Genomic DNA, 455,937 nt, shown 5'->3' on the forward strand with positions numbered 1-455,937 from the left:
GAGCGTCGAACTGCCGCCCACCGCGGAGCGGCTGCCGATGCCGTTGGCCGAGCGCGCCGGCTGCCTGCGGGTCGCCCCCGGAACGGTGGTGCTGCCGCGGTCGGCCGAGGGGCTCAATGCCTCCGACACCATCAACGGTGGTCTGCTCGCTTTGGCCGCGGAGGAGGCGGTGCTCTCGCTGGCCCCCGGCGACAGCCTCGGTTTCCTCGGCCTGCGCTACGTGCTCGGCGCCCGGGTGGGCCCGGTGGTCGCCGACGCGCGGTTGCACGAGGGACTGGGCCGGGTCGAAGTGCGCGACACCGGCAACGACAATCGGCTCACCACGCTGGTAACCGCCCGCATTTTCGGCAGGTGAACGGCCTCAGCCCTGCGGTACCACGCCGCGAGGCAGGATGAGCGCCAAGTCGTTGTAGGTCACGATGCCCGGTGCGGCGGCGACAACGGCGGGAACGGCGTTGATGACCGGCATGGCGGTCATGATGTGCCCGAGGGTCATGAAATCGGCGATCGTCTCGGCCTGGAAATCCGGGGGCGGCAGAAAGCTGACGACGTTCCGCACCGTCGGACGGCCGTCGACGCGCAGCACCCACCCGTCCTGCTCGATCCGCCAATCGGGCTCGAGCGTCTGCCCCTTGCGCCAGCGGACGTTGATCTCGACGAGGGTCCGGTCGCCCGCTCGCCCTTTCCAGCTCGCGTAGACGCCGGCGACACAGCCCGCCGGAATGGTCCACGACCCCAGATCGAGATCGGCGGTGGTCTGCGCGTACTGCGCGTCACAGCGCACTTCGTCGAGTTCGACACCGAGAGCGTCGCCGATCAGTCGCACGGCCTCACCGAACACGCCGGTGCCGTGGGCGGTCATCGCGGGCAGGGCGGGATCGTCGATCGGCCTGCCGAACCCCACCGGCTTCTCGGTTTCCGGCGAGTCGTAGAACGTGGTGTCGGCGGCCTCGTCGATGGTCACCTTGTCGACCCGGTCGCAGATGCCCGCGGCCACCACTGCCAGCAGATTGATGTACCCCGGGCTGATGCCGGACCCGAACATGGTGGAACCGCCGCGGCGGCATGCCTCGGCGATCCGGTCGCGGCCGTCTCCCTGGTTGTGGCCGGTGATGAACGAAGCGGTCGCGACGACATCGACCCCCGCCGACAGGATGCGGACCAGTTCGTCCACGTCGATCCACATGGGGTTGTAGACCACGCAATCCGGCTTCAGCGCCAGCAGAGCCTCGATGTCGTCGGTGGCCGTGACCCCCAAGGGCTCGATACCGCACAACTCGCCGGCATCGCGCCCCACCTTGTCCGGCGACCAGGCGTAGCAGCCGACGAGTTCGAACAGCGGATTGGCCGCGATGGCCCGCACCGAACTCTTACCGACATTCCCCGTGGTCCATTGAACGACCCTGTACGCAGGTGTGTTTGACACGCGCTCAGCATAGAAGCCGACAGCACCATTTCGAAGTGGAATTCTCATTTTCGAGAACTTTGCTCTCATGCTGCGCTGGGCACCGGCCCCGTGGCGCGCTCAGGCCCGGGCGGGCACTCCCAGGACCGCCGGAGTCGCCACACCGACGCAGACCTGTACCCGGTCCTGATAGAAGGCGACGTGCCCGTGTAGGCGCGCCACTTGACGGATCGGGTCGTCGTAACCCCAGCACACGGCGGTGTCGCCGTCGCCGTCGAAACGCCAGTAGGTCGCCTGCCCTTTGAACGGGCATCGGCTGCTGCGCGCGTCGTCGCGCCGGAGCGCGACCCGCACGTCCTCGCGGGGGAAATAGAACACCAGACCGTGGTCCTGCTCGTCGACGAGCAGCGGCCGCGTCGTCTCGGCGACGAGCCGGTCGCCGAGCCGGGCCGTGACGAGGTTGCGGCGGCGGTGGATGTCGACGCGATAGTCGGGTCTGGCCGCGAAACCGGAGTGCTCGACCTCCGCGGCGGTCCGCTGTTCGTCCATTCGAGGATTCCTTTCCGAAGCCCGACCGGTCACAGCCGCGCGGCCGCCGGGATCGCGGCGTGTTCCCGGCGCAGCGGGCGGATCATCGCCTCCTGCGTGAACGAGGCGATCAAGCGACCGTCCTCGGTGTGCACCTGGCCGCGGACATACGACATGCCCCCGCCCACCTGCGTGCTCTCGTGGGAGTACAGCAGCCAGCCGTCCCACCCGGTCGGCTCGTGGAAACTCACCGTCACGGTCATGACCGCCGTCGAGATGGTGTGGTGCGCCTGGCTGGTGCCGACACCCGCGTGCGCGCGCATGGTCGCCGAGACCGAGAGGTGACCGGTGAAGTGGGCGAGCAGGGCCTTGGCGAGGTCGTCGCGGACCGGAATCGGTTCGTAGCGCAGCCAGGCGGACAACTCGGGCGGGCCGACCTCCGCGGGGTCGTTCACATCGGCGACGCCGACGATCCGCAGCTCGCGGCCCGCCATCGGCATCTCGGCCACGATCGCCTCCTCCGGCCCGGCGACTCGCGGGCGTGGCGCGTGATGCCGGATGACGTCGGCTGCCGGTGTGTCGGCCAGGACGGCGACCGATGCGCAGCGGCGACCGTTCTGCCGCACCGCCACCACCGCCGCGGCCATCGAACGTCCCTCGTGGGTCACGTCGACCACGAACTCGAGGGGCTCGTCCGGATCGACGACACGGGTGAAGATGGCGTGCGCCGACCGGATCGATCTGCCGGGCAACCGTTTCGCGACCGCGACGAGGGATTGCGCGAGGAGCTGGGTGCCGTCGACCACCTTGCGCGATCCGCCGTCACTGGCGCCGGTGAAGGTGTTCACGCCGACGGGAACGACATCGAAGATCTCGAGCATCCGCGTCACCGAGGACTCGCCGGGCGCGGCCGTGTCCTCGATGGCGTTGGGCGCGTCTTCCCCCGGGCCGCCCCCGGGCCGGTCATGGCTCACTTGGTTCCTTCTTCTCGGTGCCGGGTCCGCGGTGACCTGCTGCGGCGCGGCGGACCCGCGGTCACGCGGCGCAGCGCCTGCGCGTACTCCCCCGGGCCGGGATGAAAGCCTTCCAGCCACCAGGTCGCCCCCGCCGCCGCGATGGCTTCGACCGTGGCACAGGCCGCCTCAGGGCGGTCGGCGGGCGTCCGGCCGGTGATGACGACGTCGAACGCGGACCCGTCCGTGCGATGTTCGGCGACCGCGCCGACCAGTTCGGTGACGATCCGCGGCGTCGGTCCGAACGACCCGTCGGAACCGATGATCATCGGGGCGACACCGTCCCAGCGGGCGGCACGCCGCAGCGGAGAGCGATTGGGCCAGTTGCCGCCGATCCAGATCGGCGGGCGAGGTCGTTGCACCGGGGTCGGCAGAAACGTCACGCCATCGGCCGACAGGTGGGTGCCGTGGAAGTCGACCTCCACACCGGACCACAGCGCGGTGAGCAGAGCCAGCCCCTCGTCCAACCGCTCGGCGACCGCACGTGGCTCGGCCGGTTCGCCCCAGGTGCCGTACTCGGCCGCGAGAGTGAAGCCGAGTCCGGCGCCGAGTACCAGGCGGCCGCGGGAGAGCCGGTCCAGCGAGGCCGTCTGCCGTGCCAGCGTGCCGGGGCGGCGGCGCGCGACCGGCGTCACCAACGGGCCGAGACGGATGCGCTCGGTCGAACTCGCGATCAGCGTGAGCAGCACCCAGGGATCGGCGACTTCGACAGCGCCGTAGGGAAATACGACGTGGTCCCAGACGAAGAAGCCGTCCCACCCGGCCTCCTCCGCGCATCGAGCCAGGTCGGCGACCTGACGCGGTTCGGCGAAGTCGCCGAGGCAGGGCACACAGAGGCCGTACCGCAAACCGTTCTCACCCCCGGGCGTAGCCGTGCGACGCGCAGCCGCCTTTCACTTGAGCATGCTGCCCGCGTCGATCGGCAACGGAACACCGGTGACGAAACGAGACTCGTCCGAAGCGAGGTAGAGCACCGCGTTGCTGATGTCGACCGGCTCCACCCACGGGATCGGCAAAGTGTGGAACATCCGGCAGATCGGCTCGAGATCGGCGGGGCCCGGGTTCTCCAGATCGGGGCGGAACAGCTTGTAGGTGCCCTCGTTCATCACCATCGGCGTGTTCACGTGCGTCGGATGCACCGAGTTGACCCGGATCGAGTGGTGGCCGAGTTCCACGGCGAAGGTTCGCATGAGCCCGACGACGCCGTGCTTCGCGGCGACGTAGTGACCCACGTTCGGGTACGCCTTGAGGCCGCCCACGGAGCTGGTGAGCACGATCGAGCCGCCACGGCCGCCCGCGATCAGGTGCGGCGCACCGGCTTTCACGGTCTTCCACACGCCGCCCAGGTTGACGTCGATCATGTCGTCCCACAGGTTCTCGTCGAGGTCGAGCAGTTGCCCGCCCTCGTTGCCGATACCCGCGTTCGCCACGATGACGTCCAGCCGGCCGAGCTGCTCGACGCCGCTGTCGACGGCGGTCTTCAGCGCGGCGAAGTCGCGCACGTCCACCTCGGCGGTGAACACCCGCCTGCCTTCGGCTTTGACCAGATCGGCGGTGGTCGCCAGATCCTCGGCGGTGGACATCGGGAAGGGCACGTTGTCGAGCTGCTTGCACACGTCGACGGCGATGATGTCGGCGCCTTCCTGCGCCAGCCGCACCGCGTGGCTGCGGCCTTGGCCGCGCGCGGCACCGGTGATGAACGCGACCTTTCCTTCGACCCGTCCGGTCATGGTTACCTCTATTCGTTGTTCCGCCGAGAGGGCTGGTTCGTGAGATCGCCCGAAAGCGGGGAGTTACCCCTGCTCAGGAGTTGGGCGTGAAGGTGATGTGGAGGTCGGTGAGCCCGCGCAGGATGTAGGTGGGCTCGTAGCTGTAGCGCCGCTCCTCCGCGGGGCCATGGCGTTGCTCGTCGATGGTGATGTCCAGCATCCGGTCCAGGATGCGTTCGATCGACACGCGCCCTTCGACCCGAGCCAGCGGGCCGCCCGGGCAGGAGTGCACCCCACGCCCGAAGGCCATGTGTTCGCGGAAATTCGGCCGGTCCAAACGGAATTCGTGCGGACTCTCGAATCGCCGCGGGTCCCGGTTGGCCGCGCCGGGGCAGAACATCACCGTCGAACCCACCGGGATGTCGATATCGCCGATGGTCGTCGCGCGCTTCGCCAGGCGGAAACCGCTCTTGACCGGCGAATCCATCCGCAGCGACTCCTCGATGAACACCGGAATCAGGCTGCGATCCGCGCGCAGCCGCTCCTGCACCTCGGGATGATCGCCCAGCACCCGCAGTGACGCGCCCAGCAACTTCGCGGTGGTCTCCTGCCCGGCGGCGAACAAGAAGGTCGCCGAGCGCACCACGTCGATGACCTCGGGTGTGGAGCCGTCCGGGTACTTCGCCAGCGCCAGCGAGGTCAGGACGTCGTCGCGCGGCTCGCGCCGCCGATCGCTGATGTACGAACCGAATTTCTCGTCCAGCCACTCCAGCGGATTGCTCGACACGACCTCTTTGTCCAGCGCGCCGACCCGCGACCCCGGACGCTCGGCGCCCAAGGCGATGCGGAAGTCCTCGTGGTCCTCCTCCGGCACGCCCAGCATGTCGGCCACGACCAGCAACGAGAACGGCTTGGCGTATTCGGCGAGGAATTCACACCGCCCGCGCTCCAGGAATTCGTCGAGCTGGCGGTCGGCCAACCGCCACATGAAGTCCTCGTTCTCCTTCAGCCGCGCCGGCGTCAGCAACCGGTTCAGCAACGACCGCGCGTAGGTGTGCTGCGGCGGATCCATCGTCACCATGTGCTCGAACATCGGCAACTGGCTGCGGTGCTGTTCGAGCAACTCGGTGAGGTCGTCGCCCTGGACTTCGAACGGCAACGGCGGGAACGGACCTCCCACGGCGATCGCGGAGGAGAAGACCTCCGAGTTCTTCAGCACCTCCGTCGACTCCTCGTATCCGGTCACCGCGTACACCCCGTACCGCGATTCCCGCGTCACCGGGCACTTGGCCCGCAGGTGATCGAAGTACGGATGCGGATCCGGTACGACGGCCGGATCGGTGAAGTAGTCGACCGAATCGAAGTCAGTCATCGAGAGCACTCCTGGGTGATAGAAGCTACTTAGCGAAAGGATAACATTATTCTCTTCCAGAGCGAAGATCATTCTCCCATGGCCGCGGGGAGATTCGCTCGCGCGGTAGAGCGGGGATCAGGGCAGGTAGACCCGGCTCGCCAGCCAGCGGCCTCCGACGAGTTCCATGGTCATCTCGACCCGGCTGCGATCCACTCGCGGATCCGCCGAGGCGGAATTGGTCACCGTCTGATCGATGAACAGCAGGACTTCGACCTTCGTCTCCGTCGCCGACTTGACCGCGGCGTCGAGCACCGTTCCCTTACCGGTCGCCTTGTTCTCCAGCAGCAGCTGGCGCAACTGGCCGCTCGAGCGGGTGTACATATCCCGGAACTCGCCCGTCGCGCCGTCCAGTACGGCGGCGAAATCACGGTCGAGGGTGCCCGAGTCCACGCTGGTCAGCGTCATGGCGTACGAGCGGGCCGCGGAAAGCCCGGCCGCCGCCGCGGCGTCCACGTCGCGTTCCTTCTTCAGCTGCCAGCCCAGGACGGCCGCCGCCGCTATGGCGGCGACCGCGACGGCCGCGGTGACGGGCAGCAGGGCCCGCCGGATCAGCGGGGTCACGCGCGACAGCAGGCCCGGTCGCGCGGACGCGCTCGGCTGCCGTTCGGCGGCGTCGCCGTCGGCAGGCTGCTCGGCCGGGGCCGGATCCGTCACGGCGGCCGTCTCCTCGGGCGCCTCCTCGGCCGCCTCCTCGGCTTCGCCCGGGGCGGTCGACAGCTTCCGCTCGGTCGCTACCGAGGTCGCGGTATCACTGTGGCTCATGATGACTCCTCGCTTGTGGTGGGTGTGCACTGTCAGGCCGACCGTGGCCGCGGCCGGTCATCGCCGCGGCGCGGGTGGCGGGGGCGGCAGCGGCGGTCCCGCGAACGTGAGTGGAAGCGACAGCGGCCCGATCGGGGTGGGGGTGGCCTGCTGGTCGGCACGCACGCCCGGCGGCGGGCCGTCCGGGATCTCCTCTCCCGCCGGACGTGGCGCATTGCGCGCGCCGCGGATCAGCACCGAGGGATCGTGGTCGGGACACGACGTGTACAGATAGGGCTCCGGGAAGTCCGGCAAGGACGGCGGACGGCGCGGCAGGTCGTAATCACAACTGCGGCGCGGGTACAGATTCACCAATCCCCAGACGCCGCCGTCGTGGAACGCCACGCCTATCGCGTCCAGCGTGGAACCGGCGCGCTCGGTCGGGAAGAAGAACTCCTGGAGAGCGGGCACTCGCTTGGATGTCGTGTCCGCCACCACCGCCAGGTTCTCCAGCAGCGCGGCGCCCGCGCCCGAATTCTCCGCGAGGACCGCGTCGAGCGCACGCAGGGTTCCCGGTGCGGCGGCGAGCAATTCGGCGTAACCACCGGACTTCTTCTCGACACCGCTCAGCAAGGCGTTCGTGTTGCCCGCGAACTCGATCAGACCCGGACCGAAATCACGGACGGTCGCGAGCACCGACCGGCTGTCCCGCAACAGGCTCACCGTCTGCGGGAGCACCGAATCCAGGGTGGAGACCAGGAATACGCCGCCGTCGACGATATCGGCGAGCTTGCCCGGCCCCGCCGGGCTCACGCCGAGTTCGTCCACGATGGCCGCCAGCTGGGCGGGATCCACCTGGGCCAGTGCCGAATCCAATTCGGAGAGCGTCTTCCACAGCGGCGTCGGCGTCGTGGTCGCCTCGACGGCGATCTCCGCGCCGTCGGTGAGGTACGGCCCGTCGTCGCGGGTGGGGCGGAAGTCCAGGTATTGCTCGCCGGCCAGGGACAGGCTCGCCACGCGCACCTCCCCGTCGGCGGGCACCCGGATGTCCGCGTCGACGGCGGCGACCGCGACCAGTCCCGCGCCGGTCAGCTCCACCGATTCGACCCGGCCGATCGGTACTCCGCGCAAGGTCACCTGCCGACCGGCCAGCAGGCCGCCGGAATCGGCAAGGTGCACCCGCACCGTGATCGTCGCTGCCGCCGGATCCACGCCGAGCGCGCCGAACATCAGATAGCCGACGCCCACCACCAGGGTGAGCACCAGCGCGCCCGCGGAAAGGCCCGAGCGCCTGGCTCGTCCCGCGCGCACGACCGTCACCAGCACGCGCGCAGGCAGTTCCAGCGCCGCCGCGCGCGTGCTCATCGGCCGGTTCCCGTCACCCGTTGCTGGAGCTTCAGCAGTGTGTAGGTGAGGGTGCCCACGAACGCTTCCCAATCCCGCGCGTCCGGCAGGCGGCTGGCCGGATCACCGGGATGGTTCGGGTCCGGCAGGACGCCGAGCGCCAGATCCCGCATGTCGGCGTCGACGCTCGCCGAGGTGCTGCTGGTGACGGCGATGACCGGTCCGAGCATCGCGTTCATCGCCGCCACGCTCGCGTTCGGGTCGGTCGCGGCGGCATTGAGTTCCGCGGCGATCCGGTTGATGTCGGCGACCATGCCGGTGGTGGCGGCGCCGTTCAGCCCCGGCAACTTCGCCAGCCGGCCGCTGATCTGATCCACCCGCCGGACCAGTGCCAGCGCTTGCCGCGCGTTGTCCTGCAGCGTGGTCAGCGCGGGGCCCGCCGCGAAGACCACATCGTCGATGGTGCGACGCTGGGCGTGCACCTGCCGGGTGAGCTCGTCGATCTGGGCGAGGGTGGTGCGGATGTCCTCCGAGCGGGCGGCCAGTGCCCGCACCACTCGGGTGGACTGCTCGATCAAGGCGCCGACCCGTTCGCCACGGTCGCCGACCGCTTGCCCGAGTCCGTTGACGAGAGTGGTGAGATTGCGGATCGCGCCACCGTTCACCAGCAGCGCGGCGGTGGTCAGCAACTCCTCGATGGTCGCGGCGGCAGCCGTGGCATCCCGGGCGATGCTGTCCCCGTCACGCAGTGCGGGGGTCGCCGGTGTGGCGTCCGGCGGCGGCGTCAGCGAGACGAAGACATCGCCCAGCGGGGTGGCGGTGCGCAGTTCCGCGCGCGTCCCGAGCGGCAGGACCACGCCTCGGTCGATGCCCATCGTGACGACGGCGGTGAAGTCGCGCACCGCCATGCCGGTCACCTCGCCGACGTCTGCCCCGGAGAGCCGGACTTTCGCCTTGGCGGGCAGGTTCAGCGCGTTGGCGAAGTCGGCGTGGACGGTGTACTTCGCGCCGCCGACGCCGGGCGCGGGCAACGGGAGGTCCTCCAGCCCCACCGAGCACGCCGTCGTCGTCGCCAGCACCGCGCCGAGTGCCGCGGCGCGCATCCCGAGTCTCCAGTTCGTCATCGCGGCAACCTCGACATCGCGTCGAGCATGTCGGTGATCCCGAAGTCCGGACCGAAGTCCTGCAAAGTTCCGGTCGCACAGCCGAGTTGGCGCAAGCCCAGGATATTGCACACCTCTTTGACGAGCTGACCGTCGAAGAACACCTTGTCCAGCAGCGCGTGCACCCGCACTCCGCGATACGGGAAATCGACCGCGTTGTACGCGTTGTTCAGCAGCAGCGGCGTCACATCGATGAACTCGGCCAGTTCACGCCGGTAGTCGGCGAGCGCGCGCGTCACGGTGTTCGCGTCGGCCACCGTGGACCGGATGCTCTCCGCGTTGTGCGTGAGCAGATCGTTCGCTTGCAGCAGGATCTGGTTGATCTGCGCGCCCGTCTCCCCCGCGCCGATGTTCAGATCGGCCAGCGCATCGCCCAATTGCGCGGTGGCGCCGCCGAATTCACGGATCACACCTTCGTTGTCGGCGGCGGCGCGCGCCAGGACGGCCAGTTGGTCCACGATCCCGGTGATCGCGTCGCGGACCTGCGCGCCGCCGTCGTCGCCCAGGCGCATCGCGTCGGCCAGTTCGTCCATGGTCCGGCGCAGTTGCGGGCCGCTGCCGGTGGTGATCGCCGCGGACACGCCCAGCAGCTCGGCGATCGGACCGTCGCCGGGCCGTGCGCCCTGCAATCGGCCGCCCATTCGGTCGGCGGCACCCAGCAGGCGGTCGAACTCGACCGGCGTCCTGGTGCGATCGAGTCCGATCCGAGCGCCGTCGGCCAGGGTGGGACCGCCCTGGTAGGCCGGCGTGAACTCGACGTGGCGGTCGGTGAGGACCGAGGTCGACAACGTGACGGCCTTCGCGTCGGCCGGGATGTCGACGTCGGCGTCGATCCGCATGGTCACCTCGACGTGCGAGCCGTGCGGCCGCACCGCGGTGACCTCACCGACCGGCATGCCGAGTACGGCCACCGCGTTGCCGACGTACAGGCCGGCCCCGTTGTCGAACGCGGCGGTCACGGTCGTGCCGGTCTCGCCGACCGCGTCACCGGCACATCCGGCCGACGCGCCGACCAGCAGCACCGCGCCGAACCGGACCAAGACTGATAGCGCTCTCATCGGCAGTCCTCGAAATAGGGCGGGAGGTCGATTCCGGGGGCACGGCTGCTGATGGCGCACATCCAGGAATCGATCAGCGGGCCTGCCGGTGCGGTGAAGTCGACTTCGTTCGCGGTGCCGGAGGCGTTGGCGAAGTTGCGCACCGGGACGGGCAGGATTTCCAAGGTGCTCCGCAGCAGTTGGTCGTTGCGGGCCAAGCTGCCGAGCAGTCCGTTCAAGCCGGTGATCAGCTCCTCGAGCTTCGGCCGGTCGTCGACGACCAGCACGCGCAACTGGTCGGCCAGGCGGCGGGTGCCGTCCATCAGCCGCTCGATCGCGTCGCGGCGGGCGACGATCTCGCCGAGCAGGTCGCGGCCCTGCGCCGTGATCGCGGCCAGGTCGCCGCGCTGCTCGGTGACCACGGTGGTCAACCGCTGCGTCCCCGCCAGCAGCGCGCCCAGCTCGCCGCGGCGATCGCCGATGATCGTGGCAAGCGCGCGCATGTTCTCCAGCAGTCCGGGCAGCACCGCGGGCACCCCGTCCAACTGGGTGGCGAGACTGTCGAGCGACTTGCTGATCTGCTGCGCGTCGATCTGCTCGAAGGTGACCGTGGCGTTCTCCAGGGCCTGCTGCAGGTCGTAGGGGACGGCGGTGTGGCGCAGCGCTATCCGTCGTCCGGGCAGTACGCCCTGCCCGGCGGGCCGCAGTTCCACGTAACGGGCGCCGAGTAAGGTGGTCAGCTTGATCGCGGCGCTGGTCTCCGCCCCGAGCGCCACGTTCTCGTCGACCGCCACCGTGACCACCACGTGGTCGCCGGCCAGTCGTTGCGTCTCGACGGTCCCGACCGGTACACCGGCGATGGTGACCGAGTCGCCTGGGCGCAGGCCCGCCGCCTGGGCGAATTCCACCTCGTAGGAGACCCGGCCGACGCCGAGCGCGTTGAACCCCAGCGCGGCGGCCAGGACGGCCAGCAGCGCCGCGAGCGCCAGCACGCCGAGCACACTGCGCCGGTGTGACTCGATCGGTTGCCGTAACGTCCGAATGGTTTGTGCGGCGAATTCTTTCGATTTCATACTGTCACCTGCAGATCGGTGATTGCTGGGGCTGCCCGGTCGCGGACGCGAGCCCCACGATCGTGGGCACGAGCGTGGCGAGGCTCGGGATCAGGTCGACGCCGAAATTGCACAGATAGGTGTCGAGATAGGCGCCTTCTTGGCTCACCCTGGCGAGGCCCTTCATCAGGGCGGGCAGGTTGAAGCCCAGGTAGGCGAAGTTTTCCTTGTTGTCCATGAAGTGCCGGGTGAAACCCGGTTCGCGATACAGCATTTCGTCGAGTTCCGGTTGCACGCCCGCGACCACGCCCGCCATCCGGTCGGTCAGGGTCGCCGCGGTGCTCAGCGTGCCGAGCAGTTCCTCGCGGTGCAGTGCCAGGCCGTCGATGACCGCGCGCGATCGCGTGATGAGCGCGCTCACCTCACCGCTGTGCACCGCGAGATCACCCACCACCTGGTTCAGGTTGGTGATGACCGCGCCCAGTACCTGATCCGGTCCGGCGAGCGACCGGGCCAGTGTCGAGACCTGGTCGATCAGCAGCACCACCGACGTGTTGTCCCCCTGCAAAGCCCTGATCAGTGCACCGGTCACATTGTCGACCTGGGCGGGGTCGAGTCCGCCGAACAGCGGCTCGAATCCGTTGAGCAGCGCTGAGATGTCGAAGGAGGGTTCGGTGTGCTCGAGCCGGATCTCCCCGCCCGGCCGCAGCGGGGACGGGTCACCGAAATCGGCAGGCGAGAGGCCGAGGTACCGCTGGCCGATGACGTTCTGGTAGGTGATCGACGCCTTGGTGTTGCCGGACAGCCTCTGGGCGTCCTCGACGCGGAACCGCACCCGGGCTCGCGTACCGTCCAGCTCGATCTTGTCGACGCGACCGACCCTGACCCCGGCCATGCGGACGTCGTCGCCCACCCGTAAACCGCTGACGTCGCTGAACACCGCCGAGTACGGATTGGTCCGGCCGTCGATTCCGCGGTCCAACGTCACGAAGGTGACCCACAGCAGGGCGACGGCGGCGGCCACGAAGAGGCTGACGCCGATCAGGGAGCGGCGATAGCTCATCGGGCACCTCCGCCGGGGAAGGGACCGTCACCCAGCAACGGCGCGAGCAGTGATTCCGCGCCGTCGGCTTCTCCGCTCAGGACGCGGCGGATCAGCTCCTGGAGGTCCGGCGGCAGATCCGGCGGGGACGGGTAGGTGCGCGGATCCATGGCCGGTGGCAGTTCCTGGGTGGGCGCGGCGATGGGGGCGGTGCTGCAACTGGCTCCGGCCAGTTCGCCGTAGCGGGGGCAGTCGGCCCTGGTGTAGGGCGTGTGCGGGGTGAACCGGAACTGGAACTTGCCGCGTCCGCGCGGGCTGTCCTGGTTCCAGAACTCGGTGAACCACAGGTCGGACAGTTTCTTGATCCGGACCACGATCGGCCCGAAAGCCGGTGAGCCGTCGGCGAAGACGTCGAGCACCGGACCCATCTGATTCACCACGGTGACCATCTGATCGGTGCGCCGGTCCAGCGTGTCACCGACCGAGGACAGGGTCGTGCCACCGGCCGACAGCAGCCCGACGAGTTGCTGGTTCTGCTCGGCGAAGGTTCGCATGGGCAGGACGGCGTGGTGCAGCGCGTCCAGCAGATCGGGCGCGGAGGCGTTCAGGGCGCGCACGGCGCCGGCCAGCACGGTCAGCGTGGGCGGACCGCCGTCCGCGGTGAGCAGCGCGTCGAATTCCCTGGTGATGCGCTCGAGTTGCGCGCCGGCCGCGACGATGTCGGCGCCACGGCGGTCGGTCGCCGTCGCCACCGCGGCCAGCACGCCCACGGTGTTGCTCGCGCCGATCCGCGCCGCGCTCGCGATGATCTCGCGCAGTTTGGTGAGGGCGGTCTGCAACTGCACCGTCGACAGACCGCGATCCTGGCGGATTTCGGCATGCGGGGGCAGCGCGGAGCCGGGACCGTTGTCCACCAACTGGACCGACGACACGGCGAAGACATTGCTCGGGACCACCCGCGCGGTCACCGTTCGCGGGATCTCCGCCGCGGCAACGGGATCCAGGAGAAGCCGCACCCGGTTGGGACCGCCGGCGGCAGGCGCGACCTCGGCCACGGTGCCGACCAGCATGCCGCGGAACTTCACGTCCGACCGGGCGGGCAGCCCGTCGCCGAGTTGTTCCAGCAGGGCGGTCACTTCCACCTTGTCGTCGAAGCGGCCGGTGGATTTCATCAGCAGCACCGTCACGACCGCCACAGTGACCACGACGAGGATCAGCCCGCGCACGAGCAGCGAGATCACCGAGGGGCCGCGCCCGTCTTTCTCGAACAGGATCGACATGGTCATCCTCCGAGCCTCGCGCTGGCGCCGATGCCCCAGAGCGCAATCGTGAGCAGCAGATTGACGACGATCATCAGCGAGATCGCCGCGCGCATCGCCCGCCCGGCGGCGATGCCGACCCCTTGCGGGCCACCGGCGGCGTAGAAGCCGTAGTAGCACTGGACGGTCGAGGTGAGGATCACGAAGACGACCGCCTTGAGCAGCGAGTAGACGATGTCCGGTCCGTTGAGCACCAGTTGGAAGTAGTGCTCGTAGGTCCCCGCGGACAGCCCTCCGGACAGCCCGACCACCACGCGCACCGCGAGATAGTTCACCGCGAGGCACACCACATACAGCGGGATCATCGCGAGTACCGAGGCCAGGATCCGGGTGCTGACCAGATACGGGATCGAGCGAATGCCCATCGACTCCATCGCCTCGATCTCCTCGGCGATGCCCATGGCGCCCAACTGCGCGGTGAACCGGCAACCCGCCTGGGCCGCGAACGCCAGCGAGGCCATGATCGGAGCCAGTTCCCGCGTGGAGGCGGTCGAGGCGATCAACCCGACCGTCGGCTCCATTCCGAGCAGATGCAAGGCGTTGTAGCCTTCCAGGCCCACGATGGCCCCACCGGCGGCGCCCAGCACGATGATGACGCCTGCCGTGCCGCCACCGACGACGATCGAACCGTTGCCCCACGTGACATCGGAGAGGATGCGCACGAACTCGGTTCGGTAGTGGCGCAGCATGACCGGTATCGAGAACAGCGCCCGCAGGAAGAACGTCATCATGTGCCCGAGCCGCATGACAGCGGTACCCAGGCGAGCGAGCCCGCGCAGCGCGACGCGGGTCCCCGGCGGGCGGTACGGCGCGGCCATCACAACCCCTGCCGGGGCAGCAGGATCATCGACAGCTGGGTGACGCCGACGTTCACGGTCATCAACAGCAGGATCGAGGCCACCACGGTCGAGTTGACCGAGTTGGCCACGCCGGCGGGACCGCCCTTGGTGGACAGTCCCTTCTCGCACGCGACGACGGCCACGATGGCGCCGTAGACGACGGCTTTGAACAGTGTCAGCACCAGGTCGCTCACCGTCGCGAACGACGCGAAGGTGGCCACGAAACTGCCGGGCGCCCCGCTCTGGACGAAGACGTTGAACAGGTATCCGGCCAGGAAGCCGACGAAGCAGACGACACCGGTCAGCGAAACGCCGACGACCACCGCGGCGGCCAGGCGCGGTACGACCAGCCGCCGCACCACCGACACCCCCATCACCTCCATGGCGTCCAGTTCGTCCCGGATCTTCCGGGAGCCGAGATCCGCGCAGATCGCCGAGCCGACGGCGGCGGCCATGAGCAGCGCGGCCACCATCGGCGCCCCTTGCCGGATGACCGCCAGGCCGCTCGCCGCCCCCGCCAATGAGGTGGCGCCGACCTGCCCGGCCAGCAGGCCGAACTGGATCGAGAGCGTCACCCCGATCGGCAACGACACGAAGATCGTCGGCAGCACGGCCGCCGAGGCCATGAACGCCGCTTGCCGGACGAACTCGGCGAACGCGAACCGTCCGGTCGCGATGTCCACGCACAGGTATTGCAGTGCGCGCACGCCCAGCACGAACTGGCCGCCGACGGTTTCCAGGGCGGTGACGGGATGGCGGCGCAGATAGCCCCGGAACCACGCGGTGATCTCCCGGGTCGCCGACGAGGCGCCGCTGTCGGCGGCCGCACGCGTGTTCTCGCGCGCGTCGGTCTCGCGGGAAATCATCATCGATCTCGAAACTCTTCGGGCCGGCATCCGTGGACGAGCGCGCGAGAATGATCCGAAACAGGTTTATTCCACGCGAGCTCCCCGCACTGCGGTGCGAGGAATGGCCGGACATTCGAACGGTCCAGTGACTGCCACGCTTCCGGAGCGTCGAGAATATGTTCCCGGAATGCCGGCTCGGCTGTCCGGCTCGAATTTCGCCCCGAACTCACTCCGACGACGAAGCGTCACATCGCTATTGTGCGTGCCGTTACATCACGAGTCAATAGCGGGAGGAACGGACTGTAGCGATTCGATCGAGCACGAAAACCTATGAACGGCAGGATGATGAAAGCACAAATGGAGTGGCGGAGCGTCCCCACCACTCGAATCGGCGCAGTTTCGCGGAAACGGCAATTCGTTTCCGAAAACGTATTGTTTTACTCGAGCCGACGCGCGACGATATGCGCGCATGCCACGGAATCGGCGCCCCGATCGACCGCCGCTCACCGTGGCCCTGTTACGAGCCTCCTGACTACCCGCGTCCACTGTCTCGTACCACTCGGCATCAGGACACCGCATCGAATCGACCGGCGCGGATGCCCAGTGCCGAGCGGGTGCCCAGCACCCTGCTGTGCACATGCATAGCACGGAGGTGGACAATGCGTCAATAGAACCGGCGCCCGGTACTACGATACGAATTGATCCGATGACCGAATATTCCCGAAGGAGGCCGGTGGATGCCATCGTCCCGCAGGATCGGAGCACCCGACGCCAAGAATCGCGGCGTCCTGATCGACGCCGCCGAACAGCTGCTGCTGGAAGAGGGATGGGCGGCGGTGACCTCCCGCCGGGTGGCCGAGCGCGCCGGACTCAAACCGCAACTGGTGCACTACTACTTCCGATCCATGGACGAACTGCTGCTCGAAATCTTCCGGCGCCGCGCGGAGCAAGGACTCGAACTCCAGGCAGAGATGATGAAAACGGAAGAACCACTGCGCGCACTGTGGGATTTCAGCACCGACGCGACGGCGGTGCGCTTCACCATGGAATTCGTCGGACTGTCCAACCATCGGCCCGCGATACGAGAGGCGGTGGCCGGCTACGCGGAGCGATTCCGGAGCATCCAAACCGAGGTTTTGCAGCGAATTCTGAACGAATACGAATTCGATACCTCGCGCTTTCCGCCCGCGGCCATGGCGGTGCTGATGACGAGCGTTTCCCGCGTGGTCGTGCTGGAGCGGGCGCTCGGCATGTCCGGCGGCCACGCCGAAGCCTTCGAGCTGGTCGAACGCGAGATCGACAGGCTGGAGGGCAAACGCGGCGACGCCGGGCCGGGCATCGCCTGACCGGCGGCGACCGGCTGGGTTCAGCGTGCCGGAACCAGATCCACCTCGCAGCGGTATGCCGGCGGCCGGAGTTCACCGGTCCGGAACGCCTCGCTCGCGCCGACGTCCTCGGCGGGCAGTCCCGCCGCGCTGAGGGCGCACGACTTGAAAGCCCGTGCCGCCACACTCATCCGATGCTGCGCGTGATCGACCCGGTGCTCCAGTTCGGCGGGCAGGTCCACGCCCCACAAGGCGACTTCGGTGAGGCCGCGATCGAGGCAGTCGAGCACCCCGGCGCGCACCCGGTCGTCGGACCGGTAGGTCTGCGCGGCCACGGCGACGGCCGTCGGCCAGGTGTCGTGCACCGGCGTGGTCAGCGACTGTTCCAGGTCGAGCACCGTGGCGCCGAGAATCCGCAGCGGACGCACGTTCGCGTGGTCGGCGACCAGAACTGTCACCTCCCACCCGGCGGTGGTGCGGTCGAACAGCCAGCCGCCCGCGTGACGGATCACCTCGGTCGCACTCGGCGCGACGACCGCCAAGCGGTAGCGCAGCGGATGCCGCCGCGCATGGGCTCGCCAGCGTGCGACGGAGTGGAGTTCCCGAACACCTCGGTCGATGGAATCGACGGATCGTCTGACCATGGTTACCCATCCCGTAATCGAACGTGCAGTTCAGGGCAGGTCCGACCGCGAAACTTGGGTGAGCGCACGCGGTCTCGCCGACACCGGAATCGGCGAAGCCGTGCTCGGCGGCGCCCGCACGTCGAGCCGAACGGTCGAAGCCGGAGCGGACGGCACGCCAGGGCTGATGACGGAGCCCGTGCCGCTCCACCGGAAACCTACCGAACACACCGTAAATCGGTTCTTCCTGCTGTGATAATGACCTTCCAGATTTGCATTATGTGATTTACATCACATACATGCCGAAGCGGGCCCGCTCCCGCGCGTCACCCACCGGTGCACGACCTGAAATCACTTGACGCGATTCATCACTCGATCGGCAGCGCGCCAGTGCTCGTCGGCTACCCAGAGCCGGGCGAACTCCATGACAGCCTCCTCCACGGGGACACCGCCGATCACCCGTTTGATCGCAGCGGCAGGCTCGCTCGCCAGGGACCGGGCCACAGCCCGCCAGCCCTTGTCGAATTCGGCACGCGGCAGCACCTTGTCCACCAAGCCGACTCGCTCGGCGGACGCGGCGTCGAGAATGGCGCCCGAACCGGCGAGCAGCAGCGCCCGTCCCGGCCCGACCAGCCGGGTCAGTCGCTCGGCGCCACCCCACGCCGGCATGATCGCCAGCGACACCTGATTGAACCCGATCTTGATGTCGTCGGCCGCGATCCGGATGTCCGCGGCCACCGCCACCTCGGCGCCGCCCCCGAGCGCGTGCCCGTTGAGTGCGGCGATCACCGGGCCGGGGAACGCGGCCAGCCGGTCGCAGATGCCGCGCATCCGCCGGGCCATGGCCGCCGCCTGCTCTTCGGTGCGCAGCGCGGCGAGTTCCTTCAGATCCCCGCCGGAGACGAAAGCGCGATCCCCCGCCCCGGTGATGACCAGCGCGCGGGCATCGGCGGCGGCGTCGATCGCCTTCTCCAGTTCGTCCATCGTGCCGGGCGCGATGGCGTTGCGGGCGTGCGGGCGATTGATGGTGACGACCGCCAATCCCGCATCCAGCTCGAACTCGACCATAACTTGTTCTCCTACAGGGAAATATGATTCTCTTATCGAGAGAACTATAGGCATATCTCGCGCGGCGCTCCGCCCGAGACAGGAGTTCGACGATGCGCGAGATCCCCCTCGACCTGGTCCATCGCTACCAGGAGGAGGGTTGGTGGACCCCCGAGACGATCGGTGACCTCTTGGCAGGCGGACTGGCCGCCGCGCCCGGCACCGCGTTTCGCATCCACTCCGCGGTGCGGCCGTGGTCGGGGACGTTCGGCGATGTCGAACAGATCGCCCGCAGGCTGGCCGCCGGGTTGCGCCGCCGCAGCGTAGGTCCCGGCGACGTGGTCGCTTTCCAGCTGCCGAACTGGATGGAAGCGGCGGCGGTGTTCTGGGCGTCGGCCTTCCTCGGCACGACGGTGGTGCCGATCGTCCACTTCTACGGGCGCAAGGAAGTCGGCTACATCCTGGCGACGGTCCGGCCGAAGGTCTTCGTGACCACCGATCGGTTCGGCAACACCGAGTTCGCCCCAGGCCTGCGCGACGCGGTCCCGATCGTCGGCGTGGTGGGCGAGGATTTCGAGGAGCTGCTCGACCCGGCGCCGATGCCGGGGACCCTTCCGGCCGACCCCGCTGGGCCCGCGCTGATCGCGTTCACCTCCGGCACCACCCGCGCCCCGAAAGGCGTGGTGCACAGCCATCGGACGCTGGGCCACGAGACCAGGCAACTCGCCGGAATGTACCCCGCCGACCGTGGCGACCAGCTCACCGGCGCGCCGGTCGGCCACTTCATCGGCATGGTGAACGCCTTCCTCATCCCGGTGCTCGACCGGATGCCGATCAATCTGATCGACGTCTGGGATCCGGGCAGAGTGCTCGAGTTGATGCGCACCCAACACCTCACGGTGGGCGGCGGCGTGCCCTACTACGTCACCAGCCTGCTCGAGCATCCGGACTACACGCCCGAGCATCTGCCCCAGCTGCGCTACGCGGGGCTGGGCGGCGCGGCGGTGCCCGCCGCGATCACCACCCGTCTGGCGCGGACCGGTATCACCGTGTACCGCTCCTACGGCAGCACCGAACACCCCTCGATCACCGGATCGCACCCGACCGCCCCCGAGGCAAAACGGCTGTTCACCGACGGCGCCCCGCTGGCGGGCGCGGAGGTGCGACTGGCCGAGGACGGCGAAATCCTCAGCCGGGGACCGGATCTGTGCCTCGGCTACACCGATCCGGAGCTCACCGCGGCGGCCTTCGACGACGACGGCTGGTACCACACCGGTGACATCGGCGTGCTGGACGCGGACGGTTACCTGACGATCACCGACCGCAAGTCCGACATGATCATCCGCGGCGGCGAGAACATCAGCGCGCTCGAGGTCGAAGAGGTGCTGCTGACCCTGCCCGGCGTGACCGAGGCGGTGGCGGTAGCCGTGCCCGACGCCCGGCTCGGCGAGCGCACCGCCGCGGTGCTGCGCCTACAGCCCGGGCGGGCCGCGCCGCACCTGGACGAATTGCGTGCGCACTTCGGCGGCGCCGGGCTGGCCAAGCAGAAGTGGCCCGAGGAAGTGCACGTCGTCGACGACTTCCCCCGTACCGCGAGCGGAAAGATCCAGAAGTTCGTGGTCCGCGCGAACCTGGCGGCCGCGCGGATCGAGGGCGTTGCGGTACAACCCTGAAGAGAATAACATTCTCATTAAATGAAAAGGAGGATTCCATGACTGAAGTCGAGCTGCCCTACCAGCTCTTCGACGCCGACAACCACCTGTACGAGACCAAAGACGCCCTCACCAGGTACCTGCCCAAGGAGTACGAGGGCACCATCCAGTACGTCGAGATCAAGGGCCGCACCAAGATCGCGGTGCTCGGCCAGATCAGCGAGTACATCCCCAATCCCACCTTCGACGTCGTGGCCCGGCCCGGCGCCATGGAGGAGTACTTCAAGCACGGCAACCCCGAAGGCAAGAGCAGGCGCGAGATCTTCGGTGAGCCGATGCGCGCGATCGAGGCCTTCCGCGATCCGGTGGAGCGCCTGAAGGTCATGGACAACCTGCAGTTGCAGCGCGCGCTGATGTTCCCGACCCTGGCCAGCCTGGTCGAGGAGCGGATGCGCCACCATCCGGACCTGATCCACGCGGTGATCCACTCGCTGAACCAGTGGATGCTCGAAACCTGGGGCCAGGACGGCAATTACGTGCACTCCGGCCGCATCTTCACCGTCCCCGTGGTCAGCCTGCCGATCGTCGAGAAGGCGATCGCGGAACTGGACTGGGTCGTCGAGCACGGCGCCAAGGCGATCCTGGTGCGCCCGGCCCCGGTGCCCGGCCTGCGCGGCATGCGGTCGTTCGCGCTGCCCGAGTTCGACCCGTTCTGGAAGCGGGTCGTCGAGCACGACGTGCTGGTGACCATGCACTCCTCGGACAGCGGCTATTCGCGCTTCGACGCCGAGTGGGACGGCAACAGCCTGGAGATGCTGCCGTTCAAGACCAACACCTTCGCGATGACCAACCAGTGGCGGCCGGTCACCGACGCCGTCGCGTCCTGGGTCTGCCACGGCGCGCTGAACCGCTTCCCGGAACTGAAGGTCGCCGTCATCGAGAACGGCTCCTCGTGGCTGGAGCCGCTGCTGCAACAGCTGTCGGACGTCTACAAGAAGGCGCCGGAGGGCTTCGGCTTCCAGGATCCGGTGGAGACCCTCAAGCGCAGCCTCTATGTCAGCCCGTTCTGGGAGGAGGACCTGCAAAGGCTGTCGAACACGATCGGCGCCGATCACGTGCTCTTCGGCTCCGACTGGCCGCACCCGGAGGGCCTGGCCGAGCCGGCGCGCTACATCAACGAGATCAAGGACATGCCGCTGGAGGATCAGGCGAAGATCATGGGCGGCAACCTGGCGCGGCTGCTGAAGGTATGACCTGGCAGACACTCCCCGAGCTGGTCCTCGACGCGGCGGACCGCTTCGGCGACGCCGAAGCGGTCGTCGACGGGGACCTGCGGTGGAGCTTCACCGAACTCGCCGAGCGGGTGCGTCGAGCCGCGGGCGCCTTCGCCGCGGCGGGGATCGAGAAAGGCGACCGCGCGGCGATCTGGGCGCCGAACTCGGCGGAATGGATCGTCGCCGCGTTCGGCCTGCTCACCGCCGGCGGCGTCGTGGTGCCGGTGAGCACGCGTCTCAAGGCCGCGGAGGCGGGCGACATCATCCGCCGCAGCGGCGCCAAGGCGGTGCTGGTCCAGCAGGGGTTCCTCGGCGTCGACTACACCGGCGCCACCGATGTGCCCGTGATCGATGTGAAGTCGGATTTCCTGGAGGGGGGCGCGCCGTTCGAGCGGAACGTCGCCGGCACCGACATCGCCGACGTCGTCTACACCTCCGGCACCACCGGGCGTCCCAAGGGGGTGATGATGAATCACGCCCAGACGTTGCGCCTGTACGCGGAGTGGTGCGATCTCGCCGATCTGCGGGAAGGCGACCGTTATCTCATCGTCAACCCGTTCTTCCACACCTTCGGATACAAAGCGGGTCTGGTCGCTTCGCTCATCCGCGGCGCGACGATCCTTCCGGTGCCGGTGTTCGACGTCGATCGGGTGCTGGAATTGGTGGCCCGGGAGCGGATCACGATGCTGCCCGGGCCGCCGACCCTCTACCATTCCCTGCTGGAGGCCACGGGCGAGCATGATCTGTCCTCGCTGCGCGCGGCCGTCACCGGGGCGGCCGACATTCCGGTCGAACTCATCCGCCGGATGCGCGAGGAACTCCCGTTCCAGTCGATCATGACCGGATACGGGCTGACCGAGGCGGGCACCGCGACCGCCTCCCGGCCCGGGGACACCTTCGAGCAGATCGCGACGACGGTCGGGAAGCCCTGCGACGGCGTGCGGATCCGCATCGCCGAAGACGGCGAGATCCTCGTCCGCGGCTACAGCGTGATGCAGGGCTACCTGGACGATCCGGAGGCGACGGCCGAGGCGATCGACGCCGAGGGCTGGTTGCACACCGGCGATCTGGGCAGCCTCGACACCGACGGCAGGTTGCGCATCGTCGGCCGCAAGAAGGACATGTTCATCGTCGGTGGGTTCAACGCCTATCCCGCCGAGATCGAGGGATTCCTGCTGGAACATCCCGCGGTCGCGCAGGCCGCCGTCGTCGGCGTGCCGGACGAACGGCTCGGGCAGGTCGGCCGGGCCTTCGTGGTGACGAGAAACCCCGTCACCGAGGACGAGTTGATCACCTGGAGCCGGGACCGGATGGCGGGCTACAAGGTTCCGCGCTCGGTGCGTTTCCTGCGCGCCCTGCCGCTCAACGCGACCGGCAAGGTGATGAAGGACCAACTGCGGTAGCAGCCGACCCGGCGGCCCGCGCGCCGGATATCGTGCAGGCGCCGACCGCAGAGAGGATCCCGCATGACCGAGTTCCATGATTTCGACGCCCTGCGCGCAGCGGTGGGCTCCGTGCTCGGGCCCGGCGAGTGGCTCGAGATCGACCAGCGGCGCATCGACCTGTTCGCCGAGGCCACCGGCGACCACCAGTGGATTCACGTCGATCCCGGCCGCGCGGCGGACGGCCCGTACGGGGCAACCATCGCCCACGGGTTTCTCACCCTCGCGCTGCTCGCGCCGATCAGCCAGCAGTTGATGTCGGTGCGCTCGGCACGGATGGCGATCAACTACGGGCTGAACAAGGTGCGCTTCATCAGCCCGGTCCGGGTCGGCAGCCGGGTGCGCGGCACCGTCACGCTCACCGCCGTCACCGATGTGCCCGGCGGGGTGCAGGCCGAACGCACCGTGACGATCACCGCCGAGGGCGCGGACAAGCCGGCCTGCGTCGCCGAGCACCTGGTCCGGTACCTGGCCTGAGCGGCCCATGCTGATTCGCAACGCCACGCTGGCCGGCAGCCCGCACACCGACGTGCGCTGGCGCGGTGGGCGCATCGTCGAGTGCGGCAGCCGATTGCGGCCGCTGCCCGGCGAGGACGATCTGGACGCCCGCGGCGGCTGGTTGCTGCCCGGACTGCACGATCATCACCTCCATCTGCGGGCGCTCGCCGCGCAGGCCGGGTCGGTGCCGGTCGGCCCGCCGCACGTCCGGGATGCCGCCGCGTTCGCCGCGGCGCTGAGCCGGGCGGACGCCGAACTACCGGCGGGACAGTGGATTCGCGGCGTCGGCTACCACGACGGTGTCGCGGGGCCGCTCGACCGGACGGTGCTCGACCGCCTCGTTCCGGATCGGCCGGTGCGGATCCAGCACCGATCCGGCGCGCTGTGGGTGCTGAACTCCCGCGGCTGCCGGGAGACCGGGGCGCACGGCTGCGCGCTGCCGGGGGTGGAGCGCGACCGGAGGGGCGAGGCGAACGGACGCCTGTGGCGACTGGATTCCTGGCTCGGCGCGCGGGTCCCGCCCACCTCCGCCGATCCCGCGCTGATCAGCGCCCAGGCCGCGGCCGCGGGCATCACCGGTTATACCGATGCCACTCCGGGACTGTCGCAGGAGGACGTCACCGCCTTGGCCGAAGCGGTGGCGGCCGGAGCGATCCGGCAGCGGGTGCACTGCATGGCACCGCCCGGCGTGACCGATCCCGGGCAGCGGCGATTCTCGCTGGGACCCACCAAGATCCTGCTCGACGACACCGCACTCCCCTCGCTGCCGGAGTTCGTAACGCGCATCCAGGAGGCACACACGGCAGGCAGGCCCGTCGCGGTGCACTGCGTGACCCGAGTACAGCTGATCTTGACCATCGCCGCCCTCGATGAGGCTGGGCTGCTCGCCGGTGACCGGATCGAGCACGGCGCCATGGTGCCCGCCGATCTCATGGAATGGTTGCGCCGCAATCGCGTTCCGGTGGTGACACAACCACATTTCCCGGTCGAGCGCGCCGAGCAGTACGCCCGCGAGGTGGCGGCCGAGGACCGGTGCGACCTGTGGCGGCTGGGCTCCCTGCTGACCGCAGGTGTCCCGGTGGCGGCCGGAACCGACGCGCCGTTCGGTGACGCCGACCCGTGGCGGGTGGTGCGCGCGGCCGTCGAACGCGAACCCGCCGAGCGGATCTCGCTGCCCGCCGCGCTCGCCTTGTTCTGCGGGCATCCCGCGCGGCCCACCCTGCCGCGCGCCGTCGCCGCCGGGGAGGTCGCGGATCTGACCCTGCTGCGCGTGCCGCCGCGGGAGATCGGTGTGCCGGACCGGGAACTCGTAGCGGCAACCGTTGTGGACGGCACAGCGGTGTATGTGGCGATCGGTTAGTGCGCTCCAGCGGTACGGGATCACCGTACCGATGCCCGAGTGCCCTCCGATTCAAATGAAAACATAATTCTCCTTCATGGAGAAGGCAATCTCAGCGCACGTAGCCATAGATGGTCGATGAAACACCGGGGATGACGTCCCCATCCTGTCGACCCGGCCCGACCCGAGGTGTATCGTCTACTAGAACTACGAGAGTGACATTCTCTTCTAAGAAGATTTATCGTCTCGAACTGCCGGAGCGCAGCCCGGCGCAGCGCGCGAACAGCGAGGAGTCACGTGAACATCGACGACATGATCCTGGTGAGCATCGACGACCATGTGGTCGAGCCGCTCGAGATGTTCGACAACCACGTTCCGAAGAAGTGGGCCGAGTTCGCCCCGAAGGTCGTCGTGGACGAGAACGGCATCGACCGGTGGGTGTACCGGGACCGGCCCACCGGCGTGGCCGGTCTCAACGCCGTCGTCACCTGGCCCGCCGAGGAGTGGGGCAAGGACCCGGCCGGATACGCCGAGATGCGGCCCGCGGTCTACGACGTGCACGACCGTGTGCGCGACATGGACGCCAACGGCGTGCTCGCCTCCATGTGTTTCCCCACGTTCACCGGCTTCAGCGCGGGCCACCTCAGCCGCGGCGGACAGGACGAGATCACCGTCGCGATGATCTCGGCGTACAACGACTGGCACATCGAGGACTGGGCGGGCGCCTACCCGGGCCGGTTCATCCCGATCGGCATCCTGCCCATGTGGGATCCGGCCCTGGCGGTGGCCGAGATCGAGCGGCTGGCGGCGAGGGGCTGCCACTCGGTGACCATGCCGGAGCTGCCGCACATCGACGGCCTGCCCAGCTACCACGATCTCGACTACTGGGCGCCGGTGTTCCAGGCGCTGTCGGACAACGAGACGGTGATGAATCTGCACATCGGCCAAGGCTTCGGTGTGCTGCGGCTGGCGCAGGACGCCCCCATCGACAACCTGATGGTGCTGGCGCCGAGCATCTCGCTGATCGCCGCCCAGGATCTGTTGTGGGGCCCCGCCTTCCGCAGCTATCCGAAACTGAAGGTCGCGCTGTCCGAAGGCGGCGTCGGCTGGATCCCGTTCTTCCTGGACCGCTCCGACCGGCACTACACCAACCAGCGCTGGCTGCGCCGCGACTTCGGCGGCAAGCTGCCCAGCGAGGTGTTCCGGGAGCACGTGCTCGCCTGCTACGTGACCGACAAGACCGCGCTGAAGTTCCGCCACGACATCGGCATCGACAACATCGCCTGGGAATGCGACTACCCGCACTCGGACTCGATCTGGCCGGACGCGCCCGAGTTCGTGCTGGGTGAACTGCGGGCCGCGGGCGCCGACGACACCGACATCCACAAGATCACCTGGCAGAACGCCACCCGCCACTTCGACTGGGATCCGTTCGCGCACATCCCGAGGGAGCGGGCAACCGTGGGGGCGTTGCGGGCGAACGCGACCGACGTCGACACCTCGACCAGGTCGCGCAAGGAATACGCCGCGGCCTATGCCCAGCGCGCGAGCTGAGGCGGCGGAGTGCGGCTGCTGGTCTTCTCCACTCCGCGGGACGGAATGGACGCCGAATACAACGAGTGGTACGCCGGGACGCACATCCCCGAGATGCTCGCCGTCCCCGGCGTCCTCTCCTGCACGCGCCACCGCTTGATTCGTGGCGACGCCGGCGCGGCCCGCTACCTCGCGGTGTACGACATCGATGGCGATGTCCACACCGTGCTGGCCGAACTCGGCGAGCGCGCCGCCGACGGACGCATGGCGCTCACCCCGGCGGCCGACCCCGCCCGGACCACAATCACCGTCTGGGAACAGATCTGAGCGGGGACAGCCCCGGTGCGCGACGGTCGAGACCGTCCGCACCGGGGCTGTCCGCTGCCAGGGCCGGGCCTCAGCGCGGCCCCTCCAGGATCGTCACCGCCGACACCGCGGTGGGCCCGCCGAGGTTGTGCGCCAGACCGATTCGCGCGCCGTCCACCTGGTTGACGGCGGTGCCGCGCAATTGCTCGAACAGCTCCACGCACTGCGCGACGCCCGTCGCGCCGGGCGGGTGCCCCTTCGTCTTCAGTCCGCCACTGGGATTGACCGGCAGGACGCCGCCGACCGTCGTCGCTGCGGCCTCCACCAGCTTGTGCGCCTCGAACCGCTCGGCGAAACCGAGGTCCTCGTAGCTGATCAGCTCGATGCCGGTGAAGAAATCGTGCACCTCGGCCACGTCGATGTCGGCCGGGGCGAGCCCGGCCATCGCGAACGCGGCACGCGCCGCCCGCACCGTCGCGGGGAAGGTGGTCATGTCCCGCTTGTGCTGGTGCATCACCGAGTCGAGGCCGAGGCCGACGCCGCGAATCCACACCGGGCTGTCGGTGTAGCGGTCCACGACGTCCTCGGCGGCGAGCACCAGAGCCGCGGCGCCGTCGCTCTGCGGCACGCAGTCGTATACGCCGAATGGATCGGCCACGATCGGCGCGGTCAGCGCCTGCTCCAGCGTGATCTCGAACCGAAGGCGCGCCTTGGGGTTGCGCGCGCCGTGCCGATGGTTCTTCACCGCGACCATCGCCAAGTGCTCCCGGGTCGCGGAGGACTCGTACAGGTACCGGTTGACGTGCAACGCGAAACCCGCCGGCGCGAACAGGCCGAGCTGGTAGTCCCAGGCGTTGTCCCTGGTCATGTTCTCCCACTCGCGCAGCAGGTCCTTCTGCGCCGTCTCGCGCAGCTTGTCGGCGCCGATCACGAGCGCGACGTCGACTGCGCCGGAGGAGATGGCGAACAGCGCGTTGCGGACCGCGTCGTGACCGGTGGCGCAGGAGTTGTCGATGTGCGTCACGGGCAGGTCCGGCAGGTCCAGCGCGTCGGCCAGCACACCGGCGGGGAAGCCGCCGGTGGTGCCTATGGCGCCGAACCAGGCGGCCTGTAGATCCGTTGTGCGCAGGCCCTTGTCGACCGAGGCTGCGCAGTCGGCGAACGCCATGAGCAGCAGGTCTTGGATACCGAGCGCGAAATGTTCGGCGAAGGGCGTCATCCCCGCGCCGACGATGGCCACTTTCCTCATACCGCCTCCGGTTCCGGTTCGAACGCGTATCCGTAATCCGGCACGCCGGAGCGTACCGCCACCCGGCGTAGGACCATGCGCCCGCGATCACCGATGGACACCGTGCCCGGGTCGGCTCCGGTGACCTTGGCCAGCGCCCGGACGCCGACGTCGTCGAGTTCCACGATCACCAGCGAGTACGGGCTCTTCAGCCCGGGCACCGGGATCCGCACCGTCGTCTCGGCGTAGACGCTGCCGGTCCGCGGCAGCGGCACCAGGGTGTAGCCGGTACCGAGACTGCCGTCCCGGCCCACCCGGTAGCGGGGCGGGAAGTCCAGCTCCGCGCTGTCACCGTGCCTGCCCGCCTCCCAGCGGACCTTGGCCTCGAACGCGCGCTCGTAGGCGGCCAGCGACATCGGCAGGTCCGCGCCGGGCAGGGCGACGACCTCCGGAAGCGTCCGCGCGGGCGGTTCGTTGCGCCGCACTCGGGCAGCGCCCGGCACCACCATGACCCCGCTCAGGTTGGCCTGCTCCACGCCGACCAGCAAGCCTGCTGCGCCCCAGTCGGCCATCGCGGCGAGCGCGAACAGCCCGGCGCTTGCGCCCAGCGTCGGCAATCGCGGCGGTGCGGCCAGGCACAGTGCCGCCGCCTGCTTGTGATCGACGCCCGCCACCGCCACCGGCGTGTCCAGCCACGCCGCCGAAAGCGAGGCGACCAGACCCCTTTCGTGCAGCAGCCGGGGATCGCCGTAGTCGTGCACCGCGCCGAGGGCGTTGCGGGTACGCACCGGCAGGCTGCGCGTGACGCGCGCCGCGGTGCGCACCTGAAGGCCTTCGCGGTCGGACACCCAGGCCGCCACCGCGCCCGCCGGTTCCAGGTCGACGCCGATGATCAGGGTGCGCGGGCGCGCCGAACTCATGGCGTCCAGCGCCGCTGGGGCGCCGCCGAGCCGCTCGATGACCTCCAGTTCGGGATCCAATCCCAGACCGGCCAGCAGCACGGCGGCGTTGCTGCTCTCCACCAGCGGCAGATCCCGGCTGACCAGCACGACGCGTTCCACCGGCTCGCCGGACGCGACGGCGGATCGCCCGGCCTCCACCGCCAGGGTGACGGCGTCCTCGTCGTCGCCCGCGATCCGGCTGCGCTGGCTACCCCAGCAGGGCAGATACGTGCCCAGCGATGCGATGTACGGCATCGGTCCCTCTTTCCCGCGCCTAGGCCACCGCGCCGGCGGCCTTGAGCGCGATGATGCGATCCCAATCCAGGCCGAGTTCGAGCAGGATCTCCTCGGTCTGGGCGGCGAATTCGGGGCCGGGCCGCAGTTCCGGCGCGCCGACGTCGAACTGCACCGGACTGGACACCAGTTCCAACTCCCCTGCCGGAAGCAGATATTCGTTCGCCCTGATCTGCGCGTCCTGCGTCACCTGCCACGAGTCCTGCACCGGAGCCCATGGCCCTGCCAGGGTGGCGAAGCGCTCGCTCCATTCGGCCAGCGTGCGTTGCCCGATCACCTCGCGCAGGATCTGCACCGCCTCGGCGGTGTGCGCCGCGATCTGCGCCGCGTCGGCGAAGCGCGGGTCGTCGGCCAGTTCCGGGCGGTCGATATGCCTGCAGACGTCCGCCCAGAACTTGGCCGGTTGCAGCATGACGAACGACAGATAGCGATCGTCGGCGGTGGCGTAGAGCCCCGACAGCGGATTGGTCGGCGCGCCGTGGGCGCCGGGCACCGGCGCCACCAGCGGTTTGTCCTGGCTGGCCGATAACGCGACGGTGTGCCCCATCGCCCACAGTCCGCTGCCGAGCAGCGAGACGTCGACCACCGAAGGTTGCCCGGTCCGTTCGCGTTTCAGCAGGGCGGCGGCGATACCGCCGGCGAGATTGGTACCGGAGATGGTGTCGCCGAACGCCGGGCCGGGCGGTTGGATCATGCCCTCCGAGCCCGGCGGGGTGATGGTGGCCGCGATACCGCCCCGGCACCAGAACGCGGTCATGTCGTAGCCGCCGCGGCCGGATTCGACGCCGCGCGGGCCCAGCGCGCTGCCCCTTGCGTAGACGATATCCGGGTTCACCGCGCGGATGTCCGCCACGTCGATGCCGAACTTGGTGCGCGCCTGCGGCAGGAAGCTGGTCAGGAACACGTCCGCCCGCCGGGCCAGGTCGTAGATCACCTCCCGGCCCTCGGCCACCGACATGTCCACCCCGATGCTGCGCTTGCCCCGGTTGGCATGCTCCACATTGGGATTGGGGTCGCCCTCGATCTTGAACGTCCCCACCTGCCGCAGTCCGCGCTGCGGGTCACCGGTGACGGCGTGCTCGACCTTCACCACGTCGGCCCCCCAGTCGGCGAGCACCGCGCCCGCCGACGGGACGAAACCGTACATCGCGACCTCGAGCACGCGGATGCCTTCCAGCGGCTTGCTCACCGCGTCACCTCGCTCGGGCTCGCTCACGCGACCACCTCCGCGAGGGTCTTGCGCTCCAGGAACTCCTCCAGGCCGACGCGACCCATCTCCCGGCCGATGCCGGACTGCTTGTATCCGCCGAAGGGCGCGTCGGGATGGAAGTAGTTGCCGCCGTTGATGCTCAGCGTGCCGGTGCGGACGCGCCGCGCCACCGCCTTCGCCCGTTCGGCGTCGGCGCTGAACACCGCGCCGGACAGGCCGTAGATGGAATTGTTCGCGATCCGGATCGCGTCCTGGTCGTCGGTGTAGGGGATGAGGGTCAGCACCGGGCCGAACACCTCCTCCTGCGCGATCTCGCTGTCCGGGTCGACGTTCGCCAGCAGGGTGGGCTTGTAGAAGTAGCCCGGATTCAGTTTCTCGCCGCCGGTCACGAGCGTGGCGCCGCCCTCGACCGCCCGCTGCACCATGCCGTGCACCTTGTCCCGCTGGCGTTCGCTGATCAACGGGCCCATATAGGTTTTGGGATCACCGGGGTCGCCCCAGGTGACGTGGGCGAAATTGCCCGCGATCAGCTCGGCGACCTTGTCGTGGTCCTGGCGCGGCACCAGCACGCGCGTGGTCAGCGCGCAGCCCTGCCCCGCATGGGTGACCACGCTGAACGCCGCGAACAGCGCGGCTTTGGTGTAGTCGGCGTCGTCGAGCAGGATCATCGCCGATTTGCCGCCCAGCTCCAGGAACACCTTTTTCAGGGTGCCGCTGGCGGCGGCCATGATCTGGCGCCCCACCGGCGTGGACCCGGTGAAGGTGACGACGTCGACGTCCGGGTGGGTGGTCATCCGCTTGCCGACCTCGATACCGGAGGAGGCCAGGACGTTCACCACACCGGGCGGGATGTCGGTGTGCCGGGCGATGATCTCGCCCAGCGCCAAGGTGGCCAGCGGAGTATCGGGCGCGCCCTTGAGCACCACGGTGCATCCGGCGGCGAGGGAGGGCGCGAGCTTGGCCAGCGCCAGCTGATGCGGGTAGTTGTAGGCGGCGATAGCGGCCACCACGCCCGCGGCTTCCAGCTCGACCCAGCGCCGGTGCTGCTGACCGCGGATCTCGACCACGCCGAGATCCTCGCTCCAGGCGTAGTCCGCCAAGAGTCCGGCGTAGTAGCGCACGATCTCGAACGGGACCTCGAGCTGGTTGCCGTGGGTCAGCGTGCGCGTCGCCCCGACTTCGGCGATGGTCAGTTCCCGCAGCTCCTCCACGTTGTCGCGCAACGCCTGGTACAGCTGGTTCAGACAGTGCGCCCGGAACTCGTGGTTCGTCGCCCAGTCGGTGGTATCGAAGGCCCGCCGCGCCGCCGCGACGGCCGCGTCCACCTCGGCCACACCGGCTTCCGGCGCGTAGCCGTACACCGCGCCGGTCGCGGGATCGAGCGACGCGAGCGTGCGCCCGGTCTCGACCAGCTGCCCGTCGATCAGCAGCCGCCGCGCCACCGCTCTCGCCTGTTCCTGCGTTGACATCCTGTCTCCTCGCCGGGTGTGGAAATTCGATTCTCGATATTGGAGAATTTAACACTCGTGGTAGCGGAACGCAGCAACAATCACCAAGCTGCGCAAGCTCGGAAATCCCACCTCCGACCCGAGGAGGACGCGAGAGCACCAGCTGCGGCGCGACTCTTGCGTCCGAGAACTCAACGAGAGTACGGTTCTCGCAATCGGAAGGGAGATTCTTGTGGTGGACACGACAACACGGATCCCGGTCTCGACGCGGTCGCGCGCACGCCGGTCGCCGATCGGCGCGATCACCGGAGAGGGGTCGCGCGCGTGAAGACGGCCGTGGTCACCGGAGGGGCGTCCGGCATCGGGCTGGGCATCGCACAGCGGCTGCGCAGCACCGGATTCCACGTCGCGTCCCTCGACCTCAATCCGCCCGCCGACGACGACTTCGCCTACCGGGCCGACGTCACCGAACCGGAGCAGATCGCCGACGCGCTGACCGCCATCCGGGCGAAGCTGGGCCCGGTCACCGTGCTGGTGAACGCCGCGGGCATCGACGGCTTCAAGCGCTTCCAGAACATCTCGTTCGCCGAATGGCAGCGGGTGATCGACGTCAATCTCAACGGCGTCTTCCACTGCGTCCAAGCGGTGCTGCCGGACATGCTGGCGGCCGGGTGGGGGCGCATCGTCAATATCTCCTCCTCGAGCACGCATTCGGGCCAGCCGTTCATGACGCACTACGTCTCGGCCAAGTCGGCGGTCAACGGCCTGACCAAAGCGCTGGCGCTGGAGCTGGGCCCGTCCGGCATCACCGTGAACGCGGTGCCGCCGGGGTTCATCGACACCCCGATGCTGCGCAAGAACGAGGAGGCGCGCCGGCTCGGCGGCTCCGTCGAGGACCACATCCAGCGGACCCCGGTCCGCCGGGTCGGCACACCCGAGGACATCGCCGCCGCCTGCGCGTTCCTCATCTCCGAGGAGGCCGGTTACATCACCGGCCAGATCATCGGCGTCAACGGCGGACGCAATACCTGAGACCCGTTGCGCAGCAGGCGCATCGGGTCGGCACGACAAGCAAGAACGAAAGGATTGCCGTGGGACGCGTAGAGGGCAAGGTCGCCTTCGTCACCGGAGCCGCTCGTGGCCAAGGCCGCAGCCATGCGGTACGGCTGGCGCAGGAAGGTGCCGACATCATCGCGGTGGATATCTGCCGCGACATCGACACGATCGGGTACGCGCTGTCGCGCCAGGAGGATCTGGACGAGACCGCGCGGCTGGTCGAGAAGACCGGCCGCCGCATCGTCGCCGAACCGGCCGACGTGCGCGAGGCCGGCCAGCTGCGCGCCGTGCTGGAACGGGGGATCGCCGAGTTCGGCCGGCTGGACATCGTCATCGCCCAGGCGGGCATCGCGGGCATGAAGGGCACGCCGCAGTGGCAGGCCTGGTCCGACGTGATCGACACCAACCTGGTCGGCGTCATCAATACCATCCAGGTCGCGCTGCCCCATCTGGGCGCGGGCGGGTCGATCATCGCCACCGGCTCGGTGGCCGCGCTGATGGACGTGTCCAAAGTGGACCAGCCGGGCAAGGATCCCGGCGGGATCGCCTACGTGGTCGCCAAACGCGGCCTCGCGCAGTATGTTCACGCGCTCGCGTTGCACATCGCGCCGCAGAACATCCGCGCCAACGTCATCCACCCCACCAACTGCAACACCCCGATGCTGCAGAGCGAACCGATGTACCGGTCCTTCCGCCCCGACCTGGAGCATCCCACCCGCGCGGACGCCGAGCCCGCGTTCCATGTGCAGCAGGCCATGCCGACCCCGTATGTCGAGCCGGAGGACATCAGCGACGCGGTGCTGTTCCTGGCCTCCGACGAGGCGCGCTACATCACCGGCACGCAGTTGCGCGTCGACGCGGGCGGCTACCTGAAGTGGTACGACTACCACGTCTGAGAGGAAGACACACCGTGAAGGTCCGAGTCGATCAGCAGCGCTGCCAAGGGCACACGCTGTGCGCGATGATCGCCCCGCAATCGTTCGAACTCAGTGAGATCGACGGCCACTCCTCCCCGATCGGCGAATCGGTTCCCGCGGACCAGCTCGATCAGGTCCGCGAGGCGGTGCATTCCTGCCCCGAACGCGCGATCTCGATCGCCGAGTAGGAGCCGCGCCATGACCGTGGAGAACGTCACCGATACCGAACGCAAGCAACCCCGGTTCCATTTCGATCGCTACGCTCCCGAATACCGGGAGAACTTCCAGGCGATCACCGAGGCGATGCAGAGCGAGTGCCCGCTCGCTTGGACCGACACCTACGACGGTCACTGGGTGGCCGCGGGCAACAGGGAGGTGTTCGAACTCGCGCGCTGCCCGCACATTTCCAACGATCACGACCCGCAGGGCGTTCGCAAGGGCTACCGGGGAATCTCCATTCCGCCCGCGCCGCGCGCACGCGGCATCCGCGGCGGCATCCTGGAGATGGACGAGCCCGAGCACCGGGAACTGCGTTCGGCGCTCAACCCGTACCTCTCCCCCGCCGCGGTGCAACGCTGGGTGCCGTTCGTGGACGAGGTGGTGCGCGCGGCCATCGACGAGAAGATCGAAGGCGGCCGCATCGATTTCGTCGACGACCTGGCGAATGTCGTTCCCGCCGTGCTGACCCTCGGCATGCTGGGTGTTCCCCTGCGGAAGTGGACCATCTACAACGAACCAGTGCACGCCGCGGTCTACACGCCGCCGGACTCGCCGGACTATCCACGCGTCGCGGAGATGCACCGCACGATGGGGCTGGACCTGCTCACCAATCTCGCCGAGATCCGGGAGAATCCCCGGCCCGGGCTGATCCACGCGGTCGCCTCGGCGGAGGTCAACGGGGGTCCGCTGCCGGACATGGAGATCCTGGGCATGCTCAGCCTGCTCATCGGCGGCGGTTTCGACACCACCACCGCGCTCACCGCGCACGCTCTGGAATGGTTGTCGCAGAATCCGGGTGAACGCGAAACCCTCAGCCGGGAAAGGGATCTGCTGCTCGACTCGGCCACCGAGGAGTTCCTGCGCTACTACACCCCGGCTCCGGGCGACGCGCGCACCGTCGCGGAGGACTGCGAGGTGGCGGGAGCCTCCTTCCGAGAAGGTGATCGCCTCTGGTTGTCGTGGGCCATGGCCAACCGCGACCCGGCGGTGTTCGAGAATCCGGAGCAGCTGATCCTGGACCGGAAAGGCAACCGGCACTATAGCTTCGGTCTCGGCATCCACCGCTGCATCGGTTCCAATGTCGCCCGCACGGTGTTCAAGCGGATGCTGGTGGCCGTGCTGGACCGGATGCCGGACTTCCGGTGCATCCCGGAGCAGACCGTGCACTACGACACGATCGCGGTGATCCAGGGCATGCGCCACCTGCCCACCGAGTTCACCCCGGGACCACGGCTCGGTCCCGGGCTCGAGGAGACCCTGGCGAAGCTGCAACGCGTCTGCGACGAGCAGCGGCTCGCCGAGCCGGTGACCGTCCGCAGAGGCGCGGCACAGATCTGACCGCAACCGGACCGACCCCGCCGCGTGTGGCCGACCGGACACACGCGGCTACCGGCTGCGACGACTACGAGGAGGCGCTGTGGCAGACACGGAGCAGACCCCCGCGACGGCCGAGCCGTCGGGACGGCCACTGCCGCTGCTCGGCCTGGACACCAAGTTCTTCTGGACCTCGGGCGCCGACGGCACGCTGCGCATCCAGGAGTGCCGATCCTGCGCGGCGTTGATCCACCCGCCGCAGCCGGTGTGCCGCTATTGCCGCGGGCACGATCTCGGCGTGCGGGAAGTCTCCGGTGCGGCCACCCTGGCGAGCTTCACGGTGAACCACCGCTTCGCCGTGCCCGGCTTGCGGCCCCCGTACGTGGTGGCGCAGGTGGCGCTGGTGGAGGATCCGCGCGTCCGGTTGACCACCAACATCGTCGACGCCGATCCGGACGAGCTGACCCTCGGCATGCGGATGGAGGTGGTCTTCCAGCAGGACGCCGACGTGTGGCTGCCGCTGTTCCGGCCCGCCGCCGAGCAATCCGAGCCCGCGCCGCTGCCGGTGGACGAGATCGAGCCGGAGCGTTTCGCCGAACACGTGCGGCCGATGCTGCGGCAGGAGAAGTTCGAGGAGAAGGTCGCGCTCACCGGGATCGGGATGTCCCGGATCGGGCGCAGGCTCATGGTGCCGCCGCTGGCGCTGACGATCGAGGCGTGCGAACGCGCGGTCGCCGACGCGGGCCTGACGCTCGACGACATCGACGGCCTGGCGTCCTATCCGGGCGGCGGGAATCTCGGCGGCTTCGGCGAGGGCGGGGTCACCGCCCTGGAAGCCGCGCTCGGCCTGCGCCCGAGCTGGCACAACGGCGGTGTCGAGACCTTCGGGCCGGGCGGGTCGGTGATCGCGGCGATGACGGCGGTGGCCGCCGGGCTGGCCCGGCACGTGCTGTGCTTCCGCACCGTGTGGGAGTCGACCTTCAACGAGCTGACCAAGGCGGGCCGGATCCCGCCGTCCGGCGGCCGCACCACGAGCTGGCTGACGCCGTTCGGCGCGATCTCCGCCGCGCACACGCTGGCCCAGAACGCCCAGCGTCACTTCCACCGCTACGGCACCACCCGCGAGACGCTGGGCTGGATCGCGCTCAACCAGCGCGCCAACGCCGAACTCGAGCCGACGGCGGTCTACCGCGACCCGATGACCATGGACGACTACCTCTCCGCACGGCCGATCACCTCCCCGTTCGGGCTCTACGACTGCGACGTGCCCTGCGACGGCGCGGTCGCGGTGATCGTCTCGGCGCTCGACGCCGCACGCGATCTGCCCGGTCCGCCGGTGCTGGTGGAGGCGGTCGGCACCCAGATCGTCGAGCGCGTCGAGTGGGACCAGAGCACGCTCACCCACGAGCCCCAGGTGCTCGGCCCGGCCGCGCACCTGTGGACGCGCACCACGCTGCGTCCCGAGGACGTGGACGTCGCGGAACTCTACGACGGGTTCAGCTTCAACTGCCTGTCCTGGATCGAGGCGCTCGGTTTCTGCGGGATCGGCGAGGCCAAGGACTTCCTCGACGGGGGCAAGAACATCGCCCGCGACGGCATGATCCCGGTCAACACGCACGGCGGCCAGCTCTCCCACGGCCGCACGCACGGCATGGGCCTGCTGCACGAGGCGGTCGTGCAGCTGCGCGGCGCGGGCGGGCAGCGGCAGGTGGCGGGCGCCCGGGTCGCGGTCGTCTCCAGCGGCGGACTGACGCCCGGCGGCGCCATGCTGCTGCGCTCCGAGCCCTGATCGCGAGGGGCACGCCATGACACTCACCGAATCCCACCTCGGCCGCCTCGACGACACCGCGCCGCTGCCCGTGGTCGCCGACGTCGACGGCATCCCGGTGTCGGGGTTGCTGGCCGAGGCGCCCGCGCCACGCGCGGTAGTGGTCGCCCTGCACGGTGGCGCCACCACCTCGGCGTACTTCGACTGCCCCGGGCATCCGGAGCTTTCACTCCTGCGGCTCGGCCTGCGGCTGGGTTACACCGTGCTGGCGCTGGACCGGCCCGGATACGGCGCCTCTGGTCCGTTCGCCGACGAACTCCTCCCGCCGCAGCGCCGCGTCGATCTGATGTACGGGGCCGTCGAAGCGCAGCTCGCCGGCCGTCCACGGGGTGCGGGCGTCTTCCTGCTCGCGCACTCGGCGGGATGCGAACTGGCCCTGCGCATGGCCGGTGACGAACGCGGCCGCGAGCTGCTCGGCCTCGAGTTGGCGGGCACCGGCCGCACACACCATCCGGAAGCCCAGAAAGTGCTGTGGAGCCCGCGGCCGGAAGGCACCCGGCCCCCAGGACTCGGCGCGCTGCTGTGGCGGCCGCGGCGGTTGTATCCCCCCGACCTGAGCGGCGCCTCGATCGCCGTCCCCGGCCCGCGGCTGGAGGCCACCATCGTCACCGACTGGGCCGATCGGGACTTCCCGCGCTTGGCCGGGCAGGTGCGAGTCCCCGTGCGATTCACCGCGGGCGATCACGAAACGGTGTGGCGCAACGACATCGAGGAACTCACCGCCATCGCGGCGCTGTTCGGCGCGGCGCCGCGGGTGGTGCTCAATCAGCAACCCAACACCGGGCACAACACCAGCCTGGGCTACACGGCGGCGGCATACCACCTCAAGGCGCTCGCCTTCGCCGAAGAGTGCGTCGTCGCGGCCCGCACCGGCGAATTCACCGGTCCCGCAATTCAATTGGACGGCCGCGCGCACGCGCGACCAGAAAGGTGAGGCCATGGAGGTCACCGATGTCGCGCTGCTGCTGTTGCGGCTGGTGGTGGGAGTCACCATGATCGCGCACGGCGTCAATCACTGGATCGGCGGCGGCCGGATCGCCGGAACGGCGCGGTGGTTCAGCGGGCTGGGGCTGCGCAACGGCGTCCTACAGGCCTGGCTGAGTGTGGTCACCGAGATCGGCGCGGGCGCACTGCTCGTGCTCGGGCTGCTCACGCCGTTCGCCGCCGCGGCGATCATCTCGGTCATGCTCGTCGCCGGACTGCTGGCGCATCGCGCCAACGGATTCTTCGTCTTCGAGGAAGGCTACGAGTACGTCTTGGTGCTGGCCGTGGTCGCGCTGACGCTGGGCCTGCTCGGGCCCGGATGGCTGTCGCTGGACCACGCGACGGGCGTCGAGATCACCGGCTGGGCCGGTGGCGCCGTCGCACTCGGTGTGGCGGTGCTGGCGACGGCGGGACTGCTGACCGCCTTCTACCGGCCCGCTCCCGCGCCGGAGATCGGCACCGAGGAGGTGCGCTGATGCGTGTGGGGTTCATCGGACTGGGTAGTCAAGGCGCGCCGATGGCGCGCCGCATCATCGAAGGCGGCTACCCGACCACCTTGTGGGCGCGCCGCCCCGCCTCGCTGGAGCCGTTCGCGGGCACGGCGGCCGCGACGGCCGAATCCCCCGCCGCCCTGGCCGCGCGCAGCGATCTGGTCTGTCTGTGCGTGGTCGGCGACGCCGACGTGCGCGAGGTGGTCACCGGGCACGACGGCATCCTGGCAGGCCTCACGCCGGGGTCGATCATCGCCGTACACTCCACCGTGCACCCGGACACCTGCCGGGAGCTGGCCGATCTCGCTGCGCCGCAGCGGGTCACGGTGATCGACGCGCCGGTCAGCGGCGGAGGGCCCGCCGCGGCCGAGGGCAGGCTGCTGGTCATGGCAGGCGGCGCCACCGAGGCCGTCGAGCGCAGCCGCCCGGTGTTCGAGACCTATGCGAACCCGATCGTCCACCTGGGCGAGCTGGGCTCAGGCCAGGCCACCAAGCTGCTGAACAACCTGTTGTTCACCGCCAATCTCGCCACCGCCGCCAGCACGCTCGCGCTCGGCAGGGAACTCGGCATCAGCCCGGAGAAGCTGGGCGAAGTGATCACGCACGGCACCGCGAACAGTTTCGCGCTGGGCCGCATCGTCTCGGCGGGTGGCACGTTGGATCGGCTGGCCGCACATGCCGGCGATCTACTCCGCAAGGACGTCGGCTTGGTCGCCGGTCTGGCCGACGCGGCGGGAGTGGCTCCGGGGATCGTGCTCGGCGCCGCCGACGCGACCCTCGCGCTGATGGACCGGCAGCGCTGACGTGCGCATAGGTTTCGTGGGAGCCGGGCGGATGGGACGCCCGATGATCGGGCGGCTGGTGTCGGCCGGGCACACCGTCCGGGCGGTCGGGCGATCCGCCGAATCGCGCGCGGCCCTCGCCGAGATCGGGGCCGAGCCGGTCGCGACCGTCGCCGAGGCAGCCGACAAGGCGGGGGCCGTGGTGGTGTGCGTATTCACCGACGATCAGGTCCGCGAGGTATGTCTCGGCGGCAGCCTGCTGCATGAGCTGCCGCGAACGGCCGTGCTGATCGTGCACACGACCGGTAGTCCGGCGACGGTGACCGAAATCGCGGCGGCGGCCCCGGCTGTCGAGGTGGTGGACGCGCCGGTGAGCGGTGGACCGCACAACATCGCGACCGGTGAACTCACCGTCTTTCTGGGCGGTACCGACGAGGCGGTGCGCCGTGCGCGGCCCGTGGTGGCGGCTTACGCCGACCCGGTCCTGCACGTCGGGCCGCTCGGCGCGGGGCAGCGGGTGAAGCTGGTGAACAACGCGCTGTTCGCGGCGCAGATCGGGCTGGTCGCCGATGCGGTCCGGCTCGGCGGCCAACTCGGTGTGAACGAGGCCACCCTGCTCGCCGCCCTACCGCACGCCAGCAGCGGTGGCCGCGCCGTCAGCAGCGTCGCGGGGAGGGGCGCGGTCGAGGCATTCCGCGCCTCGGTGGGCGAGTTCCTCCGCAAGGATGTGGCAGTGGCCCGCGCGCTCGTCGCCGAATTAGGCGGTGCGCTGGGGATATTGGACGCCGCCATCGACGCGGGCATACCCGCGACCGACCGCAACTGATCAGCGAGCCGATACTCCCGCAGTGCGGTGCCGTGCCGAACAGGCCTCTTGGGCCGGGCAACTCGTCTCAGTCGCTGCGCGCCGCCGATACCTCAGGGTGCGGGATCCGCGCGCGCCACGCTCACTCGATGACGATCGCCTGTTCGGGACAGGCCCGCACCGCTTCGTGCACCTGCGCCTCGAGGTGCGCGGGTACGTCGGCGACGGTGGCTTCGGCGTAGCCGTCGTCGGTCAAGGAGAACACCTCCGGGCACAGGCCGAGGCACACGCCGTGCCCCCGGCAGCGATCCTCGTCGACGGTGACCTTCATCGGGTCCCGCCCTCCGCGACGTCGAACTCCAGATGCAGCGAGGTGAGCCCGCGCAGGATGAACGTCGGCAGATAGCGGTAGTCGCGCGCGCCCTCGGGGCCGTGCACGCTCTCGTCGATCCGGAAGCCGGTGGTGCGCTCGAGCAGCCGTTCGATGGCGACCCGCGCTTCGGCCCGCGCCAGCGGCGCACCGGGGCAGGTGTGCACGCCGCGCCCGAAAGCCAAGTGCGAGCGGGCATTGGAGCGTTCCGCCGCGAAGGTGGTGGGGTCGTCGAATCGGCGCGGGTCCCGGTTCGCGGCGCCGTTGACCACCATCAGGACCGTGCCCGCGGGCACCTCGGTCCCACCGACCGTCGTGGACACCTTGGCCAGCCGGAAATCACCCTTGACCGGGCTCTCCATCCGGAGGCACTCCTCGATGAAGTTCTGGATGCGGCTACGGTCCTCGCGCAGGTACTGCTGGATGTCGGGGCGCTCGGCCAGTATCTTCAGCGCCGAACTGAGCAGCCGGACGGTGGTCTCCTGTCCCGCCGAGAAGAGGTTCGCCGCCACCCGGACCACATCGAGCACCTCGGGCTCGCGCCCGTCCGGGAACGTCGCGGTGGCCATGCTGGTCAGCACGTCGTCGCGCGGGTTGGTCCTGCGGTCGGCGACGTAGTCGGAGAACTTGGCGTAGAGGAATTCGATGGGGTTGTGCGACATGTTCTCCCCCGCGGTGCTGCCGACGCTGGAGCCCTCGCGGTGCGGATCGCGTTGCAGCGCCTGCAGGAACGCCTCCTGATCGTCCTCGGGGACACCGAGCAGGTCGGCGATCACGTAGAGCGTGAAGGGGCCCGCGAATTCGCGCATGCAGTCCCCCTTGCCCTCGGCCAGGTACTGATCGAGCATCCGGTCGGCGATCGCCCACATCGCCTGCTCGTTCTCCTTCAAGCGTTTCGGGGTGATCAACCGCATCAGCAAGGCGCGGTGATCGGTATGCACCGGCGGGTCGAGGGTCGGCAACTGGTCGCTCATCGGCAGCGAGTCCCGATGCTCGGCGATGAGGGCGTCGACGTCGGTCGCGCCCTCCAGCGGTACCGGGAATCCGGGGAACGGACCGGTGACCGAGATGCAGGAGGAGAACCTTTCGACGTCGTTGTAGACCTCGAGCGCCTCCTCGTAACCGGTCACCATCATCACGTCGTGGTGCTTCTCGCGCGTCACCGGGCACTGCTCGCGCAGTGCGTCGAAGTACGGATACGGATCGGCGACCAGCTCCTGCCCGAGGAAGAAGTCCAGATCCTGGAAGTTTTTCACCACTCGACGATCCCTTCGACGCCCGGCCGGCATCGCCAACGGCGTGATTTGCCGGTCGACTTCCGTGATTGAGAATATGCCTCTCATCTGTGAGTATGAGATTTCCATATCCAGCGCTGCGCGTCAACCGAAGGACCGGCATCATGAGCCTCGAACCCGCCGCCGATCAGCGGTTTTTCCAGTCGACCACCCGTGATTTCCTCGCGAGCACCGTCCCGGCGGGTACCGTGCGAGCGCTCGGCGCGTCCGGAACGGGATTCGACCGGACGTGGTGGCGGCGCGGCGCGGAACTGGGATGGACGGCCATGCTGGTGCCCGAAGAATTCGGCGGCGGAACGATTTCCGGGCGGCCGATGACCGAACTCGCCTTGGTGGCCGGAGAACTGGGTCGCGCCTGCGCGCCCGGGCCGTTCGTCACGACCAACGCGGTCCTGGCCGGGCTCACCCCGGACGCGAGTCGTTTCGCCGCGGCACTCACCGCCATCGCCGCAGGCGAGACGATCGCCACGTGGGCGGTCTACGAACCGGGCCGAGGCTTCGACGCGCTCTCCCCCGGCTCCGGCGCCACCGACCGGGCCGCGCGCACCAGGGCCGAACCCGACGGCCGCGGTTACCGGCTCAACGGTGCGAAAGACCGTGTGGAGTCGGCCGACCAGGCGGACCTGTTCCTGGTAACCGCCGAGAGCGCCGACGGCCCGGTTCAGCTGCTGGTGCCCGCGGACACCCCGGGCGTGAGTGTCACACCGGCGTGGACCCTGGATCTCGTCCGCCGCACCGCGCGTGTGACCTTCGAGGACGTCGCGGTGCCCGCCGACGCCGTGCAGGTGGGCGCGGACGCCGCCGACGCGATCCGAGCGCAGGCACGCACGGCGGCCGCGCTCACCGCCGCCGAGATGGTCGGCGCCACCGACACCGCGCTGGCCGCGACGTCGACCTGGTTGTTCGACCGCTACACCTTCGGCAGGCAACTGGCCTCCTACCAGGCGCTCAAGCACCGGATGGCCGACAACAAGACGTGGCTGGAAGCGTGCCGGGCCACCGCGACCGCGGCCGCGGCGGCCTGGGACGACGACCCGGTGAGCGCGGAGGAGGCGATCAGCATCGCGAAGTCGTATGTGGGAGCGAAGGCCCCCGTGATCGCCCAGGACTGTGTGCAACTGCACGGCGGCATCGGCGTCACCTGGGAACACGACCTGCACCTGTATCTGCGCCGCATCACCCTGGGCCGCGCTCTCTACGGCACTCCTGAAGAGCACCGGCGCCACATCACCGATCTGCTCGACACGGCAGCCGCGTGAACCGAATCGAACTCCCTTGGAAGGCACCGACGCTATGACCACCGACCTGGAGCCCGTCGAAGACTTCCGCGCACGTGCGCGGACCTGGTTGCGCGACAACCTGCCCCCGGCTTCCGCCACGGAATACAAGTCCGACACCGAGGAGGCGTGGGACCGCGCCCGGCAACTGCAACGGATTCTGCACGACGGCGGCTACGCCGGGATCTGCTTCCCCGCGCAGTACGGCGGCCTCGGCCTCACCACCGCCCACCAGCGGGCGTTCACCGAGGAATCGCTTCCCTACGAGATGCCGCTGCTGCTGAACGTGCCGACGCTGGCCATCTGCGCGGCCAGCCTGCTCGATCTCGGCACCGAGGAGCAGAAGCGCGCACACCTGCCCGCCGTACTGCGCGGCGAGGAGATCCTGGCGCAGTTCCTGTCCGAGCCGCGCGGCGGGTCGGATCTGGCCGGGCTCACCACCCGCGCCGAGCGCGACGGCGATCGCTGGATCCTCAACGGATCCAAGATCTGGAGCTCCGGCGCCTACGCCGCCGACTACGGCCTGTGCCTGGCTCGAACCAACTGGGATGCCACCAAGCACCGCGGGCTCACCATGTTCCTGGTGCCGGTGCGCGCCGAAGGCGTGACGGTGCAGCGGATCAAACAGGTGACCGGCTCGACCGAGTTCTGCCAGGAGTTCTTCGACGACGTCGCGCTGCCCGAGGAGGCGGTGCTCGGCCAGGTGGACGGTGGCTGGGACGCCGCGTCCCGGCTGCTCTACCACGAGCGGGCCGCGCTGGGCGGCACCTCGCCGTACACCAGCGGCGCCCGCCCGCATCTGGGCGGCGAGGCCGACCGGTTACTCGAGCTCGCCCGCGCCACCGGTCAATGGAACGACCCGCGCACCAGGGAGGACATCGGCGAGGCGCGAGCCATGAACGTGGTACGCGACCAGCTCATCGCGCACATCTCGCGGGCGATCGCCTGCGGCGAGCTGCCACCCTCCGCCGGCGCCATCACCCGGCTGTTCACCGCCGAGAATGCCTGGTTGCAAACGGATCTCGCGGTACGCATCGCCGGGCCCGCCGCGGCCACCCACAGCCGAGGGGACGCGGCCGACACGACCGAGGTCGGCCTCGACTACCTGTTCCGCTCGGCGTGGAGTCTGGCGGGCGGCAGCACCGAGATGGCGCGCAACGTCATCAGCGAGCGCGTGCTCGGCATGCCCCGCGAGTTCGCCGCCGATCGCGACATCCCGTTCAACCAGGTCGAGCACGGCCGATGACCCGCGCGAAGCGATACCGGCGGGGTGCGACGGCGATGATCACCCCGACGGCGGGACTTCGCCGGTCTCGGTAACGCTGGCGCGCATCACGCACCACAACGAATGCCGAGCGAGGACCGAGGACTAGGGACGGATCGACCCCGGCGGGGTCAGGGCACGCAGGCAGAAGGCCGTGATGCGCTCGACGTCGCCGGCAGCCGGTTCACTGCGCTGCCGCAACCGCTCGGCCAGCGTGCCGATGGTGGCGTGGGCGATCAGCGCCGCGTCCGAATCCGGTGCGGCGCTGCCCAACTCCGCGAGCGTGTCACGCAACAAGACGGCCAGCGCGGCGTCCACCATGCCCGGCCCCGCCGCCGGCGCCAGCCCTGGCCCCGCGGCGTTCCAGAGGACGGCGAGCGTCGCGGCCGCGGTCTGTCCTTCGGCCTGCGCCAGGATCGCCCCGACCCAGCGCCGGACGCGCGCTCGCGGGTCGGCTTCCTTGCCCATCTGGTGCGCCACGTAGCGGGTCAGCCGCTCCGCTCCGTCTTCCAGCAGGGCGGCCACCAGCGCGTCCTTGGACGGGAAATGCCGATAGAACGCGTCGTTGGACAACCCCGCCGCGGCGACGATGTCGGCCACCCGCGGACGGCCCGCGGTTCCGGCCGCGCTGATCACCGCCAACGCCGCGTCCAGTAGCTTGCGGACCTCCACGGTGTAGTCGGCGCCGCGTTTGGCCAAAGTCCGCCGGGCGATCCGGGCGGCCACGTCCTCGGCCGCATCCTCGCTTGTCACAACCCATCTCCCTCCACATTTCCGAGCCGGTCGCGCGATTCGTTCGCCTCGCGCGGGCCGAGCCCTCGCTCGTCAAGAATTGCATTCTGAGTACGGAGAAGTATATTCTCCAGCTTGAGAGGAGTTGCCATGGCATGGGATTTCACCGAGCTCATGCGATCGGCCGCCGAGCTCGCCGAGACGAGCGAGTACCGGGGATGAGCGAGCGCGAGGAGTACCGGATCGAACGGCACGGCGCGGTCTCGCTCATCCGGCTGCACCGGCCCGAAGCGCGAAACGCGCTGACCACGCACATGATGCGCGGCATCGGTGCGGCGGTGCTGGCGGCCGAAGCCGATCCCACCGTCCGCGTCCTGCTGCTCACCGGCTCCGGTGATCGGGCGTTCTGCTCCGGCATGGACCTGCGCGCCTTCGCCGAGGGCGACGCGTTCGACGCCGAGGACCCCGCCACCGCCGCCTACGCCCGGCTCACCCGGGGCGAGATCGCCGTCCCCGTGGTCGGGGCGGCGAACGGCTCCGCCATCGGCGGTGGACTCGAACTGCTGCTCGGCAGCGATCTCGTCATCGCCGCCGAGTCCGCGCAGTTCACCTTTCCCGAGGTGCGGCGCGGCTTCTTCCCCGGCGGCGGTGGCACTTTCGTCGGTTCGCGGATCCCGATGAACATCGCACTCGAGCTGACCCTGACCGGCGAGCCGATCACCGCCGCCCGCGGATACGAACTCGGCTTGGTCAACGCGGTGGTCGCACCAGGTCAAGTGCTCCCGACGGCGCTGAGCTATGCCGAGCGGATCGCCGCCAACGCGCCGCTGGGCCTGGCCGCCTGCAAAGAGCTGGTGCGGCTGTCGGTCACCGACGCCACCCGCGCGGCCGCTCGGCTGAAGTACTGGCAGGAAACGGTATTCACCAGCGCCGACGCCAAGGAGGGCGCACAGGCGTTCCTGGCGAAACGGCCGCCGGTGTGGCGGGGGCGCTGAGGTGCGCGCGGTGGTCTGCCCGGCGTACGGGCCGCCGGAAGTGGTGCGACTACAGCAGGCGCCCTCGCCGCGACCTGCGGCCGGGCAAGTGCGGGTACGGGTCGCCGCCGCCGCGGTGAATTTCCCCGATGTGCTGCTGATCGCCGGCAAGTACCAGGTCCCCGCCGCGCCGCCGTTCGTGCCCGGCAGCGAATTCGCCGGAGTGGTGGTGGAACTCGGCGAAGGAGTGACCGATTTCGCGATCGGCGACCGGGTGACCGGCACGGGCTTGTTCGGCGCTTTCGCCGATGAGGTGGCCGTGGCCGACGCGACGCTGACCCGGGTACCGCAAGGCGTGGATCTGCGGAGCGCCGCCGCCTTCGGTGTCGCCTACCGCACCGCCTACCACACCCTCCGCTCGATGGCACGGGTCGGCGCGGGCGACCGGCTGATAGTGCTCGGCGCGGGTGGCGGAGTGGGACTTGCCGCCGTGCAATTGGCCGCGCGGCTGGGGACCGAGGTCACCGCGGTGGCCTCGTCATCGGCAAAGCTCGCCGCCGCGGAACGGTACGGCGCGCGGCGGCTCATCGATCACACCGCCGGGCCGTTACGCGCGGCACTGCGCGACGCGCTGCCCGAAGGCGCCGACGCCGTCATCGACCCGGTCGGCGGTGACGTCGCCGAACCCGCCTTGCGATCGCTGACCCGCCGCGGGCGTTTCGTCACGGTCGGCTACGCCTCCGGCGTCATCCCGCGCATCCCGCTGAATATTGTGCTGATCAAGGGCGTACAGCTGGTGGGTTTCCAGTTCCGAGATCTCGATCCCGTCGAATACCGCCGCAACGAGGAGGAACTCGCGGCGCTGCTGGCCGGTGGCCACATCCGTCCGCACATCGGCGCGGCATACCCGCTCGAACAGGCGGCGGCCGCGCTGCGGCATGTGGCCGACGGCCGCGCGATCGGCAAGGTGCTGGTCGACCTGTAGGACGGTCGGAGGGTGGACGCACGCCGCATCCGGTGGACCGGCCGTATTCGTTGCGCTGCGGTAGAAGTCGCGACGCGGCACGGATCATGCGTAATCGACTGTCACCGAGGGGGTCTGCGGAACGGACTGACAGGTGAGCACGTAACCATCGGCCACGTCCTCGTCGGTCAACGCGTCGTTCACCCGCATCTCGACGCGGCCCGCGACGAGCCGCGCCATACAGGTGCCGCAATTGCCCTCCTCGCAGGCGAACGGCGGGTTGAGCCCGGCTCGCTTCGCGGCTTCCAGCACCGTCTCGTCGGCGCGCACGTCGATGGTGGACTGCCCGCCGTCCAACAGGACGGTCGCCACGCAGGTGGCCGTCTCCGGCGACTCGGACAGTGGGGATACGGCCATGACGCACACTCCTGATCAATGGGGATCGCACAACGCCGATGTCGCCGGGGCGTAGATTGAGCACTCGCTCAGCATGCTGTGCACATGCGTAGCATGGTTCTTCCGGCTGGGTCAAGAGGAGGACCGGGTCAGCTGCCCGTCCAGCGCGGGATGCGCTTCTCGGCGAACGCGCGGGGACCCTCCTGCGCGTCCTCGCTCGTGTAGCAGCGCACCGAGGCGTGCCGGGCGGCTTGCAGCGCGGCCGAGCGGCCCATCTCGGTCGCGAGCATGACCGTCTCCCTGGCGGCCCGCACCGACAGCGGGGCACCCGCGAGGATCTCGGCGGCCAGCTCGAGTGCCGTGTCCAAGAGAACCTCGGGTTCGGCCAGCCGGTTCACCAGTCCGATCTCGTAGGCGCGCCGCGCATCGATCGGCTTTCCGGTCAGCAGCAGCTCCATCATGATCCGCTGCGGGATCATGTGGATCAGCGGCGCGGCCCACGGCGAACTGCGACCCACCTTGACCTCGGTGACCGCGAAGGTCGCCGTAGTGCTCGCGACACACAGATCGCATGCCTGGGCGATCATCCAGCCCCCGGCGAACGCCGCGCCGTTGACCGCCGCGATGGTGGGCTTGGACAGCTCGATGGTGTCGTACGGCAACGGGTACATCTCGCGCGGCGGCACCGTCATGCCAGTCGCCACCATCTCCTCGAGATCCCCTCCCGCGCAGAACGCTTTCGGTCCCGCGCCGGTCAGGATCGCGACGCGCAACGCGGGATCGCGCTCGAATCGGGCCCAGGCGTCGAACAGCCCCTCCCGCACGTCCAGCGCCAGGCAATTGCGCCGTTGCGGCCGATTCAGCGTGATGATCGCGATCCCGTCGGAGCGGGCATCGAAGACAACGGCGTCGGACATCAGAAACCTCTCCGCTGGACGACGCGCGCCGCCCGCTCCAGTTCGTCGCGAAAATCGGGATGCGCCACGGCGATCAGCCTGCGGGTGCGCTCGGCCAGTGTCCGCCCGGCGAGTTCGGCGGCGCCGAATTCGGTGACGATCACGTCCACGTCGCTGCGTGCGGTCGTGACCGGCCCGGACAGCGCCGCGGTGATCCGGCTGACCGTCCCGCCTTTGGCGGTGGAGGGCAGCGCGATAATCGCGTGACCCCCGGGCGAACGAGCGCCTGCCCGGACGAAGTCCACTTGACCTCCTGTGCCTCCGAGATAGGACGCACCGCTCTGTTCGGCGTTCACCTGTCCGGTCAGGTCGACCTCCATGGCGGAGTTGATGGTGACCAGCCGTTCCAGTCGCGCGAGCACGCCCGCGTCGTGGGTGTAATCGGTCGCGCACATCCGGATCGCCGCATTGCGGTCGGCGAACCGGTACAGGCGCTCGGTGCCGATGAGCGCGCCGGTGACCGATACCCCGCGATCGATGGCTTTGCGCGCGTTGGTGATCGCGCCCGACTCGACCAGATCGACCAATCCGTCGCCGATCATCCCCGAATGCACGCCGAGATCGGTGCGGTCGTGCAGCAGGCGCAGCACGGCGTCGGGTACGGCGCCGACCCCGATCTGCAGCACCGCGCCGTCCTCGATATAGGCCGCCGCGTGCGCGGCGATCGCTTCATCGACCGGGCCGATCCGGGCGGGCGGCACCTGAACCGGCGGCCGGGAAACGCGCACCGCGTAGTCGATTCGAGCGCCGGGCAGCCGCTCGCCCAGCGTGAAGGGCACTTGGTCGTTGACCTCGGCGACCACGACGCGCGCCGCCGCCACCGCCGCGCGCACATGGTCGCTGACCAGCCCGAAGCTGTGGTCGCCGTGTTCGTCGGCCGGACTCACCTGCACGAAAGCCACATCGCAGCCGAGGATTCCGGCTTCGATCATCGGCCCCACCCGGCTGACGTGGCAGGGGACGATGCCGAGCCGATGCTCCTCGGTCAGCGACCGCAGCGCGCCGATCGCGCCCATGCTGGACAAGGTGAAGGCTTCGGCCGCCGCCGGGGTGAACAGACCGGAGAAGCTCGTCGCGATGAACGCCGACACCCCGCCGATCGCACCGCCCTGTGCGATGAGCGCCTCGATCAAGGTGGCGGGCTCGCCGCACGCCTGCCCGACCACGATGCGGTCACCGGCCCGCAGGATCGTGCTGAGGTCCAGGTCGGCGGGCTCGAGCAGCGCGGTCACCGCTGGACCCGGCCGTTCGGGCGGTCGTCGGCGGCGTGGCGCAACCGGCCGAGCACCTCGGCGGTGTCGGCGCCGAGCCTGGGTGCCGGTCCCGCGATGCGGCCGGGAGTGCGGGAGAACCATGTTGGCGGACCAGGAAAACGGACCGATCCATATGGTGAATCCACGGTTTCGAAGAAGTCCGCGTCGGCGAGATGCGGGTTGTCGAACAGTTCGTCCAGCGACCGCACCGGTGCGGCCGGAATGTCCAGCGAGCGCAGCAGTTCCAGCCATTCGGCCGTGGTCCGCTCACCGAACGTTTCGGCGAGACGGGCGTAGACGATGTCGATCCTGGCCGCGCGCTGCTCCAGCGTGGCGAACTCCGGCCCTGCCCACGGCGGGCGCACCGCCTCGACGAAAGCCGTCCACTGCTTGTCGTTGTAGACCAGCGCGGACAGGTAACCGTCCGCGGTGCGATAGGGCTTGCGGTTCGGCGTCACCGCGCGCAGGTAGGCCGCGGAGCCCAGCGGGGGATCGAACATGGCCCCGTTGGCGTGCTCCACCAGCATGAACGCGGCCATCGTCTCGAACATCGCGACCTCGACTTCTTGCCCCTCGCCGGTGCGTTCCCGGTGGAACAGCGCCATCGTGGTCGCGTAGAGCGCGGTCATCCCGGCGATCTTGTCGGCCATGATGGTGCCGACGTACCCGGCGGCGCCGGTGAGCCGCTCCTGCACGAAGGGCAGTCCGCACTCGGCCTGAATCGTGTCGTCGTACGCGGTACGGCCGGCGTCCCGGCCACGGCGGCCGTAGCCGTAGCAATTGGTGTAGACGATCGAAGGATTGAGCGCGGCCACCTCGTCGTAAGCGAAGCCCAGCCGGGCGATGGCGGAGGCGCGCATCGAGTGGATGAATACGTCGGCCTGCGTGACGAGTTCGCGCAACGATCGCTTGCCGTCCTCGGATCGCAGGTCCAGCACCACGCTGCGCTTGCCCCGGTTGACGTTGACGAAGACGCCGCCCATCCCCCGCTCCGGGCCCACCGAGATGTAGCGGGTGTTGTCCCCGTCCGGCGGCTCGATCTTGATCACGTCCGCGCCCATATCGGCCATGATCTGCGTGCAGTAGGGGCCCATGACCATCGCCGTCAGATCGACGACCCGGACCCCCACCAGCGGACCACGATGTTCCATCGCCACGCCTCTTTCACCACCCTCCACCGCCGCACGGATCACCAACCGGTCGGCGGCCGTGAGCCTATCTGATGAATCTTTGCAAGGATAGTGATATCAAGGATGCTGTGGACGATTTCAACGCTGACGCCCCACCCCCTCGGCGTGCCCTCCGCCCGATCGCCGAGGTACTGGACGCCGCGCTCGGCTCCCACCCCGACGCCACGGCGGTGGAGGCCGCTTCCGGCGCGTGGACCTACGTCGAACTCGACGATCACGCCCACCGCGCGGCCGGCGCCCTCTGGGCGCTCGGCGTGCGCCCCGGCGATCGCGTCGCGGCCTGCCTCCCCAACGATCTGGACATCGTCGCCGCCTTCCACGGCGCGCAACGCATCGGTGCGGTATGGGCGGGCATCGGCGAGGCGCTGACCGCGACCGAACAGCAGCGCCTGCACGACCTGTGCGAACCGGCAGTCGTACTCGCCGGATCCCGCTGCCGGGTGGACTCGCCCGGTACGGTCGACCCCGATCATTGGGCGGCACTGCTGGATCGCGCGGCACCCGCGCCACGGGTGGAGCACGACATCGATGCTCCGGCCGCAATCGCCTTCACCAGCGGCACCTCCGGACAGCCGAAGGCCGTGGTGCACAGCCAGCGCAACCTCCTGCTGCCCGGCGCCGTGCTGACGGCCACTCGAGGCTGGGGGCCCGATCTGCGTAAGGGCGACAGCTTCCCGCTGACGATCCTCAATCTGATGGTCCTGTCCACCCTGCTCACCGCGCAGGCCCGCGGCTGCTCGGTCGTCATGGACCGCCGCGATGCCGACGGGGTGGCCGACTGGATCGCCGAGCATCGCGTCACGGTCTGGAACGGAGCACCCGCGCAGCTCTACGACCTCGCGCGCAGGCCGGGGCTCGATCTCGGCTCGTTGCGCGAAGTCTGGAGCGGCGGCAGCGATACGCCCGACTCGGTTCGCGCGGCGTTCGCCGACGCGCACGGGCCGGTGCCCCGCGCCACCTACGGTCTCACCGAGGCGCCGACGGTGGTCTCGATCGACCCACCCGGCGACGAATGGTTCCCCGGGGCCAGCGGCCGGGTGCTGCCGCACTACGACGTCGCCGCCTACGACGACGCGGGCCGCAGGCTACCGTCCGGTTCGCTCGGCGAGCTGCGGCTGGAGGCGGCCGCCACCGGCCCGTGGGCCCGATGCTGGACGCCGATGCTGGGCTACCGGGAGCGCGATGCGGTGCGACCGCCGCCACCCGGACCGCTCCCCACCGGCGATGTCGGCACCGTCGACGCCGAAGGCAGGCTGTCGGTCCTGGACCGCAAGAAGATGGTCATCATCCGGGGCGGGGCGAACGTCTACCCACAGGAGGTGGAGCGGGTCATCGCGACGCACCCCGGCGTGGCCAAGGTCGCGGTGTGCCCGGTGCCGGACGAGCGGCTCGGCCAGAGAGTCGCGGCGGTGATCGAAAGCGCGGATCCCGCAGTGGATCTCGACGCCCTGGCGCGATTGTGCCGACGCGAGCTGGCCGGATACAAGGTGCCGGAGTTCTGGACCCGGGTGGACGCACTGCCGGTGAACGCCATGGGCAAGATCGAGCGAACGCGGCTCACCGAACTGGCGAGCGCCGCGCGGCACACGACGCGGGAGCAGCCGTGACCGCGCGCGCCCCGCGTCTGTTCGACCTCGACGGCCGGGTGGCGATCGTGACCGGAGCGTCCTCCGGGCTCGGCGCCGCGGTCGCGGAAACGCTGGCCTCGCTCGGGGCCCGCGTCGCGGTCGCGGCCCGGCGCGCCGACCGGCTGACCGAGCTCGCCGGGCGCATCGACGGGCTCCCCGTGGTGTGCGACCTGACCGAGCCGCAGAGCATCGGCGCCGTGGTCACCACGGTGGCCGACGGGCTGGGACCGCCGGAGATCCTGGTCAACGCGGCGGGGAACCGGTTCACCACCGAGCGCGCCGAATCCGAGCCGCTCGATGCCGTGCACCGGACCCTGGAACTCAACCTCGCGGCGCCGTTCCTGCTCGCCCAAGCGGTGTTCCCGCACATGCGCACGGTGGGTCGCGGCTCGATCGTCAACGTCTCCTCCATCAGCGGCCGGGTCGGCGTGCCCGGCATCCCGCAAGCGTCCTACGCCGCGAGCAAGGCGGGGCTGTCCGGGCTCACCGCCGAACTCGCCGTGCAATGGGCGCGGCATTCGATCCGGGTGAACACCGTCGCGCCCGGCTTCTTCCGCAGCGAGATCACCGACACCCTCTATGACGACGAGCGCGGCGCCGCTTACCTGCGCCGCAACACCCCCCTGCCGACCGAGGCGCGGGCCGAGGACATCGTCGGGGCCGTCGTCTGGCTGGCCGGTGACGCCGCCCGGTACGTCACCGGACAGACCGTCGTCGTCGACGGCGGCTGGACCGCTCGATGAACGAGCGGTGATTCCACGTTGACACCCGATTCTCACGGTGAAAGCATGACAACGCCTATGAGAATCTAATTCTCCAAATCGAAAACGTACATACGCTCAAATTGCCAGCCCGTTCTAGGAAGGGAATTATCCCGCATGTTTGCCGCAGTTCTGATCGAGAAGGGCGAGACGGGACCGAAGGTCACGCTGACGAACGTGGACGCAGCGACGCTGCCGGAGGGGGATGTCACCGTCGAGGTCGCCTACTCCACCCTCAATTACAAAGACGCCCTGGCGATCACCGGAAAGTCTCCCGTCGTGCGGGCGTTCCCGATGGTGCCCGGCATCGACTTCGCCGGTGTCGTCACCGAGAGCAGCCACGCGGATTGGTCGGCGGGCGACGACGTGATCCTCAACGGCTGGGGCGTCGGAGAATCGCATTGGGGCGGCCTCGCGCAGCGGGCCCGCGTGAACGGCGACTGGCTGGTGCCCCGGCCCGCGGAGTTCACCGCGCGCCAAGCGATGGCGATCGGCACCGCCGGATACACCGCGAGCCTGTGCGTCGAAGCGCTGCTGCGCCACGGCGTTCGGCCCGACCGAGGCGAGATCCTGGTGACCGGCGCGACCGGCGGCGTGGGCAGCATCGCCATCGCGCTGCTGAGCAGAGCAGGGTTCGCCGTCGCGGCCGCCACCGGCAAGACCGCCGAGACCGCCTACCTCCAGCAACTGGGCGCGGGCACCGTGGTGGATCGCGCCGAGCTGGCCGAGCGCGGCAAGCCGCTGCAGAAGGAGCGCTGGGCAGGTGTGGTCGACACCGTCGGCAGTCACACGCTCGCCAATGTGTGCGCCCAGACCCGGTACGGCGGAGCGGTGGCCGCCTGCGGCCTGGCCCAGGGCATGGACTTCCCCGCCACGGTCGCCCCGTTCATCCTGCGCGGGGTCACGTTGTTCGGCATCGACAGCGTGATGGCGCCCAAGCAGCGGCGCCTCGACGCCTGGGCGCGGCTCGCCCGTGACCTGGACCCGGCCGCCCTGGACAGCATCGCCCAGGAGATCCCCCTCGGCGAGGCCGCCACCGCGGCCGGCCGGCTCGTCGACGGTGCCGTGCGCGGCCGGATCGTCGTCGATGTGAATCGTTGATCAGGAGCATCCCGTGACCAGGAAATCGATGAAATCGACTGTGGAACTCGATCTCTCCGACGTCGACCACCGGGTCGGCAAGCCGGTGGGCGGCGGCCAACTGTGGGACCCTTGCAGTTCTTCCGACATCCGCCGCTGGGTGATGGCGATGGATTATCCGAATCCGCTGCATTGGGACCAGGAATTCGCTCGCGAATCGCGATACGGCGGAATCGTGGCGCCCCAATCCATCGCGGTCGCATTGGATTACGGGCACGGCGCACAGCCCGCCTGCGTCGGCCACATCCCCGGCAGCCACCTGATCTTCGGCGGCGAGGAATGGTGGTTCTACGGCTGCCCGGTGCGCCCCGGCGACACCCTGTTCCAGGACCGGCGATTCCACGATTACAAGGTGGTGGAGACGAAGTTCGCCGGGCCGACGATGTTCTCCCGCGGCGACACCGTCCACCGCAATCAGCACGGCGTGCTGGTCGCCCGCGAAAGGTCCACCGCCATCCGCTATCTGGCGTCGGAGGCCAACAAGCGGGGCATGTACGACAGTCGGCTCGGCGCGGTGCGGGCCTGGACCGCCGCCGAACTGGCCGAGATCGAGTCGCTGCGGCACGAGTGGATCCTGACCAACCGCGCCGGGGTCTCGCCGCGCTTCGACGAAGTGAAGGTCGGGGACCGGCTGCCGCGCCGGGTGATCGGCCCGCACACCATCGCCGGCTTCACCACCGAGTACCGCGCCTTCTTGTTCAACATCTGGGGCACATTTCACTGGACCGCGCCGACGGGCATCGACGATCCCTGGGTCAACCAGGATCCGGGCTGGACCGAAGGGTTCGGCTTCGACGAAGAGGGCGCGCGCATCGACCCGCGCAAGCGCGACGGCCTGTACGTCGGCCCCTCCCGTGGGCACATCGACGCCGATAAGGCGGGCGAGGTCGGGATGGCGCGGGCCTATGGCTACGGCGCCACCATGGGCGCCTGGTGCACCGACTACCTCTCCTACTGGGCCGGGCACGACGGCATCCTCCGCCACAGCAAGGCGGACTTCCGCCTGCCCGCTTTCGAGGGCGACGTGACCTACTTCGACGCCGAGATCATCGGCAAGGAAGCGGATTCGGTCTGGGGCGTACCGCTCGTGCAGGTGAAACTGCGGCTGACCAATCAGGACTTCGGCGTGCTGGTGGACTGCACGGCCGAGGTCGAGCTTCCGTACTGACGGCCACCGGAAAGAAACGGGAGAGACGATGCCCACCGACACCGACGACGTCCTCGCGCCCGCCGTGGCCATCGCCACCGGGCCGCCGCTGTCCGAAGAGCCGGGTCTCGGACCGCTCACCCTGCCCGGCTTCCTGCGCGAAGTCACCCGCGGGTACGGCGACCGCGAGGCGCTCGTCGCGCACACCGGCACCGGCGTCGTCCGCTGGAGCTATGCCGAGTTGTGGGAGCGCGCCACCGAAGTGGCGCGCGCTCTGCGCGCCTGCGGGATCGGTAAGGACAGCCGGGTCGGCGTGCTGATGACCAACCGGCCGGAGTGGCTCTCCGCCGTGTTCGGCGTGTCGCTGGCCGGCGGGGTGGCCGTCGCCCTCAGCACCTTTTCCAGCCCCGCGGAACTCGACCACCTGCTACGGCTGTCCGGCGTCTCGATGCTGCTGTTCGAAAGGTCGGTGGCGAACAAGGATTTCGCCGAGGTGCTGACCGGACTGGAACCCGCCGTCGGCACCGCCGCGCCGGGCGCGCTGCGCTCGACGGCCTACCCGTTCCTCCGTCATCTCGCGATGGTCGGCGAACCGGTGCCCGATGCGGCGATCGACTCCTGGCACACGTTCCTTGCTCGCGGGCACTCCGAAGCACACGAACTGATCGAGGCGACGGCCGCTACGGTGCGACCCGCGGATACCGCTGTGCTGTTCTTCTCGTCGGGAACCACCAGCAAGCCGAAAGGCATCCGCAGCGCGCACCGCGGCGTCGCCATCCAGATGTGGCGGTTCCGGCGCATGTTCGGGTTCGGCCCGGACGACCACGTGCGCTGCTGGACCGCCAACGGTTTCTTCTGGTCCGGCAACTTCGGCCAAGCGCTCGGCGCCACCCTGGCCGCGGGCGGCAGCCTGGTGCTGCAATCGACCTTCGACGCCGCCGAGGCGCTGGAGTTGATGCGGGCCGAGCGAGTGAACTTCCCGGTCGCGTGGCCGCACCAGTGGGCGCAACTGGAAGGCGCGCCCAACTGGTCGACGACCGACCTGAGCAGCCTGCGATTCGTGGACGTGAAGACGCCCGCGGCACGGCACCCTCGCGTGTCGACCACCTGGACCGAGCCAGGGCACGCTTACGGCAACACCGAAACCTTCACCATCACCACCTGTTTTCCGGCCGACACACCCGAGGACGAGATCGCGGGCAGCAGCGGCAAGCCGTTGCCGGGCAACACCGTCAAGATCGTCGACCCGCTCACCGGCGCGGTCGCGGCGCGCGGCGAGCGCGGCGAGATCTGCGTCAAAGGGCCGACGCTCATGCTCGGCTATCTCGGCACCGCATTGGACGAGACGCTCGACGTCGACGGCTACTTCCACACCGGCGACGGCGGCTACCTCGATGACGCGGACCGGCTGTACTGGGAGGGGCGGTTGACCGACATCATCAAGACCGGCGGCGCGAATGTCTCCCCGCTGGAGGTCGACGAGGCGTTGGCCGGCTTCCCGGGTGTCAAGGTCGCACGCACCGTCGGCGTACCGCACGAGACGCTCGGCGAGGTCGTGGTGACGTGTGTGGTGCCGCACGCGCACGCGACCGTGGACGCCGACGCGGTCCGCGCGTTCCTGCGCGAGCGGCTGGCCAGCTACAAGGTGCCGCGACAGGTGCTGTTGTTCGCCGAGGAGGACATCGCGCTCACCGGCAGTGCGAAGATCAAGTCCAGCGACCTGCGGCAGCTGGCGGCGAAACGGCTGGCCGACAGCTAGCGCCACGGGCCCTGCCGACGCTTCGCCCGTCCAGTTCGTCCACTGCCGCGCCGACCGTCCCGAAGTCGCTCCGCCCGGCGACACCGGACACGGCGACACCGCACCCACCCGGGCTTCACACGACCAATCCCGGATGCTATACATTAGGGGAGGCTTACCTCGTTAGTCGAGGCTAACCTCATCGAAACGGTGACCCTGGCTGTGAGGCTTCATGTACGTGTGCATCTGTAACGCGCTGTCCGAAGGTGACGTGCACACCTGCGTCGCGGCCGGGGCCGACAGTGTCCGCCAAGTGAAGAACGCCTGCGGCTGGAAGCCCGGCTGCGGCAGTTGCACGGCGCGATTGGCCGAGGTCATCGGCCGCGCCCGCGCGACGACCGAAGCGCAGCCCTCGGCCGCCTGATCCGACACACCAGGCGGTCTGCCTGCCGCTGCGCACAATCTGTGCCACGATCGCAGCTATGGACGGCGACAAGGACATCGTGGCGTTGCTCAACGAGCAACTGACGGCCGAACTCACGGCGATCAACCAGTACTTCCTGCACGCCAAGATGCAGGAGAACTGGGGCTTTACCAAGCTGGCGCGGCACACTCGGCACGAGTCCATCGATGAGATGAAGCATGCCGAACTCCTCACCGACCGGATCCTCTTCCTGGACGGCCTGCCGAACTACCAGAAGCTCAATCCGTTGCGCATCGGGCAGAGCGTGCCGGAGCAATTGCGGGCCGACCTGCAGATCGAGCTGGAAGCGGTCGAGCGGCTTCGCCGGGGCATCGAGTTGATGCGGTCGCGCGGCGACGTGACCTCGGCTCGCATCTTCGAGCACATCCTCGAAGACGAGGAGCAGCACGTCGACTACCTGGAGACCGAACTCGATCTGGTGGAGAAGCTGGGCGAGCCGCTGTACCTCCAGCGCTTCACCGAGACCCCGGAGGACTGACCCGGTCTCCGGGCGCCTGCGCACGGCTGCCCGGCGCTACGCCGAGGCGTATCGCCGGGCCAGTCGTTTCCGATGCTCGGCGGGCGTACCGAAGAGGGAACGATCGAGCGTGGCCCGCTTCAGGTACGCGTGGATCCCGCTTTCCCAGGTGTAGCCCATGCCGCCGTGCAGTTGCATGGCCTTCCCCGCCACCCGCACCGCCGTCTCGGTGCTCAACGCCTTGGCCATCGACGCCACGTCGCCCGCGTCCTGCGCCGACGTCGCCTGGGCCCGGACGGCAGCCGCTACCACCTGCCGGGCCACCGTGACCTGCACCAGCATGTCCGCGCAGGCGTGTTTGACGGCCTGGAAGGAACCGATCGGACGGCCGAACTGCTCGCGCACCCCGGCATAGCCGACGGTGGCCTCGAGCATGGCTTCGCTCAGCCCGAGGCTGTCGCAGGCCATCGCGACCGCCGCCCGGTCGTACAACCGCCGCAGGGCGCGCTCTCCGTCGCCACGGAATCGCCACACCGCCGCCGGCGCCACCGCGACGTCGTCGGCGGTCACGCGCCCGAGGCTGCGGGTCGCGTCGACCACCGGTCGCGCGATGACGACCGACCCGGGCGCACCGGATTCGACTGCCGCGAGCACGATCTCGCCGCCGGGATCGCGGGCGGGAACGAGCAGCCGGTCCGCCCCGGGCGCGTCGAGCACGAAGTCGGCGCAACCGTGCAGACGCAGGCCGCCGGTACCGGTCACCAGCCGGAACGGCGATTCCACGAGCATGCGATCGGCGTGTGCGGAGACCGCACCTGACGACTCGGCGCCGGCCCGCCGCTCCCCCGCAAGCGCGACAATCGGGACCACCGCACCGGCGACGGTGCCGCGAAACAACTCGTCCCGTTGCGGATTCGGCTCGAGCAAGGCGAGCGCGCCCACGGCGAGCGCCGCCACCGACGGATAGGCACTACGGGCGACGGCTCGGCCCACTTCTCGGAGCACCACGGCGACCTCGGCGAAAGTCGCTCCGGCACCGTCGAATTCGGCGGGCGCCTCCAGACCGAGCCATCCGGATCGAGCGATCGGCGACCAGTCGACCGCCGATTCGGAATCGGCTTCGCCGAGCAGGTCGCGCGCCACCGCGCGCAGCTCGTCGTGGATCTCGGCGAATTCGTCGCTCATCATGTTCCCGTCGGTTCCCGGGGCAGGCCCAGGCCGCGCTCCGCGATGATGGTGCGCTGGATCTCGCTGGTGCCACCCGGAATAGTCCATTCCCAGGAGCCGACGAAGTCGAGCACCCAGGCGCCCGACTCCCAGCCGCTGGACATCGGTTTGCGCAGCGTCGTGTGCGCGGCCAGTCCCCCGACCTCCGTGCCGAAATCCGTCATCCGCTGCAACAATTCGCTGTAGTACAGCTTCACCACCGAAGCGTCGGCCGGGCCGGCGACGCCCGCCTCGTGCCGCTCCACCAAGTCGCGGCACAATGCGCGCAATCCGAAGATCTCGATCTCCAGCGCGGCCAGCCGATCGGCCACGACCGCGTCGTCGACCGCGCGCCGCCCACCGGGATCGACTCGCTCGCACGCTTCGACGAGCCACCGGAATCCGGCGTTGCCGAGCCGTTCGGCCAGCTCCAGCATGGTCAGGCCACGCTCGGCGCCCAGCGTCTGCTGCGCCACCTGCCAACCCTCGTGCTCCGCGCCGACCAGCCCGTCCGCCGGGATCCGCACCTCGTCCAGGAAGATCTCGCAGAAGTGCGATTCCCCGGTGGCCTGCCGGATCGGGCGTACCTGGATGCCGGGGCTGCGCATGTCCAGCAGGAAGTACGAGATGCCGCGCCGCTTCGGGGTGCCGGGGTCGGTACGGGCCAGCAGCAGGCACCAGTCCGCGTATTGCGCACCGCTGGCCCACACTTTCTGCCCGGTCACGACATAGCCGTCACCGTCTCGGCGGGCGCTGGTCCGCAATGCGGCCAGATCGGATCCGGCGCCGGGTTCGGAGAAGCCTTGTACCCAGATCTCGCCGTCCAGGATCGCGGGGAGATGCCGCCGCCGCTGCTCGTCGGTCCCCGCCGCCAGCAAGGTGGCGGCCGCGTGGTGAACGGCCACGAAGGCCAGCACCAGTCGCGGTGCGTCGTGGGCGGCGAGTTCCTGATACAGCACGATCTGTTCCGGGAGCGACATGCCGCCGCCGTATTCGCGCGGCCAATGCGGCACCACGTATCCCGCACGGCGCAGCTGCTGGAACCACTCGTGCTGGAAACGGACGAATTCCCCGTCCGTGGGGCCGGTCTGCGACCGCCGCCAATCGGCGGGCACGTGCGCGCGGCACCAGTCCCGGACCTCGTCGCGGAACCCGTCGAGGTCGTGCCCGGTCACCGCGCCCGCGCCCGCTGTCGCAACGCCCGCAGCCGGTCCCGGTGTTCCGGTGACCGCATGGTGACCACCTCGGCGGCGAAACCGGCTTGCAGCGGACCAGCGAGCGCCTGGGACAGGTACATGTTCACCACCCGTTTCGTGCTGCGCAGCGCCTCCGGCGGCAGGGCGGCCAACCGGACGGCCAGTTTCCTGGCCTCGTCGAGCAATTCGTCCGCGGCGACGACCCGCGACGCCAGTCCGACCTCGACGGCGGTGGCGGCATCGATCCGGTCGCCGGTGTACAGGAATTCCCGCGTCCGCAGGATCGGGGTCAGCAGCGGCCAGAACGCGGCGCCGCCGTCCCCGGCGACCAGCCCGACCGCCACGTGCGGGTCGGCCAGGTAGGCGCGATCCGACATCAGCACGACGTCGCACAGCACCGCCAGGCCGGCGCCGAGCCCCATCGCCGCGCCGTTCACCGCGGCGATCACCGGCAGCGGGAAGCGCAGCATCTCCTCGATGATCTGAGCGCCTTCGCGAATGCTCTCGTCCCGCGCGACCGGGTCGTCCGAGAAGGAGCTGATCCAGTCCAGGTCGCCACCCGCGCTGAAGGCCCGGCCGGAACCGGTGAGGATCACGACTGCGGCCTCCCGGTCCGCGGCCAGCTGCCGCCACACCCCGGCCAGCGCTCGGTGCAACTCGGCGTTCACCGCGTTGAGCTCGTCGGGACGGTCGATGACGACGATACGGACGGGCCCTTCGCAGGCCACGGTCAGCACATCGGGCAGGTCGTAGCGCATGGCGTCACCCTTCCCCTGGATCGGAGAACAAACCGGTCAGGCCGCGACGGCCGGCCAGCCGGGCCAGCAGATCCTCGGTGGCGACCGAGCCGAGCGGAAGTCGGCGCAACGGCAGGCTGTAACGCGACAGCCAGGACAGCGGCGACTCGTCGCAGAAGCCGAGGGCGCCGTGCAATTGGTGGGCGACGCGGAACACGGCCTCGGCCGCCTCGAGGGTCGCGGAACGCAGAGCCAGCGCGTCGATCAGCGCATCGCCGTGCTCGGCTTGAATGCTCCACAACGCGTAGCGGGCGAGCATGTCCACGCCGCGCCGTTCGACCTCGGCGTCGGTCAACTGGAACTGCACCGACTGGAACTCGGCCAGCGGTTTTCCGAACTGCTCCCGGACCAGCACGTGGGCACGGGTGAGTTCGACGGCGCGGTCGAGCATGCCGAGCAGGGTCCAGCACGGCAGCACCAGCGCCAACGCCAGGTCTGCGCCGCCCCCGGTGTCCACCGGCGACACCTCCAGCGCCGTCACGAACGCCGACTCACGCGCGGACGCACCCGGTGGTCGCACCACCACCGAGCCTCGGGAACCATCCAAGGTCACCGCCGCCCAGCGCAGGTCGAGATGCGCGACCGCCGCGGCGGGCTCGTCATCCGACACCACCACCAACCCGTCGACGTCCGAGTCGACGGGGCGGGCCAGCCGCTCCGCGACCGGATAGGGCGTGGCCCAGTAGCCGGTGCTGCGGCACAGCGCCGCGGCCGCTTCCAGTTCGACCGGATCGCGCCGCGGCTCCAGCTCCCACGCGCCGAGTTCGCCGAGCACCGTCGCGACGAGCGCGCGGCGCGCGGGCTCGCGCTCGGCCCACCGCACCAGCTCGTCGCCGCCTGCCGCGCGCAACGCGCGCACGGCCTGCTTGCCGTATTCCGTTGCCTCGGCGCACAGTTCGATGGTCATCGCCCGGCCGCCCGCCGGGAACGACGCGGCGGTCACGCGGCCTCCCCCGCCCGGCGCGGCCCGCTCAGCAACGAGCGCGCCAGCAGGATCTTCTGCATCTCGATACTGCCGGAGGCGACCGTGGCGGCATTCGCGTATCGCCAATGGTCGTCCACCGCGCGCCGGAATCGGTGCCCGCGCTCGTCTTCCGAGCCCGCGAACGCGGCGAGTTCGGCCAGAACACTCGCGCTTTCCTGGTCGAGCCGGGTCACCGCGATGCGGTAGGCCGCGGCGTCACCCGGTGCGACCCGCCCGGCGCTCTGCATCGCGACCACCTGATACGCCAGCAGCCGCGCCCGCCGTGCCCGGGTGAGCATGCGGGCCCAGCGACCGCGCAATTCGGCCGGAACCGTCTCCCACCGCGGGCCGAGAACATCGGGCGCGGCCTGCAACAGCCGCTCACAGCGCGCGTAGCGGGCGATGCCGACCCGTTCGAACGCGAGCACCTCCTGCACCACCGACCAACCCTCGTCGACCCGGCCGAGCACGTCGGCTTCCGTCACGCGCACCCCGTCGAAGAAGACCTCGTTGAGGTGGTGCGGGCCGAGCATGGACCGGATCGGCCGGACCTCGATCCCCGAATCGGACATCGGCACCAGGAAGACGGTGAGCCCTTGCTGTTTCCGCGCCCTGGTCGCGGTGCGCGCGAGCAGGAAACACCACTGCGCCATGGTGGCGTAGGAGGTCCAGATCTTCTGGCCGGAGATACGCCAGCCCTCGCCGTCGCGGCGAGCGGTGGTCCGCAAGGAGGCCAGGTCGGACCCGGAGTCCGGCTCGCTGAAGCCCTGGCACCAGATCGTCTCACCGCGCGCGATCGGCGGCAGGTGCTCGCGCTGCTGTTCGGCCGTGCCGTGCCGCATGATCGTCGGGCCCACCCAGTTGACGCCCATGTATTGCGCCCCGCGAGGTTCGTGGTGCGCCCACATCTCCTCGCGGACCACGGTCTGCTCCCACACCGAAGCGCCGCGGCCACCGAACTGCGCGGGCCAAGCCGCGCACAGCAGGCCCCGCTCGGCCAGCACCCGGCAGAAACGCTGTGCGACAGCCAGATCGGCCGGATCGTCGGTGAACGCGCCGAGGTAGTCGGCGGGGACCTCCTCGGCAATCAGCCGCCGTAGTTCACCCCGGAGGCGGGTGGCGGCCTCACCCATAGTGAAGTCCATGTGGCGCACAGTACTTCAATCCTCATAAGGATAGCAATATTTGTATGGTCATTGCGCGGTGACTACACTGCCGCCATGACGGAAAGGCGTGCCCGGTGAGGACCAACCAGAGGTGGACCGCATGACGGCCGCCAAACGCGGCCGGGTCCCGCAGCGTCGTATCGCGGAGACCGTCGCCGCGGAGCTGCGCACTCGAATCCTGGCCGGCGACGAGAACTATCGGCTTCCCACCCAGGATCAGCTGGTCCAGGACTTCGGGGTGAGCTATCCCTCGATCCGCGAGGCGCTGCGCATCCTGGAGACCGAGGGCCTCGTCACCGTCCGCCGGGGCAATGTGGGGGGCGCCGAAGTGCACCGGCCCGATGAGACGTCGGCGGCGTATCACCTCGGCCTGGCCCTGCAAGGTGCGCGCGTCACCCTCGGCGACCTCGCCGCTGGCCTGCGCACGCTGGAACCGCAGTGCGCGGCCGCCTGCGCCGAGCGGCCCGACCGCGCCGAGACCGTCGTCCCCGCGCTCACGGAGAACGTCGAGAAGTCGGCCGAGCTCATCGACGACGGCGTCGCCTTCACCCACACCGCTCGCGAATTCCACGACCTGATCGTCTCGTTCACCCCGAACCTGACCATTCGCTACGTCGTGAGCACGCTGGTCACGCTGTGGTCGGCACAGGAGGAGGCGTGGGCGGAGGCGCTGACCCGGCGCGGGGAATACCCCTCCGAGGCCGAGTCGACCGAAGCCGTGCGCACCCATCGCCGCATCACCCGCGAGATCGCGGAGGGACGGGCCGCCGAAGCCGAACGCCTGTACCGCACCCATCTCGCCGCCACCCAGACAATCGTGTTGCAGCGGTTCGACGACGGAGTGGTGAACGCTTCGTCCGCCGGTGCGCGGCTGGCGATCCAGTCGGGTCTGCGCTCGCAGATCTGAGTTCGCCGAGCCGCCGTCTCGCGCACCTCACCCCGCCTCCGCCCGGGCAAGAGCAAGTCGGTTGCGCATCACCTTACCCGCTGTACGATAATGGCGTTTTCACAGCGTGAAATCGGGTTGCAAGAACCCGGTAGGGCCAGGTAGCGCCCCCTCCGGTCGGCCGCAGAGCGTCCATCCGCCAGCCGACCCATCGCCGGGGCCTTCCGTCGAGCGGAAAATTATGACGCACAGCGCCTTCAGCCCTGACGTGGTCGTAGCGAGGCGCTCGGCGGCGACGCTCCGATGACGCTCGTCAACCCTTGATGCGAACCTACTCAGAGGCAGTCAACCAATCAAGTATTGCTATCCTTACGAGGATTGAAGTAGCGTGGCCCACGACACACGGCCCGCCCCACGTGGGTGCCGGATTCCCGTCGCCCGGACCGCCGGGCCGGGCTGTGTCAGTAGATATCGAACTTTCTCATCGCATGGGAGGCCCCGCCTTGACTCGAGGGGCGCGCTACAGCACCACCACACCGATAACCCTCGCCGAGGGGTGGAGCGTTCGACGACTCACCCCGCCGAGCCGACTGTTCGGTGCGAACGGCCTGCGGACGGGTGCCGACGGCCGGATCTACGTCGCCCAGGTGGCGGGCAGCCAGATCAGCGCACTCGACGTCGCCACCGGCGACCTCGAGACCATCAGCGCCAAGGGCAGCGACATCATCGCCCCCGACGACCTGGCCTTCGATCCCGAGGGCAATCTCATCGCCACCGAGTACATGGACGCGCGGGTCAGTATGCGCGGGACCGACGGCCGCACCCGCGTGATCCGCGACGATCTGCCGGGCGCCAACGGCATCACGGTGCACAACGGCCGATTGTTCGTCAACGAATGCCGGATCGGCGGTCGCCTCATGGAGCTGCCGCTGGACGGCGGCGCGCCGCGCATCCTGCAAGACAACCTGCCGATGCCCAATGCCATGGAGGTGGGCCCCGATGGTCTCCTCTACTACCCGGTCATGGGGACCAACGACATCTGGCGGATCGATCCCGACGGAGGTGCGCCCGAACGAGTCGCCGGCGACCTCGGCGTGCCCGACTCGGTCAAGTTCGACTCCGCGGGCTTCATCGTCTCCACCCAGGTGCAGACCGGCGAAGTGCTGCGAATCAACCCACGCACCGGGGACCGTCGAGTGCTGGCGAGCCTGGATCCCGGATTGGACAACTGCACGTTCGTCGGCGACCGCCTGTTCGTCTCGAACTTCTCCGGCGAGATCACCGAGATTCTCACCGGCGGCCGGACCCGGCCGGTCCTGGAAGGCGGCCTGCTGTGGCCGCTGGACCTGACCGTCGGCCACGACGGCAATCTCTACGTCGCCGACGGCACCTTCTTCTACGTGTTGCGTGACGGCGGATTGCGCACGGTCGCCTCCCTTTTCAGCGCGGGCAACCCCGGCTATGTACGCGGCGTCAGCGCCGTCGGATCGGGTGAGTTCCTGTGCGCCACTTCTACCGGGCAGATCGCGTACTACCGCCCGGGCACGGACGAGGAGCCCGAGATCGTCGCCGACGGGTTCGATCAGCTCTACGGGGTCACGGCATCCACGGACGGGATGATCGTGGCCGCGGAACTCGGCGCGGGCCGGGTGCTGTCGATCCGGTCCGGCCAGGTCGAGGTTCTGGCCTCCGGGCTCAACGCCCCGATGGGTGTCGCGTTCGGCCCCGACGGCACGCCCCTGATCTCCGAATCCGGAGCCGGGCGGATCGTCTCGATCAGCGGCGCCGGCGTCGACACCGTGGTGGACGGACTGGAGACGCCGCAGGGAATTCTGGTGCGCGGCAGACAATTACTGATCCTCGACGCCGGTTTGCAAGCGCTGGTCAGCGTCGATCTCGAGACCAAGGCGCGGCAGACGCTCGCCGCGAACCTTCCGGTCGGCGCGCCGCCCGGCGTCGTCGCCAAACCCTTGCGCGGCACTCCCCCGTTCTCCGGACCCATGGGCCCGTTCGCGGGGCTCGCCGCCGGACCGGACGGCACGATCTATCTCTCCGCCGACGCCGAGGGCAGCGTGCTGGCCCTGCGCGGGAAGGCGTGACCCGGCCATGACCGATAACGGCCGCACACACGACTTCTTCGGACTGACCGGGCGCGTCGTCATCGTCGCAGGCGCGGGCGGCGGCGGCATCGGCACCGCCGTCACGCGCCTGATCGCCGGCGCGGGCGCCACCGTGATCGGGGTGAGCCGCTCGAAGGAGAACCTCGCCACGCATGTCGAACCCCTTGCCGCGGAGGGCCTTTCCGTGCTGTCCGTCGCGGCCGACGTCGGCACCGATGAGGGTGTCGCGACCGTGCTCGAGCGTGCCCGCTCGGTGCCCGGCGACTTGCACGGACTGGTCAATGTGGCGGGCGGCGCCGCGGTGCGCACCTGGATGCCCGCCACCCGGGTGACCCGGGAAGACTGGCGGGCGTTGTTCGCCCAGAACCTGGAGACGATGTTCTTCATGAGCCAGGCGGTGGCCGCGGAGCTCAAGGCACAAGGCCGGCCCGGTTCGCTGGTATCGCTCTCCTCGATCAGCGGCATGAACACCGCACCGTTCCATATCGCCTACGGCACCGCGAAGGCGGCGCTTGTCGCGGCAACCCGGACCTTGGCGGTGGAGCTGGCCCAGGACGGCATCCGGGTGAACGCCATCGCGCCGGGCGTCACCGAGACACCGGCCTCCGGCACCTACGTCGACGACGATCCCGAGCGCGACCGCCGGGCCATCGCCATGGGCAGACGCGGGCGACCGGAGGAGCAGGCGGGCCCGATCCTGTTCCTGCTGTCGGATCTGTCGACCTACGTCACGGGCCAGACCCTGCTGGTGGACGGCGGCCTGAACCTCAAATGGACCCATCTCGGGGATGACCACACCTCGCTGTTCCTCGGGGACGAGAACTTCCGCGCATCCATCACCCGCTGACGCACCCGAGTCATCACCAGGAGCATGTCATGAGCGAAACGGCAAACGGGGCAACGACTTCCGCGACCGCCGAACCGTTGTCGACGCCGATGACGATCGGCGTCGAGGCGTACATCTCGGCGGAATACGCACGCGCCGAGGGCGACAAGCTCTGGGCCAAGGTGTGGCAGCAGGTCGAACGGGTCGAGGAGATTCCCCGGGTCGGCGACTTCCTCACCTACGAGATCCTCGACGATTCGATCATCGTCGTGCGCACCGCACCGGACACCATCCGGGCTTACCACAACGTGTGCGCGCACCGCGGCCGCACACTGATCGACACCCCGGATGGCGCGCACGACGCCCGCGGCAGTCGCAAACAGTTCGTGTGCGGTTTCCACGGGTGGCGTTACGACCTGGAGGGCCGCAACACCTTCGCGGCCGAGCGCGAGGATTGGTCCTGCGGTCTCACCGAGCGCAACGACGGGCTGAACCGGGTGCGGGTCGATACCTGGGGCGGTTGGATCTGGATCAACATGGACCCCGACGCGCAACCGCTGCGGGAGTACCTCGAGCCCGCGGCCGGTCTGCTCGAACACTTCGAACTGGAGAACATGCGCTACCGCTGGCGGCGGTGGCTGACCTTCGACTGCAACTGGAAGGTCGCCTTCGAGGCGTTCATGGAGACCTACCACGTGCCCTACACCCACCCGGAGTTCATGAACTTCGGCACTTTCCTCGGATGGTCGCGCGCGCAGGGCAAGCACAGCAATATCGGCTACGACGCTCCCAAGGGCATGGAGGAGAACCAGGCCAAGGTGCGCGTCGGCAGCGGTCCGGACGCGCGCGTCTCCACCGCCACGCTACAGAACTTCACCTGGGAGAACGCCAATACCAACACCACCCGCACGCTGGTCGACGTCGCCAATCGGCTGGTCGACGAACTACCCGAGGGCACCCCGGCAGGCGAAGTACTGCGCTACTGGCTCGACACCGCGCGGTCGGAGGACGAGGCACGCGGCGTGATCTGGCCGAAGGTCGACCCCGATATCGTCGCCGAGGCGGGCACCGCGTGGCAGATCTTCCCCAACTTCCAGATCGGCCACGCACTGAACAACATGCTGTGCTACCGGTTCCGGCCCTACGGCTACGACCCGGACAAGTGCATCTTCGAAGCCGCTGTGTTCGAACTCTTCCCGCCGGGCGAGGAGCCGCGAACCGAGTGGGAGTACACCCCCGTCGGCGACCCCGGCTGGCGGACCGTTCTACCGCAGGATTTCGCCAATATGGCCGCGGTCCAGCAGGGCATGAAGAGCCGCGGCTTCTCCGGGCCGAAACCCAACCCCTATCGCGAGCGCAGCGTGGTGAATCTGCACCACAACCTCGCCGAGTACATGGGTACCGGCGAACCGCGCGATCTGACCTGACGAGCGGGACCCGCCGGTTCGCCACCGATGACCGAGACAGAGACCCAGGAATCCGAATGCAAGAGTGCAAGCCCACGGTGACGCCCGATGTCGATCGGGATGTCCTCCGCGCGAAATATCTCGCCGAACGCGACAAGCGCCTGCGGCCCGAGGGACAGAAGCAATATCTGCTGACCGAGGGCGAATTCGCGGATTACTACGAAGAGGATCCGTATACGCCGGTCGAGCCGCGAGACGAGATCACCGACGAGATCGAGGTGGCGATTCTCGGTGGCGGTTTCGCGGGTCTCATCGCCGCGCACCGGTTGCGGCAGGCCGGTGTGGACGATTTCCGGATCATCGAATTGGGCGGTGACTTCGGCGGAGTCTGGTATTGGAATCGCTACCCCGGCATCCAGGTCGACTCGGACAGTTACTGCTATCTGCCGTTGCTCGAGGAGACCGGCTACATGCCGAAAGAGAAGTTCTCCTTCGGCGACGAGTGCTACGAACACGCCCAGCGCATCGGCAAGCACTTCGGCCTGTACGAGAAGGCGATCTTCCACACGCTGATCCGATCGCTGGAATGGGACGAGCAGATCGGACGGTGGCGCATCGCGACCAACCGGGGCGACGACATCCGCGCCCGGTTCATCGTGATGTGCCAGGGTCCGTACAACCGGCCGAAACTGCCCGGCATCCCCGGCATCACGCAGTTCCAGGGCCACACGTTCCACACCGCGCGTTGGGACTACGCGTACACCGGCGGCACGCTGAAGGGCGGCCTGGACAAGCTCGGCGACAAGAAGGTGGCCATCATCGGCACCGGCGCCAGTGGTATCGGGACGATCCCACATCTGGCCGAAGGCGCCGGACACCTGTACGTGTTCCAGCGGACGCCGTCCTACATCTTCGAGCGCGGCAACACCGCGACCGACCCCGAATGGGTGAACTCGCTGCGGCCGGGCTGGCGGGAGGAGCGGCAGCGCAACTTCCACAACGCCGCCTACGCGTTCTACTCCCCGGGCGAGCCGGACCTGATCTGCGACGGCTGGACCGAGGTCGCCCGCAATGTGGCCGCCCACCTGGACGCCACCGGCGGCTGGGCCGAACTGGCGACGAATCCGCTGAAGGTCATGGAGCTCAAGGAGGCCGAGGATTACCGCGCGATGGAGCGTGTGCGCCGCCGCGTGGAGGAGATCGTGACGGACGAGGCGACGGCCGGGGCGCTCAAGCCGTACTACCGGCACCTGTGCAAACGGCCGGGCTTCAGCGACAACTACCTGCCTGCGTTCAACCGCCCGAACGTCACGCTCATCGATGTCTCGGACACCAAAGGGGTGGAGCGCATCACGGCGAAGGGCATCGTCGCGCGCGGTGTCGAATACGAGGTCGATTGCATCGTCTTCGCCAGCGGCTTCGAGATCAGCAGCGACATCGACCGCAGGCTCGCCATCCAGCCGTTCGCCGGGCGCGGCGGCCGGTCGCTCTACGAGCACTGGAGCGCGGGATTCCGCACCCTGCACGGGATCATGTCGCACGGGTTCCCGAATCACTTCGCGACCGGGTTCGTCCAGGGCGGGGTGACCGCGTCCACCACGCGGATGTTCGAGCAGCAGGCCGATCACATCGCCTACATCATCTCCGAAGCCCTGGCGCGGGGGGCCAGCACGGTGGAGCCCAGCGCGGAGGCCGAGGAGGCGTGGATCGCGACCATCCGGGCCAATTCGTTCGACAACAGCAACTTCGTCCGGGAATGCACCCCGGGCTACTACAACAGCGAGGGCGAACCGAACGGGCGGTCGTTCCTCGGTGACCCCTTCTGGGGTGGCTTCTACGTGCTCGAGGACCTGCTGCGGGACTGGCGCGACACCGGCCGGTTGGAGGGTCTCGTCCTGGGCGAGTGACGAGCCCCCGCCATCACGAAGCACCTGTGAGAGGACCACCTTGCCAGAACTCAGATTCGACGATCGCGTGGCCGTGATCACCGGCGCCGGAAGGGGATTGGGCCGCGCTTATGCCCTGCTGCTCGCCTCCAAGGGCGCCAAGGTGGTGGTCAACGACCTCGGCAGCAGCGTGCGCGGCGACAGCGTCGAGGCGAACCCGGCCGCGGAGGTGGTCGCCGAGATCGAAGCGGCGGGCGGCACCGCCGCCGTCTGCACCGAGTCGGTGGCCACCCCCGAAGGCGGGCGCGCGATCATCGACACGGCGCTCGACCGGTACGGCCGCCTGGACATCCTCGTGCACAACGCGGGCAACGTCCGCTACGGTTCGCTGCGGCAACTGAGCTACGAGGATTTCGACGCGGTGCTCGACGTGCACCTGCGCGGTGCGTTCCACGTCGTCCGGCCCGCGTTCCCGGTCATGGCCGAGGCGGGTTACGGCCGCGTGGTGCTCACCTCGTCCATCGGCGGCCTGTACGGCAACAAGGGCGTGGCCAACTACGCCATGTCGAAGGCGGGCATGATCGGCCTGTCGAATGTGATCGCCCTGGAGGGAGCCGAATTCGGCATTCTCGGCAACGTCATCGTGCCCGCCGCGGTGACGCGACTGGCCGACGGACTCGACACCTCGTCCTATCCGCCCATGGGACCGGAACTGACGGCACCGGCCGTCGGCTGGCTCGCCCACGAGTCCTGCTCGATCACCGGCGAGATGCTGGTGTCGGTCGCCGGACGGGTGGCGAGGGCCTACATCGCCGAGACGCCCGGGGTGTACCGCCCCGCGTGGACGGTCGAAGAGATCGGCGAGCGGATCGACGCGATCCGCGATACGACCGGCTCCTGGATTCTGCCTGCCGTTCCCTCGGGGCACAGCGATCACATCAGGAAGAGTTTCGAGCTAGCCACGGAAGCAGGACAGCATGCCCGTTAAGGTCTACGAACGTATTCTTCAGCTCTTCGAAGCCGAGGGCATCAATACGATATTCGGTATTCCCGACCCGAATTTCGTGCACATGTTCCACCTCGCCGAGGAACGCGGCTGGAATGTCGTCGCGCCCCATCACGAGGAATCGGCCGGTTTCATGGCCGAGGCGGTCTCGCGGATGACCGGTAAGGCCGCGGTGTGCATCGGCACCCTCGGCCCGGGCGTCGCCAATCTGGCGGGCGCGATGATGTGCGCGAAGGTAGAGAATTCGCCGGTGATCTTCCTCGGCGGGCAGCGCGCCCGGATCACCGAGCAGCGGGTGCGGCGCGGGCGTATCCAATTCGTCAAGCAGGCCGAACTCTTCGCACCGTCGGTGAAGTACCACGCCAGCATCGAGTACGCCGACCAGACCGACGAGATCATCCGCGAGGGCTTGCGCCGGGCACTCACCGGAACACCAGGGCCGGTCTACATCGAGTGGCCCAAGCACATCATCCAAGAGGAACTCGATGTTCCAGAACCTCTGCCGCCCAGCCGGTATCGGCTCGTCGGCCAGACCGCGGGCCAAGATCGGATCGAGGAGGCGGCGCGGCTGATCCGCGCGGCGCGACAGCCGGTCCTGCTCGTCGGGCACGGCGTGCACACCACGCGCGCCGGGGACTCGGTGCGCGCGCTCGCCGAGCTGATGGCCTGCCCGGTCATCCAGACCTCCGGCGGTACCTCGTATATCGAGGGACTCGAGGACCGCACCTTCGCTTACGGCTTCTCGCCGTCGTCCATCGATGCGGTGGTCCGGTCGGATCTGTGCCTGGCCGTCGGCACCGAACTCGGTGAACCCGTCCACTACGGGGTGGGCCGGCACTGGGTGGCCAACGAGGCGAACCGGAAATGGATTCTGGTGGAACAGAATCCCGAGGCCATCGGGGTCAATCGCCCCATCGATGTTCCGCTCGTCGGTGACCTGCGCGCGATCGTCCCGCAGCTGGTCGAGGCGCTGGAGGACACGCCTCGCACGCCGTCGCCCGAGCTCGCGGGCTGGATCGAGCAGGACGCCGCCCGGCTCGCCGAACTGTCCGAAACGGCGCCGTCGGGCCGGTCCCCGGTACACCCCGCGCGACTCGTCGTCGAGGCGACCGGAGTGTTCCCCTCCGACGGCATCATGGTCCGCGACGGTGGCGCCACCACGATCTTCGGCTGGACCTATTCGCAGGCCAAGCCGCACGACGTGATCTGGAACCAGAACTTCGGTCACCTCGGCACCGGGTTGCCCTATGCCATCGGCGCCTCGGTGGCCGAGGGCGGGAAGCGGCCGGTCATGCTGGTCACCGGCGACTCGTCGTTCCTGTTCCACATCGGCGAACTGGAGACCGCGGCGCGGCTGCACCTTCCGCTGGTCTGCGTGGTGGCCGTGGACTACGCGTGGGGCCTCGAAGTCGGGGTCTACAAGGGGCTTTTCGGGCCCGGCTCGCTGGAGACCGGTACGCACTGGAGCACCGACACCCGCCTGGACAAGGTCGCCGAGGGCTTCGGCTGCTACGGCGAATTCGTCGACCACGACCAGGACATCGCCCCCGCCGTCAAACGGGCGTACGCCAGCGGCAAACCGGGCGTCATCCACGTGGCCGTCGATCCGAAGGCGAACTCCGAGGAGATGCCGAGTTACGACGAGTTCCGCACCTGGTACGCGGAAGGGACACAGTAGTCATGCGCGAGTATTCCCAGTTCTACATCGACGGCGCCTGGGTCGACCCGGCCGAGGCGCGGTCCTTCGAAGTCGTGAACCCGGCGACCGAAGCGGTGTGCGGCACGGTCGCCAACGGCTCGGCCGCGGACGTCGACCGCGCGGTCTCGGCCGCCCGCGCGGCGTTTCCCGCCTGGTCGGCATCCTCGGTGCCGGAGCGGATCGGGTTGCTGCGCGCCATCGGCGCGGAGTACGGCAAACGCGCGGGCGACCTCGCCGCTGCGCTGACCGAGGAGATGGGCGCACCGAGCGCGCTGGCCTGCGGATTCCAGGTCGACCTCGGGGCCGGGCACCTGTCGACCGCCATCGAAGTCCTGGAGAATTTCGCCTTCGAGCAGCGGCGCGGCGCCACCCTGGTGGTCAAGGAGCCCATCGGCGTGTGCGGCCTCATCACGCCCTGGAACTGGCCGATGAGCCTGATCGCCGTGAAGGTGTTCCCCGCCATCGCCACTGGGTGCACGACGGTGCTCAAGCCGTCGGAACGCTCGCCGTTCACCGGGCAGATCTTCGCCGAGATCCTCGATGCCGCAGACGTTCCCGCCGGCGTCTTCAATCTGGTCCAGGGCGACGGTCCCAGCGTCGGGGTGCCGCTGGCGGCGCATCCGGACGTGGATCTGATCTCCTTCACCGGCTCCACCCGCGCGGGCATCGAGATCGCGCGCCATGCCGCGCCCAGCGTCAAGCGGGTCACCCAGGAGCTGGGCGGCAAAAGCGCGAACATCGTGCTCGACGACGCGGACTTCAGCACCAATGTCGCCGCCGCGATCGGCCCGATGATGATGAACTCCGGCCAGACCTGCAGCGCGCTGTCACGCATGCTGGTCCCCCGCGCCCGCATGGACGAGGCCATCGACACCGCCCGCCGAGCCGCGGCCCAGCTCAGCGTGGGCGACCCCACCGGGGATGCGGCGCTGGGCCCCGTCGTCTCCGGTTCGCAATTCGACAAGATCCAGGCGTTCATTCAGAAGGGCATCGACGAGGGAGCCACGCTGGTGATTGGCGGCACCGGCCGCCCCGACGGACTCACCAAGGGCTACTACGTGCGGCCCACCGTGTTCGCGAACGTCACCAACGACATGACCATCGCCCGCGAGGAGATCTTCGGCCCGGTGCTGACCATCCTCGGCTACGACAGCGTCGACCACGCCGTCGAGATCGCCAACGACACCGAGTACGGACTGGCGGGCAATGTCGCGGGCGCCGATCTGGACCAGGCCCGCGCCATAGCCCGCCGCATCCGGTCGGGCTGGATCACCATCAACGACGCCTTCGACTTCCACGCCCCCTTCGGCGGTTACCGCAAGAGCGGAAACGGCCGCGAGTGGGGTGAATTCGGATTTCACGACTACCTGGAGATCAAGGGCATCCTCGGATACGCACCGGAGGAAGCCGGGTCATAGCGGAGCGAGACCAGATGATCCGTTCGCCCGTGCGGAAGGCCCCACCAGCCGCGGGCACACCAAGAGTCCGCAGGGTCTCCCTTACTCGCGACAGCGGATGCACACCGGGTCAGGGGTTCGGCCAGACGTCCTTCAGTCGCAGCGCCGCCTCGGCGGACTGGCGCACACCGGCCGCATGGGCGGGGGCCAGCGCGGCCGGGTCGAACACGTCGAGCCCGAACACAGTGATGGCGTCATCGTCGGGCACTATGGAAATTTCTGTGGCCGAACCCAATTCACGATCGCTGGTGATGCGCGGGAACATGTGCGCCAGGGGTTCGACGATCACCACGACGTCCGCGCCCGCGGCCAGGTCCGCGTTGACCGGGGAGCGCAACCCGCCGTCGATGTAGTGGCGGCCGTCGATCGGAATCGGCGGGAAGACGCCCGGCACCGCGGTGCTCGACGCCAGCGCGGCGGGCAACGACGCCGCGCCGTCCCTGGTCCACGCCCGCAACTCGCCGGTGGTGATATCGATCGCCGTGACGACCAGATCGCGCGCGGGCCACTGCGCCACACCGGCCAGCCCACCCATGCGCGCGATGTGCTCGTCCGGATCACCCACCTGCGCGGCCAGCGCCAGCTCACCCGCCCGGCGGCGCGCCTGGGCGGGATCCTGCCCGGGGGCGCGCAGGACGGCGAATATCTCCGCCATCCGCGCCGGATCCGCCTGTACCGGCGCCGATGTCGACGGCCGCAGCAAACGCGCCGGATCACCGCCGTCGGCCAGGACCGCGCCGACCACCGCACCGGCCGAGGTGCCGACGAACCGGTCGGCCAGGGACAAATCGATTCCACTGTCGCGCAGCCCGGTAGCCAATCCCGCCAACCATGCGAGGCCGACCGGACCACCTCCACCGAGCACGAGCGCGACCGAGGATCCGTTGGGTGACACCGTCTCCGACATACCGCCAGCCTATCCGTCCCTGTCGCGACAACCGCCTACGCTCGACCGGCCGCACTTCGCCACCAGGGGTGATAGGTCTCCACGTGGGCGTCGGTGACGACTTCGACGACGCGGCCCGCTCGCGCCATAGCCGGGAAGCCCGGATCATCGACACTGAGACCACGTCGAGCGACCCGCATCGCTATCGGCGCAGGCCTGGCCGTCGGCTGAGAACGCTCCCCGGCACCGGGCGGACTACGCCCAGATGCGCGACAGCGCCGAGCGGGAGTACGTCTGCTGGGGGGTGACCGTGATCAGGTCGCACACCTCGACGAGTTCGGCCGGTACCGCGTTGCCGAAGTGCTGCAGCCCGGGTGCGATGACCGCATCGACACCGAAGGTGCGGGCGGCTTCGACCAGGCGATCGACCGGTGCGTCGGTAGCGGCGCCGAAGGTCACGGTCTTGCACAGCTCGTAACCGAGCCGCTTCGCCAGACTCCGCATCTGCGCTTCGTCCCAATCCTGGGACACACCCGAGACGTCCTTGCGGAGATATCCCAGCGCGGGTGGTTTGCCCCTCATCGGTACTCCCTCGGCGCGGTCGTTGCTGAAGTGGTCGAAGCGCCTGCACTCCCACGGCTCGAGCGGCGTCGGCGCATCGAGCAACGGGCTGAGCAAGGTATTGACATCATATGTTGTCTACAGCAGCTGATGTCAACATGTGCGGGATGCGACAAGTGCAACTTTTTCCCGGGCCGGACACGGCCACCCGTCGAGCGTATCGCCGCCCCTCCGGCATTGCCGGGCTCGCGGACCGACGCCGAGATCCATTGGCTCGGTGGTAATCTCCCAGCAGCAAGACACCGCCCCTCGACTAGAACACGTTCTAGTCGAGGGGCGGTGTCGAAGCGCCCTGCGCCAACTTCCCGCTACCGGAGGCCCCCGCTCCACCGCCTTCCGTCATCCCGCGGGCGACTCGATCGGGCTGGGTCGGGCGCGCGCTATTCCAGAATCCCGGACTGCCTGCCCGCTCCGGGCGCTTGGGTCGCGGGCCGCCGAGCCAAGATCACTCCCAGGGCGATCATGCCGGCACCCAGCGCGAAGTGCAGCCAGTTGTCCGCCGTGTCGAGCGGCACGAAGTTGGCGTCGCTGTCGGGGTTCACGACGAGTCCGTACAGCCACAGGATCAGATAGACCACACCGCCGCCGATGAGGTACGCGCGCGCCGATGCGGCGGCGCGTGCGGCCAGCACTCCGGCAACCCCGAAAGCCAGATGGACCACGTTGTGCAGCACGGACACGCTGAACAAACCGAGCAACTGAGCCTGGGAGTGATGTCCCGCCCAGTCGAGTTCGCTGTAGTCGGTGGTGATCCCCGGAATGAATCCGAGGATGCCGACCAGGAGGAATACGGCTCCTACGGCCATGGCGGCGACCTGAAGAGGAGACCGCCGATCCGTTGTCGCGCCTGGTGGGGAAGTAGTAGACATCGCCGAGCCGACCCTTTCCGCTGGTAGTGGATACCTTCGCCCCCGTGCTACCCCAGCGGGAAGTGGGCAAACAGGCAGGCTGCACGCTTGTCGGCGCACGTGGTGGTCGACGTGGCGGACGGATGTGGCGGCGCCACGGTCGCCGAGCCGATGGTGGACATCCGCGCCGCACAGCGAACGGGTGCGCCGACGGGTGACCGAGACCCGGCCCACATACCAGGTCTCCAGTGGCACGCCGTGATCCTCGTCTCCCGCGCCGACCACACCGGAGCCATACCGCACAGAGGAACCGGCGTCCGCGCTGGTGCGAGGGGCCGGGCAGACGTCGATGGCGGCTTCGGTCGCGCCGTGCGGCGGCCACCGCCGACTCGCGTCGGCCTCTCGCTCGGGCGATACTGTGCACGACTCGAAAACAACTGTCCGCCTTGGTAAGCCAACGCAGTCTGTCAGCCGGATGGGTGATGCCCGGGAGGCATGGCAGTGTTGGTGTGGTGCGTTGTGGCGATGATCGTCGCCGTCCTGTTGGGCACAGCGGCAACGGCGATGGTGTGGGATCCGCGCGGCCGCCGCCGTGCGGCCGTCACCGCGCCGATTCCGGTGCAGGCGACCGCGGAGTCCGCGGTGCCGAGCGCGGGCGATTGGCCGCGCACGCGCTGAACGGAACACGGCGCTGATCCGGGACACCGGATCGGCGCCGTCCGCGAGTTCGGGCGATCAGGCGGCGAAGCGGTGTTCACGCGGCCGGGTCGCAACAGCAGAAAGCGGCCGAGGCGGTATCCCGCCTCGGCCGCCACCTCGGTCACTTGTCAGCTGACGGAGACGCTGCCACCCTTGGGCAGGTAGCCGATCTTCTCCACCGGCAGCTCGCCGACCACGGAGCCGGTGCAGTCCCGGCCGGAGTACAGCGTGACGGCACGATCGGTGCTGTTGACGACGGTGATCTGGAACGTGGTGTAGAAGGTGCCGTCGGTGTTCAAGCAGCCCACCGGATCCGCGTGCAGCTCACCGTTGATCGACAGCGTTCCGACCGCGGCCTGCGCCGTCCCCGCCGACAGCATGGCCGCGGCCCCCGCCAGGGCCAGCGCACCGACAAACCCAGCAGTACGAATCATTCGTGCCTCCAGTTCTTTTCGATGTCGACCAACCCCGAAGCCGACGTCTCGTGAAAATGCGCCTGTGATTCTGTCACGAGTTCCAGCGGGACGGAACCGTGCAGGTCGAGACGCAGGGAGGCACGGCATCGCCCGGCCGGGCGCAGGTAGCACCCGGCCGAGCGTTTCCGCGATCAGGCGGCGGCGTGCGCGGCGCCGATCGCCGCGGTGTCCTTACGAACCCCGAATGCCACGACGATCTCCATGATGCCGAGGATGATCAGCCACACCCCCGCCAGGACGGCCAGCGTGGCCACCGACCGCACCGGCCAGACGATCAGCACGACGCCGGCGGCCGCGGTCACGACACCGAAGAACACCTGCCACCAGCGCCCCGGCATCCCGGGTTCGGAGATCGCGGCTACCAGCAGCGCGATCCCGCGGAACAGCCAGCCGATGCCGATCCACAACCCGAGCAGCAGGATCGAGGCCAACTCGTCGCGGAAGCAGAAGACGCCGACCACGATGGACAGCACCCCGATGATGAACGACAGCACCCGCAGACCGGCCCCGCCGGGCGCTCCGAAGGCCGCGATCAGCTGCAGGAAACCGGTGACCACGAGGTACACGCCGAAAATGACGCCTGCCGCCAGCAGGGTGATGCCCGGCCAGACCAGGATCAGGATGCCGAGGATCACCGCCAGAATGCCGGTGAGCAGAATCGTTTGCCACGCACGGCGGGCAAGAGACTGCAGGGGACCCTCTACCACGCTGTTTGTCGTCATGCATTGATGCTATAGCTCACACCCTCGCGTTTTCTGACCATTTGCCCAGTGGGCCGCAACATCCTGGATCGGCCGGTACCGCGGCGTTGCCCGGAGTTCACGTTTCGCCGCCCACGCGGTCGGGTAGTCATCTCTGAGTGACTCTTCGTTGGCGCCCCCGGGGGTGAACGGGTGGGTCGGGGTTCGGTGAGACTCGGGTGGCTAGGAGAAGAGGGTGGCGGTTCTGCTCGTGTTGCAGGCGCGTGGGCTGGGTGACCTCCTCACCGCGGTCCCGGCTCTCCGCGCACTGCGCCGGGCCAAACCGCACGATCGCATCGTTTTGGCGGCCCCGCAGCGACTGAAGCCGATCGTCGATCTGATCGCCTCGGTCGACGCGCTGGCGCCCACTACCGATCCGGGCAACCTCCGCTGGGACGCGCCGCCCCCCGAGTTGGCGGTCAACCTGCACGGCGCGAGCGCCGAAGGCATCGTCGCGCTGTCCAAGACCCGGCCCGGACGCATCCTCTCCTTTCGCAACGCCGCGTTCCCCGAGCTGTCCGGCCCGGAATGGGAACCCGACATGCACGAGGTCGACCGCTGGTGTCATCTGCTGGAGTACGGCGGCATCGGAGCGGATCGCCGCAATCTCGGACTGGTTCCACCGGTGTCGACGACCAGCCGCCGCGACTGTGTGGTCGTGCACGTCGGCGCGGGCGCACCGGCCCGCCGCTGGCCGCCCGATCGTTTCGCCGCGGTGGTCCGGCACCTGTTGATGCTCGGGCGCGAAGTGGTCATCACCGGCGACGAATACGAACGCCAGCTCGCGCTGGGCATCGCCGCCCGGGCGGGGTTGCCCGTCGGCCGGGTGCTCGCCGGCGAGCAGAACCTCATCGACTTGGCCGCCACCGTCGCCGAGGCCGCCCTGGTGATCTGCGGGGACACCGGGGTCGTAGGCCTGGCCACGGCGTTCGGCACCCGCACCGTGCTGCTGTTCGGCCCCACCCCGCCCCGGCGGGCCGGTCCGCCCGCGCACCTGCTCGGCCGGCACGCGGTGCTGTGGACCGGCCACGTCGGCGACCCGGACGCCGACACCCCCGACCCGGGTCTGCTGCAGATCGGGGTCACCGAAGTGATCAATGCCGTCGACAAGCAGCTGAGCAAGCGCAACTGGCCCGGCACGGGCTCCGACCGCCGTAAGGCGGCGTATCGGCGCGTCGGCTGACCGCTGCCGCCCCGGCGCCATTCGGGGAGCCGATCGCGGCGCCCGGTTCCTCCGCGGTCAGGCTTCCGCCGTCGCGGCGGTTCTGAGCGCCGCGGAGTAGGAAGCGAGCGCACTCGGCCAGAACTGCTCCAGGTAGTCGCGGGCGTCGGCGAGACCGCGCGGGTCCAGCGAATACAGCCGCCGGTTGCCTTCCGGCCGCATCATGACCAACCGCGCATCGCGCAGCACACGCAGATGCTGGGAGACCGCCGAACTGGTCACACCGACTTCGTGCGCGAGTTCACCGACCGAGCGCGCGGCCTGCGGCAAGGCCTCGAAGATCGCGCGGCGGGTCGGGTCCGCGAGCGCGGTCAAGGCCTGAACTCCATTAGTCGCCACTCACACAGTGTGGGCGTCGGGCGTTTCACCGGTCAAATGCTGGGAAAGGCGGCATATTCCCAGCTCGCACGGGTCACACCCACATTTCGTTACCTCGCCGTGACCGTCGAGCTGGGCTTTTACCGCCGGTGATGGTTGCCACAAGATAGCGGACCGGTGCGGCAGCTACCGTACGTTCGACTCCATGCCCGTGACCTTTCCGTTACAGATCCGTCGCGGCGTGACCCGATTACGCCGCGACCGCACCGTCACCCGAGTGGTCGCCGCCGCCGCGGTCGTCACCGCCTCCTTCGGCATCATCGCCGCAGCACAGCAGGACCCGGACACCGACGCGTCCGCCCGGCTCGTCGCCGGGAAGATCGCGTCGGGCGAGATCCCCCCGGCCGAGGGCACAGCTCAGTTCGCCCTCTTCACCCCGCCCGACAACCCCGCGCCGGAGGCTGCGCCGGTGCCCTGGGATCCGAACCGCGCCGCGCAGGAGTTCATCCGCCCGAAGACCGTCCGCCCGGTGGCCGGTGTGCTCACCTCGAATTTCGGCGCTCGCTGGGGCGCGATGCACGCCGGCCTGGATTTCGGTGACCCGCTCGGCGCGCCGATCGCCACGGTGACCGACGGCGTCGTGATCGAGGCAGGCCCCGCTTCCGGCTTCGGCCTGTGGGTGCGCGTGCAACAGGACGACGGCACCGTCGGCGTCTACGGCCACGTCAACGACATCCTGGTCGACGTCGGCCAGCCGGTCCGCGCGGGCGACGTCATCGCGACGGTCGGCAACCGGGGCAACTCCACCGGCCCGCACCTGCACTACGAAGTCCATCTGCCCGACGGCGTGAAGATCGATCCGCAGCCCTGGCTGGCCGAGCGCGGCATCGACGTCGGGCATGCCCCCGAGGACTGATCCCGATCCTTCTCGCGGGACATGAGGGGCTCGCGAAATGAACTCGGCGACAATGCCGTCGCCCGCGACGGGCCGCGAACGCAACGACGCGTTCGCGGCCCGCTTCTTTTCCCCTCGCCCTCCAGACCCGCTGCGGCTTGGTTCGTCCGCCCCCGCAGTAGCGCCCGCGAGAGCGACCCGGTACCGAGGTACTAGACGCGAATAGCGCCGCGGCGGGACGCCGCACAGCGTGCGCGATTCCTACTTTCGGTGCATGTCCACAACACGTTTCGTCGCCGTGACCCAGGACGGGTCGTCAGCGCCGCGGTCGGTCCCGAGCACGAAGGCGGCGATGGGCGCGCGGCTGCATCGACCGCTGCTCGGCACGGTGGCCGCGATGGCCGCGCTCGTCTTGTTCTCCCTCGCGGCGATGGCGGTCGACAACCGCCAATTGCTCGGCGAGTCGGTCTGGCTCAAGCCGATGAAGTTCGGCCTCGCGTTCTTCCTCTACAGCCTCACCCTCGCATGGCTGCTGTCGTTGCCGCACAAGGGAAGCCGCGCCACCTGGTGGCTCGGCACGGTGTTCGCGGTGACCGGGTTCATCGATGTCGGTTTCATCGTATTGCAGGCGGCCCGTGGCACATTCAGCCACTTCAACACCGAGGACGACCCGGTGAACTCGATCGGTCAGGTCGTCTTCGCCTCCGGGGTGCCCGGCCTGTTCCTCGCGAACCTGCTCATCGTGCTGATCCTGGCCTGGCAGCGACTGGTGGACCGCCCGGTGGCACGGGCCATCCACGCAGGCCTGGCGCTGGCCGTCGCCGGCATGGCGCTGGGTTACCTGATGGGTTTCACCGGAAAGCAGCTCGTGCGCGACAGCGCCGGACGGATCGTCGAATTGGCCGCCGGGCACACCGTCGTCGCCGATCCGGGCGATCTCGCGCCGCGCGACGCCATGGGCGGTATGCCGATCACGCACTGGAGCACCGTCGGCGGTGACCTGCGCGTGGCGCACTTCGTCGGACTGCACGGCATCCAAGTGCTGCTGGTGGTGGCCGTCACCCTCGCCTGGCTCGCGCCGCGCTACCGCTGGCTGCGTACGGAACGCGCCCGCGCGGCCGTCGTGGGTGTGCTCGCGGCCGGGTACGCCGGTCTGCTGGCGCTGGTCTTCTGGCAGGCGATGCGCGCTCAGTCGCTGATCCACCCGGACCGGGCCACCTGGCTCGCGGCAAGCGGGCTCGTCGCGACCGTCGGAGCACTGCTCGGTGCGGTGTACCTCCGCCATCGCGACCCCGGAGCCGCGCACCGCCACACGGTCAGCGCAGACGTTCCGCGTCACGGGTGAGCGCGACCAGAGTCCGGCCGAGCGCGGCCAGTTCCTCGGGCGTCGCGCCCTCCCCGATGGCGGTGGCGACGTCCTCGGCGGCGCAGCGGGCCGCGAACCAGCGATCGGCCAGGTCGGCGGCCTCCTGGGCACTGAGTACAACCGCGTCGTCGGGAATCCCGGTTCCCTTCAAGCTGTTGCGGTGTTCGTAGGCGCGTTGGCGACAGGACTGGCGGCAGTACCGGCGACGGCGGCCGGCCTCCGATTCCACGATCTCCCGCCCACACCACTGGCAGGACAAGCGGCGCGACATGACGCAGAACACTAATCGCTCGCCACCCGCGTTCCGCTCAGCGACCCCCGGCGCGAATCACCCGGCATCGGGCGTGGCGAGGCCCGCGCGACGCGGGCACTACAATGGAACGGTTCACCGCGGCCGCGTCGGGAACTATCGGCGCAGGCCCGATCGTTGTACATAAGGTCCGGCGGGTGCCCCGCGCACTCGTGCGGACACGGTCGCAGCGCACGAAGACTCGAGCACACAGGGAGAGGCACACCATGGCAGATCGCGTACTCCGAGGCAGTCGGCTCGGAGCGGTGAGCTACGAGACCGATCGCGACCACGACCTGGCTCCGCGTCGGATCGCCCGGTACCGGACCGACAACGGCGAGGAATTCGACGTTCCCTTCGCCGACGACGCCGAGATCCCGCCGACCTGGCTGTGCCGCAACGGCCAGGAGGGCGTGCTGATCGAGGGCACCAGCCAGGAGACCAAGAAGGTCAAGCCGCCGCGCACGCACTGGGACATGCTGCTGGAGCGTCGCAGCAAGGAGGAGCTCGAGGAGTTGCTCAAGGAGCGCCTCGAACTGCTCAAGACCCGCCGCCGCGCCTGACGGTCCGCGCTTCACGGAAAACGGCCGCCGCATCGTCGGATGCGGCGGCCGTTCGTGTCTCGCACGCCGGTCAGCGACTGGCCACCTTGCGGTAGCGCAGCAGCGCCAGCGGCACGGCTACCACGAGGATCGCCACCGAGCAGGCCACCGCGTACTCGACGCAATGGTCGGCGGCCCAGCCGGTGGGCGGGACGAACGTGGGCGGCGAGTCGTTGTCGAACAACTTGCGTCCCGCCGCCGAGACCGCGGTGATCGGATTCCACTCGGCGATCGTGCGCAGCGGGCCGGGCAGCGTCTCGGCCGAGATGAACGCCGAGGAGATGAACGTCAGCGGGAACAGCCAGATCAGCCCGGCGCTCTGCGCCACCTCGACGGTCGGTGACAGCAAACCGGTCAGGGCGCCGATCCAGGACATCGCGAACGCGAACAGCAGGATCACCGCGAACGCCAGCACGGCATCGGTGACGCTGCCGTGGATGCGCCAGCCCACCACGTACCCGCATCCGACCATCACCGCCAGGCTCAGGATGTTCACCACGAGGTCCGACAGCGTGCGGCCCATCAGCACGGCCAGCCGCGACATCGGCAGCGCCCGCATCCGGTCGATGATGCCCTTCTGCAGGTCCCCGGCCAGTCCGACCGTGGTGAACGCGGCGTTGAACGCGACCGTCTGGGTGAAGATGCCCGCGAGCAGGAACTCCCGGTACTGGCCCCCGCCCAGTGAGGCGCCGAAGATGTAGGCGAACAGGAACACGAACATCAGCGGCTGGATCGTCGCGGTCACCAGCAGCGTGGGCACGCGCAGGATGGTCAGCAGATTGCGGTGGGCGACGATTGCGCTGTCCCGGAACAGCCGCAGGCGCGGGGCGGAATTCGGCTGCGCGGCGGCGTTTCTCGGCTCCGGCTCCGCCTTCGGGGTGGCCTCCCCCACCATTGCCGTGCTCACGACATGATCTCCTCTTGTACGTCGTCGGTCTCCGGTTCCGTGGCGGGCGCGCTGCCCGGTTTGCCGGTGAGGGAAAGGAATACGTCGTCGAGGCTCGGCCGGTGCACGTTCGCGTCGACCACGCAGACACCCGCGTCGTCGAGCCTGCGCAGTGCCTCCACCATGGTGCGCGAACCGTCGCCGACCACCACCGACACCTCGTCGGTGCCCGCCTCGTGACCGGGCTCGCCGACGCCGATCTGCGCCAGCACGACCAGCGCGGGCTCGGCGGCCTGCCCGGCGGCCAGGGTGACGGTGAGGCGGTCGCCACCGATCGAGGTCTTCAGCTCGTCGGCCGATCCGCGGGCGATGACCCGCCCGTGGTCGATGACGGTGATGCGGTCGGCCAGCAGGTCGGCCTCTTCGAGATACTGCGTGGTGAGCAGCACCGTGGTCCCGTCGTCGACGAGCTCGCCGATCACCCGCCACATGTCCAGCCTGCCGCGCGGGTCCAGACCGGTGGTCGGCTCGTCCAGCACCACCACGGCGGGCCGGGCGACCAGCGCACCGGCGAGGTCGAGCCGCCGGGCCATGCCACCGGAGTAGGTTCCGGCCCTGCGGTGCGCGGCGTAGTCGAGCCCGAGGACGCCGAGCAGTTCGGTGGCCCGCGCCGACGCCTGGCGCTGGGACATGCCGTACAGCCGGGCCACCATGCGCAGGTTCTCGTAGCCGGACAGGTTGCCGTCGACGGCGGCGTACTGGCCGGACAGGCCGATCCGTTTGCGCGCCGCCGCGGGATCGCGCAGCACGTCGATGCCCGCTACCCGCACCGACCCGGCGGACGGTTTCAGCAGCGTGGTGACGATCCGCACGGTCGTCGTCTTACCCGCGCCGTTCGGGCCGAGCAGGCCCATCACGGTGCCGGTGGGGATTCGTAGGTTGACCTCGTCCAGCACGCGGACCCGGCCGTAGTTCTTCACCAGGCCGGTTACCTCCACCGCGAAGCTCACCTGGGCGTCTCCTTCGTCTCCAGCCACCTCCGCAGCACCGGCCCGATCACCGCCAGCGCGTCCGGGGTGGTCATCGCGGAGTGCGCGCAGCGCAGCTCGTGGTCATGGACGGCACCGGTGACGTGCGGCTGCCAGGCGTCGGCGCGCCGGTCGGGGTCGTTCCGGTTGACCGGGTCGTCGCCCGCGGTGAAGAACAGCAAATCGCCGTCGAACGGCCGGGGCCGGAAGCTGTGCGCGAGCACGGTGCCGTTCTCGTAGCCCGCGTAGAGCCGCTCCAGATGCTCCACGGTCAGCGCCGCGAACGGCCCGGACCGGGCGCGCAGCAGTTCGGCCGCGTCCCGCAGGCTCATGTCCGGATCGATCTCGCCATCGAGGTCGTCGTTGCCGAATTCTCCGACGATCTCGGCGACGCTCGGGGTCGCGTGCGCGAGCAATTCGTCGGACAGCCGGTAGCTGTCCATCATCGACAGCAAGGCGACCTCCTCACCCGCCTCCTGCAGCTGCACCGCCATCTCGTGGGCGATCAGCCCGCCGAGCGACCAGCCGAGCAAGTGGTAGGGGCCCTCCGGTTGGATCTGCTTGATCGCGGCCACGTAGTGACCCGCGGCCTCGGCGATCGACTCGTAGCTGTCCTCCCCCGCGACGTGCGGAGCCTGCAAGCCGTATACCGGCCGGTCCGCGGGGAGGTGCGCGAGCAACCCCGAGTAGCACCATGCCAATCCGATCGCCGGATGCACGCAGAACAGCGGCGCCTGACTCGCCGCGGTGCTCGGCCGGATCGGCAGCACCGGCGCGAGCATCGCCGCCACCGCGCTGCCCGAGGACGCGTCCGCACCGTCCAGCCGCGCCGCGATCGCCGCGGGCGTCGCGTCGCCGAACATCAACTGCACCGGCAGATCGATGCCCGCCTCCCGCACGTGCGCGACCACTTTCGTGGCCAGCAGCGAGTTGCCGCCGAGTTCGAAGAAGCCGTCGTCGACGCCCACCGACTCCACACCGAGTACCTCGGCGAAGGCCGCGCACAGCGCCTCCTCCGCGGGGGTGGACGGTGCGCGGTAACCCTCGCCCGCGGTGAACACCGGCTCCGGCAGCTTCGCGCGATCCAGCTTGCCCACCGGGCTGAGCGGCACCTCGTCGAGCAACATGATCGACTGCGGGACCATGTAGTTCGGCATCAATCCGGTCAGGTGCCCGGTCAACTCGGCCGCGGTGAGCGTCACCCCGTCGCGCGCCTTCACATACGACACCAGCACGGTCGCGCCGGCCGGGGTGCGATGCCCGATGGTGGTCGAGAACGCCACCGCGCCGTGGCGGGCGAGCGCGGCGTCGACCTCGCCGAGTTCGATGCGGAAGCCGCGGATCTTGACCTGGTGGTCGGTGCGGCCGACGTACTCGATCTCCGGCGCGGCATCCCCCGCCGCCCCGTGGTCGCGCGACCCGGCCCACCAGCGCACCAGATCGCCGGTGCGGTACATCCGCTCCCCCGGCTTGCCGAACGGATTGGCGACGAACCGCTGTGCGGTCAATCCCGGACGGTTCAGGTAGCCGCGGGCCAGCGCGTCACCGGCCAGGTGCAGTTCACCGGTCACCCCGAGCGGAGCCGGATGCAGCCGCGCGTCCAGGATCGCCGCGTTCACGCCACGGATGGGTCCGCCGATGGTGATCGGCTCGCCGGGTGTCATCGGCTGGGAGATGACCGTGACGATGGTGGTCTCGGTGGGGCCGTAAACGTTGTACAGGCTGCGGCCGGGCGCCCACCTGGTCACCAGGTCCGGCGGCAGCGCTTCACCGCCGACCAGCACGTGCTGCAACTCGCGCAGCCCGGTGGGGTCGACCGTGCCGAGGGCGGAGGTGGTGATGAACGCGTGGGTGATCCGTTCCGCGGCGAACACCTGCCGCAGATCGTCGCCGCCGACCACGCCGCCGGGCGTGATCACCAGGGTCGCCGCCCCGCCGAGGGACAGCAGCAGATCGAGCATCGCGGCATCGAAGCTCGGGGTGGCGAAGTGCAGCACGCGGCATCCCGGCTGGACGTCGAACCGGTGGGCGGTCTCGGCGGCGAAGTTCGACAATCCGCCGTGCGTGACCATCACGCCCTTCGGTGTGCCGGTGGAGCCGGAGGTGTAGATCACGTACGCCGGGTTGTCGATTCGCAGTGGAGCGAGGCGCTCGGTGTCGGCGATCGGCGCGTCCGGCGCGTCGAGCACCCACGCGCGGAAGGCCGGATCGTCGAGCACGATCCATTCCGTGCCCCCGGGCAGCTCGCCGCGGTAACCCGCCAGCGTGATACCCAGCGCCGCACCGGAATCCGACAGCATGTGCGTGATGCGCTGCTGCGGGTACAACGGGTCGACCGGCACGAACGCCGCCCCGGCCTTGGCCACCGCGAGCACCGTCGCCACCGACTCGATCGATCGCGGGATACCGAGTGCCACCAGGGTTTCCGGGCCGACGCCACGGGCGATGAGCACCCGCGCCAGCCGGTTGGTCCAGCGATCCAGGGCGTCATAGGTGACCTCGGTGCCGTCGGAGACCAGGGCGACGGCGGCGCGGTCGACGCTCGCGGCCTGCTCGAACACCTCGGGGAAGGTGATCGGCCGGTCCGGTTTCCCTCCGCGTACCGGAGCCAGCCCCGACCATTCGGCGGCGTCGAGCAGCTCCAGATCGCCCACCGGGGTGGTCGGGTTCGCGGCGATCGCGGCGAGCAGCCGGGCGAGGCGCTTGCCGAGCCGCTGGGCGGTCGGCTCGTCGAACAGATCCCGCGCGTAGTTCACCGACACCGTGATGCCGGCCGGATCGCGGTGCGCGGTCTGCGTTTCGGTGAGGGTGAACTGGAGATCGAACTTCGCGATCCCGGTGTCGATGTCGGCGGCCTCGATGCGCATCCCCGGCAGGTCCAGCCCGCCGACCGGCTCGTTGCGGACCGAGAGCATCACCTGGAACATCGGATGGTGCGCCTGGGACCTGGCCGGATTGAGCACCTCCACCAGACGCTCGAACGGCAGGTCCGCGTGGGCGAAGGCGTCCAGGTCGGTTTCGCGCACCGCGTGCAGCAAGTCGGTGAACCGGGCGCCCGGGTCGATCCGCGTGCGCAGCACGAGCGTGTTGACGAACATGCCGACCAGCCGGTCCAGCGCGGGATGACCGCGGCCCGCGATCGGGGTGCCGACGGTGATGTCGTCGGTGGTGGTCATCCGGTGCAGCAGCACCGCGAGCGCGGCGTGCAGGACCATGAACAGGCTGACGTTGTTGCTGCCCGCGATCGTCTGCAGCTCGCGGTGGGTGACCCGGTCCACCGCGCAGTCGACGGTGCCGCCCCGGTAGGACGGAGCGGGCGGGCGCGGGCGGTCGGCGGGCACGGTCAGCAACTCGGGGATGCCGTCCAGGGCCTGCCGCCAGTAGGCCAGCTGCGCGCTCACCGCCGAGTCCGGGTCGTCCTCACTGCCGAGCACGTCCTGCTGCCAGAGGGTGTAGTCGGCGTACTGCACCTCCGGCTCCGGCAAGTCCGGTGCGCCGCCGCCGCAGGCCGCGCGGTAGGCCACCGCGACGTCGGCGGCCATCGGCTCGAGCGACCAGCCGTCCATCGCGATGTGGTGCACGACCACGACGAGCACATGCCGCGCCGGTTCGTCGGCGCCGGTCGGCACCGAGATCAGCGCCGCGCGGATCGGCACGGTGGTGGCCAGATCGAAGCCCGGCGCGACGAAACGCCGTACGGCGGTCTCGATCTCCTCCGGACGCGCGGTCATCCGCGCCAGCGGGATCGCCGCCTCGGCCGGGTCGAGCACGACCTGGGCGGGTGCGCCGTCGGTCTCCGGGAACACCGTGCGCAGGGTTTCGTGCCTGACCTGCACCGCACGCAGCGCCGAGACCAGCGCGCCGACATCCAGATCGCCGGTCATGCGCAGCACGAGCGGGATGTTGTAGGCGCCCGCCGACTGTCCCCCGCTCGACCCGCCAGCGTTGAACCGATTGAGGAACCACAGCCGCCGCTGCGCGGCCGACAGCGGTATGCGCTGCGGGCGCTCCCTGCGCACCAGCGCGGGGCGGTCCGCGTCGGACACGGCACCCGTGTCCAGCAGCTCGGCGAGTCCGGCGACCGTAGGCGTGGCGAACACGGCGCGCACGGCGAGCCGCACGTTCGTCGCGGCGGCCAGCCGCGCGACGAGCTGGGTCGCCAGCAACGAGTTGCCGCCGATGTCGAAGAAGTTGTCGTCGGCGTGCACGCCCTCGGCCCCGATCAACTCGCCCATCACGGCGGCGACCAAGCGCTCCGCGTCGGTCCGGGGCGCACGACCGGTGGAATCGCCGACGGACTGCGGTTCGGGCAGCGCGCTGACGTCCAGCTTCCCGACGGGGGTGAGCGGGATGGTATCCAGCACGGTGACACCGGAGGGCACCATGTGGGTGGGCAGCCTGCGCGCGACGAAGGCGCGCAGCGCTTCGGTGTCCACCCCGGCCGCGCGGTCGGCGGGCTGGACGAAGGCGATGATCCGGTCGGCGCCCGCGATGCGGCGCACCTCGGTGTGCGCGAATCGCACCGACGGGTGTTCGCCGAGCGCTGCCGTGATCTCGCCGAGCTCGACACGGAAACCGCGCAGCTTCACCTGGTGGTCGCTGCGCCCGAGGTAGACCAGCTCGCCCGAGGCGTTCCAGCGCACCACGTCACCCGTCCGGTACATCCTGGCGCCGGCGGGGCCGTGCGGATCGGCCACGAAACGTGTTGCGGTGAGGCCGAACCGGTCGAAGTACCCGCGCGCGACGCCATGCCCCGAGAGGTACAACTCGCCGGGGACGCCGACCGGTACCGGGCGCAGCCGCTCGTCGAGCACCGATGCCCGGGCGCCCCGCACCAGCGTGCCGATGGTGATCGGGTCGCCGACGCGCATCGGGCCGGAGATGGTGATGACCACCGTGGTCTCGGTGGGCCCGTACACATCGCACATCACCCGTCCCGGCGCCCACCGCGACACCAGGTCCGGCGCCACCGCCTCGCCGCCGACCATGAGCGCCCGCATATGCGGCAGCGGCCAGCGTTCGTGGTCGATCGTGGCCAGTGCGGCCGGGGTCATGAAGCCGTGCGAGACGCGCTCGCGTTCCATCAGCGCGGCCAGCTCGTCACCGCCGTAGATGTCGGTCGGGCAGATCACCATCGCCGCGCCCGCCCCCAGCGCGATCAGCAGGTCCAGGATCGCCGCGTCGAAACTCGGCGTCGCGAAGTGCAGTGTGCGGGAATGCTCGTCGACGCCGATGCGGTCGCGGATCTCCTCGGCCAGGTTGGCCAGACCGCTGTGGGTCACCGCGACGCCCTTCGGCGTTCCGGTCGAACCCGAGGTGTAGATCAGATAGGCCAGATCGGCCACCTGGATGACGCGCGAACGCTCGTGGTCGTGGATCGGCGCGTCGTCGTGGCCTTCGAGTTCGGCGGCGAACTCGGGACGGTCCAGCAGCAACCACTCGATGTCGCGACCCGCCGGGGCGCCCTCGCGCAGGTGCTCCACATGCGCGGTGATCGCGACGCCGATCGCGCAACCGGAGTCGGCGAGCATGTGCCGGATGCGGTCGGCGGGGTACTTCGGGTCCACCGGGACGAACGCCGCGCCGGACTTCGCCGCCGCCAGCATCGCCACCACCGAGTCGATCGAGCGGGTGAGCCCGAGCGCCACCCGCGTCCCCGGCCCGAGTCCGCGCGCGATCAGCGCGCGCGCCAGGCGATTCGAGCGCCGGTCGAGCTCGGCATAGGTGAGTGACGTCGTGCCCGCGCACAGCGCCGTGTGGTGTGGATACCGCTGCGCGGTCGCGGTGAAGTACTCGGCCAGCGTGCACGGCGGAGCCGCCTGGCCGCCCCGTGCGGGGGCGAGGGTACGGCGCTCGTGGTCGGTGCGCGCGTCGACGTCGCGGATCAGCACGCGCGGGTCGCCGGTGACGGCGGCGAGCACGCGCAAGAATCGGTCCGCCAGCGTCTCGATCGTCATCGCGTCGAAAAGCTCGGCGGCGTAGACGAATTCGAAAACGCTGTCCGCCTCGCCCGCGATGGACCCCGGTCGGCCGGTGTCGTTCGCGACGCGCAGCTCCAGATCGAACTTCGCGGACGCGATGTCCAGCGGCTCCGCGCGCAGTGCGAGACCGGGCAGTTCCAGCGTCGGCGCCGGACCTTCCTGCACGCTCAGTGCGACCTGGAACAGCGGGTGCCTGCCCGAGGAGCGGGCTTCGGCGCCGAATTCGTCCACGATGCGCTCGAACGGGATGTCGGCATGCGCCAGCGCGGCCAGCTCGGTGTCCCGATCCGCACGCAGCAGGTCGGTGAAGCTGCGATCCGGATCCACGTCGGAGCGCAGCACCAACGTGTTCACGAACATGCCGACCAATCGGTCGAGCTTGGTGTCGGTGCGCCCCGCCACGGGGGTGCCGATCACGATGTCGCGACCACCGGTGACGCAGCGCAACAGCACCGCGAACGCCGAACGCAGCACCATGAACTTGCTGACGCCGCGCTCGCGGGCCAGTGCGGCGAGTTCGCGCTGCACCTGTTCCGGCACCGTGAAACGCACCGTCCCGGCCTGCTGGGTCGGCTCAGCGGGCCGCGGCCGGTCATAGGGCAGCGGCAGCTGGTCGGGGAGGTCGGCCAGCGCGGTGCGCCAGTACTCCAGTTGGGTCGCCGCGGCGCTGTCCGGATCGCTCTCCTCACCGAGGCAGGCACGCTGCCAGAGTCCGAAATCGGCGTACTGCACCGGAAGCGGCGTCCACGACGGCGCCGCGCCCTCGTGCCGTGCCGCATAGGCGGCGGCCAGGTCACCGGTCAGCGGGCCGAGCGACCAGCCGTCGGCGGCGATGTGGTGCAGCACGACACCGAGCAGGTAGCGATCGGGCGAGGTGCGCAGCAGCGACAGTCGCAGGGGCGGCTCGCCGGTGAGGTCGAACCCGGTGTGCGCCAGCGCTTCCAGCGCGGCCTTCGCGCCGGAGTCGTCGATGTCGGTGACCGCCACCTCCGGCAGTGCGCGCTCGACCGGCAGGACCACCTGCTGGGCGCCTTCGGCGTCTTCCGGGAAGACGGTGCGCAGCACCTCGTGCCGCCGCAGCACATCGGCGAGCGCTTCGCGCAGTGCGGGCACGTCGAGATCACCGGCGACGCGGATCACGAAAGCGATGTTGTAGGCACTCGATTCGGGCGCGAATCGGTTGAGGAACCACAAACGCTGCTGCGGCAGCGACAATGGAATACGTCCCGGACGCGGTGTCCGCACCGCCAGCGCCGGCCGCTGCGTCCGGGGCGCTCGATCCAGTTGCCCGGCGATCCCGGCGACCGTGGGCGCCTCGAAGATCGACCGCACCGGCAGCTCCACACCGAACTCCGCGTGCACCGCGGCGGCGAGCCGGGTGGCCAGCAGCGAGTTGCCGCCCAGATCGAAGAAGCTGTCCTCGGCTCCGAGGACCGGGCGTCCGAGCACCCCGCCGAACACGCCTGCCACGCCCAGCTCCAGCGCGGTGCGCGGCGGGCGGGAGGTTCCCGCGGCCGCGAACACCGGGGCGGGCAACGCCTTTCGATCCAGCTTGCCCGCGGGCGTGACCGGGATCTCGTCGAGCACCGCCACCGAGGCGGGCACCATGTAGCCGGGCAGCTGCCTGCGCGCGGTCTCCAGCACGGCCCGCGTCTCGACCGGCCGGTCGGCCGTGACATACGACGCCAGCCGTACCTGACCGTGCTCGTCGGTGTGCACCACGGTGAGCGCGAACCGGATGCCCGGATGCAGGCGCAGCACGTTGTCGATCTCGCGCAGTTCGATGCGGAAGCCGCGGATCTTGATCTGGTCGTCCGCGCGTCCGAGGAACCGCAGCTGCCCCGTCCGCTCCACGACGACCAGATCGCCGGTGCGGTACATCCGCTCCCCGCGCCTGCCGTGCGGGTTGGCCACGAACCGCTGCGCGGTCAGGGCGAAACGTCCGTGGTAGCCGCGGGCCACGCCGGGACCCGACACGTACAGCTCGCCCGGCGTGCCGGGCGGCACCGGGTGCAAACGGTTGTCCAGCACGAACAGTCGCATGCCGCGGACGGGCGAACCGAGCGGCACCGGGCGGCCCGGCTCCATCGGCCGGCTCGCGGTCGCCGCGACGGTGGCCTCCGAGGGACCGTACATGTTGTGCATGCGATGCCCGGCGGTCCAGGTCTCGACGAGTTCCTCCGAGCAGGCGTCACCGCCGACGATGACCGTCTCCAGCTCGTCGAGCCCCTCGTTCGGCACGGTGGCCAGCGCGGCGGGAGTGACGAAGGCGTGGGTGACCCGCTCATCGCGCAGCAGTGTGGCCAGCTCGGCGCCGCCGTACATGCCCGAGGGGGCGATCACCATCGTGGCGCCCGCGGCGAAGCCGAGCAGCATCTCCAGCACCGAGGCGTCGAAACTGGGCGAGGAGAAATGCAGCGTACGCGCCGCGTCCGAGATGCCGAACAGGTAGTTCTGCTCCGCGGCGAGGGACGCGATGCCCGCGTGGGTCACCACGACCGCTTTCGGCATGCCGGTGGACCCGGAGGTGTAGATGAGGTAGGCCGGGTGGCTCACCCGCATCGGGTGGTGGCGCTCGTCGTCGGTGATCGGGTCCGCCGGGCGGCCCGACGACGCTGCGGTCAGTTCGCCGGAGCCCAGGACCAGCCAGTCGGCCCGACCCTTGCGGTGCTTGCCCCGCGAGGGCCAGGCGGGCAGGGCCGCCAGGCAATCGGAGTCGGTCAGGCCGAGCATCGCGCCGGAGTCACCGATCATGTGCGCGATGCGCTCGCTCGGGTAGTTCGGGTCGACGGGCACATAGGCCGCACCGGTTTTGGCGACGGCCCAGATCGCGGTGATCGCGTCGAGACCGCGCGGCAGCGCGATCGCGACGACCGTCTCGGGCCCGGCGCCGTGCTGGATGAGGGCGCGCGCCAGCGTGTTCGAGCGCTCGTCGAGTTCGCGGTAGGTGGTGTCGGCGCCGAGGTAGCGCACCGCCACCGCGTCCGGCAGCCGGCGCGCGGTGGCGGTGAGCAAGGTGGCCAAGGTGATCGGCGGCTCGGCCGGCGCGCCCGCGATGGGCACGAGGTTCTCGGTTTCCCTGCGGTCCAGGATCGGCAGGTCGCCCACCGGAAGCTCAGGGGCCGCCACGCCGCCCGCCAGCACCGCGATGAACCGGCGGGCGAACGACTGCACCGTGGATTGGTCGAAAAGGTCGGTGGTGTAACCGAATTCGGCCGACAGCGGGCCGTCGCCCGAGTCGTCGTGGACGACCAGCTGCAGATCGAACTTGGCGACGTCCGAAGCGATCGGCAGCACTTCGGCGCGCACCCCGGGCAGATCGATCCGCAGGTCCGGCGCGTGGTCGTAGGACAGCATCACCTGGAACAACGGGTGCCGCGACGGGGATCGCTCCGGGTTGACCACCTCGACAAGCCGCTCGAACGGCACGTCGGCGTTGGCGAAGGCGTTGAGATCGGTCTCGCGCACCACATCGAGCATGCGGTCGAATCCGACCGCCGGGTCGACCGCGGTGCGCAGGACGAGGGTGTTGACGAACATGCCGACCAGATCGTCGAGCGCCGGATCGGAGCGGCCCGCGATCGGGGTGCCGATCGCGATGTCATCGCTCGCGCACAGCCGCGACAGCAACGTCGCCAGCGCCGCGTGCAGCACCATGAACATGCTCACGCCCCGGCTGGCCGCGAGTTCGATCGCGCCCCGGCGGATCTCGGCCGGGATGGCGAACTCGACCCGGCCGCCGACGGTCGATCTGCGTAGCGGGCGCGGGCGATCCAGCGGCAGGTCGAGCTGCTCGGGCAGGCCGGCCAGCGCCGAGCGCCAGTGGGTGAGCTGCCTGCTGAGCGCGCTGCCCGGGTCCGACTCGTCGCCGAGCAGTTCGCGCTGCCAGAGCGCGAAATCGGCATACTGCACCGGCAGTTGCGTCCACTGCGGCGCGACACCGTTCGCGCGCGCGGCCACCGCCGTCATCAGGTCCTTGGCCAGCGGTGCGATGGACCACCCGTCACCGCAGATGTGATGCAACACGATGAGGAAGACGTGCCGCTGCGGACCGGTGCGGTAGAGCGCCACCCGGATCGGGGCCTGGCGGCGCAGATCGAACCCGTACCCGGCGAATTCGGTCGCCAGCTCCGCCACGTCGGATTCGGCCGCATCGATCGGGTCGAGCGTCAGCGGTATCGCCTCGGCCGGGTGGATCAGCTGGTAGGGCCCGTCCGGCGACTCCGGGAAGGTGGTGCGCAGGCTCTCGTGCCGTTCGATGACGTCCACCAGACCCGCCCGCAGCGCGGCCACATCCAGCGGTCCCTCCACCGCCACCGCCAGCGGCATGTTGTACGCGGCGGCATGCTCGGAGAACCGGTTCAGGATCCACAGCCGCTGCTGTGCCTGCGACAGCGGGATCCGCTCGGGTCGTTCGGCGGGCGCCAGCCGGGGCGAGGAGACGTCGGCGGTCTGCGTGGCGAAGCGACGGGTGAGCGCGTCGATCGTCGCGGCCTCGAACAGATCCCGGATGGTCAGGGCGGTGCCGAGCGCGGCGTTGATCCTGGACACCGCCCGCGCGGCGATGAGCGAGTTGCCGCCCAGATCGAAGAAGTTGTCCTCGACGCCGACCTCGGTGTCGAGCACCTCGGCGAAGATGCCCGCGAGGACCCGCTCCACCTCGGTGCGCGGCTCGGCGATCGGCCGGATCGACCGCACACTCGGCGCGGGAGCGGGCAGCGCTTTGCGATCGATCTTGCCGTTGGCGCTCAGCGGCAGCTCGTCGAGTTCCATCAGCGCGGAGGGCACCATGTACCCGGGCAGCGTGTGCCGCAGCGCGGTCAGCAGCGCCGCCGTGTCCAGCGGAGCGTCGTCGTCCTCGTGCTTCGCCGCGACCACGTAGGCGACCAGCTCGTCACCGGTGCGTCCGGTGTGCGCCACGCACACCGCGCGAGCCACCTTCGGGTCGTCGAGCAGTGCGGCCTCGATCTCGCCGAGCTCGATGCGCAGGCCACGGATCTTGACCTGGAAGTCGCTGCGGCCCAGGTATTCCAGCACACCGGGCTCGCCGCCGGAGCGGCCGATCTGCCAGCGCGCCAGGTCACCGGTGCGGTACATCCTGGCACCCGGGGTGAACGGATCCGCCACGAAACGGTCCGCGGTCAGCCACGGTTGCCTCAGGTAGCCGCGAGCCAGCTGGACTCCGGCGAGATACAGTTCGCCGACCACGCCGGGCGGGACGGGCTGCAACCGGTCGTCCAGCACATAGGTCTCGGTGTTCCACACCGGCGAACCGATCGGCACGACGCTCGCGTCGGGCGGGCACGCCCAGTAGGTGACGTCGACGGCGGCCTCGGTCGGGCCGTACAGATTGTGCAGTTCGGCGGCCGGTAAGGCCGCGTAGAACTCCCGCACGGTGGCGGCGGGCAGCGCCTCACCGCTGCAGAACACCCGGTGCAGGCAGGCGCAGCCGCTCAGATCGGCCTCGGTGACGAACACCGATAGCATGGACGGCACGAAATGCGCTGTCGTGATCCGTTTTTCGGAGATGATCCGGGCGAGGTAGGCCGGGTCGCGGTGCCCGTCCGGGGCGGCGATCACCAAACGAGCGCCGATCTGCAACGGCCAGAAGAACTCCCACACCGAGACGTCGAAGGTGGCCGGGGTCTTCTGTAGCACCGCGTCACCGGGGGTGAGCGGATACTCGTGCTGCATCCAGCGCAGCCGGTTGACGATCGCGGCATGAGTTACGCCGACGCCCTTGGGTTTTCCGGTCGAACCCGAGGTGAAGATGACGTAGGCGAGGTGATCGGGACGCAGTGTGGCCTTGCGGTCGGCGTCGGTGATCGGCGCGTCGTCGAATCCGGAGACCCGGGCGGTGTCGATCTCCAGCCGGGAGACGGTCGCGGGCAGTTCGACATCGTCGCGGGACGCCGTGAGCACGCACAGCGGTTCGGCCTGACGCACGATCTGCCCGATCCGCTCGGCCGGATGCTCGGTGTCCAGCGGCAGGTACGCCGCTCCCGCCTTGACGATGGCGTACATGCCGACCACCAGGTCGAGGCTGCGGCGCAGGCACAGACCGACCGTCGTATCGGGTCCGGCGCCGCGCGCGATCAGCAGCCTGGCCAGGCGGTTGGCGCGGGCGTCGAGTTCGGCGTAGGTCAGCGCCTCGGCACCGAACTCGAGCGCGACCGCGTCCGGGTCCGACGCGACGCGCTCGGCGAAGAGGCTCGCGAGCGTGCCGTCTTGCCGTGGCGCCGTGGTGGCGTTCCAGCCGTGCAGGACCTGTTCCCGCTCGGCGTGCGTGATCGCGCCGAGGGACTCGGCGGCCGACAGCGGATCGGCGGCCAGGAACCGGCCGAGGAAGTCCAGGTAGCGCGCATGGTGCACGCTCACTTCGGCCTCGCCGTAGAGGCGGGGGTTGGCTTCGAAGTCGACGTGCAGGCGGCCGCCCGCGCCGTTGTAGACGTTGACCGAGAGGTCCTCCACCGGGCCGGTGGCCAGCACGTGCATGGAACCGACCAGGCTGCCGAAACGCAGTTCGTCGTGGAACAGCATCAGGTTGACCATCGGGCCGAAGAATCCGCGCGCGTCCCGGGAGTAGCCGCTGTCGCGCCGGATGTCGTCGTGGCGGTAGCGCTGATGACGTAAGGCGCCGGTGATCTGCAACTCGGCCGCCTTCACCAGGTCGCCGATCGTGGTCGCCTCGTCGAATCGCAGCCGGATCGGCACGACGTTGGAGATCACGCCCGCCGAGCGGCGCAGCGACACCGTGGTGCGCGCCGAGACCGGCAGGCTCAGGACCACGTCCGAGTTGCCCGTCACCGACCGCACGTACGCGGCCAGCGCGGCGACGAACACCGCCGAGTCGGTGGTGTTCCACGCGCTGGTCGCCGCCTCGATCGCGGCGTGGTGATCGTCGTCCAGCACGGCGGTGGCCAGCCTGCGGCCCGCGTCATGGGTGGTGGTGCCGAGGCGGGCGCCGCCCAGGCTCACCGGCTCGCCCACGCCCGACAGTTGCCCGAGCCAGTACTCGCGATCGTTCTGGAACCGGCTGGAGTCGTGGTAGCGCGCCTCGTCGGCGTAGATCTCGGCCAGGGAGGTCGCCCGGGACGCGACCGGCTCGGTTCGATTCTCCAGCGCGGTGTAGATCTCCGCCGTGCGGGTGAGCGCGTTCATCGCGCCGTAGCCGTCGATGACGATGTGGTGGGCGAACGAGTACCAGAGGTAGTCGGAGTCTCCGATTCGCAGAACCGCGTTGGAGGTCAGCGGGTCGCGTTCCAGATCGATGGGCGAACTCGTGTGCTCGTGCATCCAGCGCAACGCCGCCGCGTACGGATCGGCCTCGCCACGCAGGTCGATGCGGACCCAGCCCGGCCGGTGCACCGGATCCACGATCTGATACGGAGTGCCATCTATCTCCACCATGCGAACTTGACCAACTTGGGTCTCCGCACCGAATCGCTCGATCGCGTACAGCAGCCGCCCCTCGTCCAAGTCGCCGTGTATCTCGACGTACTGGGAGATCGTCAACGGTACGTCGGGGCGAATGCGCTGCGCGTACCAGAGGGCAGTCTGTGCGGGTGACAGAGCAAACGGTTGTGCAGAGAATTCGCCGGATGAACATTGGTCGACGCGATCCGTGGCCAATGAACTCATCAATCACTCCGTTCTGCCGCTGTTGACGCAACTCCCCGAGCACCACCCCAGCAAGCGCGCGCGCCAGCTGTAGGACGTGATCCACGCCCTATGATTCGGAGCGTCGCATCAACCGGATTGCCGACGTTTTGGATTTGTGTCACATCCAACGTCCTTGGCAGAAGGCCACTTTGGTTGGTTACATTTCCGCAAACATTGCGACTCAACTAGGTCGATCCGAAGCAAAACGGGCCCTGACCAGACCGTTCGATGGTACCTCCGCGAGCGCCTCCGTTGTCTGGCGAACAGTGCGCAACTTAATTACGCACCTTCACTTCCGGGACAATGGGGGCAAGAACATACCGAATGTTCGGTTAACGTCCGGTCGGCGGGGAAAAATCTAGCGTTCGCCGACAAGACCGGGCGTCGGCCGGGCACTGCGCGCAGCTCGCCGCCGAGCGACCGCGGTCAGCGCGGCGGCAGCGGTCAGAATAACGAAAATCCGCTCCGGCGCAGGCCCTATTCGCGTTGCGAGAGTGGTGTCGTCGCGCAACGGAAGCTCCGCGACCAGAGCGGCGGGCACGAATAACGCGGTTTCCTGCCGAATAGCGCCGTCGGCGCTGATAATGGCGCTCACCCCCGAGGTGGCCGCGACGACCAGCGCTCGTCCGTGCTCGACGGCACGGATGCGAGACATGGCCAGTTGCTGATAAGTCATCTCGCTGTCGCCGAAGGTCGCGTTGTTCGTCGGCACGGTGAGCAACTGCGCACCTGCGCGCAGCGCGTCTTCGAACGACCGGTCGAAGGCCACTTCATAGCACGTCGCGACACCGATGTCGATACCCGCCGCGTGCACAACTCCGTCACCATTTCCCGGTACGAAATATCCGGCCCGATCGGCGTATTCGGAGAAAAGCCGGAAAAAATTCCGCATCGGCAGGTATTCCCCGAAGGGCTGGATGATCTTCTTGTCGTGGCGCTCACCCGGGCCGGCCGCGCCGTTCCACACCATCACGGAGTTGGTCGTCGTCCGATCCTGGTTGATCAGCACGGCACCGACCAGGATGGGCGCGCCGATCCGCTCGGAGGCCGCGGTGATCAGGGCGGCGGCGTCGGCATTGCGGAGTGGATCGATGTCGGAGGAGTTCTCCGGCCAGATCACCACATCGGGGCGCGGCGCGCGGCCTGCCGCCACATCGTCGGCCAGTTCTGCGGTGCGCCGGACGTGGTTGTCCAGCACGGCCCGCCGCTGCGCGTTGAAGTCCAGCCCCAGGCGCGGGACGCTGCCCTGGATCGCCGCGACCGTGACGGTTCGGACGCCGACGTCCGGATCGGGCAGCGCGGATCGCAGCAGCAAACCGGTGAGCGGCATGACGAGCAAAGTGAAGATCACCGCGGCGTATCCGAGTCGGGTCGCGGACCCGCGCACGGCGCCCGGTCCGAGCGGACCGGTCTCGTCACCGCCGGTTTCGCGCCTGTCTTCGGGGGTAAGCGAGGACTGGAGCAGCGTGACCAACGCCGCCGTAGCGGTACCGGTGAGCGCCACCGCGAACCCGACCAGCGGGGCGCCACCGACCGCTGCCAGCGACAGGAACCAACCGTCGGCCTGACCGAACGCCAAACGTCCCCACGGGAACCCGCCGAACGGGAAGCTGGATCTGCCCCATTCGGCGGCCGTCCATGCCGATGCCACCCACAGCGGCCAGCCGGGCAACGCACCGACGAGCCGGCCGAGCAGACCGAAGACGCCCAGGTACAGCGCGCAGGCGAGGGACAGCGCCAGCCACGGCAGCGGCCCGACGTAAATGCCGGTCCACGGTAGCAGCGGAACGAAAAACGCCAGTCCGGCCAGGAATCCGTAGCCGAAGCCCGCCCGCAGCCGACCGTCGCCGCGTACGGCGAGGGTGAGTATCGCGACCCCGAGCGGTGCGAGAAACCACCACGGCCTCGGCGGAAAACTGCCGAACAGCAGCAGTCCCGCGACGATCGCCGCCACCGAGCGCGCCGTCACCGGATGCCCGCGTAACACCGCGGACGCCTGCCTCCCCATCCCGAGCGCTCGCTCTCGCACCATCACTCGGCCACTGCCCGCCATCGGACCGGCGAGCGCCGGTCAGCCGCCGACCGCCGTTGGACCGACCGGCACGACGCCGCACGCACCCCACCGAAGGATCGCCGCTCGGCGACCCCCGACCGACGAGATGATGTGGCGTTCGTCACACGAAAAGTCAAGGCCGCCACAAGCAACCCGGCCGGGCAGCCCTCGGCGCACCGGTCGGACCGAGTCGGACCGGCGACGATCTCACGCCGCACGACCGGCTCGACCCGAGCGCGGCGCAGAACTACGCCAGCCACGACCGGGTAATCGGGCGTCCCCCTGAGAATCGTCACCCGCCACCGGATCGTTAACCGCCGCTGCCACGATGTCGGCTTCCTGATCGCACTCCCCGGGACAAACCGGCAATTTCCGGCCGGAACCAGCGACTCGGTGGCCCGAATTCGCGTCGGGTGAATCCGCCACTCGAACGCGTGAGGTCGCTGCCTCGCAGTTCCGGCGGCGCTCGCACCGCCGCCCTTCCAGGACCCCACCCTTCTGGCACTCAGTGCCATGCCCGTCATCGTGCCGGTGCGGTATCGCCTCGCGGCGAACATGTCGCGGTCCGCGTTCCGCCGGGTCATCGAACGTAGGCATTCCACTGCCTGGCGATCGCGCCTGAGAAACCCGGTTACCGCACTGCCGCGAACGCACTCCGCACGGCGGACTCCAGCTTCGGCGACTGTCCTCCACGCATGCTCCGGGCTGGGCCCCGGCTGCCCTGCGGTCGTCGGCTGGAGAAACGGCGTCCGCCGTTCGGCCGACCTGGGGCCGGTAGAGGAGAAGCGAGATGACAAGCTCCGGCCGAGCGCACGTTCCCGAAGGCCGACCACCGAATGGCCGGGAGCCGTGGCCGGCTCCGCGACCGCCCGCTCATCGCGCATAGATCGTCACTCCTCGGTGCACGGTACGCAGGCACGTGGGCAGCGGTGCGTCCGGTTCGAGCGCGGGTAGCCCCGGCACGCGCGACCGCGGGTCGGTGGACCAGCGCTGTACCGAATCGGCGGCCGCGGCGACGACGAGTTCACCGGTATCCCAGATCGCGTAGGAAGCGGGCGCGCCGGGTACCAGGGTGCCCGCCACCCCGTCGCGTACACCGCCCGCGCGCCAAGCGCCGCGAGTGGCCGCCGCGAACGCGGCGCGCGGGGACAGGCCGTGGCCAGGGGTGCGGTGAGCGGTCGCGGCACGCACCGCCGCCCACGGGTCGAGCGCGGTGACCGGGGCGTCGGAGCCGATCGCCAGGGCGACGCCCGCGGAGGCCATGGCGGCGAACGGATTCGACGCCGCCGCGCGCTCGGCGCCGAGCCGCGCGGCGTACATGCCCTCCGGCCCACCCCACGCGGCGTCGAATCCCGGTTGCACACTGGCGATCACACCCCAGCGCGCCAGGCGGGCGATGTGCTCGCCGTCGACCAGTTCGGCGTGTTCGACGCGATGCCCGAGCGCCGCGACCGCCGGGACGCCGAGTTCGGCGACCACCCGTTCGACACCGGCGAGGACGGCGTCCATGGCGGCGTCGCCGATCGCGTGGAATCCGGCCTGGATACCGGCGACGGTGCAGGCGCGGACGTGGGTGGCGATCGACTCGGCGTCGAGATAGCTTCGGCCACAGCCGGATTCGTCGGCATAAGGCGCACGCAGCCATGCGGTGTGTGAACCGAGGGACCCGTCGACGAAGAGGTCACCGCCGAGGGCGTGCACCCCGAGTTCGTCGATCAGGGCGCGGGCCTGCTCGGCGCTGCCCACCGCCTCGCCCCAATAGGCCCGGACCTGGACACCGTGTTCGAATTCGAGCAGTTCGCGCACGTCGGCGCGGCCCGCGATCTCCGGGCCCGCGCACTCGTGGACCGCAACGACCCCGCGCGCGGCGGCATGGTCGAGTGCCGCGGCGCGCGCTCGATCCCGTTGCGCCCTGGTGAGATTCGCGAGCGCGGCGGCGCGCACCGCGTGATGGGCGGCGGCTCGCACGGGCTCGCCACGGGTGAATCCGTCGGTCGCGGGCAGTTCGGGCAGCGCGTCCAGCAACGCCGAGGACGCCACCGCCGAGTGCGCGTCCACCCGCGAGAGGTAGACGTGCCTGCCCTCACCCGCCGCCGTATCGAGTTCCTCGGCGGTGGGCGGCCGTCGCTCCGGCCAGGCGGTCTCGTCCCAGCCGTCGCCCAGGATCGCGCCGTCGGGGTGCGCCTCGGCGAACTCGCGCAGCGACCGCAGGCAGTGCTCGAGCGACCGGGTGGCCGAGAGGTCGAGCCCGCTCTGTTTCAGGCCCAGCGCGGTGACGTGCACGTGCGGATCGACGAACGCGGGCGCGACGAAGGCGCCGTCGAGGTCGATGATCTCGGCCTCCGGGTGCAGCGCGCGACCCGGTTGCTCGGCGCCCAGCCAGACGACGGTGCCGTCGCTCACCGCCATCGCCGTGGCGTCGGGTGAACTGGCACTGTAGAAACGGCCGCCGATCAGCAACTGGGTACTCACGAGGCACCAGTCTGCCGTATGCCCGATCCGGCGGTTTCGGTCAGCCGTTCAGCAGGGGGTGGCGCGCCAGATCCTCCGGCTGCGCCAGCACCGCCATCACTTCCGCGTATTCCGGCGGCGCACCGCCGGTTGCCGGGGCCGCCGGGGGCAGGCAGCCCGCCTCCACGGCGATCAGCTCCAGCCGCAGCGCCGCGGCCGTGAATCCGGAAATCGACTGTCCCGCAGCGGCCGCCGCTCGTTTGACCGCGGCAGCCAGCTCCTCGCTCACCGTTACGGTGAGTTGCTCGGTGGCCATCGCGCCACGATAGCCCTTCGCGGCGCGACAGGGAACCGGGTACGCCGACTCCGGCGCTCAGGCCGAGGTGATCGCGCGGCGTGCGTTGCCCTGGCCGTCGTCGTACCACTGCCCCATGACGGCGCCGTCGACCACGTCGCCTCCGTCGACGACCACGCCGCCTCCGTCGACGATCACGCCGCGATAGGGCGCGGCCGCGACGAGCCTGCGGAAGCGGCGCGCGGCGAAGGCCAGCACGAGGGGGCGCACCAGGACTCGGGTGGGAGGCAGCAGCAGGAGCAGTCCGAACAGCGAGGTGACCAGGCCGGGCACGAACATCAGCACCCCGCCCGCCGCGACCAGGGCGCCGTCGGCCACGGCGGTCCCGGGCGCCACTTCCCCGCGCGCGGCCCGGCGGAACTGCTCGAACACCCGCCGCCCCTGGGAGCCGACCAGCAGCAGGCCCGCGGCCGATCCGGCGATCAGCACCAGGATGGTCGGCAGCACGCCGATCAGCTGACCGGCCGCGACCAGGGCGGCGACTTCGACGACGACGTACAGCACGAACAACAGGGCGGGCATGGCGATCCTTTCGGACGATCTACCCGGTCAACGTTCCGCACCCGGGTTTTTCTCCCCAATCCGCCTGATAAGGCGCTGAGATCCGCCTCGCATCAGCCGCCCGGCCGCACCAACCCCGTCTCGTAGGCCAGCACGACCGCCTGAACCCGGTCGCGCAGACCGAGTTTGGTGAGCACCCGGCCGACGTGTGTCTTGACCGTCGCCTCCGACAGATACAACTGTTCGGCGATCTCGGCGTTGGAGCGTCCGGCCGCGATCTGCTCGAGCACCTCGCGCTCGCGGGCGGTGAGCACGTCGAGCACGCCCGGGTCGCGGGTCCGTGCGGGGTTCTCCGCGATGAGCCGGTCCAGCAGGCGTTTGGTGACCTTGGGTGAGACCACGGCGTCACCGCCGGCGACGCTGCGGATCGCCGAGACCAGATCCTCCGGCGGGGTGTCTTTCAACAGGAATCCGCTGGCCCCGGCCCGAAGCGCGCCGAGCGCGTGCTCGTCGAGGTCGAAGGTCGTCATCACCAGCACCCGGCTGCCGTGTGCTGCCTCCACGATGCGGGTGGTGGCGACGACCCCGTCCACCACCGGCATCCGCACGTCCATCAGCACCACATCGGGGCGCAGTTCCGCCGCTGCGGCGACCGCCGCTGCGCCGTTGGCCGCCTCGCCGATCACTTCGATGTCGGGGTGCGCGCCGAGCACCATCTTCAATCCCATTCGCATGAGTTCCTGGTCATCGACGACGAGCACGGTGATCGGCACGTTGCCCAATGTAACGTGACCGCTTCGGCGCGCCGGGCGACCTGTGCCGTGACGGCTCACGCGCACCCGGCCGTGGGGACGAAACCCTGTGCGGCGCAGCGCCCTACACGTCGCGGAAGAATCCGGTGTCCCGGCTCACTCCGCTGCGACCGGTCGCAGCGGGATGCCGGCGTGCACGCGCCAGGCTCCGTCGGCGTCGCGGCCCGCTTCCAGGCTGCCGCCGAGCACCGCGACGCGTTCGCGCATCCCGACCAAGCCGAGCCCGCTGCCCTCGATGCGCGTGCCCGATTCGTGCAGCGGGACCCCGCCGGTGTCGGTGACGTCGATCAGCACGTCGGCGTCGGTGCGGCGGACCCGCACCCACGCCTTCGGGTGCGGCCCGGCATGCCGCAGCGTGTTGGTCAGCGATTCCTGCACGATGCGATGCACGCCGAGGCTGACCTCGGGGGCGATGTCGTCGAGTTCGCCGGTCAGCTCGAGTTCCACGGCCAGACCGGTGCCCCGCATCATCTCCACGACCTTGGCGATGCCCGCGGTGCCGTGCTGGGGCAACTGGTCGGGAGCGTGCTCGGTGCGCAGCAGAGCCACGGTTCTGCGCAGTTCGCGCAGTGCTTCACGGCCGGTTCCCGCGATGGTGGAGAGCGCCTGTTCGGCGGCGTCCGGGTCGCGGCGCAACGCGTATCTCGCGCCGTCGGCCTGCACGATGATCACGCTCACCGCGTGGGCCACCACGTCGTGCAGTTCCCGCGCGATGCGGGTGCGTTCGGCCGCGACGGCGTCGTGCGCGCGACGTTCCCGGTCGTAGTCGGCGACCGCGAGCCGGGCCGCCACCTCGGCGTCGTAGGCGTGCCGCGCGCCGATGAACTCCGCGAGCGTCCAGCACAAGGCGTAGAACATGATGGTGAACACGCTGTCGGAGCCGGAGGGTTTCCCGATCGCCACGATCGAGAGCCCGAGATCCACCGCCAGCCCGAGCCCGTACCACAGTCCGTCCCGCCGGCCGACGTAGGCGACCAGGGTGTAGAGCATGATGCCGTGCGACAGCATCGCGATGTGGTCGGCGTCGTCCTCGGACAGGAAGCCCACCAGCGTCGCGGTCAACGACAGTGCCAAGGTGGTGGCCGCCATGGCCCGGGGGTACACCCGGCGCAGGGTGAGCGGCAGCGGGAGCAGCACCCCGATGGCCAGGTAGGCCAGCTTGTTGTGCGCGTTACCCATGCCGATGATCTCGAGCAGCACGAATACCGCCGCGAGCACCGAATCGGCCACGACGGGCTTGCCCCGGAGCCACAGACTGAAACGACGCACGCGCTCAGCCTAGAGGCGCCCGGCTGGAAGGCAGGCGGCCCCGGCGGCGGGCTCCGTCACGGACGGTTGTCGGCCGCAGCGCTGCCGAGCCCCTGACCGGCACATTCGTCACGGGCCTCGGGGAAGTCGCGCGCGAGTTCGACGTTCCTGGTCGTCGGAACGGTGGAGCTGCGCGATTTCCGGCGCGCCACGGCCGTCGACTACTGGTCGAGGCGTCCGAGGGTTGCCCGCGCACGATATCGCGGCCGCACGCGCGCCGATGTCTCCCAGGACGACGGCATATCCGGTCAGCACTGGGAAACCGATGCAGGCGGAACACCCGGTCAGGCCGGGGTCTGGTTGTCTACCGGGGTGGAGATCGGAGACTGGGCGGTTCTGTTGACGGCGGCGACGGCCGCGGGCTGGGTGGACGCGGTGGTGGGTGGCGGCGGGCTGATCGTGCTGCCGACGTTGTTCGTGGTGGCCCCCGGCATCGCGCCGCAGACCGCGCTGGGCACCAACAAGCTCGCCGCGGTCGCCGGGACGAGCGCCTCGGTGCTGACCTTCGCGCGCAAGGTGCCGATGCGCTGGCGGGTGCTGCTGCCCGCGGCGGTGATCGCCGCGGCGGCGGCCGCGGTGGGCGCCGCGGCGGTCTCGCTGATCGACCGCGAACTGTTCGTCCCGATCGTGATGGTGGTGCTGGTCGGAGTCGCCGTGTTCGTGACGCTGCGTCCGTCGATCGGCGTCACCTTGGCCACTCATCCGCCCACCCGGCGCAAGATCGTGCTCACGGTGGCGCTGGCGGCGGGGTTGATCGGCTTCTACGACGGCCTGCTCGGTCCCGGCACCGGCACGTTCCTGATCATCACCTTCGCGACCATGCTCGGCACCGAGTTCGTGCGGGCCGCCGCCATGGCGAAGGTGATCAACTGCGGCTCCAACGCCGGAGCGCTGATCTTCTTCGGCGCGACGGGGCACATCCTGTGGGCGCTCGGCGCGGGAATGGCCGTGGCGAACGTTCTCGGTGCCGTGGTCGGCGCGCGCATGGCGCTGCGCAAGGGCGCCGAGTTCGTGCGCGTCGTGCTGCTGGTGGTGGTGATCGGGATGGTGATCCGCTTGGGTTGGCAGCAGTTCGGCTGATCAGCCCACCGGTTCGGCGCGCTGGGTGGCGAGCCAGGGTTGCAGCACCCGCGAGGTGGTTTCGTGAATCCTGCGCTGCAGGCGCTCGGCGTCCTCGACACCGGCCACCGGCTGCTGGAACAGCACGGTCAGCGCACCCGACACCGCGCCGACGACCGCGCCGACCAGAGCGGCGGCGCCGACCTCGTCGAGTTCGGCGGGAAACGCCTTGTGCAACTGTCTGGCGATCTCGCGCTGGGTGACCAACTGGGCGTGCGCGGCGCGGCCGCTCACCGCGGGCACGGTCCGTGACAGCTGGGCGCGCAGCGCGCCGATCCGGGCATAGAGGTCGTCGACGAGATGCTCGCCGGGATTGTCACCGGCGGCGCGCAAGGCGCGCAGCAAGACCTCCACCGGCCGTTCCCCCGGTCGCCGGCTCGCGATGGCCGCCACCGCGGCGCGCACGCGCTGGTCGGATTCCGGGAAGAGCAACTCTTCCTTGCTGGCGAAATAGTTGAAGAAGGTGCGGGTGCCGACGTCCGCCGCGGCGGCGATGTCGGCCACCGTGGTCTCCTCGTAGCCTCTGGTCTCGAACAGCTCGGCTGCGGCTTCCAGGATGGCTCGGCGGGTACGTTCGCGTTTGCGGTCACGAAGGGCGGATGGCGGCACGCGGGCACAGTACGGCATCCGGCGAGCAACACGCCGGAGGTACGAGTGTCGCGCGCGCCGTTCGCCCTGCGGCAGCGGCGTATTCCGCGCGAACCGGCACGCGATGCATTCTTGCACGGCGTGTGTTCACCGCGCCCGCACGCACTTGCGCCACCGGCTAGGTTGGTGCGGGTGAGCATCGCGACTTCCAGAGACGTGGACGCCGAGTTCCTCGATCTGCCGCTGGCCGTGCTCGCCGACGCCGCCTTGGCCGCGGCGACGGCAGCCGGCGCCGAACACGCCGACCTGCGGGTGCATCGCCTGGTCACCCAGTCGATCCGCTTGCGCGACGGCCGGGTCGAGGCGGTCACCGACAGTACCCGGCTCGGCTTGGCCGTGCGGGTGATCGTCGACGGCACCTGGGGTTTCGCCTCGCACGCCGCGCTGACACCCGACACCGCCGCCGAGGTGGCGCGTACCGCGGTCACCGTCGCGACCACGTTGCGGGCGCTCAACCGCGAACGCGTCGAGTTGGCCGACGAGCCGCGCTACGCCGACGCGCGCTGGGTGTCGGCCTACGACATCGACCCGTTCACCGTGCCGACCGGCGAGAAGCTGGCGCTGCTGCAGGAATATTCGGAGCGGCTGTCGCACGCCGACGGGGTGGACCACGTCACCGCGAGCTTGCTGCAGGTCAAGGAGCAGACCTTCTACGCCGACACCGCGGGCTCATCGATCACCCAGCAGCGGGTGCGGCTGCACCCGAGCCTCGAGGCGATCACGGTGGACACCTCGGCGGGAGTGTTCGAGACGATGCGCACGCTGGCCGCGCCGGTTGGCCGCGGATGGGAATACGTCACCGGCGCCGACGGCGTATGGGACTGGGACGGCGAACTCGCGCGTATCCCGGAGTGGCTGGCCGAGAAGGTGAAAGCGCCCGGCGTGCAGGCCGGGCCGACCGATCTGGTCATCGATCCGACCAACCTGTGGCTGACGATTCACGAATCGATCGGTCACGCCACCGAGTACGACCGGGCCATCGGCTACGAATCCGCCTACGCGGGCACCTCCTTCGCCACGCCCGACAAGCTCGGGTCGCTGCGCTACGGCACCCCGATCATGCACGTGACCGGCGACCGCACCGAATCGCACGGGCTGGCCAGCGTCGGCTACGACGACGAGGGCGTCGCGGGGCAGCGCTGGGACCTGGTCCGCGACGGCGTCCTGGTCGGTTATCAACTGGACCGGGTTTTCGCGCCGCGCCTGGGTCTGCGACGGTCCAACGGCTGCTCGTACGCGGACTCGGCGCATCACGTGCCGATCCAGCGGATGGCCAACGTCTCGCTGCAACCCGATCCGGACCGCGACACCAGCACCGAGGAGTTGATCTCGCGGGTGGACGACGGTCTCTACATCGTCGGAGACAAGTCGTGGTCGATCGATATGCAGCGCTACAACTTCCAGTTCACCGGCCAGCGGTTCTTCCGCATCCGCGGCGGGAAGCTGGACGGCCAGATGCGCGACGTCGCCTACCAGGCCACCACCACCGAGTTCTGGGGTGCGATGGAAGCCGTCGGCGGACAGTCCACCTGGCAGCTCGGGGGCGCGTTCAACTGTGGCAAAGCGCAGCCAGGCCAGGTCGCGGCGGTCAGCCACGGCTGCCCGTCGATCCTGGTGCGCGGCGTGAACATTCTCAACACCCGGACGGAGGCCGGCCAGTGAGCGACGATCTGTTCCCCGCGAGCGCGACCGTGGAGCGGGCGCTGGCGCTGTCGCGCGCCGACGAGGCGATCGTGATCGTCCGCGACGAGCACGAGGCGTCGCTGCGCTGGGCCGGGAACTCCATGACCACCAACGGGTCGTCGGTGTCGCGGCACTGGGCGGTGGTCTCGGTGTTCCGCGAGGGACCTACCCTCGCCCGGGTCGGCACGATCGCCTCGACCAGTGTCGATCCCGGCGATATCGAGGCCGTGGTGCGGGCGAGTGAGGCGGCGGCGCGCGACGCCGAGCCCGCGCGAGACGCGATGCCGCTGCTCGAGCCGGACGCCGCCGACGACGACTGGACCGCCCCGGCGGGTGGCACCGGCATCGAGGTGTTCACCGATCTGGCCGAGGGCCTGGCCCCCGGATTCGACGGCGCCGACCGGCTCTACGGCTTCGCCCACCATCAGATGCACACCACGTGGCTGGGCACTTCGACCGGCATCCGCCGCCGCTTCGTGCAGCCCACCGGTTCGGTGGAGATCAACGGAAAGCGCGGCGAAGGCGCGGATCTGGCCAGCGCGTGGGTAGGGGTCGGCACCGCGGACTTCACCGACGTCGACGTATCCGGCCTGCTCGCGGACCTGTCCCGCCGCCTGGACTGGGCCGAGCGCAAGGTCGAGTTGCCCGCGGGCCGCTACGAGACGTTGCTTCCGCCCTCCACCGTCGCCGACCTGATGATCTATCTGGCCTGGTCGATGGAGGGCCGGGGCGCGCAGGAGGGCCACACGGCGTTCGCGCGGGCGGGCGGCACCCGGGTCGGCGAGCGCCTGAGCGATATCCCGCTCACCCTCTACTCCGACCCGCACGCCCCCGGACTGGAATACCGTCCGTTCGTGGCGGCCACCGCGTCGTCGGAATCGATGTCGGTGTTCGACAACGGCTTGTCCGCCGAGCGCGTCGACTGGCTGCGCGACGGCGTGATCTCCGCGCTGATCTATCCGCGCGCCAGCGCCGCCGAATTCGACGCACCCGCCACGGTTCCCGGCGAGAATCTGCTGCTCACCGGCGGTTCGGAAGCCACGATCGATGACATGATCGCGCGCACCGAGCGCGGTCTGCTGCTGACCACGCTGTGGTACATCCGCGAGGTCGACCCGGCGACGCTGCTGCTCACCGGACTCACCCGGGACGGGGTGTACCTCGTCGAGAACGGCGAGGTCACCGCGGCGGTGAACAACTTCCGGTTCAACGAGAGCCCACTGGACCTGCTCCGGCGGGTGAGCGAGGCGGGCGCGACCGAACTCACGCTGCCACGCGAATGGAAGGACTGGTTCACCCGGACCGCCATGCCGCCCTTGCGGATTCCCGATTTCCACATGTCGTCGGTCAGCCAGGCGACCTGATCGGCGCGGGTCAGGCAGCGGGGGTGATCTCGATGCCGATGGTGCCGGACTTGCCGCGCCGCAGGTTGCTGCCGAGGATGACCAGCGGCCCGGTGAGCCAGTACTTGCGGCGCAGCAGTTTGCGCACCCGTTCGGTGCCCTCGGCGTCGAGCAGTCGCCCGGTCCCTTCGATCACCGCACCGCGCGGCTTGCCGGTGGCATTGCACGCTTGCAGGGTGACTGCCGGATTGCGGCGCAAGCGCTTGACCTTCCAGCTGTCGGTGACGGTCCAGACGTAGAGTTTGCCGTTGTCGCTCACCGCCCACACCGCGGTGCCGACGGGAGTTCCGTCCTTACGGAAGGTGGTCAGCAGCACGTAGTCGGCCTCGGCGACGGCGTCCAGCGAATTGGTCATGCCGGGCAGCGTATCCCGCATCCCGGCGCGGGGAGTTGGGCGGGAAAGGCGGCCTGCTCGCCGACGACCTATTCCGGCATCCGGTACTCCCCCGCTTCCAGGCGCGCCAGCACGCCCTCGGTCCACGCCGACAGGTTCGCGAACACGCCGCTCCACAGTTCCAGCAGATCGGTCGCGTGCGGCGCTTCGTATCGCCCGGGAAAGTCCGGGATCATGGCCAGCAGATCGGCGCGCACCGCCGCACTGCGGCGGCTCTGTTCGCGCAGCTTCGCGATGACGTGCGCTCTGGGCAGCGCGTCCATGAAGGCGATGGCCGCCCCGAGTTCCTCCATGTCGATGCTGACCAGTGCCTCGTCCATCAGCTTGCGGAATTCTGCCTCGCCCGTTTCGGTCAGCTCGAACAGCGTGCGCCCGGGACCCTGATCGCTGTTCTCGGTCGCGAACGCGCTCAGCTTCCCCTCCCGCGTGAGCTGTTTCAGCGCGTGATAGATCGAGCCGGGCTTGACATTCGTCCAGGTCTCGGCGCGCCAGGACAGCAGTTCCTGGCGCAGGGCGTACCCGTGTACGGGCTGACGCAGGCGCATCACCCCCAGCACCAGCAGGCGCACCACCGACATCGTGAACTCCTCTCGCCTCCGCAACCGCATGGTAGTCAAGTTTGACTTCCCGGCGGACAGGGGCCTACCCTCTGCTAGTCAAAATTGACTACCGCAGGCAATCGGGAGGGTTTCATGGCCGACACGGCGGTACCGCAGCTCTGGACCGACGACCTGTCCGGCACGCTGGATTTCTACAAAACACTGGGTTACACGGTGACGCACGAGCAGACCCGCCCCTACGTCTACGGCGCGATAGAGGACCACGACTGCGCCCTGCACTTCGTGCCCGCACCCAAGGACGGCGGCGTCCCCACCGAACGCGCGGGCTGTCTCGTCATGGTCGACGACGTGGCGAGCAGGCATCAGGCCTTCAGCACCGCGCTGCGCACGCGCTACGGCAAGGTTCCCGCGAAGGGGCTGCCCCGGATCACCCGCTTCCGGCCGGGCCAGTCCCGGTTCACCGTGGTCGATCCGGCGGGCAATCAGGTGATCTACATCCAGCGCGACGAACCCCCGGAAGTGGAATACGGCGGATCGAAGAAGCTGGACGGGCTGGCCAGAGTGCTGGACAACGCTCGCATCCTGCGTGATTTCAAGACCGACGACAAGGCCGCGTTCCGCGTGCTCGAGGTCGGCCTCGGCCGGTTCCGGGCCGAGGCGCCGCGGCTCGACGTGGCCCGGGCGCTGGCGGCGCTCGCCGAACTGGCCGTCGCGATCGGAGAACCGGGTCGCGCCGAGCAGTTCCGCGACGGGTTGCGCGCGATGGAGCTGTCCGCTGCGGAACGCGCGTCCATCGCCGGGGAACTGCGCGCCTCCGACGACCTGACGGCATGGCTCTCGGAGACATAGCCGCCGGTCGGCGCCCCTCACGCCGCGGTCAGCACCTCCGGTCCGTCCGGAGTGATCGCGATGGTGTGTTCGGAGTGGGCGGTCCGTGAGCCGTCCGCCGAGCGGATGGTCCAGCCATCGGGATCGGTGACGATGCGGTCGGTCGTGCGCGCGAACCACGGTTCGATCGCGATGGTGAGTCCGGGCCGCAGCCGATAGCCGCGCCCGGGCCTGCCGGCGTTCGGCACGTGCGGGTCCTCGTGCATGGTGCGGCCGAGGCCGTGCCCACCGAACTCGGTGTTCACCGGGTAGCCGTACGCCCGCGCCACGGCGGCGATCGCGGCGGAGATATCGCCGATGTGGTTGCCGGGCACCGCGGCCACGATCGCCGCGGACAGCGCCTCCTCGGTGGCCCGCACCAGCCGCACGTCCTCGTCCGCGGGGGAACCGGTCACCACCGTGGTCGCCGCGTCCGCGACCCAGCCATCGATCCCGACCGCGAGGTCCATACTCAGTACGTCGCCGTCGCGCAGCGTGTAGTCGAACGGAAGTCCGTGCAGCACAGCATCGTTCACCGACAAGCAGACGGTATTGCGGAACGGCCCGCGCCCGAACGAGGGCGCGTAGTCCCAGTAGCAGGACTGCGCGCCGCGTTCGCGAATGCGCTCGCGGACGTGGGCTTCCAGGTCGAGCAGATTCACCCCCACCCGCGCGCGCTCACACAGCTCGGCGAGCACGCCGGCGACGAAACGCCCTGCCACTCGCATTCGCGCGATCTCGGCGGGGCTCTTCAACTCGACCATCGATCCTCCGTATATCGGTATTTTAATACCACGATAGCCGTGCCGGTATTTTAATACCAATCGGGTCGCTTGCGGCGCTCACAGGCCGTCCGTAGCCTGAGCGCATGGTCCGGCTCCCGTTGACTCCCGCGCAGATCGAGGCAGGCCGCCGCCTCGGCACCGCCTTGCGCGCCGCTCGCGCGGACCGCGAACTCACCGAGGTCGCGCGGGCGGCCGGGATCTCCCCGGAGACGCTGCGCAAGATCGAGACCGGCCGACTGCCCTCTCCGGCCTTCGGCACCGTCGTCGCGTTGGGGCAGGCGCTCGCGGTCCCGCTCGACGATCTCGCGGACATCTGGCGCTCCGCGGGACTCGCCGAATCCGCCTAGGGCAGATCGTCCGCCGTCCTCGGATCGATCGCGATGCCGACGGACGCGTCCGCGCCGCGCAGCAGCTTGTGGCCGCGAATGGCGAGCCGGCCGATGAGGCCGTATTTACTCGCCACCAGGTCCCGGACCCGTTGCGTGCCGTCCGCGTCGAGGATGCGTGCGCGGCCCGGCAAGACCTCCTGTGCGGTCGGACGGCCGCGCCCGTCGCAGGCCTGTAGCGTGACGTCGGGATTGCGGCGGATCCGCTTGACCTTCCAGGTCTTCGGATTGGTCCAGACGACGATCCGGTGCCCCTCCGGAGCCACCCACACCGGTGTGCCGACCGGTGTCCCGTCCTTCTTGAAGGTGGTCAGCAGGACGGTCCTGCTCTGGCTCATCTCGTTCCACGTCATAGGGAAACGGTAGACCCGAACATCGGCGCAGACATCCGACCGGAGAACGGTTCGCCGTTACGCCTTCGCGCGTAGCTCTCCGACGGACGTGGGCGGCGACGCGCTCGCTCCGCCGCCCACTCGACCGCTACCCGCGATGCTTGCCGAAGAAGGCGCGGACGTCGGCCACGAACAGTTCCGGTTGCTCCGCCGCGGCGAAGTGCCCGCCCTCGCTGTATTCGGTGAAATGCTCGATGTGCCCCTCCGGATTCATCACTCGGCGCATCAACGGGTGCGTGCCGAACACCGCCCATCCCTGCGGCACCCCGGAGGGCATCACCCAGTCCATCCCGGAATGGGCGTTCTCCCAGAGGAATTGCGCCGCCGACGCGCCGCTGCGGGTGAACCAGTAGATGCTGACATTGGTCAGTAGCAGGTCACGCTCCACCGCCTCACCCACCGGCCGTGCCGGGTCGGTCCAGGCTTGGAACTTCTCCGCGATCCAGCCGAGCTGCGCGACGGGCGAATCGGTCAGGGCGGCCGCTATGGCGTTCGGCTGAGTGGTCTGCAGCGTCAGGTATCCCTTCTGCTGGGCCCACTTCTCCCGTTCGGCATCGATGGCGGCGAGCTCGTCGCCGGTGAGCCCATCCGGCATCGGCAGTTGCTCGCCCACCAGCCCGAGTGTGCCCGGGTCACTGTTGACATGCGTCGCGATCACCCGCTCCGGATGGGTGGCGGCCAGGCGTCCGGTGACGCCCGCGCCGATGTCTCCGCCCTGCGCCACGAACTTCTCGTAACCCAGCCTGCTCATCAGCTCCGCGAACGCCTCGGTCGTGCGCGCCAGCTCCCACCCCGTCGAGACCAGCGGCGTGGAGAACCCGAACCCGGGCAGCGAGGGGATCACCAGGTGGAAGGCATCCGCCGGGTCACCGCCGTGCGCCCGCGGATCGGTCAGCGGGCCGATCGACTCCAGGAATTCGACCACCGATCCCGGGTAGCCGTGGGTGATCAGGAGCGGAATCGCGTTCGGCTCGGGCGAGCGCACATGGAAGAAGTGGATGGTCTGGCCGTCGATCTCGGTGGTGAACTGGGGGTGGGCGTTCAACCGCGCCTCCTGCGCGCGCCAATCGAATTCGTCACGCCAGTACTGCGCCAGTTCGCGCAGGTAGTCCGGCGCGATCCCGCGGTCCCAGTCCCCCTCGGTGCCCGGCACCACGTACGGCGAGCGCGCCCGGGCGAGCCGCTCCCGCAAGTCGTCGAGGTCGGCCTGTGGGATGTCGATGCGGAAAGGCCGGATCTGCTTCGTGTTCGTCATGAGAGCCACTTTTGCGGCCATTGCGGAAGACTTGCTTCCGCAATGTGCCGACTTTGTCGCACCGGTTTCCGGTCGGGTGCCGGGGACGGTGTGCGGGTGCGGCGAAGAGCCGAGAATGGGTGTCATGATGGCGCGGCATCTCGAGGGCACAGCCGGCTCGGCGACACCGCGAGCGGCATCGGACGCGGATCGGCACCGCTCGCGCGGCGACCTGGTCTGGTACGCCGCCTACGGCTCCAATATGAGCCTGACCAGGCTGCGCACCTACCTTCGCGGCGGCAGGCCGGAGGGAGGAGCGCTCACCCTGCCCGGCTGCCGCGACCACGCCGACCCGCTCCGCTCGATCCCCCTCCTGCTCCCGGGCGTGCTGTATTTCGCCACCGAATCGCTGACCTGGACCGGCGGCCGCGCCTTCTACGACCCGGGCTGCCCCGGCGAGATGGCCGTGCGCGCCCACCTGCTCACCACCGCCCAGTTCTCCGACATCGTGGCGCAGGAGATGTATCGCGCGCCTGGCACGGAGCTGAGCTTGACCGAGGTGCTCGAGACGGGGACGACCACGCTGGGTCCCGGCCGGTACGAGACCCTGGTCTGCACGGGAACCCATACCGGACACCCGGTGCTCACCTTCACCGCACCGTGGCGTTGTCGCGACGTGCGGGGCAATCCGCCCGCCGCCGCCTACCTGCGGCACCTGGCCGCGGGCCTGCGTACCGCGCACGGCTGGTCCTGCCGGCCGACCGCGGGCTACCTCGCCACTCGTCCCGGCGCCGACCGGCGATGGACGCCCGAAGCGGTGCACGAACTGATCGGCGCGAAGGAGCCGCGGCGGCGAACCTACGAGGAGACCGCGGCCGCCCGGGTCCAATCCCCCACCGGCGACTCGTCCTCGTTGTCCCGGTAGCTGCGGGCGACCAACGCGGCGCGTAGGTACCAGACCCCGGAGGCCTGGGCTGGGTCGAATCCGGTGAGCTGACCGATGCGCTTGAGCCGGTAGTCCACGGTGTTGGTGTGGATGTGCAGCGAGCGCGCGGTGCGCTGGCGATTCAGGTTCGTGCCGATATGCCGTTTGAGCGTTTCGAGGAGTTCGGGGTGCTCGTCGAGCGGATCGAGCAGCGTCCGGAGGGTTTCCAAGCCGGGGCCCGGCCGGGTGAGCTGGTATTCCAGCGCCAGGTCGTCGAATCGGAACAGCCCGCGTCTCCAGCGCAGCCGCTGCACCATGTCGAGCAGCTCGTGGGCGCGGTCGGCGGCCGTCGGCACCTCGACCGGGGCCGCGACGATCACCGTCGCGACGATCGGCACCTGGGCCGCGCGGCCGAGCCCCTCCACCAGGTCGTCGAGGGCCTTGTCCTCGGTCGAGGCGGACGGCAGCAGGACGGTGCCGCCGTCCACGCTCAGCAGCGACAGCACCGTCTCCCCGCAGCGGGTCGCGAGTTCGGATTGCACCCTGCGCAGCTTCCGCCGCGCCACCACCGCACCGTCGAGTTGCGGATTGCGTTCGTCCGGATGGGGGGGAATCGCCAGCGCGAGAACCGAATACGAGTCGGCGATCTGGATGCCGCACTCACGGGCCATGGTGAAGGTGGGGTGTCCGCCGAGCAGGGCCGAGGCGAGGGTGTGCGCCGCCGTGTGATGCTCGCCGACCACCGCGCGCAACTCGGTCACGTACGCGCGCGAGACGGTCGAGGTGATGGTGTCCAGGATCTCCAGCAGACGGCGGCTGATGTCCTTGAGGCTGTCGAAGTCCGCGGCGGTCGCGTTCGCGACGATCAGGTCGAAGCCGAGCTTGAACCCTTCGTGCACGGCGTGGTGGATGGTGTCGATCGGGATGCCCTCACGCGCCCAGCCCGCCGCGGCGTTGCGCAGCAGCAGGGTCTTCTCCGGGATGTCGCTGCCGTCGAGCATGCTGACGGCCAGTTCCAGGCACAAGCGGGTGATGTTGGTGATGTCGCCGTTGAGCGCCTCGCCGGGGAGGGTCCGGCAGTGCGCGACGGTCTCGATGAAGTGGCCGACCATTTTGCGCGACAGATTCCGCACGTCCCGCAGGGAAGAACTGGCCGGGCGGCCCGAGAGGGTCAGATCCGGGCCTGCCGAATCGGTGATGGACATGTGACTCCTTCAGTCCCCGATCACGGAAAGTACTCCACGGTAACTTGACCGGGTCGGCGTGCCGAGGGTCGCGCCCCCGGTTGGGGACACCACCCGAACCACGCGGTGTGCGTCTGTGAAGCCTCACAAGTCGTATTCGCGCGGTCGAATTCTTTCGATCCCCGTCGTAACGTCGGTAGCAGCAGGGTCGCCGGGCGGAGGGAGGGCCATGAATATCGGCCCGCACGAGAAAGATCGGGACATCGCCGAGGTGTCCGCGAGATCCGATCGTGGCACCCGTCGCGGCGGCCCCGACGCGCTGATTCGAATGGGGCTGGAGCTGGCCCTCGTGCTGGTCGACGCGGCCGAGGCGGCCGGAAATCTCGCCTTGGGCCGGTTCGAGCACGCGGCCACCCGGTGCGCCCAGGCGGGCATCCCGATCGAAGCGGTGCACGCCGTTCTGCGCGACGGCGTCGACGCGGGCCTCGCCGGGCCCGTAGCCGGTTCGCCCGGGCGACGCACCCCGCGCGACCAGGTCGAACCCGGCGTTCTCAGCGACTTCCTCGAGGCGCTGAACTCGGTCGTGGCGCGCAGTTACGCCAACTGATCCGAACGGGTCACGGTCGGCTCACAGCGCGGCGACGAGCGCCGCGCTCTCCAGCGCGCATCCGTACCCGATGGTGATGCCGGAGCCGCCGTGGCCGTAGTTGTGGACGACGGGCGTGCCGGGCAGCACGGCGGTGTCGAGTTCCACGCGGACTTCCCGGCGACCGGGGCGCAGTCCCACCACGGTTTCCAGCACTTCGCTGCCAGCGAGAGCCGGAACCAGATCCCGGCAGCGCCGCAGAATCGATCGAGTGAGGTCGGGAGCAGGCGCCGTGTCCCACTCGCCGATGTCCAGGGACCCGCCCAGCACGCAGTCGTTCGCGCGCGGATGGACGTAGGCACGGCCGAGCGGATGCGCCTCGTCGCGGACCGAGACCGACAGTCCTGGATTCGCGACCCGCACGATCTGACCGCGGATCGGATACGCCTCCCGGTCGCCGACCAGCTCGGCGGCCCGCAGGCCCGCGCAGTTGATCACGACGTCCGGCGACAGGTCGGCGAGCTCGTCGAGCCGTCGCACAGTGCGCGGCACGCGGTGCGCGCCCGCCGCGTCCACTTGCGCGCTGAGGAAGGGCAAGTAGGTCGGCATCTCCACCAAGGGAACTTCGAAACGGAACCCGAATCGGTAGCCCGGCGGCAGTTCGGCGGGATCGGCCGACCGGAACGAGCGCACCGATCGCGACCACGCCGGTATCGGGGGTTCGTCGCGATACAGCGCCATCGACGAGCACATCCGCACACCCGGCGCGCCCGCGGCGGCCAACCCCGCCAAGTGCTCGAAAGTGATCTCGCCCCAGGCCCGCACACGATCGGCGGGGCCAGCGGCGGTCGGAAACCAGACCGCGGCGGCCAGGAAGGACGTCGTCGCCGTGATCGGCTCCGCGCTGACGACGATGACCTCGTGCCGGGCCCGGAGCAGTTCGGCCGCGGTGGACAGGCCCGTGATGCCCGAGCCGAGGACGACGATCCGCATGCGGGCGACATTATCGACCCTCGCCCGCAGGGGCTGTTGCCGCAGCACCGCCCGTGGGGAGCCGCGCGTTTCGGCTGACTAGCCGGGGCGACCCTGGGTATTGCCCGCACATGGACGATGGGCGCCTGACGGTCGGCGTAGAAGAAGAGTTCCTGCTTGTCGACCCCCGTACCGGCGAGCCGCTGGCACGCAATGTGGAAGTGGCGCGCACCGCCGAGGAGATCGGGGTCGACCTGCAACTCGAGCTGACGCGCTGTCAGGTGGAGACCAGCACGGCGGTCCACACCGATATCGGCGCACTGCACCGGCAGTTGCGGGAATTGCGCCGCGATATCGCCGCCTGCGCCGAGCGCAACGACGCACGCCTGCTCGCCGTCGGCATACCGCCCACCGTCCCGCACGACTTCCCCGTCACCGATACGCCGCGCTACCAGCGCATCGCCGAGAACTTCGGCATGCTCGCCCACGAGCAGGGACTGTCGGGCTGCCATGTGCACGTCGGCGTCCCCGACGCCGAAACCGCGGTCCAGGTCAGCAACCACCTGCGGCCGTGGCTGCCGCAACTGCTGGCGATGACCGCGAATTCGGCCATCTACCGCGGCACCGAGACCGGATTCGCCAGCTGGCGCAGCATCCTGTGGCGGCGCTGGCCCAGCGCGGGGCCACCGCCGTATTTCGAGTCCGCCCGTGACTACGAGGCGATGGTCGCGATGATGCTCAACAGCGGCAGCATCCTGGACAAGCAGATGGTCTACTGGGACGTTCGTCCGTCGGTCTCGTTCCCGACCGTCGAAGTGCGGGTGAGCGACATCCCCGCCACGGTCGAGGAGACCGCGCTCTTGGCGGCGCTGGTGCGCGCCATCGTCGTCACGGCACGGAAATCGTTGGCCGCGGGTCAGATCGCACCGCCGGTCCCCGCCGAGGTGCTGCGGGCGGCGTACTGGAAAGCCGCCCGTTCGGGATTGGACGGCGACGGTGTCGATCCCTATGACAGCAATGTGGCGCCGGTGCGCGACCTGCTGTTCCGGCTGATCGAGCACGTGGCCCCCGCGCTGGACGAGGCAGGCGACCGGCAGTTCGTCGACGAGGCGTTCGCACACCTGCTCGCACGCGGCAACGGCGCGCATCGGCAGGTCGCGGCGCTGCGGGCACGCGGCGAGATCGATGACGTCGTCGAGGAGGTCGCGCGCGCGACCCTCGAAGGGTGCGACTAGCCAGGGGCGTCCGGGCGCAGGCACCGGCGGCTCGAAGACGCTCAGCCCAGCGTGACGGCGGCGATCTGCGGCGAGGTCGGGCGCGGCGATCCGTTCGCTGGTTCGATCGTGACGGCGAGGATGTCCGTGGAATCGATTCCGGTCGCCACGCCCGCCCGCGACACGCCGGTCAACACGCCCGCCGAACGCGGCGTACCCGCGGACGACACGACCCAGAGCTGATACCCCCGCCCGGGTGGTGGCGCGGGCACCGCGTCGAAGGTGACCGCGACCGCGCCGAGCCGGTCGGAGATGCTCACTGTCAGCGTGCCGCCGACGGACAGTTCGATCACCCGCGAACGCGCGTCCGGTTGCCTCGAGACCTGGTCGGCCGTGACCGCCTCGGCATGCGGCCCCGCGATCCGCTCGGCCACCACCACGGCGCCAGCACCCGCCGCGACGACCACCGCGGCGGCCACCACCAACCTTGCGACGCGGCGGCGGGCGAGGATTTCGCGACGGCGCCGCGCGCCGGGACGCGAGTCGTCGATCGCCCCGAGGATCTTCGACTCCAGGGTCGGTGGAGGATTCACCGCGGCGCTCGCGCTCAGTGCCGCCAGGGTCTCCCGGATCCCGTACACCGCCGCCGTGAACGCCGCGGCCGTGCCGGAATCGGTCTTCGCAAGCCGGTTTTCGATGCGCCTGCGCTCGATCTCGGCGACCGCGTCCATCGCGTAGGGGTACGCCAGGTCGAGCAGATCCGCGCGCGAGGTCTCGGTACCGGTCATCGCCGGTCGCCTCCGGTCGGTAGCCGTGGGTGCGCTCCATCCACCGGTAGAGCGCTCGCCGCTACCTCCGCACGCGAACCGTCCCTGGACTCCGCAGGCGAACGACCGCGCGTGGTGGGACCCGCGCCGCGGTTTCGGCGCACCTGCCCTGTGCCAACCCGCATGCCTTGACTTCGCGGCGAACGGCCTCGCGGATTGGATTCTCGCCATATCCGGCACGAACACGGGTACGCTGCTCGTCCGCCGGAATCGTCCCTATCGTCTCGCTCAGCGCGTTGCCGGGCGCACCGAAGGCCGCGCGCTACGCCCCGGGGCACGTCCACGCTCGACGGCGCAACCCGACCGCTTTCCGACGCAGAGGAGAACACCGATGCTCACAGTGCTCCGCGATGAACGCGATGTCCCGCTCGAGCACGTCACCGTGGCGCTGGGCTGGGACCCCGCTACCCGTTCCCGCTTGTTCGGCCGGCGCAAGGAGATCGATCTCAACGTCGCGGCCCTGATCTTCGCCGCGGACCGGCTCGTCGACGTGGTGTATCACGAGCAGCTCACCTCGACGGACGGGGCCGTCCGCCTGCACGGCGACAGCCTCACCGGAGAAGGGGATGGTGACGACGAGGTCATCAGCGTGGACCTGTCCCGCCTCTCCCCACACGTCACCACCGTGCTGTTCCTCATCACCAGCTACACCGGCCGGACGCTCGATCGGATCGCGAACGCCTACTGCCGGGTGATCGACACCGCGGCGGGTACCCAGCTCGCTCGCCACGAGCTGACCGGCGGCGGCTCGCACACCAGCATGGTGCTCGGTCGAGTGCGTCGCGCCGGTGGCGGCTGGCACTTCGAGGGCATCGGCGCGGGCCTGCAGGCGCGGCACCCGGTCGAGGCCGTTTCGCAGATCGGCACCTACATCGAGTGACCTCCCGGCGATTTCGTTTGCACCGCAATCGCTTCGGAGACCACCGGCGCCCAGCGATCGCGGGTCGGCCCGCCCCGCGCGCCGGTTACCCGAGCCGCGTCCGACCGGCCCGATGTCCGATTGGAATCCGGTCGCGCGGGTAGTCGCGGTGGAGGAGGTGTGACATGCCGAAGGAGGTCTCATGACCGACACGACACAGATTCGGCCGCCCGCGAACGCTCGGTCGGTCACCGAACTGGTGGAGGACGCCACCGCACAGGTGTCCCGGCTCATCCGCGACGAACTACAGCTCGCTCGTGCCGAGATGCGGGAGAAGGGCAAGCGGTTCGGGCTCGGCGCCGGCTTGGCGGGGGTCGCGGCGCTGCTGGCGTTCTACGGCGGAGCGGCGTTGGTCGCCGCGGCGGTGCTCGGCCTCGCCGAGGTCCTGCCGGGCTGGGCGTCCGCGCTCATCGTCGCGGGCGCGCTGCTGGTGGTCGCGGCCGTCTTCGGGCTGTCCGGGAAGAAGAGCGTTGAGCACGCGGCGCCGCCGATACCGCAGGAAGCGGTCGAGGGTGTGCGCGAGGACATCGAGGTGATCAAGGACAGGAGGCGGGGATGAGCGACAGCCGACCCCGGGCCGGGCAGCCCACCGACGAGGTCGCGGCCTTGCGGCGCGACCGCGACGAGGCCAGAGCGGAATTGGGCAGGACGGTCGAAGAGCTGGGCCACAAGCTCGACGTGCCCGCGCGGAGCAAGGAGAAGGCGCACGAGGCTGTCGAGGCGACCCAGCATGTGGCGTCCGAGGCGGCGCTCGCCGTCGCGGACAAGGCGCAGCAGGCTCGGGCGGGCGCCGCGGATCTAGCCCACCGGGTGGCGGCTGCGGCGCCGGAGCCGGTCGCCGCGCGCGGCAGGCAGGCCGGTGGCGCGTTGCGCGCGCACCCGATCCCGGCGGCCCTCGGCGCGGCGGTGATCGCGGCGGTGGTGTGGCAGATCGTGCGGAGGCGGCGATGAAAACGCTCTACAAACCGCTCGGCCTGGTGATCAGCGTGCTCGGCGGCCTGGCGGCGAACGCGGTGTTCACCAAGGTGTGGACGCAGATCACCGGTGAGGACCAGGCCCCGTCCTCCACCGCACGAGACCATTCCTGGCGCGAGGTGCTGTTCGCCGCGGCCTTGCAGGGCGCGGTGTTCGGCCTGGTCAAGGCCGCGATCGATCGTGCGGGCGCGAGCGGTTACGAATCGCTCACCGGCACTTGGCCGGAATAGCGCCACCGTCCCGGAGCGGCAGTCCGCCGCCGCTCGAAACCGCTGCCGCCGCCGTGGGTTCGGACACTCTTCCAGGTGCCCGAACTCGCGGCGGCGGCATTCGTTGTGCACGGTGGCCGATTTCCGTCCCCGCGCGACAGCGTCCTCCAGCCCCGATACCGCCTGGTCTGAGGCGGGACGCGGCGCACAGGGTGATCGCACCGGAGCGCGATGGGGTAAGTTGGCCGCGGAATGCTCGCTCTCTGCGCCGTGTCCGACTGTGCAAGAGATGCGAACCTGAGCGGAGGTCGACGTGGCGTACTGCCGAGGACGCGTGGCCGGCACGGGAGGTGGATTGTGAGTTCCGAAAGCGCACCCCGGGCGTTGGAGGTCGAGGTGCGGTCGGCGGAGGGCACGGTGGTCGTCACCGTGCACGGCGAGATCGACATGGCCTCGGCGCCGCGCTTGCAATCGGCGCTCGACGAGGCGCTGCGCGACACACCGGCCGCGGTCGTGGTGGACATGTCGAACGTCGGGTTCCTCGGCTCCGCTGGGCTGAGCGTCCTGCTGGCGGCCTCGGAGGCCACCGGTTCCGGTGGCTTGCGTGTGGTCCCCAGCGACGCGGCGCGCAGGCCGATCGAGGTCACCGCGCTGGACCGTCTGCTCACGGTATGCGACTCCGTCGAGGCCGCGCTGGCAGTCGACGAGACCCAAGCCCCCAGCTGAGCCTCCGGCACCGCATCGGTGCCGCTCGGACCCCGCCACGGTTTCGACCCCGCGTCGCCGGGTATCTGCCCGGTCGTCGGCACCGTGCCGATCTGAGCGCACCGGGAGGAGGCCGTATGGCAGACAACCGCGAACACCGACTGGTGGGGGTGCCCGCGGTGGCGGCACTGGCGGATCTCGGATTCGCCTCGGTCGCCTCGGGGGTCATCGCGCGACGTCGGCCGGTCCTGGGCCTGCTCGAACGCACCGGGGCCGATTCGCGGGCGATCGAGCGCGTGCGGCAGCTGCGGCGGGAGTTCGGCGCTGGTCCGGTTGAGCTGGTGGTGCCGGGGCGCCGGATCGTGGTCGTTCTCGACCCGCAGGACGTCGGGCGGGTCCTGGCCGACGCGCCGACGCCGTTTCACCCGGCGAATCGCGAGAAGCGCGCCGCACTGCGCCAGTTCCAGCCGCACGGTGTCCTGCTGTCCGAAGGCCCGATCCGCGATCAGCGCCGGGCCGTGAACGAGGCGGCGCTGGAGTCCGCCGAGCCGCTGCACCGCCTGGCCGGGCCGTTCGCCGAGGCCATCGCGGAGGAGGCGCGCGAGATGATCGTGTCCGCCCTGCACCGCGGTCACCTGGACGCGCGGCAGTTCACCACGCGGTGGTGGCGGCTGGTGCGACGAATCGTGCTCGGTGAGCGGGGTCGCGACGACACCGTGCTCACCGACGAGCTGTCCCGGCTGCGCTCGGCGGGCAATTGGTCGTTCCTGGCGCCCGCGCATCGCAGGCAGCGCGATCAGTTCACCAATCGGCTCTACCGTCACGTCGAGTCCGCTCCCCCGGACAGCCTGGCCGGGGCACTGGCCGCGGTGCCCGCGGGCGGGGCGACCGATCCGGTCGGGCAGATACCGCATTGGTTGTTCGCCTTCGACGCGGCGGGCATCGCGCTGAGCCGGGCGCTGGCGGTGCTGAGCACCCATCCCGAGCACCACGCCCGCGCGCTGGCGGACGCCGTCGACCCGGACCGCGTCGACCTGCGCGGCTATCTGCGCGCCTGCGTGCTCGAGTCGGTACGGCTGTGGCCGACCACGCCCATGTTGCTGCGCGACATCACCGCCGACACCCAATGGCGCGATGGCGACGAGCGCTTCACCATCGCGGCGGGCGCGGCACTGATGATCGCGGTCGCGGCGTTCCACCGGGACGCCGAGCTGCTGCCGTTCGCCGACCAGTTCGTCCCGGAGATCTGGCTCGACGGCCGCGCGGAGCAGTACCCCCAGTTGGTGCCGTTCAGCGCGGGCCCCGCCGACTGCCCGGGCCGCAACCTGGTGCTGTTCGTCACCAGCGCGCTGCTCGCGCACCTGTTGACCTCCGCCGACTTCCGGCTGCGGTCGACGCCCCGGCCGAACCCGGACGCTCCGCTGCCGGTGACCTTGAACAATTTCGGGCTCGACTTCACCGTCGAGCCGTGCATGACGCAGGCCGGCTGATCGGCTATCGCGGAAGGCCCGCTTCCGTGACAGCTGCCATGATCGAGCCATGCTGGAAACCTCCGCACGCCTGTTGCGGCTGCTGTCGCTGTTGCAACTGCGGCGCGACTGGACCGGGCCCGCGCTGGCCGAACGGCTCGGCGTCTCCACCCGGACCGTGCGCACCGACATCGAGCGCCTGCGGACGCTCGGGTACCCCGTACATGCCACGCCGGGCGTCGCCGGGGGTTACCGGCTCGGGGCCGGATCGGCATTGCCCCCGCTGCTGCTGGACGACGAGGAAGCCGTGGCGGTGGCGGTCGGACTGGTCACCGCCGCCAACGGAGCGGTCACCGGCATCGAGGAGACGTCGGTGCGGGCGCTGACGAAACTGCGGCAAGTGTTGCCGTCCCGATTGCGGCACCGCGTCGACACGCTGACCGCGGCCACCGTGCACGTGTCCGGCGACGGACAATCCACCGTGGACGCGGCGGTGCTCACCGCGGTCGCGGACGCGATCCGGGCGAGCGAGCGATTGCGCTTCGACTACGAAAGCCATGGCGGCGCACCCTCCAGCCGGGATGTCGAGCCGCACCGGATGGTGCACTGGTGGGGTCGCTGGTATCTGGTCGCGTGGGATGTGGGGCGCGGCGACTGGCGTACCTTCCGCGTCGACCGGATCGCGCCGAAGGTTCCGTACGGGCCACGATTCACGCCCCGCGCCGTCTCCGAGGAGGAGATCGCCGAGCGAGTGCAGCGCGGCGTGGGCGCCGCCACGTGGCGCTACCGTGCCCGCGTCCGCATGGCCGCCCCGGCGGACGTGATCCGGGCCCGGCTGCCCGCGGCGGTGGAGGTGATACCGGACGGGCCGGAACACTGTGTGGCGCTGGTTGGTTCGGATTCCCCTCGAATGCTGACGTGGTATCTCGGCCTCGCCGATGTCGAATTCGAGGTGCTCGACTCCCCCGCGCTCGCCGAACACCTGGTCGCCACGGCCGACCGTTTCCGGCGGGCGGCCGGGCGGAAATGACGTGGGATCGCGAGCTTTTACGAAACGGCCGCGCTCGATGCCAGGGCACCGGGCGCGGCCGACAGCGCCCCGCGAATCAGTCCCGTACTACCGGCTGGCGCCCGCGGCGGCACCGATGAGGCCGCCGACCACGCAACCGGGGAAGACCCCCACGATGAAGAACACGAGACCGACCAGCGCCCCGATGGCACAGCCGATCGCCACCCCGCCCAATGTGGACCCCGCGTCACCGATGAACTGCGGCGCGCCCGGTTCCGGGACGGCGGCTCCGATGGGGCTCAGGGTCAATGTGGTCCCGGCCGCGTCGATGTCGGGCGCCACTTCGACCTGCTGGCCGAACATGGACACCATGGTCGTGGGCACCGTGGTCACGACCGACCCGTCGGGCCCCAGCACCGCGATACCCCCCGGCGTGCGGGCGAACGTACCGGAGTCGAGCGTGACCACAGCGCTCGTCCGGTCCGGCGCGACGGACGTGGTGTAGGAGACACCGCTCTCGTTCCCGCTCACCACGGGGTCGTAGATCTCGGCCTGCCCGTACGCCGTCGCCGCGGTCACGCCGGTGGCGGCAATGGTCAGCAGCGTGGTCGCAACCAATTCTCTGAACTTCATGAGCCTTCCCATCCTCAGCAGATTCGATCTGTCGTTACCTGGGTACAGCCGTGAAACACTAGCGATTATAGGCGTTGGGCATCACCATTTCCGGCACTTGAGAATGTCCGAAATGTCTTGCCCGCCAAGCGGTTCGGCGGTCATCCAGGAGAGGACGGGAAGGCGGCTGCCGCTACTCCAGCTCCCCTTCGGTCTCCAAGTAGACCTGCCGCAGTCGATCGAGCGTGTCCGGTTCGGGGTGTTCCCACAGTTTGCGCTCGGCCGCCTCCAGCAGCCGCTCGGCAATGCCGTGCAGCGCCCAAGGATTGGACTGCTCCATGAACTTCCGGTTCACCTCGTCGAAAACGTAGCTCTCCGAGAGCTTCTCGTACATCCAATCGGCTACCACGTTGGTGGTGGCGTCATAGCCGAACAGGTAGTCGACGGTCGCCGCCATTTCGAACGCGCCCTTGTAGCCGTGCCTGCGCATCGCCTCGAGCCACCGGGGGTTCACCACCCGGGCCCGGAACACCCGCGCAGTCTCCTCGGACAGCGTCCGGGTGCGCACCGCGTCCGGGCGGGTGCTGTCGCCGATGTAGGCCTCCGGGTTCTTGCCCGTCAGCGCGCGCACCGTCGCGACCATGCCGCCGTGGAACTGGAAATAGTCGTCGGAGTCGGCGATGTCGTGCTCGCGGGTGTCGGTGTTCTTGGCCGCCACGGCGATCCGCCGGTACGCGCCGCGCATGTCCTCGGCGGCGGGCGCGCCGTCGAGGTCGCGGCCGTAGGCGTAGCCGCCCCAGGTGGTGTACACCTGCGCGAGATCGTCGTCGGTGCGCCAGCTCTTCGAATCGATCAGTTGCAACAGGCCTGCCCCGTAGGTGCCGGGCTTGGAGCCGAAGATGCGGGTGGTGGCGCGCCGCCGGTCGCCGTGCTCGGCGAGATCGGCCTGGGCATGCGCCCGCACGTAGTTCGCCTCGCCCGGCTCGTCCAGGTCGGCGACCAAGCGGACCGCATCGTCGAGCAGAGCGAGCACGTGCGGGAACGCGTCGCGGAAGAAGCCGCTGATGCGCACCGTCACATCGATGCGGGGACGGCCGAGTTCAGCGAGCGAGATCACCTCGAGCGTGCTGACGCGGCGGCTCGCCTCGTCCCAGACCGGCCGGACACCCAGCAGCGCGAGGACTTCGGCGATGTCGTCGCCGGAGGTGCGCATGGCGGAGGTGCCCCAGATCGATAGGCCCACCGACCGCGGGTACTCGCCGTGATCGGCGCGGTAGCGCTCCAGCAGGGATTCCGCCATGGCCTGCCCGGTCTCCCAGGCCAGCCGGGACGGCACGGCCTTGGGATCGACCGAGTAGAAATTGCGTCCGGTCGGCAGGACGTTGATCAGGCCGCGCAGCGGCGAACCGCTCGGGCCCGCCGGGATGAACCCGCCGTCGAGCGCGTGCAGCACCCGCTCGATCTCCACGCCGGTCTGCCGCAGGCGCGGCACCACCTCGGTGGCCGCGAACCGCAGCACTCGGCGCACCTCGGTGTCGTCGGTGATGCCGTCCACCGCCTCGGGCGACCAGTCCGCCGCCTGCAACGCCGCGACCAACGCGCGGGCGCGGTCCTCCACGGCGTCCACGCGTTCGCGCGCCTCCCCGCCCGACTCGTCCAGGCCGAGGGCTTCGCGCAGACCGGGCACGGTGCGCTCGCCGCCCCACAGCTGGCGCGCGCGCAGCATGGCCAGCACCAGATCGAGTTCGCTCTCCCCCGCCGGGGCTTGTCCCAGGATGTGCAGGCCGTCGCGGATCTGCACGTCCTTGATCTCGCACAGCCAGCCGTCGACGTGCAGCAGCATGTCGTCGAAGGAGTCCTCGTCCGGGCGCTCGGTGAGGCCGAGGTCGTGGTCCATCTTCGCGGCGCGCATCAGCGTCCAGATCTGCTGGCGGATGGCGGGCAGCTTGGCCGGGTCCAGCGCGGAGATATTGGCGTGCTCGTCGAGCAACTGCTCCAGACGTGAGATGTCGCCGTAGCTTTCGGCCCGGGCCATCGGCGGGATCAAGTGATCCACCAGGGTGGCGTGCGCGCGCCGCTTGGCCTGGGTGCCCTCACCGGGGTCGTTCACCAGGAACGGATAGATCAGCGGCAAGTCGCCGAGGGCGGCATCGGTTCCACACGAGGCCGACATGCCGAGCGTTTTGCCCGGCAGCCACTCCAGGTTCCCGTGCTTACCCAGGTGCACCATCGCGTCCGCGCCGAAACCGTCGGGCGATCCGAGCCACCGGTAGGCCGCCAGGTAGTGGTGGCTGGGTGGCAGATCGGGGTCGTGGTAGATCGCGACGGGGTTCTCGCCGAAACCACGCGGCGGCTGCACCATGAGCGCGACATTGCCGAACCGCAGCGCGGCGATCACGATCTCCCCGCCCGGGTCGGACGAGCGGTCGACGTAGAGTTCGCCCGGCGGCGGGCCCCACGCTTCCACGACGGCCTCGCGCAGGTCGCCGGGCAGGGTGTCGAACCAGGCCGCGTAGGTGGCCGCGCCGATGCGGATCGGGTTGCCCTCGAGCTGTTCGGCCGTCAGCCAGTCGGGGTCCTGGCCACCCGCCGCGATCAGGGCGTGGATGAGGGCATCGCCGTCCCGCTCGTCCAGGCCGGGTACCTCGCCGGGTGCGCCGAGATCGTAACCGGCGGCACGCATTTCGGTGAGCAGGCGGATCGCGCTGGCCGGCGTGTCCAGGCCGACGGCGTTGCCGATGCGGGCGTGCTTGGTCGGGTAGGCCGACAACATGACCGCGATGCGCTTGCGCGCGGCGGGGATGTGGCGCAGCCGCGCGTAGCGCGTCGCGATGCCCGCGACCCGGGCGGCGCGCTCGGGATCGGGGACGTAGGTGGACAGGCCGTCGGCGTCGAATTCTTTGAACGAGAACGGGACCGTGATGATCCGTCCGTCGAATTCCGGCACCGCGACCTGGGTGGCGACGTCCAGCGGTGACAGCCCATCGTCGTTGGCCTCCCACTGCGCACGGCCGGTGGTCAGGCACAGCCCTTGCAGGATGGGCACGTCCAGGTCGGCGAGCGCGCCGACATCCCAAGCCTCGTCCTCGCCGCCCGCCGACGCGGTGGCGGGCTTGGTGCCTCCTGCGGCAAGCACCGTCACCACCAGCGCGTCGGCGCGGCGCAGGGTCGCGATCAACTCGGGTTCGGGGGTGCGCAGCGACGCGCAGTACAGCGGCAGCGCCCGCGCGCCCGCCTGTTCGATCGCGGTGCACAGCGCGTCGACGTAGGCGGTATTGCCCGCCAGATGCTGGGCGCGGTAGTAGATCACCGCCACCGTCGGCCCGTCGGCCTGCCCGGCGGCGACCCGGTCCAGTTCGCCCCAGCTGGGCAACTGGATCGGGGGTTCGAAACCGTGGCCGGTCAGCAGCACGGTGTCGGACAGGAAATTGTGCAGCTGGCGCAGGTTCTCCGGGCCGCCTGCGGCGAGGTAGTTGTGCGCGTCGGCCGCGACACCACCCGGCACGGTGGAGCATTCCATCAGTTCGGCGTCCGGGGCGATCTCGCCGCCGAGCGCGACGAGCGGGATCCCGCTCGCGCGCAGCGCCTCCAGCCCGTCCTCCCAGGCCCGCTTGCCACCGAGGATGCGCACGATGACCAGATCGGCGCCGTCGAGCAGGCCGGGCAGGTCGTCGACCAGCAGGCGAGCCGGATTCCCCCAGCGGTAGTCGGCGCCGCTGGCGCGGGCACTGAGCAGATCGGTGTCGGACGTGGACAACAACACAATCACGGGTGGCAGCCTTCCTCGGGTGACGCGCCCATCGGGGGGTTCGCTGCTCGCCGGGGAGGGTCTGGCTTTCTACAGTGGCGCGACCGCACCGGACTTCCACCGGTTTCCTCGTCGTCCGCCGAGCACGCCGATGCTACCTGCCGTTCGGGCCGGGCTCGTCCACGCGTCCGCCCCGCTGCACCGTCCGGCGTTCGCGGTCGCTCGACCGGGCGGCCAGGAAGTCGTCGACGAGCCGCGCGCATTCGGCCGGGGTGGTCGGCGCGAGTCCGACCAGCCTGGCGAAGACGATCGGGCCGACGAGTTGGGCCAGCGCCAGCGTCACGTCGAACTCGCCGAGTTGGGCGCGCACCTCCGGATCGCCGAACAACTGGTCGAACGGCTTGCGGTACTGCTCGATGAGCCGCTGGCGCAGCGAGGTGAACGCCGGACCCGCACCGGACGCGCCGCGCTCGCCGGTGGCCAGCCAGGCCAGCGTGGACATCTGCAACGGGGCCTCGTTGACGACCGCGGCCTGCCTGCTGAGCAATTCAGTGAGCCGTTGCCGCAGCGGACCATCCGGCGGCGCCTCGATGACCGGAGGGAGCAGCCGCTCCAGCGTGGCGGCGCGCAACTGCACGGCGTTGTCGAAATGCCGGTACAGCGTGGTGCGCGCGACCTTGGACATGGTCGTCACCGCTTCTACGGTGACCGCTTCCAGCCCACCGGATTTCAACAGCGCCGTCGCGGCGTCCAGCAGCCTGGCCCGGGAGCGCAGCTTGCGCGGATCGACCTCGTCACCGGGATCAGGGTGGTGCGGGGGCGGTTCTGCGGCACCGGTCATGGGTCGAACATTCCTCCTTCGCGACGCCTATCGCCACCCCGCCAACTTATGCTACTCATAGTAGCGTAGCGATACTGACAGTTCTGTTATGCCGGGAGGCGCCATGGAGTCCAGTACGAGACGTTTGTCAGCCGCTCAGCGCTGGATGTTGACGATTTCCTGTGCCACCGTGGCCCTGGTCGTCGCGTCGATGGCGGCTTTGTACACCGCACTGCCGGAGATCGCCGCCGCCACCGGAGCCAGTCAGCAGCAGCTCACCTGGGTCATCGATGGGTACACCCTGGCGCTGGCCTGCCTGGTTCTTCCGGCGGGCGCGCTCGGCGACCGGTACGGGCGGCGCGCCGTCCTGATCATCGGGCTGTTCGTGTTCGCGGCGGCCTCGGCGACGCCCGTCCTGCTCGACACGCCCGGCTGGTTGATCGCGGGCCGGACGGTGGCCGGTGTGGGGGCGGCTCTGGTCATGCCCTCGACGCTGTCGCTGATCACCGCCGGATTTCCCGAGTCACGGCGCAGCAATGCCGTCGGGCTGTGGGCGGGTGTGGCCGGCGCGGGTGCGGTGCTGGGCATCCTCGGGTCGGGCCTGCTGCTGGAGCAGTGGTCGTGGGCGTCGATCCTGCTCGCCATGTCCATCGCGGGCCTGCTCCTGATGATCGCGGGTTTCACGCTGCCGGAATCGGTCGACCGGGCACGTCCCGCGGTAGACCTGTGGGGCGCACTCACCTCGGCCGCGGCCGTCGGATCACTGGTGGTGGCCACGATCGCGGCGCCCGAGCGCGGCTGGCTGGATCCGCTGGTGATCGGCACGGCAGTCGTCGCGGCACTGGCGGCGGTGGCGTTCGTGGTGGTGGAGACACGGGTGGCGCACCCACTGCTGGATGTGCGGCTGTTCACCCATCGAGGCTTCGGTTCGGGGACCGCGGCGGTGACCCTCCAGTTCCTCGTGTGCTTCGGGACCTTCCTGCTGATGGTCCAGTTCCTGCAGCTGATCCTCGGGTACGGGCCCCTGATGTCGGCGCTGGCGATGGCGCCGATGGTCGCGCCGATGGTGGCGATCTCCGCGGTGGCGCCCCGGCTGGCCGAACGGACCGGACTGCGGCTACCGATGGCCGGCGGGCTGGTGATCATCGGGATCGCGCTCGTCGCGCTCTCCGGCCTCGACGTCGACAGCACCTACGTCGATCTGCTCTGGCCGTTCCTCATCATGAGCAGCGGTACCGGACTGTGCACCGCACCCGCGACGGCCGCGATCATCGCGGGCACCCCGGTGGAGAAACACAGCGTCGCCGCCGCGGTGAACGACGCGGCACGCGAGGTGGGCGCGGCGGTCGGCATCGCCGTCGCGGGCAGCATCCTGGCCGCCGGGTACAGCACCCGCATCGCGCCCGCCTTGCCGCAGGTGCCCGAACAGATTCGCGAACCGGTCGGCGACTCACTGGCCGCGGCGCTCCAGCTCACCGAGCGGGTGGGCCCGCAGGCCGCGCCCCTGGCCGAATTCGCCGAGTCCGCCTTCGTCTACGGCGCCCAGCAATCCGCGCTGGCGCTGGGCATTCTCACCCTCGTCGCCGCGATACCGATCGGTGTGTGGGCGCCGGGACGGTCGCGCGCGAAAGCGAGACCCGCTGCCGCGCGGCCGGAAACGCAACCCACCACGCCGCGATGACAGGTCGCGATGCCGCCGCCGCACGACCGCACAGCACGACACCGTCGCCGATGTGACAGCGGCACGCGAGACGATTGCGCGAAACCGATCCGGGTCGCCGAACGGTCCCGGCCGCACGGACCGGGCCTACACCAGGTCGGCGTTCCCGTCGATCACCTTGAGGTGGTAGTGGAATCGGTTGACCCGCCACCCGTCCGCCGTGCGTTCGACGCCGAGGGAGTAGCTGCCGACGAAGGTGCGGGTCTTGCCCTCCACCGCGGCGTTCTTGACGTGCACCGCGATGGCGTCCGCGTGCACGCGCGCCGTGTCACCGTCCAGATCGATGAGATGGTTGCCCGACTGGTGGTGCACCCCGTCGAGGTCGGTGAGCCCGGCGCGCCAATCCGCGATGATGTCGGCGGCGGCCCGCTCCCCGACCGGCCCGCCGAACCCCCCGTCGAAATCCACGCTCGGCGTGAAGACCTCGGCCGACAGGTCTTCCCAGCGCTTCTGATCGGTGTACACGAACATTTTGGTGATCACATCGATGATGGCGAGCCGGTCGGCGACCGTGGAGATTTCGGACATACGGCGACCTTAGTCGGCGCGTGCGTGCGAGGTCTTGCGGGCCATCCCGCCCAGCAGCACCAGCCCGGTGTCCGGAAGATCGTCGTCGAGCCACCGTTGCAGCGGAACGACACCGGGATCGATCATTTCGAAGCCCTGGAAGAACGACTCCACCACGGCGGGAGACCGATAGACCACCTGGGCCGAGGAGTTGGCGGTATCCGACGACGACTGCGTGATGAAATCCGGATCGCTGTCGGCGGAGCCGTGGGTGAACGCCAGGTGGCTTCCCGGCGCCATGGCCGCACCGAGGCGGGCGACGATCCCGGCCGGGTCCTCGTCGTCCATCACGAAGTGCAGGACCCCGACGAGCGTGATCGCCACCGGTTCACCGAAGTCGATCACCCCTTCGTTGCGCAGCCGATCGAGAATGTCGTCCGGCCTGCGCACGTCGCCCAGCATGGCCGTGACCCCCTCGGCCCCGGCGAGCAGCGCGCCGCAGTGCGCGTATACGACCGGGTCGAAATCGACGTACACGACCCGCGCCGATGGATCGACCTTGCGGGCGACCTCGTGCACGTTCGGTGAGGTCGGGATACCCGCGCCGAGATCGATGAACTGCCGGATCCCCGCCTCGGCGGCCAGCTCGACCGCCCGCACCAGAAACTTTCGACTGAACCAGGCCAACGTGCGGGTATCCGGTGCGATGGACAGCATCCGGTGCGCGACCACCCGGTCGACCTCGTAGTTGTCTTTGCCGCCCAGCAGATAGTCGTATACCCGGGCGGAATTCGGCAGATTCGGATCGACGCCCCGCGGTGCTCGCTCCATGCCGCACACCGTACCTCTTCGATCACTCCGGTCGGGTTCGTAACGAATGTCCCTTTCCGTCGCCGCCGTTCGCTCCGGCACAGCGAACATCTGCCGGTCGAAAACGCTGCGGGAGAGCGAATTACCGTTGCGTCCCGGAATCGGTCGCCGCCGCGAGCACCTCGGCCCTCGCCATGAGGACGTCCGCCACCGGGCGGGGGCGACGGCCCAGACCACACGCGCAGGCGACTCCGTCGACCGGGCGGCCCAGCGCATTCTCCAGAGTCCGCAACGTCTCCAACTGCTGTGCCTCGGTAGGAACATCGTGTACCAACCCGGCATAGAAATCGGTGCCCGCCGCCAAAGCCAGATCCGCCAGCGGCGCATAGAATTCCGGATCGGCCGAGGGCGGTATGTCGCCGGCGGCGACCGGGCCGTGCACGAATTGCAGGATGCGCCCCTGCGGCCAATGCCGGACGACGGAATTGGCCAAATCGACCAGCGGCCTGGCGTCACGCAACTTTCCCCGGGCTTTGTTGCGCAGGCTGCCGAGGCACAGGTGCACCCCGAAACGGGTCCCCTCGGGAGCGGCCGCGGCCAGCGCGGCGATCCCCTCGCCCAGTCCAAGCGCCCGATCGACCAGCCGGTGCGACGGCTGCGCCCTGGCCGTGAGCACCAGTTCCGCGGTGGCCTCCAACTGCACGACGACGTCGTCGCCGGCCAGCGCGCGAACAGCCGCGATCTCGCGCACGGTGGCGTCGAAGAAGGCGCGGCGATGGCGCCGCAGACCGGCGGCTCCCATGGCGACGAACGCAAGGGTGAAGTCGGTCGGCATGCCGATCTGGAGCGCGAGGCCGGGCAACTCGCGCACGCCACGCAGTTCGCGGAAGATCGGCAGCGCCTCCTCCGCCTCGCGCAGATATCCGAGATCCATCGAGTCCCCGCGCAATTCGGCGCCGCGAGCGACGCGATGAATCGTCCGGTCCCGGCTCGACCGCCACGTCCCCGGCTTCTTCACCGCCAGGACACCCTGGGTGACCAGGTCTTCGATGATCGGCTGGATGTAGAACTCGTAGCGCCGCGTCTCCCCGGTCGGCAGGGTTCGCAGCCGCGCCCCCGCGCTGTCCAGCATGGCCTTCATCGCGACGTCCGTGCTCTCGGCCGGAAAGCTTCCGACGAAGTGCACCGTTCGCGTCCCCGCTCCTTGTCCCGTCGGACCCATGTTCCCGCGCTCCTCGTTCACCGCGTCGTCCCGGACATCCGCGCTCCCGACGCGATATCGGGCGCGGCCGGGCGCACGCGTGCGGCATCAACTATGCGATAGCCACCGAACATTGTGTGCGGTATCGTCATTCGCCGATAGTCACCAGGCATGACCGTCTCCGGCTCGGAAGGCATTCGGCCATGAAGAAGCTCTACGCCCGCATGATGAAGGCCGCCTGCCCCATCGACCCGGAGACGATGGAGACGACGGTGCCGTTCCTGCAACACGAGATCGTCCCGCATGCCATGGCCGATCACGGCGCCCGGCAGATCTTCTTCTTCGTCGATCGGCAGGACGACACCGTCTTCTCGATCACGATCTACGACACTCGCGAAGACCTCGACAACGCGATGCGCGAAGCCGACAGTGAGTACCGGTTCGCCAGTCTCGCCGCGCTGGGTTGCACCGCCCTCGACGCCCGCTCGTTCGAGGTCGTCGCCGGAGCGGTCGACGACGGAGCCGCCGGAGTCGACTTCGCCACACGCGTTCCACCGGTGCGCGATTGACTGCCCGAGCCGCGAAATCCATGCCGCAACGGCTGTTGCCACACCTCCGGGTGAAGTCCGGGTCGTCGGCGACAGGTATTGCGCGCCATGACATTCGGGCATAGCCTGCGTCGCGTGCGAACCTCGCTACGGTCGGTCGTCGCGTCCGCGGCCGCCATGCTGCTCTGCCTGACACCCGGTACCGCCCACGCAGACGACACCGCGCCGGGCCGCTGCGAAGCGGTTTCCCTTCCCGTGCCGCTCGGGGAAATGGCCGGTTCCTTGTGCACTCCCGCCGCGGGCGCCACCGATACCGTCATGGTGCTGATCGCGGGCTCCAACTACAACCACACCTACTGGGATTTCCCCTACGCGCCGGAGACCTACAACTTCCGGCGCGCGATGAACGCCGCCGGCATCGCGACGCTGGTGGTCGACCGGCTCGGCAACGGTGCGAGCACCAGGCCGCCGAGCACGCAGGTCACGGCGACGGTTTCCGCTCGCGCCCTGCACGACATCGTGCAGGCGCTGCGCCGGGGACTCGCGGGCGCACCGCCCTTCGGGAAGGTCATCACCGGAGGCCATTCGCTCAGCTCGGGCATCGACGTCCTGGAGGCGACCACGTACCAGGACGTCGACGGCGTCCTGCTCACCGGCTTCTCCCACGCACTCAACGTGCCCGAAGTCCTCGGCGTGATCTCGACCTACCACCAAGCCGCCGAGGATCCGCGCTTCGCCGGGCGCGGCTTCGACCCCGGCTACCTGACCACTCGGCCCGGTACCCGCGCGGGCGACTTCTTCGCCCCCGAGACTGCCGATCCCGAAGTACTCGCCGTCGACGAAGCGACCAAGGAAGTCTTCTCGCCCACGGAGTATCCCGACGGTTTGACCTCCACCCTCCCGCCGATGACCAACTTCATCGACGTCCCGGTGCTGGTCGTCAACGGCAGTCTGGACCGGCTCTCCTGCGGCCCCGGCTACGCCGTCTGCGCGGATGCCGAGACCTTGCGCGCCACCGAGGCGCCGTTCTTCGGCCCGGCGGCACGACTGCGCACGTACGTCTTGCCCGGCAGCGGGCACTCGGTGAATCTCGCGCGCAACACCGCGGAGTATCGAGCCGCCGTCATCGACTGGGTACGTTCGATCGGCGGGTGACCGGCCGTTCGCTGTGCCGGGCTCGCGCGTCCGTAGGCTGGATGCGCTATGACACGACGTGCTCCTGACTCCTGCCCGGGCGTGCTGCGGCTGCACGAGGCCGCCGACGGGCCGCTGGCACGAATCCGCGTGCCCGGCGGTCGCCTGGATCCCGCCCAGGTGCAGGCGCTGGCCGAGGCCGCGCTCGACCTGGCGGACGGGAACATCGAGCTCACCTCCCGGGGCAACGTCCAATTACGCCGGGTGCGCGACGCCGGGACGCTGACCGACCGGCTCGCGGCCGCGGGCCTCCTGCCGAGCACCACGCACGAACGGGTGCGCAACATCATCGCCTCACCGCTGTCCGGCCGGATCGGCGGCCTCGCGGACGTGCACCCCCTGGTTCCCGCGCTGGACACCGGCCTGCTCGCGTCGCCGCGGCTGGCCGGCCTGCCCGGCCGGGTGCTGTTCACCCTCGACGACGGACGCGGAGATGTCAGTGGGCTCGGCCCCGACGTCGGGGTACACGCGACCGGGACCGACGAGTTCGCCCTGCTGCTGGCAGGCGGCGACAGCGGCCTGCGGCTGCGCGCCGCCGACGCGGTGGACGTCGCGCTCGCCGCGGCGCACGCGTTCCTGGACCTGCGCGGCGGCGACGCGGGCCGCTGGCGGCTGCACGAGATCGAACACGGCGCCGAACGCGTCGTCGATCGCCTCGGCTTGTCCCCGACCGCCGAACGACTCGAATTCTCCACCGAACAGCAGGTTCCGATCGGGTGGCTGGAGCAGGACAACGGATCGGTGGGGCTCGGCGCGGGCGTGCGCCTCGGCTCGCTGCCCGCCCGCACCGCCGAGTTCCTCGCCGCGGTGCAGCGACCGATCTTCGTCACGCCGTGGCGCAGCCTGGTGATCACCGACCTGGCGGAGTGGGCCGCCGAACAGGTGGTGCGGGTGCTGGCGCCGATGGGCTTGATCTTCGACGCCGACTCGCCGTGGCTGCTGGTCAGCGCCTGCGCCGGACAGCCCGGCTGCGCCAAGTCGCATACCGACGTCCGGGCCGATGCGGCCGACGCGGTCGACTCCGGACGGGTGCTGCCCGGGGCAGCCGACCCGCTCCACGGCGCGCGGCCGATGTCCGCGACCGACGTCACCGTGGCCGGGCGTCAGCACTGGTCGGGGTGCGACCGCCGCTGTGGCCGCCCGCAGGGCGAGGTCACCGACATCGTCGCGACCGACGAGGGTTATCGCGTCGATTGACTCTCCGGCGGCACCGGCCGGTCACCTGCCATGGATCTCGAGCGTGCAGCACTTGACCGAGCCGCCGGCCTTCAGCAACTCGGACATCTCGATCCCCACCGGACGGTAGCCCCGGGCGCGCAGGGCTTCGCTCAGGTCGGTGGCCGCGCTGCTGAGGAAGACGTGGAAACCGTCGCAGACTCCGTTCAACCCGAGCACCGCGGCGTCCGCGTCGGTGGCCACGATCGCATCGGGATAGAGCGCGGCGAGCACCGCGCGCGCCGCCGGGCTGAAGGCGGGCGGGTAGTAGGCGATGGTTTCGGCGTCCAGCGGAAGCAGCACCGTGTCCAGGTGGTAGAAGCGCGGATCGACCAGTTCCAGCGACACCACGGGCAGCCCGAAGTGGCGCGACACCTCCTCGTGCGCGGCGAGCGAGCTGCGGAAGCCCGTTCCGGCCAACAGGCGGTCACCGACCAGGAGGAAGTCGCCTTCGCCTTCGTTGCATTCCGCGGCGGCCACCAGATTCGGCAAGCCGTATCCGGCGAACCAGGCGTGGTAGGCCGGGCCTTCGGCGGCGCGCTCCGGGTGGGTGAAGCGGGCCGACATGGCCCGGTCACCGACGATCAGACCGCCGTTGGCGGCGAACACCATGTCGGGCAGGCCCGCCACGCCGGGCACCACCTCGACGGTGTGTCCGTGTTCGGCGTAGGTGGCGCGCAACGTCTCCCACTGCGTCAGCGCCAGCGCGCGGTCGACCGGCTCGGCGGGATTCATCCAGGGATTGATGGCGTAGGCGACCTCGAAATGATCGGGACGGCACATCACGAACCGGCGCGGCGACGAACGGCGGGCGGCGGACTCGACAGGGAGGGTGGCTACAGAGGTCAACGGAACTCCCGGAGTGAGCGTGGGTTTTCGGCTGATTCGACGGTAAAGGGCCTAGCATTGCGCCAGAAATGACGATTCGTTGCGCATATCAGCGCGAAAACAGCGAATCATTGCTTCCATAGCGAGAAGGTGTGATGTGGACGACCTCGATCGGCGGATTCTCGCGCAACTGCTGAAGAACGCTCGCGCTTCGTTCCAGGAGATCGGTGGCGCGGTCGGCTTGTCCGCGCCCGCGGTGAAACGGCGGGTCGACCGGCTGGTCGCGGCCAAGCAGATCACCGGGTTCACCGCGCTGGTCAATCCCGCGGCGCTGGGCTGGAAGACCGAGGCGTACGTCGAGGTGTACTACCGCGACAACATCTCCCCGGCCGAACTCAAACGCAGTCTGGAACCGATCCCGCAGGTGGTCGGTGTCTGGACGATCGCGGGCGAGGCCGACGCGCTGGTGCACGTGATGGCCACCGACATGGCCGAGATCGAGGTGACCGTGGAACGGATCCGGGAGAACGCCCGGGTGGGGCGTACCCGCAGCGCCATCGTCATGTCCCGGATTCTGGAGCGCCCGCGCACCTGATCCGGCGGCGCCCGCGCGCCGGTAGCCGGTCGCAGTCCCGGAATGCGCAGCGCCCGACCCGGACCGATCTGTCCGGACCCGCCCCCATAGGGTGGACCGCATGTCCGACGTACGTGCCAGCTATCTGACCGACGGGGCCGAGATCTACCGTCGCTCGTTCGCGACGATCCGCGCCGAGGCCGATCTCGGCGGTTTCCCGCCGGATGTGGCACAGGTGGTCGTACGGATGATCCACGGGTGCGGTCAGGTGGATCTCGCCGCGGATATCGCCTACACCCCCGGTGTAGTCGCCTCGGCGCGGGCGGCGCTGCGCGCGGGCGCGCCGATTCTCTGTGACGCGACCATGGTGGCCTCGGGTGTGACCAGGAAACGACTGCCCGCGGGCAACGAGGTCGTTTGCACCCTCGCCGATCCGCGCGTGCCGGAGCTGGCCGCGGCCAAGGGCACCACCCGCTCCGCCGCCGCGCTCGACCTGTGGCGCGACCGTCTCGACGGCGCCGTCGTCGCGATCGGCAACGCACCGACGGCGCTGTTCCATCTGCTCGACCTGCTCGACGCGGGAGCGCCCCGGCCCGCCGCCGTGCTCGGCATCCCGGTCGGATTCATCGGTGCGGCCGAATCCAAAGACGCGCTGATCGAATTCGGCGGCGTCGAATACCTCACGGTGCGCGGCAGGCGCGGCGGCAGCGCCATCACCGCGTCCGCGTTGAACGCGATTGCGAGCGAACAGGAATGACCACTCCGGGCAAGCTGTGGGGCGTCGGGCTCGGACCGGGCGATCCCGAACTGGTGACGGTCAAAGCGGCGAATGTGATCGGCGCGGCCGACGTCGTCGCGTTCCACAGCGCGCGCCACGGCCGCAGCATCTCCCGCCGCATCGCGGCGCCGTACATGCGCCCCGGCCAACTGGAGGAGCATCTCGTCTACCCGGTGACCACCGAGACCACCGATCATCCCGGCGGTTACCAGGGCGCGATCGACGAGTTCTACGAACAGGCCGCCGAGCGGCTGGCCGGGCACCTCGCCGCGGGCCGGTCGGTCGCGCTGCTCGCCGCGGGCGACCCGCTGTTCTACAGCTCGTACATGCACATGCACCGGCGGCTGGCCGACCGGTTCGACGCCGAGATCATCCCCGGCATCACCTCCGTGAGCGCGGCGTCGGCAGCGCTGGGGACCCCGCTGGTCGAGGGCGAGCAGGTGCTCACCGTGCTGCCCGGCACCATGCCGGTCGATGAACTCACCCGGCGGCTGCGCACGACCGACGCGGCCGCGATCATGAAACTGGGACGCACCTATCCCGGTGTGCGCCAGGCACTTTCGGATTCCGGACGGCTCGCCGGCGCGTACTACGTCGAGCGCGCGAGCACCACCCAGCAGCGCGTGCTGCACGCGGGGGCGGTCGACGACGCGGAGGTGCCCTACTTCGCCATCGCCCTCGTGCCGGGCCCCGAACCGACCACGCCGCTGCCGCGCCTCGAAGCGGAGACGGTCGCGGCTCAGCGGGTCGCCGACGCGGAGACGACCGAGGGCGCCGGTGAGGTCGTGGTGGTGGGACTCGGTCCCGGCGCGCCGGAGTGGACCACCGACGAGGTGCGCGCGGCGTTGGCGGACGCCACCGATCTGGTCGGCTACACCACCTACTTGAACCGGGTGCCCGAGCGCCCCGGGCAGCGCAGGCATGCCAGCGACAACCGGGTCGAGTCCGAGCGCGCGGCTATGGCCCTGGATCTGGCCAAGCGCGGCGCGCGGGTCGCGGTCGTCTCCTCGGGAGATCCCGGCGTGTTCGCGATGGCGGCGGCGGTGCTGGAGGAATCGGGCGATCCGCAGTGGAACGGTGTGCCGGTCCGGGTGCTGCCCGGCCTCACCGCGGCGAACGCGGTGGCCAGCCGGGTGGGCGCGCCGCTCGGGCACGACTACGCGATGATCTCGCTCTCCGACCGGCTCAAGCCGTGGGAGGTCGTGGCGCAGCGGCTTTCCGCCGTCGCGGCGGCCGATATGGCGATCGCGGTCTACAACCCGGCGTCCTCGCAGCGCACCTGGCAGGTCGGCGCGATGCGGGACCTGCTGCTGGAGCATCGCAAGCCGGACACACCCGTCGTCGTCGGGCGCGATGTGGGCGGACCCACCGAATCCGTCCGGGTGGTGTCGCTCGGTGACCTCGACCCCGACGAGGTGGACATGCGTACGCTGCTGATCATCGGCGCGTCCACCACCACGGCGCGCGAGACCGACGCGGGCACACGGGTCTACACCTCCCGCCGTTACGATCGCGCGCACGACGCGGCCGTCGGCGGCGCGTAAGATCGCCAGACGCACCGACGATCGGAGGGACCTTGGCCGCGACACTGCCGGAGCTGACGCTGCGCGCCCGCGCCTTGGAGGCCAGGGCCACCGCGAGCGAACAAGCGCTCGACGAGCAGGGCGAGGTCCTCAACGAACTCGCGGCACTGACCAGGAAGGCGCTCGACGGCATCGGCCGGATCGACCGGCGCGCGGAGACCGTCGGGGAAGCCGTCGGCGAGCTTCGCCGGGATGTCGGGAACCTGCGCGAGAATGTGGGTGAACTCAACCGCAGGGTCACCGTGCTCGAACAAGGACAGATCCGGCTGGAACAGGGCCAGACCGCGCTGGCCCACGGCCAGGCGCAGCTCGAACAGGGACAGGCGCGACTGGAGCAGGGCATGGCGCGGGTGCTCGCCCGGCTCGACAAGTTGACCGGCGACGCCTGATCCGACCCGTTCCGGTAACATTCCACTATGGAATGTTGAGAGCGAAGGGAGCAGTCGTTGACCAACACCGCGACCAAGCGCAAACCACTGAACTCGACGGCGGCGTCGTTGCTCGGATTTCTGCACGAAGGGCCCATGTCGGGATGGGATCTGGTGACCCAGGCCCAGGACCGGATCGGCGACTTCTGGACGATCACGCAGAGCCAGGTCTACCGGGAACTCGCCACGATGGACGCGGCGGGACTCGTCGAGAAGGGCGAGACCGGGGCCAGGGAACGCACGCCCTATCGCATCACCGACGCGGGGCGCGAAGCGTTTCTGGAGTGGGTCGCCCGCGATCCCGGCGGGGAGACCATCCGGGTGCCGTTGCTGCTGACGCTCTCCTTCGGTGAGCATCTCGATCGCGGCCGGCTCGACGGCATCGTCGCAGCCAATCGCGAGATCCATCAGGCGCGGCTCACGCGGTATCTCGCCGAAGATCCGGAGGGAAAGCCCACGTTCGCCCGCGCCACACTGGACTTCGGGATCCGCTACGAGCGGGCGGTGCTGGAGTGGTTCGACCATTTGCCGGAGCTGCTCGACAGCTGAGCGGTGCGAGACCGACTCACGAGCGCCGGGTTCGCCTGTCGCGCAACCAATTCAGTGCCTGTTCGGGTGATTCCACGACCGGCGCGCCCTCGGGCAGCGGCGGGCGGTCCACGACGACGACCGGAATTCCGGCCGCGCGAGCGGCGGCGAGTTTGGCTTCGGTCTGCTCGCCGCCGCTGTCCTTGGTGACGAGCACGTCGATCCGGCGCTGGGCGAGCAGCCGCGATTCGTCCTCCACCGCGAAGGGCCCACGGGCGAGGAGCACTTCGTGGCGCGGGGGCATCGCGCCTTCGGGCGGGTCGATGGCACGGATGAGGAACCATTGCCGGACCGATCCCGCGAACGCGTCGACACCCTGCCTGCCGATGGTCAGGAAGACTCGCTCGCCGAGAGCGGCCGCTTCCCTCGCCGCGGCGGGGAGATCGGGTACCCGCACCCACCGGTCCCCCGGTCGCTCCACCCAGCTGGGCCGCCGCAGGTGCACCAGCGGCACACCGGAGGCATGCGCGGCCGCCGCCGCGTTGGCGCTGATGACCGCCGCGAACGGATGGGTGGCGTCGACGATCGCGGCCGTCTCGTCGGCCGCGAGCCAGGCGCGCAGTCCCTCGGCGCCGCCGAAACCGCCGACGCGGACCGCGCCCTCCGGTAGCAAGGGTGCGCGCACACGACCGGCGAGCGAGGAGACGATGTCGAATCCTCGCTCGCCGGAAGCGAGATGGGCCAGCTCCCGCGCTTCCCGGGTGCCGCCCAGAATCAGAACTCTCAGGGCTGGCCGCTGAAGTAGGCGATACCCGCGTTCAGCAGCGACGGCCCGCCCGCGACGGCCAAGCCGATCAGCGCGCCGAGCACCGCGCCCGGCAGGATGCCGACACCGAAGAAGACGATGCCGATGGCGGCGCCGATCAGACCGCCGACCAGAGCGCCGAGCGAGGCGCGCTGCAGTTCGGCGAAGAACCACTCCTGCGCGCCGATGAACTCGGCGGCGACCGGGGCGTTCGCGGTCGGCGCGACCTGCGGGGTCAGCGTCAGCTGCCTGCCCTCGTCGGCGACGGCCGCCGCGATGTTCACCTCTTGGCCCTTGGCCGTCGCGGTGAGCGGAATGCTGGTGACGGTCTCGCCCGCGGAGTTCTTCAGAGTGACCGACCGGTTGTCGGTGTCGACGCTGAACGCGCCGCCGGTCACACTGGTGACGACCGACTTGCCCGCGTCGGCGAGCTGCAACGCGTAGCCGACGCCCTGGTCCGTGCCCGTGACGGTGGGCGCGGCCGCGGCTTGGTCCTGCGCCGCGGGCGGCGTGGGAGCGGCGTAGGAGGTACCGGCGGTGACCCCGGTGGCGGCGACGGCCAGCAATGCGGTAGCGGCGAACTTCTTGTATCTCATCTATCTCCCCAACAGGAATCGGATTTCCGGTCACGACCGGAACTCGGCCCCGACCCTACCGCGAGACCGGTAACGTGTTCACCCCTCTGCGGGGAACGCCGCCGCGGTTTTCACCACCGACCACTGCGTGACGGGAAGCTGCGGGCGCCAAGCGGTGAAAGACCCCAGGGGCTCCCCGCGATAGATCTGGAACTTCCGCAAGACACCGCCCTGGGCACTTGACCAGCTGAGCAGCAGTGATTCCGATTCGGCGGTCACCGCGTTCGCGACGAGCCTGCCGCGTGGGCGCAACTGCGCCCAGCATGTCTCGAGCAGGCCATCCTGAGTCAGGCCCCCACCCACGAAAATAGCGTCGGGAGCAATGATCTCGTTGTCGGCGGCGAGTTCGGCACACACCTCGCCGCGCACCAGGATGTGCGGCACGCCCAGAGCGTCGGCGTTGCCGGAGATCTGCCGCCGTCTGCGCTCGAGCCGTTCGAACGCGACGGCCCGGTTGTCCGGATGCGCCCGGCACCATTCGATGGCGATACTGCCCGACCCGCCGCCCACATCCCAGAGCAGTTCACCGGGTGCGGGCGCCAGCGCCGCCAGTGTCAGCGCACGAATCTCGTGCTTGGTGAGCTGCCCGTCGCCCCCGAACAATTCGTCCGGCAGCCCGGGCAGGCGCGTTGCACGCGGCTGGTCCGGGTCGGACGCGCAAGTGATCGCCACGATATTCAACGGGTCGCCCGGCGGGTGCTCCCACTGCTTCGCGATTCCGGCACGGTGCCGTTCGGCGGAACCGCCCAGTTGCTCGAGGACCGTCAGCTCGGAACCGCCGAAACCGTTCCGGCCGAGCAACTGCGCCAAGCGTTGCGGGGTGTGCTCGTCGGCGCTGAGCACCAGCAGCCGCCTGCGGTCGGCCAACTCGGGCAGCACCGTCGCGAGCGGACGCCCGACCACGCTGACCACCGGCGTTCCGGCCAGCGCCCACCCCAGCCTGGCGCAGGCCAGCGAAGCCGAAGACGGCTGGGGCAGCACCCGGAGCGCCTGCGGGCCCAGCAGCCGGGTCAAGGTGACGCCGATCCCGTAGAACATGGGATCGCCGCTGGCCAGGACGCACAATCGCGCGCCGGAATACCGTTCGAACAGGCCGGGCAGCGCGGGCAGCAGCGGCGACGGCCAGGTCATCCGCCGCGCCGCCACGATGGGTGGCACGAGTGCGAGCTGACGCGCGGAACCGAACAGGAATTCGGCGTCGCCGACCGCCTCCCGCGCGGCGCGACCGAGACCGTCCCAGCCGTCGGCGCCGATGCCGACGACCGCGATCGGCGCACCGGTCCACGACGCGGGCGTGGCGCTCACCGCGGCATCCGACGCCAGATCGGTTGCGGCAGTAGACGCATCGCGAAGAACACCGGTTGCAGGATCCGGGGTACCCAGACCCGGCTCGCGCCGCGGCGCAAACCCGCGACCACCGCGCCGGCGACCTGATCAGCGGTACTGGAGAACGGCGCCGGAGACATCCCCTCGGTCATCCGCCCGATGACGAACCCTGGCCGGACCAGCAGCAACCGAACCCCGCTGCCGTGCAGGGCATCCGCGAGACCGGAAGCGAATCCGTCGAGTCCCGCCTTGGCCGACCCGTAGACGTAGTTGGCACGCCGGACGCGCACGCCCGCGACCGAACCGAACACGACGAGCTGTCCCGCTCCCCGCGCGCGCATCAGGTTCGCCAGTGACGTGAGAACACTCGCCTGGGCGACGAAGTCGGTGTGCAGGATCGCCGCCGCGTGCGCGGGATCCCGCTCGGCGCGTTGCTGATCGCCGAGCACGCCGAAGGCGAGCACCGCGATGCCGATCGGCCCGTGCTCGGCGGCGATCTTCTCCAGCAGCGCCGGATGACTCGCCACGTCGTCGGCGTCGAATTCGACGGCGTGCACTTCGCTCGCGCCCGCCGCGGTGATCTGCGCCCGCTGCGCGTCCAGCTCGCCGCTACGCCGGGCCGCCAGAACCACCGCGCGCCCGGGCGCCAGCCGCCGCGCCACTTCGAGCCCGATCTCGCTGCGACCGCCCAGCAGCAGTACCGTGCCGTCGGCCAATCCACGCGTTCCCATGGGGTCAGTCTTTCATTACCATGGGCGCGGCCCTTCATCGCTCACCTGTCGCGGACCGGGCTGGTGCGGCGCCGGCGCGTACCGGCGGCTACGGTCGGGGGATGCCGACGAGTACTGCTGAGTTGTCGCTCGCCGCCCTCGAGTTCGTCGCCGAACGGCATCTCGCCACGCTGACGACATTGCGGGCGGACGGAACGCCCCATGTCGTGGCGGTGGGGTTCACCTGGGACCAGGACGCCGGGATCGCGCGCGTGATCACCAACGACGGGTCGGTGAAGGTACGCAACGTGCGCCGCTCCGGATACGCGGCGGTCAGTCAGGTCGACGGGATCCGGTGGATCACCTTGGAGGGCCCGGCCACCGTGCTCGACGCCCCGGACGACGTCGCCGAGGCGGTCGAGCGGTACGCGGGCCGCTATCGCGTGCCGCGGGAGAACCCGACCCGTGTGGTGATCGCCATCCAGGTCCGGCGCGTCCTGTCCAGCAGCACGCTCGTCGCACCGGCCGCCGACGGGAACGGCGCAGGCGCCTAGCAGCTTCGCCGCGACAGCTGGGCCTTCAGCCGTCGATCACAGGACCGTGAGGCCGTGCGGCCGCTTGTTCAGGGATTCGCCGCCCTCCTCGGTGACCACCACGATGTCCTCGATGCGCGCGCCCCACTCGCCGCGGAAGTAGATGCCGGGCTCGACGCTGAATGCCATGCCGGGCCGCAGGACGAGGTCGTTGCCCGCGACGATGTAGGGCTCCTCGTGCACCGACAGGCCGATGCCGTGGCCGGTGCGGTGCACGAAAGCGGGCCCGAAACCGGCTTCGGTCAACGGGTTTCGCGCCGCGGCGTCCACCGCGGCCGCGGTGACGCCGGGACGGACGGCCGCCATCGCCGCCGCTTGGGCGCTTTCCAGTTCGGCGTACCGCGCGGCCACCTCCGGATCGGGTTCGCCCAAGACGTAGGTGCGGGTGGAGTCGGAGTAGTAGCCGGGCTCGACCGGGCCACCGATGTCGACGACCACCACGTCCCCGGCCTCGATCCGGCGCTCGGACACGCCGTGATGGGGGTCCGCGCCGTGCGGACCGCTGCCCACGATGACGAACGCCGCCTCGGTATGCCCCTCGGCGAGGATCGCGGCTTCGATATCGCGGCCGACCTCTGCCTCGGTGCGCCCCACCTGCAAGAACTCCCCCATTCGCGCGTGCACCCGGTCGATCGCGGCTCCCGCTCGGCGCAGGGCGTCCACCTCGGCCGGGTCCTTGATCATGCGCAGTTCGCGCAGCACGGGGGTGGCCGATACCGGCAGACCGGTGAACGACTCGGCCAGCGGCAGCAGATGCAGCGCGGGCATCACATCGGCCACGGCCACCCGGGAGCCCACGTGCAGCGCGGACTTCACCAGGCCGTACGGGTTCGTGCCGTCGACCCAGTCCAGCACTTGCAGGCCCAGTTCACCCGCCGCCGAGCCCTCCAGCGACGCCAGCTCCAGTTTCGGGATCACGACCGACGGCGTGGCCCCGTCCGCCGGGATCACCAGGCAGGTCAGCCGCTCGAACGACTCGGCCGCCGAGCCGATCAGATAGCGCAGGTCCGGCCCGGGGGTGATCAGCAAAGCGTCGAGATGGGCGGCCCGCATCAGCTCCACTGCCCGCTCCAGCCGGGCACCGTAGACGTCCGCCGCGAACCTCGATTCCGTATGCGAGCTCATTCGTCCGACGTTACCTGCCGGGCGCGTGGGAGGAACGCCGAACTTCGCCAGGGCGCTGTCGGTGCGGGCGAGTAGCCTCAGCCCGTGACCTCTGCTGCCGGTGGGCCCCTGTTGCTGTTGGACGGCGCCAGTCTGTGGTTCCGCGCGTTCCACGCCATCCCCGACAAGATCACCGCCCCCGACGGGCGGTCGGTGAACGCGTTGCGCGGTTTCACCGACATGGTGGCGTCGCTGATCACCAAGTTCGCACCGAGCAGGCTGGTGGTGTGCCTGGATCTGGACTGGCGCCCGGCGTACCGGGTCGAGCTGGTGCCGTCCTACAAGGCACACCGGTTGGATACCTCACCGGATGCCGCACCCGGCGCCGAAACCGTTCCGGACACGCTCACCCCGCAGGTGGACATGATCCTGGAGGTGCTCGCGGCGGCGGGCATCGCGACCGGCGGCGCGGAGGGCTTGGAGGCCGACGACGTGTTGGGCACCTTGGCCACCCGGGAGCGCGCCGACGAGGTGATCGTGGTCAGCGGCGACCGCGACCTGTTGCAACTGGTACGAGACGAGCCGACGCCCCAGGTGCGGGTGCTCTACGCCGGACGGGGGCTGGTCAAGGCGGAACTCTTCGGCCCGGCCGAGGTATCGGCGAAGTACGGCGTACCGCTGCGGAACGCGGGCCCGGCCTATGCCGACATGGCCACGCTGCGCGGCGACGCCTCCGACGGCCTGCCGGGGGTGGCGGGCATCGGCGAGAAATCCGCCTCCACGCTGATCTCCCGTTTCGGTTCCCTGGAAGCACTGGTCGCGGCCGTCGATGACCCGGATGCCGACCTGTCCCAAAGCGTGCGCGCCCGGTTGCGCGCCGCCGAGGACTACCTGAAGGCCGCCGCGCCGGTGGTGCGAGTGGTATGCGACGCCGAGGTCACCCTGTCCCGCAGCGACGCTCTCCCCGCCGAACCCGCCGACCCGGACCGTCTGCGCGCTTTGGCCACCGCCTACAACGCCGAGAGCCCGGTCACGCGCTTGATCACCGCCCTCGCGGCCCGCTCCAGCTGAAATCCTGGAGACGCGGAAGCCCCGCCGCATTACGCACGACAACTCCGGCCCGACCGAGCGAAGCCCTGAGCAGCGCCATTCGCGGCTCAGCCCAGGGTCCGAGGGGCGGCTACCTCCGGCGCATCACACCGGCTCAACTACAGGTTTCGAGCGAAGCGAGACCGAGCATCCGCGGTTCGCGGCCCGGCTCACGTCTGAGTGGCCGCTGCGTAGGCGGCGAAGGAGCAAGCGACGGTCGCTCGGACGCGAGCCGAGAACGGGCCGCGAACACTCAGTACCGCAGGCGCTGCAAAACCCAACACAGCCCGACTCACAACCGAGTGGCCGCCGCGTACCCGACGAAGGAGCAAGCGGCGGTCGCTCGGACGCGAACCACCGGAGGGTCAGCGAACACCCAGCGCCGCAAGCGCTGGAAAACCGACACCCTAGCTGGGGCGACCGACCTCATAGGTGCCGTCGTCCTTGGTGATCTTGATGTTCACCTTCTTGGCCTCGCCGCTGACCTTCACGCTGCATTCGAAGGTAGCGTCGACCTTGACTTCCTGTCCGGAGGGGCAGGAGACGTCGCTGATGTCCTGGATGCCGTAGGAGTCCGACAGCACCTTCTTCACGCCGTCCTGCACCGCGGCCTGGTCCAGTTGATCCTTGGCGGTCAGCACGAGCACGAGCGCGACGATCGCGCCGACCACCGCGACGCCGAGCAGCGACAGACCGATGATCAGGCCTTTACCCTTGCCGCCCTGCTGCGGCGGCTGCTGGCCGGGAGCGCCCCACTGCGGCTGGGGCTGCTGCGCCTGCCCCCACTGCGGCTGCTGCCCCTGCTGGCCCCAGTCCTGCTGCGGCTGGCCCCATTGCGGCTGGCCCTGGGCGGGCTGCTGACCCCACTGCGGCTGCTGGGGCTGCTGGGGCTGCTGGCCCCACTGTTGCTGCTGCGGCTGGCCCCACTGCTGCTGCGGTTGCTGCTGCTCACCCCAGTGCTGGGTCGGCTGGGCGGAGGCCGGGGTCTGCGGCTGACCACCCCACTGCTGTGTGGGACCGGCTCCGCCCGGCGCCTGCTGTCCACTCCACTGCTGGGTGGGATCGTTGCGTCCCTCCCCGGGGTCGTTCGGTCCGTACGGGCCGCTCATCTGCTTGCCTCCACTCGCATCGTTGTACACACGGTAGCCCCCCGCGTGGGCCTCGTCGCATGACACGACTATTCCGCCACGGTCGGTACGCGAAAGAAATCAAATCACAATCGAATCCGCCGTGTTGTTATTGCCGCCGCCGCGCGCCCGACGCTCACGCCGCTCAGGCGGCGTCCACCGCCACGACGCCCCGGCGGATCGCCCGCACCGCCTTGGCCGCGGTGGCCGCGACCTCGGGATCGTCGGCGGTGCTGTGGATCTGGTCGAGCAGATCGATCACCTGCCTGCACCAGCGCACGAAATCACCGGCCGACAGCGGGGCGCCCTGGTCACCGCTGGCGAGCAACGATTCCGCCAATCCATCGCCCCGCGCCCATTTGTAGACGCCGTCGACGAAACCCAGATCGGGCTCCCTGGTCGGGGGCAGCTTGTGCCGCGCCTCGTCGGATCGCAGTTCGGACCAGACCCCGATGGTCGCGCCGACCGCCCGCCGGATCGGCGCCGTCGGACCGCTCGCGCCGAGATAACCACCCTCCTGGCGGGATTCGTAAACCAGGACCGACACAACGCCGGCGAGTTCGGCCGGGCCGAGGCCGCGCCACAGCCCCTTCCTGAGGCATTCGGCCACCAGCAGGTCGCTTTCGGCGTAGAGGCGAGCCAGCCTGCGTCCGTCCGGAGTCACCTCGCTCTCCTGCACGAATCCGCGTTCCTCCAGCAGGCCGAGGATGCGATCGAAGGTGCGCGCCAGCGAATTGGTGGTCGCGGCAACCTTCTGGCGCATCGCCTCCGTCTCGCGCAGCAGCCGGTTGTAGCGCTCACCCACCCGAGCCAGTTGCTCGCGATCGGGCCGCGAGTGGGCCGGATGCGCGCGCAGGCTGCGGCGCAGCGTGGCCAGTTCCCGGTCGTCGCCAGCGGCGGACTGCCTGCCGCGCCGCGGCCTGCCCGGCACCGAGATCCCCGTGCTGCGCAGCGCGGAGGCCAGATCGCGGCGGATGCGCGCGGTCCGGTGATCCACCCGGCGCGGCAGCCGCATGTGCCCGAGTGCCTCGGCGGGCACCGGGAAGTCGGCGACCGACACCCGGCCTGCCCACTTGTCCTCGGTGAGCACCAGCGGCCGCGGATCGCCGGGGGTCGCGTCCGGCTCCAGGATCACCGCGAGCCCGGCGCGGCGGCCGGAGGGAATCGCCACCACGTCGCCACGCCGCAGCGCGCCGAGCGCGTCCACCGCGGCACCTCGCCGGTCGGCGCGGCTCTGCTGGGTCAGCTGCCGCTCGCGCTGCTTGATCCGGTCGCGCAGCGACAGGTACTCCAGGAACCCGCCTTCCGCGCCGCCGATCTGGTCGCGCAGCTTGCGCAGCGCCGACTCGTTGCGCTCGATGCCGCGCACCAGCCCGACCACCGACCGGTCCGCCTGGAACTGGGCGAACGACCGCTCCAGCAGGGCGCGCGATTCGTCGGCGCCCATCCGGTCGATGAGGTTGATCGACATGTTGTAGCCCGGCCGGAACGAACTGCGCAGGGGGTAGGTGCGCGTCGAGGCGAGACCGGCGACCGCGCTGGTGTCCACCTCGGGCTGCCACAGCACCACCGCGTGGCCTTCGACGTCGATGCCGCGCCGCCCCGCGCGCCCGGTCAGCTGGGTGTACTCGCCGGGCGTGAGCTCGGCGTGCGATTCGCCGTTGAACTTGACCAGCCGCTCCAACACTACGGTGCGCGCGGGCATGTTGATGCCGAGGGCCAGCGTTTCGGTGGCGAAGACGGCACGCACCAGCCCGTTGACGAACAGTTCCTCGACGGTGTGCCGGAACGCGGGCAGCATCCCGGCGTGATGCGCGGCCAGGCCGCGGTGCAGCGCCTCGCGCCACTCCCAGTAACCGAGCACCTCGAGATCGGTCTTGGGCAGATCGCCGGTGTGCTTGTCGATGATCGCGTCGACCTCGTCGCGCTCCTCCGGACGGCTCAGGTCGAGCCGCGAACGCAGGCACTGCGCGAGCGCGCCGTCGCAACCCGCACGGCTGAAGATGAACGTGATCGCGGGCAGCAGGCCCTCTTCGTCCAGTTTGGCGAGCACCTCCGGCCGCGGCAGCGGACGGAAATCCCGGCGCGGGCCGCCGCGGCCGTTGCGCTGGGGGCCCCAACTGTTCATCCGGTCGGCGGCCTCGCGGTGGCGGATGAACCGCACCAGATCTTCGTCGACGAGCACCTTCTGTTCGGTGGATTTGGTGTCGAACAGGTCGAACATCCGCCGCCCCACCATGACGTGCTGCCACAGCGGCACGGGCCTGGTCTCGTCGACCACCACCGCGGTGTCGCCGCGCACGGTTTCCATCCAGGCGCCGAACTCCTCGGCATTGCTCACCGTGGCCGAAAGGCTGACCAGCCGCACGTCCGGAGGCAGGTGCAGGATGACCTCTTCCCACACGGCGCCGCGGAACCGGTCGGCGAGGTAGTGCACCTCGTCCATCACGACGTAGGACAGTCCGCGCAGCGCGTCCGAGGAGGCGTAGAGCATGTTGCGCAGCACCTCGGTGGTCATCACGACCACCGGAGCGCCCGGGTTGATCGATTGGTCGCCGGTCAGCAGTCCGACGCTGTCACGGCCGTAGCGCTCGGTGAGGTCGGCGAACTTCTGGTTCGACAGCGCCTTGATGGGCGTCGTGTAGAAGCACTTGCCACCGGCCGCCAGCGCCAAGTGGACGGCGAACTCGCCCACAACCGTCTTGCCCGCGCCCGTCGGCGCGCAGACCAAGACGCTGTGGCCTTCCTCGAGCGCCGCACAGGCAGCACGCTGAAAGGGATCCAGCCGGAACTTCAGCTCGGCGGAAAATACGGCCAACTCGCCCATCTGCGACCGGTCATCTGTCACTCGTCAGAGCGTATCGGAGTAGTCCGACACCGGTCGTGTGGATTTCTCCGCGGGGGTGGTGAGCGACTCGGCCGGATCGATCGGCTCCGGGGCGCCCAGATCGGAAGCCTCCTCGTCGGACAACGCACCAAGGCCCTCGCGATCCTTGCGCGCCCGGCGGCGATCGTTGATCCGGGAGAACTGGATCGCCACTTCGAACAACACCGTCAGGGCCAACGCCAGCGCCAGCATCGAGAAGGGATCCTGCGGCGTCACGATCGCCGCGAACACGAACAAGCCGAAAGTGATCCCGCGCCGCCACGCCTTGAGCCGCTGATAGGTCAGCACTCCCACCAGGTTCAACCCGACGATCAGCAACGGCGTCTCGAAACTGACCCCGAAGATGATCAGCAACTGCAGGATGAAACTGAAATACTGCGACCCGCTCAGCGCCGTGATCTGCACGTTGTCGCCGATGGTCAGCAGGAAGCTCAACGCGTGCGCGATCACCACATAGGCCAGCACCGCCCCCGCGGCGAACAAGACCGTGCCCGAGGAAACGAACCCGATCGCGTATTTGCGTTCCTTGGCATACAGCCCCGGGGTGATGAACGCCCACAGCTGGTACAGCCAGATCGGCGCCGCCAGCACGACGCCCGCGGTCATGCCGACCTTCAATCGCAACGTGAACTGCTCGAACGGCGCGGTCGCCAGCAGACGGCACTCCCCGTCCTGGCTCAACGTCGCGCGCGCCGAGGCGGGCAGCGAACAGTACGGCCCGCGCAGGATCTCACCCAGGCTCTCGACCCCCAGGAACCCGTGCCCGTACCACAGGAAACCCAGTACCGTCGTCGCGATCACCGCCGCGATCGACACCAGCAACCGGTAACGCAGCTCTTGCAGATGCTCGACCAACGACATCGTGCCGTCGGGATTCATCCTGCGCTTGCTACGCCGCGGATCGAACGGGATTCGCATGGTTGGTGATCGCCCCTGGGTTCACGTGCCTCGCTCAGCTCGGCAACAGCACTGAGTCCGGAGTGAGCTGTTCCTCACTCCGGCGCGAGCGGATCCGCTCAGACCGACTTCGGCTCGGTACGGGGCTCGGTGGCCTGCGGCGACTGCTGCGCGGCGGGCAGCTGCGGTGCGGGCTGCTGAGCCGGCGCGCCACCGTCGGACGCGTTGCTCTCGTGCTGCATCTGACTGACCTCGCTCTTGAAGATGCGCAACGACCGGCCCAGGCTGCGGGCCGCGTCGGGCATCCGCTTCGCGCCGAAGAACATCACGAAAACCACCGCAATGATCAGCCAGTGCCAGATGCTCAGACTGCCCATGATCTACCTCCCAAGACTGTGATGCCTCGATGCTACCGGACCGTGACGTGCGCGAACGCTGCCGTCACTGCTCGTTCGCCCCGCGTCCGGGCACGGCGCCCGCCGCGGCGGCCCGCAACTGGCCGAGCAATTCCCGGCCGGTCCACGCGCGCCCGCCGCCCTGTTCGGCGGCGACGATCAATTCGATCAGCCGCTGATTCACCGGTGTCGGCATTCCGACCATCGCGCCCAATCCCACGATTTCTCCGCACAGCCAGGAGATTTCGGTCTTACGGCCCAGTTCCAGGTCGTCCGCCATGGACGAACGCGCCATCGGATCGATGGCGAGCACCTGTCCGGCCACCCGCTGGAACAGGCCGTCGGGGACGGTCAGCAGCGTGGCCATCACCCGGGGCGGCAGCGGCGTCAGCCGGGCGGGGCGAATTCGCGCCTTGTTCATCACCGCGAGCGCTTCGCGCTGGGTCAGCGCGAGACAGCGACGGTAGTCCCGCTCGGCGAGTTCCTCCCGCAGCGGGCGCCCCGACAGCGCGTTGATCGGGTTGTTGAGATTGAGCAGGAGCTTCGCCCACTGCACCGGGCGCAGGTCGGCATACCGCCGCAGGCCGAGTCCCGCCCGCTCGAACACGTCCAGGTACGGCGCCAGCGCCGGGTCGTCCTGCACCGCGAGCCCGCCCTCGGTGCCGCGATGGAAACGGCCGCCCGGATGGTGCACGACATTGAACATCACCATGCCCGCCAGCACCACGCAATGCGGCAGGATCTCGCGGATCACCGAGTCGTTGCCGATACCGTTCTGCAGGCTGAGCACCACGGTGCCCGGCCTGATCTTGCCCGCGAGATCGCGCACCGCCGCCGCTGTCGCCGCCGATTTCACCGTGACCAGCACCAGATCGGCCGATCCGACGTCATCCGGTTCGGTGGCGCGGTGGAATCGGTCCGCGGGCAACGCCTCGTCACCGCCGTCGAGGTCGGTGAGCCGGAGCCCGGACGAGCCGAGTTCGTCGAGCACCCGTCTGCGGCCGACCAGGGTGACCTCCGCGCCCGCCACGCCGAGTTTGCCGCCGACGAAGTTGCCGATGCTGCCCGCGCCTACCACCAGCACACGACTGTTCATGCCGGTAGGGCCTCTTCGTCTCTCATCGAGCCCCCAGGAATCCGGCTTCCTCGTAGGCGGCCAGCGCGGCGTTGGACCGCTCGCGCACCGCCGCGACCAGCTCCGGTGGCCCGAGGACGGTGACGCCCGCACCGAAACCGAGCAGCAGGCGGGCCATCCAGTCCAGCGTGGCGAACCGCATGGTCGCCTCCAAGCTGCCGTCGGGATGCACCGCCAGCCGGTGCATCGGGTACTGATCGAGAACCCAGGCGTAGTCGGCATGGATTCGTAAATGCGCCAAGGGCACCGCCGGATCGTCCTGGAACAGGTCCAGGCCCGCCGTCGCCTCGGTGGCATGCTTCGGCGGCCGGGCGAGTTCGTCCAACTCGGTCGCGGCCTCGATCCGGTCGAAGCGGAACAGCCGCACTCCCTCGGCCTGCCTGCACCAGGCTTGCAGGTAGCTGTTGTCGTCCACGAGAACGATACGAATCGGGTCGACGATGCGTTCGGACACCACGTCGCGGCTGGCGGAGTAGTACACCAGCCGCAGCGCCCGGCCGAGCGCCAGCGCCGAGCGCACGGCCGCCACCGTGGGCGCCTCCTGCGGCGGCGTCGGGAATCGCCCGTCGGCGTCGGTGGACGCGCCGCCCGCGATCGCCGATTCGATCTTCGCGATGGCCGCGTGCGCCGCGGTGGGGTCCACCATGCCTGGCATGTCGACGATCGAGCGCAGCGCGACCAGCAGCGCGGTCGCTTCGGTGGAGGTCAGCCGCAACGGCCGGTCGATACCCGCGGAGAAGGTGACCTCGATGCTCTCCTCGGAGAACGACAGATCGATCAGGTCACCCGGACCGTAGCCGGGCAGCCCGCACATCCAGAGCTGGTTGAGGTCGCTCATCAGTTGCTTGGTGGTGACGCCCAGGTCGGCGGCGGCCTCGGCGGCGCTGATGCCGGGGTGGGCGATGAAGTACGGGATCATGTTCAGCAGCCGGGAAAGCCGCACCGAGAGCCGCGAGCTCATGCCCGCACCTCCGTCCGGTCGAACACCGAACGCAACCGCGCGATGACATCGGCGCGCAGCGACTCGGGAGCCAGCACCACCGCGTCCGGGCCGAGGCCGGTGATGAGCCGGGCCAGCCAGTCGCGCGATTGCACCGGCAGCTCCACCACCGAACCCGCGCGACCGCCCACGGTGCGCTCGCCGACGACCTGCCCGATCCTGCGCAGCTCACGTCCCCGGCCCTCGGCCACCCATACCGTGGCCGACCCGCTGACCGGCGAGGTGCTGGTGACCTGGTCGACGATGGCACGCAGATCCACGCCCGCGGGCTTGCGGACCACATTGCGCGCACCGTACGCGGTCACCTCGTCGCCGATGCGCGACAGCCGGAAGCTGCGCACCGCGTCCCGGTCACGGTCGTGCCCCACCAAGTACCAGCGGCCGCGATGGGTGACGACCCCCCAGGGCTCCACGTCGCGCATCAGATAGGGGGCGTTGATCGCGCCGCGGTGCTCGAACCGCACCGCCTGACCGGCATCGATCGCGGCCAAAAGCTTCCCGAGCACAGGTTCCGAGCCACGGGTGCGAGCGGGAACGGCGGGCACCGAGGCCACCGCGACGTCGGTCTCCACGTGAATGCCCGCGGCGCGCAGCTTGAGCAGTGCGCCCTCCGCGGCGGCGGCCAGCTCGGGCGATTCCCACATCTGCACGGCCACCGCGACCGCGGCGGCTTCCTGGTCGGTCAGGTCGATGTCGGGTAGCTCGTAGGCGTCGCGGTTGATCCGGTAGCCCTCGATCGTCGAGTACCGGCTCACCGGGCCGACTTCCAGCGGAATGCCCAGATCGCGCAGTTCGTTCTTGTCCCGCTCGAACATCCGGCTGAACGCTTCGTCACTGGCGGAGTCCTCATATCCGGCCACACTGTCCCGGATCCGCTCAGCGGTCAGGAACTGCCGGGTCGACAGCAGCGCGATGACCAGATTCATCAGCCGCTCGACCTTGGATATCGCCACCCGATAGAGGGTAATCTGCGCACCCGCGCCACCGCGCGGCGGCGCGCGATTCGGCGTGGTTTCGGCCGCGACGTCGACAATTCGCAGCGCCAGGGACAGGGGGCCCGGGCGAAACCGCTGTCAGCCCTCGGCCAGGTATCGCTCGACCTTCTCCACCTTTGCGGTGATCGCATCGGTCACGCCGGGCCGGATGTCGGCCTTCAGCACCAGGCTGCACCGTGGCGCTACGGCCAGGATGGCATCGGTCGCCTGTTTCACCACGGCCATCACCTCGTCCCACTCGCCCTCGACGGTGGTGAACATGGCATCGGTGTGGTTGGGCAGTCCGCTGGCGCGCACCACGCGGACCGCTTCGGCGACCGCGCGCCCGACGTCCACGCCGGTCCCGAGCGGTGTGACGGAGAAGGCGATGATCATGCCTCGATCATGCCCGCCCGGTCACATGGACGCGATCAGGCGATCGACGCGCTCGTCCACCGAGCGGAACGGGTCCTTGCACAGCACGGTGCGCTGCGCCTGGTCGTTCAGCTTGAGGTGCACCCAGTCGACGGTGAAGTCGCGGCCCGCCTCCTGCGCGGCGGTGATGAAGTCACCGCGCAATTTGGCCCTGGTGGTCTGCGGCGGAGTGTCCACCGCCGCGTCCACGGCCTCGTCCTCGGTGACGCGCTTGGCCAGACCCTTGCGCTGCAGCAGGTCGAAGACGCCGCGCCCGCGCTTGATGTCGTGGTAGGCCAGATCCAGCTGGGCGATCTTGGGATCGGACAGCTCCATGCCGTACCGGTCCTGGTAGCGCTGGAACAGCTTGCGCTTGATCACCCAATCGATCTCGGTGTCCACCTTCGCGAAGTCCTGCGCCTCGACCGCGTCCAGGGTGCGGCCCCACAGGTCGACCACCTGGTCGATCTGGGGATCGCGGTCCCGATTGCGCAGATGCTCCACGGCGCGGGCGTAGTACTCGCGCTGGATGTCCAAGGCGCTGGCCTGCCGTCCACCGGCCAGGCGCACCGGACGGCGACCGGTCAGGTCGTGGCTGACCTCGCGGATCGCACGAATCGGGTTGTCCAGGGCGAAGTCGCGGAACGAGACGCCCGCCTCGATCATCTCCAGCACCAGGGCGGCCGTGCCGACCTTGAGCATGGTGGTGGTCTCGGACATGTTGGAGTCGCCCACGATCACGTGCAGGCGGCGGTACTTCTCCGCGTCGGCATGCGGCTCGTCGCGGGTGTTGATGATCGGCCGCGAGCGGGTGGTCGCCGAGGAGACTCCCTCCCAGATGTGCTCGGCGCGCTGCGACAGGCAGAACGTGGCCGCCTTCGGCGTCTGCAGCACCTTGCCCGCGCCGCAGATCAGCTGGCGGGTGACCAGGAACGGCAGCAGCACGTCCGAGATCCGGGAGAACTCGCCCGCGCGAACCACCAGGAAGTTCTCGTGGCAGCCGTAGGAGTTGCCCGCGGAGTCGGTGTTGTTCTTGAACAAGTAGATGTCGCCGCCGATGCCTTCTTCGGCCAGACGCTGCTCGGCGTCGATCAGCAACTCTTCGAGGACCCGCTCGCCCGCACGGTCGTGGGTCACCAGTTGCGCCAGGTTGTCGCACTCCGCGGTCGCGTACTCCGGATGGGACCCGACATCGAGGTAGAGCCGAGCACCGTTGCGGAGGAACACGTTCGAGCTACGGCCCCAGGACACCACCCGGCGGAACAGATACCGGGCCACCTCGTCGGGGGACAGTCGACGGTGACCGTGGAAGGTGCATGTCACACCGAACTCGGTCTCGATCCCCATAATTCGTCGCTGCACACCATCGACATTACAGCCATGTGCGGGACTTGCGGGGTGCACCGAACAACCCGTATGCATACGTCTTCACAACGATTTGGCCCGCTTTGTCGGAATTTGCCCGGACGAAACGCCGCTTCGACCGAAGGATGCCCTCCTCGACACCGGCTGCGGACATGCCGACGCGGCCCGCGAACGAGGTGTCGTTCGCGGGCCGCCGAGCTCGTCGGCCCGGGCGGATCACTCCGCCGGCGGGGTGTCCTTCGCCGGGGGCTCCGCTTCCTTCTCGGACGTATCGGTCGCCTCCGCCGGGCTGAGCAGCCGCTCCAGGGCGGCATCCGCGACCCGCCGGAACGCCCGGCGCGGACGCGCCTGCTCCAGGGTCGCGACCTCGAGCGTGTTCACGCCCAGGACCCGCTTCTCCTTCTCCGTGCCCTCCGGCACGCCCGCCTGCAGCGCGCGCACCGCGACGCCGACCGCGGAGGCCAGGTCCAGATTCGGCTGGTAGGACGACTTCAAGGCGGTGACGATCGGCTCGGTCGTGCCGCCCATCACCACGAACTCCCGCTCGTCCACGATCGACCCGTCGAACGTGATCCGGTACAGCACCGACTGCGGCGCCTGCTCCGGATAACCCACCTCCGCCACACAGATCTCCACCTCGTAAGGCTTGAGCTGATCGGTGAAGATGGATCCGAGGGCCTGCGCGTAGGCGTTGGCCAGCGCACGACCGGTGACATCGCGGCGATCGTACTGATACCCGCGGATGTCGGCCTGCAGGATGCCGCCCCTGCGCAGATTCTCGAACTCGTTGTACTTGCCGACCGCGGCGAACCCGATGCGGTCGTACAGCTCACTCACCTTGTGCAGCGTCGTGGATGGATTCTCCGCGACGAACAGCACACCCTTCTCGTACGTCAGCACCACGACGCTGCGCCCCCGACCGATGCCCTTGCGGGCCAGTTCGGTCTTGTCGCGCATGATCTGCTCGGCCGACGCGTAGTACGGCAACGTCATGCTCAGGCGGTCCCTTCTTCGGCGGCCTCACGGTCGGCGACGATTCCGCGAGTGATCTCCGCGAGCCGCGACTCGGTCACCTCGACCGCACCCTCCTCATCGATCACGATCGCCGTCGGGAAGATGCCGCGCACCAGATCCGGGCCACCCGTCGCGGTGTCGTCGTCGGCCGCGTCGTACAACGACTCGACGGCGATGCGCAGCGCGCGATCCTGATCGATTCCCTTGGCGTACAACTTCTTCAGCGCGGACTTCGCGAACACCGAGCCGGAACCGACCGCGGCGTACCCGAAACGCTCCTCGCTGCGTCCACCCACCACATCGAACGACACGATGCGACCCGCCTTGTCCGGGTCGGTGGCGTCCAGGTCGTAACCGACCAGCATCGGCACCACCGCCAGACCCTGCAGGGCCGCGGGCAAATTCTCGCGCACCATCTTCGACAGCTTGTTGGCCTTGCCGTCGAAGGTCAGCGGCACGCCCTCGAGCTTCTCGTAGTGCTCCAGCTCCACCGCGAAGATCCGCACCATCTCCACCGCCATGCCCGCGGTGCCCGCGATGCCCGCGGCGGAATAGCTGTCGGTGATGTAGACCTTTTCGATGTCTCGGCTGGCCAGCAGATTCCCCTGCGTCGCTCGCCGGTCACCGGCGATCAGCACACCGCCGCGATAACTCACCGCGACGATGGTGGTGCCGTGCGGGGCTATCTCCTTCGCGGAAGTGCCGCCGGATATTCCGGCGGCACCCTGTCCGAACCTGGTGGCAGGCAACAGGTCCGGAGCATGCATACGGAGATAGTCGGAGAAGGAAGAGAGGGCGTACCCCAGGTGGAGACGCGAGGGGTCACCGACTGTCACTGGCCACCTTTCTGCACGTACGCGCGGACGAAGTCCTCGGCGTTCTCCTCGAGCACGTCATCGATCTCGTCGAGCAGGTCGTCGGTTTCCTCCGCCAGCTTCTCGCGGCGCTCCTGACCGGCGGCATCCACACCGTCCGGGCCCTCGTCCTCGTCGCCACCCCCGGCGCGCTTGGTCTGCTCTTGTGCCATGGCAGCCGACCTCCTCTGTCCTCACCATGACCGGGACCCATCGTGAGCACGATCCCGATCATGAGCATTGTCCGTGCTCGTTCCTCAACACTACCTACCAGCACCGACAGTGTGCCTATTTTGCTGTGTCATCGGCCGCGCGGGCGCGGCGTGTTCGCGGCCGGTATTCGTTTTGCAGCACCTGCGGCGCTGCGTGTTCGCGGCCCGGCGTACAGGCCGAGCACCTGTGTCTCGCAGCCCCTGCTGGTGCGCGGGCAACGCGTTCGCCGAAGATTCGCGAGCGGGCACCCAGTGGCGCGACCGCCGACGCGGGGTCCGCGGTCGAGTACGACGCCTCGGTCTACGCCCTCGGCAGCATCGCCGATATCCAGCGCGTCCCCGGCGTCGCCGAACACGCGTAGCCCGGCCGACCCGCCGGATGGCCGGGACACGCGCTGCCGAAGACTACGTCGTGAGCTGTTCGACCAGGTCGGCGGCGGTGGTCACGCCGTCGAGGAGCTTGCCGACGTGGGCCTTGGTGCCGCGGCGGGGTTCCAGGGTGGGGATGCGGACCAGGGAGTCGCCGCCCAGGTCGAAGATCACCGAGTCCCAGCTGGCCGCCGCGATGTCGGCGCCGAAGCGGCGCAGGCATTCGCCGCGGAAGTAGGCGCGGGTGTCGGTGGGCGGGTTGGTCATGGCGTCGAGGACCTGTTGCTCGTTGATCAGGCGCTTCATCGAGCCGCGGGCGACCAGACGGTTGTAGAGGCCCTTGTCCAGGCGCACATCGGAGTACTGCAGGTCCATCAGGTGCAGCTTGGGGGCCGCCCAGCCGAGACCTTCCCGGCTGCGCATGCCCTCGAGCAGGCGCAGCTTGGCGGGCCAGTCGAGCAGGTTGGCGCACTCCATCGGATCGCGTTCGAGCAGGTCGAGCACCATCGCCCAGTTCTCGATGATGTCGTGGACGCGCTTGTCGTCGTTGCCGGTGCGGTCGACGAATTTCACCACCCGATCCAAGTAGACGCGCTGCAACGCGAGACCGGTCAGCTCGCGGCCGTCGGCGAGCGCGACGGTCGCCCGCAGCGTGGGGTCGTGACTGATCGTGTGCACCGCGGTGACCGGGCGCGCGAGTTGCAGATCCGACAGGTCCTCGCCCGCCTCGATCAGGTCGAGAACCAGGGCCGTTGTGCCGACCTTGAGGTAGGTCGACATCTCGGCCAGGTTGGCGTCCCCGATGATGACGTGCAGCCTGCGGTACTTGTCGGCGTCGGCGTGCGGTTCGTCGCGGGTGTTGATGATGCCGCGCTTGAGCGTGGTCTCCAGGCCGACCTCGACCTCGATGTAGTCCGAACGCTGGGACAGCTGGAAGCCCGCGTGGTCGCCGGATTGGCCGATGCCCACCCGGCCGGAGCCGCACACCACCTGCCGGGACACGAAGAACGGCGTGAGCCCGACGATGATCTGGTTGAACGGGGTGTCCCGGCTCATCAGGTAGTTCTCGTGGGTGCCGTAGGAGGCGCCCTTGCCGTCGACGTTGTTCTTGTACAGCTGCAGCCGCGGGGCCCCCGGCACGCTCGAGGCGTGCCGCGCGGCGGCCTCCATCACCCGCTCGCCCGCCTTGTCCCAGATCACCGCGTCCAGCGGGTCGGTGACCTCGGGCGCGGAGTATTCCGGGTGGGCGTGGTCGACGTAGAGCCGGGCGCCGTTGGTGAGGATCATGTTGGCGGCACCCACCTCGTCGGCGTCGATCACCGGCGCGGGCCCGTTCATCCGGCTCAGGTCGAATCCGCGCGCGTCGCGCAGCGGCGACTCCACCTCGTAGTCCCAGCGGGTGCGCTTCGCGCGCGGCACGCCCTCCGCCGCCGCGTAGGCCAAGACCGCCTGGGTCGAGGTGAGGATCGGGTTGGCCGACGGCTCGGTCGGGGTCGAGATGCCGTATTCGACCTCTATTCCGATGATGCGCTGCATGCTGTCGAGCCTATGCGACGCACCCGGCGCAACCGGTCGCGACCGGCGGAGTCCAATGTCATACCGCAGGTGGTACTTCCGGAGGACTCGTCGCGGCGCAGGTCGGCGCGATAGTCGGGACATGTCCGAATCGATCGCCGACCGCAGCGCGGCGGCCACCGAACAGCGCCGATCGGCGCCCGCGCCGCCCGCGCGCACCCGGCTCGTCACATTGGACGTGCTACGCGGGATCGCGATTCTGGGCACCCTCGGCACCAACATCTGGATCATGACCAACCCGCAGGGGTTGCTCGGCTACCTGCACGACCTGGGCGAGCAGGCCGGCGGATGGACGTGGACCGAGCGGGTGCTCCAGCAGGCGGCGCAGGGCAAGTTCCTCGGTCTGCTCACCGTCATGTTCGGCATCGGCCTGGCCATCCAGCAGCGCTCCGCGACGACGGCCGGGCGCCGCTGGCCGGGCGAGTACCCCTGGCGCGCGGGACTCCTGCTGCTGGATGGTCTGCTCAATTTCGTCTTCGTCGCCGAGTTCGACGTCCTGATGGGTTACGCGGTGACCGGACTCGTCGTCGCGTTCGTGCTCGCCACCGGCGAGCGTGCGCAGCGGCGCTGGCTGGTCGGCGCGGCGGCCGTGCACGTGTCGCTGTTGACGCTGATCGCACTGGCTCTGGTGTTCGCACCGCGCCGGGATGCGGCCGCACCTCCCGCGCTGGACCCGAATCCGTACGCGGAGGGCTCGTTCTGGGATCTCGCGCTGTTCCGGCTCGGCCACGCCGGGCTGTTCCGGGTGGAGGCGGTCTTCGTCTTCGCGATGTCGGTCGCGCTGTTCCTGACCGGCGCCCGGCTGTTTCGGGCCGGGGTATTCGACCCGGAGGGCGGCCGGATCCGGAAGCGGCTGATGATCCTCGGGTTCGGCGTGGCGGCGCCGATCGACTCGGCCGTCGGCCTCATCGGCGGCGGCGATCTCATCCTGTTCACCCGTTACGGCAGCGCCCCGTTCGTCGGTCTCGGCATTCTGGCGGCGGTCGCCGAGTGGTACCTGCGGCATCCTGTGGCCGGGTTCGCCGGGCGGCGCCTCACCGAGATCGGCCGCACCGCGCTCAGCTGCTACATCCTGCAGAACCTGGTGGCATCGATGCTCTGCTACGGCTGGGGTTTCGGACTCGCCACCCGCGTCTCACCCGGCGACCGCGTCCCGTTCACCATCGGCGTCTACCTGCTGGTGGCGGTGATCATCGCGAGCGGAGCGCACCTGTGGTTACGCCGCTTCGAGCGAGGGCCGGTGGAGTGGTTCTGGAACGTGAGCTACCGGACGCTGGCCCGGGAACGCCCACGGGCCTGACCATGCCGAGCGGCTCGGCGCCGAACTCGGCTGCGCCGCTGGGCTTGTCGCACCGGGGCGCGGACGAAAGGGCCGGACGCGGTGCTCGGTTGCCGTTACCGTCTTACTGTGACGCTCGCCGATCGCTACCCCTTGCTGCACACCCCGGCCCACTGGGCATGGGGTGATCTGGATGTGCGGTTCTCCACCACGCTCCCGTCCGACGAGCTGGTCACCAACATCCACGTGGTCTGCTTCGTCGGCGACGAGATCGTCCTGTGCCGCGACGATCGCGACGTCTGGCTGATTCCCGGCGGCACCAGGGAACACGGCGAGTCGATCGACGCGTGTGTACGCCGCGAACTACTCGAGGAGGCGGGAGCGCGCCCGATCGGACCGATCGCATGGTTCGGCGCCCACCACGCCACGAGCAACAGCGCCGCGCCCTATCGCGAGTGGCAGCCCCATCCGCACAAGGCGTGGCTCTGGTGCACCGCCGACGTGGTGCTCGATTCCGCGCCGACCAATCCCGACGACGCCGAGCAGATCCTCGAGGTACGCACTTTTCCGGTCGCCGAGGCGATGCGGCGGGCCGAATCCGACGGCGAGCACATGAGCGAACTCGTGGCGCTGGCCGTCGAGCTGCACCGGCCCGCGTCGCGGCCCGATCGTCCCGTGTGACCGCCCGGCCTCGGCCCGGCCTGTTCGCCCCCGCACCACCCACGGAATCGGGGCAGAATCGAAGGATGGCAACGGCAACTTGGCACGGCCGCGTCCTGGCGACCAGCAACGACACCATCCTCATCGAGGGAAACCACTACTTCCCGCCGGACTCCATCCAGCCGGAGTTCTTCCAGCCCTCCGATACGCACACCTACTGCCCATGGAAGGGCACCGCCAGCTACTACACGGTGGTGGTCGACGGAGACTCCAATACCGATGCCGCCTGGTACTACGCGGAGCCGAAGACCAAGGCGGCGCAGATCAAGGACTATGTCGCGTTCTGGCGCGGCGTCGAGGTGACCGAGAACTGACCGGCGGACTTTCGCTGCGAGCAATCGAGTAGCGAACTCATGATCGATGCCGGAATCCGGTCGTGAGGCCGTCCGGGCGGTGATCGGCGGGCCGGGTCGGCGGCACCGCGGGCCCGATCCCCGGCGACGGGCGGTAATCGGAGGAATCGGGAATACCGCCCGCGCGAAACCGATACGCTCATCCCAGGATTCAGCGCGAGTGTCTCAGCCGGGAGCATCCCATGATGAAGGCTCTGGTCACCAACGGCTTCTCGATGTCGCCTGTGGGCGCAGCGGACGAACCATCGCAGGCGGGTGTCGCGCTGCTGCGGCCCGGGGTCCTGGCTTTCGCCGGATCGATCGGTCCGTCGGAGTTGCACGCGCACCACGCGGTGCAGATCGTCGCCGCGAGCACTCCGATCGTGGTGGTGGACGGCAGCGGCGTCCGCAGGCAGGGCACCCACGTCATCGTGCCGACCGACGCACCGCACCGCATCGACGTGGGCGCCGCGCACGGCACGGCCGTCTACCTCGATCCCGAGACCGCCGCCGGTGCGGCGGCGGACCGCAGGGCCCATCTCAACGGCTGGGCCGACAGCACCGACACCCTGGGCATCACGGCCGGTAGCGGCGATCTGACCGCTCAGGTCACCGCCGTCGTCGACGAACTGCTGCCGCAGGACGCAGCGTCCGGCGCGGGCGAGCGGCACGCGGTGATCACGGCGGCCCTGCAACTGCTGCCCGCTCTGGTGCGCACGGGCTCCGTGCGCGGCTCGGACGTCGCTCGTCAACTCGGCATTCCGGCGCCCCGGCTCTCCCATCTGTTCACCGAGCAGATGGGAATCCCGTTGCGCCGCTACATCGTCTGGCTGCGGCTGCACATCGCGCGGACCCGCGCACTCGCCGGGGACGACCTCACGACCGCCGCGCACGCGGCGGGTTTCTCCGACGGCGCGGACCTCACCCGCACCTGCCGCCGGACTTTCGGGCTGCCGCCCTCGGTACTGAGCCGCACCGACGAATCGACTGCGGACGCGTAACTCTTCCGTCCGGCGACCGGCTCGCGCTCGCCCGTACTCGCCGAGCGTTCTTCTCCGTCGCGTAGGCCGATGCGACGATCCGGCAGCCACCGCCTCGACACCGGCGCCCGACCAGCTGCCGCCGTCACCGGTGATGGGGCAGAGTCTCCCGCCCGTGCAGTGCCGCCGGCGTGGCGGTGCGAGCACGTGGCCGGGGCAACGGGCTCGCAATAGGAGGTGCCCGAGGTGGCCGGGCCGGTCGCGGGCAGGCCGCCGGTGAGTGGAGTCGGCGCGAACATCTGATCCAGGTCCTGGCAGATCACCGTCGAGCGTCTGACGAGAACCCGGATCGATCGAGGAACGGTATCGGTTGTGCGGCGGATCGGTGGAGATGCTGGGCGTCGGTATCCCTGGCGGCGCTCAGCTGTCGCATGCTGACGGACGGAGGTCGGCCCAGCACCCCGGAGAAGGGAGATAGACGGTGGCATTGGGACGTCGTCGGCTGCTGATCGGCTTCGCCGGTGCGGGTGGCCTCGCCTTGGCCGGATGGGGGTGGACGCGAGAACTCGCGCCACCTCCCGTACCCGCCACAATCCGGTTCGACCCCGCACCCGGCGCACACGATGTCGAAGCACGCAGTCCCGGCACGATCACCGTCACCGACGGGACGCTGCGATCGGTCGAATGGACCGATGAAACGGGCAGATCGCTGCCGGGCGTACCGGCACCCGATCATCGGTCCTGGACCACCGCCGAACCACTCGGCTACGGACACACCTACACCGCGAAGGCCGTCGCTCACGGTGAGACCGGCGACGTCACCGCGACCACAACCTGCACCACGGTGGCACCGCGACAGCTCATCGACGTCTCCCTACGCTCCGCCAATCTCGTCGATCTGACCGAAAACGACAGCTACGGAGTAGGTTTCGTGCTCGTCGCCCATTTCGACGAACCCGTGGACCGGGCCGCCGTGGAACGCCACCTGAAGGTCATCACCGAGCCTGCCGTCGCCGGTGCGTGGTACTGGCTCGACGATCAGAACGCGCACTGGCGCCCGGAGCACTATCACGCACCGGGCACCAGGATCACGATCGCGGCCGAATTCTTCGGCCGCGCGCTGGGCGATGGCCGCTACGGCGCGCGCGACCAACGGGTTTCGGTGAATATCGGGCCCGCGCACATCGCGATCGCCGACGACGAGACCAAACAGATCGAGGTCTTCGACAACGGAAACCTCGTGCGCACCATGCCCACGTCGATGGGCATGGGCGGCACCACGGTCGTCGGCGGCAGAGTCATGTCGTTCTGGACTCGCCCGGGCATCTACACCGTGCTGGACCAGAATGATCCGGTGATCATGGATTCCGCCAGCTACGGCCTGCCCACCGGCTCCGCGCTCGGCTACCGCACGAGCATCAACCACGCGGTCCGCATCAGCCACGACGGAATCTTCGTGCACGAATTAGCCGCGAGCATGTGGGCCCAGGGCAACACCAACGTCTCACACGGCTGCCTGAACATCTCCCCTGCCGACGCCGCGTGGTTCTACGACTTCGTCATCCCCGGCGATGTCGTCGAGGTCCGCAACACCGGCGGCGACCCCCTCGACATCTGGCACAACGGCGATTGGAGTATCCCGTGGGCCGACTGGCTTCGCGGTGGCGCCCCCGCCTGACGGCAGCCTTTCACCCCGCCGGACGGGACTCGACGTAATAGTCCGCCGAGATCGTCTTCAGCACCTGCCGGACCCCCACCGGCGCCCATGCCGCGGCAGGGTCGCGCCGCACCACCGGATCGGTCAGTTCGACGACGTGACCGCGGGTTTCCACCGCGAATGTGCCCGCCGCGCTGATGTTCTTGACCCAGTCGACATTCCGGCCGTAGGTCAGCGCGATCCGGTACGCGCCGTCCTGCTCGAAGACCATGACCGGAGTGCGATAGGACCGTCCCGATTTCCGGCCCTTGTGCAGCACGATGCCGAAGCCGGGGGCGCGGCCCGCGACCAGGCCCGCGGTCGGATTGGTGACATGCCGGTTGAAATTCGCCAGTGCGTGCGGAAGCACCATGGGCGGCGATCCTCTCTCCCTGTGGCGTGCGGTGTTCACGTTACTCTCGATCCATGTCCGCTCCGCATCGTGCGTCGCCCCACGCCGGAGATCCGAGGGCAGAGTCGATCGCGGTCTACGACCGGGCCGGTAACCCGGTCGGCGAGGCCGAGCGGGCCACGGTCTATCGCGAGGGATTGTGGCACGCCAGCGCCGGTGTGCTCCTGCGGTCCGGTGACGGCGAGCGCGTCTATGTGCACCGTCGCACCGACACCAAGCTCGTTTTCGCGGGTATGCACGATTGCCTGGCCGGTGGTGTGGTCGCGGCGGGCGAAGCGCCGCGCGAGACGGCCCTGCGGGAATTGGCCGAGGAATTGGGTGTGACGCCGGACCCCCCCGAGCTGCCCTCGGAGCCGCTGGCGCGGGTCTCCTGGGACGGCGAATGGGACGGCCGGCCGATGCGATGCCACCTGTACGCGTACGAACTGCGCTACGACGGTCCCGTCCGTCACCAACCCGACGAGATCGCCGATGGATGGTGGTGGACCGACGCCGAGTTGCGCGCTCGTCTGGCCGATCCGGACTGGCCGTTCGTCCCCGACACCCGCCTGCTGGTCGGGGACCTGCTGGTGAGCGCCGGGTAATGGCAGGACGACGCCGTGATCAGCTGGGCGAGGCGGCCGACCCGGCCCAGGCGGCGAACGCGCCGGGATTGCGTGTCTGCAGCAGCACCCGGCCGGGGCCGGTGAAGTCGAAGACGAAGCCCTCGCCGGACTTCAACGACTGGATCGATCGACCCGAAACCGCCCGCCGGATGGTGAAATTCATCGCCAGGTCGTAGGCGACCACATGCCCGGTGTCGATCGTGATCGGTTCGCCCGGCTGCAAGTCGATCACATCGATCGCACCGAACACACCCACCACGATCTCGCCTTCGCCGTGCGCGCGCAGGCCGAACCCGCCTTCGCCGCCGAACAGGTTGGCGAAACCGCCCCACTTGCTCTCCACCTGCACGCCGTGCGAGTTGGCGATCCAGCCCCCGCGGCTGATGAAGAACGGCCGGTCCGGGGCGATCTGCAGATTGAGCACGTCACCGGGAAGCGCGGGCGCCACGTCGACCCAGCCGCCCTGCGGCGGCGCGGTGAACGTCGAGACGAAGAACGATTCCCCGGCCAGCACCGACCGCTTCAACCCCGCCAGGATGCCGCCCTCGGCCTTGGCCTGCAGCGTGACTCCCGCCGAATGGGCCACCATGGCGCCGCTCTCGACCCGCATCGGCTCGCCACCCGCGAGGAAGCAGCGCGCGATGGCGGCGGCCGGGCTGTGGCGCAGTTGTACCTTCATGCCCGCCGACCCTACCGCTGCGGCCTGCCCCGCGGGCACGGCCGTCAGAGCAGGTCGCGCAGCGCGGCGTCGTCGCGAGCCACGGCCGCCCCGCCGTCGGCGGTCAGCACGATCGGTCGCTGGATCAGTGCCGGATGTTCCACCAGTGCCTCGATCCAGCGGTCGCGGTCGGCGGCGGTCCGCGCCCAGCTCGCCATGCCGAGATCCTTGGCGGTCTGCTCGCCGGTGCGGGTGATGTCCCATGGCTCGGCACCCAGCCGCCGCAGCACCTCGCGCAGCTCGGCGGCAGTCGGCGGCTGGTCCAGATACTTCCGCACGGTGTAGTCGACACCGGCCTCATCCAGGAACGCGGTGGCGTTGCGGCTCTTGCTGCACCGCGGGTTGTGCCAGATCTCTGTTTGCCCGGAAGTCATACACGGAGGGTACCCAGGGCTCCCGCCGCCGCCATCCGGTGCCCATTCGCGGATCTCGGACGTCGTCCCGCGAAGTGCGGCGCGTACTCCGATACTGAAAGCATGAGTGAGCACGCATCGTCCGAAAACCCTTACGGCACACCGACCACGGCCGGTCCCGAACCCATCCCGTCGTACCAGGTCCTGATGAATCGGGTCGTGCGGACGCTGCTGCGCGTGCCGGGCATATCCGGCATCGTCGGCAAACGGCTGATGGTCCTGCACGTCGTCGGACGCAAGTCCGGGAAGGTCTACGATGTGCCGCTGGCCTACACCCGGCACGGTGACAGCCTGCTGATCGGCACCGCCCTGCGTCCGTGGGTGAAGAACCTGCGGGCGGGTGATCCCGTGCGGGGCTCCTTCGGCGGCGAACCGCGCACCTTCGTCCCGGTCGTCCACACCGCCGAGGCCGACGTGCTGCGGCTCTACGAGATCGTCGCGCGGGACAACAAGCAGAACGCGAAATACAACGGAATCGGCTTCACCGCCGACGGTTCGCCCTCCAAGGCCGACATCTACCAGACCTGGCAGCAGGGCGGCGCGGTGGTGGAACTGACGCCGCACTGAGCGGGCGGGTCAGTTCCGGACGTAGCCGTCGGCGACGTCGAGCACTTCGTCGACGATCTCCAGGCCGGTGCGCAGTTCGTCGGCCGTCGTGGTGAGCGGCGGCGCGATCTGGAAACGGTTGCCCGCGTTGAACGGCCACAGCCCGCGCGCCTTGGCCGCGGCGGTGACCGTGAGCATCGGTTCGGCGTCCGCGCCCGTCGCCGCGAACGGGATCAGCGGTTCCCCGCTGCGCTGATCCCGAACCAGCTCGAGCGCCCAGAAGAACCCCAGTCCACGGACCTCGCCGACGCTCGGATGGCGAGCCGCCAACTCGCGCAGGCCTTTTCCGAGCACATCGGCGCCCACCGAACGCACGTGATCCAGAATTCCCTCACGCTCGAACACCGCGATCGAAGCGACGCCTGCCGCGCAGGCCAAGGGGTGCCCCGCGTAGGTGAGGCCGCCCGGATACACCACATGGTCGTAGCGCTGCGCGATGCGTTCGGCCATGAGTACGCCCCCGAGCGGGACATAGCCGGAGTTCACCCCTTTGGCGAAGGTGATGATGTCCGGCTCGATACCGAACGCCTGCACCGCGAACCATTCACCCACCCGGCCGAACCCGACCATCACCTCGTCGGCGATGTAGACGATGCCGAACTCGTCGCACAGCGCTCGCACGCCCGCGAGGTAACCGGGCGGCGGGACGAGCACACCGTTGGTGCCCACCACCGTCTCCAGGATCAGCCCGGCGATGTTCTGCGGACCCTCCAGCTCGATCACCTGCCGCAGGTGCGCCAGCGCGGCGGCCGTCTCCTCCTCCGGACCGGCCGTGCCCCAGGGCGATCGATACGGGTAGGGCCCGAAGAACCGCACCACGTCGACGTTGGTCGGCTCCGCGCCCCAGCGCCGCGGTTCCCCAGTGAGGCCGATCGCCACCCCCGTGCCGCCGTGGTAGGAGCGGTAGGCCGCGAGCATTTTCGTGCGCCCGGTGTAGCTTCGCGCCAGGCGCACCGCGTGTTCGACGGCCTCCGCGCCGCCCGTGGTGAACAGAATCCGGTTCAGCTCGCCCGGAGCCCGCTCGACGATCAGCCGGGCCAGTTCACTGCGTACGTCGTTGGCGACGGTCGGCGAGATGGTCGCCAACCGCTGCGCCTGGGCGACGATCGCGGCGACGATGTCCGGGTGCTGGTGACCGATGTTCACGTTGACCAGCTGTGAGGAGAAGTCCAGGTAGCGCTTGCCCGTGTCGTCCCAGAAGTAGGAGCCGAACGCCCCGGTGATGGGGGCCGGGTTCAGCTCGGCCTGGGCACTCCAGGGATAGAAGACGTGATCGACCACGCTAGTCGCTCCCTTCGGTGGACTGGGTAGCGGTCACGAGGGGAGCGAGACGAGGCAGCACCGATTCACCGTACGCCTGCAGGGTCGCGGTTTTCGCGTCGTGCTGGAGATAGACGGCGAATTGGTCCACGCCGAGTTCCGCGAGGCCGCGCAGCCGGGACAGCTGGTCGTCGGGCGTGCCCAGCAGGCAGAAGCGGTCCACGATGGCGTCGGGTACGAATTCGGCGTGCACGTTGTCCGCGCGTCCGTGCTGGTTGTAGTCGTAACCTCGCCTGCCTTCGACGTAGTCGGTGAGGGCGGCCGGAATATCGCCCGTCGTCCCGTATCTCGCGACGATCTCCGCCACGTGGTTGCCGACCATCGCGCCGAACCATCGGCACTGTCGGCGCGCGTGCGCCAGCGCCGCGTCCGTCCCGTCGGTGACGTAAGCCGGCGCGGCGACGCAGATCCGCACCGCCGCCGGGTCCCGGCCCGCGCGCTCGGCCGCCGCGCGCACCCGCGCGATGGTCCACGCGGTGATGTTCGGGTCGGCCAGCTGCAGGATGAAGCCGTCCGCGACCGCGCCGGTCAAGTCGAGAGCGCGTGGCCCGTAGCCCGCTACCCATACCTCCAGCCGCGAGTCGGCCGCCCACGGCAGCCGGACCACCGTGTCATCGATTCGCGCGCTGCGCCCGTTGCCCAGCTCCCGGATCACCTCCACCGCTTGCCGCAGCGTTGCCAGGGAGGCGGGTTTCTCGCCTTGCGTGCGCACCGCCGAGTCACCGCGGCCGATCCCGCACAGTGTGCGGTTGCCGAACATCTCGTTGAGCGTGGCGAAGGTCGACGCGGTCACCGTCCAATCCCGGGTGGACGGGTTGGTCACCATCGGACCGACCATCACCCTGCGGGTGGCGGCCAGGATCTGGCTGTAGATGACGTACGGCTCCTGCCAGAGCAGATGCGAGTCGAAGGTCCAGACGTGGGAGAACCCGTAAGTCTCCGCGAGCCTGGCCAGTTCGATCACCCGCGAGGCCGGGGGCGTGCATTGCAGCACCAGACCGATGTCCATGCGGCACTCTCCGTTCGAGGATCGAAAGGCGCGTCAGATCAGGTTCTGCGAGAGGTCACGCTTGACGAACCGGCCGTGTCCCGCGCGACCGAGATAGCCGCCGCCGTCCACGACCACCCGGCCCCGGGACAGCACCGTGTCGACGTGGCCGTCGATCTCGAATCCCTCGTAGGCCGAGTAGTCCATGTTCATGTGGTGGGTCTTGCCGAGACCGATGCTGGTGTGGCCGTCCGGGTCGTAGATGACGATGTCGGCGTCCGCCCCCGGGCTGATCACTCCTTTGCGCGGGTACATGCCGAACATCCGGGCCGGCGCGGTGCAGCAGACCTCGACCCAGCGTTCCAGCGAGATCCGCCCGCTCCGGACGCCCTGGAACATCAGGTCCATCCGATGCTCGACGCCGCCGATGCCGTTGGGGATCTTGCTGAAGTCGCCGAGACCCAGCTCCTTCTGGTCCTTCATGCAGAACGGGCAGTGGTCGGTGCCCACGGTCGTGACGTCACCGGTGCGCAGATAGCGCCACAGTTCGTCCTGATGCCCCTCGGCCTTCGATCGCAGCGGTGTCGAGCACACCCACTTCGCGCCTTCGAAACCCGCTGCGCCCAGCTGGTCTTCGAGCGAGAGGTACAGGTACTGCGGGCAGGTCTCGCCGAAGACGTTGCGTCCGGCGTCGCGGGCGGCGGCGATCTGGGCCAGCGCCTGCCGGGCCGACACATGCACCACATACAGCGGCGCGCCCGTCAGCTCGGCCAGCATGATCGCGCGGTGGGTGGCCTCCTCCTCCAGCTGCCACGGTCTGGTCGTGCCGTGGAAGTACGGCGCGGTCTGCCCGCGCGCGAGGGCCTGCTCGACCAGCACATCGATGGCGATCCCGTTCTCGGCGTGCATCATCAGCAGCGCACCCAGCTCGGCCGCGGACTGCATGGCGCGCAGTATCTGGCCGTCGGTGGAGTAGAAGACACCGGGGTAGGCCATGAAGAGTTTGAAACTGGTGACACCCTCGGCCACCAATTCGCTCATTCCCTTCAGGGACTCGTCGTCGACCTGACCGATGATCTGGTGGAAGCCGTAGTCGATCGCGCACTGTCCGGCGGCCTTCGCATGCCAGGCGGCCAGGGTGTCCTGCACCCGCTCCCCCGGCTTCTGCACGACGAAGTCGACGATGGTGGTGGTGCCGCCCCAGGCGGCGGCGCGGGTGCCGGTCTCGAAGGTGTCGGAGGCTCGGGTCCCGCCGAAGGGCATCTGCATGTGGGTGTGGCCGTCCACACCGCCGGGGATGACGTATCTGCCGGTCGCGTCGAGCACCCGATCGGCGGAGGCGGCGAGGTCCGCGCCCAGCGCGGCGGAGCCCGGCTGGAGGACGGCGACGATGGTCTCGCCCTCGACGAGCACGTCGAGCGGCTGCGATCCGGTGGCGGAGACGACCGTGCCGCCGTGGATGAGAGTGCGCGCCATGTCGTTCCCCGGTCTCAGGGGGCCACCAGCGGCCCGTAGGCGTCGGGGCGGCGGTCGCGGTAGAAGGCCCAGCGATCGCGCACCACCTTGATCAGGTCCATGTCCAGATCGCGGACGACCAGCTCGGGGTCGGTGTCGGAGGCGACGTCACCGACGAACTTGCCTTCCGGGTCGACGAAGTAGCTGGTTCCGTAGAAGTCGTCGTCGCCGTACTCCTCGACGCCGACGCGGTTGATGGCGCCGATGAAATACTCGTTGGCCACCGCTGCCGCCGGTTGTTCCAGTTTCCAGAGGTAGCCGGACAGACCCCGCGAGGTGGCCGACGGGTTGAACACGATCTCCGCCCCGGACAGGGCCAGCGCGCGCCAGCCTTCCGGGAAGTGCCGGTCGTAGCAGATGTACACGCCGACTCTGCCGACCGCGGTGTCGAACACCGGCCAGCCGAGGTTGCCCGGGCGGAAGTAGAACTTCTCCCAGAACCCGTGCACGTGCGGCAGGTGGTGTTTGCGGTACTTACCGAGATAGCTGCCGTCGGCGTCGAGCACCGCGGCCGTGTTGTACAGCAGGCCCGGCTGTTCCTGCTCGTACACCGGCAGAATCATCACCAGGCGCAATTCCTTCGCCAGCGCGGCGAATCGCTCCGTGGTCGGCCCTGGGACGGATTCGGCGTAGTCGTAGAACCCGGTGTCCTGCCGCTGGCAGAAATAAGGCCCGTAGAACAGCTCTTGGAAGCAGATCACCGCGGCCCCCTCCGCGGCGGCCCGGCGCGCGTACGCCTCGTGCGCCTTCAGCATCGACTCTTTGTCGCCGGTCCAGTTCGTTTGGACCAGCGCCGCTCGAACGATTCCCATGCTTTGTTATACGTCACCGGGAACAAATTCTGTTGTCCAACAAGTTGCCGGAAACATTTTGTGGCCGATCTGCGGCCATCGCAGGCCCTGGCTTCGGACCGCGCAGGCGGAAATCGAGCCGTACTCCCCCACCACTGCGGGGGAGATGGAATGATTCGCGCTGCATCGTCCGGTGCGCAACCCCGAGTGAAGGAGCTTTTCAGCGGTGAGCAGCGAAGTGCAAGCGCGAGAACTCGTCAACGGCCGGCGCGCGGGGCGCCGGAGCCTACCGTGGCGATCGCTGCGGATCCTCGGGGTACTCGCCGTGGGCGTGACGCTGGTGGCGTCCGCGACGGGTGTCGTCTCGGCGACCCCCGCGCCTGCTCGCGAGCAGGGCCCGGCCGGCTGCGGCGCGCCGGCCGCCGGTCAGCCGAACGGCAAGCAGTGGCCCGCCGAACCCGGCATGACCATCGACGCCAACGCCGGATACACCGCGACGCTGACCACCAGCTGTGGCACCGTGACCATCGCCCTCGACGCGGCCCGCGCGCCACGCACGGTCAACTCGTTCGTCTTCCTGGCCGGTGAGCAGTTCTTCGACCACACGAAGTGCCATCGGGTGACCACCGAAGGCATCTACGTCCTGCAGTGCGGCGACCCGACCGCCACCGGCATGGGCGGCCCCGGTTACTTCTTCCCCGACGAGAACCTGGCGGGCGCCACCTACCCGGCCGGTACGGTCGCCATGGCGAACGCCGGGCCCGGCACCAACGGCAGCCAGTTCTTCCTGGTCTACCGCGACGCGCCGCTGCCGCCGAGCTACACCCCGTTCGGACGGGTCACCGCGGGCATGGATGTTCTGTCGTCCATCGCCGCCGCGGGCGTCAAGGACGGCTCGTCCGACGGCGAGCCCGCCGTCGAGGTCGTGCTGAATTCCGTCGCCGCCGGACGGAACTGAATCCCGCCGCGGTGGCGGTGCGCTCCGGCGTCGCCACCGCGGGTTCAGCCCGCTGTCGGTCAGGACACGCCGGCACGCCGCCGCAGCACCAGCGCCATGACCGGCTCGACGAACCGGCTGGCGACCGGACCCAGAACCGCCATCAACAGCACGTAGGTGGTGGCCAGGGCGGCGAATTCGGCGGGAACCGCACCCGCGGCGACGGCGAGTCCCGCGATGACGATGGAGAACTCGCCGTGGGCGACCAGCGCGGTGCCCGCGCGCGCCCGGCCGAGGCGGCCCGCACCGGCCCGCTTGGCCGCCCACCAGCCGGTGGCGATCTTGCTGGCCGTGGTGACGAGCGCCAGCAGGCAAGCCCAGCCCAGCACCGGCGGGATGCTCGCCGGGTCGGTGCTCAGGCCGAACAGCACGAAGAACAGCGCGGCGAACAGATCGCGCAGAGGTTCGAGCAGTTTGGTCGCGTTGTGCGCGGTCGAGTCCGAGATCGCGATGCCCAGCAGGAAGGCGCCCACCGCCGCGGATACCTGGACCGCGGAGGCCGCGCCCGCCACCAGAAGCGCGGATCCGAGCAGCTTCAACAGGAAGATCTCGCGGTCGGCACTGTCGACGATCGCGGAGACGTAGCGGCCGTAGCGCAGCGCGACGATCAGCACGACGGTGACCGCCGCCAGGGCGATGCCCAGTGTCTTCAGTCCGGCGACGAAGCCCACACCGGCCAGTACCGCCGTCAGCACGGGCAGGTATCCGGCCATCACCAGGTCCTCGAACACCAGGATGGACAGGACCACCGGCGTTTCGCGGTTACCGAGCCTGCCCAGATCGTTGAGCACCTTCGCGACGATGCCCGAGGACGAGATGTAGGTCACGCCGGCCATGGCGATGGCGCCGGTGAACCCCCAGCCCAGCCCGAACGCGACGAGCACACCCGGCGTCGCGTTGAGCACGAGGTCCAGCACGCCCGCGGCCCACGATCGGCGCATGCCGGTGACCAGTTCCGGTGCGCTGTATTCCAGGCCGAGCAGCAACAGCAGCAGGACGACGCCGATCTCGCTGGCGAGGTGGATGAAGTCGTCCACCTGCCGCAACTCGACCAGGCCGCCGGTGCCGAACACCAGCCCGCCGATCAGGTACAGCGGGATGGGCGACATGCCGATGCGCGCGGCGATCCGCCCGAGCAGGCCGAGGCCGAAAAATACCGCGCCCAGCTGGATCAGCGCGAGCGCGGTCTCGTGTGCCACCATGCGCTCAGCCGTCTAACAGGATCTTGGCGGCGGCCTCCAGGCCCTCCGCGGTGCCGACGACGACCAGCACGTCCCCCGCGGTGAAGGTGAAGTCCGGTCCCGGGGAGGGAATGGGCTGCCCGCTGCGCACCACCGCGACGATGGACGCCTTGGTCCGGGTACGCATCTGGGTCTCGCCCAGCATGCGACCGTCGAAGCGGGACCGGTCCGGGATGGACAGCTGACGGGTGGTGAGGCCGGTGAACTCCCGGTGTTCCTCGCGCAGCTGCTCGACCAGTTGCGGCGCGCCGAGCAGGCTGGCCAGCACCGCCGCCTCCTTCGCCGTCAGCGGTACCTGTTCGGTCTCGTCGGGGTCGTCCGGCTTGCTCACGATGAGGTCCATCGTGCCGTCGCGATGGTTGATCACTCCTATCCGGCGTCGTGTATTGGTCAGCGGGAAATCCTTACGCACACCGATACCCGGCAGGGGTGTCACCTCAACGTTCACGACTCCACCCTAACGACCGGCCTCGGCCGGCCGATCTAGGGGTGCCCGAATTGTCCGGATTAAGCGGCTGTTTTCGCACGGTAGCCCGGCCCCGTGAGTTGGACCATGGTTCACCGCCCGTGGTAAGAGAGATGACGTGTCCCGTACATCGTCCCGTTGCCGAGCCGTCGCATTCCGTTGCCGCGGCGACCGCGCCGTGCGCGTCCGGTGACGGTCGCCCGAGCGGTGAACCGGCTCCTCCGGCCGGGTGCGATCGCCCCGGCGGGGCAGCAGGGGGGCGCCGGTGGATACCGGCACGATCTGGACGGGTTGCGCGGCGTGGCGATAGCGCTGGTCGTGGCGTTCCACATCTGGTTCGGGCGGGTCTCGGGCGGCGTGGACGTGTTCCTGGTGCTGTCCGGCTTCTTCTTCACCGGCTCGCTGGTGCGCGGGGCGGAATCCACCGGCACCGTCCGCGTCCTCCACACCGCGGGCAGGCTCGCCCGTAGATTGCTGCCCGCGCTGGTGACGCTTCTGGCAGCCGTGGTCGCGGCGACTGTGCTGCTGCGCCCGTTCACCCAGTGGGGCGAGATGGCGGCGCAGACGCTGGCGTCGCTGCTGTACTACCAGAACTGGTATCTGGCGCTGTCCTGGTCGGATTATCTGGCCGCCGATCCGTCGGTGAGCCCGCTCCAGCACCTGTGGTCGATGGCCGTGCAGATGCAGTTCTACCTGCTCGCCATCCTCGTCGTGGCGTCGGCGGCGGCCCTGTGCCTGCGTTTCGCCCGCCCCGGGGCGCTGCGCCCCATGCTGGCCGTCCTGCTCGTCGCGGGCACGGTGGCCTCGTTCGTCTACGCCGCGCACGGCACCGCGGTGCAGCAGGGCTGGAATTATTACGACAGCTTCGCCCGCGCCTGGGAGTTGTCGGCCGGCGGCCTGCTGGCGATCGTGGCGCCCTGGCTGAAACCGCCGCGCCCGGTGCGGGTCGCGGCGGCCGTCCTCGGTGCGGTCATGGTGCTCGCCTGCGGATGGCTGATCGACGGCGCCGACCGGTTTCCCGGTCCCGCCGCGCTGGTGCCGGTCGGCGCCACGCTGGCGCTGATCCTCGCGGGCGGCGGCCTGACCGCCGCCGAGCAACCGCTGCCCAACCGGCTGCTCGGCGCGGCGGCCGCGGTCCGTCTCGGCGAACTGTCCTATGCGCTGTACCTGTGGCATTGGCCGATCCTGATCTTCGTGCTGGCGCGGACCGGAGCCGCGACCGCCGGCCTCGGCGTCGGCCTGGGGGTGATCGGCGCGTCGCTGGTGCTCGCCTACCTGACGAACCGGTTCGTCGAGGAGCCGCTGCGGATGCGGTCCGGCCGCTCGGCGCGCGAGACACCCGTCCGCCCCCGCCACACCGGCCGGCTGGTCGCGGCGCTGGGCATCGCGGTGCTCGCGGTGTCGCTCGGGGAGCAGGTGGCGACCAGGGCCAATCCGCCGCGGGCGGTGACGGCGCTGGAACCGGTGCACTATCCCGGCGCGGAGGCGCTGGTCGGCGGCGCGAGCACGCCCGAGGCTCCGATGCGGCCGACCATGTACGAAGCTCCGGCGGACGCCGCCTACCCGTCTCGCGACGGCTGCATCGCGGACTGGGACACCCGCGACGTCATCACCTGCACCTACGGGGATGCCCACGCGGAGCGGACCCTCGCGGTGGTGGGCAGCTCGCACGCCGAGCACTGGGTGCCTGCCCTGGACCTGCTCGCTCGCGAGCACGCCTTCCGGGTCGAGGTGTATCTGAAGATGGGCTGCCCGCTGACGGTGGCGGCGGAGCCGATGTACAAGGGCGAAGCGAATCCGGATTGCCGCGACTGGTCGGTGGAGGTGATCGACCGCTTGGCCGTCGAACGCCCGGAGTGGGTCTTCACGACGGCGACCCGGCCGCGAGACGGCGACGGCGACGAGACCCCGGGCGACTACCTGGACGTCTGGGCCCGGCTGGCCGACCGTGGACTCAACGTGCTCGCCATTCGCGACACACCATGGCTGCGCCGCGACGGGGTGCGGTACCGGGCCATCGACTGCCTCGCCCAGCAGGGCGACCGGATCAGCTGCGGCATGCCGCGCGCGGCCGCGCTGAATGCCGTCAACCCGGCACTGGAGTTCGCCGCCTCGTTCCCCAACGTGTTCCCGGTGGATCTGTCCGACGCGCTGTGTGAACGCGACGTCTGCGCGGTCGCCGAGGGCAACATCCTCATCTACCACGACGAGCATCACCTCACCGCGAGCTATTCGCGCTCGCTCGCACCGGAACTCGGCAGGCGCTTGTCGCCGATCCTCGGCTGGTGGTGAAGCGGAATCAGTTCAGCCGCAACATGTCCGGCCAGGCCCGCGACCACGGCGCATGCGGTCGCGCGCAGCGCCAGAGGGTGACCGCGCGAGTAACGCCGGGAAATCCGAGCCGGGCGTCGACGTGCCCGATCGCGCTCACCTCCCCGCAGCGCGCCAGCACATCGGCCTCGGTGCCGCCCACCCACAGCACCGTGGTCGCCGTGTCCGGCGGGGCACCGAAGTATCCGAAACCGCGGTTCGGGCTGTACACGGCGGGCAAGCCGGATGCCGCGCGATCGACGTCCAGAGCGCTTGCCTGCCAATAGGAATCGGCGATCACCACCGTCACCGCCCGCTCCTGTTCGGGCAGCGCCCGGTACGCGGATGCCACACCCGTCGCGAGCTCCGGCCACCCGAATCGCCCGTATACCGCGATTTCCAGCCCCGCCTCGGCCTGGTCGGCGACCGGTTCGATGTCCGCCTCCGGACGCAGCGGCAGCGAGAACACCAGCAGTGCGGCGGAGATCGCCAGCACCGGGGTGGTGAGCAGCACCCGCGAGCGCCGCATATTCTCCGTCCAGCGCACCGCGCCCGCCGCGATCAGCACCCCATAGCAGCCCGCCGCGTAGTACGGACGTCCGTTGGTCGCGATGAAGACGACCACCAGCACCAGCGGCAACAGCCCGAGAAATCGGTAGGGCCGCCAGTTCTCCGCCCGCAACAGCGTCCACACGCCGTAGATCAGCAGTATGCCGCCGAGCAAGCCTGCCGAGGCGAGCGCCAGCGGCAGCCAGACAGCCCGGCCGCCGATCGTGGCCTGCTCGGCGGCGACCACACCACTCAGACGCAGCTGCGGCCAGCCGTGCGCCGCCTGCCACGCCAGGCTGGGTGCCGAGATCAGCGCGACGACCCCGCCGCCGTACCACAGCGCCGGGCGGCGCGGCAGCTCACGCGGCCCGTAGACCGCCACGCCGACCGCGAGCGCGATCCAGAAGAACGGGATCAACCACTTGACCTGCATATCCAGCGCGGTGACCAGCCCCGAGGCGAACAGCAGGCCGTCGCGGCGGGTGCGGACCCAGCGGACCACCAACCAGCTCACCACCACCCACAGCGCCGTGTCGATCGTGTTGGTGGCCAGCAGACTGCCCTGCACCAGTAGGAAGGGTGAGGTGGCGTAGGCGGCCGCGGTCAACATCTGCGCCGCGCGGCCGCCGCCGAACTCCCGGGCGATCTGCGCGGTCACCAGCACGGCCGCCACGGTGACCAGCACGGCCGGAAGACGCAGCGCCACCAGCGAACCGGGGGCGACCAGGTCCATCGTCCCAGCGATCGCGGGCAGCAGCGGCCCCTGGTCGGCGTAGCCGGCCGCGAGCCTGCGCCCGGCCGCGACGAAATACAGCTCGTCACCGAAGAATCCGTACTGCCCGATGGAGACGAGCAGCGCCAGCGCACCCAGCGCCGCCACCGCTCCCACGCCGCCGAGGGCGAACGGCGGTAGCGGTTCGCCGGAATCAGTCGGCCGCCGTGGAACATTCAGCACGTCGGTCATCTTCGCCTGCCTTCCGCGTCGCTGTGTCGAACAGCCCGCACAGATGCGCCGAGTAGGCGTCCATCGCGAAATCCGGCTCCCGCACGGCGCGCCCGGCCGCGCCGTCGATGGCGTCGCGGATCGACTTGGCCATCAGCAGCGGATCGAACTCGCCGAACTCCCCGGTGCGTTGTCCTTCGGTCATGATCTCGACCAAGGGGGCGATGATGTCACGCTCCCCGTCGGCGGAGGCGAATTTCGGTTTACCCTCCGCGTCCCGCAGATTCGTCACGACATCCACCAGCGCGGCCACGTAGGTGGTGTTCGCCGCGATGAAGCCGAGGTTCGATTCGAGGTAGGCCAGCAGGCTTGCGCGCGCCCCGGCCGCCGCGCCCACCCGCGGGGCGATGTACTCCGCGGCCGAGACGTACAGCTGGATGACCAGCTGCGTCATCAGGTCGTCCTTGCCCTCGAAGTGGTAGGAGATGACGCCTTTGGAGATTCCCGCACGCTCGGCGATGCGCGCCAGCGAGGCGTTGGTGTACCCGGCCTCGGAGATCACCTCCACCGCCGCGGCGATGATCTGCCTGCGCCGCGCCTCTTCGATGAACGACTTACGTTGGCCACCCGTATCAATTTCTGGTCGCATGGACAAATTTTAGCACGAGCGGCCTACCCTTCCGGACTAGCGCGCGGCGGCCCGGACCGCGTCGAACGGCGCCCGGTCGAAGATGATCCGGACATAGGTGATCCGTCCATCGACCACCGTGTGCCACTCCGCGCCAGGCGCGTTCGGCACCGGAACGGTCACGGTGTCGTACATCAGCAGCGTGGTGCGGTCATCGCCGAACGACGCGAGCAAGGTCGAGTCGGTGAGGATCCGGCTGAACGGTTCGAGGAAGTCGCGGAACGCCGCGGCGCCCGCGATCCGCCCGGCCGGTGCGTCACAGATGATGTCGTCGGCGACGTAGGTCATGGCGTTGCCGAAATCGTGTCCGGTCCAGGCGCGATAGAACGCCAGCGAGGTCCGCAGAGCGATGGGTTCCGACATTGTGTCTCCTTCCGGTGCGCATCGGCGCTTCGCCGTGCTGTAGGTAGTGACACCGGAAACCGGCCCGATGGAACGTCCGACGACGAACTGGCACCATCGACGGCGTGCAGCAGACGACCCTGGAGCGGGCATGCGCGGGCGACGAGTCGGCGTTTCGGATCCTCACCGACCCGTACCGGCGCGAACTGGAGCTGCACTGCTACCGCCTGCTCGGCTCGTTGACCGATGCCGAGGACATGGTGCAGGAGACCTTACTGGCGGCTTGGCGCGGCCTGCCGGGGTTCCAGCAGCGGTCATCGCTGCGCTCGTGGCTGTATCGCATCGCCACCAACCGGTGCCTCAACGCGCTGCGCGACGCCCGTCGCCGAATGCCGCCCGAGCCGGTGCCACCGTTCTCGCCGCCCGAAGCCACGCGCCGGGACGAGGTGCGCTGGTTGCAGCCATACCCCGACAGCAAGCTGGACATCGCCGACCCCGCGCCCGGTCCGGAGGCCCGCTACACGGCCACCGAAGCGGTCGAGCTGGCCTTCGTCATGGGGTTGCAGCGACTCTCGCCGCGCCAAGCCGCGACCCTGGTGCTGCGCGATGTTCTCGGTTTCCCCGTCGCCGAGGTGGCCGACCTCCTCGGCGTCACGCCTACCGTGGTCAAGGGACAGCTGCAACGCGCACGAGCGTCGCTCGACCGGCATCGGGGTCGAACAATCCCGCGCCCAGCCGCTCCCGACGAATACGATGTCGCACGCCGCTTCGCCTCGGCATACCTCTCGGGCGACGTCGACGGCGTGATCGCGCTGCTCACCGACGACGCGTGGCTTTCGATGCCGCCCGCGCCGCACGAGTATCACGGCCCGGCCGCTATCGCGGAATTCCTGTCCGCTTCCTTCGCCTACCGTGGTGAGCGCCGCATCCACCTGGTGCCGACGGGAGCCAACGGCCTGCCCGCGTTCGGCGCATACCTCGACGACGCACTGCGACCGGTCGCGACTCCGGCCGGCCTGATCGTGCTCACTCCCGCGGGCAACCGCATCGGCAGGATCACCCGTTTCCATCTCGACGCTCTCTATCCGCGGTTCGGCCTGCCCGACCGCTTGCCGGCCGGCCCGCCGCCCGAGTGACCGGCGCGATTGCGCTCCGGCACGAACGGCGAAAGGGCCGCGCCTCCGAGGAGACGCGGCCCTTCGCGGTCCGGCGAACCTCTACAGGTACTGACCGGTGTTCGACTCGGTGTCGATGGCGCGGCTGGCGCTGGCGTTCTTGCCGGTGACCAGCGTGCGGATGTAGACGATCCGCTCACCCTTCTTGCCCGAGATGCGGGCCCAGTCATCCGGATTCGTGGTGTTGGGCAGGTCCTCGTTCTCGGAGAACTCGTCCACGATCGAATCGTAGAGATGCTGGATGCGCAGGCCGGGGTTGCCGGTGTCGAGCACCGCCTTGATGGCGTACTTCTTGGAGCGGTCCACGATGTTCTGGATCATGGCGCCGGAGTTGAAGTCCTTGAAGTACAGGACCTCTTTGTCACCGTTGGCGTAGGTGACCTCCAGGAAGCGGTTGTCCTCGCTTTCGGCGTACATCCGGTCGACGACCCGTTCGATCATCGCGCGGATGCACAGGTTCTTGTCGCCGCCGAACTCGGCCAGGTCGTCGTCGTGCAGCGGCAGGTGCTCGGTGAGGTACTTCGAGAAGATGTCCTGCGCCGACTCCGCGTCGGGACGCTCGATCTTGATCTTCACGTCCAGGCGGCCCGGCCGCAGGATCGCCGGATCGATCATGTCCTCACGGTTGGAGGCGCCGATCACGATGACGTTCTCCAAGCCCTCGACACCATCGATCTCCGACAGCAGCTGGGGCACCACCGTGGTCTCGACGTCGGAGGAGACGCCCGAGCCGCGGGTGCGGAAGATCGAGTCCATCTCGTCGAAGAACACGATCACCGGCGTGCCCTCGGACGCCTTCTCGCGAGCCCGCTGGAAGATGATCCGGATGTGGCGCTCGGTCTCGCCCACGAACTTGTTCAGCAGCTCGGGGCCCTTGATGTTCAGGAAGTAGGACTTGGCCTCCTTGGCATCCTCACCGCGCGCCTCGGCGATCTTCTTGGCCAGCGAGTTGGCCACCGCCTTGGCGATGAGCGTCTTGCCGCAACCGGGGGGACCGTAGAGCAGCACGCCCTTCGGCGGACGCAGCGCGTACTCGCGGAAGAGGTCCTTGTGCAGGAAGGGCAGCTCCACCGCGTCGCGGATCTGCTCGATCTGCCTGCCGAGACCACCGATGTCGCCGTAGTCGACGTCGGGCACCTCCTCCAGCACGAGGTCCTCGACCTCGGCCTTGGGGATGCGCTCGAAGGCGAATCCGGCTTTGGTGTCCACCAGGAGCGAGTCGCCCGGCCGCAGCTTGCGAATGGGGGAATCGGGGTCGTCCAGGTCGTCCATCTCGGCGACCTTCGCCAGCGGGCCTGCCAGCCACACCACGCGCTCCTCGTCGGCATGGCCGACGACCAAGGCGCGACGTCCGTCGTCGAGGATCTCCCGGAGGGTGCCGATCTCGCCGACCGCGTCGTAGTGCCCGGCCTCGACGACCGTGAGCGCCTCGTTGAGGCGGACGGTCTGACCGTATTCGAGCGTCGAGGTCTCGATGTTCGGTGAACACGTCAACCGCATCTTGCGACCCGAAGTGAACACGTCGACCGTCTGATCGTCGTACACACCGATCAGAATGCCGTATCCGCTCGGCGGCTGACCCAGCCGATCGACCTCCTCGCGCAGCGCCACCAACTGCTGGCGCGCTTCCTTGAGGGTGTCCATCAGCTTCGTGTTGCGAATGGTCAGCGAATCGATGCGGGCTTCCAATTCCCGTGTGCGATCCGGCGAGTCGGCGAGTTGCCTTCGGAGTGCAGCCGCTTCGGCGCGTACCGCCTCGAGCTCTCTCCAGGCCGCCGAATCCGAATTCTCGATGGGGCTCATGTGCTGCTCCTCCCAGTCCCGGTCTATCAACGCTACCGGGCGCGACCCGTTCTCGCTTTCCGACATGGTTTCGTGGTGATCACATCTGGGCCGCGATCAGCGGCCGGACCACCATGTTAGCCTGCCCTAACCCGACCCAGGCGAGCCTGCTCGCCGCCCGAGCCGAAAGGTTGCCACCATGCTCCTTCCCGCGAGAACCCTGCGTGTTTCCCTTGCCACCGCCGCCGCGGCGCTGGCGATCTCCGGCGCGTTGGCGGCGTGCGGCTCCGACGACGACTCTTCCACCAGCGCGGCGACCTCCGCCACCATCAGCGCCGCCGCGTCGGGTACCCATGATCACGGCGACCATGCGGCCGGCGCGCCGACCGCCGAGACCTTGCAGGCGATGCTGGTCAGGCTCGCCGATCCGAACGTACCCACCGCGGAGAAGTCCAAGCTGATCGTCAACGGTGACAAGCGCACCGCGAACATCGACCAGATGAACGCGGGCCTGCAGGGCTACACGCTGACCTTCGCCGTCGCCGACCTCACCACCCAGGGCAACACCGCGAACGCGCAGGTGACCATCAGCTCGCCGCACGGCGCCGCCCCGGCCGTACCGCTGACCTGGGAAAACGTCGACGGCACCTGGAAGCTGTCGGACGCGAGCGGCTGTCTGCTGCTCGGCTTCGCGCAGGCGCCCTGCGTCCCGGTCTGAGTCCGGCACGCCGATCACCCCCGTCGCCCTGCCGCGCTCAACCCTTCGACGGCCTGCGCTGCGGCTTGGGCGTGACGGTGCCCTCGGCGAGCCTGCGGGCGCTGACCAGGAAGGCGGTGTGACCCTGCATGCGATGTTCGGGCCGCACGGCCAGGCCGACCACGTGCCACGGGCGCACCAGCGACTCCCAGGAGCGCGGCTCGGTCCAGCACTCCTGCTCGCGCAGCGCTTCGACCACCTTGGACAGCTGCGTCACGGTGGCCACGTAGACGATCAGCACGCCGCCGGGCACCAGCGCCTTCGACACCGCCGGTAGCGCGTCCCACGGCGCGAGCATGTCCAGCACGGCGCGGTCGACCGGCTCTCCGGTGTAGTCGGCCACGTCGCCGACGGTCAGCGACCAGTTCGCCGGGCGCTCGCCGAAGAACGTCTCCACGTTGCGGACCGCGTGCTCGGCGTGATCGGCGCGGATCTCGTAGGACACCACCTGTCCCTGCGGCCCGACCGCCCGCAGCAGCGAGCAGGTCAGCGCGCCGGACCCCGCGCCCGCCTCGAGCACGCGGGCGCCGGGGAACACGTCGCCCTCGTGCACGATCTGCGCGGCGTCCTTGGGGTAGATCACCGCGGCCCCGCGCGGCATGGACAGCACGTAGTCGATCAGCAGCGGACGCAGCGCGAGGTAGGGCGTGCCGTTGGTGGAGTGCACCACGCTGCCCTCGTCGGCGCCGATCAGGCTGTCGTGCTTGATCCCGCCGCGATGGGTGTGGAACTCCTTGCCCGGCTCCAAGACCACCGTGTACAGGCGCCCCTTGGCATCGGTCAGCTGCACCCGGTCACCGATGGTGAATGGCCCGGTCCGTCTGGCCGTCATGAATCTCCGTTCCGCTGGTTGGAATCCGTGCTGTCCGGCACCGGCGTGTCGGTACCGCCGGATAGCCTGCCAGGTATGTGCTCGCCCGTGTCCACGCCCCCTGCCGACGACGCGCGGACCTCCGAGCCCGACGCGACGGCGAGCCGCGCCCGGCCCGCGCTGTCGCCTTCCCGGGCAATGGATTTCAAGCAGTGTCCGCTGAAATACCGGTTCCGGGCGATCGATCGGATACCGGAGCAACCGTCGGTGCACGCGGTGCGCGGCACGGTGGTCCACGCCGTGCTGGAGGATCTCTACGGGCTGCCCGCGGCCGAGCGCGTGCCCGAGCGCGCCGAGGCCCTGGTCCCCGCGGCGTGGGCGCGGGTGCGTACCGAGCAGCCGGAGGTCGCGGAGCTGATCGCCGGCGAGCGGCTCGACGTCTTCCTCGGCGAGGTGCGCGCACTGGTGCGCCGCTACTACCGGCTGGAGGATCCGACGCGTTTCGACCCGGAATCGCGCGAGGCGCGGGTGGAGGTCGAACTCGCCGACGGCGCGCTGCTGCGCGGCTTCGTCGACCGGATCGACATCGCGCCGAGCGGCGCCCTGCGCGTCGTCGATTACAAGACCGGTCGCGTACCGGGGCCGACGCACGAGACCAAGGCGCTGTTCCAGCTGAAGTTCTACGCGCTGGTGGTCCTGCGCACCCGCGGCCTGGTGCCCGCCCAGCTACGGCTGATCTACCTGGCCGACGAGCAGATCCTCACCTACGCCCCCGACGAGGAGGAGCTGCTGCGCTTCGAGCGCACGCTCTGCGCGCTGTGGGCGGCCATCTTGGAGGCGGGCCGCACCGGAGACTTCCCGCCGAACACCGGCCGGATGTGCTCGTACTGCGACTACAAGCCGCTGTGCCCGGCGTTCGGCGGCACGCCACCCCCCTACCCCGGCTGGCCGAGCGGCGGCGCGGCCGAGTCTCCGGACGAGACCCTGGCCGACGCCGTCTCGGACTGATCCCGCGGCACGGGGCCGGGCACGCGGCGTGCGGCTCGGATCTCGGCCGCGAGTCGCCTCAGGCGGTGAAGTCGTGGAACAACAGCACCGAAAGCCCCAGCCCCACCGCGAGATTCACGACCGCCGCCGATCCGAACACCGCGACCGGCCGCCAGCCCGCTTCGCGCAGCCCGCGCAGCGAGAACTCCAAGCCGATCGAGACGAACGCGAAGATCAGGAACCAGGTGCGCAGATCGTTGACGATCGCGATGTGCGCAGCGCCCGACTTCTTGTCCGCCGATTGCAGGTACAGCGTGCCGATGATCGAGGCCGCGACGAAGCCGATTACGAACTTCGGGAACCGCTCCCAGAACTGGCGCGCGGAGGGCCGCACCGCGCCGGGCACGCGCTCGACGCGCAGCGTGAAGTACGCGGTCAGCGCGATCGCGACGACGCCGATCAGTGCGTTCTGCGTGGTCTTCACGATCGTGGCGATCTGCAGTGCCTGCTCCCCCGCGATCGCGCCCGAGGCCGCGACCGCCGCGGTGGTGTCGATATTGCCACCGATCCAGGCGCCCGCGACCGCGTCCGGCAACCCCAGCACCTCCGCCAGCCAGGGCAGCAGGAAGATCGAGGGCAGCGCGAAGACGATCACCAGCGACGCCGCGTAGGCGATCTGCTCGCGCCGCGCCTGCACCGCGCCCGCCGCGGCGATGGCCGCGCTGACACCACAGATCGACACCGCCGAGGACAGCAGCGCGCGCAGCTTGTCGTCCAGGCCGAGCCGCCCGCCCAGCCACCATGTGAACCCGAATACGGCCGTGATCAGCAGCAGCGCTTGCACGATCGACGGGCCCGCGGCGGTGACGAGGATCTTCAGGTTGATCGACGCGCCGAGCAGCACCACGCCGGTCTTGATGAAGAACTCGGTGCGGAAGCCCCCCGAAAGCCGATCGCGCAGGGCGAGTTTCGTCAATACGAGGTTGCCGATCAAGCCGAGCGCGATGGCGTACACCGGGTATTCGATCGACTTGGCGACCCGCTGGAACGGCGTGTCCACCGACCACCGCGGGACGTGCGTCTCGAAGTACCGGGTGAGGGCGCCGAGCACGATCACGACGACGATGCCGGCCGCGATGGCGGCGGCCGTCGGACGGGGGACCGCCTGCAGCGCTTCGGTTTCCGAGGATGGCACCTCGGCACGTCCCGCCGCGGGCCTGTTCTCGGTCAGGGCGTTCGGTTCGTTCGCCGCTCCGGCGCCGGTCTCGGCCATCACGGCACCAGCCAGTCCGGAATCGCGCCGAGCAGGACCAGCGCGATCAGCACCAGCCCGGCGATCGCCGCCAGCCAATCCTCGTTCCAGGTGAAGGTGCTGCCCGACTGCTCCTCGGGTGGTGACTGTGACACGGGGACTCCTTGCGTTTCCTCATCGAGAGGCCGCACGGTAGCAACACGCGGTCACAGCGCACACCGATTGCGCTCAGCCTGAGCGGATCAGGCGTATCGGACGAATCCGGCGTTCAGAATGCGCGGCAGGAGCGAATGTCGGTGGCCAGGATGGCTTTGGCGCCCAGATCGGCCAGCTGGTCCATCAGCTCGTTGCTCTGTTTGCGCGGAACGAGCGCACGCACGGCCATCCAGCCGGTATCGGCCAGCGGCGCGACGGTGGGCGACTCCAACCCGGGGGTGATGACGAACGCGTCGTCGAGCAGTTCCTTCGGGCAGTCGTAGTCCAGCATGACGTACTGCTGGGCGAAGACCACGCCCTGGATCCGGGCGACGAGCTGGTTGCGCGCCCGGTCGCCCTGGTCGGCGTCCTTGCGTTCGACCAGCACACCCTCCGAATCGCACAGCGATTCACCGAAGGCCACCAGATTGTGCTGGCGCAGCGTGCGCCCCGAGCCGACGACATCGGCGATCGCGTCGGCGACGCCGAGCTGGATGGAGATCTCCACCGCGCCGTCGAGGCGGATCACCTCGGCCTCGATGCCCCGGCGGCGCAGATCGCTCAGCACCAGGTTCGGGTAGGAGGTGGCGATCCGCTTGTCGTAGAGGTCCTCCACCTTCCACTCCCGCCCGGCGGGGGCGGCGTAGCGGAAGGTGGAGCGGCCGAACCCGAGCGCGAGTCGTTCCTGCACCGGCGCGCCGGAATCCAGCGCGAGATCACGTCCGGTGATCCCGAGATCGAGTTCTCCGGAGCCGACGTAGATGGCGATGTCCTTGGGCCGCAAGAAGAAGAACTCGACCTGGTTGGCCGGGTCGAGAACGGTCAGATCACGCGAATCGGTGCGCTTGCGATAGCCCGCTTCGGTAAGGATCGAGACGGCGGATTCGGACAGGGCGCCCTTGTTGGGAACTGCGACGCGCAGCATGGGAGGAGTCCTTTCGGGAGGAGAAACGGGGTGTCGGACGGCCGTCACAGATGTCGGTACACGTCCTCGAGCTTCAGCCCGCGGCCCACCATCAGCACCTGCACCCAATACAGCAGCTGGGAGATCTCCTCGGCGAGCGACTCGTCGCTCTCGTGTTCGGCGGCCAGCCACACCTCACCGGCCTCCTCGAGCACCTTCTTACCCTGGGTATGCACGCCGGCGTCCAGCGCGGCAACGGTTCCGGACCCCTCGGGGCGGTTGACCGCACGATCCTGCAGCTCGGCGAACAGGGATTCGAAGTTCTTCACGATGAGCCATTGTTTCAGACCCGGATGCGGGCCCGTTGCTCCGGCCCACTATGGCCGGGAACGGCGACCGCCCGGTTCCTCCGCCCCGGGCGGGGTGCGGAGGAACCGGGCGGAGGGCGCCTAGTTCGCGGCGAGCAACGCCTGCAGATCGGCGACCGCCGTACGGAGGTGGTCGGCGAAGGCGTACATCTGGTCGGCGACCGGCTTCGGGGTGGCCAGATAGAGATTCCAGCGGTCCGGCAGCAGGACGTAGGCGATGCCGATGCACCGGGAGCTGGTGGATCCGAAACCGAAGTAGCGGATGTTGACCGACGGCGCGGAGCTGGTGCTCAGGTAGTCGTCGCGCATGATCGTCCAGCCCGGGCTGTCGTAGAGCGGGATCGGGTCGGTGACGCCCAGCTCCGCGCCGCGACGGCGCTGGATCCACTGCAGCTCCCATAGGTGCTGCTCGGGGGCGGCCCCGGTCTGGCACTGCTTGGCCCGTTCCACGTGCGCGGCCGCCGCCGTCCGCGCCGCGGCGAGCCGGGCCTCGGCGCCCGCGTCCGGGTCCTGCATCGCGTCCACGAAGGCGATCATCTCCGGGGTGACCACCCGCATGGCCTCGGTGCGGCCGTTGCGGTACTGCCTGGTCGCGATGGACTCGTAGGTGGCGCCGGTGAGCCCTTTGCTGCGCCGATGGGCGAGCTGGTAGCTCAGTTGCGCGAACGCGTCCGGTGAGATGCCCAACGCCTTGGCCGCGGTGGTGCCGAAGTCCGGGAACGACAGCGTCTGGGTGGCGTTCTCCGCGGCGTACCGGGCGAAGGCGGCGCCCGCCGCCGCGATATCGCCGCGCTGCGCCTCGTCCAGCACGAACTCGATCGGCTCCACCGCGGGCAGGCCCTGGGCCTGCGCGCCGGAGCGCGTGGCGTGTTCCTGCACCGGGGTCTCCAGCAGGGCGTCCACGAACGAGAGGATCGTGGTGCCGTCGAGTCCGCAGTGTTCGACGTTGATGCCCGCCTGGCCGTCGTCGAAGACGATGAAGGATACCGATTTGTCGAACCACCGGTTCGCACTGTCACCGTGCAGCAGCTCGTCGCAGGCGTGCAGTTCGTCGCGCGGGGCGAAGTCCTCGAGGCAGACGGCGAACAGCGCGGTCTCGATGGTGTCCAGCGCCGCGGCGTTCGCCGGTTCGGCCAGCAGCCGCTGCCTGCTCTGCGCCCACTCCGCGCGGGCCTTGGTGGTGAGCTGACCGACGGCGGTGTCGGTGCGGGCCGGGCGGGCGCCCGCCTTCAGCACCGCGCGCAACCCGTCGGCGAGATCCTCCGGCGAGTACGGCGCTCCGTCCGGTCCGATCACGTCCATCCGGAACGGGCTGCCGTGGAAGAACACCACGATGTGCCGGGCCTGCGAGGGGCCCGGCCATTCCTCGCTGTAGGGGACCCGCACGGTGTCCTGCTCCACACCGGGGATCCTGGTCTCGGAGAACAGATACTTGTTCTGCCACATCGACAGCTGCTGTCCGCGCTGGGTCACCGGCGGGACGGTCTCCTGGTCCAGCGCCAGCTTGTAGTCCACGGCGGCGGAGATGATGCCCGCCGCGCGGTCCACCTGGGTGGCGGCCGTGGAGGCGGCCAAGGCGGTGTCGTCCCGGAACAGGAAGAAGAAGTTCGCGTTGAGAGCGATCCGGTCCCGCCTGCCCAGGTACCGCGACGGCCAGAACAGGTCCAGCCAGCTGCCGACACCGGGCGTCGCGTCGTACTCCGCGAGCGCCGCGTGCAGCGTGCGCCCCGGCCCGTCGGGTCGCAGCAGGTCGTCGACCGCCGCCCGGGTGGCGGCGAGTTCGTCGGCGGTCAGCAGCGGCTCGCACCACTGCAGGAACCGCCCACAGCTGTCCTCCAGCGTCGGCAGGGGCACCCGGGGCAGGTGGTCGTCGGCGGCGAAGGTGCGTTCGGTCAATGCGAGTCCTCGGTGTCGGCGTGATGTTTCGGCAGCGGCCTGGACACGTACAGGTTGGCATACAACCATCCCTGGTCTTCCCGGCCGGTCGTGTCGATTCCGTTGGCGGACAGGGTGTTCAGCACCTGCGCCTGCTCGGCCGGTGCGGCGAACCTGCGTTGCTCGTACAACCCCGGCGCCTGCTCGGTCCGGTAGCCGAGCGCGGCGAGTTCCGCCTCGATCGGTGCGAAGTCGAACATGCGCAATACGAAGTGTGCCATCCACGGCCGCCTGCGGGGGTGCGCGGTGGCCACGCGAGTCAAGGTCTTCTCGGTGACGTAGCCGATACAGCCGGTGGAGACGACCAGATCGGCGGTCGCCAGCAGGGCGCGCTGTTCGTCGGTCGGTTCGCCGGACTCCAGGTCGGCGTGCACCACGTCGTGCAGGAGCCCGGCCTCCCGCGCGTAGTCGAGGGCGGGGCGGGAGGCGTCCATGCCGAGGAAACGCACGTCGTCCGCCACGGCCCGCGCCGCGACGCGGGCCAGATCGCGCCGGATCAGACCGGCCCGATCGATGTCGGCCACGGCGTAGTGCTCGGCCAGTTCGCCGATCGTGGTGTCGAAACGCAACAGCGCCGCGTTCACGCCGTAGGAGCAGCCGATGTCGAGCACGGTCGGCACGGCGACCCGCGCGGAGGCGCGGAACTCCCGAATCTGCTGCTGGAAGAACGGTTTCGCCAGTTCCGGAATGCGGTAGTCCAGATCGGACATGCGCGCGTAGTACGCGCGCGGATCGGGGCGGTCGTAGATGTCGTCGAAAGACGCTTTCCCGGTCGTGTGTAACGGCACTGGCACTGTCGGTCCTCTCGGGTCGAGCTCGGTCAGTCGAGCCGTTCGGCTCAGTCGAGCAGTCGATCGCCCCGCACGGCGGCGGCCGCGGCGGCTAGGTGGTCGGGAAGCACGCGGCCGAACAACTGCCGGGTACGTTCCACCGTGCCGACCATTCCGGGACGATCGGTGTAGGCGAAAATGGCCGAATGGCGCTGGCGCGCACCGCGCACGGGTGACACGCGGTGCAACGAGAAGCGACCCTGGAACAGCTGCAGGTCGCCCGGGCGCAGTTCGAGCCGCTGGACGAAACGTTCGCCGTTGCCGGTCAGCACGGCGCGGACGTCGTCGAGGTTTTCCGCCTCGGGTGTGCGGATAGCGGGGCAGTACTCGAAGACGCCACCGTCCTCGGCGGGCTGGGTCAGCATCGAGACGGTGAATTCGTTCGTGTCGAAATGCCAGGGATGCGACATACCCGGCGCGACGACGTTGAGGCACAGTCCGGCGAGCGGATCGGCGAACTCGTGCAATTCGGCCAATCCGAAGCAGTCGGCGACGAACCGCTGGAACAGCTCGTCGGTGTAGAGCCGGTGGATCAGCGCGTCGGCCGGGATGCGGTCGCGCGGCACGAAGGCATTACCCCGCTCCAGCACGATCCGGCCCGGATGATTCTCCGGCAGTTCGGCGTCCAGGGGAATGTTGTAGGCGTTGACCCGCTCGACCTCGTAGTGCGCGTGCGGAGCCATCAGCTCACCCTGGGTCCGCAGGGTCTCGGTGAGTTCCGGGCGAACGAACCCGCGCAACACGGTGCAGCCGGTGTCGGCCAGTTCCGCACGGGCGCGCCGGACCGCTTCCCGCAGCGCGGGCCCGTCCGGATCCGCCAGGGGATACTGTGCGATATCTACGATCTCGTCGAGTACGCCCAACGCTGCCATGGCGTCATTTTGGTGGACCCGTCGCCGACACGCCCGGGATTCGGCGAGATTGCCGGTGATCACGGTCACACCTATTATCTGCGCGCACTCCCGTTGCGGCACAGTAACTCTCGGTTCACATCGGCGCGCAACGGCGCGCAGCGGCGCGGCGGGCGATTCGCCCGAACAGCTCAACGACGTACGCGCAGAGCGTGTTCGAGATCCGCGACGGTCAGCCCGATCAGTGAATCCCGGAACATCCGTCCCGGCGCGTGCGGCACCGGGATCTCGCACGGGACCACCATCAGCGCACAGCCCGCGGCCTGCGCCGCACGGGCGCCGGTGGGCGAGTCCTCCACCGCCACACAGTGTTCCGGATCCAGTCCGAGCAGTTCGGCGGCGCGCAGGTAGACATCCGGCTCCGGCTTGCCGTGCGCCACCTCGTCGCCGCAGACCGAGACGTCGAAGAAGTCGCGCCCCAGGGTGTCCAGACCGAATTCCGTGAGCGACCGCTTGGTATTGGTGACGAGCGCACTCGACAACCCCGCCGCGCGAACCATGGCCAGTGCGTCCTTCGCACCCGGCCGCCACGGGATCGGGCCGGTCATCAATTCGGTCACCCGCCGTTCCAGGAACTCCCCCGCCGCCCGCAGTGAGTCGGGCGTGGGCGCGATGCCGAGACCGGTGAACATGATCCGCAGAGCGTTCGGGCCCGACGCCCCGATCAGCGCGTGCCGGATCGCGTCGGTCATCTCGCGGCCGTGCTCGCGCGCCAGTTCGCGCACCGCGACGTCCCAGAGTTTCTCCGAGTCCAGCAGCGTGCCGTCCATGTCCCAGAGCACTCCGGCCAATCGCGCTGTCACGTTCGGTCCTTCTCCTAGATCTCGTCCATGTCATGGGCACAGCTCGGCGGGCGGTCCGCGCCCCACCGCGAAGTGCGCCCACGGAACCGTACCGCCGGGCGAAGCCCCGCTCACCCGTACAGCCGGATGGCCCGGGTGCTGCCCGGCGTTCGTCCATCGTGCCGCGTGAGGCGGAGGTAGCTACCCGAAGCGCACCGTCGGGTGCGCCCCCACGCCGAGCCCGAGCAAGGGCCGCGCCCGATCGGTGCGGTCACGGCGAAGTCGCCCACAGCAGGCGCCGACCGCGATGAGGAACCGGTCTAGGTGCCCGACGCGGCGATCTGCAGCTTGGCACTGTCCCCGACGACCTCGATCCATCGGTTCTCGGAGGTCGTCGTGCCGTTCTTCAGGGTATAGGTCAGCGCGACCACCGCCCGGTTCGCACCGTTCTGCGTGACCGAGCCCACGCTCACCGAGCGGATGGAGCCCCAGAAGTTCACGTAGGAGTCGTAACCGGTCTTCGACTGGTATCCAGGGGCGAGCTGTGTCCAGGCGCCGGAGACGTTGGCGGGCAGCATGCCGTAATAGCCCTGGATGAACGAGGCGATCCGGTCGGGCGTCGGCGGCCCGGACGGCGCGGTCGTCGCGGTGGCGGTGGGGCCGGTGGTGGTCGGGGCGGGGCCCGACGTGGTGGGCTGGGGGGTGGTGGCGGGCGGCGGGGTGGTGCTCGGTGCCGGATTCGTCGTCTGCGCGGGCGGGGCGGTTCCCGGTGGGGGCGGGGGCGGCGGCGCTCCTGCGGAAGTGGTCGCGGGCACGGGCACGGGAGCGGGCGCCGGGGAGGAGGACGCCTGAGCCGGGGGTTGGGCGGGAGCTTGGGCCGGGGCCGGTCGCGGCTGCGATCCGGCCGAGTCGGCCGTCGACGGCGCGTTCTCGGGCGCCCCGGCGGCCGGCGGCACCGCCGACGACGTCGCCGCGTCGCCGCCCTCGCTGTCGACGGTGGTGAGCGTCGCGATGATGGCGACCAGGATCAGCACCCCGACCACCGCGGCGACTTCCACGGCGATCAACCGGCCGCGCTGCCTGCCCCGCAGCACGCCCGGCAACGTCGCCGCTCGCCCGGGCCGCCTCGGCGCCGGCGGCGGCGTGACCGATTGCGGCGGGAACGGACTCGGCCCGGCGAAGGGCACGACAGCGGTGACCTCGTCGTCCACCGGCTGCTCCGGCGATACGGCGGCGGCTCGGCCGGGCAGGACGGTCGTCGCCGTGGCGGGGGCGGGAATCACCTTGGTCACCGCTACGGGCAATTGTGGATTCCGGCCCGCCGCAACGGCTTCGAGGACCGCTTTCGCCTCCCGCATGGTCGGGCGGTCGGCGACGGACGGAGCGAGCAGGTACATCAGCACCGGCCCCAGCGGGCCCGCGGCCTCGGGGGGCGGGATCTCCCCCCGCGCGACCGCGTGCAGCAGGGCGAGCGGGTTGTCGCCCTCGCCGAAGGGCGGGGTGCCCTGCACCGCCGCGTACAGCGTCGAACCGAGGGCGAAGACATCGGAAGCCGGTTCCGGATCCTCGCCGCGCGCCACCTCCGGCGACAGATAGGCCGGCGTCCCGGCGAGGAAGCCGGTGGCCGTGACCGTCACGTCGCCGACCGCGCGGGAGATGCCGAAATCGGTGATCTTGACCGTGCCGTCGTCGGCGACCAGCAGGTTCGCCGGCTTCACGTCCCGGTGCATGATCCCCGCGTCGTGCGCGGCGGCCAGGGCGCTCGCCGCTTGCGCGCCGATCTCGGCGACCTCGATCGGCGGCAGCGTCCGATTGCCCGACAGTTTGGTCGCCAGGCTCGGCGCGTCCATGTACTCCATGACCAACCAGGGCTGGCCGTCCTCCTCGGCCACGTCGAACACGGTGATGGCATTCGGATGGTGCAGCCGGGCGGCGATCCGCCCCTCCCGCATGGCACGTCGCTTCGCCTCCAGCGCCGCCGACCCGGACAGTCCGGGACCGAGCAACACCTGTTTGACCGCGACGGCGCGCTGCAACCGGACATCGGTCGCTCGCCAGACCACACCCATGGCGCCGGTGCCGATCGGATCCGTGAGCCGGTACCGTCCCGCGATCAATCGATCCGCCGTCATGGTGGTGTGCCTCTCCTACTCACGCGCCTAGCCGTTTCGCACTCCGCGCGTAAGTCCGCCAAGAACTCCGAAGGCGTACGCGCCGAGGTGCTTCGCACCACTGAGCAGGGAAGCGAACGCATCCGCCGACTGCTCCGGATGCAGTTACAACGCCTTCGACAATGGCACATCCACCCGACAGACATCCACCTCCCGGCGCTGGCCCGGGCGATCGCCCAGGTCAACACCGCGCGCCCGCGCGCCATGACGCGCCGACGCGCACCCGATTCGCGCGAGAACCGGCATCCGGCCAGGTAGCAAAGGCCCTTGGCACGAGAGCATTTCGCTATGGCTCGCGGCCCGCCGCACGCCTACGCGTTGAAGTACTTCGCCTCCGGATGCAGCAGCACGAAGGCGTCGGTGGACTGCTCCGGATGCAGCTGCAGCTCCTCCGACAACACCACGCCGATACGATCGGCCTCGAGCAGGTCGACCAGCTTGGCGCGGTCCTCCAGGTCGGGGCAGGCGCCATAGCCGAAGGAGTAACGCGCGCCGCGGTAACCGAGCTTGAAGTACTCCAGCACGTCCGCCGGGTCGGACTCGGCGACCGCGTGACCCTCGAGCACCAGTTCCTCGCGGATGCGCCGGTGCCAGTACTCGGCGAGCGCCTCGGTGAGCTGGACGCCGATGCCGTGCACCTCCAGGTAGTCGCGGTAGCTGTCGCCCGCGAACAGTTCGTTGGCGAAGTCGGCGATCGGCTGACCCATGGTGACCAGCTGGAACGGCAGGACGTCGACCTGACCGGTCGTGCGGGCGTAGTCCCGGGAACGGATGAAGTCGGCGATGCACAGGAAACGGTCGCGCTGCTGACGCGGGAAGGTGAACCGGTACCGTTCCGGCGCGTCGGGCTCCGGTTCGGTGAGCACGATGACCTCGTCGCCTTCGGACACCGCGGGGAAGTAGCCGTACACCACCGCGGCGTGCTGCAACACGCCTTCGGTGCTCAACCGGTCCAGCCAGGCGCGCAGGCGGGGCCTGCCCTCGGTTTCCACCAGTTCCTCGTAGCTCGGTCCGTCGCCGCCCCGCTGCCCGCGCAGGCCCCACTGGCCCAGGAACAGCGCCCGCTCGTCCAGCAGACCCGAGTACTCGTGCAGGGCAAGACCTTTCACCAGCCGCGTGCCCCAGAACGGCGGCACCGGCACCGGCAGATCGGCCGCGACGTCGGAGCGCTCGGGCACCACGACGGGCACCTCGGCCGCCCGGCGCTCCGCGGCGATCCGCTTGGAGCGCTCGTGGCGCGCTTTGCGCTCGGCCGCCCGCTCCCGCTCGGCGACGGCTTCCGGGCTGTCCGGGTCCGCTTCGCCGCCGCGCTTGCGGGTCATGATGTCGTCCATCAGCCGCAGGCCCTCGAACGCGTCGCGCGCGTAGTGCACGTCGCCCTCGTACACCGCGGTGAGATCGTTCTCCACGTACGACCGGGTGAGGGCCGCGCCGCCGAGCAGCACGGGGAACTGCTCGGCCACGCCCTTGGCGTTGAGTTCCTCGAGGTTCTCCTTCATCACCACCGTCGACTTCACCAGCAGGCCGGACATGCCGATGACATCGGCCTTCTTGTCCACCGCCGCGTCCAGGATGGTGGCGATCGGCTGCTTGATGCCGAGATTGACCACCTCGTAGCCGTTGTTCGACAGGATGATGTCCACCAGGTTCTTGCCGATGTCGTGCACGTCGCCCTTGACGGTGGCCAGCACGATGCGGCCCTTGCCGCTGTCGTCGGTGGCCTCCATATGCGGCTCCAGGTACGCGACGGCGGCCTTCATCACCTCGGCGGACTGCAACACGAACGGCAGCTGCATCTGACCGGAGCCGAACAGCTCACCGACCGTCTTCATCCCGGCGAGCAGGGTCTCGTTGATGATCTGCAGCGGTGGCACCTCGGTCATGGCCGCGTCGAGGTCGGCCTCCATCCCCGCTCGTTCACCGTCGACGATCCGTCGCTCCAGCCGCTCGAACAGCGGCAGCGCGGCCAGTTCCTCCGCACGCGACGCCTTCGACGAGGAGGTGGAGACGCCTTCGAACAGCGCCATCAGCTTCTGCAGCGGGTCGTAGTCCTCGGCGCGACGGTCGTACACCAGATCCAGCGCGGTTTCGCGCTGCTCGTCCGGGATCCGGCTGATCGGGAGGATCTTCGAGGCGTGCACGATCGCGGAGTCCAGACCGGCCTCGACGCATTCGTGCATGAAGACCGAGTTGAGCACCTGCCGGGCCGCCGGGTTGAGACCGAAGGAGATGTTGGACAGACCCAGGGTGGTCTGCACCCGGGGATGGCGGCGCTTGAGCTCGCGGATGGCCTCGATGGTCTCCAGCCCGTCGCGGCGCGACTCCTCCTGGCCGGTGCCGAGGGTGAAGGTGAGCGTGTCGATGATGATGTCGCTCTCCGACAGCCCCCAGTTGCCGGTGATGTCGGCGATCAACCGCTCGGCGATCTCCACCTTCTTCGCCGCGGTGCGGGCCTGGCCCTCCTCGTCGATGGTCAGCGCCACCACCGCGGCGCCGTGCTCGGCGACCAGCCGCATGGTCTGCTGGAAACGCGAATCGGGGCCTGCGCCGTCCTCGTAGTTCACCGAGTTGACCGCGCAACGCCCGCCGAGATGTTCCAGCCCGGCCTGCAACACCGGGGCCTCGGTGGAGTCGAGCATGATCGGCAGCGTCGAGGCGGTGGCCAGCCGGGCGGCCAGCTCCCTCATGTCGCGGGTGCCGTCCCGGCCGACGTAGTCGACGCACAGATCGAGCATGTGCGCGCCGTCGCGGGTCTGGTCCTTGGCGATGTCCAGGCACTTCTGCCAGTCCTCGGCCAGCATGGCGTCGCGGAAGGCCTTGGAGCCGTTGGCGTTCGTGCGCTCGCCGATCATCAGGACCGAGGCGTCCTGTTCGAACGGCACCGCGGTGTACATGCTGGACACGCTCGGCTCGTGCACCGGCGCGCGCCGCTCGGCGATCGGCGGCAGGGCCTGTTCGACCTCGCGCACCGCGGCGGTGACCTGACGGATGTGCTCGGGCGTTGTCCCGCAGCAGCCGCCGACCAGGGCCAGCCCGAACTCGCTGACGAACCCGCGCAGCGCGACCGCGAGCTCCTCGGGCGTGAGCGGATACTCCGCCCCGTGGGCGCCGAGCACCGGCAGCCCGGCGTTCGGCATCACCGAGACCGGCACCTGCGCGTGCCGGGACAGGTGGCGCAGGTGCTCGCTCATCTCGTCCGGGCCGGTCGCGCAGTTCAGGCCGATCATGTCGATGCCGAGCGGCTCCAGCGCCGTCAGCGCCGCGCCGATCTCGCTGCCCACCAGCATCGTGCCGGTGGTCTCCACCGTGACGTGGGTGATGATCGGGATCCGGCGGCCCAGCTTCGCCATCGCGCGCCTGCTGCCGGTCACCGCCGCCTTCACCTGGAGCAGGTCCTGGCAGGTCTCGATGAGGATGGCGTCGGCGCCGCCGTCCAGCATGCCGAGGGCGGCCTCGGTGTAGGCGTCGCGCAGCGCGGCGAACGGGGCGTGACCGAGCGTGGGCAGCTTGGTGCCCGGCCCCATCGAACCGAGCACGTACCGTGGCGTACCGTCGGCGGACGGACCCATCTCGTCGGCGACCTCGCGGGCCAGCCTGGTGCCGCGCTCGGACAGGTCGCGGATCCGGTCGGCGATGTCGTAGTCGGCGAGGTTGGGCAGATTGCAGCCGAAGGTGTTGGTCTCGACCGCGTCGGCGCCCGCTTCGAAATAGGCGCGGTGGATGTCGCGCAGGACGTCGGGGCGGGTGTCGTTGAGGATTTCGTTACAGCCCTCCAACCCGCGGAAATCGTCCAGGGTCAGATCAGCCGCTTGCAGCATGGTGCCCATCGCACCGTCGCCGATGACGACACGGCGGCGCAGCGTGTCGAGTAGCGTGGTGTCGAACTCGGCGGGGATGGACGCAGACATGCGTTCCAGCGTAGTGGGCAGGGGGGACGTTCCAGGCCACCGCGTCGAGGCTCGGTGGCCTGGACCACACACCCGGCGCGACGCCGCCGCATCCGCTCGCGGAAACACGCCACCCGGTCCGGCCGTCATACGACACGCCATATCGCCGCACGCCGTAGGCTGACCGAGTGAACGCCAGTGAAACTCCCGATCCGGAACTGCCGACGTTGCGGGATCCGGTGCTGGTCGCCGCCTTCGAGGGGTGGAACGACGCCGGTGACGCGGCCAGCGGCGCCGTCGAGCATCTGGAACTGATCTGGGACGCCGAACCGTTGGCCGAACTCGACTCCGAGGACTACTACGACTATCAGGTCAACCGGCCGACCGTGCGTCAGGTGGACGGGGTGACCAGGGAAATCCAGTGGCCGTCGACGATGCTGTCGGTCTGCTCGCCGCCCGGAAGCGACCGCGACGTGGTGCTGCTGCGCGGCATCGAACCGAACATGCGCTGGCGCAGCTTCTGCGGCGACCTGCTGGAGTTCATCGAGCAGCTCGGGGTGCAGACGGTGGTCATTCTCGGCGCCTTGCTGGCGGACACTCCGCATACCAGACCGGTGCCGGTGACCGGCTCGGCCTACAGCAAGGAGGCGGCCGAGCGGTTCAACCTGGAACAGACCCGCTACGAGGGCCCCACCGGGATCACCGGCGTGCTGCAGGACCAGTGCGTGAAGGCGGGCGTCCCGGCGGTGTCGTTCTGGGCCGCCGTCCCGCACTACGTCTCCCAGCCGCCCAATCCTAAGGCGACCATCGCGCTGCTGCACCGGGTGGAGGACGTGCTCGACATCGAAGTGCCGCTGGGTGAGCTGCCCAAGCAGGCGGAGGACTGGGAGACCGCGGTCAACGAGATGACCGTGGGCGACGAGGAGATCAGCGAGTACGTGCGCTCGCTGGAGGAGCGCGGGGACGCGGCGGTCGACGTGAACGAGGCGATGGCCAAGATCGACGGCGACGCCATCGCGGCGGAATTCGAGAAGTACCTGCGCAGACGAGGTCCGGGCAGCTTCGGTCTCTGATCGGCGGCGCGGCGGCGCGTTCGGGATGGACGACCGTTCACCGGAAGTTCGCCAGGGGCCACCTTCGGGCCGGGGAACGGCCGCCTCCTACACTTTCGCCGGTGACCGTCCATCCGATCGTCGAGCGTCTGCGCACCTTCGACGAACGGATCGCCGTCCGGTGCCCCGACCGTGCCGACGCGGACGGCGCCGCGCCCGAATCCGCGCGGCAGGTCACTTACGCTCGGCTTGCGGCGCTGGTCGAGGGTTACGCGGCCGAACTGGGCCCGGCCCGCCGCCTCGTCGCGCTCGCCGCGCGCAATGACCTCGCCTCGCTCGTCGCGTATCTCGGAGCGCTCAGCGCCGGCTGCGTCGTGTTGCTCACCGAGCAGATCACTGCGGAGTTGCGGGACGCCTACGATCCGGACGTCCTCATCGAAGGAGGCCGCGCCCGCGTGGTGCGGGAGCGCTCGGCGCATCGTCTGCATCCGGATCTCGCGCTGCTGCTGAGCACCTCGGGGTCCACCGGGTCGCCCAAGCTCGTCCGGCTCTCGGCGAGGAACCTGCGCGCCAACGCCGCGGCCATCGCCGAGTACCTGGCCATCGGCCCGGAGGACTGCGCGGCCACCACCCTGCCGATGTTCTACTGCTACGGCCTGTCGGTGGTGCACAGTCATCTGCTGCGCGGAGCGAGCCTCCTGCTCACCGACCGGTCGGTACTGGACACGGAATTCTGGCGCGCGTTCCGGGAATGTCGCGCAACGTCTTTCGCCGCGGTGCCCTACACCATCGATCTGCTCGACCGCATCGGTTTCGCTCGCATGAATCTGCCACACCTGCGCTACGTCACCCAGGCGGGCGGCAGGCTGGCGCCGCGGCGAGTGCGCGAATACGCCGAACTCGGGCGGGCGAACGGCTGGGACTTCGTCGTCATGTACGGCCAGACCGAGGCCACCGCCCGGATGGCGTACCTGCCCGCGCATCTGGCGAGCGCACATCCCGACTGCATCGGGATAGCGATCCCCGGTGGCGAATTCACCCTCGAGCCGATCGAGGAAGCCGACGAGGGGGACGAACCGCGCGAACTGGTCTATCACGGCGCCAATGTGATGATGGGCTACGCGAAGTCGGCCGCAGACCTCGCGCTCGGCCGCACGCTCGACGCGCTGCGCACCGGCGACCTGGCCCGGCGCACACCGGAGGGCTTGTATCAGGTGGTCGGCAGGCGCAGCCGCTTCGCCAAGATCTTCGGATTGCGCATCGATCTGGAGCGGCTCGAATCCGGGCTGGCGGCGGCCGGTTTCACGGCGTGTTGCGCCGACGACGACACCCACTTGGTCGTCGCGGTGGAGACTCCTCGGTCCGATCCGACCGAAATCGCCGCGCGCCTGTCCGGCCTGCCCGCCGCCGCCATCCGGATCCGGCCGGTCGAGCGAATGCCACGGCTACCGAATGGCAAACCCGACTATCCCGCGATCCGGCGGCTGGCCGGATCCGCGCCGCAGGTGCGTGACATCCGCACCCTCTACGCCACCACCCTGGGCATCGACCCCGCGCTGATCCGCGCGGACAGCACGTTCGTCGATCTCGGCGGGAATTCGCTGACCTACGTGACCACCGCGGCACGACTGGAGCGAACACTCGGCGACCTCCCAACCGACTGGCCGAACACCTCCGTGGCGGACCTGGAGCGGATACCGGAGGGTCGCAGCAGGTTCGGACGGGCCCTCGACACCGGAACGCTGCTGCGCGCGATCGGCATCGTGCTGATCGTGAGCGCGCACGCCGGAGTATTCGTGCGGTGGGGCGCGGCGCACGTGCTGCTCGGTGTGGCCGGATTCAATTTCGCACGGTTCGCCGTGACCGTGGCGCCACCCGCCGCGCGCTTGCGGCATACGCTGCGCGCCGCGGGCTCCATCGCGGCGCCCACGGCGCTGTGGGTCGCGCTGACGCTACCCTTCAGCGACTACTACGGGTGGCAGAATGTCCTGTTGCTGAACAAGATTCTCGGCCCGCACGACAGCGCCACCGCCGGGCACCTGTGGTTTCTCGAGGTGCTCGTGTACTTCACGCTGGCCGCCGCGCTGCTGATCCGGATCCCCGTGCTGGACCGATGGCAACGCGCCGAGCCGTTCTGGTTCGCGATGGCGCTGGTCGCGATATGTCTCGTGTTCCGATACCAGGCGTTCGGTCTGTATTCGCCGAAGGACATCCCGTTCTCCCCGCTGGTGGTGTGGCTCTTCGCGCTCGGCTGGGCGGCGGCGAAGGCGACGTCGGTGTGGCAGCGGATGACGGTGAGTGCCGTCGTACTGATCACGGTGCCCGGCTATTTCGGCGTTCCCGAGCGGGAGCGACTGATCATGGCGGGCTTGCTCGCACTGGTGTGGTTGTCCGCGGTCCGGGTTCCCGCCGTCGTCGCCGTCTGCGCGGCGGTGCTGGCCGACGGATCGCTGTTCGTCTATCTGCTGCACTGGCAGGTGTACCCGCTGTTCGAACAGCACCGGCTCGCGGGGCTGCTCGCTTCCCTGGCAGCGGGTGTACTGGCCAGCGGTACGGTTACCTGGCTGCGACGCTGGGGATCGGTGCGGTATCGGGCAATTCGGTCGCGGCGGTCAGCTCTCCACGGTCCACACCCGCGCCGCCGCCTCCTGGGCCAGTTTGGCGATCAGGATGTCGCGCGGAATCGTCTGACCGGCAAAGTGATCGAGTGAGGGAACCACAACATGATGCGCGTCCGCGCGCTTGAGTTCCGCCGTGAGTTCGACGAAAGCCGTCCCGTCGCCGCCGGTCGATTCATGGAACGTTGCGGCGAAGCACAGCCCTTCCTCGCGGGCGAGGCTGCTCATCGCGGCCTCGAGCTCCTTGCTATGGCCATCGGCCAGATCGTCACGCAAGTATCCATAGATCAACGCTTCCACCCGAACCTCCGTTGGATTGGGATCGCTGTTCTCTTATGTGGATCCACCCGTTTTACGGGGTATTTGCGCTTCGTGCAAGAGCAGATGTACTTGCAGTTGCTCTTGCAGGAGGGGCTGGCTAACTTCTGGCGCCATGACCAGCATGCACAATGCGGCGGCGCGAATGTAGCTGTCAACACACGGACATCTGCCTGCCCTCTTGGGGCCACCAAACGTTAACTGGTGCGATACTACAGACGTGGCCGCTACCGACGATCGACCCGTCTGGGCTGTCCGAATGCGCTCCGAGCGTGACGCGAGGGGGTGGTCGCAAGCCGACGCTGTTCGCGTGATGCGTGGAAAGTCTTCGCACAACCTGCCGACCGACAGTACTCTCCTACGTAATTGGCGCCGTTGGGAATCGGGCGAATCACGCCCCGACGACTTCTACGCGCCCATCATCGCCGCCACCTTCGACACGGTGCCCGCGGCGTTCTTCCCCAAGACCAGACCGAACCGGGACGACGAATTGCTCTCGGCGACGGGCATGGACACGCTCGAGTTCATCGGACGATTGCGCATGTCCGATGTGTCCTCGGTGACGCTGGAGGCCATCCGCATCACCGCCGAACGCCTGTGCTGCGAATACTCCTATGCCGACCCGCACGACCTGCACGCCGAGGGCACGGCGTGGCTGCGCAGGATCACCTCGTTGCTGGACGGTCGCCTGACCCTGGCCCAGCACCGCGAAATCCTCGTTCTCGCCGGATGGGTCGCGTTGCTGGTCGGCTGCGTGGACTACGACCTCGGCCGGCGCACCGCCGCCGAGGCGACCCGCCGCGCCGCCCAATCGCTGGCGCAGGAGGCGGAGAACGTCGAGATCGCCGCGTGGACGGCGGAAATGACCGCGTGGTTCGCGCTGACCCAGGGCAACTACCGCGGCGTCATCGAGGCCGTTCAGCCGACGCTGGAAGTAAGCCAGCACCTGCGCGTCGGCGTGCAGCTCGCCGCCCAGCGCGCCAAAGCCTGGGCCAGGCTCGGCAATACGCGCGAGGTGGAGACCGCGCTGGACGAAGGTCGAGCTATCTTGCAGCGACTCGAACATCCGGCGAATCTGGACAACCACTTCGTGATCGACGCGAACAAGTTCGATTTCTACGCGATGGACTGCTGCCGCGTCGCGGGCGAGGATCGGCTTGCCGAAAGCTACGCGCGCGAAGTGATTCGCAACGCCACCCGTCCCGACGGCACGGTGCGCAACCCGATGCGGGTCTCCGAGGCACACCTGACGCTGGCCGTGGTCGCGGTGCGCGACCGCGACCTGGAGCTGGCGGTGGCCGAGGGCATGCGCGCGTTCGCCGGCAGCAGGCGCTCCCTGCCCTCGCTGATGTGGATCGCGGGTGAGGTCGCGCGCGAGATCATCGAGCGTTTCCCCGGCGACCCGCGCACGCGCGCGTATCTGGACCAGATGCGTTCGATGTCCGTCGAATGACCCGGCCCGCGCCGCGACCGCGGCGAACGGTGCCGAACCGGACGCGGCCACGCCGGACACCGGAACGTCGTGCGGGCGGCGATCAGCCCGCTACTACCCTGTTCCCGGTGACCGACTCCGCTGACAGCTGTGCCGATACCCGGTGGGACGACCGGCTGCGGCTGTTCTCCTTCGCCACCGCCGAGCGGCGCGCCGACTACCTGCGGGTGCTGCGCGCGTTCGACAGTGCGCGTGCGGCGTACGTGGTGCTGCTGCATGCCGACGACGTCGCGGAGTGGATCGGACGCAACGGAAATTCCCTGCGCACGCCCGATCTGGTGGCTACGAACCAACCGGTCGCGATGGCCGGTGGAAAGGAGCATGCCGGGGAATCGCGAAGCTCCGCGGGCCCGCACGAAGGTGGCCGGCCGGAACCGGAGACCGACCCGCCGGACCGATTTCCGGAGACCAGCGGCCCGGCGGCGGCCCCACGCCTGACGGCCGCCGAGATCGGTCCGCTGCTCGACCAGCTGCACCAGTGGGGCGTGCTGGAGCGCAGTTACGACGGAACCCGCGCCGCGACGCTGGCCGAATACCGCAACCGGCACTACGTATATCAGTTCTCCCAGGCCGGATTCCAGGCATACCGGGCGGTCGCCGATGTGCTCAGCGCGCGCCTCGACGAGGCCTCGTTGTCGCGCTTGGTCCTGCCGGAATTGCTGGCCGATCTGCACACCTTGGCCGAAGCCAACCGGGCGGGCGACGCCGAACGCGTCTACCGCACGCTGCGCCGCCTCGACACCGCGCTGTCCGACCTGGCCGCTCGCGCGGCGCACTTCTATCTGGGGCTCGGCGACCTGGTGCGCACCACCGAGATCACCCCCGAATCGTTTCTCGCGCACAAGGACGCGCTGCTGGCGCACATGCGTGAGTTCAGCCTCGACCTGGCCCGGTTCACGCCGCGACTGGCGGCCGCCATCGCCGAGATCGAGGAGACCGGCGTCGAGGACCTGATCGACCGCGCGGCCCGTTGCGACGAACGAGTGCTGCTGGGCATCGAGGAACGCCGATCGGATTGGCAGGCCAGATGGGACGGACTGCGGACCTGGTTCGTCGCCTCCGGCGGCGGAGAGCCTGCGGGCACCACGGAGGCCGAGCGGCTGCGCGAGGCCACCATGAGCGCCATCGCCGCGGTGCTGTCGTTGCTGCGCCGGGTCACCGAGACGCGGCGCGGCGGAGTCAGCCGAGAGTCGGCGCTACGGCATCTGGCGGGCTGGTTCACCGCGGCGCCGAGCGCGGACAGCGCCCACGCGCTGTTCGACGCGGTGTTCGGGCTGGGCAAGCCGCGGCACCTGGCGATGGAACACCCCGACGCCGACGTGATCCCGGCGATCCGGTCCTGGTGGGACGCACCGCCGTTGGAGATCTCACGCACGCTCGCCGAGACCGGGCGCCCGCCCTCGGCTGGTGCGCCCGCCCGCCTCCACCGCAACGACGCCGGTATCCGGCGTCTGCGCGAGGCGCAATTGGACGCGCAACGGGCCCGCGCCGAGGCCGCCCGGTCACTGGCTTCCGGCGACGTGCACGAACGGGTGCTGGACGAACGGGAAACCGAAGTGCTGCTGCGGTTGCTGGACGCCGCGTCGACCGCGTGGGTTCCGGTGCGCGGCCGGGTGGCGGGCACCACCGGTTCCGACAGCGGCGTCAACCTGACGGTGTCCGAGCACGACGGCCCGACCGTCGTGCGCACCACCCGCGGGCTGCTGCGGTTGAACAACCGCGCGCTGAAGATCGAGCAGACGACCGGAGCGCGGTCGCGCGGGGAGCGCCGCTGATGCACGGACGCACCATCGATGCACTCGCGCTGGACAATTATCAACGCGCGGCCCGGGTCATCCTGGCCAACCACCTGGTGACCCGCACCTATCCGGACCGGATCGCGCTGCCGCTGATCCGGCGCTGGGCCACCGAGCTGCGCGAGGACCTGGCCGAATTGTTCGGCTATCGGCTCGAAGTCACCGAGACGACGGCACGCGTCTTCCCGGTACTCGACCACCTCGACGCGGGCAGGCCCGCGCGCACGCCCGCCGAGCGCGTCTTCGACCGCCGCCGCTACGCCTACCTCGCGCTCGCGCTCGCCGCGCTGGGGCGGGCCGGGGACCAGATCACGTTGTCGGAGCTGGCCGATCAGGTCGCGGCCTACGCCGGCCGGGTGGACGGCCTGGAGCTGGCCACCGACCGGGCCGCCGACCGCGACGCGTTCGTCGACGCGGTGGGCTGGCTGACCGCGCGCGGCGCGCTCGCCTTGGCCGACGGTGACGCGGGCGGGTGGGCCAGTGATCCGGATGCCGGTGAGGCGCTCTACGACATCGACCGGCCGGTGGTTTTCGCGTTGTTCCGGCCGCCGCGGGCATTGCAGCATCTGCACAGCGTGCGTGGGCTGCTCGGCGAGGAGGCAACGGGCACCACCGTTACCGCCGCCGGGACCACCGGCGCCGAGATCGCGCGCCGGGTGCGCAGGGCGCTGGTCGAACGACCGGTGGTGTACGCCGAGGACCTCGCGCCCGACGAGCGCCCCGCCCTCGCCCAGGAGCGGCTGGTAGCGGAGGTCGAGCTGTTCACCGGGCTGCGCGCCGAACGCCGTGCCGAGGGGGTCGCGTTGATCGACACCTCGGGGCGGCTGTCGGACGTCCGTTTCCCGGGGACCGGTACGCTCGCGCAGGTCGCTTTGCTGCTGGCCGGTGAGATCGCCGATCGGGTATTGGATATCGACCACCCGTTGCCGCGACGCCACCCCGTCGCGGAGCCGGATGCGGCCTTGGCCGACCAGCTCGATGAAGCCATCCCCGAATCCACGGTGTTCGCACCACTGGCCGAGACGCGTGCAGCGGCGGCGCCCGCCGACGATCTCGATCCCCCGGATGACTTCCAGGCGCAGGGGGACCGGCCAACGCCCGGCTATCCGCTGATCGAGCGGACCTGGCTGCGCGAGACGGTGCAGGCACTGGCCGACCGGTACGGCACGACCTTCGCCGCGCAGTGGCAGGCCGACGTCGCGCGCCTCACCACCGAGGTGGTGGCCCTGCTGGAACGACTACGGCTGGTCCGGACGATCGAGGAGGGACTGCTCGTGCTGCCTGCCCTGGCCCGCTACCGTGGCGCGGTTGTGACGGTCCGCACCAAGCGGGCCGCGGAACTGTTCGTCACCGCGGCCGACACCTACGGGCCCGGCGGTACCGGCACGGAAGGGAACTGAGGGATGTCGCTCATTCACGGCGGAGTGCGGTTCACCCCGACCCGCGCCGGGATCGTCAACCTGTGGGACTACCGCGACCAGGAGTTCTGTTTCGCCGACGGCAGATTGGTGCTGCGCGGGCCGAACGGGTCGGGCAAGACCAAAGCGCTGGAGGTGCTGTTCCCGTTCGTGCTGGACGGCCGGATCGAGCCGCGCAGGCTCAATCCGTTCGCCGGCGAGGAACGCACGATGAAGTCGAATCTGCTCTACCGCAAGCAGGACTCGGCCTATTCCTATGTCTGGATGGAATTCGCGCGCGGTCGCTGGGAGGACCCAGAGGCGGTCACCGTCGGCATCGGCATGCGCGCCACCCGTTCCTCGGACAAGGTGACCCGCTGGTATTTCGTCGCCGACGGACGGGTCGGCGTCGACTTCTCCCTGATCGGCCCGGACGACCGGCCGTTCACCCGTAAACAACTCGCCGAGCAGATCGGCACCGACTCGATCGTCGACCGGCCGGTGGACTATCGCAACGCCATCGACGCGCGCATGTTCGGACTCGGCACGCAGCGCTACGACCAGCTCATCAATCTGATCCTCACGCTCCGCCGCCCGCAGCTGGCCAAGAACCTGGACCCGCGCGGGCTGTCGCAGGCCCTCACCGACGGCCTGCGCCCGCTCGACGAGCAGCTGATCCTGGACGCCGCCCGGTCGTTCAGCGATATGGAGGAGGTCGGGCGCACTCTGGAGGGTTTGGTGTTCGCCGACACCGCGACACGGGCCTTCGTCGAGGTGTACCGCAAATACCTTGCCGTCCAAGCGAAGACCGACGTCGACCAGGTCCGCGTGCGGCTGGACGCGGTGACCCACGCCGGTACGGCGCTGTTCGCCGCCACGGCCCTGCGTGAGCGCAGGGACACCGAGCGCGCCGCCGCCGAGGCCCGCGCCGAGGACGCCGACCGCGCCTACGAACAGGCCCTCGCCGATCGGGAGAACCTCCAGCGCTCCAGCGCCTACGAGGGCAAACAGCAGCTCGACGACCTGGCCGACGCGGTGCGGCGCCTGGAGACCTCGGCGGGTGTGCACGCCGACAAGGCGCTCAAGGCCCGCCAGACCCTGGACCAGCGGACCGTGGAGGCCGAGCGCGCGCGAACCGCGGTGCGCACCGCCGCTGCCGCGCTCGCCCGCGGCGAGGACGACCTGCGCGGCGCCGCGCAGGAGGCGGGGATCGCGTGGGCGCCGCTGCCGGAATCGATCCGGGCCGAGCAGCTCACCGCGGCGGTGCGCGGGCACGCCGAGGAACGCGACGCCGACGTGCGCGCGGTCCGCAAGGCGGTGGGGGCGATGGAGACCGCCGCCGCCGAACGCACCAGGGCCGAGCGGCTGTCCGAGCGCGCGAACGAGCTGCGTGACGCGGCCGCGGCGGAGGTCGCGCACGCCGAAGCGAAGGTCGCGTTGACCCGCTCCGAGGCCGCGGCCGCGTTGCGCGCCTGGTGGGACGAGCACAACGATGTCTACACCCCGGTGCGCGCCGGTCTTTTCGAGGCGCTGAACTCGGCTCTGGCCGAGGCCGGTTCCGATGCGCCGACCATCGGCGAGGTCCTGACCGAGCGCACCGAGCCGCTGCTGGAGGAGATTCGCGGCCGCCGCCAGGAGGCACGCGCCCGCGTGGCCGCGGCGGCGGCGCGCGGCAGTGAGCTCAGCGCCGAACACGAACGCGTGACGGCCCGGCGAGACGACGCGCCACCGGCATTCGCGGGCCGCCGCGGCCGGACCGGCGACCGGCCCGGCGCCCCGCTGTGGCGGCTGGTGCGCTTCGCGGACGGCGTGACGCCCGAGTCCGCGGCGGGCATCGAGGCCGCACTGCACGCCGCGAATCTGCTGGACGCCTGGGTCTGTCCGGAGGGCGAGGTGCCGCCGGACTACGACTCCGATCAGTTCCTGGTACCGCTGCCCGCGCCGGAGCGCCCGAACGGTCGCACACTCGCCGACGTGCTGGTCATAGAAGACGATTCCGACACCATGACGGTGCCGCGGCAGGTCGTCGCCGACGTGCTCGCCTCCATCGCCCTGCACGAGGGTGCGGGCGAGCCGAGCGGACCGGTGACGATCGGAGCGGACGGCGCGTTCCGGCAAGGCGTGCAGATCGGCAGGCACCGCAAGACCGACGCCGAATTCATCGGCGCCACCGCGCGGGCCAGGCGCCGCGAGCTCCGCTCGGCCGAGTTGGCCTCGGCCGTGGCGGCCGCGGACGAGGACCGGCGCGCCGCCGAACAGCAGGAGGCCGCCGCCACCGCCGAACTCGCCCGAATCTCCGCCGCCACCAAGGCGCTTCCCCGCCCGGCCACGGTGACCACGGCCTTGCGCGCGGTATCCGAGGCCGCGGGCGTGCTGCGATCGCGGGCGGAGGCCGCCGCCCACGCCGAGCGCGATCTCGACCGAGCGGTCGCGGAACTGTCCGCCGCGGACAAGAAGCTGCGCGCCGCCGCCACCACCCACCGCACGCCGCGCACGGCACAGGAGATCGACGCCCTCGCCGCCGCCATCCGGCATTTCGAGAACACCGGCACGGGACTGCTGCGGCTGCGCGGCGACCACGAACGGGAACGGGAGCGCGAACGCGAGGCCGCCGACCGCTTGACCGAGGCCACCGACCTGGCCGAGGCGTTCACGGAAGAGGCCGAGGCCGCGCGCACCGGCTATCAGGAACAACTGCGCAAGCTGGAGACCCTGCGCGATGCCCTCGGCGCGGACGCGGCCGATATCGACCGCGAACTGGAACAGGCCCGGCAGCGGATCGAGGCGACCAAGTCCGAGCAGAAAGCCGCCCGTAAGGCCGCCAACCAGGCCATCGAGGCGGTCGGCGACGCCGAGGCCGCCTACCGGACCGCGCACGAGTCCCTCGCCACCGCGCTCACCGAGGTGCTGGCGGAGGTTCGCGCTCTCGCGCCCTACGCTCAGCCGGATCTGCTGAGGTTGCTCGGCGCGGCGCCCGAGGGCCGCTGGCCCAGCAGCGACGCGGCGTGGTCGACGCCCGAGCAACTGCTGTACCGGATCTCGACGGCGGGACCGGAGGCGGCACCGCGCGTCCTGCCCGACGAAGTCCACGCGCTGTTCGACAGCCTCACCGCGGCGACCGCGTCGGTGCGCGCGGGCGAGGCGACGCGCAAGTCCACGCGCACGGCGGTGACCGCGGCGTTGCAGGAATTCGACGCCGCGCTCGCCGGTTCGGGCCGCGATTACCGGCTGCAATGGGACGCCGCCGACGGCCTCACCGTCGTCCAGGTGCACGACGAGCACGGCGTCTCCGCGCTGGCCGACTTCGCCACCCGCATCGACGCCGCGCGCCGCGACCAGGAACTTCTGCTGACCGACGCCGAGCGCCGCATCCTGGAGGATGCGCTGCTGACCGGCCTGGCCCAGCAGATCCACGAACGCACGAGCGACGCACGCGATCTCATCGCCAGGATGGGCGCGGAGATGAAGCAGCGACGGATGTCCTCGGGCAACACCATCGGCGTGCACTGGGTGCTCGCCGACAGCCTGTCCGACGCGGCGCGGGCGATGTGCAAGTTGCTGGACCGGGATGCCTCGGCGCTGACAGCGGAGGACCTGGCGGCGATCCGGGCGCACTTCGCCGCCGAGATCCGGGCCGCACGGGCCGCGCACCCGGAACGCTCCTACCCCGAGATCCTGGCCGCGACGCTGGATTACCGCACCTGGCGGGTGTTCTCGTTCACGCTGATCTCCGCCGACGGCAGCGAGGACAAACTCACCGTGGCCAGGCACAGCGCGCTCTCGGGCGGGGAGCAGTCGGTGTCGTTGCACCTGCCGCTGTTCGCCGCGGCGCACGTCATGCTCGATTCGGCCGACCCGCAGGCCCCGCGCCTGCTGGCGCTGGACGAGGCGTTCGCGGGCGTCGACGACAACGGCCGCAGTGAATTGCTGGGGTTGAGCGTGCAATTCGACCTCGATCTCTTCATGACCGGCTACGACCTGTGGATCACCTATCCGCACGTCCCGGCGTGCGCGCACTACGACTTGGCGCACGCGGCGGCCGAGAACACCGTCAGCGCGACCTTGCTGGTGTGGGACAGCGGCGATCTGCTCGCCGAACACGACGGAACCGACCTCACCGCCGCGCTCGGCTCGCCCGATCGCCGCCGGGTGCCCACCACGATCGAAGGCGGCCTGGAACTCACGCCGGTGACTTAGCCGTCCCGGCTCACCGAGCGGCGGCGATCAGGCCGTCGTTTCGCGGCGGGCGGCGTCGAGCAAGGTGTCCAGCAGGCCGGGAAAGCGGGCGTCCAGGTCATCGCGCCGCAGGGACAGCAGCAGTTCCCGGCCGGAGGGCCGCTGCCAGATCACTCCGGCATCGCGCAGCACCCGCCAGTGGTGGGTCAGGTTCGACTTGGCGACGTCCGGCAGCACCGAGCCGCAGGTGTGCTCGCCGCCGTCGGCCAGTACCCGCACCACCCGCAGCCGCAGCGGGTTGCCCAGGGCGGTGAGCACATTCGTCAGCTGGATCTGCGCTCGCTCGGGATGTGCCGCGATCACGCGAACCAGGTTAGCGCGACAGTTGACATACAGTCGAACTGTACGTGAGTATTCGTACAATTAGATGATCTCTGGGAGGTTCTCATGGGCACCGGCATCGATCGCTTCGACGGCAAGATCGCCTTGATCACCGGTGGATCGAGCGGCATGGGCCTGGCCACCGCACGACGCCTGCTCACCGAAGGCGCGCACGTGGTCATCACCGGCCGCGACAAGGGCCGCCTCGACGCCGCGGCCGCGGAACTCGGTGGCGACGACCGCGTTCTCGCGGTGGCCGGTGACGCGGCCGACCTCGGCGATCTCGACACACTCGTCTCGGCTGTGGCGCAACGACACGGACGGCTGGACGTCGTCTTCGCGAACGCGGGCATCGCGGCGTTCCAGCCGACCGAGACCATCACCGAAGCCGAGTTCGACCGTGTGGTGGACACCAACTTCAAAGGGGTGTTCTTCACCATCCAGAAGACCCTCCCCCTGGTGGCGGAGCACGGGGCGATCGTCGTCAACGCCTCCTGGGCGCTGCATCGCGGGGTTCCGGGCGCGTCCCTCTACTCGGCGACCAAGGCGGCCGTGCACAATTTGGCGCGCAGCCTCGCCGCAGAGCTGGCGCCCCGAGGCATCCGGGTGAACTCCGTCAGTCCCGGTTACATCGCGACGCCGTCGTTCCGCGCGAACGTCTCCGCCGAGGCGCAGGCCGCGATCAGTGCCACGGTGGCGGCGGGGCGCGTCGGAACCGCCGAGAACGTGGCCGACGCCGTCGCCTTCCTCGCCTCCGGCGAGGCGTCGTATATCAACGGGCAGGACCTGCTCGTCGACGGAGGCCTGATCACCGCCGCCCCCGACCCGATGGTCTAGCGCGGCCGGCAGGCCGGGCGGTGTCGGCGCGCCCTCGCGTCCCGCGTCATCGGCAATCGGTCCGGCATGGTGGCCGACGTGAACCCGCCGTTCACCGCACGCTGGCGTCGGGCAGCATGGGCGGACACGGCGCGCCGGGCACCGTCTGCAACTCGAAGTGCCAATACTCGTTCTCGAACGTCCGGCACAGCCCCCATCGGTAGCCGTTCACCTCGAGCCACCGCGCGCCCTGCTGCGGACCGACATCGATCGCTTGCCCGGAGACGTGGGTGGACTCCTCCGGCGGGAGCACCCACCGGCGCGCGTCGTCCGGACCGTAGGTCGCCACACCGTCCTCCCACAGCGCCTGCTGCTCGGCGGGCGTCCGGTATCCGGACGTGATGGACAGGGGCACACCCTGCGCGTGCGCCTCGCGTTCGGCGAGGGTGTACGCGAGCGCCAGCGGGGGATCGAGCCCGTCGGTCCCGGCCGCCGACCCGACCGACCCCCGCTGCTCGATGACCGCGGCGTCGGCCTGCGCCTGCCCCGCCTGCGCACCGGTCGCGACCAGCGCGGGTAGCGCCACCGATAGACCGACCAGCATCCGACTCCGACCAGCGATCCCAAACACCATGCGCCGATGCTATCGCCCGCGGTTCCCTATGCCGGGTATGCCCCGATCGCGGGGACGCCTCGTGCGGCGCGGGCGAGGACCGCATCGAGCGCCGCGACTCGAAGGTGGGTCAGCGGGATTTCTCGCGGCGGGCAAGGACGTCTCTTCGCGGCGGTGGGCGTACGTCCGCGAGTACGCGGCCCGACGCGACGCGCGCGCACTCCCCCGCAAGTCCACTCCACAGGACGCGTCCACCGTGTGGACAACTCTCAGCGAATTCCACAGAAAACTCCACACCTTGGGATAATAGTGAGCTGATATGTCCGTTATGCGCCCAATTTCCCTCAGCGAGCAAACATTTCGCCTGGCTTGGAAGACGCACTGTCCACAATCTATTCCAGTGTTGTGGATCACATCTTCGCCAGCGGCGCTACCACACCCGAAATGCCGGAATCCGTGGGAGTTTCGAGTGATTTGTGCTGTCTCACGGTCGGCGGGTCGTCGAGTTCCGGCCGTTGAAAGGAACTTTCGCGAAGCGATGTGTCCCTTTCGGCCCGTATGTCGCGCCTCCCCCGGCGCCGAACTCGACCACGCGGCAACACACCCCGCGCGGTCGCCGACAGCCCGCGCGCGGCGAACGCCACTGCGCTGCAAACACAACGCGGGCGGCTGTCGACTCCTGTCGTCAGCCGCCCGCGAAGAGTGGATGATCCAGATGTAGGGAATTTCACATTCCATCCCCAGCTATGTGGAGACCGAGTGCCTCGGACAATCCGGCCGAACTACGCGTACGGCGGACTGTTCAGCGCGCTCGAACGCCACGGCGGCGCACCCATCCGCGCGCGTCCTCGGCGAATCGATTCCGCCGCTTGCTTGTTGCGCGCGATCCGTTCCAGGATCTCGACGTCGTGCGTCCGCGCGTACGCGAGCGCGAGCCTGATCTTCCCCGTGTTCAGGTTCGACTTCGCACTGAGCACGGCGATCCGGCGTTCGGCGGGGCCGCCCAATTCGCGCAGGCGCGCAACGACTTCCCAGATCTCCGGGCCCGCGGCGAGCGCGGCGCGGCGATCGTCGAGCGGACCGCGGAAGACGATCCCGGGGTGTTCGAGTTGGTCGACGCCCTCACGGATAAGCCGGTCGAGCAGTGCGGTACAGCTGGTTCCCTCTCGGGCAGCGCGATCGGCCAACCGGAGGGCGGCCGACTCGGTGATACACAACGCCGTCGGTACTGGTCTGGACGTGCTCATAGCTCTCCTCGACCTGCATCGGTGCCGGAATCAACGGTGTACTTCGCTAAGCGTGCCCGCTGCGGCGATGCCGAGAACCCGGTGATCGGTAGGACATCGGCGTGTCCGCGTCCAGCCGCATCCGGTTCGAGGGAGACCTCAGACGCGCTCTTTCGAGCGGGTACCCACGCGCAGCGCGATCGGCTTCTGCGTCTCGGCGAAGAAGTCGTTGCCCTTGTCGTCGACGACGATGAACGCCGGGAAGTCCTCGACCTCGATCTTCCAGACCGCTTCCATGCCCAGTTCGGGGTACTCGAGCACCTCGACCGACTTGATGCAGTCCAGTGCCAGCCGGGCGGCCGGTCCGCCGATCGAACCGAGGTAGAAGCCGCCGTGCTCCTTGCACGCCTTGGTGACCTGCGCGGACCGGTTGCCCTTGGCCAGCATGACGAACGAGCCGCCCGCGGCCTGGAACTGGTCGACGTAGGAGTCCATCCGGCCCGCGGTGGTCGGGCCGAAGGAACCGGACGCGTAGCCCTCCGGCGTCTTGGCCGGGCCCGCGTAGTAGACGGCCATGTCGCGCAGATAGTCCGGCATCCGCTCGCCCGCGTCGAGCCGCTCCTTGATCTTGGCATGCGCGATGTCGCGGGCGACGACCAGCGGACCACTCAGCGAAAGCCGGGTCTTGACCGGGTATTTGGACAATTCGGCGCGGATCTCGTCCATCGGCCGGTTCAGGTCGATGCGCACCACGTCGCCGCCCAGGATGGCATCGGTCTGTTCGGGCAGGTACTGCGCGGGCTCGCGCTCGAGCTGTTCCAGGAACACGCCATCGGCGGTGATCTTGGCCAGCGCCTGCCGGTCCGCCGAGCAGGACACCGCGATGGCGACCGGGCAGCTGGCGCCGTGCCGGGGCAGGCGAACGACGCGCACGTCGTGGCAGAAGTACTTGCCGCCGAACTGCGCGCCGATGCCGAAGGACTGGGTCAGCTTGAAGACCTCCTCCTCCAGTTCCAGATCGCGGAAGGCGTGCGCGGACAGCGACCCCTCGGTGGGCAGGCTGTCCAGGTAGTGCGCGGAGGCGTATTTCGCCGTCTTCAAGGCGAACTCGGCGCTGGTGCCGCCGATCACGACCGCGAGGTGGTACGGCGGGCAGGCCGCGGTGCCCAGCGAGCGGATCTTCTCGTCCAGGAACTCCAGCATCCGCGTGGGGTTCAGGATGGCCTTGGTCTCCTGGTATAGGAACGACTTGTTCGCCGACCCGCCGCCCTTGGCCATGAACAGGAACTTGTAGGAGGGGTTCGCCGGATCGCCTGCGGTGGAGTACAGCTCGACCTGCGCGGGCAGGTTGGAACCGGTGTTCTTCTCGTCCCACATGGTGATCGGCGCCAGCTGCGAGTAACGCAGATTCAGCTTGGTGTAGGCGTCGAACACGCCCCTGCTGATCCATTCCGCGTCGTCGGCGCCGGTCAGCACGCCCTCGGACTTCTTGCCCATCACGATCGCGGTGCCGGTGTCCTGACACATGGGCAGGATGCCGCCCGCGGAGATGTTGACGTTCTTGAGCAGATCGAGCGCGACGAAGCGGTCGTTGCCGCTCGACTCGGGATCGTCGATGATCTTGCGCAACTGACCCAGATGCGCCGGGCGCAGGAAGTGACTGATGTCGTGCATCGCGGTCTCGGTGAGCAGCCGCAGCGCCTCCGGTTCCACCTGCAGGAAGGTGCGCCCGTTGTGCTCGAACGTGCTGACGCCTTCGGTGGTGAGCAGCCGGTAGGGGGTGTCGTCCGCGCCGATGGGCAGCAGGTCTGAATAACGGAAGTCCGGCGCGGTCACCAGTCGCACTCCTTTGCATGGGCCCGGATGCCATGAACGGCCGGGCTGGTCACGAGCACAGCGAGCCTAGCCACCACCGCGCACCCCACTGCGGGTTAGGCAACCCTATCTCGGACAGTTGCCCGAAAAGGTTGCACGTTCAACCCCGGTGATGCTACCTCTCGTCTGGTGAGAAAGCGCCCGGGCGCCCGAGTCCGGACGCGCGCAGACCGTTCGCGCGCCGCACATATCGCGACGCGCCACGATCTGGGGACACAGCAGAGTTTGGAGCGCTATCGTGACCGATCCCCATTGGCTCGATGACGTCGAGATGCGCGCCTGGTTGGGTTTCGTGCGCACCCGCGACCTCATCGCCGCGGCGGTCGGGCGGGATTCCACCAAGGAGTCCGACCTCACCTACGTCGAGTACTCGGTACTGGCCTATCTGGCCGAGTCGCCGGACCATCGGCTCACCTTCGCCGACCTCGCGGCCGCACTCGAATGGTCGCAGAGCAGGCTCTCCCACCAGATCACCCGGATGGAGAAGCGGGAGCTGGTGGTGCGCGAGCCGATCCCCGACGACGCCCGCCGCACCGCCGCCAAACTCACTCCGCGCGGCGCCGAAGTGCTGACCGGCGCGGCGCCCGCGCACGTACAGAGCGTGCGCAGGCACATGATCGACATCCTCGACCGCCAGCAGCTGACCGCCTTGGCCGATATCTACGACACCTTGCTCGCGCATCACCGCCGATCGGCGGCAGAGAGCTGACCGCTCAGGCGGGTGTGCCCGCCGTCTCCGCGTGATCGGCCGGAGCGCTTGCCGCGGCGGTGGTTTCGGCCAGCCCGAGCGCGCGCTCGAAACCGGCGGGCACCACCACGTCCGAGCGATCCAGCTCGGTGACGCGCGTCTTGCGCAGACCCAGCAGCGCCGAATCGATGCCGCCGCGCAGGATGTCCAGCACGTTCTCCACACCGGCCTGCCCGTTGGCGGCCAGCCCCCACAGGTAGGCGCGCCCGATCAGCACCGCCCGCGCACCCAGCGCGACGGCCTTCACCACGTCGCTGCCCCGCCGGATGCCGCCGTCGAGCAGCACCTCGACCTGCGAGCCCACCGCGTCCGCCAGCACCGGCAGCGCGCGGATCGCGGCCGGGGTGCCGTCGAGATTGTTGCCGCCGTGGTTGGACACCGAGATCGCCGCCACACCCGCGTCGACCGCGCGCAGCGCGTCGTCGACCCGCATGACGCCCTTGAGCAGCACCGGGCCCTCCCACTGCTCGCAGATCCACCGCACGTCGGACCAATCCGGCGCGGGTGTGCCCATCCACTCGCCGTAGGCGCCGAAGAAGCCCGGCGCCGCGGCGCCACCGATGGCCATGTTCGGCGCGGTCAGGTCCGGAATGCTGCCCGACCGCGCATAGGTCGCCAGCCAGCGGGGACGCGCCAGGGTCTGCGGCGCGAACTTCAGCATCGTGCGCAGGTCCAGCTTCTCCGGGATGACCGGGCTGCCCCAGTCCCGCCCGTGCGAGAACGACCAGTCCAGCGTCAGGATCAACCCGACCGCCCCGGCCCGCTTCGCGCGGTCCATCCGCTGCAGGATCTCGTCCTTGCCGCCGCACCAGTACAGCTGGAAGAACGTGGCCGGATTGGCCGCGATCACCTCTTCGATCGGCTTGCTGGCGAACGAGCTCAAGCCCATCGCGATGCCGCGCGCCGCGGCCGCCCTCGCGACGGCGACCTCACCGTCGGGGTGCACCGCCTGCACGCCCGTCGGCGAGATCAGCACCGGCATCGAAATCTGCTGCCCCAGCACCGTCGTCGACTGATCGCGCTCGCCGATCGGCCCGGCCACGTGCGGCGCGAAACCCAGTTCGGCGAACGCCCGCTGATTGTCCTCGATGGTCTGGCCGCGCTCGGAGCCGGCGATCAACGCGCCGTACACCGACTTCGGCAGGCGCTTCTTCGCCCGCCGCTGCGCTTCGGCGACAGTCTCGAACCACGGATTCATGTTCCGGTCCTTTCCGGGGAGTTCTCCGGCCACCAGAGCCGGGTTCGGTCGAGCAGATCGGTGCTCAGGTGCTCGAGCAGGGCCGCGCCCTCGGCGGCGGTCGCACCCGCCGGGTCGCCGAGCACACCGTTGGCGCTCACCGCGCGCACTCCGCCGGTGCGCAGCAGCGGCAGCAGTTCGGTCAGCGGACGGGTGTCCCCCGCCGCCGCGCGGTCTTCGCGCACGCGCTCGGGCGCCAGGGCCAGTTGCAGCGCCGTCTCCGACCGGCCCGCGTGCGGGTCGCCGTCGAAGCGCGGCAGGTATACGCGCACGTCGCGGGACTCGGTGCGCAGTAGATCCTTCGCCCGGCGCAGCGGTTCGATGTTGCCGCCGTGCCAATTGACCAGCAGGATCCGGTCGAAGGTGTCGGTCGCCGAGCGGCACAGCTCGACGACCAGCAGTTCCAGTGCCGCCTGCCCGATCGACAGCGTGCCGGGAAAACCCGCGTGCTCGCCGCTGGCGCCGTACGGGATCGCCGGTCCCACGAGCACGTCGGTCCGCGCCGCGGCCAGCCGCGCGCACAACGCGGCGGCGACGTCGGTGTCGGTGGACAGCGGCAGATGCGGGCCGTGCTGCTCGGTCGCGCCGACCGCGACGGCCAGGATCGCACCCGCCGAGGCGCGCGCGCCCGCCTCGGGCCAGGTGAGATCCGCCAACATGCGGCGAGATTATCGTCAGTCACTGACATAATCAAGGGGCCGAGGCGGCCGAGCACAATCAGACGATGCTGGAGAACCGGGCCGCGCGCGGCCGCCCACGCGGCACCACCAAACGCGAACTCGAAGTGATCGCCATGCGGCTGTTCACCGAACAGGGCTTCGACGAGACCACCGTCGAACAGATCGCCGCCGCCGCGGGCATCAGCGGGCGCACCTTCTTCCGCTACTTCCCCAGCAAGGCGGAGGTGCTCTGGTGGCAGTTCGACGACGAGGTCGCCGCGCTGCGCGCCGCCTTCGCGACGGTGCCCGACGACGTTCCGATGATGACCGCCGTGCGCCGAGTCGTGGTGAGCGCCAACCAATATCGCGCCGAGGACGTCCCCGAGCTGCGCACCCGCATGCATCTGGCGGCCACCGTGCCCGCTCTGTCGGCCACCGCCGGAGCGCACTACGACACCTGGGAGCGCACCGTCAGCGCCTTCGCCGCTCGGCGACTGGGCGAACCGGAGGACGGGCTCATCCCGCTCGCCGTCGGACGCACCACACTCGCGGCGGCGCGCGCCGCCTTCGACGCGTGGCTCGCCCGCGCGGACGCCGACCTCACGGTGTATTTGGACGAGGCGCTCGCAGCGCTGGAACGCGGGTTCGCTACGGTGCCGTAAGGTCCGCCGCGCTCGAACATCAGGCGAACAACCGGCAGGTTTCGCGGGTGACTCGGGTGGGGTATGACTAGGCTCGGAATCGGCTAGCGCCGAACGCACGAACTTCCCGACTCAACCGTCGAAAGGGGCAGGAGTTTCCATGTCCGAGGTGTCCATGAGCCTTTCGGCGGATTCCCTGACCGCGGGACCGATCGACCAATTGCTGCCGCAGCTCGTCGAGCACCTGCGACAGAACCGCACCGCGCTGCGTGAAGAGTGGGCCCGCCGCATCGCCGACGCCCAGCTGCTCACCGCCATGACCCCGGAGGAGATCTTCTCCGAGGCGACATCGATCTACGACGGCTACGTCGACGTGCTCGAGACCGGTAGCGTGGAAGCGCTGCAGGCCTACGCGCGCGACCTGTCCGAACGCATCATCCCGAGAGGCGTCGAGACCGACGAGGTCATCGGCATCGTGCTGCTGCTGCGCGACGTGCTCGCACGCAGCCTGTTCGAGAAGTACCAGTCGGACTTCGAGCTGCTGAACAAGGTGCTCGACGCCTACGAACCGGCCGCCAACCGCATCGCCAACACCGTGACGGTGTCCTTCGTGCAGGAGCGCGAGCGCGTCATCCGGCAGCAGCAGGAAGCCATCCGCGAGCTGTCCACGCCGGTGCTGCAGGTGCGTGAGCAGCTGCTGATCCTTCCCATCATCGGCGTGCTGGACAGTCAGCGGGCCCGCCAGCTCACCGAGCAGCTGCTGCGCGCCATCCGCGCGAACCGGGCGAAAGTGGTCGTCATCGATATCACCGGTGTGCCCCAGATCGACTCCACCGTGGCCAACCACTTGGTGCAGACCGTCGACGCGTCCGGCCTGATGGGCGCGAACGTGATCATCACCGGTTTGTCCTCGGAGATCGCGCTCACCCTGGTCACCATCGGTCTGGACCTGTCGAAGATGAACGCGGTCGGCGACCTGCAGGGAGGCATCGAAGAAGCGGAACGGCTGCTGGGCTACGAGGTTTCCCGCGTCACCGAACGGGTTACCGAACGCGACGGCCGCTGATCAGGCGCCCCCATGCCGGTTCCGATTCTCAAACAGGGTACGTACCTCATCGCGTCGGTTCAGTCCGCACTCACCGATGCCGATACCGAGCGCCTGCAGGACGACCTGATGAAACAGGTCAGCAAATATCGGGCACACGGCATCATCGTCGACGTCACCGCCATCGACGTCATGGATTCGTTCGCCGCGAGATCGTTGCGTACCATCGCGCACATGACGCAGCTGCGCGGCGCCGAAACGGTGATCGTCGGTCTGCAACCCGAAGTCGCGTTCGCCATGGTGCAACTCGGCCTCACCTTCGAGGACATGCACACCGCCCTCGATCTGGAAGAGGGACTCGCCTGGTTGGACCGAAAGATCCCAGCCCGTCGCCAGCGAGACGGTCGTGACAGTGGCCGCTGAGAACGTGGTGATCGCGGTCAGGGTGTCCGGGGACATCGTGACCGCACGTCAAGCCGGACGCGAACTGGCAGCAAAGCTCGGATTCACCCTGACCGACCGCACGATGATCTCCACGGCGATCTCCGAGATCGCCCGCAACATCACCAGTTACGCGGGCAGCGGGGAGATCCGCCTGCTCGTCGACGACCGGGAGGGACGTCAAGCCCTGGTGGTGCAGGCCGAGGATCAGGGACCCGGAATCATCGACATCGCCCGGGCTCTGGAGGACGGCTACTCCACCGGACGCGGGCTCGGGCTCGGCCTTCCCGGCGCCCGGCGGTTGATGGACCGGCTGACCGTGGATTCGGCGCCGGGTCGCGGCACGCTGGTGGAAATGTGGAAGTGGGTACCGAACGGTGCGTGACGACGGGTTCATCGGCCGGATCGAGTGGGCGGTGGCCGGTCGCGCACTGCCCGGTCAACAGGTCTCCGGTGACCGCGGCGTCGTCCTCGACACCGGCGGCGGCACCGTCCTGTTCGCGGTCCTCGACGGACTCGGGCACGGCGCCGCCGCGGCGGACGCCGCCGATCGCGCCTCCCGCGTGCTGTCGGAGAACCGCGCCGAACCGTTGGACGTGCTGATAGTGCTGTGCCACCGAGCGATGGCCGACACTCGGGGCGCGGCGATCTCGCTGGCCCTGTTCGACGAGGGTGACAGGGTGCGCTGGCTCGGCGTCGGCAATGTCGAATCCCAGGTGCTGACCGCGGGTCCCGCGGGCCTGCGGGTGCACGCGACCGTCCTGCTGACCGCGGGCATCGTCGGCTATCGCCTTCCGGCGACCCTCCAGCCGCAGACCGTCGCCGTCCGCCCCGGCGACCTGCTGCTGATGTCCACCGACGGCATCGTCACCGAAGCCGCCGACATCGACCTTTCCAAATCCACCGCCGACATCACCGCCGACATGCTCGCCCGGCACGCCAAGGACACCGACGACGCGCTGGTGCTCGCGGCGCGGCACCGCGGTGCGGCAGGGGCGGCCAGATGAGCGCCCTGCTCGCCGAGTTCCTGGACGCCTACGCCGACGCGCTACGGCGGCATATGGATTCGCAAACCCAGGCCGGCCTCGCCGAGGGGTACGAGCTGGGCAGGCGCGCACTGGTCGAGGGCATCAGCCTGCTCGATCTCACCGAGAACCACTTCCGGGTGGTCCAGGACGTGGAGGAACAGCGGCAGAAGGACACGTCCGCCGAGGGGGGCGAATCCGGGGCCCGCCTGCCGGAGACCGCGCTGGAATTCCTCTTGCAGACCCTCGTTCCGCTGGATATCGCCACCCGCGGCTACCTCGACGGCACCCGCCGCTACGAGCAGCAGCGTTCTCGCGCCGACGATCTCGCCGGACGCGACGCGTTCCGTACCGCCTTGGTGGAATCGCTACAGGACGGCTTCTTCGTCGCCGACGCGCAGGGCACCATCATCGAGGTCAACACCGCTTTCGGCGCCTTGACCGGCTACGGCGCCGCCGGCGTGCCCTACGCGCTGCCGCATCCGTGGTCGAGCCCGGAGGGTCCGCGCTACCCCGACCTCGGTACCGAGGCGCAACGCTTCGTCATCCCGATCCGCCACCGCGACGGCCGGAATGTGTGGCTCGCGGTGAGCACCAGCGCGCTGATCAAGCCGGAGGACCACGAACGGATCTTCGTCGGCACGTTGCGCGACATCACCGCCGAACACGACGCGCAGGCGCGTGACCAGGCAGCATCCCGGCTCGCCACCGCCGTCGGCGCGGCCACCAGTGTGGTCGAGGTGCTCGCCGTCGGACTCGACGAGGTGCGCCGGACGGTGGGCGCGGAGACCGCCGTGGTGGCCGTGTGGCCGAGCCGCAACGCCGTACCGGAGGTGTACGTCTCCGGGGTCGGCGCCGACGGCGCGTCGCACGACGGCGCCGCGTCCCTCGACGACCGGTCGCGCGCACTGCTGGATCGGGCCAGGCGCAGGCCGCCGCGCAGCCTGCTGGCCATTCCGGAAGGGGCGGAGAGTTCCGAGGGCATCGTCGCGCCGCTGGGCGAGATCGGCGACGCGGCGATGTGGTTGCGCTTCGCCGCGCCCCGGGCGATCAGCGCCGCGGACTGGACGCTGTTCTCCCTGTTGATCGGCCATCTCAGTCTCGCGGTCCAGCGGGCGCGCAACTTCGACCAGGCCCGCGCCACCTCGCTGACCCTGCAGCGCGCCATGCTCGGCCCGATCGATCTGCCGCCGCGGTTCTCGGTGCACTACGAGCCCGCCCTGCCGCCGCTGGAGATCGGCGGCGACTGGTACGACGTGGTGCCGCTGCGCGACGGCACCATCGGTGTGGTGGTCGGCGACTGCGTCGGGCGTGGCCTGTCGGCCGCGGTCGTGATGGGCCAATTACGGACCGCTGCCCGTGCGCTGCTGCTGCGCGGCGCGGGACCGGCGCAGTTGCTCGCCGAACTCGACACCGTCGCCGCGCGCATCCCGGGCGCCATGTGCACCACCGTGTGCGCCGCCGTGCTGGACCCGGTGCGCGGACTGGTCCGCTACAGCAACGCCGGTCACATGCCACCGATCCTCGCCGACGTGGGCAAGACCGGCCGGATGCTGGAAGGCGGGCGCGCGGTGCCGCTGGCGACGTTCGATACGCCGCGCAGGCCGGAGGCCACCACGGCGCTGACGCCCGGTTCCACCTTGGTGTTGTTCACCGATGGCTTGGTCGAACAACGCGGCGTGGACATCGACGAGGGGTTCGCCAAGATCGCCGCTGTGCTCGCCGACACCTCGGGACGCCTACCCCGTGAGGTGGCCGACGCGGTGCTCTCTCGCCTGCGGCCCGCCGCGGGTTACGACGACGACGTCGCCATGGTGGTCTACCGCCAGCCGCCCGCGCCGCTGCGGCTGGACGTGCCCGCGCGCGCGGACGAACTCGCGGTGCTGCGGCGCACACTGAAGGGGTGGTTGGCCGCCGCGGCGGTGCCGCACGACCTGGCCGCCGACCTGGTCGCCGCGGCGAACGAGGCGTGCAGCAACAGCATCGAGCACGCCTATCGCAACAACGACGCCGGTCGGGTGCGGATGTCGGCCACCTGCGACATCGACACCGTCGTCATCGTGGTCGCCGACACCGGCAGTTGGAAGCCGCGGGCATCCGATCCCGGCTATCGTGGCCGCGGCATCGACATGATGCGCGCGCTCACCGAGGAACTCGATATCGACCATTCGGAATCGGGCACGACCGTGCGGATGTCGGTGACGCTACCCGCGATCACGTTCCCGGTGGCCAATCCGTTGCGCGGGACGAACCGCCGAGTCCCCGGCTGACGGTGCGCGCCGCGAATGGAATAGGAACGGCGGGCCGCACTCCGTAGATCCGGAATTGCATGCCCCGGTACGGGATACCGGATTCCGCCCATTCGCTCACGATCATGCCGAACGCACCGTCGAATCTGCTGTCCGGATGGACATAACATCCGTAGAGACGCGGCACGATATCCGGGCCGCCCGGCGCCCAGAAGGACCCTTTCACCGGACGATAGGTCAAGGCCGTGCGCCAGTTGTCCGTGATCCTCGCGGCGACCTTGACGAACGCGCCGTAGGCACCGGCGTCGAACCCGGACATCACCCAATTCCCCTGGATCCGCCGTAATCCGATCTCGCCGAGCTTTGTGCCGTCGGCCAGGATCCCGAAGCGCGGGTCGCCGCCCGGATCCCGGCCCCAGCCCCAGTCCTGCCCGTTCCAGCCCCATCCCTGCCAGGCCGCCGGGTCGATCAGCGCGGCATGGGTTTCGCGAACTCGCCACAACAGCATGTTCTTGTTCCGCGCGAGCCCACCGGTGGAGATGATGTAGACGTAGCCGTCGCCGCCGCGTTCCCAGGAGATCATGGTGCGTTTGCCGCCGTAGGCGCTGGTCGACCACCGGACGCCGGTATCGGTCCAGCTCTCCGCGTTGTCGTCGGAATAACGGATCTCGCACCATCGCTCGTTCGCCAATCCCTGGGTGACCATCACCCACAGATAGATTCGGCCGCCGATCGTTATCGCGTCGCAGGGCAGGATCGTGGAGTATTGCGAATTGTCGTGCACGTAATCCCAGAGTTGCCGGGCGTCCCGCGCCGCCGAGCGGAATTCGATCGGCCAGGACATATCGTGCGTGTCGCTGCGCAACAGCATCGGCGAACGCCAATTTGGGCCTCCTACTCTCGGTTCGGTGCCGGAGAAGGTGTCACCGAGGACGTATCCGATTTCGCCACTCGGCATGCGGAACGGGATGAAGAGATCCGAGCCGCCGATATCTGCCATCGGGAGCGGATTCAAATTCTTGATCTTGGGCATCGCGGATCCTGTCGATTCTCGGAGCCTCACTTACCAGATCGGCTCGTAGGAATCACCACGAGGTGTGGAAGGGCTACTACCTCAGTATCGGCCGTCGATGGCTGCGATGTTGCTGCCTCGGTGGGTTGAGGCCGAAAGGAAATGGGGAAACCGACTGCGCAGCTTGTGTTTCGGCAGTTCGCCACCTCATCCCGCCTGGTGCCTCCGGTGGGGAGAGATCCATTGCCGATCGCGGTATCGGCGATGCGCGGTGTTCGCCGGTAACGGATTCGCGGGACGTGTGGGTACCCGGCCGGCTCCCGCTTCCGATGAGGCCCCGGCCGCGAACACGCGATTCGGCGCCCATCGTCGTCCGGAGAACCCCTGGCGGCGGGCCGCGCGTACGGCCCGACTCCCCCGGCGATCGCCGAATCCGCCGCTCGACCGGCCGATAGCGCGAACTGCCTCGGTCTCGGCCGCGTTTGGCCGAGCGTGCAGCGGGTAAGCCGCGCTCTGCATCCCGGACCAGCTCACTCATCGATCGGACGGAAAGCATGTCCGAAAAAGACACTCCGGACGACGAGCGTCCGGCACGCGATACCGCCGACGCGGGCCACCGCGGCGACATCGCGCAACCCCACGGCGCCGGCGAAGTCGGTCCGATCGTCGCCGCCGAGGCCGAAGCCGCGCGGGCGCGCAGTGCGGAATTTCCCCTCGGCCGGCCCGGACGCCGGTTCGATCGGCGCTCGCCGTTCATGGTCGGGATGACCGGAGCCGCCGGTGTCGCGCTGACCTACGCCGCCATTCGCACCGTGCTCGCCGCCGGAGCGACGCTGATCCTGATCGTGGTGGCGTTGTTCCTGGCCATCGGAATGGAACCGCTGGTGTCGCGGCTGGTGCGGCCCCGGTTCCCGCGCTGGGCGGCGGTGACCACCGTCTACCTCGTCGGGCTCGGGCTGTTCGCCGGCTTCCTCGCCGCGGCGATACCACCGCTGATCACCCAAGGTGAGGCGCTCACCCACAATGCGCCGCACTACGTCACCCATCTCGCCGACCGCTATCCCCTCATCCGCACCCTCGACGAGCGATTCCACCTACAGCAGCGGTTGCAGCAGACGCTCGAATCGGACTCCTCCGGGTTGACCACCGGAGTACTGGACGCGGGGCGCGCGGTGTTCTCGATCGTCAGCAGCACGATCATCGTCGCCGTGCTCACCGCCTACTTCATGGCGAATTTCACGCAGGTGCGCGCTTCGGTCTACCGGCTCTTCCCGCGCTCCCGCCGTGCCCGCGCGATTCTGATCGGCGACGAGATCTTCGCCAAGGTCGGCGGCTACATCCTGGGCAACCTGGTGATCTCCCTGATCACCGCCGTCCTGACCGGCGTCTGGCTGCTGATCTTCGACGTGCCCTACCCGCTGCTGCTGGCGGTGCTGGTCGCCCTGCTCGACCTGATCCCCGTCGTGGGTTCCACCCTCGCCGGTGTGATCGTCGCGCTCGTCGCGTTGACCGTCTCCCTTCCGGTCGCGGTCGCGACCGTGGTGTTCTTCATCGCGTTGCGCCTGGTCGAGGACTACGTTCTGGTGCCGCGCATCATCGGCCGCGCGGTGCACGTGCCCGCGCTCGTCACCGTGGTGGCGGTGCTGCTCGGGGGCGCGCTCCTGGGCATCATCGGCGCCTTGCTGGCGATTCCCGTCGCCGCGGCCGTGTTGCTGATCATGCGCGAGACCGTCCTGCCCTCGCTGGACGAGCGCTGACCGGGCGCCGGGTCTCACCGCATCCGACGGAGCATGCGAATGACGGCGCTGTCGATGATCGCCCGCTGCGCATCGGCGCATTCGGCGCGGTCGGCGCGCCGCAGTGCCGCGGCGACTGTCGTGCCGTTCTCGAAGGCCGTCACCACCCGTGGATCGACATAGGACGCCTGGGCCACCGCGGGCGTGTTGCCGAGCGCGGCGGCCACCTCGTCCATGATCTCCCGTACCGCGCGTTTGCGAGCCCGGCCGCCGGCCGGAGGGTCGAGCGAACCGAACGCGGCCGCGGCCAGCACGGTGGCCTGCCAGGTGCGCAGGTCTTTGACGCTGCATTCGCACGCGGCGAGTTCCCGGAAACGCGCGTTGATGTCGTCGGCGCGTAATTCGCCGTAGTGGCCGCCCTCCCGGTACACCGACAGCCGGTCGGAGTCCGACCCGCTGCGCAGCAGCGACCGAACGGCTTTGGCGAGCAACGGATCCCGGACACTCACCCGTCGCCGGATGCCACCCTTGGCGACGTAATCGAAAAGCATCCGCTCTCCGGATACCCGGACCTGTTCACGCAGTAGCGTCGCGACTCCCCTGGTGCCGTTCTCCTCGGCGTACTCCTCGCCCCCGACCCGGAACACTCCGCGATCCACCAGATCGATGGCCACCGCCTCGACTCGCCGCCGGACCGTGCCACGCAGCGCGAGATCCTCCCCCACCTGTGCGCGGATCTCCGGCAACCGTCCGGCCAGCGCCAAGACCCGGTCGAACTTCTCCTCGTCGCGTTCTTTGCGCCACTGCTCGTGGTAGAGGTACTGGCGCCGGCCCGCCGCATCGACACCGACGGCCTGGATGTGCCCGTTCTCGCGCGGGCAGATCCACACCTTCCGCCAGGCCGGCGGGATCGCCAGCCCGCGAATGCGCTCCAGTGTCGCGTCGTCGACGGGTTCACCTTGCGCGGTGCGGTAGCCGAACCCGCGTCCGCGCCGGACACGTTCGACTCCGCCGTCATACGGTCGGCTACGGCGCAATCGCATTCAGTCACCGTGGTGCTCGGGGCCGGGGGTGACGCGTTGTGTGCTCATATCTCATAGCTGCCCGGTCTCCGAGCGGCGAAACAGCCCGAGGCGCCAGGTCCCGGCAGTCCGACCTGGCGCGGCACGATTTTCGAGGGTGCGTCCAGCCGGAGACCTACTTGGACGGGGGGACGAAGGGCTGGTTGACCGTGGTGAAGTACTGGACGAGGGCGGCGACGGCGACGGGCGCGGTGATGAACAGTTGTCCGGCGAGCGTGCCGAGGGCGCCGACTGCCAGGATGCCGCCCAGGCAGCCGACGGCGGCGGCCGGAATGAACGGACCGAACATGCCCACGATCGTCGCGGCCGCGACCGTGGCGCCCGCGATGCCACCGAGCACACATCCGACGAGGCCGCCGCCCAGGCCGCCGACGACGGTGCCGATCGCGGCACCTGTCGCGATGGTGTCCTTCAGCCGGGTGAAGGCCGCGACTTCGCGCTCGTACGGCGTCCTCCAGTGCGCCGAGTCCTCGAAGGGAAGGGCGACGGGCCGGTACTTCGCGTGCTCGACGTCGAACAGTGGGGTGAGCGTGGCGGTCCGGCCGCTGATGTCGGCCGCGATCGGGAAGACGAAATCGTCGACACGGAACTCCAGGGGCGTGCCCGCCAGTAGTGTGCCGTCGGTCGCCTCGATCGCGAAGACCCCGTTCTCGGCCTGCAAGGAGCCCGAGTCGATCTGGACGACCACGCCCTCGGCGGAGGTGGTGGCGGTGTAGTTCACGACATGCGAACCGGCATCCGGAGCCGCGGCGACGGCATGTCCGGCCGAGACGCTCGCAATCGCGACTGCGAGCGTCGATACCGTGGCGATCTTGCGCAAAACCATGTCTGGGGCTCCTCGTCTTTCGCTGTGCTGCCGTCAGTCCTGTTGCACGGTGCCGAGGACGGCCCCGCTGGTCGCGTCGATCGTCACCTCGTGCTCGATGCCGTCGGGCTTGCGGAGCTCGACTTCCCACACCGTCGTCGGCCCCTCGGCGTCGAGTTCGGCGGAGACCACGGTGCTACCGGGCACGGCTCGGAGCGCCTTGTCGACGGCTTGCTGCCTGCCGATCGCGGGAGCCGCGGTGAGTTCCCAATCGTGATCGGACAGATAGGCGGCGACGCGGTGCCCGCCGGGCGCCTGATCATCGGTGGCGGCGTACAGCGCCACCGGCCCACCGACGAGGACAGCGGCGACAACGGCGCCTGCGAGGAGCCCGCGCCGACCGGACAGTGCCCGGCGAACAGTGGCCTTCATCCTGAAACCTCCTATGCGAGTTGTGATCCGAAGATGCGGATCACCTTCGCAGGCAGCGGCTTAAGGCAGCCTGAAGTCACCTGAAATCCGTTTCAGGAACGGCGAATTGCGGTTTTTCCCGCCATTGCCGGACCGGCGGAGTTAAGGTCGGTCTCGGGTCGGGGTTTCCGGGGGTTTTCGCATTCGTCTCCGTCGGTCAGTCCCGGCGCAGCCCGCGTCGGCCGTGCCCGCTGCTCAGCCGACGCCGAGGCGCGAGGGTGGGTGCGCTCGATCCCCTCCGACTGCACCCACCTTCCCGAATCGCCTTCGCGCGAAGTACCGGGCGGCCGCACCATCGGGTGCCGCGTCCGTCTCGACCCTTACGGGCGCGCGTCAGGCTTTCCGGTCGTGCAAGGCTGCGACCAGATCGGCCACGTCCGCGGCGTTCGGCGCGTATCCCGGGAAATAGCAGCACACCTCCTCGATTCCGGCGCCGAAGCGGGTGCGGATCTGCGCGGCGCACTCCTCCGGTGTGCCCGCCACCCCGATCGTGCGCACCATCTCGTCGGTCACCAGCGCCCGCATCTCGGCGAAACCGCCGGTCTTGGACAGCGCGTTGAGCGTGGAGTGCGATTGTTCCCAGCCCTCGACCTCGAGCACGGGACGATAGGCGGGTGTGGACCCGTAGAACGCGATCAGGGAGCCCACCCCGCCCATCGCGGCGGTCAGCGCTTCCTCCGTGCGTCCGAGTGCGACCATCACCTGCGCGATCACCGGGAACCTCTCCGAGGTCCGGCCGGACCGGCGCAGGCCCTCGGCGACGGCGGGCAGGGTGCGCTCGGTGAAGTGGCGTTCGCTGTTGAACGGCATCACCAGCAGTCCGTCGGCGACCTCGGCGGCCTTGCGGGTCATCACCGGTCCGAGCGCGCCCATCAGCACCGGCGGAGGACCGAAGGGGTTCGGTCCGGGATCGAAGGTGGGCGGCAGCAAAGTGTGCGTGTAGTACTCGCCGCGGAAGTTCAACGGCGCCCGGCCTTCCCACGCGGCGAAGATGGCCCGTACCGCCGCCACGCTCTCCGCGGTACGTTCGGCGGGCGCGCCCCACGTGCTGCCGTAGCGCTTTTCGATGTGGGCGCGGATCTGTGAGCCCAACCCCAGCCGGAACCGTCCCTCGCTGTAGACCTGCAGGTCGTAGGCCGCGTGCGCCAGGTGCATCGGGCTGCGCGGTCCGGCGATCGCCACGTTCGTCATCAATTGCAGCGACGTCGCGCCTGCCGCGACGACGAGGGGGAAGAACACGTCGTGCGGGCCCTCGAAGGTGAACAGGCCGTCGGCCCCGGTCTCGGCCAGCTCCCGCGCTTCGGTCGCGACCTGCCGTGGCGTTCCGGTGACCTGTAGATGGACCTTCACTTCGACCTCCGTCGGTCATCGGCGCGCCACGCCTTCCGCGACACGACGACCCCATCGTATGGACAGCACTCCGTGCATGTGTCCAGTCCGACGGGAATCCGCCGCCGCGCGCCCGGACCGGGCTACGGACCGACCGGCGCCGGGTTCCCGGGATTCCCGTGCCGCGGAGTCCTCGCGAGTCCGGTATCCCGCGATGCCACGGCGGGTTCGAGCGCGGTCACAGACCGGGGAGCCGGTTCTCGCGCAGCGTGACCACGACCACGATGTCTCCATAGGGAGCCGCGCCCATGGCCAGTCTGTGCGCGAGGCGCGCCAAGCCGACCCGTCTTCCGTATTTGGTGTCCATGCCGGTCCGCACCTGGTCGACCAGCGGTCCGGTCCGCAGCAGTTCGGCCATACCTTGGTGCTGGCGCGACCCGAGAGCCGGCTCGCCGTGCCAGTCCCCCGCCTGCACGATGACCCGGCGGTCGCGTGCCAGGTGCCCGGCCTCGCTCGAATGCGAGGAGATCCGGAAGGCCAGACGTCCGTGTTCGACCGGTAACACCAAGTGCGGCACGGTATTCCAGTGTCCGGATGCCTCCGGTCGCGGGTAGGTCACCCGTACTGTGCTCGCATCCCACCAGAGCATTCCCGGCTGCCATTCGCTGGGACGGTCCGGTACGGCGAGAATGCGACGCGCCGCCGGGAACGGGTTGTCTCGACCTGGGGTGTATCCGTGGACTCTGCTGCCGAGCAAGGAGCCGCCGTGCGCTGGATAGGTCATGCGTGGGAACCTCCGGGATGGGTGCGGGTGGGGATTGCCGATCCGATCTCCGTACTGCGATCGGCGCCCATGGCGCCGTGGCGATGGCGTCCAGGCCCGACGCCTGGCCACCGGTTGCGATCGTTAGAAAATCTACCTAGGTAATCACAGATTTTGTGTACCACCGGCCTCATGGTGGGTGCAAGGACATGGTCGTGTCGCCGATCATCATGCTCCGCGCCGAACCGGGAAGGCGTCACGACCGTTCGGTTCGGAGCGGCGGGCCCGGATCGCGTTCACGGCCGCGAACAGCACTCCGATACCGATCAGGAGGCCACCCCGCAACCACACCTCACCGTCGATCCGGGTGAACAGGAACAGGCAGGAGGCCAGGCCGAGCCAAGGCACGACGACGGGCGCTCGAAAATGCTCCGTTTCGTCGCCCGCGCGCCGCAGGATCAGCACCGACACATTGACCGCCGCGAAAACGACGAGCAGCAACAACACCAGCGTCTCCGCGAGCGAGGCCACCTCCCCGGTCAGCGCGAGCAGCAACGACACCGCCGCCGTGACGCCGATCGCCACCCACGGCGTCCGGCGGCCCGGCAGGATCCGGCCCAGCGCCCGCGGAAGCAGGCCCTCGCGAGCCATACCATAGGCCAATCGCGAGGACATGATGCCGGTCAGCAGGGCGCCGTTCGCCACGGCCACCAAGGCGACCACCGCGAAGACCTTGTCCGGTACGCCTCCGGCCAGGCGCACCACCTCGAGCAGCGGACCGCTGGAGTCCGCCAGCCGGTCGGTGGGCACCGCGGCACCGGCCACCACCCCGATCAGCAAGTACACGCCACCGGCGGTGAGCAACGCGCCGAAGAGCGCGCGTGGATAGGACCTGCGCGGGTCGGCGACTTCCTCCGCCAGATTCACCGAGGTCTCGAACCCGACGAACGAGTAGAAGGCCAGGACGGCACCCGCGAGAGTCGCGCCGACAACACCCTGCTCCGCTGTCCCCACCTCGGTGAGCCGGCCCGGATCGGCGTCCCCCCGGACCATCACCCACGCGCCGAGCCCGATGACCAGCACGAGGCCGCCGAGTTCGACCAACGTAGCGGCGACGTTGGCGCCCAGCGACTCTTTGATCCCGGAGACGTTGAGCAGTGCCAAGGCGGTGAGGAACACCACCACGACGAGCGCGGTGGGCAGACTCACCAGGGCGCGCAGATAATCCGCCGCGAACGCCCTGCTCAGCGCCGCCACCGACACGACGCCCGCCGCGAGCATGCAGAACCCGACGAGCGACCCGGCCGCAGGCCCGAGCGCACGGCCCGCGTAATGGGCCGAGCCGCCCGCCTTCGGATACTTGGTCGCCAACTCGGCGTACGAACCGGCGGTGAGGCAGGCGAGACCGAGCGCCACCAGCAGCGGCAACCAGATCGCGCCGCCGGACTCCCGTGCGATGGCCCCGACCAGCACATAGACGCCCGCACCCAGGATGTCACCGAGGATGAAGAAGAACAGCAGGCGCGTGCTGACCGCCCGTCGCAGAGAATCCACCACAGAGCGGCGGATACCCGCGTTACCGGCGCTGAAGCTCCCGCTGACGGCGCCCTGTCGCGATGCTCCTCACACCGTTGTTGCGCCGGGGCAGATCGAACAGATCCCTCCCGCCGCGACACCGAGAGCGCCGTGGTGAGCGCAGGCGCATTCGAATCGGCACGGCTCCACGATGATTCCGCGACGAGCGTCACGCCGAATGCGCGTGATCGAGGCGCGAGTGTGGCTCGTGAGGCGGTTCACGCGCTGCCGTGCCGGTCGTGGCGCATACCTATTCCGCACCGGGGAAAACCGATTCGGTGACGAACAAAGCGCCATCGGGACCGGCGCCGACGGTCCCGATCTCGAAGAGAACGGGCAGTTTCCAATTCTGGTTCGCCGACCAACGCTGGACCTGGTCGGACGAAGTCGCGGCCCTACATGGTTACGCGCCGGGTGAGGTGACCCCGACCACGGAATTGCTCTTGGCCCACAAACATCCCGACGATCGAGCCGAGGTCGCCGACACCCTGGCGACGGCGGTGCAAACCGGGCTGCCGTTCAGCGGCCGCCACCGCATCATCGATACCGCGGGAATCGTGCACCACGTGCTGGTGGTGGGAGATCAGATGCGTGATTCCACCGCTGCGGTGGTCGGTACGGCCGGGTTCTATATCGATGTCACCGACACCGTCGACGAGGAACGCCAGGATGTCATCGACGGGGCCCTGCCGGAAATGGTGGCCGCTCGTGAAGTGATCGAGCAGGCCAAGGGCGCCCTGATGCTGGTCTACGGGATCTCGGCCGATCAGGCGTTCCGCGTGCTGACCTGGCGATCGCAGGAGACGAATACGAAATTGCGCGTGGTGGCCGAGCAGCTGGTTGCCGCGCTGATCGAATTCGGTGGCGCCGGGGTGCAGACGCGTACCCGCTTCGACCACGTGCTGCTCACCGCGCATGAACGCCCGATCGAAGACCTCCGCCGACATGATCGCGCCGGTCATAACCACCCCGCCCGATTGAAGTTGACCGGGGCGGGTAGATCGAAGCAACACGGAAAGGGGTTTGTCATGGCACGTGAGAAAGACAAGGACGACCAGAACAGCGGCGAGCCCAAAGGAGGCAGGCCGGGCCCGACCGACCAGAACCGCCACGGTGGAATGGCGACCCGGGAAGTAGCCCCCGAACTGACCACCGATGAGGCACAAGAACCGCCGGACTGATTTTTTTCGGACAGCGGTACCTGAGCAGGCCGTTGCGAAAGCGCGCGCAGGCCCGAATCGCCCGAAGCCCACATGAACCAACAGTCCGTGTCAACCAACAGTCCGTGTCAACCAACAGTCCGTGTCAACCAACAGTCCGTGTCAACCAACAGTCCGTGTCAACCAACAGTCCGTGTCAACCAACCGAGCCCCGCACCGGTCTGCATCGGTTCGGGGCTCGCTCGGGGGTATTCGTGCCTGTCCACCGATCGCTCGGTAGCTTGACCACACGAATGTACCGGGTAGCACGTGATATCGCCAAATCCGAGTCCCGCAGCGGCCGAATGGTTTAGCTGCCCGACCTCAGATGAGGTTCTTCTGCTTGCGGATGCGCCGTCGCAGGTCGACCATCAGCCCGTGCGATCCGCCGTGGCGGACGAAGCGTGGAATGAAGCGGTTGACGAAGGACACGAACACGAACAAGTTCTCGAAGCGCCGCTGGTCGGCGGCGGTCCATTCCACCCGCAGTTGTTCCCGGAAGATCGGGGCCAGGAATCCGATGGTGAGAAACCGGAGCAGGTTGCGGAAAGGCAGCCGTAGATACCAGTGGATCATGCGCAGCTCGAGCAAGTTCCCGAGGTAGTCCCGGACATAGTCGTCCAACACGACCTGCTCGCACGCGGTGTTCCAATATTCGTCGAATTCGGCTCTGGTGGCGGGCCACATGTCCTCCGTCACCTGCAGGGTGGTGCCCAGGGTCGAGGATGAGGCATAGAACGCTTCGGCCTGCTCGTCGTTCATTCTTCCGTGCAACAGCTGATAGGTGTCCTCGAAGCCGATGTAAAGACAAGCGGCCACCCACAATTGGAGGTTGCGGTCGAAGGCGTTGTACTTGACCGGCGCTCCCGGCGCCGATTGCACTTGCCGGTGCGCCACATTCACCGCTTCGCGATAGGCCTTACGCTCTTCCTCGGTGCCGAGGATGGCGACCGCGAGATATTGCGTCGTCGTACGCGCGCGTTTCCACGGATGCTTCATCAGCGATCCGGATTCCACTTTGCTCTCGGCCACCCCGTAACCCACACCCGGCCGGGCCATCTGCATGACGACGTTCGCCGCGGCGCCTGCGAAGGACCAGAAGTCCAGAGCGTCGGTGAGTGCGAGGGGCCGCTTGGTGAACGGTTGATGCGTGACGCTGATACCGATCCGGGTGCGGTCCTTGGTCAGCGGCACACCGTGGTCGCGATCGGATCGAGGAGCCACTGCGGTCATCGTGATGTCCTTCCATCTGCGTTCACACGTCGCGCGACCAGGTGAATCAGTCGCACCGACCCCAGTCGAACACCGGACCTAACATTTATGTTACTGATCATTCTACCGATTTAGCGGCAAGGATCAACAGAAAAGAACCAGGCTGTACAGCTATATATCCGAGGTCCTACGAATGAAAGTTGTTCAATGTTCTTGTTGTGGTCGGATCAGGCAACGGGCCGGTTCACCGCTGCGGTCACATCGCGAAGTCGGGTTCCACACGACCCCGGCTCCCGCGGTCAGGGCTGCGGCGGCAAGGCCAACGGCGAGTTGACCTTGTTCACCAACCACCGGTCACCGACCTTCTCCAGGCGCATCACCATCGAGAGCTGTCCCGGGGCGGGCTTGCCCTTGGTGCCGAGACTGGTGATGGTCTGGCCGATGATCACGATCGCTTCCGCGGAGTGCTCGTCACCGGCGCGGATCGCGCACTGCACGTCGCGCGTGGCCGAGGTGACCTGGCCTTGGCCGAGTACCTCACGCAGTTCGGCGCTGGTGGACTCGAACTGTTTCTTCCAGTCACCGGTGGCGCCGTCACCGACGGCGGCGAAGTAGGCGTCGAGGTTCTTCGAGTCGTAGTTGGCCAGGACGGGCGCGTAACGGCAGGCTGCGGCGCGCGCGTCCTCCTGCGCCGCCAGCAGGTCCTTGCTGTTGTCGTTCTGGATGTACCAGTAGCAGGCGCAGGCCACCGAAACGCCCACGAGGATCGCGGCAGCCGAGCGCAGCGCGATCGACCCCGGACGCCCTAGCGGCAGACGGCGCAGTCGATTCCAACGACCGGCGGATGCCGCGGCGCCCGTTCCGGATTCCGTGCCGCCGTCCACCCGCTCAGCGGTCGTGTCCTCGGAGCCGGCTTTCACCGGCTCGACAGCGCGATCTTCCGATCGGCTCGCGCTCGACTCGGCTTCGGCGGTCGGCTCGGCGTCTTCACTCTTCATCGGGATCTCCTAGTTGCCGGGGACGGGGCGCGACAGCTCGTCGCCGGTGACGCCGGGCGGTCGGGTCGACCCGTTGTCCGGGATGTCGGGACGTGGCGCATTCGCCGATCCGCGTACCTGCAGGGCGGGATCGCTGGTGACGCAGTAGTTGTAGAGCCGGATCCGGGTGTCGGTCATCTTGTCCGTGGGCACGACGGGGATGGTGTCGTACTCGCAGGTGGGGCGCGGCCAGATGTCGACCAGCGTGTAGAAGGCGTTGTCGTGGGCGGGAATGCCCAGCGCCTCCGAGCCGACCCGCAGCGCCGGGAACAGGGCCGAGATGGCCGGTGCGCGCAGCTTGGCGGCCTTGGTGATCGCGACGAAGTTCGTGACCAGGTCGGTGAGGGGGTCCTGGGTGCGGGAGACGAAACCGCCGAGGGTACGGAGCTGGACCGGCCCTTCGTCCAGGAGGTGACGCACCTCTTGATCGGCCGCGGTCAGCTGCTCGAACAGCACACCGCCCGTGCGAGTGAGTGTCGCGAGGTCCGGCTGCGCATGCGAGGTCGTCTCCGCGATCACCTCGAGGTTCTCGATCAACTGCCGTGTCTGCGGAAGCAGTTCGGTCAACCCGGCCATGGCACGGCTGATGCCCGACACCATGTTCCGCAACTGGTCGGGACCGCCCGCCAAGGCCTTATCGAGCTCGTCGACGATGATGGTCAGCCGGTCCGGGTTCATGCCGCCGATGAGGCCGCTGAGGTTGGTGAGCACCGACTGCACCGTCACCGGGACGGTGGTCTGGGAGCGTTCCACCAACGCCCCGTCGGTGAGGTAGGGACCGGTATCGGAGTCCGGGCGGAAGTCCAGGTACTGCTCGCCCGCCGCCGACAGCCGGCCGACGGCGACCGTGCCGCCCACCGGGATCTTCGCCGAGGAATCGATCTCGGCGACGGCCGCGACGCCGCTGCCCGCGACTTTCACCTCGCGCACCTTTCCCACCCTGGTGCCGCGGAAGGTGACGTCGTTGCCTGCCGCCAATCCGCCCGACGACTGGAGTTCCACCGTCACCGAGTAGTTGCTCGGCAGCGGATTGATCCGCAGGACTTCCGCACCGAGGTAGACCGCGCCGAGAACCAGCACCACGACCAATCCCAGGTTGGCGAGCGCGACGCGGTGCCGAACGAGCCACTGCCACAGAGGAGGATTCATCGTTCTCCCCCTTCCCGCGGCTGTTGCGGAGGACTGGTGACCCGTCCGATCACCTTCTCGATGACCTGCGCCAAACTGCCGATGAACGCGGGCACGTCGCCGATCTCGGGCAACCTGCTTCCGCTGGGATCGGTCAAGGCGCCGACACTGAGATAGGACACCGTCGCGGCGACGGCCAAGGCGGGGCCGTCCAGGCTCGCCATCAACGACGGGTACAGGGTGTGCAGGCCGTCCAAGGTTCCCCCCAGGTCGTCACCCATCTGGGTGAAGCCCGACATCAATCGCTGGATGCTGTCGAAGAGGCTGACGGCTTGGGGGCCGGTGGTCTCGGTGAAATCGCCGAGCGCGGTCATCGTCGTCGACACTTTGTCGAGCAGGTCGACGATGGACTGGTTGTTCTCGGCGAACAGCGCCAGCAACGCCGGAAACGTATCGGCGGCGGCGCCCAGTTCGGCTTTGCGTCCGGCCAATTCCCCGGTCAGCACGTTGAGGCCGGTCAGGGTGTTGTCGATGTCTCCGGTTCGCTGGTTCAGCGCGGCGATGACGGCGGTCATCTCGCTGATCAGATGCGCCAGCTGCGTGGCGCGACCGGCGAACATCGAATCCATCTCGGAGGTGATCTTCGCGGCCTGATTGATGCCGCCGCCGTTGATGAGCATCGAGACCGACATCATCAGCTGCTCGACGGACGCGGCAGCCGAGGTGTGCTCCGTGCCGATGATGTCACCGGCGCGCAGATTCGCACCATCCGCTGCGGCCGCGGGCAATGTCATCGCGACGAAGATGTCTCCGAGCGGCGTCGCCTGACGCAGTTCGGCGGTGGTGCCCCGCGGGAGCTCGATGTCCTCCCTGATCAGCATTTCCACCTCCGCGATGAAGTTGGTCGTACTGATCGCGGTGACGACTCCGATGTCGGTCCCACCGATCTTCACGTGCGCGTGATCGGGCAGGTTGAGCGCGTCACGGAATGCCGCGCGAATCGGGTAGCCCGGGGCGCCGATGCCGGGTTTGGGCATCGGCAGACTGGACACCGTCACGGTGCAGCCGGTCGCCGTGCTCACCGTCGCGACCAGCGCTGCCGCCATCGCGGTGCGTCGAAGCCCATGCGTACCGATCATTTCGTGATCCCCAGAAGTGCTGCGGTGAGGCCGAAGTCGGGCCCGAAGTCCTGGATCTTCCCGGTACGGCAGCCGTCGAGGCGCATCTGGATCCGTTCGCAGAACTGCGACACGACTTCGTTGTCGAGCAGGACCTTGTCGGTCAGCGCGTGCAGGCGCAGCGCTTGGTGCTCCCGGCTGACGGAGTTGGACAGGTTCTCGAACAGCAGCGGTCCGATGTCGACGATCTCGGTGAGTCCGCGGGCGTTGGCGCGCATCTGCTCGGTGATCGTCGTGAATCGCTCCAGCGCACCGGCGAGCTGATCGGAGTTCTCGCCCACCAGGCTGCCGGTGTTGGTGACGAATTGGTCCAGCTGTTGCAGTACCGCCTGCAGGCCGGGCGCCTGGTCACCCATCAGCTGCACCAGCTCGGTGAGGCGGCCGCTGAAATCGCGGACGATCTGGTCGTTCTGGGCGATGATCTGGGTGATCTCGTTGAGTTTGATGATGGTGTTCGAAATCTGGTCCTTGTTGGCGAAGGTCACCTCGAAGGCCGACGACAGTGCGTCCAATGTCTCGCGCAGGCGATCGCCGCTGCCGTCGAGGAGCGGGAACAGGACCCGGCTTGCCATGGGGCCGTTCTCGTTGTCGCCCTTCAGGGCCGCGCCGAGCTGGTCGAAGTTCTGCAGGATGCGGTCGAGCTCGACCGGTGTCCGAGTCCTGGCCAGCGGGATGTGCGCGCCGTCGGCCAGGATCGGTCCGTCGCCGCCGTAGGCGGGCGCCAGCTCGACATGGCGGTTGGTGATCAGCTGCGGCGACACCAGGGCGGCGATGGCATCGGCCGGGATCTGCGTTCCCTTCTCCAAGCTCATGGTGACCTGGACGTAGCTGCCCTTGGCCGTCACGGTGTCGACCCGGCCGACCGGAACGCCGAGCACCGCGACCTCGTTGCCCGCGTAGAGCCCGGCGACATTCTCGAAGTCGGCGCTGATGCGCACGTGCTCGCCGAGGTACTGCCTGGGCAGCGAGGTCAGGCTGTCCGGTACCAGCGCGCAACTCCCGGTGACCAGTGCGGCCACGATCAGCCCGCCGATCTGGGCGAATCGTCGTGTTCTCATCAGTTGCACCCCTGTACGGCTCGAGCGAAACACAGCCAGTTGTCCGGGAAGAACCATGGCGCCCACACGTCGCCGTACGGGCCGTTGCCGACGGCGTTGTTGAACTGCCGCAGGGCGATGGGCATGTTCTCGTAGAGGCGGTCCAGGTTGTCGCGGTTCTTCTCCAGGCCCTCCGACATGGTGTTCAGATCGTGGATCAGTGGCGCGAGCTGTCCGTTGTTCTCCAGGCCCATCTGCTGCAGCAATCTCGACAGGGCCGCGACGTTGTCGAGCAATTGCCTCAGCAGATCCTGCCGCTGCCGCACGGCGTTGCCGATCGCTTCTCCGCGGGTCAGCAACAGCAGCACGCTGTTCTGGTTGTCGGAGACGAGCTGGGACACCTGGTCCATGCTCTTCAGCAGCGAATCCACCTCGTCCCGGCGATCGGTGACGACCTTGGCGAGCGCACCGATACTGTCGAGCGCCTGCACTGCCAGCTGCGGGGAATCTCCCATCTGCTGGTCGACCAGATCCAGCGCCTGGCGAAGCTTCTGCGGATCGATGCGCTCGATGCGCTCGAACGAGTTCTTGTACTTCGGGTCCTGGATCACCTTGCTGAGGTTGTAGGGCACCGAGGTGTTCTCGATCCGGATGCGGTTGCCCGGGAGTCCTTTTCCATCGCCCGGCACCAGGTCCACGTGCAACCGGCCGAGGATCGTCGACATCTTGATGGCCGCGCGCGCATCCGGCCCCAAGCGAAGATCGCGGCGGACCTTCAGATCCACCAGGACCTTGGTGCCCTCGAGGCGAACGGAGTGCACCTGGCCGACCTCTATTCCGGATACGTCGACCGTCGCGCCGGGACGGAGACCGGCAGCCTGGGCGAATTCGGCGTGGATGGTCTTGTCTCCCAGCCGGGCCTGAGTCAAGACACTCGATCCGATCAGCAGCGCCGCCACCGTCGCCGCCGCGATCAGGCCGAGCCGCAGATATCGGTTTCGCAGGAATCCCGGCGCTGGAATGCTTTTGATCATCGGCACACCTCCGAATGCGAGTTGCCGCCCACCTGGGAGAACAGTCCGGGAGGCAACAGCACACCCCACAGGGACACGTCCAGGCTGCACAGGTAGGCGTTTCCGTAGGCGCCGTTGCTGGTGAAGCGGGCGACGCCGTTGAGGACAGCGGGCAGTTCGACCGCGGCGCGGTCCAGCGAGGCGCCGTTGAGCAGCAGCAACGCGACACCCGTCGTGGCGTCGTTCTGCGCCTTCGCCAGGCCGGGCTTGACCTGCATGATCAGCCCGGTCAGCGCGTCGGTCGTGCCGGCTACCCGGTCGACCGAGTGCTTCAGGCTCTCTCCTTGCGAGTAGAGGGCCTCCACCAGCGCCCTGGCCTGCGTGAGTAGGGTCTCGAGCTCGCCGCTGCGATGGGCGAGACCACCGATCACCGAGCTCAGATTGCCCAGGACCTCCCCCAGGATCTTGTCGCGCTGCCCGAAGGTGCCCGCGAGCTGGGATGCTTGCACGATCAGGTTGCCGAGGGACACCTGATTGCCCTGGAGGGCCTGGATCAACGTTTCGGACAGGGAGTTGACCTGGTCCGGTTGCAGCACGCTGAACAGCGGTTCGAATCCGGACAGGAGCGCGGACACGTCGAACGACGGCTCGGTTCGCTCCAGGGGAATCCGGGCCCCCGGGGCGACCACGGTGCCCGCTTCCTTGCCCGGCGCCAGGGCGATATAGCGCTGCCCGATCAGGTTCTGGTAGCGCACCAGCGCCTTGGTCGTGGTGGTGAGATGCTGGCGTTCATCGATCCGGAAATCGACCTGGGCGCGGTAGCCGTCGGTGAAATCGATCTTGTCCACGCGGCCGACCCGTACGCCTGCCATGCGGACGTCGTCGCCGACGCGCAGCCCCAGCACATCGGAGAAGATCGCCGAATAGCGATGGGTGTCGCCCTCGACCGACCGCTGCAAGGTGGACCAGATGGTGAAGGTGAGCGCGACGGCGACCACCGCGAACACACTGAATCCCGCGAGGGCCTTGGCTGATTTCATTTACCCGGCCCTTCGTCGTCGGCGGCTACGGTGACCGATCCGCCGGCCAGCACCGGACTCAGCAGCAGGTACTGCGCCACGGTCGGCCGCGTTCCGACGATCGCCGCCACGGCATCGGATCCGCGCAGCGCGATCGGCTTCGCGGTGGTGCCGGGATCCTGCGTGCCGGGCTCCGTCGGTGCTACGGCACTCGGCGTCGGCGAGAGACCGGGAATGGACGGCAGACCCGGAATGAAGGGAAGACCGGGAATCGCGGGCAGGCTCGGAAGCACCAGCCCCATGGCCCCCAGTGGTGCGGGCGCGGCCGGTACCGGTGCGGGCCCTGCCGCATCGAGCCACTTCGGTATCAATTGCGGCGGATAGTTCTGCTCCGGTGCCACCTCCGGGACGGAGGCTCCGCCGCAGCGGGGACCGTACTGATCGCCGTAGTGCGGACAGTCCTTCGCCGTGTACTGCTGGAAGGGCGTGAACGAGACATCCATCTTCCACACCATCTGTCTGGCCGGGCCGAAGTGGAACGTGGTGGCCAGCCGTTGCAGTGCCACGTTGAGGTTCGCGGCGGTGTAGGGAATGGCTTCCGGATCCTTGGCCAGACCACCGAACAGATCGTCCAGTCCCGAGACGAGGAACTTGCCCGCGTCGGGATTACGCGCGAACAGCGCGTTGACCGTTTCGACCGTCGCGTTTCCGGTGGCCAGCAGGTCGATGAGTTTCGCTCGCCGTTCGGCCAGCGTCCGCGCGGTGGTCACCGATTCCGACAGCACCCCGACCAGTTCGGGAGCCGACTGGCTCAACGCGATCGACGCCCGCCCGAGATCCCCGAACAGCGCGTCGACGCCAGGGGTCGCCCTGATCTCGGTCAGCCAGTTGTCCAGGCGCTCGATCGTCGAGCCGGGTACGCGCGCCGAGGGATCCAGCGCCGCCGAGAGGGTGGCCAGCACGCGGCCCAGCTTCTCGGGCTGGATGTTGTCGAGCACGTTGCGCAGCACGTTCAACGTGGTCTGCAACGCCACCGTCTCGCTGCCGGTGTCCTCCGGAATCGTCGCACCGGCGCGCAGTGTCTTCGGTTCCGGCCCGTTGTCGACGAGTTCGATCGCCGTGACGCCGAACAGATTGTTCGGAATCACCCGGGCGGTCACATTCACCGGAATGGTCTCGGCCACACCGGGCTTCAGATCCACGCTCGCCTGCTGCCTGGCGCCACGAGCCACCACGTCCACCGCGGCCACCCGGCCGACGACCATGCCGCGGAACTTGACGTCCGCCCGGCCCGGCAAGCCGTCGCCGGTACTGGTGAGCACGATGGTCACCGGCACCTTGTCCTCGAAGTAGCCGGTGTAGCGCAGCGCCAGCAGGTACAGCAGAACCGCGACCGTGGTCAGCACCGCCAGCCCGGCGAGGGTCAACTGCTTTGCGCTCGGTCCGCGGCCACTGGGGTCCAGAATCATTGTCGGCCTTACCCCGAGATCCGGAATCCGGGATCGATACCCCAGATGGTCAATGTCAGGAAAAGATTGGCGAACACCATCACGACGATCACCATTTTGATGGCACGCCCGGCCGCGACCCCGACACCTTCCGGGCCACCGGTGGCGACATAGCCGTAGTAGCACTGGATGAACGTCGACAGCAGCACGAACACCACCACTTTGAGCAGGGAGAAGAAGACGTCCGTGCCGATCAGGAACTGGAAGAAGTAGTGATCGTAGGTACCGGCCGCCGTTCCGCCCAGGAACAGCACCGTGATCTTGGTGGCCAGATAGGCGGTCGCCAGACCGATGCTGTACAGCGGGATGATGGTCAGGGTGGAGGCGATCATGCGCGTGCTGATCAGATAGGGAAGCGGGCGGATGGCGATGGACTCCAGCGCATCGATTTCCTCGGAGATCCGCATGGAGCCGAGTTGGGCGGTGAATCTGCATCCCGCTTGAATCGCGAAGGCCAAGGTCGCCAGAATCGGCGCGAGTTCCCTGGTGGTGGCGAATCCGGAGATCGCGCCGGTGAGCGGCGACATCGTGAGGAGGTTCAGCGCCGTGAACGACTCCATGCCGACGATGATCCCGCCGAACGCGCACAAGATGACGACGACGCCGATCGTGCCGCCGCCCACGATGAGCGAGCCGTTGCCCCAGCCGATATCGGCCGTCAGCCGCGTCACCTCACGGCGGTAGTGCCGCAGGACGAACGGGATGGCGGCCAGGGCCTGGAAGAATGTGATGGCCTGGTGCCCCAGGCGCTGATTGGCGTGCACCGGCGCCAGCGCGGCGCGTCCGACGGTGCGCAGCGGTTTCAGCGCCGGAGGTGTGTAGCTGCTCGCCACCCTCACACCACCTTCGCCGGGAACAGCGTGTTGTACAGCTGGGTGAGAATGATGTTGGTGGCGAACAGCATCAGCGCGGAACTGACCACCGCCGAATTCACCGCGTTGGCGACACCGCCTGGACCACCGTGCGCGTGCAGACCGATGTCACAGGCGATCACCGCGGTCAGCACCCCGAAGATCGCGGCCTTGACCAGGGCGATAATCAGGTCGTCGGCCACCGCGAAGGAGGCGAACGAGCTGATGAACGAACCCGGCGTGCCGGATTGGGCGTACACATTGAACATGTAGGCGGTCGCGAAGCCGACGAAGACGACGAACCCGCAGAGCAAGACGCTCACCAGTACCGCCGCGGCGAGCCGGGGCGCGACCAGGCGGCGTACCGGGTCGACCCCCATCACCATCATCGCGTCGATCTCTTCCCGGATGGTGCGCGATCCCAGATCGGCACAGATGGCCGAGCCGACCGCACCGGCGACCATCAACGCCGACACCAGTGGCGCGCCTTGGCGGATGATGCCGAGTCCCGCGACCGCGCCGATGAATGTCGTGGCGCCCACTTGATTCACCAGGGCGCCGACCTGGATGGAGACCACGACGGCGATCGGGATGGCCACGAACACCGTCGGCGCCGCCGACACCCCGGCCATGAACGCGCACTGCTTGATGAACTCCTGGTAGGGAAATCGTCCCCGGACCAGCGAAACGAACAGTTGGACAATCGCTTCCCGGCCCAGCGTGACTTGACGGCCCAGCGTTTCCAGCGAGCGTTGCGGGTGGCGTCGCCACAATCCCGAAGCGCCGGCGACCAACTTCTCGATCTCGCCCGGTTCCAGTGGCGGTTGCTTGTCGGCAGGCGATCGCAGCGAGGCAGTCACTGGTGGCCGTTCCTTTCGATTTCTCGTCCGCCGCACCAGCGGCCGCCCCTTCGATGGCGCGGAGCGTGTGCAGTGTTACACACCACACAGACGTCATACAAGGGATAAGTGATTGACTATTTCTTCCACGATCGACTACCGCCGCAGGACTCCGCCGGGCGGACGCTCAGACGAATGACACTGTCCCGAACTGGAGATATGCCTTATCTGTAGGCATGTGCCCACTTCATAGCGGGCCTCCACGAGACGGTAAGTAATCGGTCATTCCTCATTTCCACCGGATGGGCCGGGGACGCGCTACGCCAGGCCCTCCAACCACCGCTGCAGTAGCACCACCAGTGCGACGAGCACCGCACAGCCGGCCAGCAAGAGGCTGAGCACAGCCACCCACATCCCGGCGCGAAGGACGGGATTCACCTTCATCCGCCCACCGAGGATCTTCACCACGATCACGAGAACGTCGATGAGCCACACCACAGCCATCATCAGGTCATGCACACATTCGAGAAGGTGAGCACCGGCCAGCACACGATGGATCCCAGGAACGACATCACCAGGTCGATGCCGTGCATATCGCGGAGATGCCCGGTATGGGTGAGCGTCCAGATCACCCCCGCCACCCCGTAGGGAACGCCGATGATGATGAGGGTGCCGAGGAACTCGGAGACCTTCATCTCGTAACCGAGTATCCGGTCGAGTCTCTTGAGCATGCGTCGATGCATCCTTTCGCTTCGATCCGCAGCTATGTTAGTCACAATTCTCATTGGAACGGAAGACTTTCCAGCAATCAGGCGCTGAAGTGTCGAAGAAGAGCAGGAAGTAGGACCACGACGTCGACCGATCGCGCCCGTCATGTTGATGACGATTCTCCCTACTGATCGCGCGGGCCTCGCCTCGCGACAGGCGGCTGACACCATGGCGGCCGAGCCCGTCGGCATTGTTCACGCTGCCCGGCACCCGAGAGCGGCCGGTGGCACGCCGATCGGCACCCACGCCGACCCGCTCGCCTTCCGGCGCACCCACGCGAGCCGCTGAGGCCGTGGTAACCGTGCCGAGCGATCGAGGTCCCGTCGCGTGCGATCGCCGCTAGGCTGACGCCGACGAGAGCGCCGGAACACCGGTCGCGGTGTCGCGGACCGGCGCTCGTGGTCGGGCGCGGAAGCAGTGAGGTATACGGGATGCGGGACAGTCGGTGGCAGCGGGCGGTCGCGGCCGTCGTGTGCGGAGTCGGACTGGCGACGGGGTCGTCGGTGAGCGCTGCGGCGGACACCGCCGATGACGCCGGTGTCGTGTGGTTGTGCAGGCCGGATCGGGTGGACGATCCCTGCGCGGGGAGTGCGGCGACGACGGTGCGCCAGGCTGGGCGACCCGATGTGCGCGAGGACCCGGCGCCTGCCGAGGATCCGGGGGTGGATTGCTTCTACGTGTATCCGACGGTGTCATCGGAGCCGACGCCCAACTCCGATACCGTCGTGACGCCGGAGGTACGGGCCGTCGCCGAGCAGCAGGCGGCGCGATTCTCCCAGGTCTGTCAGGTATTCGCGCCGGTGTACCGGCAGCGGACCCTGACCGCGTTGGCGACGGAGCGGACCTACACCCCCGAGCAGCGCGCGCAGATGTCGCGGATCGCCTACGAAGACGTCCTGCGGGCATGGCGGCAGTTCCTCGCGGAGCGCGAGAGCGGACGGCCCGTCGTGCTGATCGGCCATTCGCAGGGCGCGCGCATGCTGCGCCAACTGATCCGCGAGGAGATCGAACCGCAGCAGGCGGTACGAGACCGGATCCTGTCGGCGATCCTGCTGGGTGGCAACGTGGTGGTGCCCGAGCACGGTGACGTGGGCGGCGACTTCCGGTATCTGCCGCTGTGCCGCAGCGAGCAGCAGACGCGATGCGTGCTCGCCTGGCAGACCTTCGGCGCGACCCCGCCGCCGGACAGCCGATTCGGCCGCAACCCGATGACCCCGGAGCCGCTGCCACGACCGTACGGCCCCGGCTACGAGGTCGCCTGCACCAATCCGGTCTCGTTGAGCCGCAACGAATCCCGCACCGCGGCGACCGTGCTCCGGAGCAATCCGGTGCCCAGCCCGCTCGGCGTCGAAGTGGCGCTTCGCCACGGGCCGTCCGCCGTCGTCGCGCCGACGCCGTGGCTGGTCCCCGCCGAGAAGTACCGGCTCCAGTGCGTGCACGGCGACGACGCGACGGCGCTGATGGCGACTCCCGAACCGGGCAGCCCCGAGCTGTATCCCGTCCCGGACGCGACCTGGGGTCTGCACCTCACCGACGTGGAGATCGCACTCGGCGATCTGGTTCGCATCGTGGCGTCCCAGAGCAGCGCCCATCGCGCCGGGCATCGCTGAACATACGAGCTGCGACCGCCGACGCACCTCGGAAGAACGCGAAAAGCGGGTGCGGGCCGGCGGAAAGCCGTTCTGACGCACACCGTCCGGGGCGACGCCGGTCGCCCACCGGCCCTGGTCACACCGGGTGCCGTCGGCCAAGTGCCACAGGCTCGTCGGCTCGCGGTCCGTCCTATTCGGGGATTGTCGCTATCGCGTCGATTTCGACGAGTGCGCCGGGGCGGGCGTGGCCTGCGGTGGAGACGACGGTGATGGCGGTGCGGTGATCGCCCCACACCGATCGCGACGCCGCGTATCCCACCTGGGCATCGACTCCGTCGACCAGGTAGATGGTGAGTTTGACGACGTGCTCGGGACCGGTGTTCGCGGCGGCGAGCACGGTCAGTACGTTGCGCATCGCCTGGACGGTTTGCGCTTCGATGCCGTCGAGCAGTTCTCCGGTGCTGTCGGTGCCGAGCTGGCCGCCGACATACAGCGTCCGGGCGGCGGGTGCGATCACGCCCTGCGTGAAGGCCGGGTTCCGGTGCAGTTCCTCGGGGTCGAGATGCGTCGTGGTCACGGGTCTCCTCATAGTGGCGGGTCCGGTGTGGGTGTAGAGGTCGCGCAGCAGGCAGACCTCGGACAGGTGGTGGATCAGCTCGCGGTGGATGTGCAGCACCAGATCGGCCATGGGCAACTCGGGAAAGGGTTCCTTCGCGCCGATCGGCTCCCGGAGGGCGGCCTGTCCGAGACCGCTCACCCCGGCCAGCCAGGTGTCGATCTGGGCCTCGAGCTGGTCGAGCGCGGTGGCCGCGTCGCCTGCGTACTCCCATGTCTCGTACGACGCCGCCTGCGCGCCGAAGTGGGCGGCGTTGCGCGCGGCGAGCACGCCGACGATGACGTGACCGAGTCGCCAGGCAATGGTGGTGAACGGTGCGGGAACCGGCTCGGGAAGGGCGAAGTCGATCGTGAAATCGCCCGCACCGGCCTGCACGGGCGCCGTCGAAGTGCCGCGCGGCCGCACGCTCCAGGCGTCCGGGACCGGCGACCAGAAATACTCGTCGTCGGTGAGGCCCTGGAGCCGGGGCCGGAGCTGCCGGGTCCAGTGGAACTCCCACTGTTCGCGCAACGTCTTGTTCCAGTCGAGTTCGTCTGCGTCCATGCCGCCAGCCTGACACGCCCAGCGGACAGAATCGGTCCGCTATTTCTGGCAGGCTGAGCGACATGGAGGCGGCGAGCGGCGAGCGGGGCACGACCGAGCGGGTGCTGACGCTGCTCGGATTGCTCCAGCAACGCGAGGTCTGGACCGGGCCCGAACTCGCCGACCGGCTCGGCGTCACAGCGCGCACGATCCGGCGCGATGTCGAGCGCTTGCGCACGCTCGGCTACCTGGTGCATGCCGACCAAGGTGTCGGCGGCGGTTACCGGCTCGGCCGGGGGCAGGACCTCCCGCCGCTGCTGCTCGACGACGAGGAAGCGATCGTCACGGCGGTGTCGCTGCTGGTCGGCGCGGGTGGCGCGGTCGCGGGCGCCGGCGCCGCCGCACTCCGAGCGCTGGCCAAGCTCGACCGGGTCCTGCCCACCCGGTTGCGGCACGAGGTGCGCGCGCTCTCCGGTGCGGTGGAGTCCTTCGGCGGAGGGCGCGCCCCGGTCGATCCCGGCGTGCTCATGACCCTGGCCAGAGCCTGTCGCGACGAGGTGGAGGCGGGCTTCGACTACCCCGCCGGGAGCGAGGTGCGACGGCGGCGGGTGGAGCCCTACCGCCTGGTCGCCTCCGACCGCCGCTGGTACCTGCTGGCCTTCGACCTCGATCGCGACGACTGGCGCAGCTTCCGCGTGGATCGGATGACCGATGTGTCCGCACGGACGTGGCGTTTCCGTCCCCGCACGGCGCCCGAGGCAGCGGCCTACGTGCAGGAAGGGGTGGCGAGCCGGGTCTATCCGCATCGCGCCCGCTTCCTGGTGCACGCCTGCGCCGACACGGTGCGCGCGCAGATCCCCGCGTCGGCGGCGGTGGTGCGACCACGCGGCAGCGAGCGCTGTGAAGTGCTCAGTGGCGCGGACGACAGTCTCGACATCGTGCTGGTGCACATGCTGTTGCTGGGGCACGACTTCGAGATCCTCGACCCTCCCGAACTCGCACGGCGCAGTCATGCGCTGGCGCAGCGGCTGCTCTCGGCCGGGGCGGCGATCGCACCGCCGGAGGTCGAGGAGTCGTGAACCGGATTCAGTCGGGTCGTTCGTGGACGGTCAGCAGCAGATGATCGAAGCGGGTGCGCTGCTGAACCGGCCCGCCGCCCTGCGCGACGACCGCGGCGACGAGTTTGGCCGCCAGATCGCGCAGTTTGGTGTTGGTCTCCTGGGAGCGCCACTGCAACACCCCGAACGCCTGCTCGGCGTTGATGCCGTAGATGAACATCAGGATGCCTTTGGCCTGCTCGATGACCTCCCGTGCGGCCACGACCTCCGGCAGCGTCTCCTTCAGCACTTCCTGCCGGTTCTCGTCCAGCCGACCGGTCAGATCCACGTAGTAGCCGGTGGTGCCCACGGTCGCGCCGGTCGAGTCGTGCAATCGATCCCCCACCACCAGCACGTGATGCACCCGGCCTGCCACATCGATGATGCGGTGCCTGCTGCAGAAAGGCTCACCGGTCCGCACCGCCGTGGCCAGCGTCTCCGCGACCGTGGCGCGGTCGTCCGGATGCTTGTGCGCCAGCAGCAGTTCCGTGGTCGGCTCCACCGTCCCCGGCGCGTACCCGTGCAACCTCGCGACCTGATCCGACCACTCCCAACGGTGGTCGGCGAACCAGAATCGGAAGCTTCCGATGGTCTCCAGTTCCTGCCGCTCGCCGTCGGCGGTCTCCGCCTGGCTTTCGCTGCCAGGATGCGCCGTCTTCGTCACCACTCGATCATTCCCTCCCGCGGGCACCGGGGATGAGAAATCTCGCGCGCCGGCAGGGCGAACGCTCGGGCACGTCTACCTCGCCCCAGCGTCCAGCACACGAACGGTGTCGCGGGCGGCGAGGGGTTCGTAATGGTCGGTGAAGAGTTTGGCGACGAGTTCGCCGCGGCTTGTGACGCCCACCTTCTCGAAGACGGCCTTCACGTGGTCGCGGACGGTGTGCGCGGAAAGGAAGAGCTGGGCGGCGATATCGCCGGTGGCCAGGCCACGGGCGATCAGTTCGGTGACCTCCAGTTCGCGTGGGGTCAACTCGTAGGCGGCGACCACCAGGGACATGACCTCGGAGGGTTTGGCCGGTGCGATTACCATCGCGGTCATCCCGGGACGCCCGTCGGCGTCGTGCAGGCAGGAGGCGTGGCAGACCAGCCAGCGGCCGGTGCTGGAGCGGATGCGGATGCGGGAGTTCTCACCGGTCGATCGGGCCCGGCCCGCGGTGCTGAGGATCCAGACCGGCAGCGGTAGCGCGATGCCGGTGGCGGTCGGCGTCGTCGGCCCGGGCGGCATCTGGGCGAGCAGGTGACGAGCCTCGTCGTTCAGTGACACCAGCCCGCCGGTCTGGTCGAAAAGTAGCATGCCGGGCGCGTCGGCGAGGTGCGCGGCCGACAGCTCCGACGACCGCGCGAAGCTGCGCAGCCGCCGGGCCATCGGTGTCGACAACGCGTTGACCACCTCGATATCGGTGGCCCGGAACGGCTTGCGGCCGCGCTCCCGGAACAGGCTCAGCTGCCCCCACGGCTGCCCGTCGACTCGCAGCACCGCGCGCAGTTCGTCCTCGAAACCGCGCGGGCACATGAAGCTTCGATACAGCGGGCTGAGGGTGGGCCGGTCGCCGGTCACCTCCCGCAACCCCGCCACCGGCACCGAGGCCAGCGCCAGATCGCGGAAGAGGTTCACGTGCTCGGCGAAAAGCTCTGATTCCCAATAGGTTCCGCAGCCGCCCTCGTGCAGGTTCTCCACCCGCACCGGCGCGGTGGTCAGCCCGTTGATCGGATCGGTGGCCACCCAGACAGCGGCATCGAACGGCGTGACCCGGCGCAACCGGTCGGAGGTCTCGGCGAACAGCGCGTGCGCGTCGGGCGCTTGCGCGATGCCGGTGCACAGCGCGTCGACGGCGCGTCGAGTCGGCGTGGTCATCTTCGTCATCCTGCTGTCGCGCCCGTTCACCCGCCATCCCGCATATGAGGGATAAGCCACAGGCCCGAGGCGAAATTCCCTCGATCGCGGGATGCCGGTACGGGCCGGGGCCGCCGAGGCTGGTCAGCGCACGGCAGCGGCGGAACGGAGAGGCCACGACCCCCCGCGGCCGTGCGCACTGCGCACCTCGACGAAAGAAGGCACAACCATGCGTATCGGCATCATCGGCGCGGGCGCCGCGGCGGTCGCGTTGCTCGACGCGCTCGCCGCCGCCGACCGGGCGCCCGGCAGCATCACCGTGTTCGACGGCTCCCCCGCCGTATGGCGCGGCCGCCCGTACCAGCCGGATCTGGAGGCAGTGCGGGTGAACGCCCCGCCCGCCCTGATGTCGGTACGCGCCGACGACCGCGCCCACTACGAGCGCTGGCTGCGCGACCGCGGCAACGGGGCAGGGTGCCTCGACGAGCGTCCCGGCGCGCCCCTCGTCGGGGAGGAGCCGCGCCGCGAACACCCGGAACGGACCGAGCGCACCGCCACCTCGGGGTTCGACCCGAACGAGGACACCGCGCGACACGTCGGTGACGGCCTGGTCCGGGCATCCGCTGCCCGCGTCGCCGAGCGGAGGTGGCGCGGTGACGATCTGGACCAGTACCTCGATGCAGGTCTGGGCGTTCCCCTCGTCCCGCGTGGTGTCTACGGCGCGTATCTGGAGCAGACCGCGCACGCCGCGATCTCGCGGTTGCGCGCCCGCGGCGGGCGAGTGAGCGTGGTGAACGCCCGGGTTACCGGCTTCGCCCGTGAGAGCGGCGCTGTGCTGCGCACCGACGACGGCGGCAGCCATCCGGTGGACCGCGCCGTCCTGTGTGTCGGAAGCGGCCGTCCCCGCGACCATTACGGATTGGCCGGCGCACCCGGATATGTGAATGAGCCCTACCCGCTGGCGACCACAACAGCCGATGTGGCGTCCAGCGCGCGCGTCGCGATCATCGGCAGCGGACTGACCGCGGTCGACATCGCCGCGGCACTGACGGCCCACGGCCATACCGGGCCGATCAGCTTCCTTTCCCGCAGCGGCGTGCTGCCGTACGTCCAGCAGCGGCCGTTGCCCTTGGCTCCGAAGCACCTCACGCCATCCCGGGCGCTGGAACTGGCCGGGCAGGGCACGGTCTCGGTCACCCGGCTGGTCGAACTCATGCGCGCCGAACTGGCGGAGCTGGGGCAGGATTTCGAATCCTTCGCCACCGAGATCCTGGAAACCGAGACCGAGGAACCGGCCACCCGGCTGCGCCGTCAATTGGACGCGGTCGATTCACCTCACCAGGGCCGCCGCCTGCTGACCATGGCGATCCGGACCATGGGTCCGATCCTCTGGCCCGTGCTCGCCGAGCACGACCGGACGATGCTGCGTGAGAAGTATTTCCGGACCATCAGCAGTCTCAGCTCCCCGATGGTGCCGCACAACGCGCGAATCATTCTGCGCCTGCTGGATTCCGGGCAGTTACGGCTGCGACCGGGTGTCACGAAGCTGACGGCCCGGCCCGGCGGTGGTTTCACGGTGTTCGACGGCACCGACCGGCCCGCCGACATCGTCTTCAACGCCGTCAACCCACCCGCCTACACCACACCGCAGGAGACCGAACCGCTCCTCGGCGAACTGATCGCCACCGGCGCAGCGGAACTCGCGCCGACCGGCGGTCTGCGCATCGAGGCCGGCACCCGCCGCCTCCTCGTCGGCGACCACCCCGACCCCACCTGGCACGCCCTCGGCAACCTGGCCGCGGACTCGATGTTCATCGCCACCAATCCCCCGGGCCTCGCCGCCGAAGCCGCGGTCCTCGCCAACCACCTGACGATTCCCTGCGTCAAGTGATCAGCCGCGCCCGCCTCGAATGCGGGACGAACTCTGGCGAACCGACTGCGGAGCGAGGCGCGTCTACACCGGGCTCGTGGAGTCGACCCAGAGCGGCCACCCCTGCCGGACTCCCAAGCGAAGGCGCAAGCCCTGGGAGTGAGTGCACTCTGGATCGGGCGCACCACGCCGGCCTCGATCGGACCCGAGTTCGGCGTCGGGGTCGTCCACCGCCGGGCACATCGACGGCCGCTCCAGCCGTGGTTCGGCCACCCGCACCGACATCCGGGCTTCGATGGCCGAAGCGGTCTTGCCGTTCACCGGTCTCATCCGCTCGCGCACGGCCATCGAGAGCCGCTGCGGGGCCGACTCCTGCTCGGGCGGGCCGGTCGGCCGACGGGGTATGGTTAGCTCTATGAACACTCAAAGGTTGCGAATCTGCCGCGATTTGTGTGTTGTGATGTTGTGACCAACACTTCCGGAGACGCGTATCCCCTCGCGGACACGATGACCACCACGGTCGCGGCGCACGACGGCGCGACGGTGCTGACGGTGGCCGGCGAGGTCGATCTGGCGACAGCCCCCGCGCTGGAGAACGCGATCGATGCCATTCTCAGCGGCAAGCCCGCGGCCCTGATCATCGACCTCACCTCGGTCAGCTTCCTCGCCTCGGCGGGCATGGCGACGCTCGTGGCAGCCCACCAGCGCGCGGGCTCGACCACCTCGATCGCGGTCGTCGCGGAGGGCCCGGCGACCAGCAGGCAGCTGAAGATGACCAGCCTGGATCAGGTGTTCGCGCTGCATTCGACGCTGGACGCCGCGCTGGCGGCGCTCCGCCAGAGATAACCCCGGCCACTGCCGCCGTCGAACCCGTCGACGGCGGCAGCGCCTTGTCTCAGACCAGTTCGCGCAACTGTTCGATCAGCTTGACGCGCTCGGCGGCGGTGGCCGCCATCGGCACCACGTTGAGGACCGTGACGCCCGCCTCCCTGAAGGCCGCGACCCGCTCCTTGACGTAGCCTGCCGGGCCGACCAGGGAGATGTCCCGGACCAGCTGGTCCGGCACCGCCTTGGTCGCGGCCTCCTTCTCCCCCGCCAGGTACAGCTCCTGGATGCGGTCGGCCTCGGCGCCGTAGCCGTATTTCGTGGCCAAGGTGTGGTAGAAGTTCTTGCCCTTGGCGCCCATGCCGCCGATGTAGAGCGCCAGATGCGGCTTCACGAACTCCAGCAGCGGGTCGACGTTGTCCCCGATGGCCAGCGCCGGGCCCGCGTAGACGTCCAGGTCACCGAGGACCGGATCGCGTTTGGCGAGACCGGCGGTGAGCGAGTCCGCCCACACCTCCTTGGCCTTCTCCGGCAGGAAGAAAATCGGCTGCCACCCCTCGGCGATCTCGGCGGCCAGTTCCACGTTCTTCGGGCCGAGCGCGGCCAGCAGCACCGGAATGCGCTCGCGCACCGGGTGGTTGATCAGCTTGAGCGGCTTACCGAGGCCGGTGCCCCGGTCGGCGGGGAGCGGGATCTGGTAGTACTTGCCCTGATATTCCAGGCGCTCACGCCGCCAGACCTTGCGGCAGATCTCCACCAGTTCGCGGGTGCGGCCGATCGGCGCGTCGTAGGGCACACCGTGGAAGCCCTCGATCACCTGCGGACCCGACGCGCCCAGCCCGAGCACGTAGCGTCCGTCGGAGACGAAGTCCAGGCCCGCCGCGGTCATGGCGGTCAGGCTCGGTGTGCGCGTGTAGAGCTGCAGGATGCCGGAGGCCAACTGCAGGGTCGTGGTCTTGGCGGCCAGGTAACCGAGCGCGCTCACCGCGTCGAACGAGTACGCCTCGGGCACGAACACGATGTCCAGGCCCGCCCGCTCGAGGTCGGCGACTTCGGCCGCCGCCTCTTTGAAGCCCCCCGAGTAGTTGATGCTCAATCCGATCCGCATAGCACTCAACATAACGGCGGGTACGTCCCGGCCGCGCACCGGCCGGGTGCGAGCCCGGCAAGGCGTGGTCACGCCCGAGGCGGCGGCGCCACGGGGTAGCGTCTACTCGTAGTCCTTCCTCGCCGTAGAACGAAAGGCAATACGCACGTGTCGCAGCCCAGCTCGTCGTCCACGGAAACTGCGCCGTCCTCCGGCGAGGTCACCCTCGCGCAGTACCTGGGCGATCTGGCCGCCAAGATTCCCGCACCGGGCGGCGGCGCGGTGGCGGCGTTGCACGCCGCGCAGGGCGCCGCGCTCGTCGCGATGGTCGCGCGCTACACCACTCGCGCCAAGGACGCCGAGAACCGGCCGGTGATCGACCGGATCATCGAAGCCGCCGACGCCGCCCGCGAGCGCGCGCTCGCGCTGGCCGCCGCCGACGCCGCCGCGTTCACAGCCGTCGGCGCCGCCTACAAGCTGCCCAAGGACACCCCGGAGGACCTCGCCGCACGCACCGCGGCGATCAATGCCGCGCTGATCGAGGCCGCCCGCGTGCCCGCCGAGGTCGTCGACGAGGCCGACGAGGTGCTGTCGCTGGCCGCGGAGCTGTTCCCGATCGGGAATCCGAACGTCGTCACCGATATCGGCGCCGCCGCCGACGCCTGCCGCGCCGCCGCGACCACCTCGCAGCTCAACATCGAGATCAACGTGGCATCGCTGCCCGCCGCCGAGGGCGACCGGTTCGCCGCGGTCCTGATGCGGATCGAGGAGCTGACCGCGCGGGCGGACGCCCTGCACGCCGACGTCGTGCACGCCGTCCGCCGGTAGCCGCGCGATCGCGCGGGGGCCGCCCGTTCAGGCGGGCGGATTCCAGGCGACCAGTACGACCTTGCCGCGCACCCGTCCCGACTCGCCGAGTTCGTGCGCCTTCGCGGCGTCCGAGAGCGGCAGCACCTGGTCGATCGTCGCACGGAGGTGACCGCGTTCGACCATCGTGGTGATCTCACGCAGTGATACCGCAGAGGGTTCGACATAGAACCGCTCGTAACGCGGGTCCGCTTCCGCGTCCGAACCCTGGGTGTCGATCAACCTGCCGTCGGGACGCAGCACCTCGAGGGATCGGGACCCGTACGCACCGCCGACCAGATCCAGCACGAAGTCGACGTCGCGCACCGCGGCGCCGAAATCGACCGCGGTGTAGTCGATCACCTCGTCGGCGCCGAGACCGCGCAGGTACTCGTGGTTGACCGCACGCGCGGTGCCGATCACGTGCGCTCCGCGATGCCTGGCGATCTGCACCGCCAGATGCCCGACGCCTCCCGCGGCCGCGTGCACCAGCACGCGCTCCCCGGCACCGAGCGCGGCCAGCGCCTGCCAGGCGGTCAGCGCCGCCGTCGGCAGTGCCGCCGCGTGTACCAGATCGATGTTCCTCGGCACCGCGGCCAGCGTGTGCGCCTGCGCCACCACGTATTCCGCGTTCGCTCCGCCGAACACCATGCCGTACACGCGAGCGCCGATCGCGAACCTGTCCACTCCGGCGCCGAGTTCCTCGACGACACCCGCCACGTCGAGTCCCAGCGTCAGCGGTGGATCGCCGAGCTTCCCGATCAGTCCGGCGCGCACCTTCCAATCGGCTGCGTTGACGCTGGTCGCGGCGACCCGTACCAGCACCTCCCCCGGGCCGGGCCGAGGCCGATCCACCTCGACCACCTCGAGGACTTCCGGGCCACCGAACGCGTACTGCGTGATTGCGAGCATGTACCGATTCTGTGGCCACCTGGTACCTTTCGGGAAGAAGGCACCTTCTTGATACCGAGGTTCCCCATGGATACCGGATGTGACCGGCCGGAGACCGGCAGCCTGGTCGAGAGCTACCTGCATCACTGCCCCGCGCGGGAAGTGCTGGCCGTTCTCGCCGACAAGTGGGTGATGCTGGTGCTGAGCGTCCTGCGCTCCCATGCCGGGCCGATCCGCTTCAACGAACTGCGCCGCCGCCTCGACGGCATCACGCAGAAGATGCTCACCCGAACCCTGCGCAACTTGGAGCGGGAGGGCCTCGTGCGCCGGGCGGTCTACCCCACGGTGCCGCCCCGGGTGGAGTATTCGCTCACCGAACTCGGCGCGAGCATCGGTGCGATCAGTCACGCCATGGGCGTCTGGGCCGTCGAACACCAGGACCGAATCCTCGCCGCGCGAGCGGAATTCGACACACGAGCCGCGGCCGAACCGGAACCGCTGCCGCGCGGACTCGCGCGCTGACCGCCTCGTCGGGCCCCTGCCGCAGAACTCGAGCGACTCACTGCCGTTTCGACCGCACCCGGCGGGGTACGCGGTCATTGGTGGGCCTACCCCAGCGCAACCGGACCGTGGACCGGTTCTATCCGTGGCCGAGTTGATCATGGGGGCCTAAAATGTTCCTTGCCTACCACACCAGCTCGAAGGGGTGGACGCCATGAGGAGCGCCATTCGGTACCTGTTCCTCGCGACCGTGATCGTGGCACTGGCCGCGTTCGGGTCGGGTGCGGCGGCCGCGACGATGATCGTGCGGCCGACGCCTCCGGTGGCAGCGATCGGACCCTCGAACGGCCAGGTGGTGGGCGTGGCTCATCCCGTGACCATTCGGTTCGCCGCACCTGTCACGGATCGCGCGAAGACGGAACAATCCATCGACATCAGAACGACCCGGCCGTTGCCGGGCACATTCGCGTGGACCGACGATCGCGAAGCCGTCTGGACGCCGAGCGGGTTCCTGCCCGCCGAGGCCACCGTCTTCGTCTCGGTCGGTGGCGCGCGCACGGAATTCCGCACCAACGCGGGCGTTTTCGGCGAGGCGAACATGTCGGCGCATACCTTCACGGTCACCGTCGGCGGCACCGTCGTCCGCACGATGCCGGCCTCGATGGGCAAGCCGGGGTACGAAACACCGGCCGGCACCTGGCCGGTGCTGGAGAAGTTCCGTTCCGTCGTGTTCGACTCCCGCACCATCGGCATCCCGCTGAGTTCGCCGGAGGGCTACGTCATCAACGGCGAATTCGCCGAGAGGCTCACGTGGGGAGGCGTTTTCATCCACTCGGCGCCATGGTCGGTGGACCAGCAGGGTTACGCGAACGTCAGCCACGGCTGCATCAACCTCTCCCGCGACGACGCCGAGTGGGTCTATCACACGATCGGCGTCGGCGATCCGGTCGTCACGCACTGGTGAACGGCGCCCTCCGCCGGGTAGCGTCTGGCGGCATACCCGAGGGGAGGGCCATCCTTGCGCGAGTTTCCGATCCCACCACCGCGTGACGCGAAGGAAGCCGAGTTCCAAGACCTCTGGGGCCCATGGGCTCTCGTCACCCCGCGCGATGTGGGCGAGATCCTCGGCGACATCGACGCCCCGTGGTGGATCGCGGGCGGGTGGGCGATCGACGCCTGGACCGGAACGCGGCGCGAGCACAGTGATGTCGACGCGTCGATGTTCCGTGCCGATCTGCCCGCTCTGCGCGCCGCGGCGCGAGGCCGCTTGCACATCTGGTCTGCGGGCCCGGACGGCATTCGCCCCGTGGATGACCGCTTCCCCGCCTTGCCCGACAGCGCCGACCAGGTCTGGCTGCGGGCGAACGCACGGTCTCCGTGGCTGATCGATCTCCTGCTGAATCCCGGGCAGCGAGGCGCCTGGGTCAACCGGCGCGATCGGACCGTGGTCGCGCCCCTCGACGAGGTGACCTGGATCGCGGACGACGGCATCCGCTACCTGAATCCCGAGTTCGTGCTGATCTTCAAGGTGAAACAGGCCCGGCCGAAAGACCGCGTCGACCTCGAACGGACCTGGCCGGAGTTGAGCACCGCCCAGCGCACCGTGGTGCGGACCTACGTGTCCGACCACTATCCCGAACACGAATGGCTGGCTCTGCTGAAGTGACACCCGCCCACCGGCCACCCCGAGGCCGGGTGGGAGACCCGCCGGTATCCTCCGGTAGGCGGACGGCTCAATTGTGAACGCGGCAGGGCGTTCCCGCGTCGTGGCGATGCGGTTAATCTGACGGGGACCTGATGAAGGGCGGGGCGATGGATCGACCGGAGATGAGCGCGCGACCCGGCTACGACCGGGGAAATCCGTATGGCACCGGGGTGCCCGGGCAGGCGCCGGCCGGCGAGGAGTACCGCGGCGAGTGGGCCACGTGGGTGGATCGGCCGCAGGACCAGGCGCAGCCCACCGAACCCGTGCACACGCAGGCGCCCGGTCCGGACGAGTACGAAGATCAGTTCGCGGGACTGATCGACCGCTCTCCCGCCCCGCGTAAGACACGACGGTGGGCGGTACCACTGCTCGGCACGCTCGGCGTCGCCGCGCTCGGCTTCGCGGCCTTCCTCCAGTTCGGGACCGGCGGCTCCGACCGGCAGGCCGCCGCACCGGTCCCGTCCGCGCAGGGCACCGCTCCGGCGGCGCCGGTCGCGCAGTGCCCCGCCGAGCGGGTCGGCAACCGGATCCAGGGCAATGGCGTAGGCGGCTTCGATTCCGGTCCCGCGGTGATCTTCGCCTTCCAGCACGCCTATTACGTGGACCGGTCCGGCGAGCAGGTTCGCGCCACCACCACCGCGGACGCCGCGGTACAGGCCGCCGACGCCATCCAGCGCGGCATCGACAGCATCCCCGCGGGCACCACCCACTGCGTGGCGATCACTCCCGGCGCGTTCGCGGGCCAGTACACCGTGGTGGTCACCGAACATCGCCCCGGGCAGCAGCCGGTCACCTACAACCCGCAGGTCGTCACCACCACCAAGGACGGCAGCCGCACGCTCATCAGCGCCATCGCCCGGGGGTGAGGCGGCTTCTCACGCAGAGCCGCTCGGCCGGTCTGATTCGGCGGCGGTGACGACGTGGCGCATCAGCAGGGCCGTGGTGACCGGGCCCACGCCACCGGGCACGGGGCTGAGCCCAGCCGCCTTGCCGCGCACCGACTCGGCGTCGACATCGCCGACGATCTTGCCGTCGGGAGCCTCGTTGGTGCCGACATCGATGACCACCGCGCCCTCCCGGACGTGCTCGCCGGAGATCAGGCCGATGCGGCCCGCCGCGGCGACGACGACGTCGGCGGTGGCGGTGACGGCGGCGAGGTCGGCGGTGCGGGAATGGCACACCGTGACGGTCGCATCTTTCGCCAGCAGCAACTGCGCCAGCGGCTTCCCGACGACGTTCGAGCGGCCGACGACCGCGACGTGCCGGCCGGTCAGCGGGATCTCGTGGTGTTCGAGCAGTTCGACAACGGCCTCGGAGGTGGCGGGGACGAAACCGTCCAGCCCGGCCGCGAGCAGGCCGAGCGACAGCGGGCTGACGCCGTCGACGTCCTTGGACGCGACGATCGCGGAACTCACGTCGTCGAGCGTGACACCCGCCGGGAGGGGCGTCTGCAGCATGATCGCGTCGGTCGCCGAGTCCGCACCGCGCGCGGTGAGCTCGGCGCGGATCTCCGCGGCGCTCGCCTCGGGACCGAGATCGACCGTGTCGCAGGCTATTCCGAGTCGCTCGGCCGCCTTGCGGAGCGAGTTCACATACCAGGTGCTCGCCGGGTCGTCGTTCGCCACCACCAGGGCGAGACGCGGGGCGGCGCCGCCGTCGGTGAGCGCGGCGGCGCGGGCCTTGGTGTCGGCGTTGATGGCGGCGGCGAGTTCCTTGCCGGACAGCGAAACGGTATCCACGTTGACACAGCCTAACGGGCGCGGCCGGACATGTTCCTCCCCCGCCCGCGTGCGGCGACGCAAACTCGAGGCAATCGCACGGCGAACCCGACTCGATCAGGCCGTGCGACCGCGACGAGGCCGAACGACGCACGCAGCCGGACGATAGCCGCCGACCACGGCACGCCGGCGGCACAGCCACACCGCCGACGACGCCAGTGAACAGCCGCCACGGCACTTCCCCAGTGCACGAATGTGATTCAAGTAGTTTCGAACGCCTTCGGATCCGAAAGAAGCCGCCGAGGTCCCGCCGCGAAAACGAACCAACGCCCCGGTTCCGCCCCCGGCCCGCACACCGGGAGCGACATCGCGTGAGCCCGTTCCCGAATTGCCGGTTGGACGAAGAGTTCGCCCGTATGGTATTTCGTGTTTGCCCCAGCTAACTGCTAGCACGTGCCAACCCGTTCCACAGCGGAAAGGTGACGACTGTAGTGATGATCTCGAGGCAGTGGAAACTTCTCGTCGCGGCGTCGTTCGCCGCGTTCTCGCTCACCGGCCTGGCCGGCGTCCCCGCGCACGCCGCGCCGGAGACCGACGCCCTGTACAACTCCGCCCAGCGCCACTTCACCAACGGCGACGACGCCGCGGGCCGGGCCGATCTGCGCAATCTGATCGGCGCCGACCCCGCCGACGCCGAAGCGCTCGCCCTGCAGGCGATCTGGTCCGACTACGCCGGTGACCTGCCCGCGTTCGTGGACGCCATGGCACGGCTGCACGTGGTCGATCCGGGCTTGGCACAGGGCACCGACAACGTGCTCGGCGCCGTGCGCGCCGCGGTGGGCACACTGCCGAACCCGCTGCCCGCGCTGGCGGGACCGCAAACCGGCATCGTCGTGCTCGGCTACGGCTTGTTGCCGGATGGTGCGCTGCGCCCCGAACTGGTGAACCGGCTCACCGCGGCGTGGTTGCAGTCCATCGCCGCTCCGCTGTCGCCGATCGTCGTCACCGGCGGGAATCCGCAGAACGGCATCACCGAGGCCGAGGCCATGCGCGACTGGCTGGTCGCCCACGGCGTGGCGCCCGCGCGCATCCACGTGGAGAGCCGCGCGGGCTCGACCGTGCAGAACGCGCTGTTCAGCACGAGGCTGCTGCGGGATATCGGTGCGACGAGCGCGATCGTGGTGACCTCGCCGAACCACATCCGCCGTGCCGTCGCCGATTTCGTCGTCGCGGGCACCCGGGTCGTCGGCGCGACGACCTCGCTGGAACAACTGGTCTCGCAGCTGCCGCCGCCCGGCAAGCCGGGCCAGCGCGGAATCTATCTCGACGCCACGCGTACCTTCCAGCTCAGCACGGCACGCTAGCTGTCGGCCGATCGGGGTTCGCGCCGAGCGCGCCGGTCCCGACCGCCGGGAAATTCATTGGCGGCGTCCCGCGTGGGCGCGGCAGGATGGCCCCGTGACGTCAGCCGGAAATTCCGATGTGGTCGCCCGGCTCCGGGCGGCGGGCTGCGTGTTCGCCGAGGACGAGGCGCGACTGCTCACGGCCGCCGCCGCGGAGAGCGGCGTCGCGCTGGAATCGCTCGTCGCCCAGCGCGTCGCCGGTAGCCCGCTGGAGCACCTGCTCGGCTGGGCGGAGTTCCACGGGCTGCGGGTGACGGTGTCTCCCGGCGTCTTCGTGCCCCGGCAGCGCACCGCGTTCCTCGTCGACCGCGCGGTCGAGCTGATCCACGCCCGGACGGGTCATCCGGTGGTGGTCGATCTGTGCTGCGGCTCGGGCGCGCTCGGGCTGGCGGCGGCTCGGACCGCCGCCGAGGAAGGTCGTCCGGTCACGCTGGCGGCCGCCGACATCGATCCGATCGCGGTCGAGTGCGCCCGCCGGAATCTCACCCCGCTCGGCGCACCGGTCTACGGAGGGGATCTCTTCGAGCCCTTGCCCGGGGAATTGCGCGGTTGCATCGACATCCTGCTCTGCAACACCCCGTACGTGCCCTCGGAGATGATCGCGCGGATGCCGCCGGAGGCCCGCGACCACGAACCACGCACCGCCCTCGACGGCGGCCCGGACGGTTTGGACGTCTTGCGCCGGGTCGCGGCCGAGGCCGCCGAGTGGCTGTCTCCTGGCGGGCATCTGCTCGTGGAGTCCAGCGAGGATCAAGCGCCGACCGCGCTCGCCGTGCTGGCGGAGAACGGTCTCGCGGGCCGGGTCGCGGCATCCGAAGCGCACTACGCGACCGTGGTCATCGGCACCCGTCCACGCTGACCACCGCCGGCCACCCGTCGAGGAAGCGCCGTCCACAATTCGAGCGGCGGCCTGGGAGTTCACCGCGCCGCTCGGTGGCCGTGACCGATATGCCCCGTACGCCCCGCTGTGGAGCCGCAGTGATCTCCGGACGCCGGGGCGAGCGCGCCGCGCTCTACTTCTCGCGACCGGTGAACTGGTCCATGGAGTGGTAGACGCCGACCGAGTCGAGGAACAGGTCACGCAGCTTGATCGGCAGCAGGCCGGAGATCGCCTTGTTCAGCCGCGAGGTCCACGGCAGCACGACCAGCGGGGTGCCGTTCTTCATCTCCCGCCACGACGTGTCGACCACCTTGTCCTGGTCCAGGATCGGGGTGAACAAGAAGCCCTTGGCGCCCTCGAACATTCCGGTGTTGATGTAGGTCGGGCAGACCGTGGTGATCTTCACGTGCTCGTGGCCGGCCTGTTCGAGTTCGATGCGCACCGAGTCCGACCAGCCCAGCGCCGCCCACTTGGAGGCGGCGTACACGCTCATGCGCGGGTTGGACACCAGGCCCGCCGAGGAGGCGATGGTCAGCACCCGCGCGTCGGTGGTTCCGGCGACCATGGCGGGCAGGAACTCGAGCGTGACGTACATCGGGGCGAGCGAGTTGATCGCCATGGTCTTGTCGATGTCGGCGCGGTTCGGCGTTTCCCAGAAGTAGCTGTTGCCGCGCACGATGCCGGCGTTGTTGACCAGGATGTCGATGCCGCCGACCTGCTCGCGCACGCCGGACGCCGCCTCGGTGATCGCCTCGGGCGAGGCCACGTCCACCACGAAGTGATGAACGGCGCTGCCGCGGCCGGTCAGCTCGGCGGCGGTGTCCTTCAGCGCGGCCTCGTCGATGTCCCACAGCACCACCGCCGCGGCGCCTTCGCGCACCGCCCGCTCGGCGAACAGCTTGCCAAGGCCCATCGCGGCCCCCGTGACCAGGACCCTCTTGCCCGCCACCGTGTCCAGTTTCATCCGTACCGCTTCCTGATCCGTGAGTCGTGCGAGTTACTTCTGCCGAAGCGCTTTCATGACGCCGAAATACAGCGTCATCGTTTTGGCCCAGAGCGCTTCGGACATGCCGGGCAGCGGAGCGATAGGCACTACCCGCTGCACCGCGATGGTCTGGGTGTCGATGTACTTGAGCAGGCCCTCGGGACCGTGCCTGCGTCCGGTGCCGGAGATGCCGAGCCCGCCGGACGGCGCGTCGGCGCTGCCCCATGCGGCGATGAAGCCCTCGTTGACGTTCACCGAGCCCGCCTCGATCCGCGCCGCCACCGCGCGACCGCGGGCGGTGTCCTTGGTCCAGACACTGGCGTTGAGGCCGTAGGCGGTGTCGTTGGCCTGTTCGACGGCTTCCTCGTCACTGCTCACGCGGTAGATCGAGACCACGGGGCCGAAGGTCTCCTCGCGGTGAACCGTCATGCCAGGCCGCACGCCGGCCAGCACGGTGGGCTCGTAGAAATACGGTCCGAGGTCCGGACGCGCGCGACCGCCCGCCAGCACCGTGGCGCCCTTGGCCACCGCGTCGTCGACATGCGCGACGACCGTGTCGAGCTGGCGCCGGAAGGTCAGCGAACCCATGTCGCTGTGGTAGTCCAGACCGCCGCCGAGCCGGATGGCCTCGACGTGCCCGACGAATTCGGTGACGAAGCGGTCGTAGACGCTGTCGTGCACGTAGATGCGTTCCATCGACTCGCACAGCTGTCCCGCCGAGGCGAAGCAGGCCCGGATGGCGATCTTGGCGGCGCGTGAGACGTCCGCGTCGGCGAGCACCAGCAGCGGGTTCTTGCCGCCGAGTTCGAGCGAGTAGCCGATCAGGCGCTCACCCGCCTGCCGGGCGATGGTCCGTCCGGTCGCGCTGGAGCCGGTGTAGTCGACGTAGTCGGCGCGGGCGATCACCTCACCGCCGATCACCGATCCCCGGCCGAGCACCGCCTGCCAGAGCCCGCGCGGCAATCCGGCGCGCACGGCGGCATCGATGGCCCACAGCGCGGTGAGCGCCGTCTGGTTATCCGGACGCGCCACCACCGCGTTGCCCGCGACGAGGGCGGGCAGCGCGTCGGAGGCGGCCAGCGCCAGCGGGTAGTTCCACGGCGAGATGACCGCGACCACTCCCTTGGGCCGATGCCGCACGTCGACCTGGGTGAGCACCGGAAGCACCCCGCGCGGTTTGCGCGTGGCCAGCAGCCGCGCCGCCACCGAGGCGTAGTACCTGGCGTTCACGGCCACGTCGCCGACCTCGTCGAAGGCGTGGGCCCGGGCCTTGCCGGTCTCGGTCTGCACGATGTCGAGGATGGCGTCCTGCTCGGCCAGCACGATGTCGTGGAATCGGCGCAGCACCGCGATCCGTTCCCGCACCGGACGTCGCGCCCACTGGCGCTGGGCTTCGCGAGCGGTGGCGAACGCGGTCTCGATGTCGTCGGCGGAGGACTGCGGCAGATCGACGATCTTCGCGCCGGTCGCGGGGGCGAAAACTTCGACGGCGGGCGCGCCTCCGGCGACGGCGTGCGCGAGCAACGGCTGCACCAGTGACGGGGACAGCGCGTCGGCGGTGGCCGGGTGGGAGGCGGTCGTCATGGTCTGCCCTCTCGGGGACGGTGGACCGCGCCGCGGACGCGCCCCATTAAATGAACAGTGGTGTTAGATTAATATCTATGTCACACCTCGTGTCAAGCTGTTCGTCGTGGCGCACAGGGATCCAGGGGGCCGCGTTGTGAGGCGGCACTATGCAGGCTGAGCCGACGGCCGCGCGGCGCGGCAGGCCACCGCAGACGCAGGAGCAGGCCGAGGAGGTCCGCGCCCGGATCGTGCTCGCGACGGCGGAGGTGTTCACCCGCACGGGTTCCCGTGGGCTGAGCGTCGCGCAGATCATCGAGCAGGCGGGACTGGCCAGGCCGACCTTCTACCGCTACTTCGGCAACGCGAACGAACCGCTGCTCGCGGTGCTCGACAGTTCCAACGAGGGGTTGGTCGGCGGCATCCGCGCGGCGCTGGCGGGCACCGACGAGCCGGTCGAGCTGGGTATCCGGCTGATCGACGCCTACCTGGACTGGGCGCGCGGGCACGGCCCCATGCTGCGGCCGCTGTTCGCCGAGCTGCACGATCCGGGCTCGCCGGTGTCGGCGTACCGCGAGCGCGCGCTCGACGACATCCGCGATCTGGTGCGCGAGACGTTCGCCGAGCTGGGCAGGCCGGTGCCGAGCCCGCTCGACCTGGACGCGGCGCTGCACCTGTGCGAGTACGTGGTCTACCGGATCTCCGCGGGCACCGCGCCCGGCGCCGAACCGGACGCGGACACCGTCGCGGCGGCGCGCCTGACGATGATCCGCGTGCTGCTCACGACGCTCGGCACGCGCGTCGACGTGGAGTACGCGCTGACGCTGCCCGCGATCTTTCCCGCCGCGCCGTAGTCCGGCCCGCGCGTCAGCGCGGTACCGGGGTGACGGGATGATCGACGTCCGTGACGCGCTGTTCGACCCGGTGGATCAGGTCGTGCACGCGCGGGTCCCGCGCCAGCCTGCTGTCCAGCACCACGTTGATCACGCCGCGGAACAACGCGTAGGGCTCCCACTGCGGCGGCGCGATGGTGCGCGCCGCGCGCCGGGCGATGCCGTCGGCGATGGACTCCGCCGCGTCGCGCACGGTGATGCGCAGGTTGAGCGGCCACGGCAGCAATGCGCCCAGGGCGGCGCCCAGCTCGTCCTCGTCCAGCGTGCCGTGCGTCATCGCGGTGTCGACGATGCCGAAGTACGCCACGCCCGCCGTCGCGCCCACCGCGGCGAGCTCGACCCGCAGCGCCCGCCCGAACTGCTCTACCGCGGCTTTGCTCACCATGTAGGGCGAACCGGCCATGCCGGGCGCGAACGCCGCGGCGGAGGAGACCACGACGACGTGCCCTTTCGCGGCGACGATGTCCTCCAGCGCGGGATGCACGGTGTTGAACACCCCGGTCACATTGATGCCGATGACCCGATCGAAGTCGCCGGGGTTCATCGTCCGGATCGTGGCGGGCTCCGGCACCACGCCCGCGTTGGCCACCACGACATCGATCCGGCCGAAACGCTCGCGAACCCGGGAGATGGCTTCGCGCATCCCGATTCGATCGGAAACGTCCGCGCGCACGACCAGCGCACGCTCACCCATCGAGCGCCCGACGGCAGCGGCGGCGGCCTGGTCGATGTCGATCAGCGCCACCGAAGCGCCCGAGGCATAGAGCTTTTCGGCGAGCGCGCGGCCGATTCCGGTGCCCGCACCGGTGATCACCACCACCCGATCGCGCACATCCAGCCGGTGCTCGGCAGGTGGGGACAGCAGCTGACGCAGCAGATCGACGACCACGACGCTCACCCGGCCCGCAACTGGTAGGACTCCGGATCGAAACGGCTTGTGCGCCGCCGATACTCGAAACTCCAGTTCGGGTACAGACCGGCGTTGCCGCCGTCGGCGGTCTGGTAGTAGCTGCGGCATCCGCCGGTCAGCCAGGCGGTGTCGCGACTGCGCTCGGTCACCTCGTCGAGGAAGGCTCGCTGCACCTCCTCGCGCACATCGATCCGCTGGATGTTCCGCGCACGCATGGTGGTCACGGCATCGACGATATAGCGCACCTGCGCCTCGATCATATAGATCGCGGACTGATTGCCCGCCGCCCCGAACGGCCCCAGCGTGCAGAAGAAGTTCGGGAAGCCCGCCATCGCCGCGCCGAGGTAGCTGCTCGGACGCTCCCGGTAGCGGTCCCCGATGGAGCGACCGCCGAGCCCGTGGATCCGGTCGAAAACCGCAGGGGGAACGCCGAATCCGGTGCCCCAGATGAGCGTGTCCACCGCGTGCTCCGCGCCGTCGGCGGTGACGATCGACCCGGCGCGGATCTCCCGGATGCCCTCGGTGACCACTTCGACGTTCGGCCGGGTCAGGGCCGGATAGTAGGCGTCGGAGAAGATCGCCCGCTTACAACCGATCACGTAATCGGGGGTGAGTTTGCGACGCAGCCGCGGATCGCGCACCTGGCGCAGCAGCTGGAGTCTGCCCAGCGCCTCGTACGGATGCCGGAACCGCTTGTCCACGAAGCCGACCAGACCGAAGCCTTCGATGCCGGTGTAGAAGAGACCGCGGATCGCTTTGCCGAGCGCGGGAACCCGGCGCAGCAGCGCGCGTTCGGCGGGCAGCGTGCGGCGATCCAGTCGCGAGACGATCCACGGCGCCGAACGCTGGAACACGGTCAGCTTGCCCACCAGGGGCTGGATCTCCGGGATGAACTGCACGGCCGACGCGCCCGTGCCGATCACCGCGACGCGCTCGCCGGTGAGATCGTGTTCGTGATCCCAGTGCAGCGAATGGAATTGCGTCCCTTCGAAGGTATCCGCGCCCGGCACCCGCGGGATCTGCGCCTCGCTGAACGGCCCGACGGCGGAAACCAGTACCGCCGCGGTCAGCTCGCCGCGACCGGTACGAAGCCGCCACAGCGTGGCCGCGTCGTCCCAGCGCGCCTCGAGCAACTCGACGCCGAACCGCATGTGCCGCACCACGTCGTGGCGCGTCGCGACCGACCGGAGGTAGGCGAGGATCTCCGGCTGCGTGCCGTAGGTGCGCGACCAGTCCGGATTGGGCGCGAAGGAGTACGAGTACAGCTGGGAGGGCACGTCGCAGGCGCAACCGGGATAGGTGTTCGCCCGCCAGGTGCCACCGAGGTCATTCGCGCGCTCGAGCAGCACGAAATCTTCGATGCCCGCTTCGCGCAGCGCGACCGCCAGACCGATCCCGGCAATCCCGGCCCCGATCACCGCGATCGGCACGTGTTCCGGATGCGCAGCCATGTCTTCCTTCCACACGCGGGCGCCTGGCCCGCCGAGCTCACAGATCCAGGTGGAGTTCGCCGTCGCGCGCCCGGGAGACGCAGGTCAGCATCGTCTCCGCGCGCTCGGATTCGAGCAGCGACCGGTCCCGGTGGTCCACCGCGCCCGCGAGCACCCGTGTCTTGCAGGTGCCGCAGAATCCCTGCTGACAGGAGTAGGCCACGCCGGGCAGCACACGGCGGATCGCGCTGAGCGCGGACTCGTCGGCCGCGACCTCCACGTCGAACCCGCTGCGATGCAACCTGATCCGGAACGGCTCGCCGTCGCGCACGGGCAGCGGCGAGAAGCGCTCGGTGTGCAGCGAGGCCGTCGGATCGTGCAGTGCGAGCACCGCACGCGCGGCCTCGGCCAGCGGCGGCGGCCCGCACACGTATACCGCAGCGCCGGGCGGGGTCTGCTCGAAGATCATCCGCGCGTCGGGCACGCCGTACTCGTCGTCCGGCCGCACCACCACGTCACCGCCGGTGTAACGGGCCAGGTCGTACAGGAACGGCATGCGCGAGCGGGACCGGCCGAGGTACATCAACCGCCAGGGCACCGCCGCGCGTTCGGCCGCGGCGACCATGGGCAGGATCGGCGTGATCCCGATGCCGCCGGCGACGAACAGATAGCACGGCGCCTCGACGAGCGGGAACGCGTTGCGCGGACCGCGCACGCACAGCCGGTCACCGACCCGCAGATCCCGGTGGATCTCCGCGGAACCGCCCTCGCCGTCGGCGATGAGGCGCACCGCGATGCGGTAGAACCCGCGGTCGGCGGGGTCGTTGGTGAGCGAATACTGCCGCTGCCTGCCGGAGGGCAAGAAGACGTCCAGATGCGCGCCCGGCGTCCACGCGGGCAGTGGGCCGCCGTCGGGGTGGCGCAGCCATAAGCTCACCACCCCGTCGGCCTCGTGCCCGATCCGGTCGACGACGACCTCGAATTCGTAGCCGGTGCGGCGGACCGGATCGGGACGCGAAAGCAATTGCGCGGCGTCGCTTTCGACGAACAGGCGCTTGTAGGCGTCGGCCGCCGAGCCGATCAGCCGCAGCGCGGCCCCGGGCTGGAATCGCTCCCCCACCGCGGTCATGCGTTCGCCGCCCGTGCCGCGGGCGACTGCGCGAGGTAACGCAGCGCGTTGTCCATCGGGCCGAGCTGCGACGGGTGGAAGCCCGGCCGCAGGTAACGCGGAATCTCGGTGAAGAACGTCGTGAAGCTGGGCACCACGCCGCGCACCGACGCGCCGGCCAGCTGGAGCGGCCAGAATCGTCCTTTGTGCCGCGAGGGGTCCTTGTGGAACAGGTAGCCCCCGGAGACGACGAACAGGACGAGCAATCCCGCGCTCGCGATGAGGGCCTGCCGCGCCTTGCGCGCGTATCCGCCGTCGACGTGCATGTACGCGTCGTAGACGACGCTGCGGTGCTCGACCTCCTCGGCGCCGTGCCAGCGGATCAGATCCAGCATCGCCGGGTGCATCCCCTTGGCTTCGAGGGTGTCGTTGGTGAGCAGCCACTCTCCGATGACCGCGGTGTAGTGCTCCATGCCCGCGAACAACGCCAGCCGCTCGCACAGCCACTCCCGCTTGGCCCGGCCGGTCAATCCGTGGTCGCCGAGGATGCGGTCGACCAGCCAGCTCACGCGATCGACCATCGGGCCGACGTCCAGCCCGAGTCGCTCCAATTGCTCGCGCGCCTTCTCGTGTGAACTGGCATGCATGGATTCCTGGCCGATGAAGCCGCGGACTTCCTCGCGTAACCGCTCGTCGTCGATCAGGGGTAACGCCTCGGCCAGCGCCTGCGCCATCGCGCGCTCACCCTCGGGGAGCACCAAGTGCATCACGTTGATGATGTGGGTGGCCATCGCCTCGCCGGGGATGTAATGCATCGGCACCGTGGCGAAGTCGAATTCCACCGCGCGCGCGTTGATGGCGTGTGTCTGGTCGGCGTATACGGCAGAACCCATCTCGCACCCCTCGTCATCGATCGGTGTCTTCGCAATGTATTGGTGACATCAGGTGCTGTCAACATCACATGATGTCAATTCGGCCCTATGAGAGGATGACGCTATGGACCAAGCCGACGGGTCGATTCCGGGCATGCGCCGCTGGCGCGGGCAATCGCCCGCCGATCGCGTCGCCGCGCGCCGGGAACAGCTGGTCGAGGCGTGCACGGAGCTGATGGCGACCGTGGGCGCGGCCGAGACGTCGATGCGCGGTGTGTGCAGGCAGGCCGGACTCACCGAGCGCTATTTCTACGAGAGCTTCCCGAACCTGGACGCGTTGCTGACCACCGTGCTGGACACCGTCGTCCTCGGCGCGCGCGACCGGCTGCTCGACGAGCTGCCCAACGCGCCCATCGAACGCGACGCGATGTTCCGCCACATGGTCGGCGTCTTCACCGACTATCTGCTGGCCGACCGCCGCCGCGGCCGGATCATGTTCATCGAATCGCAGGCCACCCCCGTGCTCATGCCGCGCGCCAACGAACTCATCGGCTTGTTCACCGCGCCGATCGCGTTGACCATCAGCGCGGGCGACTACAGCCAGCCGGTCCCCGACGAGCACGATTACGCGCTCAACGCCAGCGCCATCTTCGGCGCACTGGCCTACCTCTACCGGCCCTGGCTCGACGGCGAAATCCCCGTCTCCCGTGAACGTTTCGACGCACACGCCGCCGACGTCATCGAGCGGATCGCCACCGCGCGCTCCGCGTTGAGCAGCGAAGCCTGACCCCGCCTCGCGCCGGTCCCCGCGCCGACCGACTTCCCTTCTGCCACAACCTGTTCGGCGTGAAGTCAAATCGAGCGACCAGCGATCCGCACCGAAGGCTCGGCGCACAGTGAGGTCACTCACATCCCACGAGAGAGACCCCGTGCCGACGACTCACGAATCGCCACCATCCGGCAATAGCCGATCGATAGCCATTCCGGAAGCGGCGCCGTCGCGAGCGCCGCGCGACGCGCACAGCGTCGAACGCGAAATGCGGTGACAAACCGAATCAGCAGGTCGGATGGCAATACCGGCGAGCCATAGCCAGTCGGTCACCGGTTGGTGATACCTCACGAAACATATACTTCTGGTCGTGATTTCCGTCTCAGACGGCGGTGCGAAATAGCTGTGGTCATTCGTTGTTACCGTCGGGTAGTGTTCATCTCACCGACGATCAGAGTCGATCCGGAACCGTATATCTCCACGATTTCAGGAGCGCTCGTGTCTCCCCATTCTCGCTTCGAATCCATCGGCGCCTATCTGCCTTCCCGAGTTGTCACCACCGCGGAATTGCTTTCCGGGCTGAAAGAACCGCCTTCGTTCGATCTGGAGAAAATCACCGGCGTCCGCGAACGCCGGGTACGCGATACCAGGCCGGAAAGTCACGAGGACTCTTTCACGCTGGCCGTCAAGGCGGTAGAGGACTGTCTATCCAGGTCAAGGTACGCTCCAGAGGAGATCGACGTAGTCATCTCCGCTTCGATCACCCGAAGCAAGCACGCGACCCGGGTATACATGGAGCCGTCGTTCGCGGGTTCGATAAGTCGCCTTATCGGAGCCAAGAACGCCATTACATTCGACATCACGAATGCCTGCGCCGGAATGCTCACCGGCACCTACATCCTGGACCGCATGATTCGGTCCGGCGCCGTTCGGAACGGCCTTGTGGTCAGCGGCGAGGCCATTACTCCGATCGCCGAGACCGCCGTCGCTGAGATTTCCCAGAAATACGATCCGCAATTCGCTTCGCTGTCCGTCGGCGATTCCGGCTGTGCGATCGTGCTGGACCAGGCGGTCGACGAAAACGACATGATCCACTACATCGAGATGATGACCGCGGCGGAATACGCGCAGCTGTGTCTGGGCATGCCGAGCGGCAAGACGCAGGGCATCGCGATGTACACCGACAACCGCCGGATGCACAACGAGGACCGCTTCCTGCTCGGTACCAATACCCAGCGGAAATTCCTCGAGGCGCAGGGCAAGACCTTCGCCGACGAGAAGTTCGACTACGTGATCCACCACCAGTTCGGCGCCGCGGCCATTCCGTGGATGAACGCGATCGCCGAGCGCGAGTTCGGCAGCCCGATGCCGCCGGATCTGCGGGTCATCGAGAAGTACGGGAACACTTCCACCACCTCGCATTTCATCGTGCTGCACGATCAGCTCGGCGAGCAGAACATCCCCGCGGGATCGAAGTTGCTGCTGGTGCCCGCGGCCTCCGGCATCGTCACCGGGTTCCTGTCCACCACCATCTCGTCGCTGAAGGTCTGAGGTAGGTCATGAGCGTACGCATCAAGTCCACCGGCGTCAGCCGGGGCGGCGACACCAACAGCATCGTCGAGCACAGCGCCCGCGCGGCGAAGCGGAGTCTCGAGCGTGCCGGGATCCTTCCCGAACAGGTCGGGCTGCTGATCAACGCGGGCATCTTCCGGGATTCCAACACCGTCGAACCGGCGGTGTCGGCGCTGATCCAGAAGGCGGCGGGCATCGGGCTCGAATACGCCAAGGACGACCCGCGCACCTTCTCGTTCGACCTGATGAACGGGGCGGTCAGCGTGCTCAACGCGGTCCAGGTGGCCACCTCCGTCCTGGAGACCGGCAGTGCCGAGCACGTGCTGATCGTCTCGGGCGACACCCACCCGTCGCTGCTCCGCTCGGTCGGCGACGAACGGTTCCCGTACGCCACCTGCGGCGCGGCGCTACTGCTCGAGCGCACCGACGAGCCGACCGGCTTCGGCCGGGTGCACACCGTCGCCGGGGAAGGCACGCCCGCCGTTGAGGCCTACGTCGACGTCTCGACCATGGGCAACACCGGTCGCGGCGCCATGACCGTGGAACGGGAGCCCGGCTTCGAGGACCGCCTGCTCGAGGTGGCCGTCGACGCCGCGCGGCAAGCGCTCGCCGAATCCGGGCACGCCTCGCTCGAGCGGATCGCGTTGATCGCGTCGACGCCGAGCCCGGAGTTCCCGAAGCGGCTGGCCGCCGCCATCGGCATCGATCAGCGCGCGGTGCGCACTCCCGACCTGCGCGACGGCGACCCGCACACCGCGGCACTCACCGCGGCCTACGACATGGCGGTCGCGGACGACGCCTTCGCCGAGCACAGCCAAGTGCTGTTCGTCGCGGCGGGGGCCGGTCCTTCGGCCGCGGCGGTGCTCTACCGGTTGCCCGTCTTCGCCGGGGCGCCTGCGTGACGACGGGAACCTACTGGCAGGCCATCGATCGGTTCCGTGCGGTCGTCCGCACCGACCCCACCCGGGTGGCGGTGCGCTACGCGGACGGGGTCGGCCCCGATGGCCTGCCGGCCTACCGGCACCTGACCTATCGCGAACTGGACGCGTGGTCGGACACGATCGCCCAGCGGCTCGCGGCGTCGGGTGTCGGCACCGGGACACGCACCATCGTGCTGGTGCTGCCGAGCCCGGAGCTGTACGCGATCATGTTCGGGCTGCTCAAGATCGGCGCGGTGGCCGTGGTGATCGACCCGGGGATGGGCGTGCGAAAGATGTTGCGCTGCCTGCGCGCCGTGGACGCCGAGGCGTTCATCGGCATCCCGCAGGCGCACGCGCTGCGCGTGCTGTTCCGGCGCGGCTTCCGCGGCGTCCACACCGTCGTCACCGTCGGCAGACGGTGGTTCTGGCGCGGCGAGTCGCTGCGGGACTGGGGCCGCACGCCCACCGGCCCGGTCACCGCGGGCCGACCGGCCACCGAGGACGACCTGCTGTTCATCGCGTTCACCACCGGCAGCACCGGACCAGCCAAGGCTGTGCAGCTCACGCACGGCAATCTTGCCGCGATGGTAGAGCAGGTGCACGTGGCGCGCGGCGAGGTGGCGCCGGAGGCCTCGCTGATCACTCTCCCGCTGGTGGGTGTGCTGGATCTGCTCCTGGGTTCGCGCTGCGTATTGCCGCCGTTGATTCCGAGCAAGGTCGGCGCGACCGATCCCGCACATGTCGTCGACGCGATCCAGAAGTTCGGCGTGCGGACCATGTTCGCCTCCCCGGCGGTGCTGATCCCGCTGCTGGAACACCTGCGCACCCGGCCGGCCGAGTTGGACACGCTCGACAGCATCTATTCCGGCGGCGCGCCGGTGCCGGACTGGTGCATCGCCGGACTGCGCGCGGTGCTCGGCGAGGACGCGAAGGTCGTCGCCGGATACGGGTCCACCGAGGCACTGCCGATGTCCACCATCGAGTCCAGGGAACTGCTGGACGGGTTGGTCGAACGGGCGCACCGCGGGGCGGGAACATGCCTCGGCAGGCCCTCCCACCAGGTGCAGGCGCGCATCGTCGCCATCACCGACGACGCCATCCCGACGTGGAGCCGGGCCGAAGAGCTCGCGGGCGGGCTCGAGGACACCGGCGGGATCGGTGAACTCGTGGTCGCCGGGCCGAATGTCAGCGCCCGGTACTACTGGCCGGAACAGGCGAACACGCTGGGCAAGATCGTCGACGGCGACCGGATCTGGCACCGCACCGGCGATCTCGCGTGGATCGACGATCAAGGACGGATCTGGTTCTGCGGACGCAAGAGTCAGCGGGTGGTCACGGCGCACGGTCCGATGTTCACCGTCCAGGTCGAACAAGTCTTCAACACCGTGGCGGGCGTGGCCCGCACGGCGCTGGTCGGGGTCGGGGCGCGCGGAGCGCAGCGACCGGTGCTCTGTGTGGAGCCGAAGCCGAGCGCGGACGCGCGGGTCGTCGAGGCCGCGCTGCGGGCCCACGGGGCGCGATTCGACCTCACCAGGACCGTCGACGACTTCCTGATTCACCCGTCGTTCCCGGTGGACATCCGGCACAACGCGAAGATCGGGCGCGAACAACTCACGATCTGGGCGGCCGAGCGGCTCGGAACGGACAACCGACGATGAAAACGATGGCATTGCGGGCGGTTCCCGTCCTGGGGTGGCTGTATCTGGCCTGCGGCGCCCTCGCCGCCGCGACCGGCCGGGTCCCGGACGGCCGGATCCTGCGCGCCGCCTGGTGGATCGACGCGTTCCTGAGCGTCGTCGTGCACGCGGCGCAGATCCCGGTGGCCCTGCGCGCCGCCGACGGTTCCGGACGCGGCCGGTTCGAGACGGCGGTCCTGACGCAGATCTTCGGCTTGACCTGGTGGCGAACCCAGCCCGGCAAGGAGGAACGGCAATGAGCAAAGTTCTGGTGACCGGTGCGTCCGGATTCCTGGGCGGCGCGTTGGTACGCAGGCTGGTGCGCGACGGCGAGCACCACGTGTCGATCCTGGTGCGGCGCACCAGCGATCTGACCGACCTCGGCGCCGACGTCGACAAGATCCAGCTGGTCTACGGCGACCTGACCGATCCCGCCTCGCTCGAACGAGCGACCCGTGGGGTGGACATCGTGTTCCACAGCGCGGCCCGGGTGGACGAGCGCGGTACCCGGGAACAATTCTGGAACGAGAACGTCCGGGCCACCGAGCGATTGCTCGAAGCGGCCCGGCGCGGCGGGGCGGGGCGATTCGTGTTCATCTCGAGCCCGAGCGCGCTGATGGACTACCACGGCGGCGACCAGATCGACGTCGACGAATCGGTGCCCTATCCCCGGCGCTACCTGAACCTGTACTCGGAGACCAAAGCCGCGGCCGAGCGGGCGGTGCTGGCCGCCGACACCGAAGGGTTCCGCACCTGCGCGCTGCGCCCCCGCGCGATCTGGGGAGCCGGCGACCGGTCCGGTCCCATCGTGCGGCTGCTCGGCCGGGCCGGTGCGGGAACGCTGCCGGACCTGTCCTTCGGCCGCACCGTCTACGCCTCGCTGTGTCACGTCGACAACATCGTCGACGCGTGTGTGAAGGCGGCCGGATCGGACGCGGTCGGCGGCAAGGCGTATTTCGTCGCCGACGCCGAGCGGACCGACGTGTGGGGATTCCTCGGCGAGGTCGCCGTTCGGCTGGGGTACCAGCCGCCGACCAGGAAGCCCCATCCGAGGGTCATCGAAGCGGCGGTGCGCGTCATCGAGACGATCTGGCGCATCCCGGCCGTCGCGACACGCTGGTCGCCGCCGCTCTCGCGCTACGCCGTCGCCCTGATGACCCGCAGCGCCACCTACGACACCACCGCCGCCGCACGCGATTTCGGCTACCGGCCGGTGGTGGACCGCGACAGCGGACTGGCCGCGTTCCTCGCCTGGCTGCCCGCCCAGGGCGGAGCGGTCGAACTCACCCGCAATCTGCGCTGAGCGCCACCTCGGTACCGGAGATCAGCATGAGCAACGCCCCCGTCTTCCGCAGGAAGATCACCCCCACCGAACGCCTCTACTTCGCCACGCGGCGGGTGACTCCGCCGTTCGTCATGCATATCGCCGTACACGGTGACGGCAGCCTCGACCCGGCCGCCCTGCAACGGGCCGTCGACGTGGCCTCGGCGGCCGACCCCGGCGCCCGCCTGGTCCGCGACGGCGGCGACTGGGTGGACAGCGGTCTGGCCGCCACGGTGCGCGTCGTGCCGGGATGGTCGCTGAACTACGACGCGCTCGAACACGACGCGGTACTCGACAGCCCGATCGGTCCCACGCCGGAGCGGACCACCGAGGTGCTGCTGCTGACCGGTGACCGGACCACCGTCGTGTTCCGCGCCTTTCACGGCGTGATGGACGGCATGGGCCTGCGGATGTGGGTGGACGACGTCTTCCGCGCACTGCGCGGCCTGCCGCCCGTCGGCGCTGCCGACCCGGTCGCCGACGCCGAACTGGTGGCGCGGGTGGGCGCGCCGGGCAAACCGACCCGGGTGCTGCCCACGTTCCGGGCGCCGACCGGCCACGGCCGCCAGGATCCGGCGGCCCCGCGCTGGCTGCTGCGCCACCGCACGATCGAGGTGACCGGCAAGGGCATCGTCGCACGGGTGGCGGCGGTCCTGGTCGCGGAGTCGAGGGCCCGGTCGCGTTTCATGATTCCGGTCGACCTGCGCAGGCACGATCCCGAGCTGCGCTCGACCGGGAACCTGGCATTGCCCCTGTTTCTCGACGTGACGCCCGGCGAGGACTGGGCGACGATCAGCGGCCGGATGCGCGCCGGGTTGCGGGAGAGAAGCGAACTGAACCAGTTGGACAACGGCAAGCTGTCGAAGTTCCCGGCCCCCGTCCTCCGCGGCGTGCTGCGCGGCAGCAACTGGCTCGGGGCACGGCTGAACCGGAATATGGTGTCGGCCACCATCTCCCACATGGGCAGCGTCGATCTCGACGAGATGGCCGTGCCCGGCTGGACGCCGACGACCATGCGGTTGCTGCCCCAGCACAGCGGCGCGATGCCGCTGCTGTTCGCCATGGTCGAGTCGCGCGGAAAGCTGGAGCTGACCGTGTCCTGCCGCAACGGCGCGGGCATCGAGCCCCGGTTGGAGGCGCTGCTGGACAAGATCGCGGCGCGGTTGGAAGCCGAGTCGGCCCCGCACGCGGCGGCCGTGAGATGACCGCCCTCGCCCGGCTCGTGCTCGCCCGGCCGCGGTGGGTGCTCGCGGTCGTGACCGGGGTGATGCTGCTGGCCGGTCTGCTCGGCATCGGAGCGTCCGAGAAGGTGACGGCGGCCGGGTTCATCGATCCCGGCAGCGAGTCCGCGCACGTGGACCGGCTCGTGAGCGAGCACTTCGGACCGCAGAATCCGGACGTGGTGGTGCGGTACACCGCGCCGCAGGGCCAGACGCTCGACGACATCGGCCCCCGGGTACGGGAATCGCTGGCGCGGATCGACCCGGCGCTGCTGCAACGGCCGATCGAAACCTATTGGAACGCCGGAATCGCGCGCAAGCAGTTCCTGCGCTCCGCGGACGACCGGCACGCACTGGCCGTCGTATATCTCGCCGGTGACGCCAACCAGCGCGTCAGCGTGTATCCGGACATCGAACCGCAACTGCGTGTCCCGGGTGTCGCGACCGATCTGTCCGGCTACAGCGCGATCTCCACGGAGATCAACGCGCAGTCCCAGCACGATCTGCTGCGGGCGGAATCGATCTCGCTGCCGCTGACGCTGCTCATCCTGGTGCTGGTGTTCGGCGGACTGGTCGCCGCGTCCTTCCCGGTCGTGGTCGGTGGCCTGACCGTGCTGGGCGCGATGGGCGCCATCCGCGTGCTCGCCGAACTCACCGAGGTGAGCACGTTCGCGATCAACATCGCCTCGCTGCTGGGGCTCGGGATGGCCATCGACTACGGGCTGTTCCTGGTCACCCGGTTCCGCGAGGAGGTCGCGGCCGGGCACGGCGTGCCCGCCGCGATCACCCGCACCTACACGACCGCCGGGCGCACGATCGCGTTCTCGGCGCTGCTGCTGGTCTGCGCGTTCGCGGGGACTTTCGTCTTCCCGCAGGCGGTACTGCGGTCGCTTGGCGTCGGCGCGATCACGGCGGTGGCGCTGGCCGCCGGGCTCTCGCTCACCGTGCTGCCCGCACTGCTGGCCCTGTTCGGCGCGCGCATCGGCGCCGGGCGAGCGATCGATCGCGGCGACCGGTTCTGGGGCGGCCTGGTCGATCGCGTGCTGCGGCGGCCCGCCCTGGTGACCATGGCCGTCGGCGCCGTCCTTCTGGTCTTCGCGGCGCCGCTGGCCGGGCTGCGACTGGGCGACATCGACCATCACGCGCTGCCCGCGGACAACCCCATGCGCGTCACCGTCGAGGAACTCACCGCGCAGTTTCCCGCGGCGGGCAGCGGGGCCACCGCCGTGCTGCACGGCACGGACGGGCCGCCGCAGTCCGCCGCCGTCGACACGGTCGCGGCGGCGCTGAGCGGGATCGACGGTGTGCGGCAGGTCGTCCAGGTGGGTCGCGCCGAGGACTTCGTCGTCTTCCACGCCTTCCTGCGCGACACCGACCGCACCGAAGCGGCGAGTGCCTCGGTCCGCGCGCTGCGCGCGGTGACTCCCCCGGACGGCACCGTGCTGTGGATCGGCGGCGACACCGCGGCCACCGTGGACAGCGTGCGCTCCATCGTCGCCGCGATGCCGTGGATGATCCTCGTCATGGTCGGCGCGACGATGGTGCTGCTGTCGGCCGCGTTCCGCTCGATCGTGCTGCCGCTCAAGGCGGTCGTCCTGGCGTTCCTGAGCCTCGCCGCCACCTTCGGCGTGCTCACCTGGATCTTCTGCGGCGGGCATCTGTCCGGCGTGCTCGGCGTGAGCACCGGCCCGATCACCGCGGGCATGCTGGTGCTGATCATCGCGGTCGTCTTCGGGCTCTCCACCGACTACGAGGTGTTCCTGCTGTCGCGCATGGTCGAAGCGCACGACGCGGGCGCCGATACCGCCGCGTCGGTGCGGGCGGGCACGGTCAAGACCGCTCGCGTGATCACCGCCGCCGCGACCCTGCTGGTGATCGTCACCGGAGCGTTCACCCTGTCCCCCCTGACCCCCATGCGCTTCCTGGGTCTCGGCATGATCATCGCCCTGGTCGTGGACGCCACCCTCGTCCGCATGCTCCTGGTACCCGCCTTGGTCCAGCTGATGGGGCCCGCCAACTGGTGGTCGCCCCGCCGCGTCGTAACGGCCACCGTCGCCCGCAGTCCGGAACGCACGTCGGCCACGAGATGACTCGGTGCTGATCGGGTCTCGCCGAACGGCACGACGCATACGTCACGCGGCCCGCGAAGAGGCACAGCACCCCACCGCTGTGGGCGCGCGGCTCGGTGCGCGCACCCCCACCCTCCTGGGAGGTTGCTGCGATTTGCAACGAAAAGCGTTACACTGCCGCGTTATTGGCTAGTTTCCAGGCATGAATCTCCGTAACCTCGCCGTACCGGCGGCCTTAGCGGCCGCGCTCTCGATAGCAGGCGCCGGGCTCGCGGGCGCGACCCCGGCACAGACCGTGGACGACGACACCGTGTACTTCAGCTACGCCAGCTCGAACTGCGCGATTCATTCGAATGGTGACGTCGGGTGCGACATCCCCTACGGCACCAATCTGTACGGGATCACCGTGTACGACCTGGCGATCGACCTGCCCTTCTTGCCCGCCCACCCGACCTTCGGACTCACCGGATCGCACGGTGTCGCGGGCAGTCCGCCGATCGCGGGCACCCTCACCAACGGCGGCGCCAGCTGCACCGGGGGTGGACGAGGCGCCCTGTCCTGCTCCTCCAAGGGCCACAGTTTCAGCTTCGGTTGGTCGGGCACCCAGATCAGCTGACATCTCGAGCCGCCCCGCTCGCGCGCACTGCGAGCAGGGCGGCTCCTCATTTCTCTTCGGCCGCGCCTCGACAGGTTGCTAGGCAACAAGTTCCAGAAGGCCGCGGGGATCCCATGGCATCGGGCCGGTCGGGAAGCCGAGGCGGACCAGGCGGTGGGGCGCGGCCGCGTCGAAATGCGCCACCGCGGGTGGCAGGAATCCGGCGAGCACCTTCTCCAGCATCATGTTCAGTCCGGACAATCGCGGCCGCAGCCGGACCTGCCAGCAGTCGATGCGCCCGGCCGGTACCTCGACGACGGTGCGCTGCTCCACTTTGGCGCCGAGCGGGAAGTGCACCGAGAACGCCAGCCAGAGATCCACGCACTCCTCGGCGCCCTCGGCGAAGTCCAGGCCGCGCAGCAGGGTAAGGCCACCGGCGAGCGGCATCACATTGGGAGGAAAGGGCGCGATCCCGCCGCCGAACTGCAGATGGACGGTGTCGAGGAAGTTGGCCTCCTCGCGACTGACTATGATTGTGCCCGAGCGTGTTTCGGCGCGGTAGCGCTCGGCCCGGAGCCGATCTCCCGAGCACAGAAACCGCTGCTCGATGGTCATCGCGAAATTCCCGTTACCCAGGCCCGCCTCGACGATCGAGCGGTAGCCGTCGCCGTCGTGGGCGACCACGCTGACCAGGTCGAGCTTCGGAGCCCGGTCGGCGATGGTGGCGATGTAGACGGACTTCTCTCCGTCGGGAATTCCGGGATCACGAAAAGCGCTGTGCACCTGTTCTCCTCACAGTGTGTCCTCGGCCGCCGCGGCGAACACGCGCCGAAGGGTGGCGACGTAGCGTTCGACGGAGCCGTGCGCCACCGGGGTGTCCGGGTAGATGACGCTCAGCGTGGTCTCCGACGCGAACCGGTTGATCCAGATCAGCACTTGTTCGGAGGCGGCACGATTGGCGTACAGCCCACACGAGCCCAGGTCGAACAACTCGTTGCCGAGCAGCTCCCGGGTGTCCACATACGAGATCATCGGCGTGGACCAGCCCGGTTTCAGGTCCAGGTCGGAGTCGGCGGGCAGCAGTTCCACCACGCGCTGGAACGAGGTGGGGGCCAGGCGCAGACCGTTCTCGTAGGCGTGCTGCGCGATGGTCGCGGCGCGCGCGAAGGTGGTGGCGGCGCCGATCGGGAAGGCCACCGGCAGCAGCGTCACGTACCAGCCGACCGACGCGCGTTCGGCGGCGCTGCTGCGGGTACTGACCGGCGTCATGCCGAAGTAATAGTCGCTGTCGATGAGTTCGCGCTCGGCCAGCGCCGCCGCGGCAAAGATGCCACCGACGAATTCCGCGCCGTTGGCGCGGCAGACCCGCTCGAACCGCAGCGCGGTGTGCTCGTCGAACAGGGTGATCGTGCGGTGCGCGCTGCGGTTGTACACATCGGTGCGCTTGCCCAGATCCAAGGGGAAGGACGGCAGTTCGCCGTCGTTGCCGCGGATGAGCTCCAGCCACTTGCGCACGCCGGGCGAGGCGAGCGTCATCCGGCTCGTGTATTCCCGCTCGGCGGTGCAGTAGTCGAGGTAGCTGGCCGCGGGGGCCAGCATGCCCACGTCTTCCCACACTTCGCGCACATACAGCAGCGCGAGGTCGAATCCGGACAGGTACTGGCCGAATCCGTCGGTGTGCAGATGATCGACCGCCAGGTAGACCGTGGTCGATTCCTCGCGTTCGATCGCGCCGAAGGTGAAGCAGTCCCAGTCGAAGGGTCCCGGCGTCGTCTTCTGGACGTGATCGCGGATGGCGCGGGCCTCGTCGACGCGGCCGTAGTCGATCGGTACGAACTCGACGTCCTCCGCGGGCACGAGGTGACGCTCGATCGTGCCGGCGGAGTCGATCCGGAACCAGGTCCGAAAGGTGTCGTGGCGCAACAGGAACGCGTTGACCGCCCGCGTCATCGCGGCCGGGTCGAGGCCGCCTGCCGGGATCTCCGCCGTCACCAGGCACAGGCCGGAGTACCGGAACTCCGCATGGGCGTGCCGATCGGCGAGCCGAAGATACTGCTCCTGCTGGTGCGAGGGCGGGGCCGGGTGCACCGGCGCCCGCCGGGCGCGCGCCACCGAGTCCGGCGACGCCACCCAGCTGACCAGCCTGCCGGGCCCCGGCTCCCATTCGTCGATCAGCCCGAAACCGACCACGATGCCACCTCGTTTCGACGACGGTCGGTCACGGCCTGGCCTCGGCCCCCGCCAACGCAGGCACCGGTTCGGCCGCGGCGCCGTTGGACGGCGCCGGTCCCGCCATCGACGGAACGAGGTCGGCGACCGGCTGCGCCTGACCCGAATCCGCGGCCAGGATCAGCTCCGCCACCTTCGGGCCCGCCTGCTCCAGGCTGAACGATCGGCCCATCTGCAGCGACATCAAGTCGATGCCGAGGGTCTTGGTGACGCGCGCGCCGAGTTCCACCGCCATCAGCGAATCCAGCCCGAGTTCGGGCACCGGAACGGTCATGTCGATGGACTCGACCGGCACACCCATGACGACGGCGAGTTCCTCGGCCATCTTGCGGGCGACGAAGGCCCCGCGTTTGTTCTCCTCGATCGCGGCCACCTCGGCCCGCAACCGGGCCAGTTCGGAGGTGTCCTTGGCGGAGGCCTGGGCCAGCGCGATCGTGCGGCCCGTCCGGGTCAGCTGCGGGAAGGTACCGGTCAGCTTGGCCCAGTCGGTCGGGATGATCGCCGCGCGAGCGTCGCCCAGGCGCAGCGTCTGCTCCAGATAGGCGGTCGCGTCGGCCATGTCGATCGGATCGAAGCCGACCAGATCGAGATACTTGAGGGCCGTCTCGTCGGCGGCCATGCCGCCCGTCGCACCCGACAGGTGACCCCAGCCGACGCACAGCGCCCGCTCGCCCGCCCTGGACCATTCCTCGGCCAGCGACTCCACCGCCACGTTGGCCGCGCAGTAGTTGTACTGGCCGTAGATGCCGTACATCGAACCGCCCGAGGAGCACAGCACGAACATGTCCAACCGGATCCCGGCATCGGCCACGGCTCGATGCAGCACCCGGGCGCCGTGCACCTTGGGGCGGTACACCTTGGCCAGCTCCTCGAATCGCATCGCCGCCAAACGGTTGTCGGCGACGGCTCCTGCGGCGTGGAAGACTCCGCGCAGCGGATGCTCGACGCTGTGGGCCCGTGCAACGATCGTGGCGACAGCCTCCGGGTCGGTCACGTCGGCGCGCTCCTCGACCACGCCGACGCCGACGGTGCGCCACGCCTCGAGCTGCCTGCGTGCTTCCTCGGTGCTCGCGCCGCCGCGGCCGAGCAGCACCAGCCGCCGCGCCCCGCGCAGCACCAGCCAGCGCCCGATGGCCATCCCGAATCCACCGAATCCGCCGGTGACGAGATAGGTCGCGGTGCTGTCGATCTCGATTTCGGGCAGGTAGGGCCGCACCGGCGGGGTGGGTGAATCCATGCGCAACGCGATCCGGGCCAGGCCGCTCGAGCGAATGGTCTCCTCGAAGGCCTTGCCCACCTCGTCAGTTTCCAGCAGCTTGTACGGCAGCGGCTGGTAGGTGCCCGCGAGTACCTTCTCGTAGACCCGCTGTAGCAGCCGGGTCAGCCGCTGCGCGTCGACGGCGACCAGGCGGTCCAGATCCATCGAGAAGTACGCCACGTTCTTGTCGAAGTTGGCCATCTCGAGCAGTCCGCCGGTGTAGATGTCGGCCTTGCCGACCTCGACGATGCGCCCGAATTCCGCGACGGCGTTGAAGTTCTGGCGCAGGATCTCCCCCGGCGCGCTGCTGAGCACGACCTCGACGCCTTTGCCGCCGGTCAGCTCCAGGACGTCGTCGACGAAGTTCAGCGAGCGCGAGTCGATCGCGTGATCGGCGCCGAGGGCGAGCACGTGGGCGCGGCGTTCGTCGGTGCTCGCGGTGCCGATGATGCGTGCCCCGCGGTCCTTGGCCACCTGGATCGCGGCCGTGCCGACACCGCCCGCGGCGCCGTGGATCAGCACCGTCTCGCCCGGCTCCAGCCGGGCCAGATCCAGCAGCGCGTACTCGGCCGTGCCGAAGGCGATGGTGCTGGTGCAGTACCCGGGATCGGCGTCGGGCGGCAGCGGAATGGTCAGCTGCCGGTCGACGACGACGTAGCGCCGCATCATGCCCTTGGCCGCGATCGCGACCAGCTCGCCTACGGCGAGATCGGTGATCCCGTCGCCGACGCGCACCACCTCGCCGACGCCTTCCATGCCGGGCACGGTGCCGAAATAGGTTGGCGCGAGTTCGCGCTCGCCGAGCAGGCCGATGACCTTGAGCGGATCTTTGTAGTTCAGACCGATGATCTTCATCCGGACCTCGACCTGGCCCGGCCCCGGCTCGGGCCGCGGGCACTGCCGCCAGGCCAACGCCGACAGCATCCGGGTCCGCGGCAGCTCCAGCGCGAAGTTGGCCTCCGGATCGGTCAGCGGTTCGGCGGTGTCGAGGGTGTCGAGGCGCTCCTGCAGCGGCTTGGTCACCAACGGAGCCCAGCGCTCGCCCGCGCGCAGGACGACCTCGTCGAGGTTGTCGTTCCAGAACGCGCCCGGGACGGCCAGTTCCCCGATCAGATCGGTGATGTCGGTGTCGGGTTCCACGTCGATCAGCCGCCAGCGCAGCGCCGACTGCTCGTTGAGCAGCACCCGGCGAGCGCCGGCCAGCGCGGCATGATTCGAATTCGGCGGGATCGGGCTGCCGGGCAGCGCGAACGCCCGTTCGGTCACCAGGGTGGCGTGACACCATCCCTCACCGAAGACGCTCTTGGGCCCCTCGTCGGCGATCTCGGGGTGGACGAACTCGTCGAGGGCCACCGCGATCCGCTCCAGGGTCCACAGATCGGCGACATCGTCCTCGACGGCCCCCGCGACCACGCAGACGTGCAGCCGGTCGGCGCCCTCCGCCTTGGCGGCCGCCAACGTCGCGGCCAGGTCGGCGGCGAGTTCGCGGCCGGCGACGCCCGCCACGTAGAGCCGGGAGCCGGGGAGGGCGGCGGCCACTTGCCCCGCACGGCGGCAATTTCCGCCCAGCCCGACGATCACGGTGGTCACCGAGTCCTTCGGCAGCGCATCGGGATCGAGCGGATCGCGTCGTTCCAGCGTCTCGGCGTAGTAGAAGTCGACCATCCGATGCAGCGGATCCTGGCCCGGCGCGAGCGCACCGATCTGCAAGCCGCTCAATCGCATCACGAGGTTGTGTTCTTCGTCGAGCAGATCCACGTCGGCGCGCAGCCTGGCCCGCGGATCGCGGCGCGCGACCACGGTGATCCGCTCGGGTAGCGGTGCGACCAGCCGCACCGCCGCGACACCGACCGGAACCAGCGTGCCTTCATCGATCCTGGCGTCCGCGAACAGCAGGGCCGCGGACTGCATCGCGGCGTCGACCACCGCGGGGTGGGCGAGGTGTCCGGAGTCCGCCGCGATGGTGCCGTCGACCGTCGCGACCACCGCGTCCGCGCCGACGCGCGCGGAGGTGACCCGGCGGAAGGCCGGACCGTACTGCAGCCCCGCCGCGGCCAGGCCGGTGTAGAACATCCGCGGGTCGACGTCGAGACCGACGTCCAGGGTGGGAACCGTGACCTTCGTGGGCTTGTGGCTGCCGGTCAGTGTGCGGCCGAAGGCGTGCACCGTCCAGGCCGTCCCCGTCGCCGAACGCGATCGAATCAGGAAGCGGCCGCTGGCCTCCTCGACGGTCAGCGCCACCAGCGGCACGTCCGGCGCGCCCATGATGAGCGGGGCCACGAACCGGACCTGTTCCAGCGCCACGCGTTCGACACCGAGACGAGAGGCGGTGGCGCTCAGCGCGGCGTCCAGGTACGCCGCGCCCGGCATGATCTTGACGCCGTTGACGACGTGGTCGGCCAGCCACGGCAACAGCTCGGTGCCGACCTGCAGCAGCCAGTCCGGCCTGCCCTCGACGTCAGGGTCGCCGAGCATGGCGTAGGTGCCGGGGCTGCCGAGGCGCGCCTGCTCGAACAGCGGTAGCGCCGAATGCAACCGGGTCCGCTGCCAGGGATAACGCGGCAGTGGCACGTGCGGTGTCGCGGACTCCCGCGCGGGGAACAGCGCGTCGAGGTCGAGCACGCCCGCGGCGTAGAGACCGATGAGGGTGCGGCGCAGGCTCTCCGAATCCGGCTGCTTGCGATCCAGTGTCGGCACCGTCGTGCCGTTGACGTCCGCGCCCAGCAGAGTCTCGCGGATGTTGCCCGACAGCACCGGGTGCGGGCCGACCTCCAGGAAGACCCGGCTGTCCGCCCCGATCAGCTCGGTGACCGCGTCGGCGAACCGGACGGGCTCGCGCACGTTCGCGCACCAGTACTCGGCGTTCCAGTCGGGGCCGGTCACCCGTTCGCCGGTGACCGAGGAGTACAGCGGCACGGTCGGCGCCTTCGGCTCCAGCCCGGCCAGCGCCGCGCGCAGCTCGTCGAGGATGGGGTCCATCAACCGGCTGTGGTACGGCACCTCGACGCGCAGACGGCGAGCGAAAATACCTTCTTCGGTGAGTTTTTCGGCGATCTCGTCCAAGCGGTCGATTTCGCCGGACAAGGTCAGTGAGCTCGCGCTGTTGATCGCGGCGATGTCCACCCGCGGGTCGTCGCCGACGAGTCCGCGTGCCTGCTCGGGCGACATTCCGACCGCGAGCATCCCACCCGAGCCCGCGGTGGTCGCCTGCAACCGGGCGCGGTGATAGGCCACCAGGACCGCGTCGCGCAGCGACAGCGTGCCGCTCACATAGGCCGCCGACACCTCACCGACGCTGTGCCCCACCACGGCCGCGGGACGGATGCCGTACTCCGCCAGCTCCCGCACCAGCGCCACCTGCACGAGGAAGTTGGCCGGTTGCGCCACTTCGGTCCTGGCGACCCGGGACTCTTCCTCGGGTCGCAGCAGTTCCTCGATGATCGACCAGCCGGCGATCTTGCGGAACTCCGTATCGATCGCCGCGGCGGTATCGGCGAAAACGCTCTCACCGTTCAGTAATTCGCGGGCCATTCCCCACCACTGCGGACCCATGCCGGAGAACACGAACACCGGTTCCGTGGTCCGCGCCGCGATCGTCCGCGCGGCATCGCGCCCCTCTCCGGCGGCGAACAGGTGCAGATCCCGGACCAGGTCGCCGGTCGCACCGACGAGCATGCCCGTGCGGTACTGATGGTGCGCCATGCGGGTCCAGGCGGCCTCGGCCAACCGGCCGGGATCGGCGCCCGCGGTGATCAGATCGGCGAACCGGCCTGCCAGCGCACGTGCCGCGCCGGTGCTGCGTGCCGAGATCGGCAGTACACCGAGATGCCGTGCGGGCGTGATGGTCGCGCTGGGTTCCCGGCGGAACTCCCGCAGGATGGTGTGGGCGTTGGTGCCGCCGTAGCCGAAGCCGTTGACCGCGATCGTCATCGGCTCGGCGTCGTCGGGCAGCGCCTCCGCTTCCAGCTGGACGTGCAGTCCGAGCTCGTCGAACGGGATGTCGGGATTGGGTTTGTCGAGCCAGCCCTGCGGCGGGATGGTGCGATGGTGGATGGCCAGCGCCGCTTTGATCACGCTCGCGACACCGGCCGCGGCCTCGGTGTGACCGAGTGTCGACTTCACCGAGCCGACGCCCAGCGAGCGCGTGCGCCCGGCGGGCGCGCCGAACACCCGCCCGAGCGCGCGCAACTCGACCGGATCGCCCACCAACGTGCCGGTGCCGTGCGCCTCGACGTAGGTGATCTCGTTCGGCGCCAGTCCCGCGCGCAGGCACACCGAACGGGCCAGGTTCTCCTGGGATTCGGCGTTGGGCACGGTGATCGCCGTGGTGCGGCCGTCCTGATTGGAGCCGGTCGCCTTGACCACCGCGTAGATCCGGTCGCCGTCGCGGACCGCGTCGTCGAGTTTCTTCAGCGCCACCATGCCCGCGCCCTCGCCGCGTCCGTAGCCGTCGGCCGAGGCGTCGAAGGATTTGCAGCGGCCGTCCGCGGCCAGGAAGCCACCCTTGCACATCAGGACGAAGGTCTCCGGCTGCAGCATGACGTTCACGCCACCCGCGAGCGCCACCTCGCAGTCGCCGTTCTCCAGCGCCTGGCAGGCGAGATGAAAAGCGACCAGTGACGACGAGCACGCGGTGTCGACCGTCAGCGCGGGACCGACCAGATCGAGGGCGTAGGCGATCCGGTTGGACAGCATCGTGTAGGACGCACTGGCCGGGGTGTGCATGTCGGTGTGGAACAGGGCGGGGCCCACCACGCCGATCACCGACTGGTCCACCACGAACCCGCCGACGTAGACGCCGATCGATCGGCCCGCCGCGTGCCGCGCGATCCCGGCGTCGTCGAGCGCCTCCCAGGTCACCTCGAGCATCAGCCGCTGCTGCGGATCCAGCACGGTCGCCTCGCGAGCGGAGATGCCGAAGAACTCCGGATCGAACTCCCACGGGTCGATCGTCATGAATGCCGCGCGCTTGGTGTAACTGCGTCCCGGCGTACGTGGCTCCGGGTCGTAGTAGCGACGGTAATCCCAGCGATCGGCCGGCATCTCGACCACACCGTCGCGTTTGTCCAGGACGAATTCCCAAAAGGTGTCGGGCGAGTCGATTCCGCCTGCAAACCTGCAGCCGATGCCGACGATTGCGATATCCGACATGCATATCCTCCGGGTCGGATCAAGTTGACCGCCATTTTCTTCGGCGATTCACGAATTAGCGTGTGCGCAGCTGGCGACGGCCTCAGCGTAACGGCCACCACACCCACCGTCGCGGACTCAGGGACAGTTCACAATTCATCCGCCGACCCATTTGTGGCATCTCGAAACTATGGCTTCCGCGCTGGCGAAAAACATTGATATTGCTAGGTTTTCACCGTTCGAACCCGCGTCGAAATGCGATGTCATCGAATAGGAGGCGGCATTGTTCGCCGAGTTCACGCGCTGGACCGATACGCTCGTCCGGCGGCGATTCACGGTCATCGGGGTCATGGTCGCCGGACTGCTCGCCCTGGGCGTGTACGGCCTCGGCCTCGGCGATCACCTCAGCGTCAGCGGGTGGGACGATCCGACCTCGGAATCGGCGCGCGCGGCTCGGCTCAAAGACGAGGCATTCGGCCACGACCACATCGCCGACGTGCTCTTGCTGTTCCACGCCCCGGCGGGCAAGACGATCGATGATCCCGCCTTCGCCGCGACGGTCGTCGGCCACTTGAACAGCCTGCCGCAACGCTTTCCGGACCAGATCACGAAGATCAACGCCAGTTACTGGCCCACCGACACCGGACTCGACCTACCGGATGTCTTCGGCTCCCCCGACCGCGACTACGCCTTCGCTTCCGTCGCCATTCGCGGCGGCAACGACACGCTGGTGATGCGCAACTATCGGACGGTGGCCGACGAATTCCCGATACCGGGCATCGACATGGAGGTCGCCGGCGGGCAGCCGGTCGCTGCCGCTCTCAACGACACCATGGCCCACGATCAGCGCCGGATGGAGCTGTTCGCCGTTCCCGCCGTGGCGGTGCTGTTGTTCTTCCTGTTCGGCGGCGTCGTGGCGGCCGCGCTCCCGCTCGTCGTCGGTGGGCTGACGGTGCTGGGGGCGTGGGGGATCATTCGCGCCATGACCACCGTGACCGAGGTGAACTCCTTCGTCTCGCCGGTGGTCTCGATGATCGGTCTCGGCCTGGCCATCGACTACGGGCTGTTCATCGTGAGCCGGTTCCGCGAGGAACTGGCCGACGGTCACGAGGTGCCCGAGGCGGTACAGCGCACGGTCGCGGCCGCCGGACGAACCGTCGTGTTCTCCGCGATCATCGTGGTCGTCGCGGCGGGCGCCATTCTGCTGTTCCCGCAGGGCTTCCTGCGCTCGTTCGCCTTCGGCGCGATGGTGACGGTCACCTTGGCGGCGCTGATCTCGATCACGGTGCTGCCCGCCATGCTGGCCGTGCTCGGCACGCGCGTGGATCGGCTGGGCTTCAACCGCTTCCACGCGCGCCGGGCCAGCGACCGCGAGCGGGACAATCCGTGGGGCCGGGTCGCCGGGTGGGTCATGCGCAGGCCGCTGGCGGTGGCGGTTCCGCTGGCGGCCGTCCTGGTGGTGCTCATCGCCCCGGTGCGCGACGTGGCCTTCGGCGGCATCTCCGAGCGCTTCCTGCCGCCGCAGCATCCGGCTCGCACGGCGCAGCACCACTTCGATCAGGTCTTCCCGCTGCGTCAGATGAACCCCGTCGACCTGGTACTGATCACCCACGACACCACCGACGTCGACGGGGTGGTGGCTCAGGCGGGCCGGGCCCCTGGCCTCATCGCGCCGTTCCCGCGCGCGGTGCAGGGACCGGGGCACCCGAACGTCTTCACCACCTCGACGGTGCTGCGTGACGCGCACGACGCGAACGCGACCATCGACTATCTGCGCTCCATGCCGTTGCCGAAGGGCACGACAGTGCTGATCGGCGGGCAGCCCGCGAAACAGCGCGACAGCGTCGACGCGCTGCTGCGCCGGATGCCGCTGATGATCGCGCTCGTCTTCCTGGTCACCACCGTGCTGATGGTGCTGGCCTTCGGCTCGGTGGTGCTGCCGCTCAAAGCCGCGGTGCTGAATCTGCTCGGGCTCGGCTCCACGCTCGGCATACTCACCTGGATCTTCGTCGACGGCCACGGCGCGGGCCTGCTCGACTTCACCCCGCAGCCGATCATGGCGCTGGTGCTGGTGCTGATCGTCGCGGTGATCTACGGCTTGTCGACCGACTACGAGGTCTTCCTGCTCGCCCGCATCGTGGAGGCGCGGGCGGCGGGCGCGACCACCACGGAGGCGGTACGCGCGGGCATCGCCCGCACGGGCTGGATCATCACCGCCGCCGCCCTGATCCTGCTGGTGGTGACCGGAGCCTTCGCGCTGTCGGATCTGGTCATGATGCAGTACATCGCCTTCGGCATGGTCGCGGCGCTGTTCATCGACGCGACGATCTTGCGCATGCTGCTGGTGCCCGCGATCATGCGCCTGCTCGGCGACGCCTGCTGGTGGGCTCCGTCCTGGCTGCGACGCGGCGTGCTGCGCGGGGATGCGCTCAGTTCGCGGTCGACCAGCTCCACGGACTCGCGTCCGCCCGCGCGCGGTCCGGCAGCGCCAGCGTGAGCGCGGCCAGGCCGAGGGCCGCGGCGGCGATGGCCGAGAGCATGATCATGCTGCCCGACAGCGTATGCGCGCGGAAGAACAGCGCGCTGAGCACCGCCAGTCCGACCGAATTACCGATCTGTTCGATGGTGGGAAGCAGACCCGATGCCTCACCCATGGCGCGATCGTCCAGATCCGCCAGCATCAGCGGCTGTAGCGGCACCCCGAACACCCCGACCCCGAAGCCGGCGAGGAATACCGGTCCGGCCACCAGCGGCAAATTCACCACCCCTGATTCCACGTACAGGTAGCCCACCCCCACCAGGACGCACCCGCCGAAGACGGCGATTCCGGCGGCCGGCGCCCGAATCCCCCAGCGATTCACCGATATCGGCGACAGCACCGCGCCCGCGCCCGCGCCGAGGGCGAACGGTGTCATCGCCAGACCGGTTCGCAGCGCGGAGAACCGCAGCACGTCCTGCAGCAGGATCGAGACGGTGAACACGAACGCGGTGAACAGGCCGAAGAAGATCATCACCAGCGCCGATCCGACCGCGAAGCCCCGGTCGGCGAACAGGTCCAGCCGTACCAGCGCGCGGCCGCCGCGGCGGCGCGTCGCGCGCTCGTGGGCCACGAACACCGCGGCGAGCACCACCGCGCCCGCGATGTACATCCCGTGCGACGGACGCCAGCCCGCCTGTTGACTGTCCGACAGCGCGAACAGCAGCAGGAACAGCGCCGCGGTGGCCACCACCGTCCCGCGCAGATCCAGCGGGTCCCGGTCCGTCGCCGGGCCCAACCGCAGGTACCCCGCGGCCAGCGCCATCGCCAGCACGCCCAGCGGCAGATTCATCAGGAAGATCGCGTGCCAGCCGAGCCCGAACGGATTCAGCGTGATCAGCGCGCCGCCCAGGATCGGGCCGAGCATGCCGGCGAAACCGGCTGTCGCGCCGTACACCGCGAAGGCGTACTGATGGTGCTCGCGCCGGAAGCTCGCGGTGATGATGGCGATGGTCTGGGCCGCCATTCCCGCGCCCGCCACGCCTTGGACGATCCGGGCGATCACCAGTTCCGTGGCGCTGGAGGACATCCCGCACCACACCGAGGCCGCCGTGAAGGCCGCCGCCGACCACAGGAACATCCGGCGGCGCCCGGCGATCGCACCGACGCGCGCGGCGGTGAGCAACACGCAGGCGAACGCCAGCGAGTAACCGGCCACTACCCACAGTTGTTCGGACCGCGTCGCCCCCAGCTCCGCGGTGACGACCGGAAGGGCGGTGTTGACGATCGTCACATCGATCATCTGCATGAAGACCGAGATCAGGCACGCCCCGAACGAGCCGAGCGCCACCGCTGCCTCTTTGCGGGTCATCGGATCGCCGCTTCGATCGTCGGCCACGAATTGTGCAGGTCCTGTTGCCAGTAACCCCAGGAGTGCGTGCCGTTCGGCCGGAAATCGAAGGTCGCCGCGACACCCAGCCTGCGCAGCCGGTCCTGCAACTGATGCGTGCACAGATTCGCCACCGCCTCCAGCGGTGCCCCGAACAACAGCTGATAGAGCAGGTGCGAGATGTCGCCGTGCACGCCGTCGAGAGTGTCCATCGACCCGGGTTGCCCGGTTCCCGTGGCGACGTAGATGGCGAGGCCGCGCAGCCGGTCCGCGTGCAGGTATGGATCATTCGCGCGCCACGCGGGATCGCTCGGCGGCCCCCACATGTTGACCACGTTGCCGCGCTGCTGGGTGACCACCGCTTGGACCATCGCCTGCCCCGCGGGATCGCTGGTGCGTACGCAGCCGCTGTAGGAACCGATCGCGCGGTACAGACCCGGTGCGGCCATGGCCAATTGGAACACCGATGTCCCGCCCATCGAGATGCCGGCGATGGCGTTCGCTCCGGAGCCGTTGAACGTGGCGTCGACGAGCGGCGGCAGCTCCTTGGTCAGGAAGGTGGACCAGCGCTGCCTCCCCAGGACCGGGTCGTCGCTGCGCCAGTCGGTGAAGTAGCTGCCCGCGCCGCCGAAGGGGATGACGACATTCACCTGCTTGTCGCGAAAGAAATCGACGAGATCCGTGCCCTCGAGCCAATTCTTGTCCGCGCCTCCGTCGGCGCCGTTGAGGAGATAGAACGTCGGCGCGGGCTCATCCGGATCGGCCGCGCGCAGCAGACGAATCCGCGTGGTGCTGTTCATCGCGGCCGAATACACCTCGAGTTCCGATTGCCGGTCGGATTCGAAACGCGTTTCCACTATTCGCGAGGCGTCTGCCGCCACGACGTCCTGCGGCGGGTCGGCGCGGACCGGCCGCGCGCCCGCGATCAACGCACCGGCCAAAGTGAGGACCGCGGCGAGTGCCGCGCCTGTTCGCTGCAAATATTCGGGCATGTCGGACTCCTGGCCCCGAGTGGGAGGGCTCGAATTCGCAGTCAATAACATCGCCCGGCCGGGCCGCCAGATGTTCGAGCGATCCTGTGTCTCTTACCAATTCCGCTCGGCGGCCATTTCCGAATAGTCCCAAATTCGGGCATGCGGCCATCGCCGTCCCGCGCTACCACCCTCATCCAGACGGGTGCAGTGCTTTCCACGCGGCGTATCGCTCGGGGAGGCAAACGGCGCAGGGGCGATAACCCGCGGCCAGCGCGTCGAGTTCGGTGGCGAAGAAGACGCGGTGCCGCCGGTAGCCCCCGCGACCGAGGGCCCGCAGGGCGGACGGGCAGTCGAGGCGACCGTAGATCCGGCTGCGGCGATGACCGCCGTACCGTCCCGGCACTGCGCTGGGATACGCCAGGCCGTCGTCGCCGAGCAACATGTACACCGGCGGCTACTGCGCGTCGTGCAGCACGAGGCCCAATGTGTGCCGCAGGCCGCCGCGCACGCGGCTGACGCCGTGGCGCATCGGGGCGCGGGACCACCCTCGGCTGGATCGCGTCGGCCGATCACGAGTGGTGAAGATCAGCGCGTACCCCTGTTCCAGCACGGAGACGCTCGCTTTCGACTGTGCGCGCGGCCGCTGTTCCACGAGCACGAATTCCCCACCGCTGTAGTCGATCCCGGGCCGATCCAAGCCGATGACGACCTGCAGCGGGAAGACCAGTTCGCCGTACAGATCCCGGTGCAAGGCGTTCCAGTCACCGCGGCGGTAGCGCAACAGGATCGGGGTCGGCTTCGTCTGGCCCGCGGCGTGGCAGGTGTCGAGCCAGTCCGCGAAGTCGTCCGGCCACGGAGCCGGGTCGCCGAACCGCTCGGCCCAGGATCGCGCCGACGGCAGCAGTCTTCGGTAGAAGGCCGCTCGCAGGGCCGTGATCGGCTCGGGCACCGGATTCGCGAAGTACCGGTAGGTGCCTTCGCCGAATCGGTAGCGTGCCATGTCGACGGTGGAGCGGAAGCGGGCCAGGTCGTCCCACATGGCGGTGAACTCGGCGCACTCTGCCGGGGTGAGGATCGGTCCGGTCGCCGCGCAGCCGTGGGCGTCGATTTGCTCGAGCAGCGCCCGCCACGGCTGGGCCTCGACGCGCTCGGCCGGGGAAGCGCCGGATTCCGCGAGCTCTGCGGGCGGTGTCAGGTCCGCGGGATGATGACCATCCCGGTTCACGCCGCTGCTGAACGCGCTCATGCCGCCTCCATGCTCAGCAGCGCGTGCTTGGCGGTGATGCCGCCGACGTACTGGCCGATGGTCCCGTCGCCGCGCACCACCCGGTGGCACGGGATCACCACCGGCAGCGGATTGCGGGCGCAGGCGGAGCCGACCGCGCGCACCGCACGCGGGTTGCCGACCGCGGCGGCCACCGCGCCGTAGCTCGCGCGCTGTCCGTAGCCGATGGCGGGCAGGTGCTCGATCACCTGACGGCGAAATCCCGCGGCCAGCCGCAGATCCAGCGGCAGGTCGAAATGCGTTCGGCTGCCCGCGAAGTACTCCTCGATCTGCCGCGCCGCCGCGTCCAGCCGGGCGGGCGCCGCGAGAATCCGGGGGCTGATCCGGGCGGCCAGCGTGGCGAGCACCGTGTCGTGGTCTTCGGTGGGGTAGGCGACGCGGACGAGTCCGGCGGGCGTCGCGGCCAGCAGCAACGTCCCGACGGGGGTGTCCAGCAGGCGGTAGGCGACATCGAGCAGGCCCGCCGCTTCGGCGTCGGCGGTCAGTCGCGCGTGCAGGGTGGCGAGCAGGTCGGCGTCGGGGGTCAGGGCGCGCGACAACCCGTCGCCGCGGTCGAGGGTGGCCATCATGCTTCATCCTTCGGGTAGAGCTTGCGCAGGGTCTTCAGGCCGTCCGCGGCGGCGCGGCGGGCGGCGTCGGGCGAGTTGCCGAGCAGTTCGGCGATCTCCGCGTGCGGAAGCCCGGCCAGGTAGTGGTAGGCGACCGCCTGGCGCTGCTTGGTGGGCAGCGCGCGCAGGGCGGCCCAGAGGTCGGGGTCGTAGTCGGCGGGTCCCGGGGCGGTGGCGGGACGTTCCGGCAAGGACTCGGCCGGGACGGGCGCACGGGTGAGCGCTCGCCCGACGTCGATCGCGCGGCGATGCGCGATGGTCACCAGCCATGCCTCGATGTTCGTCTCCGAGGGGAGACCGGGAAACGCGCGCAGCGCCGAGAGAAACGTTTCCGACCAGGCGTCGGCCGCGTCGGACGGGCCGAGCACCGCCCGGCAGACGCGCAACACCATGGGGCCGTACTCGGCCACTATTTCCTCGAACGGGGGCAGGCTCACACCGGGTAGACGCCGCGGGCGCCGGGAACGTGAGATTCCGTCATCGGGGCCCGGATTCCGCCTCCCGGCGCGACAGCCCGCTGGCGCGCAGCACCCGCCGCGCGATACCCGCGCGGATGGACTCGTCGGTGCCGATGATCCGGACGTGCCGTCGCGCCCTGGTGATCGCGGTGTAGAGCAATTCCCGGGTCAGCAAGGTCGATTCGGGCTCCGGCAGGACGACGGACACGGTGTCGTACTGGCTGCCCTGACTGCGGTGGATCGTCATGGCGAATACGGTGACCACCGCGGGGAACTGCGTGGGATGCACCAGATACGGTTCGCTGCCGCGTTGCAGCGCCGCACGCAGCGAACCGTCGGGCATGCGCACGACCACGCCGGTGTCGCCGTTGTAGATCCGCGCCTCGTGGTCGTTCGCGGTGACCAGCAGCGGTTGTCCGGGGTACCACGGCGCCTGGTGGGCATCGGGGCCCGCTCCCCCGGCGGCGGCCCACTCCGCGGCCATCCGGTCCCAGCGCTCGACGCCGAACGGCCCCTGCCGGTGCGCGCACAACACGCGATGCGATTCGAGCGCGCTCAACGCGCCCGCCGCGTCGCCGTCGAGTGCGGCGGCGGTGACCGCGCCCGCGGCGCGCACCACGTCGGCGCGCACCGCGGTCAGTTCGTCGGGCGCGCCGAGCGACAATTCGTCGCCGCCCGCCCGCAACAGCTCGAGCGCGGTGTCCGCGTCCCCCGCGCGCACCGCCACCGCCAGGTCGGCGATCCGGCCGCCGAACCTGCGGCCCCTGGTCAGCCGGACGATGCCGCCGCGCAGGCGGGTGCGCTCGAGCGTGGTCAACGCCTCGGCGTGATCGGCGGTCGGCTCCGGTCCGAGGATCTCGTCGAGGACGGGGTTCGGGGTGGCGGCGACCGGTCCGGCGACCAGGTCGGCCAATACCGCGCCCGCGTCGACCGAGGCGAGCTGGTCCGGATCGCCCACCAGGATCAGGCGGGTGTCCGGGCGCAGCGCGGCGAGCAACCTGCTCATCATGGTCAGGGAGACCATCGAGGTCTCGTCGACCACGATCACGTCGTAGGGCAGCCGGTTGAACTCGTGGTGCTTGAACCGGGTGCTGCGTCCCCGCTGCCAGCCGAGCAGCCGGTGCAGGGTGGCGGCGGTGAGTTCGGGCAGTCCGAGCGAGACGGCTTGCTCGCGCACGGCTTCCTGGAGGCGCGCGGCCGCTTTGCCGGTCGGTGCGGCCAGCGCGATGCGCAGGGCGGGCAGTTTCGGCTCGGCGGCGCGGTGCGCGGACAGCAAGGCGATGATCCGCGCGATGGTGTGGGTCTTGCCGGTGCCCGGCCCGCCGGCCACCACGGTGGTCCAGTGCGTCGCGGCGAGCGCGGCGGCCAGCCGCTGGCGGTCCGGCGCGGTACCGGCCTGCGCGTCGAACAACCGGTCCAGCTCGCGTCGCACGATATGCGGATCGACCACCGGATGGTGCGCGGAGCGCTCGGTGAGCACCCGCCGGATCGTCTGCTCCTGCCGGTAGTACCGGTCGAGGTAGAGCAGCGGGCCGGAATCGCCCGCCCCCTGGGATTCGACCAGCCGCAGCGGCCGCAACGGGCCCGCTGGCCCGCCGAGCACCAGTGGGCTCACCCGCAGCGCGGCGACCACCGCCGGGATGTCCGGCCACGGCAGCGTCGCCGGATCGACGCCCGCGTCCCAGGTCTCGTCGGCGTCGACGCCGATCTCCCGCATCCGGTGCAATTCCAGGCACACCGAGCCGGAACGCACCGCGCGCACGGCCAGCGCGGCGGCGAACAGCACCGGCTCCGACGATTCCCCGCCCAGCCTGCCCAACCGCAGCGCCACGTGCACATCGGCCGCCGACAGCACGCCCGCCTCGTTGAACGTGCGCAGCAGCCCGGTGCCCCGCTGCGCCACCTGGATCGAGGTCACTGCGTCGCCTCCCCGGCCAGCAGCGCCGACAGCGCGACGACGAGGGCGGCGGGTGGGTGCCAGTCGAAGACACCGCACCCGGCGGGGGTCTGCGGTCCGAGCATGCCGCGCACGAACAGGTACCGAACCCCGCCGAGGTGCCGGGCGGGGTCGTAGCCGGGCAACCGCCAGCGCAGATACCGGTGCAACGCCACCGAATACAGCAGCGCTTGCAGCGGATAGTGGGAACGCAGCATCTCGGCGGCCATGCGGTCGCGGGTGTAGTGCGCGACGGTGAGATCACCGGTGCCCAGCCGGTTGGTCTTGTAGTCGACGACGACGAAGCGCGGCTGCGCGCCGCTCGCGACGCGTAGCACGGCGTCGATGCTGCCGGTCAGGTAGCCGCGCAGCGGGATGTCCTCCAGCGCCGCCGCCAGGTCGGCGTACGGGAGCATGTCGTCGTCCGCCGGGAGATGCTCCCGCAGCAGGCCCGCGATATGCCGCAGCGTCGCCGAGCCCGCGCCGACGCGATCCCCGCCCGCCAGCGGCAATTCGAACTCGAGTTCGCTGAGGCGGTCGCGGGGGGCGATGTCGGCCAGGCAGCCGCCCTCGAGTGGGGTGCGCAGCACCGCCAGCAGTGCGGTGGCCAGCACCTCCGGATCCAACTCGGCCATCAGCTCGCCCACCGCCTCGCGGCATCGGTCGCGCACCTCGGCAGCCAGATCCGGGCGGCCGGTGTCGATCCGCTCCAGGACGCCGTGCACCAACGTGCCGAACTCCGCGCCGTAGGGCAGCGCGTTCATCAGCGACGCCGCGCCCGCCGGTTCCGGCTCCGCGCCGAGCGGGGAGGTACCCGCGGGCTCGTCGCCCGGCCCGCGCGGATCCTCCGGTTCACTGTCGGGTTCCACCGCCGCGGGCCCGTGCGCGGACGCGGTCAACGCCGAGTACGAGGTGCGCCGCCACTGCTGGTCCAGCACCCGGTCGAAGCGCGCGGCGGCCAATGCGCCCTGCCCTGGTGCGGTGCGCGCCCGCCGGATCTCGACGTCGCCGGTCCCGGCGACCGCCGTCACCGAGATCGCCGCTCCCGCGGTCTGCGCCCATGCCGAAAGAGACTGCGCGGCAACGGCGTCCGCGGGCACCGCGGAGCGGTTGGCGACGACGGCGTCCCGATCGGCGCGCCCGAAGACCATCCGGTGCAGCGGCGACGCCGCGGTGGAGATCGCGGGCGCCCACCACGCGACGATCTGGCACATGGCCCGCGTCAGGGCGACGTACAGCAGCCGCAGTTCCTCTCCGGCCTCCTCGGCCTCGCTGCGCGCCTTGCGTTCGGCGTATCCCGGGGCGTCCGGACCGCCGACGTCCAGCACGCGGGTGCCGTCGTCGGCGTGGAACAGCAACGTCGCCGGATAGGGATTCTTGGCGCTGTCCCAGGCGAACGGCAGGTAGACGACGGGGAATTCGAGCCCCTTGCTAGCGTGCACGGTGGCGATCTGGACGACGGCGGCGTCCCGGTCGAGCCTGCGGCTGCGGTCGGCGACGGCGCCGGAGGCGGGATCGCGCACCCGGTCGGCCAGCCACCGCGTCAGCGCGGTCAGCCCGAGGCCATCGGTGAGCGCGACCTGATCGAGCAGTTGCGCGATATGCCGCAGGTCGGTGAGCTGCCGCTCCCCGTTCTCGACGGCCAGCAACCGCTGCGCGAGGCCCGCTTCGGTGGAGATCTTCTCGAACACGGCCGCGAATCCCGCGCGGGTGAACAAGCGCGCCGCCTCGCGCAACTGGGCACTCACCCGGCCGACCAGATCGGCTCCGCCGCTATCGATCTCGGCCGCCGTCACGCCGAACAACGGCGTGCACGCGGCCAGCCGCACCCGGTCGCCGCGATGCGGCTGTTCCAGCGCCCGCAGCACCCACAGCCAGTCGGTGGCGCTGCTGGTGGCGAACACGCTGATGCCGCCGGCCAGCACGGAGGCGACGCCCGCGCGGTCCAGCGCGGCGCGCACCACGTCGATCTGCGAGCGGGTGCGCACCAGCACCGCGATGTCGCCGGGTCCGATCGGCCTGCGCGCCGTCTGCCCGGCAGCGGCCGACTCTTCGCCGGGCGAGCCGATTTCCGCTTTGGCGTCCAGGAATACGCCGGATTCGAGCAGACGGACGATATCCGCGGCGAGATCGGCGGCGACCTCGGCGCGCATCCGCCCGACGGCCGGGAAGCCGGATTTGTTCAGCGGTCCGGCGCCGGTGCGCGGCAGGCACCGCACGCGCATCGGCGTGGTGAGTTCGCCGGGTCCGGATAGCCGCGACCACCCCCTGGTCGGGGCGACCGGATATACGCGGATCTCCTCGTGCCCCAGCGCCGCACCGCCGTGCAGATGGTCCAGGGCGGCGAGCAGTCCCGCGTCGCTGCGCCAGTTCGTGGTGAGCTCACGGCGGGTGTCGGCGTGCGCTACCGCGTCCAGGTAGCTGAGCACCTCCGCGCCGCGGAAGGCGTAGATCGCCTGTTTGGGATCGCCGACCAGCACCAGGGTGGCGTGCCCGTGGAACGACCTGCGCAGAATGTCCCATTGCAGGGGGTCGGTGTCCTGGAACTCGTCGACCAGGGCGACCCGGTAGCGCGCGCGGATCCGGCGGCACGCGCGCGGACCGTGCTCCGGATCGGCGAGCACCTCGTGCAGCAGCACCAGCAGGTCGTCGAAGTCGCGCAGCCCGGCCAGTCGCTTGCGGCGCTCGGTCTCGGCGCGCACGGCCCGCGCGAACGCCACGCGCTCACCGGCCGCGTCGTCGGGCACCAGCGCGGCGTGCCGGTCGCGCACCGCGGCCAGCGCCAGCGTGCGCCCTTCCTTGACCGAGAACGGCGGTTCTGCGCGGGCATAGCGGTGCAGATACAGATCGTCGACGACGGTGCCGACGAGGTCGTCGACGGTCTCCACCAGTCTGGTAGCCGGGTCGTGCTCGCCCGCGAGCCCGAGTTCGTCGAGCATGCGCTGGCAGAAGCTGTGGGTGGTGGCGATGGTGCCGGCGTCGAAATCCGAAAGGGCGGTCAGCAACCGCCGCTGCCGCAGCCGGACCTCGTCTTCCCCGGCATGCGCGAGATGGCGGACCAGTTCGTCGGCGTGCGCGCGGGCCGCTGCCGGGTCGGCCAATCCGGCGGCCACCGCGACGAATCGGTCGCGCGTGCGTTCCCGCAGCTCCTGGGTCGCCGCACGGCTGAATGTCACCAGCAGCAACTGGGATATGCCGATCCCGGCCTCGGCGACGTAGCGCACCGCCAGACCGACGATGGCGTGCGTCTTGCCGGTGCCCGCGCTGGCCTCCAGCACGGTCGTCCCGGTGGGCAGCGGCCCGTACGGCTCGAACGCGTCGGCGTCGAAAGCGGCCGCGTCGAAGGAGGTTTCCTGCACGGTCATGCGTGCCTCCCTCCTGCTCGGCCGGTGGTCACGCGGTCCGCGGCCGTCGCGCTCGCCCCGGTGGCCCGCCGCGCCGCACGGCCCCGAAGCGATTGTCCGAGCTGACATTCTGCCGCGCGCCCGGGCGTCCACCGGCGACCGACACGCGCCGGGGCGGTGTATTCCGGCGTCCGGCACCGCAGGGCGCCCAACCGTCGCGGGCGCCCGGCCGCCGCGTGTCCGATCACGGCTGGCCCTGGTTTTCCGCGGCCAGCAGCGGTGCCCACATCCGCCGGGCCAGCGCACCGAAGCGGGTGCTCTCCCCCGGCTCGCCCGCCGCGGCGGGCGCGGCCATGAGGTCCTCGAGCCGGGGCGCCGGACCCCAGACGTAGCGCAGGTGACGGTCGGTGTGATCGCCGAACGGTCCCGGGCCGTTGGGGCCGCCGTTGAATTCGCGCTCCGCGGCGGCGAGCGCGTCGTCGGTGCTCGCGCCACGCAGACGGCGCTCGGCGTAGACCGCGGACGCGGCGGGTGCGACCGGCAGCGGTTCGGTCAGGCCCGCGTCGCGCAGCGCGACGAGCTGACGCAAGATCTCCCCGGCCGCGGGCACGTCGGGCGCGGTGAGCTCGCAGCGCCAGGCAGGGCGGCCGAACTGGCCGCGGCCGGTGCTCACGGCCCGCCAGGACCGATCCTCCGTGACGGTCAGCGCGAGCAGCGAAACCCACGCCGCGATCCGGTGTTTGGGAGCCAAGCGGGAGAAGGTGGTGCGGACCAGGGTGTCGCCGCGCACTTCGGGCACGGTGCCGGTGAGCCGTCGTCCGTTGCCCAGGTCGACCGCGATGTCCACCGCGCGCGCCTGGCCCGCGTAGTCCGCCTGCGCGGCGCGCACCAGCCGGTCCACGGTGTGTTCGACCTCGTCGAGCACGGCGGCGCCGAATCCGAAGGGCGGCAGTGTGCCGCGCCGCCACTCCGCCGCCCGCAACCCCGCCGGGTCCGCGCCGGTCAGGCGCGCCGCGAGCAGGCGTTCGCCCAGTTCCCACTTGGCCAGGCCGTCGAGTTCGATGGGCAGCCGGTCGGCGATGTCCTCGTCGTGCTCGGGCACCCGCAAGCCGAGACGCTGCCACAGGAAGGCACGCACCGGGTGTTCGGCGAACGAGATCAGGTCGGCCAGCGCGACATCCGACGCGTCCGCGGCGGGCAGCGGCGCGGGCAGGAATGCGGGCCGCGGTTGTGCGGGTCCGTCGGCCGCGCACGCCCCGGCCAAGGCCGCGGCGTCGAAGCTGAACGGCTGATCGGCCCGGAAATTCCGGCGATCGAAGGACTGCAGCGGATGCCGCGTCACCACCCTCGGCATCGCCGCGGCGCCGGCATGAGCGCGCAACGCGTCCAGCAACTCGGCGACCGGAATGGCGGGCGGGCGGTGCGCCCCGCTGACCGGATCGGCGCCGGTGTGGAAGACCAGCAGTGCGTCCCGGGCCGCGAGGATCGCGTCCAGCAGCATCTGCCGGTCCTCGCTGCGCGGATCCCGTTCGCCGAGTAGCGGTTCGCGGGCCAGCACGTCGTCACCGTCCGCCGCGCTCGCGCGGGGGAACATCTCGTCGTCGAGGCCGAGCAGCACCACCACCCGGTGCGGCACCGACCGCATCGGCACCATCGTGCAGACGGTCAGCTCACCGGTGCGGAAATTGGCCCTGGTGGGACGCGCGGCCAGCCGCGAACGCAGCAGCACACCGACATCGGCCAGCCGCAACGACACCTCGCCCGCGTGGTCGGTGGCGGCGGCGAGTTCCTGCCTGGCCTCGGTGCGCACCCATGCCTGCGCGTCCGGTACGTCGGTCAGCAGATCCAGCGCGCGCCCCAGCACCGCCGCCCATTCGTGCGCGGGCCGGGGGCCGCGCAGGTCACGCAGGCACACCGCGAGCCGGTCGATGAACTCCGCGAAGCGCCCGGCCAGGTCGACGTCGTTGCTGTCCACGTCGTCCAAGGGCAGTGCGAGATCCAGCCAATCGTCCGAGGTCTCGCCCGCGGTGACGCCGAGCAGGATTCGGTCCACCGCGCTGTTGAGCGTGTTCTGCGCGAAATCGGCGAGACCGAACGCTTGGCGCTGCCGCTGCCCGATGCCCCACCGCGCCCCGGATTCGGCCGCCCACTCGCGCAGTCGTTCGATGTCGTCGTCGTCGAATCCGCAACGGCGCCGGACGGTCTCGGCGGCTGCGAGGTCGAGCACCTGGGTCACCGTCACCCGGCCGTCGGCCAGTTCGAGCAGCGCTGCGATCACCGCGAGCAGCGGATTGGTCACACCGCGTCCCCGGTCGGCCAGGCGTACCCGCAGCCGGTGCGCCGGATGTTCCGAGTCGGCCTGCGCCTCCGGCGTCCCCGAGGTGCGCTGCCCGAACGCCGCGCGCACCAGCGGCGCGTACGCCTCCACCTCCGGGCACATGATCAGCACGTCCCGCGGCTCCAGTGTCTCGTCGGCCGCGAACAGCCCGAGCAGGCATTCCCGCAGCACCTCGACCTGCCGCGCGGGGCCGTGACAGGCGTGCACCTGCACGGTGCCGTCGGCGGCGGCCTTCCCCGGCACCGGCGGCCACCGGTCGTCCCGGATGCCCCGTTGCAGCGCACGCAGCAGTGTCGCGGGCGAATCCTGCTCCGCGACACCGTCTTCGGATCGGGCAGAGACGCTCGGGTAATAGGTGTCGGAGCCGGTGGCGGCCGGTACGGCCAGCCGCTGCTGCAACTCCCGAACGTCGCGGGCCAGTCCGGCCAGCAGCGGGTGGGCGACCGCCGTGACGCTGCGGTCCTCGGCCCGGGTGCGGGCGGTCGGCAGCTCGCTCAGCGCCGACCAGAGGACCGGGCTGGGATGCACGAGCCACAGGTGGACATCGCGGCCCGCGGCCAGCGCCGACAGGACGGCGAGCTGGTCGCTGGGCAACCGGGTCACGCCGAACAACGACAGCCGCGGCGGCAGCGCGACCAGATCCGGCCGGGCGCGCAACCGCGCGCAGGCGGTTTCGAGCCGCTCGGCCGGACTCGGCGTCCCGATCGCGGCACGCAGCCCGCGCCACAGCATCGGCTGCCAGAGCAGGTCGTCGGGCATCGGGGCGCCCGTCCCGTCGGTGTCCGAGCCCGCCGCCCACTCGGTGATCAACGCGGGCCGCTGGGCGGCATAGCTGTCGAACAGCGCGGCGATCCGGGCCGCGGTCGCATAGCGCCGACCGGCCCGGTGCTCACCGCCCGCGGTGCCGCGTGCGCCGAGGTGCCTGGCCAGAACCGCGCACCACGGCTCGGACAGCGACGCATCGATCACCCGCAGCAGTGACCACACCGCCCGCTCCTGCGCCCACGGATCCTCCGCGGGCGCGACCTCGCTCGCCGCGGCCAGCACTTCGGCGACCAGCGCCGCGGGCGAGGGAAACGCGACGTTCGCGCACACGCCGTCGCCCGAGCCGCCCGCGCCGAGCACCCCGGAGAGCGTCTGCGTCAGCCAGCGCTCCACGCCTTTCGCGGGTACCGCGACCACCTCTGCGGCGAAGGGATCCGCCTGCGGCGAGGCCAGCACCTCCGCGAGCACCCGGGCGAGCACGTCGGCGCGCTCGGCACGGTGGATGTGCAGCGGCATCTGCGCCCTCTCGATCGATGGGGTCCGGCTGCGCTGGCCTCGGACTTCGTGCACGTTTATACGCCCAGCGACTCACGCGCAACTGCACCGCCCCATCGGGACGCCAGTGAAATAGACCACACGAGAACGGATTACTCCGCCGTGTCACAGCGGGACCGCCATGGCGATGTGCGACAGTGCTGCACCGGGGAGGTAAGAGTTTGCACCGGGGCGGAACGAGAGAGCTGCACCGAAAGGCTGGTTCGCGTTCATGGATGCGATGGTGATTCCCCTGGTCCCGAGAGGCGGATTCACGGTCCGCCGGATCGGAGACCGCTGGGAGCTCGTCAACTCCCGCCACTACGGGCGCACGGTCGTCCTACACTCCTGGCCCCGGGATCGGCACACCGAGGCGTTCGAACACTGCTACCGGCTCAACGGACGCACCGTCGAAGAACTGCGCGCCGCCTTCCGCTGACGTGCCCTGGCCAGCGGTGATGGGCGAATCACGCTGCGGCGCAAGCACCCGGACCGGGTGATAGCACACCCTGCACCCCAGCTCAAGACGTGCGTCCGGACTCGCGATGTGCGATCGTGGTCCCTCGTGCGTTACCCGTCCCCCGCCACCCGAACCGTTCCCCGCGTGGCCGCCTCCGCCTGTCTCCTCGCCGCCGCGGCGATCATCGCCCCGAGCCTGCCCGCCGCGCTCCCGATCGCGGGCGCGACGCCGCTCGCGCACACGCAGGGCTGCCTGCCCGGCTTCGACTGCGATCTGAGCAGCCGCATCGCCAAAGCCGACGCCTACCTCAACAGCAGGCCCGGTGTCACCGGCTATGTCCTGCGCGATCGTGTCTCCGGCGGCGTCTACGCCAACGCCAACGCCGAGAATGCGGTCTGGACCGCCTCCACCATCAAGCTCGCGATCGCCGCCGACCTGCTCAACCGGGCGCGCGTCGGCGCCATCAACCTGACCCCCGAGGATCGCGGGCTGATGGAAGGAATGCTCGCCACCTCCAACGACGGCGCCGCCGACATGCTCTGGACCAAGTACGCGGGGATCGACCGGATGGCGTTCAACAACGCCTTCCGCGCCAACGGGATGAACTCGCTGGTGCCGCAGCCCACCAACACCGCGCTGTTCCCGGACTGGTCGTTCCAGAAGTGCACCGCCGCCGACCTCGACCGGCTGATGGACCACATCCTCAACCACATGCACCCCGACGACCGCAACTACCTGATCGACCGGATGCGCGCGGTGGACTCCAACCAGCACTGGGGCGTATGGGGCGCGGGCGCGAGCATGCGTCCCGGCCTCAAGAACGGCTGGTCGGCCGAACAAGGCGGCTGGGTGGTCAACTCGGTCGGCTTCGCGGGACCGGGCGAGCGCTACACGCTGGCCATCATGAGCTCGCTGGGTGACGCGGGCGGCTACACCGAGGGCGCCGAGACCGACACCAAGCTCGCGGAGATCCTGCTCGCAGGCCGCTGACCCGGCCGGGCCGGTCGCTCACGCGGCCGCGCGCCTGCGCAACGTCATCGGCGCACCGTCCCTGGGGAAGGGAATCGTGGTGAATCCCCAGGGCATGCGGTATTCGTCGGGGATCCGCCACTCGTATTCGCGCACCAGGGCGGCGGTCACCGTCTTCACCTCGAAGGTGCCGAAGTGCATCCCGATGCACTTGTGCGCGCCCGCGCCGAACGGCATCCAGGCCAGGCGGTGCGACTTGTCCTCGCGCCGCTGTTCGCCGAACCGCTCCGGATCGAAGCGCTCGGGACGGGTCCACAGTTCGGGCAGCAGGTGATTCACCTGGTAGGCGAGGTCGACGGGGGCGCCCGCCGGGATGTAGTGACCCGCGATCTCGGTGTCGCGCACGGCGCAGCGCGACAATCCGGGAACCGGCGGCATCAGCCGCAGGCTCTCGCGGACCACCAGATCCAGGTCGCGCAGCGCCTCCAGGTCGGCGATGGCGGGCGCCGCGTCGCCGAGGCGCGCGTCCATGTCCAGCACTTCGGCGCGCACCCGCTGCTGCCAGTCGGGGTGCTTGCCCAGGTAGTAGGCCACGGCGGTGGCGGTCGTCGTGGTGGTGTCGTGCGCCGCCATGATCAAGAAGATCATGTGGTTGACCACGTCCGCGTCACCGAAGACGCCGCCGTCTTCGCTGCGGGCGTGGCACAGGCCCGAGAAGAAGTCCGCCGATTCCGCGCGGCGCTTCTGCGGCAGCATCGCGGTGAAGTAGTCCTCGAGCACTCTCCTGCCGCGCAATCCGGCCCGCCAGTGGCCGCCGGGTACCGAGTGCCGGATGATGGACAGTCCCGCGTGGGTGCAGTCGACGAATGCGTCGATCAACTGCCTGCGCTGCGGCCCGACGTCGGCGGCCATGAAGCTCTCGCCCGCGATGTCGAGGGTCAGCTCCTTGATCGTCGGATACAGCCGCACCGTGCGTTCGGCGTCGCGCTCGCGCGGCACCCAGCGCGCGATGCTCGCCCGCACCACCGGGGTCAGCGCGGCCAGGTGCGCCTCGAGCCGGTCCCTGGTGAACGCCTGCTGCATGATCCGGCGGTGGAATTTGTGCTCGTCGAATTCCAGCAGCAGCAGGCCCCGGCGGAAGAACGGGCCGATGAAGTAGTCCCAGCCCTGGCCGAAGTCACGGCGGCGGTGGCCGAGCACTTCGTCCAGCGCGTCGGGTCCCGCGACCAGCACCCGGTCCACGCCGAGCGAGCTGTTCAGCGACACGGGGCCGTACCGGCGGTAGCGCTCCATCATCTCGGCCGGACCCCAGCGCATGTAGTGCAATGCCCGGCCCAGGTAGGGCAGTCCGGCATCGCCGCGCACCGGCCGGGCGTCGCTGCCCCGCGGCGGGGTGGCCAGCACCTGGCGGCGTTCCGGCAGCAGTCCGAGCGCCCGGTCGATCAGATGGCCGTGCGGGACCTCGATCAGCGCGATGTTCTCCGAATCGGCCTGCACGCTGCGCTTTCGGCCGACCGCACGGTCACCGGCGACCATGGCAATCCTCCCTGGACGACAGTTACCATCGTAGGCTCTCGACCTCGTCCGCTCGGCCGATTCGCCGCGCGTCGATCCTCCCCGCCCCGGCCCGGCGGCGGGGAGCAACACGCCAGGAACGGGGATCTCGCCGTGACGCTGCCCGGCGCGGCGGCTACGGTTTAGCTGTCAGGAATCGCCGCCGGGGACGAGCCCCAAGGTCCATCGAGGAGCAGGACGATGAGCACTCAGACTGTCGAGAACGGCCGGCACCGGGTGGTGGTGATCGGCTCGGGCTTCGGCGGCCTGTTCGGCACCAAGCACCTCAAGCGCGCCGACGTCGACATCACGCTGATCTCGAAGACCTCGACCCACCTGTTCCAGCCCCTGCTCTACCAGGTCGCCACCGGCATCCTCTCGGTCGGCGAGATCGCGCCCGCCACCCGGCTGGTGCTGCGCAAGCAGAAGAACGCGCAGGTGCTCCTCGGCGAGGTCACCGATATCGACCTGACCCACAACACGGTGACCTCGCGCCTGCTCGACCAGGACACGGTCACCCCGTTCGACAGCTTGATCGTCGCGACCGGCGCCCAGCAGTCCTACTTCGGCAACGACCGGTTCGCCACCTACGCGCCGGGCATGAAGACCATCGACGACGCGCTGGAGCTACGCGGCCGGATCCTCGGCGCGTTCGAACAGGCCGAGCTCGCGACCACCCAGGAGGAGCGCGACCGGCTGCTGACCTTCGTCATCGTCGGCGCCGGACCGACCGGCGTCGAGCTGGCCGGGCAGATCGCCGAGCTGTCCGACCGCACTCTGGAGGGCACCTTCCACAACATCGATCCACGCGACGCCCGGGTCGTGCTCATCGAGGGCGCCGGCGCGGTACTCGGGCCGATGGGGCCGAAGCTAGGCGGCAAGGCCGAACGGCGACTGGAGAAGATGGGCGTCGAGATCCAGCTCAACGCCATGGTGATCGATGTCGACGCGTTCGGCGTCACGGTGAAGGACTCCGACGGCACGATCCGCCGCATCGAGTCGGCGTGCAAGGTCTGGTCGGCGGGTGTGCAGGCCAGCCCGCTGGGCAAGATGATCGCCGACCAGTCCGACGGCACGGAGGTCGACCGGGCGGGCCGCGTCGTGGTCGAACCGGATCTGACCGTCAAAGGCCACCCGAACGTCTTCGTGGTCGGCGATCTGATGTCGGTGCCGAATGTCCCCGGCCAGGCGCAGGGCGCCATCCAGGGCGCGACCTACGCCGCCAAACAGATCAAAGCGGGGCTGAAGGGCCAGACGACGCAGGAGCGCAAGCCGTTCAAGTACTTCAACAAGGGCAGCATGGCCACCATCTCGCGGTTCAGCGCCGTCTGCCAGGTGGGCAAGCTCGAGTTCGGCGGGTTCATCGCGTGGCTGGCCTGGCTGGCGCTGCACCTGTACTACCTGGTCGGCTACCGCAGCAGGATCATCACCGTCATCCAGTGGTTCGTCACCTTCCTCGGCCGCAGTCGCGGTCAGATGGCGGCCACCGAACAGTGGGTCTTCGCCCGGCTGGCCTTGGAGGCGATCAGCAACGGCGACGACGAGGACGCCGAACAGTTGGCCGCCGCCCTCGGCACCTCCACCAACAGCCGGGTCGCCGTGGACAAGGCGCACACCGACGCCAAGGCCGGCTGACCGGTGCAGTAGCGCGCTCGACCAATCCAGGTCGCCGACAGATCCGAATGTGAGGCGTCGACGTCTCCTTCGGATGAAAGGTGATCTATGGGCACAGGTAAGCACCGAGCACTCGCACCGCATCGGCCGAAGCTCGGCTCCATCGTCGCCGCGGGGACGGTTCCGCTCGTTCTCGCGCTGGTGGGAACCGGTACGGCGAACGCAGAGCCCGATCACCCCGCTCCGGTGACCAGAACGGATTCCGCCGAGCAGGCCCAGTGGCCCGCGGCCGAGGCGCCGAACGTGCGCCCGTACGAGGGTCTGCGCATCCCGGACGACGTCCTGAGTTCGTTGCAGTGGGCACGTCCGTTGCCGGATCACCTGTACCTGGCTCCGGTGGAAGGGCTGCACGCTCCCGTTCCGGTCGCCCCCGTGCCGCCGATCGCACCGCCTTCGGGCAAATTGCGCTTCGGTGACGTGCAGGTCGACGCACCGGAGTGGCTCTACCGGGAGCAGGCGATCCAGATCAACGACAGCTCCGCGATGGCCGAGGCCAATATGGCGACGTTCCTCGATTCGATCGGGATGGAGCGCACGAGGTCCGACCGCGTCGCCGGGCAGACCATGGGTGCCGCCGCGATCGGCGCGGCGGCGGGCTTCGTGTTCGCCAGCCCGTTCGCGTTGTTCGGGGCGGCCATGGGCGGGGGTCTCGGCCTGGCCATCGGTCTGCCGTTCGCGCCGATCGGCCTCGCCGCGGGGCCGGTGGGCGCCGCTTATGGTGCGGCCCTGATGGCCGCCCCGCTGTCCGCCATCGGCGCGGGCATCGGCGCGGGTTTGGGGGCGGTACACGCACTCAGCGCGCCTCCGCGGGCGCTCAGCGCGCCGGCGCCGGGGGCGGAGGCCACGGAGCCTGCTCCGGAGGTCGCCGAGCCGGCTTCGGAGACCGCGGATACGGCCAACGGCTGATCGGATGACAGTTCCGAGGAGCGAGCCGAAAGGGTGGGAACCCGACGACGCTGTCGGGCTCCCACCCTTTCTTTCTCCATGTCTCGGATGGACTACACGTGTCCGAGACGAAATCGACAGACTGCACGGTCTGTTCATCAGACGTTCAGTAGCGCCCCGGTACGGGTGAACAAGCTGCCACCCGCCGCCAGCGGCAGCCGGGTCTGCGTCAAACCGGTCGTCGCCGCGGCGCGTTCGTCCGGATAGACGAGTTCGCTCTCCAGAGCCCGAGGCGCGGACAGTGCGTCGTCGGCCGGTGTGCCCGCGCCCAGCGCCAGCCGGTGGCGCAGTAGCGGCACGTCGTCCACGTCGGCGATCAGGTCTCCCTGCCACTCGCCACCGTCCTCGCCCGCGCGGCCGACCTGGACACGTTCGCGCATGCGCAGCCGGGTGCCGGCGGCCAGCCGAATCGTGGTCACCGTGTGGTGCCGAGCGCCACCGGCGACGATCATCGGCTCGGGATCGAAATCCAGCGCTCCCCCGCTACCCACCTCCAGGTGCCAGCGTCCGGACGACAAGGGCGTCGCCGCACCCGGTAGCGCGAGAGTCGCCGCGACGGAGCGCACCACCAGTTCGGCGCCGGGCGCGACCACGATCGCGATGTCGAGTTCGTCCCCGCCCAGCGGTGTGGCGGCGGTGCCGATCAGATGGACCGTTCGCGGGCCCGTGCGGCGGGCCGACAACCCGCCGCTCGCATGGATCTCCGGAAGGGCCGCCGGGTGGGCGACTATTCGTAATTCGGTGCGCACCAGCGGCGCTCAGTGCGCGGCGGCGGATTCGTCCGCGCGGTCCCGCTCGGCGACCGCGCGCAGCTGCTCGCGCACCCAGGCCAGCACCGGTGTCGCCGCGGGATCCTCGGTGAGCGAGACGAGCACCGTCGGCCGGTCCGCGCGCACCCGCGCGGCGTCGCGCTCCATCACGCCGAGGTCCGCGCCGACCAGCGGGGCCAGATCGGTCTTGTTGACCACCAGCAGGTCCGAGAAGGTCACGCCGGGGCCGCCTTTGCGCGGGACCTTGTCGCCGCCCGCCACGTCCACCACGAAGATCTGCACGTCGATCAGGCCGGAGGAGAAGGTCGCGGTCAGGTTGTCGCCGCCGGATTCGACCAGGATCAGATCCAGCGGCGGGTTGGCGGCGACCAGGTCCTCGATCGCGTCGAGGTTGGCGGTGATGTCGTCGCGAATGGCGGTGTGCGGGCAACCGCCGGTCTGCACGGCGGTGATCCGCTCGTCCGGCAGGACCGCGTGCCTGCGCAGGAAATCGGCGTCCTCGGTGGTGTAGATGTCATTGGTCAGCACCGCCAGCGACAGTTCGTCGCGCAACTGCCTGCACAGCGCGGCCACCAGCGCGGTCTTGCCCGAACCGACCGGGCCGCCGATGCCGATGCGCAGCGCCTCTCCCGGCGTGCGGGTCCGTTTCGGCCGATCGTGACCGTGGGCGTGCGGCTCACCGTCGATCAGATGCGGGGGCATGGCGCGGTCTCCTTCTTCTTGGGCTTCAGCTCGCGAACAGGGGCATATCGCGTTGCCGATGGCGCTCGGCGAGCACGTCCTGCAGCGGATCGGACATCGCGGCGAGACCGGTCACGGCCTCGGCGGCCACGCGGTCGCACAGGCCTGCCAGCCGGATCGTGCACGCGGCGATCGCGGCGGGATCCAACGCCAGCAGACGCTGAGCGGCGGTGGCGGCGCCGGTCAGGGTCGTGTAGACGACCACGCCCGCGATCTCCCGGGGCGGCACCGAGGCGGCCGCGCCCGCCATGCCGAAGACCGTGGACAGATGCGGCGTGGCGCCCAGCGGCGACCAATCGTGCCGGGGCCAGAGCTGTTTCGCCAGGCGCAACAGGCCACGGCCCTGCGCGCGCGACGCGGCCCGCGCAGCGGGGGCCGGTGTGCGCGCGTCGGCTTCCGCCTCGGCGCGCGCCGGATCCAGTTCGCCCGCGCACACCGCCGCGGCGAGCGAAGCGGCCACCAGTCCTGCCGTCCGGATCCGGCGGCGCAGATACAGCTCCACCGTCGCGGCGTCACGGACCGAGCCGGACGCGACGGCTTCTTCCACGCCGCCGGAGTGCACGTGACCGCCGATCGGCAGCCGAGAGTCGGCGAGCGCGAGCACCATAGTCAGGCCGGACGCGGCCGGACCGGTCGCAGTGGATGCACGCACCGGTCGATCCTATGTCCCGGCGGGCCGAGCGGACGTCCCGGTCGTCGCGGGTCAGCGACGGAAGGCGCGTTCCATGAGGCGCTGGGCGCGGCCGCGGGTCAGGTCGGTCCACGCCTGCACCGGGGCCGACCACCACGGGGCGATCTCCCGCGGCTTGGCGGTCACCGCGTGGCAGACCAGGTCGGCGGCCTCGTCCACGGTCAGCCCGGGGACGCGGCTGAAGTCGGTGGGCGCACTCATTCTGGTGTGCACGAGCGGCAGGTAGATCGAGGTGGTGGTGACACCGTCGCGGGCCACCTCGGCCGCGACACTGCGCAACCAGACGTCGAAGGCGGATTTCGACGCGCCGTAGGCCGCCCAGCGCGGCGCGGGCGGCATGCGCACGCCCCAGGTGGACACATTGACGATATGGCCCGCTCCGCAGGCGCGCATGGCGGGCAGCAGCGTGAGCAGCAGGCGCACCGGGCCGAGGTAGTTCACATCGATGGTGCGGGTGAAGTCGTGGAAACGGTCGTAGGACTCCGCGATCGGGCGGCGGATCGACTTGCCCGCGTTGTTGATCACCACGTCGAGGCGGCCGTGCTCGTCGAGGAGCCTGCGACCGAGCCGTTCGACGGCGTCCATGTCCGTCAGATCGGTGGGGTAGGTGTGCGCGACACCGCCCGCGGCGGTGATCTGCGCGGCCAGCCGGTCGAGTTCGTCACCGGAGCGGGCCACGAGCAGGACGATCGCGCCCGCCGCGGCCAGCTTGCGCGCACTGGCCTTGCCTATGCCGTGCGAGGAACCGGTGACCAGCACGATCTTGCCGCCCACCGCGGCGCGCAACGCCTGCTCGCGCGGACGCGACGTGGGATACAACAGCCGCGTCGCCACCCGTTCGGCGATCGGCCGGCCGTTTCCGGAGGCCTGGGCGTGGTTCACGAACTCGACTGTAGGCGTCGATCAGGACACCCACCCTGGGTTCGTGTGATCAGTGCGCGCGGGAGACGTCCCGCACGAGTTGTGGCATGTCCTGGCGGGTGAGGTAGCCGGCGATGCTCAACTCCCCCTCGCTGCGCCGGACCAGGAAGTCGCTGTAGAGGTCGAGGGCGGGTCCGTGATCGAGGGTCATCGTCCAGTGCGCCGAAGTGAGCCAGTAGTGCCCGCCGAGTTCGATGGTGGACTGGGCGGCGAGCAGCGCGTGCCCACCGGCGAGCCCGCGAGCACGGGCGCGGGCGGCGGCGATGAATTCCTCGCGGGTGACGCAGCGGCTCGTCGTGGGCGTGACGACCAGGATCTGCGGATCGAAAAAGGTTGGCAGCGTGTCGAAGTCGGACGCTGAGACACTGTCGTCGTAGCGGCGGAGAAACGTCTGGACCGCATCGATGCCGGACCTGGAAGCGCCGTCGGCGTGCGCGGGGACATGTGAAAACATGACATTTGATAATAACACGAACGGCGTTCGACTCCTGGGAGGCGCGCCGATACACGACTCGAGCATTTCTACTCACGCGTGCGACAGCGGCGATGTGCTCGAATGTAGGTTCTACGGAGACTCTTTCGCCGGGCTACGTCCCGGCACACCAGCCGAGGGGGAAAACACCGTGTCTACGCCGGACACGCAGGTCTCGATCGCCCAATGGATGGCGCGCGGGCTCGCGATCGTGGTGCTGGTCCCGATCCGCCTGCTATGGGAGGGCATTATCCTGCTCGGCCGCGTCACCGGCGCGGCCCTCGTGTTCGTCACGCGGCATCTGCTGGTTCCGGTAGCCGAACTGATCTGGCATTGGATGCTGCGGCCCGCGTGGATCTTCGCGAAGGACTTCCTGTGGGGCTGGGTGCTCCAGCATCTGCTGTGGGGCTTGGTGCTCACGCCGTTGGTCTCCCTCCTGCTGGAGTACCTGCTGCGACCGCTGCGGCGAGCGGTGGAGATCTTCTTGTGGCGCAGGGTGATTCGACCGGCTGGGGCTTGGCTGCTGCGGTGGGTGGTGGCCCCGATCGTCTACGCCGTCGCCTGGGTGTGCCGCTACACCGTCGAATGGCTGATCGTCTGGCCCCTGTCTCGATTGTGGCGTTGGGTGCTCCGCCCGCTGTGGAACCTGGTGCGCGCGACCGCGCGGTACGCGTGGCGGGTGGCCGCTCGCATCGTGGGCGTGCTCGTGGTGCTGCCGTGCCGGGCGGTGTACCGCTTTGTGCTGCGCCCGGTGTTCGCCGCCTTCGCTGTCGTCTGGCACGCGCTGGTGGTGCGTCCGGTCCGCTGGGTGCACGGCACGATCGTCCGGCCGATGAATCGCTGGGCGGCCGAGGTCGTGGCGACGGTGTTCGGCCGCTGATCGCGCGGCTCAGCGCGGTCCGGGCGAGGCGAACCGGGCGATCAGCGCCATCGCGGTGAGCGCCGTCGCACCGACGGCCACCGCGACGTGCATGCCGTCGACGAAGGAGCCGCGCGCCGCCTCCACCAGCGCCGCGTCACCGGCGGCCCGCTGGATGGTCTCGCCGAGCGTCCCCGCGTAGTCGCCCCCGGACCGGAAGATCAGCGCCGCGAGCGACCCGAGCAGTGCCAAGCCCAGCGCGTTGCCCAGCTCGAAACTCGTCTCCGAGATGCCGACCGCCGACCCGGCCCGCTCCGGCGGCACCGAGGACACCGACACCTCGGACACCAAGGTGAACGCCAGACCGTAGCCGACTCCGGCGATCGTGGACCCGGCCAGATACCACCCCAGCCCGTCGTGCGCGCCGACACCGAGCAGCATCAGGTTGCCCGCCGCGGAGGCCAGCAAGGCGAACACGAAGGTGGCACGGGCGCCGAAGCGATGCCCGACCCGGGCGCCGCCCACCGAGCAGACGAAAACGGCGATCGCCATCGGAATGCCGAGCACCGCCGCGGCCAGCGGCGTGCGCCCGGTGACCGACTGCAGGTAGACGCTGGTCAGATAGCTCAGCCCGGCCAGCGACATCATTCCGGTCAGACTGGCGCCGATGGCCACCGAGAACTGGGGCCGGGCGAACAATCGCAGGTCGAGCAGCGGTTCGTCGAGCCGGCGCTGCCTGCGCACGAACACCGTCAGGATCACCACGCCGACCAGCGCGACGACGATCGCCTGCGCGTCGATGCCTTCGGTCGCGGCGTGTTTGATGCCGTACACCACCGGCAGGATGCCGCCGATCGACAGGGCGACGCTCGGTAGGTCCAGCGGGCCCCGCACGCCCGCCCGGTGTTCGGGCAGGACGAACGGACCGAAGGCGAGCAGCACCAGCAGCACCGGGATGTTGATGAGGAACACCGAACCCCACCAGAAGTGGTGCAGCAGTACGCCGCCGATGATCGGCCCGACGGCAGAGCCTCCGGCGAAGAACGCCGTCCACACGCCGATCGCGGCGGCTCGCTCCCGCGCATCCGGGAACAGGCTCGAGATCAGCGCCAGGCTGGATGGCAGCAGCGTCGCGCCGCCGATGCCCATCAGCGCTCGCGCGGCGATCAGCACGCCCGCGCTGGGCGCGAACGCGGCGATCACCGACGCGATGCCGAAGACCGCGGCGCCCACCAGCAAGATGTTGCGCCGCCCGATCCGGTCACCGAGATTGCCCATGGTGATGAGCAGTCCCGCGATCAGGAAGCCGTAGATGTCCAGGATCCACAGCTGCTGGTCCGCCGACGGGTCCAGGTCGAGCGTCAGGGTCGGCATCGCGAGGAACAGCACCGAGATGTCCATCGACACCAGCAGCACCGGCAGCAGCAGGACCGCGAGGCCCAGCCAGGCGCGGCGCGAGCCGGTTGTGGACGGCGCGGTCCGCACCGGCTGCACGTCTGTCATCGCCGAACATCCTCTCGATGGCGCGTACGTCGTACGCATGAGTCCGGGTACAGTGTACGCATGTTGCACCGCGCCGCCATAGTCGCTACCGCGATCGAGCTCGCCGACGCCGAAGGCTTGGACGCGCTGTCCATGCGGCGCATCGCCGACCGGCTCGGGGTCGGCGCCATGTCGCTGTATCGCCATGTCGCGAACAAAGACGAACTGCTCGCGCTGATGACCGACGAAGTGGCCCGGCGCAATCCGTACCCCTCCCCCGAAGGACAGCGGTGGACCTGGCGCGACCGGGTTCGCATCGCCGCCGAGATCGACTGGGCCCTGTACCGGCGGCATCCATGGGTACTGCTCACCTTCGCCACTCCGCGCTACAGCTTCGGACCGCAGAGTCTGGCCTGCCTGGCCTGGTTGGTGGACGGCTTCCTGGAACTCGGCGTGTCCACCCGCGAGGCGACCGGCATGTCCTTCTCGGTGTGGAATCACATCTCCGGCGCGACGCTGCCGGAGATCAGCGCGGATTTGATGGCACGCAAAGGCATGGACCCCGGCGGAGACAACGGGCTGCGGACGCTGTTGAACGGCACGGCGCAGGATTCGATCCCTTCCGTCCTGAGCGATCTGGCCGGCAGCGGTGTACGCGACCTGACGCAGGAGGAACTGCTCTACGACGGACTCGACGCGCTCTGCGACGGTTTCGAGGCCAGGGCCGCGCGCCGCGATCGGTTGACCTCGACCTGAGTTGATGTTGCAGGCTGGCCGGCGACCGCCTCACGACCAAGGAGTCACCGTGCACGCCATTCGCCTCCATGCCTTCGGCCCGGCCGAGAACCTGCGCTACGAACCCGTACCCGACCCCGTGCCGGGCCCCGGCCAGGTCCGCATCGCGGTGGCCGCCGCCGGTGTGCATCTGGTCGATACGACGCTGCGCAGAGGCGAGGCCGGGCCGTTTCCCGCGCCCGAGCTGCCGACCATCCCCGGGCGCGAAGTCGCGGGCACGGTGGACCGCGCGGGCGTGGCCGCTGGCCTGCTGGGCGCGCGGGTGGTGGCCCATCTCGGCGCGGTGCCCGGCGGATACGCCGAACTTGCCGTCACCGACGCCGCCCGGCTGCACGAGATCCCGGCGAACCTGGACGCGGCGGAAGCGGTGGCGATGATCGGCACCGGCCGGACCACCATGGGAATCCTGCAGTTCACCGAACTGAAGCCCGGCAGCGTCGTGCTGGTGACGGCCGCGGCGGGCGGCATCGGCACCCTGCTCGTGCAGTACGCGAAGAACGCCGGAGCCACGGTGATCGGCTTGGCCGGTGGCCCCGTGAAAGTGGATCAGGTGCGGCGCAACGGCGCCGACCTGGCGGTGGACTATCTGGCGCCGGACTGGCCCGGGCGGGTCCGTGCGCGCGTCGGCGACCACGGGACGAACGTGCTGTTCGATTCCGTGGGCGGCGACGTCGCCCGCACCGGCATCGATCTACTCGCACCGGGCGGGCAGCATCTGGTCTACGGCTGGTCGGGCAAGTCGGCCGCCGACGGGCCGGTGCGGCTTTCCGCCGCGGAACTGGCCGAACGCGGCATCACCTCGGAGATGGTGATCGGCCCGCCGATGTCGGCGCGCGCGGGCGGCGATCTGCGCGTGCTCGAGGACCGCGCCATGGCCGAGGCGGCCGCGGGCCGGCTGCGCCCCGCGATCCATCGCTTCGCGCTCGCCGACGCGGCCGCCGCGCACCGCGCGCTGGAGACTCGCGCGACGACCGGCAAGGTGGTGCTGGAGCCCTAGCCGAGCGGGGTCACTCGGCGCTGTCGCCGTTCACCACGGCGTAGGCGAAGCCGTCCCAGCCCTTGCCGCCGACGGTCTGGACCACGGTCGCGTCCAGGCTCGGTTCGGCGGAGAGCAACTCCACCAGCTCGCGACTGGCCTGTGCGTTCGGATCCTCGGAATGCTCCTCGGCGATCGCGCCGCCGCGCACGACGTTGTCGACGATGATCACCGAACCGGGCCGGGTCAGCCGCAGCGCCCACAGCACGTAATTCGAGTTGTTCACCTTGTCCGCGTCGATGAACACCAGGTCGAACGGGTCCGGGTCCTCCTCCGCGAGCACGGGCAGGCTGTCCAGCGCGGCGCCGACCCGGATCTCCACCCGGTCGCCCACACCCGCCCGCTCCAGATTCGCCCGCGCCACATCGGCGTGCTCGGCCGCGAACTCCAGCGTGACAACCCGGCCCTTGGGCCCGACCGCGCGAGCGAGCCAGATCGTGCTGTATCCGCCGAGCGTGCCGATCTCCAGCACCCGCCGTGCCCCCACCGTCCTGGCCAGCAGATGCAGGAATTTCCCCTGCGGCGGTGACACGTCGATCGGGGGCAGGCCGGCCGCCTTGTTCGCCGCCAGCGCCGCGTCGGAATCGGGATCCGCCACCAGCGTCTCCACGAGATAGCGGTCCACGTCGGCCCATCCAGGTGTCGTCATACCTGGAAGTCTGCCACCCGATTCCGCCCGCGTGCCCACCTCGCCGGGTAGCGTTCGGCACAGAGACGTACATGTCCCGGGAGCGCGCCGACGAACGGACGGACAGGATCCGACATGACGAATCTTGCGCGGGCCGTCGCGGTCATCGCCTGCTCGATCGCCTTCGGCGCCACCGGCTCCGTCGAGGCCGCCCCCCTCGGCGGCGGGGCGGAGTACGTCGCCCTGGGCGATTCCGGGGCGGCCACCACGGGCGTGCGGAATTTCGACATCACCGCCCCGCCGCGCTGCCTCCGCTCGACCGCGAACACACCGAAGCTCATCGCCCGGGAGCTCGATCTGCGCCTCGACGACCGCACCTGCAACTCCGCGCGCATCCCGGATCTAGCCGCCGCGCAGCAGCCGGGCATTCCACCGCAGTTCGAGGCCCTCGGTCCCGGCACCAGGTTGGTCACGGTGCACATCGGCGCCAACGACGCCTTGATGGCCGAGCACATCGTCGCCTGCCATGTCTACGGCCTCTCCGGCGCAGGTGGGTGCGCCGGTCCGGACTGGGATGCCGCCATCGACGCGATCGCCGCGCCCTACGCGGCCGCGTTGCAACAGGTTTCGGATCTGGCGCCGCAGGCGATGATCGTCGTCGACGGCTGGCCGACCTATGTGCGCGACGGCGGCTGTCCGGAGTTGGTCGGTCTCCGACCGTCCGACGCCGCGTCCATCCAAGCGGCCTTCGATCGTCTCGACACCGTGGTCGCCCGCGTCGCCACCGCGCACGGCGCGATCTACGTCGACACCCGCGCCGCCTCGGCGGGCCGCGACGCGTGCGCACCCGTCGGTGTCCGCTGGATCGACCCGGTCATCGCCACGGAAACACTTATCCCCTACCACCTCACCCCGCAGGGCATGCGTGGCGTCGCCGACGTCATCCTTCCCGCGCTCCGTGCCACCGGCCTGCCCCGCTGACGATTCGGCCGCACCGACACGACCGCCCCGGACTCGAGGGAGTCCGGGGCGGCTCGGGTGGTGTTATTTCGAGAAGTTCTCCGGCGGCTGCCAAGGACGGCCGTGCGGGTCGTCCGGGCGCTGGGCCGGCGGCTGCGGCTGCTGCTGCTGCTGCTGTTGTTGCGGCGGCTGCTGGGGCGGGAAAGCCTCCTGCGGCGGGATGACCGGCTGGTGCGGCGACGGTTCGAAACTCTGCGGAGGCGGTGTCGGGGTCGGTGTCAGCCCCTCGACCGGAGTCCGCGCCGTCGCCTCGGCGGCCCGGACGGCTCGCTCGATGGTCGGGTCGGGTGCGGTGTCGAACCAGTCCGCGACATCGGAGTCGTCCTCCGGCTTGGCTTCCGCGCCGTCCGAGGCGGGCGGTTCGTACCGGAACACACCGTCCTCTCCTTGGGTGCCGAAGCTCTTGGCGAACCCTTCCAGCGCTTTACCGAAATCGCTGGGCACCAGCCACACCTTGTTGGCGTCACCGCGCGCGACCATGGGCAGCGTCTGCAGGTACTGGTAGGCAAGCAGTTCCGGCGTCGGCTTGCCGGATTTGATGGCGGCGAAGACCTTTTCGATGGCCTTGGCCTGGCCTTGCGCCTGCAGGAAGGCGGCGGCGCGCTCACCCTGCGCCCGCAGGATACGGCTCTGCCGCTCGCCTTCGGCGGCCAGGATCGACGACTGCTTGGCGCCCTCGGCGGACAGGATCTGCGCCTGCTTCGAGCCCTCGGCCGTCTTGATCTGCGATTCGCGCTGGCCCTCCGCGGTGAGGATCATGGCGCGCTTCTCCCGGTCGGCCTTCATCTGCTTCTCCATCGACTCCTGGATCGACGGAGGCGGATCGATGCTCTTCAGCTCGACCCGCGCGACGCGAAGCCCCCAGCGGCCGGTGGCCTCGTCCAGCACGCCGCGCAGCTGGCCGTTGATCGAATCGCGGGAGGTGAGAGTCTGCTCGAGCGTCATACCACCGACGACGTTGCGCAGCGTGGTGACGGTCAGCTGCTCGACGGCGGCGATGTAGTTGCTGATCTCGTAGACCGCCGCCTGCGGGCTGGTCACCTGGAAATAGACCACGGTGTCGATGTGCAGGGTCAGGTTGTCCTCGGTGATCACCGGCTGCGGCGGGAACGACACCACCCGCTCCCGCAGATCCACCTTGGCGCGCACCCGGTCGGCGAACGGCACCAGGAAGGTGAGCTGGCCGGACACGGTACGCGAATACCGGCCCAGTCGCTCGATCACCGCGGCCTCGGCCTGCGGCACCAGCGCGATCGACTTGAAGACCACCACAACGACCAGCAACACGAGGACGGCGGCAACGATCAGTACAGGCATCAAGGCCCTTTCCAGACGACGGCGGTCGCGCCGTCGATCTTCATGACATACACGGTCGTACCCGGTTCGTAGACTTCGGTCGTGTCCATCGGCCGCGCGGTCCACACTTCACCGCCCAGTTTCACCTGGCCGGAGTGCGCGGCGACCTGTTCGAGCACCAGGGCGGTCTTGCCCGGCAGCGCGTCGACGTTCGTCGGCGTGGGCGGCGGAGTTCCGAAGCGACGCCGGATGATCGGCCGCACGCCGAGGAACAGCACCGCCGAGACCACCGCGAAGACGATGGCATCCACCACGAGCGAGGTGTCCGCCGCCGCGCTGACACCCGCCGTGCCCAGCGCGGCGACGCCGAGCATCAACAGGGTGAAATCGCCGGTGAGCATCTCCGCCGCCGCGAGCAGAACACCCGCGACCAGCCAAAAAATTGCGGCCACACGACCACTGTAGTGCGCCGATCATGATATCGGGCGCGACCTTCGCGAGTACTCCCGATGAATTCCGGCCGCCAACGCGCGGTGACCCGGGTGCGTCGAAAGCCGCAGCGGCGGTGCTAGCTTCAAGCGGGTGAGCGGGCGTGACAGGTACGGCGACATCTACTCCGGACATCCTCGATCGAAGAAGAGGGTGGTGCCGACGGTCACCGCGGATCGCGACCTGGTCGTCGAGGACGCCGCCACCGGATTCTGCGGCGCGGTGGTCGGATTCGATCGCAGCTACGACGGCGAGTTCGTCAAGCTGGAGGACGCGCGCGGCGCGGTACGCCTGTTCGCGCTGCGCGAGGCCGCGTTCCTCATCGACGGAGAGCCCGTGACGCTGGTGCGGCCGACGGCCTCCCCGCCGAAGACGCCGAGCCGTTCCGCCTCCGGCTCCACCAGGGTCGATGGTCTGCGCGCCCGGATCGCCCGCGGCAGCCGGATCTGGGTGGAGGGCGTCCACGACGCCGCCCTCGTCGAGCGGGTGTGGGGCCACGACCTGCGCGTCGAGGGCGTAGTCGTGGAGCAGCTGGAAGGCCTGGACAATCTGGCCGCCCGCCTGGCCGAATTCCGGCCGGGCCCGGGCAGGCGGGTCGGCGTGCTGGTCGACCACTTGGTGACCGGATCGAAAGAGACCCAGCTGACCACCGGACTCGGGCCGCACGTCTTGGTGACCGGTCACCCGTTCGTCGACGTCTGGCAGGCGGTGCGCCCTTCCACCCTCGGGATCGCGCAGTGGCCCCGGGTGCCGCGCGACGAGGACTGGAAGACCGGCGTCTGCGAACGGCTGCGCTGGGGCACTCCGCAGGACGGCTGGCGGCGGGTGTACGACGCGGTGAGCTCCTTCCGGGATCTGGAGGCGCCGCTCATCGGCGCGGTCGAGCGCCTCATCGATTTCGTCACCGAACCGGACTAGCGCGTTCCGGAGCAGGCCCGAGCCCGATGCCGGGCGGTATCCGCGCGGACCCGCTCGTCGCGGGCAGCGCGGATACCCCGGTTTCCGCGCTGCTCACGAATGCCCTCGCGCATGGATGCCCACTGGTAGCGCCCACCCTTTATGCTCGATAATTATGTGCTCTCCAAGTGCGACGCTGACGGTGTGGGCGAGCTCCTGGCTGGCCGGCCGCAGCGCGCCCGACGACGTTTTGGCCGCCTTGCACGCGTGGGCGCCGAAGCACACGATCGCGGCGGGCGACCCGCTCACCGGCGGCCGCACCGATCTACCCTGGTCCGCCCACGGCAACCTGCCGGGAAGCGGAGTCATGGCGCTGCTCAAGGTGATTCGCGAGACGATGGCCCAGTCCGGGGCGCAACTGCGCCTGGTGCTGCCCGTCCCGGGGGACGTGCGCGGAGTCCCCACCGGCACGGCGTTCGCCGCCGACGCCGTCGAGGCCGAGGAGGGCATCCTGATCGGCGTACCGGGCGCCGAAGGCACCGGCCTCATCCCGCAGTGGTCCGACGACGACACGCTGCAGTGGACCGTCTACAGCACCCCCATCCCCGCCGCTCCGGGCCCCGACATGTCACTCGGTGAGGCCGAATACGCGATGCGCGAAGCGGTCCGCGACGCCGCGGACGCGCTGATGAAACTGCATACCACCTCGCTCGGCACGGTCGACTCCGATCCGCGCGAACTCATCGAAGCCGAACTCGCCGACTACTCACGCCACGACTACCCGGAGTCGATCCCGCTGCGTGCCAGGCGCATTCTCGACACCGCCGATCATGTGGCGGCCATCCTCACGGTGGCGCAGCGGGAGCCCGCTTCCGCGCCCACGTCCGCCAGCGCGATCGGCGCGCAGGAATCGCTGCTGCGACCGCTGTGGGACGCGATCCGCGCCGCGCGCCTGGTCGCGGTGCACGCCTCCGCGCGCGAGAGCCGCTGACATCATGACGCGGGCGGTGTGACATGCGAGTTTCCCGCCGTGGCCGCACCGCCGCCCTCACCGTGCTGATCGGTCTCGCGCTACACGCCCCGGCTGCGGCGATCGTCGGCGGCACCGATGCGACGACGGCGGAGTACCCGTGGCTGGCCGCCATCGGTACGCCCTTGTTCCTCACCCGCGCTTCCGGCCAGTTCTGCGGCGGCGCACTCATCGCTCCGGACGAGGTGATCACCACGGCGCACTGCGTGGCTCTGACCCGTCCGCTCGCGCAGACGCTCACCGTCACCTTCGGCCGCGACGACCTGCGCGAGCAGACCGGGAACACGGTGCACGTGAAGGATATTCGCATTCATCCGGACTTCCGTGCCACCGTTCTCGACTCGACGACCGCCTATCAGAACGATGTGGCGATCCTGACCCTGGACGAGCCGCAGTCCGGTCCGACGATCAGCGTCGCCGCACCCGCTCCCGGCAGCACCGCAACCATCCTGGGCTGGGGCGCGACCTTCGAAACCGATGAGGCCAACACCCGGTTGCACGCCGCGAACGTTCCGCTGTCCATCGACGCGGAGTGCGCCACCGCCTACGGTCCGGCCTTCGACCCGCGCACCATGCTCTGCGCGGGCAGCCCGACCGCCGACACCGCACAGTACGACAGCGGTGGACCGATTGTCGTCGACGGGCGTCTCGCCGGTCTCACCTCCTGGGGCACCGGCGCGGCCCGCCCCGGTTTCCCCACCGTCTACACCCGCCTGGCCGCCCCGAACTTCTGATCGTTCGAGTCGGGGATGCTCACCGTTGCGGCGGCTGGTACGGCTGCTGGGGCGGATAGGGCTGCTGCTGCGGGTACTGCTGATACTGCTGTTGCGGTTGCGGCGGATAGGGCTGCTGGTACTGCTGCGGCGGCGCGTACTGCTGTTGCCCCTGGAATTCCTGCGGAGGATACGGCTGCTGGTACTGCTGCCCCTGCGGATACTGCTGTTGGGGGAACTGCTGCTGTTGCGGGTACTGCTGCTGGGACTGGTTCGCTTTGCCTCGCTTGCTCAGCCAGACGATGAGTCCGATGACCACGGCGACGACCCCGATGCACAGCAGCAGACCACCGATGGAGAAACCACCACCGCCACTACTGCGGCCGCGGCGCCTGGCCTCCGTGGCGTCGAGCGCCACCGTCCACACGTTCGCATCGGACCAGGCGTGCGGATCGAGCAGCGCGGCGTTGGTCAGCACGTCGGCATAGGTCATCGAGAGATACCCCCAGGAAGTCGGATTCGGCGATCGGTCGCTGGCGATGCTATCGCGCCCGCGACGTCTCAATTCCCAGTCGTGGGACGGCGCGCAACCGCGCAACAGCCGACGGCACACGGTTCGCCGTCGCGTGTGCAGCCGTAGCCCGGGACCGACCCGAGCCGCCGGGGTTGGATGCCACGCAACTGCTCGGAGACCAGCTCGACGATCAGCTTCGCGAAGCGCGGGTCGGTTCCCGGCGTCGCGGCCCTGGCGAAGCCCATACCCAGCTCGGCGGCTTTCCGCGCGGCCTCGTTGTCCAGGTCCCAGATGACTTCGAGATGATCGGAGACGAAGCCCACCGGGCAGACGACCACGGCCTCGACCCCCTTGGCCGCGAGATCGTCCAGGTGGTCGACGACATCCGGATCCAGCCAGGGCACCTGCGGCGGACCGGAACGAGACTGCCAGACGACGTCGTAGTCGGTGAAACCCGTTGCCGCGGCGCACAACCGGGCCGCGTCGGCGACCTGACGACTGTAGAGCCGCCCACCGTCGGCCGGCGGCCCCGCGGCGGCATCGGCCGATATCGGGATCGAGTGCGCGGTGAACACCAGCCGCGCCGCGGCGCGCTGCCCGGCCGCGAGCTGATCGCGCGCCGCGCGGATGGCGTCGGCGAACGCCTCGATCAACAGCGGGTGATCGAAGTACTGGCGCAGCTTCAGCAGTTCCGGCGCGCCCGCGCCGAATGCCGCACGCGCACGGACGATGTCCTCGTGATACTGCAGGCAGCCGGAGTAGCCGCCCCAGGCCGAAGTCGGGAAGACCAGCGCGGAGCCGACGCCGTCGGCGGCCATCCGGGCCACGGTGTCCTCCACCATGGGGTGCCAGTTCCGGTTACCGAAGTACACCGGCAGCTCCAGGCCTGCGGCGGACAGCTCGGCCTCGACCGCCGCGATGATGTCGCGATTGAGCGCGTTGATCGGCGAGACACCGCCGAAGTGCAGGTAGTGCTCGGCAACCGCCTCGAGGCGCTCACGTGGCACTCCCCTGCCCCGGGTGACGTTCTCCAGGAACGGCATCACGTCTTCGGGACGCTCCGGACCGCCGAAGGACAGCAGCAGCAGCGCGTCGGCGGTTCGAACCACGGTGTCTCCCCTCGAATCCGGCTCAGTTGGTGGACATGTCCTCGGGGAACCAGGTGTTGTGGCTGGCTCCGCCGTCGACGTAGATGATCGAGCCGGTGGTACCCGGCAGCCAGTCCGACAGCAGCGCCACGATCGACTTCGCCACCACCGTGGGGTCGTCGACGTCCCAGCCGATCGGCGACGCGCCGTCCCAGTAGGTGTTGAGCTGGTTGAGCTTGGCCGCGTCGTCGGTCGCGGTGCCCGCGATCGCCTTGGCGGCCAGCGTCTTGATCGGACCGGCGGCGATGAGGTTGGAGCGGATCTTCTTGGCGGCGCCCACCTCCCGCGCGACGTACCGGTTCACCGACTCCAGCGCCGCCTTCGCCACACCCATCCAGTTGTAGAAGGGCATCGCCGTGCGCGGATCGAAGTCCATGCCGACGATCGAGCCGCCCTCGTTCATCACCGGCAGCACCGCGCGCGACAGCGAGGCGTAGCTCCACGCCGAGATCTCGAACGCCTTGGCGGCGTCCGGACCGGGACCCTCCAGGAACGGCCGCGCCTCCGGCCCCATCAGGGTGCGGGGCGCGAACGCGATCGAGTGCAGCACTCCGTCGATGCCCTGCGGAGCCAGTTCACGCAGCTTGTCGGCCAGGCCTGCGAGATCCTCTTCGCTGGTGACGTCGAGCCCGATGGCCGGCGGGACCTCCTGGGGCAGGCGCTTGGCGATCCGGTCGATCAGCCGCAGCCGCTCCGGGATGCCGGTGATGACCACCTTCGCGCCCTGCTCCTGCGCGACAGCCGCCGCGTGGAACGCGATCGACGAATCGGTGATGATGCCCGTGACCAGGATGGTCTTGCCTTCGAGCAGTCCGCCCATGAGTTCTCGGTTCTCCTGAAATTCGTATGTGGGATTGGCTGCGGGCGGCCGCGCTCGGCCGCGCTACGCGTTCGGTGTGGTCAGTGACCCATGCCCATGCCGCCGTCGACGGGAATCACCGCGCCGGAGACGTAGGCGGAATCCTCGGAAGCCAGGAAGCTGACGACGGCCGCGATGTCCTCGGGCTGGCCGAGCCGCTGCAGGGGGATGAACTTCTTGGCCATGTCGCGCATGTCTTCGGGAAGGTCGGCGGTCATGTCGGTCTCGATGAAGCCCGGGGCGACGACATTCGCGGTGATCGACCGCGAGCCGAGTTCGCGGGTGATCGAGCGGGCCAGGCCGATCACGCCCGCCTTGGACGAGGCGTAGTTGATCTGTCCTGCTTGGCCGCTCATGCCGACCACCGAGCCGAGGAAGATCATCCGGCCCCAGCGCCCGCGCAACATCGCACGGTTCGCCCGCTTGGCGCACCGGAACGCACCGGTCAGATTGGCGTCGAGCACGCGGGTGAACTGCTCCTCGTTCATCCGCATCAGCAGCGTGTCGTCGGTGATACCCGCGTTGGCCACGAGCACCTCGACCGGCCCTTGGTGCGCCTCCACCTCGGTGAAGGCGCGGTCCACCGACTCGCTGTCGGTCACATCGCATTTCACACCGAACAGGCCGTCGGGCACCCCTGACCCACGATGCGTGACGGCCACCTTGTGACCGTCGGCAAGCAGACGCTGCGCGACCGCGAGTCCGATGCCGCGGTTACCGCCGGTCACCAGGACCGAACGTGACGTTGTGTTCGACATGGGCTAAACCTACCTGGTCGAGGTGATCACGCATGAGCGGGCACCGATGCTCGAGGCGATGACACATGCTCCGGCATCGGCGCTCGTGCGATGTCACCCGTTCGAGACGCCGACCGACGGCACATCCGCGCCCGGCGCTGGTCGGGCCCCGATCCGATCCTCCGATGTCGTCGCGCTTCGCCGCGGGTTCCGCACACGAAAATCGGGCCGTGTGCGCGCGGAACGCACGCACACGGCCCGATCGTGGCCTCGGTCGATCACCGAATCAGCACTGCCTGCACCAGTGCACCGAATACGCGTCGAATCCGAGATCGGAAAACGACGTGGCGCCGTTCGTGTGGCGGCCGTTGCAGTTCGAACTTTCCCAGAAGGTCAGCGACTGACCGCTGCGATTCACCACCGAACGGGCGGCGCCGCCCTTCGGGTAGGTCAATACACACGAGGTCGAGTCGACCACCGGAATCCACTCGAGCATCCTGCCGGTGTAATTCGCCCCCGTCCACATACAGACGCTCCCGTTCGGACACGACGGCGCGGCGGCCGCTTCGGGTGCCCCCACGAGAAACATCGCAGTGAAAATGGCTGCGGCAGACGCGATTACAGTACGCATCGAAACTCCCTCCCCAGACTGATACGAGCCTGAGCGTACCGAAGCTTCGCCTGGCGGACAACGTCTTTCCGCCGCTCCGATTACGGAAGCCGTTGCCGGTACAGCAGACCTGTGATAACTCCCGTCGCGATGAGCAAGAGGCCGAGCAACAGCCAGGGCCTGCTCGCGTCGCCCCGAGTCAGCTCGAATCCGATCTGCTCCTCGAGCGTGTTGTACACCTTCGTCAACTCGTCCAAGGAAGCCGCCGTGTAGAACTCTCCACCACTCAAACGCGCGATCTCCCGCATCGCGTCGTCGTCCACCTTGACTTCCACGCGATCGCGCGAACCGTCCTCGCGCGGAATCTCGACGACACCCCAGGCGGTGCCGAAGGAAATGGTGGAGATCGGAATGTTCTTGCTCTTGGCGAGCCGGGCCGCGACGTACTCGTGCCGCGGATTGTCGAAGTCGGTGAAATTGGGAACGGTTTGTTTGCCGTCCGACATGAGCACGATCCGGGCGGGTGGCGGCTGCTGCCCGCCGCCGAGCACCGTGGCGAGCGTCTGGATCGCCTGCAGCGCGGTATGGATTCCTTCGCCGGTGGCGGTGCGTTCGGCGAGGCGGACATTGTCGATCGCGGCCTTGACCGATTCGTGGTTGGTCGTCGGCGAGACCATCACCGAGGCGGTGCCCGCGAAGGTGACGAAGCCGATGTTCACGCCTTCGGGCAACCCGTCGACGAATTCCTTGCCCGCCTGCTTGGCGACCTGGATGCGGCTGGGGGCGACGTCGGTCGCCTCCATCGACAGCGACACGTCCATCACGAGCATGACGGTTGCGCGGTTGCGCGGCACCTTCTTGACCGCGGTCGGTCCCGCGGCGGCGACGGTGAGGAACACCAGGCCGACGAGCAACAGCGCCACGGCCACGTGGCGGAACGGGCTCGGCCGCGAGGGAGCGACCTTCTCCAGCAGCTCCATGTTGGTGAACTTCAACATGTGCTTGCGCCGGGTGCGCTGCACCAGGATGTAGCCCAGCGCGATCAGCGCGATGACGGCGAGAAATCCGAGCCAGATCTGTGCGGTGAAATGCGAAATACTCACTGACGTGGCACCCGCCCGGTCGGGGCGCCGAAGCTGTGGCGCCGGGTGGACACGAACCGGACCACATCGGCGATCCAGTCCCGGTCGGTTCGCAGGGTGAGCACCGGGGCGCCACAGCTGCGCAGCGCCTGTTCGACCTGCTCACGGTGGCGCTGCGCGGCAGCCGCGAAATCGGCGCGCAGCGTGGAGGTCACGCTGAACTCGCGGGTGCGCCCGGTCTCCGGGTCGTGCAGCACGACGTCGCCCATATCGGGCAGCGACAGATCGCGCGGGTCGAGCACCTCGACCGCGAGCAGATCGTGTCTGGCCGAGATCGCGCGCAGCGAGCGCTGCCAGTCGATGTCGCCCAGGAAATCGCTGATGATCACCGCGAGCCCGCGCTTGCGCTGCGGGCGGCGCAGCGATTCGATGCCGCCGCGCAGGTCGCCACGCACACCGTCGCGCGCGTGCGGGGTGGTCGCGATGCTGCGCAGCAGTGACTGGGCGTGCACCCGCCCGCCGCGCGCCGGGATGCGGGTCAATCGTTCGCCGGTGGCGACGACCGCGCCGATCCGGTTGCCGCCACCACTGGTCAGATGGGTGATCGCGGCCGCGGCGGCGATGGCGAGGTCCCGCTTCTGGCAGGCGGCGGTGCCGAAGTCGAGGCTGGCCGACAGATCGACCACCATCCAGGTCTCCAGCTCCCGGTCGGCGATCATCTGCCGCACGTGCGGATGGGTGGTGCGGGCGGTGACCGACCAATCCATCTGGCGCACGTCGTCACCGGGCTGATAGGCGCGCGCCTCGCCCGGCTCGGAGCCGGGTCCGGGGATCAGACCGAGGTGATCGCCGTGCAGCACGCCGTCGAGCCTGCGGCGCACGGTGAGCTCGAGGGTCTTGAGCGCGACCGTGAGCCTCGGGTCGGTCAGTTCGCCCGAATGGAAGGACGGCGGTGCATGGGACGGCGACATCGGCACTGGCGCAACCGGATCCGATGCCGAGGTCACTTCGGCGGGAGGGTGCCCGCGGGCTGCGACTGCTGCCCGTTAGGCGGCTGGGGAACGGCCTGCTGCGGCTGCGGAATCTGCTGCTGCGGGGCACCCTGCGCCGGGGCCGCCGGCGCGCCCGGCGCGACGGCCTGCGGGGCGACCTGCGGCAGGCCGACCGTCTGCAGGACGCGCTTGATGACGTCCTCCGGGCTGATCTCGTCGGCGAGCGCGTCGTAGGACAGCACCAGGCGATGGCGCAGCACGTCCGGGATCACCTCGACCACGTCCTGCGGCACCACGTAGTCGCGGCCGCGGATCAGCGCCACCGCACGCGCGGCGGCGATGATGCCGAGGCTGGCGCGCGGGGAGGCGCCGTAGGAGATCCAGCTGGCCACGTCCTGCATGCCGAATTCGGCCGGTTTGCGGGTCGCCGCGATCACCCGGACCACGTAGTCGACCAGAGCGTGGTGCACGAAGGTATTGGCCGCGACCTTCTGCAGGCGGATCAGGTCCTCCGGCGCCAGGATGCGGCTCGCCTCCGGCGGGGTGACGCCCATCCGGTAGATGATCTCGCGCTCCTCTTCCACCGAGGGGTAGTCGACGACGACCTTGAACAGGAAGCGGTCGCGCTGCGCCTCGGGCAGCGGGTACACGCCCTCGCTCTCGATCGGGTTCTGCGTCGCCATGACCAGGAACGGGTCCGGCATCGGGTAGGTCTTGCCGCCGATCGATACATGCCGCTCGGCCATCACCTCGAGCAGCGCCGACTGCACCTTGGCGGGCGCGCGGTTGATCTCGTCGGCGAGCACGAAGTTCGCGACGACCGGGCCGAGTTCGGTGTCGAACTGCTCGCGGCCCTGCCGGTAGATGCGGGTACCGATGAGATCGGTGGGCACCAGGTCGGGCGTGAACTGCACCCGGGCGAACGAACCGCCGACCACCTTGGCGAAGGTCTCCACGGCGAGGGTCTTCGCGATACCGGGAACGCCTTCGAGCAGGACGTGACCGCGCGCGAGCACACCGACGAGCAGTCGTTCGACCAGGCGGTCCTGGCCCACGATCACCCGCTTGACCTCGTAGATCGCCTTTTCCAGGGTCTGGACGTCACGCTCGAGGGTGCTGGGCGTGGAAGCCGGCGTGTCCTTCGCCGAGTTCACTCCGCTCACACCGTCCGTCGAAGTCACCAACATCCCCGCTTTCGCCTTGGTCCTGTGCGTGCTGCCACAACTATTCCAGGTAATCACCGCCTGTGCCGCAACCGGACCCGACAGAATGGGAATTCGGCGGCCCCGCGGCCACGCACAGTACCCGGAATGTCCGATATCAGGAGGCTATGCGCACCGCGAACGGCATGATGCCGCCCTCCCGGACCGGGGACACCTTGACCACGTCGCCGGATTCCGGCGCCTCCACCATCTTCCCGTCGCCCAGATACAGCGCCACGTGCTGACTGCCGTTCGGCCCCCAGAACAGCATGTCGCCGCGTTCGCGGTCATCGACCGGCACCCGGGTGCCCGCGTTGTACTGGTAGCCGCTGTAGTGCGGCAGCGAGACCCCGATGCCGGCGAACGCGTAGACCATCAAGCCGGAGCAGTCGAAGCCCACCTTGCCGTAGTCACCATGACGGTCGGCCACACCGCCGTCGCGGATGCCGAGCGTGGGCCCGTCCTCGTCGCCGCCGCCCCAGGCATAGGTGACGCCCAGCTGGGACATGGCCCGATCGACCACGATCTCGATCGCCGACGAACCCCCGACCGACGGCGTGTCCGGCCGGGGCGCGCTGCGCCGCGCCGGTGGCGAATCCTCCAACTGGGTGTGCGGGCGCTTGCCCGCGCCCAGTTCGGCGGCGCGATCCTGGGCGGCTCGGTCGGCGGCCGCGCGGGCGGCGGCCGCCGCCGCGGCGGCGCGGACCGCGGCCTCCTCCGCTTTGCGCAGTGCGTCCCAGGCCAGGTACGCCTCGCGCTGGTCCTGTAGCCCCGCGACATTGTGCCGCGCCTGATCCAGCCGGCCCTGGGCGTCTTGGCGCTGCCGCAGCAGGTCGTCGCGCTGGGCGGTCTGGCGGTCCAGTTCGGCCTTGGCCGCGGCGACCGCGTGCTCGGCGTCGGTCTTGCGCGCCGCGGCGACGGCGGCGGCCGCGTCGGCGTCCGACTTCGCCCGCCGTGCGATGGAGTTCTTGTTGCCGTGATCGATTTGCGCGCGGTGCAGGCCGTCGAGCACCTGCCTGCGGTTCTTGGAGACGAGGTCGAGGAGTTGGGCCCGGTCCAGCGCGACCGCGGGCGTGGCCGCCGTGAGATAGGTGATCATCGAGTCGGAGCCCGGCCGGGTATAGACCTGGGTGGCGAACTGGTCGAAGTTGCGTCGCGCCTGGCCGACCCTGGCCCCGGCGTCGGCCAAGGCGACTTGGGTGTCCACTACCTCGACGGCGGCCGCGTCGGCGGCGTCGCGCGCGTCCTGCAGGTCCACCAGCGCCTTGTTGACATCTTCGCGGCGCCGTGCGACGGCGTCGTCGAGCTGCCCCAGCTGGTGATCGACGACGGCGACCTGGTTGACCAGGGTGCCGACCTCGGCGACTCCCGCGTCGACCTGTGCGCCCGCCTGCGCGATCTGGCCGTCGCTGGGATTTGGCGGAGGAGGCGGCACAGCGACGACCGGCCCGGCCGTGACCACTACAACGACCGAGATCAGCAACCCCGCAGCGATCATTAATCGGCGCCGGTAGGTCAGCGCGCCGTTGTTGCGCATCACACCTCCAAGGACCGGATTCCGGTAATCCTCGAGGGCATCAGGCGGACCATGACGCACTGTGGTCGACGGATGGCCTCTGGGAACACTTATTCCCCATCAGGGACCATTCGAACCGTAAGACACTTCCGTCACCGACGAAACAACATTCACGCAACTATGCGGTTCGGTTTCTTAATTGCTAGAAGTTTGCTACATGCGATTGACGGTTCATCCAGACGGAACGAACCAACTGTTCGGAAAATTAGCTGAATGGAAACTGGCGGCGCTGGTTATCCCCCTGGACCCACCTGCGACAGCCTTCGCATCCAGCGAAGAATCAGGCGAGGGAGACCGCGGCAACGGCGACTTCCGCAGCCGAAACGGGCGAGCCTCGCGCTACTCGCCCTCCGGGGGCCGCCGATCGCTCGCCACTCGCACCGGCTCGGCGTCGTTCGCCGCGCGCCGGACCTTGAGCCAGTACAGCCCCGCGATGGCCGCCGCCGTCCCCACCAGCAGCGTCCCGGTCATCGCGGTCCAGGACATCGACTCCGGCGCCTCCAGGCGGGCGACGAAGATGCTCGCGGCCTCCCCGCTCTTGCCCTGGGTGCCCTTCGCGGCGTCCTCGGCCCATTCCAGCCGCACCCGGCTGATCGCGTCGCTGTAGGTGCCGATCCAGTCGTCGCTGAAAACGACGACCGTGCCGTGCTGCGTCTTGCCCACCTCGGTGGCCAGGTCCCGTAGGCTCGAGTCGTGTCCTGGATTGCCGGGGACGACCACGATGCTCAGCGGGATTCCCTGCGACCGCGCCTCCGCGGCGATGGTGGCCAGTTCCGCCTTGTCCTTTCCGGTCAGCGTCGCGACGTGATCGTCGGCCAGATCGGCGTTGAGCGAGCGCACGGTGTCGGTGGTGACATTCGGCGGCAATTCGGCGGCCATAGGGGTGAAAACCGAGTTGTGCGGGGCGGTCATCTTCCATCCGGTCTGTCGAGCCGCATCGGCAACCGAAGCGACGGGCATCCAACACTGCAGGTCGAGCAAGATCCCCCTTGCTGGCTCGAAAGCACAGTACGCGACGGAGTGTCGCATTCCACGCGCACGGCACGCGGAACCGCCCCCTGGTGTTTCACAGGACAAGCGTACTGTTAAGGTCGTAGGCGCGAGGAACCGGCGCTTCAGCGGCACCGGAGCACCTCCGAAGACTCGGCCGCCGGCACAGCCCCGTCGGCGGCCGCCCTCACAGACGAGTGGAGCTGACGTGACGACAAGTATCGATACTTTCGGCGCCAAGGGCACCCTCGAGGTGGGAAGCAACTCCTACGAGATCTTCCGCCTCTCCGCCGTGCCCGGCACCGAGAAACTCCCCTACGCACTCAAGGTCCTCGCGGAGAACCTCCTCCGCACCGAAGACGGCGCCAACATCACCGCCGATCACATTCGCGCCATCGCGAGCTGGGATCCGTCGGCGCAGCCGAACACCGAGATCCAGTTCACGCCCGCCCGCGTGATCATGCAGGACTTCACCGGCGTGCCCTGCATCGTCGACCTGGCCACCATGCGCGAGGCCGTGGCCACCCTCGGCGGCGACCCGGACAAGGTGAACCCGCTCGCCCCCGCCGAGATGGTCATCGACCACTCCGTCATCATCGACGTCTTCGGCCGCGCCGACGCCTTCGAGCGCAACGTCGACATCGAGTACCAGCGCAACGGTGAGCGCTACCAGTTCCTGCGCTGGGGCCAGACCGCCTTCGACGACTTCAAGGTCGTCCCGCCCAGCACCGGCATCGTGCACCAGGTCAACATCGAGCACCTGGCCCGCGTCGTCATGGTCCGCAACGGCCAGGCCTACCCCGACACCTGCGTCGGCACCGACTCGCACACCACCATGGTCAACGGCCTCGGCGTGCTCGGCTGGGGCGTCGGCGGCATCGAGGCCGAGGCGGCCATGCTCGGCCAGCCCGTCTCGATGCTGATCCCGCGCGTCGTCGGCTTCAAGCTGACCGGCGAGATCAAGCCCGGCGTGACCGCGACCGACGTCGTGCTCACCGTCACCGACATGCTGCGCAAGCACGGCGTGGTCGGCAAGTTCGTCGAGTTCTACGGCAAGGGTGTGGCCGAGGTGCCGCTGGCCAACCGCGCCACCCTCGGCAACATGAGCCCCGAATTCGGTTCCACCGCAGCGATCTTCCCGATCGACGAGGTGACCGTCGAGTACCTGCGCCTGACCGGACGCTCCGACGAGCAGGTCGCGCTGGTCGAGGCGTACGCCAAGGAGCAGGGCCTCTGGCACGATCCCGACACCGAGCCCGCCTACTCCGAGTACCTCGAACTGGATCTGAGCACCGTGGTGCCGTCCATCGCGGGCCCGAAGCGGCCGCAGGACCGGATCCTGTTGTCGGAGTCGAAGATCGCGTTCCGCAAGGACATCCACAACTACACCAACGACGCGGAGAGCGGCCCCGCCGCCGACACCCCGCACAGCAAGCTGGACGAGGCCGTCGAGGAGTCCTTCCCCGCGAGCGACCCAGCGGTGCTGTCCTTCGCCGACGACGGCGCCGAGTCGCTGGCGTCGGCCGCCAACGGCGCCGAGGGCCGTCCGTCCAAGCCGGTGACGGTGCGCAGCGAGGAGTACGGCGACTTCGTGCTCGACCACGGCGCGGTCGTGGTCGCCTCGATCACCTCCTGCACCAACACCTCCAACCCGTCGGTCATGATCGGGGCGGCCCTGCTGGCCCGCAACGCGGTCGAGAAGGGCTTGGCCCGCAAGCCGTGGGTGAAGACCTCCATGGCGCCGGGTTCGCAGGTCGTCAACGGCTACTACGAGAAGGCCGGCCTGTGGCCGTACCTGGACAAGCTGGGCTTCAACCTGGTCGCCTTCGGTTGCGCCACCTGCATCGGCAACACCGGCCCGCTGCCGGAGGAGATCTCCAAGGCGGTCAACGACAACGACCTCACCGTCACCGCGGTGCTGTCGGGTAACCGCAACTTCGAAGGCCGCATCTCCCCCGACGTGAAGATGAACTACCTGGCCTCCCCGCCGCTGGTCATCGCCTACGCGCTCGCGGGAACAATGGACTTCGACTTCGAGAACGACCCGCTGGGCAAGGACACCGAGGGCAACGACGTCTTCCTGAAGGACATCTGGCCCTCGCCGCAGGAGATCCAGGACACCATCGACCGGGTCATCAGCCGCGACATGTTCCTCGAGGACTACAAGGACGTGTTCCGGGGCGACGAGCGCTGGCGCGGCCTGCCCACGCCGGAGGGCAAGACCTTCGAGTGGGACGCCGAGTCGACCTACGTGCGCAAGCCTCCGTACTTCGAGGGCATGCCGCAGACCCCGCAGCCGGTCACCGACATCAAGGGCGCCCGGGTGCTCGCGCTGCTCGGCGACTCGGTCACCACCGACCACATCTCCCCGGCGGGCAACATCAAGCCCGGTACCCCGGCCGCCCAGTACCTGGAGGCCAACGGCGTCGAGCGCAAGGATTACAACTCCTACGGCTCGCGCCGCGGTAACCACGAGGTGATGATCCGCGGCACCTTCGCCAACATCCGGCTGCGCAACCAGCTGCTCGACGACGTCTCGGGCGGTTACACCCGCGACTTCACCCAGGACGGCGGCCCGCAGGCGTTCATCTACGACGCGTCGCAGAACTACCAGGCCGCGGGCATTCCGCTGGTCGTGCTCGGCGGCAAGGAGTACGGTTCGGGCTCCTCGCGTGACTGGGCCGCCAAGGGCACCAGCCTGCTGGGCGTGAAGGCCGTCATCACCGAGTCGTTCGAGCGCATCCACCGCTCCAACCTGATCGGCATGGGCGTCATCCCGCTGCAGTTCCCCGCGGGCGAGTCGGCCGCGTCGCTGAAGCTGGACGGCACCGAGACCTTCGACATCGAGGGCATCACGCAGCTGAACGAGGGTGTCACCCCGAAGACCCTGAAGGTCACCGCCACCAAGGAGAACGGTGACAAGATCACCTTCGACGCGGTGGTGCGGATCGACACCCCGGGTGAGGCGGACTACTACCGCAACGGTGGCATCCTGCAGTATGTGCTGCGCAACATGATCAAGGCCTGATCGCGCTCTCGAAGTCTCGTGTTCGCGCGCCGGAGACCCGCGCCCGCGGCGCTTCCGCTTCCGGCACGCGAACACGAGACGGGCGCGAACGTCGCTCGTAGCACTCACTCCTTGCGGAGTCGCCATTGCGCGAGCGGCGGCCGATCGATGAGCACCCAGGTTGCCGAGCCAGTGCTCCGGACACCGCCCTCACGGCCGTTCGGATCACTACTCGCATCGCTCGTACTGTGCGAACCCCCGCGTCGGTGCACCGCCGACGCGGGGTTCCGTGTATCCCCCGCTGGAGGATCCCATGCCCAAGGTCAGTGACGATCACCTCGCCGCCCGGCGCGGCCAGATTCTCGACGGAGCACGCCGCTGCTTCGCCGAATACGGCTACGACGGCGCCACCGTGCGCCGCCTCGAAGAGGAGATCGGGCTATCCAGGGGCGCCATCTTCCACCACTTCCGCGACAAGGACGCGCTGTTTCTCGCCCTCGCCCAAGAGGACGCCGAACGCATGGCCGACGTCGCGGCCAACCAGGGCATCGTGCAGGTGATGCGCGACATGCTCGCCCATCCCGAGCAGTTCAACTGGCTCGGAACGCGGTTGGAGATCGCGCGGCGGCTGCGCACCGATCCCGAATTCCGCGCGGGCTGGACCCAGCGTTCGGCCGAGCTCACCGCCGCCACCCTGGCTCGCCTGGAACGCCGCAAGGCGGCGGGCGCACTGCGCGACGACGTGCCCACCGACGTCCTGCTCGGCTACCTCGATCTGGTCCTCGACGGGCTGATCGCCCGGATCGCCTCCGGGCACACCAACGAGAACCTCTCGGCCGTCCTGGATCTCGTCGAGGCGTCGGTCCGCTCCCCCGCCTCTCCGGGTCTTTAGGCCGAATACGAACTCTCGGGCGCGGGCTGCGACGACGAGCGCGGACAGATGGGACCGTCCGCGCTCGCGACAAGGGCTCAGTACGTCGTATTGATGTACTCGGCGGCGTGCGTGGTCCACGGGACGTTCGTCCCGGGCATGTGCTGGTTGTTGTAGAGGACGTGCTGGCCGTAGGGCCACGGGGTGAGGTAGCCGACGACGCCGCGGACCGCCGCGGTGTAGCGGTCGAGGTTGCCGATCGGGTCGTGCAGCAGGATCTCGAGAAGTTCGGCGAAGATCAGCGGTGCGACGTCGCCGATGCGGGCGCCCTCCACGAAGGAGAACGGCGAGATGCCCACGTCGATGACGCGCAACGGCGAATTGCCCGGTGACGCGGTGATGATGTCGCCGGGGTTGGCGTACTCGCGCACCGCGACGGAGGCGGGCCACGCGCCACGCTGCCCGTGCAGGCCGAAGGTGTTCGCGGGGCAGAGATTCCCGACCGACTGCCCGGCACGGCGCAGCGGGTTGGCGATGTTCACCACGAAAGCGATCTCCAGCGGCGTGCCGTTCGTGTTCTCGTACTTCCCCGCGTGCACGCCCTCCAGTATCCGGCTGGCGCAGATACCGCCGAGCGAATAACTCAGCAGGCCGCAGACATTCGGCGAGTCCTGGATCGCCTTCACCCCGGCGGCGACGCCGAGCCGCACCGACGTCTCCAACGAAGGGCCCCACGCCTCGGGCACCGGCCCCACCGACGCGGGCCAATCCGGTTCGAAGCAGCTGAACTTCCTGGTGTCGAGTAGTTTCGCGACGTCGTGCAGCATGCCCGCGGGCGTTCCGTCGGAGTTGCGCGGCTCGCCGGTGCCGCGGAGAGTGATGATGTCGATCATCGTGTCCTCCTTGCACAACCGCACCGACCCCTTCGGTACGGAATCTCAAGGTAGACCCACGGCACGCCGCGCACACGAGTATCGGGCTACCTCATCGCAGCCCGAGTTCTCCCATGTAGAGCGCGATTCGGCAGATCGAGGGGTGCGCGAGCTACCGCGACTACGCGTCCGGTTCCATACTGGTCAGCAGGATTCGCGCGATTCGGTCCAGTTCTGTCCGTTCCCCCGCGGTGAGTACCGACAGCATCCTGGTCTCGTTCGCGGTGTGCTCGGTGACCACGGTGTCGACCAGTTCCCGCCCCGCCGCGGTGAGGCCGACGCGCACTGCCCTGCGGTCCTGGGCGTCGGCGACGCGCCGTACCAGTCCCGCCGATTCCAGCCGGTCCAGCCGTCCGGTCATACCCGCACGGGACAGCATCAGCGTATCGGCCAGCACCGACGGGTTGAGTTCGAACGGCTCGCCCGAACGACGCAGCGCGGCAAGCACATCGAACTCGCCGCGCTGCAGTCCGTGCTTGCCGAACACCGCCTCGATCTCCCGCTGGGCCACCACCAGCAGCCTGCCCAGGCGCCCCACCACGCCCATCGCCTCGAGATCGAGGTCCGGCCGTTCGCGCTCCCACTGCGCCACGATGGCGTCCACGGCGTCCGCTCTTTGCTCGGTCATGGACAGGATCTTATTCGGCAGGTTATAGTTCGGTATCGAATTATCAATCACCGAACTAGTTGGAGGCTCCGATGACCATCCCCGCTCCCCGCAAGGACGTCGCGATCCGGCAGCCGCAGGACGCGGAAGTCCTGCGCACCACGTCGGTCACTTTGCGCCTGCTGATCGACGCCGAGGAGGCCGGCGGCGGGCTGAGCACGCTCGAGGTGAACATGGATCGCGGCGCGGACGGCGCGGCGCCGCACTATCACACGCGTTCCGACGAGCTGTTCTATGTCGCCGAGGGCGAACTGCAACTGCTGGCCGGCGACCGCATCGTCACCGTCGGCGCGGGCGGTTCCATCGTGGTCCCGAAATTCATGCCGCACGCCTTCGGCGCCACCCCGGACAGCACGGCGCGGATCCTGATCGCGCTCACCCCCGGCGTGCAGCGTTTCGAGTACTTCCGGCTACTGGAACGGATCGCCGCGGGCGAGTCCACGATGACCGATCTCGCTGCCGCCCAAGACGAGTTCGATAACCACTTCATCGACGCACCCGCCTGGTGGGCGGAGCGCAACGCGAATCGAAACCGATAGCGGGCCGGACCCCCGGATCCGACTGCGCGCGAGCGGATTCGCGTGAATCGCTCCGGAAGCGGTCGCACCCGGCGGCCCAGGGGCGCGAAAGTACAGATGCACAGCCGCCACCATCGGGCTATGGACACCGGCCGTGCGGCACAGGAGAACAGCTCCATGATTGCGCTGTAAGTATTTCCAGCCTACCGGAAAACTTTCGGCACTCAGCCGTTATGGATCGGAATTCGGTTTGTCACAGGCCGGGAAATCTCGCGATACGAGCCGATGGCGCCCCCCATCGCGATATGATCGCTCACACGCTTGGGGGTCGTGGCAAATCGTGAGCAGATCGGAGAACCGGCTATGACCGACGCAATCCACCTTCCCGGGACGACGCCGAAGGATGACCGTGTTCCTCCGCTCCAGGGTTTGCTGGTCGCGGAATCGGACCGGCAGATCAGCGTGCGCGTCGCCGAGGGAACGTGGACGTTCAGTCGGTCCGATGTCCTGCGCGTGGTCGATTCCGCGGCACCCCGGACCGATCAGGACGGCCGTCCGGTACTGGTCGACATCCGCGCGGGCGCCACCGCCGATTTCACCCGCAGGCTGCGCATCGACCTGGTCGATCGGCCGATGACCATCCCGGAGTCGCCGTCGGAGGCGCTCGGTGACGAGCAGCTGCGTCAGCTCACCGAAACCTGGGCCGACCGGCTGCAACTCGTGGACTGCCCGGGCTCGGGCGGTGCGACGTTCACCTACTGCCAGACCAAATCGATCAACGGCAGCGACGACGGCATCAACTGCGACAGTCTCGACTGAGCGGCAGGCGGATGGCCGCACGCCGGCGCGGTTCGGTCCTGATCGTGTCCGAATCCGATGATCTACACGCCACCGCGATGGCGGCGACGCTGCGAGACCACTACGGGCTCGGCCCGATCCAGCTCGACCTGCGTGATTTCCCCCGCGAGTCCGGCAGCTTCCGGCTGGACCGGCTCGGCACCGCACGCTCGCTGTCGCACGTCATCGGCCTCGACGACGTCCGGTCGGTGTGGTGGCGGCGCCCGCACCCCGCGCGGGTGCCCGCGGGTGTCCGCGCCTCGGACAACGATTTTCGCCAGGCCGAGTGCGACGGGTTCATCCAGGGACTGCTCTGGTCCATCCCCGCCTACTGGGTCAACGACCCGGGTGCCGACCGGACCGCGGGACGCAAGATCGTGCAACTGGAAACGGCGCTGCGGGCCGGGTTCGCGGTGCCGGAAACGCTGATCACCAACGATCCGGACGAGGCGCGCAGTTTCGTCGAATCCCGGCCCGGCCCGGTCGTTTACAAACGCACCGGCACCAGCCGGGCGGAGTTCGCCGAGACCAGGATCATCTCCGAGGACGATTTCGCCAGGCTGGACGCGATCCGGTCGGCGCCGACCACCTTTCAGGACTACATCGACGCCACCTGCGATCTGCGGGTGGTCTGGGTGGACGGCGTCGAATGGACGGTGCGCATCGACTCGCAGGCGGGCGTCGGCAAGGTCGACTCCCGGCTGGACACGTCGGTCGATTTCGTGCCCGAGCACCTGCCCGCTTCGGTGAGCAAGTCACTGGCCACGCTGATGGGCGCGCTCGGATTGTCCTTCGGTGTGCTCGACATTCGGCTCGGCCGCGACGGCGAGTACTACTTCCTCGAGGTCAACCCGCAGGGCCAGTTCGCCTACCTGGAGATCAAGACCGGTCTGCCGATCTTCCGCAGCCTGGCCAACCTGCTGGTGGACGGCGACGGCATGGTGGCAGGCTACTGAGTTCGCCCTCCGCGCCGGACGCGGGCACTCGCACAGGTCCGCGCCGGTCCAGCGGGGAGCCAGCCATGGCGGGCCGGTACTACGACACCGGCTCGACCAGCACCATCGCGACGCCGGATTGTGTTGCGCCTGCTACCGATATCGGCCGAAAGCCGTCACCTCGCGAACCGACGATCGGGGTATCGACGCCGCCGCACAGCTCGGCGAGACAAGCATCCGGTTCGGTGGCGTCGACGTCGATCCGGTCGTGTGCTCCGAGCGCGTCCGATCGGTGGCCGGGCAAGCCGACCAGGCTCCGCGGCAGCAGGGTTCCGCACCGCGCGGTTGCTTCCGTCGGCAACGTGTCCCCACGTGCGGACGGCCCTCGCGGCGCGACTCCCTCGCGCCGTTACGGCGCTATTGGCCCTTGCGGCGATTGGCTCCGCCCCGGCTGCGGAGCTGCACATGCGACTCCACCAGCACATTGTGGATGAAGCCGTAGGAGCGGCCGGTGGACCGCGCCAGTGACCGGATGCTCGCACCCGCCTCGTATTGTTTCTTCAGCTGGGTTTGTAGGCGATCGCGGGACTTCCCGGTGACGCGTGTGCCCTTACCCAATGTGGCCTTGCTTTGTGGCCTGTCGCTCATGGCTTCCTCCGAGTCGCCGAGCAGCGTCTTTCCAGGCTAAGCACTCAGGAGGCCATGATCAACGGGTTCCTGTGATGAAACTCACGCGAGCTGAATAAGTTCCAGATATTCGGCCGACCAATGGTCTTCTGTCCCGTCCGGGAGCAGGATCACGCGTTCCGGAGACAACGCCTCCGCTGCGCCCGGGTCGTGGGTCACCAGCACCACAGCGCCCGCGTAGGTGCGCAGGGCGTCGAGCACCTGCTCGCGCGACACCGGGTCGAGGTTGTTCGTCGGCTCGTCCAGCAGCAGCACGTTCGCCGCCGAGGAGACCAGACCGGCCAGCGCGAGACGGGTCTTCTCACCGCCCGAGAGGGTGCCCGCGGGCTGGTCGAGCTGCGGACCGGAGAACATGAACGCGCCGAGCAGGCCACGCAGATCCTGCTCGCCCGCGTCGGGGGCGGCGTGGCGGATGTTCTCCCACACGGTGGCGTTGTCGTCCAGGGTGTCGTGCTCCTGGGCGAAATACCCGATCTTCAGCCCGTGCCCGGGCACCAAACCGCCCGCCGTGGGCTGCTCGACTCCGGCCAGCAGGCGCAGCAGCGTCGTCTTACCCGCGCCGTTGAGCCCGAGGACCACCACCCGGCTGCCGCGGTCGATCGCCAGGTCGACGCCGGTGAAGATCTCCAGCGAGCCGTAGACCTTGGTCAGGTTCTCGGCCATCAACGGCGTCTTACCGCAAGCCGCGGGCTCGGGGAACTTGATCCGGGCGACCTTGTCGGCGACGCGTACGTCGTCGAGTTCGGCCAGCAGGCGATCGGCGCGCTTGGCCATGTTCTGCGCCGCAGTCGCTTTCGTGGCCTTGGCGCCGAGCTTGGCCGCCTGGGCGCGCAGCGCGCTCGCCTTCTTCTCGGCGTTCGCCCGTTCGCGGCGCCTGCGCTGCTCGTCGGTGGCGCGTGCGTCCAGGTACTTCTTCCAGCTCATGTTGTAGACGTCGGCCTCGCCGCGCACCGCGTCCAGGAACCACACCTTGTTCACCACGTCGGCCAGCAGTTCCACGTCGTGACTGATGACGATCAGGCCACCGTCGTGATTCTGCAGGAAGCCACGCAGCCAGGTGATCGAGTCGGCGTCGAGGTGGTTGGTCGGCTCGTCCAGCAGCAGGATGGTGTCCGAGCGCCCGCCGCTGCCGTCGGAGGCGGCGAACAGGATGCGCGCCAATTCGATTCGACGCCGCTGACCACCGGACAGGGTGCGCAACGACTGACCGAGCACCCGGTCGGGCAGACCGAGGCTGTGGCAGATGCGCGCCGCCTCGCTCTCGGCGACGTAGCCGCCGAGCGCCGAGAAGCGTTCCTCGAGCCGCCCGTACTTGCGGACCGCCTTCTCGCGCTCCTTGTCGTCGGCGACCTCGGCCATCAGCGCCTGCTGCTTCTCCATCTCACGGATCAGCGTGTCCAGGCCGCGCGCGGACAGCACCCGGTCGCGGGCCAGCACGTCCAGGTTGCCCTCACGCGGGTCCTGCGGCAGGTAACCGATGTCGCTGGAGCGAAGAATCTTCCCGGCGTACGGCTCGCCCTCGCCGGCCAGGATGCGCAGCGTGGTGGTCTTGCCCGCGCCGTTGCGTCCGACCAGCCCGATCCGGTCGCCCGCCTGTACCCGTAGCGCCGGTCCGGGAGCGGACAGCAGGGTGCGGACTCCGGCCCGGACCTCCAGGTCGGTCGCGGTGATCACAAACTTCTCCTTGCGGATCGTGGGGCTGAGCGCTGGTCGATTGTGCGACCCGACGCGCACAAGAACCACCGATTTTACCCGGGCCGCGGGGTGCTCCCCCATACCAGCACCCCGCATGTGACGGCGGTAACGGCTCGTGCGATCGGCTGCGCTACCGTGCGATGCCATGAGTACCGATCTGTTGGGCAAGAGCGCTCTGGTCACGGGGGCCAGCCGGGGCATCGGCAAGGCGGTCGCGGCGGAGCTGCTCGGCCGCGGAGCGAACGTGCTGATCACCGCGCGGAAGAAGGAGCCGCTGGAGGAGGCCGCCGCGGAGCTGCGCGAGCTGGGCCACCAGGGTCAGGTTGTGGCCTTGGCGGGCAACTCGGGCGTCGCCGAGGATCGGGCGGCCGCGGTCGAGCGCGCGGTCACGGAGTTCGGTTCGCTGGACGTCCTGATCAACAACACCGGCATCAACCCGGTCTACGGCTCCCTGATGGAGGCCGACCTGGACGCCGTGCGCAAGATCTTCGACGTGAACGTGGTCGCGGCGCTCGGCTACATCCAGGAGGCGTACCGGGCGTGGATGCGCGATCACGGCGGCGCCGTGGTCAACGTGGCCAGTGTCGCGGGCATCCGCTCGACCGGGGTGATCGCCGCCTACGGTGCGTCCAAGTCCGCGCTGATCCATCTCACCGGGGAACTCGCCTGGCAGCTCGGGCCGAAGATCCGGGTGAACGCGGTCGCGCCGGGCGTGATCAAGACGAAGTTCGCCGACGCGCTGTACTCGTCGGACGAAGAGCGCGCCGCGAGCGTGTACCCGATGAAGCGCCTGGGCAGTCCGGAGGACGTGGCGCGCTTGATCGGCTTCCTGGTCTCCGACGAGGCGGCCTGGATCACCGGCGAGACGGTGCGCGTGGACGGCGGACTGCTCTCCACCGGCGGGATCTGACCCGAGGCGGGACGGCCCGTCCACATCGGGCCGACCTGCGCTATCGGAAGGCTAGTGCGCCGATCGTGTCGGCGTGCCGGTAGCGCAGGTACTTCTCGACGGTCGCGGGGTCGACCGCGGCGGTGGCCGTCGCCAGCGTCACCACCACGAACTCCTTCTCGCTGCCGTCCTTCCACTTGCCGGTGGCGTAGCCCTTGATGTAGGTGCCGGGACGCAGCGTCAGGTCCGCGTCGGTGAACCGATCTTTCGCCGCGGCGGCCCGGCTCCGGTCGGCCATGCCGAGCACGAACTGGGTGAGCATGAGCGCGCCGCCTTCGGCGCGGTACACCAGCTCCGCCGCGTAGCCGCAGCCGAGGCTCGTGAGCTTGCCCGCCACCTCGATGGGGTGGCAATCGGCGTGGTCACGGCCGTCGACCCAGTCGGCGTGCAACTCGACGCGATCGAACCGGAAGTCCCAGTCCTTCGCGAATTCGGTGTAGCTCAGCCTGCCCGGCGAAGGGTGCGTACCGCCCGGCGCGGGAGGCGCGGGCCGCGTGCTGGTGACGCCACCCGCGCGGGTGGCCGCCGCGGCGGACGCGGCGGCCTGCGCGTGCCCCTGCACGCGTGAATTCGCCGATACGGCGATACCGACCGCCACCAGCACGGCGACCACGCCGACCGCCAGCGCGACGAGCACGCCGGTCCGGCGCTCGGGCGCGGGCGGCTGCGGCGGCGTCTCCCACGCCTGCATCGGGTACGCGCTCGGCGGGGACATGCTTCCCCAGTCCGGCGCTTGCCGCGCCTGGTCCGATTTCCCGTAGTCCCCTTGGCCGCCGAATCCGGACGGGTAGGTCATCGGATCGCCCTCCACACTCCCGGCAGCCGTCCCACCCGGTGTGGGCCTCCCCGGCGCTGCCGGAGAGACCCTACCCCGATCGGGCTCCTACGGTCGCCGTGGCTCAGAGCCGCGCGGGCTGGAGCCAGTCCTCCCGTCCCGCGACCGCCGCAGCGGCAGGCCCCTCTTCGATGCCGAACCGCCGGTGCAGTTTGCCCAGCGGGCCGGGCGCGTACCAGTTCCAGTGGCCGAGCAGTTCCATCGCGGCGGGCAGCAGGAAGCCGCGCACCAGGGTCGCGTCCACCAGGACGGCCAGCGGAAGGCCGATGCCGAACGCCTTCATGAAGGTGATGTCGGAGGCGAGGAAACCGAGGAAGACCAGCGAGATCAGCACCGCGGCAGCGGTGACGATCCGGCCGATCCGCTCCAGTCCGGAAGTGACGGCCAGCGCGTTGGACCTGGTGCGCTGGTACTCCTCCCGGATGCGCGCCAGCAGGAACACCTGGTAGTCCATGGCGAGGCCGAACGCCACGCCGAACAGCATGACCGGAACCGTGGGCGGCAGATCGCCGGTGACGGTGAATCCGAGCAGACCCGACAGGTGCCCGTCCTGGAAGATCCAGACCAGCGCACCGAAGGTGGCCGTCAGGCTCAGGAAGCTGAGCACCACCGCCAGCAGCGGCAGCACGACGCTTCCGGTCAGCAGGAACAGCACCACCACCATGATCAGCACGACGAAGGCCAGCGCGTACGGCAGCGCCGAGACCACCGCGCCGATCGCGTCCGCGTTGGCCGCGGCAACGCCGCCGACCAGCACCTCCGAGGCGGCGGGCGTCGCGCGCACGTCGTCGGCGATCCGGTCGAGCACCGTGGGGTCGGTGGTGTCCGGGATCACCGCGAGATAGGCGGCGTTCTCGGCGCGGAAACCCTCGTGGGCGGCGGTGGGCGCGGCGAGCAGACCGCCGTGGCTGTAGCTACCGGTGGCGGTGTCGACCCGGCGGACGTTCTCGATCTCCGACAGCTCCCGGGCGTAAGCGTCCAATCCGGCGGCGCTGTAGGCGCTTTCGGGCAGCACCGCGAACAGCCCGTTCTGTTCGGTGGCCGCGAAGTCCCGCTGGATGATCTCGGTGACCTGGCGGTTGTTCATCGACTCCGGCAGGGAGCGTTCGTCGGGGAAGCCGAGCTGCACACCGAGGAACGGCGCGCCCAGCACGAGCAGCAGAGCGGTCACCGCGAGCCCGATGGGCACGGGTCGCATCATCACGAACCGCGCCAAGCGGTGCCAGGCGCCCTCGCCGGGCGCGGGACGGGCGGCGCGCAGGAACCACCACAACTGGCCGCTGTCGATCTTGGCGCCGAGCAGGAACAGGATCGCGGGCAGCACGGTCAGCGACACCGTCGCGGCGATCACCGCGACGGCCAGACCCGCGTAACCCATCGACCGCACGGCCAGCAACGGGAAGAACAGCAGGCCCGACAGGGCGACGGCCACGGTGACGGCCGAGAACAAGACGGTCCGGCCGGCCGAGCGCATGGTCGCGGCCACCGCGGCACCGGGCTGCTGACCGGCCACCAGTTCGTCGCGATAGCGGCTGATCATCAGCAGGCTGTAGTCGATCGCCAGACCGAGCCCGAGCAGCGTGGCGACGTTGGTCGCGGTCGCCGCGAGGTCGGTGACGCTCGCGATCAGCCACAGCGCGCCCATGGTGATCATCACCGTGATCATCGCGACCACCAGCGGCAGGCTGGCCGCGACCAGACCACCGAACACCAGCAGCAGTGCGATCAGCGTGATCGGAAAAGCGATCGATTCGCCGAGCACGACGTCTTTCTCACTCTGCTGCACCGTCTCGTGCAGCAGCATCGCGTAACCGCCGACCCGCACCTCGAGCGGGCCGTGGGCGCCGCCGAACCGGTCGGCGAGATCACCCACCCGCTGGTCGACCTCGGCTTCCTCGCCGAGGATGCTGGCCACGATCAGCCCTTTGGTGCCGTCGGTGCTGCGCAGCGCGGGCGATTTGTCGGTCCAGTACGACGTGACGCCCGCGACGCCGGACACCGACTTCAGCTCGGTGACCAGGTTGTTCGCCGCGGTGGCCGCGGCGTCGTCGTCCACCGACCGGCGAGTCTGCACCAGCAGCACGAAATTCGGGGTGGCCTGGCCGAACGTATCGCGCAGCACCGCGGTCGCGCGGCTCGACTCGCTGCCGGGGTCGATGTACCCGCCGCCCTGGACCTTGTCGAACAGCGTCGCGCTCAGCGTGCCCATCGCCAGTGCGAGCACCACGAACACGGCGAGGATCCACCGGCTGCGCCGCCTGGTCAGTTCGAACACTGCGTCTACCCCTAACTCGTTCCGGTCGAACCGCTTTCGCTCCGCGAGCTCCAGCGGTCGCCGGTCGGCAACCTGCCTGCGCGCCATCCGCGGCGCACCGGTGCGCCGACACCGCGCACTCGGCACCGGGGCCGGGTGCGTGCGCCAGCGCCCCGGCATCCTAGCAACGTGCGACAAACTACGGTGAGCGCGAACACATTCCGTCGGCGCGAGTCGCTGCTGTGCGCTGCGCCGCCTCCGCTCGGCTCCCGCGACCGGAAAGGCCGTCGAACTCGCCGGTACCCGTGCCCACACCTCGGCTGGTGATTCTCGCTCAGCCGCCACCACGTTTCGGCGGGCGATCCGGGCCGGTCACGGTTCCACACGCGGCACGCGGCCGGATCGCCGCGACGGTGTACGCGAAGAATTCCGCCTCGCGAGATCCCGACTCACGGCCGACGCGGTGGTCGCGCCCTTGACGAGCGAACGGATGAGAGGCTCGGACCATGCATCGCATCGCAGCCCCGCGAATCCGAACGGCCGGGAAGTGAGGCCCGACTTGGTCGTGTGCGGCCTCGGCCCCGCCGGCCGTGCCCTCGCACACCGCGCCGTAGCACGCGGGCTCACGGTCACCGTGCTGGATCCCGCGCCGGAGCGCACGTGGACCGCCACGTACGCGGCGTGGGCCGACGAACTGCCGGATTGGCTGGCGCCGGAGGTCGTCGCGGCGACGGTGTCCCAGCCGCTGGCCTGGGGAACGCGCGCGCACCGGCTGGACCGCCCGTACGTCGTGCTGGACACCGCGCGATTGCAGACCTCGCTGCACCTGTCCGACGCACACGTCGTCGCCGACCGCGTGGTCGACATCGCTCCCGAACGCGTCACCACGGCCTCCGGCGCGACGATCACCGGCGGCAGAGTGATCGACGCGCGCGGACTCGCCCGCTCCCCCGCCCGAGCCGAGCAGACCGCCTACGGCGTCATCGTGGACACGGCACGCTGCGCTGGTCTCGACCCGCTGTTCATGGACTGGCGGCCGGACAACGGTGCCGCCCCCGGCGCGCCGCCTTCGTTCCTCTACGCCGTCCCGCTGGACGACGAGCGGATGCTGCTCGAGGAGACCTGCCTGGCAGGCCGCCCCGCGTCGACGGGCGCGCAACTGCGCGCGCGCTTGCGCCACCGGCTCGGCGCGCGGGGCATCCGGCTCACCGGTGACGAGCCCGTGGAGCACGTCCGGTTTCCCGTCCAGGGAGGCCGTCCTGGGCCGCGCGGATTCGGGGCGGCGGGTGGCTTCCTGCACCCGGCGACCGGTTACAGCGTCGGCGCCACGCTGGCCGCGGCCGACGCGATGGCGGCGGGGCATAACGTGTGGCCGGCCACGGCGCGCGTCGTCCACCGGTTGCGCAGCGCCGGTCTGCGGGCGCTGCTCGCTCTGCCGCCGGAGGACCTCCCGCTGTTCTTCGACACGTTCTTCACGCTGCCCCCGGCCGCACAGCGCGCGTATCTGTCCGGCCGCACGGACCTGGCGGGCACGGTCACGGCGATGAGTTCGCTCTTCGCGGCTCTGCCGGGACGGCTACGTCGGCGTGTCGCGGTTGCGACACTCGGTTTCCGGTTCGCTCGCGAGGTCGAAGGGCTTCGGCCATGATGGGACCATGAGATCGATCTGGAAGGGCTCGATCGCATTCGGGCTGGTGAATGTTCCGGTGAAGGTGTACACCGCCACCGAGGACCACGACATCCGATTCCATCAGGTGCACGCCAAGGATGGAGGCCGGATCAAATACGACCGCGTCTGCACCGTGTGCGGCCAATCCGTCCAGTACACCGAGATCGACAAGGCCTACGAGTCCCCGGACGGCGACAAGGTCGTCCTGAGCGACGAGGACTTCGCGAAACTGCCCGTGGCGGAGAAGCACGAGATCCCGGTGCTGCAGTTCGTGCCGTCCGAGCAGATCGACCCGATCCTGTTCGAGAAGAGTTATTACCTGGAACCGGACTCCAGCACGCCGAAGGCCTATGTCCTGCTGGCGCGGACGCTGGAGAAGGTCGAACGCACCGCCCTGGTGAACTTCACGCTGCGGCAGAAGACCAGGCTGGCCGCGCTGCGCGTGCGCGACGGCATTCTGGTGCTGCAGACGCTGCTGTGGCCCGATGAGGTCCGCTCCGTCGACTTCGAATCCCTCGACGGGGTCGCCGACCCGCGCCCGCAGGAGATCAAGATGGCCGAGACACTCGTCGAGGCGATGTCCGACGACTTCGATCAAGAGCAGTTCACCGACGAGTATCAGATCGAACTCAAGCGCCTGCTCGACGAGGCGATCGCCAGCGGCACCGGCAAGGTGCCCGAGCAGCCGGAGCTCGCGCCGGCCGGGATGGACGCCGAGGTGGTCGATCTGGTCGCCGCGCTGCAGCGCAGCCTGGAGGCCAGTGGACGCCGGACGGCCGGCGGCGACGGGGCAGACGCCGAGCCGAAGAAGACCGCGAAGAAGGCCGCGGCCAAGAGCGCCGGAGCCAAGACCAGCGCGGGCAAGAGCAGCGCGGGCAAGAGCACGGCCTCCAAGAGCGCGGCGAAGAAGACGCCCGCGAAGAAGGCGGCCAAGAAGGCTCCGGCTCGTAAAGGCGCCTGAGTCTCGGAGCGAGACAGCGACCGAGGGTCCGAGTCAGTCCCGCGCCGCGCGCCGCCGACCTTCTTCGAAGAACTCCAGCAGTGCCGCGACGGTGTTCACCGCGCCGCGTGGCCTGAGTGCGCCGAACGGCGCGTTCCAGAAATCGCCGGTACGCGGGGTCCACGGTCCGATGTAGGCGTACGGGCCGGGATGGGCGTCGTCTCCCGGCGAGATCCCGTAGTTCACCTCATCGATGGTGCCGGCCAGGTCGAAATGCTCCGGCCACAGCACCGGTGTCGCATCGGGCGCCAGACAGCGCAACGCCTTGTCACCCAGCGCCAGCCAGTCTTCGATCAGCCCGGCTGCCGAGGGATCCACCTCGATCGCCGCATCGGGATCGACGCCCGCGGTGGCCGCGTACACCCCTTCCGGCGGCCCGGGTTCGAAACCCGCGGCGCTGGCAATCTCCCGAAGGGTCCCAGCCAGCCGGGCACGTCCTTCCGGCCACACCAGCTCGTCCCCGACCACGGATACCGGCCACCGCACTCCCCCGAAGCCTCCCCGCACGACCCCCAACCGGATGGTGCCGAACTCTCGGAACTGCGGCCCGGCGATCAACGACTCCGCGACCGCGTGCAACCCGACTCGCGATCGCCGGTATGTCACCTCGTCCACCTCCGAATCATCTCTGCTGTGCGCGGTCTCGCGCACGCGTTTGATCCGAGCAACTCGGACGGGCGGGCAGGGCTGGAAGCCCAGGCGTGACAGCGGAGCCACGTTCGGACGCCTCCTGCTGCTCACGAAGGCCCGGCGATGCCCTCACTGCTGCCGAAGCTCGCTTCCTCGTGGCTGACCAGTCCGAGCAAGGCGAGGGGCCGCGGTGTCACCGCGATGGTCAGGTAGGAGACCGTGATCGCCCAGCGGTTGACCGCTCTCGGCACGGCGAAGGTGTGATAGGCGCGGGTCACCGCCTTCGCGGGCAAACCGGACAGGCGCAGGCCCATCGGGTTCGCGACCGCGAAGCGCGGCCCGAGGTCGACGACAAGTCCCAGGTCGCGGTGCTTGTAGTCGGCTGCCGTGCCGATACCCAGGCTGGCGGCGACGTTCCTGGCGAGTGCCTTGCCCTGCCGCGTGGCGTGCTGGGCCGTGGGCGGGGTGATCCGGCCCGGTTTGGTCAGATCCGGCACCGCGGCGGCGTCACCGCCCGCGAACACGTCCGGATGGCCGGGCACGCCCAGCTTCGCGTCGACGACCAAGCGGCCCTTCTCCAGCGGCAGGCCGAGCGTGCCGAGCACCGGCGCGCCGGTCACACCCGTCACCCAGGCGACCGTGTGGGTGGGGACGACCGTTCCGTCGGTGAGCACGACCGAGTTCTCGTCGAGTTTCGACAGGGAGGTCTCCAGCCGGATCTCGATGCCTCGTTTCCGCAGTACTTGCAGCACCTTGTCGCTGAGCCGCTCGCCGACCTCCGGCATCACCCTGGGAGCCGTGTCGAGCAGAAGGAAACGTACTTCGGCGGGGTCGAAGCCGCGGCGCGCGGCGTAGGCGTCGGCGAGGGCGCGCAACTGCGCGATCAGTTCGGTGCCCGCGTAGGACGCCCCCACCACGACCACGGTGCGGCGTGCCCGCCGCACCTCGGGGTCCTCTTCGTCGTCGGCGAGCTCGAGCTGGCGCAGCAACTGCTCGCGCAGGTACAGCGCTTCGGCGACGGTCTTGAGCCCGCGCGCGTGCTCCGCCAGGCCCGGGATGTCGAACAGGCGGGTGACCGACCCGGGCGTGAGCACCAGCCGATCCCAGGACAGCTGCTGGGGCGGATGATGCTCGCCTGCCACCGTGATCGTCTTGTTCTGGAGATCGACCGACCGAGCCTTCGCGACCACCAGCCGGACCCGTGGCAGCGAATCGGCCAGTGAGATCGCGACGAACCGGGGATCGATCAGTCCACCCGCCACATCCGGTAGCAAGGGCGTATAGAGCAGGTAGTCATTGGGTGTGACGAGGACGATTTCGACGTCCCGTTTCGCTTTCGCCATTATGCGGCAAAGCTTTTGGGCGCAGGTGAACCCCGCGAACCCGCTTCCGACGATCACGACCCGCTGCGGGCCCGCTGTGTTCCCATCCGGCACGAAGACCTCCTCGGCGTCAGCTCCCCGACGCGATTCCCGCCCGGAGTGATCCGAAACCGCCAGATCCGGCCCTCGGCCCGCGAAGGACGGCTCCTGCCGGCCGTTGGCACGGTTCGTCCGTCGCTTTCGGGCGCTCCACCGGCGGGGTATGGACGCAGCGGAACCGGGTAGGCGACCGGTGTAGGAAATGAGCCCCTGAGCGAAGGCTTCGAGGGACGAAACGGCTGGTCGGCTCGCTACAACGGCGGTCGTCCGGCCCGACGGTCAGAAGGAGGAACGCTGTGGACGCATTGACATTCCTGCGCACCGACCACGAAGGCGTACTCGGAATTCTCGAGTCTCTCGAACGTGGGCGAGGCAGCGGCGAGGCGGAAGTTCGCGCTCGCGGTGATCTGGTGACCACTCTGGTGATCGCGGAATCACAGCACGAGGCGATCGAGGAGCAGTTCTTCTGGCCGGAAGTCCGGAGGACGGTACCGGACGGCGACGAGCTCGCCGATCGGGCGATCGGCCAAGAGGACGGGGCCAAGAAGCTGCTTCAGCAGTTGAAGAATTCGCACGCGGGCAGCTCCGAATTCGAGGAAGCGCTCACCCGGTTCATTCCCGCGGCCCGCGCCCACATCGAGTTCGAGCAGTCCGAGGTCTGGCCCGCTTTCGCGGACGCGATACCACCCGAGACGTCGAACGAATTGGGGCGGAAGATGGCCGCGGCCAAAACCATGGCGCCGACCAGGCCGCATCCCAGCACGCCCTCGCGGCCGGGCTATCTGAAGACCGTGGGCATGGTGTCGGCGGTCGTGGACAAGATCCGCGACCGGATCACCGGTAGGCGCTCCCACTACCCGCCGACTGCGCCCCCGGCCTGACCGCTGCGCGGCCGAGCCGAGACGCAGCCGTATGCCCCGGCGACGTGACGCGCCTTCGGCGGCCTCGGCCTCTCGACCCCGGTCCCCGGTTATCGAATGGACGGACACGGCTTCGCGCCGTCACTCGGGCCGAAAAAGTTTGCGCCGGTTAGCTATCCGGCCGTCGACGTACAAGCGGTCAATCGGACGCTCGCGGGCCGGGGAATCGCGCTGCCGAGACTCGGGAAGGGCGGAGCGCTGGGACCGAGGACCTCGATGGCCCGGCGTTCGGCTTCGGCGCGGGTGGGACCCCATGCCCATCCGTGCTTCCCGTCGGCGCCGCGCACGACCGACCCGCAGGCGTTCCAGAACTGCACGACCGTCTGGCAGTCGGTCACACCGCATTGAGCGCGGGCCGCGGTGTCGGCGGCGGCGGCGCTCGCGTAGTCCACCGCCGAAACGACGGCACCGGTGCTGGGCGAAAGCGCCAGCGCCCCATAGTAGGTCGCCGCGCGCGCTTCACCCGCCGGTGCGCCGACGACGGCGCAGGTGGCGGCCGATACCGCCGCGAGCCCGATGGCAGCCTTGTGCGGCAGCGACATGTGATGATCCTCCCCGTTTCGGACGACTCAGCGCTCAGATCATCGTCGGGCACAGGTGGTTTGTCGAAGTGCGGACTTCCCAGCCTGGGCGGGTGTGCGGCACCGACGCCCAGCGCATCGGACGGCTTCCCGACCCGGCGTACGTCTCCACCGCGATAACGGACCACCGGTCGATTCGACCGGGTGCGCCAAGGGCTGACAATGCGCCGGGAACGCCGACGGACACAGCCGACGCCCGAGCGGCGGATACGACTCAGCCGCCGGAGCACCCTGTCGGGGCGCTGCTCGGCGGCTGCTAGCAGTCCTGGCGATTACACCGTGAACCCGAGGGCGCGCAGCTGCTCGCGGCCGTCCTCGGTGATCTTGTCCGGACCCCACGGCGGCATCCAGACCCAGTTGATCTTCAGGTCTTCCACCAGGCCGCTGCGCACCAGCGCGTTGCGGGACTGGTCTTCGATGACGTCGGTCAGCGGGCAGGCCGCCGAGGTCAGCGTCATGTCGAGGACCGCGATGTTGTCCTCTTCCACGCGCAAACCGTAGACCAGGCCGAGATCGACTACGTTGATGCCCAGTTCCGGGTCGACGACGTCACGCATCGCCTCTTCGATGTCCTCGAGCAACTTGATGTCCTCCGCGGACAGCTCGGACAGCTCGGACAGTTCGGCGGCAGGCGCGGCCTGCTCGGTCGTGTCGGTAACCGGTGTGTCAGTCATGACGCTTCCCCGTTTCGCATCGGACGGTCAGTTCTCTTCCGCGGCGCCGGCGGGCTGCTCGGGGCCGATCCTGAGGACGGCGTCCTTGAACGCCATCCACCCGAGCAGCGCGCACTTCACCCGCGCGGGGTACTTCGAGACTCCCGCCAAGGCGATGCCGTCGCCGATCACGTCCTCGTCGCCCTCGATGGTGCCGCGGCTGGAGATCATCTCACTGTAGGAGTCGACCACCTTCAGCGCCTGTTGCACCGGCAGCCCGATGACCTGGTCGGTGAGGATCGAGGTGGCGGCCTGGCTGATCGAGCAGCCCTGGCCGTCGTAGGAGACGTCGGCGATGTCACCGTCGTCGCCGAGCCGCACGCGCAGCGTCACCTCGTCGCCGCAGGTCGGGTTCACGTGGTGTACCTCGGCCCCGAACGGCTCGCGCAGCCCCCGGTGGTGCGGGTGCTTGTAGTGGTCCAGGATCACTTCCTGGTACATCTGCTCCATGCGCATGTCTTATGCAACTCCGAAGAAGCTCTGGGCCTTCCGCACGGCGGCGACCAGCGCGTCCACCTCGGCGACGGTGTTGTAGACCGCGAACGAGGCGCGCGCCGTGGCGGCGACGCCGAAACGCCGGTGCAGTGGCCACGCGCAATGGTGGCCCACCCGGATCGCGACGCCCTCGTCGTCCAGGATCTGCCCGACGTCGTGCGCGTGGATGCCGTCCACGACGAACGCCACGGCGCCGCCGCGGTCGACGTTCTCGGTGGGTCCGATGACACGCACGCCGTCGATCTCGGCCAGCCCTTCCAGCGCCGCGCCGACGAGCGTGTGCTCGTGCGCCGCGACGGCGTCCATGCCGATGCGTTCGAGATATCGCACGGCCGCGCCCAATCCGACCACCTGCGAGGTCATCGGCACCCCGGCCTCGAAGCGCTGCGGCGGCGGAGCATAGGTGCTGTGGTCCATGAAGACCGTCTCGATCATGGACCCACCGGTGATGAACGGCGGCATCTCCTCGAGCAGCGCGCGGCGGCCGAAGAGCACGCCGACGCCGGAGGGACCGAGCATCTTGTGCCCGGAGAACGCGGCGAAATCCACGCCCAGTGTGCGGAAGTCCACCGGCATGTGCGGCACCGACTGGCAGGCGTCGAGCACCACCAGCGCGCCCACCGCCTTCGCACGGCGCACCAGCTCCTCGACCGGTGCCACCGCGCCGGTGACGTTGGACTGGTGGGTGAACGCGACCACCTTGGTGGCGGGCGACAGTTCCAGCGAGTCCAGGTCGATCCGGCCGTCCTCGGTCACGCCGTACCACTTCAGCGTGGCGCCGGTGCGGCGGGCCAGTTCCTGCCAGGGCACCAGATTCGCGTGGTGTTCCAGCTCGGTGATGACGATCTCGTCGCCGGGACCCACGTGGTGCGGGAACCGGTCGTCGGCGAGTGCGTAGGTCACCAGGTTCAGCGACTCGGTGGCGTTCTTGGTGAAGACGATCTCGCCCACGTCCACGCCGACGAACCGCGCGATGTCGGCCCGCGCGCCCTCGTAGGCGTCGGTCGCCTCCTCGGCCAGCTGGTGCGCCCCGCGGTGCACCGCGGAGTTGCTGGTGACCAGGAACTCGCGTTCGGCTTCGAGCACCTCGATCGGCCGCTGCGCGGTCGCGCCGGAGTCCAGGTACACCAACGGTTTCCCGTCCCGGACCGTGCGGTTCAGGATCGGGAAGTCGGCCCGGATGCGGGCGACGTCGAGGGTGCGGACCGTAGCGGTCATGTCAGGCTCCAGCGGTCGCAGTCTGAGTGAAACGAACGTAGCCGTTGGCGTCGAGTTCCTCGGCGAGTTCGGCGCCGCCCTCGGCGACGATGCGGCCGCCGACGAACACGTGCACGAACTCCGGCTGGATGTAGCGCAGGATGCGGGTGTAGTGCGTGATCAGCAGGACACCGCCGTTCTCGCGCTCCTTGTAGCGGTTGACGCCCTCGGAGACGATGCGCAGCGCGTCGACGTCCAGGCCGGAGTCGGTCTCGTCCAGGATGGCGATCTTCGGCTTGAGCAGGCCGAGCTGGAGGATCTCGTGGCGCTTCTTCTCACCGCCGGAGAAGCCCTCGTTCACGCTGCGCTCGGCGAAGGCGGCGTCGATCTCCAGTTCGCTCATCGACTCCTTCACCTCCTTGACCCAGTGCCGCAGCTTCGGCGCCTCGCCGCGCACGGCGGTGGCGGCGGTGCGCAGGAAGTTCGACATCGAGACGCCGGGAACCTCGACCGGGTACTGCATGGCGAGGAACAGGCCCGCACGCGCGCGCTCGTCCACCGACATCGCCAGCACGTCCTCGCCGTCGAGGGTGATCGAGCCGGAGGTCACGGTGTACTTCGGGTGACCGGCGATCGCGTAGGACAGCGTGGACTTGCCGGAGCCGTTCGGGCCCATGATGGCGTGTGTCTCACCGGACTTCACCGTGAGGTTCACGCCCTTGAGGATCTTGATGGGCTCGCCGGACTCGTCGGGGTTGGCGACCTCGACGTGCAGGTCCTTGATTTCCAGGGTGGTCATCGAATTCGAATTCCTTTGCCGAATATGGGGTCGTCGTTGATCAGGCGCCGATGGCGGCGAGTTCGGCCTCGATGGCCGCCTCCAGCCGGTCTCGGATTTCGGGCACCGCGATCTTCTGGATGATCTCGTGGAAGAACCCGCGCACCACCAAGCGGCGGGCGGCGTCCTCCGGGATGCCGCGGGCGCGCAGGTAGAACAGCTGCTCGTCGTCGAACCTGCCGGTCGCGGACGCGTGTCCGGCGCCGACGATCTCGCCGGTCTCGATCTCCAGGTTCGGCACCGAGTCCGCGCGGGCGCCGTCGGTGAGCACCAGGTTGCGGTTCACCTCGAAGGTGTCGGTGCCCTCGGCGGCGGCGCGGATGAGCACGTCGCCCACCCACACGGTGCGTGCGTCGCCCTTCGGGGAGTTCGGATCGCCTTGCAGCGCACCCTTGTACAGCACGTTCGACTTGCAGTTCGGCACCGCGTGGTCGACCAGCAGGCGCTGCTCGAAATGCTGGCCCGCGTCGGCGAAGTAGAGGCCGAGCAGTTCGGCGTCGCCGCCGGGGCCGTCGTAGCGGACGTTGCCGGTCAGGCGCACCAGGTCGCCGCCGAGGGTGACCGAGATGTGCCGCAGGGTGGCGTCGCGGCCGATCTCGGCGTGGTGCGCGGTGGCGTGCACCGCGTCGTCGGCCCAATCCTGCACGGCCACGACGGTCAGCTTGGCCGAATCGCCGAGCACGAATTCCACGTTCTCCGCGTAGGTTCCGCTGCCGCGCTGGTCGATGACCACCGTGACCTTGGCGAAGGCGTCCAGCCGGATCTGCAAGTGGCCGTAAGCGGTCTTGCCCTCGCCGGGACCGGTGATGGTGACGACCACCGGCTCGGCGACCTCGATCTCCTCGCCGACCGACACGACAGTGGCCTGCTCGAAGCCCGAGTATGCCTGCGCGGCAACACGGTCCGAGGGCACACCGGCCTCGCCGAGCCTGCTGTCGGTCCGGTCGACCGTCTCCACGGTCACGCCATCGGCCGCCGCGACCTCGACAGTCGCGTGGCCGTCGCGAACCGCGGTACCGTCCTGCAATCCGCGCAAGCGGCGCAGCGGCGTGAACCGCCACGCCTCGTCCTTGGCGGAAGGCACCTCGAAGGCGTCGACGTCGAACGAGGTGAAGACTTCGCCCTTGTTGACCGCGGGGGTGCGAGCTTCGGCGGCTTCGGCAATGTTCTCCACGGCCATCAGCCGACGGCTCCTTCCATTTGCAGTTCGATCAGGCGGTTCAGTTCGAGCGCGTACTCCATCGGCAGTTCCTTGGCGATCGGCTCGACGAAGCCGCGCACCACCATCGCCATCGCCTCGTCCTCGGTGAGGCCGCGGCTCATCAGGTAGAACAACTGATCCTCGGAGACCTTCGAGACGGTCGCCTCGTGACCCATGGTCACGTCGTCCTCACGGATGTCGACGTAGGGGTAGGTGTCCGAGCGGCTGATCGTGTCGACCAGCAGCGCGTCACACTTCACCGTCGACTTCGAGCCGTGCGCGCCCTTGTTCACCTGGACAAGGCCACGGTAGGAGGCCCGGCCGCCGCCGCGCGCCACCGACTTCGACACGATGGTCGAGGAGGTGTGCGGCGCGAGGTGGAGCATCTTCGCACCGGTGTCCTGGTGCTGGCCCTCGCCGGCGAACGCTACCGAGAGCACCTCGCCCTTGGCGTACTCGCCGGTCATCCAGACCGCCGGGTACTTCATGGTGACCTTGGAACCGATGTTGCCGTCGATCCACTCCATGGTCGCGCCCGCCTCGGCCTTGGCCCGCTTGGTGACCAGGTTGTAGACGTTGTTCGACCAGTTCTGGATGGTGGTGTAGCGGCAGCGGCCGCCCTTCTTCACGATGATCTCCACCACGGCGGAGTGCAGCGAGTCGGACTTGTAGATCGGCGCGGTGCAACCCTCGACGTAGTGCACGTAGGCGCCCTCGTCGACGATGATCAGGGTCCGCTCGAACTGGCCCATGTTCTCGGTGTTGATCCGGAAGTAGGCCTGCAGCGGGATGTCGACGTGCACGCCCGGCGGCACGTAGATGAACGACCCACCCGACCACACGGCGGTGTTCAGCGCGGAGAACTTGTTGTCGCCCGCGGGGATCACCGTGCCGAAGTACTGCCGGAAGATCTCCGGGTGCTCCTTCAACGCCGTGTCGGTGTCGAGGAAGATGACGCCCTGCTGCTCCAGGTCCTCACGGATCTGGTGGTAGACGACCTCGGACTCGTACTGCGCGGCGACACCGGAGACCAGCCGCTGCTTCTCCGCCTCGGGGATGCCCAGCTTGTCGTAGGTGTTCTTGATGTCCTCGGGCAGCTCGTCCCAGGACGCGGCCTGCTTCTCGGTGGAGCGCACGAAGTACTTGATGTTGTCGAAGTCGATGCCATCGAGGTTGGAGCCCCACAGCGGCATCGGCTTGCGATCGAAGATGCGCAGCGCCTTGAGTCGCAGTTCGAGCATCCAGTCCGGCTCGTTCTTCTTCGCCGAGATGTCGCGGACAACCGCCTCGGACAGACCTCGTTGCGCGCTGGCGCCGGCCACATCCGAATCGGCCCAGCCGTAACCGTATTTGCCCAGCGAGGCGATGGCCTCTTCCTGGGTGAGCGGTTGCACCTGGTCGGTGGTCGTCGTCATTCGGCACTCCTTCCGGAGTCGTTCGTTCGTACCGCTGCGGGCTGTGCAGCGGTTGGTACTGAAGTTCCGGTCCGGTCGGCGGGCAGGACCAGCAGCGGCACGTGCGTGGTGCACGCGCAGTCGCCGTTGGCGATCGTGGCCAGCCGCTGCACGTGCGTGCCGAGCAGCTCCCGGAACGCCTCGAGCTCCGCCGCGCACAGCTGAGGGAACTCCTCGGCGACGTGTGCCACGGGGCAGTGGTGCTGGCAGATCTGCACGCCCGCGCCCACCTTGCGGGTGGTGGCGGCGAACCCGGCGTCGGTGAACGCCTCGGCGATCTCCTCGGCCTTGGCCTCGGTTTGTTCGGTGGTGTGCTCACCGACCGGTTCGATCCCGGCCACGATAGTGCGTGCTCGTTTGCGGGCGAACTCGGTGATGGCCTGTTCGCCGCCGATCTCCCCGAGCTGCCGGATCGCGGCCCCCGCCAAATCGTCGTAGGCGTGGCCGAGGTCGCCTCGTCCGGCCGCGGTGAGCTGGTACTGCTTGGCCGGGCGGCCCCGGCCCTTCTGCTGCCAGGGCGCCGATCGAGTGGCTCGCGCTCGGCCGGAGTCGATCAAGGCGTCCAGATGCCTGCGCACGCCCGCCGGGGCGAGGCCGAGCCTGTTCCCGATGGCGGTGGCGGTGATCGGTCCTTCCTCCAGCAGCAGCTGGACGATGGCCGCTCGGGTATGCCCTTCGCCGCCGACCGCCGCGGGCGCAGCAACCGACCCGGCACCGGTCCGGCGACCAGTCCCTTCGTCGTTCCTCCGCAAACCCACGGTTTTCACAACATCAGTGTGGCGGAATTCGTTCCGGAAATCTAATAAGGGTGCCCTGAGTCAGCGGCGCGATCGACCTGCGGGGATTCCGGTCCGGCGGTGGTTAACGCCCCGATCATCCGGACAGGTGTCCACCGGCGCGGCGCTGGGCCCGAAGCCCGTCTTTCCCGTCTGACCTGCGCAGAGAAAACGCTGATCGAACCGGCCGGGGCGAGTTCGCGCGAACTCGGAACCGCCGCGACCGCCTCCGCCGCGTGATCGTCGCCACCGGACACCGGGTCGCGACGGTCCGCAGTGCGATTCGTCACAGCCGTTCAGCGCACGGCCACCAGTTTCATCGGCGTCTCCAGCAGCGCCTCCATCGAGTCCTCCCACGGGACCGTCGTGGTGGTGACCAGTGACGGATCGAAGCGACCGGCCGCCACGAGATCGAGGACCTCGGGAATGACCGGGCGCACGTGCGCGCGGCCGGTGTGGAAGGTGCAGCAGCGGGTGTACATGCCGAAGAGCGGCAGCGCGACGTCCTGCGCTTGGACGCTGACGCTCGTGCACCAGCCGTCGTACGCCGTCGCGTCGATCGCCCCGCGCAACGCTTTCGCCCCGCCCGCCGCCTCCACGACGATCGGGAACCGCCCCACCCGCGCGGCCCGGGGCCCTTCGATCGCCTCCGCGCCGAGCGACTTCGCGATGTCCAGTCGCCGACCGGAATCGTCGAGATAGACCACCCGGGCGGAGCCGAGGGCGACGGCGAGCCCGGCGGCGTACAGACCGATCGACGGAGCGGCGGGGCCGCCGATGACCAGCACTTCGGCGGCCGGATCGTCGGCCAGCCGCGGGCCCACCGAGCGATAGGCGTCCGGGATGTTGTCGCTCGCGCTGGCCACCGCGGCCGGGTCGACGCCGGAGGGCAGCCGCACCAGCATGGCGTCCGCGTGCGGCACCAGCGCCAGGTCGGCCCACAGCCCGCCCCAGTCCAGCCCGCCCATGGCGCCGAGGCCGAACGACGACAGCCGCGGATGGCTCACACAGTTCCCGGTCCGCCCGCGTGCGCACGCCCGGCACGCGCCGCAGGAGATCTGGAACGGCACCACGACCAGGTCGCCGACGGCGACGCCGCGCACCTCCGGCCCGATCTCGACGACTTCTGCCACTCCCTCGTGCCCGAACGGATACGGACCGAGCAGCGGGAAGGCTCCGCGCAGAACGGCCGGGTCGATGTCACAGGTGGCCAGCGCGACGGGCCGCACCAGCGCTTGACCGGGCCCGCTCAGCACGGGTTCGGGATGTTCTTCCCAGCGCATCGCGCCAGGGCCGGTCAGCATCAGACGCTTCATCGTCCGAGTGTCGCTAGAACGTTCTTTCTAGTCAAGCGTTCGATGCGGTATCGCCTTGCCGGGCAGGAGTGTCCGGAAATTTTCCGGGACGCGTGGCGGCGCCGGACTCGCCGGTGGCCGCCGCTCGGCGCGGCGCGGGCTCTGGACCGCCGATCCCCGCCGCCGCGAAGGTCGACCGGATCAACCGCTCCATCGACTTCGCGACCGTGCGCAGCGGGGCGTCCGTCTGCCGGATCCGGGCCAGGATCGTGGCGCCCTCATAGGCGGCGACCACCGTCGTGGCCAGCTCTGTCGCCTCCTCGCCGCCGAGCCCCAGTTCGGCGAGCAGTCCGGCGAAGGCCTGCTCCATCGCCTCGAAGGCGTGCACACAGGCCGAGCGCACCGCTTCGACGTCACTGCCACCGTCCAGCGCGGGCGTCCCGACCGGGCATCCGTCCGTCCACTCAGAGTCCGCGAGCTTGCCGACCATGAATTCGAACAGCGTGGCCAAGGTGGCGAACACATCGGTGGGCGCCTGCCGGATCATCCGGCCGGTCAGCACGCCGGTCCCGGTGATCGCCGCGACCGCGATCTCCTCCTTACCTCCCGGAAAGTGGTGGTAGATCGAGCCATACGGCAGTTCGGCCGCCTCGCTCAACGCCTTCAGACCGAACCCGTGATACCCGTGCCGCGCCAGCAGCCCGGACGCGGCCACCTCGATCCGCCGCCTGGACTCCGAAACCATCTGTCGATTGTGCCCCGCGAGCGGGGCAGGTCCGGTCGGAACGACCAGGGTCCGTTCGCGGCGCGGGATCGTCGCTCGAACCAGGCCGGGGGAATCCGGAACTCCCCGCGGTGCCGCGCATTCGGCAGGTGCCGACAACGCCTTGTCCCGAGGAGTGCCATTGATCGCGTGCGGTCCAGGCCTGGGGTAGGTCGTGCTCAGCAAGCGGTGGCCGCCGACAGAATCGAACTCACCGGTATGGCGGGGCGCTGGAGGAGGCTTTCGAGGTGGCCGGCGGTCGTGGCGAACTCCCCGCGGCGGGCGGCCCGGAACATGCCGAGGAGCATGGCGGCCCGCTCCTCGGGGACTCCGTGAGCGACCAGGGAAGCGGCCCATTCGGAGTCCTCGGCGACGACGCGGCGGATCGTTCGTCCGCTCTGTTCGGTGAGGATGGCGGCGATGTCGGCGAGGTCGAGGGCCTCCGGTGCGGTCAGCGGCGGGGTCGGTCCGTCGAACCGGCCCTCGTCGGCGAGGATGATCGCCGCCGCTTCGGCGAGGTCGGCATGGGCGGTCCAAGAGACGGGGCCATCGGCCGGTGCGATCAGTTCACCGGTGTCCAGCGCCGAGCCGAGCAAGAGCGGGACCGTGCCGGCGTAGAACCCGTTGCGCAGTGCGGTGAACGGTATGCCCGTCGCCGCCAGGTAGCGCTCGGTCGCGGCGTGATCCGGCATGGGCTCGAACACCGAATCCTCGGCGGCGGCCTGATGGCTGGTGTAGACGATGCGCCCGGCCCCGGCCGCTCGTGCGGCGTCGATCGCCGCGACGTGCGCGGCGACGGCCGCCTCCCCGGTCAGGTTCGCCGAGACGATCAGCACTTGGTTCGCGCCTTCGAATGCCTCGGCCAGGGACGACGGGTCGGTGAAGTCGCCGCGCCGCACCCGCACACCGCGGGCGGCCAACTCGCCCGCCCGGTCGATATCGCGGACGCTGACGCCGACCCGAGCGGCTGGTACCCGTTCCAGCAGCCGATCGACGATCTGAGAGCCGAGCAGTCCCGTGCCTCCGGTGACGATGATCATTCCGCGCTCCTTAACATTGATAATATCATTGTTAGCAACGCCGATATTAGCACCGATTAGGATGGCCGCATGGCAGAGTCGAGGTCGAGCAGCGCGAGCAGGCACGAGACCAGGGAGCGCATCGTCGAGGTGGCTGGGCGGCTGTTACGCGAACAGGGCCCGCACGCTGTCACCACCCGCGCGGTCGCGCACGCGGCGGGCATGCAGGCACCGACCATCTACCGGTTCTTCGACGACAAGGACGCGTTGCTCGATGCCGTCGCCGAGCACGTCTTCGCGACCTACGTGGCGGGCAAGGCCCGCGCAGACGAGCAGGGCGACCCGGTGGCCGATCTTCGCGCCGGATGGGACATGCACATCGACTTCGCCCTGACCAATCCGGCGGTCTTCTCGATGCTCACCGATCCGCACCGCGGGACCGCCTCACCCGCCGCGGCCGCCGGGCTGCGGGTGTTGCGCGCCCGGGTGCATCGCGTCGCGGCGGCAGGCCGGCTCCGGGTAGGCGAACGCCGCGCCGTCGAACTCGTCCACGCCGCCGGGACCGGGGCCGCCCTGGCCCTGTTGTCCGTCCCACCGCAAGACCGTGACCTCGGGCTTGCCGAGGCGATGTACGAGGCGGTGACCCACGCGATCCTGACCGACGTCCCACCACTTTCCGCGCGCGACGCCACCGCGGCCGCGCTACGAGCCGCCGCACCGGAACTGCCGATGCTCTCCGACGCCGAACGCGCCCTGCTGTCGGAATGGCTGGGACGAACCGATGAGAACCCCACCGGCGACACTCCCCGTCCCCGCTGACATCGGCCCGACAGACCGGGATGCGCGCACCAACTAGGCTGCGTTGCGTGGCGGTACTGGACGGCGCGCGGCGCAGGACACTGGCGGTCGGGCGCCGGGCACTCGGACTCGACGTGCCCGCCGCCGATCACACCATCGCGGTGCTGCACAGCGACGAGTCGGAGGTGCCCGGTCTCGACCGCAAGGAGCTGGCGCAGCTCGACCGGATCCGCCTGATGGGCGCGACGGGCACGGTGCTGATGGCGATCAGCGCGCTCGGCATCGGCGCGCAGCCGGTGCACCAGAACCCGACCTCCGGCGTCCGCGTGCTGGGCATCTTCGCCCGCGCCCATACCGGCTCGCTGGCCATGTGCATGACCGGCACCGTCGTGGTCGTGCTGGCCTGGCTGCTGCTGGGCCGATTCGCGATCGGCGGCATCGGCGGCTCCCCGATCCACCGGCTGACCCGCTCGCAGCTGGACCGCACGCTGTTGCTGTGGCTGATCCCGCTCAGCGTCGCTCCCCCGCTGTTCAGCAACGATGTCTACTCCTATCTGGCACAGAGCGAGATCGCCGCGCGCGGCATCGACCCGTATCAGGAAGGCCCGGTCGCGGGACTCGGGATCGACAACGTCCTCACCAACAACGTGCCGACCATCTGGCGCGACACCCCCGCGCCCTACGGTCCGCTGTTCCTCTGGATCGGCCGTGGCATCGCCGAACTCACCGGTGACAACATCATCGCGGGCGTGTGGGTGCACCGGATCCTCGCGCTCGGCGGCGTCGCGCTGATCGTCTGGGCGCTGCCCCGGCTCTCGGTGCGCTGCGGCGTCGCGCCGGTGAGCGCCCTGTGGCTCGGCGCGGCCAACCCGCTGGTGCTGTTCCATCTGGTCGGCGGCGTGCACAACGACGCGCTGATGCTCGGACTGATGCTGGCGGGCCTGGAATTCTGCCTGCGAGCCATCGAGGACACCCACCCGTTCGACGGGCGGGCCTACGCGTGGCTGATCAGCGGGGCGATCATCATCACGCTGTCGTCCACGATCAAGTTCACCTCGATCATCGTGCTCGGGTTCGTCGGGATGGCGCTGGCACGGCGCTGGGGCGCCTCGCTGCGCACCGTCGCCATCGCGGCGGCCATGCTCGGCGCGATCGCCATCGGCACAACGCTTTTCATCAGTTCGGTGAGCGGGCTCGGATTCGGCTGGATCTACACGCTGAACACCGCGAACGCGGTGCGCAGCTGGATGTCGCTGCCGACCGCACTCGGCATCATCACCGGATTCGGCGGTGTGCTGCTGGGACTCGGCGATCACACCACCGCACTGCTGAGCATCACCCGCCCGATCGCGGCGGTGGTCGCGGGCTTCTTCACCGTCCGGATGCTGGTCGCCACCGGGACCGGGCGGCTGCATGCGGTCGGCGCGCTGGGCGTGGCGCTCGGCGCGATCGTGCTGCTGTTCCCGGTGGTGCAGCCCTGGTATCTGCTGTGGGCGATCGTGCCGATGGCGGCCTGGGCGACCCGCCCGGTGTTCCGGGTTCCGGCGGTGGGGTTCTCGGCGATCGTGAGCGTCATCCTGATGCCGCGCGGCGCCGATCTGGAGGTGTTCCAGATCGTGGGCGCCGCGATCGCCACCGTGATCGTCGGGGTCCTGTTCATCGTGATCACGCGCAATTCGCTGCCCTGGCGTGGGCAGACGGGGGTGTCGGCTCCGTCACAGGTGCCCACCTCCTACGGTGTGACATCGTGACCGAGCGTGGCGAGGGAGCCATCTACACAGCATCACCGGGTGCGCCGAAACCGAGCGCCCGCGAGGCTGAGTCGTGACCACGACTTCCGGACCGGCCGTCAGCGTCGACGCCGTCGTCAAGCGGTACGGCGAGACCACGGCCGTGGACGGACTGACGTTCGAAGTCGAACCGGCACGGGTGCTGGCGCTGCTCGGCCCGAACGGCGCGGGCAAGACCACGACGGTGGAGATGTGCGAGGGATTCGCCACGCCGGACGCGGGCACGGTGCGCGTGCTCGGCCTCGACCCCGTCGCCGATTCCGAACGGCTGCGCCCCCGGATCGGCGTCATGCTGCAAGGCGGCGGCGCGTATCCCGGTGCGCGAGCGGGGGAAATGCTCGACTTGGTGGCCGCCTACTCCGCGGACCCGCTCGACCCGGATTGGCTGCTGCGCACGCTCGGCCTCCAGGACAACCGCCGCACCCCCTATCGCCGCCTCTCCGGCGGTCAGCAGCAGCGGCTCGCCCTCGCCTGCGCGCTGGTGGGCAAACCGGAGATCGTGTTCCTGGACGAACCGACCGCGGGCCTGGACGCCCAGGCCCGGCTGATCGTCTGGGAGTTGATCGACGCCCTGCGCCGCGACGGGGTGACCGTCGTGCTGACCACACACATGATGGACGAGGCCGAGCAACTCGCCGACCAGCTGGTGATCATCGACCACGGCCGCATCGTCGCCTCCGGCACCCCCGCCGAGGTCACCGCGCACGGAGCGGCGGGGCAGCTGCGGTTCAGCGCGCCGCCCAAACTGGACCTGGAACTGCTGGCGAACGCCCTGCCCGAAGGGTTCGCGCCCCGGGAGACCACCCCCGGCACCTATCTGGTGGAGGGCGAGATCAATCCGCAGGTGCTCGCGACCGTCACCGCGTGGTGCGCGCGAATGAACGTGCTGGCCACCGACATCCGGATCGATCAGCGCCGCCTCGAAGACGTTTTCCTCGAACTGACCGGACGGGACCTGCGCGGATGAGCGAGCACGACGCGACCGCCAACCGATTCACGCCGGGCACCTTCGCACCCGGCCCGCGCCCGAGCAGCCGCTCCGCGATGCTGCTGGCGCAGACCAGGCTCGAGCTGATCCTGTTGCTGCGCAACGGCGAACAACTCCTGCTGACCATGTTCATTCCGATCACCCTGCTGGTCGGCCTGAGCCTGCTGCCGTTCGGCGATCTCGGCGCGCACCGGGTGGACAAGATCGTGCCCGCGGTGATGATGGTGGCCGTCATGTCGACCGCGTTCACCGGTCAGGCCATCGCGGTCGGCTTCGACCGCCGCTACGGCGCGCTCAAGCGGCTCGGGGCGACGGCGCTGCCGCGCTGGGGCGTCATCGCGGGCAAGAGCGCGGCGGTGCTCATCGTGGTCGTGCTGCAAGCCGTCCTGCTCGGCCTCATCGGCTTCGCACTGGGCTGGCGACCGCAACCCGTCGGGCTGCTGCTGGGCGCGGCGGTGATCGCGCTCGGCACCGCGACCTTCGCGGCGATGGGCCTGCTGCTGGGCGGCACCCTGAAGGCCGAGGTCGTGCTCGCGCTGGCCAACATCCTGTGGTTCGTCATGCTCGGCGTCGCCAGCATCGTGTTCGCCGCCGACGACCTGCCCGCCGCGGTGAGCGTGCTCGCCCGGCTGGTGCCGTCCGGCGCGCTGGCCGAAGCGCTGGAAACCGCGATGGACACCGGTGTCGACTGGTTCGGGATCACCGTTCTCGCGGTATGGGGCGCGGTGTCGGGCGTTGCGGCCACCCGCCTGTTCCGCTTCCACTGAGTCTCAACGACGAAATGTAGTAGACCGGGTGAAGCCGCCGGATCCGGCCCGGCTACCATTTTCGACGTGCTGTATCGCGCGTTCTTGCGACTCGTCGACAAGCTGCCACTGCCCTCGCTGCGAGCGCAGCGCCTGATCGCGCTCGCGGTCGTCCTCTCGCAAGCGGGCATCTCGGTGACCGGCGCCGTCGTGCGGGTCACCGCGTCCGGTCTGGGCTGCCCGACCTGGCCGCAGTGCTTCCCCGGCAGCTTCACCCCCGTCGCGGTGTCGGAGGTTCCCGCGATCCATCAGGCGGTCGAGTTCTCCAACCGGCTGCTCACCTTCCTGGTCACGCTGTGCGCCGCGGCGGTCGTGCTGGCGGTGACCAGGGCGCGCCGCCGCCGCGAGGTGCTGGTGTACGCGTGGCTGATGCCCGGCGGCACCGTCGTGCAGGCGATCATCGGCGGCATCACCGTGCGCACCGGATTGCTGTGGTGGACGGTGGCGACCCACCTGCTCGCGTCCATGGTGATGGTGTGGCTCGCGATGGTGCTGTACGCGAAGATCGGAGAGCCCGACGACGGCATCGAGGCCGTGCGCGCGCCCGCGCCGCTGCGCTGGCTCACCGCGCTCGCCGGGGTCGCGCTCAGCGCCGTCCTGGTGGCGGGCACCCTGGTGACCGCCGCGGGTCCGCACGCGGGCGACAAGAGCATCGAGCGTCAGGTGGAGCGGTTGCAGGTCGAGATCGTCACCCTCGTGCATCTGCACTCGCAGCTGCTCGTCGGGTATCTCGCGCTGCTGGTCGGCCTGACGTTCGGCCTGTTCGCGGTCGGCATCGCACCGGCCGTGCGCACCCGGCTGTTCGTGCTGCTCGCCCTGGTGTGCTCGCAGGCGCTGGTCGGCGTCGTGCAGTACTTCACCGATGTCCCCGCGGCGCTGGTCGTCGTGCACGTGGGCGGGGCCGCGGCGTGCACCGCGGCCACCGCCGCACTGTGGGCCTCGTTGCGTACGCGCGAGCGGGTCACCGCCCCGAAGCCGGACCCCGCGACCCAGGCCGCCTGAGCGAGCCCCGCGCTTACGGCGGTCGTCCGGACCGCCGCCGGCGAACGAGCCGATAGGCAGGCGGTGAGCGGTGATTTCGCGACGCCGGGCGGTGATCCACGCTCGGCGGTAGCGTGATCGGTCGTGTCCACGCCTGAGCCGCGATTTGATACGCCGCAGCCCTTTCCCGATATCGAGCCCTATGCCCACGGGCTGCTCGACGTCGGAAACGGCCAGCGGATCTACTGGGAGACCAGCGGTAACCCGAATGGCAAACCCGCGCTGGTGGTGCACGGCGGCCCGGGCGGCGGTGGACGGCGGGGAGCGCGCAAGAGCTTCGACCCGGCGGCCTACCGGATCGTCCTGTTCGATCAACGCGGCTGCGGGGAGAGTCTGCCGCACGCCTCCGACCCCGCGGTCGACCTCGCGCACAACACCACGCATCACCTGATCGCGGACATGGAACGGCTGCGCGAGCACCTCGGGATCGACCAGTGGCTGCTCTACGGCGGGTCCTGGGGGGCGACGCTGATCCTCGCCTACGCGCAGCGCTTTCCCGAGCGAGTCGGCGGGATCGTGCTGGCCGGCGTCACCATGACCCGCCAAGAGGAGATCGACTGGCTCTACCGCGACGTCGCGCGGCTGCTGCCCGAGCAGTGGGAGACCTTCCGCACCGGCGTCCCGCTCGGCGACCGCTACGGCGATCTCGTCGAGGCCTACCGGCGGCTGGTGGAGAGTCCCGACGCCGCCACCCGCGAGTCGGCGGCGCGGCGGTGGTGCGCATGGGAGGACGCCGTGATCGCGCACGAAAACCTCGGCAGCTCCGGGCAGTACAGCGCGAAGCCGGACGCCGCGCGTATGGCTTTCGTCCGGATCTGCACGCATTACTTCGCCAACGCGGCCTGGTTGGAGGACGGGCAGTTGCTGCGCGACGTGCACCGGCTGACGGGCATTCCCGGCGTGCTGATCCACGGCCGACTCGACCTGAGTGCCCCGCTGTACACCGCCTGGCAGCTGGCCCAGGCATGGCCCGAGGCGGAATTGCGGGTCATCGACGACTCCGGGCACACCGGTAGCCCGGCCATGGGTGCGGCGATCCGGCGGGCGATCGCCCGGTTCGCGCGGTAGCCCCCGCGGGCAAGACCACGAGGTCCGTACCTTCGGCGAAGGTCTTAGGTCCTCTCCATCGGGGGCCACCGCCCCCGGCGCGGACGGTCGGCGGGCTGGGAATGTAAGAGTCGAACCCGCCGGAACCGTGATCGGAGCACAGATGCGCACACCAGTCGACCGACACTCGATCGTCGTCGGAATCGATGGCAGCCCCGCCGCCGTAGGCGCAGCGCGCTGGGCGGGAGCCATCGCGAATCGGCAGCATGCCCCGCTGGTGCTGCTCGGTGTCGTTCCCGCGCTCGACTTCCCCCTGACCACCTCGGTCTTGGCCGAGGTCGACCTGCGTCCCGAGCTGCGAGCGGCGGCGAAGAACAAGGTCCGAGAGGCATTCGAGGCCGTACGCGCCGAGCAGCCGGAGCTGGAGATCCGCCAGATCGTCGAAGAAGGCACGCCCGCACGCGAGCTGATCGAGCACAGCGCGGGCGCACGCATGGTCGTCGTCGCGGCGAAAGCGCAAGACCGGCTCTCCACGCTGCTGCTCGGATCCACCGCGCTCACGGTCGCCAACAAGGCGAACTGCCCGGTGACGGTGTGGCGCGGCCGGCTCGACCAGCCGCTGCCGGACGAGCGACCGGTTCTCGTCGGCGTCGACGGGAGCCCCGGTGGCGCCGCCGCGATCGGCGAGGCATATGAGCTGGCCTCCGCACTGGGCGTCGAAGTGGTCGCCTTACACGCGTGGAACGACCCGGACCTGCTGCAATGGACTCCGGTGCCCGACACATGGATCGCGCTGGCCCAGCAAGAGAAGGAACTACTGTCCGAGCGTTTAGCCGGATGGAGCGACAAATTCCCCGACGTCGCGGTCACCCAAGTGGTCGAGAAGGCCACGCCCGCACAGGCCCTGCTCGAACACGCCGAGAAAGCGCAGCTGGTGCTGACCGGCAGCCGCGGGCACAACCGTCTCACCGGACTCCTGCTCGGATCGACGAGTCAGAATCTGCTGCACAACGCGGCGAGCCCGGTGGTGATCTGCCGTGAGCGGTAGGACAGTGCGCAGCGACGGTCGCGTGTCCGCCCGGTTGCCTTCCGGCTCCCCTACCGACTTGGCGCCCCTCGGACCGGTCGCGGAGGTCTCGGGCTTGGCGATGGTGGTCGCCGCGCTCGCCGCCATGACGAGGATTCCGGCCTGGACAGCGGACTACGGCGTCTTGGTGGTCGCGGCCGCGATCCTCTATCTCGCCATAGCAGCCGGGCTGGTGCACTGGGGCGTCGAACATCAGGGCGAGTGTTCCCGCGATACCTGAGCGCGCCTCGTGCGCGACCGTGCTGGGCGTGTGCGTGGGTCAGCGCACGCCCGCCGCCGGTCGCCGGACCACCCGCTGAAGCGCGCGCAGGTCCGCGTCGAGCGTCCGGTACAGCCAATACACGGCGACGAAAGCCAGTCCGCCGACCGCGCACAAGCCCAGGACGGAATCGCGCACCAGTGGAAGTTCCTCGGGTTCGAGCAGGCTGAATCCGGCCAGCACCCCGACCAGCGGCACGGAGGCCGTGACCGCGAGATACACCGTGGTTCTGCGCCGCAGCGTGCGAATGTCACCGGAGTCGAGTGCGGTCGCGCGGCTGTAGCGCAGATAGACCGGATAGACGCAGCGGACGATGTAGAACGTCGACAGGAAGAACGTATAGGCGACGGAGATGATGCCCGCCATGAAAACGGTCATCGCCGCGTGGATCACCAGCCGCGCGGGAAGATCGGTGAGCCACAGGCACAGGAAGACTCCCGTCACGGTGGCCGAAACCCCGGTCTGGAAGGTGTTCAGCGCGCACATGTCACCCCAGAACAGCGTTCGCGACCGCACTCGCGCGAGCAGCGCGTCGTCGTAGCGTCTGCCATTGCGCAAGCCGCGGGGAACCGCGACCAGATCACGCGACATATACGCGTAGATGACGATCGACAGCGTCCCCGCGATGAGAACGAAAACGTAGACGCCCATGTTGAGCTGCGCATTGGTGGCATCGGACAGGCGCTCCCTGATCAGTTCTTGAACGTGCACCGCCATATAGACCGTGGCCAGTCCGACGCCGACCAGCGAGGACAGCCACAAGATCGGGGTGGGCCTGCGGGAAAGTCGTGCGCGCCAGCTGTCCGGGGGCGGATAGACCAGATCGCGTGCCCGCTGCTCCAGGCACAAGTCGAGCTGCTGAGCCAGTTCCGAACCGGACGAGTAGCGGTCCGCGCGGTCGGGCGACAGACAGGTCAGCAGGACCCGGCGCAGCGCCATGGGGCAATCCGGCGGCAGCTCCGACAGGAACGCAGGCTCCACGGGGCTGCGCCGCAGTTCGATCATGCGGGCCAGCGACGTCTGCGAATCACCCGCGGACGTTTCGTCCGCGAAGGGGCGGCGCCCGGTGAGCAGCTCCCACAGCATGACGGCCAGCGCGAAGATGTCACTGCGCGTGTCCAGTTCCCCCGCGGTCGCCGGGAGGCCGGGATGGCAGGCTTCGAGCTGTTCGGGCGACATGTACGCCAGCGATCCGCCGAAGTACGCCAGCGGACTGGTGCCCTTGACGCGTTTGCTGAAGCTGACGTTGAAGTCGGCCAGCTTCGGGCTTCCCTCGGCGCTCAGCAGCACGTTCGCGGGTTTGATGTCGCGATGCAGCACCCCTCGTTCGGACGCGTGCTGTAGGGCGTCCGCGAGTCGGCGGCCCAGCCAGGCGACGGTCTCCGGCCAGGTCAACGCGGCGATCCGCGCCCGAACGGCGGATTCGGTCGGCCGGACCTCGCCCTTGTCGGCGAGCACCTCGTCGATGGCGTCGAGCAGCAATTGCCCACCACGCTGCTGCGGCGGCGTCGCGCGCGCCAGGCGCAGCACGTCGAGCAGCGTCCCGCCGGGGAGGTACTGCATGTAGAGCAGCTTCAGCTCGTCGTCGGCGATGAGCCGCTGATCGAAGATGCGCACGATGTATTCGTGGTCCAGCTGGGCGAGGGTTTGCGGCTCGTTGCCGTGGTTGTGCGAGATCTTGACCGCGACCAGTCGCTGCATCGATTGCTGGCGAGCGAGATACACCTGGGCGAACGCGCCCACCCCGATCCGCATGAGGAGGTCGAAATCGTCGACTTGGTCGCCGACGTCGATGGCGTCGAGCGCGACCTGGGCACTCGGGCGAGCGATCATCGTGCTGCGGTAGTCGCTGGTGAGCCGGTCGAGTTCCGCGGCGGTGGCGGTGGCGGTCAGGTCGGTGGTGTCGCCGCCCCGCTCGCCGCGGCGCATGGCGTGGTATTCCTCGTAGACCAGATCGGCCGGGAAAGGACCATTGCGCAGTTCGGGGAACTCCGCGCGGTAGTCGATGAGCCGCTTGGGAAAGTGGTAGCGCAGCCAGCGGTACTCGAGGTCGACCTTGATCAGTTCGATCAAGATCGTGCGCCGCTCGGCTTGCTCGGCGGGTAGGTAAGCGGACAGGTCGGGCGGGGAGCCGGCCGCCCAGGCCTCCGAGAACTGCGCCACGACGGCGGCGAGCGCCGCGCGGGTTCGTTCGGCTGAATCGACCAGGTCGATCGGCTCACGCATCGGTAGCTCGGAATCAGCCAGGGTCATTCATACGGCGGCTACGCACGGTGCGTCCTGCCTCGTAGGTCTCCCACATCAGCTCCTCGAGTTGAAGGGCCCTGTTCAAGGGTATCGCCCAGCAAGGGCTGGGCGCTGCGTCTGCGCGAGATGCGGCGAACAGGTCATATTGCCGCCGATTCGCTCGCTTCAGATATCTCGCCCACCGCCACAGTTTCCCGATCAGGGCACCGGACGCTTCCGTAAGTCGGCAGCCCGGAAACCTCGGCGCTGTCCATCGCGCTCCCACGGACGGCGAACGATTCAGCCGACGGAGGCGTTCGGCCCGATCCATTGCTCGAACAACCGGTCCACCGCGCCGGTCGCGAGCCGGGTCGCCAGGTAGGCGTCCACCAGCGCCGCGAGGACCGGATCGTTCTTGCGCACCAGCAGCACCTTCCCGAACATGTCGAACGGCGCTTCGGGATGCAGCACTTGCAGGTCCGGGTGCTGACGCACGCGGTAGCGGCCCTCGACCGAATCGGTGACGAACACGTCGGCACGGCCCTGTTCGACTTCGCCGAAGATCGTCAGATTGTCCGGCCACAAGGTGAGCTGCGCCTCGGGGAAGTTCTTGCGCGCGAATTCCTCGTTCGTCCCACCGCGATTGGCGATCACGCGCACACGGGGACGGTTGATCTCCGCGATGGTCGAGTAGGCCGCGCCGTTCGCTCGTTGGGTGATCGGGGCCTTGCCGTCGGTCCCGTAGGGGATCGAGAAGTCGGCGAACGCGCGGCGCGACGGCAGGTCGGAGATGCCCCCGACCGCGAGATCGCAGTTCCGTTCGGCGAAGTCCGTCTTCAGGGTCGCCCAGGTCACGGGCACGAACTCGAGCGGGCGGCCGAGCAGTGCGGCGAACTCCCGTGCGAGGTCGACGTCCACACCCCGGTAACCGCCCGCGTCATCTCTGATCGAGTAGGGCGGGTAGTCGCCGGGCGTGCAGGCACGCAGCGCGTTCGAAGTCTCCGACGGCTGCGCGGCCGCCGGAATCGCCGCTGCGACAAGAGCTGTCCAACCGGCGACGAGCACCGTCCCGATGCGGCCGGGCAGCGTCACTCGACTACGCACCGATCACTTCTCGTTGCGCGCCTTGGGAAAGCGAGACTGCTTGGCGACCCAGCCCGCCATCTTGGCCCAGTGGCCCTTGCGGGGGGTGACGATCGAGCTGAGTTCGCGGTCCCATTCGTCCGCCTCGGTGAGGCCGTCGATGGTCTCGATCACTGCCTTGGCGGTGTCCAGATCCGGGACGACCCGGTCGCCGAGGACGCCGTCGGCGCCGACCAAGGTGACGCGCACGCCCGCGCGACCGATGGGCTGGAGCACGGCCGTGGCCGATCCGCCGTGGTCGGCGACGAACCCTTTGACGGACTCCACGAGGGCGCCCGGCAGCTTCGCCGGCACCGTGGCGGTTTCAGTACTCATGGCAGGCAGTTTACCGACCGGTAGGCCCCACGCCCGCCGCGCGGGTGTAGAACTAAAACACATGCGCGCCATTCAGGTTTCCGAACACGGTGGTCCCGAGGTCCTGAAGTACGTCGAGGTGCCCGATCCGCGGATCGGACCGGATCAGCTGCTGGTCGAGACGCGGGCGATCGGCGTCAACTTCATCGACACCTATATTCGCACCGGACGCTACCCCCAGGACGTTCCGTACATCCCGGGCGCGGAGGGCACCGGCGTCGTCGCCGAGGTCGGCTCGGACGTCACCGAGTTCGCGGTCGGCGACCGGGTGGCGTGGTCGGCCGCTCCGGGCAGCTACGCGCCCGAGGTCGCGGTGCCCGCGGCCGTCGCCATCCCGGTGCCCGACGGTGTCGACGCGCCGGTGGCCGCGTCGGCGCTGTTGCAGGGCATGACCGCGCACTATCTCATCGAGTCGATCTACCGGCCAGAGCCCGGCGAGACGGTGCTGGTGCACGCGGGCGCGGGCGGCGTCGGCCTGATCCTCACCCAACTGCTCACGGCACGCGGTGTGCGGGTGATCACGACGGTGTCCACCGACGAGAAGGAGACGCTCTCGCGCGCGGCGGGTGCCGCTGAGGTGCTGCGCTACGGCGACGACCTCGCCGAGCGGGTGCGCGCGCTCACCGACGGCGTGGGGGTGGCGGCGGCCTACGACGGCGTCGGTGCTGCCACCTTCGAGGCGAGCCTCGCCGCGTTGCGCGTGCGCGGCACGCTCGCCCTGTTCGGCGGCGCGAGCGGCCCGGTGCCACCGTTCGACCTGCAACGGCTCAGCACGGCCGGTTCCCTGTTCGTCACCCGGCCCACGCTGGCGCATTACACCCGCGACCGCGCCGAGCTCACCTGGCGCGCGGGGGACATCCTCGACGCCATCGCCAAGGGCACGCTGAACATCCGGATCGGCGCCACCTACCCGCTCGCCGACGCCGAACGAGCACACCGCGACCTGGAAGGCCGCAAGACCACCGGTTCCATCGTCCTGCTGCCGTGAGCCGCCGACGGTGGGCGACCCGACGAGTCGCCCACCGTCGCATCAGTAGTCGCGGCCGGTGAGACCTCGATAGATGAAGCGGGTCAGGCCTTCCACGGCCTGCTCGTCGGTCAGTTCGACGTTTCCTTCCTCGACCGCCGCCAGCAGGCTCTGGGTGAGTAGGAACATCATCGCCAGGCTGGCATCGGCGGTGCTCGGCAGCCGCAATCCCTGGTCGGCGAAGCCCGCAACGTGATCGGCGATGTCCGCGCGCTGCTGGATGCCGAAGCGCGCGACCATCCGCGCGAATTCCTCGTTGACCAGGGCGGCCTGATTCACCGCGCGCAGCACGGGCGCGTGCTCCCGCGCGAAGGTCCAGTACCCGGCGACGTGATAGCGCACCGCCTCCGGATCGCTGAAATCCGGGTTGTGATCCGGCCCCTCCGCGCGCTCGTCCCCCGCCGCGGCCAAGTCGTTCAACAGGGCCTGAAGCAGTTCTTCCTTGCTCGCGAAGTGGTTGTAGAACGACCCGGCCGCCCGCCCCGCGGTGGCCGTGATGTCGGTGATCTTGGTGTTCAGGTAGCCGCGCTCGGCGAACAAGCGCAACGCCGCGGCCTTCAACGCCTGCTCGGTTTCGGCCGACTTCTCCTTGCGACTCAGCGACACCCACCTCACCTCCTTGACAAGGCAACGTACCAAGAGTCAAACTGAATTCGCATTCAGTGAATTTTAATTCATCAGGAGTAGCTCATGGCACAGCTCGTTCTCGTCGCCGGCGCCGGACCCACCGGCCTCACCCTCGCCCTCGATCTCGCTCGCCGCGGCATCCCGGTTCGCATCGTCGACAAGGCGGCCACCTTCTTCGCGGGCTCGCGCGGCGACGGCATCCAGCCCCGCACGCTGGAAGTCTTCGACGATCTGGGGGTACTGGACGCCGTGCACGCGGCCGGGATGCCGACACCGGTGATGCGGGTGCACCTCGGCGGCGAGTTCGTCACCGAGCGCAGGATGAGCGAGCCGGTCGAGCCCACCCCGGCTGTCCCCTACCCCAACCCGTGGGTGCTCGGCCAATCGCAGACCGAGGCGATCCTGCGCGATCGGCTCGCCGAATTCGGCGTGCGCGTGGAACTGGGCACCGCACTGGCCGCCTTCGACCAGGACGACAGCGGCGTCACGGCGACGCTGGAACGCGACGGCGGGGGTGAGACCGTGCGCGCCGCGTACCTGGTGGGCGCCGACGGCGGCAAGAGCACCGTCCGCAAGGCGCTGGGTATCGCGTTCGAGGGCGAGACCGACGAGTCGCTGCGAATGCTGCTCGGCGACGTGCGCGCCGACGCGCTCGACCACGAATTCGGCTACTGGTTCGCCGCCGCCGACCAGCCGATGCAGGGCATCGCGTTGTCCCCGCTGCCCGGTGGGCGGCACTTCCAGTTCGCGGCGCCGCTCACCGCGGACGAGCAGCCGAGCCTGGAACTGCTGCAACGGTACGCCGACCGCTACTGCGGGCGCGACGACGTCACGCTGACCGACCTGACCTGGGCGACGGTCTGGCGGCCCAATGTCCGTCTCGCGCAACGATTCCGGGACGGCCGAGTCTTCCTCGCCGGGGACGCAGCGCACGCGCATCCGCCCACCGGCGGCCAAGGATTGAACACCGGCGTCCAGGACGCCTACAACCTCGGGTGGAAGCTGGCCGCGGCCTTGGCCGGTGACGACACCCTCCTGGACAGCTACGAGACCGAGCGCAGGACGGTCGCCGCCAGGGTGCTCGGACTGAGCTCCGAACTGCTGGACAAGCTGATCGACGGCGACGAGGACGCGATGCGGCGGGGGCCGGAGACCCAGCAGCTGGACATCAGCTACCGCGACCCGGCCGTGCGAGACCAGCTGGCGACCGGCGACCGGGCGCCGGACGCGCCGGTGAAGGACGACGCGGGGCGGCCGGTCCGGTTGTTCGACCTGTTCCGCGGGCCGCACGCGACGGTGCTGTCCTTCGGCACGCCACCTGCGGCCGAACCGGACGCCTATGCGGTGGTTCGCCCGGGGACACCGGTAGCCGGGCCGCACGTGGTGGATGTCGACGGGCACGCTTTCACGGCCTATGCCGCGGTCGAGGGCACCCGGGTGCTCGTCCGTCCGGACGGCTACATCGGCGCGATCAGCTGAAGAAGCTGCCGATGGTGTCCCAGCCGAGCACCGAGTCCACCGCGAGGCCGCAGAACACCACGGCCAGGTAATTGTTCGACTGGAGGAACAGCCGCAGCGGCTTCACCGATTCGCCGCGCCGCACGCCCGCGTACAGCTGGTGCGCCATGAGCAGGAACCACGCTCCGGCCACCAGCGCCACGGCCGTGTAGATCACGCCGGTGGCGGGCGCCAAGGCGAGGGTGGTGAGCACGGTCAGCCAGGTGTAGACGACGATCTGCTTGGTGACCGTCCGCTCGGTGGCGACCACCGGCAGCATGGGCACGCCCGCCGCGCGGTAGTCCTCCTTGTAACGCATGGCCAGCGCCCAGGTGTGCGGCGGCGTCCAGAAGAAGATGACGCCGAACAGCGCGAGGGCGGGCCAGCCGATGCCGCCGGTCACCGCCGACCAGCCCACGAGCGCGGGCATGCAGCCTGCCGCGCCGCCCCACACCACGTTCTGCGAGGTGCGGCGCTTGAGGCCCAGTGTGTAGACGAAGACGTAGAACAGGATCGTCGCGACGACGAGCAGGCCGCTGAGCAGGTTGGCCTGCCACCACAGCCAGGCGAAGGAGCCGAGGCCGAGCACGACGCCGAAGACGAAGGCGTTGCGGGTGGGCACCGCGTCCCTGGCCAGCGGCCGCTTGGCGGTGCGCTTCATGACCTTGTCGATGTCGGCGTCGGCGACACAGTTGAGCGTGTTCGCGCTCGCCGCGCCCATCCAGCCGCCGAACAGCGTCGCGAGGATCAGGCGGATGTCGACGGTGCCGCGATCGGCGAGCAGCATGGTCGGGATCGTGGCGACCAGCAGCAGCTCGATCACCCTTGGCTTGGTCAGCGCGATGTAGGCCAGCGCCCGTCGCATCAGCCGGGACGGTAGGCCGGAACCCGTGAACCGGTCGGCCAGCGCCGTCGCGGAGGAGCCGTGCGCACCATCGCCACCCGGCCGTTGCCCAATCCGCACTGTCTCTCCTCGCACGCTGTGCATCGCATCCGGCATGGACCAGCAGTGCGCTGGTTCCGGTGGTACGGACGAGCCCGCGCCGGACTTCCGTCCGCCCCGGCGCCCCTGCCGACCGGTGCGGCGCGACTACTACTACAAAGGATGGTAGACCCACGCCGCCCCCGCCCCTTTCCTCGCCCCCGCGCAACGGCGCCGGTGTGTGACGCGCCCTACCGCCGGTCCCGTACCGCACGGAGGGTCTTCGCCAGGGGCGGCGACCCGCCGGTAGGGCTCTTGTCCGAGGCTCCGGCCGCCCGGTCCTCGCGTCAGGTCCGCGTCGCTCGTGGTGCGGCCCGAATACCGTTCCCCGGCGCGGAAGAATTTCCGCACCCGGGGCAGGCGCGAGCGAACACACAGCGCGACAGCGGCCGCGAAACCAAGACAGGGTTAATGGTGTGCCGGTCACCGGGCACATCTAGGGTAGTTGGGTATACCCGGTGAGCATGCCGTAGCTGCCGCGCGATCATCGCCGTCAGAACCCACCCGCCGTCGACGAACCAATGTCAGGAGAACCTCGGTCGTGTCGATCACAGACGACATCCGCGCCCTCACTCAGCCGAACCACCCGGACGACTGGACGGATCTGGACACCAAGGCTGTCGACACCATCCGGGTCCTGGCCGCCGAGGCGGTGCAGAACGCCGGAAACGGCCATCCCGGCACCGCGATGAGCCTGGCGCCGCTGGCGTACACGCTCTACCAGCGCACCATGCGCATCGACCCGAGCGACCCGAGCTGGGTCGGCCGGGACCGGTTCGTGCTGTCCTGCGGTCATTCCAGCCTCACCCAGTACATCCAGCTCTACCTGGCGGGTTACGGCCTGGAGCTGGACGACCTGAAGAACCTGCGCAAGTGGGGCTCGCTCACCCCGGGCCACCCCGAGTTCCGGCACACCGACGGCGTCGAGATCACCACCGGCCCGCTCGGCCAGGGCCTGGCCTCGGCGGTCGGCATGGCGATGGCGGCCCGGCGCGAGCGCGGCCTGTTCGACCCGGACGCCGCGCCCGGCGCGAGCCCGTTCGATCACTTCGTCTACGTCGTCGCCTCCGACGGCGACCTGGAGGAGGGCGTCACCTCCGAGGCGTCGTCGCTGGCGGGCACCCAGCAGCTGGGCAACCTCGTCGTGGTCTACGACGACAACAAGATCTCCATCGAGGACGACACCACCATCGCCTTCACCGAGGACGTCGCGAAGCGTTACGAGGCCTACGGCTGGCACGTGCAGGTGGTCGAGGGCGGCGAGGACGTCGTCGCGATCGAGGCCGCCCTGGAGGCCGCCAAGGCCGAGACGGGCAAGCCCTCGATCATCGTGCTGCGCACCATCATCGGCTACCCCGCCCCCAGCAAGATGAACACCGGTACCGCGCACGGCGCGGCGCTGGGCGCCGACGAGGTGGCCGCCACCAAGAAGATCCTCGGTTTCGACCCGGACAAGAGCTTCGACGTGGATCCCGCGGTCATCGAGCACACCCGCAAGGTCGTCGAACGCGGGCGCGCGGCGCACGCGGAGTGGCAGAAGTCCTTCGACGCGTGGGCCGCGGCCAACCCGGAGAACAAGGCGCTGTTCGACCGCCTGATCGAGCGGCGGCTGCCGGACAACTGGATCGCGAATCTGCCCAGCTACGAACCGGATCCGAAGGGCATGGCCACCCGCAAGGCGTCCGGCAAGGTGCTCGCCGCGCTGGCGCCGGTGCTGCCCGAGCTGTGGGGCGGCTCGGCCGACCTGGCCGAGTCCAACAACACCACCATGCCCGACCAGCCCAGCTTCGGGCCGGAGTCGATCTCCACCGGCATGTGGAAGGCCGACCCGTACGGCCGGACCCTGCACTTCGGCGTCCGTGAGCACGCGATGGGCGCGATCCTCAACGGCATCGCGCTGCACGGCCCGACCCGTCCGTACGGCGGCACCTTCCTGGTGTTCAGCGACTACATGCGTCCGGCCGTCCGCCTGGCGGCGGTGATGCGGGTGCCCGCGATCTATGTCTGGACCCACGACTCCATCGGCCTCGGCGAGGACGGCCCGACGCACCAGCCGATCGAGCATCTCGCCGCGCTGCGCGCCATCCCGGGCCTGAACGTGGTCCGTCCGGGCGACGCCAACGAGACCACCTACGCCTGGCGCACCATCCTCGAACGCGACAGCAGCGAGCACCGGTCGCACTTCTCGGTGTCCGAGCCGCCGCACCAGGACGGCCCGTCCGGGCTGGCACTGACCCGCCAGGATCTGCCGATCCTGGAGGGCACCAGTTTCGAGGGTGTGTCGAAGGGCGGTTACGTGCTGGCCGAGGCGTCCACGGGCACACCGCAAGTGATCCTGATCGCCACCGGCTCGGAGCTGCAGCTCGCGGTCGCCGCCCGCACTACGCTGGAGGAGCAGGGCATCGCCACCCGCGTGGTGTCGATGCCGTGCGTGGAGTGGTTCGACGCGCAGGACAAGGCTTACCGGGACGAGGTGCTCCCGCCCGCGGTCGCCGCTCGCGTCGTCGTCGAAGCCGGTATCGCGATGCCGTGGCACCGGTTCGCCGGTGACGCGGGCGAGATCGTGTCGATCGAGCACTTCGGCGCCTCCGCCGACTACAAGACCCTGTTCCGCGAATTCGGCTTCACTCCGGAAGCCGTCGTTGCCGCCGCGCAGCGCACGCTCGAGAACGTGAAGGGATAAGCGCTCATGGCTCAGAACGAGAATCTCGCCGCTTTGTCGGCGGCGGGAGTGTCCGTATGGCTCGATGATCTGTCCAGGGACCGCATCCGGTCCGGCAACCTCGCCGAACTGATCGAGACCCGCTCGGTCGTCGGGGTCACCACCAACCCGACGATCTTCCAGGGTGCGCTCAGCCAGGGTCACGCCTACGACGGCCAGCTGAAAGAGCTTGCCGCGCAAGGCGCGGACGCCGACGCCGCGATCCGCACCATCACCACCGATGACGTCCGCGCGGCCTGCGACGTGTTCGCTCCGGTCTTCGAGGCCTCCGGTGGCGTGGACGGCCGGGTCTCCATCGAGGTCGACCCGCGCCTGGCGTTCGACGCCGACCGGACCGTCGCGCAGGCGGTCGAACTGTGGAAGATCGTCGACCGGCCCAACCTGTTCATCAAGATCCCCGCCACCGAGGAGGGCCTGCCCGCCATCACCGCGGTGATCGCGGAGGGCATCAGCGTGAACGTCACGCTGATCTTCTCGGTCCAGCGCTACCGCGCGGTGATGGGCGCCTACCTCGAGGGCGTGAAGAAGGCCAAGGTCGCCGGCCACGATCCGGCCAAGATCCATTCCGTCGCCTCGTTCTTCGTCTCCCGCGTGGACACCGAGATCGACAAGCGGCTGGAGGCGCTCGGCACCGAGGAGGCGCTCGCGCTGCGCGGCAAGGCGGGAATCGCCAACGCCGTCCTGGCCTACGCCGAGTACCAGGACGTCTTCGACGGTGGCAAGCACACCTCGACCTTCCTGACCCTGGCCGCCGCGGGCGCGAATCGGCAGCGTCCCCTGTGGGCCTCGACCGGCGTGAAGAACCCGGACTACCCCGACACGATGTACGTCACCGAGCTGGTGGCCTCGAACACGGTGAACACGCTGCCGGAGAAGACACTGCAGGCGGTCGCCGATCACGGCGTGATCAGCGGCGACACCGTGTCGGGCAAGGCGGAGGAGGCCAAGGGGGTCTTCGATCGGCTCGCCGCGGTCGGCGTCGATCTCGACGACGTGTTCGCGGTGCTCGAGCGCGAGGGCGTGGACAAGTTCGAGAAATCCTGGGAGGAGCTGCTTTCCGCCACCGCCGACGAGCTGAAGTCGGCGTCGACCGGGAACGGCTGATCGATGGCCGGGGCAGCGCCGACGGATCGGCCCGAGGCCGCCGAATGGCAGAACCCGCTGCGTGACAAACGGGACAAACGGCTGCCGCGCATCGCCGGACCGTGCAGCATGGTCATCTTCGGTGTCACGGGTGACCTGTCTCGGAAGAAGCTGATGCCGGCCATCTACGACCTGGCGAACCGGGGGCTGCTGCCCCCGGCCTTCGGCCTGGTCGGCTTCGCGCGTCGCGACTACGCCGACGAGGATTTCGCCCAGGTGGTTCTGGAGGCGGTGAAGGCGCACGCGCGCACCCCCTTCCGCCAGGAGGTCTGGGATCAGCTTTCGGAGGGCATCCGGTTCGTCCAGGGCAGCTTCGACGACAACGCGGCGTTCGACCGGCTCGCCGACACCTTGACCACGCTGGACAAGGAACGCGGCACCGGCGGCAATCACGCGTTCTACCTGTCCATCCCGCCGAACATGTTCCCGGTCGTGCTCGATCAGCTCTGCGCGCACGGCCTGGCGCAGACGACCGGGCCGGACGCGGCGCGCAAACCCTGGCGACGGGTGGTGATCGAGAAGCCGTTCGGGCACGACCTGCACAGCGCGCAGGAGCTCAACGCACTGGTCAACGGGGTTTTCCCCGAGGAGCGGGTGTTCCGCATCGACCATTACCTGGGCAAGGAGACGGTGCAGAACATCCTGGCACTGCGCTTCGCCAACCAGCTCTACGAGCCGATCTGGAACGCCAACTTCGTCGACCACGTGCAGATCACGATGGCCGAGGACATCGGCCTCGGCGGTCGCGCGGGCTACTACGACGGCATCGGCGCCGCGCGGGACGTGATCCAGAACCACCTGCTGCAATTGCTGGCGCTCACCGCCATGGAGGAGCCGATCAGCTTCGAGCCCAAGCAGTTGCAGGCCGAGAAGATCAAGGTGCTCTCCGCGACCAAGCTCGTCGAACCACTGGACGAGACCACCGCGCGCGGCCAGTACACCGAGGGGTGGCAGGGCAGCGAGCACGTGGTCGGCCTGGCGGAGGAGGAGGGCTTCGATCCGAATTCGAAGACCGAGACCTACGCCGCGATCAGGCTGCAGATCGACACCCGCCGCTGGGCGGGTGTCCCGTTCTTCCTGCGCACCGGAAAACGCCTCGGCCGCAGGGTCACCGAGATCGCGGTGATCTTCAAGCGGGCGCCGCACCTGCCGTTCGACCAGACCATGACCGAGGAACTCGGGCAGAACGCGCTGGTCATCCGGGTACAGCCGGACGAGGGCATCACCACCCGGTTCGGCTCGAAGGTGCCCGGCTCCAGCATGGAGGTGCGCGACGTCAACATGGACTTCACCTACGGCGAGGCGTTCACCGAATCCTCTCCCGAGGCCTACGAACGCCTGATCCTCGACGTGCTGCTCGGGGTGCCGTCGCTGTTCCCGGTGAACGCGGAGGTCGAATTGTCCTGGCGGATCCTGGATCCGGTGCTCGAGCACTGGGCCGCCGAAGGCAGGCCGGAGCCGTACGAGGCGGGCACCTGGGGTCCGCCCTCGGCCGACGAGATGATCGCCCGCACCGGGCGGGAATGGCGGCGCCCGTGATCGTCGACATGCCCGAGACCAAGACCGGCGAGGTCACCAAGCGCATCGTGCAATTGCGCGAGAGCAACGGCGTGATCACCGTGGGCCGCGTGCTCACCCTGGTGGTGTGCACGCTCGACAGCTCCGAGGCCGAGGACGCGATCGACGCGGCGAACGAGGCCAGCCGTGAGCATCCCTGTCGCGTCGTGGTGCTGGCGCGCGGTGACCGCGAGGCCGCAACCCGGCTGGACGCGCAGATCCGGGTGGGCGGCGACGCGGGCGCGGCCGAGGTCATCGTGCTGCGGCTGCAAGGCGAACTGGTCAACCACGAGAGCAGCGTCGTCACCCCGTTCCTGCTGCCGGACACGCCGGTGGTCGCCTGGTGGCCACGCGGAGCGCCGGAGTTCCCGTCCAAGGACTCGGTGGGCCGCCTGGCCGGCCGCCGCATCACCGACGCCACGTTCGCGCCCGATCCGCAGGCGGCGATCAAGAAGCGGCTGCAGTCCTACGCCAGCGGCGATACCGACCTGGCCTGGAGCCGGATCACCTACTGGCGTGCCCTGCTTGCCGCGGCCATGGACGAGCCGCCGTTCGAAACGGTGGATTCGGTGACGGTCTCCGGGCTGCGCGACGAACCCGCCCTGGACATCCTGGCCGGCTGGCTGGCCGCCCGGCTGGACTGCCCCGTGCGCCGCCGCACCGGCCCGCTGCAGGTGGAATTGCACCGCCCCACCGTCTCCATCGCGATCGAACGCCCGCAAACCGGCCGCACCGCGACGCTGACCCGCACCGGTGAGCCGGTGCAACGGATCGCCCTGGCGCGCAGGGAGACGCGCGACTGCCTCGCCGAAGACCTACGCAGGCTGGACGCCGACGAGACCTATGCGGAAGCGCTGGCCGGAATCGAGAAGGTGATCTATGAGTGAGCACACCGATTCGCCGTTCCCCAGCGACACCGTCGAGGTGCACCTCGACACCGAGTCGCTGGTGGCCGCCGCCGCGGCCCGCTTCGTCTCGGTCGTCGTCGCGGCACAGGCCGAGCGGGGTTCCGCGTCGGTCGTCCTGACCGGCGGCGGAACCGGCATCGCCCTGCTGGAGCTGGTGCGCAAGTCACCCGGCGACATCGACTGGTCCCGGGTCGAGGTGTTCTGGGGTGACGAGCGTTTCGTGCCGGCGAACGACGCGGAGCGCAACGACCTGCAAGCCCGGCAGGCGCTGCTCGACCACGTGCCGGTCGACCCGGCGCGGGTACATCCGGTGGCCGTCTCCGACGGCGAGTACCCCGACCCGGTGGAGGCGGCGGCCGAGTACTCCGCGACGGTGCACGCCTATCTCGCCGAACACGGCGCGTTCGATCTGCACCTGCTCGGCATGGGCGGCGAGGGCCACGTCAATTCGCTGTTCCCGCACACCGACGCGGTGCGGGAACAGCACGAGCTCGTCGTCGCCGTGACGAATTCGCCGAAGCCGCCGCCGGTGCGGGTGACGCTCACCCTGCCCGCGATCCGCCGCAGCCGCCACGTCGTGCTGGTAATCGGCGGCGCTGCCAAGGCGGAGGCGGTCGCCGCGGCCATCGGTGGCGCGGAACCGGTGGAGGTGCCCGCGGCAGGCGCGATCGGTCTGGACTCCACCACCTGGTTGCTCGATCAAGAGGCCGCGTCCGCACTGCGCTGAGCAGGCCACACCCCGGCCGTCGGCGTGGCCGCGTCCGCGCGGGCTGCCTCGCCCCGGAAGCCGGAGGGCCGTGGTTTGCTCCGGCCTTGCGGGGCGAGCGGTGTCACTGCTGCCGAGCCCGGCAGACCTCGTAAATTTGTCTGCCACTATGCCCATCAGCGGAAAGAACACCGCCTGATAACGCAGCCGAACGGCGAAGTTTACGAGATGATCGGTCGGTGACCGAGCAGGCAGTGGATCTGGACGAGCGGTGGCGCACCGCCGTCGCCGCACTCCGCCCGCGACCCGGCCGTCCGGCGGATCAGCCGGTCGCACCCGGCGTCGCGGTCACGGGCGCGGCGTGCCTGGAGTTGTTCGACGCGCAAGCGACGAGCAGGCATCTCGATCTCGCGGCCCGCCGCCTCGGCAGCGCCCGGCGCGGTTTCTACAGCATCGGATCGTCCGGTCACGAGGGCAACGCCGCCCTGGCCGCCGCTGCGCGGATCACCGACCCCGCCCTGCTGCACTACCGCTCGGGAGCGTTCTTCGTGCACCGGGCCCGGCGCGTGCCCGGGCTCGACCCGATCCGGGACGTGCTGCTCGGCGTGGTCGCCGCGGCGGCGGACCCGATTTCCGGTGGGCGGCACAAGGTATTCGGCAGCGCTGCCGCCCACGTCATCCCCCAGACCTCGACCATCGCGTCACATCTGCCCCGCGCGGTAGGTCTGGCGTTCGCGATCGATCGCGCGGCACGGCTCGGCGTCGCCGGTCCCTGGGCCGCCGACGCGGTGGTGCTGTGCAGTTTCGGCGACGCGTCGGCCAACCACTCCACCGCGGCCGGAGCGATCAATGCCGCGATTCATACGGCCGGGCAAGGGATTGCGATGCCGATCCTGTTCGTCTGTGAGGACAACGGCATCGGGATCAGCGTCCCCACTCCCCCGGATTGGGTCGAGCAGGCATACGGCCACCGCCCGGGTCTGGCCTACTTCCACGCGGACGGCTGCGCCGCACTCGACGCGCTGACCACCGCCGACGCTGCCGTCCGGTGGGTGCGGGCCGGCCGCGCGCCCGCGTTCTTGCATCTGCGGACGGTGCGGCTGCTCGGCCACGCCGGCTCGGACGTCGAAACCGCCTACCGCCGTCCCGCCGACATCGCCGCCGATCTCGCTCGCGATCCGGTCCTGGCGACCGCACGGCTGCTGGTCGAGTCCGGCGTCGCCACCCCCACCGACCTGCTCGACCGATACGCCGACCTGGGCCGCCGCGTCGCCGCGACCGCCGAGCTCGTCTCCACGGAACCGAAACTCGCCTCGGCGGCGGCCGTGACCGCCCCGATCGGCCCCTACCGTCCGGCACTCGTGCGCGCCGACGCACTCCGGCGCGACAGCCGCGGAAATGCGGAGTCCGGCCACGCGATCGCCGACATCGATACGCCGCATCGTCGCAACGGCGCCGCGCAGGGTGATCCGGTGACCCTGGCGCAGGCGATCAACGACACGCTCGCGAGCCTGCTGGCGCGCGACCGCGACGTGCTCGTCTTCGGGGAGGACGTCGGCCGCAAGGGTGGCGTATACGGCGTGACCAAGGGTTTGCGGCGGAGGTTCGGCGCCCGCCGCGTGTTCGACACCCTGCTGGACGAGCAGAGCGTCCTCGGGACCGCGCTGGGCTCGGCGCTGGCCGGATTCGTGCCGATCCCGGAGATCCAGTACCTGGCCTACCTGCACAACGCCGCCGATCAGATCCGCGGCGAAGCGGCCACGCTGTCCTTCTTCTCCGACGGCCGCTACCGGAATCCGATGGTGGTGCGGATCGCCGGATACGCCTACCAGAAGGGCTTCGGCGGCCATTTCCACAACGACAACTCGGTGGCCGCGCTGCGCGACATCCCCGGCGTCGTGCTCGCCTCCCCGTCCCGCGCAGACGACGCCGCGGCGATGCTGCGCACGTGCGTGTCTGCGGCCCGGGTGGACGGCAGAGTGTGCCTGTACCTCGAGCCCATCGCGCTGTATCACACCCGCGACCTGCACCAACCGGGCGATGACGGCTGGCTGGCCCGCCCGTCTCCTGACGAACACGTCGAGATCGGCCGCGCGCGGGTCTACGGCGACGGGGCCGACCTGACCCTGGTCGGCTTCGCCAACAGCGTGCCGATGAGCCTGCGCGCGGCACAGCGCTTGGCCCGGCTCGGGATCCGCGCACGCGTGCTCGATCTGCGCTGGCTCGCTCCCCTGCCGGTGCACGATCTGCTGCGGCACGCGCGCGCGACCGGGCGGGTCCTCGTCGCGGACGAGACGCGGCGCAGCGGCGGTGTGTCGGAGGCGGTGTGCGCCGCGCTGATCGACGCCGGTTTCATCGGCAGGCTCGCGCGCGTGACCAGCGAGGACAGTTTCGTGCCGCTGGGGCCGGCCGCCGCCACGGTGCTGCTCGACGAGGACCGCATCGAAGCCGCCGCCCTCCGGGTTCTCCGCGACGCGACCGGCGTGCAACCGCGGCACGCCGGGGCCCGGCATTCCCCGGAATTCGATTCGACCGGGGAATAGTGGAAATACAGTGAGGTGACGGTGACCAGCAGCGGAAAGGACTCGCGATGACCACGATGTCCATGCTCGGCGAGGTGCGGCCGGAGCACGAGCACACGACCGACGGCGATCTGGTGCTCCTGCACTACCTGCGGTCGTTCCACAAGCCCGTACTGGACGTGTGGTCGGCGGCCACCGAGCGCGGCCAGCTCGCCCGCTGGCTCGGGGCCGTCTCCGGCGGCAACGGCAACCTCACCATCGAGTTGTTCGACGGTCCGGTCCCCGGCCCGGTCGCGGTGCGGGTCGATCACTGCCAGGCGCCGCACGAATTGGTCGTGCACATCGACGGCTGCCTGCTCGAAGTCCGGATGACCCAGGTCGGCGTGGTCACCACCGTGGAACTGACCCGCCGCCACGTGTGTCCCGCCGACGCGGGCGCGATCGGCCCGCGCTGGCAGTACCTGCTCGACCGTCTCACCGCCTACCTCGATTTCCAACCGTTGCCCCGGTGGTCGGACTACCCGAAGCTGGCGGAGGAATACCGCTAGGTCACCGCGCCTCCCGGCGGGCAGTGTGCCTCCCGCCGGGCAGTGTTCAGTAGAAGAACCCGGCGATGCCCCAGCCGGGACGCGCCTGCGCCTCCCGGATCCACTCGACACAGGACTCGATCGCCGCGAGGACCTCGTGGTCGACCTCCTCACGCTGTGGCGGCGTGGTCGACTCCCACTGCACGAGCGCTTCGGCGCACTGCTCGGGCGTCCATTCGCCGTAGCCGGGCAATTCATCCGGCTGCGGCAGCGAAGGCGGCAGCGAGTGGTACATGAACGCGCGGACGCTCACCGCTTTGATGCCGAGTGTGGCCAGGCCGTCGTCGATGTGGTCGAGCCAGCGACCCCGGAACGCCGAGAAGTAGCGGTTGTCCACGAAGCGACCGTAGAACTGGCAGATCGTCTGGTAGGCGTAGCCGTACTGGAAACCGTAGGCCGGGTCGAACGGACCGCCGTCCACGACGGCGCGCACCGCCTCGTAACGGGTGGGCGCGCCGGCCGCGATCTCGTCGGCGAACCAGTCGTCGTCGTGGGTCAGCTGGGCTTTGAACCGGCCGCCGATCATCCGCCGGAGCTTGTCGTCCCGGGACCCGATGGCGCCCTTGACCCTGTCCAGTTCGACGACGTAGATGCTCAGGCTATAACTCATTCACCGAACATTAGCGGTGCCCACCGACAACGAACATCGCTGAGCCCGAAGGCGTTTCACCTCAGGCCGGAAGCCGGGCCGGATGCGCGGCCAAGTGGGCGAGATGAGCGGTGAGCAACGCGTTCACCTGCTCGGTCCGCTCCAGCTGTACGAGGTGGCCCGCGTCCCTGATCTCGGTGACCGCCCGCAGGTCGGCGACGTGCGCACGCAGCGTGGCCAGCGGGTCGCGGCCGCTGAAGCCTTCCATGTCGGGATCGCGGTCGCCGTACAGGAAGTAGGCGGGCACAGCGACTTTCGCGTCCGCGTACCCGGCGGTGAGTTCCCAGTTGCGGTCCAGGCTGCGATACCAGTTCAATCCGCCGGTGAACCCGGTGCGTTCGAAATCTCGGGCGAGCACGTCCAGCTCGTCCGCGCCGAGCCAGCTCCACGGCAGCGCGGGCGCCTCCGGCAGCACATCGAGATAGCCGGTGCCCTCGGCCGGGAAGCGCCAGGTGTCCAGGTAGTGGTAGTCGGCGCTGAGCGCGTAGTAGACGCGGGCCAGGAACTCCCGCGGACGCGCGCCGAGTTCCGCATCCGCTACGCCGGGAGTCTGGAAGTAGTGCAGGTGCAGGAAGTGCCGAGCCGCGGCCTTCGCCCACAGCTGTGACGGAGCACGCGGCGGACGCGGCGCGAACGGATTGTTCAAGACGATCACGCCGCGCACCCGCTCCGGCGCGCGCAATGCCAGTTCCCACACCAGCGCCGCACCGAAGTCCAAGCCGACGAACACCGCCTGCTCCGTGCCGATGTCGTCGAGCAGAGCGAGCAGATCACCGCAGACCGCGCGATTGGTGTACGCCTCCGGGTCGGCCGGGACGTCGGTACGACCGTAGCCGCGCAGGTCCGGCGCGAGAGCTCGATACCCGGCGGCGGCGACCGCGGGAAGCTGGCGGTGCCAGATGTACCAGGTGTGCGGAAAGCCGTGGCAGAAGACCACCGGCTGCCCGGTTCCCTGCTCGGCGACGTGCATACGAACCCCGTCGGTCGTCACGAACCGATGCGTCAGCTCCACTCGGGCCTCCAAAACCTAGAACACGTTATCGTTTCACGGTAATGTTCCGGTTTCGTGAGCGGAATACCCGAGAGGCTCGAAGGCAAGATCGCGGTGGTCACCGGCGCCAGCCGCGGCATCGGCAAAGGCATCGCGCTGGAACTCGGTGCGGCGGGTGCCACGGTGTTCGTCACCGGACGCTCGGCGGCGCAGGGACGACTACCCGGCACCGTACACGCCACGGCCGCGGAAATCGATGCCGCGGGCGGGGTCGGCATCCCATTCGTGTGCGACCACCGCGACGACGACGCGGTGGAGCGGCTGTTCGAGCTGATCCGCACCGAGCACGGCAGGCTGGACGTGCTGGTGAACAACGTCTACAACTCCCCCGCCGCGGCCCGATGGCTGGGCAAGCCGTTCTGGGAGGTGCCGCCCGCGGCGTGGGACGAGTCGTTCGATGTCGGCGTCCGGTCGCATTACGTGGCCAGCTATTTCGCCGCGCCGCTGCTGATCGAATCGGGCGGGCTGATCGCCAACATCTCCTCGCCGGGGGCGCGCAGGTACATGCACAACGCGGTGTACGGCGTCGCGAAATCCGCGCTGGACCGGCTCACCGCCGACATGGCGCACAACCTCGCGGGCACCGAGGTCACCGTGGTCTCGCTCTGGCCGGGCATCGTCGACACCGAACTGCTGCAACTGGTTCCGGCCGGCGCCGACGGCCGCAGGCTGGTCACGCTGCCCGGTGAGGGCACCTTCGACCTCGGCGATGCGCAGACGCCGCGCTTCACCGGCCGCGCCGTCGTCGCGCTCGCCACCGACGCGGGGCGTCGCTCCCGCACCGGGTTGCCCTGGCCGGTAGCCGATCTCGCCGAGTACTACGGGTTCACCGACATCGACGGGCGCATCCCGCGCGTCGACTGACGCCGTTCACAGCGCGCCGAGGAAACGCTGCACCGAGCGCGGCGGGACCGGCCTGGCCCGCCACGCCACGTACACGTACGAGGGCGGGGCGTCGGGGATGTCCCGATAGACGACGCCGGGATGTGGCGCCCTGGTGCGCGCGAGATCGGGTACGACACCGATACCGCGATCGGCCGCGACCAATTCGATCCATTCGTCGAAGTTCGTGCAGGTGATGACGGCGCGGTCCGAGTCGACCGGCTGCCAGGACGCCGCATCGGTGGTGCCGGACACGGTGTTGACCACCAGGGGCCGATCGGCCAGATCGGACCAGGACAGCTGGGGCGTGCTCGCCAGCGGCGAATGGGTGGACACCGCGAGCACCCGCCGTTCCGTCGCGATGATCCGCGACGCCAGGTGGCGCGGCAGCCGAGTCTCCTTGCGGTAGATGGCGATGTCGACCGTGCGCTCGCCGAGTGCGGCGAGCGGATCGTCCACGCGCCGCAGGGTGATCCGGCCACCGTCTTCTTCGTAACGGCGGCGGGTCGCGGCGAACCACGCGTCGGGCAGCAGCCACGAGAAGCCGATCTCCAGCGTGGCGCGCGAGCGCAGTTCCGCGGCGACGCCGTCGACATCGGCCAGGATGCGGCGGGCGTGGGCCAGGAGTTCGGCGCCCTCCGCGGTGAGCGCGAATCGCCGTGACGTGCGCTCCACCAACCGGCAGTCGACCAACCGCTCCAACTGCTGGATCGTCCTGGTCAACGCGGGTTGGCTCAGGTGCAGCCGGGTCGCGGCGCGGGTGTAGTTCGCCTCCTCGCACAACGCCAGGTACGCCCGCAGGTGCCGCAGCTCGATATCCATGCGTCGAGCGTATACATCGTGCGTGGAAAGCATTTCCCGCCCGCTGCCCCGGTCTCGTACGGTCGAGCGGTGACCACTGTTGTCCTCGCCGGGCCCCCGCGCCGCGGTCTCGCACCCGCGGTGGCGGCGGCATCCGGCCTGGCCGCCGCGATGGGCGTCGGACGCTTCGTCTACACCCCGTTGCTGCCGCTCATGGTCGACGCGCAGCGCATCACCGCGCACGACGGCGCCCTGATCGCGACCGCGAACTACGCCGGTTATCTGCTCGGCGCGCTGCTGCTGACCTGGCGGCCCGAACTCGGCCGCCGCACGACCTTCCTGGCGTCGGCAGGACTGTTGATCGCGAGCGAAGCGCTCATGGCGGCGCCGGGGCCGATCCTGCTGCTCGCTCTCGTGCGCTTGGTCGCGGGCGTCGCCAGTGCGGTGATCTTCGTTGCCTGCGCGAGTTTCGCGAGCCGACCCGGCAGCGGCAGGCAATCGGCGGGAATCGTCTTCGGGGGTATCGGATTCGGCATCGCGTGGACCGGCCTGCTGGTGCTGGCGTTGCGGCCGGTGGTCTCGTGGCAGGCTCTCTGGCTGATCTCCGCGGCGCTCACCGCGGCCCTTCTGATTCCCGTCCGGCGCCTCGACATCCGTCCGGGGCGGCGCGTGCCACGCGGAGCGGCACGGGTCCTGCGCGCTTGGCGTGCGCTGTTCGTCGCCTACTTCCTCGAAGGCCTCGGGTACATCGTGATCGGCACCTTCCTGGTGGCGGCGGTGAGCGCGGAGCGCGGGCCGGTGACCGGCTCGGCGATGTGGATCGTCGTCGGCGCGGCGGCGGCGGTCTCGACCGTGCTCTGGGCCGGGGCCGCGCGGCGCCGGCCTCCGGCGCTCCTCTTACCCGTCGCGCTGGGGGCGCAGTGTGTCTCGGCGATGCTCCCCGCCGTATCCGGTGCGATCTGGGCCGCGGTGACGGCCGCGGCGCTGTTCGGGGGGACGTTCGTCGGAATCGTCATGCTCGCGATGCGAGTCGGCGCCGAGTTGACCGACGGGGCCGCGGCGGCGCCGCTGACCGCGGGGTACGGGGCGGGACAGATCCTAGGGCCGGTGGCAGTGGCCCCGGTGCTCGGGACGTCCTATCCCGCCGCGTTCGTCATCGCCGCGTTCGTGCTCGGCGCGGCGACGCTCACGGCGGGCTCGGTGGCCGCCGGGATCAGGCGAACTTGATCTCGAGGCCGATGCCGAGAATGGCGATCAACCAGATGACGCCGGTGAAGATCGTGACGCGGTCGAGGTTCTTCTCCACGACGGTGGACCCGGACAGGCTGGACTGCACGCCGCCGCCGAACAAGCTGGACAGACCTCCACCCTTGGCGCGGTGCAGCAGCACCAGCAGCACCAGCAGCACGCTGGTGATGATCAGGAGGATATCCAGGAACATCCGCATGCCGGACAGTGTATGCGGTCGGGGCGACCGCACCGAATCAGGCACTCGGCAGCCGCGCGCAGGGCACCGCCCTAGCGCCGGTCGACCGCCACGAGGTGGGTGACCTGCTCCCCCTCGACGGCGCCGAACTTCGCGACTGCCTCTTCCCGCAGCTGATCCTGCGCGGTGAGCCGGACCTGATGCTGGTGCATGTGCTCGGCCCAGGACCGCACGACGAACGCCTCGACATAGCGGTCGATCACCCCGACGTCGCGATACAGGCGCCATTCCATCGCGCCGGTGCGCTGCCGGGACCGGCCGACGAAGGCCATGGCGGCGAGGAATTCCTCGACGTCTTCCGGCGGCACGTCGTAGCTGCGCAGGATCAGCACCGGACCGTCGTCGGGATCGGGTTCCACCGCCAGTTGCGGCTCCGGCCAGAACGCCGAGGGCGTCAGGTCGAGCACCTCGGGATCGTTCCGGATGGGCAGCCACACCGTGCTCACCGCGCAGAACGCGAGCAGCGCCGTGGCCCACAGCAGCGCGGGCACCGAGCCGATCGCACCGGCGACCAGCCCCCAGACCAGCGAGCCGATCGCCTGGCCGCCCATGAACACCAGCAGATACACCGATAATCCGCGCGCACGCACCCAGGCGGGCAGCAGCAGCTGCATGGTCGAGTTCATCGTGGACATCGCCAGCAGCCAAGCCAGTCCCGCGAAGACCAGCAGCACCAATACCACCGGCACCACGCGCAGCAGCGCGGTGCCCGCCGTCGCCGACCCGAACAGGATCGCGGCGATGGTGAGCCGCTGCGTCGGGGTGAGCCATGCCCGCAACCGGGACAGCATCGCCGCGCCGAGCACCGCGCCGACGCCGAGCGCCCCGAGCATCAGGCCGTACCCGGACGACGACAGCGCGAGCCGGTCGCGCGCGATCACCGGCAGCAGCGCCCAGACCGCGCTCGCGGGTGCGATGAACAGGATCGACCGCAGCAGTACCCGGCGGATCGCGGGCGCCGCGCGGATGAACCGGGTGCCCGCCTGCAACGCCGCCAGCGGGCGCTCGGTGGGCAGGCGACGATCGATCGCCGGCCTGCGCCAGACCGTCAGGACGGCGACGATCCCGACGAACGACACGGCGTTCAGCGCGAACACCAGCGTCGGCCCGGACAACGAGACCAGCGCGCCGGCCAGCGCGGGACCGACCGCCCTGCCGATGTTGATGTTCATGCTGCCCAGCGCGGAGGCCGCCGGAATCTGCTCGCGCGAGACCAGTTCGGGCTGGATCGCCTGCCAGGCCGGCGCGGTCAGCGCCTGCCCGCAACCGAGCAGGAACAACAAGGTGAGCAGCACGCCGGGGGTGGTGTGACCCGTCGCCGTCGACACGGCGAGCAGCGCGGCCAGCGCCGCCATCGCGGACTGGGCGCCGAGCAGCAGCCTGCGCCGGTCCACGAGGTCGGCGATCACCCCGGACGGGATGGCCAGCAGCATCACCGGCAGCGTGATGGCGGTCTGCACGAACGACACCAGCGCCGCCGCGTTGGGCTGGTCGACCATGATCCACTGCGCGCCGACGGTCTGCATCCAGGTGCCGAGATTCGACACCAGCTGCGCCACCCACAGCGCGCGGTACACCGGTGAACGCAGCGGCGCCCAAGTGGAAATCGGGGTCGTCGCGGCTGTCGTCACTCGCCGAAGCTTAGTCGCGGCGGTGCCCCCGCTCCGATGCCGCGTCCGGCCCCCGGACCGCAGGACGCGCCGCTGTCGCGGCCAGCAGCAACGCCACGATCAGCAGCGCGGCTCCCGCCAGGCCCGCCGCCGTGAGGCGTTCGCCGAGGATCACCGCCGCAAGCGCCGCTCCCGTGAGCGGTTCCAGCAGGGCCAGTACCGCGGCGATACCCGGACCGGCGTCCGAGAGGCCGCGGAAGTACAACGTGTAGGCGACCGCGGTGGGCGCGAGCCCCAGCACCAGGACCAGCGCGATGCTGCCGGGCGTCGGGACGAACGCCAGCCCGCTCGTGGCCGCGAGTGGCGCCAGCAGCAGCGCACCTCCGGTGAACCCGAGGCCGGTGGTGGTCATCGCGTCGAGCCCGGGCACCGGCACGGCGTTGAGGACGGTGACCGTCGCGAACGCCGCGGCGGCCACCGCCGCGAACGCCGCGCCCACCAGCAACCCGCGCGCGTCGCCGGCACCGCCCGGCACCCCGACCAGCAAGACCAGTCCGCCCACCGCGATGCCGATCGTCGCCGCGCGGCGGCGGTCCACCGCGCGTCGTCCGGTGACATGCTCCAACCCGGCGACGACCACCGGCGACATACCGATCGTGATCAGCGTCGCGAGGCTGACCGAGGATGCGGCGACCGCGCCGAAGTAGGCCGCCTGGAAGGCCGCCGCGAGCACGGCGACCGCGCCGATCCGGCGCCAAGCCCGCGGGTCTCGCGGCCACGGCCGCCGCGTGCCGGCGAGCAGAGCCACCAGGAGCACCCCGCCGACGGCGAGCCGGCAGGTGGCCACCGAGACGGGCGACAATCCGGTGGCCCGGTGCACCAACGTGCCGAGCAGACCGCCGGTGCCCCACAGGAGGCCGGCGCCGACGAGGTAGACCAGCCCGGGACGGGCGGCAGTGGACACAGTGGAAGACATGAGAGATCGCGCTCCTGCGACAAGAGGGATGGGGTCGCGGAAGCGAGGTGCGCAGTGCTGCCGAAAGAAGCGCGACCACCCGTTGGGCGGCGCGCTGGATGCCTACACCTCGCTCAGGGAGCGGGCGGCGGAGTGATCGGGAAGCACCGGTGCACCGCACAGATACTAATACGGGGCCGAGTGAGTCATCCCATGAGTCTTGGTTACGGCGCCCGGCGAGTTCACCGGCAGGCCGTGCCGACCGACGCGACCTCGGTGGCGCGGCCGGTCGTCGGTAACATCGCCGCATGGCGGCACTCTTCGCGCGATCAGGACCGCTCGTCTTGCTCGCCCTCTGCACGGTGGCGGCGTGTTCGAGCGGTGAGCCCGGCCGCGGCGCCGACGAGCCGACGCCGGTGGGCCGCACATTTCTTTCCACCGGTGTCGAAGGCACCCCGATTCCCGGCGGCGGGCCGCTGACCATCAGCTTCACCGAGGGCCGGGTAGCGGCCGACGCGGGATGCAACAAGTTCACCGGCGCGGCCACCCTGGACGATCAGGTGCTGCACGTCTCCGGTCTGGCCACCACCCTGATGGCCTGCGAGGATGATCGGCGCGGCGCCGACGAGTGGCTCAGCGGCCTGCTGAACTCGCAGCCCACCTGGCGGCTGGACGACTCGCGGCTCACCCTGCGCAGCCCCGACCGCACGGTGAGCCTGATCGACAAGAAGGTCGCCCAGCCGGACAAACCGATCGTGGGCACGCCTTGGCTGGTCACCGCGCTCATCACGGATAACAGCCAGATCCGCTCGCGTGCCCTCGACGAGGCGCAGCCGACGCTCACCATCGCCGCGGACGACAGCGTCTCCGGCGGCGCCGGGTGCAATCGCATGACCGGCAGCGCCCAGGTGTCCGGCACCCGGATCACCTTCCGGATCGCCACCACGAAGATGCTGTGCTCGCCGGAGGTGATGGAGGTCGAGCAAGCCGTGTTGAGAACCCTGGACGGCACGGCGACCGCCACGGTGGACGCCGACACGCTGACCCTGCGCAACGACAACGGCGCGGGTCTGGTCCTGCACGCGCAGTGACGCTCGCTACTTCTGCCGGGTGAGCACGACGCGGTCGGCGACCAGCTCCGCCGCTCCGGGCGGCGTGAAGTAGATCTCCATGAGCACCCGGTCGGCCGACTCCAGCCGGATCACCGTGCGCATCGGGATCGTCTTGCCCGCGAACTGCGCGCCGAGCACCCCCGGATCGGTGAATTCACCGGCCATCACGATGTCGGGGTCACCGCCGCTCCCCTTGGCGCCCTTGTAGCTCATGGTCATCGGCGTGACACTGTCGACGGTCGTCCATTCGTAGCGATTGTCGGTCGGTCCGAATCCGAGGAGCCCGAGCCGGTAGTACGCGCCGCTGCCGTGGACGTCCTCGGCTTCCTCCCGCAGGAAGTTGCTGCCGGTCTCGGTGATCCATTCCCAGCGCGAGACGATCTCCCGCCGCACCGGGTTGTCCGCCGTGCCACCCGCGACGAAGGTAGATTTGTCGCCCTTCCACGTCCCGACGAGCTGGTTCAGTCTGCGATGCCCCGCGTCCTGCCGCTCTGGATCGACCGCCGCCGCAACGGTGCTCGATGCCGCGTCGTGTCCGGCGTGTTCGTGGGACGAGTCGTCGGAACAACCGGCAAGAGCTGCCAGCGCGAGCAGCGCGACCGGAAGGGCGGTGTACATCTTGCGGAGAGTCACGAAAATCCTTGCGGTGCTGGGGGATCGAGCTGCGACATCATCGCACGATTCCCGCTCGCGCGGCATCCGTGATCGCTCTCGGCGTATACGGCACAGCCCGGTATCGCGGGAAGCGATACCGGGCTGTCGCGCGTCGGACCCGGGTCAGGGCAGGGGGCCGCCCGCGGCGATCGCGGAGAGGGTGGCGAATTCGTCACCCTTGAGCGAAGCGCCGCCCACCAATGCGCCGTCGATGTCGCTCTGCGCGACCAGTTCTCCGACGTTCTTGGCGTTCACCGATCCGCCGTAGAGCACGCGCACCTCTGCCGCGACTTCCGGCGAGGCGAGCTTCTCCAGCTCCCCGCGAATCGCGCCGCAGACCTCTTGCGCGTCGGCGGGGGTGGCGACCTTGCCGGTGCCGATCGCCCACACCGGCTCGTAGGCGATGACGATCTTCGAGATCTCCTCCGCCGACAGGCCTTTCAGCGATCCGCGCAGTTGCTCGAGGTTGTACTCGACGTGCGTTCCCGCCTCGCGGACGTTCAAGCCTTCGCCGATGCACACGATCGGGGTGATCCCGTGCTTCAACGCCTGCTTGGCCTTGGCCAGCACGGTGGCGTCGTCCTCGTTGTGGTACTGCCGCCGCTCGGAGTGCCCGACCACGACGAAGGTGCAGCCCAGCTTGGCGAGCATGCTCGCGCTGATCTCACCGGTGTAGGCGCCCGCCTCGTGCACCGAGACGTCCTGGCCGCCGTAGGTGAGCAGGAGTTTGTCGCCTTCGACCAGCGTCTGCACGCTGCGCAGGTCGACGAACGGCGGGATCACCGCGACGTCCACCTTGTCGAAGTACTTCTCCGGCAGTGCGAACGCGATCTTCTGCACCAGGGCGATGGCCTCGAGGTGATTGAGGTTCATCTTCCAGTTGCCCGCGATGAGCGGTTTGCGTGCCATGCTCAGTCCTCCAACACCGCGATGCCGGGGAGCTCTTTGCCCTCCAGGTACTCCAGCGACGCGCCGCCACCGGTGGAGATGTGCGAGAAGCCGTCCTCCGGCAGGCCGAGCGCCCGCACGGCCGCGGCCGAATCGCCGCCGCCGACCACGGTGAACGCGCCCTTGCCGGTGGCGGTCACGATCGCCTCGGCGACCCCGCGGGTGCCCGCGGCGAACTTCTCGAACTCGAACACGCCCATCGGCCCGTTCCAGAAGACGGTCCGCGCCTCGGTCAGCAGGACCGCGAAGCGGTGCACCGAGTCCGGGCCCACGTCCAGGCCCAGCCAGCCGTCCGGGATCTCGTGCGCCGGTACCACCTTCGACTCCGCGTCGGCGGCGAACTTGTCGGCCACCACGATGTCGCGCGGCAGGTGGATGACGTCGGCGTACTGCTCGAGCAGCTGCTTGCAGGTGTCCACCATCTCCTCCTGCAGCAGCGAGTCGCCCACCGAAAGGCCCTGTGCGGCAAGGAAGGTGAAGCACATGCCGCCGCCGATCACCAGGGTGTCGACCTTCGGCGCGAGCGCCTCGATGACCGCCAGCTTGTCGGAGACCTTGGAACCGCCGAGCACCACCGCGTACGGCCGGTCCGGGTTCTCGGTCAGCTTGGCCAGCACCTCGACCTCGGCCGCGACCAGCGTGCCCGCGTAGTGCGGCAGCAGTTCGGCGACGTCGTACACCGACGCCTGCTTGCGGTGCACCACGCCGAAACCGTCGGAGACGAACGCGCCGTCGTCGCCGACCAGCTCGACCAGCGCCGCGGCCAGCTTGGCCCGGTCGGCGTCGTCCTTGCTGGTCTCGCGCGCGTCGAACCGGATGTTCTCCAGCAGCAGCACGTCGCCGTCGGTGAGGCCCTCCGACCGCGCGAGCGCGTCCTGGCCCACCACGTCACCGGCGAGCTGGACATTGCGGCCCAATTCCTCGGCGAGGCGGGCGGCCACCGGCGCCAGCGAGAGCTTCGGGTCCGGTTCGCCCTTCGGGCGGCCGAGGTGCGCGGTGACGACGACCTTGGCGCCCGCCTCGGCGAGTGCCTTGATGGTCGGCGCCGAGGCGATGATGCGGCCGGGGTCGGTGATCTGTCCCTGGTCGTCGAGGGGGACGTTCAGGTCGGAGCGCACCAGCACGCCCCGGCCCTCGACGCCCTCGCCGAGCAGATCCGCGAGTGTCTTGACAGCCATGCGCGTCAGAGCGACTTACCGACGAGGCCGATGAGATCGGCGAGACGGTTCGAGTAGCCCCACTCGTTGTCGTACCAGGACACGACCTTGACCTGGTTGTCGATCACCTTGGTCAGCGGCGCGTCGTAGATCGACGAGGCCGGGTCGGTGACGATGTCGCTGGAGACGATCGGGTCGGTGTTGTACTTCAGGATGCCCTTCAGCGGGCCTTCCGCGGCGGCCTTGTAGGCGGCGTTGATCTCCTCGATCGAGGCCGACTTGCGCAGCGTCGCGGTCAGGTCGGTGACCGAGCCCGTCGGGACCGGTACGCGCAGCGCGTAGCCGTCCAGCTTGCCCTGCAGCTCGGGCAGCACCAGGCCGATGGCCTTCGCGGCGCCGGTGCCGGTGGGCACGATGTTCAGCGCGGCGGCGCGGGCGCGACGCAGGTCGCTGTGCGGGCCGTCCTGCAGGTTCTGGTCCTGGGTGTAGGCATGGATGGTGGTCATCAGGCCGTGCTCGATGCCGAACTCGTCGTTGAGCACCTTGGCCAGCGGGCCCAGGCAGTTGGTGGTGCAGGACGCGTTGGAGATGATGTTCTGGCTGCCGTCGTACTTGTCGTCGTTGACGCCCATGACGATGGTGATGTCCTCGCCCTTGGCCGGGGCGGAGATGATGACCTTCTTGGCACCCGCGGCGAGGTGGCCCTTGGCCTTGGTGGCATCGGTGAAGATGCCGGTGGACTCGACCACCACGTCGACACCCAGGTCACCCCAGGGCAGCGCGGCGGGGCCTTCCTTGATCGCCAGCGCCTTGATCCGCTGGTCGCCCACCACGATGGTGTCGTCGCCGTCGAGCGAGACGTCCTGGGGCAGACGGCCCAGGATCGAGTCGTACTTGAGCAGGGTCGCGAGGGTCGCGTTGTCGGTGAGGTCGTTGACCGCGACGATCTCGATGTCGGTGGTGCCGAGCGCCTTCTGCGCCTCCACCGCCCGGAAGAAGTTACGTCCGATACGACCGAAGCCGTTGATGCCTACCCGGACAGTCACGTTATCGCTCCTCAACTTTCCAGCGGATCATTCCGATGCCCACTCACACTAACGTCCTGCGGCGACCTCGCCGACACGCACCTGGCATTCGCCAGGACGGGATGCCTGGTCAGACGCCCGACCAACACGGTTTCCGCAGTCGAAACGCCGCGATCCCCGCGACCGGCCCGGTCGCGGGGATCGCGTCGAACGTCCGGAGCGCGGGCTCAGGCTTCGTCGAGCAGTTCGGCCGTGACGGCCGATTCGGTGTCCGGAACGCCCAGTTCCTTGGCGCGCCGGTCGGCCATCGACAGCAGCCGCCGGATGCGGCCCGCGACAGCGTCTTTCGTCATCGGCGGGTCGGCGAGCTGGCCGAGTTCCTCCAGTGACGCCTGCCGGTGCTGCACGCGCAGCCGGCCCGCGGCGGCGAGATGGTCGGGCACGTCGTCACTGAGGATCTCCAGCGCGCGCTCCACCCGCGCCGCCGCGGCGACCGCGGCGCGCGCCGAGCGGCGCAGATTGGCGTCGTCGAAATTGGCCAGGCGATTCGCGGTCGCGCGCACTTCGCGGCGCAGCCTGCGTTCCTCCCAGACCATCCGGGTGCCGTGCGCGCCCATCCTGGTCAGCAGCGCGCCGATCGCCTCACCGTCGCGCACCACCACGCGGTCGGTGCCGCGCACTTCGCGGGCCTTGGCCGTGATGCCGAGCCGCCGGGCCGCGCCGACCAGCGCCAGCGCCGCCTCGGGTCCGGGGCAGCTGACCTCGAGCGCCGAGGAGCGGCCGGGTTCGGTGAGCGAGCCGTGCGCGAGAAACGCGCCGCGCCAAGCGGCTTCGGCATCGGCGATGCTGCCGCCGACCACCTGCGCGGGCAGGCCGCGCACCGGACGGCCGCGCACGTCGAGCAGACCGGTCTGCCGAGCCAGCGCCTCGCCCTCCTTGGAGACGCGCACCACGTACCGGGAGGTTTTGCGCAGTCCGCCCGCACCGAGCACGTGCACGTCGGAGCCGTAACCGTAGAGTTCGAAGATCTCCCGGCGCAGCCTGCGCGCGATGGACCCCATGTCCACCTCGGCCTCGACGATCACCCGGCCGGCGACGATGTGCAGGCCGCCCGCGAAACGCAGCAGAGCGGACAGCTCCGCCTTGCGGGAACTCACCTGCGACACCGTGAGCCTGCTCAGCTCGTCTTTCACATCGGCTGTCATCGCCACGGGACGCGCTCCTTTCCACCCAACCCGGAACGCACATCCTGGCCCATGTGCCGTCCCTCGACTCGAAGCCCTGCCATTTGCGGCCGAGGTTGCCGGATCAGTTGATCCAGTGCGGCGGCAAGCTTTCCGGGGTGATGCCGGTCCGTTCCCGCTTCGGCGACATCGGAGAACGTTACTCGTGCCCGCAACTGTTCGGCAGCCCTGGCCACATGTTCCCGTTCACGACCCTCCGGCACCGACCCGGAGTCGACCAGCACCTCATCGACGACGAATTCCGGTGCGTGCTGGGACAATACATGCAAATGCCGCTCCGCGGAGAACCCGGCGGTCTCCCCCGGCTCCGCGGCGAGATTGAGCACGAGGACTTTCCGGGCCCTGGTGTACACCAGGGCTTCCCGTAGCTCCGGAACGAGGACGTGCGGAATCACGCTGGTGAACCACGATCCGGGCCCGAGCACCACGACATCCGCGTGTTCGATCGCCGAGGTCGCCTCCGGACTGGCCGGTGGGTCGGACGGAATCAGCCGCACCCGCCGCACCTTACCCGGCGTGGTCGCGATGGCAACTTGGCCGCGAATGCAACGGCTCACCCGTGGATCCGCCTCCAGCCCAGACACATCCGCCTCGATGTCCAGCGCGATCGGCGACATGGGCAGCACTCGGCCGGTGATGCGCAACATGCGGGCGACTTCATCGAGCGCGGCGACCGGATCGCCGAGTACCTCGGTGAGCCCGGCCAGGATCAGATTGCCCACGGAATGCCCGGCCAGCGCGCCGGTGCCGCCGAAACGATGCTGGACGGTCTGCGTCCAGACGCCGTCGGCGTCCGCGGCCAGGGCCGCGAGCGCCATCCGGAGATCTCCCGGCGGCAGCACACCCAGCTCGGCGCGTAGCCGGCCCGAGGAGCCGCCGTCGTCGGCGACGGTGACCACCGCGCAGATCTTCCTGGTCAGCCGCCGCACCGCGGTCAGTGTCGCGTACAGCCCATGTCCACCACCCAGCGCGACGATGCTGGGATTGGATTCCCAACCGGTCATTCGCGCCCCAGGTCTCGATGGACGACCCGGACCACGTCGGCGGACTCCTCCGGCCCACCGGTGACCTCACTCATCAACTCGCCCAGTGCCTCGGCAATCGCGACGCTCCGGTGCTTGCCTCCGGTGCAGCCCACTGCGACCGTCATGTATCGCTTCCCCTCTTGGCGGTAACCGTTCGTGGTCAGCTCGACCAGGTGGTGGCAGGTACGCAGATAATCGTCCGCGCCGGGACGCGACAACACGTACTCGCTGACCACCGTCTCCTGACCGGTGTGTTCCCGCAACTCCGGTATCCAATGCGGATTGGGTAGAAAACGCACATCCAACACCATGTCGGCGTCCAGCGGAACCCCGTACTTGAAGCCGAACGACTGCACGGTGAGTTGCAACGCGCTGGGCGCGCCGCCGCCGTAGGCCTCCTCCATCTTGCGGTGCAACTGATGGATGGACAGCTCGGTGGTGTCGATCACCAGGTCGGCGGCGGCCTTCACGGCGGACAGCCGCACCCGCTCGGCGGCGATACCCGCCGACAACGTGCCGTCCTTGCTCTCGCTCTGTAGCGGATGCCTGCGCCGGGCGAAGCCGAAGCGGCGGATCAGCACGTCGTCGGAGGCCTCGAGGAACAGGACCCTGGTGCGCACCCCGAGGATCCGCAGCTGCTCGGTGACCACCGAGAGATCACCGGTGAAGAACCGGCTGCGCACGTCCATGACCAGCGCGAGACGGCGGATCGGCGGCTTCGCGGACGCACCGAGCTCCACCATCCGCCCGAACAGCTCGGGTGGCAGGTTGTCGGCCACGTACCAGCCGAGGTCCTCGAGTACGCGGGCGGCCGTGCCGCGGCCCGCGCCCGAGAGCCCGGTCACGATCACGACCTCGACCTGCGGATTCGCTCCGCCGACGGCGCCGGACGAAGCCACTCGTCCCGCACTCGTCGGCGGACTGCCCGCACTGCTGTTCGATTCGACGCGTGTCATGTCCTACCGGATCCGTGTCTGGGGTGCCTTCCGATCATCGCGCACCGGTTTCGGTATCGGCCGCAGACACACAACGTACGCGATACCGAAATTTCCGGTGCACTGTCGACTGTCTATTCGGACTCGAGCGCCGCAAGGACCGCTTTCGCGGTCGCCACCCCGATTCCGGGCACCTCGGTGATCTCCTCGACCGTGGCCTGCTTCAGCTTGGCGACCGATCCGAAATGAGTGACCAGCGCGGTCCGGCGCGCCGCGCCGAGCCCCGGCACCGAGTCCAGGGCCGAGGCGGTCATCCGGCGTGAGCGCTTGCTGCGATGGAAGGTGATGGCGAAGCGGTGCGCCTCGTCGCGCACCCGTTGCAGCAGGTAGAGCGCCTCGCTGTTGCGCGGCAGGATCACCGGGTCGCTCTCGCCGGGCACCCACACCTCCTCGAGCCGTTTGGCCAGGCCGATCACCGCGACATCGGTGATGCCCAGTTCGTCGAGCACCTCGGCGGCCGCGGCGACCTGGGGCGCGCCGCCGTCGACGACGAACAGGTTGGGCGGATAGGAGAACTTGCGCGGGCGCCCCGTGCGCGGATCGATACCCGGACGGGAGGTGAGGTCGAGCGCGTCGTCGTCGGTTCCGGTCGCGGCGAGATCGTCCTGCTCCATCATGTCGCGCTCACGGCGCAGCTTGAGGAACCGGCGTCGGGTCACCTCGGCGATGCTGCCGACGTCATCGGAACGGCCGTCGCCCGCCGCTTCCCGGATCGTGTAGTGGCGGTATTCGGACTTGCGGGCCAGACCGTCCTCGAAGACCACCAGCGAGGCGACCACGTCGGTCCCCTGCACGTGACTGACGTCGACGCACTCGATCCGCAGCGGCGCAGTGTCGAGTTCCAAGGCGTCCTGGATCTCTTGCAGCGCTTGCGATCTCGAGGTCAGATCGCCCGCCCGCTTGAGCTTGTGCTGGGCCAGCGCCTCCATCGCGTTGCGCTGCACGGTCTCGGCGAGCGCCTTCTTGTCCCCGCGCTGGGGCACCCGCACCTTCACCGCCGAGCCGCGCAGGCCGGACAGCCACTGCTGGACCTGCTCGATATCGGCGGGCAGTTCGGGCACGAGCACTTCGCGCGGCACCACGGTGGCGAGCAACTCGTCGGCGGACTGCTCGGCCACCGTGACCTGCTCGCCGTAGAACTGGGTGAGGAACTGCTCGACCAGCGCGGCGAGTTCACCGCCCGCCTCCGGGACGTCGACCGCGTCCCCCGACTTGTCGACCACCCACCCGCGCTGGCCGCGCACCCGGCCGTCCCGCACATGGAAGACCTGCACCGCCACCTCCAGCTCGTCGGCGGCGAAGGCGATGACGTCGGCGTCGGTGCCCGTGCCGAGCACCACCGCCTGCTTCTCCAGCGCGCGGCGCAGCGCTTGCACGTCGTCGCGCAGCCGGGCGGCGGCCTCGAAATCCAGGTCTTCCGCGGCGTCGTGCATGCGGCGCTCCAGTTCGCGGACCAACCGATCGGTGCGGCCTGCGAGGAAGTCGCAGAAGTCCTCGACGATGGCGCGGTGCTCCTCGGCGCTCACCCGCCCGACGCACGGCGCCGAGCATTTGTCGATATAGCCGAGCAGGCAGGGACGCCCGATCTGGTGGTGCCGCCGGAAGACCCCGTTGGAGCAGGTGCGCGCGGGAAACACCCGCAGCAGCAGATCGAGCGTCTCGCGGATGGCCCAGGCGTGCGCGAACGGACCGAAGTAGCGCACCCCTTTGCGGCGCGCGCCGCGGTAGACGAACAGCCGCGGGTAATCTTCGTTCAAGGTGACCGCGAGCACCGGGTAGGACTTGTCGTCGCGGTAGCGGACGTTGAAGCGGGGATCGAATTCCTTGATCCAGTTGTATTCCAGCTGCAGGGCCTCCACCTCGGTGGAGACGACCGTCCATTCGACGCTCGCCGCCGTGGTGACCATCTGCCTGGTGCGCGGATGCAGTCCGGCGACGTCGGCGAAATACGAGTTCAGTCTGCTGCGCAGGCTCTTTGCCTTGCCGACGTAGATGACCTGCCGATGGGCGTCCCGGAATTTGTAGACACCTGGTTCGACGGGAATCGTGCCCGGCGCGGGCCGGTACGTCGCTGGATCTGCCACCCATCCAGCGTATCGACCGCGACCGACAGCCCGTCCGACGGCGGCCGCGCGTGACTATCCGGACCCAGGGACCCCGAACCACGCCTTGGCTTCCGGGCGGCACAGCAGGTACACCACGGCAGCCGAGGTGGCGAGCGAATACGCCGCCGCGACGATGGCGACGACGGGCGGGACGGTCGCCGAGTCCCTGATCGCCCAGCATCCGACGACCGCCTGCAGGAGCGCCAGCCCGATCGTCAGTTTGCGCACGGCGGGCGCGCCCTCCGCGAATCCGAGCACGAGCAGACCCAGTGCCCAGGCCACGCAGAACTGGGTGGACGCCGTGGCGGCCGCGTCGCCACCGCGCGTCAGATTCATCAGCACGGGATAGGCGAGTCCGAATCCCGCCATCCCGGCGACCGCTTCCCGCACATCCCGAACCGCCTCCGGCATGGCGGTTTCCACGCCGACGGCCGACTCCTCACCGGAGAACGCCGAGCTCACAGCCGTACCTCCGTTGGTACCGAACCTTCCGGCACATCCTGCGAATATGCCGGAATCGCACGGTAACACGGTGACATCCCGCGCAACTCGGAGTTCGGCAAATGAACCAGGCGGTCGCGGCGCGGACCGACCGCGAGGCTCAGTCCACGAGACCGTGCCGCCGCAGCGCGGCCAGCAGCGCGTCCGGGCGCTCCCCGGTGGGCAGGGCCTCCACCAGAGCGAATCGGCTGCCCAGCGCCTCGGCGCCGCCGTCGGCCTCGGCGCTGTCACCGATCATCAGCGCCGCCTCGGCGGGCACGCCCAGATCGCGTAGCGCGGAACGGAAGATCTCCGGGTCGGGCTTCATGGCGCCGACCTCGAAGGAGAGGGTGAACGCGGCGACCAGCCGATCCCAGCCGCGCGCCGCGAACGACGGTCGGATGTCGAACGGGATGTTGCTCACCACCGCGACCGGAACGCCCTGTGCGGCCAACAGATCGAGGACGGCCTCGCTGTCCGGGTACGGCGTCCACTCCAACGGGTCGAGCAACCGGGCGTACAGCCGTTCGGCGTCCTCGTCGGTGGGCACGCCCGACGTGCGCAGCACCTTCATCATCACCTTGCGATGCAGTGCCGGGTCCAGGTCACGGTGGTCCCACGCGTATTGCGTCTCTTCGTCGAATTCGGCGATGTGGTCGACCGGCGCCGTCATTCGCCGCATGATCTCGGCCTTCTCGCCCACATCGAACGCCCGTCCGTCCGGCCGGGTCAGATCCGCGTACCAGGATTCGTCGGCCTCCAGGCGGAACAAGGTCCCGGAGAAGTCGAACAGCACCGCCTCGATCGCCACCCGGCCAGCCTACCGACCGCTCGCATCGCGCAGCCGGTTCCCGCGGGACCGTCCGCACCGGCCCGACCTCGACACACGCTGCGGCCACGGCGATTTCGTCCCTGGGAAGGAAACCGGCGCGGCTATCGGTGCCTGGGGTTAGAGTCCGGGCATGGGGCACAAGCGAGGAAGTTGGGTCGCCGCCGCGGCGGCGTTCGCACTCACCGTCGGAATGGCCACCGCGTGTTCGTCCGGCGAGAGCCAGGCGGGCGGGGTGTGCGAGACGGTTCCGAACGGCACGCCGGTGACGGCCACCGCGACGGGACCGGCGGGCGGTGGCACCAAGGATCTCAGCACCAACCCGGAAATAGCGAGCGGCTATCGCACGAACATGACGCCGGTGCGCACGCAGACCTTCGCGGTGTCGACGGCGAATCCGGTGTCGACCAAGGCCGCCTGCGAGGTCCTCCGCGACGGCGGCACCGCGGCGGACGCGCTGATCGCGGCACAGACGGTGCTCGGTCTGGTCGAACCGCAGGCCTCCGGTATCGGTGGCGGCGCCTTCCTGCTCTACTACGACGCGAACACCAGGACCGTGGACGCCTACGACGGTCGCGAGGTGGCCCCCGCGGCGGCCACCGAGAACTATCTGCGCTGGATCAGCGACACCGACCGCACCGAGCCCAAACCGAACGCGCGCGCCAGTGGCCGATCCATCGGCGTCCCCGGTGTGCTGCGGATGCTCGAGCTGGCGCACCGCGACCACGGTAAGACCGCGTGGCGCGAGCTGTTCGACCCGGCTATCGGACTGGCCGATCAGGGGTTCCCGATCAGTCCCCGCCTCGCGGGGCAGATCGCGGAATCGGCCAAGGACCTCGCCGCCGACGAGGACGCCAAGGCGTATTTCCTCGAGCCGGGCGGCAGCCCGAAGACCGCGGGCACCGTCCTCAATAACCCCGCCATGGCGAAGACGCTCGGCGCCGTCGCCACCGAGGGCGCGCAGGCCTTTTATACGGGCGCGATCGCCCGGGACATCGCCGCGGCCGCGGGCCGATCCTCCGGCGGCCGCACCCCCGGCCTGATCACGACCGAGGACTTGGCCGGTTACCAGGCGAAGAAGCGCACCGCGCTGTGCACGGGCTATCGCGAGCACGAGATCTGCGGCATGCCCAGTCCTTCGTCGGGCGGCATCGCCGTCGCCGCGACCCTGGGCATCCTGGAGAACTTCGACCTGGCCACCATGCGGCCGGACAACATCGACCGCAACGGCGGCAAGCCGAACCCGCAGGCCGTGCACCTCATCTCCGAGGCCGAACGCCTCGCCTACGCCGATCGCAACAAGTACGTGGCCGACACGGATTTCGTGCCGCTGCCCGGCAATTCGGCGCAAACCCTGCTGAATCGCGACTATCTGCGGCAGCGCGCCGGGCTCATCGACCCGAACCGCAGCATGGGCACCGCGCAGCCGGGTGACTTCGGCCCCGTGCCGCTCGGTGTGGGCCCGCAACCGCCCGAGCACGGCACCAGCCACATCTCGGTCGTCGACAAGTACGGCAACGCCGCGGCGATGACCACCACCGTGGAGTCCGCGTTCGGTTCGTTCCATCTGGTCGACGGCTTCGTGCTGAACAATCAGCTCACCGACTTCAACGCCGATCCGCTGGGCGCCGACGGCGTGCCGATGGCCAACCGGGTGCAGCCGGGCAAGCGCCCGCGCAGCTCGATGAGCCCGACGCTGATCTTCGGCAAGGCCCCCGACGGCTCGCGCGGCGAGCTGACCCATGTCGCGGGCTCGCCGGGCGGCTCGGTGATCATCCAGTTCGTGGTGAAGACGCTGGTCAACATGTTCGACTGGGGCCTGGATCCGCAGCAGGCGGTCTCCGCGGTCGCGTTCGGCGCCGGGAACGGCCCGGCCACCGGTGTCGGCGGGGAGCATCCGGCGATCAACGCCACCGACAACGGCGACCACGATCCGCTCGTGGTGCGGCTGCGGGAGCTGGGCCATCAGGTCTCGGTCGCACCGCAGACCAGCGGCCTGAGCGCCCTCAAACGCAACGGCGCGGACGGCTGGATCGGCGGTGCGGACCCGCGCCGCGAAGGCGCGGTCCTCGGCGACACCCACTGAATCGGCCCGGTCCCGGGCTCGCTGGGGAGAGTTCCAGCGAGCCCGGACGGCTCACGGCTCACGGCTCACGGCTCACGGCTCACGGCTCACGGCTCACGGCTCACGGCTCACGGCTCACGGCTCACGGCTCACGGCTCACGGCTCACGAGGATCGACATACCCGCCGGAATAGGGCGGTTACTTCCTCCGGATCATCGGATACACCACCGGACCCCGACCGATCGGCAGCTCACCCTGCGGCTCGAAACCGAATCGCGCATAGAAGGGCACCGTGCCGCGGGTATTCGAGATGAGGAAGCCGTCCTGCCCGGCCGCCGACAGCCGTCGCTCGAGCAACGCGCTCGCCAATCCCCTGCCCCGCGCTCCGGGCAGTGTCCCGATGGCGGCCAGGTACAGATGCGGCGTGGCCGGGCGAGCGCGCTCCATCCGCCGCCCGCCGCCCGGCGGCCAGCGCCCGCGCCGCGCTCGGCCCCAAGGCTCGCAGCAAGGTCACCGGCTTCGCCGTCGGCGCCACCACGTCCGCCGGTTCCCACAGCGCCACACAGGCGAGATTGCCCTCCGCGTCGTGCGCTAGATCGACCAGGCCGTCCTTCCGGCGCGACGCGATGCGCGAATCCCAGAACAGCGGCAGGGCTTTGCGCCGCCGCGGCGACCTCGGCCAGAAATAGGTCATCAGCGGATCGTCGGCGAAAGCCGCCGCGAGGACGAACGCACCCGGCTCCATACCGGCGAGGCTAGACCAGCTTCCGACCCCGTGCGAGCGCTGAATGCCGCACCCGCTCACTTGCTCCCGGAATACTTCGCGCCGAGTTCACGCAGCCGAGCCATGGCTCGGGCCGCGTGCTCCTTGTCGTTCGAGCGGATCGCCAGCATCGGGACGTAGTCGTCGTCGACCAATTCCAGGCGCGCCCAGGCCTTCCGGTCCGGGAACGACACGCCGCGGATGTAGTCCCAGGGGAAATCGTTGTCGCCCAAGATGTTCCGCACCGACACGCCGCGAGCGCCGACGCGAACCCGCGGCCTTGTCAACAGCAGTACCGCGGCGGCGCCGAGTACGCCGATCCCGATCATCGCGATCTGATCGGCCACCCGGAAGTTGACACCGGTCGACCCGCTGCGCAGCCAGACGCCGCCCACGGTGAAAGTGGCCGCGATCAGCACCGCCGCGATCCAGGCCGTCCGCACCGCACGGCGGGGACGCACCTCGAACTCCCACTCGGCCCCGTCGCCGGCCGCCGCGGCCGAGCCCGCGTTCCTGCGGAAGATACGGACGACCGGCATCGTCACGCGGACTGTCGCAGGGCGCGCAGGGTCAGCGCGGCGTCCAGCGCCGCGGCAGCCGCCTGCTCGCCCTTGTTCTCTTGGGATTCCGGCAGCCCGGCCCGGTCCAGGGCCTGCCGCTCGTTGTTCGTGGTGAGGACCCCGTTCGCGACCGGCGTGCCCTCGTCCAGCGAAACCCGGGTGAGCCCAGCGGTCACCGCGTCGCAGACGTACTCGAAATGCGGTGTGTCACCGCGGATCACCACACCGAGCGCCACCACCGCGTCGTGCGACCTGGCCAGCTCCTGAGCCACCACCGGCAGCTCCATCGCGCCGGCGCAGCGCACCACCGTGATCTGCTGGACTCCCGCCTCCTTGGCCACCCGCTCGGCGTTCGCCACCAGGGTGTCGCAGATCTGGGTGTGCCAGCGCGAGGCGACGATACCCAAGGAGAGCTCCTTGGCATCCGCCAGCGCGAAGGTGGGTACCCCGGTACCGCTCATCGATGTCCGCCTTTCCGGTCCGCTCGCAGTTCAGTGCGCCGTCTCGCCGAGATCGAGTTCATCGAGGCCGATCAGGTCATGCCCCATCCGGTCCCGCTTGGTGCGCAGGTAGCGCAGGTTTTCCGCGTTCGCGCGCAACGGCATCGGCACCCGATCGGTGATCCGCAGGCCATAGCCGTCCAAGCCGACCCGCTTGGCCGGGTTGTTGGTGAGCAATCGCATCGAGCGAAGGCCCAGATCCACCAGGATCTGCGCGCCGGTGCCGTAATCGCGCGCGTCCGCGGGCAGCCCCAGCTCCAGATTCGCGTCGACCGTGTCGTGGCCGGAATCCTGCAACTGGTAGGCCTGCAACTTGTGCATCAGGCCGATGCCGCGCCCTTCGTGACCGCGCATGTACAGCACCACGCCGCGCCCCTCGGCCGCGACCATCTCCAACGCGGCATCCAGTTGCGGACCGCAGTCGCAGCGCAACGACCCGAACACGTCGCCGGTCAGGCACTCCGAGTGCACCCGCACCAGGACGTCCTCACCGTCGCTGATGTCGCCGCGCACCAGCGCGACGTGCTCGACCTCGTCGTAGATGCTCTGATAGCCGACGGCCATGAACTCGCCGTGCGCGGTGGGGATGCGCGCCTCGGCGACGCGCACCACGTGCTTCTCGTGCCTGCGCCGCCACGCGATCATGTCGGCGATCGAGATCAGCGCCAGCTCGTGCTCGTCGGCGAAGACGCGCAACTCCTCGGTGCGGGCCATGTGGCCCTCGTCCTTCTGGCTGACGATCTCGCAGATCACACCCGCGGGACGCAAACCGGCCATGCGCGCCAGATCCACGGCCGCCTCGGTGTGGCCGGGCCTGCGCAGTACGCCACCGTCCTTGGCGCGCAACGGCACCACGTGGCCGGGGCGGGTGAAATCGTCGGCCTTGGCGTCGGCGTCGGCCAGCAGCCGCATGGTGGTGGCGCGGTCGGCGCCGGAGATACCGGTCGTGACGCCCTCGCGCGCGTCCACCGAGACAGTGTAGGCGGTGCCGTGCTTGTCCTGGTTCATCGCGTACATCGGCGGCAGGCCCAGCCGATCGCAATCGTCACCCGTGAGCGGCACACAGATGTAACCGGAGGTGTAGCGGATCATGAAGGCGACCAGCTCCGGGGTGGCCTTCTCCGCCGCGAAGATGAGGTCGCCCTCGTTCTCGCGGTCCTCGTCGTCGACGACGACGACCGCCTTACCGGCGGCGATATCGGCGACTGCGCGCTCGATGCTGTCGAACCTGGTCACGTCTGTTGTGCTCCATCTCGAAATAGGTGCCTCACCACAGTACTGTGCTTGATTTGCCGCGACTGCGTCGCGGCGTGTTCGCGGCCCCTTTGTGGCTCGCGTCTGCGCGACCGCCGCTGGCGACTTCGTCGCGGACGCGGCGGCCGCGCAAACGCGAGCCGGGCCGCGAACGGCGCATGCTCGGTCTCGCTTCGCTCGAAAGCCGGAGTGTGGTCGAGCCGGTTACTCGATGCCGTTATCACCGGGCCCGCATGTTCGCCGCATTCCGGTGCCTCGCCGGCGGAGGACGGGGGCGGGCCGACGGTACCGAGTAGGCGGTACGACGGCTCCTCGGCCGCGAGCTCGGCCGACTTACTTCGCGCGGGGACCGGAGTGAGATCCGCCTGGTCACTCGACGCCGTAATCACTTGACCCGCGCACCTGGCGCATTCCGGCGCTCCGTGGGTCGGCGACCGGCGCGGGCTCACAGTACTGGGTAGGCAGCACGGCGACTGCTCGGCCGCGAGCTGGGCCGACTTGCTTCGCGCGGGAACCGGAGTGAGATCCACCTGGTTGCGCGAAGTCGCTTTCACCTGACCCGCAGGTTCGCCGCATTCCGGCGCTTCGTGGGGCGGCGAGCGGCGGAGGCTATTACTACGGGGTGGGGGTTCGGGCTTCTCGGGTGTGGGCCGATCCGCGTCTCCGTTGGGTCCGTGCGCACCGAGAACTGGGGGCCAGTCGCGGCTATCTGGGCGCGGACGTGGGAATCGTTCGGATGCGGGCTGAGGCGCGGACCATGCCCGCTCGGTCTCGGTGCCCGCGGCGACCGGGATGGAGCAGGCCCGACCTCGCCGGACAGTGCTCACCGCTCCCGCGCGCACAGCGCTCCCCGGCAGCCGACGCCGGAGGAGCGCGCTCGCCGTCGCGCGCCCTCGTCCGGCGTGGGCGGCGACGAGCGGGGCGGTCACGGTCAGCCGCGCTGCTGGAGGCGTTCGACGTACTTGGCGATCACGTCGACCTCCAAGTTCACGGTGGTGCCGACGGTGGCGAAGCCCAGGTTGGTCAGCGAAAGGGTGGTGGGGATGAGGGAGACCTCGAACCAGTCCCGGCTGCCGGTTTCTGCGGGACCGTCGGAGACGCCGAGTCCGGAGACGGTGAGCGAGATGCCGTCAACGGTGATCGAACCCTTCTGCACGACGTAGCGGGCGATGTTCTCGGGCAGCGAGATCCGCACCACGTCCCAGTTCTCCGAGGGAGTGCGCGAGAGCACGGTGCCGGTGCCGTCGACATGGCCTTGGACCAGATGCCCACCGAGCCTGCTGTTCAACGCCGCGGCGCGCTCGAGATTCACCTTGGCACCGACGTCCAGTTTGCCGATGCTCGAGCGGTTGAGCGTCTCGGCCATGACGTCGACGGTGAACGAGTCGCCGCCGATCACCTCTACGACGGTCAGGCACACCCCGTTCACGGCGATCGAATCACCGTGCCCGGCATCGGAGGTCACCAGCTTGCCCTTGATCGTCAGCCGCGCGGCGTCGGTCAGCTGCTCGCTGGCGACGATCTCGCCGAGTTCCTCGACGATGCCTGTGAACATGTGCCCTGACTCCCTGTCGCGTCGTTGTCGTCCGGTTGCGGAACAGCGCGGGGCCCGGCCGATATTCCCGCGCCCACTCAGCCTAATGACGCGGGGGCGGCCGCAGACAGCGGCGCTCCGGAGCGGAACGGCGCACCGCCGATCGCACCGTAAGCAGACCGGTGGGCGGGCCGAGGCGCGCGGAACCGGCCGGTCCCATCGAATTTGGAACGAAATATGTCCACATAGGCCGCGAAACACCGCGGAGCGCGGGATCCGATGATTATTCGGTGGCAACAGGCATACCGCGCGTACTTATTGACCCCAGGGGGTTGCCGATTCTTACTCGATACCCGAAAGAAACACGCTTATAACGCAGATTTCGCGCTCCGACGAGGGCGGAAGCGATATCGTTACGCGGCCGACTTCTCGCGTTCAACTATTCCGCCCAAGCAGTTCGATGGGATGCTCTACCAGGTCATACGGCGGACGACCGGGAAGCCTGTCGCACGATGTCCACTCCTCGAGAAAGCCGGAGAACACAGTGGAACAAATTGGGTCGGACACAGCCGGGGGCGCGGTGTGACCACATTTCTCGATTCGACGCCGGAAGTTCGCTGCTCACGGTATCGGCGCGAATTCCAGTTGCCCGCATCGATGGATCCCGGTTCGCATCGCATTCTCCTGCACATCGGCGTCGACTACGGTGCCGTCACCATGCCCGCCGAACTCGGCGAGCGGGTACTGCGACAACTCGTCCAGGACGGAATCGCGGGCCCGGTCGTCGACCATCCGCGGGCCAGGCACTGGACCTTCCTCACCGGACCCGCCGGGCCCGACGCGATCAGCCCTGCGGTCTCGGCCGAACTGTTCCGCCTGTACGCGGCGGTGGCCTGCGCGGGCAGCCAGGTTGTGCTGCCCTCACCGGAGGACGAGCGCACCGGCTACCGCGTGTGGATCCGGTCGCCCGAGGCCGGGCCGCGCCGCCCGTCGATCAGCGCGATGATCGAGACCATCCGCGCGGTCGCCGCACGGCGGACCCGGGCCGGATAGACCCGATCAGCGCGCCCACGCCGAGGCCGCCTGATCGCGCAACTTCTGCACGGTGGCCGCGGGGTCGGCGGTGCTGTACACCGCGGAACCGGCGACGAAGCAGTCCACTCCCGCCTCCGCGGCCGCCTCGATGGTGTCGGCGTTGATGCCGCCATCGATCTCCACCAGCAGCCGCAGCGCACCGGAGTCGACCAGGTTCCGCACGATGCGTGCCTTCTGCAACACCTCCGGGATGAACGACTGCCCGCCGAAGCCCGGTTCCACGCTCATCACCAGCAGGGTGTCGAAATCGCGCAGGATCTCCAGGTACGGCTCGATCGGTGTGCCGGGCTTCACCGAGAGCCCCGCCTTGGCGCCCGCGGCGCGGATGTCGCGCGCCACCGCGATCGGATCGTCGGTCGCCTCGGCGTGGAAGGTCACATTGTGCGCGCCCGCCTCGGCGTACGGCGGCGCCCAGCGGCCCGGATCCTCGATCATCAGATGGCAGTCCAGCGGGATCTCGGTCGCCTTCAGCAGGCTCTCCACCACCGGAAGGCCGAGGGTGAGATTCGGCACGAAGTGCGCGTCCATCACATCCACGTGCAGCCAGTCGGCGCCTGCGACGGCCTTCGCTTCGTCCGCGAGATGCGCGAAGTCGGCGGACAGAATGGACGGGGCGATCATCGGAACGGCCGGACGCGGGTAAGTCGGGTTGGACACAACGCCGGAGTCTAACGGTCGCCGGGGTTGCCCAGCGCGGGAGTGGGTAGCCTGCATAGGGTGATCAATATTTCGGCGGAACAGGGGCTCTACAGCACCCCGGTGGAGATTCGGGTGGCGGCGTCGGTGACACAACTGCCCATCGTGCGTGGGCTCGCCGAAACCCTCGTCCTACTCAGCGAATTCACGCTGGACGAGGTGGCCGACATCCGGCTGGCCGTCGACGAGGTCTGCTCGACGCTGATCGCGGTCGCGGCCCCGGAAACGAGCCTGAACTGCCGGTTCACCGTCGGTGACACCGAGTTGCTCGTCCGGGTCGAGGGCATCGCGGAGAAGCCGGGACTGCCCGACCAGCGCAGCTTCGGCTGGCATGTGCTGCGCACCCTCACCGACGCGGTGGACGCGACCCAGGATTCGTACGACGCGGCGATCTCCGGATATCCGACAGCGGTCGAGTTCCGTCGGGTCCGGGGGAAGGCGTAGTGGCGGACGAAGAAACCGTGTTCGATGCACAGCGCGACGAGGACGCAGACACGCTGACCACCGAGGACGCCGTCGACGCCGAGGAAACCCTGGAAGCGGCGGGAACGGTCCCCGGCTATGACGACGTCGGATTGCTCTTCGAGCAGCTCGCGGCCAGCGAGAACGGGACGGCACGGCACGCCGCGCTCCGCGCGGAGCTGATCAGCCGCTGCATTCCGCTCGCCGACCACATCGCCCGCAAGTTCAGCGGGCGCGGTGAGCCGTTCGATGATCTGACCCAGGTGGCGCGGGTCGGCTTGGTGCACGCGGTGGATCGTTTCGACGTGGAGCGCGGCTCGAATTTCCTGTCTTTCGCGGTGCCGACCATCATGGGCGAGGTCCGGCGGTATTTCCGCGACAACACCTGGGCGATGCGAGTGCCGAGACGGGTCAAGGAAACTCACCTACGCATCGGCGCGGCGATCGACAGTCTCTCCCAGACCCTCGGCCGCTCCCCGACGGCGAAGGAGATCGCCGCCGAGCTGGACGTCGATCCGGACGAGGTGACCCAGGCGGTCATCGCGGGCAACGCCTACCAGCCGAGTTCGATCGACGCGGCCACCCTCGGCCGTGACACCGACGCCTCGCTGCTGGACACCCTCGGTGAGGAGGAGTCCCAGTTCGACCGGGTCGAGGAGTACGTCGCGATCCGGCCGCTGCTGGCCGGGCTGCCCGAGCGGGAACGGCGCATCCTGACGATGCGGTTCTTCGAATCTATGACCCAGACCCAGATCGCGCAGCAGATGGGCATCTCTCAGATGCACGTGTCGCGCATCCTGGCGAAAACCCTTGCCCGTCTGCGAGAACAATCCAGCCGGGAATGAGCGCGTTCAGCGGCTCTCGGGTTCGCGCACCTTCGCCGGAGCGGTGCGGAGCCACGCGTCGTCGGCAGTTCTCGCAATCGGCCGGGCGCGACGCCGGCGAAGTCGATCACGCCACCCCCGGAGTTCGGCAGCCATGGCCACCAGGTCATCGTCACGGTCCGAGTGCGCGGCCAGGTTCCGCGCGTCCGGCGCGGACGAATGGCATGCCGCTCAGCGCGGCTTGCGCAGCGCGGCCAGGAACATGGCGTCGGTGCCGTGCCGGTGTGGCCACAGCTGCGCCCCCGGTCCGTCCCCGACATCGGTGACGCCGGGCAGCAGCGCGCGGGTGTCGAGTTGCTCGGCGCCGAGGCGGCGCACCGCGTCGGCGACGATCGACACCGTCTCCGGCAGATGCGGCGAGCACGTCGAATACACCACGACACCACCCGGGCGCAGCAAATCCCATGCGGCGGAAAGTAATTCGCGCTGCAGGACGACCAGTTCGCGGACGTCGGCGGGGGTGCGCCGCCAGCGCGCCTCCGGCCTGCGGCGCAGCGCGCCGAGTCCGGTGCACGGGGCGTCCACCAGGATGCGGTCATAGCCCGGGGTGAGTCCGCTGGCGCGGCCGTCGGCGACGTGGATGTCCACCGGCAGGTCGCGCACGGCCTTGCGCACCAGTTCGGCACGGTGCGCGGCGGGCTCGACCGCGTCCACCCGGAAGCCGTCGATCGCGGCGATCGCACCGAGTAGCGCGGCCTTGCCGCCAGGTCCGGCACACAGGTCCAGCCAGCGACCGGTGTCCCGTCCGTCGAGTTCGGCCCTGGTCAGCGCCAGCGCCACCAGCTGGCTGCCTTCGTCCTGTACGGCCGCCATGCCCTCGCGCACCGGCTCGAGCTTGCCCGGATCACCGCCGTCCAGGTAGACCGCATACGGCGACCAGCGGCCCTCCTCGCCGCCGGTCACCAGCGCGAGTTCCTCCGCCGTGATGTCGCCCGGGCGGGCCACGAGATGCACCAGTGGCCGAGCGTCGTCGGCGGCGAGCACCTCGCGCAACTCCCCCGCTCGCGCTCCCAGCGCGTCGGCGAACGCCTGCGCGATCCAGGCCGGGTGCGCGTACTCGAAGGCCAGCCGGCCGACCGGATCGGCGGGCGCGAGCGCCTCCACCCACTGTTCAGGGGTCTTCTCCCCCGCCCGCCGGAGCACGGCGTTGACGAATCCGGCCTTGCCCGCGCCGAATTCGGAGCGCGCCAATGCCACCGAGGTGTCCACCGCGGCGTGCGCACCGATCCTGGTGCGCAGCAGCTGGTAGACGCCGAGCCGGAGCACGTCCAGCAGCGGTCCGTCGATCTCCTCGATCGGCCGGCCCGCCCCCTCGGCGATCACCGCGTCGAGCAGGCCCAGCGACCGGCACGCGCCGTAGGCGAGTTCGGTCGCCAACGCCGCGTCCCGGCCCGACAACCCCAGGTCCCGCAGCAGCGCAGGCAGAACGAGGTTGGCGTAGGCGTCGCGCTCCCGCACCGCTCGCAGCACATCCCTCGCGGCCGTCCGCGGCGGATCGGTGGGCTCTTTACGCTGCGGTCGCCTGCCTGCGGCGGCTTTGGACCCCGCGGACGGACGCCCGGCGGTGGAACGATCCGACCGGCCCGTCGCCGCGCGTTGTCCCGCGGCGCCGCGCCGTTCGTCGCGGTCGCGACCGCGCGCCTCGGCTCGCCCGCTGCCTGCCCGCGGATCGGCCGCGCGCGACCGTCCCGCGCCGGTGCGATCCTGCCGCGGGCCACCCTGTGCACGAGGCCGACCGGCCTCACCGGAACGGTTCGGCGCGGGCTCACGGTCGTCGCGCCGCCGGTCGCGGGCGTTGTCGTCACCGGGCCGATTGCCGCGCGGCGTCATTCGACCACCGCGCCGGGCTGCAGGCGGGCGCCGCGCGCCCAGTCGAGCGCGGCCATCATGCGCTTGCCTTGCGGCTGCACCTGATCCAGCCGCACCGCGGTGGTGGCGGTGCCGACGAACACGCCGGACTTGCGCACCTCGATGACGCGTTCCGGCAATTCCTCCTCGACCAGCTCGACCGGTCCCAGCTTCAGCCGCGTGCCGCCCACCTCGGTCCAGGCGCCGGGAGCCGGGGTGACCGCGCGAATCCGCCTGCTGATGGCCAGGGCGGGTTGGTCCCAACGCACATGCCCGGCCTCGACACCGACCTTGGGCGCGTACGAGACGCCGTCGGTGGACTGCGGGACGGGCTGCAAGGTCCCGTCCTCCACGCCGTCGAGCGTCGCTTCCAGCAGGCGGGAGCCGCTGTCGGCCAATCGCTGCAGCAGCGCGCCCGCGGTATCGGTGACGGCGATCTTCTCGGTCACCATGCCGAAGACGGGGCCGGTGTCCAACCCGGCCTCGATCTGGAAGGTGGAGGCGCCGGTGATCTCGTCGCCCGCGTCGATCGCCGCCTGTACCGGCGCCGCGCCCCGCCAAGCCGGCAGCAGCGAGAAATGCAGGTTGATCCAGCCGAAGCGCGGGATGTCGAGCACCGGCTCGGGCAGCAGCGCGCCGTAGGCGACGACGGGACAGCAGTCCGGCGCCAAGTCGGTGAGCTGCGCCAGGAATTCCGGCTCCGACGGACGACGGGGAGTTAGCACCGGGATGCCGTGCCGGTCGGCCAGTTGACCGACCGGCGACCTGGTCACCTTCCGGCCGCGCCCCGCGACGGCGTCCGGCCGCGTCACCACGGCAACCACCTCGTGACGCGCCGATTCCAGCAGACGCTGCAGCGACGGAACCGCCGGTTCCGGGGTGCCCGCGAAGACGACGCGCATCAGCGGCCGGCCCCGAACGGGTTGGGCCGGCCCGAGCCGCTCATCGAGCGCGCGGGACGCACCGTCGATCCCGCGGTGAACCAATCGGATTCGCGGATCACCCGCATCGCCTCCTTGCGCTGGGCCGGGTCGAGACGGTCGATGAACAGCACCCCGTCGAGATGATCGGTCTCGTGCTGCACGCACCGCGCGAGCAGGCCTTCCGCCTCGAAAGCGACGGGCGCGCCGTCGACGTCCACACCGGACGCTCGCACACGCAAGGCCCGGCGCGTGTCGTAGCGCACGCCGGGGATCGACAGGCAGCCTTCCGGCCCGACCTGCTCTTCGTCGCCGACGACCTCCCACTGCGGGTTCACCAGATGCCCCGAAGCGTCGCCGGTGTCGTAGACGAACACGCGCAGCCCGACCCCGATCTGCGGCGCGGCCATCCCGACCCCGCCGTCGTCGTGCATGGTCTCGGTCAGGTCGGTGACCAGCTGCCGCAGATCGCGGTCGAACGCGGTGACCTCCGCGGCGCGGGCACGCAGAATGGGATCGCCGAACAGGCGAACGGGCTGGATGGTCACGGCTGGCTCCCGGAAGCGGACGAATACGGTCGCCCCATTCTAGTGAGACACCCGCAAATCCCCGATTCACCGGCCGGAAGCTGGTAGAACTCCTATGCGGTCCGGGCGGGGTGTCGATCCCTCCGCCCGGCCGCCCGGAAACGGGCTGGTCAGCGGGCTGCCGGTGACACCTGACCTGCTTCTCACCTGCAGCCACAGTGACGGTAGGGCAGCTCACGTATGTGTGCTCGCCGCGATAGACGGCGCCAGCTCCAGCACCAAGAGTGCTGCGGCAACGTGTGTGGGATTGTCTTCCACCTTGACGACAGAGAGCTCGTTGGCGCGTGATACCCGGCGCTCGACAGTGTTGCGGTGGGCGTACAGGTCGGCTGCTGCCCGTGTGGTGTTGAAGCCGCACTGCACATAGGTCAGGAGTGCCTGCCGCAACGCTTCGTCGGCTTCCGCCAACGCACCGAGCGTCTTGCTGACAAACCGTTGTGCACTCGCGCGGTCCTTCGTGATGCTGTCGATCAGCTCGACGTCGGCATACGCCGTGAATCGGCGGTCGGATCCCAGCCGGACGACCAGTGCCTGGGCCGCAAGAGCGTCTTGATGGCTCGACCGGAACCCCTCGAGTCCGTGCCCCTGCCTGCCGACGGCCGCCCGAACCTTCGCCGACTTCGTCGCGACCTTCTCGACATGACGCAGGTCCGGGATCTCGGACCCGGACAGCCAGATCCACCGCGAAGTCGCACTTGCCCGAGCCACGAGGGCGCTTCTCTCACCAACGGCGGAGCGCACAGCCGTGACGGCGCCGTCCAATGCACCACTCTCCTGCGGATCGTCGGTCCACAGCACAAGTCCCACGTGCAAGCGCGACATCCGGTATCGCAGCCGTCCTTCTGCGAAATCCTCGGTCACCGGGGCACCACTGGCAATCATCTGGATCAGCGCAATTGCGTCGGCGTCCGCATTGCCCATCGCCGCGGCCAGGCTTGCCTCGCGCAAGTACGCGACCGAGTCGAGGGCGTACTGCACCATCGACTTCGCCGACACGTCGAGGATTTCGACGAGCAGGGCCGAATCCGTGCAGTCGGCCACGCATTCTTCGAGCCATCGGCGCCAGGCGATACCGAGTGCGGCCCGCCATCCCCCGGCGAAATCAGGAGCGATGCCGCGGGAAACGAGGTCGCGGATGTACGCCGTAATCCTCGGGCCGATGTAGGGCTCGACTCTTTGTCCAGGATTTTGAATGTTCGACGTGAGCCACTGGACGAGATCGGAGCGATTGAGGTGGCGGTCCTCCTCGACCAGCGATACGTCCGGAAGCAGCTCAGGACCGTATTGCACGGGCAAAGCGGCCCCCGCTATGACTTCGGCGAACGCATCGGTGTCCGTCAAGATCCGCTGGCACACTGCCCGGAGCGCCTCAGCGGCTTCCGGGGCGGGCAGTGGCCACAGCTCCTCCACGTCGACATTCTCCCCTGATTTCCGCGGGACAGGGGTTACATCAACGACTTTTTCTCGATGCCGACCAGCTGCGCGACCCGCTCGGCGGCACGCAGACCGGTCAATACTGCCCCGTTCATACAACCGGCCCATTCGCCGGCGGTTTCGGTGCCGGCCCAGTGGATGCGCCCGTGCGGCTCGGTGAGGGCGCTGGCATAGCTGCCGGACGCGAACGGAGCCACAGCGGGATTCGGGCCGCCGGGGGCGAACGAGTCGGTGCCCCAGCAATGGTCGATGTAGTCGATGGGCTTGCTCGCCTGGTTGCCGTACAAATCCACCAGCTGCGCGATGACGCGGCTACGTCGAGTCTCGATGTCGAAGCCATCGAACGTGCGGGGGTCGCAGAAGGCCATCAAAATGCCTGGTCCACCGTCGCCGGGCGACACGTCGAAGGTGATGAAGACGGTCCCGGTGTCCGTCACCGCCTCGCCGGAAAGGCCGTTGGGCCGCCAGAACGGGCGCTCATAGGCGACGAACGCCTTGCTCAGCGCGCCCATGCGCCAGGTCTTCGTCAGTCCCTCGGCCTTTGCGGGCAGTACGGGGTCGAACTCGATATCGCCGCGATGCGCGGGCGCGGTCGCGACGATGGCGTACTCGGCATGGATCTCCCGCGAATCGGTGCAGACCACGACGCCGTTGTCGTCTTGCCGGATGTGGCGAACGGGAGCACCCACCACGACGCTGTCGCCGAGTTTCTCGGCAACCCGCTTGGCGATCTCCTGCGTGGTTTCGACGAACCGGTCCTGCTGCTGCCCGCCTTCGACGTCCAGCATGTGGTCGATCCCGCCCGCGGCGCGGATGTAGCGCAACGCGTGCAACAGCGAGACATCACCCGGGCTCGCGCCCCACTGCACCTTGCTGACGATGGCCATCAGCGAACGTGTAGCCGGTACCGCGCGCTTGCGGTCGAGCCATTCGCCGAACGATATCGCGTCGAGTTCCGCTGCGCGCGGGGACTCCCAGGCGGCATCGACGTGGATGGTCCGCAGCAGCTTCTCCAACGCCATCTGGATACGGGCCATGTCCGCCAGCGCCACCGGTGAGAACGTGGGAATGGTTCCGCTGTAGGTGCGGCGCCGGCCGGCCGCCCACATCACCTGGCGGCCTTGGTTGTACTGCGGGGTCGTGGTGCATCCGACTCGCTCGGCCAGGTCGCGAATCGCCGTGTGCCGCCGCGCGACCCACGTCGCGCCGAGGTCGACCTCGACCCCGGCCACCTCGCCGGTGAACGATCGGCCGCCGACCCGGTCGCGACCTTCCAGAACCAGGACGGACAACCCCATGCTCACGAGGCGATCCGCGGCGCTCAGACCCGCGAACCCGGCACCGACGATCACGACATCGACCGACGCGCGAGCCGAGCCGTTTTCAAGAGATTTCGACATGGTTTCCTCCAGCGCTGACGCGGTCCGCGTGCTGCGCGATGTAACGGGCGATCGGCTCGACGAGAGCCTTGGGAATGTGATGGCCCATGCCGGGAATGACCACATGCTGGGCCGAGCGGATCGCCTCGGCAGTGGCGATACCGCCACTGGGGTTTACAAGCAAGTCCCGGTCACCATTGATGACCAGTGTCGGAGCCGTGATCGTGCGCACCTGGGCCGTCCGGTCTCCCGAGCGCTGGATCGCTTGGATCTGGCGAGCCACGCCGGCGGCGGCGTCGCCGGCGCTCCGGTCCCATCCGCGGGCGGCGATGGCAGCTTCCTCGGCATCGTCGATCGGATAGGCCGTTCCGGCGATATGCCTCGTGAGCTGCAGGTGGTTGCGCACGGCCGCGGTTCGGTGCTTGGCCGGCGCCCCCACCAGGAGCCGAATCGTCGACCACGCCGGCTGACCGACATTGCGCGCTCCGGTGGTCGAGAAGATGGACGTCAACGACAGGACGCGCCGAGGTTCGGTCGCGGCGATGGTTTGCGCGATCATGCCGCCCATCGATCGCCCGACGAGGTGCACCTGCGCGACGCCGAGATGGTCGAGCAATCCGACACAATCACCGGCCATGTCCGCCAGGGAGTAGGCGTCCTTACGGGGTCGACCGATAACCTGTCGCCATAGCGGGGGCGGCGGAGTCGCGATGAACGTGGATTGACCGACGTCCCGGTTGTCCATCGAAATGACCCGAAATCCCTGGGAGACAAGCGCATCGACGAACGAGTCGGTCCAGAAAGTCAGGTCCTCTCCCATCCCGGCGATGAGCAGGATGGCGGGGTCGGCCAGGTCGCCGGAGTCACGAAAGCAGATTGTGGTTCCGGACGGAAGATGCGCGTACTGGTCAGACATGAGCGCTTGCCTTTTCGTGAACGCCGAACTCGAGGTGCTCGTCGGCCACCGGACCGCGCAGCGCCTTGGCATCCTCCTGATAGGACATCGCCATTCGCCATGGGGCGGTCGGGCCCTGCTTCGGCAGGAATTTCGCGCCGCGTTTGGCGTATCCGGCCTCCAGGTCCATGACCGGCCTGGGGTCCAGTCCAGGAGGCAGAGCCGGCACTGCGCGGTCGTAGCCGTGGGCATCCATGTGTTTGACCAGATCGATGAAGTAGCGGCACATCAGGCTCACCTTCAGGGTCCACGAGGAGGTCGTGTAGCCGATGGCCAGCGCCCAGTTCGGAATCCCGCTCAGCAGCATTCCGCGATAGGCGAAGCATTCGGCGAGGTCGATCTCCCGCCCATCGACGCCGATCGGCATTCCGCCGAAGAGCTGCATGTTCAACCCGGTCGCGGTGACGATGATGTCGGCTTCGAGCTCCTCGCCCGACTTCAAAACGATTCCGCGCTTGCTGAATCGGGCGATCGAATCGGTGACGACCGAAGCCTTGCCGGAGCAGATAGCGTCGAAGAAGTCGCCGTCGGGCGCCGCGCACAGCCGCTGGTCCCACGGGTTGTAGGGCGGGTTGAAGTGCTTGTCGACGTCGAAGCCCTTCGGGAGCCGCTTGATGTTCGAGCGACGGATCAGCTGCCGGCCCAGCTTCGGATACTTCCGGAGACCTTGGACGATCGCGCGCTCGATCCAGATGTTCTTGGCTCTCGTCGCCGCGTATCCGCGCTCGGCGCCCAGCAGTTTTGTGAGCGTGAGAGCGATACCGTCGACGCGCGGAACGGACATGATGTACGTCGGAGTGCGCTGCAGCATCGTAACGTGTTGGGCCGCACCGGAACCGGTTGACATCGCCGGCACCATCGTGATCGCGGTCGCGCCGCTGCCGATGATGACGACCTTCTTACCGCTGTAGTCGAGGTGCTCCGGCCAGTGCTGGGGATGAACCACCATGCCTTCGAAATCGTCGCGGCCCGGAAACTCTGGTGCGAACCCTTCGTCGTACCGGTAGTAGCCGGTGGCCGCGAAAACCCATCCGGTACGGATCGTCTTCGTGGCGGTCGAGCCGGTCACGGGGTCGGTCGCCTCGACGGTGAGAGTCCACTTCGAGTCCGCCGAGGACCAGTCCGACCGCACGACGCGGTGCCGGAACCGGACGAGATGCGACAGGTTGTTCTCGTCGAGCGTTTCCTGCAGGTACTCCCGGATCAGGTGCGCGTCCGCGATCGCCGACTCGTGGCGCCACGGTTTGAAGTCGTATCCGAAGGTGTGCAGGTCGGAGTCGGAACGAATGCCCGGATAGCGGAAGAGATCCCAGGTGCCGCCGATGTTGTCGCGGCCCTCCAGAACGATGAGGGACTTGTTGGGGAGCTCGCGGCTGAAATACGTCGCCGCGCCGATCCCGGAGATTCCCGCTCCGATGATGACGACGTCGAACTCCGCAACCTCGCTCGATACCTCGGTTGTCATGGCTGCAACCTCCTCGTTGCCCGTCTTGGTGGCTCCACTCTCGCCAACCGGAGACATGGATCACAACGACAGTGCGCACCACCTTTCACCGGCCTATGTGCAGCGTGCACCCGGGGTGCACCGTGCACTGCCGGCGAGCAGAACAGGTGCGCAGTGTCGTTGTGACCGGAGTCACTGGGTGGCGACAGTGGAGCCCACCTCGAAATGCGAAAGGAGCCAAGGCCATGAAGGACCTGCTCTTCCTTTTGGCCGATGTCTGGTTGATCGCCGCCGGCTTCTCCATCGGCTGGAAATTCATCCGGAACTACGGCAATTGGCTGCTCGGCCTGGAAGCGACGGTCGTCGGAGTGTCAGCGACCAACTTCCTGGTGGGGTCGCTGCTCGGTGCCGAGGCGGGCGGCGTCCCCTACTCGGTCGCCTTCTTCCTCGACGCATTCTCTCGATCGTTCGGCTTCACGCTCGTCCTCGTACTGGGCTTGATGGCGGTCACTCATCGGTACAAGCCCACGCTCGCCGTCGAAATCGGCGCATTCGGACTCGCCATCGCCGGGGGGTTCTACCTGGGGCAGTTCCATGACGAGACGCTGCACGTCGGCCCGGCCACGTTCTTCCTCGCGGCGAACGTGCTCACGACACTGTTCCTGGCCTACTTCGCCAAGCGACTCTGGGACATCGGCGCACGCGGGCTCTCCGTCTGGACCGGTGTGGTGACTGCCGCGGGGACCGCCATCGCGATCACCTATGACTTCTTTCCGCTCCCATTCGACGACGAACTTCGCACCTTCTTCTACACCGCCGCACTGACGACGTGGGGAGCCCAGGGCTTCGTCTACTACTTCGCCTACCGCGCGCTACACGCCGACACCGTTTCCGCGGACGCAACGCCAGGCCAGAAACTGAAAGCACAGTCATGAGCGGTCGTACCCCCTACTCCATCCGAAACCCTGAGGAGCCCCGAATGCTCGACCCTGATGACTACAACGCATCCAACCTGATCAACGGCGAGCTGGTGGACGCCCGATCGGGCCGTGAACTCGACGTCATCGAACCCGCCACCGGAGAGGTTCTGGCCCGCGTCGCCGCAGGCAACGGCGACGACGTCGACGCCGCTGTCACGGCAGCCGCGCAGGCGTTTCGATCGTTCAAGCGCACCACCCCTGGTGAGCGCTCGGAGATGCTGTTGGCGCTGGCCTCGGCGATCGAAGCCGAGGCCGACCACATCGCCGTGCTCGAGGCCCGCAACGTCGGCAAGCCGATGCCGGTGGCGCGCGACGAGATTTCATTGGTGGTCGACAACCTGCGGTTCTTCGCCGGCGCGGCGCGCACGTTGGAAGGACGTGCGGGTGGCGAGTACCTGCGCGGTTACGAGTCCTACGTGCGGCGCGAACCGATCGGCGTCGTGGCCGGTATCGCCCCGTGGAACTATCCGCTGCTCATGGCGACCTGGAAAATCGGACCGGCGCTCGCCGCGGGCAACTGCAGCATCCTCAAGCCCGCCCGCAATACGCCGCTCACCGCTCTGTACGTCGCCGAGCTGGCACGGGACATCTTCCCCGCCGGCGTGCTCAACGTCGTCTCGGGATCGGCAGGGGATATCGGCGACCGATTGGTGGGCGACCCTCGAATCGGACTCGTCTCCCTGACCGGCGACACGACCACCGGCCGCCACATCGCGAAGATCGCCGCCGATCGCGTCACGCAGACCCACCTCGAACTCGGCGGCAAGGCACCGGTGATCGTGCTGGACGATGCCGATATCGAAGCAGTCGTCGCCGGAATCGTAGTGGGCGCGTTCGTCAACAGCGGTCAGGACTGCACCGCCGCCTGCCGCGTCATCGCCACCCCGGGCGTTTACGACCGGCTGCTCGAAGCGCTCGTCCCTGCGGTGCAAGCCCTCGAGGTCGGCAACCCCACCGATGGCGACGATATCGACATGGGTCCGGTGATCTCGGCAGCCCATCGCCAGTCGATTCTCGACGTGCTCGCCAAGACCGACGGAACCATCGTCACCGGCGGAAAAGCGTTGCCAGGCAACGGGTTCTTTCTCGAGCCCACAATCGTAGCCGATCCGAGTCAACGCGACGTCATCGTCCAGACCGAACAATTCGGGCCCGTTGTATCGGTCCAGCGTGCCGCCGACGTCGACCAGGCCTTCGAGTGGGCCAACGACGTCGATTTCGGCCTCGCCTCATCCATCTGGACGCAGAACCTCAACCATGCGGCGCGCGCGGCGCGCGACCTGGACTTCGGGTGTGTGTGGGTCAACGACCACATGCCCATCATGTCGGAGATGCCCCACGGCGGCTTCAAGCAGTCCGGCTACGGCAAGGACATGTCGGTGTACGCGCTCGAGGAATACACGCGCATCAAGCACGTCATGACCAAAACGGTCTGACGCGAATCCATCCGAACCAGAAAAACGTTTATATTGAGCACCGGCCGTGGACACGTGGGCACCTACCGAACAGCGGCTGCGCGGCAATCCGGGCGTTGTCGCCATCTCCTTCATGATCATCGCGGGCGCCGCACCACTGACGGTGGTCGGCGGTCCGATGGCACCGGGGTTGTCCATCGGGAACGGGGCCGGACTACCGACCGCGTACCTCGCCACACCGGCCTGGGTGCATCGGTGGCGACGTTCGACGGCCCGAACCTGCCGTGGTGGATGTTGGCGGCCGGCGGGCTGGCGGCGGTGTCGTTTCTCGGCTAGGCCCCGACTGCGCGCCTCGGCTCGTAAGTCGGCCAAGACCGGCGCCGAGTCCCACGCCCACTTGTCAGCAAGCTCTCCCAGTGGCTGATGGAAGACGGCTTCAGCCGGGTGGACACGCGAATCGCGTCGAACGAGAAATCCTTCAGTTCTCTTTCGTCAGTGCGTCCAAACCGGCCGCCAGCAGCGGCTCGATCGAATCGCCGATGTTGTCGAAGCCCTCGCCGACCGTCTGGCCGTTGAGGTAGCGGTAGTGGATGCCTTCGAGGATCGTGGCGAGCTTGAACGCCGCGAGCCCGAGGTAGAAGCCGAAGTCGGACAGGTCGCGTTCGCTGGTTGCGGCATACCGGGCGATGATTTCGTCTTCGGTGAGAAAGCCCGGCGCGACGGACACGGTGGTCACGGCATCGAACCCATTGCCGGCGAGCCGGTGGTAGGTGAGCATCAACGCGAGGTCGGTGAGCGGGTCGCCGAGCGTCGCCATCTCCCAGTCCAGGACGGCGGTCGGCCTGTAGTCGGAGATGAGCACGTTGTCGAGCCGGAAGTCGCCGTGCACGATTCCCGCCGCCGATTCCTCCGGTACCGAGGAGGCCAGGCGGGAGTAGAGTTCGGCGGCCGCAGGCAGATCCCGGTGGTAGGAGGCATCGAGTTGCTTCTTCCACCGGATGACTTGACGGCGAAGAAAGCCCTCGGGCCGACCGAAGTCCGTCAGCCCGACAGCAGCCGGGTCGACCCGGTGCAGCGCGGCGAGCGTATCGACCAGGCGTTCCGAGATCACCCGGGTGTGCTCCTCCCCGAGCGGTTCGAGCTCCGCCGACGTGCGATAGGGCGTTCCGGCACATCGCTCCATGACATAGAACGTCGCGCCGATGACGCCATCGTCCTCGCACAACGCGTACGTCGCGGGGACCGGAACGTCGGTGTGCCACAGAGCTGACATGACTCGGTACTCCCGCGCCATGTCGTGTGCTGTCGCCAGTACATGCCCAAGCGGCGGCCGACGCACGATCCACTCGCGCGATCCGTCGCTGACGACGTAGGTCAGATTGGATTTCCCGCCCGCGATCAGTTTCGCGTGCAGGTTCGCGTCTACGACCGGGACAGTCGTCCGGATCCAGCGGGCGAAGCGGTCGAGATCCAGCCCAGGGGTCACTCGACGCCGCCGCACAGTGTGATGCCGCCGTCGACGACGACGAGTTGCCCGGTGATCCACGACGAATCCGGTGAGAGCAAGAAGGCCACGGCGCTGCCGATGTCGTGCGGCTCGCCGAGCCGCTCGAGCGGGTACGCGGCGGCGACGTCGTCCTCGCGTCCTTCATAGAGCTTTGCGGCGAACTCGGTCCGGACGACGCCCGGCGCCACCGCGTTGACGCGGATATCCGGGCCGAGTTCGACGGCCAGCAACTCGGTGATCGATGCCAGCATCGCCTTGCTCGCGCCGTAGAAACCGATGTTGGGCGACGGCCTGAGGCCGGAGACCGACGAGATGTTCACGACCGCGCCACCGTGCTCCTTCATCCAGGCCCGATGGATCTGCTGCACCCAAGACAGGGCGGCGATGCAGTTCACCTCGACGACCTTGCGCGCGGCACCGAGATCCAGCTCGACCATCGGCCCGTACGTGGGGTTGATGCCGGCGTTGTTGACCAACAGGTCCGCGCTGCCGAACGTTTCGAGCGCCTGTCGGATCGTGTCTGCCTGGTGCTCGACGTCGTCCGCCTTGCCGGCGACACCGAGCGCCGTCGAGGGTCCGCCGAGCGCGGCGACGGCCGCGTCGAGCGTGTCCTGGGTGCGTCCGGTAATGACAACCTTCGCGCCCTCGGCCACCAGCCGTTCGGCGATGGCCAGGCCGATCCCGCGGCTGGCGGCGGTGACGATCGCCGTCTTACCGGCAAATCTCGAGACGCTCATCAGTACTTGATCACCGACCGGATCCCGATGCCGCGTTTCATCTCGTCGAACGCGTCATTGATGTCCGCTATATCGATGACGCGGGTGACGAGTGAGTCGAGATCGATACGATTGTGCATGTAGTGCTCGACAAGCACCGGAAAGTCGACGTCGGGCCTGCTCGAACCATAGTTCGAGCCGATGAGCGAAAGCTCCTGGTCGGACATGACAAACGGATCGATCGTGATCGTCACACCGTTCGCCACCTGCCCGGCGACCACGGCAGTGCCGCCGCGGGCCAACACCGCGTATGCGGCCTCGATCGTCTGCGGCAGTCCGATGGCCTCGATCGCGACTTCGACGCCCCGACCGTCAGTGCATTGCGCGACCTTGGTCGCGAGATCCTCGCGACCACTGTTGATGACCTCGGTGGCTCCGAAAACACGTGCCTGGTAGAGCTTTTCGTCGGAGATATCGGCAGCGATGACCTGCTTCGCGCCGACGAGTCGAGCACCCTGAATCGCATTGAGCCCGACGCCACCGCAGCCGATCACCAGCACGGTGTCACTCGGACGCACCTTGGCGGTGTTGACCGCCGCACCGACGCCGGTCGTCACCGCGCAGCCGATGAGCGCCGACTGTTCGAAGGGTGCGTCCTTCCGGATGGCGATCGCACCCGATTCGGGCACCATCACGTACTGGCCGAAGGTCCCGAGGCCGGCGAAGCTCAGCACCTCCGCTCCGTCCGCTGCGGTGATACGTGACCGGCCGTCGAACGAGAGATGGTTGGCCGAATGCCGGCTCACCATGTCGCACAGGACGGGCCGGCCGCTGACGCAGTAGCGGCACCGGCGACACGAGGGTGTCCAGGAGAGCACAACGTGATCGCCGGGCGCGAGGGTCGTGACTCCCTCTCCGACGCTCTCGACGATTCCGGCACCCTCATGCCCGAGGATCATGGGCGTAGGCACGTCCCACTCACCGACAATCGCGTGCAGGTCGCTGTGGCACAGCCCGCTCGCCCGCATCCGCACGAGTACGTCGCCAGGCGGCGGAGTCGAGGGGATCGAGACTCTTTCGATGGTCAATGGTGCGTTCGGCGTCCGGAAGACGGCGGCGTCGAATTCGATGGTCATGGCAATTCCTCGTTGTGGTTGGTTCGGCGCAGTGCGGCGATGAGGTCCTCCCGGACGGCTCGGCGATCGAATTTGCCGGACGCATTCAACGGGAGGGCGTCGTAGACGACCCAGCGGTCCGGAACCGCGTAGTCGGGCATCGCTGCCCGCAGGAAGCCGACGAGTTCCTGCTCGTCGAAAACTGTGCCGGAGCGCACCTCGACGGCTGCCGCTACACGCTGGTGCAGGATGTCGTCCGGATAGCCGAAAGCGCATGCGGCCCCGATTGTCTCGTGGCGAGCGATGTGTGACTCGACGAACGTCGGCATGATCTTTTCGCCGCCACGATTGATGACGTCATCGGCACGACCGTGCAGCCACAGCAGTCCGTCGGCGTCGATGCGGCCGACGTCGCCGGTGCGCAGCCACCGTCCACTCATCTTCGCGGCCGTGAGCTGCGGCTCGTCCCAGTAGCCGAGCATGCGCGTCGGTCCGCTGAGCCATACCTCTCCCAGCGCACCGGGTTCGGCGTCGACACCTGACTCATCGACAATGCGCACTTCGACACCAGGCAGCGGCAGCCCCACAGACTCCGCCTTCGTGGCCGCCAGCTCATGCGGCAGGAACGTGCACACCGAGGTGAACTCGCTCAATCCGTACGCATGAACGAGCGCGAGGTGCGGCCACCGCCGAAGCAGTTCGTGGACCCAGGGCTCCGGCATTGCGCTGCCGCCGTACATGATCGTGCGCACGCCGCGAAAGATCTCCTCGGCGTCGTCGTGCAGCATCAGCATTCGCACCATGCTCGGCACCGCCGCGAGAAAGGTCGCCGGGTGGGCGATCAGTTCCGCCGCCGCGTCACCGGTTCGATAACGCCGGAGAAGACTGGTCGTTCCGCCCGAGACGACCAGGTGTGCCAGTTGATCCGCGAAACCGGTGTTGTGGAAAATCGGCACGAGGACCAAGGTGCTGTCGTCCGGCCCGGTTCCGAAATAGCCGGAGAACGCGCGGGCCAGTGCCGATATCGCGGAATGGCTGATGACCGCGCCCTTGGGAACTCCCGTCGTGCCCGAGGTGAAGCTGATCAACGCTGGAGCCTCACCCGTCGTCATTTCAGGTGCGGCGGCACCTCGATCTGTGCGGGCTTCACGCACGAAAGCCTCGAGTTCCAGGCATCGCGCGCCGGGTACCGCCGCGGCCGCGGCATCGTGGAGGACGAACTCGGCTTCGACTTTGGTGACCTGCTGAACGACCTGGCTCTGTGCGAGCCGAGTGTTCAGCGGGACGACGACGTTGTCGCCCCGCTGACACCCGAGAAACGCGACAACCCATTCCAGGCTGTTCTCCCCCAGCAGGACAACGCGATCACCCGCGACCACATCGCGAGCGCGGAGTGCGGCGACGAAACGCGTCAGCGCTTCGTCGAGCTCCGACCAGGTGAGGGTGTGCTCGCCGCAACGCAATGCCAGGGCGCTGGGACGCGTGGCTGCCCAGTTGGCCACCGCTTCGGAAAGGCTGTTCACGGCAATTCCTCAGACGGCCGTGAGATTTCGAATACCCGGCCCGAATCCGCCGAGTGACCGCCCGATGCGCTCGAACTCGGCGAGGGCGAACTGCCAGTCGAAGACCTCCGGACCCCACGCTCCGGGCGGCGGAGGTGACTGCAACGCGGCGAGCGCCGCGACCGCCGCACCGAGCCCGGTGCCACGCGACATCGGCGCATCATCGAGGAGCGCGAGAGCACCTTGGACGCGCGCGCCGTTCAGAGCCTGCACCATCAATGCGGTCAGTGGCTCACCGCTCTTTGCTGACGCTGATGCCGAATGCCGCGCCCACAGCATCTTCCACAGGAACTCGGCCGGTTCGACCTCGTTCCCACCGACATCGACGGTGACGTCGGTGTAGCCGAATCCGATACGACCGAGCGTCGAGAACGCGGCGTTGGCCCACCCCGGCCGGAGCGATCCCTTGCAACTCGCGTTGCGCAACTGCGGGAAATGCCTGGCCAGCGTCCTCGGCTCGGGGTGAGCGGTGTCGTAGGCCTGAATCTGACCGAGCGGCTCGGGAAAAGTGAAGTCAGTCGCCGTTTCCGGAACGAATCCCGCCGACCGCACCCACTTCCCGTCCCGCCAGATGGGGCACGGAGAGACTGCCATGTGAAGCATGTGGCGCAACGGAGCCAAGCCCCCGGGGTCCCGCTCGTGCGTCGCCCACACCACTTGGATTCCATCGCTGGTGGGGAATTCGTCGAGCAGACGAGCCGCGCACCAGTTCGAGACTCCGGGTGACCATCCCGCACCGGTGACCAGGGCGATGCCCGCACGCTTGGCATCCGCATCCATCGCCAGCACGGTTTCGGTCGCCTCGAGATCGTCACCGATGTCGATATAGGTCGTGCCGGCTTGCAGCGCAGCCTGGGCGAGGCTGTCCGAGCCCGCGAAAAACGGCCCGGACATGTTGAGCACCAGGTCGATTCCACTGAGATCGACCGTCTCCGCGGTGGCCTCGGCGATCCGTCCTCGCACGCGTGCCGGGTCGAATGTTTCGGCACGCCGCAGTGCTTCGGCCGAGCGGTCCATCGCCACGAACTGCGCGTGCGGGAGCTGCTCGAGCAGAATCCGGAGGGCGGCCCCGCCCATCTGGCCCACGCCGACAATGCCTACCGACACCATGGTGAAGAGTCCCTTCAGAGATTGCGCCCGCACTGAGCGAACGAATATTTGTGTGCGGCGAGCCCTAGCCGCGCTCGCTGTCCTCAGCCACCGCGGGCAACAGTTCGAGGTAGTCCGCGAGTTCGCTGTAGTCGACCTGCCACAGTCCCGGCGAGCCCGTCGGGTACTGCGAGCGGAATCCGATCAGGCTCTGGACACGAGGGGGGAGCGTCCGCGCCAGTTCGAGGTCCACCAGGAACGGGTAAGCCTCCTCGCCCACGAGGAAACCCGGGTTGAGTGCGAAGCTGACCGCACGGCGATACTGATCAGAGGTGCGGTTCGCGCCTCCGCCGTGGGCGGTCTTGCCGCTGAAGAACAGCGCGTCGCCGGCGTTCATGATCGCCGGAACGGTTTGTTCGGGCGCGCCGCGGTCTTGGAAGTTGTCCCACTTGTGGCTGCCCGGGATCACCCGCGTGGCGCCGTTCTCCTCGGTGAAGTCGGTCAAGGCGATGAGAAAGTTGACGGTCACCTCGGGTCCGGCTGGTCCCATGCCGACGAACGGGAACCAGTTCTCGAGGTCGCGGTGGAGCATTTGGGCGGCGTTGCCGGGCCCGATCTCGATGACCTGCGCCGTCGTCATCCAGTACGTTCCGGATTCTTCGAGGAACACCGCGTCCGCGAGTGCATGAACCAGGTCGTGGTCGATGACCTCACGACGGAACGCCTCGCTCCTGGTGACGAGGTTGGTGAGCCGCTTGGTGTTCCGGCCGTGGAATTCAGCGACGATCTCATTGTCGTGCTTGGAGCCAGGGCTCAGCTCTCGCAGGGCCGGGTCGATCTCGGCGTTGAACCGCGCGACCTGATCGGGTGTGAGCAAGCCCCTGACGATGACACCGCCGTCCTCGCGAACGATCGACAGAATCTCGTCGACGGGAGCTGTCGCGGCTATCGTGCGCAGATTCGTGGAGGCAGGTGCAGACATGGCGGTGACACTTCCGATCTCGTGGTTTGGTGTGAGCTGCGTCTCCACGATCCACCCACCAGGGAGCGGAGAACTACATCACCAGGCCCCACATTTCGGCTCCGTCAGTGCACTGTGCACCAGGGGTTCGTCCGGGCATCAGGCCACCCCGCCTTCGATATCGACACCGAGTGCGCAGTCGCAGTGGTCAGACAACGCTGCTCGACCTCGGGCTACAGCGTCCGGCCGAAGTGCGCCGCCACCGTGTCGACGGCGACCGTCACCTGGGGTTCCTGATCGTAGAAATCGAACTGGGTGCCCTGCGTCCAGAAGAAGTCCTTCGGACCGGCCAGCCCGGCGTGGAACCGGCGAGCGCCCTCGGGTATCGCGGCGTCCTCGCTGTGCACGAGGACGGTGGGCTGGGTGATCTTCGGCGCGGTGGCGATCGAGTCGTAGGTGAGCCAATCGATCCACGACATGACCGCGAACCGATTGGGCCAGGTCGGAATCCCACCGCGAGCCGGGTCGAGATAGAAGTCGATCCGGTAGGGCATGGCGGCGCCGTCCTCGGCGCTACCGACCACCGGCACGTACTCGACAGCACCGGAGGCCTCGAACCGCGTCCGCGCCGCGCGGCCCGCCGCGATCTTGGCCGCGACCTCGTCGGCGCCACCGTAGGCCTGCGCACAGACGGCAGCGTCGTGCAGCCACGGCGCGACCAGCGCCAGCGATCGTACGCGCGGATCGTGAGCGGCGGTGCCGGACATATACATCGCCGCCGCGCAGATCCCGAGCGCGCCGATCCGGTCCCCGTCGACCGCGGCGTGCGCGGTTAGGAAGTCCACCGCGTGACCGATATCGGCAATCTTGCGGTCCGGCGATTCGACGTCGCGCGGGTTCCCGCCGGATTCACCGAACCCGGTGAAATCGAAGGACAGTGCGGCATAGCCGTGTTCGGCCAGCCTCCGGGCGTAGCGGTCGGCCATCATCTCCTTCACGCTGGTCCAGGTTCCGGCGACCACCACGCCGGGCACCGGCCCCGGGGTGTCCGGCAGAAAGAGGTTGCCGACGAGTTCCACACCGGCGCTGTCGAATTCGACCTTCATCAGTTCGTCTTCCTTTCCGTACGACGAGATCAGGCGGGTCTGGGCAGCAGTCCGCGGTTGCCGTCGCCCCACAGGGCGGTCATCGCCAACCCACGGATACGCCAGACGCCCTCGACCCGGACGAGGTCGAACCGGTAACTGCCGCCCAGGGTCCACAGCGACGCACCGAACGCCTCGGCTTTGCGGTGGGTCGCCTGGAACGACGCGGTGCAGATCGCACTGTCCGCGTCGATGTCGACCAGATGGTTGGCCAGCAGGTGCTGGGTCGAAGCGAAACCGCCCAGGGTGTCGCGCCAAGCGGCGACGATCCGGTCGGGTGTCAGGGTGACCGTTTCTCCGCCATCGAGGCTGGTGTAGTCGAGCGTCACCGCGTCGGCGAATACGCCTGCGAGGGCGTCCCATTCGCGGTGATCGGTGTACCAGGCCATGCGGGTGCAGGTGTCGATGACATCGAGGCGATCCATGCGCTCAGCCTCGCCGCCCGGCCGGTCCCGCCGGTAGAGCACCGGCTGCACAGTGTGCTGCAGGAAGCTGCAACCGTGGCGGCGCTGCTAGATCACCTTCGCCGTCCTGACGCGGAGGGCCGCGGTGCCGCTACCGGCGAATCGTTTCGATGGCCGCGTCCGACGACCTTTCCCTCAGTCGGTGGCGAACGCGGCGGTGTGCGCGACAGCCCAGTCGGTGAAGGTGCGCGGTTCGTGTCCGGTTACCTCCCGGACGGTCGGGTACACCTGTGACTCGTCGAGTGAGCCGTCGAGATAGAAGTCGGCGAAGGCCGCGGCGTACTCCGGGGGCAGGGTGGCCGCGAGTTCGGCGCGGGTCTCGTCGTCGGTCAGTTCGCGGCAGACCAGGCGACGGTCGAGTACTTCGGCGAGGATGGCGATCTGGTCGGCGGGGCGCAGGGCCGCCGGGCCGGTCAGGTCCAGGATCCGGTCGGCGAACACATCGTCGGTGAGCGCCCGGGCGGCGACAGCGGCGATGTCGGCCGGGTCGATCGCCGCGACCGGCACCCGGGGGAACCGCACGCGGACGACGTCACCGGCGGCGAGCTGGGGCAGCCAGCGGAACGCGTTCGACATGAACGAGCGCGGCCGCAGGAACGTCCACGCCAGCCCCGATTCCCGCACCGCCTGCTCGGACCGGGCCATGGAGCGCGCGACCACATTGGCCGAATCCACCAGCTCGGCCGATCCGCTCGACAGCAACACAACGTGTTGCAGCCCGGCCGATTTCGCTCGGTCCAGCAGTGCGGGCAGGTTCGCGTGGCCGGGCAGCAGGAACATCGCCCGCGCGCCGTCGATGGCCTCGGACATGGTGTCGGGCACGTCGAGGTCGCCGGATACCGCCGTCACTCCGGGCGGCAGCGCGACGCCGTCGATGTCGCGTACCAGCGCCCGCACCGGCTGCCCGGCCCTGCGCACCGCCGCCACCACTTCCGAGCCGACATTTCCGGTCGCACCGGTCACCAGGATCACTGCTCCTCCTTCATTCACCCACAGCCCGTCTCACGCGGGCCCCACCAGGGGATAGCCCCCGCGAACCCAGCTTCGCCCAGCGCACCGTCGCAATTGAAGAGCAGTCGCTGCACCGCGGGGTGCAGGAAGCTGCACAGCCTCAGATCCAGCCTTTCTCCTTGACGAGCAGGGCAGCCTGGAACCGGGTTCGGGCGCCGAGCCTGTCCATCACCGCCGCGACATGCGCGCGGAACTTGCGGACCGAGATGTTGATCGATCGCGCGGCCGATTCATCGGTGTCGTGGCAGGTCAGCGCGTGCAGGACGCGCAATTCCGTCGGCGAGAAGGGTGGTTCGGCGACGTCGTGCGCGAGCGCCCACATCCGGTCGAAGACGCCGACGAGCAACCGCGCCAAGCCGGCATGGCGGATCTGTATCACGTCGTCGCCCGAGCCGGCCGCGACGAAGACCACCGAGCGATTGACGATCGCCAGCGGACCGATCCGCTGGGTGGTCGCCCGGTGCAGATCACCGAGCGCGTGACGGCGCCGGACGTGCGCCACCTGGGCGGGATCTTCCATGGCATCGATCGGGAAGATCACCCGGCTGCGCAGACCGGCCGCGAGCTGACGCTCGTATCCGGCCCGCGTGCGCCAGAAGGGGCTGTGGCGTGGATCGGCCTGGATCGACAGCAACTCATCCGGTTCCCGGGCCAGCAGTTGCTGGATGCGGCGCCCGGATTCCGCGCCGCCGGGCAGGTATTCGACGGACCCCGCCGGTTTGCCGGTGCGATGTTCCTCGCCCCATTCCCGAAGCGCGTCCCAGGCGGCGTCGAGCTCGGCGAATTGCCGCTGCGCCTCGCTCAGCCGCCTGCGGACCAGTACGTCCACCGCGGTGACAGGAGACACCGCTGACAGGTCGTCGTTGAGCAGGCCCAGCTGCCGCAGTTCACCGAGCACGAGGCGATCGGCCGGTGCGAGCGCCGCCGCGCGGTTGCGCTCTTGGAGCAGCCACCGGTACACCCGCTCCTGGTCGGGGGTCAGCCCCAACCGGTCCAGGGTCATCGCGGCCGACTCACCGGTCGGGGCCGCCGCTCCAGCCACCACTGCGCGATCAGCAGCGACAGCGTCCATCCCAGCCAGGTGCCGATGCCCGCGATGGTCTGGACGAGCAGCGTCTCGTCACCGTGGAAGGTCGTGTCGAGGCGGGGGTCCAGCACCAGGAACAGAATCGCCCCCAGGACGCGGTTGAGCACGATCGACAGGGTCAGCGCGAAGCTACGGATCATCCACCGGCGGTGGTCGCCGAATCGGCGGCGGCGGGCCATCCGCCAGCCGGCGATCGTCGTGAGCAGCCACAGCACCGACAGCATCACGTTGCTGACCCGGGCGACCGGTCCGAACGGGCTCGTCGCACCGATCACCAGACCGATCAGCCCGGCGGGCAGTACCCCGGCGACGACATAGACGCGGCCCAGGCCGCGGTGCAGCCCCGGATACGTTCGGCGAAACCACGGCCACACCTGAAAGCCACAGACCAGGATTGCCACCGAACCGCAGACGACATGCGCTACCAGCAGGGGGTAGTGCAGCGCGAAGCCAGGATCGGGGACTCGGGACAGCGACCGGTCGAAGGTGAGATAGGGCGGCAAGGAGAACGCGACGAAGGCGAAGACCAGGATCAGCAGCGGTCCGGTCCAGGGCCGCTGCCACCAGGTTCTGCGTGGCGGGGCGGAAACGGGGGGAGGCGATTGGCGGGTCGAAACACCCATGGTGGACCATCCGGGAAGCCGAGACGACATGTACTGCGTACAAGATACGCGTAGCGTACGACATACGCAATAAGGAGGGACTGTGACCGACGAACTGCCACCGGTGGCACGGCTGCTGTGGTCGGGCAACCGGCCGACCGGCCGCGGGCCGAAACCGGCTCTCACCCTCGACCGCATCGTCGCCGCGGCCGTGGAGGTGGCGGACGCGGATGGAATCGGGGCGCTGTCGATGCAGCGCGTCGCCAAGCAGTTGGGCGCGGCGACCATGTCGCTGTACCGGCATGTGCCCAGCAAGGACGACCTGGTCTCGCTGATGTTCGACGCGGTGATGGGTGACCCGCCCCGCTTGCCCGCCGACGACTGGCGTGCGGCGCTGCGCCAATGGGCCGGCGCGACCAGGGAGCTGTACCTGCGCCATCCGTGGATGCTGGTGGTCGGCACCGGCAATCGGTTCATGGGACCGAATGAAGCCGCCTGGGGTGAGGCCGCCATGCGCGCCCTACTGGACGGCGGGTTGCCCCTTGCGGTCGTCACCGAGGCTCTGCTATCGGTCAGCGCGTTCACCAGTGGGGCGACCCGGCTCGAGATCGATCCCGGCCTCGGGCGCGACACGGACGGCCACACCGGGCCGGTGCTCGATCCGGCCGTATTCGTCGAATTCGGCGGGCCGGATCGGTTTCCCGCCCTCGCGGCGGTCGCCGCCGCGGGCTCGCCGGACGACGGTGGCGCGGGCACCGGGGCCGGGTCGGTGTTCGCATTCGGGCTAGCGGCGCTGCTGGACGGCATCGCCGCACTCCTGCGCGAGTGATCCCGCAGGCTCTCCTTCCCCCTCGGCCACCTTCACATGACGACCGCCGCGGAACCGGAGGCTTGGCCGGTTTCGCCCGATAGGCTACGCTGTGCGGCGATGACTACCGGGACGGCCTTGCGCCACACACGGATTGGTTACCCGGCGCTCTCCTGAGCGCCGTTCGGGCCTGCCGCGGCCCGAGCCTGCCATTCGATCGAAGTCCTCGCGCCGGTGCGCGGGCCCCACCTCCGTCGTGATGATCACACGCTTCACAGATCGATCACGACAGGAGTAATCATGCCCGCACGCTTCAACCACACCATCATCGCGGCCAAGGATCGCCACGAGTCCGCGGCCTTCTTCCGCGATCTCTTCGAGTTCGCCGAAGCCCCGTCGTGGGGAGTGTTCACCAACCTGCTCTGCGAGGACGGGGTGCTGCTGCAGTTCGCCGAACCACCGGTCGAGGACATCCAGATGCAGCACTACGCCTTCCTCGTCGACGACGAGCTGTTCGAACGGGCCTACGGAAAGCTGTGTGAGCGGGGTATCGAGCACGCGGCCGACCCGTTCTTCCAGCAGCCGGGTACCACCAACACCGGACACGGCGGACGCGGGGTCTACTTCCGCGACCCGGCCGGGCACGGGATCGAGATGATCACCCGGCCGTATTTGTAACCTGCCGCCGATATCGTTGCGACCCTGCGGTTTGCGCCAAGCCCCGCCAGGGTCGCGACGCGGCTCCACCGGATTCCACGCGGCATCCCGGAGATCGGGAATCCACCTCGTCGTTACGCCGACGACGGCGCTGACGCTCAGTAACATGAGCGTTGCTCATTTTCCATGATCAGCAGGAGGGCGTGATGCCGTCGAAGGCTGTCGGTCAGCGCCGTCGTCCGACGCAGGAACGCGCGAAGGCGACCAGGGAGCACATCCTCGATACGGCCGCGCGGCTGTTCGGTGAGCGCGGTATCGCCAACACCTCGACCAACCGGATCGCGGTGGAGGCCGGTGTCAGCATAGGAACGGTCTACCGCTACTTCGCCGACCGCGCCGTCCTGGTCGAGGAGTTGCTCGAGCGGCTGCTCGAGACCATCGAGCGGCGCTTCACACAGCAGGTGTTCAATCTGTCGGAGAAATCGATCCCGCAGATCGTCAGCGATGTCCTGCAGGTAATCACCGCGGAACTGGTCGCGAACGCGCAATTGGTGCGCGCGCTGGTCGGCGGAGTGCAGTTCTACAGCAGTGGTATCCCGGAATTCGAGCCACGACTGCGTCTGCTGGTCAAGGTGATGCTGATCCAGATCCTCGGCCCGGGAGACGATCACGAGTACGACGTGATGACCTTCGTCATGATCAACACCGGATTCGCGGCAGTCCTGCGCGCGTCGGCTCTGGATGTGGACAGCCGGGCCCGCGCGGAGGCGATCGATATGACCGGGCGGATGATCGGCGCGTGGATGGAGGCCGAAGCCGAGGCCGCCGCCGTCTGATCGACGCGGCGTCCTTCGGCACGGTGACGATTCCGTCCGCCGTCGTGTCTGCGCGGCGCGTGGCCCCCACCGATCGGACGACTGTCCACGTGCGGGGAGAGGAAAGTGAGCAGGTCACCAGGTTCTGGCTCCGGAACACTCCCCCCGGCTACGCTCGCGGTCCCTATTCCTACTGCTCAGGAGCTGTTTTCACGGTCGTCGGCCGACCGGCCGAAAGCGGAGTAGTAGCTGATCTGGGACTCGGATTACCGTTGAGGACAGGGTGAACAACCGGTGACGCCGAGGCGCCGCACGATTGCTTACCCGGGCGGTTCGAGCTTGGACGTGGCCGCTGATGGCGGTGGCGAGGAGGTCACACGTGATGATCGAAGACATCGCTCATCCTGCGGTCGATCCGGAAGGGCCGCCGGTCATCCGGCCGCCGCACGATGTACACAGACTCGCACGTGAAGTGGTCGCACACGTCGCGGAGACGGCGGCGCCCTGCCGCACGCTACCGGGTGGCGCGGTCGGCGCCGACGTCACCGAGGTGGTCCGCGCGTGCATGCGGTGGGCCATCCAGGGTTTGGACGGGCAGGCGGTGCCGGACCGCATCGACGGTTTGCAGGTCGCGGCAGCGGGATGGGCACGCGAGGGGATCCCGGTCGATGCCGTCCTGCACGCGGTTCACGTGGGTTTCAAGTTCGGGCTCGGCTTGCTGTTCGGCGACCGCGGATCCACGCATCGCATCGACATCGCCACCGGCACCGCGACCGTAGTGGAGCTGTTGAATCTACTGACCTCGACGGTCAGCAAAGCCTACGTCCGCGAATACAAGGCCATCGCCGCCGAACACCACACCGCGGTGCACACCCTTACCTCGGCGCTGCTGGGCGGGCACGCGACATCCGCGATGGCCCGCGAATGCGGAATACCCCTCGCCGACCGATATTTCGTGCTCGCCCTCGCCGTGCCCGCGCATCCCGACGAAACCCATCCCCGGCTCGACAGCCAGGTCGTCGCGCGGCGCAAACTCCGCCGCCTCCAGGCCGCCCTCGCGGGCCTGTTCGATGACCGAGCGCTTTCGCTGCTGTCGGTCGACGGGGGAACCGTCCTCATTCCCTGTACCCGGCCCGGAGATCCCGGCGAAGACATCGATCTCGACAAGGTCGTCGCGACACTTTCCGGCGCCGCGCAAGTGCCGGTCACCGCCGGTGTCGTGTGCGCCGGTCCCGACGAGGTGTCCGCCGCGGCTGTCCAAGCGCACGAACTGCTCGACACGGTGCAACAACTGGAACGTGGACCAGGGCTGTACAGGTTCCCCGAGCTGGCGCTGCACTATCAACTGACCCGCCCCGGAGTCGGTCGAGACCAGCTCCGCACACACCTCGCCCCACTGATGGACCATCCGGAGCTGTTGGAAACCCTGCGGACTCATCTCGACACGGGCATGCATCGCTTGCGCACCGCGCGGCGACTGCATGTTCATCCGAACACCGTCGATTACCGGCTGCGGCGCATCGCGCAGCTCACCGGCTTCGACCCCGCCGACGGCAGAGGCCTGTGGTATCTGCGGTCGGCGCTCATCGCCTCGGCCGTCAGCGATCTTCCGAGCGAGGTACCGGCCGGCACCCGCCGCCCGGCCTGAAGAAGCACCCATCACCGGTCGACAAGCGGCGGTCGGGCTGCGAAGAATACGGACGTGCGGCATCGGCGGCACGAATGCTCATGGAGGTGCATGCGGTGGCCGGACGGGTACCCAGAGGTCGCCTGGCGAGAAGTGGCCGCCTCGGCGGCTTGGCCGCAGGCCAGGCGGTACGCGGGGTCGGGAACCGGCTGTCGATGATCGGCAGAACCGAGGAAGCCCGGCGGGTTCTCGCCGAGCGCTCGACGCTGCAGACTGCGCAGCAACTCGTCACGGTGCTCGGCGCCATGAAGGGCGCGGCGATGAAGCTGGGGCAGATGCTGTCGGTTCTCGAGGTCGACCTCGTGCCCGAATCGCACCGGGAACTGTTCCGCACCAAGCTCGCCGAACTGCGGGATCGCGCGCCTGCCGTGCCGTTCGCCGCGATGAAGCAGGTGATCGAGGACGACCTCGGGCCGTTGGCGCGCGTGTTCGCCGATTTCGACGAGACACCGATCGCCGCGGCGTCGATCGGGCAGGTGTATCGGGCCCGGTTGCACGACGGACGCACCGTGGCGGTCAAGGTGCAGTACCCGGGTGTGGACGCGGCGATCCACGCGGACATGCGCAATCTGGAAGTGCTCAGCAAGCTGTGGAAAACCGTCCTGCCGAGCGCGGCCGACACCGCCGTGCTGGACGAGATCGCCCGCAACATCGGCAACGAACTCGACTACCCGCGCGAAGCCCGGACCCAGCACCGGGTAGCGATGCGCTACCGCGACCACCCCTTCATCACCGTCCCCGACAGCATCGAAGAGCACTGCACGCGAAGCGTTCTCGTCTCCGAGTACGTCGAGGGCGGTGACTTCCAGCGGATTCGAGCATTGCCCGCCGCCGATCGCGACCGCCTCGGCGAGTTGATCTACCGCTTCTACATCAGTGCGCTGTTCAGCGACAACGAGTTCTGCGGCGACCCGCATCCGGGCAACATCCTGCTCGCCGCCGACGGCCGGCTGGCGTTCGTCGATTTCGGGCTCTACGATCACATGGACCCCGTGCACGTGGACTTCGAGCGCGCGTGTCTGCGGGCCGCCGGTGAACACCGCGCACGAGACCTGTACGACGCCTGGGTCGGACGCGGCATCATCGACCCGGACGCGGGCGTCACCACCCAGGAATGCCTGGATTATGTGTGGGCCGCCGCGGGATGGCATCTACTCGACGAACCGATCACCATCACACCCGAGGTCGCCACCGGCGCGGTCATCCTCGCCATCGACCCGCGAGCCGCCGAGTTCAAAGGTATGCGCCACCAACTACTCCCGGCCGAGCACGTGTTCTCCCGCCGCGCGGACCTGTTCACCTTCGCCGCGCTCGGCCAGCTCCACGTCACCAACAACTGGCATCGCCTCGCGCGGGAGTGGCTCTACCACGAGCCCGCCACCACCGACATCGGCAAGGCGATCGAACAGTGGCAACGCGACCGGGAACACCGAGTGTGACTCCCGACCGCACCGGACCCACGCCTCGTACGGCACATATGCGCGCGCACTCCGCGTGAAGTCCACGCCGATGGGTAGCCCACGGGCGTGACCGAACCCGGAAACAAGAACGCACCCGAACTGGGCGACCAGACCGACACTTCCCACCCTGACGACCTGGACCTCGATACCCGCGAAACCCCCGAGGACGAGGACGTGAACGAAGCGGCGGGCACCGTCGAACCACCCGACTGAGTACGGTTTCACCCACGGCGGCCGGGGAATTCCGGTCGCATGGGTATCACTGTCGCCGTCACCGGGCCGACCGGCGAGATCGGCATCTCCGCCGTCTCCGCACTCGAACTCGACCCGGCGGTCGACCGGATCCTCGGAATGGCACGCAGGCCGTTCGACCCCGCGGCACACGGCTGGACCAAGACCGAGTACCGGCGCGGCGACATCCTCGACCGAGCCGCGGTGGATGCCTTGGTCGCGGATGCCGACGTGGTGATCCATCTGGCGTTCGTGATCATGGGCTCGCGGGAGGAGAGCGCGCGGGTGAATCTCGCGGGCACCCGTAATGTCTTCGAGGCGACGGTGGCCGCCGAGCGGGTCCGCCGCCTGGTCTACACGTCCTCGGTCGCCGCCTACGGCTACCACCCGCGCAATCCCTCGCCCATCACCGAAGACGTGCCGCCCGAGGGCTCGCCCGAGCACTACTACTCCGAGCAGAAGGCCGCGTGCGAGGCGGCGCTCGCCGAGATCACCGCCGGTTCCGGTCTGGAAGTGTTCGTGCTGCGGCCGTGCATCGTGGCCGGACCGAAAGCGCCGGCTCTGCACGACCTGCCCTGGGAGAAACTTCCCGGCCCGCTGCGCACTCTGGCCCGCTCGAACCCGCTGTTCAAACCGGTGATTCCCGACCCGGGCCACCCACTGCAACTCGTCCACCACGACGACGTGGCCGCCGCCATCGCGCTGGCCGCCACCGCGCAGGCGCCACCCGGCGCCTACAACATCGCGGGCGATGGCACTCTCACCCTGTCCGAGGTGGTCGCCGCGCTGGGCGGCAGGCCGGTGCGCGTTCCCGCGGTCGCCGCCACCGCCGCGTCCGCCGCTCTCGCCCGCCTCCCGTTCATGCCCGCCACGCTCGAATGGCTGCACATCGTCCGCACTCCCGTGGTCATGGACACCAGCCGCGCGAAGCGGCAGCTCGGCTGGGAGCCCGCGCATACCTCCGCGGAGACCCTCGCGGCGCTCGCCGCCGCCCGCTGAGCCGCCCGGTCCGGGATCCGGACGTCGTCGCGGATCGCTACGTGTGCGCGGCCATCCGCCGGTCGATCACCGACAGGGCGAACTCCGCCCAGCGGACGTTCTCCTGTTCGAAGGAGATGCCGCGCAGCAGGGTGAGATACGGGCCGACTCGTTCGGCCTCCGCGAGATACGCCTGCTCGCTGCGGCCGTTCAGCAGCCGGGTGCGCAGCCGTTCGTATCGCGCCAGTTTCGCCTTCGACCAGTCCAGGCGCTCGGCCACCGTGGCGCGCACCGCCGCGGCGTCCTCGACGTCCATGCCCTGGACCTTCACCATCATCTCGTCGCGGATGGCGGTGGGTCTGGCGGGCTCGGCGACGAACTCGTGCAGCGCCGCGCGTCCGGCGGGGGTGATGGAGTGCAGGCGCTTGTTGGGGCGGCGCTCCTGGTGAACGATCCGGGTCTCGATGAGACCGTCGTCCTCCGAGCCCTGGACATCCCACGTGAGCCGCAACTACAGTTCAATTCACCTATTCAATTTCTTGAGTATGCGAGGTGCACATGCATCCCTTCCGGGCAGCCGTGGAGGCCCGCGACGCCGCCGCCATCGAGGCACTCCTGGCCGACGACGTCGTGTTCACCAGTCCCGTGGCGTTCAAGCCCTATCCGGGCAAGGCCATCACCGCCGCGATCCTGCGCGCGGTGATGCGGGTCTTCGAAGACTTCCGCTACGTGCGCGAGATCGCCGATGCCGGCGGCCGCGATCACGCGTTCGTCTTCGAGGCCACCGTCGACGGCAAGCAGCTGACCGGCTGCGACTTCCTGCATTTCGACGATGACGGCAAGATCGACGACTTCACCGTCATGGTGCGCCCGCTCTCGGCCGCACAGGCCCTGGCCGCGCGGATGGGCGAGCAGTTCGAGCGCATCAAGGCCGAAGCCACCGCGCAGCTCGCGGGTGAGGCGAGCGGAGCATGAGCGACTACGACGCCGTGGTGGTCGGCGCGGGCAGTGCCGAGCCGGCCGCCGCGGCGTTGCAGCGTGCCGGCGCTCGCGCACCTGCGACCCGCGGCGGTTACTCGCGGTATGTCGCTCTCGGCGACAGCCAGACCGAAGGCGTCGGCGACGGCGACGACCGGATCGGAGTGCGCGGCTTGGCCGACCGCCTCGCCGAACGGCTCGCCCAGGACAATCCCGATCTGCACTACGCCAATCTCGCGGTCCGCGGCAAACTCGCCCGGCATGTCCACGCCGAACAACTCGATGCCGCGCTCGCCCTGCGACCGGACATCACTACCGTCATCGCCGGGGTCAACGACATCCTGCGACCGGGATTCGACGCCGACGAGGTCGCAGGCCACCTGGACTCCATGTTCGCCGCGCTCACCGCGCAGGGCGCGGTCGTGGCCACGGTGACCTTTCCCGACATCGCGCGCATCACCCCCCTCGCCCGGCCGTTCAGCAGCCGCGTCACCGCGCTCAACCTGCGCATCCGCGAGTCGGCCGCGAGCCACGGCGTCGTCGCCGCCGAAACGGCGCGGCACGCCGCGGTCACCGATCCCCGTCTCTGGAGCCCCGATCGGTTGCACGCCAGTCCGCTCGGGCATCAGCGCATAGCCGACGCTTTGGCGCACGCGCTGCGGCTGCCCGGCGCCGACGACGGCTGGACCGGCCCCGTGCGGCCACCACTGGTGGCACGAAGCCCGGTCTCCGCGGCCGCGCACGAACTGCGCTGGGCGGCAACCTTTCTCGGCCCATGGCTACGACGCCGGGCCACCGGACGGTCCTCCGGTGACGGCCGTACCGCCAAACGCCCCCGGCTACGCCCGGTTCGCGACCACCTGAACCCGATGGAATAGCCGCGATCGGCGCGGCGAAACCGCGCCGGTCATACTTTCCTGAATATCCACTTCTCCCGTTCGCTTTCTCGATTGACCAGCAACTGCGGTTGATTGTTCTGGATGACGCCGATGACGAATTCGTCGTCACTGGTGGCGATCGGGGATATCTCCGGGAACTCGGGCATATCCCAGCCACAATGCTCGTCGGCACACAGCAACCGCCCGTTCGCACGATTCGCCGTGAGGTGCCCGCCGGTTTTCTTGTTGACGATGTCGAAGTCGCCCTCTTCGGGATTGGCCGGGCACGTCCACAGTTGGGCCTCGTCGTCGGCGGCACGCTGTCGCATGGTCACACTGTCCGCGCTGCCGTCGACCGCGAGTGCTTGGCCGGTTTCATAGTTGATGATTTGATATGTGGTGGCAGTCTTCTCAGCCATGGTCTCGTCCTCACTGTGTGAGCGCACCGCTACCGAGCTCGACACCGCCGGTGACGCTGCGCTGATCTCGTAGTCGTCGTCCGAGGCGAATCGCCGGGAGCAAGTACAGCAGAATCGGCGC

General features: G+C 69.4%; 418 protein-coding genes and 2 pseudogenes (1 of these 420 running past the window's edge). 174 read left to right on the forward strand and 246 right to left on the reverse strand.

The window, feature by feature from the left end:
• Window positions 1-355 carry the 3' end of a hotdog domain-containing protein gene (locus ABZ803_RS01550; protein WP_357031276.1) on the forward strand. 419 nt of this gene lie to the left of the window's left edge, so 355 of the gene's 774 nt are visible here — the last part of the coding sequence; its start codon lies beyond the left edge, outside the window; it ends in the stop codon at window positions 353-355.
• Between the two features lie 6 nt (window positions 356-361).
• Here the strand turns inward: ABZ803_RS01550 and ABZ803_RS01555 are convergent, their stop codons facing one another.
• From ABZ803_RS01555 to ABZ803_RS01625, 15 genes are all read right to left on the reverse strand, one after another.
• On the reverse strand, window positions 362-1,426 hold the full coding sequence (locus ABZ803_RS01555) for a dihydrodipicolinate reductase (protein ID WP_357031279.1): 1,065 nt from the start codon (window positions 1,424-1,426) through the stop codon (window positions 362-364).
• Between the two features lie 99 nt (window positions 1,427-1,525).
• Window positions 1,526-1,954 carry a DUF427 domain-containing protein gene (locus ABZ803_RS01560; protein ID WP_357031282.1) on the reverse strand — a complete coding sequence of 143 codons (429 nt, stop codon included), beginning with the start codon at window positions 1,952-1,954 and terminating at the stop codon, window positions 1,526-1,528.
• Between the two features lie 29 nt (window positions 1,955-1,983).
• Window positions 1,984-2,814: an acyl-CoA thioesterase domain-containing protein gene (locus ABZ803_RS01565; protein WP_357032616.1), complete on the reverse strand. Its 831-nt coding sequence runs from the start codon at window positions 2,812-2,814 to the stop codon at window positions 1,984-1,986.
• 89 nt (window positions 2,815-2,903) lie between these two features.
• Window positions 2,904-3,776 carry an LLM class flavin-dependent oxidoreductase gene (locus tag ABZ803_RS01570; RefSeq protein WP_357031285.1) on the reverse strand — a complete coding sequence of 291 codons (873 nt, stop codon included), beginning with the start codon at window positions 3,774-3,776 and terminating at the stop codon, window positions 2,904-2,906.
• A 63-nt stretch (window positions 3,777-3,839) separates the two neighbouring features.
• Entirely contained in the window at window positions 3,840-4,676 is an 837-nt protein-coding gene (locus ABZ803_RS01575; protein WP_357031288.1) for a mycofactocin-coupled SDR family oxidoreductase, read from the reverse strand.
• Between the two features lie 73 nt (window positions 4,677-4,749).
• Window positions 4,750-6,027: a cytochrome P450 gene (locus tag ABZ803_RS01580; protein ID WP_357031291.1), complete on the reverse strand. Its 1,278-nt coding sequence runs from the start codon at window positions 6,025-6,027 to the stop codon at window positions 4,750-4,752.
• Window positions 6,028-6,144: 117 nt separating this feature from the next.
• Window positions 6,145-6,831 carry a hypothetical protein gene (locus ABZ803_RS01585; protein ID WP_357031294.1) on the reverse strand — a complete coding sequence of 229 codons (687 nt, stop codon included), beginning with the start codon at window positions 6,829-6,831 and terminating at the stop codon, window positions 6,145-6,147.
• 57 nt (window positions 6,832-6,888) lie between these two features.
• On the reverse strand, window positions 6,889-8,175 hold the full coding sequence (locus ABZ803_RS01590) for an MlaD family protein (protein WP_357031296.1): 1,287 nt from the start codon (window positions 8,173-8,175) through the stop codon (window positions 6,889-6,891).
• The gene (locus ABZ803_RS01595; protein ID WP_357031299.1) at window positions 8,172-9,278 is read right to left on the reverse strand and encodes an MlaD family protein; all 1,107 of its coding nucleotides are present in this window, start codon (window positions 9,276-9,278) and stop codon (window positions 8,172-8,174) included. Before ABZ803_RS01595 ends, ABZ803_RS01590 begins: the two co-directional genes overlap by 4 nt.
• Window positions 9,275-10,375 carry an MCE family protein gene (locus ABZ803_RS01600; protein ID WP_357031302.1) on the reverse strand — a complete coding sequence of 367 codons (1,101 nt, stop codon included), beginning with the start codon at window positions 10,373-10,375 and terminating at the stop codon, window positions 9,275-9,277. The genes ABZ803_RS01595 and ABZ803_RS01600 overlap by 4 nt, the downstream gene beginning before the upstream one ends.
• Window positions 10,372-11,427 (reverse strand): MCE family protein, encoded by a 1,056-nt coding sequence (locus ABZ803_RS01605; protein ID WP_357031305.1) that lies wholly within the window; start codon window positions 11,425-11,427, stop codon window positions 10,372-10,374. The genes ABZ803_RS01600 and ABZ803_RS01605 overlap by 4 nt, the downstream gene beginning before the upstream one ends.
• A 4-nt stretch (window positions 11,428-11,431) precedes the next feature.
• On the reverse strand, window positions 11,432-12,469 hold the full coding sequence (locus ABZ803_RS01610) for an MlaD family protein (protein ID WP_357031308.1): 1,038 nt from the start codon (window positions 12,467-12,469) through the stop codon (window positions 11,432-11,434).
• Window positions 12,466-13,734 (reverse strand): MCE family protein, encoded by a 1,269-nt coding sequence (locus tag ABZ803_RS01615; RefSeq protein WP_357031311.1) that lies wholly within the window; start codon window positions 13,732-13,734, stop codon window positions 12,466-12,468. Before ABZ803_RS01615 ends, ABZ803_RS01610 begins: the two co-directional genes overlap by 4 nt.
• The gene (locus ABZ803_RS01620; protein ID WP_357031314.1) at window positions 13,731-14,585 is read right to left on the reverse strand and encodes an ABC transporter permease; all 855 of its coding nucleotides are present in this window, start codon (window positions 14,583-14,585) and stop codon (window positions 13,731-13,733) included. The genes ABZ803_RS01615 and ABZ803_RS01620 overlap by 4 nt, the downstream gene beginning before the upstream one ends.
• Window positions 14,585-15,475: an ABC transporter permease gene (locus tag ABZ803_RS01625; RefSeq protein WP_357031317.1), complete on the reverse strand. Its 891-nt coding sequence runs from the start codon at window positions 15,473-15,475 to the stop codon at window positions 14,585-14,587. The genes ABZ803_RS01620 and ABZ803_RS01625 overlap by 1 nt, the downstream gene beginning before the upstream one ends.
• A 716-nt stretch (window positions 15,476-16,191) precedes the next feature.
• Here ABZ803_RS01625 and ABZ803_RS01630 point away from each other — a divergent pair.
• On the forward strand, window positions 16,192-16,800 hold the full coding sequence (locus ABZ803_RS01630) for a TetR/AcrR family transcriptional regulator (protein WP_357031320.1): 609 nt from the start codon (window positions 16,192-16,194) through the stop codon (window positions 16,798-16,800).
• Between the two features lie 20 nt (window positions 16,801-16,820).
• Here ABZ803_RS01630 and ABZ803_RS01635 read toward each other — a convergent pair whose 3' ends face one another.
• Window positions 16,821-17,423, reverse strand: a complete 603-nt coding sequence (locus tag ABZ803_RS01635; protein ID WP_357031323.1) for a hypothetical protein — start codon at window positions 17,421-17,423, stop codon at window positions 16,821-16,823.
• Between ABZ803_RS01635 and ABZ803_RS01640 the strand changes: the two genes are divergently transcribed.
• Complete coding sequence (locus ABZ803_RS01640) at window positions 17,422-17,658, forward strand: hypothetical protein (RefSeq protein WP_357031326.1); 237 nt, start codon at window positions 17,422-17,424, stop codon at window positions 17,656-17,658. The two genes, ABZ803_RS01635 and ABZ803_RS01640, sit on opposite strands and share 2 nt — an antisense overlap.
• A gap of 95 nt (window positions 17,659-17,753) precedes the next feature.
• On the opposite strand, the gene ABZ803_RS01645 is transcribed toward ABZ803_RS01640, so the two are convergent.
• Window positions 17,754-18,470 (reverse strand): enoyl-CoA hydratase/isomerase family protein, encoded by a 717-nt coding sequence (locus tag ABZ803_RS01645; RefSeq protein WP_357031329.1) that lies wholly within the window; start codon window positions 18,468-18,470, stop codon window positions 17,754-17,756.
• A gap of 92 nt (window positions 18,471-18,562) precedes the next feature.
• Between ABZ803_RS01645 and ABZ803_RS01650 the strand changes: the two genes are divergently transcribed.
• The 7 genes from ABZ803_RS01650 (at window position 18,563) to ABZ803_RS01680 (ending at window position 26,514) form a co-directional block, all read left to right on the forward strand.
• Window positions 18,563-20,122 carry an AMP-binding protein gene (locus ABZ803_RS01650; protein ID WP_357031331.1) on the forward strand — a complete coding sequence of 520 codons (1,560 nt, stop codon included), beginning with the start codon at window positions 18,563-18,565 and terminating at the stop codon, window positions 20,120-20,122.
• 38 nt (window positions 20,123-20,160) lie between these two features.
• A complete protein-coding gene (locus ABZ803_RS01655) occupies window positions 20,161-21,354 on the forward strand; it encodes an amidohydrolase family protein (RefSeq protein WP_357031334.1) in 1,194 nt (397 codons plus the stop codon).
• Window positions 21,351-22,778 (forward strand): FadD3 family acyl-CoA ligase, encoded by a 1,428-nt coding sequence (locus tag ABZ803_RS01660; RefSeq protein ID WP_357031336.1) that lies wholly within the window; start codon window positions 21,351-21,353, stop codon window positions 22,776-22,778. Before ABZ803_RS01655 ends, ABZ803_RS01660 begins: the two co-directional genes overlap by 4 nt.
• A 63-nt stretch (window positions 22,779-22,841) precedes the next feature.
• Window positions 22,842-23,294 carry a MaoC family dehydratase gene (locus ABZ803_RS01665; RefSeq protein ID WP_357031339.1) on the forward strand — a complete coding sequence of 151 codons (453 nt, stop codon included), beginning with the start codon at window positions 22,842-22,844 and terminating at the stop codon, window positions 23,292-23,294.
• Between the two features lie 7 nt (window positions 23,295-23,301).
• Window positions 23,302-24,675, forward strand: coding sequence for an amidohydrolase family protein (locus tag ABZ803_RS01670; protein WP_357031342.1), 1,374 nt, complete (start codon window positions 23,302-23,304; stop codon window positions 24,673-24,675).
• Between the two features lie 276 nt (window positions 24,676-24,951).
• Window positions 24,952-26,208, forward strand: coding sequence for an amidohydrolase family protein (locus ABZ803_RS01675; RefSeq protein ID WP_062967618.1), 1,257 nt, complete (start codon window positions 24,952-24,954; stop codon window positions 26,206-26,208).
• A gap of 9 nt (window positions 26,209-26,217) precedes the next feature.
• A complete protein-coding gene (locus tag ABZ803_RS01680) occupies window positions 26,218-26,514 on the forward strand; it encodes a hypothetical protein (protein WP_357031346.1) in 297 nt (98 codons plus the stop codon).
• A gap of 70 nt (window positions 26,515-26,584) precedes the next feature.
• Here the strand turns inward: ABZ803_RS01680 and ABZ803_RS01685 are convergent, their stop codons facing one another.
• From ABZ803_RS01685 to ABZ803_RS01700, 4 genes are read right to left on the reverse strand one after another with little or no spacing between them, the layout of a single operon-like run.
• On the reverse strand, window positions 26,585-27,742 hold the full coding sequence (locus ABZ803_RS01685; RefSeq protein ID WP_357031349.1) for a beta-ketoacyl synthase N-terminal-like domain-containing protein: 1,158 nt from the start codon (window positions 27,740-27,742) through the stop codon (window positions 26,585-26,587).
• Window positions 27,739-28,917 (reverse strand): OB-fold domain-containing protein, encoded by a 1,179-nt coding sequence (locus tag ABZ803_RS01690; RefSeq protein ID WP_357031352.1) that lies wholly within the window; start codon window positions 28,915-28,917, stop codon window positions 27,739-27,741. Before ABZ803_RS01690 ends, ABZ803_RS01685 begins: the two co-directional genes overlap by 4 nt.
• A 19-nt stretch (window positions 28,918-28,936) precedes the next feature.
• Window positions 28,937-30,145 (reverse strand): CoA transferase, encoded by a 1,209-nt coding sequence (locus ABZ803_RS01695; protein ID WP_357032619.1) that lies wholly within the window; start codon window positions 30,143-30,145, stop codon window positions 28,937-28,939.
• A gap of 23 nt (window positions 30,146-30,168) precedes the next feature.
• On the reverse strand, window positions 30,169-31,635 hold the full coding sequence (locus tag ABZ803_RS01700) for an aldehyde dehydrogenase family protein (protein ID WP_357031355.1): 1,467 nt from the start codon (window positions 31,633-31,635) through the stop codon (window positions 30,169-30,171).
• A 303-nt stretch (window positions 31,636-31,938) separates the two neighbouring features.
• On the opposite strand from ABZ803_RS01700, the gene fabG reads away from it, so the two are divergent.
• From fabG to ABZ803_RS01745, 9 genes are all read left to right on the forward strand, one after another.
• On the forward strand, window positions 31,939-32,646 hold the full coding sequence (fabG, locus tag ABZ803_RS01705; RefSeq protein ID WP_357031357.1) for a 3-oxoacyl-ACP reductase FabG: 708 nt from the start codon (window positions 31,939-31,941) through the stop codon (window positions 32,644-32,646).
• A 59-nt stretch (window positions 32,647-32,705) separates the two neighbouring features.
• Window positions 32,706-33,566 (forward strand): mycofactocin-coupled SDR family oxidoreductase, encoded by an 861-nt coding sequence (locus tag ABZ803_RS01710; protein WP_357031360.1) that lies wholly within the window; start codon window positions 32,706-32,708, stop codon window positions 33,564-33,566.
• Between the two features lie 14 nt (window positions 33,567-33,580).
• Window positions 33,581-33,775, forward strand: coding sequence for a ferredoxin (locus ABZ803_RS01715; protein WP_040871752.1), 195 nt, complete (start codon window positions 33,581-33,583; stop codon window positions 33,773-33,775).
• 10 nt (window positions 33,776-33,785) lie between these two features.
• Window positions 33,786-35,144 (forward strand): cytochrome P450, encoded by a 1,359-nt coding sequence (locus ABZ803_RS01720; RefSeq protein WP_357031363.1) that lies wholly within the window; start codon window positions 33,786-33,788, stop codon window positions 35,142-35,144.
• Window positions 35,145-35,223: 79 nt separating this feature from the next.
• Window positions 35,224-36,909, forward strand: coding sequence for an OB-fold domain-containing protein (locus ABZ803_RS01725; RefSeq protein ID WP_357031366.1), 1,686 nt, complete (start codon window positions 35,224-35,226; stop codon window positions 36,907-36,909).
• Between the two features lie 16 nt (window positions 36,910-36,925).
• On the forward strand, window positions 36,926-37,882 hold the full coding sequence (locus tag ABZ803_RS01730) for an alpha/beta fold hydrolase (protein ID WP_357031369.1): 957 nt from the start codon (window positions 36,926-36,928) through the stop codon (window positions 37,880-37,882).
• Window positions 37,883-37,886: 4 nt separating this feature from the next.
• Window positions 37,887-38,408: a DoxX family protein gene (locus ABZ803_RS01735; RefSeq protein WP_357031371.1), complete on the forward strand. Its 522-nt coding sequence runs from the start codon at window positions 37,887-37,889 to the stop codon at window positions 38,406-38,408.
• On the forward strand, window positions 38,408-39,226 hold the full coding sequence (locus ABZ803_RS01740; protein ID WP_357031374.1) for an NAD(P)-dependent oxidoreductase: 819 nt from the start codon (window positions 38,408-38,410) through the stop codon (window positions 39,224-39,226). The genes ABZ803_RS01735 and ABZ803_RS01740 overlap by 1 nt, the downstream gene beginning before the upstream one ends.
• A gap of 1 nt (window position 39,227) precedes the next feature.
• Complete coding sequence (locus tag ABZ803_RS01745; protein ID WP_357031376.1) at window positions 39,228-40,031, forward strand: NAD(P)-dependent oxidoreductase; 804 nt, start codon at window positions 39,228-39,230, stop codon at window positions 40,029-40,031.
• A 121-nt stretch (window positions 40,032-40,152) separates the two neighbouring features.
• On the opposite strand, the gene ABZ803_RS01750 is transcribed toward ABZ803_RS01745, so the two are convergent.
• Together ABZ803_RS01750 and ABZ803_RS01755 are read right to left on the reverse strand one after the other, a co-directional pair.
• Window positions 40,153-40,341 (reverse strand): ferredoxin, encoded by a 189-nt coding sequence (locus ABZ803_RS01750; protein WP_357031379.1) that lies wholly within the window; start codon window positions 40,339-40,341, stop codon window positions 40,153-40,155.
• Window positions 40,338-41,639: a cytochrome P450 gene (locus ABZ803_RS01755; protein WP_357031382.1), complete on the reverse strand. Its 1,302-nt coding sequence runs from the start codon at window positions 41,637-41,639 to the stop codon at window positions 40,338-40,340. The genes ABZ803_RS01750 and ABZ803_RS01755 overlap by 4 nt, the downstream gene beginning before the upstream one ends.
• A gap of 140 nt (window positions 41,640-41,779) precedes the next feature.
• Between ABZ803_RS01755 and ABZ803_RS01760 the strand changes: the two genes are divergently transcribed.
• Window positions 41,780-42,934, forward strand: coding sequence for an acyl-CoA dehydrogenase family protein (locus ABZ803_RS01760; protein WP_357031385.1), 1,155 nt, complete (start codon window positions 41,780-41,782; stop codon window positions 42,932-42,934).
• Window positions 42,935-42,968: 34 nt separating this feature from the next.
• The gene (locus tag ABZ803_RS01765) at window positions 42,969-44,198 is read left to right on the forward strand and encodes an acyl-CoA dehydrogenase family protein (RefSeq protein WP_357031388.1); all 1,230 of its coding nucleotides are present in this window, start codon (window positions 42,969-42,971) and stop codon (window positions 44,196-44,198) included.
• Between the two features lie 123 nt (window positions 44,199-44,321).
• Here ABZ803_RS01765 and ABZ803_RS01770 read toward each other — a convergent pair whose 3' ends face one another.
• Window positions 44,322-44,969, reverse strand: a complete 648-nt coding sequence (locus tag ABZ803_RS01770; protein WP_357031391.1) for a TetR family transcriptional regulator — start codon at window positions 44,967-44,969, stop codon at window positions 44,322-44,324.
• Window positions 44,970-45,166: 197 nt separating this feature from the next.
• Between ABZ803_RS01770 and ABZ803_RS01775 the strand changes: the two genes are divergently transcribed.
• Both ABZ803_RS01775 and ABZ803_RS01780 read left to right on the forward strand, forming a co-directional pair.
• A complete protein-coding gene (locus ABZ803_RS01775; protein ID WP_357031394.1) occupies window positions 45,167-45,943 on the forward strand; it encodes an enoyl-CoA hydratase-related protein in 777 nt (258 codons plus the stop codon).
• A gap of 1 nt (window position 45,944) precedes the next feature.
• Window positions 45,945-46,907 (forward strand): NADPH:quinone oxidoreductase family protein, encoded by a 963-nt coding sequence (locus ABZ803_RS01780; RefSeq protein ID WP_357031397.1) that lies wholly within the window; start codon window positions 45,945-45,947, stop codon window positions 46,905-46,907.
• An 84-nt stretch (window positions 46,908-46,991) separates the two neighbouring features.
• Here the strand turns inward: ABZ803_RS01780 and ABZ803_RS01785 are convergent, their stop codons facing one another.
• The 4 genes from ABZ803_RS01785 to ABZ803_RS01800 all read right to left on the reverse strand — a co-directional run bounded on the left by ABZ803_RS01785 (window position 46,992) and on the right by ABZ803_RS01800 (window position 50,642).
• Window positions 46,992-47,303, reverse strand: coding sequence for a 2Fe-2S iron-sulfur cluster-binding protein (locus ABZ803_RS01785; RefSeq protein ID WP_357031400.1), 312 nt, complete (start codon window positions 47,301-47,303; stop codon window positions 46,992-46,994).
• Between the two features lie 128 nt (window positions 47,304-47,431).
• Window positions 47,432-48,199: an enoyl-CoA hydratase-related protein gene (locus ABZ803_RS01790; RefSeq protein WP_357031403.1), complete on the reverse strand. Its 768-nt coding sequence runs from the start codon at window positions 48,197-48,199 to the stop codon at window positions 47,432-47,434.
• Complete coding sequence (locus ABZ803_RS01795) at window positions 48,199-49,470, reverse strand: acetyl-CoA hydrolase/transferase C-terminal domain-containing protein (protein ID WP_357031406.1); 1,272 nt, start codon at window positions 49,468-49,470, stop codon at window positions 48,199-48,201. Before ABZ803_RS01795 ends, ABZ803_RS01790 begins: the two co-directional genes overlap by 1 nt.
• Window positions 49,467-50,642, reverse strand: a complete 1,176-nt coding sequence (locus ABZ803_RS01800) for a CoA transferase (protein WP_357031409.1) — start codon at window positions 50,640-50,642, stop codon at window positions 49,467-49,469. Before ABZ803_RS01800 ends, ABZ803_RS01795 begins: the two co-directional genes overlap by 4 nt.
• Window positions 50,643-50,749: 107 nt before the next feature.
• On the opposite strand from ABZ803_RS01800, the gene ABZ803_RS01805 reads away from it, so the two are divergent.
• The 7 genes from ABZ803_RS01805 (at window position 50,750) to bfr (ending at window position 58,057) form a co-directional block, all read left to right on the forward strand.
• Window positions 50,750-52,288, forward strand: a complete 1,539-nt coding sequence (locus tag ABZ803_RS01805; protein WP_357031412.1) for a class I adenylate-forming enzyme family protein — start codon at window positions 50,750-50,752, stop codon at window positions 52,286-52,288.
• Complete coding sequence (locus tag ABZ803_RS01810; protein ID WP_357031415.1) at window positions 52,285-53,052, forward strand: SDR family oxidoreductase; 768 nt, start codon at window positions 52,285-52,287, stop codon at window positions 53,050-53,052. The genes ABZ803_RS01805 and ABZ803_RS01810 overlap by 4 nt, the downstream gene beginning before the upstream one ends.
• A 135-nt stretch (window positions 53,053-53,187) precedes the next feature.
• The gene (locus ABZ803_RS01815) at window positions 53,188-54,171 is read left to right on the forward strand and encodes an MDR family oxidoreductase (RefSeq protein ID WP_357031418.1); all 984 of its coding nucleotides are present in this window, start codon (window positions 53,188-53,190) and stop codon (window positions 54,169-54,171) included.
• A 28-nt stretch (window positions 54,172-54,199) separates the two neighbouring features.
• On the forward strand, window positions 54,200-55,378 hold the full coding sequence (locus tag ABZ803_RS01820) for a MaoC family dehydratase N-terminal domain-containing protein (protein ID WP_357031421.1): 1,179 nt from the start codon (window positions 54,200-54,202) through the stop codon (window positions 55,376-55,378).
• Between the two features lie 28 nt (window positions 55,379-55,406).
• Entirely contained in the window at window positions 55,407-57,116 is a 1,710-nt protein-coding gene (locus tag ABZ803_RS01825; RefSeq protein ID WP_357031424.1) for a class I adenylate-forming enzyme family protein, read from the forward strand.
• 211 nt (window positions 57,117-57,327) lie between these two features.
• Window positions 57,328-57,519: a (2Fe-2S)-binding protein gene (locus ABZ803_RS01830; protein ID WP_040871767.1), complete on the forward strand. Its 192-nt coding sequence runs from the start codon at window positions 57,328-57,330 to the stop codon at window positions 57,517-57,519.
• A gap of 58 nt (window positions 57,520-57,577) precedes the next feature.
• Window positions 57,578-58,057 (forward strand): bacterioferritin, encoded by a 480-nt coding sequence (gene bfr / locus ABZ803_RS01835; protein WP_062967666.1) that lies wholly within the window; start codon window positions 57,578-57,580, stop codon window positions 58,055-58,057.
• A gap of 36 nt (window positions 58,058-58,093) precedes the next feature.
• On the opposite strand, the gene ABZ803_RS01840 is transcribed toward bfr, so the two are convergent.
• The 5 genes from ABZ803_RS01840 to ABZ803_RS01860 are packed head-to-tail and all read right to left on the reverse strand — an operon-like array spanning window position 58,094 to window position 63,344.
• Window positions 58,094-59,221, reverse strand: a complete 1,128-nt coding sequence (locus ABZ803_RS01840) for an acyl-CoA dehydrogenase family protein (protein WP_357031429.1) — start codon at window positions 59,219-59,221, stop codon at window positions 58,094-58,096.
• Window positions 59,221-60,417: an acyl-CoA dehydrogenase family protein gene (locus tag ABZ803_RS01845; RefSeq protein WP_357031432.1), complete on the reverse strand. Its 1,197-nt coding sequence runs from the start codon at window positions 60,415-60,417 to the stop codon at window positions 59,221-59,223. Before ABZ803_RS01845 ends, ABZ803_RS01840 begins: the two co-directional genes overlap by 1 nt.
• Window positions 60,414-61,196, reverse strand: coding sequence for an enoyl-CoA hydratase/isomerase family protein (locus ABZ803_RS01850; protein ID WP_357031435.1), 783 nt, complete (start codon window positions 61,194-61,196; stop codon window positions 60,414-60,416). The genes ABZ803_RS01845 and ABZ803_RS01850 overlap by 4 nt, the downstream gene beginning before the upstream one ends.
• 4 nt (window positions 61,197-61,200) lie before the next feature.
• Entirely contained in the window at window positions 61,201-62,142 is a 942-nt protein-coding gene (locus tag ABZ803_RS01855) for an acyl-CoA dehydrogenase family protein (protein ID WP_357032622.1), read from the reverse strand.
• Between the two features lie 32 nt (window positions 62,143-62,174).
• A complete protein-coding gene (locus tag ABZ803_RS01860) occupies window positions 62,175-63,344 on the reverse strand; it encodes an acyl-CoA dehydrogenase family protein (protein ID WP_357031438.1) in 1,170 nt (389 codons plus the stop codon).
• A 121-nt stretch (window positions 63,345-63,465) separates the two neighbouring features.
• Between ABZ803_RS01860 and ABZ803_RS01865 the strand changes: the two genes are divergently transcribed.
• The 8 genes from ABZ803_RS01865 (at window position 63,466) to ABZ803_RS01900 (ending at window position 74,612) form a co-directional block, all read left to right on the forward strand.
• A complete protein-coding gene (locus ABZ803_RS01865) occupies window positions 63,466-64,272 on the forward strand; it encodes a GntR family transcriptional regulator (protein WP_357031441.1) in 807 nt (268 codons plus the stop codon).
• A 482-nt stretch (window positions 64,273-64,754) separates the two neighbouring features.
• The gene (locus tag ABZ803_RS01870) at window positions 64,755-66,350 is read left to right on the forward strand and encodes an SMP-30/gluconolactonase/LRE family protein (RefSeq protein ID WP_357031444.1); all 1,596 of its coding nucleotides are present in this window, start codon (window positions 64,755-64,757) and stop codon (window positions 66,348-66,350) included.
• Window positions 66,351-66,357: 7 nt separating this feature from the next.
• Entirely contained in the window at window positions 66,358-67,218 is an 861-nt protein-coding gene (locus ABZ803_RS01875) for an SDR family oxidoreductase (RefSeq protein ID WP_357031447.1), read from the forward strand.
• Window positions 67,219-67,247: 29 nt separating this feature from the next.
• Window positions 67,248-68,624, forward strand: a complete 1,377-nt coding sequence (locus ABZ803_RS01880; RefSeq protein WP_357031450.1) for an aromatic ring-hydroxylating dioxygenase subunit alpha — start codon at window positions 67,248-67,250, stop codon at window positions 68,622-68,624.
• A gap of 56 nt (window positions 68,625-68,680) precedes the next feature.
• A complete protein-coding gene (locus ABZ803_RS01885; RefSeq protein ID WP_357031453.1) occupies window positions 68,681-70,510 on the forward strand; it encodes an NAD(P)/FAD-dependent oxidoreductase in 1,830 nt (609 codons plus the stop codon).
• A 67-nt stretch (window positions 70,511-70,577) separates the two neighbouring features.
• A complete protein-coding gene (locus ABZ803_RS01890) occupies window positions 70,578-71,477 on the forward strand; it encodes an SDR family NAD(P)-dependent oxidoreductase (protein ID WP_357032625.1) in 900 nt (299 codons plus the stop codon).
• Window positions 71,467-73,173: a thiamine pyrophosphate-binding protein gene (locus tag ABZ803_RS01895; RefSeq protein ID WP_357031456.1), complete on the forward strand. Its 1,707-nt coding sequence runs from the start codon at window positions 71,467-71,469 to the stop codon at window positions 73,171-73,173. Before ABZ803_RS01890 ends, ABZ803_RS01895 begins: the two co-directional genes overlap by 11 nt.
• A 2-nt stretch (window positions 73,174-73,175) precedes the next feature.
• Window positions 73,176-74,612 (forward strand): aldehyde dehydrogenase family protein, encoded by a 1,437-nt coding sequence (locus tag ABZ803_RS01900; protein WP_357031459.1) that lies wholly within the window; start codon window positions 73,176-73,178, stop codon window positions 74,610-74,612.
• A gap of 109 nt (window positions 74,613-74,721) precedes the next feature.
• Here ABZ803_RS01900 and ABZ803_RS01905 read toward each other — a convergent pair whose 3' ends face one another.
• The 3 genes from ABZ803_RS01905 to ABZ803_RS01915 all read right to left on the reverse strand — a co-directional run bounded on the left by ABZ803_RS01905 (window position 74,722) and on the right by ABZ803_RS01915 (window position 76,964).
• On the reverse strand, window positions 74,722-75,558 hold the full coding sequence (locus ABZ803_RS01905) for a patatin-like phospholipase family protein (protein ID WP_357031462.1): 837 nt from the start codon (window positions 75,556-75,558) through the stop codon (window positions 74,722-74,724).
• A 234-nt stretch (window positions 75,559-75,792) separates the two neighbouring features.
• Complete coding sequence (locus ABZ803_RS01910; RefSeq protein WP_357031464.1) at window positions 75,793-76,119, reverse strand: hypothetical protein; 327 nt, start codon at window positions 76,117-76,119, stop codon at window positions 75,793-75,795.
• Window positions 76,120-76,538: 419 nt separating this feature from the next.
• The gene (locus ABZ803_RS01915; RefSeq protein WP_357031467.1) at window positions 76,539-76,964 is read right to left on the reverse strand and encodes a DUF4383 domain-containing protein; all 426 of its coding nucleotides are present in this window, start codon (window positions 76,962-76,964) and stop codon (window positions 76,539-76,541) included.
• A 537-nt stretch (window positions 76,965-77,501) separates the two neighbouring features.
• On the opposite strand from ABZ803_RS01915, the gene ABZ803_RS01920 reads away from it, so the two are divergent.
• On the forward strand, window positions 77,502-77,684 hold the full coding sequence (locus tag ABZ803_RS01920; RefSeq protein WP_357031470.1) for a hypothetical protein: 183 nt from the start codon (window positions 77,502-77,504) through the stop codon (window positions 77,682-77,684).
• 149 nt (window positions 77,685-77,833) lie between these two features.
• Here the strand turns inward: ABZ803_RS01920 and ABZ803_RS01925 are convergent, their stop codons facing one another.
• Window positions 77,834-78,139, reverse strand: a complete 306-nt coding sequence (locus ABZ803_RS01925) for a hypothetical protein (RefSeq protein WP_040871783.1) — start codon at window positions 78,137-78,139, stop codon at window positions 77,834-77,836.
• Between the two features lie 173 nt (window positions 78,140-78,312).
• Complete coding sequence (locus ABZ803_RS01930) at window positions 78,313-78,903, reverse strand: DUF308 domain-containing protein (RefSeq protein ID WP_357031473.1); 591 nt, start codon at window positions 78,901-78,903, stop codon at window positions 78,313-78,315.
• Window positions 78,904-79,117: 214 nt separating this feature from the next.
• On the opposite strand from ABZ803_RS01930, the gene ABZ803_RS01935 reads away from it, so the two are divergent.
• The gene (locus ABZ803_RS01935; protein WP_357031476.1) at window positions 79,118-80,104 is read left to right on the forward strand and encodes a glycosyltransferase family 9 protein; all 987 of its coding nucleotides are present in this window, start codon (window positions 79,118-79,120) and stop codon (window positions 80,102-80,104) included.
• 57 nt (window positions 80,105-80,161) lie between these two features.
• On the opposite strand, the gene ABZ803_RS01940 is transcribed toward ABZ803_RS01935, so the two are convergent.
• The gene (locus ABZ803_RS01940; protein WP_040867126.1) at window positions 80,162-80,482 is read right to left on the reverse strand and encodes a metalloregulator ArsR/SmtB family transcription factor; all 321 of its coding nucleotides are present in this window, start codon (window positions 80,480-80,482) and stop codon (window positions 80,162-80,164) included.
• A gap of 184 nt (window positions 80,483-80,666) precedes the next feature.
• On the opposite strand from ABZ803_RS01940, the gene ABZ803_RS01945 reads away from it, so the two are divergent.
• The gene (locus ABZ803_RS01945) at window positions 80,667-81,377 is read left to right on the forward strand and encodes a M23 family metallopeptidase (protein ID WP_357031480.1); all 711 of its coding nucleotides are present in this window, start codon (window positions 80,667-80,669) and stop codon (window positions 81,375-81,377) included.
• 253 nt (window positions 81,378-81,630) lie between these two features.
• A complete protein-coding gene (locus tag ABZ803_RS01950) occupies window positions 81,631-82,701 on the forward strand; it encodes a hypothetical protein (RefSeq protein WP_357031483.1) in 1,071 nt (356 codons plus the stop codon).
• On the opposite strand, the gene ABZ803_RS01955 is transcribed toward ABZ803_RS01950, so the two are convergent.
• Complete coding sequence (locus ABZ803_RS01955) at window positions 82,673-82,993, reverse strand: hypothetical protein (protein ID WP_040870108.1); 321 nt, start codon at window positions 82,991-82,993, stop codon at window positions 82,673-82,675. The two genes, ABZ803_RS01950 and ABZ803_RS01955, sit on opposite strands and share 29 nt — an antisense overlap.
• A gap of 245 nt (window positions 82,994-83,238) precedes the next feature.
• Between ABZ803_RS01955 and ABZ803_RS01960 the strand changes: the two genes are divergently transcribed.
• Window positions 83,239-83,574 (forward strand): RNA polymerase-binding protein RbpA, encoded by a 336-nt coding sequence (locus ABZ803_RS01960; protein WP_040779429.1) that lies wholly within the window; start codon window positions 83,239-83,241, stop codon window positions 83,572-83,574.
• Window positions 83,575-83,644: 70 nt separating this feature from the next.
• Here ABZ803_RS01960 and ABZ803_RS01965 read toward each other — a convergent pair whose 3' ends face one another.
• From ABZ803_RS01965 to ABZ803_RS02005, 9 genes are all read right to left on the reverse strand, one after another.
• On the reverse strand, window positions 83,645-84,427 hold the full coding sequence (locus ABZ803_RS01965; protein ID WP_040870144.1) for an ABC transporter permease: 783 nt from the start codon (window positions 84,425-84,427) through the stop codon (window positions 83,645-83,647).
• Window positions 84,428-84,516: 89 nt separating this feature from the next.
• Window positions 84,517-85,509 (reverse strand): ATP-binding cassette domain-containing protein, encoded by a 993-nt coding sequence (locus ABZ803_RS01970; protein ID WP_357031487.1) that lies wholly within the window; start codon window positions 85,507-85,509, stop codon window positions 84,517-84,519.
• Window positions 85,506-99,149 (reverse strand): amino acid adenylation domain-containing protein, encoded by a 13,644-nt coding sequence (locus ABZ803_RS01975; protein WP_357031490.1) that lies wholly within the window; start codon window positions 99,147-99,149, stop codon window positions 85,506-85,508. Before ABZ803_RS01975 ends, ABZ803_RS01970 begins: the two co-directional genes overlap by 4 nt.
• A 379-nt stretch (window positions 99,150-99,528) precedes the next feature.
• The gene (gene lnt, locus ABZ803_RS01980) at window positions 99,529-101,178 is read right to left on the reverse strand and encodes an apolipoprotein N-acyltransferase (RefSeq protein ID WP_357031493.1); all 1,650 of its coding nucleotides are present in this window, start codon (window positions 101,176-101,178) and stop codon (window positions 99,529-99,531) included.
• 918 nt (window positions 101,179-102,096) lie between these two features.
• Window positions 102,097-103,695: an amidohydrolase family protein gene (locus tag ABZ803_RS01985; protein ID WP_357031496.1), complete on the reverse strand. Its 1,599-nt coding sequence runs from the start codon at window positions 103,693-103,695 to the stop codon at window positions 102,097-102,099.
• 40 nt (window positions 103,696-103,735) lie between these two features.
• Window positions 103,736-103,990, reverse strand: a complete 255-nt coding sequence (locus tag ABZ803_RS01990) for a hypothetical protein (protein ID WP_357031499.1) — start codon at window positions 103,988-103,990, stop codon at window positions 103,736-103,738.
• A gap of 57 nt (window positions 103,991-104,047) precedes the next feature.
• The gene (locus ABZ803_RS01995; RefSeq protein WP_357031502.1) at window positions 104,048-104,551 is read right to left on the reverse strand and encodes an FxsA family protein; all 504 of its coding nucleotides are present in this window, start codon (window positions 104,549-104,551) and stop codon (window positions 104,048-104,050) included.
• Between the two features lie 92 nt (window positions 104,552-104,643).
• Complete coding sequence (locus ABZ803_RS02000) at window positions 104,644-105,303, reverse strand: response regulator transcription factor (RefSeq protein WP_357031505.1); 660 nt, start codon at window positions 105,301-105,303, stop codon at window positions 104,644-104,646.
• Between the two features lie 135 nt (window positions 105,304-105,438).
• Window positions 105,439-106,611, reverse strand: a complete 1,173-nt coding sequence (locus ABZ803_RS02005; RefSeq protein WP_357031508.1) for a histidine kinase — start codon at window positions 106,609-106,611, stop codon at window positions 105,439-105,441.
• A 351-nt stretch (window positions 106,612-106,962) separates the two neighbouring features.
• Between ABZ803_RS02005 and ABZ803_RS02010 the strand changes: the two genes are divergently transcribed.
• Window positions 106,963-107,730, forward strand: coding sequence for a TSUP family transporter (locus ABZ803_RS02010; RefSeq protein WP_357032628.1), 768 nt, complete (start codon window positions 106,963-106,965; stop codon window positions 107,728-107,730).
• Here ABZ803_RS02010 and ABZ803_RS02015 read toward each other — a convergent pair whose 3' ends face one another.
• Complete coding sequence (locus ABZ803_RS02015) at window positions 107,731-108,378, reverse strand: TetR family transcriptional regulator (RefSeq protein WP_357031511.1); 648 nt, start codon at window positions 108,376-108,378, stop codon at window positions 107,731-107,733.
• A gap of 177 nt (window positions 108,379-108,555) precedes the next feature.
• On the opposite strand from ABZ803_RS02015, the gene ABZ803_RS02020 reads away from it, so the two are divergent.
• Window positions 108,556-110,079 (forward strand): TldD/PmbA family protein, encoded by a 1,524-nt coding sequence (locus ABZ803_RS02020; RefSeq protein ID WP_357032631.1) that lies wholly within the window; start codon window positions 108,556-108,558, stop codon window positions 110,077-110,079.
• Window positions 110,076-111,464: a metallopeptidase TldD-related protein gene (locus ABZ803_RS02025; protein ID WP_357031514.1), complete on the forward strand. Its 1,389-nt coding sequence runs from the start codon at window positions 110,076-110,078 to the stop codon at window positions 111,462-111,464. Before ABZ803_RS02020 ends, ABZ803_RS02025 begins: the two co-directional genes overlap by 4 nt.
• Window positions 111,465-111,474: 10 nt before the next feature.
• On the opposite strand, the gene ABZ803_RS02030 is transcribed toward ABZ803_RS02025, so the two are convergent.
• Both ABZ803_RS02030 and ABZ803_RS02035 read right to left on the reverse strand, forming a co-directional pair.
• The gene (locus ABZ803_RS02030) at window positions 111,475-111,858 is read right to left on the reverse strand and encodes a PPOX class F420-dependent oxidoreductase (protein ID WP_357031516.1); all 384 of its coding nucleotides are present in this window, start codon (window positions 111,856-111,858) and stop codon (window positions 111,475-111,477) included.
• Between the two features lie 68 nt (window positions 111,859-111,926).
• Complete coding sequence (locus ABZ803_RS02035; protein ID WP_357031519.1) at window positions 111,927-112,475, reverse strand: helix-turn-helix transcriptional regulator; 549 nt, start codon at window positions 112,473-112,475, stop codon at window positions 111,927-111,929.
• Window positions 112,476-112,589: 114 nt separating this feature from the next.
• Here ABZ803_RS02035 and ABZ803_RS02040 point away from each other — a divergent pair, with 114 nt between their 5' ends.
• Entirely contained in the window at window positions 112,590-113,306 is a 717-nt protein-coding gene (locus ABZ803_RS02040; protein WP_357031522.1) for a glyoxalase, read from the forward strand.
• Between the two features lie 17 nt (window positions 113,307-113,323).
• Here the strand turns inward: ABZ803_RS02040 and map are convergent, their stop codons facing one another.
• A complete protein-coding gene (map, locus tag ABZ803_RS02045) occupies window positions 113,324-114,088 on the reverse strand; it encodes a type I methionyl aminopeptidase (RefSeq protein ID WP_357031525.1) in 765 nt (254 codons plus the stop codon).
• Window positions 114,089-114,192: 104 nt separating this feature from the next.
• Here map and ABZ803_RS02050 point away from each other — a divergent pair, with 104 nt between their 5' ends.
• Complete coding sequence (locus tag ABZ803_RS02050; protein ID WP_040870129.1) at window positions 114,193-114,456, forward strand: helix-turn-helix transcriptional regulator; 264 nt, start codon at window positions 114,193-114,195, stop codon at window positions 114,454-114,456.
• Here ABZ803_RS02050 and ABZ803_RS02055 read toward each other — a convergent pair.
• A complete protein-coding gene (locus ABZ803_RS02055; protein WP_357031528.1) occupies window positions 114,453-114,848 on the reverse strand; it encodes a PPOX class F420-dependent oxidoreductase in 396 nt (131 codons plus the stop codon). The two genes, ABZ803_RS02050 and ABZ803_RS02055, sit on opposite strands and share 4 nt — an antisense overlap.
• A 127-nt stretch (window positions 114,849-114,975) precedes the next feature.
• Window positions 114,976-116,142, reverse strand: a complete 1,167-nt coding sequence (locus ABZ803_RS02060; protein WP_357031531.1) for an epoxide hydrolase family protein — start codon at window positions 116,140-116,142, stop codon at window positions 114,976-114,978.
• 124 nt (window positions 116,143-116,266) lie between these two features.
• Between ABZ803_RS02060 and ABZ803_RS02065 the strand changes: the two genes are divergently transcribed.
• Window positions 116,267-117,046 (forward strand): histone deacetylase, encoded by a 780-nt coding sequence (locus ABZ803_RS02065; RefSeq protein WP_357031534.1) that lies wholly within the window; start codon window positions 116,267-116,269, stop codon window positions 117,044-117,046.
• Here the strand turns inward: ABZ803_RS02065 and ABZ803_RS02070 are convergent.
• On the reverse strand, window positions 116,980-118,251 hold the full coding sequence (locus ABZ803_RS02070; RefSeq protein WP_357031537.1) for a helix-turn-helix domain-containing protein: 1,272 nt from the start codon (window positions 118,249-118,251) through the stop codon (window positions 116,980-116,982). The two genes, ABZ803_RS02065 and ABZ803_RS02070, sit on opposite strands and share 67 nt — an antisense overlap.
• A 208-nt stretch (window positions 118,252-118,459) precedes the next feature.
• On the opposite strand from ABZ803_RS02070, the gene ABZ803_RS02075 reads away from it, so the two are divergent.
• The gene (locus ABZ803_RS02075) at window positions 118,460-118,837 is read left to right on the forward strand and encodes a hypothetical protein (protein ID WP_357031540.1); all 378 of its coding nucleotides are present in this window, start codon (window positions 118,460-118,462) and stop codon (window positions 118,835-118,837) included.
• Window positions 118,838-118,858: 21 nt separating this feature from the next.
• Here the strand turns inward: ABZ803_RS02075 and ABZ803_RS02080 are convergent, their stop codons facing one another.
• Window positions 118,859-119,809 (reverse strand): FAD-dependent oxidoreductase, encoded by a 951-nt coding sequence (locus ABZ803_RS02080; protein ID WP_357031543.1) that lies wholly within the window; start codon window positions 119,807-119,809, stop codon window positions 118,859-118,861.
• A gap of 110 nt (window positions 119,810-119,919) precedes the next feature.
• On the opposite strand from ABZ803_RS02080, the gene ABZ803_RS02085 reads away from it, so the two are divergent.
• Window positions 119,920-121,023 carry a glutamate--cysteine ligase gene (locus ABZ803_RS02085; protein WP_357031546.1) on the forward strand — a complete coding sequence of 368 codons (1,104 nt, stop codon included), beginning with the start codon at window positions 119,920-119,922 and terminating at the stop codon, window positions 121,021-121,023.
• Window positions 121,024-121,064: 41 nt separating this feature from the next.
• Here ABZ803_RS02085 and ABZ803_RS02090 read toward each other — a convergent pair whose 3' ends face one another.
• Complete coding sequence (locus ABZ803_RS02090; protein WP_357031549.1) at window positions 121,065-121,790, reverse strand: anti-sigma factor; 726 nt, start codon at window positions 121,788-121,790, stop codon at window positions 121,065-121,067.
• A gap of 370 nt (window positions 121,791-122,160) precedes the next feature.
• On the opposite strand from ABZ803_RS02090, the gene ABZ803_RS02095 reads away from it, so the two are divergent.
• From ABZ803_RS02095 to ABZ803_RS02125, 7 genes are all read left to right on the forward strand, one after another.
• A complete protein-coding gene (locus ABZ803_RS02095) occupies window positions 122,161-122,709 on the forward strand; it encodes a TerD family protein (RefSeq protein WP_357031551.1) in 549 nt (182 codons plus the stop codon).
• A gap of 181 nt (window positions 122,710-122,890) precedes the next feature.
• A complete protein-coding gene (locus tag ABZ803_RS02100; protein WP_357031554.1) occupies window positions 122,891-123,307 on the forward strand; it encodes a phage holin family protein in 417 nt (138 codons plus the stop codon).
• Window positions 123,304-123,699, forward strand: a complete 396-nt coding sequence (locus tag ABZ803_RS02105; protein ID WP_357031557.1) for a DUF3618 domain-containing protein — start codon at window positions 123,304-123,306, stop codon at window positions 123,697-123,699. Before ABZ803_RS02100 ends, ABZ803_RS02105 begins: the two co-directional genes overlap by 4 nt.
• Entirely contained in the window at window positions 123,696-123,953 is a 258-nt protein-coding gene (locus ABZ803_RS02110; protein WP_357031560.1) for a DUF4235 domain-containing protein, read from the forward strand. The genes ABZ803_RS02105 and ABZ803_RS02110 overlap by 4 nt, the downstream gene beginning before the upstream one ends.
• A gap of 336 nt (window positions 123,954-124,289) precedes the next feature.
• A complete protein-coding gene (locus ABZ803_RS02115) occupies window positions 124,290-124,658 on the forward strand; it encodes an STAS domain-containing protein (RefSeq protein ID WP_040867132.1) in 369 nt (122 codons plus the stop codon).
• A gap of 116 nt (window positions 124,659-124,774) precedes the next feature.
• The gene (locus ABZ803_RS02120; RefSeq protein WP_357031563.1) at window positions 124,775-126,127 is read left to right on the forward strand and encodes a cytochrome P450; all 1,353 of its coding nucleotides are present in this window, start codon (window positions 124,775-124,777) and stop codon (window positions 126,125-126,127) included.
• 49 nt (window positions 126,128-126,176) lie between these two features.
• Window positions 126,177-127,136, forward strand: coding sequence for a YafY family protein (locus ABZ803_RS02125; protein WP_357031566.1), 960 nt, complete (start codon window positions 126,177-126,179; stop codon window positions 127,134-127,136).
• An 87-nt stretch (window positions 127,137-127,223) separates the two neighbouring features.
• On the opposite strand, the gene ABZ803_RS02130 is transcribed toward ABZ803_RS02125, so the two are convergent.
• The 3 genes from ABZ803_RS02130 to ABZ803_RS02140 form a co-directional block, all read right to left on the reverse strand.
• The gene (locus ABZ803_RS02130) at window positions 127,224-127,748 is read right to left on the reverse strand and encodes a hypothetical protein (protein WP_357031569.1); all 525 of its coding nucleotides are present in this window, start codon (window positions 127,746-127,748) and stop codon (window positions 127,224-127,226) included.
• A 172-nt stretch (window positions 127,749-127,920) separates the two neighbouring features.
• Complete coding sequence (gene cobN, locus ABZ803_RS02135; protein WP_357031572.1) at window positions 127,921-131,496, reverse strand: cobaltochelatase subunit CobN; 3,576 nt, start codon at window positions 131,494-131,496, stop codon at window positions 127,921-127,923.
• A gap of 133 nt (window positions 131,497-131,629) precedes the next feature.
• Window positions 131,630-132,316, reverse strand: a complete 687-nt coding sequence (locus tag ABZ803_RS02140; RefSeq protein WP_357031575.1) for a TetR/AcrR family transcriptional regulator — start codon at window positions 132,314-132,316, stop codon at window positions 131,630-131,632.
• A 169-nt stretch (window positions 132,317-132,485) separates the two neighbouring features.
• Here ABZ803_RS02140 and ABZ803_RS02145 point away from each other — a divergent pair, with 169 nt between their 5' ends.
• A complete protein-coding gene (locus ABZ803_RS02145; RefSeq protein ID WP_357031578.1) occupies window positions 132,486-133,976 on the forward strand; it encodes an MFS transporter in 1,491 nt (496 codons plus the stop codon).
• 126 nt (window positions 133,977-134,102) lie between these two features.
• On the opposite strand, the gene ABZ803_RS02150 is transcribed toward ABZ803_RS02145, so the two are convergent.
• The 3 genes from ABZ803_RS02150 to ABZ803_RS02160 all read right to left on the reverse strand — a co-directional run bounded on the left by ABZ803_RS02150 (window position 134,103) and on the right by ABZ803_RS02160 (window position 136,554).
• The gene (locus tag ABZ803_RS02150) at window positions 134,103-134,543 is read right to left on the reverse strand and encodes a nuclear transport factor 2 family protein (RefSeq protein ID WP_357031581.1); all 441 of its coding nucleotides are present in this window, start codon (window positions 134,541-134,543) and stop codon (window positions 134,103-134,105) included.
• Between the two features lie 9 nt (window positions 134,544-134,552).
• Complete coding sequence (locus tag ABZ803_RS02155) at window positions 134,553-135,353, reverse strand: SAM-dependent methyltransferase (RefSeq protein ID WP_357031584.1); 801 nt, start codon at window positions 135,351-135,353, stop codon at window positions 134,553-134,555.
• Between the two features lie 121 nt (window positions 135,354-135,474).
• Window positions 135,475-136,554: a hypothetical protein gene (locus ABZ803_RS02160; RefSeq protein WP_357031586.1), complete on the reverse strand. Its 1,080-nt coding sequence runs from the start codon at window positions 136,552-136,554 to the stop codon at window positions 135,475-135,477.
• 182 nt (window positions 136,555-136,736) lie between these two features.
• Between ABZ803_RS02160 and ABZ803_RS02165 the strand changes: the two genes are divergently transcribed.
• The 3 genes from ABZ803_RS02165 to cobG all read left to right on the forward strand — a co-directional run bounded on the left by ABZ803_RS02165 (window position 136,737) and on the right by cobG (window position 139,472).
• On the forward strand, window positions 136,737-137,102 hold the full coding sequence (locus tag ABZ803_RS02165) for a hypothetical protein (RefSeq protein WP_357031589.1): 366 nt from the start codon (window positions 136,737-136,739) through the stop codon (window positions 137,100-137,102).
• A 114-nt stretch (window positions 137,103-137,216) separates the two neighbouring features.
• On the forward strand, window positions 137,217-138,236 hold the full coding sequence (locus ABZ803_RS02170; RefSeq protein ID WP_357031591.1) for an alpha/beta hydrolase: 1,020 nt from the start codon (window positions 137,217-137,219) through the stop codon (window positions 138,234-138,236).
• Window positions 138,237-138,284: 48 nt separating this feature from the next.
• The gene (cobG, locus tag ABZ803_RS02175) at window positions 138,285-139,472 is read left to right on the forward strand and encodes a precorrin-3B synthase (protein WP_357031594.1); all 1,188 of its coding nucleotides are present in this window, start codon (window positions 138,285-138,287) and stop codon (window positions 139,470-139,472) included.
• Between the two features lie 21 nt (window positions 139,473-139,493).
• Here the strand turns inward: cobG and ddaH are convergent, their stop codons facing one another.
• Complete coding sequence (ddaH, locus tag ABZ803_RS02180; RefSeq protein WP_357031597.1) at window positions 139,494-140,339, reverse strand: dimethylargininase; 846 nt, start codon at window positions 140,337-140,339, stop codon at window positions 139,494-139,496.
• A gap of 136 nt (window positions 140,340-140,475) precedes the next feature.
• On the opposite strand from ddaH, the gene ABZ803_RS02185 reads away from it, so the two are divergent.
• From ABZ803_RS02185 to ABZ803_RS02205, 5 genes are all read left to right on the forward strand, one after another.
• Window positions 140,476-140,913, forward strand: a complete 438-nt coding sequence (locus ABZ803_RS02185; RefSeq protein WP_040867149.1) for an Lrp/AsnC family transcriptional regulator — start codon at window positions 140,476-140,478, stop codon at window positions 140,911-140,913.
• A 100-nt stretch (window positions 140,914-141,013) separates the two neighbouring features.
• A complete protein-coding gene (locus tag ABZ803_RS02190; protein WP_357031601.1) occupies window positions 141,014-141,649 on the forward strand; it encodes a precorrin-8X methylmutase in 636 nt (211 codons plus the stop codon).
• Window positions 141,646-143,214: a precorrin-3B C(17)-methyltransferase gene (gene cobJ / locus ABZ803_RS02195; protein ID WP_357031604.1), complete on the forward strand. Its 1,569-nt coding sequence runs from the start codon at window positions 141,646-141,648 to the stop codon at window positions 143,212-143,214. Before ABZ803_RS02190 ends, cobJ begins: the two co-directional genes overlap by 4 nt.
• 32 nt (window positions 143,215-143,246) lie before the next feature.
• Window positions 143,247-143,642 (forward strand): hypothetical protein, encoded by a 396-nt coding sequence (locus ABZ803_RS02200; protein WP_357031607.1) that lies wholly within the window; start codon window positions 143,247-143,249, stop codon window positions 143,640-143,642.
• A 57-nt stretch (window positions 143,643-143,699) separates the two neighbouring features.
• Window positions 143,700-144,230 carry a PadR family transcriptional regulator gene (locus ABZ803_RS02205; RefSeq protein WP_062972836.1) on the forward strand — a complete coding sequence of 177 codons (531 nt, stop codon included), beginning with the start codon at window positions 143,700-143,702 and terminating at the stop codon, window positions 144,228-144,230.
• A gap of 16 nt (window positions 144,231-144,246) precedes the next feature.
• Here the strand turns inward: ABZ803_RS02205 and ABZ803_RS02210 are convergent, their stop codons facing one another.
• The 4 genes from ABZ803_RS02210 to ABZ803_RS02225 form a co-directional block, all read right to left on the reverse strand.
• Window positions 144,247-144,996, reverse strand: coding sequence for a cobalt-precorrin-6A reductase (locus ABZ803_RS02210; RefSeq protein WP_357032634.1), 750 nt, complete (start codon window positions 144,994-144,996; stop codon window positions 144,247-144,249).
• Entirely contained in the window at window positions 144,993-145,610 is a 618-nt protein-coding gene (locus tag ABZ803_RS02215; protein ID WP_357031610.1) for a hypothetical protein, read from the reverse strand. Before ABZ803_RS02215 ends, ABZ803_RS02210 begins: the two co-directional genes overlap by 4 nt.
• 78 nt (window positions 145,611-145,688) lie before the next feature.
• Window positions 145,689-146,954 (reverse strand): precorrin-6y C5,15-methyltransferase (decarboxylating) subunit CbiE, encoded by a 1,266-nt coding sequence (cbiE, locus tag ABZ803_RS02220; protein ID WP_357031613.1) that lies wholly within the window; start codon window positions 146,952-146,954, stop codon window positions 145,689-145,691.
• Window positions 146,951-147,706, reverse strand: coding sequence for an SDR family NAD(P)-dependent oxidoreductase (locus ABZ803_RS02225; protein ID WP_357031616.1), 756 nt, complete (start codon window positions 147,704-147,706; stop codon window positions 146,951-146,953). The genes cbiE and ABZ803_RS02225 overlap by 4 nt, the downstream gene beginning before the upstream one ends.
• A 101-nt stretch (window positions 147,707-147,807) precedes the next feature.
• Here ABZ803_RS02225 and ABZ803_RS02230 point away from each other — a divergent pair, with 101 nt between their 5' ends.
• Window positions 147,808-148,239, forward strand: a complete 432-nt coding sequence (locus ABZ803_RS02230) for a PPOX class F420-dependent oxidoreductase (protein ID WP_357031619.1) — start codon at window positions 147,808-147,810, stop codon at window positions 148,237-148,239.
• Window positions 148,240-148,275: 36 nt separating this feature from the next.
• Here the strand turns inward: ABZ803_RS02230 and ABZ803_RS02235 are convergent, their stop codons facing one another.
• On the reverse strand, window positions 148,276-149,403 hold the full coding sequence (locus ABZ803_RS02235; protein ID WP_357031622.1) for a Xaa-Pro peptidase family protein: 1,128 nt from the start codon (window positions 149,401-149,403) through the stop codon (window positions 148,276-148,278).
• Between the two features lie 84 nt (window positions 149,404-149,487).
• Here ABZ803_RS02235 and ABZ803_RS02240 point away from each other — a divergent pair, with 84 nt between their 5' ends.
• On the forward strand, window positions 149,488-150,453 hold the full coding sequence (locus ABZ803_RS02240; RefSeq protein ID WP_357031625.1) for a 5'-3' exonuclease: 966 nt from the start codon (window positions 149,488-149,490) through the stop codon (window positions 150,451-150,453).
• Between the two features lie 425 nt (window positions 150,454-150,878).
• Here ABZ803_RS02240 and ABZ803_RS02245 read toward each other — a convergent pair whose 3' ends face one another.
• From ABZ803_RS02245 to dop, 13 genes are all read right to left on the reverse strand, one after another.
• Entirely contained in the window at window positions 150,879-151,580 is a 702-nt protein-coding gene (locus tag ABZ803_RS02245) for a DUF4333 domain-containing protein (RefSeq protein WP_357031628.1), read from the reverse strand.
• 163 nt (window positions 151,581-151,743) lie between these two features.
• Window positions 151,744-154,425, reverse strand: a complete 2,682-nt coding sequence (locus ABZ803_RS02250; RefSeq protein ID WP_357032637.1) for an RNA helicase — start codon at window positions 154,423-154,425, stop codon at window positions 151,744-151,746.
• Window positions 154,426-154,449: 24 nt separating this feature from the next.
• Window positions 154,450-155,403, reverse strand: a complete 954-nt coding sequence (gene tatC, locus ABZ803_RS02255) for a twin-arginine translocase subunit TatC (protein ID WP_357031631.1) — start codon at window positions 155,401-155,403, stop codon at window positions 154,450-154,452.
• 98 nt (window positions 155,404-155,501) lie between these two features.
• Window positions 155,502-155,759 carry a Sec-independent protein translocase subunit TatA gene (gene tatA, locus ABZ803_RS02260; RefSeq protein ID WP_040867171.1) on the reverse strand — a complete coding sequence of 86 codons (258 nt, stop codon included), beginning with the start codon at window positions 155,757-155,759 and terminating at the stop codon, window positions 155,502-155,504.
• Between the two features lie 64 nt (window positions 155,760-155,823).
• Window positions 155,824-156,873 carry a 2-dehydropantoate 2-reductase gene (locus tag ABZ803_RS02265; RefSeq protein ID WP_357031634.1) on the reverse strand — a complete coding sequence of 350 codons (1,050 nt, stop codon included), beginning with the start codon at window positions 156,871-156,873 and terminating at the stop codon, window positions 155,824-155,826.
• A 22-nt stretch (window positions 156,874-156,895) separates the two neighbouring features.
• A complete protein-coding gene (locus tag ABZ803_RS02270) occupies window positions 156,896-157,873 on the reverse strand; it encodes a YafY family protein (RefSeq protein ID WP_357031637.1) in 978 nt (325 codons plus the stop codon).
• Window positions 157,870-158,865, reverse strand: a complete 996-nt coding sequence (locus ABZ803_RS02275; protein ID WP_357031640.1) for a YafY family protein — start codon at window positions 158,863-158,865, stop codon at window positions 157,870-157,872. The genes ABZ803_RS02270 and ABZ803_RS02275 overlap by 4 nt, the downstream gene beginning before the upstream one ends.
• 120 nt (window positions 158,866-158,985) lie before the next feature.
• A complete protein-coding gene (locus ABZ803_RS02280; protein WP_195067460.1) occupies window positions 158,986-159,282 on the reverse strand; it encodes a thiamine-binding protein in 297 nt (98 codons plus the stop codon).
• A 21-nt stretch (window positions 159,283-159,303) separates the two neighbouring features.
• Window positions 159,304-160,662: a Pup--protein ligase gene (gene pafA, locus ABZ803_RS02285; protein WP_174186519.1), complete on the reverse strand. Its 1,359-nt coding sequence runs from the start codon at window positions 160,660-160,662 to the stop codon at window positions 159,304-159,306.
• A gap of 219 nt (window positions 160,663-160,881) precedes the next feature.
• On the reverse strand, window positions 160,882-161,658 hold the full coding sequence (gene prcA / locus ABZ803_RS02290) for a proteasome subunit alpha (RefSeq protein WP_357031643.1): 777 nt from the start codon (window positions 161,656-161,658) through the stop codon (window positions 160,882-160,884).
• A 2-nt stretch (window positions 161,659-161,660) separates the two neighbouring features.
• A complete protein-coding gene (prcB, locus tag ABZ803_RS02295) occupies window positions 161,661-162,515 on the reverse strand; it encodes a proteasome subunit beta (protein ID WP_357031646.1) in 855 nt (284 codons plus the stop codon).
• On the reverse strand, window positions 162,512-162,706 hold the full coding sequence (locus ABZ803_RS02300; RefSeq protein ID WP_014986166.1) for a ubiquitin-like protein Pup: 195 nt from the start codon (window positions 162,704-162,706) through the stop codon (window positions 162,512-162,514). The genes prcB and ABZ803_RS02300 overlap by 4 nt, the downstream gene beginning before the upstream one ends.
• Before the next feature lie 444 nt (window positions 162,707-163,150).
• Complete coding sequence (gene dop, locus ABZ803_RS02305; RefSeq protein WP_357031649.1) at window positions 163,151-164,650, reverse strand: depupylase/deamidase Dop; 1,500 nt, start codon at window positions 164,648-164,650, stop codon at window positions 163,151-163,153.
• A gap of 121 nt (window positions 164,651-164,771) precedes the next feature.
• Here dop and ABZ803_RS02310 point away from each other — a divergent pair, with 121 nt between their 5' ends.
• The 5 genes from ABZ803_RS02310 to ABZ803_RS02330 all read left to right on the forward strand — a co-directional run bounded on the left by ABZ803_RS02310 (window position 164,772) and on the right by ABZ803_RS02330 (window position 169,678).
• Window positions 164,772-165,989: a DUF418 domain-containing protein gene (locus tag ABZ803_RS02310; protein ID WP_357031652.1), complete on the forward strand. Its 1,218-nt coding sequence runs from the start codon at window positions 164,772-164,774 to the stop codon at window positions 165,987-165,989.
• A 108-nt stretch (window positions 165,990-166,097) separates the two neighbouring features.
• Complete coding sequence (locus ABZ803_RS02315) at window positions 166,098-166,649, forward strand: NUDIX domain-containing protein (RefSeq protein ID WP_357031655.1); 552 nt, start codon at window positions 166,098-166,100, stop codon at window positions 166,647-166,649.
• Between the two features lie 65 nt (window positions 166,650-166,714).
• Window positions 166,715-167,002 (forward strand): DUF427 domain-containing protein, encoded by a 288-nt coding sequence (locus ABZ803_RS02320; RefSeq protein ID WP_357031658.1) that lies wholly within the window; start codon window positions 166,715-166,717, stop codon window positions 167,000-167,002.
• A 221-nt stretch (window positions 167,003-167,223) separates the two neighbouring features.
• Entirely contained in the window at window positions 167,224-168,021 is a 798-nt protein-coding gene (locus ABZ803_RS02325; protein ID WP_357031660.1) for a helix-turn-helix domain-containing protein, read from the forward strand.
• A gap of 460 nt (window positions 168,022-168,481) precedes the next feature.
• Window positions 168,482-169,678 (forward strand): Ig-like domain-containing protein, encoded by a 1,197-nt coding sequence (locus tag ABZ803_RS02330; protein WP_357031663.1) that lies wholly within the window; start codon window positions 168,482-168,484, stop codon window positions 169,676-169,678.
• 10 nt (window positions 169,679-169,688) lie between these two features.
• Here ABZ803_RS02330 and ABZ803_RS02335 read toward each other — a convergent pair whose 3' ends face one another.
• Window positions 169,689-170,069 (reverse strand): nitroreductase family deazaflavin-dependent oxidoreductase, encoded by a 381-nt coding sequence (locus tag ABZ803_RS02335; protein ID WP_357031666.1) that lies wholly within the window; start codon window positions 170,067-170,069, stop codon window positions 169,689-169,691.
• Between the two features lie 53 nt (window positions 170,070-170,122).
• Here ABZ803_RS02335 and ABZ803_RS02340 point away from each other — a divergent pair, with 53 nt between their 5' ends.
• Entirely contained in the window at window positions 170,123-170,692 is a 570-nt protein-coding gene (locus tag ABZ803_RS02340; RefSeq protein WP_357031668.1) for an NUDIX domain-containing protein, read from the forward strand.
• Window positions 170,693-170,711: 19 nt separating this feature from the next.
• Here ABZ803_RS02340 and ABZ803_RS02345 read toward each other — a convergent pair whose 3' ends face one another.
• Window positions 170,712-171,392: a TIGR00266 family protein gene (locus ABZ803_RS02345; protein ID WP_040867188.1), complete on the reverse strand. Its 681-nt coding sequence runs from the start codon at window positions 171,390-171,392 to the stop codon at window positions 170,712-170,714.
• Window positions 171,393-171,436: 44 nt separating this feature from the next.
• A complete protein-coding gene (locus ABZ803_RS02350) occupies window positions 171,437-171,805 on the reverse strand; it encodes an arsenate reductase family protein (RefSeq protein ID WP_357031672.1) in 369 nt (122 codons plus the stop codon).
• 102 nt (window positions 171,806-171,907) lie between these two features.
• Here ABZ803_RS02350 and ABZ803_RS02355 point away from each other — a divergent pair, with 102 nt between their 5' ends.
• On the forward strand, window positions 171,908-172,411 hold the full coding sequence (locus tag ABZ803_RS02355) for a nitroreductase/quinone reductase family protein (RefSeq protein WP_357031675.1): 504 nt from the start codon (window positions 171,908-171,910) through the stop codon (window positions 172,409-172,411).
• Between the two features lie 9 nt (window positions 172,412-172,420).
• On the opposite strand, the gene ABZ803_RS02360 is transcribed toward ABZ803_RS02355, so the two are convergent.
• From ABZ803_RS02360 to ABZ803_RS02375, 4 genes are read right to left on the reverse strand one after another with little or no spacing between them, the layout of a single operon-like run.
• Window positions 172,421-173,731: an aspartate aminotransferase family protein gene (locus ABZ803_RS02360; RefSeq protein ID WP_357031678.1), complete on the reverse strand. Its 1,311-nt coding sequence runs from the start codon at window positions 173,729-173,731 to the stop codon at window positions 172,421-172,423.
• Between the two features lies 1 nt (window position 173,732).
• Window positions 173,733-174,779, reverse strand: coding sequence for a TIGR03842 family LLM class F420-dependent oxidoreductase (locus ABZ803_RS02365; RefSeq protein WP_357031681.1), 1,047 nt, complete (start codon window positions 174,777-174,779; stop codon window positions 173,733-173,735).
• A gap of 33 nt (window positions 174,780-174,812) precedes the next feature.
• On the reverse strand, window positions 174,813-176,234 hold the full coding sequence (gene hydA / locus ABZ803_RS02370; protein WP_357031684.1) for a dihydropyrimidinase: 1,422 nt from the start codon (window positions 176,232-176,234) through the stop codon (window positions 174,813-174,815).
• Between the two features lie 14 nt (window positions 176,235-176,248).
• On the reverse strand, window positions 176,249-177,085 hold the full coding sequence (locus tag ABZ803_RS02375) for a nitrilase-related carbon-nitrogen hydrolase (protein ID WP_357031687.1): 837 nt from the start codon (window positions 177,083-177,085) through the stop codon (window positions 176,249-176,251).
• A gap of 205 nt (window positions 177,086-177,290) precedes the next feature.
• Between ABZ803_RS02375 and ABZ803_RS02380 the strand changes: the two genes are divergently transcribed.
• Window positions 177,291-178,022, forward strand: a complete 732-nt coding sequence (locus tag ABZ803_RS02380) for a peptidylprolyl isomerase (RefSeq protein ID WP_357031689.1) — start codon at window positions 177,291-177,293, stop codon at window positions 178,020-178,022.
• 59 nt (window positions 178,023-178,081) lie between these two features.
• Here the strand turns inward: ABZ803_RS02380 and ABZ803_RS02385 are convergent, their stop codons facing one another.
• Window positions 178,082-179,263: a cation:proton antiporter gene (locus ABZ803_RS02385; protein WP_357031692.1), complete on the reverse strand. Its 1,182-nt coding sequence runs from the start codon at window positions 179,261-179,263 to the stop codon at window positions 178,082-178,084.
• A 4-nt stretch (window positions 179,264-179,267) separates the two neighbouring features.
• Window positions 179,268-179,750 carry a TrkA C-terminal domain-containing protein gene (locus ABZ803_RS02390; protein WP_357031695.1) on the reverse strand — a complete coding sequence of 161 codons (483 nt, stop codon included), beginning with the start codon at window positions 179,748-179,750 and terminating at the stop codon, window positions 179,268-179,270.
• Between the two features lie 252 nt (window positions 179,751-180,002).
• On the opposite strand from ABZ803_RS02390, the gene ABZ803_RS02395 reads away from it, so the two are divergent.
• Window positions 180,003-182,060 carry an acyltransferase family protein gene (locus ABZ803_RS02395; RefSeq protein WP_357032640.1) on the forward strand — a complete coding sequence of 686 codons (2,058 nt, stop codon included), beginning with the start codon at window positions 180,003-180,005 and terminating at the stop codon, window positions 182,058-182,060.
• Window positions 182,061-182,067: 7 nt separating this feature from the next.
• On the opposite strand, the gene ABZ803_RS02400 is transcribed toward ABZ803_RS02395, so the two are convergent.
• The 3 genes from ABZ803_RS02400 to ABZ803_RS02410 are packed head-to-tail and all read right to left on the reverse strand — an operon-like array spanning window position 182,068 to window position 184,621.
• Window positions 182,068-183,591, reverse strand: coding sequence for a glycosyltransferase family 39 protein (locus tag ABZ803_RS02400; RefSeq protein ID WP_357031698.1), 1,524 nt, complete (start codon window positions 183,589-183,591; stop codon window positions 182,068-182,070).
• Window positions 183,554-184,219 carry a TetR/AcrR family transcriptional regulator gene (locus ABZ803_RS02405; protein ID WP_357031701.1) on the reverse strand — a complete coding sequence of 222 codons (666 nt, stop codon included), beginning with the start codon at window positions 184,217-184,219 and terminating at the stop codon, window positions 183,554-183,556. Before ABZ803_RS02405 ends, ABZ803_RS02400 begins: the two co-directional genes overlap by 38 nt.
• Window positions 184,220-184,255: 36 nt before the next feature.
• Window positions 184,256-184,621 carry a nuclear transport factor 2 family protein gene (locus ABZ803_RS02410; protein ID WP_357031704.1) on the reverse strand — a complete coding sequence of 122 codons (366 nt, stop codon included), beginning with the start codon at window positions 184,619-184,621 and terminating at the stop codon, window positions 184,256-184,258.
• Between the two features lie 104 nt (window positions 184,622-184,725).
• Here ABZ803_RS02410 and ABZ803_RS02415 point away from each other — a divergent pair, with 104 nt between their 5' ends.
• Window positions 184,726-185,736: an RNA polymerase subunit sigma-70 gene (locus ABZ803_RS02415; protein WP_357031707.1), complete on the forward strand. Its 1,011-nt coding sequence runs from the start codon at window positions 184,726-184,728 to the stop codon at window positions 185,734-185,736.
• An 81-nt stretch (window positions 185,737-185,817) separates the two neighbouring features.
• Here ABZ803_RS02415 and arc read toward each other — a convergent pair whose 3' ends face one another.
• A complete protein-coding gene (gene arc / locus ABZ803_RS02420) occupies window positions 185,818-187,578 on the reverse strand; it encodes a proteasome ATPase (RefSeq protein ID WP_062972891.1) in 1,761 nt (586 codons plus the stop codon).
• 178 nt (window positions 187,579-187,756) lie between these two features.
• Here arc and ABZ803_RS02425 point away from each other — a divergent pair, with 178 nt between their 5' ends.
• A complete protein-coding gene (locus ABZ803_RS02425) occupies window positions 187,757-188,275 on the forward strand; it encodes a hypothetical protein (protein WP_357031710.1) in 519 nt (172 codons plus the stop codon).
• Window positions 188,276-188,312: 37 nt separating this feature from the next.
• Here ABZ803_RS02425 and ABZ803_RS02430 read toward each other — a convergent pair whose 3' ends face one another.
• Window positions 188,313-189,146, reverse strand: a complete 834-nt coding sequence (locus tag ABZ803_RS02430) for a tRNA (adenine-N1)-methyltransferase (RefSeq protein ID WP_040867339.1) — start codon at window positions 189,144-189,146, stop codon at window positions 188,313-188,315.
• A gap of 75 nt (window positions 189,147-189,221) precedes the next feature.
• Between ABZ803_RS02430 and ABZ803_RS02435 the strand changes: the two genes are divergently transcribed.
• Window positions 189,222-190,133 carry a RecB family exonuclease gene (locus ABZ803_RS02435; RefSeq protein ID WP_357031713.1) on the forward strand — a complete coding sequence of 304 codons (912 nt, stop codon included), beginning with the start codon at window positions 189,222-189,224 and terminating at the stop codon, window positions 190,131-190,133.
• A gap of 58 nt (window positions 190,134-190,191) precedes the next feature.
• Here the strand turns inward: ABZ803_RS02435 and ABZ803_RS02440 are convergent, their stop codons facing one another.
• The 10 genes from ABZ803_RS02440 to metH form a co-directional block, all read right to left on the reverse strand.
• Entirely contained in the window at window positions 190,192-191,385 is a 1,194-nt protein-coding gene (locus ABZ803_RS02440; protein ID WP_357031716.1) for a putative sulfate exporter family transporter, read from the reverse strand.
• Window positions 191,385-191,519, reverse strand: coding sequence for a hypothetical protein (locus ABZ803_RS02445; protein WP_267468030.1), 135 nt, complete (start codon window positions 191,517-191,519; stop codon window positions 191,385-191,387). Before ABZ803_RS02445 ends, ABZ803_RS02440 begins: the two co-directional genes overlap by 1 nt.
• A 113-nt stretch (window positions 191,520-191,632) precedes the next feature.
• Window positions 191,633-192,484, reverse strand: coding sequence for an ATP phosphoribosyltransferase (hisG, locus tag ABZ803_RS02450; RefSeq protein WP_357031719.1), 852 nt, complete (start codon window positions 192,482-192,484; stop codon window positions 191,633-191,635).
• A 44-nt stretch (window positions 192,485-192,528) separates the two neighbouring features.
• Entirely contained in the window at window positions 192,529-192,792 is a 264-nt protein-coding gene (locus ABZ803_RS02455; RefSeq protein ID WP_039798430.1) for a phosphoribosyl-ATP diphosphatase, read from the reverse strand.
• Between the two features lie 120 nt (window positions 192,793-192,912).
• Complete coding sequence (locus ABZ803_RS02460; RefSeq protein WP_357031722.1) at window positions 192,913-194,727, reverse strand: choline/carnitine O-acyltransferase; 1,815 nt, start codon at window positions 194,725-194,727, stop codon at window positions 192,913-192,915.
• Window positions 194,724-195,560 carry a class I SAM-dependent methyltransferase gene (locus ABZ803_RS02465; RefSeq protein WP_357031725.1) on the reverse strand — a complete coding sequence of 279 codons (837 nt, stop codon included), beginning with the start codon at window positions 195,558-195,560 and terminating at the stop codon, window positions 194,724-194,726. Before ABZ803_RS02465 ends, ABZ803_RS02460 begins: the two co-directional genes overlap by 4 nt.
• Window positions 195,561-195,604: 44 nt before the next feature.
• A complete protein-coding gene (locus ABZ803_RS02470; protein ID WP_357031728.1) occupies window positions 195,605-196,468 on the reverse strand; it encodes an arpA protein in 864 nt (287 codons plus the stop codon).
• Between the two features lie 170 nt (window positions 196,469-196,638).
• Window positions 196,639-197,310, reverse strand: coding sequence for an HAD family phosphatase (locus ABZ803_RS02475; protein ID WP_357031731.1), 672 nt, complete (start codon window positions 197,308-197,310; stop codon window positions 196,639-196,641).
• Between the two features lie 299 nt (window positions 197,311-197,609).
• Window positions 197,610-199,421 carry a serine/threonine-protein kinase gene (locus tag ABZ803_RS02480; protein ID WP_357031735.1) on the reverse strand — a complete coding sequence of 604 codons (1,812 nt, stop codon included), beginning with the start codon at window positions 199,419-199,421 and terminating at the stop codon, window positions 197,610-197,612.
• A gap of 350 nt (window positions 199,422-199,771) precedes the next feature.
• Entirely contained in the window at window positions 199,772-203,368 is a 3,597-nt protein-coding gene (metH, locus tag ABZ803_RS02485) for a methionine synthase (protein ID WP_357031736.1), read from the reverse strand.
• Between the two features lie 167 nt (window positions 203,369-203,535).
• Between metH and ABZ803_RS02490 the strand changes: the two genes are divergently transcribed.
• A complete protein-coding gene (locus ABZ803_RS02490) occupies window positions 203,536-204,420 on the forward strand; it encodes a PAC2 family protein (RefSeq protein WP_039798445.1) in 885 nt (294 codons plus the stop codon).
• Between the two features lie 101 nt (window positions 204,421-204,521).
• Complete coding sequence (locus tag ABZ803_RS02495) at window positions 204,522-207,110, forward strand: AMP-binding protein (protein WP_357031740.1); 2,589 nt, start codon at window positions 204,522-204,524, stop codon at window positions 207,108-207,110.
• Here ABZ803_RS02495 and ABZ803_RS02500 read toward each other — a convergent pair.
• Window positions 207,012-207,317 carry a hypothetical protein gene (locus tag ABZ803_RS02500; protein WP_083880623.1) on the reverse strand — a complete coding sequence of 102 codons (306 nt, stop codon included), beginning with the start codon at window positions 207,315-207,317 and terminating at the stop codon, window positions 207,012-207,014. The two genes, ABZ803_RS02495 and ABZ803_RS02500, sit on opposite strands and share 99 nt — an antisense overlap.
• A gap of 331 nt (window positions 207,318-207,648) precedes the next feature.
• Here ABZ803_RS02500 and ABZ803_RS02505 point away from each other — a divergent pair, with 331 nt between their 5' ends.
• The 4 genes from ABZ803_RS02505 (at window position 207,649) to ABZ803_RS02520 (ending at window position 216,217) form a co-directional block, all read left to right on the forward strand.
• Complete coding sequence (locus ABZ803_RS02505) at window positions 207,649-208,788, forward strand: XRE family transcriptional regulator (protein WP_357032643.1); 1,140 nt, start codon at window positions 207,649-207,651, stop codon at window positions 208,786-208,788.
• A 107-nt stretch (window positions 208,789-208,895) separates the two neighbouring features.
• The gene (locus ABZ803_RS02510) at window positions 208,896-210,602 is read left to right on the forward strand and encodes a TIGR02677 family protein (RefSeq protein ID WP_357031743.1); all 1,707 of its coding nucleotides are present in this window, start codon (window positions 208,896-208,898) and stop codon (window positions 210,600-210,602) included.
• Window positions 210,602-212,023 (forward strand): TIGR02678 family protein, encoded by a 1,422-nt coding sequence (locus tag ABZ803_RS02515; protein ID WP_357031746.1) that lies wholly within the window; start codon window positions 210,602-210,604, stop codon window positions 212,021-212,023. The genes ABZ803_RS02510 and ABZ803_RS02515 overlap by 1 nt, the downstream gene beginning before the upstream one ends.
• A gap of 3 nt (window positions 212,024-212,026) precedes the next feature.
• On the forward strand, window positions 212,027-216,217 hold the full coding sequence (locus ABZ803_RS02520; RefSeq protein ID WP_357031749.1) for a TIGR02680 family protein: 4,191 nt from the start codon (window positions 212,027-212,029) through the stop codon (window positions 216,215-216,217).
• 27 nt (window positions 216,218-216,244) lie between these two features.
• Here the strand turns inward: ABZ803_RS02520 and ABZ803_RS02525 are convergent, their stop codons facing one another.
• Window positions 216,245-216,559 (reverse strand): helix-turn-helix domain-containing protein, encoded by a 315-nt coding sequence (locus ABZ803_RS02525; protein WP_357031752.1) that lies wholly within the window; start codon window positions 216,557-216,559, stop codon window positions 216,245-216,247.
• A gap of 84 nt (window positions 216,560-216,643) precedes the next feature.
• Here ABZ803_RS02525 and ABZ803_RS02530 point away from each other — a divergent pair, with 84 nt between their 5' ends.
• Window positions 216,644-217,414, forward strand: a complete 771-nt coding sequence (locus ABZ803_RS02530) for a glucose 1-dehydrogenase (RefSeq protein ID WP_357031755.1) — start codon at window positions 216,644-216,646, stop codon at window positions 217,412-217,414.
• A 91-nt stretch (window positions 217,415-217,505) separates the two neighbouring features.
• Here the strand turns inward: ABZ803_RS02530 and ABZ803_RS02535 are convergent, their stop codons facing one another.
• The 3 genes from ABZ803_RS02535 to ABZ803_RS02545 form a co-directional block, all read right to left on the reverse strand.
• Window positions 217,506-217,997, reverse strand: a complete 492-nt coding sequence (locus ABZ803_RS02535) for a M15 family metallopeptidase (protein WP_357031758.1) — start codon at window positions 217,995-217,997, stop codon at window positions 217,506-217,508.
• A 791-nt stretch (window positions 217,998-218,788) separates the two neighbouring features.
• Window positions 218,789-219,253 carry a hypothetical protein gene (locus ABZ803_RS02540; RefSeq protein ID WP_357031761.1) on the reverse strand — a complete coding sequence of 155 codons (465 nt, stop codon included), beginning with the start codon at window positions 219,251-219,253 and terminating at the stop codon, window positions 218,789-218,791.
• Window positions 219,254-219,391: 138 nt separating this feature from the next.
• On the reverse strand, window positions 219,392-221,068 hold the full coding sequence (locus ABZ803_RS02545) for a fumarate hydratase (RefSeq protein WP_357031763.1): 1,677 nt from the start codon (window positions 221,066-221,068) through the stop codon (window positions 219,392-219,394).
• A 277-nt stretch (window positions 221,069-221,345) separates the two neighbouring features.
• Between ABZ803_RS02545 and ABZ803_RS02550 the strand changes: the two genes are divergently transcribed.
• Window positions 221,346-221,816 (forward strand): MarR family winged helix-turn-helix transcriptional regulator, encoded by a 471-nt coding sequence (locus ABZ803_RS02550; protein WP_040867239.1) that lies wholly within the window; start codon window positions 221,346-221,348, stop codon window positions 221,814-221,816.
• A gap of 4 nt (window positions 221,817-221,820) precedes the next feature.
• Here the strand turns inward: ABZ803_RS02550 and mftD are convergent, their stop codons facing one another.
• On the reverse strand, window positions 221,821-223,053 hold the full coding sequence (mftD, locus tag ABZ803_RS02555; RefSeq protein WP_357031768.1) for a pre-mycofactocin synthase MftD: 1,233 nt from the start codon (window positions 223,051-223,053) through the stop codon (window positions 221,821-221,823).
• On the reverse strand, window positions 223,050-223,751 hold the full coding sequence (gene mftE, locus ABZ803_RS02560) for a mycofactocin biosynthesis peptidyl-dipeptidase MftE (protein ID WP_357031771.1): 702 nt from the start codon (window positions 223,749-223,751) through the stop codon (window positions 223,050-223,052). The genes mftD and mftE overlap by 4 nt, the downstream gene beginning before the upstream one ends.
• A 65-nt stretch (window positions 223,752-223,816) precedes the next feature.
• Here mftE and mftR point away from each other — a divergent pair, with 65 nt between their 5' ends.
• The 6 genes from mftR to ABZ803_RS02590 all read left to right on the forward strand — a co-directional run bounded on the left by mftR (window position 223,817) and on the right by ABZ803_RS02590 (window position 229,173).
• The gene (gene mftR / locus ABZ803_RS02565; RefSeq protein WP_062972733.1) at window positions 223,817-224,413 is read left to right on the forward strand and encodes a mycofactocin system transcriptional regulator; all 597 of its coding nucleotides are present in this window, start codon (window positions 223,817-223,819) and stop codon (window positions 224,411-224,413) included.
• Window positions 224,414-224,552: 139 nt separating this feature from the next.
• A complete protein-coding gene (locus tag ABZ803_RS02570) occupies window positions 224,553-225,458 on the forward strand; it encodes an STAS domain-containing protein (RefSeq protein ID WP_039798458.1) in 906 nt (301 codons plus the stop codon).
• Window positions 225,459-225,470: 12 nt separating this feature from the next.
• Window positions 225,471-225,860, forward strand: coding sequence for an STAS domain-containing protein (locus tag ABZ803_RS02575; protein WP_039798459.1), 390 nt, complete (start codon window positions 225,471-225,473; stop codon window positions 225,858-225,860).
• The gene (locus ABZ803_RS02580) at window positions 225,850-226,263 is read left to right on the forward strand and encodes an ATP-binding protein (RefSeq protein ID WP_051020806.1); all 414 of its coding nucleotides are present in this window, start codon (window positions 225,850-225,852) and stop codon (window positions 226,261-226,263) included. Before ABZ803_RS02575 ends, ABZ803_RS02580 begins: the two co-directional genes overlap by 11 nt.
• On the forward strand, window positions 226,256-226,885 hold the full coding sequence (locus tag ABZ803_RS02585; RefSeq protein ID WP_357031774.1) for a SpoIIE family protein phosphatase: 630 nt from the start codon (window positions 226,256-226,258) through the stop codon (window positions 226,883-226,885). The genes ABZ803_RS02580 and ABZ803_RS02585 overlap by 8 nt, the downstream gene beginning before the upstream one ends.
• Window positions 226,882-229,173: a SpoIIE family protein phosphatase gene (locus tag ABZ803_RS02590; RefSeq protein WP_357031777.1), complete on the forward strand. Its 2,292-nt coding sequence runs from the start codon at window positions 226,882-226,884 to the stop codon at window positions 229,171-229,173. The genes ABZ803_RS02585 and ABZ803_RS02590 overlap by 4 nt, the downstream gene beginning before the upstream one ends.
• Here the strand turns inward: ABZ803_RS02590 and ABZ803_RS02595 are convergent.
• Window positions 229,118-230,185, reverse strand: a complete 1,068-nt coding sequence (locus ABZ803_RS02595; protein ID WP_357031780.1) for a DUF4185 domain-containing protein — start codon at window positions 230,183-230,185, stop codon at window positions 229,118-229,120. The two genes, ABZ803_RS02590 and ABZ803_RS02595, sit on opposite strands and share 56 nt — an antisense overlap.
• A gap of 533 nt (window positions 230,186-230,718) precedes the next feature.
• On the opposite strand from ABZ803_RS02595, the gene ABZ803_RS02600 reads away from it, so the two are divergent.
• On the forward strand, window positions 230,719-231,921 hold the full coding sequence (locus tag ABZ803_RS02600) for an AI-2E family transporter (RefSeq protein ID WP_357031782.1): 1,203 nt from the start codon (window positions 230,719-230,721) through the stop codon (window positions 231,919-231,921).
• A gap of 14 nt (window positions 231,922-231,935) precedes the next feature.
• Here ABZ803_RS02600 and ABZ803_RS02605 read toward each other — a convergent pair whose 3' ends face one another.
• From ABZ803_RS02605 to ABZ803_RS02630, 6 genes are all read right to left on the reverse strand, one after another.
• On the reverse strand, window positions 231,936-232,943 hold the full coding sequence (locus ABZ803_RS02605) for a DNA topoisomerase IB (RefSeq protein ID WP_357031785.1): 1,008 nt from the start codon (window positions 232,941-232,943) through the stop codon (window positions 231,936-231,938).
• A gap of 154 nt (window positions 232,944-233,097) precedes the next feature.
• Window positions 233,098-233,808 (reverse strand): hypothetical protein, encoded by a 711-nt coding sequence (locus ABZ803_RS02610; protein WP_357031788.1) that lies wholly within the window; start codon window positions 233,806-233,808, stop codon window positions 233,098-233,100.
• 33 nt (window positions 233,809-233,841) lie between these two features.
• Window positions 233,842-234,219, reverse strand: coding sequence for a PepSY domain-containing protein (locus ABZ803_RS02615; RefSeq protein WP_357031791.1), 378 nt, complete (start codon window positions 234,217-234,219; stop codon window positions 233,842-233,844).
• A 372-nt stretch (window positions 234,220-234,591) separates the two neighbouring features.
• Window positions 234,592-235,608 carry a TIGR03617 family F420-dependent LLM class oxidoreductase gene (locus ABZ803_RS02620; protein WP_357031794.1) on the reverse strand — a complete coding sequence of 339 codons (1,017 nt, stop codon included), beginning with the start codon at window positions 235,606-235,608 and terminating at the stop codon, window positions 234,592-234,594.
• Window positions 235,609-235,825: 217 nt separating this feature from the next.
• Complete coding sequence (locus ABZ803_RS02625; protein ID WP_357031797.1) at window positions 235,826-236,371, reverse strand: hypothetical protein; 546 nt, start codon at window positions 236,369-236,371, stop codon at window positions 235,826-235,828.
• A 207-nt stretch (window positions 236,372-236,578) separates the two neighbouring features.
• Window positions 236,579-237,907, reverse strand: a complete 1,329-nt coding sequence (locus ABZ803_RS02630; protein ID WP_357031799.1) for an APC family permease — start codon at window positions 237,905-237,907, stop codon at window positions 236,579-236,581.
• Between the two features lie 296 nt (window positions 237,908-238,203).
• Between ABZ803_RS02630 and ABZ803_RS02635 the strand changes: the two genes are divergently transcribed.
• Window positions 238,204-239,106, forward strand: coding sequence for a PAS and ANTAR domain-containing protein (locus ABZ803_RS02635; protein ID WP_357031802.1), 903 nt, complete (start codon window positions 238,204-238,206; stop codon window positions 239,104-239,106).
• 342 nt (window positions 239,107-239,448) lie between these two features.
• Here ABZ803_RS02635 and ABZ803_RS02640 read toward each other — a convergent pair whose 3' ends face one another.
• The 12 genes from ABZ803_RS02640 to ABZ803_RS02695 all read right to left on the reverse strand — a co-directional run bounded on the left by ABZ803_RS02640 (window position 239,449) and on the right by ABZ803_RS02695 (window position 250,677).
• Window positions 239,449-240,357 (reverse strand): oxygenase MpaB family protein, encoded by a 909-nt coding sequence (locus ABZ803_RS02640; protein ID WP_357031805.1) that lies wholly within the window; start codon window positions 240,355-240,357, stop codon window positions 239,449-239,451.
• A gap of 278 nt (window positions 240,358-240,635) precedes the next feature.
• Window positions 240,636-241,334 carry a hypothetical protein gene (locus ABZ803_RS02645; RefSeq protein WP_357031808.1) on the reverse strand — a complete coding sequence of 233 codons (699 nt, stop codon included), beginning with the start codon at window positions 241,332-241,334 and terminating at the stop codon, window positions 240,636-240,638.
• A gap of 9 nt (window positions 241,335-241,343) precedes the next feature.
• Window positions 241,344-242,522 carry an MCE family protein gene (locus tag ABZ803_RS02650; RefSeq protein WP_357031811.1) on the reverse strand — a complete coding sequence of 393 codons (1,179 nt, stop codon included), beginning with the start codon at window positions 242,520-242,522 and terminating at the stop codon, window positions 241,344-241,346.
• Window positions 242,519-243,640 (reverse strand): MCE family protein, encoded by a 1,122-nt coding sequence (locus ABZ803_RS02655; protein WP_357031814.1) that lies wholly within the window; start codon window positions 243,638-243,640, stop codon window positions 242,519-242,521. Before ABZ803_RS02655 ends, ABZ803_RS02650 begins: the two co-directional genes overlap by 4 nt.
• Window positions 243,637-244,737: an MCE family protein gene (locus ABZ803_RS02660; RefSeq protein WP_357031817.1), complete on the reverse strand. Its 1,101-nt coding sequence runs from the start codon at window positions 244,735-244,737 to the stop codon at window positions 243,637-243,639. The genes ABZ803_RS02655 and ABZ803_RS02660 overlap by 4 nt, the downstream gene beginning before the upstream one ends.
• Window positions 244,737-245,750 (reverse strand): MCE family protein, encoded by a 1,014-nt coding sequence (locus tag ABZ803_RS02665; RefSeq protein ID WP_357031820.1) that lies wholly within the window; start codon window positions 245,748-245,750, stop codon window positions 244,737-244,739. The genes ABZ803_RS02660 and ABZ803_RS02665 overlap by 1 nt, the downstream gene beginning before the upstream one ends.
• Window positions 245,747-246,769 (reverse strand): MlaD family protein, encoded by a 1,023-nt coding sequence (locus ABZ803_RS02670; protein WP_357031822.1) that lies wholly within the window; start codon window positions 246,767-246,769, stop codon window positions 245,747-245,749. The genes ABZ803_RS02665 and ABZ803_RS02670 overlap by 4 nt, the downstream gene beginning before the upstream one ends.
• A complete protein-coding gene (locus ABZ803_RS02675; protein ID WP_357031825.1) occupies window positions 246,766-248,217 on the reverse strand; it encodes an MCE family protein in 1,452 nt (483 codons plus the stop codon). Before ABZ803_RS02675 ends, ABZ803_RS02670 begins: the two co-directional genes overlap by 4 nt.
• Before the next feature lie 8 nt (window positions 248,218-248,225).
• Window positions 248,226-249,089, reverse strand: a complete 864-nt coding sequence (locus ABZ803_RS02680; protein WP_357031828.1) for an ABC transporter permease — start codon at window positions 249,087-249,089, stop codon at window positions 248,226-248,228.
• Window positions 249,090-249,091: 2 nt separating this feature from the next.
• Complete coding sequence (locus ABZ803_RS02685; RefSeq protein WP_040867357.1) at window positions 249,092-249,925, reverse strand: ABC transporter permease; 834 nt, start codon at window positions 249,923-249,925, stop codon at window positions 249,092-249,094.
• Window positions 249,926-250,264: 339 nt separating this feature from the next.
• Window positions 250,265-250,453 carry a hypothetical protein gene (locus ABZ803_RS02690; RefSeq protein WP_357031830.1) on the reverse strand — a complete coding sequence of 63 codons (189 nt, stop codon included), beginning with the start codon at window positions 250,451-250,453 and terminating at the stop codon, window positions 250,265-250,267.
• On the reverse strand, window positions 250,453-250,677 hold the full coding sequence (locus ABZ803_RS02695; RefSeq protein WP_040867268.1) for a hypothetical protein: 225 nt from the start codon (window positions 250,675-250,677) through the stop codon (window positions 250,453-250,455). Before ABZ803_RS02695 ends, ABZ803_RS02690 begins: the two co-directional genes overlap by 1 nt.
• 468 nt (window positions 250,678-251,145) lie before the next feature.
• Here ABZ803_RS02695 and ABZ803_RS02700 point away from each other — a divergent pair, with 468 nt between their 5' ends.
• A complete protein-coding gene (locus ABZ803_RS02700; RefSeq protein ID WP_357031834.1) occupies window positions 251,146-252,324 on the forward strand; it encodes a DUF3089 domain-containing protein in 1,179 nt (392 codons plus the stop codon).
• A 172-nt stretch (window positions 252,325-252,496) separates the two neighbouring features.
• Here the strand turns inward: ABZ803_RS02700 and ABZ803_RS02705 are convergent, their stop codons facing one another.
• Window positions 252,497-252,895, reverse strand: a complete 399-nt coding sequence (locus ABZ803_RS02705; protein ID WP_084499039.1) for a RidA family protein — start codon at window positions 252,893-252,895, stop codon at window positions 252,497-252,499.
• A 21-nt stretch (window positions 252,896-252,916) separates the two neighbouring features.
• Window positions 252,917-253,465: pseudogene (locus ABZ803_RS02710) on the reverse strand (DinB family protein); the annotation flags it as partial.
• A gap of 62 nt (window positions 253,466-253,527) precedes the next feature.
• Between ABZ803_RS02710 and ABZ803_RS02715 the strand changes: the two are divergent.
• Complete coding sequence (locus ABZ803_RS02715) at window positions 253,528-254,523, forward strand: WYL domain-containing protein (protein WP_357031837.1); 996 nt, start codon at window positions 253,528-253,530, stop codon at window positions 254,521-254,523.
• A gap of 7 nt (window positions 254,524-254,530) precedes the next feature.
• Here ABZ803_RS02715 and ABZ803_RS02720 read toward each other — a convergent pair whose 3' ends face one another.
• Both ABZ803_RS02720 and ABZ803_RS02725 read right to left on the reverse strand, forming a co-directional pair.
• Window positions 254,531-255,139 (reverse strand): PAS and ANTAR domain-containing protein, encoded by a 609-nt coding sequence (locus ABZ803_RS02720; protein ID WP_357032646.1) that lies wholly within the window; start codon window positions 255,137-255,139, stop codon window positions 254,531-254,533.
• 141 nt (window positions 255,140-255,280) lie between these two features.
• Window positions 255,281-256,399, reverse strand: a complete 1,119-nt coding sequence (locus tag ABZ803_RS02725) for a LuxR C-terminal-related transcriptional regulator (RefSeq protein WP_357031842.1) — start codon at window positions 256,397-256,399, stop codon at window positions 255,281-255,283.
• A 208-nt stretch (window positions 256,400-256,607) separates the two neighbouring features.
• Between ABZ803_RS02725 and ABZ803_RS02730 the strand changes: the two genes are divergently transcribed.
• Together ABZ803_RS02730 and ABZ803_RS02735 are read left to right on the forward strand one after the other, a co-directional pair.
• Window positions 256,608-258,269 carry an FAD/NAD(P)-binding protein gene (locus ABZ803_RS02730; protein ID WP_357031845.1) on the forward strand — a complete coding sequence of 554 codons (1,662 nt, stop codon included), beginning with the start codon at window positions 256,608-256,610 and terminating at the stop codon, window positions 258,267-258,269.
• 486 nt (window positions 258,270-258,755) lie between these two features.
• Window positions 258,756-259,094, forward strand: a complete 339-nt coding sequence (locus ABZ803_RS02735; protein WP_062972869.1) for an STAS domain-containing protein — start codon at window positions 258,756-258,758, stop codon at window positions 259,092-259,094.
• 49 nt (window positions 259,095-259,143) lie between these two features.
• On the opposite strand, the gene ABZ803_RS02740 is transcribed toward ABZ803_RS02735, so the two are convergent.
• Window positions 259,144-260,181 (reverse strand): LLM class F420-dependent oxidoreductase, encoded by a 1,038-nt coding sequence (locus ABZ803_RS02740; protein WP_040867281.1) that lies wholly within the window; start codon window positions 260,179-260,181, stop codon window positions 259,144-259,146.
• 147 nt (window positions 260,182-260,328) lie between these two features.
• Between ABZ803_RS02740 and ABZ803_RS02745 the strand changes: the two genes are divergently transcribed.
• Entirely contained in the window at window positions 260,329-260,988 is a 660-nt protein-coding gene (locus ABZ803_RS02745; protein ID WP_357031849.1) for a cyclodeaminase/cyclohydrolase family protein, read from the forward strand.
• A gap of 27 nt (window positions 260,989-261,015) precedes the next feature.
• On the opposite strand, the gene ABZ803_RS02750 is transcribed toward ABZ803_RS02745, so the two are convergent.
• On the reverse strand, window positions 261,016-261,918 hold the full coding sequence (locus ABZ803_RS02750) for an NADP-dependent oxidoreductase (RefSeq protein WP_357031852.1): 903 nt from the start codon (window positions 261,916-261,918) through the stop codon (window positions 261,016-261,018).
• A gap of 66 nt (window positions 261,919-261,984) precedes the next feature.
• Between ABZ803_RS02750 and ABZ803_RS02755 the strand changes: the two genes are divergently transcribed.
• The 4 genes from ABZ803_RS02755 to ABZ803_RS02770 all read left to right on the forward strand — a co-directional run bounded on the left by ABZ803_RS02755 (window position 261,985) and on the right by ABZ803_RS02770 (window position 264,969).
• Window positions 261,985-262,419, forward strand: a complete 435-nt coding sequence (locus ABZ803_RS02755) for a helix-turn-helix domain-containing protein (protein WP_357031853.1) — start codon at window positions 261,985-261,987, stop codon at window positions 262,417-262,419.
• A gap of 193 nt (window positions 262,420-262,612) precedes the next feature.
• A complete protein-coding gene (locus ABZ803_RS02760; protein ID WP_357031856.1) occupies window positions 262,613-263,362 on the forward strand; it encodes a L,D-transpeptidase in 750 nt (249 codons plus the stop codon).
• 54 nt (window positions 263,363-263,416) lie between these two features.
• Window positions 263,417-264,064, forward strand: a complete 648-nt coding sequence (locus tag ABZ803_RS02765; RefSeq protein ID WP_357031859.1) for a hypothetical protein — start codon at window positions 263,417-263,419, stop codon at window positions 264,062-264,064.
• Between the two features lie 161 nt (window positions 264,065-264,225).
• Window positions 264,226-264,969 (forward strand): hypothetical protein, encoded by a 744-nt coding sequence (locus tag ABZ803_RS02770; protein ID WP_357031862.1) that lies wholly within the window; start codon window positions 264,226-264,228, stop codon window positions 264,967-264,969.
• A 9-nt stretch (window positions 264,970-264,978) separates the two neighbouring features.
• Here ABZ803_RS02770 and ABZ803_RS02775 read toward each other — a convergent pair whose 3' ends face one another.
• Window positions 264,979-265,842: a bifunctional 5,10-methylenetetrahydrofolate dehydrogenase/5,10-methenyltetrahydrofolate cyclohydrolase gene (locus ABZ803_RS02775; protein ID WP_357031865.1), complete on the reverse strand. Its 864-nt coding sequence runs from the start codon at window positions 265,840-265,842 to the stop codon at window positions 264,979-264,981.
• 473 nt (window positions 265,843-266,315) lie between these two features.
• Between ABZ803_RS02775 and ABZ803_RS02780 the strand changes: the two genes are divergently transcribed.
• Both ABZ803_RS02780 and ABZ803_RS02785 read left to right on the forward strand, forming a co-directional pair.
• Window positions 266,316-267,185, forward strand: a complete 870-nt coding sequence (locus ABZ803_RS02780; protein ID WP_084499334.1) for a YdcF family protein — start codon at window positions 266,316-266,318, stop codon at window positions 267,183-267,185.
• Window positions 267,186-267,279: 94 nt separating this feature from the next.
• Window positions 267,280-268,083, forward strand: coding sequence for a putative protein N(5)-glutamine methyltransferase (locus tag ABZ803_RS02785; protein ID WP_357031868.1), 804 nt, complete (start codon window positions 267,280-267,282; stop codon window positions 268,081-268,083).
• A 154-nt stretch (window positions 268,084-268,237) separates the two neighbouring features.
• Here ABZ803_RS02785 and ABZ803_RS02790 read toward each other — a convergent pair whose 3' ends face one another.
• Both ABZ803_RS02790 and ABZ803_RS02795 read right to left on the reverse strand, forming a co-directional pair.
• Window positions 268,238-269,068: an SDR family NAD(P)-dependent oxidoreductase gene (locus ABZ803_RS02790; RefSeq protein ID WP_357031870.1), complete on the reverse strand. Its 831-nt coding sequence runs from the start codon at window positions 269,066-269,068 to the stop codon at window positions 268,238-268,240.
• Window positions 269,069-269,101: 33 nt separating this feature from the next.
• Window positions 269,102-270,673: a succinic semialdehyde dehydrogenase gene (locus tag ABZ803_RS02795; RefSeq protein WP_357031873.1), complete on the reverse strand. Its 1,572-nt coding sequence runs from the start codon at window positions 270,671-270,673 to the stop codon at window positions 269,102-269,104.
• 149 nt (window positions 270,674-270,822) lie between these two features.
• Here ABZ803_RS02795 and ABZ803_RS02800 point away from each other — a divergent pair, with 149 nt between their 5' ends.
• Window positions 270,823-271,506, forward strand: coding sequence for a TetR/AcrR family transcriptional regulator (locus ABZ803_RS02800; protein ID WP_040867294.1), 684 nt, complete (start codon window positions 270,823-270,825; stop codon window positions 271,504-271,506).
• Window positions 271,507-271,519: 13 nt separating this feature from the next.
• Here the strand turns inward: ABZ803_RS02800 and ABZ803_RS02805 are convergent, their stop codons facing one another.
• The 4 genes from ABZ803_RS02805 to ABZ803_RS02820 are packed head-to-tail and all read right to left on the reverse strand — an operon-like array spanning window position 271,520 to window position 275,886.
• Complete coding sequence (locus tag ABZ803_RS02805) at window positions 271,520-272,443, reverse strand: short-chain dehydrogenase/reductase (protein WP_357031876.1); 924 nt, start codon at window positions 272,441-272,443, stop codon at window positions 271,520-271,522.
• Window positions 272,440-273,906, reverse strand: a complete 1,467-nt coding sequence (locus ABZ803_RS02810; protein ID WP_357031879.1) for an NAD(P)/FAD-dependent oxidoreductase — start codon at window positions 273,904-273,906, stop codon at window positions 272,440-272,442. The genes ABZ803_RS02805 and ABZ803_RS02810 overlap by 4 nt, the downstream gene beginning before the upstream one ends.
• 37 nt (window positions 273,907-273,943) lie before the next feature.
• Complete coding sequence (locus ABZ803_RS02815; protein WP_357031882.1) at window positions 273,944-275,014, reverse strand: PDR/VanB family oxidoreductase; 1,071 nt, start codon at window positions 275,012-275,014, stop codon at window positions 273,944-273,946.
• Window positions 275,011-275,886, reverse strand: coding sequence for a metal-dependent hydrolase (locus tag ABZ803_RS02820; protein WP_357031885.1), 876 nt, complete (start codon window positions 275,884-275,886; stop codon window positions 275,011-275,013). Before ABZ803_RS02820 ends, ABZ803_RS02815 begins: the two co-directional genes overlap by 4 nt.
• A gap of 103 nt (window positions 275,887-275,989) precedes the next feature.
• Between ABZ803_RS02820 and ABZ803_RS02825 the strand changes: the two genes are divergently transcribed.
• Window positions 275,990-276,652 carry a TetR/AcrR family transcriptional regulator gene (locus tag ABZ803_RS02825; protein ID WP_357031888.1) on the forward strand — a complete coding sequence of 221 codons (663 nt, stop codon included), beginning with the start codon at window positions 275,990-275,992 and terminating at the stop codon, window positions 276,650-276,652.
• A gap of 153 nt (window positions 276,653-276,805) precedes the next feature.
• Here the strand turns inward: ABZ803_RS02825 and ABZ803_RS02830 are convergent, their stop codons facing one another.
• Entirely contained in the window at window positions 276,806-276,967 is a 162-nt protein-coding gene (locus ABZ803_RS02830) for a hypothetical protein (RefSeq protein ID WP_357031891.1), read from the reverse strand.
• 165 nt (window positions 276,968-277,132) lie between these two features.
• On the opposite strand from ABZ803_RS02830, the gene ABZ803_RS02835 reads away from it, so the two are divergent.
• The 8 genes from ABZ803_RS02835 (at window position 277,133) to ABZ803_RS02870 (ending at window position 286,031) form a co-directional block, all read left to right on the forward strand.
• Window positions 277,133-278,185, forward strand: coding sequence for a 3-oxoacyl-[acyl-carrier-protein] synthase III C-terminal domain-containing protein (locus ABZ803_RS02835; RefSeq protein WP_357032650.1), 1,053 nt, complete (start codon window positions 277,133-277,135; stop codon window positions 278,183-278,185).
• Window positions 278,186-278,193: 8 nt separating this feature from the next.
• Window positions 278,194-279,108 carry a hypothetical protein gene (locus tag ABZ803_RS02840; RefSeq protein WP_357031894.1) on the forward strand — a complete coding sequence of 305 codons (915 nt, stop codon included), beginning with the start codon at window positions 278,194-278,196 and terminating at the stop codon, window positions 279,106-279,108.
• Window positions 279,105-280,784: a fatty acid CoA ligase family protein gene (locus ABZ803_RS02845; protein ID WP_357031896.1), complete on the forward strand. Its 1,680-nt coding sequence runs from the start codon at window positions 279,105-279,107 to the stop codon at window positions 280,782-280,784. Before ABZ803_RS02840 ends, ABZ803_RS02845 begins: the two co-directional genes overlap by 4 nt.
• A gap of 5 nt (window positions 280,785-280,789) precedes the next feature.
• Window positions 280,790-281,062: a hypothetical protein gene (locus ABZ803_RS02850; protein ID WP_357031899.1), complete on the forward strand. Its 273-nt coding sequence runs from the start codon at window positions 280,790-280,792 to the stop codon at window positions 281,060-281,062.
• Window positions 281,059-282,105, forward strand: a complete 1,047-nt coding sequence (locus tag ABZ803_RS02855) for an NAD-dependent epimerase/dehydratase family protein (protein ID WP_357031901.1) — start codon at window positions 281,059-281,061, stop codon at window positions 282,103-282,105. Before ABZ803_RS02850 ends, ABZ803_RS02855 begins: the two co-directional genes overlap by 4 nt.
• A gap of 26 nt (window positions 282,106-282,131) precedes the next feature.
• A complete protein-coding gene (locus ABZ803_RS02860; protein ID WP_357031904.1) occupies window positions 282,132-283,331 on the forward strand; it encodes a peptide synthetase in 1,200 nt (399 codons plus the stop codon).
• On the forward strand, window positions 283,328-285,436 hold the full coding sequence (locus tag ABZ803_RS02865) for an MMPL family transporter (RefSeq protein WP_357031907.1): 2,109 nt from the start codon (window positions 283,328-283,330) through the stop codon (window positions 285,434-285,436). The genes ABZ803_RS02860 and ABZ803_RS02865 overlap by 4 nt, the downstream gene beginning before the upstream one ends.
• Window positions 285,437-285,617: 181 nt before the next feature.
• Entirely contained in the window at window positions 285,618-286,031 is a 414-nt protein-coding gene (locus ABZ803_RS02870) for a hypothetical protein (RefSeq protein WP_357031910.1), read from the forward strand.
• Window positions 286,032-286,109: 78 nt separating this feature from the next.
• On the opposite strand, the gene ABZ803_RS02875 is transcribed toward ABZ803_RS02870, so the two are convergent.
• From ABZ803_RS02875 to ABZ803_RS02885, 3 genes are read right to left on the reverse strand one after another with little or no spacing between them, the layout of a single operon-like run.
• The gene (locus tag ABZ803_RS02875) at window positions 286,110-286,793 is read right to left on the reverse strand and encodes a hypothetical protein (RefSeq protein WP_357031913.1); all 684 of its coding nucleotides are present in this window, start codon (window positions 286,791-286,793) and stop codon (window positions 286,110-286,112) included.
• A gap of 9 nt (window positions 286,794-286,802) precedes the next feature.
• Complete coding sequence (locus tag ABZ803_RS02880) at window positions 286,803-288,200, reverse strand: condensation domain-containing protein (protein ID WP_357031916.1); 1,398 nt, start codon at window positions 288,198-288,200, stop codon at window positions 286,803-286,805.
• A 28-nt stretch (window positions 288,201-288,228) separates the two neighbouring features.
• The gene (locus ABZ803_RS02885; RefSeq protein WP_357031919.1) at window positions 288,229-294,648 is read right to left on the reverse strand and encodes a type I polyketide synthase; all 6,420 of its coding nucleotides are present in this window, start codon (window positions 294,646-294,648) and stop codon (window positions 288,229-288,231) included.
• Between the two features lie 262 nt (window positions 294,649-294,910).
• On the opposite strand from ABZ803_RS02885, the gene ABZ803_RS02890 reads away from it, so the two are divergent.
• The gene (locus tag ABZ803_RS02890) at window positions 294,911-297,124 is read left to right on the forward strand and encodes an MMPL family transporter (RefSeq protein ID WP_357031922.1); all 2,214 of its coding nucleotides are present in this window, start codon (window positions 294,911-294,913) and stop codon (window positions 297,122-297,124) included.
• On the opposite strand, the gene ABZ803_RS02895 is transcribed toward ABZ803_RS02890, so the two are convergent.
• From ABZ803_RS02895 to recC, 9 genes are all read right to left on the reverse strand, one after another.
• Window positions 297,057-298,502 (reverse strand): MFS transporter, encoded by a 1,446-nt coding sequence (locus ABZ803_RS02895; RefSeq protein WP_357031925.1) that lies wholly within the window; start codon window positions 298,500-298,502, stop codon window positions 297,057-297,059. The genes ABZ803_RS02890 and ABZ803_RS02895 overlap by 68 nt on opposite strands.
• Entirely contained in the window at window positions 298,472-299,485 is a 1,014-nt protein-coding gene (locus tag ABZ803_RS02900) for an alpha/beta hydrolase family protein (RefSeq protein ID WP_357031928.1), read from the reverse strand. The genes ABZ803_RS02895 and ABZ803_RS02900 overlap by 31 nt, the downstream gene beginning before the upstream one ends.
• 172 nt (window positions 299,486-299,657) lie before the next feature.
• Window positions 299,658-299,909, reverse strand: a complete 252-nt coding sequence (locus ABZ803_RS02905; protein ID WP_357032653.1) for an Ada metal-binding domain-containing protein — start codon at window positions 299,907-299,909, stop codon at window positions 299,658-299,660.
• Window positions 299,910-299,921: 12 nt separating this feature from the next.
• On the reverse strand, window positions 299,922-300,713 hold the full coding sequence (locus tag ABZ803_RS02910) for a 2OG-Fe(II) oxygenase (RefSeq protein ID WP_357031931.1): 792 nt from the start codon (window positions 300,711-300,713) through the stop codon (window positions 299,922-299,924).
• Window positions 300,710-301,318, reverse strand: a complete 609-nt coding sequence (locus tag ABZ803_RS02915; RefSeq protein WP_357032656.1) for a methylated-DNA--[protein]-cysteine S-methyltransferase — start codon at window positions 301,316-301,318, stop codon at window positions 300,710-300,712. Before ABZ803_RS02915 ends, ABZ803_RS02910 begins: the two co-directional genes overlap by 4 nt.
• On the reverse strand, window positions 301,318-301,791 hold the full coding sequence (locus ABZ803_RS02920) for a sigma-70 family RNA polymerase sigma factor (protein WP_062976866.1): 474 nt from the start codon (window positions 301,789-301,791) through the stop codon (window positions 301,318-301,320). The genes ABZ803_RS02915 and ABZ803_RS02920 overlap by 1 nt, the downstream gene beginning before the upstream one ends.
• Window positions 301,792-301,837: 46 nt before the next feature.
• Window positions 301,838-303,736, reverse strand: a complete 1,899-nt coding sequence (gene recD, locus ABZ803_RS02925; protein ID WP_357031933.1) for an exodeoxyribonuclease V subunit alpha — start codon at window positions 303,734-303,736, stop codon at window positions 301,838-301,840.
• Window positions 303,733-307,119 (reverse strand): UvrD-helicase domain-containing protein, encoded by a 3,387-nt coding sequence (locus ABZ803_RS02930; protein WP_357031936.1) that lies wholly within the window; start codon window positions 307,117-307,119, stop codon window positions 303,733-303,735. The genes recD and ABZ803_RS02930 overlap by 4 nt, the downstream gene beginning before the upstream one ends.
• A 223-nt stretch (window positions 307,120-307,342) precedes the next feature.
• Window positions 307,343-310,717 carry an exodeoxyribonuclease V subunit gamma gene (recC, locus tag ABZ803_RS02935; protein WP_357031939.1) on the reverse strand — a complete coding sequence of 1,125 codons (3,375 nt, stop codon included), beginning with the start codon at window positions 310,715-310,717 and terminating at the stop codon, window positions 307,343-307,345.
• Between the two features lie 259 nt (window positions 310,718-310,976).
• Between recC and ABZ803_RS02940 the strand changes: the two genes are divergently transcribed.
• Both ABZ803_RS02940 and ABZ803_RS02945 read left to right on the forward strand, forming a co-directional pair.
• Window positions 310,977-311,174, forward strand: coding sequence for a hypothetical protein (locus ABZ803_RS02940; RefSeq protein WP_245660045.1), 198 nt, complete (start codon window positions 310,977-310,979; stop codon window positions 311,172-311,174).
• Window positions 311,175-311,339: 165 nt separating this feature from the next.
• Window positions 311,340-312,185: a tat pathway signal sequence gene (locus ABZ803_RS02945; protein WP_357031942.1), complete on the forward strand. Its 846-nt coding sequence runs from the start codon at window positions 311,340-311,342 to the stop codon at window positions 312,183-312,185.
• 18 nt (window positions 312,186-312,203) lie between these two features.
• Here ABZ803_RS02945 and ABZ803_RS02950 read toward each other — a convergent pair whose 3' ends face one another.
• Window positions 312,204-313,700, reverse strand: a complete 1,497-nt coding sequence (locus ABZ803_RS02950) for a cytochrome P450 (protein WP_357031945.1) — start codon at window positions 313,698-313,700, stop codon at window positions 312,204-312,206.
• A 219-nt stretch (window positions 313,701-313,919) separates the two neighbouring features.
• On the opposite strand from ABZ803_RS02950, the gene ABZ803_RS02955 reads away from it, so the two are divergent.
• Together ABZ803_RS02955 and ABZ803_RS02960 are read left to right on the forward strand one after the other, a co-directional pair.
• On the forward strand, window positions 313,920-315,353 hold the full coding sequence (locus ABZ803_RS02955) for an NAD(P)/FAD-dependent oxidoreductase (RefSeq protein ID WP_357031948.1): 1,434 nt from the start codon (window positions 313,920-313,922) through the stop codon (window positions 315,351-315,353).
• An 87-nt stretch (window positions 315,354-315,440) separates the two neighbouring features.
• Window positions 315,441-316,298, forward strand: a complete 858-nt coding sequence (locus ABZ803_RS02960; protein ID WP_357031950.1) for a hypothetical protein — start codon at window positions 315,441-315,443, stop codon at window positions 316,296-316,298.
• A 137-nt stretch (window positions 316,299-316,435) separates the two neighbouring features.
• On the opposite strand, the gene ABZ803_RS02965 is transcribed toward ABZ803_RS02960, so the two are convergent.
• The 5 genes from ABZ803_RS02965 to ABZ803_RS02985 all read right to left on the reverse strand — a co-directional run bounded on the left by ABZ803_RS02965 (window position 316,436) and on the right by ABZ803_RS02985 (window position 319,914).
• The gene (locus ABZ803_RS02965) at window positions 316,436-317,086 is read right to left on the reverse strand and encodes an urease accessory protein UreD (RefSeq protein WP_357031953.1); all 651 of its coding nucleotides are present in this window, start codon (window positions 317,084-317,086) and stop codon (window positions 316,436-316,438) included.
• A 9-nt stretch (window positions 317,087-317,095) separates the two neighbouring features.
• Window positions 317,096-317,809, reverse strand: a complete 714-nt coding sequence (gene ureG, locus ABZ803_RS02970) for an urease accessory protein UreG (protein ID WP_357031956.1) — start codon at window positions 317,807-317,809, stop codon at window positions 317,096-317,098.
• Window positions 317,810-317,834: 25 nt separating this feature from the next.
• Window positions 317,835-318,455 carry an urease accessory UreF family protein gene (locus ABZ803_RS02975; RefSeq protein WP_357032659.1) on the reverse strand — a complete coding sequence of 207 codons (621 nt, stop codon included), beginning with the start codon at window positions 318,453-318,455 and terminating at the stop codon, window positions 317,835-317,837.
• A gap of 96 nt (window positions 318,456-318,551) precedes the next feature.
• Window positions 318,552-319,373 carry an SDR family NAD(P)-dependent oxidoreductase gene (locus ABZ803_RS02980; protein ID WP_357032662.1) on the reverse strand — a complete coding sequence of 274 codons (822 nt, stop codon included), beginning with the start codon at window positions 319,371-319,373 and terminating at the stop codon, window positions 318,552-318,554.
• A gap of 97 nt (window positions 319,374-319,470) precedes the next feature.
• Window positions 319,471-319,914, reverse strand: coding sequence for a hypothetical protein (locus tag ABZ803_RS02985; protein WP_357031958.1), 444 nt, complete (start codon window positions 319,912-319,914; stop codon window positions 319,471-319,473).
• A 169-nt stretch (window positions 319,915-320,083) separates the two neighbouring features.
• Between ABZ803_RS02985 and ABZ803_RS02990 the strand changes: the two genes are divergently transcribed.
• Window positions 320,084-320,812, forward strand: a complete 729-nt coding sequence (locus ABZ803_RS02990) for a hypothetical protein (RefSeq protein WP_357031961.1) — start codon at window positions 320,084-320,086, stop codon at window positions 320,810-320,812.
• Between the two features lie 9 nt (window positions 320,813-320,821).
• On the opposite strand, the gene ABZ803_RS02995 is transcribed toward ABZ803_RS02990, so the two are convergent.
• Entirely contained in the window at window positions 320,822-322,294 is a 1,473-nt protein-coding gene (locus ABZ803_RS02995) for an MFS transporter (protein ID WP_357031963.1), read from the reverse strand.
• 60 nt (window positions 322,295-322,354) lie between these two features.
• On the opposite strand from ABZ803_RS02995, the gene ABZ803_RS03000 reads away from it, so the two are divergent.
• Entirely contained in the window at window positions 322,355-323,029 is a 675-nt protein-coding gene (locus tag ABZ803_RS03000) for a helix-turn-helix domain-containing protein (RefSeq protein WP_357031966.1), read from the forward strand.
• Between the two features lie 49 nt (window positions 323,030-323,078).
• A complete protein-coding gene (locus ABZ803_RS03005; RefSeq protein WP_357031969.1) occupies window positions 323,079-324,065 on the forward strand; it encodes a zinc-binding dehydrogenase in 987 nt (328 codons plus the stop codon).
• A 10-nt stretch (window positions 324,066-324,075) separates the two neighbouring features.
• Here the strand turns inward: ABZ803_RS03005 and ABZ803_RS03010 are convergent, their stop codons facing one another.
• Complete coding sequence (locus tag ABZ803_RS03010) at window positions 324,076-324,753, reverse strand: O-methyltransferase (protein WP_040867389.1); 678 nt, start codon at window positions 324,751-324,753, stop codon at window positions 324,076-324,078.
• Window positions 324,754-324,867: 114 nt separating this feature from the next.
• On the opposite strand from ABZ803_RS03010, the gene ABZ803_RS03015 reads away from it, so the two are divergent.
• The gene (locus tag ABZ803_RS03015) at window positions 324,868-325,713 is read left to right on the forward strand and encodes an SGNH/GDSL hydrolase family protein (protein WP_357031972.1); all 846 of its coding nucleotides are present in this window, start codon (window positions 324,868-324,870) and stop codon (window positions 325,711-325,713) included.
• A gap of 63 nt (window positions 325,714-325,776) precedes the next feature.
• Here ABZ803_RS03015 and ABZ803_RS03020 read toward each other — a convergent pair whose 3' ends face one another.
• Both ABZ803_RS03020 and ABZ803_RS03025 read right to left on the reverse strand, forming a co-directional pair.
• Window positions 325,777-327,069: an SPFH domain-containing protein gene (locus ABZ803_RS03020; RefSeq protein WP_357031975.1), complete on the reverse strand. Its 1,293-nt coding sequence runs from the start codon at window positions 327,067-327,069 to the stop codon at window positions 325,777-325,779.
• A complete protein-coding gene (locus tag ABZ803_RS03025; protein WP_062974793.1) occupies window positions 327,069-327,500 on the reverse strand; it encodes an NfeD family protein in 432 nt (143 codons plus the stop codon). The genes ABZ803_RS03020 and ABZ803_RS03025 overlap by 1 nt, the downstream gene beginning before the upstream one ends.
• Before the next feature lie 130 nt (window positions 327,501-327,630).
• On the opposite strand from ABZ803_RS03025, the gene ABZ803_RS03030 reads away from it, so the two are divergent.
• The 3 genes from ABZ803_RS03030 (at window position 327,631) to ABZ803_RS03040 (ending at window position 330,198) form a co-directional block, all read left to right on the forward strand.
• Window positions 327,631-328,455 (forward strand): DUF3097 domain-containing protein, encoded by an 825-nt coding sequence (locus tag ABZ803_RS03030; protein WP_357031978.1) that lies wholly within the window; start codon window positions 327,631-327,633, stop codon window positions 328,453-328,455.
• Window positions 328,456-328,609: 154 nt separating this feature from the next.
• Window positions 328,610-329,425, forward strand: coding sequence for a hypothetical protein (locus ABZ803_RS03035; RefSeq protein WP_357031981.1), 816 nt, complete (start codon window positions 328,610-328,612; stop codon window positions 329,423-329,425).
• A gap of 23 nt (window positions 329,426-329,448) precedes the next feature.
• The gene (locus tag ABZ803_RS03040; RefSeq protein ID WP_357031984.1) at window positions 329,449-330,198 is read left to right on the forward strand and encodes a serine protease; all 750 of its coding nucleotides are present in this window, start codon (window positions 329,449-329,451) and stop codon (window positions 330,196-330,198) included.
• A gap of 19 nt (window positions 330,199-330,217) precedes the next feature.
• On the opposite strand, the gene ABZ803_RS03045 is transcribed toward ABZ803_RS03040, so the two are convergent.
• The 10 genes from ABZ803_RS03045 to ABZ803_RS03090 form a co-directional block, all read right to left on the reverse strand.
• Complete coding sequence (locus ABZ803_RS03045; protein ID WP_357031987.1) at window positions 330,218-330,670, reverse strand: hypothetical protein; 453 nt, start codon at window positions 330,668-330,670, stop codon at window positions 330,218-330,220.
• A 68-nt stretch (window positions 330,671-330,738) separates the two neighbouring features.
• Window positions 330,739-331,800, reverse strand: coding sequence for a ferrochelatase (locus tag ABZ803_RS03050; RefSeq protein ID WP_357031990.1), 1,062 nt, complete (start codon window positions 331,798-331,800; stop codon window positions 330,739-330,741).
• Window positions 331,801-331,822: 22 nt separating this feature from the next.
• Window positions 331,823-332,659 carry an NADH-dependent enoyl-ACP reductase InhA gene (inhA, locus tag ABZ803_RS03055; RefSeq protein WP_357031993.1) on the reverse strand — a complete coding sequence of 279 codons (837 nt, stop codon included), beginning with the start codon at window positions 332,657-332,659 and terminating at the stop codon, window positions 331,823-331,825.
• A gap of 80 nt (window positions 332,660-332,739) precedes the next feature.
• Window positions 332,740-333,456 carry a 3-oxoacyl-ACP reductase FabG1 gene (gene fabG1 / locus ABZ803_RS03060; RefSeq protein ID WP_062974804.1) on the reverse strand — a complete coding sequence of 239 codons (717 nt, stop codon included), beginning with the start codon at window positions 333,454-333,456 and terminating at the stop codon, window positions 332,740-332,742.
• A 265-nt stretch (window positions 333,457-333,721) separates the two neighbouring features.
• The gene (locus ABZ803_RS03065) at window positions 333,722-334,066 is read right to left on the reverse strand and encodes a peptidase inhibitor family I36 protein (protein WP_084499180.1); all 345 of its coding nucleotides are present in this window, start codon (window positions 334,064-334,066) and stop codon (window positions 333,722-333,724) included.
• Window positions 334,067-334,146: 80 nt separating this feature from the next.
• A complete protein-coding gene (locus tag ABZ803_RS03070; protein ID WP_357031998.1) occupies window positions 334,147-335,148 on the reverse strand; it encodes a VWA domain-containing protein in 1,002 nt (333 codons plus the stop codon).
• Entirely contained in the window at window positions 335,145-336,098 is a 954-nt protein-coding gene (locus ABZ803_RS03075; RefSeq protein ID WP_062974811.1) for a DUF58 domain-containing protein, read from the reverse strand. Before ABZ803_RS03075 ends, ABZ803_RS03070 begins: the two co-directional genes overlap by 4 nt.
• A gap of 32 nt (window positions 336,099-336,130) precedes the next feature.
• The gene (locus ABZ803_RS03080; protein ID WP_062974814.1) at window positions 336,131-337,306 is read right to left on the reverse strand and encodes a MoxR family ATPase; all 1,176 of its coding nucleotides are present in this window, start codon (window positions 337,304-337,306) and stop codon (window positions 336,131-336,133) included.
• Between the two features lie 133 nt (window positions 337,307-337,439).
• Entirely contained in the window at window positions 337,440-338,858 is a 1,419-nt protein-coding gene (locus tag ABZ803_RS03085) for an NlpC/P60 family protein (protein ID WP_357032002.1), read from the reverse strand.
• Between the two features lie 378 nt (window positions 338,859-339,236).
• Complete coding sequence (locus ABZ803_RS03090) at window positions 339,237-339,809, reverse strand: DUF6676 family protein (RefSeq protein ID WP_357032005.1); 573 nt, start codon at window positions 339,807-339,809, stop codon at window positions 339,237-339,239.
• Window positions 339,810-340,095: 286 nt separating this feature from the next.
• Here ABZ803_RS03090 and ABZ803_RS03095 point away from each other — a divergent pair, with 286 nt between their 5' ends.
• Both ABZ803_RS03095 and ABZ803_RS03100 read left to right on the forward strand, forming a co-directional pair.
• Window positions 340,096-342,915 (forward strand): aconitate hydratase, encoded by a 2,820-nt coding sequence (locus tag ABZ803_RS03095; protein ID WP_357032008.1) that lies wholly within the window; start codon window positions 340,096-340,098, stop codon window positions 342,913-342,915.
• 292 nt (window positions 342,916-343,207) lie between these two features.
• Complete coding sequence (locus tag ABZ803_RS03100) at window positions 343,208-343,786, forward strand: helix-turn-helix domain-containing protein (RefSeq protein WP_357032011.1); 579 nt, start codon at window positions 343,208-343,210, stop codon at window positions 343,784-343,786.
• A gap of 77 nt (window positions 343,787-343,863) precedes the next feature.
• Here ABZ803_RS03100 and ABZ803_RS03105 read toward each other — a convergent pair whose 3' ends face one another.
• Window positions 343,864-344,658 (reverse strand): hypothetical protein, encoded by a 795-nt coding sequence (locus tag ABZ803_RS03105; RefSeq protein WP_357032014.1) that lies wholly within the window; start codon window positions 344,656-344,658, stop codon window positions 343,864-343,866.
• 160 nt (window positions 344,659-344,818) lie between these two features.
• On the reverse strand, window positions 344,819-345,325 hold the full coding sequence (locus ABZ803_RS03110; protein ID WP_357032017.1) for a MarR family transcriptional regulator: 507 nt from the start codon (window positions 345,323-345,325) through the stop codon (window positions 344,819-344,821).
• Between the two features lie 71 nt (window positions 345,326-345,396).
• Here ABZ803_RS03110 and ABZ803_RS03115 point away from each other — a divergent pair, with 71 nt between their 5' ends.
• The 3 genes from ABZ803_RS03115 to ABZ803_RS03125 all read left to right on the forward strand — a co-directional run bounded on the left by ABZ803_RS03115 (window position 345,397) and on the right by ABZ803_RS03125 (window position 347,675).
• A complete protein-coding gene (locus ABZ803_RS03115) occupies window positions 345,397-345,903 on the forward strand; it encodes a cupin domain-containing protein (protein ID WP_357032020.1) in 507 nt (168 codons plus the stop codon).
• 342 nt (window positions 345,904-346,245) lie between these two features.
• On the forward strand, window positions 346,246-346,701 hold the full coding sequence (locus tag ABZ803_RS03120; RefSeq protein WP_040867420.1) for a hypothetical protein: 456 nt from the start codon (window positions 346,246-346,248) through the stop codon (window positions 346,699-346,701).
• Window positions 346,702-346,745: 44 nt separating this feature from the next.
• The gene (locus ABZ803_RS03125) at window positions 346,746-347,675 is read left to right on the forward strand and encodes a hypothetical protein (protein ID WP_357032023.1); all 930 of its coding nucleotides are present in this window, start codon (window positions 346,746-346,748) and stop codon (window positions 347,673-347,675) included.
• Between the two features lie 79 nt (window positions 347,676-347,754).
• On the opposite strand, the gene ABZ803_RS03130 is transcribed toward ABZ803_RS03125, so the two are convergent.
• From ABZ803_RS03130 to ABZ803_RS03140, 3 genes are all read right to left on the reverse strand, one after another.
• On the reverse strand, window positions 347,755-348,015 hold the full coding sequence (locus tag ABZ803_RS03130; RefSeq protein WP_357032026.1) for a hypothetical protein: 261 nt from the start codon (window positions 348,013-348,015) through the stop codon (window positions 347,755-347,757).
• A gap of 56 nt (window positions 348,016-348,071) precedes the next feature.
• Complete coding sequence (locus ABZ803_RS03135) at window positions 348,072-348,302, reverse strand: helix-turn-helix domain-containing protein (RefSeq protein WP_040867425.1); 231 nt, start codon at window positions 348,300-348,302, stop codon at window positions 348,072-348,074.
• An 81-nt stretch (window positions 348,303-348,383) separates the two neighbouring features.
• On the reverse strand, window positions 348,384-350,015 hold the full coding sequence (locus ABZ803_RS03140) for an ABC-F family ATP-binding cassette domain-containing protein (protein WP_040867444.1): 1,632 nt from the start codon (window positions 350,013-350,015) through the stop codon (window positions 348,384-348,386).
• Window positions 350,016-350,181: 166 nt separating this feature from the next.
• Between ABZ803_RS03140 and ABZ803_RS03145 the strand changes: the two genes are divergently transcribed.
• A complete protein-coding gene (locus tag ABZ803_RS03145) occupies window positions 350,182-350,946 on the forward strand; it encodes an SDR family oxidoreductase (protein ID WP_040867426.1) in 765 nt (254 codons plus the stop codon).
• 40 nt (window positions 350,947-350,986) lie between these two features.
• Here the strand turns inward: ABZ803_RS03145 and ABZ803_RS03150 are convergent, their stop codons facing one another.
• Together ABZ803_RS03150 and ABZ803_RS03155 are read right to left on the reverse strand one after the other, a co-directional pair.
• Window positions 350,987-351,781: a hypothetical protein gene (locus ABZ803_RS03150; protein ID WP_357032031.1), complete on the reverse strand. Its 795-nt coding sequence runs from the start codon at window positions 351,779-351,781 to the stop codon at window positions 350,987-350,989.
• Window positions 351,782-351,884: 103 nt separating this feature from the next.
• On the reverse strand, window positions 351,885-354,095 hold the full coding sequence (locus tag ABZ803_RS03155; RefSeq protein ID WP_357032034.1) for an MMPL family transporter: 2,211 nt from the start codon (window positions 354,093-354,095) through the stop codon (window positions 351,885-351,887).
• Window positions 354,096-354,621: 526 nt separating this feature from the next.
• Between ABZ803_RS03155 and ABZ803_RS03160 the strand changes: the two genes are divergently transcribed.
• The gene (locus tag ABZ803_RS03160; protein WP_357032037.1) at window positions 354,622-355,722 is read left to right on the forward strand and encodes a lycopene cyclase family protein; all 1,101 of its coding nucleotides are present in this window, start codon (window positions 354,622-354,624) and stop codon (window positions 355,720-355,722) included.
• Between the two features lie 7 nt (window positions 355,723-355,729).
• The gene (locus ABZ803_RS03165; RefSeq protein WP_357032040.1) at window positions 355,730-356,704 is read left to right on the forward strand and encodes a Ku protein; all 975 of its coding nucleotides are present in this window, start codon (window positions 355,730-355,732) and stop codon (window positions 356,702-356,704) included.
• Between the two features lie 33 nt (window positions 356,705-356,737).
• On the opposite strand, the gene ABZ803_RS03170 is transcribed toward ABZ803_RS03165, so the two are convergent.
• The gene (locus ABZ803_RS03170) at window positions 356,738-357,358 is read right to left on the reverse strand and encodes a hypothetical protein (protein WP_357032042.1); all 621 of its coding nucleotides are present in this window, start codon (window positions 357,356-357,358) and stop codon (window positions 356,738-356,740) included.
• Between the two features lie 122 nt (window positions 357,359-357,480).
• The gene (locus tag ABZ803_RS03175) at window positions 357,481-358,773 is read right to left on the reverse strand and encodes an FAD-dependent oxidoreductase (RefSeq protein WP_357032665.1); all 1,293 of its coding nucleotides are present in this window, start codon (window positions 358,771-358,773) and stop codon (window positions 357,481-357,483) included.
• Between the two features lie 317 nt (window positions 358,774-359,090).
• On the opposite strand from ABZ803_RS03175, the gene ABZ803_RS03180 reads away from it, so the two are divergent.
• Window positions 359,091-359,675, forward strand: a complete 585-nt coding sequence (locus tag ABZ803_RS03180) for a hemerythrin domain-containing protein (protein ID WP_357032045.1) — start codon at window positions 359,091-359,093, stop codon at window positions 359,673-359,675.
• A gap of 152 nt (window positions 359,676-359,827) precedes the next feature.
• On the opposite strand, the gene ABZ803_RS03185 is transcribed toward ABZ803_RS03180, so the two are convergent.
• The 11 genes from ABZ803_RS03185 to ABZ803_RS03235 form a co-directional block, all read right to left on the reverse strand.
• Window positions 359,828-360,256, reverse strand: a complete 429-nt coding sequence (locus ABZ803_RS03185) for a DUF4189 domain-containing protein (protein ID WP_062974837.1) — start codon at window positions 360,254-360,256, stop codon at window positions 359,828-359,830.
• Window positions 360,257-360,567: 311 nt separating this feature from the next.
• Window positions 360,568-360,906 (reverse strand): iron-sulfur cluster assembly protein, encoded by a 339-nt coding sequence (locus tag ABZ803_RS03190; RefSeq protein WP_040867458.1) that lies wholly within the window; start codon window positions 360,904-360,906, stop codon window positions 360,568-360,570.
• 90 nt (window positions 360,907-360,996) lie between these two features.
• Window positions 360,997-361,464, reverse strand: a complete 468-nt coding sequence (gene sufU / locus ABZ803_RS03195) for a Fe-S cluster assembly sulfur transfer protein SufU (protein ID WP_357032048.1) — start codon at window positions 361,462-361,464, stop codon at window positions 360,997-360,999.
• 3 nt (window positions 361,465-361,467) lie between these two features.
• The gene (locus ABZ803_RS03200; protein WP_357032051.1) at window positions 361,468-362,721 is read right to left on the reverse strand and encodes a cysteine desulfurase; all 1,254 of its coding nucleotides are present in this window, start codon (window positions 362,719-362,721) and stop codon (window positions 361,468-361,470) included.
• Between the two features lies 1 nt (window position 362,722).
• Complete coding sequence (sufC, locus tag ABZ803_RS03205) at window positions 362,723-363,499, reverse strand: Fe-S cluster assembly ATPase SufC (RefSeq protein ID WP_357032054.1); 777 nt, start codon at window positions 363,497-363,499, stop codon at window positions 362,723-362,725.
• A gap of 40 nt (window positions 363,500-363,539) precedes the next feature.
• Complete coding sequence (sufD, locus tag ABZ803_RS03210) at window positions 363,540-364,718, reverse strand: Fe-S cluster assembly protein SufD (protein ID WP_357032057.1); 1,179 nt, start codon at window positions 364,716-364,718, stop codon at window positions 363,540-363,542.
• Window positions 364,718-366,154, reverse strand: coding sequence for a Fe-S cluster assembly protein SufB (sufB, locus tag ABZ803_RS03215; RefSeq protein WP_357032060.1), 1,437 nt, complete (start codon window positions 366,152-366,154; stop codon window positions 364,718-364,720). Before sufB ends, sufD begins: the two co-directional genes overlap by 1 nt.
• A complete protein-coding gene (locus ABZ803_RS03220) occupies window positions 366,151-366,960 on the reverse strand; it encodes a metalloregulator ArsR/SmtB family transcription factor (protein WP_357032063.1) in 810 nt (269 codons plus the stop codon). The genes sufB and ABZ803_RS03220 overlap by 4 nt, the downstream gene beginning before the upstream one ends.
• Before the next feature lie 305 nt (window positions 366,961-367,265).
• Entirely contained in the window at window positions 367,266-368,285 is a 1,020-nt protein-coding gene (locus ABZ803_RS03225) for an alcohol dehydrogenase catalytic domain-containing protein (RefSeq protein WP_357032066.1), read from the reverse strand.
• 31 nt (window positions 368,286-368,316) lie between these two features.
• Window positions 368,317-369,009 (reverse strand): TetR/AcrR family transcriptional regulator, encoded by a 693-nt coding sequence (locus tag ABZ803_RS03230; protein ID WP_357032069.1) that lies wholly within the window; start codon window positions 369,007-369,009, stop codon window positions 368,317-368,319.
• Window positions 369,010-369,206: 197 nt separating this feature from the next.
• Window positions 369,207-370,067, reverse strand: coding sequence for an NmrA family NAD(P)-binding protein (locus ABZ803_RS03235; RefSeq protein ID WP_357032072.1), 861 nt, complete (start codon window positions 370,065-370,067; stop codon window positions 369,207-369,209).
• A gap of 69 nt (window positions 370,068-370,136) precedes the next feature.
• Here ABZ803_RS03235 and ABZ803_RS03240 point away from each other — a divergent pair, with 69 nt between their 5' ends.
• The 8 genes from ABZ803_RS03240 to ABZ803_RS03275 all read left to right on the forward strand — a co-directional run bounded on the left by ABZ803_RS03240 (window position 370,137) and on the right by ABZ803_RS03275 (window position 377,823).
• Window positions 370,137-370,865, forward strand: a complete 729-nt coding sequence (locus ABZ803_RS03240; protein ID WP_357032075.1) for a TetR/AcrR family transcriptional regulator — start codon at window positions 370,137-370,139, stop codon at window positions 370,863-370,865.
• 47 nt (window positions 370,866-370,912) lie between these two features.
• Entirely contained in the window at window positions 370,913-372,595 is a 1,683-nt protein-coding gene (gene mptB, locus ABZ803_RS03245) for a polyprenol phosphomannose-dependent alpha 1,6 mannosyltransferase MptB (protein ID WP_357032078.1), read from the forward strand.
• A 73-nt stretch (window positions 372,596-372,668) separates the two neighbouring features.
• Window positions 372,669-373,601 (forward strand): ABC transporter ATP-binding protein, encoded by a 933-nt coding sequence (locus tag ABZ803_RS03250; RefSeq protein ID WP_062974856.1) that lies wholly within the window; start codon window positions 372,669-372,671, stop codon window positions 373,599-373,601.
• Window positions 373,598-374,389 (forward strand): ABC transporter permease, encoded by a 792-nt coding sequence (locus tag ABZ803_RS03255; protein WP_357032081.1) that lies wholly within the window; start codon window positions 373,598-373,600, stop codon window positions 374,387-374,389. Before ABZ803_RS03250 ends, ABZ803_RS03255 begins: the two co-directional genes overlap by 4 nt.
• 66 nt (window positions 374,390-374,455) lie before the next feature.
• Window positions 374,456-375,430, forward strand: a complete 975-nt coding sequence (locus ABZ803_RS03260) for a heme A synthase (protein ID WP_357032084.1) — start codon at window positions 374,456-374,458, stop codon at window positions 375,428-375,430.
• A 123-nt stretch (window positions 375,431-375,553) separates the two neighbouring features.
• Complete coding sequence (pip, locus tag ABZ803_RS03265) at window positions 375,554-376,537, forward strand: prolyl aminopeptidase (protein ID WP_357032087.1); 984 nt, start codon at window positions 375,554-375,556, stop codon at window positions 376,535-376,537.
• 142 nt (window positions 376,538-376,679) lie between these two features.
• Window positions 376,680-377,564, forward strand: coding sequence for a universal stress protein (locus ABZ803_RS03270; protein WP_357032090.1), 885 nt, complete (start codon window positions 376,680-376,682; stop codon window positions 377,562-377,564).
• Window positions 377,554-377,823 (forward strand): hypothetical protein, encoded by a 270-nt coding sequence (locus ABZ803_RS03275; protein WP_357032093.1) that lies wholly within the window; start codon window positions 377,554-377,556, stop codon window positions 377,821-377,823. The genes ABZ803_RS03270 and ABZ803_RS03275 overlap by 11 nt, the downstream gene beginning before the upstream one ends.
• A 39-nt stretch (window positions 377,824-377,862) precedes the next feature.
• Here ABZ803_RS03275 and ABZ803_RS03280 read toward each other — a convergent pair whose 3' ends face one another.
• The 3 genes from ABZ803_RS03280 to ABZ803_RS03290 form a co-directional block, all read right to left on the reverse strand.
• Entirely contained in the window at window positions 377,863-380,088 is a 2,226-nt protein-coding gene (locus tag ABZ803_RS03280; protein ID WP_357032097.1) for a serine/threonine-protein kinase, read from the reverse strand.
• A gap of 300 nt (window positions 380,089-380,388) precedes the next feature.
• Entirely contained in the window at window positions 380,389-381,192 is an 804-nt protein-coding gene (locus tag ABZ803_RS03285) for a transporter substrate-binding domain-containing protein (protein ID WP_357032099.1), read from the reverse strand.
• A 3-nt stretch (window positions 381,193-381,195) separates the two neighbouring features.
• The gene (locus tag ABZ803_RS03290; protein ID WP_357032102.1) at window positions 381,196-381,546 is read right to left on the reverse strand and encodes a hypothetical protein; all 351 of its coding nucleotides are present in this window, start codon (window positions 381,544-381,546) and stop codon (window positions 381,196-381,198) included.
• A gap of 61 nt (window positions 381,547-381,607) precedes the next feature.
• On the opposite strand from ABZ803_RS03290, the gene ABZ803_RS03295 reads away from it, so the two are divergent.
• On the forward strand, window positions 381,608-382,573 hold the full coding sequence (locus tag ABZ803_RS03295; RefSeq protein WP_357032104.1) for a quinone oxidoreductase: 966 nt from the start codon (window positions 381,608-381,610) through the stop codon (window positions 382,571-382,573).
• A gap of 42 nt (window positions 382,574-382,615) precedes the next feature.
• Here ABZ803_RS03295 and ABZ803_RS03300 read toward each other — a convergent pair whose 3' ends face one another.
• On the reverse strand, window positions 382,616-383,218 hold the full coding sequence (locus ABZ803_RS03300) for a TetR/AcrR family transcriptional regulator (protein ID WP_357032107.1): 603 nt from the start codon (window positions 383,216-383,218) through the stop codon (window positions 382,616-382,618).
• 84 nt (window positions 383,219-383,302) lie between these two features.
• Between ABZ803_RS03300 and ABZ803_RS03305 the strand changes: the two genes are divergently transcribed.
• Window positions 383,303-384,718: an FAD-dependent monooxygenase gene (locus ABZ803_RS03305; RefSeq protein WP_357032110.1), complete on the forward strand. Its 1,416-nt coding sequence runs from the start codon at window positions 383,303-383,305 to the stop codon at window positions 384,716-384,718.
• On the opposite strand, the gene ABZ803_RS03310 is transcribed toward ABZ803_RS03305, so the two are convergent.
• A complete protein-coding gene (locus ABZ803_RS03310; RefSeq protein WP_357032113.1) occupies window positions 384,711-385,700 on the reverse strand; it encodes a heme o synthase in 990 nt (329 codons plus the stop codon). The genes ABZ803_RS03305 and ABZ803_RS03310 overlap by 8 nt on opposite strands.
• Before the next feature lie 559 nt (window positions 385,701-386,259).
• Between ABZ803_RS03310 and tkt the strand changes: the two genes are divergently transcribed.
• The 7 genes from tkt (at window position 386,260) to ABZ803_RS03345 (ending at window position 395,824) form a co-directional block, all read left to right on the forward strand.
• Entirely contained in the window at window positions 386,260-388,401 is a 2,142-nt protein-coding gene (gene tkt / locus ABZ803_RS03315) for a transketolase (protein ID WP_357032116.1), read from the forward strand.
• Between the two features lie 6 nt (window positions 388,402-388,407).
• Window positions 388,408-389,544 (forward strand): transaldolase, encoded by a 1,137-nt coding sequence (tal, locus tag ABZ803_RS03320; protein ID WP_357032119.1) that lies wholly within the window; start codon window positions 388,408-388,410, stop codon window positions 389,542-389,544.
• 3 nt (window positions 389,545-389,547) lie between these two features.
• On the forward strand, window positions 389,548-391,122 hold the full coding sequence (gene zwf / locus ABZ803_RS03325) for a glucose-6-phosphate dehydrogenase (protein WP_062974874.1): 1,575 nt from the start codon (window positions 389,548-389,550) through the stop codon (window positions 391,120-391,122).
• Complete coding sequence (opcA, locus tag ABZ803_RS03330) at window positions 391,119-392,027, forward strand: glucose-6-phosphate dehydrogenase assembly protein OpcA (RefSeq protein ID WP_174554921.1); 909 nt, start codon at window positions 391,119-391,121, stop codon at window positions 392,025-392,027. The genes zwf and opcA overlap by 4 nt, the downstream gene beginning before the upstream one ends.
• Complete coding sequence (pgl, locus tag ABZ803_RS03335) at window positions 392,020-392,775, forward strand: 6-phosphogluconolactonase (RefSeq protein WP_357032122.1); 756 nt, start codon at window positions 392,020-392,022, stop codon at window positions 392,773-392,775. Before opcA ends, pgl begins: the two co-directional genes overlap by 8 nt.
• A gap of 218 nt (window positions 392,776-392,993) precedes the next feature.
• Window positions 392,994-395,297, forward strand: coding sequence for a thiamine pyrophosphate-dependent enzyme (locus ABZ803_RS03340; protein ID WP_357032125.1), 2,304 nt, complete (start codon window positions 392,994-392,996; stop codon window positions 395,295-395,297).
• A 47-nt stretch (window positions 395,298-395,344) separates the two neighbouring features.
• Window positions 395,345-395,824 carry a hypothetical protein gene (locus ABZ803_RS03345; protein WP_062974903.1) on the forward strand — a complete coding sequence of 160 codons (480 nt, stop codon included), beginning with the start codon at window positions 395,345-395,347 and terminating at the stop codon, window positions 395,822-395,824.
• Between the two features lie 46 nt (window positions 395,825-395,870).
• Here the strand turns inward: ABZ803_RS03345 and ABZ803_RS03350 are convergent, their stop codons facing one another.
• Both ABZ803_RS03350 and ABZ803_RS03355 read right to left on the reverse strand, forming a co-directional pair.
• Window positions 395,871-396,473, reverse strand: coding sequence for a hypothetical protein (locus tag ABZ803_RS03350; RefSeq protein WP_040867476.1), 603 nt, complete (start codon window positions 396,471-396,473; stop codon window positions 395,871-395,873).
• A 61-nt stretch (window positions 396,474-396,534) separates the two neighbouring features.
• A complete protein-coding gene (locus ABZ803_RS03355) occupies window positions 396,535-397,524 on the reverse strand; it encodes an alpha/beta hydrolase (RefSeq protein WP_357032128.1) in 990 nt (329 codons plus the stop codon).
• Window positions 397,525-397,578: 54 nt separating this feature from the next.
• Between ABZ803_RS03355 and ABZ803_RS03360 the strand changes: the two genes are divergently transcribed.
• Entirely contained in the window at window positions 397,579-398,427 is an 849-nt protein-coding gene (locus ABZ803_RS03360; RefSeq protein ID WP_357032130.1) for an SDR family NAD(P)-dependent oxidoreductase, read from the forward strand.
• 6 nt (window positions 398,428-398,433) lie between these two features.
• Here the strand turns inward: ABZ803_RS03360 and ABZ803_RS03365 are convergent, their stop codons facing one another.
• Window positions 398,434-399,267: a LysR family transcriptional regulator gene (locus ABZ803_RS03365; RefSeq protein ID WP_357032133.1), complete on the reverse strand. Its 834-nt coding sequence runs from the start codon at window positions 399,265-399,267 to the stop codon at window positions 398,434-398,436.
• A gap of 69 nt (window positions 399,268-399,336) precedes the next feature.
• Between ABZ803_RS03365 and ABZ803_RS03370 the strand changes: the two genes are divergently transcribed.
• Window positions 399,337-400,473: a YbfB/YjiJ family MFS transporter gene (locus tag ABZ803_RS03370; RefSeq protein ID WP_357032136.1), complete on the forward strand. Its 1,137-nt coding sequence runs from the start codon at window positions 399,337-399,339 to the stop codon at window positions 400,471-400,473.
• Here ABZ803_RS03370 and secG read toward each other — a convergent pair.
• The 3 genes from secG to ABZ803_RS03385 form a co-directional block, all read right to left on the reverse strand.
• Complete coding sequence (gene secG / locus ABZ803_RS03375) at window positions 400,460-400,693, reverse strand: preprotein translocase subunit SecG (protein ID WP_039798855.1); 234 nt, start codon at window positions 400,691-400,693, stop codon at window positions 400,460-400,462. The genes ABZ803_RS03370 and secG overlap by 14 nt on opposite strands.
• Window positions 400,694-400,764: 71 nt before the next feature.
• Window positions 400,765-402,363, reverse strand: coding sequence for an MFS transporter (locus tag ABZ803_RS03380; RefSeq protein ID WP_357032139.1), 1,599 nt, complete (start codon window positions 402,361-402,363; stop codon window positions 400,765-400,767).
• A 10-nt stretch (window positions 402,364-402,373) separates the two neighbouring features.
• Complete coding sequence (locus tag ABZ803_RS03385; protein ID WP_357032142.1) at window positions 402,374-403,318, reverse strand: DMT family transporter; 945 nt, start codon at window positions 403,316-403,318, stop codon at window positions 402,374-402,376.
• Between the two features lie 287 nt (window positions 403,319-403,605).
• Between ABZ803_RS03385 and ABZ803_RS03390 the strand changes: the two genes are divergently transcribed.
• The gene (locus ABZ803_RS03390) at window positions 403,606-404,388 is read left to right on the forward strand and encodes an META domain-containing protein (RefSeq protein WP_357032145.1); all 783 of its coding nucleotides are present in this window, start codon (window positions 403,606-403,608) and stop codon (window positions 404,386-404,388) included.
• 6 nt (window positions 404,389-404,394) lie between these two features.
• On the opposite strand, the gene ABZ803_RS03395 is transcribed toward ABZ803_RS03390, so the two are convergent.
• From ABZ803_RS03395 to ABZ803_RS03440, 10 genes are all read right to left on the reverse strand, one after another.
• The gene (locus tag ABZ803_RS03395; RefSeq protein WP_357032148.1) at window positions 404,395-405,042 is read right to left on the reverse strand and encodes a DUF1579 family protein; all 648 of its coding nucleotides are present in this window, start codon (window positions 405,040-405,042) and stop codon (window positions 404,395-404,397) included.
• A gap of 144 nt (window positions 405,043-405,186) precedes the next feature.
• A complete protein-coding gene (tpiA, locus tag ABZ803_RS03400; protein ID WP_357032150.1) occupies window positions 405,187-405,972 on the reverse strand; it encodes a triose-phosphate isomerase in 786 nt (261 codons plus the stop codon).
• 2 nt (window positions 405,973-405,974) lie between these two features.
• Window positions 405,975-407,189, reverse strand: coding sequence for a phosphoglycerate kinase (locus tag ABZ803_RS03405; protein WP_357032153.1), 1,215 nt, complete (start codon window positions 407,187-407,189; stop codon window positions 405,975-405,977).
• Between the two features lie 5 nt (window positions 407,190-407,194).
• Window positions 407,195-408,214 (reverse strand): type I glyceraldehyde-3-phosphate dehydrogenase, encoded by a 1,020-nt coding sequence (gap, locus tag ABZ803_RS03410; protein ID WP_040867484.1) that lies wholly within the window; start codon window positions 408,212-408,214, stop codon window positions 407,195-407,197.
• A gap of 206 nt (window positions 408,215-408,420) precedes the next feature.
• A complete protein-coding gene (whiA, locus tag ABZ803_RS03415) occupies window positions 408,421-409,404 on the reverse strand; it encodes a DNA-binding protein WhiA (RefSeq protein WP_357032156.1) in 984 nt (327 codons plus the stop codon).
• A complete protein-coding gene (yvcK, locus tag ABZ803_RS03420) occupies window positions 409,395-410,441 on the reverse strand; it encodes a uridine diphosphate-N-acetylglucosamine-binding protein YvcK (protein ID WP_043693713.1) in 1,047 nt (348 codons plus the stop codon). Before yvcK ends, whiA begins: the two co-directional genes overlap by 10 nt.
• Window positions 410,438-411,418, reverse strand: a complete 981-nt coding sequence (gene rapZ / locus ABZ803_RS03425) for an RNase adapter RapZ (protein WP_040867487.1) — start codon at window positions 411,416-411,418, stop codon at window positions 410,438-410,440. Before rapZ ends, yvcK begins: the two co-directional genes overlap by 4 nt.
• Before the next feature lie 113 nt (window positions 411,419-411,531).
• Entirely contained in the window at window positions 411,532-413,541 is a 2,010-nt protein-coding gene (gene uvrC / locus ABZ803_RS03430; protein WP_357032159.1) for an excinuclease ABC subunit UvrC, read from the reverse strand.
• Window positions 413,542-413,595: 54 nt separating this feature from the next.
• Entirely contained in the window at window positions 413,596-414,024 is a 429-nt protein-coding gene (locus ABZ803_RS03435; protein WP_357032162.1) for a hypothetical protein, read from the reverse strand.
• A gap of 139 nt (window positions 414,025-414,163) precedes the next feature.
• Window positions 414,164-414,853 carry an HAD-IA family hydrolase gene (locus ABZ803_RS03440; RefSeq protein WP_357032165.1) on the reverse strand — a complete coding sequence of 230 codons (690 nt, stop codon included), beginning with the start codon at window positions 414,851-414,853 and terminating at the stop codon, window positions 414,164-414,166.
• Window positions 414,854-415,064: 211 nt separating this feature from the next.
• Between ABZ803_RS03440 and ABZ803_RS03445 the strand changes: the two genes are divergently transcribed.
• Complete coding sequence (locus ABZ803_RS03445) at window positions 415,065-416,957, forward strand: gamma-glutamyltransferase family protein (RefSeq protein WP_357032669.1); 1,893 nt, start codon at window positions 415,065-415,067, stop codon at window positions 416,955-416,957.
• Window positions 416,958-417,134: 177 nt separating this feature from the next.
• Here ABZ803_RS03445 and ABZ803_RS03450 read toward each other — a convergent pair whose 3' ends face one another.
• The 5 genes from ABZ803_RS03450 to ABZ803_RS03470 form a co-directional block, all read right to left on the reverse strand.
• A complete protein-coding gene (locus ABZ803_RS03450; protein ID WP_357032168.1) occupies window positions 417,135-417,383 on the reverse strand; it encodes a GNAT family N-acetyltransferase in 249 nt (82 codons plus the stop codon).
• Between the two features lie 354 nt (window positions 417,384-417,737).
• A complete protein-coding gene (locus tag ABZ803_RS03455) occupies window positions 417,738-418,238 on the reverse strand; it encodes a PH domain-containing protein (protein ID WP_357032171.1) in 501 nt (166 codons plus the stop codon).
• 2 nt (window positions 418,239-418,240) lie between these two features.
• Entirely contained in the window at window positions 418,241-418,720 is a 480-nt protein-coding gene (gene ribH, locus ABZ803_RS03460) for a 6,7-dimethyl-8-ribityllumazine synthase (RefSeq protein ID WP_357032174.1), read from the reverse strand.
• A 30-nt stretch (window positions 418,721-418,750) separates the two neighbouring features.
• Window positions 418,751-419,995 (reverse strand): bifunctional 3,4-dihydroxy-2-butanone-4-phosphate synthase/GTP cyclohydrolase II, encoded by a 1,245-nt coding sequence (locus ABZ803_RS03465; RefSeq protein WP_062973658.1) that lies wholly within the window; start codon window positions 419,993-419,995, stop codon window positions 418,751-418,753.
• 949 nt (window positions 419,996-420,944) lie between these two features.
• Complete coding sequence (locus tag ABZ803_RS03470) at window positions 420,945-421,568, reverse strand: riboflavin synthase (protein WP_357032177.1); 624 nt, start codon at window positions 421,566-421,568, stop codon at window positions 420,945-420,947.
• A 561-nt stretch (window positions 421,569-422,129) separates the two neighbouring features.
• Between ABZ803_RS03470 and ABZ803_RS03475 the strand changes: the two genes are divergently transcribed.
• Complete coding sequence (locus ABZ803_RS03475; protein ID WP_357032180.1) at window positions 422,130-422,600, forward strand: hypothetical protein; 471 nt, start codon at window positions 422,130-422,132, stop codon at window positions 422,598-422,600.
• A 6-nt stretch (window positions 422,601-422,606) separates the two neighbouring features.
• Here the strand turns inward: ABZ803_RS03475 and rpe are convergent, their stop codons facing one another.
• Window positions 422,607-423,263, reverse strand: coding sequence for a ribulose-phosphate 3-epimerase (gene rpe / locus ABZ803_RS03480; protein ID WP_357032672.1), 657 nt, complete (start codon window positions 423,261-423,263; stop codon window positions 422,607-422,609).
• A 96-nt stretch (window positions 423,264-423,359) separates the two neighbouring features.
• On the opposite strand from rpe, the gene ABZ803_RS03485 reads away from it, so the two are divergent.
• Together ABZ803_RS03485 and ABZ803_RS03490 are read left to right on the forward strand one after the other, a co-directional pair.
• A complete protein-coding gene (locus tag ABZ803_RS03485; RefSeq protein ID WP_357032183.1) occupies window positions 423,360-423,782 on the forward strand; it encodes an anti-sigma factor in 423 nt (140 codons plus the stop codon).
• An 89-nt stretch (window positions 423,783-423,871) separates the two neighbouring features.
• On the forward strand, window positions 423,872-424,645 hold the full coding sequence (locus tag ABZ803_RS03490) for an RNA polymerase sigma factor SigF (protein ID WP_040867530.1): 774 nt from the start codon (window positions 423,872-423,874) through the stop codon (window positions 424,643-424,645).
• A 210-nt stretch (window positions 424,646-424,855) separates the two neighbouring features.
• Here ABZ803_RS03490 and ABZ803_RS03495 read toward each other — a convergent pair whose 3' ends face one another.
• The 7 genes from ABZ803_RS03495 to ABZ803_RS03525 all read right to left on the reverse strand — a co-directional run bounded on the left by ABZ803_RS03495 (window position 424,856) and on the right by ABZ803_RS03525 (window position 433,272).
• Window positions 424,856-426,154, reverse strand: a complete 1,299-nt coding sequence (locus ABZ803_RS03495) for a transcription antitermination factor NusB (RefSeq protein ID WP_357032675.1) — start codon at window positions 426,152-426,154, stop codon at window positions 424,856-424,858.
• A 356-nt stretch (window positions 426,155-426,510) separates the two neighbouring features.
• Complete coding sequence (fmt, locus tag ABZ803_RS03500; protein WP_357032186.1) at window positions 426,511-427,434, reverse strand: methionyl-tRNA formyltransferase; 924 nt, start codon at window positions 427,432-427,434, stop codon at window positions 426,511-426,513.
• Window positions 427,434-428,000 (reverse strand): peptide deformylase, encoded by a 567-nt coding sequence (gene def, locus ABZ803_RS03505; RefSeq protein ID WP_040867501.1) that lies wholly within the window; start codon window positions 427,998-428,000, stop codon window positions 427,434-427,436. Before def ends, fmt begins: the two co-directional genes overlap by 1 nt.
• Window positions 428,001-428,213: 213 nt before the next feature.
• Complete coding sequence (locus tag ABZ803_RS03510; protein WP_357032189.1) at window positions 428,214-429,449, reverse strand: helix-turn-helix domain-containing protein; 1,236 nt, start codon at window positions 429,447-429,449, stop codon at window positions 428,214-428,216.
• A gap of 35 nt (window positions 429,450-429,484) precedes the next feature.
• The gene (locus ABZ803_RS03515; protein ID WP_357032192.1) at window positions 429,485-430,873 is read right to left on the reverse strand and encodes a flavin monoamine oxidase family protein; all 1,389 of its coding nucleotides are present in this window, start codon (window positions 430,871-430,873) and stop codon (window positions 429,485-429,487) included.
• Window positions 430,857-431,768, reverse strand: a complete 912-nt coding sequence (locus ABZ803_RS03520; RefSeq protein WP_357032195.1) for an alpha/beta fold hydrolase — start codon at window positions 431,766-431,768, stop codon at window positions 430,857-430,859. The genes ABZ803_RS03515 and ABZ803_RS03520 overlap by 17 nt, the downstream gene beginning before the upstream one ends.
• Window positions 431,761-433,272, reverse strand: a complete 1,512-nt coding sequence (locus ABZ803_RS03525; protein ID WP_357032198.1) for an NAD(P)/FAD-dependent oxidoreductase — start codon at window positions 433,270-433,272, stop codon at window positions 431,761-431,763. The genes ABZ803_RS03520 and ABZ803_RS03525 overlap by 8 nt, the downstream gene beginning before the upstream one ends.
• Window positions 433,273-433,496: 224 nt before the next feature.
• On the opposite strand from ABZ803_RS03525, the gene ABZ803_RS03530 reads away from it, so the two are divergent.
• Together ABZ803_RS03530 and ABZ803_RS03535 are read left to right on the forward strand one after the other, a co-directional pair.
• Complete coding sequence (locus ABZ803_RS03530) at window positions 433,497-434,186, forward strand: transporter (protein WP_357032201.1); 690 nt, start codon at window positions 433,497-433,499, stop codon at window positions 434,184-434,186.
• A 44-nt stretch (window positions 434,187-434,230) separates the two neighbouring features.
• Complete coding sequence (locus ABZ803_RS03535) at window positions 434,231-435,667, forward strand: gamma-aminobutyraldehyde dehydrogenase (protein ID WP_357032204.1); 1,437 nt, start codon at window positions 434,231-434,233, stop codon at window positions 435,665-435,667.
• Window positions 435,668-436,124: 457 nt separating this feature from the next.
• Here ABZ803_RS03535 and ABZ803_RS03540 read toward each other — a convergent pair whose 3' ends face one another.
• The 11 genes from ABZ803_RS03540 to ABZ803_RS03590 form a co-directional block, all read right to left on the reverse strand.
• Window positions 436,125-437,132, reverse strand: a complete 1,008-nt coding sequence (locus ABZ803_RS03540; protein WP_357032207.1) for a phosphotransferase family protein — start codon at window positions 437,130-437,132, stop codon at window positions 436,125-436,127.
• Window positions 437,129-437,890, reverse strand: a complete 762-nt coding sequence (locus tag ABZ803_RS03545) for an SDR family oxidoreductase (RefSeq protein ID WP_357032210.1) — start codon at window positions 437,888-437,890, stop codon at window positions 437,129-437,131. The genes ABZ803_RS03540 and ABZ803_RS03545 overlap by 4 nt, the downstream gene beginning before the upstream one ends.
• A complete protein-coding gene (locus tag ABZ803_RS03550) occupies window positions 437,890-439,005 on the reverse strand; it encodes a Zn-dependent alcohol dehydrogenase (protein ID WP_357032213.1) in 1,116 nt (371 codons plus the stop codon). The genes ABZ803_RS03545 and ABZ803_RS03550 overlap by 1 nt, the downstream gene beginning before the upstream one ends.
• On the reverse strand, window positions 439,002-440,507 hold the full coding sequence (locus ABZ803_RS03555) for a class I adenylate-forming enzyme family protein (RefSeq protein WP_357032216.1): 1,506 nt from the start codon (window positions 440,505-440,507) through the stop codon (window positions 439,002-439,004). The genes ABZ803_RS03550 and ABZ803_RS03555 overlap by 4 nt, the downstream gene beginning before the upstream one ends.
• Window positions 440,508-440,516: 9 nt before the next feature.
• Window positions 440,517-441,689, reverse strand: a complete 1,173-nt coding sequence (locus tag ABZ803_RS03560; protein ID WP_357032219.1) for a saccharopine dehydrogenase NADP-binding domain-containing protein — start codon at window positions 441,687-441,689, stop codon at window positions 440,517-440,519.
• Window positions 441,690-441,720: 31 nt separating this feature from the next.
• Window positions 441,721-442,665, reverse strand: coding sequence for a phytanoyl-CoA dioxygenase family protein (locus ABZ803_RS03565; protein WP_357032222.1), 945 nt, complete (start codon window positions 442,663-442,665; stop codon window positions 441,721-441,723).
• 164 nt (window positions 442,666-442,829) lie between these two features.
• Window positions 442,830-443,702, reverse strand: a complete 873-nt coding sequence (locus tag ABZ803_RS03570) for an alpha/beta fold hydrolase (RefSeq protein WP_357032225.1) — start codon at window positions 443,700-443,702, stop codon at window positions 442,830-442,832.
• A 29-nt stretch (window positions 443,703-443,731) separates the two neighbouring features.
• Window positions 443,732-444,166, reverse strand: coding sequence for a nuclear transport factor 2 family protein (locus tag ABZ803_RS03575; RefSeq protein WP_357032228.1), 435 nt, complete (start codon window positions 444,164-444,166; stop codon window positions 443,732-443,734).
• A gap of 174 nt (window positions 444,167-444,340) precedes the next feature.
• Window positions 444,341-445,177: an NAD(P)H-binding protein gene (locus tag ABZ803_RS03580; protein ID WP_357032231.1), complete on the reverse strand. Its 837-nt coding sequence runs from the start codon at window positions 445,175-445,177 to the stop codon at window positions 444,341-444,343.
• A 139-nt stretch (window positions 445,178-445,316) separates the two neighbouring features.
• Window positions 445,317-446,219, reverse strand: coding sequence for a hypothetical protein (locus ABZ803_RS03585; RefSeq protein WP_357032234.1), 903 nt, complete (start codon window positions 446,217-446,219; stop codon window positions 445,317-445,319).
• Window positions 446,216-446,926, reverse strand: coding sequence for a DUF2306 domain-containing protein (locus tag ABZ803_RS03590; RefSeq protein ID WP_357032237.1), 711 nt, complete (start codon window positions 446,924-446,926; stop codon window positions 446,216-446,218). Before ABZ803_RS03590 ends, ABZ803_RS03585 begins: the two co-directional genes overlap by 4 nt.
• A gap of 82 nt (window positions 446,927-447,008) precedes the next feature.
• On the opposite strand from ABZ803_RS03590, the gene ABZ803_RS03595 reads away from it, so the two are divergent.
• From ABZ803_RS03595 to ABZ803_RS03625, 7 genes are all read left to right on the forward strand, one after another.
• Entirely contained in the window at window positions 447,009-447,734 is a 726-nt protein-coding gene (locus ABZ803_RS03595; protein ID WP_357032240.1) for a TetR/AcrR family transcriptional regulator, read from the forward strand.
• Window positions 447,735-448,013: 279 nt separating this feature from the next.
• Window positions 448,014-448,391: a VOC family protein gene (locus ABZ803_RS03600; RefSeq protein WP_357032242.1), complete on the forward strand. Its 378-nt coding sequence runs from the start codon at window positions 448,014-448,016 to the stop codon at window positions 448,389-448,391.
• 185 nt (window positions 448,392-448,576) lie between these two features.
• Window positions 448,577-449,206 carry a TetR family transcriptional regulator gene (locus ABZ803_RS03605; RefSeq protein ID WP_357032245.1) on the forward strand — a complete coding sequence of 210 codons (630 nt, stop codon included), beginning with the start codon at window positions 448,577-448,579 and terminating at the stop codon, window positions 449,204-449,206.
• A gap of 361 nt (window positions 449,207-449,567) precedes the next feature.
• Window positions 449,568-450,833, forward strand: coding sequence for a helix-turn-helix domain-containing protein (locus tag ABZ803_RS03610; RefSeq protein WP_357032678.1), 1,266 nt, complete (start codon window positions 449,568-449,570; stop codon window positions 450,831-450,833).
• A 95-nt stretch (window positions 450,834-450,928) separates the two neighbouring features.
• Complete coding sequence (locus tag ABZ803_RS03615; protein ID WP_357032681.1) at window positions 450,929-452,311, forward strand: AarF/ABC1/UbiB kinase family protein; 1,383 nt, start codon at window positions 450,929-450,931, stop codon at window positions 452,309-452,311.
• Between the two features lie 87 nt (window positions 452,312-452,398).
• Window positions 452,399-452,545, forward strand: a complete 147-nt coding sequence (locus tag ABZ803_RS03620) for a hypothetical protein (RefSeq protein WP_357032248.1) — start codon at window positions 452,399-452,401, stop codon at window positions 452,543-452,545.
• A gap of 39 nt (window positions 452,546-452,584) precedes the next feature.
• Entirely contained in the window at window positions 452,585-453,562 is a 978-nt protein-coding gene (locus ABZ803_RS03625; protein ID WP_357032251.1) for an NAD-dependent epimerase/dehydratase family protein, read from the forward strand.
• A gap of 37 nt (window positions 453,563-453,599) precedes the next feature.
• Here ABZ803_RS03625 and ABZ803_RS03630 read toward each other — a convergent pair.
• Window positions 453,600-454,013, reverse strand: a pseudogene (locus ABZ803_RS03630) (PadR family transcriptional regulator); the annotation flags it as partial.
• 86 nt (window positions 454,014-454,099) lie between these two features.
• On the opposite strand from ABZ803_RS03630, the gene ABZ803_RS03635 reads away from it, so the two are divergent.
• Entirely contained in the window at window positions 454,100-454,516 is a 417-nt protein-coding gene (locus ABZ803_RS03635) for a nuclear transport factor 2 family protein (protein WP_357032684.1), read from the forward strand.
• Window positions 454,513-455,397 carry an SGNH/GDSL hydrolase family protein gene (locus tag ABZ803_RS03640; RefSeq protein ID WP_357032254.1) on the forward strand — a complete coding sequence of 295 codons (885 nt, stop codon included), beginning with the start codon at window positions 454,513-454,515 and terminating at the stop codon, window positions 455,395-455,397. The genes ABZ803_RS03635 and ABZ803_RS03640 overlap by 4 nt, the downstream gene beginning before the upstream one ends.
• Window positions 455,398-455,426: 29 nt before the next feature.
• Here ABZ803_RS03640 and ABZ803_RS03645 read toward each other — a convergent pair whose 3' ends face one another.
• A complete protein-coding gene (locus ABZ803_RS03645; RefSeq protein ID WP_357032257.1) occupies window positions 455,427-455,816 on the reverse strand; it encodes an RICIN domain-containing protein in 390 nt (129 codons plus the stop codon).
• Window positions 455,817-455,937 lie beyond the last annotated feature (121 nt).

Source organism: Nocardia sp. NPDC047648 (genome assembly GCF_040642815.1).
Taxonomy (GTDB): Bacteria; Actinomycetota; Actinomycetes; order Mycobacteriales; family Mycobacteriaceae; genus Nocardia; species Nocardia gamkensis.

What these genes read in the sequence shown, in the direction of transcription:
- ABZ803_RS01560 (WP_357031282.1), bottom strand. Translation starts at nt 1,954, where the DNA reads ATGGACGAACAGCGGACCGCCGCGGAGGTCGAGCACTCCGGTTTCGCG.
- ABZ803_RS01565 (WP_357032616.1), bottom strand. Translation starts at nt 2,814, where the DNA reads ATGCTCGAGATCTTCGATGTCGTTCCCGTCGGCGTGAACACCTTCACC.
- ABZ803_RS01575 (WP_357031288.1), bottom strand. Translation starts at nt 4,676, where the DNA reads ATGACCGGACGGGTCGAAGGAAAGGTCGCGTTCATCACCGGTGCCGCG.
- ABZ803_RS01580 (WP_357031291.1), bottom strand. Translation starts at nt 6,027, where the DNA reads ATGACTGACTTCGATTCGGTCGACTACTTCACCGATCCGGCCGTCGTA.
- ABZ803_RS01585 (WP_357031294.1), bottom strand. Translation starts at nt 6,831, where the DNA reads ATGAGCCACAGTGATACCGCGACCTCGGTAGCGACCGAGCGGAAGCTG.
- ABZ803_RS01590 (WP_357031296.1), bottom strand. Translation starts at nt 8,175, where the DNA reads ATGAGCACGCGCGCGGCGGCGCTGGAACTGCCTGCGCGCGTGCTGGTG.
- ABZ803_RS01595 (WP_357031299.1), bottom strand. Translation starts at nt 9,278, where the DNA reads ATGACGAACTGGAGACTCGGGATGCGCGCCGCGGCACTCGGCGCGGTG.
- ABZ803_RS01600 (WP_357031302.1), bottom strand. Translation starts at nt 10,375, where the DNA reads ATGAGAGCGCTATCAGTCTTGGTCCGGTTCGGCGCGGTGCTGCTGGTC.
- ABZ803_RS01605 (WP_357031305.1), bottom strand. Translation starts at nt 11,427, where the DNA reads ATGAAATCGAAAGAATTCGCCGCACAAACCATTCGGACGTTACGGCAA.
- ABZ803_RS01610 (WP_357031308.1), bottom strand. Translation starts at nt 12,469, where the DNA reads ATGAGCTATCGCCGCTCCCTGATCGGCGTCAGCCTCTTCGTGGCCGCC.
- ABZ803_RS01615 (WP_357031311.1), bottom strand. Translation starts at nt 13,734, where the DNA reads ATGACCATGTCGATCCTGTTCGAGAAAGACGGGCGCGGCCCCTCGGTG.
- ABZ803_RS01620 (WP_357031314.1), bottom strand. Translation starts at nt 14,585, where the DNA reads ATGGCCGCGCCGTACCGCCCGCCGGGGACCCGCGTCGCGCTGCGCGGG.
- ABZ803_RS01625 (WP_357031317.1), bottom strand. Translation starts at nt 15,475, where the DNA reads ATGATGATTTCCCGCGAGACCGACGCGCGCGAGAACACGCGTGCGGCC.
- ABZ803_RS01630 (WP_357031320.1), top strand. Translation starts at nt 16,192, where the DNA reads ATGCCATCGTCCCGCAGGATCGGAGCACCCGACGCCAAGAATCGCGGC.
- ABZ803_RS01640 (WP_357031326.1), top strand. Translation starts at nt 17,422, where the DNA reads ATGGTTACCCATCCCGTAATCGAACGTGCAGTTCAGGGCAGGTCCGAC.
- ABZ803_RS01635 (WP_357031323.1), bottom strand. Translation starts at nt 17,423, where the DNA reads ATGGTCAGACGATCCGTCGATTCCATCGACCGAGGTGTTCGGGAACTC.
- ABZ803_RS01645 (WP_357031329.1), bottom strand. Translation starts at nt 18,470, where the DNA reads ATGGTCGAGTTCGAGCTGGATGCGGGATTGGCGGTCGTCACCATCAAT.
- ABZ803_RS01650 (WP_357031331.1), top strand. Translation starts at nt 18,563, where the DNA reads ATGCGCGAGATCCCCCTCGACCTGGTCCATCGCTACCAGGAGGAGGGT.
- ABZ803_RS01655 (WP_357031334.1), top strand. Translation starts at nt 20,161, where the DNA reads ATGACTGAAGTCGAGCTGCCCTACCAGCTCTTCGACGCCGACAACCAC.
- ABZ803_RS01660 (WP_357031336.1), top strand. Translation starts at nt 21,351, where the DNA reads ATGACCTGGCAGACACTCCCCGAGCTGGTCCTCGACGCGGCGGACCGC.
- ABZ803_RS01665 (WP_357031339.1), top strand. Translation starts at nt 22,842, where the DNA reads ATGACCGAGTTCCATGATTTCGACGCCCTGCGCGCAGCGGTGGGCTCC.
- ABZ803_RS01670 (WP_357031342.1), top strand. Translation starts at nt 23,302, where the DNA reads ATGCTGATTCGCAACGCCACGCTGGCCGGCAGCCCGCACACCGACGTG.
- ABZ803_RS01685 (WP_357031349.1), bottom strand. Translation starts at nt 27,742, where the DNA reads ATGAGGAAAGTGGCCATCGTCGGCGCGGGGATGACGCCCTTCGCCGAA.
- ABZ803_RS01690 (WP_357031352.1), bottom strand. Translation starts at nt 28,917, where the DNA reads ATGCCGTACATCGCATCGCTGGGCACGTATCTGCCCTGCTGGGGTAGC.
- ABZ803_RS01700 (WP_357031355.1), bottom strand. Translation starts at nt 31,635, where the DNA reads ATGTCAACGCAGGAACAGGCGAGAGCGGTGGCGCGGCGGCTGCTGATC.
- ABZ803_RS01720 (WP_357031363.1), top strand. Translation starts at nt 33,786, where the DNA reads ATGACCGTGGAGAACGTCACCGATACCGAACGCAAGCAACCCCGGTTC.
- ABZ803_RS01730 (WP_357031369.1), top strand. Translation starts at nt 36,926, where the DNA reads ATGACACTCACCGAATCCCACCTCGGCCGCCTCGACGACACCGCGCCG.
- ABZ803_RS01735 (WP_357031371.1), top strand. Translation starts at nt 37,887, where the DNA reads ATGGAGGTCACCGATGTCGCGCTGCTGCTGTTGCGGCTGGTGGTGGGA.
- ABZ803_RS01740 (WP_357031374.1), top strand. Translation starts at nt 38,408, where the DNA reads ATGCGTGTGGGGTTCATCGGACTGGGTAGTCAAGGCGCGCCGATGGCG.
- ABZ803_RS01750 (WP_357031379.1), bottom strand. Translation starts at nt 40,341, where the DNA reads ATGAAGGTCACCGTCGACGAGGATCGCTGCCGGGGGCACGGCGTGTGC.
- ABZ803_RS01760 (WP_357031385.1), top strand. Translation starts at nt 41,780, where the DNA reads ATGAGCCTCGAACCCGCCGCCGATCAGCGGTTTTTCCAGTCGACCACC.
- ABZ803_RS01765 (WP_357031388.1), top strand. Translation starts at nt 42,969, where the DNA reads ATGACCACCGACCTGGAGCCCGTCGAAGACTTCCGCGCACGTGCGCGG.
- ABZ803_RS01775 (WP_357031394.1), top strand. Translation starts at nt 45,167, where the DNA reads ATGAGCGAGCGCGAGGAGTACCGGATCGAACGGCACGGCGCGGTCTCG.
- ABZ803_RS01785 (WP_357031400.1), bottom strand. Translation starts at nt 47,303, where the DNA reads ATGGCCGTATCCCCACTGTCCGAGTCGCCGGAGACGGCCACCTGCGTG.
- ABZ803_RS01790 (WP_357031403.1), bottom strand. Translation starts at nt 48,199, where the DNA reads ATGTCCGACGCCGTTGTCTTCGATGCCCGCTCCGACGGGATCGCGATC.
- ABZ803_RS01800 (WP_357031409.1), bottom strand. Translation starts at nt 50,642, where the DNA reads ATGGAACATCGTGGTCCGCTGGTGGGGGTCCGGGTCGTCGATCTGACG.
- ABZ803_RS01815 (WP_357031418.1), top strand. Translation starts at nt 53,188, where the DNA reads ATGTTTGCCGCAGTTCTGATCGAGAAGGGCGAGACGGGACCGAAGGTC.
- ABZ803_RS01820 (WP_357031421.1), top strand. Translation starts at nt 54,200, where the DNA reads ATGAAATCGACTGTGGAACTCGATCTCTCCGACGTCGACCACCGGGTC.
- ABZ803_RS01825 (WP_357031424.1), top strand. Translation starts at nt 55,407, where the DNA reads ATGCCCACCGACACCGACGACGTCCTCGCGCCCGCCGTGGCCATCGCC.
- ABZ803_RS01830 (WP_040871767.1), top strand. Translation starts at nt 57,328, where the DNA reads ATGTACGTGTGCATCTGTAACGCGCTGTCCGAAGGTGACGTGCACACC.
- bfr (WP_062967666.1), top strand. Translation starts at nt 57,578, where the DNA reads ATGGACGGCGACAAGGACATCGTGGCGTTGCTCAACGAGCAACTGACG.
- ABZ803_RS01840 (WP_357031429.1), bottom strand. Translation starts at nt 59,221, where the DNA reads ATGAGCGACGAATTCGCCGAGATCCACGACGAGCTGCGCGCGGTGGCG.
- ABZ803_RS01850 (WP_357031435.1), bottom strand. Translation starts at nt 61,196, where the DNA reads ATGCGCTACGACCTGCCCGATGTGCTGACCGTGGCCTGCGAAGGGCCC.
- ABZ803_RS01855 (WP_357032622.1), bottom strand. Translation starts at nt 62,142, where the DNA reads ATGACCATCGAACTGTGCGCCGAGGCAACGGAATACGGCAAGCAGGCC.
- ABZ803_RS01860 (WP_357031438.1), bottom strand. Translation starts at nt 63,344, where the DNA reads ATGGACTTCACTATGGGTGAGGCCGCCACCCGCCTCCGGGGTGAACTA.
- ABZ803_RS01865 (WP_357031441.1), top strand. Translation starts at nt 63,466, where the DNA reads ATGACGGCCGCCAAACGCGGCCGGGTCCCGCAGCGTCGTATCGCGGAG.
- ABZ803_RS01875 (WP_357031447.1), top strand. Translation starts at nt 66,358, where the DNA reads ATGACCGATAACGGCCGCACACACGACTTCTTCGGACTGACCGGGCGC.
- ABZ803_RS01880 (WP_357031450.1), top strand. Translation starts at nt 67,248, where the DNA reads ATGAGCGAAACGGCAAACGGGGCAACGACTTCCGCGACCGCCGAACCG.
- ABZ803_RS01885 (WP_357031453.1), top strand. Translation starts at nt 68,681, where the DNA reads ATGCAAGAGTGCAAGCCCACGGTGACGCCCGATGTCGATCGGGATGTC.
- ABZ803_RS01895 (WP_357031456.1), top strand. Translation starts at nt 71,467, where the DNA reads ATGCCCGTTAAGGTCTACGAACGTATTCTTCAGCTCTTCGAAGCCGAG.
- ABZ803_RS01900 (WP_357031459.1), top strand. Translation starts at nt 73,176, where the DNA reads ATGCGCGAGTATTCCCAGTTCTACATCGACGGCGCCTGGGTCGACCCG.
- ABZ803_RS01905 (WP_357031462.1), bottom strand. Translation starts at nt 75,558, where the DNA reads ATGTCGGAGACGGTGTCACCCAACGGATCCTCGGTCGCGCTCGTGCTC.
- ABZ803_RS01910 (WP_357031464.1), bottom strand. Translation starts at nt 76,119, where the DNA reads ATGAGGGGCAAACCACCCGCGCTGGGATATCTCCGCAAGGACGTCTCG.
- ABZ803_RS01915 (WP_357031467.1), bottom strand. Translation starts at nt 76,964, where the DNA reads ATGGCCGTAGGAGCCGTATTCCTCCTGGTCGGCATCCTCGGATTCATT.
- ABZ803_RS01920 (WP_357031470.1), top strand. Translation starts at nt 77,502, where the DNA reads ATGGCAGTGTTGGTGTGGTGCGTTGTGGCGATGATCGTCGCCGTCCTG.
- ABZ803_RS01925 (WP_040871783.1), bottom strand. Translation starts at nt 78,139, where the DNA reads ATGATTCGTACTGCTGGGTTTGTCGGTGCGCTGGCCCTGGCGGGGGCC.
- ABZ803_RS01930 (WP_357031473.1), bottom strand. Translation starts at nt 78,903, where the DNA reads ATGACGACAAACAGCGTGGTAGAGGGTCCCCTGCAGTCTCTTGCCCGC.
- ABZ803_RS01945 (WP_357031480.1), top strand. Translation starts at nt 80,667, where the DNA reads ATGCCCGTGACCTTTCCGTTACAGATCCGTCGCGGCGTGACCCGATTA.
- ABZ803_RS01950 (WP_357031483.1), top strand. Translation starts at nt 81,631, where the DNA reads ATGTCCACAACACGTTTCGTCGCCGTGACCCAGGACGGGTCGTCAGCG.
- ABZ803_RS01955 (WP_040870108.1), bottom strand. Translation starts at nt 82,993, where the DNA reads ATGTCGCGCCGCTTGTCCTGCCAGTGGTGTGGGCGGGAGATCGTGGAA.
- ABZ803_RS01960 (WP_040779429.1), top strand. Translation starts at nt 83,239, where the DNA reads ATGGCAGATCGCGTACTCCGAGGCAGTCGGCTCGGAGCGGTGAGCTAC.
- ABZ803_RS01975 (WP_357031490.1), bottom strand. Translation starts at nt 99,149, where the DNA reads ATGAGTTCATTGGCCACGGATCGCGTCGACCAATGTTCATCCGGCGAA.
- lnt (WP_357031493.1), bottom strand. Translation starts at nt 101,178, where the DNA reads ATGGGGAGGCAGGCGTCCGCGGTGTTACGCGGGCATCCGGTGACGGCG.
- ABZ803_RS01990 (WP_357031499.1), bottom strand. Translation starts at nt 103,990, where the DNA reads ATGGCCACCGAGCAACTCACCGTAACGGTGAGCGAGGAGCTGGCTGCC.
- ABZ803_RS01995 (WP_357031502.1), bottom strand. Translation starts at nt 104,551, where the DNA reads ATGCCCGCCCTGTTGTTCGTGCTGTACGTCGTCGTCGAAGTCGCCGCC.
- ABZ803_RS02030 (WP_357031516.1), bottom strand. Translation starts at nt 111,858, where the DNA reads ATGACCAATTCGCTGGACGCCGTCGCCGAGGCCGACTACGTGCTGCTG.
- ABZ803_RS02035 (WP_357031519.1), bottom strand. Translation starts at nt 112,475, where the DNA reads ATGTCGGTGGTGCGCCTGCTGGTGCTGGGGGTGATGCGCCTGCGTCAG.
- ABZ803_RS02040 (WP_357031522.1), top strand. Translation starts at nt 112,590, where the DNA reads ATGGCCGACACGGCGGTACCGCAGCTCTGGACCGACGACCTGTCCGGC.
- map (WP_357031525.1), bottom strand. Translation starts at nt 114,088, where the DNA reads ATGGTCGAGTTGAAGAGCCCCGCCGAGATCGCGCGAATGCGAGTGGCA.
- ABZ803_RS02050 (WP_040870129.1), top strand. Translation starts at nt 114,193, where the DNA reads ATGGTCCGGCTCCCGTTGACTCCCGCGCAGATCGAGGCAGGCCGCCGC.
- ABZ803_RS02055 (WP_357031528.1), bottom strand. Translation starts at nt 114,848, where the DNA reads ATGACGTGGAACGAGATGAGCCAGAGCAGGACCGTCCTGCTGACCACC.
- ABZ803_RS02060 (WP_357031531.1), bottom strand. Translation starts at nt 116,142, where the DNA reads ATGACGAACACGAAGCAGATCCGGCCTTTCCGCATCGACATCCCACAG.
- ABZ803_RS02065 (WP_357031534.1), top strand. Translation starts at nt 116,267, where the DNA reads ATGATGGCGCGGCATCTCGAGGGCACAGCCGGCTCGGCGACACCGCGA.
- ABZ803_RS02070 (WP_357031537.1), bottom strand. Translation starts at nt 118,251, where the DNA reads ATGTCCATCACCGATTCGGCAGGCCCGGATCTGACCCTCTCGGGCCGC.
- ABZ803_RS02075 (WP_357031540.1), top strand. Translation starts at nt 118,460, where the DNA reads ATGAATATCGGCCCGCACGAGAAAGATCGGGACATCGCCGAGGTGTCC.
- ABZ803_RS02080 (WP_357031543.1), bottom strand. Translation starts at nt 119,809, where the DNA reads ATGCGGATCGTCGTCCTCGGCTCGGGCATCACGGGCCTGTCCACCGCG.
- ABZ803_RS02085 (WP_357031546.1), top strand. Translation starts at nt 119,920, where the DNA reads ATGGACGATGGGCGCCTGACGGTCGGCGTAGAAGAAGAGTTCCTGCTT.
- ABZ803_RS02090 (WP_357031549.1), bottom strand. Translation starts at nt 121,790, where the DNA reads ATGACCGGTACCGAGACCTCGCGCGCGGATCTGCTCGACCTGGCGTAC.
- ABZ803_RS02095 (WP_357031551.1), top strand. Translation starts at nt 122,161, where the DNA reads ATGCTCACAGTGCTCCGCGATGAACGCGATGTCCCGCTCGAGCACGTC.
- ABZ803_RS02100 (WP_357031554.1), top strand. Translation starts at nt 122,891, where the DNA reads ATGACCGACACGACACAGATTCGGCCGCCCGCGAACGCTCGGTCGGTC.
- ABZ803_RS02105 (WP_357031557.1), top strand. Translation starts at nt 123,304, where the DNA reads ATGAGCGACAGCCGACCCCGGGCCGGGCAGCCCACCGACGAGGTCGCG.
- ABZ803_RS02110 (WP_357031560.1), top strand. Translation starts at nt 123,696, where the DNA reads ATGAAAACGCTCTACAAACCGCTCGGCCTGGTGATCAGCGTGCTCGGC.
- ABZ803_RS02120 (WP_357031563.1), top strand. Translation starts at nt 124,775, where the DNA reads ATGGCAGACAACCGCGAACACCGACTGGTGGGGGTGCCCGCGGTGGCG.
- ABZ803_RS02125 (WP_357031566.1), top strand. Translation starts at nt 126,177, where the DNA reads ATGCTGGAAACCTCCGCACGCCTGTTGCGGCTGCTGTCGCTGTTGCAA.
- ABZ803_RS02130 (WP_357031569.1), bottom strand. Translation starts at nt 127,748, where the DNA reads ATGAAGTTCAGAGAATTGGTTGCGACCACGCTGCTGACCATTGCCGCC.
- ABZ803_RS02140 (WP_357031575.1), bottom strand. Translation starts at nt 132,316, where the DNA reads ATGACCGGTGCCGCAGAACCGCCCCCGCACCACCCTGATCCCGGTGAC.
- ABZ803_RS02150 (WP_357031581.1), bottom strand. Translation starts at nt 134,543, where the DNA reads ATGTCCGAAATCTCCACGGTCGCCGACCGGCTCGCCATCATCGATGTG.
- ABZ803_RS02155 (WP_357031584.1), bottom strand. Translation starts at nt 135,353, where the DNA reads ATGGAGCGAGCACCGCGGGGCGTCGATCCGAATCTGCCGAATTCCGCC.
- ABZ803_RS02160 (WP_357031586.1), bottom strand. Translation starts at nt 136,554, where the DNA reads ATGGGTCCGACGGGACAAGGAGCGGGGACGCGAACGGTGCACTTCGTC.
- ABZ803_RS02165 (WP_357031589.1), top strand. Translation starts at nt 136,737, where the DNA reads ATGAAGAAGCTCTACGCCCGCATGATGAAGGCCGCCTGCCCCATCGAC.
- cobG (WP_357031594.1), top strand. Translation starts at nt 138,285, where the DNA reads ATGACACGACGTGCTCCTGACTCCTGCCCGGGCGTGCTGCGGCTGCAC.
- ABZ803_RS02190 (WP_357031601.1), top strand. Translation starts at nt 141,014, where the DNA reads ATGTCCGACGTACGTGCCAGCTATCTGACCGACGGGGCCGAGATCTAC.
- cobJ (WP_357031604.1), top strand. Translation starts at nt 141,646, where the DNA reads ATGACCACTCCGGGCAAGCTGTGGGGCGTCGGGCTCGGACCGGGCGAT.
- ABZ803_RS02215 (WP_357031610.1), bottom strand. Translation starts at nt 145,610, where the DNA reads ATGAGATACAAGAAGTTCGCCGCTACCGCATTGCTGGCCGTCGCCGCC.
- ABZ803_RS02225 (WP_357031616.1), bottom strand. Translation starts at nt 147,706, where the DNA reads ATGGGAACGCGTGGATTGGCCGACGGCACGGTACTGCTGCTGGGCGGT.
- ABZ803_RS02230 (WP_357031619.1), top strand. Translation starts at nt 147,808, where the DNA reads ATGCCGACGAGTACTGCTGAGTTGTCGCTCGCCGCCCTCGAGTTCGTC.
- ABZ803_RS02235 (WP_357031622.1), bottom strand. Translation starts at nt 149,403, where the DNA reads ATGAGCTCGCATACGGAATCGAGGTTCGCGGCGGACGTCTACGGTGCC.
- ABZ803_RS02245 (WP_357031628.1), bottom strand. Translation starts at nt 151,580, where the DNA reads ATGAGCGGCCCGTACGGACCGAACGACCCCGGGGAGGGACGCAACGAT.
- ABZ803_RS02250 (WP_357032637.1), bottom strand. Translation starts at nt 154,425, where the DNA reads ATGGGCGAGTTGGCCGTATTTTCCGCCGAGCTGAAGTTCCGGCTGGAT.
- tatC (WP_357031631.1), bottom strand. Translation starts at nt 155,403, where the DNA reads ATGCGAATCCCGTTCGATCCGCGGCGTAGCAAGCGCAGGATGAATCCC.
- tatA (WP_040867171.1), bottom strand. Translation starts at nt 155,759, where the DNA reads ATGGGCAGTCTGAGCATCTGGCACTGGCTGATCATTGCGGTGGTTTTC.
- ABZ803_RS02265 (WP_357031634.1), bottom strand. Translation starts at nt 156,873, where the DNA reads ATGAACAGTCGTGTGCTGGTGGTAGGCGCGGGCAGCATCGGCAACTTC.
- ABZ803_RS02270 (WP_357031637.1), bottom strand. Translation starts at nt 157,873, where the DNA reads ATGAGCTCGCGGCTCTCGGTGCGGCTTTCCCGGCTGCTGAACATGATC.
- ABZ803_RS02280 (WP_195067460.1), bottom strand. Translation starts at nt 159,282, where the DNA reads ATGATCATCGCCTTCTCCGTCACACCGCTCGGGACCGGCGTGGACGTC.
- prcA (WP_357031643.1), bottom strand. Translation starts at nt 161,658, where the DNA reads ATGACGTTGCCGTACTACGCGTCGGCCGAGCAGATCATGCGCGACAAG.
- ABZ803_RS02300 (WP_014986166.1), bottom strand. Translation starts at nt 162,706, where the DNA reads ATGGCACAAGAGCAGACCAAGCGCGCCGGGGGTGGCGACGAGGACGAG.
- dop (WP_357031649.1), bottom strand. Translation starts at nt 164,650, where the DNA reads ATGCAGCGCATCATCGGAATAGAGGTCGAATACGGCATCTCGACCCCG.
- ABZ803_RS02310 (WP_357031652.1), top strand. Translation starts at nt 164,772, where the DNA reads ATGTCCGAATCGATCGCCGACCGCAGCGCGGCGGCCACCGAACAGCGC.
- ABZ803_RS02320 (WP_357031658.1), top strand. Translation starts at nt 166,715, where the DNA reads ATGGCAACGGCAACTTGGCACGGCCGCGTCCTGGCGACCAGCAACGAC.
- ABZ803_RS02325 (WP_357031660.1), top strand. Translation starts at nt 167,224, where the DNA reads ATGATGAAGGCTCTGGTCACCAACGGCTTCTCGATGTCGCCTGTGGGC.
- ABZ803_RS02335 (WP_357031666.1), bottom strand. Translation starts at nt 170,069, where the DNA reads ATGGTGCTTCCGCACGCACTGGCGAATTTCAACCGGCATGTCACCAAT.
- ABZ803_RS02340 (WP_357031668.1), top strand. Translation starts at nt 170,123, where the DNA reads ATGTCCGCTCCGCATCGTGCGTCGCCCCACGCCGGAGATCCGAGGGCA.
- ABZ803_RS02345 (WP_040867188.1), bottom strand. Translation starts at nt 171,392, where the DNA reads ATGAAGGTACAACTGCGCCACAGCCCGGCCGCCGCCATCGCGCGCTGC.
- ABZ803_RS02350 (WP_357031672.1), bottom strand. Translation starts at nt 171,805, where the DNA reads ATGACTTCCGGGCAAACAGAGATCTGGCACAACCCGCGGTGCAGCAAG.
- ABZ803_RS02355 (WP_357031675.1), top strand. Translation starts at nt 171,908, where the DNA reads ATGAGTGAGCACGCATCGTCCGAAAACCCTTACGGCACACCGACCACG.
- ABZ803_RS02365 (WP_357031681.1), bottom strand. Translation starts at nt 174,779, where the DNA reads ATGGACATCGGTCTGGTGCTGCAATGCACGCCCCCGGCCTCGCGGGTG.
- hydA (WP_357031684.1), bottom strand. Translation starts at nt 176,234, where the DNA reads ATGGCGCGCACTCTCATCCACGGCGGCACGGTCGTCTCCGCCACCGGA.
- ABZ803_RS02375 (WP_357031687.1), bottom strand. Translation starts at nt 177,085, where the DNA reads ATGGGAATCGTTCGAGCGGCGCTGGTCCAAACGAACTGGACCGGCGAC.
- ABZ803_RS02385 (WP_357031692.1), bottom strand. Translation starts at nt 179,263, where the DNA reads ATGGTGGCACACGAGACCGCGCTCGCGCTGATCCAGCTGGGCGCGGTA.
- ABZ803_RS02400 (WP_357031698.1), bottom strand. Translation starts at nt 183,591, where the DNA reads ATGACCGACGTGCTGAATGTTCCACGGCGGCCGACTGATTCCGGCGAA.
- ABZ803_RS02405 (WP_357031701.1), bottom strand. Translation starts at nt 184,219, where the DNA reads ATGCGACCAGAAATTGATACGGGTGGCCAACGTAAGTCGTTCATCGAA.
- ABZ803_RS02410 (WP_357031704.1), bottom strand. Translation starts at nt 184,621, where the DNA reads ATGTCGGAACCCATCGCTCTGCGGACCTCGCTGGCGTTCTATCGCGCC.
- arc (WP_062972891.1), bottom strand. Translation starts at nt 187,578, where the DNA reads ATGAGCCCCATCGAGAATTCGGATTCGGCGGCCTGGAGAGAGCTCGAG.
- ABZ803_RS02425 (WP_357031710.1), top strand. Translation starts at nt 187,757, where the DNA reads ATGCTCCTTCCCGCGAGAACCCTGCGTGTTTCCCTTGCCACCGCCGCC.
- ABZ803_RS02430 (WP_040867339.1), bottom strand. Translation starts at nt 189,146, where the DNA reads ATGACGGCCAGACGGACCGGGCCATTCACCATCGGTGACCGGGTGCAG.
- ABZ803_RS02435 (WP_357031713.1), top strand. Translation starts at nt 189,222, where the DNA reads ATGTGCTCGCCCGTGTCCACGCCCCCTGCCGACGACGCGCGGACCTCC.
- ABZ803_RS02440 (WP_357031716.1), bottom strand. Translation starts at nt 191,385, where the DNA reads ATGGCCGAGACCGGCGCCGGAGCGGCGAACGAACCGAACGCCCTGACC.
- hisG (WP_357031719.1), bottom strand. Translation starts at nt 192,484, where the DNA reads ATGCTGCGCGTCGCAGTTCCCAACAAGGGCGCCCTGTCCGAATCCGCC.
- ABZ803_RS02470 (WP_357031728.1), bottom strand. Translation starts at nt 196,468, where the DNA reads ATGGCAGCGTTGGGCGTACTCGACGAGATCGTAGATATCGCACAGTAT.
- ABZ803_RS02480 (WP_357031735.1), bottom strand. Translation starts at nt 199,421, where the DNA reads ATGACGGCGGATCGATTGATCGCGGGACGGTACCGGCTCACGGATCCG.
- metH (WP_357031736.1), bottom strand. Translation starts at nt 203,368, where the DNA reads ATGTCTGCGTCCATCCCCGCCGAGTTCGACACCACGCTACTCGACACG.
- ABZ803_RS02505 (WP_357032643.1), top strand. Translation starts at nt 207,649, where the DNA reads ATGCGTGGAAAGTCTTCGCACAACCTGCCGACCGACAGTACTCTCCTA.
- ABZ803_RS02515 (WP_357031746.1), top strand. Translation starts at nt 210,602, where the DNA reads ATGCACGGACGCACCATCGATGCACTCGCGCTGGACAATTATCAACGC.
- ABZ803_RS02520 (WP_357031749.1), top strand. Translation starts at nt 212,027, where the DNA reads ATGTCGCTCATTCACGGCGGAGTGCGGTTCACCCCGACCCGCGCCGGG.
- ABZ803_RS02530 (WP_357031755.1), top strand. Translation starts at nt 216,644, where the DNA reads ATGGGCACCGGCATCGATCGCTTCGACGGCAAGATCGCCTTGATCACC.
- ABZ803_RS02535 (WP_357031758.1), bottom strand. Translation starts at nt 217,997, where the DNA reads ATGCTGGTCGGTCTATCGGTGGCGCTACCCGCGCTGGTCGCGACCGGT.
- ABZ803_RS02540 (WP_357031761.1), bottom strand. Translation starts at nt 219,253, where the DNA reads ATGAGCACGTCCAGACCAGTACCGACGGCGTTGTGTATCACCGAGTCG.
- mftD (WP_357031768.1), bottom strand. Translation starts at nt 223,053, where the DNA reads ATGAATCCGTGGTTCGAGACTGTCGCCGAAGCGCAGCGGCGGGCGAAG.
- mftE (WP_357031771.1), bottom strand. Translation starts at nt 223,751, where the DNA reads ATGTTGGCGGATCTCACCTGGCCCGAGGCGGGCGCGCGCGCCTCGGCG.
- mftR (WP_062972733.1), top strand. Translation starts at nt 223,817, where the DNA reads ATGCTGGAGAACCGGGCCGCGCGCGGCCGCCCACGCGGCACCACCAAA.
- ABZ803_RS02570 (WP_039798458.1), top strand. Translation starts at nt 224,553, where the DNA reads ATGTCCGAGGTGTCCATGAGCCTTTCGGCGGATTCCCTGACCGCGGGA.
- ABZ803_RS02575 (WP_039798459.1), top strand. Translation starts at nt 225,471, where the DNA reads ATGCCGGTTCCGATTCTCAAACAGGGTACGTACCTCATCGCGTCGGTT.
- ABZ803_RS02590 (WP_357031777.1), top strand. Translation starts at nt 226,882, where the DNA reads ATGAGCGCCCTGCTCGCCGAGTTCCTGGACGCCTACGCCGACGCGCTA.
- ABZ803_RS02595 (WP_357031780.1), bottom strand. Translation starts at nt 230,185, where the DNA reads ATGCCCAAGATCAAGAATTTGAATCCGCTCCCGATGGCAGATATCGGC.
- ABZ803_RS02600 (WP_357031782.1), top strand. Translation starts at nt 230,719, where the DNA reads ATGTCCGAAAAAGACACTCCGGACGACGAGCGTCCGGCACGCGATACC.
- ABZ803_RS02605 (WP_357031785.1), bottom strand. Translation starts at nt 232,943, where the DNA reads ATGCGATTGCGCCGTAGCCGACCGTATGACGGCGGAGTCGAACGTGTC.
- ABZ803_RS02610 (WP_357031788.1), bottom strand. Translation starts at nt 233,808, where the DNA reads ATGGTTTTGCGCAAGATCGCCACGGTATCGACGCTCGCAGTCGCGATT.
- ABZ803_RS02615 (WP_357031791.1), bottom strand. Translation starts at nt 234,219, where the DNA reads ATGAAGGCCACTGTTCGCCGGGCACTGTCCGGTCGGCGCGGGCTCCTC.
- ABZ803_RS02625 (WP_357031797.1), bottom strand. Translation starts at nt 236,371, where the DNA reads ATGACCTATCCAGCGCACGGCGGCTCCTTGCTCGGCAGCAGAGTCCAC.
- ABZ803_RS02640 (WP_357031805.1), bottom strand. Translation starts at nt 240,357, where the DNA reads ATGACCGCAGTGGCTCCTCGATCCGATCGCGACCACGGTGTGCCGCTG.
- ABZ803_RS02645 (WP_357031808.1), bottom strand. Translation starts at nt 241,334, where the DNA reads ATGAAGAGTGAAGACGCCGAGCCGACCGCCGAAGCCGAGTCGAGCGCG.
- ABZ803_RS02650 (WP_357031811.1), bottom strand. Translation starts at nt 242,522, where the DNA reads ATGAATCCTCCTCTGTGGCAGTGGCTCGTTCGGCACCGCGTCGCGCTC.
- ABZ803_RS02655 (WP_357031814.1), bottom strand. Translation starts at nt 243,640, where the DNA reads ATGATCGGTACGCATGGGCTTCGACGCACCGCGATGGCGGCAGCGCTG.
- ABZ803_RS02660 (WP_357031817.1), bottom strand. Translation starts at nt 244,737, where the DNA reads ATGAGAACACGACGATTCGCCCAGATCGGCGGGCTGATCGTGGCCGCA.
- ABZ803_RS02665 (WP_357031820.1), bottom strand. Translation starts at nt 245,750, where the DNA reads ATGATCAAAAGCATTCCAGCGCCGGGATTCCTGCGAAACCGATATCTG.
- ABZ803_RS02670 (WP_357031822.1), bottom strand. Translation starts at nt 246,769, where the DNA reads ATGAAATCAGCCAAGGCCCTCGCGGGATTCAGTGTGTTCGCGGTGGTC.
- ABZ803_RS02675 (WP_357031825.1), bottom strand. Translation starts at nt 248,217, where the DNA reads ATGATTCTGGACCCCAGTGGCCGCGGACCGAGCGCAAAGCAGTTGACC.
- ABZ803_RS02690 (WP_357031830.1), bottom strand. Translation starts at nt 250,453, where the DNA reads ATGATGGCTGTGGTGTGGCTCATCGACGTTCTCGTGATCGTGGTGAAG.
- ABZ803_RS02695 (WP_040867268.1), bottom strand. Translation starts at nt 250,677, where the DNA reads ATGCTCAAGAGACTCGACCGGATACTCGGTTACGAGATGAAGGTCTCC.
- ABZ803_RS02700 (WP_357031834.1), top strand. Translation starts at nt 251,146, where the DNA reads ATGCGGGACAGTCGGTGGCAGCGGGCGGTCGCGGCCGTCGTGTGCGGA.
- ABZ803_RS02705 (WP_084499039.1), bottom strand. Translation starts at nt 252,895, where the DNA reads ATGAGGAGACCCGTGACCACGACGCATCTCGACCCCGAGGAACTGCAC.
- ABZ803_RS02715 (WP_357031837.1), top strand. Translation starts at nt 253,528, where the DNA reads ATGGAGGCGGCGAGCGGCGAGCGGGGCACGACCGAGCGGGTGCTGACG.
- ABZ803_RS02725 (WP_357031842.1), bottom strand. Translation starts at nt 256,399, where the DNA reads ATGACCACGCCGACTCGACGCGCCGTCGACGCGCTGTGCACCGGCATC.
- ABZ803_RS02730 (WP_357031845.1), top strand. Translation starts at nt 256,608, where the DNA reads ATGCGTATCGGCATCATCGGCGCGGGCGCCGCGGCGGTCGCGTTGCTC.
- ABZ803_RS02735 (WP_062972869.1), top strand. Translation starts at nt 258,756, where the DNA reads ATGACCACCACGGTCGCGGCGCACGACGGCGCGACGGTGCTGACGGTG.
- ABZ803_RS02740 (WP_040867281.1), bottom strand. Translation starts at nt 260,181, where the DNA reads ATGCGGATCGGATTGAGCATCAACTACTCGGGGGGCTTCAAAGAGGCG.
- ABZ803_RS02750 (WP_357031852.1), bottom strand. Translation starts at nt 261,918, where the DNA reads ATGCTCGCAATCACGCAGTACGCGTTCGGTGGCCCGGAAGTCCTCGAG.
- ABZ803_RS02755 (WP_357031853.1), top strand. Translation starts at nt 261,985, where the DNA reads ATGGATACCGGATGTGACCGGCCGGAGACCGGCAGCCTGGTCGAGAGC.
- ABZ803_RS02760 (WP_357031856.1), top strand. Translation starts at nt 262,613, where the DNA reads ATGAGGAGCGCCATTCGGTACCTGTTCCTCGCGACCGTGATCGTGGCA.
- ABZ803_RS02770 (WP_357031862.1), top strand. Translation starts at nt 264,226, where the DNA reads ATGAGCGCGCGACCCGGCTACGACCGGGGAAATCCGTATGGCACCGGG.
- ABZ803_RS02780 (WP_084499334.1), top strand. Translation starts at nt 266,316, where the DNA reads ATGATCTCGAGGCAGTGGAAACTTCTCGTCGCGGCGTCGTTCGCCGCG.
- ABZ803_RS02790 (WP_357031870.1), bottom strand. Translation starts at nt 269,068, where the DNA reads ATGAAACTGGACACGGTGGCGGGCAAGAGGGTCCTGGTCACGGGGGCC.
- ABZ803_RS02795 (WP_357031873.1), bottom strand. Translation starts at nt 270,673, where the DNA reads ATGACGACCGCCTCCCACCCGGCCACCGCCGACGCGCTGTCCCCGTCA.
- ABZ803_RS02800 (WP_040867294.1), top strand. Translation starts at nt 270,823, where the DNA reads ATGCAGGCTGAGCCGACGGCCGCGCGGCGCGGCAGGCCACCGCAGACG.
- ABZ803_RS02810 (WP_357031879.1), bottom strand. Translation starts at nt 273,906, where the DNA reads ATGGCTGCGCATCCGGAACACGTGCCGATCGCGGTGATCGGGGCCGGG.
- ABZ803_RS02815 (WP_357031882.1), bottom strand. Translation starts at nt 275,014, where the DNA reads ATGACCGCGGTGGGGGAGCGATTCCAGCCCGGGGCCGCGCTGCGGCTG.
- ABZ803_RS02820 (WP_357031885.1), bottom strand. Translation starts at nt 275,886, where the DNA reads ATGGGTTCTGCCGTATACGCCGACCAGACACACGCCATCAACGCGCGC.
- ABZ803_RS02825 (WP_357031888.1), top strand. Translation starts at nt 275,990, where the DNA reads ATGGACCAAGCCGACGGGTCGATTCCGGGCATGCGCCGCTGGCGCGGG.
- ABZ803_RS02840 (WP_357031894.1), top strand. Translation starts at nt 278,194, where the DNA reads ATGAGCGTACGCATCAAGTCCACCGGCGTCAGCCGGGGCGGCGACACC.
- ABZ803_RS02850 (WP_357031899.1), top strand. Translation starts at nt 280,790, where the DNA reads ATGGCATTGCGGGCGGTTCCCGTCCTGGGGTGGCTGTATCTGGCCTGC.
- ABZ803_RS02855 (WP_357031901.1), top strand. Translation starts at nt 281,059, where the DNA reads ATGAGCAAAGTTCTGGTGACCGGTGCGTCCGGATTCCTGGGCGGCGCG.
- ABZ803_RS02860 (WP_357031904.1), top strand. Translation starts at nt 282,132, where the DNA reads ATGAGCAACGCCCCCGTCTTCCGCAGGAAGATCACCCCCACCGAACGC.
- ABZ803_RS02865 (WP_357031907.1), top strand. Translation starts at nt 283,328, where the DNA reads ATGACCGCCCTCGCCCGGCTCGTGCTCGCCCGGCCGCGGTGGGTGCTC.
- ABZ803_RS02870 (WP_357031910.1), top strand. Translation starts at nt 285,618, where the DNA reads ATGAATCTCCGTAACCTCGCCGTACCGGCGGCCTTAGCGGCCGCGCTC.
- ABZ803_RS02885 (WP_357031919.1), bottom strand. Translation starts at nt 294,648, where the DNA reads ATGTCGGATATCGCAATCGTCGGCATCGGCTGCAGGTTTGCAGGCGGA.
- ABZ803_RS02900 (WP_357031928.1), bottom strand. Translation starts at nt 299,485, where the DNA reads ATGCCCGAATATTTGCAGCGAACAGGCGCGGCACTCGCCGCGGTCCTC.
- ABZ803_RS02905 (WP_357032653.1), bottom strand. Translation starts at nt 299,909, where the DNA reads ATGTTGCTCGGCGACGACGGCCTGGCGTATCCCAGCGCAGTGCCGGGA.
- ABZ803_RS02910 (WP_357031931.1), bottom strand. Translation starts at nt 300,713, where the DNA reads ATGAGCGCGTTCAGCAGCGGCGTGAACCGGGATGGTCATCATCCCGCG.
- ABZ803_RS02915 (WP_357032656.1), bottom strand. Translation starts at nt 301,318, where the DNA reads ATGGCCACCCTCGACCGCGGCGACGGGTTGTCGCGCGCCCTGACCCCC.
- ABZ803_RS02930 (WP_357031936.1), bottom strand. Translation starts at nt 307,119, where the DNA reads ATGACCGTGCAGGAAACCTCCTTCGACGCGGCCGCTTTCGACGCCGAC.
- recC (WP_357031939.1), bottom strand. Translation starts at nt 310,717, where the DNA reads ATGCCGCTGCACATCCACCGTGCCGAGCGCGCCGACGTGCTCGCCCGG.
- ABZ803_RS02940 (WP_245660045.1), top strand. Translation starts at nt 310,977, where the DNA reads ATGGTGATTCCCCTGGTCCCGAGAGGCGGATTCACGGTCCGCCGGATC.
- ABZ803_RS02950 (WP_357031945.1), bottom strand. Translation starts at nt 313,700, where the DNA reads ATGGTCGCCGGTGACCGTGCGGTCGGCCGAAAGCGCAGCGTGCAGGCC.
- ABZ803_RS02955 (WP_357031948.1), top strand. Translation starts at nt 313,920, where the DNA reads ATGAGCACTCAGACTGTCGAGAACGGCCGGCACCGGGTGGTGGTGATC.
- ABZ803_RS02960 (WP_357031950.1), top strand. Translation starts at nt 315,441, where the DNA reads ATGGGCACAGGTAAGCACCGAGCACTCGCACCGCATCGGCCGAAGCTC.
- ureG (WP_357031956.1), bottom strand. Translation starts at nt 317,809, where the DNA reads ATGCCCCCGCATCTGATCGACGGTGAGCCGCACGCCCACGGTCACGAT.
- ABZ803_RS02975 (WP_357032659.1), bottom strand. Translation starts at nt 318,455, where the DNA reads ATGGTGCTCGCGCTCGCCGACTCTCGGCTGCCGATCGGCGGTCACGTG.
- ABZ803_RS02985 (WP_357031958.1), bottom strand. Translation starts at nt 319,914, where the DNA reads ATGTTTTCACATGTCCCCGCGCACGCCGACGGCGCTTCCAGGTCCGGC.
- ABZ803_RS02995 (WP_357031963.1), bottom strand. Translation starts at nt 322,294, where the DNA reads ATGACAGACGTGCAGCCGGTGCGGACCGCGCCGTCCACAACCGGCTCG.
- ABZ803_RS03000 (WP_357031966.1), top strand. Translation starts at nt 322,355, where the DNA reads ATGTTGCACCGCGCCGCCATAGTCGCTACCGCGATCGAGCTCGCCGAC.
- ABZ803_RS03010 (WP_040867389.1), bottom strand. Translation starts at nt 324,753, where the DNA reads ATGACGACACCTGGATGGGCCGACGTGGACCGCTATCTCGTGGAGACG.
- ABZ803_RS03015 (WP_357031972.1), top strand. Translation starts at nt 324,868, where the DNA reads ATGACGAATCTTGCGCGGGCCGTCGCGGTCATCGCCTGCTCGATCGCC.
- ABZ803_RS03020 (WP_357031975.1), bottom strand. Translation starts at nt 327,069, where the DNA reads ATGCCTGTACTGATCGTTGCCGCCGTCCTCGTGTTGCTGGTCGTTGTG.
- ABZ803_RS03035 (WP_357031981.1), top strand. Translation starts at nt 328,610, where the DNA reads ATGTGCTCTCCAAGTGCGACGCTGACGGTGTGGGCGAGCTCCTGGCTG.
- ABZ803_RS03040 (WP_357031984.1), top strand. Translation starts at nt 329,449, where the DNA reads ATGCGAGTTTCCCGCCGTGGCCGCACCGCCGCCCTCACCGTGCTGATC.
- ABZ803_RS03045 (WP_357031987.1), bottom strand. Translation starts at nt 330,670, where the DNA reads ATGACCTATGCCGACGTGCTGACCAACGCCGCGCTGCTCGATCCGCAC.
- inhA (WP_357031993.1), bottom strand. Translation starts at nt 332,659, where the DNA reads ATGGGCGGACTGCTCGAAGGCAAGACCATCCTGGTCACGGGCATCATC.
- fabG1 (WP_062974804.1), bottom strand. Translation starts at nt 333,456, where the DNA reads ATGTCGAACACAACGTCACGTTCGGTCCTGGTGACCGGCGGTAACCGC.
- ABZ803_RS03065 (WP_084499180.1), bottom strand. Translation starts at nt 334,066, where the DNA reads ATGCGTACTGTAATCGCGTCTGCCGCAGCCATTTTCACTGCGATGTTT.
- ABZ803_RS03075 (WP_062974811.1), bottom strand. Translation starts at nt 336,098, where the DNA reads ATGTCGCCGTCCCATGCACCGCCGTCCTTCCATTCGGGCGAACTGACC.
- ABZ803_RS03080 (WP_062974814.1), bottom strand. Translation starts at nt 337,306, where the DNA reads ATGTTGGTGACTTCGACGGACGGTGTGAGCGGAGTGAACTCGGCGAAG.
- ABZ803_RS03085 (WP_357032002.1), bottom strand. Translation starts at nt 338,858, where the DNA reads ATGCGCAACAACGGCGCGCTGACCTACCGGCGCCGATTAATGATCGCT.
- ABZ803_RS03090 (WP_357032005.1), bottom strand. Translation starts at nt 339,809, where the DNA reads ATGACCGCCCCGCACAACTCGGTTTTCACCCCTATGGCCGCCGAATTG.
- ABZ803_RS03100 (WP_357032011.1), top strand. Translation starts at nt 343,208, where the DNA reads ATGCCCAAGGTCAGTGACGATCACCTCGCCGCCCGGCGCGGCCAGATT.
- ABZ803_RS03105 (WP_357032014.1), bottom strand. Translation starts at nt 344,658, where the DNA reads ATGATCGACATCATCACTCTCCGCGGCACCGGCGAGCCGCGCAACTCC.
- ABZ803_RS03110 (WP_357032017.1), bottom strand. Translation starts at nt 345,325, where the DNA reads ATGACCGAGCAAAGAGCGGACGCCGTGGACGCCATCGTGGCGCAGTGG.
- ABZ803_RS03115 (WP_357032020.1), top strand. Translation starts at nt 345,397, where the DNA reads ATGACCATCCCCGCTCCCCGCAAGGACGTCGCGATCCGGCAGCCGCAG.
- ABZ803_RS03120 (WP_040867420.1), top strand. Translation starts at nt 346,246, where the DNA reads ATGACCGACGCAATCCACCTTCCCGGGACGACGCCGAAGGATGACCGT.
- ABZ803_RS03135 (WP_040867425.1), bottom strand. Translation starts at nt 348,302, where the DNA reads ATGAGCGACAGGCCACAAAGCAAGGCCACATTGGGTAAGGGCACACGC.
- ABZ803_RS03145 (WP_040867426.1), top strand. Translation starts at nt 350,182, where the DNA reads ATGAGTACCGATCTGTTGGGCAAGAGCGCTCTGGTCACGGGGGCCAGC.
- ABZ803_RS03150 (WP_357032031.1), bottom strand. Translation starts at nt 351,781, where the DNA reads ATGACCTACCCGTCCGGATTCGGCGGCCAAGGGGACTACGGGAAATCG.
- ABZ803_RS03165 (WP_357032040.1), top strand. Translation starts at nt 355,730, where the DNA reads ATGAGATCGATCTGGAAGGGCTCGATCGCATTCGGGCTGGTGAATGTT.
- ABZ803_RS03185 (WP_062974837.1), bottom strand. Translation starts at nt 360,256, where the DNA reads ATGTCGCTGCCGCACAAGGCTGCCATCGGGCTCGCGGCGGTATCGGCC.
- sufU (WP_357032048.1), bottom strand. Translation starts at nt 361,464, where the DNA reads ATGCGCATGGAGCAGATGTACCAGGAAGTGATCCTGGACCACTACAAG.
- ABZ803_RS03200 (WP_357032051.1), bottom strand. Translation starts at nt 362,721, where the DNA reads ATGACCGCTACGGTCCGCACCCTCGACGTCGCCCGCATCCGGGCCGAC.
- sufC (WP_357032054.1), bottom strand. Translation starts at nt 363,499, where the DNA reads ATGACCACCCTGGAAATCAAGGACCTGCACGTCGAGGTCGCCAACCCC.
- sufD (WP_357032057.1), bottom strand. Translation starts at nt 364,718, where the DNA reads ATGGCCGTGGAGAACATTGCCGAAGCCGCCGAAGCTCGCACCCCCGCG.
- sufB (WP_357032060.1), bottom strand. Translation starts at nt 366,154, where the DNA reads ATGACGACGACCACCGACCAGGTGCAACCGCTCACCCAGGAAGAGGCC.
- ABZ803_RS03225 (WP_357032066.1), bottom strand. Translation starts at nt 368,285, where the DNA reads ATGAAGCGTCTGATGCTGACCGGCCCTGGCGCGATGCGCTGGGAAGAA.
- ABZ803_RS03230 (WP_357032069.1), bottom strand. Translation starts at nt 369,009, where the DNA reads ATGGTTTCGGAGTCCAGGCGGCGGATCGAGGTGGCCGCGTCCGGGCTG.
- ABZ803_RS03235 (WP_357032072.1), bottom strand. Translation starts at nt 370,067, where the DNA reads ATGATCATCGTCACCGGAGGCACGGGACTGCTCGGCTCTCAGATCGTC.
- ABZ803_RS03240 (WP_357032075.1), top strand. Translation starts at nt 370,137, where the DNA reads ATGGCAGAGTCGAGGTCGAGCAGCGCGAGCAGGCACGAGACCAGGGAG.
- ABZ803_RS03255 (WP_357032081.1), top strand. Translation starts at nt 373,598, where the DNA reads ATGAGCGAGCACGACGCGACCGCCAACCGATTCACGCCGGGCACCTTC.
- ABZ803_RS03270 (WP_357032090.1), top strand. Translation starts at nt 376,680, where the DNA reads ATGCGCACACCAGTCGACCGACACTCGATCGTCGTCGGAATCGATGGC.
- ABZ803_RS03280 (WP_357032097.1), bottom strand. Translation starts at nt 380,088, where the DNA reads ATGCGTGAGCCGATCGACCTGGTCGATTCAGCCGAACGAACCCGCGCG.
- ABZ803_RS03290 (WP_357032102.1), bottom strand. Translation starts at nt 381,546, where the DNA reads ATGAGTACTGAAACCGCCACGGTGCCGGCGAAGCTGCCGGGCGCCCTC.
- ABZ803_RS03295 (WP_357032104.1), top strand. Translation starts at nt 381,608, where the DNA reads ATGCGCGCCATTCAGGTTTCCGAACACGGTGGTCCCGAGGTCCTGAAG.
- ABZ803_RS03305 (WP_357032110.1), top strand. Translation starts at nt 383,303, where the DNA reads ATGGCACAGCTCGTTCTCGTCGCCGGCGCCGGACCCACCGGCCTCACC.
- tal (WP_357032119.1), top strand. Translation starts at nt 388,408, where the DNA reads ATGGCTCAGAACGAGAATCTCGCCGCTTTGTCGGCGGCGGGAGTGTCC.
- zwf (WP_062974874.1), top strand. Translation starts at nt 389,548, where the DNA reads ATGGCCGGGGCAGCGCCGACGGATCGGCCCGAGGCCGCCGAATGGCAG.
- pgl (WP_357032122.1), top strand. Translation starts at nt 392,020, where the DNA reads ATGAGTGAGCACACCGATTCGCCGTTCCCCAGCGACACCGTCGAGGTG.
- ABZ803_RS03345 (WP_062974903.1), top strand. Translation starts at nt 395,345, where the DNA reads ATGACCACGATGTCCATGCTCGGCGAGGTGCGGCCGGAGCACGAGCAC.
- ABZ803_RS03350 (WP_040867476.1), bottom strand. Translation starts at nt 396,473, where the DNA reads ATGAGTTATAGCCTGAGCATCTACGTCGTCGAACTGGACAGGGTCAAG.
- ABZ803_RS03365 (WP_357032133.1), bottom strand. Translation starts at nt 399,267, where the DNA reads ATGGATATCGAGCTGCGGCACCTGCGGGCGTACCTGGCGTTGTGCGAG.
- secG (WP_039798855.1), bottom strand. Translation starts at nt 400,693, where the DNA reads ATGCGGATGTTCCTGGATATCCTCCTGATCATCACCAGCGTGCTGCTG.
- ABZ803_RS03385 (WP_357032142.1), bottom strand. Translation starts at nt 403,318, where the DNA reads ATGTCTTCCACTGTGTCCACTGCCGCCCGTCCCGGGCTGGTCTACCTC.
- ABZ803_RS03390 (WP_357032145.1), top strand. Translation starts at nt 403,606, where the DNA reads ATGGCGGCACTCTTCGCGCGATCAGGACCGCTCGTCTTGCTCGCCCTC.
- tpiA (WP_357032150.1), bottom strand. Translation starts at nt 405,972, where the DNA reads ATGGCACGCAAACCGCTCATCGCGGGCAACTGGAAGATGAACCTCAAT.
- ABZ803_RS03405 (WP_357032153.1), bottom strand. Translation starts at nt 407,189, where the DNA reads ATGGCTGTCAAGACACTCGCGGATCTGCTCGGCGAGGGCGTCGAGGGC.
- yvcK (WP_043693713.1), bottom strand. Translation starts at nt 410,441, where the DNA reads ATGACCGGTTGGGAATCCAATCCCAGCATCGTCGCGCTGGGTGGTGGA.
- rapZ (WP_040867487.1), bottom strand. Translation starts at nt 411,418, where the DNA reads ATGACACGCGTCGAATCGAACAGCAGTGCGGGCAGTCCGCCGACGAGT.
- ABZ803_RS03445 (WP_357032669.1), top strand. Translation starts at nt 415,065, where the DNA reads ATGGCCACCGCGTGTTCGTCCGGCGAGAGCCAGGCGGGCGGGGTGTGC.
- ABZ803_RS03450 (WP_357032168.1), bottom strand. Translation starts at nt 417,383, where the DNA reads ATGGAGCGCGCTCGCCCGGCCACGCCGCATCTGTACCTGGCCGCCATC.
- ABZ803_RS03455 (WP_357032171.1), bottom strand. Translation starts at nt 418,238, where the DNA reads ATGCCGGTCGTCCGTATCTTCCGCAGGAACGCGGGCTCGGCCGCGGCG.
- ribH (WP_357032174.1), bottom strand. Translation starts at nt 418,720, where the DNA reads ATGAGCGGTACCGGGGTACCCACCTTCGCGCTGGCGGATGCCAAGGAG.
- ABZ803_RS03470 (WP_357032177.1), bottom strand. Translation starts at nt 421,568, where the DNA reads ATGTTCACAGGCATCGTCGAGGAACTCGGCGAGATCGTCGCCAGCGAG.
- rpe (WP_357032672.1), bottom strand. Translation starts at nt 423,263, where the DNA reads ATGATCGCCCCGTCCATTCTGTCCGCCGACTTCGCGCATCTCGCGGAC.
- fmt (WP_357032186.1), bottom strand. Translation starts at nt 427,434, where the DNA reads ATGCGCGTCGTCTTCGCGGGCACCCCGGAACCGGCGGTTCCGTCGCTG.
- ABZ803_RS03515 (WP_357032192.1), bottom strand. Translation starts at nt 430,873, where the DNA reads ATGTCGAAATCTCTTGAAAACGGCTCGGCTCGCGCGTCGGTCGATGTC.
- ABZ803_RS03520 (WP_357032195.1), bottom strand. Translation starts at nt 431,768, where the DNA reads ATGTCTGACCAGTACGCGCATCTTCCGTCCGGAACCACAATCTGCTTT.
- ABZ803_RS03525 (WP_357032198.1), bottom strand. Translation starts at nt 433,272, where the DNA reads ATGACAACCGAGGTATCGAGCGAGGTTGCGGAGTTCGACGTCGTCATC.
- ABZ803_RS03530 (WP_357032201.1), top strand. Translation starts at nt 433,497, where the DNA reads ATGAAGGACCTGCTCTTCCTTTTGGCCGATGTCTGGTTGATCGCCGCC.
- ABZ803_RS03535 (WP_357032204.1), top strand. Translation starts at nt 434,231, where the DNA reads ATGCTCGACCCTGATGACTACAACGCATCCAACCTGATCAACGGCGAG.
- ABZ803_RS03545 (WP_357032210.1), bottom strand. Translation starts at nt 437,890, where the DNA reads ATGAGCGTCTCGAGATTTGCCGGTAAGACGGCGATCGTCACCGCCGCC.
- ABZ803_RS03550 (WP_357032213.1), bottom strand. Translation starts at nt 439,005, where the DNA reads ATGACCATCGAATTCGACGCCGCCGTCTTCCGGACGCCGAACGCACCA.
- ABZ803_RS03570 (WP_357032225.1), bottom strand. Translation starts at nt 443,702, where the DNA reads ATGAAGGTCGAATTCGACAGCGCCGGTGTGGAACTCGTCGGCAACCTC.
- ABZ803_RS03575 (WP_357032228.1), bottom strand. Translation starts at nt 444,166, where the DNA reads ATGGATCGCCTCGATGTCATCGACACCTGCACCCGCATGGCCTGGTAC.
- ABZ803_RS03585 (WP_357032234.1), bottom strand. Translation starts at nt 446,219, where the DNA reads ATGACCCTGGACCGGTTGGGGCTGACCCCCGACCAGGAGCGGGTGTAC.
- ABZ803_RS03590 (WP_357032237.1), bottom strand. Translation starts at nt 446,926, where the DNA reads ATGGGTGTTTCGACCCGCCAATCGCCTCCCCCCGTTTCCGCCCCGCCA.
- ABZ803_RS03600 (WP_357032242.1), top strand. Translation starts at nt 448,014, where the DNA reads ATGCCCGCACGCTTCAACCACACCATCATCGCGGCCAAGGATCGCCAC.
- ABZ803_RS03605 (WP_357032245.1), top strand. Translation starts at nt 448,577, where the DNA reads ATGCCGTCGAAGGCTGTCGGTCAGCGCCGTCGTCCGACGCAGGAACGC.
- ABZ803_RS03610 (WP_357032678.1), top strand. Translation starts at nt 449,568, where the DNA reads ATGATCGAAGACATCGCTCATCCTGCGGTCGATCCGGAAGGGCCGCCG.
- ABZ803_RS03625 (WP_357032251.1), top strand. Translation starts at nt 452,585, where the DNA reads ATGGGTATCACTGTCGCCGTCACCGGGCCGACCGGCGAGATCGGCATC.
- ABZ803_RS03635 (WP_357032684.1), top strand. Translation starts at nt 454,100, where the DNA reads ATGCATCCCTTCCGGGCAGCCGTGGAGGCCCGCGACGCCGCCGCCATC.
- ABZ803_RS03640 (WP_357032254.1), top strand. Translation starts at nt 454,513, where the DNA reads ATGAGCGACTACGACGCCGTGGTGGTCGGCGCGGGCAGTGCCGAGCCG.
- ABZ803_RS03645 (WP_357032257.1), bottom strand. Translation starts at nt 455,816, where the DNA reads ATGGCTGAGAAGACTGCCACCACATATCAAATCATCAACTATGAAACC.